The sequence below is a fragment of the Nocardia sp. NPDC052566 genome, from assembly GCF_044547285.1.
Lineage (GTDB): Bacteria > Actinomycetota > Actinomycetes > Mycobacteriales > Mycobacteriaceae > Nocardia.
Genome location: NZ_JBIUAF010000001.1, coordinates 173,015 through 634,387, shown reverse-complemented (window position 1 = coordinate 634,387; position 461,373 = coordinate 173,015). Strand labels below are relative to the sequence as shown.

Below are 461,373 nucleotides of genomic sequence, written 5' to 3'. Positions count from 1 at the left end.
CGATATCCGGTTCTCCGCGAACGAACCCGCGCACCAGACCAAGGCGCCGGGCGGCTTCCGCGTGCGCGCCGACCACGAGCCACCGGAGACATTCGCGGAGTGGGCGGCCAAGTGGGATCGCAAGACCGGCGTCATGCGACGCCATCTCCGGCGACTGGATCTCTACGCGAGCACGCTCAGCCCACAGGAACGACGAGACGTCCGAAGCTACTGACGCCATGATGATTTCACGCACGCACGCCGAGCCCGCAGCCGCGCCGGAGCGCCTCTTCCTCGGCATCATGACCGGACCGCACGATCCGTCGGCCGCCATCGTCCGCGACGGGCGAGTGCTCGCGCTCGCCGACGAGGAACGCTTCATTCGCCACAAGCACGCGTTCGGCATCTACCCGATCAACGCGATCCGGTACTGCCTCGAGGCGGCGAAGGCCGACCTGTCCGATGTCCACCGGATCGCAATGCCCTGGGACGTAACGGGGTACACCGACGGCCGGATCGCCGGCTTCTACCGGCGCATGAACGAGATCTGGCCGGTCGACACCGCGACGCAGCACTGGCAGCGCAAGCAGTTGTCCACGTTCAACAGCGACAGCCTGTACGAACTGCACCGGCGCGAACTCGGCCGCGCGTTCGGCGTCGGCACCATTCCCGAGATCGCCGGAACCGGACACCATTTCACGCACGCGTTCCAGGCTGCGCACGAAAGCCCGTACACCGACGCGGTTGTCCTCGCCCTCGACGGCTCCGGTGACACGCACACCGGAACCGTCTGGCTGAAGACAGGCGCGACGCTCGAGCTGATTCGCGAGATCGAGATCCCGCATTCGCTGGGCTGGTTCTACGCCGCGATCACCGAGTATCTCGGATTCGACTCCTCCGACGGCGAATACAAGGTGATGGGCCTCGCCTCGCACGGCAGGCCGGATCCAGGGCTCGACGCGCTGATCGGTGTGGTGCTGTCAGCGGCGGACAACGGCATCGACTACCGCGTGGCGCCCGAGTACATCCACTACGGGCAGCACACGTACTCGGGGCGGTTCACCGATCGGCTCGCCGAGTTGTTCGGGCGCCCACCGAGATCCCGCATGGCGCCGGTCGAATCATGGCATCAGGATCTGGCGCTCGCCGCACAGACCGCGACGGAGCGGGCGGCGGCCCGGCTCGTGTCGTGGGCCGTGCGGGAAACCGGGGTCACCGAGGTGTGCCTCGGCGGCGGCGTCGCGATGAACGTGAAGATGAACGCGGCGATCGCCATGCTGCCGGAGGTGGACGGCGTATTCGCCCATCCGGGATGCGCGGACAACGGCGCGGCGGCAGGGGCCGCGCTGGTCGCCTGCCATGCCGACTCCGGGACCTTGCCGAAACCATTGGGCTCCATGGCACTCGGCCCCGCCTACTCGACGGCCACGATCGAGAGCACGCTGCGCGCCGTGCGCGCGCAGTTCGAGTTCATCGACGACCCGGCGCCGATGATCGCGCGCGAGCTCGCACGCGGTGCGGTCATCGGCTGGTTCCACGGGCGAATGGAGGCCGGGGCAAGGGCACTCGGGCACCGGAGCATCCTCGCCGATCCGCGGACACCGCAGATGCGCGACCGGGTCAACGCGGTGATCAAGCACCGCGAGTCGTGGCGACCGTTCGCACCCTCGGTCCCGGAAGAGTACGCCGACGAGTACACCGATCACACCGGTGATGCCCGGTTCATGATGATGGCCTTCACCGCGAACGAGCGCCTGCGCACCGACGCACCCGCCGTTGTCCACGTCGACGGGACATCCAGGGTGCACCGCGTCGTCCAGGCCGACAACCCCGGCTTCCACCGCCTGATCACCGAGTTCGGCGAGCTGACCGGTGTACCCGTGCTGCTCAATACGTCGTTCAATGTCGCGGGCGAACCGATAGTCCGCACCCCGCTCGATGCGCTGCGCACCTTTCACGCCTCGGGCATGGACATCCTCGTCATGGAGAATTTCGTGATACGCAAATCCGCGACAGGTCAGCAGTGAACACGCGAGATCCGTTGTCGGGGGACATGTTTCGCGACCAACCCGAGTGCTACCCTTCCGGCATGCCGAAAATACTTGTCACGGGAATGTCGGGGACGGGGAAGTCGACAGTTCTGGAAAAGCTCGGTGAGCGCGGCCACCGGGTTGTGGATACCGATACCGACGAGTGGTGCCGATGGGTCACGGAGGAGGACGGCTCGACCGACTGGATTTGGCGCGAGGAGGCGATCGCGAAATTGCTGGCGGACCATGAACAGGGAATGCTGTTCGTCTCCGGCTGCAAGTCGAATCAGGCCGACTTCTACGATTCGTTCGATCATGTGGTCCTGCTGAGCGCACCCGTTGACGTGATGCTCAGCCGTATTGCGAGCCGCACCAACAATCCCTACGGCAAGAGCGATCAGGAACGACAGATGATTCTCGAGCATCAGCGGTTCATCGAGCCGCTGCTGCGTAAGAGCGCCACTGTCGAAATAGTTACCACGGCACCTGTCGACGACGTCGTGCGCGAACTCGAAAAACTTTCCGCCGGTTGAGTTATGGACGAGCGGCTGGTCGAATTTCGAGGTTCACGCTCGGTGGTGGCACCCGCTACCTGCGCGCAACGGCAGCTGTGGGAGGCGATCCGGCGACAGCTGCCGGATTCCGCCTTCTTCAATCAGATCTACCGCGTCGGCCTCTCGATGACACCGACGCTGACCGATGTCCTCGCTGCCCTTTCGGCAACGGTCGGTGCGCACGAGTCGCTGCGCACCGTATTCGTCTCCGATGCGGCAGGGACGCTGTCCCAGTGCGTATCCCGGTCGGGTTCGTTCACGGTGCATACGGCATCGACCGGGCCGGACCGGGAGCCCGGCGCGGTCTTTCGCGAGTGGGAAGCGCGGATGGAACGGACCGGCTACCGGTTCGACGTGGATCTCCCCTTCCGTGCCCTCGTGGTGCTGGACAACGAGGTTCCGGTGCTGGTGGCCTTTTGCATATCCCATCTCGCGGCGGACCTGATGTCGCTTCGGGTACTGGCCGACGAACTGATCGCCAGGCTCAACGGCCATGCGGTGCAAGCGAGTTCGCGACAACCGATCGAGCACGCGGAATTCGAGCGCTCCGACAGGGGGCAGCGCCTGCTCGCCCGGTCGCTGGCCTACTGGCAACGCCAACTGGCCGACGCGCCCGCGCCGGCGCTTCCCGCACAGCGGTCGGGTCGATGCGCGACTCTCGCGATGGACTCGCGCGCCGCCGCGCTGGCGTTGTCGACGCTGGCCGCGCGGTACGAGATCAGCTCCGGGGCAGTGCTACTCGCCGCAGCGGCCCGGCTGCTCGGACGTCGAGCGGGGGTGTCGCGAGTCGCCTTCAGACTGCTCGTGTCCAACCGGTTCACACCCGATCTGCGTCACGCGGTGGCCAACCTGCAACAGGAGGTTCCCGCCACGATCGATATCGGGTCGCCGTCGTTCGCGGTGGTCGCGCGGGCGGCCGCCAAGTCCTCGATGGCGGCCTACCCGCGCTGTCACTACGACCCCGGCCTGGTCGAGGAGCTGATGCGGCGATCGCACGCCGAGGACGCGTTTCCCGCCTGCTTCAACGATATTCGGCAATCACGCGGCGGCCCGATCGCCGATGCCGACGAGATATGCGCCGCGCTGGACCACACCGTTGTGGCCCCGCACAGCTTTCGAGAAGCCGAACCGTTCTTTCTGATGGTCGACGGCGATGGCGCCGAGTGGATTCGCATCCTGCTGTCCACCGATACCGCCGCGATGCCGCCGCCCGATGCGCGCCGATTCCTGATGGACCTGGAACAGTTGCTCGTTCAGGAATCATGCACCGCGCAGGGTTAGCGCCGAGTCATGCTCGGCGCGCGCCGACGATCCGCAGATCACCCGCGACCCGTCCCTGGCTCGGCGGCTCCGCGCAGTGCGCGTCGTCCGCGAATCGCTGAGCCGCACCGGTGCCACACTGGCGGGCTTCGAGCCGCCGAGCGAACTGCTGCCATGCCTGGGCACACCGGCGGGCGGCCTCGGCAACCGAGGCGGTCGAGTGCGTCGGCACGTTCTCGATGAGCCGCTCCCAGGACTGCGCGCCCATCATCTGACTGTGCAGCAGGCGCAGAATGGTCCTGCCCTCCTCGTTGAACCGGAGCGCGGGATCGCGTGCGAGCACGTCGAACTTGGCCTTCCAGTCCGGGGCCAGCGTCAGCGCGTCACTCAGATCCGGTGGCATATCGGCAGCGCTGTGCCGCTCCGCGGCGGTGTTGTGACGGCATGCCTGACCGCGACGCTGCTCGGGGACCGGATTCTCACCCCGCCGAAGGCGTTCGCGCACATCGCGCGCGGTATTCAGTGAGATTCCCGCTTCCGCAGCCACCTCACGCAGCGGAGCATCCGCCTTCTCGGTGAACAGCGCGCTGGCGCGCATACGCCCTTCGGTCGGGTTGAGCGGTCTGCGGCGACCGTCCCTGCCGATCCGATAGTTCACCGCGGGATGGTCCGCGGTGGTCGCTCGGCGCATGGCCGCGACGGTCTTGTCCGAAAGGCCGGCGAGCGCGGCGATCGCCTGGTCCGACCACTCGGGATGTCCCGCCAGGATTCGCGCGGCCGCCGCGGTGCGGTCGGCCGCGGACAGCGGGAGTCCGTGTGCCGCGTTCAGTCGCACCGCGAGAACGAACGCATCCTCGTCGCTGCCATCGAAGTAGCGGACCTCGATGTGCTCGCGCCCCCTGAGGACAGCCGCCTCCCAGCGATGCATACCGTCGATGACCCGCATGGTCGATCGATGGACGACGATCGGAGGCAGCGGTACCTGCACCTCCGACAGCAACTGAGCGTGGTCGAGATCCACACCGCCGCACCGCGGCGAATCCGATTCCCGCAGTGCGGCGATCGGTACTCGTTGCACGAGATCTTCTGGCTCCAAGCGTTGTTCACCCAGCACTGTCGCACATAGGGCAGGATCTCCGTTCCCCGCGAATGGTGTCATAGCTTTCCCTCCAAAGTTGTGACCTAAAGATTCCGCCCGGAACAGACTCTCGATGGTTCGGCCGCAAAGATCAACTCGGGCAAAACCGACACTGAACGAATCTCGATCGGCGACGCGGACGGGGTACCGTATCGACGCACGCGAGTCCCCTTACCGACCACGTTGCGTCTCAACCGCGATCTGTACGTCGGTGTCCTTCAATGGTTTTCGCCCCTGACCCGTTCGTGTCTCGGGCGCTGAGCGAGAGCGAGTTCCCATGACGGCGGATGTCACCGGCCGGCGGGCGCCGGCCGAATTCGGTGGTGCCGATACGGAGCTCCGGGGGCGTGGCTCCCAGCAGATCCACGAACCGGTGGGCAACGGCCTGACCCGGATCTGGGACCTGCACGAGGTGATCGTCGACACCAACACCCCGTTCCAGCACATGGTGATCGCCCGGACCGACCAGGGCATCAGCCTGTTCTCCGACGACGACCGCCAATCCACCGAGTTCTCCCAGCTGACCTACCACGAGGCGATGATGGTCCCCGCCTTCGTGGCGGCCGAGAAACTCGACAAGGTACTGATCATCGGTTCCGGTGAAGGAGTGGCCAGCCAGATGTCGGTCGCCGCCGGCGCGACCCACGTCGACCACGTCGACATCGACCAGCTCGAAGTCGAACTCTGCGCCGAGCACCTGCCCTACGGCTACACCAGCGACGAGCTCGTGCTCGCCGTCAAGCACGAGGGCCCGATCAAGGTGCACTACGCCGACGGCTGGGACTTCCTGGCCAACGCGGCCGAAGCGGGCACCCGCTACGACGTCATCGTGATCGACCTGCCCGACGAACGAGTCGAGGAAGCACAGCACAACCGCCTCTACGAAGCGGAATTCCTCGCACGCTGTCGCGAGCTGCTCGCACCCGGCGGCGTACTCAGCGCCCAGGCCGGTTGCGCCACCATGTGGCGCAACGAAACCCTCAAACGGTCCTGGGAACGCTTCCACGACCAGTTCGGCACCGTCGTGCTCTACACCAGCGACGAGCACGAGTGGTCGTTCCTGTTCGGCCTCAACGAGAAGATCGACAATCCCCTACCTGCTATGACCGACCGACTGACCACCCTGCCCTTCCACCCTGAAACCGTCGACGACCGCGCACTGATCCGCGGCGCGATCGAACCGCTTGCGCTACGCAGGCGTCCCGAACCACCACTGGACAACCACCATACCGAACTCGTCGCCCGATCAGACTCGCTTGTCTGACCACACCGGGGAGGCAATAGTGCAGCAGCAGAAGCGCTCTCGATTCGGCCCCGCCGCGGCCCTCGCCGCGGCGACACTGGTCACCACGTCCGTTCTCGCGGGATGCGCGACGGGCCGGGACGAGGCCGCCGGTCAGGTGCGCAACATCATCTATCTGCTCGGCGACGGCATGGGCCGAAGTCATATCACCGCGGCACGGGAACGCTTCTACGGCGCGAGCGGACGATTGACCATGGAACGGCTGCCGCACATCGGCGCGGTCTCGACCTACGCGGTGGAACCGAACAGCGCGCAGCCGGTGCTGGTCACCGACTCGGCGTCGGCGGCGACCGCGTGGTCGAGCGGTGTGAAGACCTACAACGCCGCGATCGGTGTCGACGCGTACGGCACATCGGTGCCCACCCTCATGGAGCAGGCCAAGGCCGCCGGATTCGCCACCGGCAACGTGACCACCGCCGAGGTCACCGACGCCACCCCCGCCGCCATGTACAGCCATGCACTGCTGCGCAGCTGCCAGGGTCCGGTGTTCTCCGAATCATCCTGCCTGCCGAAGAAAGCCGACGGCGGCTACGCGGCGGCCCCGGACGACAAAACCGTGACGACGCCGATCGCCAGGCAGATCGCCCGCACCGCCACCGCCGACGTCATCTTCGGCGGCGGCCTGTCCCGGTTCACCCCCGACGATCAGAAGCTGTTGCAGGACAACGGTTATACGGTCCTCGGTAGCATGGGCGACCCGGCCGTGTCCGTGCAGACCGCCGCCGGTCAGCGCACCGCCACCAGGCAGGACCTGGGTACCATCTCCGGCGACAAGGTGGTCGGCTTGTTCAACCGCGGCAACATGACCGTCGAGCACGCCAAGTCCGCGCTGCCCGACACCGCGCCACAGCGTCAAGAGCCCTCCCTCACCGAGATGACCGTCGCGGCCATCGATCTGCTGTCGAAAGCCAAGGGCAGCAAGGGATTCCTGCTACAGGTCGAGGGCGCGCAGATCGACAAGCGCTCGCACACCAACGAAGCCGCACAGGCGCTCGGCGAGCTCAAAGCGTTCGACGATGCCGTTGCCGCGGCCGTGGACTTCGCCCGGCGCGACGGGCACACCCTGGTGATCGTCACCGCCGACCACGAAGGCGGCGGCCTCGGCATCGTCGAGCCCGGGAACTTCACCAACGCCGAATCCGCTTCCCCACCACCGAATGTCGACCGCGGTAACCCCGCGAACAACGGTATCCCGTTGCGCGACAAGGAACAGCTGCTCGACCCCGACCGCTCCCGCGGTCCACTCAACGCGCCGCAGGCGGACCCGCGAACCTTCGCCCCCGCGACGCTGCGCACCCCGGACGATCCGGCGGCCACAGCCGACGGTTCCCCGGACGCCAGCCTATGGCTGGCGTATCTCTACGGCGACCACACCGGCGCCGATGTCCAGATCTACAGCTTCGGCCCGGGTTCCGAGGCGTTCGCCACCACCCAGGACAACACCGAGCTCTACACGAAAATGCATGCGGCACTGTTACGGTCGTCGCGCTGACCTTTATGCCATCCCGGCAGCGACCGCGCTGATCAGAGCGTCGCCAGTGTATGCGCGACCGCCGATCCCCCAGCCCCCATCGGGAGCATTGACGATGTTCACCCAGGTGTCGGCGCGGTTGTGTCCGGGATTGGTGAGTGCGTCGACGATGTCGGTGGCAGCCGTGACGAACGTGGCCCGGCTCTGCGTATCGGGGAGGCCGATATTGGGCAGCTTCAGCTCGACCATGACGATCCGCCTGTTCACTCCCCCCGCGTAGATGGCGTGAGGTGGCAGCAGATGCACTGTCCCGCCGATGATTCCAGTAAAGAACGCATTCCCGGTGCCGCCACTGATATCGAGCAGTGCCGCAGTGAGCCGGGGCAGAATCTCGCGCTCACCGGACTCCGTGAAAGTACCGGTCGGCGCGGTAACAGTGATGGGCATGGGGCCTCCTCGATCAGTCGCTAGTACGTACGTACTACCGGTCATCAGTGTGCAGTAGGATGGGCGTACTAGTCAACGTCTCGGAGGAACCCATGGCGGCAGATACGCGAGCCCGGATGATCGACGCCGCCATCGACGCGCTTCGCACGAAGGGTGTGGCCGGCATGTCGTTCACCGAGGTGCTCGACACCAGCGGAGCGGCGCGTGGCGCGATCTACCATCATTTCCCAGGCGGCAAAGCAGAGCTCGTCGCCGAAGCCGCGACACAAAACGGCCGCGACGTGTGCGGACATCTGGCGCAGCTGTCCGCCGACGATCCATCGACGGTGGTCGAGGTCTTCCTCGCTTCGGTGCGACCCGTGGTCGGCGCCTCGGCCGAGGGTGCGGGCTGCGCGGTCGCCGCTGTCACCGTCGACCCGGACAGCGGAACGCTGCGCGACGTGGCGTCGGGCGTCTTCGACTCGTGGACAACAACTCTCGCGCAGCGGCTGACCTCGGCAGGCATGGACCATGCCGCCGCGGACGACCTGGCGACGACCCTGATCACCCTACTTCAGGGCGCACATGTTCTCTGCCGCGCGCACGGCAGCCTCGCACCGTTCGATCGAGTAGCCCGCACCGCAACTGATTTGATCCGACATCGATACCCCGCAGTCGATGAGCATTCGCGTCGTTGAGCTTCGAAGCGACGTGTGAGTGCTTTGCCCGGCCGTCCTCACGACCGCATCGGGCAGCCCTTGGTGGCCGAGCACCACGCGTTCGCGTCCAGGGTGCGCAGGTCACCCTCGGCCGGAATCCACGCGCCCGACTGCCAGTTGGCTTCCTCGCGATGTATGCGGCTGACCCATTGGCAGCGCGTACGCGTCGCCAGATTGCCCGCCGATTCATCGATTTCGACGGTGCCCAGCGTGGCGACCAGATACCAACTCGCGTCTCGGTCCGTGGCCGGAAGACGGTCGCATACCTGCTCGGCCGCCATCTCCAGGTCGGCCGCGACGACCGCCCCGGCCTGCGCGGGCCCTGCCGCATCACTGTCGACACGGACCGCCGTCACCGTCCACTGCCTGCACACCTCGCTGCCGTCGCGAGGTAAGCAGGCGGCAAAATTCCGTAGCTCGTCGTCGCCGACAACACTTCTCCTCGGCCTCTGCGACATCACACCCACCCGCCTTCAGAAACTCTCGCAACTGATTTGAATGAATTAAATGCTATCAATCCTAACCAAATCTGTTGGCGCGTTGGATGTTTCGGCAAAAATGCAGCTGAGAGGTCGCTCACAACTCCCCGATCGCAACGATGAACGCGCACGGTTGCGATCGCGGCGACCAGGCAGCACCGGGCGCGGGCGCGGCTCGGCGTTCGCACGGCCGCCAGGGATTCCGTTGCGCGCCTGCGTATCTCACCTCCGCACGAAGAACCCTCGGTTTTTGGCAAGTTCGTCATCACATGGTAGACAGGTTGCAGCATCATTTTTGGTGAACAGGTTGATTTTTCGACAGCTCGGCATTTCGGTTGAACGAATTCACTCCGCCGTAGGCAGCCATTCCCGCGTGATTCATTGCCGCGGTTCGCGGAGTGCACTCAGCAGGAGGCGAGATGGAGACGGCAATACCGACCACCCTGTGGCGCAAGATCGGCTGCGCGACCTCGCTGGCCGGGGTGGTGGTCGCCGCCGAACTGCTCGACCGGACCCGGTTTCCCGCGCCGCACATGATCCTGGCGATCGTCGTCGGCGCGGTCCTCGCGCTCACCGCGCGGCCGCCCGCACCGCTGCCGCGCACCGTGTCGATCGGGGCGCAGGCACTGCTCGGCGTGTTGATGGGCAGCTATCTGGAGCTGTCGCTGCTGTCCTCGATCGGGCTCGCCATGATGCCGGTGCTGGTGATCACCGCCGCCACGCTCCTGGTGAGCGTGCTGGTGGCGATCGTCTTCGCGCGGTTCGCCGCAGTCGAATTATCAACGGCCACACTCGGATTACTCGCAGGCGGCTCGGCGGCGGTGGTCGCGTGCGCCGACGAGCTCGACGCCGATCCGCGCCGGGTCGCCTTCATGCAGTACCTGCGGGTCGCGTTCGTCGCGCTCAGCGCGCCCGCGCTCGCCGCGCTGCTCGACAGCGACGACCGGCTCGCGGCCGGTGCGGCGGCGCAGGCCGGTGCGATCACGAATCCCGATCTGCCGCAATGGATGATCGTCGGCCGCGGTGATCAGGTGGCCGGGCTGTCGATCGCCATCGTGCTCTGCCTCATCGGTATCCGGCTCGGCCGATACCTGCGCCTGCCGAGCCCGATGCTGATCGGCCCGATGCTGGCCACCGCCGCACTCACCGCGATCGGCATCAGCCACGGCTACGCGCCGACCAATCTGTTGAAAGCCTTGCTGTTCGCGGTGATCGGTTTCGAAATCGGCACGCGCTTCACCCGGCAGGTGGTCACCGAGATGGCCAAGATGATCCCCGGCCTGACCGCCGCGATCTTCGCACTCTGCGCCGTGGTCGCCGGTCTCGCCTTCGGCCTGGCCGCATGCACCGACCTCGAACTACTCGACCTCTACCTGGCCACAACCCCCGGCGGCATCAACGCCATCCTCGCCACCGCCGAAGGCATGGACGCCAACATGCCCCTGATCACCAGCGTCCAAAGCATCCGCCTCCTCCTGATGGTCCTGACCCTCCCCCTCGTCCTCCACCTCCTCCGCCGCCACCACCCACCCACCACCCCGTGACCATCCAGCAGCCGCACTCGCGCCCAGGACAGAGAGGTATCCGTGCCGAGCAGGGCGGTAACGCTGTTCGCTGATTCCGGCAACTGATAGATGTGACGGATTTGATGAGGGATCAGGGCTCGCCACCCGAATCCGAGGAACGCCTCTCGGGGCGGACCGCGGAGTTCGAGGAGCTGTACCGGGCACATATCGGCTTGGTGCTGTCGTATTTCGCGCGCAGGACGACCGACCCGCAGACGGCCGCGGATCTGACCGCCGACACGTTTGTCGAGGCGATCACCTCGTTCGGGTCGTTCGACGCGCAGCGTGGGACGGGGCGTGGCTGGTTGCTCACGATCGCGCGGCGGGTGTACGCGCGGCATTGTGAGAGCGCTACGCGCAACCGGGATACCTTGGCGCGGTTGGGCGGCCATCGGCAGATCGACGACGACGAGGCCACTGAGCTGCTCGCTCGGATCGATGCCGAGGCTTCGGGACGCGGGCTGATGGCTGCATTGGCGGCGCTGCCCGCACTGGATCGCCACGCGATCGAACTCGTCGATATCGCGGGTCTCACGCCCAAGGAAGCTGCTGTCGCACTAGGGGTTTCGTCCGGCACGTTGCGGGTTCGACTATTCCGGGCGCGCACGAGGCTGCGCAAGCAGACGGGCCACGACGCCATGAACACGAAAGGATCGAAGTGATGAGCAAATTCGAGGATCGCCTACTCGGTGATCTCATCGACGCGCACGGCCCGGAACTGGCTGTCGCCCCCTCGCCTGCCCCTCGGCAGTTCCCGCGCCGTCCAGTGAGCATCGCCGTCGCGGCGGTGGCGCTCGCCGGGGCGAGCATTGTCGCCATCGACCTGCTCGGGGCAAGCCCACAGGCATTCGCCGTGGTCCGCAACGACGACGGATCGGTCACCGTGTCGATCTCGGATATGCGCGCGATCGACGCGACCAATGCCAAGCTGGCCGAAATGGGGATCAGGGCGAAGGTCCTGCCCATGGGAAAAGAGTGCCCGGAACTGGACGAAAGCACCCTATTGTCCGTCGCCAACCAACCCGACTCCCACTACACACTGCCCCAGCTGAATCCGGACGGATCCGTCACCCTGCAACCCACCGCCGCCCCACCGGGCTACCTCATGCTGCTGGGTCTAGCGGGACTACCGGGCGGCACGGGGATCGGCAGATCGTTCACCGCCCCGGTACGCGCCCCAGGCCCCAATTGCCTATACCTGCCAGGCACATTGGAACCGGTTCGCTGAGGCAAGCCGTACTCCGGCTGCCTCAGCGCCAATATGTAATCGGCCGAGCATTCGACTCGAATGCGCCGGTGGCTTGCGTCGCCCGATAACTACCGGTCCGGCGGGGTTACCGTGAAGATCTTCGTCACCGTGATGGGCGTGCCGCGCCCAGGGTCGGGAACTACTTCGACGGTGACGGTGAACTCACCGGGCTGGCGGATGAGGATGCCTTCGCCTCTGCCGGCGACCTCCGAGCAGGAGTCCGCGTGGTAGGTCCGGGTGGTGATGGATGGTCCGGTGACCGTTGCGGTAACCGTGCATTCGTGATTGGAGAATCCGGAGCCGTTGACGTACGAAGTCCAGCCGTAGTACACGGACACGGTGGGATCGCTGCAGTCGAATTGACCGCACTGCAGTTTGTACCGGTCCGGGCCGATTCGCTGGAAGCCGTAAGTCATGGTTTCGATCTCGACGTTCTGGATGACGGTGGCAGCCTTCGCCGTAGTGCGGGTGGTCGTGGTGCTCGACGTGGCCGATGAGGTGGTCTCGCTCGGTCGGCCGACCGTGGTCGTCACGGACGCGGCAAAGGTGGTCGCTGGCAACGCTTTTGCGGAGTTGTCACCCCGGTCCCGATTGACGAACAACAATCCGGCTATGGCCGCGATGACCGAGATCACCAGGCCGAGGATGCCCAGGACGTCTGCCGTACGGCTGACGTGCAGCCATGACAACCTCCGCCGCGGCGGCCCTTTTCGATAGTCCGGGCCGTGGGTCATCGTTTCGCTCCCGGTGGGGCCGTGCACATTACGCGAGGGGATCCCCAGGCGTTCCTCGCATCCGAAAGGGCGCGGGTATCCAGGAGAGTCAAGCGGCCCACGCCGGACAGGACAGCGGTGATCTCTTCCGGCGCGTCGGTCATCGACTTCTCCACGGGCACGTGGATATCGGCGTCGTCACCACGGACGAAGAAGCGGCCGACACCCTCCGATGAGGATGAGTCTGCGTCTTTGCCGACCCACACGGACAACTTCGTGCACGCTCCGCCGACGGTCCAGGTGGCGCGATCGTTCTGGACGTCGAGACCCGACTGGTAGTAGCCGACGATGCTGCCGGTGAAAGTTCGCCTGGAAACGCCGATGCGGATCGAATTGACAGAATTGAAACCGTTCGCCCAGCCGGATGCGGTGTACTCAACCAGGTTGTACCAGGTTTCACGTGGCCCGGTCGGCGGCGGTGCTGTGGTGACCGAGTCCTGCCCAAGCGGCGGAGGCTGAGTCGTCACCGGCACGGTGGTGGGCACGGTCTCATTCGCGGCATCCCACGGCGACCAGCGAATGATGGTGATGCCCACACCGATCACAGCGACCAGCAACCCCGCCAACCCGACGATCAACATACGCCGGTCGTGTTTCGTCGGCGGTGGCGCACTCCCGCCCCCGACGGAAGCGTGTGGGCTGCCGTGGATGATGGTGACGGTTCCGTCGCGGCCGATCGTAATGTTCGGATCTTTGCGCGCGGCCGCTTCGGTGGCTTCGCGAACCTGTTGCCCACCAACCGCTTGCGCGGCGAGTTGTCCCTCCGTGGTCAGCGCCAGCTGAGGTACTCCTCGGCCCACGCGACGACCCCGCCGCACATAATCGTCGTGTTCCAGATCGTCCACAGCATCGGATAATTCATCCCAGGTGATATCCGACACCGAGCATCCCGGATGCTGCATGATCTTTTGCGGCGTCGGAGCCGATTTCGAGCGACCGGCTAGCAGCTCGACATACAGCCACTGCAGCAATGTATTTCGAAGCCGAACTCGCCGTTCATCAAGATCTGCCACAGAACACCTCTGCGATCGGAAGAGCTTCCGCGGCGCCCTCGTGGGCGTCGCAGCATGGATATCACGCAGCCGACCTTCGCGCCACGCAGTTCCCGATTCGTCCCGAATTACACAGTCAAACAAGCAACCGACCAGTTTATGAATCGGACATGATGTCGAGGGCGAGGGAGGAGCTACAGGTTCCAGAAGGGGTCGCCCGAGTCTCGGCGGATGCGGCGTTGTGCGAGGAATAGGGCCACGCCGGGCCACTGCTTCCTCGGTATGTTCAGCGCTGCGACCATCGCCGCCTGATTCAGGGGGGTCATGTTCGTTGTCTGATCGAGTTCCGGACTGGCCAACCCGAGCAGCGGATTCACGAACGACGGTCCCGGATGCAACTGGTCACCACTCAGGCTGAGCTTGTTGTGCATGCACTCGTGGAATACGAGCTTGGCGAGGATTTCCGCATTGTGGCCGAGTCCGCGGACCTCGGACAGCGTTTGTACCGTACCGTTCTCGGTTCTGATCAGCGTCCTTCCCGCGAGCAGCGGCGCTCCCGGGCCATTCGCGAACTTCTCGATCGCCGACAGCTCATCCGGGATGAAATGCACCGCGAGAAATCTATCGTCGACGACGAGTTCGGCGGCCAGCACGATAACCTGCGCGCCGTCGGCGAATCCGGCTGCCCGGGCGATCGGGTCGAAGAAACCTTTCAGCTGATTCACGACATCGGTCAACTTGCTGATCGGCCGGACGGTTCCGAAGACGTCGCTGATGAAAACGCTGTAGGTGGCCATGACTTTCTCCTGCTGTCGAACTCCGCCAACAGGTAGTGCCATTGGCGTACGCGTCTCATTCGATACCGGCGCCGAACGGTTGTCGTGAGTAGTCGCTACGCGGCTTTGCTGGCTGGTCGCAGCGGGTGACGGTCGGATTCAAGTAGTCGCTACTCGTGTGGGTTCGGCCGGGCGGACATACGTTCGGGTTCGTTGATCGGCGATGAGGGCCCGGTCGGCGTTGCTAGGAGGTAGGCGTGGACCCGAAGGAGCTGTTGGCCCGGGTGGCGGGCCTACTGTGGGGGTTGGCCGAGCGGTCGGTGGCCTCGGTGCGCAACGCGGTGGAGGCGCTGCCCGAACTGGCCGGCGAGACCGAACCGGCATTGAAAGGCAAACTGCTCGAGGCGCTCACGGATTTGCCACAGCAGGAGAGCCTGCTGAAACTCGTGCACGATCTACTGGGAAATCCGACCGACGCGGGCGCGCCGGTGCGGGCGCACGGGTGGCGGCGCGATCAAAACGCACCGCACGGAATCGCTTTCGTGCTGGCCAAGAACGGATCGCGCGCCGTGCTCGCGGTATCGCCGGGGCCGGTGATCGATCTGGTCGTCACCCCGAACGCGGCATTGGATCACACGGTGGTCGGCGCGGAATTCGACCTGCACGTCGATGTCCGGACGACTACCGCGTGGACCGCCTCATTCGCCCCCGGCGCCAACTCGGTGGCGCCGACCGGCGAGGCACGCATCACCATCGGCAAGAAGCAACTCTCGGTGGGCGCTGGCGGCTCGGGTGTGTCGACAAAACGCATCGAAGCGACCATGCGTGTGTCGACTACCACCGCGGCGCACGTCGACATCAAGGTCGATGATTTCGAGGCCAGGCTGCTGCCCGCCGCATTGGCGGGCTTCCTCGGCGGCAGTACCGGATCGTCCACGACTCCCACGGATTTGACGATCGCGCTGAGCCGTGATGAGGGTTTACGTTTCGTCGAGGGCGCGGTGCGCGTCGAGAAGAAGGTGAACCTGAAGCTGCCCGGCATCACGCTGCGAAGCTTCGCCGTCGAACTGAGTATGGAAGGCGATCGATTCGCGCTGAAGCCGATGATCTCGCTGCTGGCGAAGCCGCCCGGCCTGCCGCTCACCGCGGCGCTGGACGGGCTCGGCGTCGGCGTCCCGATGCTGCTGCCGGACCGGTTCGGCGCCGGCACCGATGTGCTGCCCACCCTGCCGACCGGTATGGGGATCGGGCTGCTACTCGGCCCGGTCTCCGGCGGCGGGTTCTTCCAGCAGCGTCCCGGCGACGCCTACGCGGGCGGCATCGATGTGAATCTCGGTGTGCTGCAGGTGAAAGCGTTCGGCCTGCTGCAACTGCCCAGCGGCGGCAAGCCGCTGTCCCTACTCGTCCTGCTCGGCGCCGAATTCCCCTATCCGGGAATCCAATTGGGCTTCGGCTTCGCGATCGACGCGGTGGGCGGCCTGGTCGGCATCAACCGCCGCGCCGATACCGACCGGCTGCGCGAACTCGTCAGCGGCGGTAATGCCGACCGAATCCTGTTTCCCGGCAACGCGATCGCGCGGGCCGACGAGATCGTCGGGGCACTGGAGGGGAGCTTCCCGGTGGCGCGCGGCCGCTTCCTCGTCGGCCCGATGCTGCGGATCACCTGGGGCGGGCGCCTCGTCAGCGTCGCCGTCGCGGTGATCATGGAGTTGCCCGATCCGATGCGGGTACTGATCCTCGGCCGGGCGCTGATCGCGCTGCCCGATCCGGCGGCGCCGCTGATCCGCTTGCAGGCCAGCGTGTTCGGGCGGATCGATCCCGGCGTTCCGGTTGTCGAATTTCTGGTCTCGCTCGCCGGATCGTGGATCGTCGGCATGCCGGTGACCGGCGAGATCTACGCGCTGTTCCGCGGCGGCGACAATCCGGCCTTCGTCCTGTCCGCAGGCGGTTTCCACCCCAAGTACACCCGACCACCGGGTGTGCCGCAGCTGCAGCGGCTCGCGATGGATATCGGCGGCGGCGTGCTCGGCCTGCGCGCCGAATCCTATCTGGCGCTGACCTCGAACTCGCTGCAGTTCGGCGCGAAGCTGCACCTGGACGCGACCGTCGCCGAATGCGGGCTGGAGGGCTGGCTCGGGCTGGACGCGCTGTTCGTCTGGGAGCCGACGCTGACGTTCAGCGCGCACGTGTACGCGGGCGTCGCGGTCCTGGCGTTCGGCGAGCGGCTGGCGGGTATCGGCCTCGACTTCACCTTGGAGGGTCCGGCCCCGTGGCACGCCTTCGGCAGGGGCAGTATCGAGGTGCTGTTCTGGGAGGTCTCGCTCGATTTCGATGTCCGGTGGGGTGATCCGGCACTGCCCGTGCGCTCCACCGAGAAGATCCCGGACCTGGTGCGCACCGCCCTTGCCCGGCGCGATGCCTGGGCGCTGGCGCGACCGGCGAGCGAGCGGGCGGGCATCCGGCTCACCGACACGGCGAAACAAGAGCTGGCGCAAGGCGTTGTGGCGCACGCCGATTCGACCGTGCGCGTCACCCAATCCGTGGTGCCGCTGAACAAGACGTTCAACCGCTTCCATCGATTGACGGTCCCGGATCAGACCTGGGAGATCACCGCCGCGCGCTTCGGCACCACCGACGCACCGAAGGGCAAGGAGGTGCCCGAACGGTTCGTGCCCGGTGAGTTCTTCGCGATGAAGGACGAGGAGCAGCTGACCAGACCGGCGTTCGAGGATATGACCGGCGGCTTCGAATTGTCCGATACCGAACCCGATCTCGGCGGCGCGCACCTGATGGACGACAGTTACGAGACCGGATACGAGGTCGAGGACGGCTGGTTCCCGGCTCCCCTGGGCAACATCCGGATCTTCCTGGTGCTGCGCGCGGCCTTCCACGCCGAACTCTTCGCCCGGCCGCTGCACGCCGCCGAACGGGTCGACCGCTGGCGAATGGCCCAGCGCCCCATGACTTTCGCACCGAAGGTGGTGATGAACCGATGACTCGCCGCTGGTTCCTTTCCTCGGTCACGATCGGTGCGGCCGGATCGGCCGACAAGGTGACCAAGGCACGGCCGACCTTCGAACCGAAAGTGGACCTCGTCCAATCGGTGGACGGCCGCCGGGATACCCACACCTGCACCGGGCCCGCCCTGCAAATGCTCGGCCCCGGTGACACTCTCGGCTTCGAACCATCGATGGTGGTGCGGCGCGAACCACCGCCGGGTAGTTCCGACGCGGTGGCGGATTACCTCGCGCTCATCGAATTCGCCGACGCCGCACTGCCGTGGCTGTTCAGCACACCGGCCGCGGTGCGGATGCCGTGGCTCACACTGCTGGTGCTGCGTGCGGGCGAAGGTGAAGTGCGACCCGGCAATCCACTGCCGACCGTCGACGTGCCCGCTGCGGCGCGGCCGAATCTCGCGGAGGCCGCGTCCTGGGTGCATGTCGAGGCCAGGGTGGAGGGTGAGGGTCCCCCGAACGACGCCGTGAAGCTGGATGTCCGCACCGGACTCGACACCGTGGTGGCCCGGGTCATCTGCCCGCGCAAGCTGTCGAAGGGCGACTGGATCGCCTGCGTGGTGCCCACCACCAAGGCGGGTGTCGCGGCCGGGTTGAACAAGGAGATCCCGGCCGACGGCGAGCAGCCCGCGTGGGCGCCGGGACAGCCTGGCGCGCTGACGCTTCCGGTGTACGACTGGTGGGGATTCGCGGTGAGCGACGGCGGCCAGTTCGAGACGCTGGCCCGCAAGATCACGCCGATCGTCGCGGCGAGCGTGCCCGGCTTGGGCTCCCGCCTGGTGAACGTGCGCACCCCGTGGCCGCACGAAGACCCGCCCGCTGGCACGCCGGCCGAGGTCACGGTCGCGGTGCAGGGCGCGCTGCGACTGCCGGATACGGCGACGCCGACCGAGACATGGACACACCAGCCGAGCCAGGACGCTTTCCTCGGGCACATCACCGAGCGCGTGAACGCGCCTGCGGCCCGGCGCGAACAGGTCGGGCAACCGCCGGACCAAGGGCCGACGGCCGTGGCGCCACCGCTGTACGGTGGCAATCACGCAGGCACCCAGCGCATTCCGGCCGCCGGCTGGCAGCAGTCGCTGAACACCCAGGTGCGCTACCGGGTGGCCGCCGCGATCGGTGCGCGCTATGTGCAGCTGGAGCAGGAATTCCTGATGGCGCGCGCCTGGGAGCAGGTCGGCGCGGTGAACGAGGCGAACCGGCTGCTCGCCGCCACCGAGTTGGCCGAACAGGGCGGTGAGAGCGCCCAGGGCAAGCACATCGCCACCATGGATCACGCGGCGCTCACCGGCCTCGCCGATGTGATGAGCGCCAAAGTGCCGGTCCCCGTCGCTGATTCGATGCGTCACGCGCTGGTCGCCTCGGCCGCCCCCGACGGCCTGGAATCCACCGCCTTCGCCCGGCTCACCCGGCGCAACGGTGGCCTGGCCCGCCGCTGCGCCCGCGCGGCGGGCACCGTCGTCTCGAGTATGCCGACCGGCTCGATGCTCGCGACCTCGGTCGGCGGCGTCGAGGTGGTGCCTGCCAAACCCGCGCTGTGGCTGGCCGCGACCGTCGCGGCGGGCAGTGGACCGATGGCCGCGGCCGGTGTCGTCCGCGACCCCGGGACGCTGTTCGCCGCGCAGACCATGGTCGGCCTGCTCGGCGCGCAGCAGCAATCCTTCGCCGTGCGCAACGCTTTCGTGGACGGTACGGCGCTGGCGGACCTGACCGCGGTCGGCGCGAACCTGTCGGCGTCGATGGCGGGCGCGGGCGAGCCGGTGGCGCGCCCGATGATGCTGCGTGGGCTGCGCCGCTCGATCAGCGCCGAAGAGCTCACCGCGCCGAAGGACGTGCAGTTCGCCATGAAGATGGGAATCGACGTCATGGCCGACAGCGTCCGCACCGCCATGGCGCCGATGACGCAGCAGCTGGCGCGCGTCGCCGGAATGATCGGCACCACCGCGGTGCCCGGTCGCGTCGGCGGCGACACCCGCCCGCTCAGGCCGATCATGGCCCATCCGGAATTCGGCTTCCCGATCGCCGCCGAAATCCTCGATCGCTGGCCGGAGTGGGCGATTCCTGGCATCACCACGTTCCCGGACAACAGCGCGACCCTGCTGCAGATCAACTCCCCGTTCGTCGAGTCGCTGCTCGTCGGGTTGAATCAGGAGTTCAACCGCGAGCTGCGCTGGCGCGAATACCCGACCGATGAAGCGGGAACGCCGTTTTCGCGGTTCTGGCCGCCGGGTGGCGCGCAGCCGCAGTACGGCGAGATCGCCCGCTGGGAGCCACAGGTTGCGCTGGGCGCGCATGCCCCGAAGCTGAGCGATCTGCTCGTGCTGCTGGTCCGCGGCGAGGTGTTGCGGCGCTATCCGGGCACCGTGGTGCTCGCGGCCAAGTCGGTGGACCGGCGGGTGGAAAGCGCCCAGGTGGAGTGGCAGCACCCGCGTTTCGTCCTGCCCATCGACGAGCGCACCAGCCTGTTCTGCTTCGACCTGAAACCACAGCAGGCGCGCGACGACAAGTGGATGTTCGTGGTCCGCGAGCCGATGCGCGGCACGCAATTCGGCTTCGACCCGGACACGCGACCGGAGTTCGAAACCTGGTCCGATCTCGGCTGGGATCGAGTCCCGTTGGACGCCAACGGATTTGTCGCGGTCCGCACCGGCGGCATCGTCGGCGCACCGAGCAGGCCGGATCCGGCGAGCTGGCCCGGCGCCGATGCGGGTGATTTCGCCCGCATCATTTTCCAGCGCGCCTTCCAGGTCGCGTTCTCCCCCAATCGAATGCTGCCGCCGCAGTAGCAGGAGCCCGCCATGCCCAAGACACATATCGTCGTCGCCGGGGACACACTGTCCGGCCTGGCGCAGCGTTTCTATGGCAACGGCGCCCTGTTCCCGGTGCTCGCCGCGGCCAACGGCATCGTCGACCCGAATCGCATCACGGTCGGACAGGTGCTCGTCATCCCCGACATCACCCGCACCCACACGGTGGTCGCGGGCGACACGCTGTTCAAGCTCGCGCAGCGCTTCTACGGTGACGGTGACCTGTTCCCGATAGTGGCCGCCGCCAACGGCATCGCCGATCCCAATCGGATCAGCGTCGGCCAGGTGCTCGTCGTGCCCGAACTCATGGCGGGGCGGGGCCGGACCATGGTGCCGTCGATGGGGCGCATCCACATCGTGGTCGCGGGCGACACCCTGTTCGGGCTGGCCCAGCGGTTCTACGGCAACGGCAACCTGTTCCGAATCATCGCCGCCGCCAATGCCATTCCCGATCCGAACGTGATCGCGGTCGGCCAGAAGCTGATCATCCCGCCCATCACTCGCACGTACGTGGTCGTCGCGGGCGACACCCTGTTCGGCCTCGCCCAGCGCTTCTACGGCAAGGGCGAATTGTTCCCGATCATCGCCGCCGCCAACGCCATCGAGAATCCGGATCTCATCTTCGTCGGCCAGGTGTTGATCATTCCGGATATCGGCGCCAGGCCGCCGGCCAACGGCGACAGCCCATTCATGTTGCGCCGCACCATCGATCTGATCCGGCTCGAACACGACAACAAACTCGCGCTCGCCGACGACCGGGAATTCGAGCTCGGCCGGGTTCGCGCCTGGGCCGCGAGCAATCCGGTCAACATACCGCACGGCAACACACCGCAGTCGATTCTCGACTCCGTGGAGAGTGCGCAGGCGGCCCATCGCACCGAGCTCGATCACCTGCGCGCCCGCCTCGCCGAGGCCACCGAAAACCTCGCCGCGGCACTGGATTCCGGCGAACCGCTGTTCGGCACGCACAGCGCCGAGCCGATCGCGCTGCTACCGGTGCGACTGGAGACCAAGTGGGCGGGCGACGGACGCAGCATCAAGGTCCGGGTCTATCCCGACGATATCCACATCGAAAGCTTCGATCCGGCGCTCACCCCCGAGGAATCGGCCGCGGCGCACAAGTACTGGGAACGGCCGGACGAGGACGCCTGGCAGCGACTGCTCGATACCGTCAATCCGGTTCGGGCGGCATGGATCACGCGCGCGGCACGGCCCGGCGCGCCGGATCCCGCGCTGCGCGAACCGGGCAGGCGGCGGATGCCCGAGGTCGCCACGCTGCCGAGCCGGTGGCGTTTCCTCGGCATGGTCGGCGGTCTCGTCGTCGTCGATCAGACCGGCGCCGATATCCCGGACCCGCTGCCGCTCGGATTCCTGGCGGCCGACGAGGCGGCGCCCGATCGCGGACATGCCCTCTGGGCCATAGATTTCGAGGAGGCCGTCCGGGAGGGCATGGGTATCGTGCTCTCGCTGCCCGACAATGTCGACCACCTCGACGAGCTCTTCGTCATCGGGGTCAGCCAGCGCGGCCCCGACGTGGCGGCCGAGCGGCTGCGCGCGAATCTGCACGGGCACGCCTTCTCCGACGGCCTCGCCTTCCTGCCGACGGGCACCCCGACGAACAACACACCGCAGACCCGCAGTTCGTGGTCGTCGCGGCCCAGCGGGTCACCGCCGGGAGCGACGCCGCCGCGCGCGCCCGATATCGCGCCGCACATGCACGTCGTCCGATCCGGCGACACGCTCTTCGGCCTCGCGAAACGGTTCTACGGTGACGGCGAGCTGTTCCCGATCATCGCGACCGCCAACAGGATTCCCGATCCAAATGTGATCGACGTCGGTCAGGTGCTGATCATCCCGGCCAAACCCGGTGAGCCGGAACCCAATCCGCCCGACGCCGACCGATTCGCCCGCGCGCTCGGCCTGCCCGATGCCGGATTCCTCACCGAATGCGACGGCGCGAACCAGATCGGCGACGCGGCCGCCGGGGCGCTGTCGATGCTCGCCTGGTGGGGGCTGGCACAGGAATTGATCAGGGATCAGAACCTGCTCGACGGTCAGGACATGACGCCGGGGCTGCGCGCCTGGCTCACCATCCGTGACCACCTGATCGACTTCGTCCGTGGCCGTGGGCCGTTGCCGACCGTGCGGGCCGGTCGCCAGCCCTACGGTGTGCTTCCGGTGTCCACCCTCGACGAATGGGTGCCCGACGGGCCCGATGACGCGGCCGCCCACCTGCTGCCCTGGCTGCTGCGGTTGCGGCACCACTGGCGCGGTGCGCTGATCTCCGGCTGGATTCCCCGGGTGACCGACGGGGCCCCCGCCGATCGGATCGCGGCCGAAATACTCTCGCGCATACCGGTATCCAACGACATGGTGATCCGCCGCGTGCTCTCGGCCGGTGGCGGTCGGGAGAAATTCGACAAGGTCAGCCTGCGCGCCCCGGGACCGGCGGTCGCGATCGGCGGGATCCTGTCCGGCCTGCGCTGGGCGACCCCGACCGAGGATGTGAGCAACCTGGCGTGGGTCTCCGACACCGCGCCCGCCGACTACGCACTGGTCGCCGAGCGGCTGGTGCCGAACCGGGCGAAGTACCGGGATCTGTTCGCGCACAGCCGCGATCGGTTCCGCGACGCCGTCGCCGTGCTCACCGGCACGATGACCAACGAGCAGTTCACCGCGCGCTGGCCGATCGACATCAACGGCGTCTCCCCCGACCGGCCCCACACCATCTTCGGCGACGTCGGCTTCACCGACGAGGTCACCGGATCGGCGGTCGATTTCCTGCCGTGGCTGGTCGACGTCGGCCAGGAGCTCGCGGGCGGTGAGCAACCCGATACGCTCGACCTCGCGCTCGCGATACCGGCCACGGTGGACCGGCTGCTCAGCCAGCTGATCATGGCGCCGCAGACGCCGAAGAGCGAGCTCGACGACATCCTGAACTTCGGCCGCCGCGGACTGCCCGCCGCGGGCCGGGTGCTCGCCGGGCTCGAAGCGCTCACCACAGTGGCGGCCGACGACTTCCTGCCGCTGTTCTTCGAAACGCTCGACCTCACCGCCCATCGGCTCGACGCCTGGATCACCTCGCTGGCGACCCAGCGGCTCGCGCGCACCAGAGCCGCGGGCATCTCGGGCATTCGGCTCGGTGGCTACGGGTGGGTGGAGAACCTGCGACCGGGCACGGTCCGCGAATCCGAGGGCTACATCCACGCGCCGTCCATGCACCACGCCGCCACCGCGGCCGTGCTGCGGTCGGGATTCCTTGCCCACGAGGGTGATTCGACGCTGGCCGTCGATCTGACCTCGCGCCGGGCGCGCACCGCCCGCTGGCTGCTCGGCGGGGTGCGGCGCGGGCAGAATCTCGGCGCCCTGCTCGGCTACCGCTTCGAACGCGCACTGCACGACGCGAAATTGGATGTGCTGAAGGAATCGTTCCGCAAAGTGTTCCCGACACCGGTCGTCCCGGAACCCGCCGACGGCGCCACGCGGCCCGACCTGTGGGAGCGCAGCTCCGAGGCGATCGCCGCCGCCAACGTGGTCGACGGCATGGCGCTCGCCAGGGGGCACGACGCCGGGGCGGTCTTCGCCTTGCTGCAAGAGCGGGGCTACCCGTTCGGCGACGCGACACTGCCGCCGTTCGCCGACCTGCCCGCCGTGGTGGCCCCGATGCTCGACGATCTGGTCGATGCGCTCGACGCGGTCGGTGATCTGCTGCTGGCCGAAAGCGTGCATCAACTGGTCGGCGGCAACCCGATGCGCGCCGGTCTCGCCGCCGATACGCTCGGCCGCGGCGAGGACGTCCCCGACCGCTTCGATGTGCTGCGCACACCGCACCGCGGGCGCGCGATCACCCATCGGCTCGCGAGCGTGCTGCCCCCGAATCCGCCACGCCCGGCCGGATGGGGCGTCGACGCGTTCTCCCGGCTCGAGCCGCGGGTCGAGGCATGGGTGGCCGATCTACTCGGCCCCGCCGGAGGGTGGCGGCTCACCGGAACGCTGAAGAAAGACCAACGGTCCGAACCGTTCTCGGCCACCGTCGACAGCCTCGGGCTCGGCGCACTCGGCCTGGTCTTCGACGTGGTCGTCGGCGGGCAGCGCCGGATCACCGCGACACTCGCACGCCAGCACGGCATGCCGGAGGCCACCGCCGAATTCGACGGCGATTTCGCCGAATTGCGCGCCGTGGCCGAGCGGATCAACCGATCGCTCAGTGGTGCTTCGGCTTTGCTGCCGCGACATCTGCTCGGCGATCAGGTCCGGGCGCCCGCCCTCGATCTCGACGAGGTCCGCGGACGCGTCGCGGCCTTCCTCACCGAGGTGGACACCCCTGAGCAGCGGGCCGCCCTCGGCATCGACGGCGCCGTGCCGAAACAGCTGCGGAAGTTGGCCGCCGATGCGAGCACACCGGGCTGGCTCGGTGCGGTGACCCGGCTGCTGGACGACTTCCTCGGGACCGCCGTCCCGCTCACCGCCGAGTTCCCCGGGGTGCCACTGCCACCGCCGGCGGCAACCGGTGCGAACGTGGCCGATTGGGTGCGGCGCTTCGCCGCCATCCGCCCCGGCACCCGCACCTGGCACGAGACGCTGCTGATCTCGGGCGTGCGCGCCGGTCGGCCCGCGGCGCTTTCCGCCTCGCAGACCCCGGCCGACGGGCACTGGATCGGCGCGGCCTTCCCGGCGCTGCAACGCCCGCCCACCCGTCAGCATCTGGTGCGCCACACCCCGTTCGCACTGCCCGCGGGCCAACCGCTGGCGGGACTGGTCTTCGACGAATGGGTCGAGGTGCTGCCCGGTTCGGATGCCTTGGCCGACACCAAGACCGGGCCCGACGCGGTGCCCGTCGAGTCCGAACTCACCGGACTTTCCTTCCACTTCGATCGGCCGGATGCCAAAGCGCCGCAGGCGATCCTGCTCGCGGTGCCGCCGAATCCAGAGCGCGGCTGGACCGCCGACGGATTGGCCATGGTGGTCCGCGACACGCTGGAGCTTGCCAAACTGCGCGCGGTCGACCTCGCGGACCTGCCGCTGGTCGACGATGTCGTCCCGGCCGTGCGCGTCGACGGGCAGGGCCAGGAGCACGGCGTGGTGATCGGCAGATTCTGGCGTGAACTGGCAGCAGAGGAGTGAACGATGGCCCGACGCATGACCGATATCCTCGGCAACCCCAGATTCCGGCTGGACGACCGGTTCCGGCTCGAACCGATATCGCGCAGCCGTGAGGTCGCCACCGGACTCAGTGCCCGCGTGCACGATCCGGCCTGGGCGCTGACCCGGCAGTGGCAGTTCGGTGAATTCACCGGGCAGGACGCGGGATCACCGGTGCTGGTGGAACTTTCGGGGCGCAGCACGGTCGTCTCGGCGTGGCGGCCCGCAGGCAGGCAGGGCGAGCTCGAGGTCGACCACACCTGGCTGCCCTATGACCCGCGTTCGGGCCCGCTGGACGAAATGGTCGAGTCGGAGAACGTGGCGGAACCGGACGAGCTGATGCGGCTCGAGGGCGGGGCACACTTCCTGCGCCTGCTCGACGAGCACGGGTTCGGGTCGCGCACCGCGGAAGTTCTTGCCGCGTATGGGTTCCGCGATCCGCCGACCGGCGCCGCCGATCTGGTGACCTTGCTCGCCGCCAAGGTTCCCGATGCGGGCCGGATCGTCGCCGAACCGCGCATCGCGGGCCTGGAAGCCGTGACGACCGACTGGCTGACCTGGTGGAAAGGACTCTTCCCGGCCAAGCTGCCCGACACCTTCGACCCGCACCGTTTCGAGCACCGCGTCGATCTGAGCGTCGGCGACAAGGTATTCCACGCCGAGGAGTATCTCGGCGATGGTCTGGACTGGTTCACCGTCGACGCCGATCCGGCCGCCGTCCCGGCCCCGGCGGCACCAGCGGTGCGCGCTTTTCATCGCGAGGCGATCCCCTCGACGGTGCGATACGGCGGTGTCCCGGCCGACCGGTTCTGGGAAATGGAGGACGCCCAAATAGATTTCGGCTCCACCGATGTCGCGACGCTGGACACCGGGCGCCTGCTGCTGATCGCGTTCGCCGAGGTCTACGGCAACGACTGGTTCCAGCTGCCACTGGAGGTGCCCGCCGGATCACTCACCGTGCTCGACCGGCTCGTCGTCTCCGACTCCTTCGGTGAGAAGCACGAAATCCACAGGGCCGGAACCGAAGACGCGGGATGGAATCTGTTCACCGTATCCGGCACCGAGGACGGCCTGCTTGTCATGCCCTCCGAACGCGGTGCGGTCGGCGAACCACTGGAAACGGTGGCGCTACTGCGCGACGAACTGGCCAACCTGGCCTGGGCGGTCGAGCGAACCTACACCGGCGGCCACGGCGTGCGCGTCGACCGGCGCGAGGACTGGCTGCGCCGAGCGCCAGCAGGCCCACCCCCCACCGAAATCGGCGCCTACGCCGTGCAAACCATCGTCCCCGACTACTGGCTCCCCCTGGTCCCCCACGCGATCGGCCCGGCCGAAATCCGCTTCGCCCTGGTGCCGCTGCTGCAACCCGGTTTCGATTCGGCGCCGCGCGGGCGATTGCTGCACACCGGCGGCTGGGTGCACGAGGAAGAGATCCCCCGCGACGCCGCGGTCGTCTCCCGCCGAAATGTGTTGTCCCGCTGGTTCGACGGCTCCTGGCACTCGTGGGTCCGCCGCGAAAAGAACCCCGGCGGCGGCGAAGGATCCAGCGGCCTGGCCTTCGACATCGTCCGCCCGTCCGAACCATGGCCGTGAACGGCCGGCATCACGAAAGCAGGTAACGACCCATGGGCAACATCACCGCGCCACGCTTCAAGGGCCACCGGCAGTTCGGGCTGTGCCTGGACGGCGCTCGCATGACCGAGGAGGGCTTCGATGCCAATGGCAATCTGGCCGTCGACGAACCCAACGATCCCGACACGGTGGCCGAAATCCAGCGCGCACTCACCGAATTGGACTTCCCGGTACCGATCTCCGGTGTCTACGACGCGGATACCGCGGACATGGTGCGGAAGTTCAAAATCGCGCAGAATCTCGCGATACCACCTGGTTTGGTCGCGCACGACGGCGTTCTCGGACCCGGCACCAGCAAACGCCTCAACGAGCTGTTCACGCCCCCGCCGGGACCGGTAGTGGATCCGGAACTGCGCTACACCGATCGAAAGTCGTTCTACACCAACAGAGCTCTCGCCAAGGCCAACGACGGCAATCACCTGCCGTGGGATCCGGACCAGGGGTATCTGTTCAACCGGCCACGCATCGTCGATCTCTACGGCTATTACCGTGATCTGTATCTGAGCGCGCCCGATCTCTTCCTGTGGGCCGGGCTCGGCCGGATGGCGGGCGGCGCGGTGGTCGGCGGTCTCGATGCGGATCCGGGATTCGCCGATCAGACCGTCATGGTCCGGATCGGCAGGGACATCTTCTTCGACCTCGCTGCTCAGGAAGTCCTTGCCGCACTGGATCGCATGGCCGAGGAGGCGAGCTATGGCCCGCTCGGCTGGACACGGAACTCGGCCCCGCGTGATGCCTCATCGAGCCTGCGCTACCTGAACGGCGCGTCTACTTGCGGTTCAGGCAGAGGTCCTTGTCGGGGTCCGCGGAATCTCGTGAGCTGTATTCGATGTACTTGTAGTCGGCGCCGGAGGGACACTGCTGACCTTCGGGGATCACGCTGACGACGCGGAATACGGCTCGGGACGAAGTGCAGTCGACGACCTCGAGTCGTTCGAAAGATATAGACACCGTGCCGGTCGGTACGGAGCTCGAGGCCGGTCCCATGCAGTCACCTACCGTTGCGTGGGCGGGCGCACCGGGGCGATCGTTGCCTATGGTCAGGTGGCCGATGAGCCACACCACGCCCACCACGACGACCGCAACGAGAAACCGCCCCCATTTCGGCTTGGGCTCCGCGCGCGCGGCCGCCCGTGCCAGGCGGCTCGGATCCTGCACGGGCGGATCGACTTTCGTCCACGTCGGCGGGAAGTCGTCGAACTCGAAGACCTCGGTATCACCGATTTCCAGTGAAAACCGTGGGGCGACAGGATAATCGCGGTTTTCCCGCATGGTCAGGGGGCGACCACCGAACTCGCTGCGCAGGCGGCCGGGCTGGACCGGATCGGGCGCCCACAGCAACCGCGAATCCATCGCGTCCTGAACATCGAATTGTCCCGACATCTCCAACGCGCGATATCGCGCCGCGCGGACGTCCATCGAGACACCTTCCGCCGGAAGCGCTACCGACGCCGGCGCAAGCGCGGTCAATTCCAGTGCCGCCCGCCTGGTGACCTGAATCGGGAAGCTGTGCAGGACAACGGAAACCTTGCCTTCGGCGGCAATCTCCGCAACACCGTGATCGATGACCGCGCTGACGTGGCCGATCCGCGCACCGAGCGTCGTATTCAGTCGCAGCGGCGACGCATTCAATTCCCGCAGACCGCGCTCCGTCATCCGGTGCGCGTCGCCTGCGATCCACTCGCTGCCCACACACCGAACCCAGACCACTTGATGCCGAACGGTATCCGCCAGCTGCCAGGAAACGAGTACCTCCGCCGGTTCGGCGGAATCGGGATAAAGGGATCGCCACAATCTCGCGTACCGAAGCAGCGCCTGTGACTCGACATCCGCGGCTCGGGACAGCGAAACCCAGATCCGCTCCGGCAACGCCTTCAGCATCCGATCGGTCACCAGCGCGCGAATCCCCAACTCCGGCCTGACCTTATCGACCTCGGCCCAGAATTCGCCGGATGAGCCGGAGGAGTAGGGTGAGTCGGCCACGCCGCCCCCTGAAATTCATGACAACACCGAACTGAACTGCATGGTACGCCCTGCGGCACCCCATTTCGGCAATAGTCGAGCCAGCTGTTCTACGCCTGGTCACGCCACCGGCGACCGTCGACGGATTGGAGTACGCGCGGGGGTGCTCATCAGGACATGCGTGAAGGGTCCGGGTAGGTACATGAGGCGGTACGCAAGCTGTCGGAGTGGGGTGTGACGGTGTTGGCCGAGGACCCGCCTCATGAACCAGGGACCGGCGGCGCCCAGATGAGCCGATTCCCGTGGGCGCTGGCATGGCAATCACTACTCGAGCACCCTTGGCGCTCCGGACCGGCGTAGCACCCGAAAGTACCACTGCGCCAGTACAGCCGATCCCTACCGTCCCTGGAGTGATTTGACGTTGTTGCCGAAGGTCCAGCCGCGGGAGCCGTCCCAGTTGATGGACCAGGTCATCAGGCCTTTGAGGGAGTTGGAGGCGCCGGTGCCGTAGTGGTTCCATGCTTGGGCGACCAGCGCCGGGGACATGTAGCCGCCGCCTGCGCCGGGCTGGGCGGGCAGGCCGGGGACCTGCTTGTCGTACGGGACGGTGATCTTCGTGCCCTGGATGGTCAATCCCTTGGCGAGGCAGTCGGTTTGGACGATGAAGCCTTGGACGGTCCCGGCCTGGTAGGAGTCGCCGGAGCAGCCGTACATGCTGCCGTTGTAGTACTGCATGTTGAGCCACCAGAGGCGGCCGTTGTCGGCGTACTTCTTGATGATCGGCAGGTAGGCGCCCCAGATGGAGCCGTAGGCGACGCTGCCGCCGGTGACGTAGGCGGTCTCGGGTGCCATGGTCAGGCCGAAACCGGCCGGCATGCGGGCGAGTACGCCGTCGATGATGCGGATCAGGTTCGCCTGCGAGGTGGACAGCGTGTTGATGTTGCCGGAGTTGGTCAGGCCGGTCTCCAGGTCGATATCGATACCGTCGAAGTTGTATTTCTGCAGGATCGGCACGATGGTCGCGATGAAGCGATCGGCGACTCCGGCCGAGTTGAGGTCGATGCCCGCCGCCGCACCGCCGATGGACATCAGGATGGTGGCGCCCGCCGCCTTGGCCTGGCACATCTCCGCCGGGGTCGCGACCTTCACGGTCGGCTCCATACCGTCCTCCCACCGCGCGGTGCCGTCGGATTCGATGACGGGGAACGCCGCGTTGATGACGTTGTGCCCGTGCGCGGCGATGCGCGCGTCGGTGATCGGAATCCACCCCATGCCCGGGTGGACACCGTTCGCCGCGCCGTCCCAGTTCTCCCAATAGCCTTGCAGCACTTTGCCTGTCGGCCGCGGTTTGGTCGGGCACGTCGCACTGTCCGGCTCCGCCGAAACACCGGGGGCGAACCCGACAACCACCATGCCGACCACCGCGAAGACCGCCAGCGCGTATCTGAATAACAAGCGATATATGGAGTTCATCACCAAGTAGAACCACGCCCAGGATGATCATCTCCACCTGGCGACAACTGGGGAAACCCGCTGATGATCTTCGGCCTGTCTCAGCGAATCGTCAGAACCGTATCGAAGGTTGTTACACCGCTTCGGTTCCTGATCCCGATGACGATCGGTGCGGTGTACTTCGCGCCACGCAGCAGCCTGGTCGCATCCGGCACCCACCACGAGAAGGTAGAAGAAGCACCGACCCCGACTTGCGCCGGATAGGTCCAGCACCGCACGTCCTTCTTCGATCCGTTGTTGCTCTTGCAGTAGGGCGGAATTTCGTGCGGAATTTCGGTGATCCAGAACCCGCTGTCTTTTTCGGTATCTGTCACCAGTCCGATACTCCTGATGGTGACCGTCCGATTTCCCGTGTTCGTGATCAAGACATGAATCCAGTTGTCGGGGCCGATCGCCTGCTCTCGCGTCAACTCCTTCGCACCGGCCGGGCTACCGATCGGCGTCTGCGTGATCTGCCCGTTGGCCGCCTTGGTCTCCAAGGTGAACGTGGCGAGGTACCAGCCGCTGATGTCGTACTTCACGTTATCCGCCACTTGACGCGATACCTCAGTGGCCTCCCGACTGGTCACACACGAAACAGCCGCGGTGCCAAAGGATCCCATGCTTGCGATCATCGCGAGAATTGCGATCGAGATTGTCCACTTGTCTTTCGGTTTCAGCCTCGACCCGGCGCCTTCTTCGAAATTTGTCATCCGACGTCCCGATTGTGATCGTACCGACCGCAGCGGATCGACCGAGCACCTGTAATCCACGCTACGTCCCGGGCAATCGGACTGCCATGGTATGAATTTCTCCAGCCGATACGCCCGGCGAACCTGCCTCACGGTCTGTTTGAGGGAGATATAACCGGGTAGCCGGAACACGGTTCGGGACGTAGGAGTCGTGATGGCGAAGGTAGCCGAGGGTGTGGTGCGGACGTTGATTCCGGCGCGGATCGACCGGTTGCCGTGGTCGAGGTTCCACACCAGGATGGTGGTCGCGCTGGGGGTGGCGTGGATACTCGACGGGCTCGAGATCACGGTGGCCAGTGCGGTCGCCGATACGCTGACCAAGCCGGAGACACTGAACATGTCGTCGGCCGCGGTGGGCCTGGTGGCGACGGTGTATCTGGCCGGTGAGGTGGTCGGCGCGCTGCTCTTCGGGAACCTTTCCGACCGCCTCGGGCGGCGGAAGCTGTTCCTGATCACGTTGGGCATCTACCTGATCGGCAGCGGGCTCACCGCGTTCACGCTCGGCAACAGTGGCGGCTGGGTGTTCTTCCTGTATGTGACGCGTTTTGTCGCCGGAATGGGGATCGGCGGCGAGTACGCGGCGATCAATTCCGCCATCGACGAATTGATTCCGGCCCGATTCCGCGGGCGCGTGGATATCGCGGTGAACGGAACCTATTGGGCCGGTGCGGTTATCGGCACGATCGGTACCTATATCCTGCTCAACCACATGAGCCTGTCGACCGGATGGCGGCTCGGCTTCCTGATCGGTCCTGTGCTCGGTGTGGTGATTCTGCTTGTGCGGCGCAATCTTCCGGAGAGCCCGCGCTGGCAGATCATGCACGGTCGCGCACAGCAGGCCGAGAAATCGATCAGCGAGATCGAGCACGAGGTCGCCGCGAGCGGTGTTACCTTGCCGCCGGTCGACGAGCAGCGGGCCATCGAGATCAAACCCGCCGATCGGATCGGCTACGTGACGCTGACCAGGGTGCTGTTCCGTGAGTATCCGCGGCGCGCGATTCTCGGCGCGAGCCTCATGATCAGCCAGTCGTTCCTGTACAACGCGATTTTCTTCACCTACACGCTGGTGCTCGGCAAGTTCTATGGCGTGCCGTCCTCCGCGACGCCGATCTATCTCATCGCCTTCGCGGTCGGCAATCTGGTCGGGCCGCTGACGATCGGCCACTTCTTCGACACCATCGGCCGGCGCAAGATGATCGCGGGCACCTACATCGTTTCCGGTGTGCTGCTGACGATTTCGGCGATCCTGTTCTACGCCGACGTGCTCAACGCGATCACCCAGACCGTCTGCTGGTGCGTCATCTTCTTCTTCGCCTCGGCGGGCGCGAGCGCCGCCTACCTCACCGTCTCCGAGATCTTCCCGCTGGAGGTGCGCGCCAAGGCGATCGCCGTATTCTTCGCCATCGCACAGTGTTTCGGCGCACTCGGCCCGGTCGTCTACGGCGCGCTGATCGGCGAGGGCACCCACCCGGCGCGACTGTTCATCGGCTACCTCCTCGGCGCGACCGTCATGATCACCGGCGGCCTGATCGCCCGCTTCCTCGCCGTCGACGCCGAAGGCCGCTCCCTGGAAGACATCGCCCTCCCCCTGGCCGCGACTCGAAGGGCCGCGACGAGAACGGAGGGCGCGGGCTCCCCCTTCTCCACCTGAGTCCGGCGAAATCGTCACCGCCACAGGGAAGGGCGTGGCGAGCGCACCGGCGTTCACCGGAACCGCTCGCTACGCCCTTCCGCACCTGAATCAGGTGTGCAGTGCCCGGAAGACCTGGTGCAGTTGTGCCTTGTCCTCGAATCCGATTCCGGGAGTGTCGGTCAGGCGCAGGCGGCTCTTCTCGATGACAGCCGCGTCGGCGAATCCGCCGGTGGGCTGGAACTCGCCGGGGTAGGACTCGTTGCCGCCCAAATGCAGTGCGGCCGCGATGTGCAGCGAGAACTGGTGTCCGCCATGGGGAATGCAGCGGCGGGCCGACCAGCCGTGCTGGCGCAGCATGTCCTGGATGCGCAGGTATTCCACGAGCCCGTAACCGAGCACCGGATCGAATTGCAGGTAGTCGCGGTCCGGGCGCATGCCGCCGTAGCGGATCAGGTTGCGGGCGTCGGGCAGCGAGAAGAGGTTCTCACCGGTCGCCAGCGGTCCCGGGTAGCGCTCGGAAAGCGTTGCGTGCAAAGCGAAGTCGAGCGGGTCACCGGGCTCCTCGTACCAGAACAGCCCGTACGGCGCCATGGCACGGCCGTATTCGAGGGCGGTATCGAGATCGAAGCGGCCGTTGGCGTCGACGGCCAGCCGCGAGCCGTCGCCGTCGAGCACCTCGAGCACGGCCTCGATGCGTTTGACGTCATCGGCCAGGCTCGCCCCGCCGATCTTCATCTTCACCACGTCGTAGCCCTGCTCGAGGAAACCCCTCATCTCGTCCTGGAGCTGGGCCAGCCCTTTGTCGGGTGCGTAGTACCCGCCCGCGGCGTAGACGAAGACGTCGTCGTCGGGTGCGCCGAGACCGTAGTGCTGCGACAACCATTGATAGAGCGGCAGCCCCGCCAGTTTCGCCGCGAGATCGAACAGCGCCATATCGATCACCCCGACCGCGACCGAGCGCTCCCCGTGCCCGCCGGGTTTCTCGTTGCGCACCATCACATCCCAGGCGCGGGCCGGATCGATCGCGGCGCCGTCGTCGGTCAGCAGTTGCTCCTGATCGGCGCCGAGCAGCCGGGGAATGATCCGGCGGCGCAGGATCTCCCCCGCGCTGTAGCGGCCGTTGGAATTGAATCCGTAGCCGACGACCGGCTCCCCGTCCCTGATCACATCGCTCACCACCGCGACGATCGAGCAGTCCATGGCGCTGAAGTCGATGAACGCGTTGCTCATCGAGGAGCTGATCGGCACGACACCCTCGTGGATGTCGACGATTCGGGTCATTGTGTTTCTCCTTGAACGACTTTCGGGCGGGACAGCCCGATGGTGCGAGCGGCGAGTTCGCGATCGAGCCCGCCGGGCTCCCAGCGCGCGATCACCACGGTGGCGACGGCGTTGCCGAGCACATTGGTCAAAGCGCGGATGAGCGAGAGGAATCGGTCCACCGACAGCACCAGCGCGAGCCCGGCGATCGGCACCAGGCTGGTGGCCGCCACCGTGTTCGCCAGCGTGATGAAGGCCGAACCACTGATTCCGGCAGTGCCTTTGGACAGCACGAGGAAGACGAGGAACAGCGTGAGCTGATCACCGAAGGTGAGCGGGATGCCGTACACCTGCCCGATGAACACCACGCAGATCGGGATGACCACGGCGACACCGTCCAGGTTGAACGAAAACCCGGTCGGCACCACAAGACCGACGACGCTGCGGCGGCACCCGACCTGCTCGAGCCGCTCCATCAGCTGCGGCAGTACCGCTTCCGACGAGGACGTGCCGAGCACGACGGCCAGTTCCTTGCGCAGTACCTTGATCAGCCGCCACAGCGAGAATCCGGCCATCGCGCAGACTCCGCCGAGTATCACGACCACGAAAATGGCCAGCGCCAAAGCGGATACGCCGACCAGCTTCATCAGCGCGGTGAGCGTCTCCGGACCGTACTTGCCGACCGTCGCCGCCACCGCGCCGAAGGTCCCGATGGGTGCGAGCAGCATGATCATCCGGATCATCCGGAAGAAGATCTCGCTGAGCTTGGCGCATCCGTCGACGATCGGCCGGGAGATGGTGTCGGGCAAGCGGAGCAGCGCGATCGCGAAGATCACCGCGAAGATCAGCACCTGGATGATGCTGCCGCTGGCGAACGCGTTGACCGCGTTGTCCGGCACCATCTTCAGCAGGAACGCGCCGAACGAATTGTCCTTGGCTCCCCCGCTGACATAGCTGGACAGCTCACCGGAGGCATGCGCGGGCGGCGCCACCCCCAGTCCGGGCGGCAGCAGGTTCACCGCGGCCAGTCCGATGAGCATGCCGATCGTGGTGACCACTTCGAAGTAGATCAGCGCGCGCACCGCGATACGGCCGACCGTCTTCATGCCGCCCGCCGCGACGATTCCGGTGACCATCACCAGGAACACGATCGGCGCGATGAGCATCTGGATCAGCGCGATGAACGCCTTCGCGACCGGCTGCAGCGTCGCCGCCGCCTCCGGCGCGACAATGCCGAATATCGCGGCGGCGATCGCCGCGACGAGCACCTGGAAGCTGGTGTTGGTCACCAGACGACGCCACCGTGGTGCCGGTGGTGGTGTCGTAGCCTCGGCCGCTTCGCCGATTGCCGTGCTGCTCATGTGAGTTCACCCCGGTCATCACATGTCGGAAACGAGCGTGTGGCGCAGCGCGTCGCGGTCGACCGTCAGGCCTAGACCAGGGCGATCCGGCACCGTGATCGTGCCGTTCACCGGTTTCGGCGCGTCCGGGAACAGCAGCTCACCGACCTGCACCATCCCCAGATGCCATTCGAGAATCCAGCCGTTCATCAGCCCGGCCAGGGTGTGCAGATTGAACAGCGGCCAGCCGCCGCCGTGGGCGAGCGGCAGGTTGTAGATCTGCGCGAGGTGCGCCGCCTTACGCGCCTCGGTGAAACCACCGCAGTAGCAGACGTTCGGCTGCAGGATATCCACCGCCTGGTGCTCGACCAGTTCGCGCAGCCGCCATCGATGACCTTCCATCTGCCCGGCCGCCAACGGAATTCGGGTGCGGGTGCGCAGATCGGCCATCGCGCGCGCGTCGTTCTGATGCAGCGGTTCCTCGAACCAGGTGAGGTTCGTGTCCTCCACCGCGCGACACAGGTATCCGGCCTCGGCGGGGGTGAACAGATAGTTGGCATCGATCATCAGGTCGATATCGTCACCGACCTCGGCGCGCACCGCGTGGATACGGGCCGCGTCCTCCCGCCAGCCCTTCTTGTCCACGGCCACCACGAGCTTCAGCGCCGTATTGCCCTGATCGAGTTGCAGCCTGGCCGCTGCCGCCAGGGTCTCGCGGTCGTACTGCGGGAAGCCGAATGTCACGTAGACGGGCACCTCGGTGCGCGCACCGCCGAGCAGGCTGGCGACGGAACGTCCAGCGGCCTTCCCCTTGATATCCCAGAGGGCGATGTCGAGTAGCGACAGCGCGCTCGACACCACACCCGTCATCGTCCGGGGATTCAGTGTGCGCCACACCTTCTGGTGCACCGCCTCCACCTCGCGCGGATCCATGTCGACCACCGCGGGCAGGAAGTGCCGCTCCAGGGCGACCACCACGGACCTGGCCAGGAAGTGCCCGGTGAGCGCGACGCCGGTGAGGCCCTCGTCGGTTTCGACCTCGCAGAAGACGAACTCCTTCTGCTCCTCGCGCCCGTAGCCCCTGACCTGCTCGCTGAGTAGCGGCACATCGATCGATGTGGTGTGCACGCTGGCCCGGATGTCTTTGATCTTCATTCCGTCCTCCTTCGTTTCTCTCGGACGGTGCACAGAGCTTGCGCCGTGAATTGTCAACTGTCAACGATTTGCAATTGACAATTCACCGTGCGAGAATGCCGATTTGTCCATCCGAGCTACCGAGCGGAGACCATGTCCGAACACACGGAGGCGATGTCGGCGCTGCAGCGCCGGGTGGCCGAACGCCAGGCGAGTTCTCTGCTGCAACTGATCTCCGAGGACCTCGAGCAGATGATCATCACCGGCGCGCTCACCGGCGGTGACCGGATCAACGAATCCGCGCTCGCCATGCGCCTCGGCGTGAGCCGGGGACCGATCCGGGAGGCGCTGCGCCATCTCGAGCGCAGCAGGCTCGTCGAATTCCGCACCAACAGAGGCATGTTCGTGCGCGAGATCTCGGTCGAGGAGGCGGCCCAGCTCTACGACATTCGGGCCAGCTTGTTCGGCTTGGCCGGACGACTCGCCGCCGAACGGGTCACGCCCGACGAGGCAGCGGCCCTGCGCGCCAAGGTGGATGAGCTACAGCAGGCCATCGCCGAGGTCGACGACTACTACCCGCGCAACGTCGACCTGCACCGCGCCCTCGTCGCACTGTCCGGCAACCCGCGACTGGTCGACCTCTACGACGACGTCTCCAAGGAACTGCACCTGTTCCGCCGCCACGGCCTCGAAACCGATACCGCCCGGACCACATCCAACCATCAGCATGCCGAGATCCTGGATCACCTGGCGGCAGGCGATACCACCGCGGCGGGGCGGCTGATGGAAGCGCACATCCTCTCGGGCAAGGAGCGCATGCTCGCCGCCGTGCACGAGGGCGGCAAACCGCACCATTAGCTCACCGATCCCAGGCGCGGGTCGGCCAGTTCGGTCAGCCGCGCCAGGTCGCTGCGAAGCAGCTGGTTGTCTTGGCGCAGTAGGTGTCTCAGTGTTCGCGTGACGTCGGAGTCGTAGCGCAGGTCCTCGGGGGAGATCTCCGCGGCCTTCGCGAGGGTGAAGACGGCGCCCATATCGTCGTTGCGGCCGGCCAGGGCGGCGGCAACCATGATGTGATATCTCGCGCCACGTCCGGCGAGGTGCTGCTCAGCGCCGTCCATCCCCCTGGCGGCCGCGATCACCTTGTCGAAATCGTGGCAGGCCAGCGCGATCTCCATGCGGGTCAGCGCGATCTCGGTGGGGCCGAAGTCGATACCGAGCGCCCGGCGCGACCCGCCGAGATGCCGTGCGGTGCGCACCGCCGCGGCAAGCAGCCGATCCGCCTCGACGGTATCCGACAGCGCGGCCACGGATTTCGCGGTGACCAGCTGCAGCGCGCCGCGCAGCACCATCTCCTCGGCGGTATCGCCGTCGCGGATCAGCCGCTCGGCGGCCGTCGCGAAATCCCGCCCGGTATCCGGTTTCTCGAGGTGCAGTAACGCCTCGGCCATATGCCAGGCACCCGCGGCGAGCACCGTCGGCCGATCGTGATGTGCGGTCGCGGCGACCGCCCGATCCGCGACGAGCACGGCGAAATCGTTGGCGCCAACCGCCGTAAGCAGTTGCCTGCATAGGTGATACGCGCGGATCAGCAGTTCCCGCGAATCGCCGCCGGTACGCCAGTGCCTGCCGCGCACCGCGATCAGCAGCGGCGTCAACCGCTGCGCGGTCTGGGTGAACCGCTGCCACGAACCGGACCACAGCTCCTCGCACCGCAGCAGCTCCGCAGGCAGATTCGCCACGGCCGGTTCACCATTCGCCGCCAGCGCGGGATGGTCCATGATCGCGGGACGCAGCACGGTCACCAGATCGATCGCCGCCGGATTACCCGAGCGCCGCTGCTGGACCGGCCGATCGATCAGCTCACGGAAGTCATCGATGTGCAGTACCGCCGCCAGCCGGAGGGTGACCTCCACGCTATCGAGCCGCAGCCGCCCCGATTCGATCAGCCGCAGCCATTCCTCGCTGCGGCCGACGAGGTTCGCGACGATGCGCCGCGACAACCGACGCTGCAAGCGGCGCAACTCGATCCGCTCCCCCACCGGCATCGCCCGCGAGGGAACGCTGTGCGCGGCCCGGTCGCCGTCAGTGTCCGGTACGGAATCCGCCGGCCTGCGCACCGATACCTGCTACCCGCTCGGGAAATCGAGACATACCCTCCACCGTTCCTGGACGCCGCTTGATCGAACGGGTCTCGCCGGGCCCGAACTGTCGCCGTCACCCGATGCGAGCATCGAGCGCTATCCGAAGGCCGACCCTGGGTGGATCATGTATCGGCAATATCTTTAACGTGATTGTGACACAAGCTTATACCGTCCGGAAGCATTGCGTGATCTTGTTCCCCCAGCGTTCATTACGGAGCGAAACCGAAATCCGTGCGGCGCAGTACCGCATCCGCCGAATCGAGCGCGTCATCCTGCGCGAGGATGTCTTCGTAGAGGCGCAGCAGTGATCTTCCCGGTTCCACACCGAGTTCCTCGTTCAGGTGGTGCCTGGTGCGATGGAACAATCGCAGCGCCTCGGATTGCCGTCCTGCGCGATAGAGCGCGAGCATGAGTAACTCACACAATCCCTCACGCGCCGGATTGGCCGCGATCAACCGCTGCAATTCCGCGACGGCCCGCCGGTCGTCGCCGAGCAGTAGCTGCGCGCACACCAGATCCTCCCAGGCGAGCAACCGCCGCTCCTCCAGGAAAGCCGCAGCGGCCCTGCATCTCTCGCCGGAATGGGTGTTGAGCAGCGCGGGTCCGCGCCAGAGCACCACACCCTCCTGCAGGCACTCCAGCGCCTGCCCCGGGTCGACCGGCAGCAGCGCCGAACCACGGGCGGTCAGGTCGAGGAATCGGTTGCCGTCCACCGAATCTCGGGGAATGTCGAGGATGTATCCGTTGTACACCGCGTGCAGGGCAAGCGTCTGACCCGCGCCGTCGGTGCATCGTTCCAGCGTCTTACGTATTCGAGTGGCATTGGCCTGCAAGGCGTTACGCGCATTCTTGAGGATTTCGCGCGGCCACAGTTCCGCCACCAGTTCGTCGTAGTACACGGTCCGGCCCGCGTCCAAGGCCAGCGTCGCGAGCATCGACCGTATCTTGCTCGAACGGAGCTCGGTACGCACACCTTTGGCAACAACCGATACGGAGCCTAGTAGATCGATACGAACAGCACTCCGATGTGCCTTTTCGCTTTTTGGATCAGGAGTCTTGTTGACAACCATTGCCCATCCTGAGTCTGTGCGAGGGCACCCTCTTCTGGCCGAGTGAAATCGAGCTGTGATCCGGAGGTTTCGAAACCGAACTTTGTCAGATTACCATGACCGTCCGGTAAGGACAGTTGAATTCCCTTGCGGCTCCGCGGATTCCGCCCCAAATCGACATCGGGTACGCGATCCAAACATATTTGGGGATACCGACCATTCGGCCTGCTAAAGCAGACCGACCGCGCGGTCTTTCGTGCCGCCACACGGGCGGTCGGTCGTCGTCGCGCTCAAATGGTACGCAAGCACCACTCCCACCGCGAAGTCGGGCCCCGTCACCACAGCGCGCGGTCAGCGATTCGTCAGCAGTTCCGTCAGCGCGGTGGTCCACAGTCGTAAATGTTTCTCGAGCTTCGAAGACTCTCACAGCGATTCGGGAGCAGTTGTGTGTGATGAATGCGGTTCGGCCGGGTCGTTATGACGGCGCGAGATTTCCTGCTCGAGCACATCACCCAGGCCTGGTTGGACGGGAACGGTGAAGGCCTGTGCGCGGATACGCCATTGCTCGAGCTCAACATTATTTCCTCGGCCGAGGTCTTCGACCTGGTCCACTCGATCCAGGCGGAATACGGTATCGCGATCCCGCTACCCGAGATCAAGCCGGATAACTTCCAATCCGTCGATATGATCGCGGATTTGATCGAGCGTTATCGAAAGCAATAAAAGGGGCGTCCGATGACCGTATCCGAAGTTGTTGTCACGACGGCGATGCGCTACACCCAATACCGGCGCGACCAGCTCGATCTCGATGCGGAGCTGGAGGGTGATCTCGGCATCGACTCGGTGGTGCTCATCTCGATCATCGACGACGCCGTCAAGGAACTCGCGTTGCCCACCGGCCTGGCCTCGACCATTTCCGTCGGTAGCCTGCGCGCGCTCATCACGGAGCTCGAGACTCATGCCGGCGTCGGCAACGGAGATCACGCGGCGGCCGCGAGACCCGGGGAGATATCGGAACTGGCTGTCGGAGAGGTGGATACGGTCAAGCCGCCGGGCACCACACCGTGGGACGGCCGATCGATGCGCGATTTTCTCGACAGCAGAGAGCCCGACCTGTACTCCAACGCCACCGAATTCGCCGCGCACCGGCGCGATCGCGAGGCCGAGCACCTGTATTGGTATGGCATGCCGCTCCTTTCGCGGTGTACCAACCGGGCGCTGATCCAGGACGAGCTGACCGGGCGCACCCGCGAATTCCTGATGTTCGCGTCGAACAACTATCTGGGGTTGGCGAATCACCCGGACGTCATCGACGCCATCTGCGACGCGACCCGCTCCTACGGCGCGACCAACACCGGCTGCCGCATCATCGGCGGCACCAACCATCTGCACAAGGAACTCGAGCGCAGGCTCGCGGCCTTCAAAGGACGCGATGCGTGCATCGTCTATCCCGGTGGCTACGCCGCGAACCTCGGCTGCCTCTCCGCGCTGGTCGGCGTCCGCGACGCGGTGATCGTGGACAAGCTCAACCACATGAGCATCCTCGACGGCGCGAAGATGTCCGGTGGACTGCGAAAGATCTACCGGCACAACGATATGGCCGATCTGGAGCGGGTGCTCTCGCGCAGCGCCGACCAGGTGCGCGGCATGCTGATCGCCACCGACGGCGTGTTCAGCATGCACGGCGATATCTGCGACCTGCCCGAGATCGTCCGGCTGGCCCACTCCTACGGTGCGCGGGTACTCGTCGACGACGCGCACGCGACCGGTGTGCTCGGCGCCCGCGGCTCGGGCACCGCCGAACACTTCGATCTCAAGGGCGAGGTCGATCTCGAGCTCGGCACGATGAGCAAGGCGCTGGCAGGCATGGGCGGCTTCGTCGTCGGTGACGAGGAAGTGATCGACTACCTGCGCTTCTACTCGAATTCGTATGTGTTCGCCGCGACCATTCCGGCCGGCGTCGCGGCGGGCCTGATCGCCGCGATCGACGTGATGGAGCGCGAGCCCGAGCGAATCACCGCGCTGTGGTCCAACATTCGCCGACTGCACGCGGACCTGACCGAGGCGGGCTTCGATCTCGAGCACACGCAGAGCGCGATCATCCCCCTGGTCATCGGCGACGAGCGCCGCGCCATGGAGATGGGGCGTGCGGTCAGAGCGCGCGGCCTGTTCTGCCAAACCGTGGTCTTCCCAGGGGTTCCGCTCGGCGCCGCCCGGCTGCGGATCAGTGTGACCGCCGAGCACACGCCGGAGGATCTCGCGCTGGCCGCGCAGATCTTCGTCGACGCCGGACGCGAGACCGGCGTGCTGCCCGCACCGGATCGCGTGCCGGAGGGATCGCACCGATGACCGCGCCGTCGGACGCGCACGTCATCCGGCTGCCCGCCATCACCTCGGTCGAACATGCCTTCCGGCCCGCGCTGCTCGGCCGCACCACCGTCACCTACGGCGAACTGGCCAAGACCGTGGGCAGATTGGCGGCGCGGCTGCAGCGCCTCGGCGCCACGGTGGGCGATCGAGTGGTCATCTGGATGGACAAGGGGCCCGAGTACGCGCTGGCCATTCTCGCAGCGCTCCAGGCCGGTTGCGTGTACGTCCCGCTCGACGGCGCGCACCCGGCGGCCCGGGTGCGGACGATCCTCGACGACACCGAGCCGATCGCGCTGTTCACCGACGAGCGCCATATCCCCCTCGTCACCGCGCTGACGCTGCCGGATTCGGTGCGCGCCGTGGTTGCCGTGGCCGACAGCGCCACCGCGCCGATGGTCACCTGGGGCGATTTCCTCGGTGCGGCCGAGCCGATGCCCGCGCCGCCCGCGCTCACTCCGGCGGATCTCGCCGCGATCCTGTACACCTCCGGCTCCACCGGAACACCGAAGGGCGTGCGGATCTCGCATCGCAACCTCACCGCCTTCATCGATTGGGCGCGTGCGGAATTGGCGGTCGGCCCCGATGATGTGTTCGCCAACCACGCCTCGTTCAACTTCGACCTGAGCACCTTCGACCTGTTCGTCGCGCTGTCGGCAGGCGCGGCGGTCTGGATCATCGAGGACGCGCAGGCGCGCGACGCGGCGGCGCTGGTGGACGGCATCCGCGAATACGGTGTCACCGTCTGGTATTCGGTGCCGTCGATACTGGCGCTGCTGACCGCCTGCGGCGCGCTCACTCCCGAGATCGTGCGCGGCCTGCGGTATGTGCTGTTCGCGGGCGAGGTGTATCCGAAGCCGCGGCTCAAGGAGCTGGCCGGGCTGCTCGCCGCCGGAACGCGGCTGTACAACTTGTACGGCCCGACCGAAACCAATGTCTGCACGTATCACCTTCTCACCCAGGCGGATCAGGACTCCGACGATCCGCTGCCGATCGGCCTGCCGGTGGGCGATGCCATCCTGCACCTCGTCGACCCGGACGGGAACGCGCTGACCGAGCCGGATGCCTTCGGCGAACTCGTGGTCGAGGGCGATTGCGTCACCCCCGGATATTGGCGCAGGGACGGCGATCCGATCGCCGAACACCATCGGCGGCACCGGCATCCGACCGGCGACCTGGTCGGCCGGGTCGACGGCAGGCTCGTCTATCACGGCCGCAAGGACCGGATGGTCAAACTGTCCGGCTACCGCATCGAACTCGGCGAGATCGAATCGGTCGTGGCGCGCCATCCGGCCGTCGCCGAGGCCGCGGTACTGGTCACCGGCGAGGGCGCCGACGCGCGACTCGCCTTGTACTACACCGTCCGTGCCCAGATGGACCCGCCGTCGCTGATCGATCTCAAACAGCACTGCGCGCGGCACCTGCCCCGGTACATGGTGCCGCGCGCGGCCACCGCCGTCCACGCGCTGCCGCGCAATACCAACGGCAAGGTCGATTACCGGCGTCTCGCAGAAAGGACCCGGCCGTGAAGTTCACGACCCTCACCAAAGTCACCACGGACAGCAGTCTTCCGCTGCTGCTGTCGATGGCGCGCAGTTTCGTCACGCCGCTGTACCGCGCCGCCTTCCTCACCGGCGCCGTGAGCAGTGGTGTGCTGCAGCGACTCTCGGGGCGCGGCGCCGACGTGGACACCCTGGCCGGCGCGCTCGGCATCACCGACGACCGGCAGCTGCTGCGGGCCTGGCTCGACCTCGGGGTCCGCATCGGCGAACTCGCCGTCGACACCGGCACCTACCGCCTGAAGAGCCGCACAGCGAAAGCCCTTGCGCTGCCGCGCAACGACACGGTCGCCGCGGCGCTGGAGGAGGTCGTCCGCTTCCATCTTCCGGTGCTGCTCAACGCGCCCGCCATGTTGCGCAGCGGGCAGCGGCTGACGATGGCCGATCAGGACGGCGCGATCATCGCCCGCTCCAGCCGGGTGGTGCAGCCCTTCGTCGAGGAGGCCATCGAGCGGGTGCTCGATCGGGCGGCGCCGCTGCGACTGCTGGAGATCGGCTGCGGCAGCGGCGATTACGTCCGCTACGCCGCGCAACTCAATCCCCGGCTCACCGCGCTGGCCGTCGACTACCAGGCCGAGGTCGCCGCGGCGGCGGCCGCCAACGTGACCCGCTGGGGCCTGTCCGATCGCGTCGAGGTCAGGCAGGCCGACGTGCGCGAGCTCGACCTCGAGCCGCAGTTCGATCTGATCACGATGCACAACAACATCTACTACTTCCCGGTCGAGGAGCGGACCAAACTGCTCGAGCAGGCGCGCTCCCTGCTGGCACCCGGCGGGCGGCTGCTGCTCACCACCGCGTGCCGCGGCGGCAGCCTCAGCGTGGAGGTGCTGAGCCTGTGGTTCGAGTACGCCGATTTCGGCGGCGCGCTGCCCGAGGCCACCGAACTCGCCGATCAGCTGCGCAAGGCCGGATTCGGCGATGTCGCGGTGCGACGGCTGATCCCGGGTGACCAGTTCTGCTCGTTCGTCGGCGGCAACACCGCGGGCACGACCAAGGAGCACAGCGCATGACCGCCTCCGAACAGACCGCGCGCGACCAGATCACGGTGCTCGGCGGCGCGAACCCGGTCGACCCGAAGTTGCTGGGCGGCAAGGGCGCTCGGCTCGACGAGATGATCAGGGCCGGGCTGCCGGTGCCGCCCGCCTTCTGCCTGACCACCGAGCTGTTCGACAGCTTCCTGCGCGGCCTCGATCTCACCGCCGAACCCGCTGGCATCCGGGAGACGATCCTGGCCTGCGAGATCCCCGAGCAGATCGCGAGCGCCATCGCCGAGGCCTATGAGCGGCTCGGCCGACCGCGGGTGGCCGTGCGCTCGTCCGCGAGCAAGGAGGATTCGGCCGCGTATTCGTTCGCGGGACAGCACGACACGGTGCTCGATATCGCGGGCGAGGAGGCGCTGCTCGAGGCGGTCAAGGCGTGCTGGGCCTCGCTGTGGTCCGACCGCGCCGTCGCCTATCGGGACGCGGCCGATGTCGGTTCCATCGCCGTCGTCGTGCAGCAGATGATCGACGCCGACGCCGCCGGTGTGCTGTTCACCCGCGACCCGATCAGCGGCCGCACCGACCGCTTCGTGGTCGACGCCTGCTGGGGACTCGGTGAGGGGCTGGTCTCGGGCCGGGTCACCTCCGACTCCTTCGTGATCGATCCGGCCGCGCTCGAGGTGATCGAGCAGAACGTGCGCTACAAGGTGACCCGGTGCGCGCCGGTCGGTTCGGGCGTCGTCGAACTGGTGAAGGTGGACGAGGCGTTCCGCAGCGTGCCGTGCCTGACCGACAAGCAGCTGCTGAAGCTCACCGAACTGGCGACGCGGGTGCGCGATCACTATGGCGCGGAACAGGATATCGAGTGGGCGCTGCGCGACGGCGTCCTGCACCTGCTGCAGGCCAGGCCCATCACCACCAGTTCGCCGCAGACCGCGCGGCTGAGCCCCTACAACGATCCGCAGCCCGAGGCCGTCGAGCGCGGCACGTTCTGGACCAGGATGGATATCGGCGAGATCTTCACCGGAGTGATGACGCCCCTCGGTCTTTCGTTCGCGCGGTACTACCAGGACAACGTGCACGGCGACTGCGTCGTCGGCACCGGCGTGCGCGACCGTGGCGACATGTCCGTGCACATGGGCTACTTCCAGGGGTACGTCTACCTGAACGTCTCCTACACGGCGCACGTGCTGAGCCAGACCCTGGCGACGCGGGATCAGCGGCCGTTCGACGAGCGCTTCGCCAGCGAGGAAATCGATCTGGCCGACTACCGCAATCCCTACGGCTCCTACCCGCTCGGCCTGTCCTGGCTGCGGTCCTCGCTGTTCTGGCTCCGGACCGCGGCACACGAATTCCGCGACACCAAGCAGCGGGCCCAGCGGATGACCGACTCGCGCCAGTACGAGTTCGACCGTGCGCACCGCATCGACCTGACCAAGCTCGGCCATCGCGAACTGCACGACGAAATGCGCCGCCGCCTGGCGTATTTCCACGATATGAACGTCGGCTACATGCCGTACTTCCTCAACGCCTTCGGGTTCTACGGGATCCTGGAGGCGATGTGCGATGCCTGGCTCGGCGCGGCGGGCGAGGGACTGCAGAACCACTTCAAGACCCAGATGTCGAATCTGCGGACGGTCGAGGCGGCGCGCGAGGTCTGGGAGCTGGCGCAGGCCGCGCGCACACAGCCGAGGGCGCTGGAGATCATCCGGGCGGGCTCGCCCACCGATGTCGCGGCCAGGCTGCAGGCCGACGAAGCGGGACAGGCATTCTGGGCCGCCCATATGGAACCGTTCCTGCGCGAGAACGGAACTCGCGCGCATCAGGAGATGGAGCTGACCCATCCGCGCTGGATCGACGATCCAGCCTACGTGTTCCAGATGATCCGCCGCTACGCCGAGGAAGGGTTCTCGATCGACAACGTCCTCGGCACCACCCGCGATCCCCGCGCGGACGAGGCGATGCGTGCCGTGGAGCGGCTGCCCGGCCTGAAGCGCCGTGCCGTCAAAACCGCGCTCTCCCTGTATGAGACGTGCAGCACGCTGCGGGAGACCGCGCGCCTGGCGATGATCACCTCCATCTGGCTGGTCCGCTCGGTCGTCTACGAGGTGGGCAGGCGGTTGATCGAGGCGGGTGTGCTCCGCACCGCCGACGAGGTCGCCTATCTGGACTTCGCCGATGTGCTGCGCTACCTGGACCAGCAGCGCGATCCGCGCGAAATCTTCTCCCGCACAGCGCTGGAGGAGGCACGGCGCACCTTCCAGAACTACGCCAGGCTCCCCGCGCCGCCGCTGAGCATCATCGGCGAGTGGGACGTCACCGAGTCCGTGCGGCCGCTGCCGGACGGTGCGCGGCTGCCCGGCCTCGGCACCAGTCCCGGCCGCGCGGTCGGACGGGCGCGCATCGTCGAGGATCTGGCCTGGCAAGCCGACGAATTCCAGCCCGGCGAAATCCTGGTGACCCAGTACACCGATTCGTCGTGGACTCCCCTGTTCGCCATCGCGGGCGCCATCGTCACCGATATCGGCTCGATGCTCTCGCACAGTTCGATCGTTTCGCGGGAGTTCCGCGTGCCCGCCGTGGTCAACACCAAGCACGCCACCAGGGTGATCAAGACCGGCGATCTGCTCATGGTGGACGGTGATCGCGGCGTGGTCGAGGTGATCGACGCATGAGCGGGTCAGGCCTGGAGGCGGCAGCTTGCGTAACCACGCAGGGCCCTCGCTCATGCCGAAAGGACACAGCATGAGCGGGTCAGGCCCGGAGGCGGCAGCTTGCCCCATCGCCGTCGTCGGCATCGCGTGCCTGTACCCGCGGGCGCGCGGCGTCGACGAATTCTGGGAGCTGCTCGGCGGACCCGATCCGCCGCGCCACTCGGCCGATCTGGCCGATGTGGACGTCGATCTGGCCCGGTTTCGCATTCCGCCGGTGCAGCGCGGCTCGATGACGCGGATGCAGGTGCTGATGCTGGAGGCGGCGCGGCAGTGCTTGGCCGACGCGGGCCACCCGGAACGACCGCTGGCCACCGAGCGCACCGATGTGGTGACCGGCACCTGCTTCGGCCTCGATCGCCAGTACGCCAACGCACTTCGTGTCGCGGGCGCACGGTACGGGCGCGATCTCGAACGCGCCGCCGCGAACGATCACGACGAGCCGACCCGCGCCGCGGCCACGCGGCTGCGCCGGGAACTGCGCGCGAGCCTGGTCGAGCGGCTGGGCGCCTCGCCGCACGACCGGGTCGGTGAAATGGCGAGCACCATCCCGGCGCGCATCGCCGCGGCCTTCCGGCTGCTCGGGCGCACGATCGCGCTGGAATCCGCGGACGCCACCTCGTTCGTCGCGCTGGAACACGCGGTGAACAACCTGCGCGGCGAGACCGCCGACGCGGTCCTCGTGGTGACCGGGCAGCGCGCCGAGGGTGCCTTCGCCACGGATCTGCTTGCCGCCAAGGGACTTTCGAAGACCTCCGAAGGGGTCACGGCGCTGCTGCTCAAACGGCGCTCGACGGCAGTGCGCGACGGTGACCGCATCTACGCCTCGGTACTCGAAGGCGTACTGCGACACGAGCCGCGCCCCGGGGTGTTCCGATATTCGACCGCGGCCGAGCAGCGATACCTGGTGGCGAAGGAATGTCACGATACGGCCGGTGTCGCGCCGGGCGCGATCAGCTACGTGGAGCACGTCGGCCCGGCGATCCGCACCGTCGCCGAGGCCGAAATCCGTGGTCTCGACCTGCTTTTCGGCGCGGACGCGCCGGAATCGGTGCCGCTCGGCAGTGCCGCCGATCAGCTCGGCCACACCTTCGCCAACGCGGGCCTGGCGAGTATCGCCGCCACCGCGCTCGCGCTCCATCACGGCAAGGTGCCGCCTCGGCGCGGACCCCGGGCCGATCTCGCGGGCACCGCGTTCCGATCCGTCAGCGACACCGAGAATTGGCCCACCGAACCGGAATTCGGCGCCAGGCACGCGGCAGTGTGCGGTTCCGCGCTCAACGGGACATTCGGCTACTTCCTGCTCGGGAGCGGCGGCGCGGACGGACGGGTGCACGCAGCGCAGCGTCGATCCCCCGCCCGCCCGCGTTCGTCGCACGCGGAACCGATCGCGATCGTCGGATTCGGTGGCGCCTTCGCGGGATCCGCGGATGCGGCGAGCCTCTGGCAGACCAGCAAATCCGGCCGGGACGGTTTGGGCCGGTTACCGGAGGGCGTGCTCGATCGCGAATTGTATTTCGCGCCGGGCGAAGTGAGCCTGACCCACAGCTACTGCCAGGTGGGCGGCACGGTGCCGGTACCGCAGCGGCCGCCCGACGGCGTGCGCATCACGCCGTACCGGTACCGGGCCATGGATCCCGCCCAGCGGGTCGCGCTGTCGGTCGCGGCGGAGACCTTCACCCGATACGGGAAACGTGAGGTGTTGCGCGGCAAGCTCGGCCTGGTGGCGGTCGGGAGCACGCTCAGCCTGTCCACCGAGCGCGGGCGCAGCGCCGAACGATCCGTCGCCGAGCTGGAGGCCGCGCTGGCGGCGACCGATACCTGGGCACAGCTGCCGGACGAAAGCCGTACGCGGGTGCTCGCCAGGCTTCGCCAGACCCATCACATCGAGCGCGAGCCGCTCTCACCGGTCGACCTGGACGGCTGCCTTGCCAGCGGCATCGCCGCGCTGATCGCCAACGAGTATCAGCTCTCGGCCGTGCCGATGGCCGTCGAGGCGGCCTGCGCGTCGACGCTGGCCACCCTCGATCTGGCCGTCGGATCGCTGCGGATGGGCCGCATCGACTTCGCCGTCGCCGGCGGGATCGAATTGGCCTGCAACCCACGCGATCTCATCCTGTGCTCGGCGCTCGGACTGCTGTCGCACACCAGGATCACGCCGTTCGACAGCGCGGCGGACGGCTTCAGCCCCGGCGACGGTTGCGCGCTGTTCCTGCTCAAGCGGCTGTCCGACGCGCACCGCGACGGCGACGAGATCCTCGGGCTGATCCGCGGCATCGGAAGTTCGAACGACGCGAAATCGCTCATCGCACCCGATGCCGACGGGCAGGCGCGCGCGATGCGCCGCGCGTTCGGCGGGGTGGACTTCGCACCGGCGGAGGTCGACTACCTCGAGGCGCACGGCACCGGCACCCGCGTCGGCGACCGGGTCGAGATCAGCGCGGCGGCACAGGTTTACGGTGCGGCGCACCGCGCACGCCCGCTCGCGATCGGCTCGGTCAAGGCGGTGGTCGGGCATACCTTCGCGGCCGCGGGCGGCGCCGGAGTGCTCGAGGCGCTTCAGGCGATGCGCGCCAAGACCTTTCCGCCCAACGCCGCACTGCGCACGCTCAATGCTGATCTGCCGCTCGCCGATATCCCCGCGGTGCTGCCGACGGTGGCCGCGCCGTGGCCCGCGACGCCGGGGCGGCCGCGCCGGGCGGGCGTGAGCTCGTTCGGCACCGGTGGGATCAACTATCACCTACTGCTCGAGGAATACCGGCAGGACATATGAATTTCGATCTCCCACCCGATGTCGAGGCCATGTGCGAGGCACTGGCCGGATTCGCCCGCCGCGACCTGAACGGGCCGGATCCGTTCGAGCCCATCGACTTTCGCCGCCGCTGGCAGCTGGCCGGCAAGCAGGGCGTGCTCGGCGCCACGGTGCCCGAGGAGTACGGCGGCAGCGGACTGGACGCCGTCGCCGCGGTCGCGCTGATGGAGGCGCTCGGATCGGGCTGTACCGACACCGGTTTCGCGTTCTCGGCGGCCGCGCACCTGTTCGCCTGCGCCATGCCGATCGTGGAGTTCGGCACGCCGGAACAGCGGCAGCGCTGGCTGCCCCGGCTCAGCTCCGGCGAGCTGATCGCCGCGCACGCGATCACCGAGGCCGAGGCGGGCTCCGACATCTTCAACATGGGCACCCGCGCCGAATTGCGCGGCGACCACTACGTTCTCGACGGCACGAAGGTCTTCACCACCAATGCGCCGGTCGCCGACGTCTTCCTGGTCCAGGCCCGCACCGGCGGCGGCTTCTTCGGGATCACGGCTTTTCTGATCGAGGCAGGCAATCCCGGCCTGCACGCCGGGCCGCCGTACACCAAGGTCGGTTTGCGCGGTTCCCCCACGGCCGAGGTGTATTTCGCCGATTGCCGGGTGCCGCTGGACTGCGTCCTCGGTGGTGCCGGCGCCGGGGCGAGCGTGTTCACCGGGTCCATGAAGTGGGAGCGCGTCTGCCTGTTCGGTGTCTATCTCGGCGCGATGCGGCGAGTGCTGGACAGTACCATCGCCTTCGCGAACGATCGCGTCCAATTCGGTTCCGCCATCGGCGAATTCCAGGCGGTCAGCCACCGGATCGTCGATATGGTCGCCGCCCTCGAATCGGCCCGGCTGCTGTTGATGAAGGCCGCCGCCGAGCTGTCCGGCGGCGGCGATTGCGAGGTGTCCTCGGGTCTGGCGAAAGTGGCCGTCAGCGAGGCCGCGGTCAAGATCGGCCTGGACGCGATCCAGCTGCGCGGCGCGCTCGGCGTCACCGACGGCGAGGCCGAGACGCTGCTGCGCGACGCACTGCCCTCTCGGATCTTCTCCGGCAGCAACGAGATTCAGAAGAACAACGTCGCGCGCGCACTGGGTCTCGGGCGCAAGCGGCCGGTCAAGCACCGCTGAAGGAGTCGAACCATGCAGCTCATCGTCCACCTCATCCGCCTGCACCCGGATACCGATCCCGCGGCCTTCGAGTCCTGGGTCCGCGACGTCGACTACGCCACCTGCCCCGCCCTCCCCAGCGTCCGGGCATTCAGCGTTCAGCGAGCCCCGAACCCCCCGGACGCCCCATGGCACTACTTCGAGATCATCATGGTGACCAGCCGCGAGGATTTCGAACAGGACATGTCGACCCCCGACTTCAAAAGCCTGGTCACCGCTTTCGACACCATGGCCGAAGTGGTCGACGAATTCGCGGGCACCCGAGTAGAACCCGGCTACGTCGCACACAGCTAGCCGATCCAGCCGGATATCGAATCCGATTGCGAACTCAAATACCTTACGGTTCATACGTTTTCGAATCCCGATAGGCGCCGAACTTCTCGATATACCTCCGGTAACCCGAGTTCGAACATACCCGCAGTAGTGATGGAACGTATTCCATTGTGCAGCAAGTCTTTTCCGCTCCGAACGGCCTCGATCAGCCCCTTGTCGAACCTAGCCTGAATGGTGGGCGGGTCGTCCGGCCCGCCGTTCAACGGGGGATCATTCCCCGGCCGAGGAGAGCATCATGGCGGACGCATTGAAGTATGGCGACAGGGTCAATATCCAGAACGGCTACAACGGCTGGACCGGCGGGTACCTCGATACCAACGGCCACAGTTCCTCCGGCGCCGGAGCCATGTACGGGGTCTCGACCACCGAGACCCCGGCCCGCGGACAGGGCACCGGCACTTGGGAGATCCTGCCCACGAACGGGAAGAACACCGGTGACCAGGTCATGAGCGGGGACGTCGTGCTGCTGCGCAACCTCTACGCCAACGACGGCGGATACCTGGACACCAACGGCCACGCCACACCCGCTCAGGGCCCGTCGGCCAAGTACGCCGTATCCACCAACAAAGAGCCGGACCGGGCGACCCAGGGTACCGGCAGCTGGCGCATCTTCGCGCAGACCTCGTCGCCCACCGATCAGGCGGTGCGCGAAAACGATGTCGTCTACCTGTGGAATCTGTACTCGCCCACCGGCAGCTTCCTGGAGACCAACGGTCACAGCACCGCGAGCGGCGCCAAGTACAACGTCTGCACAGACGCCTACTGGAACCGGTCGAGCGATGTCGGCAGCTGGCGGATGACCAAGGCGAAGGCGTAGCAACGACACCGGCGGCCACCGTTTCCGGACGGTGGCCGCTGTTGGCGATGATTCAGCCGCGGGAGCGGGCAACGGCTTTCGTTTCGGCGGGCCGGGCGCGGTGGTGGTCACCGATGTGGGGCAGCCAGCGGTCCAGCCAGGCGGGGAGCCACCAGTTCCAGTCGCCGAACAGTTTCATCAAGGCGGGGACCAGGACGAGGCGGACCAGGGTGGCGTCGAGGGCGATGGCGACCGCCAGGGCGAAGCCGAACTGTTTGAGCTCCAGCACCTGCGCGGTGACGAAGCTGCCGAAGACGGCGACCATGATGGCCGCGGCGGCGGTGATGGGGCGGGCGGTGTGCTCGACGCCGACGGCGATGGAGGCGTCGGTGTCGTTGCCGTCCTCCCATGCCTCCTGGATGCGGCGGATGAGGAAGACCTCGTAGTCCATGGAGAGGCCGAAGAGCAGCACGAATACCGACAGCGGCAGGTAGACCTGGACGAAGCCGGTGCTGGTGAAGCCGAGCAGGCCCGCACCGTGGCCCCACTGGAACACCGCGACGGTGAGCCCGATGGCCGCGCCGGTGGCGAGCAGATTCATCAGGACCGCCTTGATCGGCAGCACCACGCTGCGGAAGATCAGCAGCAGGAACACCAGCGAAAGGCCGAGCACCAGCGCGAGCACCCAGGGCAGCTTGGTCGTCGTCTCGTCGGACAGATCGACGAAGCTCGCCGTCGCCCCGCCGACCAGCACCTGATTGCCCGTCGACGGCGCCAGATCGTCGCGGATATGGCGGACCAGCGCGATGGCCTCGTTCGAGTCGACGGGCACCTTCGGCACCACGTTGAGCAGCATCCGGCCCTGGCTGGTCAGTGCCTCGATCTGGGTGATCCGGGAATCCTGGCGCAGCGTCGACATCAACGTCGTCGCCCGCTGCTGTCCTGCGGCATCCAGTGCGGCGTCGCCGGAACCGGTGACGACGATCTGGATCGGCGACACCGCGCCCGGGGTGAACGAGCGGTCGAGGATATCCTGCGCCTTCGCACTCGGTTCCCCCGCAAGGGATTTCGTGCCGAGGTCGATACCGTATTTCAGGCTGGCGACGGGCAGTGCGGCGATTACCAGCACCACGGCGGCCACCACCGCGTAGATCACGGGACGCCGGAGGATCATGTGCGCCCAGCGGGCCCACGGACCCGAGGCGAGGTGGCTGTCCGAACGCACATCGGCGGGCCGCCACCGAACGGGCAGCTGCCACTTGTTGATCCGTGGCCCGAGCACCGCGAGCATCGCGGGCAGGAAGGTCAGCGCCGCGGCGAGCGTGCACAGCACGGCGACCAGCACGCCGACCGAAATCTCCCGGAACAGCGGCGATTTCACGATGAAGAACGAGCACACCGAAATGCCCACCACGACACCGGAAAAGAAGATGGTGCGCCCGGAGGTCCGGACGGCGGCGCCGACCGCCTCGGCGATGGCCGCCGGATCCCGTTCGGCGATACCGCGTCTGGCGAGCTCCTCACGGAACCGGCTGACGATGAACATGGCGTAATCGATCCCGATGCCGGTACCGATCATGGTGACGATGGTGACCATGAACGCGTCGAAATGCAGCACGAAACTGAGCGCGTACAGCACGCCGAAGGTGAGGGTGAGCCCGACGATGGCGAGCAGTACCGGCAGCACGGCGGCGAGTACGGCCCCGAACGCGAGCACCATGATCAGCAGGGCGATCGGCATACCGATCGTCTCGGCCTGCTCGGCGGCGGACGATTCCACCTTCGTCAGGTCGTTGGTGATCGGCGAATACCCGGTGAGATAGGCGGCGACTCCGGCGCTGTCGGCGGCGTCGATCGCTTTCTGCACATCGGCCGCGCGGGCGGGCAATTGGTCGGCGTTGCCCTGGAGGCCGACCAGGGCCAAGGCGGCGCGCCCGTCGGGTGCGAGCTGATCCTTCGCCATGGGGTCGAACGGGCTGATCACGGCGACCACACCGGGTGTGGTGCGCGCCGCGGCCACCACCCGATCGACGACGGCGCGCTGATCCGGATCGTTCAGCCGCCCTTCGGGACTGTCGAAGACGATAACGTCCTGCTCGTTGCCGAGCCCCCGAAAGTATTGCTGCACAAGGCTCGACGCCCGGGTGGACTCCGCGCCGTCGACGCCGTAGTCGGGCGCCTTGAGTTCCTTCATGAGCAGCGGGAATACCGCGCCGCTCACCAGCAGCACGATCAGCCAGCCGACGATGACCAGGCGGCGGTGCCGTGCCATCGTCGCGCCCCAACTACGGTGTGTCATCGGTGGCTCCTCTCGCGAGTAGCGTGCGCACGGCGACCGCCGTGCCGTTCAGGTTCAGGTCGGGATCGAACAGCGCGTGCAGCAACAGCCCGTCGAGCAGTGCGGCCAGCACGGTCGCGGCATCGGCCGCGGGCACGCGCGCGGTGAGTTCGCCTCGGCGCTGGCCGTTTTCGATCAGATCGGCCAGCGCGGCGCGGTAGGCGCGTATCTCGGCGGCGATCGGTGCGCGCAGTCCGGAATCGCGCACGCCCTGCCGCAGGATCTCCAGCAGCAGCGCCATCGAGGGATCGCTCAGCCCGCCGCAGGAGTACCAGGCGACCGTGCCTTCGACCACCTGGTGGATATCCGTGGCCTGCCTGGCCAATGCCAGCGGCTGCGCGAGCACCTGCCTGGTCGCGGCCGCGGCGGCCTGACCGAGCAGATCGTCCTTGCCGCGGAAGTGATAGCCGACCACGCCGTGCCGGACACCGGCTCTGGCGGCGACCGCGCGCAGCGTGATCCCGCCCCAGCCCACCTCGCCGATGAGGGCGACCGTCGCGTCGATGATCGCGGCCCTGGTGGCCGCGCCTTGGACTGCGCTGCTGGGCCGAATGGACTGACCATTTGCCTTGTCCATGTGGACAAGCATGGCATGACCGGCCATTTCGCGAACCGAAATGCTCACAACACGCGAAAAGACGCGTGCGGATCCCGGCGCGGCGAGCGCGGGAAGCGCGCCGTCGGGTAGCCGAGGCGGGCGACGAAGAAGGGGCGGCCGGTGAACCCGAACGCCGCGCGTAAGCCTGCGCGCAGATCATCATGCTGGACCACGATGCTGACCGGATGCAGCACCAAGCCCGCCCTGGTCGCTTGCAGCCAGTAGTCGCAGAGCCGCTCCCCCGCGGCGATCACATCCTCGTCCTGGTAGCTCGACGACGGCAGGCTCAGCACCACGATCGCCGGCGCGCGCCGGACCATGGCGGCGAGCTGTCCGGCGAGTATCCGCGGGAACCCGATCACCCGCAGCGCGGTCATCGCGTTCGGCGCGAGCACCAGGCGGCGCAGCAGCAGCTGCGCGGGGGAGAGTTGCCCGAACAGGTGGGTGAAGGTGAACCCGTCACCGCGCCGCGCGGCCTCGTCGGCGCTGCGCCGGATGTAGGAGTACGTCTCCCGCCACGCCGCGCGGTGCGCGAAATCTCTACCGCCGTGGCGCTTTACGAAGTCCGCGAACCGGTTGCGCTCGTATTCGGAGGTCAGATATCTGATCAGGATCGGACCGTCGGCCCCGATGCCGTGCCGGAGCAATCCGGCCAGCGTGAACGCGTCCACCGGCCGCTCGTCGAAGGGGCCCCTGTTGGTGTGGCGGCCCGCGGCGACCACACGCAGCTCCGCCAGGTCCTCATCCTGTTCGCCGATCCAGTGGAACCCGGTCAGTCGCAACGGGATCCACTCCGCGGGGATGCCGAGTTCGCGCAGTTGCGCGATCGGTGGCGTCACCGCGCCGCGTGCCGCCCAGCCCTGGGCGGCCATGGCGCGCAGCAGCAGGCGCCAGTACAGGCCGCAGCTGAGCCGCATTTCGGTGTGGTGCGCGGGCAGCGCGGTGAGCTCCCTGCCCCGATTCGCGGCCAGCACAAGGTATTCCGGGCCGTCGTCGACGTCGGCACCGAGGAGCGCGCCCGCCCGGCGCCGGGCAAGATCGCTGGTCAGGCGCGCCACCGCCCATGGTTGACAGTTGTGCGACGACGGGCTGGTCGCCGCGATCTCCAGCGCCGTGCTCAGCGCCGCCGCGAAGGGAACCACCACGCGCTGCGGGGAACCTTTGGCCTTCATATTCGTCTCCAACCGAGCCGTCTACCACACCAAAGCCAGGGAATACCCGGCGATTTCACCCGCCCAGGCGCGATGCGGCCACGGCATCGACGCGGTCTCGCCGTGCGCGGCGGTCTCGCTGCGCAGGCCGGGGCCCGCCCGCCAGGTGAACGATCCGTCCGTGCGCCACGCGGTGAGCACGACCTCGCGCGGATCGACGCGCAGGCCGAACCCGAAGTACTTCAGCACCGCCTCCGTACACGCCCAGCGCAGCGTCATCGGCATCGCCCGCAGGCGCGAGCGGGCCGCGTTCGCCCCGTCGAGCACGGGCAGGCGCAGCGCGTTCACCAAGGGTGGTGCGAGCCTGCGGTTCTGCTCGAGGTCGACCCCGACGGGACCGGTCGTGCAGACGCCGATCGCGAAATCACCGGAATGCGAGATACCGATCTCGCCGCAGGTGTTCACGAAAGGCTTACCAGCGCACGGTCCCTCGCGCACCGTCATGATCGCGATATCTTGCGTCGGCTGGATGATCCCGAGACGCAGCCGCCGATATGCCCGGACCGCGCACTTCGCCGCCAATCTGCCCGCCACCCATTCGAAGCGGCGCTTGGGTATCCATAAAGTCGCGGCATATGCGGCCTCCTCCGCCGACAGATGTCGTGCCGTGGTCGCGGCCATTCGCTCGGCGGGCTGCCTGCGCAACCAGTCGACCGAAACGGTCGCAATTGTCAGACCGCAAATAGTGTGCACAATATGCAACGGACTCGCCGGATCCAGAATGACGGCCTCGTCCAGTGCCGACTCCGGAAACTCGAATCGCGTGATGGTCCAGTCCCGGTCACGACTCCGGAACATGTATCCGAACCTCCTTACCGATCGCCGGACCGTGCCATTTTCGCGAGCGCCGCTGACAGTTCGGCTGACAAAGCGCTGACGAAGCCCTGAAATCGTGAAACGTATTGACGCACCGCTGATTCCGTGGATACATTGGGCGAACTCGTCCATTCCGAGAATTCATTCCGGCCGAATTCGAGCACCGGTCCTCGTGTTCCGGTGTCGTAGGGAATCGTTGATTCGGCCGCGCTGCAGGTCGTCGCAGGGAGCCTGCAGATCTTCGCATAGAGGTGGGCATGAAAACCTTGTCGTTGGATTCTGTTGTCTCAGCGAGTAACTGGGTCGATCTGGTCGCTGCACGAGCTCATAGACACGGCGATCGGGTGGCATACACATTCCTGGACGAGCACGGCCGCGAATCCGGCGGCCTGACCTATCGGGAACTGGATCGGCGCGCCCGTGCCATCGCGCACGTGCTGGCAGGCCGGCTCGAACGCGGCGACCGCGCGCTGCTGCTGTATCCCGCCGGGCTCGACTACATCGCCGCCTTCTTCGGCTGCCTCTACGCGCGGGTGATCGCGGTGCCGCTGTACGCGCCCGGGCGCGGCAAACTCGATCAGATCGACGTGATCGCCCGCGACTGTGCGGCCGCCGCGGTGCTCACCACGCGCGAGATCGCCACCGCGATGGACGCATTCGGCGACGAGCCGTCGTTCGGGCTGCTGCCCCGGGTGGCCACCGACGAGATACCGCCCGCGAAGGACCTCGCGACCTACCCCGCCGAGATCGGCGGCGACACCATCGCGTATCTGCAGTACACCTCAGGATCGACCGCGGTCCCCAAGGGCGTGATGATCGACCACACCATCGCGATCAGGCAGTGCATGGAGATGGCCTGCGCGTGGCAGATCGACACCGAAAGCGTGGTGACCTCGTGGCTGCCGCACTTCCACGACTTCGGCCAGGTCACCGGGGTGCTGCTGCCGGTGTTCTCGGGCACTCGCGCGGTGCTGATGGCGCCGTCCACCTTCGTGAAGAATCCGGTCCGCTGGCTGGACGCGGTCACCAAGTATCGCGGAACGCACAGTGGCGCACCGAACTTCGCCTTCGACCTGTGCGTCGACCGGACCACGCCGGAGCAGCGGGCGGCACTCGACCTCAGCAGCTGGCGGGTGATCAGCAGCGGCGCCGAGGCAGTGCGCAAGGCCACCTCGCAGCGGTTCGAGGACACCTTCCTGCCGTGCGGGTTGTCCGAGACGGCACTGTCGCCCGGCTACGGCCTCGCCGAGGACACGCTGAAGGTCACCTGCTGCGCCCCCGAACAGCGCTACACGGCAGAGCGTTTCGATCTGACAGCGCTGGGTCGGCGCAAGGCGATACCGACCGTGGAACCGGACGGTATCGATCTGGTCGGGCTCGGCAACACCGTGCTGGATACCGAAATGGCCATCGTCGAACCGGAATCCGGGCGGCGCGTCTCCGAGGGCGAGGTCGGCGAGATCTGGGTGAACGGGCCGTGCGTGTCACGCGGCTACTGGGGCAGGCCCGACGAGACCGAGCGCACCTTCGGGGCGCGGATCGCCGACGCGGACGACGACATCCGCTGGCTGCGCACCGGGGATCTCGGATTCCTCTACGCCGGTGAGCTTTTCATCTGCGGCAGGCTCAAGAACCTGATGATCGTCAACGGCATGAACTATTACCTCGAGGATATCGAGGCGACCGTCGTGGACAGCGCGGACCCGTTGCGCGCCGGCGGTGTCATCGCCTTCGCGATCGAGGAGGCGGGCCAGGAGAGCCTGGTGCTCGTCGCGGAGCACGGCGGCGACAACGGGGCGCACCCCGACCGGCTGGCCGCCTCGGTGCACGATGCGGTGGCCAGGCGGCACGGTATCGCGCCCGCCACCGTCGTGCTGATCGCGCCGGGCACCGTGCCGCGGACCACCAGCGGCAAACTGCGCCGCCAGGAATGCAAATCCGATTTCCTCGCCGGTCGCCTGCGGGAAAGCCTCCGCTGGAGCGCGCCGGTGACGGCCGTGGAGCCGGAATCCGTGCGCACGGCGGCGAGTTCGATCGGCGGCACCGCCATGCGGGAGCTGGTCCAGCAGGGCCTGCTCGACCAGGTCCGCGTGTGGCGGATCCAGCACAAGGCGGACGCGCCACCGATCGACGTCGACCGTTCACTGTCCGAACAGGGGCTCGGGTCCGTCGATCAAATGGATCTGCACGAATGGCTGGAGACGTGGGCGGGCAAGCGATTCCCGCCCGAGCTGATCTGGGATGCCGAGAACGTCGGCGAGATGGTGCGTGTCATCGCGCACATCCTCACCGTCGCCGACGCGCGTACGGGCGGAGGCGTGCGATGAGGTTGCGTGCCGCCGTGGCAGGGCTGCCGTCACGCACGGTGAGCAACGCCGACATCATCGACTTGATCGCCGAACACAGCGCGGACGGCTTCGACGGTGATCTCGACGCCACCCTGCGCTCGGTCGACTACTACCTGCGCTACGCGGGTTCGCGGGAGCGGCGCTGGCTCGACGAGGGCGAGCGCCCGATCGACCTGCTGCGCGGCGCCGCGAAAACGGCACTCGCACAGGCGGATATGCGGCCGGAGGAGATCGATCTGCTGATCTACACCGGCATCGGGCGCGGTTTCGTGGAACCGGGCGGCGCCTATCACTCCGCGGCCGCCATCGGGCTGGCCAACCCGCACTGCTTCGACATCCTCGACGCGTGCATGAGTTGGACGCGCGCGGTGCAGGTCACCGAGTCGCTGATGCGCACAGGACAATACCGGGCGGCGATGATCGTCAACGCGGAGTTCAGCCTGCGCATGGGCGGGCAGGCATTCCCGCACCTGTTCCGGCTCCCGAACGCGCAAGCGCTGACCTCGATCTTCCCCGCCTACACCCTCGGCGAGGCCGCGACCGCGACGATCCTCACCGCGGAAGACCATGAGCCCTGGGAATTCCGGTTCTCCTCGCGCCCGGATCTGGCCCCGCTCTGCAACGTGACGCTGCCGGGATACGAGGGATTCTGCGATCCGAACGACAAGCTCGCCGCCAACGGCGTCGGCTACTTCACCTCCTTCGGGTTCGAGATGCACGAAACCGGCACGCCCGACGCGTATGCCATCTTCGACCGTCTCGACATCGACACCGAGAAGGTGGCCGCGCTGTTCACCCACGCGTCGAGCAAACGCTATTGGCAGACGCTGGCCGACAAGGTCGGGCTCGGTGCGGCGATCCATCACGTGTACGACCGCACCGGCAATATCGTTTCGGCCTCGGTACCCGCCGCCATCGCCTCCGCGATCGACCTCGGCGCACTCCAGCGCGGTGACCGCGCGGTGGGCTGGGTCGGCAGCGCAGGCATGTCCTTCGCCGTATTCTCCTTCGTCTTCTGACGACCAAAGCCGAACGGGTGAACCATGTTCAGACATCTCGTCAAGGTTGCCGGGAACGGTGCGCGCGGCGTCGCCGAGTACTCCATCGATGCCATGTGGCGGCGCCGCGGCACCAGCAGGGACCAGCGGCAGGCCGACGCGATACTCGCCTTCCTGCTGCGCATGGGGCCGATCTACATCAAGATCGGCCAGATCGCCGCGACCAGATCGGATCTGCTGCCCGAATCCTGGGTCGACACACTGCGCGTGCTGCAGGACCAGACACCGCACATGACCGAGGCGCAGACCAGGCGCGCGATCGAGCGCGAACTCGGTGGTGCGCTCGAAAACACCTTCAGCGCCTTCGATTTGACGCCGATCGCCAGCGCTTCGGTCGCCCAGGTGCACACCGCGGTATTGCGTGATGGCCGTAAGGTGGCGGTGAAGCTGGTCAAGGATTCGGTGCCGGAGCAGATCGAGGACAGCCTGAGTTCGCTCGGCACCCTCGTGCGGCTGGTGCACGCCGCCGTGCCGCCGGTGCGCTATCTGGACGTGCCGAGGCGATTCGACGAGGTGGCCAGATTGCTGCGGCCGCAAGCGGATATGACGCACGAGGCCGACAAGCAGCGGCGGATCCATGCCAACCTGAAGGCGCACCCGTTCGTGAAAGTGCCCGCGGTACTCACCGGATTCGTCACCAAGCGGATGCTGGTGATGGAGTACATGGACGGGATACCCGGCAAGCGCGTCGACACGGTGCCGTTCCCGCGCGAGCGGCTCGCGCAGCGGCTGCAGGACATCATCTACACGATGCTCTACATGCACGGCATCTGCCACGGCGATCCGCATCCCGGCAACGTGATGTTCACTCCCGACGGCGAATTGGTGCTGCTGGATTACGGCGTCACGGTCGAGCTCAGCGAGGACGAGAAGTGGGGACTGTCCTCGTTCTACTACGCGTGCACCCGCAAGGAGTGGGAGATCGCGGTCGACCGGTTCACCAGCCACTTCGTCACCGCGGGCGCGCCGCTGGCGAAACAGCGCGACACCTACGTCGCGGAGATGGTCGAGGTGCTGAAGTACCACTTCGACGTCTCCACCAACCGGTGGTCCACCGTCGCGTACTTCAACGACGTCAATGCCGTACTGCGCAAATATGATTCGCGCTACACCACCAACTTCACCAAGGTGGAGCTGGTCTTCCTGTCCGGTGAGGGTTTCGCCACCCAGATCGATCCCGGCATCGACATCTGGGCCAACGCACGCAAATTCACCGACCGCTACTCCCCCTACATGAGCGCAGAGGTCGAACGCCGATTCGAAGCGGACTTCCAGGAGCAGATGCCGACCTCGCTGGCGCTGCGCGATCGGGCGCGCTCGTCCCTGGTCGCGCCGACGCATATCGACAGGTACTTCTTCCCCAGCGGCTTCCCGGTGTTCGTCAAGGAAGCCGTCGGCAGCACGCTGCGCGACTTCGACGGCAACGAATACATCGACCTGTCCGCCGGATACGGCCCGCACCTGCTCGGCTACGCCCATCCCGCGATCACCTCGGCGATCGCCGAGGGCCTCGAGCGCGGGCTGGTGAACGGCATCGGCAATGCCGCCGAGATCGAGCTGGCGGAGCTGCTCGTCGATGCCTTCCCCGCGGCCGAGCAAGCGGTGCTGTGCAATTCGGGCACCGAGGCGATCCTGTTCGCCATCCGCATCTGCCGCGGCTACCGGCGGCGCTCGCTGGTAGCGAAGTTCGAGGGGCACTATCACGGATTCTCCGACCAGGGGCTGGTCAGCTCGTGGTTCCGGTTCTCCGGCGAGCGCGGGCGACCGGAACCGGTCGCCGGCTCGCTCGGCAGCGATCCGGCCGCGGTCGCGGGCACCGTCGTGCTGCAGTACGGCGATATCGCCGGGCTGCGACGGTTGCGCGAGCATGCCGACGAACTCGCCTGCGTCATCCTCGAACCCATGCCCACCTCGGTCGTCGCGTTGAACATCGAATTCCTCACCGAATTGCGGCGGGTGTGCACCGAACTCGGCATTCCGCTGGTCTTCGACGAGGTGGTCAGCGGATTCCGGGTGGCGTACGGCGGGGTTCAGGTGCTGGCCGATATCGAGCCCGACCTCACCTGCCTGGGCAAGGTGATCGGCGGCGGGCTGCCCGTCGGCGCGGTGATCGGGCGCGAGCAGTTCATCAGCATGGCCAAGAGCTCGCAGGATCCGTTCTACGACTACGAGAACAAGGTGTTCGCGGGCGGAACCCTCAGCGGCAATTCGCTGACCTGTACAGCGGGCCTCGGCGCGCTGCGCTATCTCGGTGCGCATCAGGAGATCTACGAACAGCTGGAAACCAACACCCAGCGGCTCGCGCAGATGTTGCGGGAGGCGACGGAAGAGCGCGACATCGCCTGCCGGATCTCGGCGCGCAACTCGATCTTCTCGCTGAACTTCAGCCACCGCGAGGCCGGGCTGTATCGAGATCGCATGGCGGGCAGCAACTTCAAGGCCACCATCGCGCTCGCCTACTACATGCGCAGACATCAGGTGTACCTGCCCGAGCTGCACAGCTTCCAGATCAGCGCCGCGCACACCATCGAGGATCTCGACCAGGTGGCGCACGCCTTCGGCAAGAGCCTCGACGAGATGCTCGCGGATCAGCTGTTCGTCACGTAGGTATGGCTTGCACGAACCGGCGCTGGTCTGCCAGGAAGCCGTCCGCGAACAGTCGGCGAGGCGCGAACACGGCGACGAGCAGGGATTGACCTCGCTGTCCTCGATATCCTTGCGCACCAGCGAATGTCGTGCGCCACGGTAGTGCCGCACACTCAGCTGGTCGGGCGCGGGCACCTGCGCGCGGCAGCCGCGCTCGGTATCGGCGATATCGACATTGCGGTCCTGATCGGCGAGAACGAGCAACACCGGGATTCGCACCGTCGCCTGCATGACGCCACCGTACCGTTCAGAATTGAAACTGCCGTTATAGGATCGAACGATATGGCGATCGGCCATCGATTGTGCGGCAGGAGTGGATGTGAACGACAAGGTCGAGGTGCCGACCCGGGTACTGGTGGAGAGCATGGTCCGAGAGGACGGGACGATCGATGCCGCGGAGCTTTACACGGTCGCCAACGCACTCGGTATGACCGATCAGCAAGTGCGATTGCACATTCGGCGACTCGTCGCCGACGGCCAGCTGACGCAACAGGGCCGAGGCAGGCGCGCCATTCTGCGCGCCGACGGCGAATTCCGCAGTTCGATCGCACCGAATGTCGACTTCGTCCGCTACATGTACGACCAGGATCGCGGCGCCGCGCCGTGGGACGGGACCTGGCATCTGGTCGCGTTCGCCATTCCCGAAACCGAGCGGCAGGCACGAGATGCCATGCGCGACGGCATCGTTCACCTCGGCGGTGCGGCGATCCAGGGCGGGTTGTACGTATCACCGAATCCTTGGGAGCCCTACATCGAGGACCTGGCGGCACAGCTCGGTGTCGGGACATACCTGACCCGGCTCACCACCACGAACCTCGGTACCGGCGGCCTGGATTCGCCGCACGAGATCGCCGCACGGTTGTGGCCACTGAACGAGATCGCCGCGCGGCACGAGCGACTGTTCGCCATCGCGAGCGCGCGACTGGACCGCGTCACCGGCCCCGCGACGCTGAGCCGATCCGAAACCATCACCGTGCTGGTCGAACTCGCCGCCGAATTCACCAGGGCCACCGATCCCGACCCGTTGCTGCCTCCCGAGCTGCTACCTCAGCCTTGGCCGGGCACCCGGGCCCGCGCCGTGGTCGCCGACTGCTGGTCACGTCTACTGGACGCCGAACAGTCACCAGCACACCCGCGACTGTTCCGGCTGTACGCCGATGTCATTCGCGAGGTCGCTGAGGTGCGCGCACTGGGGTAGTCGCCTCGCTCGGCGCGAATCCCACTGTGATCGTGTTACATTCGATCGTAGATGAAACGAACGAAGTGCCGATGATCATGAGGAGGCACGCCATGGATGAGTTCGATGTGGTCGTGGTGGGTGCCGGACTGTCCGGCCTGGTTGCCGCACGCCGGTTGTGGCAGCGGGGGATTCGCCGGATCGTGGTGTTCGAGGCGGCGAAGCGGGTCGGTGGGCGGGTGGTGAACCAGCGGGTCGATGCCGACACGATCGTCGAAGGTGGCGGGCAGTGGGCGGGTCCCAGCCAGGACCGGGTGCTGGCGTTGGCGCGCGAACTCGGTGTGCCGACGTTTCCCAGCTACTTCCAGGGGCGTTCGGTGCTGGTGCTCGGCGGCAAGCGGCGGACCTACCGATCCGATGTGCCGTACACCTTTCCGTTGATCGCGCTCGACCAGATGCGGGCACTCGCCCGCTTGGACGCGATGTCTCGCCGCATCGATGTCGAGCGGCCCTGGGCGGCCGAGAACGCCGCCGAGCTCGACAAGCAAACACTCGACGAGTTCTTCCGGCGGCAGCTGCGCACCAACGGCGCACGCCAGATACTCGACGTGATCAGCGGATTGACCTTCGGCGGCGATCCGGCCGATATCTCGCTGCTCGGTGTGCTGACGCATATCCGATCCGCGGACGGGCTCGGCAAGCTGCTCGACATGCGCGGCGGCGCACAGGAACTGCGCTTCGCCGGCGGATCTCAACGGCTCGCCCTTCGGATGGCCGAAGAACTCGGCGCCACAGTCGAACTCGGCCACGTGGTGACCCACATCGAAACGACCGCCGAGAGTGCGCGCGTCCGCACGCGGGACCGGGTCGTCCAAGCCCGCCGCGTGATCGTCGCTTTGAGCCCCGCCGACCGCCGTGCGATCGAATTCCACCCGCCGCTGCCGCCCGCGCTCGCCGAGGCCACCCGCCGCATCACCACCCACACCGGGCTGAAGACGCATGCCGTCTACCGCCGACCGTTCTGGCGCGCCGCGGGTCTCAGCGGTCAAGCCATGGGCCTCGGTCCGGCCCGATGGGTGGTCGACAACTCCCCACCCGACGCCCACCTCGGCATCCTCACCGCCTTCGTCGCGAGCACCGGCCCCGTCGCGCCGACCGAACCCCAGCTCACCGACCACGCTCTCCGCAAGGCGGCGATCATCGATTGTCTCGCACACTATTTCGGCCCCGAGGCCCACCATCCCATCGACTACCTCGAACAAGACTGGCGCACTGAACCATTCACCGCGGGCTGCATCCCCACCGTGCCACCCGGCCTGCTCACCGGCCTGGGCGCCGAAGCAACCGCCCACTACGGCCCGATCATCTGGGCGGGTGCCGAACAATCCCACGTCTGGAACGCCTACATGGACGGAGCCGTGCGCGCAGGTGAGCGCGCGGCCACCCTCGCCTTGAATTTGCTTACCTGACAAGGAGATTCCCATGACCACTGAGGCACGCTCACTGATGATCCTCATCGCGGGCCCCTACCGCTCCGGCACCGGCGACAACCCCGAAAAACCGGCGGCGAACGTACGAGTGATGAACGAGACCGCACTCACCCTCACCGAAATCCCCAGCGCGGCCGCCCGATCTCAGTCGTAGCCGAGGTCGTATTCGTCGACGTCGAGACCGGCCCGAGTCGCGACAAGAAAGTCGAGTACCGAACTCGGCAGGTGCCAGCCCATCGGCCGCGAGTGATGCTGCGTGCCAGCACCTTCCGGATCATGGAAGTAGCGCACGACCTGCATCACGGCGCTGATGTCGTCGGTGGCGCAGAGCGAGATCAACTCGGCACGAATCGGATCCAGCCGGTCGACCAGGTACTGAATCTGCTCGTCGACACTTTCCTCGCTGCGCCGAACGACCTTCCACGCATGGCACCGCGGAATTACGTGTTCGGGTGATCGGCTCCCCAGTACGAGCACCTCGTCCGGCTCCATCAGCAGTCGCGCGGTGATATCTACCGCAGACACGGTGTCGCTCTTCAGCGCGAAATAGCTGTACTGACGGGTCTTCACGAACATGATCCCACCACACCCGCGCGACGATGGTCGCTAGGATTTCGGCCGCTGGACCGCGAGGTAGACGCTGCTCCACAGTTGGGCGGCGTTGGATTCGGTGACGTCGGCGGTGTTTGCGCCGAAGGGGGTGATGCGGAAGGTGCCGTTCTCGTAGTGCCAGCTCCAGAGTTCGGAGTTCTGCATCGTTTTCGCGGCGTCGATCGCGTTCCACAGCTTGTCTTGGGCGGCGATCAAGTTGTCCCGCACTGACTTCGGGAGGTCTGGGCGGTGTAGTTGGCGTTGCAGGCCGCTGGCGAACGCGGCCTGCATCCAGGACCAGACCACGGTGCCGTGGTAGTCGTGGGTGGTGAACTTCGCCTGAAGTTCCGGGCCCGCGAAGACCGGGTTGGCGACCACCATGCCGGCACCGGTCATCAGGCCGAGCGGGAACGGGCGGATCAGCGTGGCCACCTTCCGTTCCAGGATCTCGGGTGCGGGAGTGCCGAACAGCAGGTCGAAGACGTCATCGGAGTGGACGATCGGGATCGGCCCGCCGTCGGCGCCGAGCGAAATCGCCGGGAAGGTGATCGGGTTCCCGGCTTCGGTTGCGGGAATACCGATTTGCGCGGAGTAAGCGTCTACTGCTCGCTGCGCTTGCGGCGCGTCTATGGTCACGCTGAACAGGCGGGCGACTTCCGCGCGCCACACCTTCGCGTGGGCGGCGGCGAATCCGAGTTCGAGACGATCGTCGGCGCTCAGGAAGGGCGTCAGCATTCCGCTGTCCAGCAGTCGCGCGGTCGCCTCCAGCGCGGCGGGCACCAGGATCGCGTTCACGTCGTACGGGTAACGCCCGCCGCCGATCCCGATGTCACTGTCGCGCCACTGCCCGGAATCGCGGCCGGGCTTCAGCGCGATGAGGTTGCCGAACCGCGGATCACCCGCGAAGGCCGCCGCGCTCGATACGACCAGGCGCAGATTCCGGACGAGGGCTTTGCCGGTCTCGTTGTCGCCCAGATAGTCGTGTGCGCGTTCGGATCCCGGCTTGTTGTCCAGCAGGTAGGCGGCGGCGACCGGTGCGAGCAGATAGTTCTCGTCGATCATGGTGTAGTCGAGGATGGGCTGGTCGCCGAGCCCGCCGTCCTGCTTCTTCCTGGCGAGAATCGCGAATTCGGAGAGAGATTCCTCGTGCGCGACGGTCCCGTCGGGAGCCAGCCGGGTCAGGACCGAGCGCAGCCCCGCCTCCGTCGCATCGGGCGCGAGCACCGGCATCAGCATCATCATCGAGATCAGTGTGTCGCGGCCGAAATAGGTGTCGTACTGCCAGGAGCCACCGAGGAACTTCTCGCGATAGCTGAGGTAGGTCAGCGTATTTCGCGCACCGTCGTTGTGCGCCGCTGCGCCGTTCAGCAACTCCGATCCCGCCAGCGGTGTGAGCGGCGTATCACCGGTCAGCGCGGTGACGCGCAGCCGGATCCGGCCGTCGACGGCCGCACGGTAATGCCGGTCGGTGCCCGCCGTACCGCCGATGACGTCCAGGGTCAGGCGGTAGCCGGGCGCGCCATCGAGACGGTCGCGGTCGAAGGTCACCGTATTGCCCGAAAACTTCGGCGGCACCACAACATCCGCCGGGACGGTGCCCAGCTGGTTGTAGTCGCGCAGCACCCGCACGTTGGACAGCACGGCCTGCCGCAGCGTGAGCCTCGGCGTCCTGATCGAGGCGATGAACTCGATCCCGTACCGCGGTCGGCCACGGGAATCACTGTCCTGCTGGACCTTCGGCGCTTGATCGAGCTCCCACTCCGCCGCCGCTTCCAACGGCTCGAACCACGCCCCGGTGCCGCTGTTGCCCGCCGGGAACGCCACCACGATCCGCGGATCCTTTCCCGAACGCAGCACCAGATGCGCCGCGGTCTTGCCGTCCCGGATCAGGTAGTTGAGGTTCGCGCCCTCACGCACCTGGTAGTGGAACGCCGGATCGCCGTCCGCGCCGCATCCGGTGACCAGGAACAGCATCAAAGCGATCGATAGTGCCAGCCGCATAATCGAGCCTCCTGATGAACAGGGCGGGTTCAATGTAACTCGTTTGACATGGAGTGCACTCCAAGTCTTAGCGTCTACTTCGGAAATAGCGACTGCGTACTGAAGGAGGCGATCTTCGCATGATCACCACCAGGAATCTCGGCGAGCTGACCGTCGGCGCCGAAGGGCTCGGCTGCATGGGCATGAGCAGCGCCTATGGTGTGCGCGGCGACGACGACGAATCCATCGCGACCATCCGGCGCGCCATCGACCTCGGCGTGACGATGCTCGACACCTCCAACATCTACGGGCCCGAAACCAACGAGCGGCTCGTCGGCCGCGCCATTGCCGGTCGCCGTGACGACGTGGTGGTGGCCACCAAGTTCGGCATCGTGTGGAGCGAGGACGGCGGCATGGAGGCGCGCGGCGACGCCGCCTACGTCAAGCAGTGCTGCGATGCGTCGCTTGCTCGGCTGGGCGTCGACCACATCGACCTCTACTACCAGCACCGGGTCGACCCGAATGTGCCCATCGAGGAGACCTGGGGCGCGCTGTCCGAACTGGTCGCCGCGGGGAAGGTGCGCTATCTCGGCATCTCCGAGGCGTCGGCGGCAACGATCCGCAACGCGCACGCCGTGCACCCGGTGACGGCGCTGCAGAGCGAATGGTCGCTGTGGACAAGGGAAATCGAGGCCGAGGCGCTGCCCGTCTGCCGTGAACTCGGCATCGGCATCGTGCCCTTCTCCCCGCTCGGCCGCGGCTTCCTGACCGGCGCGATCACCTCGGCCGCCGAACTGCCCGAGGACGACTTCCGCCGCCGCCTGCCGCGATTCGCCGACGGCAACCTGGACCGCAACCTCGCCATTGTCGCCGCACTGCGCGAGCTCGCCGCCGAAAAGGGCATCACCGCGGGGCAATTGGCGCTGGCGTGGGTGCTCAGCCGCGGCGACGACGTGGTCCCGATCCCCGGCACCAAGCGCCGGACCTACCTCGAGGAGAACGTAGCGGCGGCCGATATCGTCCTCACCGCCGAGGATCTCGCCCGCATCGACGCCGCCGCTCCCGCAACGGCATTCGCGGGCGCGCGCTACCCGGAGACCATCGCCCGCGCCGCGGGACGCTGATCACCGAATTCGGCCGATACCCGGCACGAACCGGCCGACGGCGCGTGCATAGCGGCGGTACTCGTCGCCGTGCACGCGCCTCAGGTACGGCTCCTCGACAAGGCGCACCAGCAGCTCGTTGGCGACCACGGCGGCGGCCAACCCCGCGAAGCCGATCACCGTGGGCGTCATGAGCGACAGACCGGCACAGGTCACCAGGACCGAGGCCAGCACAGGATTGCGCACCAAGCGAAACGGACCCGAGGTAACCAGCGCCGTGCGTTCCTCGGGGTCGACATTCGGTCGCCACGACTCCCCCATCATGAGCTGTGCGACCACCGTGGCGACCATCCCCGTCACCGTCAGGCCGACAGCAATGGCGGCGACGGAGATGTTGTCCACCAACGGCTCGAGCCCCATCAGGACGGCGACCGGCGACACCACCCCCAACACCAGCGAGCCCGCGGTAGCCAACCAGCCGATCCGCCACTGCACCGCCCCGCGCGGTCCAGCCAGGCGCCGAAAATCGGTATCACTGTTGTGCCGCACTTGAACCCACACCCGGACACCGACCACAAGCAGCAGAAACACACTGAACAACACCAGCGTGGCGACCGCCATGGATCGGCCCCCTTCCCAGACCGCGCCTACTCCGACGATACGGGATGCCCTGCGCCCCAGCGGATCTTGTTCACACGTTGTGAATGTCGAACTGCGGCACCGACTGCAACGACTCCGCCCATACCGGATAGTCCGTCACGGCTTGCTCGAACGCGGAGGTGATCTTCGCGCCGAGGTCGGGGTCCGCGTCGTCGGTGATGTCCGGGTCCACCGACAGGTGCGCGAGCAGCGGCAGGAATTCCCGATCGCCCTCATGCAGTACCGGGTCATTGAGGTAGCGGCACAAGGCCGCCAAGTCCTCGAATGCGATGCAGTAGGCGTGCGTCAACGCGGGATGCGGGCCACCCAGCGATCGCCCCAGCGTCGAATACGACACCGACTCGAGTGCGGCCATACCCGCCAAGATCCGCAAGCCACTGGCCCTCTGCTCGGCGGTGACCGAGTCCTTGAAGCCGAACCGAACGGTGTGAACGATCATGAGATCTCCCAAACTGAACCAGTGAGTTCAAATAGAACAACCCAAAGGTAAAGTGAGCCAACTGAACCCGCAAGTTCAAAAGTTCGAATCAGTGAGTAGCCTGTGGATATGAGCGACGGAGCGCCGACCCGAGGACGGATCGACAAACGCGAGGCCATCGTGCGTGCCGCGTTCACGGTGTTCGCACGCCGCGGCTACGACCAGGCGTGCGTGCAGGAGATCGCGGATACCGCGCACGTCGCGAAACCCACTGTCTACAACCATCTCACCGACAAAGCCACACTGTTCCGGCACGCGCTCGAAGCCGCGGCCGATACGGTCGGCAACCGATGCGTGGCCGCCGTCGACCTGCTGCGCGCACCCGGCAACGACCTGACCGAAACCTTCAATGCCATGGCGGGCGAACTGCTTTCGGCATGCGCCGATGAGCAGGGCCGGGCTCTACATCGGCTCGCCCACAGCGCGACAAAGGATTTCCCCGAACTCGCCGAGTCCGTCCACCGGCGAACCGCAGCCCGGCTGACCGATGCCCTGGCCGACCGCCTCGCGCAATTGATGCTCTCCCAACGCCTCCGATCGTGCCCACCCGACCTCGCCGCCGAACAGTTCCTGTCCCTGCTCACCGGCCCGATGGAGCATCGCTCGCGCCTGAGCACCTACGAAGTACCCGCCGCCGACATCACCTCCATCGCTCACGCGGGCGTCGACACCTTCCTCCGCGCCTACGCCCCAGCGGGGTGACGCTGAGCAGCCGAGAGCCCGGCCCCCACACCCGAACTCAGTAACGTGCGCCGAAGTGGCATGGCTTGTACGCAGGCGTAATGAGCGCGCTCTTCGTGCTCGGAGCGACTGCATGTGTCCCGTGAGCGCGTACAGCCAAATGACATCTGTGTTAAATCATGTTGCACAGCAACATAGTTCGTGCTTTATTCACTCGAATAGGCACTCGCACAGTGTGTTTCGCGTCTACCGTCTGCGCATGCCGAACACCAACGAAGCAGCCGACCTGGTACTCGCACCCGCCGCCGACATCGCGCGGCGGATTCGCAGCCGGTCGGTGTCGCCGGTCGAGGTCGTCGATGCCTATCTCGACCGGATCGAAGCGAAGAACCCGGCCGTCAACGCCTACGTCCGCGTGCTCGCCGACGAGGCGCGCGCGGCAGCGCGGGTAGCCGAAAACGAAGTGGCAGCGGGGAAAGTGCGCGGGCCGTTGCACGGCGTCCCGATCGCCATCAAAGACCTGTTCGATTTCAAGGCGGGCGTACCGAACACCTTCGGCGTCAAAGAGTTCGCCGGGTACGTGCCCGAGGAAACCGCCGGGCACGTGACGCGGCTGGAGAATCTCGGCGCCATCGTGCTCGGAAAAACCAACACCCCGGAATTCGGCCACAAAGGCACCACCGACAACCGTCTGTTCGGCCCTACCAGTACACCTTTCGCGCCCGGCATGAACGCGGGCGGATCATCCGGCGGTAGCGCGGCCGCGGTCGCCGCCGGACTGTGCGCACTGTCGCAGGGCTCCGATGGCGGTGGCTCCGTACGCATTCCGGCCGCCATGTGCGGCGTCGTCGGCATGAAGCCGAGCTATGGCCTGCTGGCCGGTGTCGTGCGACCCGACGCCTTCTTCACCTTCGACCCCTTCATGGGCAACGGCCCGCTGGCCAGGTCGGTCGAGGACTGCGCGCTGCTGCTCGACGCGATGGCCGGATTCGACGATCGCGATCCGGGCAGCGTGCCGCTGGCGAAGCAGCGCTACAGCGACGCGATCTTCGCACCGGTGTCCGGGCTGCGCGTGGCGTATCTGCCTACGCTCGGCGGCTTTCCGGTCGCGGCCGACGTGCGCGCCGTCGTCGACGCGTCCGCCCAGTTGCTCACCGACGCCGGGGTGAAGGTCGATACACCAGAGTTCGCACTACCCGCACCGCATCAGGAGGTCACCGATCTGTGGCTGCGACTGACCGGTTCGGCGATGGTCGGCATGATCGAGACCTTCGGTGATCTCGGACTGGATCTGCGCGCCGTCGCGTGGGACAACCTGCCGCCACAATTGCGTGCCGTCGCCGACCGCGGCCTCGCCCAGACCTCGACGCAGCAGCGCCGGGATCGCTTCCTGCGCACCGCGATCTTCGACGCGATCGCCGATATCCTCGACCGCTACGACGCGATCATCACCCCGACCCTCGCCATCGCGGGCATCCCCAACGCCGACGACGGCTGGACCGTCGGCCCCGACAACGTCGAAGGCGAACCGGTCGACCCCATCCTCGGCTGGTGCCTGACCCACCCCTTCAATTACACCGGCAACCCCGCGATCTCCGTCCCCGCCGGTCTCACCCCTTCCGGCCTCCCCATCGGCCTGCAGATCGCCGGCCGTCGCTACCGCGACGACACCGTCCTCGCCCTCGCCGCCGCCTACGAGCGAATCCACCCCTGGCACCACTCCTACCCAACCCTCCTCCAGTAGCCCACGTCGGCACACCTGTCAGAGCGAGTCCTTACGATCTCGCCTATGAGTGAGGTGCTCGACTACGCCACCGCTGGCCCTCTGACAGATTTGTGCGGCATCGACGCCGACGTGTTGCGATCGGTCCCCGTCGAGCCTGTCGACATCTGTCGCCTGGCCCGGGGACTGGTCATCCAACCACAGGATGCCCGAGCCCTGGACCTGTCGGCAGAACGGTTGGGCGAGAACCAGATTCGACCGGCCAACCGTCTGATCGAAGCGCTCGTGCGGTTGGAGACGACCCCGCTCGACGTTCCCCGCGGGCCGTCCCGTCGCGTCGTAGGGACCTGTCGGCACTTCGCTGTGATCAGCTGCGCGCTGCTGCGGTATCGAGGTATCACCTCGCGTGTGCGGTGTGGCTTCGCCACTTACTTCCAGCTTGGGCAAGGTCTCGATCACTGGATCACCGAGTATTGGAAAGACAGCGAAAACCGCTGGGTACGAATCGACTCCGAGATCCTGGGGCAGTCGATCCTGGAACACCCCGAGGATCTGCGCGCCGGTGAATTCCTCAATGGCGGCGAAGCGTGGGCGGCCTTCCGGGACGGCCGTCTCGACGCCGCGACGTTCGGCGTCGATGGTACCGAGAATTGGGGACCCGCCGAGATCCGAGGCAACACGATCAAAGACCTTGCGGCACTGAACAAAGTCGAGACCCTGCCCTGGGACGAATGGGGCCGCATGGACGCGTCCTACAAGGGAGAGACAGGTCCCGAATACGACGATCTGCTCGACACGATCGCCAGGATCTGTATCCAAGACGACACTGCCGCACTCGCCGAACTCTACGCCCGCGATGAGCTACGGGTACCTACAGAACTCCTGCGCTGACATATCGCCCCGCTCGCCCACGGTCATAATTGAGGTCCCTCGCCGAGGAGGAGCGCTGCGATGCCTACCACCGTCCTGTTGATGATCGATATGCAGAACGGCTATCTGCTGCAGGATGTCCGTGACGCATTGGGGTGGCCGCCGATCTGGCGGCTGAACGAGGTCGTCGCCGAATGCCGAGCACTGTTGATCGACGCAAGGGCGGCGGGGATTCCGGTGGTCTATTCCCGCCAAATCGTCAGTCCGGCGGGGCAATTGGCCTCTAATCCGCGGGTCGCGCGGCATCAGCGATATCGGTCGGCGCGGGTGCCGAAGATTACCGACGAGGATAGGGCGTGGCGAGCGCGGTTGATGGATGCGGTGGCTCCGGAGCCCGGCGATCTGGTGCTCGAGAAGACGAGGCACAACTTCTTCGCCTACACGGAACTGGGACCGGTCCTGCGTAGCCTCGGCGCGCAACGGCTGATCGTCGCGGGGCTGCAGACCAACGTGTGCGTCGAGGCCACGGTCCGCGCGGCCCTGGAGCACAACTTCGAGGTCGCCGTCCCCGAGGACGCCGTCACCACCGACGGCCCGGCCCTGCAGCACGCCGCACTGAACTCGATGCGTGTCCTCTATGTCGAAGTAGCGCCGTGGCGGGACCTCATCGCCCCCGAATCATCGTGGGACACAGCATTCACCACCCCGAACTACGGCCGCGACACCGCCTACTGGATCGACCCCGTCACCACGTCAGCACCTAGATGATCCAGGTGCCGTGGATGCGGTGGACTTCCGGGCGGTAGGTGAATGCGCCCCGAGGTTCCTGAGCTCGGCATACTGTGAGTTACCTACCAACGGAGGTGCTCGATGGAACGTCACCGGGATCTATCGCAGGATGCACGCCGCAAAGCAGACAGTGAACGGGCTGCCGCCCACCGGGCGGAACGGCATGATCAGGTGTCGGATCTGAATGCCGCTCGGGAGGAATCCGGTGGCGACTACGCCGAGCCGACGCGGGATATGTATCGCGAGGACGGCGACGCGGAGCCGACCTGACATCTGTGCGCTACCACACGTTCAAGCCGTGTTTACGATATCCGGGTGCTTATCGATGCGAAGGGCAGCCCGAGTGAGCGGGCAGGCGGGCCGCCGCGGGCGCGGCGCCTTCGACCGGCGATCGTGTGGGGGTGCCTCGCCGGTGCGGTGATCGTACTGATCGCCGGCCAGCTGGTGGCCGCGCATATCCATGCGCTCGGGCCGCTGACCAGCCTGGCGTGGGATTACGTCGGTAGGCCGAAGTCGGCGACGACGCCGTGGGCGGGATTCCTGCTCGCGCTCGTCGGCATCACCGCCAGGGAGCGGGTGACCGTCGTGGTCGCGGCGGTCGCGGTCGACGCGGCGTTCGTGCTGGTGCGCACGCTCGAAGGCAAGCCGTTCACGGTCGGCAACGGTCCGACGATCGTGCTGACCGTGCTCGCGGTGGTGGTGGCCCTGCGATGGACCGGCGAGCGGCGGCATACGGCACTGCGCGCGATCGGTCTCGGCGCGCTGCTGATCCTCGCGACGAAGGTCAGCGAGGTCTGGCTGGATATCACCGCGTGGTCGCGGCCGATGGTGCTCGATCCCTATGTGCAGGCGGCCGATCGGGCACTCGGCAATCCGTCGTGGGTGGTCGGGCAGGCGCTGGAGGCGGCGGGGCCGGTGCCGTTCAACGTGGTGCGCTGGGTCTACTTCGAGCTGCCCGTCGCGGCCATCGTGGTCGCGGCATGGCAGTTGCGGAATGTGACGAAGGGGGCGTGGCCGCGGCACTACCTGGTGCGCACGTTCCTGACGCTCGGGTTGATCGGCCCGATCTGGTACGTCATCTTCCCGGTGGTCGGCCCGATCCTCGCGTACGGATCTTGGGGCCACGGTTGGGAACTCGCGGACGTGTGGCCGAATGTCGTTCCCGCACTGCCGTCCTCGATCGAGGCGATGCCGTTCGACGGGATCACGCCGCGCAACTGCATGCCGTCTTTGCATACGGCATGGGCGCTTTCGCTGTTCATCCATTCCCGGCGCGGCCCGCGGTGGCTGCGCTGGGGCGGTGCGTTCTGGCTCGTCTGCACCCTGACCGCGACGCTCGGCCTCGGCGCGCACTACGGCATCGACCTGGTCGTCGGCGCGGCACTGTGCCTGACCATCGAATCGGCGCTGCGGGAACCCGAGCGCGGCTGGGACCGCGCGCGGATTCGGGTGGTCGGCCTCGGGATCGCCGTCTTCGCCGGTGTACTGCTGTGCATCCGCTACCTGGCCGCATCGATGGCCGCGTATCCGATCCCATTCGGCATCGCGGTCCTCGGCGCGCTGGCCACACTGGTGTACCTCTTCTACGCCACGTGGTTCGCGCCGACTCGTGGTGAACCGATCGTCGAGGAGCACACGGCGGCAACGGAATCCAGCGAGTCGCCGCGCACGTGAGCGCACGGCTAGGACTTGCGCAATGTGCCAGAGACGGTCGGGCGGTCCGCGGTGTAGGCGAGGGTACCGTCGGGCCGCAGTTGCGCCGTGGACGGTTTGGCGCCATCGCCGCACACCGTTCCCCCGCTGGTGCGCCCGGTGAAGGAGAGTTCGGTTTCGCTGGCGTTGAACAGGCGCTCGATGCGGTCGCAGCGGTTGCCGGTGGCGTTGTCGACGACGGAGGAGAGCGCGACCTCCTCGGCGTTCTTGCCGGAGTTGATGGTCAGCGTGATCTCGTAGGTGACCGGCCCGTCGACGGCGATCCCCCGCCACACCCCCAGGAAGGCCTGCGGCACCGCCCACACGGCGACGACCGGGGTGGTGTCGACGACGCGGGTGGGCGCGGTGGTGCTGCTCGTGCCGTGGCCGGTATGGGACTCCCCCTGGCAGCCCGTAGCGAAGACCATGCCGGTGATCGCGGCGACTGCCCCAATCGTGCTCAGGCGCAGCCGATTCGGCCGCTCCGCTGGAACTCGCCTCATCGTGCCGAGTCTAAACCCGCGGAAAACGCGCTGTGGCGGTATCGAGTTGGTCGACTGTCCGGTGAACCCGCTCACATGTCCGCCGCTCCGCAGGCTTCTGAGCTGGTCAGGACCTATCTATCGCGGCTCGCGTTTACAGTAATCGGATCCAACGACTTCAGTGATCACACGTCTTGTTCATACGGTGGATGAATGCGACTCCTGGCCAAACTCCGTATCGACGGGTTCATGCTCGGCATCCTCGCCACGGTGCTCATCGCGGCGCTGCTGCCCGCCCGCGGCGCGGCGGCGGACGTACTGGACTGGGCGACCACGGTCGCGATCGCACTGCTGTTCTTCCTGTACGGCGCGCGCCTCGAACCGCGCGAGGCGCTGGCGGGCCTGCGGCACTGGCGGCTGCACTCGGTCGTGCTCGCCTCGACCTTCGTGGTGTTCCCGCTACTCGGTCTGGCGCTGCGCATCCTGGTGCCCTCGGTGCTGACCGACGATCTCTACACCGGCATCCTGTTCCTGTGCCTGCTGCCCTCGACGGTGCAGTCCTCGATCGCGTTCACCTCGATGGCGCGGGGCAATGTGGCGGGCGCGGTGGTCAGCGCGTCGCTGTCGAATCTGCTGGGCGTCTTCGTGACTCCGCTGCTGGTCATGCTGTTGATGAACACCACGGGCGGCGTCGAGGTCTCGGCGTCGTCGGTGTTGCAGATCGTCGCGCAGCTGCTGCTGCCGTTCCTGGTCGGCCAGCTGCTGCGCCGCAGGCTGGCGTGGCTGCTGCGGCACACGGCGGTGATCAAGACCGTCGACCGCGGCTCGGTGTACCTGGTCGTCTACGCGGCGTTCAGCGCGGGCATGGTCGAACACATTTGGAGCAACGTATCCCCCGGCCCGCTCATCACGACGGTACTGGTGTGCGTCGGCCTGCTCGCACTGGTGCTGTGCCTGACCACCGTCACGAGCAAGCTGCTCGGCTTCTCCCGTGACGACCGCATCGTGGTGATCTTCTGCGGTTCGAAGAAGAGCCTCGCCAGCGGCCTGCCCATGGCCACGGTGCTGTTCGCGGGCCACCAAATCGGCCTGATCGTGTTGCCGCTCATGCTCTTCCACCAGATTCAGCTGTTCACCTGCGCATGGCTCGCACAGCGCTACGCGCGGCAGGCTCCGGCCGAGCACGCCGAACCGGCGGTCGCGGCCGTCTAGCCGCGGTACCGGGCGGCGAACCGGCGCAGGATCTCCATCGGCACGGTGATCCGCTCCCGATGGCCGAGCGCCATCAGCTCATCCGCCTCGTGCGGCTCGAAATAGCCCTCGTGCCGGTAGGTCTCGATGCGTACGGCCAGTCCGTCGCCATCCAGTTCGGGATGGAACTGGGTGGCGTAGACGTGCTGCCCAACTCGAACCATCTGCACCGGGCAATCGGCCGAGCCTGCCAGCAGCACCGCGCCGGGTGGTACCTCCTGGCAGGCCTCCTTGTGCCCGACGAAGGCACGGAAGGCGGACGGAAGCTCGCGCACCAGCGGATCGTCACGCGCGGCCTCGGTCATCTCGATGGTCTGCGCACCGGCTTTCTCGCCGTACTGCTCGGTGCCCACTTTCGCGCCGAGCACATCGGCCAGGATGCTCAACCCGTAGCAGGCGCCGAGATACGGGAAATCGCGCCGGACGATCTCGGCGATCACCTCCCGCAGCGGCGGCTCGAATCGGCGCTGGTAATCGTATTTCCGCTCCTCCGGACTGCTCACATTGCTCGGCCCGCCACCGACCACCACCGCGGCGAACTCGTCGAGGTCGATATCGGGAAACTCCTGATCCATCCGAATCCGCACCGCATCACCGGCCCCGATCCGCGCGGCCCGCAGCACGGCCCGATATTCGTCGTCCGCGGCCGCGACCTCGGGTCGCAACTGCAACAGCAGCAGTGGCTTCGCCATGCATGAGATTCTCGAAGATTCGCGGCGGCCGGGTGCGCGCGACACGCTGCGATCGTGCACCAACCCTGGCGAACTCGGGGTTCGAACCAGTTGCGCTGTGTTAGCGTCGCCGCACATCGACTGCCGCAACACTGCTTTGGGGCGATCGACCGGCAGTACCCCCAGTTATTCAGGATTCGATGGACAAGCAGCCCTCGCCGCAGCCCGACCAGCGGCAGCAGGATTCGCGACGGCGCAAGCTGAAAGGCGCCGGTGTCTTCGGCTGTGTTCTGCTCGCGTTCGCCGCCGCCGCGATATTCGGATTACGCGGCGGCACAGAACAATCGACCGTCGCGGCGACGCTGACCTCCGCACCGGGCGGACCGGCCTTCATTCCGGTGTCGACCGTGCGCGATATCGCGGCGACACCGGACAGCCGCGAGGTCTACGTCGCGCACGCGGGAATCGTCTCGGTGGTGGAGACGGCAACCAACAAGGTCTCGGACGTCATCTCGGTGCCGGGACAGCCCGGCGCGCTGACGATCACTCCCGATGGCGCCTTCGTCTTCGTGGCGACCACCACCGCGCTGGTGAAGATCGACACCAGGTCGCGGACCGTGGTCAAGCAGATCAACCACGACTACGCCACGGCGCGGACCATCGCCGTCACACCGGACGGCACCCGGGTGTACGCCGCCTACTCCGGGCTGCAGCGTTCGTGGATCGCGGTACTCGATACGAAGACCGAAGCCGTCACGGCGACACTGCAGTTCGATCCGCAGACCGATGAATTCGTGATGGGAGCGGGCGGACGAACCCTCTACCTGTTACGCGGCCGGGAAGGGCGGATTTCGGTGCGGGACACCGTCACCGAGACAATGGCCGCCGAAATCCGCTTGGACGGCAGCCATACCCGGCTCGCGCTGACCCCGGACGGCCGCCGCCTCTACAGCTTCGAACCGAAAGGCAGCCTGACGGTCATCGATACCGCGACCAATTCCATCGTCGCGCGGTTGCGGCACACCGTCGGCGGCCGCGATATCGCCGCGGCGCCGAATGGGCGGTACGTGTACGTCGTCGCCACCGTCGATCCGCGCGGCTGCGTGACGGTGCTCGACACCACCTCCGGCGCGGTGGTCGAAATGATCGCGCTGCCCGGCCCGGCCGACCGGATCGCGGTCACACCGGACGGGCGGCGGCTGTATGTCGGCACCGAATCCGATGCGCGCATGCAGGTCGTCGACCTCAGCCGCTACGCCTGACCGGTACCGCTATGCCTGACCTGCACTGCTACGCCAGCGGCGCGGCGTGCTGCCGTGGGTGCGCCGGAACAGGCGCGTGAAGTAGCCGGGATCGAATATCCCCACCCGGTGGGCGATTTCGCCGATCGGCAGTTCGGTCTCGGTGAGCAACCTGCGCGCCTCGGCCATCCTGCGCTCGATGATCCACTCCTGCACGGTGCGCCCGGTGCGGCGCCGGACGACGGTGGTGAGGTGGCCAGGGGTCATGCCGACCGCGCGCGCCACATCGCGCAGCGAGAGCTGTTCGCCGTAGCGGCGCGCGATCACCTCGAAGACCTCGGCGAGCAGCGGCTCACCGCTGCGCCGCAGATCGCCGACCACGTCGACGGCCAGCCGGGCGAGCTCGATCAGCAGCAGGGTCAGATGCGCGGACACCGCCTGCCGGTAACCCGGTCCGCGGGTGGCGAGTTCGGCCTCCATGGCCTCGATCGTCGCGTCCCAGAACATGGTTCGCGCCGGGGGTACCTCGAGCCGCAGCACGCCCCCCGAATTCCCGTGCAGGAACGGCAGCAACAGCGGATGCTCATGCCACAGCGCGGCCGGGCCGCGCCCACCGGCGCCGAGTAGCGCCGGGTCGAAGAACATGACGACGCCGTTGTCCATGGCGTCCCGGTCGACGGGGTCGATGACCACTCCCGCGGCGACCACATATACCGCACCCGGATCACGGATGTACAGCAGCACCGGGAAGTCGTGGATGTGCGGGCGGTCGACGGTCAGCTGGTCGGCGGCGGGCAGCCGCAGGATCGAGACCGGCGGCGTGCCCGGGTCGGTCCGGTAGTCGAAGATCGGCACGCCACCGCGCTGCCGCACAAGGCGGGTCACGGTCGGCATTGCGTCGGACACAGCACCGAAGATAGTCCTATTTCTACCGACTATCGACCAAGATATCTGCGCAAGTCCCGATCACCATGGAAGGCATGACCAAACATCATCCAGATTCGGCGACCCAGGTGATGGGCAACCGCCACGACTACCTGCCCGCGTTCGGCAACGATCTACTGCTGCCCGGCTACGACCTGCTCACCCGCTCGCTCGGCGTGCCGAGGGCGCACACCAGGCTCATCGACCAGGCCGGCCTCGAGGACGGCCACCGGGTGCTGGAGATCGGCTGCGGCACCGGCAATCTCACGATCCGCGCGAAGCACACCCGCCCCGGCGCGACCGTGATCGGCTCCGATCCGGATCCGAAGGCGCTTGCCGTCGCGGTCCGAAAGGCGCACGGGCTGAGCGAGATCCGGTTCGAGCGCGGCTACGGCCAGGAGCTGCCCTATGCGGACGGCGAATTCGACCGGGTGCTCTCCTCGCTGATGTTCCACCATCTCGACGCCGAAGTGAAAGCCGGTGTGGCGGCGGAGGCGCTGCGCGTCCTTCGTCCCGGCGGCAGGCTGCACCTGCTCGATATCGGTGGCGAGATGACCGCCGCCGACGGGGTGGCCGCGCGCCTGTCCCTGCGCACCGGCCACCTGTCCGGCAACCTCGGCGACGCCATCCCCCGCCTGCTGCGCGAGACCGGGTTCGACTGCACCGTAATCGCTTCCGAGCGGCACCGCCTGCTCGGCCGCCTCACCTACTACCGCGCCATCCGCCCCGCCTGAGGGGGTGTCATCCTGGCCTCCAGGATCGGGCCGATCTCGGCCGCCTTGTCCGCGTTGAGCATTCCGGTGTGCCATTCGTCGACCGGGATCCGGTCGATGCCGGCGGTGATGTGATCGCGCCAGCGTTCGGCGAGGTGGTCCCGGCCCGATTCGCGGGTGGAGGTGAACAGCAGGGCGTCGCCGGTGAATCGGCCCGGCGTGTAGGGCAGCGGTTTCGAGAAGCTCTCGAGGACTCGCGAGACCTGTTCTGGCGTCAGGATTCCGGCGCGATCGAGCCGATCCGCCAACAGCGCGTGGAAGTCCGCGAGGTTGTCGATCTCGGGGATATCGGTCAGGCCGAGCACCTCGTGCCAGCCGCCGATGATCCGGCCGACGGCCTGCGCGATCTGCGCGGGCTCGGGTTCCGGGGTCTGCGCCGCACCGGTTTCCGGGCTGGCATCGACGAGGGCGAGCAGGCCGACCGTGTGACCGAGCTCTTGCAGTCGCACGGCCATCGCATGCGCGATCTGGCCGCCGAGTGACCAGCCGAGCAGGTGATAGGTGGTGCCGGGGAAGCGCTCGACGATCTCCCGGACGTACCGGTCGGCGTAGGCGTCGATCGATTCCAGCCTGGACTCCTCGGCGACGATGTACGGATCTTGCAGGCCGTACACCGGGCGTTCGGGATCGAGGTGACTCACCAGGGCGCCGTACACCCAGGCGAGACCGCCGCCGGGATGGATACAGAACAGGGGCGCCCGACTGCCGGCGGCCCGCAGCGGCGTCAGCACGCCCAGTGAGATGTTCATGGCGTCCTGCTCGCTGTCCAGGCAGGCCGCCAGCGAGGTCGGCGTCGCATCCGCGAACAACTGGTTGTACCGCAGCTGCTTTCCGGTCCGGGAACGCACCAGCGAGACGACTTGCACCGCGGTGAGCGAGTTCCCGCCCAGCGTGAAGAAGTCGTCGTCCGCCCCGACGCGCTCGACGCCGAGCACCTCGGCGAACACCACCGCCACCAGTTCCTCGGTGGCGGTGGCCGGAGCGCGGAACTCCCGTGGCGCCGGCACCGGTTCGGGCAAGGCACGGCGATCGACCTTGCCACCGCTGGTCATCGGCAGCCGGTCGAGCACCGTCACCACCTCCGGCACCATGTAGCCGGGCAGGCGCTCGGCGACCGCACGCCGGACCTGCGCCGGATCGAGTGCGCCGCCTGCCACATAGGCCGCGAGACGCGCGCCACCGTCCGCGGTGTGCACGATCACCACGGCCTGCTCGATGCCGTCCAGATCCGTCAGCGCCGCCTCGATCTCGCCGAGCTCCAGCCGCTGGCCGCGCACCTTGACCTGGAAGTCGGCGCGCCCGACGAAGACAAGCGCCGCATCGGTTTCGGCCGCGCCGGTGGCCCAGCGGACCAGATCTCCGGTCCGATACAACCGATCACCGGGTGCGCCGAAGGGATTCGCCACGAACCTCGATGCCGTCAGTTCCGCGCGACCCCGATATCCGCGTGCCACACCGGGACCCGATACATACAGCTCACCCACCACACCCGCGGGCACCGGACGCAGCAACGGATCGAGTACGACCGCGGCCATCCCGTCGATCACCGCGCCCACCGTCACCGGCGCACCGGCGCGCAGTTCGGCGGTGCCGGTCACCCAGATCGTGGCCTCGGCCGGGCCGTACAGGTTGTGCACCCGGCGCGAGCGCGCGACGTCGGTGCGCGACCACCGCGACACCAGCTGCGCGGCACACCGGTCGCCACCGGTCAGCACCGTCCGCAGCGCATCGAGACCCGCCGGATCCACCGACATCGCCACCGCGGGCGTCAGGAACGCATGGCTGATCCGCTCGCTCCGCAGCAGGTCCCACAGCGGTTGTCCGCCGAACACGTCCGGCGGTGCGACCACCAGCGCCGCACGACCGGACACGGCGAGCAGCAGCTCCAGAATCGCCGCGTCGAAGGTCCGCGCCGCCACGCTCAGCACCCGCGAATCCGCGTCCACCGCGGTGCGGCGCAGTTGGTCGGCCACCACCGCCGCCAGCCCCGCGCTGGTGACCTCGACGCCCTTCGGCTGCCCGGTCGAGCCGGAGGTGTAGACGACATAGGCCGTATTGCCCGGCCGCAGCGGCAGGCACCGATCGGCGTCGGTGACCCCGGCGGCACTGTGCGCGGACAGATCGAGCTGGTCCAGCCGGACCGTCTCCACCCCCGCCGCCTCGACCTCGAGCTCGGTGGTGGCCAGCACACAGCGGGCGCCGGAATCGGTGCACAAGAACCGATTCCGGTCGAGCGGATGAGCCGGATCGAGCGACAGGAACGCCGCGCCGGTTTTGGCGACCGCCCACACGGCCAGCACCCACTCCAGCGACCGCGCGATTCCGATCGCGACGACCGATTCCGGACCGACGCCGCACCCGATCAGGAACCGCGCCAACCGATTCGAGCGCTCATCCAACTCGAGATAGGAGAGCTGCCCGCCCCCCGCGATCACCGCGGCGCCGTCCGGATGCGCGCCGACGGCGGCGGCAAGCAAGACCGGCAGCGTCAACCCACCGGCGAGAGCGCCGGGGTCGGCGGTGGCGTCGTTGTGGCCCCAAATACGCAGGACCCGTTGTCGTTCCGGTTCCGACAGCAGGTCGATATCGCGGACCAGGACCCCGGGATCCCGGGCGATCGCCGCGAGCGCACGATGCAGGCGATGCGCGAACTGCTCGATCGTCGCCGCATCGAAAAGCTCGGTGGCGTAGCTGAAGTTGACCGGCATCGCCCCCGCACCGTCGGGGGTGTCGGTGAGTGTCAGTGTCAGATCGAACCGTTCGATACCGGTGTCGGCGCCCGACGGCGTCACCTCGATACCGGGCAGCGTGAACGCGGCCCGATCGAGGTTGTGGAAGGCGAGCATCACCTGGAACAGCGGATGATGCGCCTGGCTGCGTGGCGGATCCAGCGCCTCGACCACCTGCTCGAACGGCACCTCCGCGTGGGCGAACCCCTCGAGGTCCGCGCCACGGATCCGGGCGAGCAGTTCGGCGGCCGATACCGATTCGTCCACCCGCGTGCGCAAGACGATCGTATTGACGAACATGCCGACCAGATCGTCGAGTTCGGCCGCGCCACGCCCCGCGATCGGGGTGCCGACCGCGATATCGCCACTGCCCGACAGCCGGGACAGCACGATGGCCAGTGCCGCATGGAAGATCATGAACACCGTCACGCCATGGGCGCGCGCGACACCCTGTATTCCGGTCACGACCTCCGGATCCACCGCGAAGAAGTGGGTCGCGCCACGGTGGGAGGCCACGGGCGGGCGCGGCCGATCGGTGGGCAGCTCCAGCAGTTCGGGCAGATCGTGGAGTCGCTCGGTCCAGTACCGAAGCTGTTGCGACAGTACCGATTCCGCGTCGCCCGCCGAACCGAGCAGCTCGCGCTGCCACAGGGTGTAGTCCGCGTACTGCACCGGCAGCGGCAGCCAGTCCGGTTGCCGCCCCGCGTGCCTCGCCGCGTAGGCCGCGGCGAGGTCGCGCGCCAACGGGCCCATCGAGAACCCGTCGGCGCCGATGTGATGGACCACGAGCACCAGAACGAACTCTTCGCCGCCGAGCCGCAGCAGCCTGGCGCGCACGGGAACCCGTTGCGCCACATCGAAACCCGCCGAGACGATTTCGGTGACCGTATCCGCGGCTTCCGCCTGCCCGATCAACAGCGGCGTGAGATCGATGTCCACCGCGGCGGCCAGTTCGGCCACCGGCACGATCTCTTGATACGGCACCCCGTCGACGTCCGGATACCTGGTGCGCAAGACCTCGTGGCGCGCAAGCACATCGAACACCGCCGCGGCCAGCGCCGTCACGTCCAGCGCACCGGCCATCCGCAACACCAGCGGAATGCTGTAGGCGATCGAGTCGGGCGCGAACCGGTTCACGAACCACATCCGTTGCTGCGCGGACGACAACGGCAGCCGATCCGGGCGCGCCCGCACCCCCAGCCGAGTGCCACCGGCCTCCGTCGGTGACGCCTCGGCGACCCGGGGGGCGAGCAGCTCCGCCAATTCCTCGACCATCGTCGCCTCGAACACGTCGCGTACCCTGACGCGCACACCGACACCGTCGGCGAGCCGGGCCACCACGCGCGACGCCGACAGCGAATTCCCGCCGAGCGCGAAGAAATCGTCGTCGAGGCCGACCCGATCGACCTCGAGCACCTCGGCGAACACCTCCGCCACTGCCCGCTGCACCGCCGTCGCCGGTGCTCGATAGCGCGCACGCGGCGATACCGGTTCCGGCAGTCCGGCCCTGTCGACCTTCCCGTTCACCGTCAGCGGCAACGCGTCGAGCACCATCACCACATCCGGCACCATGAACCCAGGCAATCGTTGCCCGACCTGCCACCTGACCTGCACCGGATCCGGCGCACATCCCGCCGCGCCCACCACGTAGGCCACCAACCGCGCGCCGCTCGCGTCGGTGCCCTCGGCGCGATGGATGATCACCACCGCCTGATCGATATCCGCCAGATCCGTCAGCGTGGCCTCGACCTCGCCCGGTTCCATGCGCTGCCCGCGCACCTTGACCTGGAAGTCCGCCCGCCCCGCGTAGGCCAATACCCCTGCACCCGAACCATTTTCGGACGTCACGTCGTTCACCCAGCGGACCATGTCGCCCGTCCGATACAACCGATCGCCGGGCGCACCATACGGATTCGCCACGAACCGCGACGCCGTCAAATCCATCCGACCTCGATATCCGCGCGCCAGCGCCGGACCCGACACATACAACTCACCCAGCACGCCCGCGGGCACCGGGCGCAACCACGAATCCAGCACCAGCCCGGACATCCCCGGGATGACCGAGCCCAATGTGACCGGATCACTCGGCGACAGGTCGGCATGCCTCGTCACCCAGATGGTGGCTTCCGCCGGGCCGTACACGTTCTGCACCCTGCGAGTGCCCGCGGCATCGGTACGCGACCAGCGCGACACCAGCTGCGTCGCGAAGCCATCGCCACCGACCATCAGTATCCGCAGTCGATCGAGCCCCGCCGGATCCACCGACATCGCCACCGCGGGCGTCAAGAACGCATGGGTGATGCGCTCGGCGCGCATCAGCTCCCAGAGCGGCTGTCCGCTGTAGACATCCGACGGGGCGACCACCAGGACCGCACCGCCGCACACGGCGAGCAGCAGCTCCAGCACCGCCACGTCGAAGGTCAGCGCCGCCACGTTCAGCACCCGCGAATCGGCGTCGATCTCGCAGTGGCGCAGTTGATCCGCCATCGCGCCGACCAACCCGGCGTGGGTGACCTCGGTACCTTTCGGGCGCCCTGTCGACCCCGAGGTGTAGACGACGTACGCGGTGTTACCCGGCCGCAGCGTCGCGTGCCGATCCGCATCGGTCAGCGGGGTTTGCGAATACTGCTCGATCCGGGCCGCCTCGGCGGGATCGTCCACGACCAGCCACGACATACCATCCCGCGGCAAGGCCGCCGCATGCCGACACACGGTAATACCCACCGCGACACCGGAATCAGTGCACATGAACCGATTCCGATCCAGCGGATGCCCGGGATCCAGCGACACGAAACCGGCACCGGCCTTGGTGATCGCCCACACCGCGAGCACCCGTTCCAGCGATCTGGGCAGACCGACGGCGACCACCGAATCCGGCCCGACACCTCGTCCGATCAGGTACCGCGCCAATCGATTCGAGCGCGCGTCGAGCTCCCGATACGAGAGGCGCCGGTCCCCGTCGACGACCGCGTCACCCTCCGGGTTGGCGGCGACCGCGGCGGCGATGAAGTCGGGCAGTGTCACCGCACCGGCGCGCGCATCGAGCGTGTCGCCCCGGCCCCAGCGCAGCAGCCGCTGTCGCTGCGGTGCGGACAGCAACTCGATATCGCGCACCAGGACAGCGGGATCGGCGGTCATCGTGCGCAGCACGTGCCGCAGCCGCGCGGCGAACTCGGCCATCGTGGCCGCGTCGAAGACGTCCCGCCGATACTGCAGGCGAATCCGCATGCTGCCCTGCAGGATGACCGTGCAGGACAACGGATAGTGCGTCGCGTCGTCACCGGAGACCGCGCTGATCGCCAGTTCGCCGCGGCCGATGATATGCCGGATGTCGTGGGCGTCGACGGGATACGACTCGAGCACCATGAGGGTGTCGAACAGGCCCTCGCTCCCTGCCGCGGCGTGGATATCGGTCAGCCCGAGGTGATGGTGCTCGAACAACGCGGCTTGCTGATCGTGGATGCGATTCCACAGCTGGGCAACCGATTCGGTCGGCGCCAATCGCACCCGGGCCGGGATGGTGTTGATGAACAACCCGATGGTGCGTCCGGCGTCGGGCAGCTCACCGGGGCGTCCGGATACGGTGGCGCCGAACACCACATCGGATCGACCGCTCAGCTGAGCCACCATCATCGCCCACGCCGATTGCAGGACGGTATTCACGGTGACGCCCGCGGCGGCCGCGGCGGCCACCAGTTCCCTGGTTTCGGAATCGTCGATGGTGAGCGAATGGTCGCGCACCGCAGCGGTTCCCGTGTCGGCACCACCCGCGATCAGCGTGGGTTCGGCGCCGTCCAGTGCGGTACGCCATGCCGCCACGGCGGCATCGCGATCACGAGTTGTCAACCATGCCAGGAAGTCTCGATACGAACCGGCGGGGCCGCCCGGCTCGACGCCCGCGTAATGGGTGAACAGCTCGGTGATCAGCAGCGGCCAGGACCAGCCGTCGAGGATGACGTGATGGTTGGTCAGGATCAGCGCCCACCGGTCGACACCCAAGCCGACGGCCGTGCAGCGCAGTAGCGGCGCCGCGGCCGGATCGAAGCGCCGCACCTTCTCGGCCGCCGCCAGTTCGGCCAGCGCGGCCTCGGAATCGGGGTGATCGGTGAGATCGACGACCTGCCACGGCAACTCGACGGATTCGCAGACCACCGCGACGGTCAGGCCGCTCACGGTGGTGGTGAACGCGGCGCGGATGCTCTCGTGCCGATCCACCAGGGTCGCCGCCGCACGGCGCAGCCGGTCCGGGTCGAGTCCGCCGTCGAGGTGCAGCACGATCTGCGCGGCGTAGACGTCGGCATCGGCTTCGGCCAGTTGCGCATGGAACAGCAATCCGGCCTGCAGCGGCGTCAGCGGCCACACATCGGTCAGCGACGGATACCGGTGTTCCAGTGCCGTGATATCGGATTGGGTCACTCGCACCAACCCGAAATCCGACGGTGAATGTCCACCGGCGCCCGGGGTTCCGGTGTAGTCGGCGATGGCGGCCGATGCCGCCGACCACAGCCCGGCCAGCTCGACCATGTCCTCTCGGCTCAACAACGTGCGCGGGAATCGGAAGGTCGCCTGGAGCCGGTCGTCGATGACGATGGCGCTCACATCGACGGCCACTGTCACCGGGGTCTCCGGATCCGGTGTCACGCTCGATTCGCCCGAACCGCCCAGAATCGCGCCCATGCCCGCACTCGACATCTGCCCGAGGTAGTTGAAGCCGATCCGGCCAGGCATCCGATCCGGCAGCTCGGCAGCGGTGTCCTCGTTGAGATACCGCAGCAAGCCGTAGCCGATTCCCTTGTCCGGCAACGACCGCAGCGTCTCTTTCACCGAACGCACTACCGCAGCGATCTGTTCACCGCCAGCGGTCACCTCGTCGAGATCGATGCCCGCGAGCTCGAACCGCACCGGGAACATCGACGTGAACCACCCCACCGTCCGCGACAGATCCGCACCCGCGAGCACCTGCTCCTCGCGACCGTGCCCTTCCAAGCGGACAAGCACGGTGGACTCATCGATCCCGCGCCGCGCACGCCAGATTCGTACGGCCACCGCCAATGCCGCCAGCAGCCCATCGTTGACCCCGCCGTAGAAAACGGCGGGAACCCTGGACAGCAACGCGCGCGTCACCGATTCCGGCAGTTCCGTCTCCACCTGCTCGAGCGTCGACGCGGTGTCGATCGCCGGATCCAATTCCCTGCCACCCCAGAGCGGATCGGTGCCGGTGATCATGTCCTGCCACAGGGGCAATTCCGCCACGCGCCGCGGCTCACGCGCCGCCTCCGCCAGCCCGTGCGCCCAGCGCCGCATCGAGGTACCCACCGGCGCCAGCTCCGGCTCGGCATCGGCACCGATCCGGTCGAACGCGGACAGCAGATCGGGCACCAGCACGCGCCACGACACGCCGTCGATCACCAGGTGATGCGCGACCACGAGCAACCAGCTCGGCCCATGCCCATCGCCGTCGGCCGGATCGAGCCACACGAACCGCACCATCGCCCCGGCCGCCGGATCCAACCGGTCGAGCGCGGCATTCAGCTGCTCAGTGGCGATGTCCGCCAGCGCGTTTCGATCCGGTACCGCACACCGCCGCACCACCGCGGCGGCGGACACCGCACCCGGCGGATCGACCACCAGTGACCATTCCCCCGCCTCGCTGTGCCGCAGCCGGGAGCGCAGCATGTCATGCCGGTCGAGCACCGCGCCGACCGCGGCGATCACACCGGTCTCGCGCACACCGGCCGGGATGTTCACCACCACGTGCTGATCGAACCGGTCGAATCCCTTGCCCCAGTCCACCATCCACCGCGCCACCGGCAACAGCGGCATCTCCCCCACGCCACCACCGGCGAGCTCGGCGACAGCGCCCTCGACTGTCGACCGGGCGATCGACGCCAGCCGCGCCGGGGTCCGCTGCTCGAACACATCACGCGGACCGAACGCCACACCACGCGCCCGCGCCTTGGCCACCACCTGAATCGAGACGATCGAATCACCGCCGAGTACGAAGAAATCGTCGTCGACACCGATCCGTTCGACGCCGAGCACCTCCGCGAATGCCTGCGCCACCACCTCTTCGGTCGCGCTCGACGGTGCGCGGAACAGCTGCGGCGCGCTCACCGGTTCCGGCAGTGCCCGGCGGTCGACCTTCCCACTGCTGGTCAGCGGCAGCGCGTCGAGCACCATCACCACATCGGGCACCATGTACGCCGGTAACCGGTGACCGACCAGCTCCCGCAATCGCATCGGATCCGTTTCGCTGCCCGGCCCTGCCACCACGTACGCCACCACACGCACGCCGCCGGTGTCGGTGGCGTGCACGAGCGCCACGGCCTGTTCGATGCCGTACAGGTCCGTCAGTGCCGCCTCGACCTCACCCAGCTCCAGCCGCTGCCCGCGCACCTTCACCTGGAAGTCGGCCCGGCCGACGAAGACCAGCACGCCGTCGGCGGTCCACCGGACCATATCTCCGGTCCGATACAGCCGATTCCCCGGCGCGCCATACGGATTCGCGACAAACCGCGCCGCGGTCAGCTCCGTCCGCCCCCGATATCCGCGCGCGACACCGGATCCCGACACGTACAGCTCGCCCACCGCACCGGCGGGCACCGGGCGCAGCCAGGAATCCAGCACCAGCGCGGACACCCCGGGAATCGGGCGGCCGATCCCGACGGTCCGTCCGGGCGTCAATTCCGTTCCGGTCACCCAGATCGTCGCCTCGGCGGGACCGTAGAGATTGTGCACGCGCCGCCGCCCCGCGGCGTCGGTACCGGACCACCGCGTCACCAACTGCTGCGGACACCGATCACCGCCGGTCGATACGACCCGCAGCTCGTCGAGCCCGTCCGCATCGAACGACAGTGCGACAGAAGGCGTCAGGAACGCGTGGGTCACCCGGTGGTCCCGCAGCAATGCCCGCAGCGGCTCGCCACCGTAGACGTCGTCGGGCGCCACCACGTACACCGCGCCACCGGAGACGGCGAGCAGCAGCTCGAGAACCGCCGCGTCGAAGGTCCGGGCAGCCACCCCGAGGACACGCGAATCAGTATCCACCGCACCGCGATTCACGTGATCGGCCACCGCGGCCGCCAACCCGGCATGGGTGACCTCGACGCCCTTCGGCTGGCCCGTCGAGCCGGAGGTGTAGACGACGTAGGCCGTATTGCCCGGCCGCACCCGCCGATGCCGGTCCGCGTCCGTCACCGCGGCATCGCCGAGTGACGTCAGGTCGAGGTGGTCGACGGTCAGCCACGACACGTCGTCCGGCAGCGCCGCCCGCCGCCCGGCCACCGTAAGGCCGACGAGCACACCGGAATCGGCGCACACGAACCGGTTGCGCTCCACCGGATGCGCCGGATCCACCGACAGGAACGCCGCACCCGCCTTCGCGACCGCCCACACCGCGAGCACCCACTCCAGCGAACGCGGCACCCCCACCGCGACCACCGACTCCGGACCGACCCCGAGCCCGATCAGGTACCGCGCCAACCGATTCGAGCGCGCATCCAACTCCCGATACGACACCCGGCGGCCACCGTCCACGACCGCATCACCGCTCGGACTACCGGCTGCCGCGGTGGCCAGCAGCTCGGGCAACGTCATCGCGCCGTCGGCGACCTCGCCCCGGCCCCATTCGCGCAGGAGCAGCTGCCGCTCCGGCTCGGCGACGACGTCGATCTCGCGCACCGGCACCGCCGGATCGGCCGCGATCGCGCACAGCACCCGCCGCAACCGTTCGCCGACTATCGCGATCTCGGCCGCGCCGAACACCTCGGGCTGATATTGGAGCCGAATCCGCAGCGTGTCCCGCAGGATCATGGTGCAGGCCAACGGGTAGTGCGTCGCATCGGTGGCACCGGCCCGGGTGATCTCGAGGTTGCCGTGTCCGGCGGCGTGCTCGAGATCGTGGATGTCGACGGGATAGGACTCGAGCACCATCAACGTATCGAAGAGGCTGTCGGTGCCGGTGAGCGCGTGGATATCAGGCAGGCCGACGTGATGATGGTCGAGCAGTGCGGTCTGTTCGGTGTGCAGGCGCGCCCACAGCTCGGACACGGTCTCGGTGGGGGCCATGCGCACCCGGGTCGGGATGGTGTTGATGAACAGCCCGATCGTGCGGTCCGCGGCGGGCAGGTCGCCCGGACGCCCGGACACGGTCGCGCCGAATACCACATCGGTGCGACCGGTCAACTGCGCCACCATGATCGCCCAGGCCGACTGCAACACGGTGTTGACTGTCACGCCCGCCGTAGCCGCGGCGTCCACCAGCGCGCGGGTGTCGGCGCCGTTCAGGGTGATCGACTGATCGGCCACCGACGGTGACCCGGCCTCAGCGCCACCGGCGAGCAGGGTGGGCTCGACACCGTCGAGCGCGGTGGCCCACGCGGCGAGCGCGGCAGCACGATCACGAGTCGCCAACCATGCCAAGAAGTCTCGGTACCGACCGGGCATCTCGGCCGATGCACCGCCGGCGTAGTGGGTGAACAGATCCGTGATCAGCAGCGGCCATGACCAGCCGTCCAGGATCAGGTGATGGTTGGTCAGGATCAACGCCCACCGGTCGCCACCGAGCTCGGCGAGCGTGAATCGCAGCAGTGGCGCCGCGGCCGGATCGATGCGCTGCGCCTTCTCCGCGGCGGCCAGTTCGACAAGCCGCGCTTCGGGATCGGCGTGACCGCCGAGATCGACCACCCGCCACGGCAATTCGACGCGCTCCGCGAGGACGGCCACACTCGTGCCGCTGTCCAGGGTGGTGTAGGCGGTCCGCAGACCTTGGTGCCGGTCCAGCAGTGTCGCCGCGGCGTGCCGCAGGCGTTGCGGGTCGAGCTCGCCGCTCAGGTGCAGCACCATCTGCACGGTGTAGACATCGGCCGCGGTGTCGGCCAGTCGCGCATGGAACAGCAGCCCGGCCTGCAACGGGGTCAGCGGCCACACGTCGGACAGCGAGGGATACGCGAGTTCGAGCGCGGTGACCTCGGATTGGGTCAACCGGATCAGGTCGAAGTCCGATGGGGAATGCCCACCGGCGCCGGGTGTTCCGGCGTATTCGGCGATCGCGGTCAGCACGGTCGACCACAGTTCGGCCAGCTCGTCGACGTCTGCCCGGCTCAACAGCGTGTGCGGGAACCGGAAGGTCGCTTCGAGCCGTTCGTCGATGACGATGGCGCTCACATCCACCGCCACGGTCACCGGCATCCGCGGGTCCGGCGCCACGCCCAGCTCACCGAGCCCGCCGTGTACGCCGCCCGCTCCGGCGTCGGCGCTGGAAACCCGTCCGAGATAGTTGAATCCGATCCGGCCCGGCATCCGATCCGGCAGCAGTGCCGCGGTCTCCTCGTTGAGATACCGCAGCAAGCCGTAGCCGATTCCCTTGTCCGGCAACGATCGCAACGTCTCCTTCACCGCACGCACCACGGCGCCGACCTCGAGTTCGTCGATATCGATGCCGCTCAGCTCGAAGCGTACGGGGAACATGGAGGTGAACCAGCCGACCGTGCGCGACAGATCCGCACCGGCGACGACCTGTTCCTCGCGGCCGTGGCCTTCCAAGCGGACGAGCACCGACGGCTCGTCGATGCCGCGGCGGCCGCGCCACATCCGCACGGCCACCGCCAATGCCGCGAGCAATCCATCGTTGACACCGCCGTGGAATGCGGTGGGCACCGTGGTCAGCAGCGCCGTGGTCACCGACTCCGGCAGGTCGATCCCGACCTGCTCGAGTACCGCGGCGGTATCGGTCAGTGGATCCAATTCCCGTCCGCCCCAGAGTGGATCCGCGCCGGAAACCATCGACTGCCACAGTTCGAGTTCCGCCACCCGCTCCGGTGCATGCGCCTCGGCGACCAGTCCGTGCGCCCACCGCCGCATCGAGGTGCCCACCGGCGCGAGCACCGGCACCGTGCCGGCACCGGCCTGTTCGAGCGCCGACAGCAGGTCGGGCACGAGCACGCGCCACGACACTCCGTCGACCACCAGGTGGTGTGCGAGCACGATCAACCAGCCCGGCTCGGCGTCGACGGTATCGAGCCAGACGAAACGCACCATCGCGCCACCAGCCGGATCCAGCAGCTCCGACGCGGCGTCCAACGCACCAGTAGCGGTGTGCGCCACCGCGTTTCGGCCCGCCTCGGTATCGACATCGATCCCGGCGTCGAGTACCCGGCGATGCAGTACCGTGGCCGCGTCGACGGCGCCGGGTGCGGCCGCCACCAGCGACCACGCGCCGGAGTCCGTGCGCCGCAGGGTCGAGCGCAGCATGTCGTGGCCATCGAGCAGCGCGGCGACGGCCGCCAGCACGTCCGCCTCGCCCACACCGGCGGGCAGCCGCAACACCACGTGCTGATCGAATCGGTCGAATCCCGTGCCCCAGTCCACCATCCAGCGCGCGACCGGAAGCAGCGGCAGCTCACCGACCCCGCCACCGGCGAGCTCTGCCAGCGCGAGCGCGGCATCGGCCGCTCGTGCGCATTGCGCCAATCGCGCGACGGTGCGCTGCTCGAACACATCTCGCGGGCCGAACGCCACCCCGTGTGCCCGCGCCTTGGCGACCACCTGGATCGAGACGATCGAATCGCCGCCGAGCGCGAAGAAGTCGTCGTCGACGCCGACGCGATCGATGCCGAGCACCTCCGCGAACACCGCGGCAACGATCCGCTCGGCCGCGGTGGACGGCGCGCGGAAGGCGCGCACGACGCGCACCGGTTCGGGCAGCCCGCGGCGATCGACCTTGCCGCTGCTGGTCAACGGGAACGCGTCGAGCACCATCACCACATCCGGCACCATGTAGCCGGGCAGGCGCGCACCGACCGACTGCCTGAGCTGCTCTGGATCCGGCGTGCGTCCCGCCGTGGCCAGCACGTAGGCCACCAGCCGCACGGCGGCGTCCGCCGGGGTGTGCACGATCACCACCGCCTGCTCGACACCGTCCAGGTCGGTCAGCGCGGCCTCGACCTCGCCGAGCTCCAGCCGCTGCCCGCGCACCTTGACCTGGAAATCGGCACGGCCGACGAAGGCGAGCACGCCATCGGCGCTCCAGCGCACCAGATCTCCGGTTCGGTACAACCGATCGCCGTGTGCCCCATACGGATTCGCCACGAACCGGGAGGCCGTCAGGTCCGCGCGACCCCGATATCCCCGTGCCACACCGGCGCCCGAGACATACAGCTCGCCGACCACGCCCGCCGGTACCGGCCGCAGCCAGCCATCGAGGACGAGCACACCCATGCCGTCGATCGCGGTGCCGAGCACGATCGGATCACCCGCGCGCAGCCGGTCACTGATCATCATGATGATCGTGGTCTCGGTCGGCCCGTAGGTGTTGTAGAACCGTCGCCGCGTGCCCGCGGGCGACCAGCGCTCGACCAGCGCAGGCGAATAGCGCTCACCGCCGACCGCGGCGACCCGCAGGTCGTCGAGCCCTTCCGGATCGATCGACTGCGCGACCGACGGCGTCAGGAAGGTGTGGCTGACGCGCTCGGCGCGCATCAGCGCGGTCAGCGGTTGCCCGCCGTACACATCACCGGGCGCGAGCACCAGGACGGCGCCCGCGGGAGCGACGAGCAGCAGTTCGAGCACCGCCGCGTCGAAGGTCCGTGCGGAGACGCCGAGTACCCGTGAATCCGCCGCTACCCCATAGCGACTGCGCTGAGCGGCCGCCACCGCCGCGAGCCCGGCGTGGGTGACCTCGACACCCTTCGGCCGCCCCGTCGACCCCGACGTGTAGACGACGTAGGCGGTGTTGCCCGGCCGCAACATCCCGCGGCGATCGGCGTCGGTCACCGGATCCGGCGAGCACCTGCCGATCCGTTCCGCCGCGGCGGGATCGTCGATCACCAGCCAGTTCACGTCATGCACGGGCACTGCGGTGCCGTGGCGGTCCAGTGTAATACCCACCAGCACACCGGAATCGGCGCATATGAGCCGGTTGCGGTCCTGTGGATGCGCAGGGTCGAGCGAGAGGAACGCGGCGCCGGTCTTGGTGACCGCCCAGGCCGCGAGCACCCATTCGATGCAGCGCGGCACCGCGATCGCGACCACCGATTCCGGACCGGCGCCGTGCTCGATCAGGTACCGCGCCCACCGATTCGAGCACTCATCCAGCTCGCGATACGAGAGCCGTCCCTGTCCCAGTACGACCGCATCGCCATCCGGGTTGGCGGCGGCTGCCGCCGCGAGCAGACCCGGCAAGGTGTCGAGCGCGACGACCCGATCGTTCCCGCCCCACTCACGGAGGAGCTGACGGCGTTCGGGCGCCGACAGCATGTCGATCGCACGCACCGCGACGGTGGGATCGGTCGTGACGGCACACAACACCCGGCGCAGGTGCTCGGCGAAAGCGGTGACGGTGGCCGCATCGAAAAGATCGGTGGCGTAACTCATATCGACAGCGAGCGGACCGTCGCGATCCGGGATGTCGGCCAGTGTCAGCGTGAGATCGAAACGCTCGACACCGGTTTCGGCGCCGGTGGCGCGTACCTCGAGGCCGGGGAACGCGATAGCGGCGCTGTCGAGGTTGTGGAAGGCGAGCAGCACCTGGAACAGCGGATTGTGCGCCTGGCTGCGCGGCGGATCCAGCGTCTCCACCACCTGTTCGAACGGCACTTCCGCATGTGCGAACCCGTCCAGGTCGACACCCCGGATCTCGGCGAGCAATTCGGTGAACGGCACCGATTCGTCCACCCTGGCACGCAGCACGATCGTGTTGACGAACATGCCGACCAGATCGTCGAGCGCCGCAGCGCCACGCCCCGCCACCGGCGTACCGATCGCGATATCGGCGCTACCCGACAGCCGCGACAGCACGATCGCCAGTGCCGCGTGGAAGACCATGAACACCGTGACGCCTTGCGACCGTGCGAGACTCCGCAATCCGGTGACGACCTCCGCGTCGATCGTGAAGCCGGTGGTCGCGCCGCGATGGGACGCCACCGGCGGGCGCGGGCGATCGGTGGGCAGCTCCAGCACCTCGGGCAGTCCGTCCAATTGCCCGGCCCAATACCGGAGCTGGTGCGACAGTGTGGATTCCGGATCGCTCGGCGCGCCGAGCAGTTCCCGCTGCCACAGGGTGTAATCCGCGTACTGCACCGGCAGCGGCCGCCAGTCCGGTTGCCGCCCGGTGCAACGCGCCGCGTAGGCCGTGGCCAGATCCCGCGCCAATGGCCCCATCGAGAAGCCGTCCGCGCTGATGTGGTGGATCACCATCACCACCACGAACTCCGCGCGCCCCAGCGCGAACAACCGCGCCCGCAACGGAATCCGTTCGGCGATATCGAAACTCGTCGCAACGACACCGGCGACCGCGGCCGCCAACTCGGTCTCCCCGACCGGCAGCGGCGCCAGATCGAGATCCATCGCGGCGGCCGCGGCGGCCACCGGCACGATCTGCTGGAACGGCACGCCATCCACATCCGGATACCGGGTGCGCAATACCTCGTGGCGGGCAAGCACATCCAGCACGGCCGCCGACAGCGCGGCCACATCCAGCGCGCCCGACAGCCGGAGCACCAGCGGGATGCTGTACGCGACCGAGTCGGGTGCGAACCGGTTCACGAACCACATCCGTTGCTGCGCATACGACAGCGGCAGCCGATCCGGACGTGCCCGCACCGTCGGCGGAAGGGCCTCGCGCATCGGCATTCCCGCGACCCGCGCGGCCAGTATCGCGGCCAGCGCACCGACCACGGGCGCTTCGAAGACGTCGCGCACGCCGACGCCGACGCCCGTGCCATCGGCGAGCCGGGCCACCAAGCGCGTCGCCGACAGCGAATTCCCGCCGAGCGCGAAGAAATCGTCGTCGAGGCCGACCCGATCCGCCCCGAGTACCTCGGTGAACACCTCGGCCACCGCCTGTTCCAGCGCCGTCGACGGCGCCCGATAGCGCGCACGCGTCAGCACCGGCTCGGGCAATCCGGCCTTGTCGACCTTCCCGTTCACCGTCAGCGGCAACGCGTCGAGCACCATCACCACATCGGGCACCATGAACCCAGGCAGCCGCTGCCCGACCAGCCGCCTGATGCGCGCCGGATCCGGTACGGCGGCGCCCGCCACATAGGCGACCAGCCGCGCCCCCGCGAGCACCACGGCCTGCTCGATACCGGCCAGATCCGTCAGAGCCGCTTCGACCTCACCCAATTCGAGCCGCTGCCCGCGTACCTTCACCTGGAAGTCGGCGCGCCCCGCAAAGGCCAATATCCCTGCCCCCGAGGCGGACTCGTCGTTCACCCAGCGCACCAGATCCCCGGTCCGGTACAGCCGATCGCCCGGCGCACCGAACGGATTCGCCACGAACCGCGCCGCGGACAACCCGGCACGACCCCGATACCCCCGCGCCACACCGTGACCCGACACATACAGCTCACCCACCACACCGGCAGGCACCGGGCGCAACCACGAATCCAGTACCAGCGCGGACATCCCGCCGATCACCGAACCCATGGTGATCGCGTCACCGGCACCCAATTCGGCGCTGCCGGTCACCCAGATGGTGGCCTCCGCCGGGCCGTACAGGTTGTGCACCTTGCGCGTTCGCGCGGCATCGGTACGCGACCACCGCGTCACCAGCGCGGGCGGGCACGCTTCGCCCGCGGTGAGCAGTACCGCCAGATCGTCGAGTCCCGCAGTGTCCATCATGGTCGCGACGGACGGAGTGAGCACGGCGTGGGTGACACGCTCGGCCCGCAACAGCTCGGCAAGTGGTTGTCCGCCATACACATCCGCGGGCGCCATCACCATGGCCGCACCACCGGATACCGCGAGCAGCAACTCGAAGACGGCCGCGTCGAATGTGCGCGCGGCGACGCTCAGCACCCGCGCATCGGGTCCCATACCGAAACGCTGCCGCTGTTCACCGCACACGGCGGCCAGTCCGGTATGGGTGACCGCGACGCCCTTCGGAAGCCCGGTTGATCCCGAGGTGTAGACGACGTACGCGGTGTTACCCGGCCGCAGCATCGCGTGCCGATCCGCATCGGTCAGCAGGTCCGACGCGCATCGCTCGATTCGGACCGCCTCGGCAGGATCGTCCACGACCAGCCACGACATACCATCCCGCGGCAAGGCCGCCACATACCGACACACGGTAATACCCACCGCGACACCGGAATCAGTGCACATGAACCGATTCCGATCCAGCGGATGCCCGGGATCCAGCGACACGAAACCGGCACCGGCCTTCGTGATCGCCCACACCGCGAGCACCCACTCCAGCGAGCGCGGCAGGCCGATCGCGACCACCGACTCCGGCCCGGCGCCGTGTTCGATCAAATAGCGCGCCAGCCGATTCGAGCACTCGTCGAGCTCGCGGTACGAGAGGCGCCGCTCCCCGTCGACGACCGCGTCCGCTCCGGGTTCGGCAGCGACCGCGGCGGCCAGCAGCTCCGGCAGTGTCGCCGCCGCGTCGCGGGGATCGACGGCGTTGCCGCGCCCACGGTCGAGCAGCAGTTGCCGTTCGGGCGCGGGCACCGCCGCGATCTCGCGCACCGGGACGGCGGGACCGGCGGTCATCGCGCACAGCATGTCTCGCAGGCGCTGGGCGAACGCGCCGACCGTCGCCGCGTCGAATACCTCGGGCCGGTACTGCAACCGGATCCGCATGCCGTCGTGCATGGTGACGCTGCAAGTCAGTGGATAGTGCGTCGAGTCGGTCGCGCCGACCTCGGTGATCTCCAGCTCCGCGCGCCCGGTGACATCCCGGATGCTGTGCACGTCAACGGGATACGACTCCAGCACCATGACGGTGTCGAACAGGCTGTCGTGGCCGGTGAGCGCGTGGATATCGGTCAGCCCGACGTGGTGGTGGTCGAGCAATGCGGCTTGCTCGTCGTGGACACGGGCCCACAGGCCGCCGAGCGTCTCGGCGGGATCGAACCGGATCCGCGTCGGGATGGTGTTGATGAACAACCCGATGGTGCGCTGCGCGGCGGGCAATTCCCCGGGACGCCCCGAGACGGTGGCGCCGAAGAGCACATCGTCGCGGCCACTCCACTGGCCGATCAGCATCGCCCATGCCGACTGCAGCACGGTATTGACCGTCACCCCGGCGGTGGCCGCGGCGGCCACCAGATCGCGAGTGATGGCGTCGTCGATGGTGAACGAGTGATCCACCACCGCACCGGAATTCGTGCCGGTGCCGTCGATCAGCGTCGGTTCGGCGCCGGCGAGTGCCGCGCGCCACGCGGTCGCGGCGGCGCCGCGGTCACGAGCGGCCAGCCACGACAGGAAGTCCCGATACGATCCGGCGGCGGCGATCGTCTCGTCACCGGAGTAGTGGGTGAACAGTTCGGTGATCAGCAGCGGCCACGACCAGCCGTCGAGGATCACATGGTGATTGGTCAGCACCAGCGCCCACTGCTCGGGGCCGAGCTCTGCCAGTACGCAGCGCAGCAGCGGCGGGCGCGCCGGATCGAAACGACGCGCCTTCTCGGTCGCGGCGAGTTCGGCGACGCCGACCCGCTGGTCCGGATGGTTCGTGAGATCGACGATCCGGCACGGCATTTCGACGGTTTCACAGACGACGGCCACGCTGGCACCGCTACCGGTGGTGGTGTAGGCGGTCCGCAAACCCTCGTGCCTGGCCAGCAGCGTCAGCGCGGAGCGGCGCAGCCGGTCCGGATCCACCCGGCCCGACAGGCGCAGCACCAGCTGCGCGGTGTACACGTCGACATCGGCGAGCTGGGCGTGGAACAGCAACCCGGCCTGCAACGGCGTCACCGGCCACACATCCGTCAACGACGGATACGTCCGCTCGAGTGCGTCGATATCGGCCTGGGTGAGCGCGACCAGCTCGAAATCCGACGGTGAGTAGCCGCCCGCGCCCGGTGCGGCGGAATGGTCGGCGATCGCGGTCGATACGGTCGACCACAGGTCCGCCAGTTCGGCGATGTCCTCGTGCGGCAGCAGGGTACGCGGGAAGCGGAAGGTCGCCCGCAGCCGATCATCGATCACGATCGCGTGCACGTCCACGGCCAGCGTCACCGGCAGCAGCGGATCCGGCGCCACCGCCAATTCGCCGAGCCCGCCGTGTATTCCACCGGTCGCATCGGCGACCCCGGCCTGCCCGAGGTAGTTGAAGCCGATCCGGCCCGGCATCCGATCCGGCAACAGCGGCGCGGTGTCCTCGTTGAGATACCGCAGCAAGCCGTAGCCGATTCCCTTGTCCGGCAACGACCGCAGCGTCTCCTTCACGGCACGCACCACCGCGCCGACCCCGGCGCCACCGGTCACGACATCATCGACATCGATATCGGCGAGCTCGAACCGGACCGGGAACATCGACGTGAACCACCCCACGGTCCGCGACAGATCCGCACCCGCGACCACCTGCTCCTCACGACCGTGACCCTCCAAACGGACCAGCACCGAGGATTCATCGATCCCACGCCGCGCCCGCCAGATCCGCACGGCCACCGCCAATGCCGCGACCAATCCATCGTTCACGCCGCCGTGGAAGACCGCGGGAACCCGCGACAACAGGGCACGCGTCACCGGTTCCGGCAGCTCGATCCGCACCTCGTCCAGCGTCTCGGCGGTGTCGATCGCCGGATCCAATTCCCTTCCGCCCCACAGCGGATCGGGACCGGTGACCATCCGCTGCCACAGCCCGAGCTCGGCGGTACGCCGCTGCTCGGTGGCCGCGGCCAGCAGCCCGTGCGCCCAGCGCCGCATCGAGGTGCCCACCGGCGCCAGGAGCGGTGTCGCACCGGAACCGGCCTGTTCGAACGCCGACAGCAGATCCGGCACGAGCACGCGCCACGACACCCCGTCGATCGCCAGGTGATGGGCCACCACGATCAGCCACCCCGGCGCGGCGGCATTCGCGGGACCGTCAGGGTCGATCCATACGAACCGAATCATCGTGCCGCCCAGCGGATCCAGCTGACCCAGGGCCATGCCGAGCTCCGTGGCCGCGATGTGCGTCACCGCGTTCCGGCCCGCCTCGGAGTCGAGGTCGATGCCCGCATCGAGCACCCGCCGATGCAGTACCGCCGTGGCGTCGACGGCTCCCGATGGCGCGACCACCAACGACCATCTCCCGGCGTCGTGCCGGAGCCGGGAACGCAGCATGTCGTGGCGGTCGAGCAGCGCGCGCAGGCTCGCGAGCAATCCGGCCTCGTCCAGGCCGACCGGAAGTCGCAGCACCATGTGCTGATCGAACCGGTCGAATCCCTTGCCCCAGTCCACCATCCACCGCGCCACCGGCAACAGCGGCAACTCCCCCACGCCACCACCGGCGAGCTCGGCGACGCCACCCTCGGCGTCCACGGATCGAGCGATCGACGCCAAACGCGCCGCGGTCCGCTGCTCGAACACATCACGCGGACCGAACACCACACCACGCGCCCGCGCCTTGGCCACCACCTGAATCGAGACGATCGAATCACCGCCCACCGCGAAGAAGTCGTCATCGATACCGACCCGTTCGAGGCGCAGCACCTCCGCGAACACCGCCGTCACGATCTCTTCGACCGCCGTCGACGGCGCACGGTAGGACGCGCGGAGGAACACCGGTTCGGGCAGTCCGGCCTGATCCACCTTCCCGTTCGCGGTCAGCGGCACCTCGTCGAGCACCATCACCACATCCGGCACCATGTAACCGGGCAGCCGCTCACCGACCGCACGCCGTACCCACGCCGGATCGAGCACACATCCCGCGCCCGCCACCACGTACGCCACCAACCGTGCCCCTGCGGCATCGGCGCCGTCCGGAAAGTGCACGATCACCACGGCCTGCTCGACACCGTCCAGATCGGTCAGCGCGGACTCGACCTCGCCCAGCTCCAACCGTTGCCCGCGCACTTTGACCTGGAAGTCGGCGCGACCGATGAACTCCAACACGCCTGCCCGCGAACAGGTCTCGGACGTGACCCGCGCCCCGTGCTCAGCCCCGTCCATGCGAATGCGGGGGCGGTCCTGCTGGCGGTCGGCATCGAGCCAGTCCTGCTGCTCGGCAGAGTGCGGTGAACCCGCGACCCCCGACCGGGACATTTCCCACGAGCCGTCCTCGTCGGAGGACGTGGCCCACCGGACCAGATCTCCCGTTCGATACAACCTATCCCCTGGCGCACCAAACGGATTCGCCACAAAACTCGATGCGGTCAACCCCGGCCGACCCCGATATCCACGCGCGACACCGGGGCCCGACACATACAATTCGCCCACCACACCCGCCGGCACCGGACGCAACCACGAATCCAACACCGCCACAGCCACACCCGGGATGGGACTGCCGATACGGGGCGAGCGGCCCGGCTCCAGCTCGGTACCCGTCACCCAGATGGTTGCCTCGGCCGGTCCGTACAGGTTGTGCACCCGGCGCATCCCCAGGGTGTCCGTGCCCGACCACCGCGAAATCACCTGCGGCGAGCAGCGATCGCCGCCGGTCAGCACGAGTCGCAGCGTGTCGAGCCCGGCAGGCTCCACCGACAGTGCCACCGACGGGGTCAAGAACGCGTGGCTGACCCGCTGCGCACGCATCAGTTCCGACAGTGGCTGTCCGCCGTATACATCGGCGGGCGCGATGACCAGCGCGGCACCACCGGATACGGCAAGCAACAACTCCAGAATCGCCGCGTCGAACGTCCGGGCGGCCACGCCGAGCACCCGCGAATCCGCGCCCACCGCACAACGATTCACGTGATCTGCCACGGCCGCCGCCAAGCCGGCATGCGTGACCTCGACACCCTTCGGCTGCCCGGTCGACCCCGAGGTGTAGACGACATACGTGGTACCACCCGGCCCCAGCGAACCCCGTCGCTCCGCATCGGTCACCGGCGCGTGCGAACACCGTCCGATCTCGGCCACCACGGAAGGATCGTCGACGGTCAGCCACGACATCCCTTCCTGTGGCAGCACCGGTGTGTGCGCACCAACCGTAATACCCACCCGCACAGCGGAATCGGCGCAGACGAACCGGTTGCGATCTACCGGATGCGCCGGATCCACCGACAGGAACGCCGCCCCGGCCTTGGCTACCGCCCAGACCGCGAGCACCCACTCCAGCGAACGCGGGACACCGACGGCGACCACCGACTCCGGACCGACGCCGAGCCCGATCAGATACCGCGCCAGCCGATTCGAGCGCTCATCCAACTCCCGATACGACACCCGGCGCGCCCCGTCCACGACCGCGTCACCGTCCGGGTTACCGGTGGCGGCCGCCGCCAGCAGCTCCGGCAATGTCGCCATGCCGACGGCAGTCTCGTTGCGCCCCCATGCGCGGAGCAGCCGCTGCCGTTCCGGCTCCGAGAGGACGTCGATATCCCGCACCAGGACCGCGGGATCATCGGAGATCACGCGCAACACCTGCTGCAGGCGTCCAGCGAGCACCGCGATCGTCGACGCATCGAAAAGATCCGTGGCATAACTCAATTCGACCGGAATCGTCCCCGAAGCATCGGGCGTGTCGGTCAGGGTGAGCGTCAGGTCGAATCGTTCGATGCCGGTGGCGGCGCCCGAGGCGCGCACCTCGAGGCCCGGCAAGGCGAAGCTGGCATCGCCGAGGTTGTGGAACGCCAGCATCACCTGGAACAGCGGATTGTGCGCCTGGCTGCGCGGCGGGTCGAGCACCTCCACGATCTGTTCGAACGGCACGTCCGCGTGCGCGAACGCATCCAGATCGGTACTCCTGATTCTGGTCAGCAGCTCGACGACCGACGTCGATTCGTCGACACGGGTGCGCAGCACGATCGTGTTGACGAACATGCCGACCAGCTCGTCCAGCTCCGCCGCCCCACGGCCCGCGATCGGCGTGCCGACCGCGATGTCGCCGCTGCCGGACAGGCGCGACAGCACGACGGCCAATGCCGCGTGGAACACCATGAACACCGTCACGCCGTGCGCCTGCGCCAGCGCCTGCATCCGGGTGACCACCTGCCGGTCGATATCGAAGCCGAAGGTGGCCCCGCGATGCGACGCGACCGCGGGACGCGGCCGGTCGGCCGGCAACTCCAGCACCTCGGGCAGGTCGTGCAGTTGCGTGGTCCAGTAGCGAAGCTGCTGTGACAGCAGCGATTCCGGGTCGGTGGCCGGGCCGAGCAGTTCCCGCTGCCACAGCGCGTAATCCGCGTATTGCACCGGCAGCGGCGCCCAATCCGGTTGCCGTCCGGCGGACCTCGCGGCGTAGGCGGTGGCCAGATCGCGCGCCAGCGGGGCCATGGAGAACCCGTCGGCGCCGATGTGGTGCATCAGCATCACCAAGACGAATTCCCGGGTATCCACCGACAACAGCCGCAGTCGCAGCGGAATCTGGTGTGCCACATCGAAACCGGAGGAGGTGACGGCGGCGATCGCGTCCGCTGCCGACGCCGCGCCCACTCGCTCGGGCGTCCAGTCGGCATCGAGCACCTCGGCCAACTCGGCGACCGGAACCACGTCTTGGCATGGCACTCCGTCCACGTCCGGATACCGCGTGCGCAACACTTCGTGGCGCGCAAGCACATCCAGCACCGCCGCCGACAGCGCGGCCACGTCCAGGTCGCCGGACAACCGCAGCACCAGCGGAATGTTGTACGCCACCGACTCGGGTGCGAACCTGTTCACGAACCACATCCGCTGCTGCGCGAACGACAAAGGCACGCGCGCCGGGCGCGTCATCGGCGCCAGCCGCGGCCCGTCACCGGTCACCGGCGCCCCCGCGACCCTGGCCACCAGCAGCTCGGCCAACCCCTCGACCGCCGGGCGCTCGAACACATCGCGCACCGCAACCCCGACACCGACCCCGTCGGCCAGCCGCGCCACCAGCCGCGTCGCCGACAGCGAATTGCCGCCCAGCGCGAAGAAGTCGTCGTCGAGGCCGACCCGCTCGAGGCCGAGCACCTCCGCGAATACCCCGGCCACCAGGTTTTCCATCACCGTGGACGGCGCACGATAGCAGGCGCGCGCCAGCACCGGTTCCGGCAATCCGGCCTTGTCGACCTTGCCGTTCACCGTCAACGGCAGCCCGTCGAGCACCATCACCACATCCGGCACCATGTAGCCGGGCAGCCGCTCACCGAGACGCTGCCGCAGCAGTGCGCCCAGAGAGGCTGGCGCACTCCACTTCTCGTGCGGCTCCAGGAGACCGGCCTGCGCGTCGCCGCCGGGCGCGGTGGCTGCATCGACGCCCTCGCGCACCGCGTAGACGATGTAGAGGTCCGTGCCGGTGACATTCGGGGATACCCGCGCCGCGACCTCGAATTCGTGGTCGCGCAACAGCTTTTCGACACGGGCGAGCCGGTCGTCGACATCGTGGACCTCGATGACCATCCGGTCGATCAACCGCCAGTCGAGCGGGTCGATGCCGCGCAGCGCGTCGAGTTCGCTGCCTTCGACATCGATTTTGAGCAGGTCGATGCGCGGGATGGCGTATTCGTCGATGATGTGCGACAGGGTCCGGATGGGCACCTCGACCTGCTCGAACTCCAAGCGGTCATCGATCAGCTGATCGACATAGCTGTCCCCGACATCGCGGGTCTCCGCCTGATATTCGTGGTGGATGAACGATTCCAGGATGTCGCGCTGCTCGTGACTGTCGGTCCCGCGGCCGGACAGCACCGACATCTCCGGGTAGTAGGTGAAGATATCGGTCGTCGCCTCGGCGCCGATCGCGTAGGGCACCAGGGTCGCGCCCAGATCGTGCAGCGCGGAGTTGGCGTCGTACATCCGCCGCAGCTCCGGCATCGCCTCGACCGCATAGATTTTCACGCCGGGCGACTTGCGCTTGGCGTAGAGGGAGAACATGCCGACGTGCGAACCGACGTCGACGATGCATCCGGTTTCGGGGATGGTCAGACCGGCGTGGCAGTACTCCTCGCGTTCGAAGATCTCCTCGTACAGGAACTCGATATTCGACCGGTTCCGGCCGACGATCGGCATGCCGTTCGGCAGCTCGTGCAGTTCCTCCGCCGCGATCACGCCCGTCCGTTGCAGCTCCAGGCATTTCAGCGCGACCGGTGCGAATCGCGGATCCGGAACCAGGTAGGCGACAAGCTGTTCGGCGGGCAGGTCGTCGGGTGCGCTCGGCGCGGCGGTATGGGTGGTGACGACCGCGCGGGCGACGGCGTCGTCGGCGGCGAGCACCGTTTCGATCTCGCCGAGTTCGATGCGGTAGCCGCGGATCTTCACCTGCTCGTCGACCCGGCCGACATACTCCAGCGTGCCCGCCGCCGTCCAGCGGACGATATCGCCGCTGCGATACAGCCGCCCGGTGCCGCTCGCGTCGAACGGGTCGGCGACGAACCGGGACGCGGTCAATCCCGCCCGCGCGTGATAGCCGCGCCCGACCTGATTTCCGGCCACATAGAGCTCACCGGCGACGCCCACCGGCACCGGCCGCAACCACGAATCCAGTACATAGGCACGCAAGTTCGCCAGCGGCGTCCCGATCGGGCTCACGCCGTGCTCGCCGCGCCGATGTTGTTCGCTCAGCACCTGTTCGGTCACGTGCACGGTGGTCTCGGTGATGCCGTACATGTTCACCAGCACCGGACCGTCCGGGTCGGCGACGAGTTGCCAGCGCTGTAAGCGGCTGGGGTCGAGCGCTTCTCCGCCGAATATCACCATCCGCAATCCGGCATGCCGCGTCGCGGCGGCGCGGGATTCGATCAGCGCGTAGAACGCCGACGGTGTCTGGTTGAGAATGGTGACGCCGTGCTCGACGACCAGATCCCACAGCTCCACGGGCGAATACGCGGTCTCCCGCGGCACGACGACGACGCGCCCGCCGTACAGCAGCGCGCCCCAGATCTCCCACACCGAGAAGTCGAACGCCTGCGAGTGACACCACGCCCACACATCGTCCGCGCCGAACGCGCACCAGGACTGTGTGCCCGTGAACAACGACACCGCATTGGCGTGCGTGATGGCGACGCCCTTCGGCTGTCCGGTGGTGCCGGAGGTGTAGATGAGATAGGCGGCATTGCCCGGCCGCGGCCCGGCCGGCTTCTCGAAAACGGCCGCCGTGTCCGGCAATTGGTCGATGTGCAGCCGGGCCACATCGAGTTCGCGGACGAGGTCGGCGGTGCTGTCGTCCACCAGCACCAGCTGCGGCCGCGCGTCGGCGAGGATGTAGGCGGTGCGCTCGGCCGGTGTGGTCGGGTCGAGCGGCAGGTAGGCGGCACCGGTTTTCAGCACCGCGAGCATCGCCGTGACCAGCGGAAGGCCACGGGGAAGTGCCAGCGCGACAATGCTTTCCGGACCCGCCCCCCGTGCGGCGAGCGCCGCGGCCAGCCGTCCGGCACGGGTGTCGAGTTCCCGATAGGTCAGCCGCTCGGCACCGGCGGCGGCGGCGATGCCGTCCGGGGTGCTCGCGGCCTGCCGCTGGAACATGTCGACGAGGGTGAATCCCGGATCGACCGGTACGGCCGTGTCGTCGCGCCGGACGAGCAGCCGTGCCTGCTCGTCCGCGTCGAGCAGCTCGACGGCGCGCACCGGTGTCGCGGGGTCGGCGATGATCGCCCGCAGGAAGTCGTGGAAGAAGGCGAGGAACCGATGATGGTGCCGCGCAAGCTCTTCCGGGGTGTACAGGTTGTGGTTCGCGACGAAATCGACGCGCGTCTCGCCGGAGCCCGCGTAGAAACTCACCGAGAGATCGCCGACCAGCCCGGGGGTCAGCACCTGCCACTGCCCGGTGATCGGGCCGAGCGTGACGGCCGTATCGAACATCATTAGGTCGACATACGGCCCGAACACCTGGGATTGCGGTGTCAGCCTGCCGATATCGCGGAACATGTCTTCCTGCCGGTACCGCTGCCTGCGCTGCACCTCGATCAGCCGGCGCTGGGTCGCCTCGATCAGCGCGCCCACGGTATCGCGAGGCCCCGTGGCGATCCGGAACGGCAGAGTGTTGGCCAGCATGCCGCCGGAGCGGCGCGCGGCCGTGGTGACCCTGGCCGCCACCGGCAGGCTGAGCACGATGTCGCCGGTATCGGTCATCCGGCCGAGGAACAGCCCGAATGCCGCCAGAATCGGGACGGCGGCGGTCGTCGAGGTCGCCTTGACCACGGCGTCGAGCAGCTCGCCGGTGTCGGCGGAGAATGCTCCGCGCACCGAGATCGGGTGCGCGTCGGCCTGCGCGCTCTGCCCGGCGAGGCTGACGGGCGCGGGCAGACCGTCGAGCTGTTCGCGCCAGAATTCCCGGTCGGTCTCGAAACGCGCTGACGCACGGTACTGTTCGTCCGCGGCGACGAGCTCGGCGAGGCCATGATTCTTCGCCGCCGCGGGCTCCCTGCCTGCCACGGCGGCGGTGTACACCTCGCCGACCCTGGCCAGCAGGCTCATCGCGCCGACCGCGTCCAGCGCGATGTGGTGGCCGCGCACGTACCAGAACCAGCGCCGGTCGCCGACCCGGAGCACCGCGGTCGCGATCAGCCGATCCCGTTGCAAGTCAACGGGTTCACCGTATTCCGCGCGCATCCACTCGTGCGCCGCGGCGACCGGGTCGGCCGCGGCACGCAGATCCAGCAGCCGCGTCGGCTCATCCAGCGGACGGTCGACCACCTGCCGCACCGCGCCGTCGACTTCGAGCAGCCGCAACCGCCCGGCCTCGAACTCCCCCGCCACCCGCCAGAACGAGCCCATCAGCAACTCGACATCGAGATCACCGAGCAGATCGATGCACAGCGCGTTCGTCACCGGGGTGGCACCCGCCAATTGCTGGGCGAACCAGATTCCCTGCTGCGCGGCCGACAGCGGAAAGTGAAGCGGGCATGGCTCGGTCACGTGTTCTCCCGGATCTCGAAGCTACTGGATCAAATTCCTAGGCGGACAGCGTCCGTTTCCTGAGCGTGGACAGCGATTCGAGTCCTTCGAGTACGGTGGCGTCCGGAATGCCGAAGTCGATCAGGCAGGCGATCTCGTCGACGCCGATCGCGCGCAGCCGCGCGACCGTGGCGTGCGCCGAGTCCGGCGTGCCGAACAGCCCGTTGTTGCGGTAGTAGCGTTCGAAAGCGAAGTCGAGCACCTTGACTCGCGACTTCTCGTCCAGGCTCTCCAGCGCGGCCGAGCCGCGGCGCCACAGGTCGACCGAATCCTCGAGGTAGCTCCTGAACGGGCCCTCGACGGTCTTGCGCACCAGCGCGTCGTTCTCCCCGACGAAGGTGTGCAGCATGACGGTGACGGCCCCCTGGCCGCTGTGGCCGTGCCGTGCGCGCGCGGCGCGATAGGCGGCCAGCTTGGCCGCCAGTTCGTCCACCTCCTGGAACAGCAGTGCGGTAAGCACATTCGCGCCGACCGCGCCAGCCATCTCGAAGCGTTCGATGCCGCCGCTGCAGGTGAGCCAGGTCGGCAGGGCCTGCTGGACCGGTGTGGGGAAGATCCGCACCGAACGCTCCTCGCCGACGCCGTTGGGCAGCGACACCGGCTCGCCGCGCCACAGCCGCCGCACGGTCTCCATCCCGGACCGGGTGATCTCGACCCGCTCGGCATAGTTGTCGCCCGCGAGCACGAAGTCGTCGACGTTCCAGCCGGTGGCGAACGCGACGTCGACGCGCCCGTCCGACAGATTGTCGACCACCGACCAGTCCTCGGCGACGCGCACCGGATTGTGCAGTGGCAGAACGACACTGCCCGCCCTGATGCGGATCCGCTCGGTGCTCGCGGCCAGCGCGGCGCCGAGCACGGCCGGGTTCGGGTAGAGCCCGCCGAACTTGTGGAAGTGCCGCTCCGGCATCCAGATGGCCTTGAACCCGTGCGCGTCGGCGAAGCGGGCGCTGTCGAGCAGCAGCCGGTAGCGCCGGTCGGTGTTCTGCTGCGCGTCGCTGGAGAAGAACAGCAGGCTGAAATCCATGGTGTCCGAGGCAGGTTCGGCGCTCTGGCCGTCGCCGCCTTGCGCGCTCGCCATCTCCGCGACATCGGCAAGGGTCAGGCCGTCGAAGATGTCCTCGGCGGTGATTTCCGCCTCGTAGCGTTCCTCCAGAATCGTCATCAATTCCGCGGCCTTCACGGAATCCAAACCCAGCGAGGTGAGCGGAGCATTCAAATCGACCGATTCTCGTTCCAGCCGCTCGGCGGCCCATTCCACGAAGAATTCGAGCACGGCACCATCGGACGATTTGCTCATATCACACTCTCCTCGAATGACATCGCGGATGAATAGGTCTTACGCAAATACTGTCGCTGAATTTTTCCGCTCGTCGTCTTCGGCACCTCCCCTTTGCCGACGAAGACAACGCGGTACAGGCTGATGGCGTGCACGCGGCTGACGACATCGCGGATCGAACCCGCCAATTCGTCGGCGCTCTCGCGCTCCAGCGTGTCGTTGAGTTCCTGCACGACCATCACGCGATCTTCGTCGTCGATACTCGCCGCGAATACCGCGCAGCCACCGGGCCGCAGCGCCGGATGGGCGGAGATGATGGTCCGCTCGATATCCTGTGGGAACACATTGCGGCCGTGCACGATCATCAACTCTTTGCTGCGCCCGGAGATGTAGAGCTCGCCGTCGCACCGGAATCCGAGATCGCCGGTCCGCAGATAGTCGACACTGTCCTCGCCGACGATCCGTGCTTCGAAGGCATCCTTGTTCTCGGCGGGCTTGTGCCAGTAACCGGCGGCGATGCTTTCGCCGCGCAACCAGATCTCACCGATGTGGTTCTCCTCGCATCGCCGTCGTGTCTCCCGGTCGACGACGACGATCCGCTCCGGATCGATCATGCCCACGCTGAGCAGCTCTCGCCCACGCGGCTTTTCGGTGGCGATACCGCGCTCCAAGTCCTCGGCCGCGAAGTACCGCGAGCGCGCGCCGGTACCATGCGGCCCCCCGCTGACATACAGGGTGGCCTCGGCGAGACCGTAGGCCGGAAGGAGGCTCTCTGGGCGAAACCCGCTCGCCGCGAACAGCTCCGCGAAGGTGCGCAGCGTCTTCGGATCAATCGGTTCCGCTCCCACGAAGGCGGTCCGCCAACCGCTCAAGTCCAATCCGGCCGCATCGCTGGAAGATACGCGTCTGGCGCAGAGGCCGTAGGCCAGGTTGGGCCCGCCCGCCATCACGTTCTCGCGCCCGGATATCGCACGCAGCCAGGTGAGCGGATCGCGCAGAAATGTCATGGGCGGCAACAGGGTTCCGGTGAACCCGACGAACATCGGCAACAGAATGCCTTGGATCAGCCCCATATCATGGTACGGCGGGAGCCACGAGACTATCGAGCTGTCCGGCGTGAGCATGAACGCGGTACGCATGAGCCCCAGGTTGTGCATCAGATTGCGATGCAGGACGACCACGCCCTTGGGGGTGCCGGTCGACCCGGACGTATATTGCAGGAAAGCAACATCATTCGGCGCCGGAGCCGATTCGGCGGCGTCGCCGGAACCGCAACCGTGCCCGATCTCGCCGCTGTCGATGATCCGGATGCCGGGCCCGAGCAGCTCGCTGCTCACCGGCATCGTCGCCAGTGGCGCGATCACCGCGCTCGCGCCGCTGTCGCGCAGAATCGCGGCGAGGGCGGCCACCTGATGTGCCGACGACGGAAGGTGCGCGGGCACCGCGATGCGACGCGTCGACAGGCAGGCATAGAAGGCGTAGACGAACTCGGGACCGGGCGGGCACAGCAGCACCACACGGTCACCGGGCTCGGTCGCGGCGCGCACCTGCGACGCGAGGTCGGCTACGCGGCGCGAAAGCTGGGCATAATCGAGGTCTTCGTCGGCTTCTTTGTAACTGGAGAACGTATACGCGATCCTATTCGGTGTTTCAATCACGCGACTCGACAGAATATCTACGAGAGTAAGAGGGCCCTGCGCTGATTGCTCGACATCCATAGACACCTCCGCATAGGGAAACGACAGAGCAAAACTAGTGCCCATGCACGAATCTCATTCAGCGACGCGCCGAGCAGACGAGCACACCTCAGGTCATGGCCGAACCGGCGCGGCGGCCTACGCCACGTCCGATCAACCGGTGCGTGACGAGGAAAGAACCGACACCGAACGTTTCCGACGCAATATCCGCATATGCCCGACTCCTCCCGATCCACGGCCACCGCGCCGGCCGACCTCGATGTCGACGGGCACAGCAGCGACTAGACGAAGTAGCGGCTGAAAGAGAAACCTCCTAGCCGGATCTTTCCAGAGATCGGCCCGCGTGCGGCGCTATTCAAGCAAACCGCGCGCCCCGTGGCACTGATTCGCCCTCAGCGCTTGGCCGTTGGCCACTTTGCGCGAAAGGCGTCGCGGAGCCACGGCGCCCTGCGATGGTGCGGGCGATCGCGATCGGCCCAGCGCGGATTGTCTTCGTCGCGGCGGTACGCGGCGAGCTGGCCCGCGATGGCGAAACGGAGGTGGGTGGCCTCGCCGATCACCTCGCCGTCGGTGGCCAGCGCCTCGGGGGTCGGCAGCTGTACGAACAATTCGGGTAGCCGGCGTTCGCCGTAGACCTTGCTGTTGCCGATTGCGGCCAGCGACAAGGCGAATACGGCGCGAGTGCGGGACCAGGGCAGGTCGGCGCGTAGCCAGCGCACGTCGAGCAGCCCGGCGTCGAGGCGGTCGCGGAAGGCGGGCACGGCGCCCTGCGGATGGTAGGGACCGTTGCCGACGAACAGGAACCAGACCCGCCGCCAGCGCCCGTCCAGCCGGATCTCGATCGGTTCGGCGCGGTGCAGCGTGGTCGCCAGCGCGGCGGCGAAGGCGGGCCACTTACCCCAGCGCGGCTGCCACCGCTCGCGCAGCCGCACCAGTTCCGGATAGGTGCCGATGCTGGAGGTATTGATCAAATGCCTGGTGCGCGAACCCGTTCCGTCGTCGTACTCGACGCTGGCGATATCGACCGCGACCGCCTCGCCCGCGCCGGTCGCATCGATCACCTCGCGCAGGTCGTAGACGCCGAGATCGCGGGCGAAGTGGTTGAGCGTGCCGGTGGGGATCACCACCAGCGGCAGCTCGTGGCGCAGCGCGACCGCGGCGACGGCGGCCACCGTGCCGTCGCCGCCCGCGACGCCGAGGGCGAGCACCGGCTCGGCGTGCTCGGCGATGGCCTTCTGGAGTTGTTCGGCGGCATCGAGATCCGGTCGCGTGCGCAGCACGGTGGCGGCGGGCAGCGCCGCGCTGATGTCATAGGTCGGGTCGTAGTTCGGATCGCCGGACACCGGATTCACCACCACCACAAGACCTTTGCCCCGGACCAGCACCGGCGCCTCGCGGACCGGGCGGGCCAGCGCCTCGTCGGATTCGCGCACCGGCCACCAGCGCCGGGTGGCCAGTGCGATACCGGAACCCACCGCGGCACCGACGAGCACATCGGAGCTCCAGTGCACCCCGGTGTGCACGCGGGAGTAGGCGACGGTGGCGGCGATCGGCGCGACAACCAGTGCGGTGCGCGGACTTTCGAGCGCGACGGCGGTGGCGAAGGCGGCCGCGCACGCGGCGTGCCCCGAGGGGAACGAGGAGGACGCCGGGACCGTCGCGAGCCGCCGGTACGCGGGCAGCTGCTCGGCGGCCGGCCGGCGGCGCGCGATCAGCGACTTGAGTCCGGCATTGACGGTGAGACTGGCGCCCGCGACCGAGACGACACCGCGCAGCGCGGCCCGCCGCGGTGTGCCCTTGCGCGCGGCGAGCACCGCCGCGATGACCAGCCACAGTGCGCTGTAATCGGCGCTGCCGGTGAGCCGGAGCAGGCCACGGTCGGCCGCCGAGGCGGGCAGCCCGGCGACCGCGCTTTCGACCGCTCGATCGAAACGGCCAACTCGTCGAGCTCTTCGGCGCACCCAGCTACTCACCCACCCGACCTTACCGACGCCGCCAACTCGGCTGCCGTGCAGTCTGTTTCGGACTCGGTCGGCGAGCACGGATCGCCGCCCGCACCGTTCATCGCCCAGCGGCCGACGGACGAGCGGGAACTCCGTACCGCATGTCAACGAATGTTGCCGAGAGTGTGCTGCTAGTTTCGCGCTGTGACACCAACGGCCGAGGACACGAGCGAGGGCGCGCCTACCACCAGGGATAACACGCTCTGGGCGGTTCCACTGATCGTCGCGATGGGTTTGCTGAGCCTGCTCGCCCTGTCCTATCTCGGCAGCATCCTCGATCCGCAGCGCAACGTGCACGACTTTCCGATCGCGCTGGTCGACGCCGACCGCGGCGAATACGGCAGGATGGTCGCCGACGAGGTGATCGCGTCGCTGCCCGCCGATCAGGTCCGGTGGCGAGTCACCGACCGGGCACAGGCCGAGTCGCTGATGTCGGTCGGCAAGATCTACGGCACCGTCGTGATACCCGAGGATTTCAGCGCGCGGCTGTCGGCGCTGTCCGGCGCCGCCGCGGGCGACGGCCGAGCACCGGTGGTCGAGGTGCGCACCAACCCGCGGGCCGGCTCGACCGCGACGATGCTGACCGTACAGCTGGTGACTCCGGCGCTCGAACGCGTCGACCAGCGGTTGGGCGTCGCCGCGACCGACCGGGCGCGCGCGAACGGCGTGCCGCTGTCCGACGCGGCACTGGTCGCCCTCGGCAGGCCGATCGATATCGCCGTCGTCGAATACCGCGCGCTCCCCGAAGGCACCGCCAACGGCATCTCGGCCTTCTACTACACCCTGCTGGTGGTGTTCGCCGGATTCACCGGCAGCGCGCTGGTCAACGCGGGCGTCGACGCCGCGGTGCAGAACGAGCCCGATATCTCCAGATGGCGTGTGCTGCTGTACAAATGGGAGCTCATCGCGGTGGTGGCACTGGTGATGTCCGGCATCTATCAGCTGATCGCCACCGCGCTCGGCATGCCGGTGAACCACCCCGTCGCGCTGTACTGTTTCGCCGCCTACGCCTCCCTCGCGATCGGCATGACCGCGATGGCGGTGATCACCCTGGTGTCCACGGTGGCCTCGGCGATCGGGCTGCCGGTGCTGAACACCCTGTCCATGCCGATCAATATGCTGGTCTTCCTCGCACTCGGCCTACCATCCTCCGGCGGCATCGTCCCCATCGAAGCGGCGCCGCGGGTCTACGGCCTGCTGAGCGAGTTCGAGCCGATGCACCAGGTATTCCTCGGCGTGCGATCGATCCTCTACTTCGACGCACAGGCCGACGCGGGGCTGAGCCGCGCGGTGGTGATGTGCACGCTCGGCACGGTTTTCGCCATCGTCGTCGGCGTGGTGGGCACCATCGGCTACGAACGCTTCCGCGCACGCGCGAGCTGACCGCACGCGCGGGCCGACTCAGCGCACGCCGGGCTGTGCCTTCAATTCGGCGACCCGCGCGTCGACTTGGGCCCTGGTCAGCTTCGGCAGTGCGCACTCCGGCGGTTCGCTGGTGTCCGGCGCGGCGACGAGCAGGCCGACCGATGTCCCCTTCGGCACGACCACACCCGCCGCCGGAATCTGTTCGGCGACAGGGGGATAGCAGGTATTGACCAGTCCGAAGTCCGGATCGGCCAGCACAACGGCCTTCATCCCCAGCTCTTCGAGCATGGTGACCGCGTAGTTCAGCGGCACCCCGGCGAACGAGGGCACCGCGGACTTCGCGGGCGGCTCGGTGGTCGTCAGGCGCACCGGTTTACGCACGTGATGATCGTGCCGCGACCCGTCGAGCAGGGCACGCACGCGCGCGACGAAGTCGGCCGCGGGGTAGGAGACCACATCGCCCGGCCGCAGATCGCTGATCTCGTACCGCCGCAACGTCTCCAGCGTCTCGACCCGCACCAGCTCGATAATCTCGTGATCGCCCACCGGATTGCCGGGCGGATTGAACAGCAGGACCGCCGCGCGGGCGACGACCTGACCGTCGAGTGCGGCCAGATGTTCCAGGAAGAGGGGTTGCGTGCCATCGGCGACGCTGACCGTGAACAGCACGAGATCCGTTGCGGCGCCGACCGCGCCGGGGCCGACGGCGACCTCGCCGACGCCGCTGTCGCGGAGTTCGTTGGCGATTCGGGCGAGTCGCTGGTCCGCGATGCCTAGCAGGACGATGTCGGAGCGCTCGGTCTTCGTCGGGGTGGTCGCGTTCGAGCTGTTCTTGGTGTCGCCCACCGCGGTCCCGCCGGTGGGCGTCGCCGAGGATGGTTCCGGTGAACGCCCGCCACAGGCGCTGAGTAGCGCGATGAGGCAGACACCGATGACCGCCGCGCTACGCGATCCCAGAGTTCGACACCGTCGTCGTGATTCGCTGTTCATCGGTGCACCCCGCTCGTTCGGACGAAGATGTCTTCGATTCTGAGTCGTGCGGTCCGTCGACACACGGGTGGTGACTACTCGTTTTCCCCGCGCCGCCGATGCGACCGGACGGGTGTCGTCGCGGGGCGGCCGACGCGGGCGACGTGCAGCAGCCGGGCCGGGTCGTCGACGCCGATCGTGTCCGCCAGCGCCGCCCTGGTGGTCGCGGAATCGATGAGCTGGCTCAGCGGGTGGGTGGCGTAACCGTGGATGGACAGCGTGAGCCAGAGGCGAAGCAGCGTGCGGCCCATCGCGATCTCGTCGCATTCGGCCGAGGGAGCGACCAGGACGAGAACATCGTTGTCGAGCGGGATTCTGGAGGCGGCGGCGAGTAGCCGCGGCAATCCCGCGCGATGCAGCAGTGGGTAGCAGGCGAGGGTGAGGCGCAGGCCCAGCGCCGCACCGCGGCCGAGCGCCAACGCTTCGGCGGTCAGGCCGTCCTGCCGGTAGCGCGGGTGGCGCGGGGTCAGGCGCAACCAGTCGCGCAGTTCGCGCACCGCGGGCGGGTTGGCGAACAACGCACGATCGGCGCGCGGCAGCAGCGCGCGCAGATCACGGCCAGGCACTCGGAACAGGCCGGCACCGCTTGCCGTCGCGACCTCCTCGAGCTGGCTCGACACCGTCTCGTCGAGCGGGCCGGGTTGATACGCGCCGCGATGGGAGGTGCGGTGGCGGATGTCCTCGGTGGTGTACGGGGTCAGGTATCGGAGCCGGGCGGGGATCAGTCGCCCGATCCGTCGCTCACCGTGGTCGGGTGCGAACTCGATCGCCAGACCCGCGTCGGCGCAGACGATCAGGCAGCATTCGACGAATGCGCCCATGGCAAGGCGCAGGTCGCGTCCGGTGGGATCGCCCGCGGGCAGCGCGTAGTCCGGATGCCAGCCGATGTCGGCGTGGCCGTCGCGATAGGTCAGCGTCCACGGCTGGGTGTTGTGCGCGCTCGGCGCCCGCCGGAAATCGGGTTCGAGTGCGCGCAGAGCTGCGGCATCGAAGGTCATGTCAGATCTTTTTCGTAGAAGGTGTAGCCGTGCAGCGGTCGCCCGCCCATCGCCCGATAGTGCGCTGCCGAACCGGGATTGGCGCGTTCCACGTAGGTGCTGCGCAGCCGCTCGTAGCCGTTGGCGCGCAGGTTGCGCAGCAGCTCGCGCGAGAGGTAGCGCATATGTCCGCTCCCCTGTTCGCCCGGCACCGTCCCCTTGATGATCAGGACCGCCTCGCGCCGGTAACGGGAGCGGCGGGTCAGTAGGCGGAGCTGGTTCAGCGGGCCGAGGTTGCCGCCGATCGCGGTGAGGAACTCGGAAATGTCGGGGACGCACAGGATGAACGCGATCGGGCGCTCGTCCTTGGTCAGATACAGCAGCAGCGATTCGTCGATCAGATAGGCGAGACCGTCGGTCTGGGCCGCCAGCTGTTCGGCGGAAATCGTTGTGTAGTACCCGAGTTGGTCGAAGGCGGCATTGAGCATCTCGCGCAGTATCGGCAGCTGGGTGCCGAGCCGTCGCTTGTCGCCGCGGTGCAGCCGCAGGCCGTCGAGTCGCGCGTCGTCGACGGCGAAGGCGACGTCGGGGTCCGCGTCCACCGGGCAGATCCAGGTATCGGACTCGAATCGCCGCTGGAATCCATAGGATTCGTAGGCCGCGGGGTAGTGCGGCGGATTCCACGCGCTGTCGATGAACCCGCGCTCGTGGTGGCCGGAGGTGATCACACCGCCGGATTGGTTGGGCAGCAACGACACCGGGCCGAAGGCGCCGGTGCGGCCCGCCGCGCGCCCGGCGGCGCAGATCGCGTCGAACAGCGCATCGCCGGCGCCGGTGCGGAATTCGGTGAGCCCGAACAGTTGCAGGCGGCGGCCGAGCTTGGCGTCGAACGCGTCGTCGGTGTGCAGGGTGGTCCTGGCGAGCACCTGCCCCGCCTCGTCGCGCAGCAGGTAGAGGCCGATGCCGTCGCGGTACCAGCGCCGGATCGTCTGATGCGGCGTCGGCACGTATCTGTCATCGTGCAATTCACCTGGTAGCGCGAGGAACTCGCGCAGCTCGCCCGCACTGCGGACACGGTGCAACGTCATCGGTGCCGCACCACCGACGGACCGTCCCCCACCTCGTTCGACAGCGGGGTGAAGCACGGAATGTGCGCCATCGAACCATCTTCCGCACGCCAGACACCGTTGCTGTAACCCGACGGGTCGGCGTCGTAGAGGCGGATGAAGCCTGCCGTGGCGCGCTTGTCGCCGTCGGTCAGCCAGACCATCAGCTCGCGGTGGGTGCGGGTGCGGGCGAAGCGCAGCAGCGCGTCGCGGTCCTCGAAGAACGCGATGGTGCCCAGGGTGAGCGGGAACTGGTAGTAGACCTTGTGCCAGCGGTAGCCGCGCATGCGCTTCATCTCGCGCACCATCCGTATCCACGCGGAGGTGAGGGCGAAGATCGAGCGCAGGCTGCGGTAGCGGGTGGCGCCGACGAACATCGCCGTCGCCTGTCCCTGCGGCGGCGTCTTGCTGAAATCGGTTGTCCTCATGAGGTCTCCACGAGATAGGTGTTCTTGAGCTTGGTCATCGCGGCGAACGGGCCGTCGCCGGGATCGTGCAGCCGCACCCGCAGATCGGCCGCGGCCGGATCCTCGCGCAGCGATTCGGCGAAGTCGCGCGAGACCCGCGCCAGGTGATCCAGCACGCCCGCGCGGCAGGTGGCGGCCAGCAGCTGCCGTTGCTCGGCGGGCAGATCCGCCGCGCGCAGCTCCAGATTGACCACCGGGCGCGACTCCAGATCGGGCAGTTCCTCCAGCGACAGGCAGAACCGCGAGATCAGGTCGGCATGCGGATTGCCTTGGTAGAGGCCGTATTCGATGTCCTGCGGGTACAGATTGGCGCCCATGTAGGACACGGTGCTGTCGGCACGCCCGAACAGGAACAGCAGCGGTAAGTTCATCCGGTCGCCGCCGCAGGCCCGGCGGCATTCGGCCAGCCGCCGCGGATCGCGGGCGATGATCCGCTTGACCTCCGACAGCGAGCGCACCATGGCTTCGTCGCCGACGTTGTAGCGCAGCTTGGGCTGTACACAGTGCCGGGATGTGATGGTGCACAACAGCTCTCGACGCGCGTTGACCTCGAGATAGGTCTCCAGCGGGTTGTAGTGGAAGATCATCGGCAGCCGCTGCTCGTCGTCGCCGAGCAGCTCGCGCCGCAGCCGCGGATCCTCGGCGAGGCGCCTGCGCAGCCAGACGGTGAAGCCGGTCTCGGCGCCGATGCCGATGGACAGGTCGCTCGCGCCGTAGCAGGACCGCACCAGGACGAAACGTTCCTCGAGGTAGTCACGCAGCGCCTCGGTCATCGATTCGCCGCCGACCATCCCGCGGATCCGGTACTGCTGCCACGGGAAACCGATATCGTCGAGCCGATCGCGCAGATGCTTCATGAACGGCGGGTAAGCGGCGACGATGTAGTCGTAGCCGGGGCCGAAGTGCGTCAGCGTGTCGATGATCTTCTCCAGATCCGGGCCGGTGTTCTTCACCATCGCGATCCGCGCCATCGCCGCGCCGGTGGTGGTGCCGGTGGCCCAGGCGCCCATCGAGTAAGCGTTGATGACGAACAAACGCTCGCCAGGGAAGACCATCTCGACGTAACCCGCCGCGTTGCGGTAGATCGAGGTGAGCTCCCGGGGACCACGAGCCCAGTTGAACGGCTTGCCGGTCGACCCCGACGACTCGTCGACGATGACGCCGGTGCGGTACAGCTCGCCGTTGTGGCAGCGGCTCTCCTCGTCGTAGACGCCCGCGTAGTTGGTCTTGTCGGTCTCCGGAAAGTCGGTGAGGCGCTGCGGTTTCCGCGCTCCGGCACGCTGAGTGAAGTGCCGATACGCGGGCACGTCGAGCGCGGCGAGCCTGCACGCCGTCAGCGCGTGCCTGGCGGCGAGGCGGGCGAAGGCGGGGCGGAAGGTCCGCACCATCCGCCGCCACACCGCTGGATGCGCCGACGCCGCGCCGTAGACGGCGGTCAACAGCGCCGAATATGCCCGGAGCCGGCTCAGCCGCGCACGCGCCCACAGCGGCAGTCGACCGGTGACCACTTTCGTCGGCACCACAGGGTCCTCCCCCTCTTGATCGGAGTTTCGCTTGCCCTCCAGCCTTGTCGGCGGCGGGCCGCGCGAGACCCGTGCGCATACTCGAACCGTCTAGGTACGAGTACTCGAGGACACGGCGTGTGTGCCGGGATCCGCGCGCCCGCGGCCGCGGGCGCTAGCATGGGGCGCGATGGTAACGGTCAGTTTGCCAACCTCGAGGTGGTAATCCATGACGAAAGCTGTCCCACAACCGGTAGCCCTCGGCGACGAGGCCGCACGGACACTCGCGAACGCGACCAAAACCGTTCCGCAGATGGAGTCCATCACCCCGCGGTGGCTGGTCCATCTACTCAACTGGGTGCCGGTCGAGGCGGGTATCTACCGGCGTAACCGGGTCACCCACGAGCACACCGTCGATATCCAGTGCGACAACTTCGACGAGTCGCCGCTGCCGGAGACCTTCATCGACTACGACAAGAAGCCGAGGGAGTACCGACTCAAGGCGGTGCACACCATTCTCGATGTGCACACCCGGGTCTCCGACCTCTACTCGAGCCCGCACGACCAGATAGCTCAGCAGTTGCGGCTCACCATCGAGGCGATCAAGGAGCACCAGGAGGGCGAGCTGATCAACAGCCCCGACTACGGGCTGATCGCCAATGCCACCGGCAAGCAGAAGATCTCGACCATCGCGGGCCCGCCGACACCCGACGATCTGGACAACCTGATCGCGCGCGTGTGGAAGGAACCCGGTTTCTTCCTGACCCATCCCGAAGGGATCGCGGCATTCGGCAGGGAGTGCACCCGGCGCGGTGTGCCGCCGCCGACCGTGAGCATGTTCGGCTCCCAGTTCCTGACCTGGCGCGGCATCCCGATCGTCCCGTCGGACAAGGTTCCGGTGGTCAAGGGCAAGACCAAGTTCGTGCTCATCCGCACGGGTGAGGCGCGCCAGGGTGTCGTCGGCCTGTACCAGCCCGGCCTGGCCGGTGAGCAGGGACCCGGCCTTTCGGTGAAGTTCATGGGTATCGATCGCAGTGCGATCGCGTCGTATCTCGTGTCGCTGTACTGCTCGCTGGCGATACTGACCGACGACGCGGTGGCGGTGCTCGACGGAGTCGAGGTGGACAAGTTCCATGACTACGCACCGACCTACCGGAGCTGAGCTTCCCACCCCGGACGCGGCGAACGACGGTGCGGCACAGCCGGTGTGGTTGCCGGACGAAGCACTGCTGAACCGCCTTGCCGGAGAGTTCTTCTCGGCGCTGCCGTCCGGGGCGCCCGGTGTGGCGACGCTCGGCACAGCGGAGCCCGACTTGGGTTCGATGATGTCGAGTTCGCCTGTGCCGCCGCAAGGTTCGATGCCGCACACGGGGTCGGTCGCGTCGACGATGGGATCGACGCCGTCGGCTGGACCATCGATTCCGTCTGCGGGTTCGCCTATGTCAGCACCACCGAGGCCGCCTGCTGGATCGGCGACGGAATCGACTCTGCCGCTGACGGGTTCGCCCATACCGCCGACCGGATCGTCGCTGCCGTCCACGGGTCGGTCGATGCCGTCCACCGGATCCGCATCGTCACCTCCACGGTCGGCGGCACAATCCGGCGGAATCGCGCCAACGCGGGGAACGGCACCGCCCGGCGGGCAGACGCCCGAGCCCTCGGTGCCCGATTGGGGGCCCGAGGTGCCGATGTCGGGTGCGAGCTCGGCTGCGCCCGATACCGGCGTGCACATCGACCCGTTTCTGCCGATGTTGCCATCGCTGGATGGATTGTTGTCGCCGCCGCGCTTCGCCGATACCTCGTCCGCGCCGTCTACGGCACCGGCGTTCTACTTCCTGGAACGTCCGGATCCGGCTGTGGCGCAGCCGAGCTCGCCGTTCTACTTTCTCGACGACGCCCCGATAGCGCCGGATCCGCACCCCCCGTTCGACGTCTATGCCGTGCGCAACGACTTCCCCATCCTGCGCGAGCGGGTGAACGGGTATCCGCTGGTGTGGTTCGACAATGCCGCGACCACGCAGAAGCCGCGCGCGGTGATCGAGCGGCTCTCGTACTTCTACGAGCACGAGAACTCGAATATCCACCGCGCGGCACACGAATTGGCCGCGCGCTCGACCGACGCCTATGAGCGGGCGCGCGACGCCGTCGCCCGCTTTCTCGGCGCGTCCTCGGCGGAGGAGATCATCTTCGTCCGCGGCGCCACCGAGGGGCTCAACCTGATCGCGCAGACGTGGGGGCGCAAGAACATTCGCGCGGGCGACGAGATCCTCATCTCGCAGCTCGAGCACCACGCCAATATCGTGCCGTGGCAGCTGCTCGCCGCGGAGACCGGCGCCGAACTGCGGGTGATCCCGGTCGACGACCGCGGCCAGCTGCTGATGGACGAGTACACCCGGCTGCTGTCCGACCGGACGAAACTCGTTTCCGTCGCGCATGTCTCGAATGCGCTCGGCACCATCACCCCGGTGCACGAGATCGTCGCGCAGGCGCACCGGGCCGGTGCGGTGACCGTGGTCGACGGCGCGCAATCGGTGCCGCACACCACGATCGACGTCCGGAGCATCGGCGCGGACTTCTTCGTATTCTCCGGCCACAAACTGTTCGGGCCGACCGGAATCGGCGCGGTATACGGCAAATCCGAGGTGCTACAGGATGTTCCGCCCTGGCAGGGCGGCGGCAATATGATCAGCGACGTCACCATGGAGCGTTCGCTGTTCCAGCCGCCACCCGGCCGGTTCGAGGCGGGCACCGGCAGCATCGCCGACGCGGTCGGCCTCGGCAGCGCCATCGAGTACGTCGAGGCCATCGGCATGGCGAATATCGCGCGCTACGAACACGACCTGCTCGCCTATGCCACACCGCGTCTCGCGGCGATACCCGGCGTCCGCCTGATCGGTACCGCCGCGGACAAGGCGAGCGTGCTCTCCTTCGTCATGGCGGGCCACCAACCCGTCGAGGTCGGAAAGGCGCTGAACGAGAAGGGCATCGCGGTCCGCGCCGGACATCACTGTGCCCAGCCCATCCTGCGCCGCTTCGGCCTGGAGGCGACCATCCGCCCGTCGTTCGCCTTCTACAACACCTGCGAGGAGATCGACCGCATGCTCGCCGCCCTCGAGCAACTGTCCCGCGCCCGAATGTGAGCCGCGGAGCAGTAGATTGAGGGCATGAGCATGTGGACGGCCGTGGTTTCGTTCGCGGTGGTGGCCGGGTTGCTCACGATCGTTCCCGGTGTGGACACCGCGATCGTGTTGCGCGCGGCCGTCACCCGTGGCACGCGGGTCGCGTGGGCCAGCGCACTCGGGGTCAGCACCGGACTCGTGGTGTGGGGTGTGGCCGCGGCATGCGGGCTTTCGGTGCTGCTGACCACCTCGCACGTGGCCTACACCGTCTTGCGGATCGCGGGCGCGCTGTACCTGATCTGGCTGGGCGCCACCTCGCTCATCGCGCTGTGGCGCGGCGGTGGCGCCGCGTCGCTCGACGACGACCGCGCGCCGGGCGACGGGCTGCTGCGCGCGTGGCTGCGTGGTGCGCTGAGCAACCTGCTGAACCCGAAAGTCGGCGTGTTCTACATCGCCATGCTGCCCCAGTTCATTCCGGCGACGGCGCCACACCTGCCGATGGGATTGGGCCTGGCCGCATTGCACCTCGCCGAGGGCCAATTGTGGTTCGCCGCACTGATCTTCGGCGTCCGATACGCCAAATCCTGGTTCGCCCGGCCCGCCGTCAAGCGCGCGATGGAGGCCGTCACCGGGTCGGTGCTCGTGGCGTTCGGCCTGAAGCTCGCGCTGTCGGACGCCGCGTAACCGGCAGGCGTCACGCCGCAGGAACTCGAGCACCGTCTCGGTCTGCCCCAGGATCGCGTGGCCGACATCCAGCGGCACGCGGCGCACACGGTCGGCGGTTTCCGCGGAGTCGAACATGACGTCGCGGTCGCCGACGATCCCTCGCGCACGTAGTTGCGGAGGGTGCGCACACGCAATCCGAGCTGCTCGGCGACCTGCTCGACGGCCATACACCGGAGTGTCCGGCTTGCCCGCGAGAGAAGGTTGCTAGCTATACGCTGATCTTGTGGCATCCGTGCAGGCACCGATGCTGGCGGTCGCGGGGCGGCCGCCGGACGAGGCGGGCTGGGCGATCGAGATGAAATGGGACGGCGTCCGGGCCATCGTGGTCTGCGATGGGGACGAATGCCGGTTCTACAGCCGAAATCGGCGCGATGTCACCGGCTCTTACCCGGAGCTGGCGGCCGCGCTCGCCGCGGCGACCGGTGGGCGGACGCTGATTCTCGACGGCGAGGTCATCGCGCAGGACGGCTCCGGTGCACCGTCGTTCGGTTTGCTGCAGCGTCGCATGCACGTCGTGAGCCCGAGCAGGGAGCTGATCGCCGCGGTGCCGGTGCAGCTGTATCTGTTCGACGTGCTGGCGATCGACGGCACGCCGACGCTGGCGCTGCCCTATCTCGAACGGCGGCAACGGCTTGCCGATCTCGCCATGGACGCGACCTTGATCACCACCCCACCGCACTGGACGGACGTGCCCGCCGGCCAACTGCTCGCGGTCGCGCACGAGCATCACCTGGAGGGCATCGTCTCGAAGCAGCTCACCTCGACCTACCAGCCGGGCCGCCGATCTCCCGCCTGGATCAAGACGCCGTTCCGCCGCACCACCGAGGTCATCGTGGCGGGCTGGCTGCCGGGCAACGGAACATTCGCCGCCACCTTCGGCTCGCTGGTCCTCGCCGCCAACGACGCCACCGGCCGCCTCACCTACCTGGGTAACGTCGGCACCGGCTTCACCCTCGCCGACCGCCGCCGCCTGCGCACCCGGCTCGACGAATTGGCTTCCCCCGCTTCCCCGTTCGACCCGCCGCCGCGCCTCGCCCGCCCCGCCCACTGGGTCACCCCGACTCTGGTCGCCGACGTCGAGTACCGCGAGTTCACCGGCGACGGCCTGCGCCACCCCAGCTGGCGCGGCCTGCGCACCGACAAGACCCCCGCCGACGTCGAAGTGCCGAAATAGCATCGGATGCAACACTGTTGGATCTGGATTGGGTGATCGAGGTGCTCGAGCACTACCTCGGCGAGGTGCGTCCGGCGTTGGGGCCGGGAAAATATCGCGGTCGGGGTGGGCAGAATTCCGTTGGGGCTGGACAGTGCCTGGCGCCGCGGTACCGGTGGTCGGTGATAGCCGACGATCAGGGAGTGCCGCTCATCGGTGCGGCCCGGTCTGCGCTGCCACCCACCGCCGTCTCCGGTCGGTCGTCTCACCGCCCCGGCGGCGTGCCGTCCGGCGGGGTGACCCGGATCCGCATCATCACCTCAAATTAACACCGGGAATACGAATCACGCTGCCGCCGTGGTCGTTTCGGCCCAACCGAATCGCTCACCCGGTGGCGAGATCGGCGACCGTGCCGACGATGGAGGCTTCGCTTCCCGGCACGATCGCGTCAGAGTTCGCAGGGACTCGGATTTCGCATGCTTTTCGCTTCGATTCGGTAACTGCGGCGATCCGTCTTCGTTCAGATGATCTTGATGGCTGATACTCGCGGACGTCAGGCGAGCCATCCGATCTGGATTACCTGAAGGATGCGATGTGACCTCTCTGGACCTCGTGGTGCGCAACATCTCGCTCGTGGTCGGCGCGATCGCGCTCGCCTATACCGGGCCGCTCATCGTGCTGGGGGTGTTGTACAGCCGTCGGTGCGATGCGTCGTTGCGCGGTCAGCTCGGGCTGCGGGACGGGGAGCCGGTCGCGTTGCCCGAGGGCTGGACCGTGTTCGTCCTGGTGCCGTGTTTGAACGAGGCGAGGGTCATCGCGAACACGGTGCGGTGGCTGTGTGAGTTCCAACCCGGGGTACGGGTGTGCGTCATCGATGACGGCAGCGACGATGGCACGGCCGCGCTGGCCGAAGCCGCGGGCGGGGACCGGATCGCCGTTGTGCGCAGGGCGTTTCCGGATGCTCGGCAGGGGAAGGGGGCGGCTCTCAACACGGGTCTGCGGTTTGTGCGTGGCCGCGTGCGGGATGAGGCTCTGGAACCTGCGCGGGTGCTGGTGTGTGTGCTCGATGCCGACGGCCGGATGACGCCCGGCGCCGCTGCTCGGATGACCGTAGTGTTCGAGAGACCCGAGATCGGCGGTGCGCAACTGGCGGTGCGGATTCGTGACCGTGCCGGAGTGGCGCTGCGCTTCCAAGATTACGAGTTCTGGGGACTCGGTGCGATGACCCAGTTCGGGCGGATTCTGACGGGGTCGGTGAGTATGGGTGGCAACGGCCAGTTCACCCGATTGTCCGCGCTGGACAGTGTCGGGGAACAGCCGTGGTCGGACTCGCTGACCGAAGACCTGGATCTGGGCATCAGCCTGGCTGTGCACGGCTGGACGGTCACCTCCACCACAGGCGCCTATGTGTCCCAGCAGGGTTTGGCCGACCCGCGCCGTCTGCTGCGGCAGCGCACCAGATGGTTCCACGGCCACATGAGCGCCATCACGCGCCTGCCCGAGCTGTGGACCAGGCCCGGCATCAGGTTCGCCACTCGGGCCGAACTCACCGGATATCTGTTCATCCCTTACCTGTTCACAGTGCCGTGGTCGATCCTGCAGCAGTACTGGTTGCTCAGCTCCGCCTATCGGCTGGGGCCGAGGCTGTCGATCCTCGCGAGCGGGCCGGTGTGGCTGGCTGCGGTGCAGGTTCTGAGCTGGTATGTGCTGTTCTGCTCGGTGTATCTGGCCTGTGCGCTGGTGTATTGGCGGCGCACCGATGATCTGCCGCTGTGGGAGCCATTGATTTACGCTCCGGCCCAATTGCTGTGGAATTACGTCAGTTTCGTCGCCGCCTGGCGAGCCGTAGCCCGGATACTCATCGGGCGACGAAGTTGGACCAAGACCGAACGGGCCGTGGAAGCCCCGGTGACGATGCCCTCGAAGGCGCTGTGAACGCGGCCCCGGTGCGTGCGGTCCTGGTCCTCGGCACCCGGCCCGAAGCCATCAAACTGGCCCCGGTGGTCCGCGCCATGGCCGACTCTCCGGTGTTCGAGCCACTCGTCGTGACCACGGGGCAGCACCGCGAAATGCTGCACCAGATGCTGGATCTGCTGCAGATACCGGTCCGCACCGCATTGGACGTCATGCGTGATCGCCAGCAGCTGTCCGCCCTCACTGCGCGGCTGGTGGACAGCCTGGGCGAGGTGATCCGCGAGCATTGCCCCCACCTCGTGGTCGTTCACGGCGACACCACGACCGCACTGGCCGGCGCTTTGGCCGCCTTCTACGAGCAGGTGCCCGTCGCTCATGTGGAGGCCGGTCTGCGGACCGGGGTGCCGCACAACCCGTTTCCCGAGGAGCTCAACCGCCGCCTCATCGCCCGGATCGCCCGGTGGCATTTCGCTCCTACGCCCCGCGCAGCCGGGCATCTGATCGCCGAGGGGGTATCGGAATCCGCAGTGTTCATCACCGGCAACACCGTGGTCGACAACCTGTTGTGGGTCCTCGCTCAGCGCACCGGGCGCAGTCATTTCACCACCGGACCGCGGCGGGTGTTGTTGACCTTGCATCGCCGCGAGAACCAGGGCGACACCATGCGCGGCATGGGCGATGCCGTACGCCGGCTTGCCGATCGAAGTGACGTCGAAATCGTGCTGCCGCTACACAAAAGCCCCGCCGTGCGGGAGGCGCTCCTACCAGAACTATCCGGCCACAACAACATTCGTGTGGTCGAGCCCCTGAACTACCTCGACTTCTCGGCCACTCTCGCCGCCTGCGATCTGATACTCACCGATTCCGGCGGTATCCAGGAGGAAGCCCCGACCCTCGGTAAACCCACCCTCGTCCTGCGCACAACAACCGAACGCCCCGAAGCGATCGAAGCGGGAGCGGCCATACTGGTCGGCACCGACCCCGACGCTATCGTGGCCGCGGCGAACACCCTGCTCGATGATCAGACCGTATATCAGCGAATGGCCAACGCCGGCAATCCTTTCGGAGATGGCCATGCCGCAGACCGCATCCTCACCCACTTGACCGACGACTTCGGACAGGTGACAGCGACTGCACCGCGGACCAGGGCATCTGCCGCACCGGCAGCGGCCGGTACCGGACGATCTGACGTTCGGAGCTGATGCTCAGGCCGCCCGGTGCTCGGTGCTCGGTGCTCGGTGCTCGGTGCTCGGTGCTCGGTGCCGCCCGGGTACGCGTGGCTGCGGGACTTTCCCACCCGCCTTGGTGATCGTGGATCGATTTCCGGCCCTGTCGACTTTTCAGGAGCGTTCTCTCATGTGGGTGTTGGGGCTGGCGGCGGTTCTCGCCGCGATCATCGGGTCGGGGGCCGCGGCCGCCGCCCTCGACCTGCGGCGCGGGTTGGACGTGCTGACCGCCTGGGCGGTGGTCTGCGCAGCCCAGACGGCAGCGGTCACGCTGCTGGTCGGCGGCCTTTTGGCGGCCCTGCGCCCGGTACCGGTCGCGGCCGGCTCGCTGGTTCTTGCGGTCGGCGAGCTGGTGTGGGCGGCCGGCCCCCGCAGGGCGGCCTGCGTGCGTTCGCTCCGGGCAGTGGCGGGGGCGCTGCGGCCCGCCCTGCGGCTGTGGCGGCATCCGGCCGTGGTGGTACTGGCCGTCCTGGTCGCCGCCCAGTACGCGTGGCGGGCCGCCTGCGCGCACCTGATGGCCAAGGTGGACTACGACTCTCTCGCCTACCACTGGCTCGGCCCCGACGTGTGGGTGCAGGCCGGACGGATCATGGGCAGTCCGCAGAACATCTTCGCCGACACCTACCCGGACGACCAGGGGCTACTGTCCTGCTGGAGCGGGCTGTTCCTGGGCACCATGCGCTACACCTGGCTCTCCCACGTGCCGTTCTTCGTCATGGGGGCGCTGGCCGTGGCCGCGATCGCACGCCACTTCGGGGCCGGGCGCCACTGGGCCACGGTGGCGGCCCTGCTGTGGCTGGCCACCCCGGTCACCTACCTCCAGGCGGCCACCGGCATGGTGGACACGGCCTGTGCGGCGACCGCGCTGGCCGCCTTCCAGTTCGCGCTCTCGATGCCGCGGGTGGCCGGGCGGGAAGGGACCGGGTTCGCCCAACTGCCCCCGCACGTGGCGGCCTGCGGTCTGGCGACGGGTTTGGCGGTCGGCGTCAAGAGCTCCAACCTGATCACCGCGCTGTTCGCCGCCCTGCTGGTGCTGGTCGGCTACTTCCAGATCGTCCGCGCCCACCGCGACCGGCTCGGCACGGCAGAACTGTCCTCCTGCAAGTCCAGCGCGTTGAAGCGGATCGCGCTCTGCTACCTGCTGCCTGTGCTCGCCCTGGGCGGCTACTGGTACGTGCACACCGCCGTGGTCTACGGCAGCCCGTTCTACCCGGTGAGCATGTTCGGCCTGCCTGGGCGCGGCACGATGGACGCCGTGCTCGGCAACGACCGCTTTATGCCCCTGGTGCTGCGCGGCGTGCCCGGCGGAACGTTCGGCGAGGCGCTGCGGTCCTGGTGGACCGACCTCTCCCGGCAGACCTACCGCGACTACGGCTATTCGCCCCCGACCGGCGGTTTCGGCTTCCTCTTCCTCACCCTGCTGGTGCCCGCGGCGACGGCCGGCTTCCTGATCGTGACCGCCGGGCGCTACCAGGACCGGGGACGCTGGGTCCAGGCGATCGTCCTGGTGGTGTTCGCGCTGCTCTGGATCATCGAGAGCCCGGCCTCCTGGCGCCTGCGCATGCACATCGTGCTGCCTGGACTGGCGGCGGCCTTCGCCGCGGTCGCCCTGACCCGACTCGCCCGCCGCCTGCCCGCGCCGATGCTGCTGGCCACCCCTGCCCTCACCGCCGCCGTAGCTGTGGTGATGTGGTGGACCACAGACCCGACCTACTACCAGGTGCAGCAGGGCACCCAGGTGAATACCGTGAGCTTCGCGCAGGCCGTGCAGCTGATGCGCACCGGCCAGGGCCGCAGCGGCGAACTGGTGCCCAACCACGACTTCACCGCCCTGGAGCGCCTGCCGCGCGGCTCGACAGTGGCCTGGGCCTGGAGCGGCGGAGCGATGGACTACGCGCACAACCTGATCGGCGAACAGCTCCAGCGGCGCCTACTGGTCCTCCAATGGCCCCAGGACGCCACCGCCTTGCGCGCCCAACTCGCGGCCGGCCAGGCGCGGTACGTCATCCTCGGCGGCGCGAGCGCGGAGCCGCGACTGCTCGACTCAGTCCGCGCCGACAGCCAGCATTTCCGACTGATCGCCCCCGTGGCGGACGGCCGGGTACTCTACGAGGTCAACAACTGAAACCAAATGACCCCTTGAAGCCGGACGGCTCGCGATCTGCCACCGAAGTCGCGACTGGTGCCAAGGCCAACGGGCGCTCAGGGCGGAGCGGACGCGCACGATCATCAGAACCCCAGGCTCGTCGGTCACAACTTCACCCAGCTGTGCCGGCTATCTCGCACGCAGGTATCCGATCATGCCGCTTACGGGTCGTTTCAGAGCGGCCAGCACTGATCAGCTGAAGATCAACGCCCCAAGATCACCTCGGCCGCCGCCTCGTCCGAGCCTTTCTCGTAGCCGATTGTGTCGCCCCGCATCTCCGAGGCCGTTGCTAGCCATCTGGCGAGAGCTGTTGTAGGGCAAGCGGTTCTGTACTGCCTCTCCGCCACTCGAGATGCCGGACTCCGGCCACTGGCGACAGTTACGCGGGCAGTCGGGGAATCGCTGCGCGCAGAACCGCTTCCGCCGTCGAGCAGTAGGCGTCGTATTGGTTCTTCTGACCGGAGACGACGACCTCGACGACTTCCTTGCCGCCCGGCACATCGCGGTAGGGGTAGTACAGGGTGCATGTCGTGCCGACGGACTTCGGGTTGTCGGCGTATGCGCGCGCACCGTTGTCGAGCTCGACGAAACGGAATTTCGGTATCGCCTTGGCCTCTGGCCTGCGCACCTTCACATCGACGGTCGACGACCCCTGCCATTCGCACCCGTGGGCGTTGACCGCCGCGGGCGCTTCCGGGAGCGGACCGATGAGGCCGTTCAGCTCGTCGTGCGTGACGAGCAGGCACGGGTCCGTTCCGGCCAGCGAGGCGGCGTCGGCGCGGCGCGGCAGCGCGGCGCGGGCCACGACCAGGCGGGTGAGTACCTGCTCGGCGAGGCCGCACTGCCCGCTGTTACCGACCGTCACCAGCAGGCCCCAGGATGGTTGCGCCGCAGCGAAATCGATGCCGCGGTCGCAGGACTCGGCGGTGGTGTCGCCGAGTACTGGCAGTGTCTCGATCGTGGCACCGGTGAGCTTCAGCGGCGAGATCAGCGCACCCGGCTCGATGGTCAGCCGCTGCTCCCCCGTGCGAACGGCACAGCGCCAGCGCTCGTCGGTGGTCCACTCGGCGTCGGCCGAAACCGTATCGGCGAGCGCCTGTTTCGCCCACGCGCACGCATCCGTCTGCCGCAGTTCGGCCAGTGTCGGGCGGTCGATCGCCGACGTCGCGGCGTCGCCGCTCAGGCGAACCCACGCGAACCCGGCGGCGATCAGCACCAGCACGAGCAGGGCCGCGAGACCGCCGCGCCGCGCGAGCGCCGAACCGGAACGGCGGGCAGGCGACGCACCGGCGGCGGATCGGCCCGCGCCCGGAATCCGCACGGTCGCTTCGGGATCGGCGACGAGCGCGGCGAGTTCGCGGTTCTGCTCGGTGATCGCGAGATGAATCGGCGGCGGCCACGGCTCCGACCATGCGGATACCGGGCCCACCATGTCGAGCAGCTGCGCCGGCGTCGGGCGCGCGTGCGGATCCTTGTGCAGGCAGGCCGCGATCAGCCCGCGCAGCTCGGGTGGCACCGCGCTCAGATCCGGCTCGGTATGCACGATGTTGAACAGCGTGTACGCGACCGAGTCCGCGGCGAAGGGATTCGTTCCGGTGGCCGCCATCACCAGCAGCGAGCCGAGCGCGTACACATCGCTGGCCGGCGTAATCGCTTCACCCTGAGCCTGTTCCGGGGACATGTACGCCGGCGAGCCGAGTATCGAACCGGTTTGGGTCAATCCGTTCGGATTGTCGGTCAGCTTCGCGATGCCGAAATCGATCACCCGCGGTCCGTCGGCGGCCAGCATGACGTTGGCGGGCTTGAGATCTCGGTGGACCAGGCCGGTCCGGTGGATGTCGGCGAGCGCCGAGGCGAGGCCGACGGTGAGCATGCGTACCGCGGGCACGGGCAGTGGGCCGAACCGCGCGACGGCGCTGTCCAAGGGGATGCCGACCACGAAGATCGACGCCAGCCACGGCGCCGCGGTATCGAGATCGAAGTCGATCACCGGTGCGGTGAAGGCGCCCGAACCGCGGGTGCTGGCGGAAACCTCGCGGCGGAACCGAACCCGGTACTCCGTCTCGTCGAGCAGATGGGGATGCACCTGTTTGATGGCGACGAAACGACCGTCCGGACCGAGACCGAGCAGAACGCGCCCCATCCCGCCGGCGCCGAGCACGCCGAGCAGGCGATACCGCCCGATGGCCGCCGGATCGCCGGGTGCGAGTGGCTGGATCGTCATGACCGGGGCAGCCGGGGAATCACGTCCGCGATGATCCGTTTGGCGGCCGCGCAGGTGTCCGACGCGGCGTGCGGGCCGCTGACCGAGATCGAGACCACCTCGGCGAGATCACCGGTGGTGGGGCGCACCATATATTCCGCCCGGCAGGTGTCGCCCCTGTCGGTCTGGTATCCGCCGACATACACGGTGCGATCACCCAACTGCACGCGTTCGGCTTTGCCCTTGTCCGGACGCGTGCCCTCGCCCAGATTCACGTCGATGGCGGCGGTGTCGCCCTTGATGCCGCACCAGTGGGCGCCCACGCCGCGCGCCGCGGGATCTCCGGCGATATCGAGCCCGAGCTGGAAGTCCAGCACCGCGCAGGGATCGACGCGCAGCACCGATTCGCGCGGCGCCCGCACCAGCGGGACATACACGGTGAGCCGCTGCAGCACCGCCTTCAGCGCCCGCTCGGCGAGCGGGCAGCCCTCGATGCCTTCACTCCCCTGTGCCTTCATGTTGACGACCATCTCCGCGCGACCCTGGGTCACCACCGCCCGATCGCAGATATAGCCGTATTTCGTCGAGCCCGGGCCCGCGAGAATCGGTGTCCAGCCGACGAATTCGCCATTCGGGGACATGAGCCAGGTCGTGCTCTTGACCGACAGCTCACCGACGGACAGCGTGTAGGTCACCTTCTTGCCGGAGCGGTCGGTGACCGTGGTGGCGCAACTGACCGCACCACCCGACTTCGGCGGGGACACCCGGGCGCCGAGTTTGCCCGCGACCTCGGTGTCGAGCAGCGCGCACGTGTCGACCAGGCGAAGCTCCGTGGCGGTCAGCGCGAGCGACGGGTCGCGCACGGGTTCCGGCGTCCCGTCCAGCTGCGCCCACCGCGCCGCCGCCGCGCCAGCTCCGCCGACGACGAGTACCGCGGCCAGGGCGGCCGCCGCGAACCTGATCAGCCGACGGCGGCGAAAGCGTATGCCCTCCAGTGATTCTCGAAGTCGCTCCTGCTTGGCCGCCGACTCGACCCACCATTCGGCGTCGGCCTGATGCGCCGCGATGCGGTCCAGTACCGCGCCGGACCAGCCCGAGGCGGCGCCGATCGCGTCGGCCGCCTCGCGCAGTTGCGCCGCCGTGGGCCGCTCGGCGGGATCTTTGGCCAGGCACGCGTCGACCAGATCGCGCAGTGGCGCGGGCACCCGACTGGTATCCGGCGTCGAATGCATGATGCCGTAGAGGATTTGGGGAGTCGACGCGCCGCTCCACGGACCGGCCCCGGTGGCGGCCATGACCAGGATGGCCCCGACCGCGAACACATCCGAGGCGGGCGTGAGCTCCTGCCCCTGCGCCTGTTCGGGCGACATGTAGGCGGGCGAGCCGATCATCGAGTTGGTGGCGGTCAACTGCCCCTCGCCATTCGATGCCCGTGCGATGCCGAAGTCGATGACGCGCGGCCCCTGCGGGGTCAGCAGCACATTGGCCGGCTTCAGATCGCGGTGCACGAGCCCCGCACGGTGGATCTCCACCAGCGCCGATGCCAGGCCGATCGCCAGCAGCCGCAGTCCGCCCAACGGCATCGGGCCGGTGTCGTCGACCACCGACTTCAGATCCGGTCCCGGAATGTATTCGGTGGCCAGCCAAGGGTTCTCGGACTCGATATCGCTGTCCACCACCGCGGCGGTATACGCGCCGGTGACCTGCCGACTCGCCGCCACCTCACGCTGGAAGCGGGCCAGGAACTCCGGGTCACCGGCGAACTGGCGGTGGATCTGTTTGACCGCGACCAGGCGCCCGGACGGTGTGCGGCCCAACAGGACTCGTCCCATGCCGCCGCGGCCGATCACGGCGATCAGGCGATTGCGCCCGAGCAGGCGCGGATCGTCCGAAGTCAGATTCTTCATCGCCGCTCATCCCCCATCACCGCGTACTGAGCCGCCGCCAACCGGCGCACGTCGATCTCCTCGTTGCTGAACACCTCGGCGACCAGTTCGTCACGCACGACGAAACACCGGAATCGGCTGGCCTTCAGCGTCTGCGCGCTCGGCTGCGCCGCCTGCGAGCAGGTTACCGACGGCAGTCCCGAAACTCCCCTGATCGGCCGGTATTCGGCACCGGCACGCGGCCCGGCGAGGTAGGCGGCGTATGCCGACGCCGCGGCGGCATCACGCAGTCGATAGATGTTCTTGTTGTGCGCGATGCCGACGGACCGAAGCCCCTGCGCCTTACCGGCGTCGAAATCCGCCGCGGGACTCCGCATTCCCGCCGCGAACGCGTGCGCGCCGTACACCGCGAACTCACGACCGCTCGGCGTGTAGTCGCCGGTCTTCACCAAGCGCGGCAGCAGCCGGTCCGGATCCATTGTCAGAGTGGGCAGTTCGCTCGGCGGCGTCGGGCGGTACGCCTCGAGCTGCGCCAGCTGCCGCTGGTAGGTGCGGGCCACCACATCGGTCAGCTTGGCGAGGTCCGCCTCGGGTAGCTCCGCGAGCACCCTGATCACCAACGATTTCCAGGTGAGCCAACTGCCCAGTGTCGCAACGCCGGGACGCCAGTGGCTGATCGACGCCGGGTAAGCCTCCACGGCCACGGGCACGTTATCCGGATTCACCGTGAAATCGGCGTTCTCCATATCCCGTGCCGCCGCGGCGGCGGCGGTCTGCTCGTCGGGGAAGGCGATCAGCGCTACGGAGAGGAACTTCTGCGGTTGGGCGGCAACGCTGTAGGGCTTGTTCGCGGCGAGTGCGCTGAATCCGGCGACCACCTGGTAGCGCTCGAGCACCGCCTGCTGCGGCCCCGACAGCAGGTCGTTCACCTTGCCCGACTCATCGATCAGTACACCGCCACCCCGACCGACCGACAGCTCGGCGTCGAGCTCACCACCGAGCACCACATGCTCGCCGAGCCGCAGCGATTCCACCAGCCTGCCCCGGGACCTGCTCGGCCGATCGTCGTAGTGACCGTCGGCGCGCTCCGGCGAATAGGAACCGTAATCGCCTACAGCACCAGCACTTTCACCGCATCCGGCCAGCGCGCCGAGCAACACGAGACCGACGGCGCCCACGACCGCCGCACGCAACGAAACCCGCATGTCCCTCCCCCCGACCCACCCCCGCAATTTCGGTGAGCCGCCGAAAAATCGCCTACCAGAACCGGAGTCGACCCGGCCGCGAACAACCTAGCATCGCGGTGGCGCGCTCGTTCGATCAGCGCTTCACGAGGCCGTTCACCTCGTCGGCGAACAGCAGGGCGGGATCGAATCCCATTCCGGTGAAATGGCCGGCGAGTTCGAGCGAGAGGACGCCGTGCACCCGGGTCCAGAAGGACACGGCGCGGTGCAGCGCCGCGGCGGGTACCGAGTGGCCTTCGGCCCAGTCGCGATGGCTCTCGAGATGGGTGTCGAACGGTGTCGCCGACTTGCTCGGCGGTAGCGCGGCACAGGCTTCGATGAGCACCGTCATGATCTCGGAGGAGATCGCGGTGGTATCCGCGGGGGCGTGGTAGCCGGGGACGGGCGTGCCGTAGATCAGGAAGTAGCGCTGCGGGTCGGCCAGTGCCCAGTCCCGAATGGTGTGCGCCAGGCCCGCCACGTCGGCGCCCGCGTCGAATGCCGCGCGGACGGCGTCGGCGAGGCTGCGGTAGGCGTCGCGGATGAGTTCGGTGATCAGGTCGTCGCGGCTGGCGAAATACCAGTACAGGGCGGGACCGCTCATGCCGACGCGCTTGGCGATCGCGTTGAGCGACAGCGCGGGAACGCCCGCGGTGGCGATCTGCTCCCACGCGTGCTGCTTGATCTCCGCGCGGACCTGGGCTCGATAGCGCTCGCGCGAACCCGTCCCACCGGCTGCCATCGTCTACCGCCTCCTCGCGTCGTCGATCGATTAGAGCCTATCACTATCTCGACGACCACTCAGATTCTCGATTGACACTCAGCTCATTCGTTTATAGCCTCTAAGTAAATCGAGAGCCGCTAGATCAGACCTTGAACGAGGAGAGCGACATGTCCACCCAGAACCTCCGCCGCACCGCACGATTCGTACTTCCGCTCGCCGCCGCGGTCGCTTTGAGCACCGTCACCGCGTGCGGCAGCGACTCGGGCAGCGGCGAGACCGGCCAGGCAGCCACGACCGCGGCGCAGGCGAGTCCCGCGGCACTGACCTGCGACGGAGCCGGTATCGACGGCGCGGCCCGAATCCATTACCGGACCGAGAAATTCATCAAGGCGCCGCTGCGCACCATCTGGGGACTGCAAACCGACGTGGAGCGCTGGCCGTCCTGGCAGCAGGCCGTCACCAGCATGAAGCGCCTGGATCAGGGACCGCTGCGCGCGAGCTCGCCGTTCCAGTGGACGACGCCCGTGCCCGCCACCGCAACGACACCGGCCACCACGCTCACCATCACCTCCACCGTCCAACAGGTGCGACCCGATTCGTGCCTGCGCTGGAGCGGGCCCGCGATCGGCGACGGCCTGCGCATCGAGAACGGCGTCCACGTCTGGACTTTCACCGAGGCCGACGGCGGCGTGCTGGTGCGCACGGAGGAGAACTGGAGCGGCGCGCAGGTCGAGGCCGACGTGGCCACCTCCACCGCATTCCTCGGCATGGGCCTCGAAGCGTGGTTGAACGACCTCGACGCCGCTGCCACCGGCGCCGCGAAGTGAGTGCGCCGGTGGCTGTTACGCGCAGCTAGGGCACGTAGAGATACCACTCCGTGAACGGGCCCTGGATGGGCCAGGTGTCGGCCATGACCTTGGCCGGGCCCATGCCGATCCACAGGTCGACGGTAACGGTGTCACCCGGTGTGGCGTTGGTGTGCACGTAGACGTCCTGGGATCGGGCGCCCGCCGAACCCACCCAGCCCAGCATCACGTGATTGCCGCACGGGCCGCGCTGATAGCCGAGCGGCGTCACATGGGCCAGCACATGGCCGGGCAGACGGGGCGCGGCTTCCAATGCCACGCCGATGGTTCCGGCACAGAAATTCGCATTGCCGAAGGTGTAGAGCGTCGTGCCGAACGGCGACCACTGCGGTAGTGGATCCGCCTGCGCCGGTGTCGCACCGCACACCAGCGCCCCCATCCCCACCGAGACCATGACCCCCGCCACCATCCGTCGCACCGTCATCAGCCGAAATCCTTCCCGCATAACGACATTCACGCACCGCACGACCGGTCTGCCGGATACGGCACGAAAGGGAACTCGACGACATCGCACCGATGCGAAGCGGGAGCCGTTCCAGCACTCAGGGTATCGAACGGGCCCTACCGCCGGAGGGTGTTCTGGTCGAGTGATCATCGGGAACAACGGACCCGCGGACCGGAAAGGCGCCGTATTCTCGATCTTGATCGCGAGAGGTGCAACGGCCGCAAGGGATTTGGGGGTCCGATGTCGTTCGTGCGGGCGGGCAGCGGTGAGCCGGTGCTGTTGTTGCACGGGTTCACGCTGTCGCATCATGTGTGGCGCGGGGTGTTCAAGGCACTGGCGGCCGAATACGACGTGGTGGCCTTGACGATGCCGGGGCATTGGGGCGGGAGCAGGCTGCGGTGGCGCGCGGCGGGGGTGTCCGGGATGGCCGACGGGGTCGAGCGGGAGCTCGACGCGCTCGAGTGGGGCAGCTGCCATATCGTCGGCAATGCGCTGGGCGGGCAGGTCGGGTTCGCGCTCGAACGCCGCGGCCGTGCGCGTTCGCTCGTGGCCATCAACGGTGGTGTCGGTGCGAAACGGTTCGACCGCAGCGGGTTTCGGCTCGCCATGGAGTTCGTGCGGCGATATCCGGTCGGGCTCGCGACGCGGATACTCGGCGACCGCGCGGCCGGGCACCCGCGATTCCAGCGGCGGGTGCTCGCCACAAGCAGCCGGGATCCCGGCGCCGTGCATCCGGCCGACGCGATGAACATGATGCGTGCGATCTCGTTGTGCCCCACCTATATACCGTCGAGCGTGGCCTTTCTCATCGACGGTCTCGTCATCGACATCGATCAGGTGCGGGCGCCGACCTCGCTGCTGCTCTCGGAGTTCGACCCGTACCCGAGCCACGCGCCGACCGTGCGCGAGATCCTGGATCGGTTGCCGGACACCGTGCGCGTGGTGCCACTGCCCGGCGTCGGACATGTCCCGATGCTGGAGGCCCCCGATCTGGTCAGCTGCGAGATCCGGGCGCACCTCGCAGGGGTCATCGCGCTACGCGGTGAACCAGGCGGTCAGCAGGTCGTCGACGGACTTGGCGACCGGTAGCTGCGGCGCCGGTTCGATTCCCGGTTCGTCGGCGAGCGGATGCGCGAGCTCGGGGACGGTGGTGAGTTCGGCGGTGGCGTCGCGTGTTCGCAAGGCCGACATCAGATCCTGGGCATCGGCCCGCATCCCGGGCTCGTCGAGCTCGCCGCTGAGAATGAGTAGTGGTGCGCGCCCGGCGATTTCGGCGGCCCTGGCGACGAAATCCAGACGGTCGGCGAGTGCCTCGGTCTCGCCGTCCCACGGGTAAGGGCCGGTGAACTCCTCGATGAGGGCGATCACGGTGCGCGCACGGATCGCCGGGTTCACCAATGCCGCTCTGCGCACCGGGATTTCAGCGCGCGCCAGCGTCATCAGGGTGACCGCGCCGCCCATCGAACCGCCGAACAGGTCGACGGGCCCGTCGCCGATCGGAAGCTGGTCGCGCAACGCGGCCAGCGCGGGCGGGAACTCGTCGGCCGCCGTGTCGACCATCATGGCGACGTACGACCGGAGCGCATCCTGTTCGGCGCGGGCGAAAACGGCGGCCATCGTGCCGTCGACCATCCGCGCCCCGCACATCGGCATGCCGAGATACACCCGCCAGGCCGGTATCCCGTGCATCGGCAGCGCGGCCGCGAAGGCGGCGTTCGAGCGCGGTGCGTCGAGCATGTGCCACCCCACCAGCAGCCGCGCGCCGTTCGGATCGGCGGGCGGCAGCGCCGTGAACGGCACGCCCGCCGCGGTTCCAGTGATCGGGTCCATACCCGGATGCTAGAGCGACGGCGGGCTCGGCGTGGCGCCTTCGGCCAGCCGGTCGGCCGCGTCGAGCTGATCGCGCAGGCCGAGCAGCTCCCAGCGCTGCAGCGCCAGCGGCACATTGCCCTCGCGCCAGAGCCGATCATGGAACTGCCGCAGATCGAACCGGTCGCCGAGCGTGTGGTGTGCGGCGGCGAGGAAATCCTGGACCTGCAGCTTGCCGATCTGGTAGCTCAGCGCCTGACCCGGGAATCCGGCGAAGAACACCGCCTCCTCCCCCGCGGTTTCCCGGTCCATCGGCACGGCCACCGCCAGTCGGTCGGCGGCCTGCTCCAGGGTGAGCTCGCCCATCGCCAGCGCCAGATCCACTTCGACGCGCAAGGCGCGCAACCGCATCGCGTTGGCGATGAAGATCGCGCTGGCCGGCGCCTCGTCGAACAGTCCGGCGAGCAGCGTCAATTCCTCGTAGTAGAAGGCGATCCCCTCGTTCGGCGCCGAATCGTAGAACCGGCGGCGCGCGGGGTTGTCGTGCTGCCAGCCGATCGCGAGCTGCTGCGCGTGCACGCCCTCGTGCACGACCTGAGTGCGCGGATCGAAGGCGGCGGCCCGCTCGAAGTAGGGCAGATCACGGTGCGGCGCACGGACATAGCGGTAGGCGTCGTCGTCCCTGCGGGACGGACCAGTCAGGTCGTCGCAGACGCCGAGCCAGCTGAGCGGGTCGAGATAGGGCGGCATGGCCGCGTACCGGTAGCGCCGCAGGGTATCCGGCTGACTCAGCAGGCCGCACTGCTCGGCGAACTCCCGCACGGCCGCCTCCGCGGCGGCCTGTTCGGCCACGAACTCCTCGATACCCGCGGGCAGTGGCGGTTCGGGTGCGTCACGATACCGCGTGCGCAACGTGACCTCGGTGGCGATGGCACGGCGCCACTCCTGTCCGCCCATCTCCCGCAATTGCGTTGCGGTGTAGGGCAGCAGCGCGACCCGATGCAGGAAGTAGTCCAGCGCCCGCGGCCCGACGGGGTCTATCTCGCCCCAGGACGGCAGTCGCTCGGTGAGCCACTCCTGGTATGCGGTAACGGCTTCCGAGGCGATCCTGGTGGCCTCGGGTAGTTCGGCGGCGCAGGGCTCCGGCAGGAACGGGCGCAGGGCGGTCATCGCGATGTCGAGTGAACCGTCCGCCTCGGACAGCACCCGCAGCGCGCCGCGCGCGAACGCGGCACCGGCGTGATCGCCGAGGTTCTCCCTGGCCTGTGCGAGCACGACCGGAACGTGGCGCAGCAGCGCGATGACCGTCGCGGCCCGCGCGGCGTCGAACGGCGGTGGGGCGAGCAGGATCACGTAGAGCGGGCCGAGGCTCTGGTCGAGGTAGAACGCGGGATTGCGCTGCCAGGCCCGGATCAGCTCCAGCTCCCAGTGCACCCTGGCAAGTGCGCAACCGAGCAGCCTGCCGTCGACCTGAACGTCCACCGTGGCACCCGACAGGTCGAGTGCGCTGTGCGCCGCGGTGAATTCGGCGAGCACCTTGGCGCGCGCGGCGATCGCGGCGGGCGACCAATCCGGCAGCCAGCCCCGCGGGCGTTCACACCGGGGCAGATCATCGGTGGAGTCCGGCGCGGTGGCGGTGCGCCAAGTCCAGAACTCCTCCGCCAATGTCTCCAGACTCATGGTCGCACAGTACATTTCGGCGACCGCGTCGCGCAGTCGAACCGATCGGCGCGGTCGGATGCGACTCAGCGCCCCAGACCGAGATCGGCGAGCTTGGTCAGCGGGTCCTTGATCGCCCAGCGCTCCTCGGGCGTCAGCTCGACCTCGCCCTGCTGATCGGCGCCTCCCGCCAGCTGAGGCATGATCCATCGGGTGATTTCGGTACATCGGCCTATTGCGGTCTTCGACGCGGGACTCGGCAGCTACTGCGCGGTGGAGCTGTTGCACCGCATGCTGCCCGACCGCGACATCGTGTATCTGGCGGACCGCGCGAGCTTCCCGTACGGGGCGAAGAGCAAAGCCGAGCTGCTGGCCGCCGTGGACGGCGCGGTGTCACTGCTGGCCGGCTACGAGCCGAGCGCGATCCTGTTGGCATCCAACGCGCCGTCGGTGACCATCCTCGACGAGGTGCGCAGCCCGGTGCCGCTGTTCGGGGTGCGCCCGCCGGTGCGCGAGGCGCTCGCGGTGGCGGGCGAGGTGGCGGTGCTCGGGGTGCAATCGCTCGTGCGGAGCGCGGAATTGGCGGCGTTCGTGCGGGCCGAGGCCGGGGCGGCGGCCGACCGGGTGCACGCGGTGAACGCCTCCGCGCTCGTGGAACTCGTGGAGAACGGCGACTTCCTGTTCCGGCGCGAACACACCACCGCTGCGGTGGCCGAATTCCTCGACGACCTGCTCGGTACCTATCCGAAGGTGGCAGCACTGACCCTGTCGAGCACCCACCTGCCATGGCTGCGCGACTATTTCGCGACCGCGCGCCCCGAACTCCAGCTGTTCGACCCGATCGAGGGCGTGGTGGAACAGCTTCGCCCACTGTCGGTTCCCGGCACGGGCACGGTGCTCGGCCTGGTCACCGAGACCGACCGCTACCCCGCCGCCGAATTCCGCGCCATGCTCACCCGCCTCGGCATCACCCTGGACCTGCACACGGTCTGACCCGGAACGAGTGCGCACCACGCATCGGGCGCGAACGTGGTGCGCACCGAGGTCCGGCGTTTCGCCGAGCGCAGTCGAATGGCCCTGCGACACACCGCAATTGCGGGCCATTCGACTGCGCTCGACGGATCCGGCTCATCTCAGCAGCTTGCTGGGCGTGCGGCGCTAGCGGGCGTTGGCTCGGGAGAGGTTCCAGCTCTGCCAGGTGTCGTGGCCTACCTTGTCGCGGAATTCGATCAGGACGGTGGTGCGCAGCGGTTCGGGCAGGCGCTCGAGTGCGGGCAGGACATCGGGGGACAGGGTGGTCAGATAGTCGGTGTCCAGGCGCTTTCCGTGTTCGGCGCGGTCGATGTTCTTGTCCGCGATCAGCGCTTCGGGGTTGAGCACGGCGAGCGCGAGCAGGGTCGCGATGGCGGTGCCGATGGTGGCGCGGGCCAGCCAGGCGCGGCGCAGGCGCAGGCTGGCCGCGATCACCAGCAGGTAGACCAGGCCGAGCCAGAGTTCGCAGGTCTCGACGAGCAGACGGAGCACGGTGAAGCCGTACGCCTGCTGATAGGTCCACATGCGGCCGAGGGCGGAGGCGACGATGATCAGGCCGAGCGCGCTCACCGCGCACAGCAGCACGCGCAGCCACAGCCGATCGACCGCGGAATCCTGTGCGGCCCAGCGCAGAACGATGACGATCACGGCCAGTGTGAGCACGGTGACCGCGGCCAGCTGCCAGAAACCGCTGCGCGCGTACTCGGCGTAGGTGAGGCCCGCGGTCCGCTGCACGTACCCGTCGCCACCGAACAGGGCGACGAACTGCGCACCGACGAATACCGCGAACAACACCGTCAGCGCGCCCACCGGCAGCGCCCACTCCGCCCGGCGCAGCGAACGACCCGGAACCCGTTGCATCGCAGCGGAAGCCGCGGGGGGCGGGCCCGCGAGCACGTACATCGCGCCGAAGCTGCCCAGCGCGAACACCGTGAACAAGAAGATCCACTGGAACACCGACCCGCCGTCGACCCGCGGTGTCAACCCGTCGAGCAGCGACGCGAACGTGGCGTCGGCGCTGCTGAGCAGCGGCACGAAAATCGCCAGCAGCACGACGGTGGCGACCACCGACGTCCCCAGCCGCCAGTTCCGCGTGCTGGCGCCATCGCGTATACGATCCAACCGCGCGTACACCCACGGAATCGCCGCGACCGCCGCCAACGGCACCGCGACCACATCGAAGAGCGTCCCGGAAGACGACCGTTTGCCGACTACCGCAAGCGATCCCGCGGCACAGGCGCCGAGTACGCACAGGACGAACAACCATCCCGCCGCACGGAACGTGCCGACGGCGAGCAGCCCGAGCGCCGCCGCGGTCCACCACATCCGCCCCCAGTCGAGCGCCGAGCTCTCGGGGGCCCATTGCGCCGCCGTATCGCGCTGTCCATCGGCCTCTTTCACCTCCGTGGCAGCGGCGACCACGCGATCCGCCGTCGACGCGCTTCCCACGGATGCGGGCCCGATCTGTTCCGCCGCATCCGGAACCGGCTCGGGCCCTGCGTGTCCCGGCGCGTCGGAGACGAGTGCGGTCGTCGGCGCGGTCCCCTCCGCCGCGTCGACTGCGCCGTCCTTCCCGTCACCGCGCGAGCCGAAGCCTTCGCCACCCACCGAAACCGAGCTCTCCTCGGCAGTGCCCGCCGAACGCCGTGCGCGCCGATCGACCGTGTACACCGCACCGGCCGCCACCGCGCCCGCCAGCACCCACCCGATTCCGGGCCGATCCAACGGAACCAGTACCGCCGCACCGACTCCCGCGACGGCCGCCGCGGTCACCAGCCCTGGCGGCGACGACACCCGCCGCCACCTCGGTGGCGGCATGACGACATGGGGCACTCCCCCCGGCGCGAACACCATCCCCGGCGGCGCGACATATCTCGGCCGACCCCGCTCATCCTTCCCCAGCGGCGACGGCGAAACCCCTTCCCACGCCGCACCCCACAGCTCCGAATCGGCCATCTCCGCCGTGCTCCCCTCGGCATCGGCAGCCGCGCCAATGGTTTTCGCGTCGGCAGGGCCATCGGCCGATGGCCCTGACTTCGCACCCGCCACATCTCCTTCGGCACCATCCGGCCCCATGCGGTCGGTGAGCCCGCGCGCCCCGGGCGTGGATTCCGCCGGTACATCCGCCGAAGCCGCAGCGTCGGTGCCTATTTCGGTCGCGGCAGCCGTCGCAGGCACCGCGGTGCTCGCATTCGCGTCCGGCGCGCCGAGCAGAGCGGAGTCGGCTGCGACTCTTGCGGCCCCTTCGGCGATCGAATCGCCTGCTGCGACAGTGTTCGACGACACGTCCGACGCTGCGGCCGTTCTCGCGGTGGGCGAGACAGCCGCATCGGGCCGGGGCGCGGCTCTGTCCGATGACGACTCGGCAGCCGGAGCTTCCTGCGCGACAACGGGATTCGATTTCGAGGTGTCCGTGTCGTTCGCTCCTGACTCAGCCGTCGACTCGGGAGAGCCCGAGGGCGTCGGGTTCTCGGGTTGGTCTGACATGTGTCCCCTCCGATGGTGTGCGGGATCGCGCCGGGTCGCGGTGGCGGCCCGGGTGGTGAGAAGTGTTGGGTGAGTTGGTGGGTCGGTCAGTGATCCGGGAGGACCAGGTGGATACGGGAGCCGGGGTCGGCGACGGCGATGGTGCCGCCGTGCAGGTCGACGACCCACCGGGAGATGGCGAGCCCGAGGCCGGTGCCGCCGCCGTCGGTGCGGCCGCCGCGGGTGAAACGGTCGAAGACACGGGCGCGTTCGCCGGGCGGAATGCCCGGCCCCTCGTCCTGGACGTCGATCGCCAGCGCGCCGTCGACGGCGCGGGCGGTGATGCTGACCTGGCCGCCCGCCGGGCCGTGCCGCGCCGCGTTGTCCAGCAGATTCAGCAGCACCTGGTGCAGGCGGCCACGATCGGCGTAGACGGTCGCGGTCTCGGGACGCACCTCGGTGCGGAACCGCACGCCGCGCCCGAGCGCCGCCGCCATCACCTCGGCCTCGGCGACGACCTCCGCCAACAGCGGTGCGACGGGCAGCGTTTCGCGATCGAGCGGCAGCGCGCCCGCTTCGATGCTCGACAGGTCGAGCAGTTCGGAGACGAGCAGGCTGAGCCGTTCGGTCTGGGCCAGCGCGGTGCGCAGCGTCTTCGGATCGGGTTCGGACACACCGTCGACGAGATTCTCCAGCACCGCGTTCAACGCGGTGATCGGGGTGCGCAGCTCATGGGAGACGTTCGCGATCAGATCGCGGCGCTGCTGATCGGCGGCGGCCAGGTCGGCGGCCATCTGATTGAACGCCTCCGCGAGCTGCCCGACCTCGTCGCGGGAGCTGGCCCGCACCCTGCGGGTGTAGTCGCCGTGCGCCATTCGCTTTGCGGCGGCGGTCATCTCGCGCAGCGGCCTGGTGATGCCGTGCGCCAGGAACTGGGAGGCGACCAGCGCGATCATTATGGCGGCGAGTGTTGTCTTCGGCGGCAGCCAGCCGATCTTCCAGCGGAAGAACCCGAAGGCGAGCCCGCCGGAGCAGATCATCAGAATGGCGAGTTTGAGTTTGATGGATCGCACCGGATCCAAAGGGCGCGGCAAGGTTTCGGCGACCCAGTCGCTGACCGCGCGCAGCTTCACCGGCATCGTCACCTGGCCTCCAGCGCGTACCCGACGCCGTGCACGGTGCGGATCAGGTCGGCGCCGAGCTTGCGGCGCAATGCCTTGATATGGCTGTCGACGGCGCGGGTGCCCGCGGCGTCGGACCAATCCCAGACCTCTTCGAGCAGCCGTTCGCGGGCCAGCACTACACGCGGGCGCCTGGCCAGGCGGGCGAGCAGTTCGAATTCGAGCGGCGTCAACTGCGCCTCGACCTCGCCGCGCCAGACGCGGCGCTCATCGACGTCGATGCGTAGGTCACCGACGATGATGGTGGCGCCGCCGCGGTCGGCGGCCCGCTCGACCCGCCGTAGCAGTGCGTGCACGCGCGCGGTCAGCACGCGTAGCGAGAACGGTTTGGTGAGGTAGTCGTCGGCGCCGACGCCGAGCCCGATGAGCTGATCGGTTTCGTCGGTGCGCGCGGTGAGCATCAGCACCGGCACCGGGCGCTCGGCCTGGATGCGCCTGCACACCTCGAGCCCGTCGAAGCCGGGCAGCATCACATCGAGCACGACCAGGTCGGGTTGCAGTGTCGCGGCCGCGGCGACCGCACCGGGCCCGTCGTGCGCCAGGTCGACGGTGAACCCTTCGGCACGCAGCCGGGCCGCGACCGATTCCGCGATGGTGACCTCGTCGTCCACCACGAGAATCCGCCGCGCTGTCGGCCCGGCCGCTCCGCTCTGTTCCATGACTGGGAACCCTAGCGACCCGCTGTGGAGAGAAGGGTGACCAAATGTGGAGATTTCGTGTGCTGCCTCAGCCCGGTTGCTCCGGCGTACGCTCGCGCACCGCGCGCCGTTCGGCGTCGACGACAAGGTAGTACGCCGAACCCGCCACCATCGTGGCGAGCAGGACAAGCAATCCGAGGTCGCCCTTCCAGGTCCCCTCCGCGTCGCCCGCGATCACCGCGATCGCACCGATATCCAGCGCGCACACCGCCACCGCGAGCGCCCCATCCCGAAGACGCCCTGTCATCACGACGAGCGCGGCGAACGGAACCCAGCCGAGCATCCCGCAGCTGAGCACCGCGCCCCCGACGACGAGCAACCGGATCACGAGCACGGTGGCGCGTTTCTCGAACAGCCGCAGCGGTTCTCGCGCCGCGCGCTCCGGTCGCTCCATCACGTCCACTCTCCGTGGCGGGACTCACACATCCCGCCACGAATCGCACAATAGTCCGATCTCAGGCCGTTGGGCGCGGCTCGTGCTCGATCCCCTCGTGCTCCGCACCGCGCGCGAAGCGCAGCAGCCGCAACGCATTGGCGACGACGAGCAGCGTGGAGCCCTCGTGGATGAACACGGCGGGCCCGATCGGCAGGCCGATCAGCGTGGCCGGCACCAGCGCGGCGACGATGAGCAGCGAGAAGGCCAGGTTCTGCCGGATGATGCGCGCGGTGCGCCTGCTCAGCGCGACCGCGAACGGCAGCCTGCCGATATCGTCGACCATCAGCGCGACGTCGGCGGTTTCCAGCGCGACCGCGGAACCGCCCGCGCCCATCGCGATGCCGACCGACGCGTTGACCATCGCGGGCGCGTCGTTGACGCCATCGCCCACCATCGCGGTGCCACCGCGGCCGCCGAGCTTGCCGATCATGGTGACCTTGTCCTCGGGCAGCAGTCCGCCGTGCGCGGCGTCGAGTCCCATCTCGCTCGCGACGGCGTCCGCGACCCGCTGGTTGTCACCGGAGATCAGCACGATCTCCGAAATACCCAGTGCGCGTAACCGTTCGACGACCGGCGCCGCCTCGGCGCGCGGGGTGTCGAGCACGCCGACGACGCCGAGGTAGCTGCCGGAGCGGCGCACGATCATGGTGGTGCGGCCCCGCTCGTGCAGTTCGTCGGCGGCCCGGATGATCTCGGTGGGCAGGCCGCCCGGATCGAGCTCGAAGAACATCGTCCGGTTGCCCACCTCGACGATATGACCGTCGACGATGGCCGTAATACCGCGCCCCGTCACCGAATTCACCGAGGTCGCGGCCCGCTCGACCGCGACGAGCGGCGCCAGATCGCGGGTGATGGCGGTGGCGAGCGGGTGATCGCTGTAGGACTCGACCGCGTACAGCGTCTCGATCAGCTCCGCGCGCACCCCGGCGTCGACCGGGACGATATCGGTGACGCGCGGCTGCCCCCAGGTGAGCGTGCCGGTCTTGTCGAAGGCCATCGACCGCACCCGGCCCAGCGTCTCCAGCGGGCCGCCGCCCTTGGCGAGCACACCGGCCTGTGCGGCGCGTGCGATACCGGCGAGCACGGCGCTCGGGGTGGCGATGGCGAGCGCGCACGGGCTCGCGGCGACCAGCACCACCATCGACCGGTAGAAGCTGTCGGCGAAGGGTTCGTTCAGCGCGAGCACACCGAAGGCGAGCACGGCAGCCACACCGATGAGCACCGCGGGCACGTAGAAGATCTGGAAACGATCGATGAACCGCTGGGTCGGCGACTTCTGCGTATCGGCCTCGCGCACCATCGTGATGACCCGCGACAGCATGCTGTCCTGCGCACGACTGGTCACCATGACATCCATCGCGCCGGAGCCGTTCATGGTGCCTGCGAAGATCCGATGCTGCTCCGGGATCGGCGCGCAGCGCGCGACCGCGGCCGCCGGATCGGCGCTCGGGCTCTTCTCGACCGGGATGCTCTCACCGGTCACCGAGGACTCGTCCACGCTGCTGACGCCGTCGACCACGATGCCGTCGGCGGCGAGCCGCGAATTCGGCAGCACCACGATCACGTCGCCGATCGCGAGCTCGTCCACGTCGACCTCGTCGACAGTGGCCGGAGGCCGCTCCGCGCCGGGCCGGAGCGGAGCGCCAGCGGAGCCGGAGGCAGCCGCCCGATCGCCACGGCGCACCAGCGCGGTCCGCGGCGCCAGCTCGGCCAGCGCCTCGATCGACCGCTTCGCCCGGCCCATCGCGTACTCCTCCAGCGCGTGACCGAGGCTGAACAGGAACAGCAGCACCGAGCCCTCGGCCCACTTGCCGACCGCGGCGGCGCCGACCGCGGCGACCAGCATCAGGAAGTCGACCTCGAAGCGCCCGCGGCGCACGGTGGCGATCGCGGTGCGGATGGTGAAGAAGCCGCCGAAGAAGTAGGTGGCGGCGAACAGCGTCATCGTCAGCCATTGCGGGGCGTCGAACAGGTATTTCGCCGTCATGCCGCCCGCGTAGGTCACGCCGGAGGCGATCGCGAAGATCAGCTCGGCGCGCTCGCCGAACAGACCGTGGCCGTGGTCTTCCGCTCGTCCCTCGTTGTTTCCCATGAGGCGATTATATGCATAGATCGCTATATGTGCATAGCTTGTTGCCTAACGCCGGACACAACCCGACATACCGGCGATCACGATGTGGCGTCCGCGACGGTCCGCGCGTCGCCGTCCTGCGACACTGAAAACCGACTCACCGCTCGCGTATTCGAATGTTCGTGGCCTGCCCCCTGTTCGAAGGAAACGACATGGTCGCCTTGGGAATTCGCGTTGCCCTCACCGTCGCGGCCGTGGCCTTCGGCACCGGTGCGCTCTGCGGTCCCGCCTCCGGATATCGGCCCGCCGTACTCGGCGGCGGCTCGGGCATCGTGCTCGGCACAGCCGCGTGCACCCTCACCACCGTCGGCTACGACCGCGAGAATCGGCTGGTCGGCCTCACCGCCGGGCACTGCGCCGAGGTCGGGGCGCCGGTGCGGGCCGAGCACGCGCCGCAGGCCGGCGTCGTAGGCACCGTCGCCGCGGTCGACCACGCCAACGACTACGCGGTCATCGTGTTCGATCGCGGCCGGGTCGATCCGGTGCGGCAGGTCGCGGCGACGCTGATCACCGGCATCGGCGCGCCGCCGCGGCAGGGCGACATCGTCTGCAAGAACGGGCGCACCTCCGGCGTCAACTGCGGCATCGTCTGGGATACCCACGAGTGGTGGTTCCAGAATCAGGTGTGCTCGCAGCCGGGCGATTCGGGCGGGCCGGTGACCATCGGCGATCGGCTCGTCGGCATGAACGTCGGGCACCTCGGACTGGATGCGCTCGGCGTGACGGTATTCGACCTGGTGTGCCAGCATCCCGCCGCGCCGGTGCACGATCCGGCGGTGGCGACCCAGATCGGGATGGTGCTCGCCGACATCGATCGCACCGGCGGGCCGGGCAGCGGATTCCGGCCGCTCTGAAGCCCTCGAATTCCGGCGCGCCCGTAGGATATTCGTGCGCGGATATCGACTGTCTCAGGAGCCGACGATGGAATCGACCACCGGATCGCCCTACACCCGCTTCGTCGCGCTCGGCGACAGCCAGACCGAGGGCATCGGCGACCCCGACGACAACGGCGGGCATCGCGGCTGGGCCGACCGGTTCGCCGACCTGCTCGGTGTCGCGAATCCCGGTCTGCGCTATGCCAATCTGGCGGTCCGCGGCCGCCGCGCCGCACAGATCCGGGCCCAGCAGCTGGCACCGGCCGTCGCGCTGCGGCCCGATCTGGTCACGGTGATGGCGGGGATGAACGACATCATCCGGCCGCGTTTCGATCCGGCGGAACTGCTCGCCGATCTGGCGGCGATGTTCGCCGAACTGACCGCCACCGGCGCCCGCGTGGTGACGTTCACCTATCCCGATATCGGCACCGTCGCCCCGTTCGTCCGCCTGCTTTCGCCCCGCGTACGCGCGCTCAACGCACAACTGCGCGAGCTCGCCGCCCGCCACGGCGCGACGCTGATCGACTTCGAACCCGTCGCCGCGACCACCCACCCGCGCGTCTGGGCCGAAGATCGGCTGCACCTGAGCCCGCTCGGCCATGACCTCGTCGCCCGCGCGATGGCCGGCACCCTCGAAGTCCCTGGCGCCGACCAGACCTGGCGCGACCCACTCCCCCCGGTCCACCGCACGCTCACCGAAGTCGTCGCCACCGAATTGCGCTGGACCACCGCCCACATGTTCCCCTGGGCCGTCCGCCGCCTCCGCGGCATCTCCTCGAGCACCGGCATCACCGCCAAACGCCCCGATCTCCGACCGGTCTTCACCTGATCGGACAACACCTGTGCGCATGCCGCAGCCCGCACACGGCATCGCGTGCGCTCCGATGCGCGGGAAGTCAGCGGTCACATACAGTCGACCGGCCGGTTCGGCGATCAGGGCTGCTTGTGGGTTTGGATCCAGGTGGTGAAGTATCCGACGCGGGTGTATGCGGCGGGGGTGCTGGCGTTGAGTCCGCAAGGTAGCCCGGACGAAGTAATGCCGATCAAGGTCGGCCGTGTGGCTCCCGGCGCGGTGTAGAGCAGCGGGCCGCCGCTGTCGCCCTGACAGGGGCTCGAGGCGCTGGCGCCGGAGAGGCAGACGATGTCGCCGATCAATACCCGCACGGGGCTCGTCACCAGGCAGTGGTGCCTCGCGGCCACCACCGCGTCACCGACTTGCAGCGTGGGACTGGGAAGGCTGGTGATCTGCGTGGCACCCCACCCTGCGATCACGCCCACGGTACCGGGAACCGGATCGTGGTTTTGCGGTGGCAGATCGGCAGGCTGAACGTTCGCGTCGAAGGGGATGGGGTGTGCCGGCCTCAGCACCGCGATGTCGTAGGCACCGACCACCAGGTTGAACTGTTCGTGCACAGTCGCGACGGCAGCGACCGGCGTGCCCGCTCCGCTGATCGTCGAACCGTAGCGGATCCCGAGCGTCGACTCATCGGCACCCATAAGGCAGTGCGCGGCAGTGACGATCGTCGACGCGTCGACGATCGTGCCACTACACGCCCCCTCCAACGTCCCGGTGATCTGCACGACGGAGGGCACCTCGCCCGATGCGGCGGGATGCCCGTCCGCGATGGCATCGGCCGGAACGCACGGCGCGATGAACACCGCCGCGGCCGCCGAGGCGGCAGCGATGAACACCGAACGGCCGCGAACTCTCAGGAACCGGCGGTTGATGGAACGGATATTCATAGCGTTGCTCCTCCACCCCCGGGAACCGATAGAGATAAACCGATATCGGGAGCCGCTGGTCGCACGTTTCCCTCGAATCCTCCCCGGGACAGAATCTCCATGGCCGGTCACGCGACCTGGTCGGTTGATCGATCTGGCGCGGGGTGGGGCTACGACCAGCAGTAGTATGGGTCGGTGCGAAATCCGATGACGTCGACGGCGCGGCTGCGCGGTGCGTTCGTCGGGTCCGCGTCGGGGGCGGTGAGTGTCGCTGCGCACGCGCTCGGTGGTGGGGTTGTCTCGCCGACGCAATCGTCGGTCGCGCTGTTGCTTGTGGCCTGTGGGCTGGTCGGGTTCGCGGTCGCGTCGATTCGGCCGCGGCACGGGCTGGTCGAGATGATGGCGATGCTTGCTGTCGGTCAGGCCTTCGGGCACACCGCGCTCGCACTGGGCCATCACCATCACGGCGGTATTACCGCGATCATGCTCGGCGCACACCTGGTCGCGATTCCGGCCGGCGCGGTGCTGATCCGCGGCGCCGAGGTCGCGATCGGTCGCGCGGTGTCCAGTGTCCGGCAGGTCGTTCGCGCGCTGAATTTCGTTCCCGCCGTAGCTTTTTCCCCGGCCTCGGCCATCCTCACATGGCACGGCTCGATACGCCGGTTGCTGGTCGGCTCGGGAATCGGGACGCGCGGTCCACCGATCCCGCGCTAGTCCCCACCCTGCTCCGGGCCGGTCGCCGCACCATCGGCCGCCCGACCTGAACACCCGCCCGGCAGGGACTCATCCCGCCGCACTCTGCCTCAGCAGCAGGGACCGGGTCGTCGAATACACGGACGGCACACGGTGATCCCTATCGGGTCACTCGAGGTGCGAGTCGGTGTCGCGGGGAAACGATCGGGCATCATCTCTCGACGCGTGCCGGCGCACCGCCGCTGCGACGCTTCGGCTTCGCAGCGGAATTGCTTGTGGCGCACCACCTTTCGGGTGCGCGCCGACACCCCGCACGGTGCCGCCGAACGACGGAACGACAGCGAGCCGCAACGATCGGCCCCGACGACCGTGAATTCGCCCGCACGACTCGACCCGCGAACCCTCTTGCACCGCAAGCACACTGCGCGGCGGCCAGAACCAGCACACGATCGGAGCATCATGTCCATCACCTCCCCCACGGCCCGCGTGCTGCGCGGCGCCGCCGCCGCGCTCGCGGTGCCGCTATTGCTCGTTGCCTGTTCGTCCAAGAACGATGCCGAGCCCGCCAAGTCCGCGGATGCGGTCGAGATCAAGAATCAGTGGGCCAAGGCGGCCGACAGCGGGATGTCGGCGGCGTTCGGCGAGCTCGTCAACTCCAGCGACCGCACCATCACCGTGCTGTCGGCCACCAGCCCGGCGGCCAAGTCGGTCGAGATGCACGAGATCGTCGCGGACGCCGCAGGCAACAAGACCATGCGGCCCAAGCCGGGCGGATTCGTCATTCCGGCGCACGGCAGCACCACACTGCGGCCGGGCGCCGACCACATCATGTTCATCGGGTTGAACGCGCCGCTGCGCACCGGCTCGGAAACCCCGGTCACGCTGACCTTCGGCGACGGGTCGACCAAGACCTTCACCGCCCAGGTGCGCGACTTCTCGGGCAACCAGGAGAAATACGCCCCCGAGGGTGACGCGCAGACGCCCGCCCACGGTGGCTGATCCGCGCGACGGCCGGATCAACCGGCGGCGCCTGCTCGGCGGTGGCGCCGCCGCGGCGGGTGCGGCCGGCATCGGCTGGGGTGCGGCCACGCTCGCCGGCAGGCAGTCCGACGAGCGGGCGCCGGCCGCGGCCGCGCTCGAACCGTTCTACGGCGAACACCAGGCCGGGATCGCCACCGAACCGCAGTCGCACGCCGCGTTCGTCGCGTTCGATCTGCGCGCGGGCACCCATCGCGACGATATCGTCGGCATCCTGAAGATCTGGACCGACGACGCCGCACGCCTCACCCAGGGCACGGCCGCCCTCGCCGATACCGAACCCGAACTGGCGCAACGCCCTTCGCGACTGACCGTCACCGTCGGGCTCGGCCCGCGGATCTTCACCGTCGCGGGACTGGAGCAGCGCAGGCCGAGCTGGCTGCGTCCGCTGCCGCCGTTCGAGATCGATCGGCTCGAACCGGCATGGAACGACGGCGACCTGCTGCTGCAGATCTGCGCCGACGAGGTGACGGCGGTATCGCACGCGGTGCGCGCACTGAGCAAGAGCGTCGGCTCGCTGGTCTCGGTGCGCTGGGTGCAGCGCGGATTCCGCAATGCCGCACCGGGACAGCGGCCGCGCAACCTGATGGGCCAGGTCGACGGCACCGTGAACATCGCGCCGGGCACCACCGATTTCACCAGGCTGGTGTGGGATGACGGCGCCGCACAGCCGTGGCTGGCCGGCGGCACCTCGCTGGTGCTGCGCCGGATCGCGATGAAACTCGACACCTGGGACGAAATCGACCGGGAGGGAAGGGAATTGACGGTCGGGCGGACCATCGCGACCGGTGCGCCACTGACCGGTACCCGCGAGCTCGACGAGGCGGATTTCGCCGCCGTCGACAAGTACGGGATTCCGGTCATTCCGCCGGGTTCGCATATCGCCCGCGCCCATCACACCCACGACGGTGAGCGATTCCTGCGCCGCGGCTACAACTACGACGACTCCCCGGCGCCGGGGCAGACCTCGAATTCGGGGCTGCTGTTCACGGCGTTCCAGCGGGATGTCGACGCACAGTACCTGCCGGTGCAGCAGCGCCTGGCGCAGTTCGACGCGCTGAATGTCTGGACGACACCGGTCGGTTCGGCGGTGTTCGTCATTCCGCCCGGTGTCCGCGCCCCTGGTGGCTATCTCGGCCAGTCGCTGTTCGAGTCGTGACGACCGGCGGCCGCCGTATCCCGAGGGACACGGCGGCCGCCGGTTCGACGATCAGAGCGCGGCGGCCCGCGCTGGATTGTCGAGCAGTTCCTTGGCGTCCTTGCGCACGCCGAACGACAGGATGATCTCCATGATGCCGAGCACGACCAGCCACACCCCGACGACGAGCGCCAGCGTGGCCACCGACTCCAACGGCCACACGATCAGCACCACACCGGCGATCGCGTTGATCAGGCCGAAGAAGATGTTCCAGCCGCGCCCCGGCATGGACGGCTCCGAAATCGCCATCATCATGATCGCGATGCCGCGGAACAGCCAGCCGATGCCGATCCAAAGGCCAAGCAGCAGAATCGAAGTCAGGTCGTCACGGAAGCAGAAGACGCCGATCGCGATCGACAGCACGCCGCTGATGAACGCGAGCACCCTGACCCCCGCGCTGCTCGGCACGCCGAAGGCCGCCATCAGCTGGAGGAATCCGGACACCACCAGGTAGATACCGAACAGAATGCCCGCCGCGAGCAGCGTCGGCCCAGGCCACACGAGGATGATCACCCCGAGAATAACCGCGAGTATGCCGGTGACCAGGACCGTTTGCCACGCACTGCGGGCAAGAGAATGTAAAGGACCCTCGAGCACGCTGTTTGTCGTCATGTCCAGATGCTATTACCTCTACTCGAGGTTGACTGGACATTTGCTTCGGAGGGTTCCGGTTACTACGGCTGCGACGCGGTGATGTTGACCATCCACCCGATGCCGAACTTGTCCACCAGCATGCCGAACTCGTCGCCCCACATCTGCTTCTCCAACGGCACGGTCACCGTGCCGCCGGTGGCCAGCCCCTCCCAGTAGACGCGCAGTTCCTTCGCGTCGTCGCCACTGAGGCTGACGCTGATGCTGCTGCCGGGCCGATACTCCATACCGGGCGGAGTGTCGGCCGCCATCAGCGTGAAACCCGCTGCGGTTTCCAGCATTCCGTGCATCACCAGGTCCGCGCCCGGCGCGTCCTTGTCGCCGAATTCGCCGAAGGTGCTGAGGACGAGCGTGCCGCCGAGCACCTCGCGATAGAACTCCAGCGCCGCTCGCGCGGTGTCCTGGAAGGAGATGTAGGGATTGAGCCTGGAGACCATGGGGAACGCTCCTTGCTGTCGTCGCAGTTGCCGTCGTCGGTACGAAACTGCCGCCAGGAGGAGGTTAGCGCCGCTGCCGACGCCACGCGATGAATAACCTGCGACACACCCGGTTTTAGCGGCGGGCCGGTCGGGTAGTCATCACTGAGTGGCTCTCGTCGTGCGCACCAGCGGTGAATCGAGTGGGCCGAGTTCAGGCGAGTCCCAGTTGGCTAGGAGAAAAGGGTGTCGGTTGTACTCGTGCTGCAGGCACGTGGCCTCGGTGATCTACTGACCGCGGTTCCAGCACTGCGCGCCCTGCGCCGGGCACGCCCGCACGACCACATCGTCTTGGCGGCGCCGCACCGGCTGAAGCCGATCGTCGATCTGATCGCCTCGGTCGACGCGATGGTGCCGACCGCCGACGCGAGCACGCTGCGCTGGGACGGCGCGCGACCGGCACTCGCGGTCAATCTGCACGGCCCGGCCACCGACGGCATCATCGCGCTGACCAAAACCGAGCCCGAGCGCATCCTGACCTACCGCAACGGGATCTTCCCCGATCTCGCCGGTCCGGAGTGGCCCGCCGACATGCACAACGTGGACCGCTGGTGTCATCTGCTGGAATCCGACGGCATCACCGCCGACCGGCGCAATCTCGGCCTGGTGCCGCCGGTCGCGACCACCAGCCACCGCGATTGCGTCGTCGTGCACATCGGCGCGAGCGCGGCCGCGCGCCGCTGGCCGCCGGATCGCTTCGCCGCGGTGGTCAGGCACCTGCTCGTCCTCGGGCGTGAGGTCGTGCTCACCGGGGACGAATACGAACGCGAGATCGCGCTGACCATCGCCGCGCGCGCTGGCCTGCCGGTGAGCCGGGTGCTCGCCGGTGAGCAGAACCTGATCGAGCTGGCCGCGACCATCGCCGAGGGCGCGCTGGTGATCTGCGGCGATACCGGGGTCGCACATCTGGCCACCGCCTTCGGTACCCGCACGGTGCAGTTGTTCGGGCCGACGCCACCGCGCTGGGGCGGCCCGCCGCCGCATCTGCTGAACCGGCATGCCGTGCTGTGGGCCGGGCAGGTCGGCGATCCGGATGCCGACGCGCCGGATCCCGGCCTGCTGCGGATCGGGGTCACCGAGGTGATCGGCACGGTCGACAAGCAGCTGAGCAAGCGGAACTGGCCGGGCACCGGCACCGCCGACCGGCGCAGGCCGGTCTACCGCCGCGTCGGCTGAGTGGCGAATCAGCCTGCGCCTTCGGCGGATTCGAGTGCGGCCGCATAGGCCGCGAGCGCGCTCGGCCAGAACTGTTCGAGGTAGTCGCGTGCGTCGCCGAGGCCGCGCGGGTCGAGGAAGTAGAGCCTGCGGTTGCCGTCCGGGCGCATCATCACCAGCCTGGCCGCGCGCAGGACGCGCAGATGCTGGGAGACGGCGGAACTGCTGACGCCGACCGCGGCCGCCAGGTCACCGACCGCGCGCGGCGCCTGCGGCAATGCCTCGAAGATGGCCCGCCTGGTCGGGTCGGCGAGCGCTTCCAGGGCGCGAACTCCGTTAGTCACCACTGAAATAGTGTGATCAACTGGCATCCGGCCGGTCAACTCGACCCACTAGATCAATCGTCCAGATGAGCTCGGCGGACACGCCGGACGTTATCACTTTGTAATAGCCCAACTGGGCTTTTGTACCAGCGTGACGATTGCCACACGATAGCGGAACCCGCATGCGGGTCCCGTACGTTCAACCCATGCTCGTGACCGTTTCGTTACCTTCCCGTCTTCGCCGGGTGGTCGCCGTGTCCGCGGTCGTCAGCGCCTCGCTCGGCGTGCTGGCCGCGGCCGACATCCAGGCAGGCGTCTCCCCCGAACAGCAGGCCATGGTCAGCAACGCCGCCTCGGCCGCGCAGATCCAGTTCACCGCGTTCACCCCGCCCGAGGCACAGAAGGCCCAGATCGTGCCCGAGGCGGTGCTGTGGGAGCAGCACATGATGGCCGTGGAGGCCGCGCGCCCGCGTACCGTTCTGCCCATCGTCGGCACGCTGACCTCCACCTTCGGCATGCGCTGGGGCGCGCTGCACGCCGGACTCGACCTCGCCGACCCGATCGGCACCCCGATCGGCGCGGTCACCGACGGCGTGGTCATCGAGGCGGGCCCCGCCGACGGCTTCGGCCTGTGGGTGCGCGTTCAGCAGGACGACGGCACCATCGGCGTCTACGGTCACGTGAACGACATCCTGGCCACCGTCGGCCAGCAGGTCAGGGCGGGCGACATCATCGCGACCGTCGGCAACCGCGGCTACTCGACCGGGCCGCACCTGCACTACGAGGTGCATCTGCCCGGCGGCGAGCCGATCGACCCGCAGCCGTGGCTGGCCGCGCGCGGCATCCAGGTACTGGGCAACCCGAGCTGATCGGGCGGATACTCGGGAGCTGATGAGGGGCTCTCGAGTTTTCGCACGTGCCACCGGACCCGCGAACCCATGGTTCGCGGGTCCGGTCTTTTCTCACCCCTCTAGCACTGCGGTACTAGAGGCGAAATAGCGCTGCGGCGGGACGTGGCGCTCGGCGCTCGATTCCTACCTTCGGTCCATGGCCACAACGACTTTCGCCGCCACCGCGCCAACGCGCCACCGCATCCCGACGATCGAAGTGCCACGCGGGGCCCGGCTACACCGGCCGCTGCTGTGGATGGTGTACCTCATGGCCACGCTGGTGCTGGTCTGCACCGTCGGCATGGTTGTCGACGATCGGCTGCTGCTCGGTGAATCGGTGTGGCTCAAGCCGTTCAAGTTCGGTCTCGCGTTCGTGCTCTACGGATTCACCTTGGCCTGGCTGCTCTCGTTGCCGCACAAGGGAAGCCGGGCCACCTGGTGGATGGGGACCATTTTCGCGGTCACCGGCATCGCCGACGTCGGGTTCATCGTGGTGCAGGCAGCGCGCGGAACCTACAGCCATTTCAACAATTCCGAGACAGACATGTTCAACGTGATCGGCCAGAAGATCTTCATGTCCGGTGTGCCCGGCCTGTTCTTGGCGAATCTCGTTATCGTGCTGATTCTTTCGTGGCAGCGGGTAGTGGATCGCCCGACCGCCAGGGCGATTCACGCCGGCCTCGCGCTCGCCGTCGTCGGCATGGCGCTGGGCTATCTGATGGGCTTCACCGGCAAGCAGCTGGTGCGCGATGCCGACGGCAATGTGGTGGAGCTGGTCGCGGGCCACACCGTGGCCGGCGAGGCCGATGTATCCCTCGCGCCGCGAGATGCCATGGGCGGCATGCCGATCACGCACTGGAGCACCGTCGGTGGCGATCTGCGCATCCCGCACTTCCTCGGCCTGCACGGGATCCAGGTGCTGCTGTTCGCCGCCTTCGCACTGGCCTTCGCCGCGCGGCGATACCGGTGGCTGCGGTCCGAGCGCACCCGCGCGGCGCTGGTCGGCATCCTGGCGGTCGGCTATGCCGGACTGCTGGCGATCTCGTTCTGGCAGGCCATGCGGGCGCAGTCCCTGGTTCACCCGGACCGTGACACACTGCTCGCGGTCGGCGGGCTCACCGCGGGCGTGGCGGTGCTGCTCGGCGCGGTTTGCCTGACCGTCCGCGCGAAGGGGCGGGTGGCCGAAACCGACCAGCGTGCAACGCTTCCCGTTACCGCTGGCACCGAGCACTGAGGTGGCGTGCGGAGCGCACAGACCCGGATTTGCGGCCGGGACTGTGCGCTCTCTACGGGCATCCGGCGCGCAAGTTCTCGCAGCGGTAGCGGGTGCCGTCGGCACGGGTGATATCGAGGCGGGAAAGATAGTGATAGGAGTACATATTCGGGTCTCGGGACGGATCGACGGCGCCGGTGGCGGGGTCGTCGCGCCACGGCGGGGCGATCAATCGGGTGTCGGCGGACGGGTCGTGGTTCAGATATTTGTCGAACCAGGCGGTGGTGTACCAGGTGACCATGTCGAGTCCGCGCAGCGAGGTCGGCAGTATGCCCGCGCTGTCGGCGAAGTCGAAGTGGTTGCCGCCCCGGATAATCACCGCGCCGGTATCCACGCCCGCCTCGGAGTAGGTCCGCGAGGCCTGAGACTTGTTCTGCGGCACCGGTTGTTGCAGGTACGGCACCGGCGCGACCACGTAGTCGCCCGTCAGATGCAGCGCGGGGGTTTTCAGCCCGGGCGGCGGTTCGTTCGGCGTGCCGAAGCACAGGTGCGGGAACCCGTAGATCGCCGGGAGCTGTACTCCCGCAATATTGTTGACCGGCGCGGTGGCGAACGCCACCAGCTCGTCGAGCGGTGCGCTCGGCAGGCACAGGCTGTCCAGCGCGACGATCGCGCTCACCCGCGGATCCGCCTGACCGTTCCAGCTCGACGCCATCGCACCGTAGGAATGCCCCGCGAGCCCGATCCGGCTCGGATCGAGCAACTCCCACAACGGATTGTGCGCACTGTTGATTCCCGCGGCCGCTCGGCGTAGCTGCTTGCCCGCATGGCTGGTGCCGGTGGTGCGGCTCGCCCGTGGTTCGTAGGGCTGATCCGGTGTGGCGAGGAAGAAGTCGAGCGCGTCGATCTGACCGTCGTAGAACGGTAATCCGTTGCCGCCCAGCCCGAGACCGTCACCGACCGGCCGATTCGTTCCGTTGAGCAGCGCGCCGGTCACGCTCTGCGGGCCGACCAGGCCGAGGATCGGAATACCGGCGAAAGCGTCCTCCAGCTGATCCGGCGCCACGCCGAACTGGTCGGACATGCCCTCGCCCTGCGGGTCGTAGGTGATCACCACGTATCCGGCGCGGGCCAGCGCCTGCGCCAGCGACCAGTGGATCTGCTCGTAGGCGACGATCGAACCGTTCGAGAGCACCACCCCCGGCCTGTGCGCCGGCCCATCCCGCAGCGCCCATACGTGCCCCGACAGCGTCGCTCCTGACCGCGACGTGAACAGCACCGGCTCGACCAGCCCGCCCTGCTCCTGCCAGCGCGCGATGCTGTGGTCGGGATTGATCGGGCAGGTCAGCACCAGCGTGCACGAGTTCGGATTCGGCTGCCGCTCGGGATCCGCGCGCAATGCCGCGAGCCGCCCCGCCTGATAGTCGAAGGTCGCCGCCACGAGCTTCGCCGGGTAGTCGGTTCCGAGCTTGCCGACCGTGTTCCCCGTGGTCTCCGCCCAGATGAGCAGATTGCGCGCCTCCGCACCCGGATCGACCCACTGCCCGGGATCGGCGACCGCGGGCGCGGCGAAAACCAGCAGCAGTGCCAGCCCCGCCGCGATCACCAATCGCGTTACCGCCCAACGCCGTACACCGGCGCCCTCCGCTGTTGCCACCTTCGCGGTGACCTCCGCGGCACAATCGAGCGCCGATCCACGGTCGAGCATCCGAACCTCCTTGTTCGGATACTGACGGTATTTAGAATCTCTTGGTATGTCAATGGACCATTCGGCTACCCCTCGGCCAGATACCGCTCCACCGAATCCACCTTCGACGTCATCGCATCGGTAACCCCCGGCCGAACATCGGCCTTCAACACGAAGCTGGCGCGCGGCGCCACCGCGAGCACCGCATCGGTGGCCCGCTTCACCACCGCCATCACCTCATCCCACTCCCCCTCGATCGTGGTGAACATGGCGCTCGTCTCGTTGCGCAGCCCACTGGCCCGAATCACCCGCACCGCCTCCGCAACAGGGCGCCCGACATCCTCCCCAACCCCCAGCGGAGTTACCGAAAACGCAACAATCATCCTGAAATCCTCTCCTCGGTCTCGATGAAACGGCAGGCCCGATCATCCGGAAGTGCCGCGGCCACCACTCGTAGTAGTAAAAGCCGTTCTCGTCGAACACATTCCACGCACGCGACAACCGCGTTGCACGCCAGAGCGTGGCCACCCCGTGAGCGGAAGCGGCGGCGCCTCAGCCGAGCGCGCATCAGACCATTGAGCGCCGGGCTCGACGAGCGCAGTCGAATGGCCCCCTCGCCCAGCGTGTCGCAGGGCCATTTGACTGCGCTCGGCGAAAGTCCCGGCACGAGCGCGGCGGTCGGTGGTAGTTGATCCAGAGTCGGCAGGGGGCTTCGACGCCAGAGCAGTCTGCGCGGGGTCAGCCGTGGTTCTGGTGCGGATTCTGGTAAGTCATCGCAGCCCAGCCACTTGACTAAATTTTTAGTCAGACGCTAGCCTTCTGATTGCCAGCGATTCATGTGGCGCGGCTGTCGGGGTTCGGCGCGCTGCTGGGACTCGTTGCGTACTCGCTCAGAAAAAGGAGAAGGACATGCGGCGGCGCAGTTTTGTGCAGGCCTCGATGGCTGCGGTCAGTGGCTTACTGCTGGCTGGTTGCAGTGATAGGGAGTTGCCGCTTGTCGGTAGTCGGTCGAGTAGTTCACACGAGGATGGGAGAAAGTGGATGATGCCCGAGGAGGGGCAGGCGCATGTGCGGACCTGGATGGCTTTCGGGGCCAGTGAACGGATCTGGGGCGCGAAGCTGGTGCCGGAGGTGCGGCGGAATCTGGCGACCATCGCCACGACGATCGCGCGGTTCGAGCCGGTGTCGATGCTGGTGCGGCCCGGTGAGATGGAGTTGGCGCGTGGGCTGATGGGTGGCGCGAATGTCGAGTTGGTTCCGGCGGAGATCGACGATCTGTGGATGCGGGATACCGGGCCGGTGTTCGTGAAGGGCAATGGCGGACGCGCGGGTGTCGACTTCAATTTCAACGGGTGGGGTGACAAGCAGGAGCATCGTCGCGACGCGAAGGTCGCCAAGCTCGTCACCGAGCGGGCCGGGGTCGAGCGGCTGCGGACCGATCTGGTGCTCGAGGGCGGCGGCATCGAGGTCGACGGTGAGGGGACCGCGATCATCACCGAGAGCTGCGTGCTCAACAACAATCGCAATCCTGGGTGGAAGAAGCACGACGTCGAAGAGGAATTGGCCTATCTGCTCGGCATCGAGAAGGTGATCTGGCTGCCCGGCATCGCAGGGGAGGACATCACCGACGGGCATACCGATTTCTACGCTCGGTTCGCCCGTCCCGGTGTGGTGGTCGCCGGGCTGGACAACGACCCGGACTCGTTCGACTACGACGTCACCCGCCGTCATCTCGACATCCTGCGCCGAGCCACCGACGTGCACGGCCGCCCACTTCAGGTGGAGGTGCTCGAAGGACCGTCGCAGGTGCGCGAAACCTTCGCCGACGACGATTTCGCCGCGGGCTACATCAACTTCTACGTCTGCAACGGCGCGGTCATCGCGCCCGAATTCGGTGACCCCGACACCGATCCGGCCACCCGCGACACCCTGCGACGGCTGTTCCCCGACCGGCAGATCGTGCAGATCAATATCGACGGCATCGCCGCGGGCGGCGGTGGCATCCACTGCACCACGCAGCAGGAACCCGCCGCCTAGCCGACCACGTACACCCACCCCCTACTGTGAGGACCCGTGTCAGAGCGTCAAATCCAGATCCTCGAGGCCGCCGTCCGTGTCATCGCCCAGGACGGCGTCCGCGGCCTGCGCATCGAAAAACTCGCCGCCGAGGCGGGCGTGTCCACCGCGCTCATCTACTACCACTTCAAAGACCGCCCCGGCGTGGTGCGCGCCGCGCTCGAGCACATCAACCACCGTGCGCAGAGCTACACCGGCGCCGCCATGGCCGACGAGGCGGCACGGGCACGGCTCGAAGGCCTGCTCCTGCTCGAGCTCCAGGACACCGGCCAGGTCCGCGAAACCAGCATCGCCTGGGGCGAACTGCGCGCCAGCGCGATCTTCGACACCGACCTGCGCGAACCGCTGCGCACCACCACCGACGCGTGGAACACCGACATCGAATCGCTGATTCGCCGAGCACAGGACGAGGGCGCCGTCGACACCGCCATCGACACCGCCGCCGCGGCCGAACGCCTCACCGCCCTCGTCGAAGGCCTGAGCGAACGCTGGCACACACACTCCATCACACTCGATCGCGCCCGCGAACTCCTCACCGACGCAATACATCTCGAACTCGACCGCGAAGTCCGCGGAACACGGCCTCCTGCCTGAGCCCAGCGCACTTCAAGGCAGCGCGCATCGATCCGATGGGGTGACAGGCCCGGCGCAGTCAGATGGCCCCTTCGCCCGGCGTGTCGCACGGCCATTCGACTGCGCTGGGCGACAGTGCTGTCCGACAACGGCACTCGGGGTTCTAGTACGGAACATCGCGCCTCTCTTCCAGGGCCCGTCGGTCCGCCGACAGCTCGCTTCCGGCGGGCACGCATCAGTCCAAAGAGGTGACAGGTTCGGCGAGCGCAGTCGAATGGCCCCTTTGCCCGGCGTGTCGCACGGCCATTCGACTGCGCTCGGCGACAGTCTGCGACTGCGGCGTGTTCTGGACGGTGCACGCCGATGACGCGCGGGTATGGATGTTCCGGATCTGGGCGAGGGTTCGGCTGCGCGATGTCGCCGCCGGAGGGGCGTCCGGAGTTCTAGTATTAAAGGTGTTCTCGGTCAATAGATTCCGGGCGAGCACGTGGCGGAAACCGAGGCGCGTCGAGGGGATGCCGTGCGGGTGTCGGCCTAGGCGGACGATTCGACTCGCAGGGGGCGAGATGAGCCCGACGACGTCCATTCCTACCGCGCCGGGGGCGCTGCCGCTGCTGGGACATGCGGTGCCGCTGCTGCGGGATCCGTTGGGGTTCTTCGAATCTTTGTCCGCTCTGGGTGATCTGGTGAAGGTCAGGCTCGGGACGGCCGAGTTGGTTGTGGTGTGTGCGCCGGGGCTTGTGCACGATGTGCTGCGCGATGACCGGACCTATGCCAAGGGTGGGCCGTTCTGGGAGCGGGTGCGTGAGGTTATCGGGGATGGGGTGGCGAGCGTGCCGCATGATCTGCATCGGCGGCAGCGGCGGTTGATGCAGCCCGCATTTCATTCGTCGAGGATGCGTGGGTACGCGGAGGTCGTGACGGCCGAGGCGGCGGGGATCGTCGACGGGTGGCACGACGGGCAGGTGCTCGATGTGGGCGCGGAGATGCCGAAGCTGACGGCGGGGGTGGTGCGCGGCGCGCTGTTCGCCGAGGCGGTGACCACGGAAACGGTGCATCGCGGCATCGCGGCACTGCTCACGGTACTGGCGGGTGTGCAGCGGAGATTGCTGTTGCCGCAGTGGGTGAACCAGCTGCCGACCCCGGGCAATCGGCGATGGGAGCGGGCGCGTTCGGAGTTCCGCAGGGCCGTTTCCGATATCGTCGCCGAGCGCCGGGCGAGCGGGGTGGATCACGGAGACCTGTTGTCGGCACTGCTGGCGGCCAAGGACACCGAGGGCGACGGCCGCGGGTTGTCGGATACCGAGATCATCAACAATGTCGCCACCTTCTTCGCCGCCGGAATGGCAACGACGGCGGACACACTGTCGTGGGCGTTGCACCTGCTCACGCGGCATCCCGATATCGAGGCACGCCTGCACGCCGAGGTCGATACCGTCCTCGCCGGACGCCTACCCGGATTCGACGACCTGCCCGAGCTGGCGGTGACCCGGGCGATCATCACCGAAACGCTGCGCATCCGGCCACCGGTGTGGTTCTCCACCCGGGTGGTCACCGCAGGCACACAGCTCGGCGAGCAGCCGCTGCACCCCGGCGACACCCTGATCTACAGCCCGTACGGCATTCACCACCGCCCCGACGTGTGGGACCGGCACGACAGTTTCGATCCCGACCGCTGGCTGCCTGGGCACCCGACGCCCGCGCGCACCGCCTTCGTCGGCTTCGGCGCCGGACCGCGCAAATGCATCGGCGACACCTTCGGCATGAACGAGGCCACGCTGGCGCTGGCGATCATCACCGCCCGCTGGCGGCTCGTCCCCGACCAGCCTGCCAAGGTCCGGTTCGGCGCCAACCTGCATCCGCACGGCCTGCGGCTGCGGGCGACCTCGCGCACGCCGCAGCGCTCGGCGCCCAGCGAGGTCGGCTGAGCCGGTCAGCGCAGCCGCTCGGCCTCGCGGGTGAGTTCCAGCAGCGTCTTGCTCAGCATGGTGAGCTCGTCGGTGTCCGCGCCCTCGCCGATGGCGGTGGCCACATCCTCGGCGGCGCAGCGTGCCGCGAACCAGCGGTCGGCCAGGTCGGCGGCCTCCTGGGCGCTCAGCACGACGGAATCGGCCGGAATGCCGGTGCCCTTCAAGCTGTTTCGGTTCTCGTAGGCGCGCTGGCGGCAGGATTGCCTGCAGTAGCGGCGGCGACGGCCTGCCTCGGAATCAATGATCTCCCGCCCACACCACAAGCAAGACAAGCGTCGCAGCATGACGCAGAACACTAATGGTTGACGCCGGGTTCCGCTGGCGAGGGGCCGGAAAAAGCGCCGTCAGCCGGGCGCGGCGCAGGTAATCCCGGCCAGCCACTACAATGGAACGGTTCGCCGTCGGCCGTGTCGGGAACTATCACGGCAGGCGAAAGCGTTGTTCGTGGTACGGCCGCAGCGCAGACAGCGACGGCTTCGCACCCGTCGATGCCGCCAATGCAAACAGGAGAGGACCGCACACCATGGCAGATCGCGTACTCCGAGGCAGTCGGCTCGGAGCGGTGAGCTACGAGACCGATCGCGACCACGACCTGGCCCCGCGCCGGATTGCCCGGTACCGGACCGACAACGGTGAAGAGTTCGACGTCCCGTTCGCCGACGATGCCGAGATCCCGCCGACCTGGTTGTGCCGCAACGGCCTGGAGGGCGTCCTCATGGAGGGCACCACCCAGGAGACCAAGAAGGTCAAGCCACCGCGCACCCACTGGGACATGCTGCTGGAACGTCGCAGCAAGGAAGAGCTCGAGGAACTGCTGAAGGAGCGCCTCGAACTGCTGAAGACCCGCCGCCGCGCCTAGGCGGCAGCTGAACGGACGAAGGCCGCTTCCATTCGATGGAAGCGGCCTTCGTTTTTCCCCTCGCTCAGTGGCTGGCGACCTTGCGGTAGCGCAGCAGGGCAAGCGGTACGGCGATCACCAGGATGACCACGGAGCAGCCGATGGCGTATTCGACGCAGTGGTCGGCGGCCCAGCCGGTGGCGGGGGCGAAAGTGGGCGGGGAGTCGTTGTCGAACAGCTTGCGGCCCGCCGCGGAGACGGCGGTGATCGGATTCCATTCGGCGACGGTGCGCAGCGGCCCCGGCAGCGTCTCGGCGGAAATGAAGGCCGAGGAGATGAAGCTGAGCGGGAAAAGCCAGATCAGACCGGCACTTTGGGCCACCTCGACGGTCGGCGACATCAGCCCGGTGATCGCGCCGACCCAGGACATGGCGAAGGCGAACAGCAGGATGATGCCGAATGCCAGTGCGGCATCGGCGATTCCGCCGTTGATCCGCCAGCCCACCACATAGCCGCAGCCGACCATCACGGCCAGGCTGAGCACGTTCACCACCAGATCCGACAGCGTACGCCCCATCAGCACGGCCAGCCGAGACATCGGCAGCGTGCGCATCCGGTCGATGATGCCCTTCTGCAGATCGCCCGCCAATCCGACGGTGGTGAAGGCGGCGTTGAAAGCGACTGTCTGCGTGAAGATTCCGGCGAGCAGGAATTCCCGGTACTGACCGCCGCCGAGTGAGGCGCCGAAGATGTAGGCGAACAGGAAGACGAACATCAGCGGCTGAATGGTCGCGGTCACCAGCAGCGTCGGCACCCGCAGGATGGTGAGCAGGTTGCGGTAGGCGACGATGGCGCTGTCGCGCACGATCCGCAGCGGCGGATTGCGTTGCACGCCAACGGGCGCGGCCTGGACGGTCGTCACGACATGATCTCCTCTTCTACCTCATCGTTTTCCTGCGCGCTCGCCTCGCTCGCCGGTGTGCCGGTGAGCGAGAGGAAGACGTCGTCGAGGCTCGGCCGGTGCACGCTCGCGTCGAGCACGCAGACGCCCGCGTCGTCGAGCCTGCGCAGCGCCTCGACCATGGTGCGGGTGCCGTCGCTGACCACCACCGACACCTCGTCGCCGTCGTGGCTCGGCTCGCCGATCCCGACCTGCGCGAGCACCGACAGCGCGGGTTTCACGTCCTGCCCGGCCGCCAGGATGACGGTCAGCCGGTCGCCGCCGATAGAGGTCTTGAGTTCGTCGGCGGATCCGCGCGCGATGACGCGGCCGCGATCGATCACCGTGATGCGGTCCGCGAGCAGATCCGCCTCCTCCAGGTACTGCGTGGTGAGCAGCACGGTGGTGCCGTCGTCGACGAGATCGCCGATGACGCGCCACATGTCGAGCCTGCCGCGCGGGTCGAGGCCGGTGGTCGGCTCGTCGAGCACCACCACCGCGGGCCTGGCCACCAGCGCGCCCGCCAGGTCGAGCCGCCGCGCCATACCGCCGGAGTAGGTGCCCGCCCTCCGGTGCGCGGCGTGCTCGAGACCGAGTGCACCGAGCAGTTCCGCGGCGCGCGCGGTGGCCTGCCGCTGCGACATGCCGTACAGGCGGGCCACCATGCGCAGGTTCTCGTAACCGGACAGGTTCGCGTCGACCGCCGCGTACTGCCCGGACAACCCGATCCGTTTGCGCGCGGCCGCCGGATCGCGCAGCACGTCGATGCCCGCCACCCGGACCGACCCGGCGCACGGGCGTAGGAGGGTGGTGACGATGCGGACCGTCGTGGTCTTGCCCGCACCGTTCGGCCCGAGCAGGCCCATCACCGTACCCGCCGGTATCTGCAGATCTATCTCATCCAAAACCCGTACCCGGCCATAGGTTTTCACCAGGCCGAGTACCTCCACCGCCAAACTCACGACCGTACCCCGCTCTCATTCGGCGGTGCCGCGCCGCGCGCGCCGCCGCCTCTGGTTGGTTCGCCGTGCTCATTCACCGACGCGTCCCCTGCACCGGCGCCGCGTCTTTGCGACCCTGTGCCGGTTCGGCGAGCTGGTGCCCCTTCCGATGCTCGATGACCGCCGGGTCGAGCAGCGGCTCGACCCGCACGCCGGGTGACACCGCCGCCCGCCTGCCTTCGCCCTGTTCCAGATATGCCCGCAGCACCGGGCCGATCACCGCGAGCGATTCCGGTGTCGTCATCGCCGAGTGGCCACACCGCAGCGGGTGGTCGCGCACGGCACCGGTGACGAACGGCTGCCATGCCTCGGCGCGCCGCTCCGGATCGGCCTTGTTGATCTCGTCGTCGGCGGCCGTGAAGAACACCAGGTCGCCGTCGAATTCGCGCGGCCGGAAGCTGTGTGCGAGCACCGTGCCGTTGGTGTATCCGGCGTACAGCCGCTCCAGATGCTCGACGGTGAGCGCGGCGAACGGGCCGGGTCGCGAACGCAGCAGCTCCGCCGCGTCGTGCAGGCTCATCGCCGGATCGATCGGCGCACCGTCGAGCAGATCGGTGCCGAATTCGCCGATGATGTCGGCGACACCGGGAATGGCGTGCTCCAGCAGCGCATCCGAGAGCCGGTAGCTGTCCATCAGCGCGAGCAGCGCGACCTGATCGCCCGACTCCTGCAGCCGCACCGCCACCTCGTGCGCGATCAGCCCGCCGAGCGACCAGCCGAGCAGGTGGTAGGGCCCCTGTGGCTGGATCGACTTGATCTGTGCCACATAGCCTTCGGCGGCGGCGCTGATCGAGGCGTAGCCCTGCTCCCCCGCGACGTGCGGCGCCTGCAGCCCGTACACCGGCCGATCCGGTTCCAGGTGCGCGAGCAGCCCGGAGTAGCACCAGGCGAGCCCGATCGCGGGATGGACGCAGAACAGCGGCGCCCGTGCCGATCCCGTGCCCGCCCGGATCGGCAGCACCGGCGCCAGTGCCGCCGCCACCACCGATTCCGCGCCGTGCCCATCGATCCTGGCCGCGATGGCGCCGGGTGTCGCCTCGCCGAACATCAGCGCCACCGGCAGGTCGATCCCGTTCTCGCGCAGCTGCGCAACGACTTTCGTGGCGAGCAGCGAGTTGCCGCCGAGTTCGAAGAAGCCGTCGTCGGCGCCCACCGATTCCATGCCGAGCACCGAGGCGAACGCGGCGCACAGCGCGATCTCGGTCGGCGTGACCGGTGCGCGGTAGCCCTCGGCCGCGGTGAACACCGGCTCGGGCAGCGCCGCGCGATCCAGCTTCCCGACCGGGCTCAGCGGTACGTGATCGATCAGCATGATCGATTGCGGCACCATGTAATTCGGCACCCGCTCGGCCAGATGGTCGATCAGCTCGGACACCGTCGGCGCGGTACCGCGCCGCGGCTTCACGTACGACACCAGTGCGGTGACGCCCGCGGGCGTGTGGTGACCGATGGTGGTCGCGAATTCCACGTCGGCATGGCGGGCCAGCGCGGTATCGATCTCGCCGAGTTCGATGCGGAAGCCGCGGACCTTGACCTGATGGTCGGTGCGGCCGACGTATTCGAGCTCGCGCGAGGACGCGGGCTCGTCCTTGCCGCCGGTCCACCAGCGCACCAGATCGCCGGTGCGGTACATCCGCTCGCCCGGTTTGCCGAACGGGTTGGCGACGAACCGCTGCGCGGTCAGGCCGGGCCGGTTGAGATAGCCACGGGCCAAAGCGGATCCGGAAAGGTGCAGTTCGCCGGTGACGCCGCACGGCGCGGGATGCAGGCGCGGATCGAGCACGGTAGCGCTGACGCCGCGGATCGGGCCGCCGATGGTGATCGGCCCGCCCGGCGTCATGGGCGGCGAGATCACCGTGACGATGGTGGTCTCGGTCGGTCCGTAGACGTTGTAGAGGTTGCGGTCCGGCGCCCAGCGGGTCACCACATCCGGCGGCAGTGCCTCGCCGCCGACCAGGACGTGCCGCAGTTCGGTGACCCCGGCCGGGTCGACCGTGCCGAGCGCGGAGGTGGTGATGAAGGCATGCGTGATGCCCTCCTCGATGAACACCCTGGCCAGGTCCTCGCCGCCGACCACACCGGGCGGGCTGATCACCAGGGTGGCCGCGCCGCCGAGCGCGAGCAGCAGGTCGAGCATCGCCGCGTCGAAGCTCGGCGTCGCGAAATGCAGGACGCGGCAACTGTGGTCGACCTCGAAGCGCTCCGCGGTCTCGGCGGCGAAGTTGGACAGGCCGCCGTGCGTGACTACCACGCCCTTGGGTGTGCCGGTGGAGCCGGAGGTGTAGATCACGTACGCCGGATTGTCGGTGCGCAGCATGCTGGTCCGCTCCGCCGCCGCGATCGGCGCGTCCGAGGCGGACAGCACCCGCGCGCGGAAGTCGGTGTCGTCCAGCACGATCCAGTCCGCGCCGTCGGGCAGCCGATCCCGGTACTCCTCCAGCGTGATGCCGAGTGCCGCACCGGAATCCGAGAGCATGTGGTTGATCCGCTGCGCCGGATAGAACGGGTCGACGGGCACGAACGCCGCGCCGGCCTTGGCCACCGCGAGCACCGTGGCTACCGATTCCACCGAGCGCGGAATACCCAGCGCCACCAGCGTTTCCGGCCCGACGCCGAGCCCGATCAGCACCCGCGCCATCCGGTTGGTCCACCGGTCGAGCGCATCGTAGGTGACCTGCGTATCGTCCGAGCGCAGCGCGATCGCGCGGCGGTCGACCTTGACGGCCGCCTCGAACACCTCGGGGAAGGTAACCGGCCGATCCGCCTCCGCGCCGCGGACCGGGGCGAGCCCGGACCATTCCGCGGGATCGAGCAGTTCCAGATCGCCGACGGGCGTGGTCGGATTCGCGGCGACGGCGGCGAGCAGCCTGGCGAGCCGCTTGCCGAGCCTGCGCGCGGTGCGTTCGTCGAACAGGTCGCGCGCGTAGTTCACCGACACCGCGATACCGTCGGGATCCTTACTCGCCGTGCGGTTCTCGGTCAGCGTGAATTGCAGATCGAACTTGGCGACGCCGGTGTCGACATCGGCCGCCTCGACCCGCAGCCCCGGCAGTTCCAGCACCCGCATCGGCTGGTTCTGCACCGAGAGCATCACCTGGAACATCGGGTGATGCGCCTGCGAGCGCGCGGGATTCAGCACCTCGACCAGCCGCTCGAACGGCAGATCGGCGTGCTTGAACGCGTCGAGATCGGTATCGCGCACCGCGTGCAGCAGGTCGGTGAAGCGCGCGCCGGGATCGATCCTGGTGCGCAGCACCAGCGTATTGACGAACATGCCGATCATCCGGTCGAGCGCCGGATGGCCGCGCCCGGCGATCGGGCTGCCGACGGTGATGTCGCCGGTGCCGGTCAGCCGGTGCAGCAGCACCGCGAGCGCGGCGTGCAGCACCATGAACATGCTGACGTTGTTGCTGCTCGCGACGGTCTGCAGTTCCCGGTGCGTGAACGCGTCGACGGCACAGTCGACGGTGCCGCCGCGATAGGTCGGCGCCGGTGGGCGCGGCCGGTCGGCGGGCACGGACAGCAGCTCGGGCAGTCCGTCCAGTGCCGTGCGCCAGTAATCGAGCTGGGTGCGCAGCACCGAGCCGGGATCGTCCTCGATGCCGAGCGTTTCCCGCTGCCACAGTGTGTAATCCGCGTACTGGATCTCGGGTTCGGCCCAGCCGGGCGCGGTTCCGGCGGCCAGCGCGCGGTACGCGGTGGTCACATCGGCGGCGAGCGGCGCGAGCGACCAGCCGTCCATCGCGATGTGGTGCACGACGAGCACGAGCACGTGGTCGGTGGCGCCGAGTTCGAGCAGCGCGGCACGCACCGGGACGGTGGTGCCGAGATCGAATCCCGCCGCCGCGAAATGCCGCACGGTGTCCACGATTTCGGCCTCGGTCACCGCGAGGGTGGTGAGCGGGATGGCCGCTTCGGCCGGTGCCAGGATGTGCTGGCACGGTTCGCCGTCGCGCTCGGGGAAGATCGTGCGCAGCGTCTCGTGCCGCTCCTGCACCGCGTGCAGCGCGGCACGCAGCGCGACCACGTCCAGCGGCCCGCTCATGCGCAGCGCCACCGGGATGTTGTACGCGGCGGAGGTGTCCGCGGCGTGGAACCGGTTGAGGAACCACAGCCGCTGCTGCGCGGCCGAGAGCGGAATCCGTTCCGGGCGTGACCGTTTCGTCGGTTCGGGACGGGCGTCGGCTCCGGCCGGGCCGGAATCGAGCAGCGCGGCGAGTCCGGCGACCGTCGGCGCCGCGAATACGGCGCGCACCTCGAGCCTGATGGTCGTCGCCGCGGCCAGCCTGGCCACGAGTTGCGTTGCCAGCAGCGAGTTTCCGCCGATCTCGAAGAAGCTGTCGGACGCGCTCACTCCGTCGACGCCGACCAGGTCGCCGATCACCTCGGCGACGAGCCGTTCGGTCTCGGTCTCCGGCGCACGCGCCGCCGCGGCGGCGACGAGCCGCGGTTCGGGCAGCGCGGCGATATCCAGCTTGCCGACCGGGGTCAGCGGGATCCGGTCGAGCACCGTGATGCTCGCCGGAATCATGTGCGCGGGCAGCAGTTCCGCGGCGTGTGCGCGCACCGCCTCGATGTCCACCTCCCGCGTACCCGCGGCCTGGATGAACGACACGATCCGGTCCGCGTCCGCGATCCGCCGCACCTCGGTGTGCGCGAACCGCACGCCCGGATGTGCGCTGAGCGCGGCACTGATCTCGCCGAGCTCGATGCGGAATCCGCGCACCTTCACCTGATGATCGCTGCGCCCCAGGTAGACGAGTTCGCCCGCGGCCGTCCAGCGCACCACGTCACCGGTCCGGTAGACGCGCGCGCCCGCGGGCCCGTGCGGATCGGCGACGAATCGCGCCGCCGAGAGCCCTGGCCGCCGGAAGTAGCCGCGCGCCAGCCCGTGTCCGCCGAGGTACAGCTCGCCGGGCACGCCGACCGGCACCGGCCGCAGCCGCTCGTCGAGTACCAGCGCCCGCCCGCCGCGGACCAGCGCGCCGATGGTGACCGGCCGATCGGCCACCAGATTCGCGATGGTGATGACGACGGTGGTCTCGGTGGGCCCGTAGCCGTTGTACATCTGCCGTCCCGGCGCCCAGCGGGCCACCAGATCGGTACCGCAGGCCTCACCGCCGACCATCAGCGCGCGCAGCTGCGGCAACGGCCAGCGCTCGTTGTCGATGGTGGCCAGCGCGGCCGGTGTCATGAAGGTGTGGGTGACGCGCTCGCGTTCCATCAGCGCGGCGAGTTCGTCCCCGCCGTAGACATCCGGCGGGCAGATCACCATGGCCGCACCGGAACCCACCGCGAGCAACAGGTCGAGGACGGCGGCATCGAAGCTCGGCGAGGAGAAGTGCATGGTGCGCGAGTCGCGGTCGACCCGCATGCGCTCGCGCAGCTCGTCACCGAAGTTCGACAAGCCCGCGTGCGTGACGGCCACGCCCTTGGGTTTTCCGGTGGAGCCGGAGGTGTAGATCAGGTAGGCCAGATCGCTGACCTGCACGGTACGCAGCCGCACCTGGTCGTCGACGATGGCGTCGGAGCGGTCGTCCAGCTCCGCGACGAACTCCGCGTCGTCGAGCAGCAGCCACTGGGTAGTGGGCCCGTCGCCCGCGTAGAGCCGCTCCGCGTGCGCCGCGATCGAAACGCCGACGCGGCAACCGGAATCGGTGAGCATGTGCTTGATCCGGTCGACCGGATAGTTCGGGTCGACCGGGACGAACGCCGCCCCGGACTTCGCGACGGCCAGCACGGTGAGCACCGATTCGACCGAGCGGGTGAGCCCGAGCGCGACCCGGTCCCCCGCGCCGACACCGCGGCTGATCAGCGCACGCGCCAGGCGATTCGAGCGCCTGTCGAGCTCGGCGTAGGTCAGCGCGGTGCGGCCGGCGTGGATCGCGGTGCGCTGCCCGTGCATGTGCGCGGTGGCGGTGAAGTAGGCGGCCAGCGTGCACGGCGGCGCGGTCGGGCCGCCGACGGCGGGGGCGAGCAGGCGGCGTTCCTGTTCGGTGCGCGCGTCGATATCGCGGACGAGCACCCGGGGATCGGCGGTGACCGCGGCGAGCACCCGCAGCAGCCGGTCGGCCAGCGTCTGAATCGTCTGCTCGTCGAAAAGTTCGGCGGCGTAGACGAATTCGAAGGCGCGACCGGGTTCGCCCGGCCCCGCGTCGCAGCCGATATGCGCGACCCGCAGTTCCAGGTCGAACTTGGCCAGCGCGATATCGAGCTCCTCGGCGCGCAGTGCGAGCCCGGGCAGTTCCAGCGTGGGCACCGGCCCGTCCTGCACCGTGAGGGCCACCTGGAACAGCGGATGCCTGCCCGCCCTGGCCGGGGTGCGCGCGTCGCGGGCGAGCTCCTCCACCACGCGTTCGAACGGAATGTCGGCGTGCGCCATGGCCGTCAGCTCGGTATCGCGGTCGGCGCGCAGCAGCGCGGCGAAGGTCGCGTCCGGGTCGACGTCGGCGCGCAGCACCAGCGTGTTGACGAACATGCCGACGAGCTCGTCGAGCTTGGTGTCGGTGCGGCCCGCGACCGGCGTACCGATCGCGATATCGCGGCCGCCGGTGACACAGCGCAGCAGCACGCCGAGCGCCGAGCGCAGCACCATGAACAGGCTGACGCCCTGTTCGCGCGCGAGTTCGGCGAGCGCGCGCTGCACCGGATCGGGCACCGTGAACCGCACGGTGCCCGCCGTGAGCGCCGGTTCGGCCGGGCGGGGCCGGTCGTAGGGCAGCGGCAATTCCTCGGGCAGATCCGCCAGTGCGGTGCGCCAGTAGTCGACCTGCTCGCGGGCGAGGCTGCCCGGATCGTCCTCGTCGCCGAGGCAGGCGCGCTGCCACAGCCCGAAGTCGGCGTACTGCACCGGCAGTGGCGGCAACGCGGGAGCGGCGCCCTCGTGCCTCGCCACGTAGGCGGCGGCCAGATCCCTGGTCAGCGGGCCGAGCGACCAGCCGTCCGCGGCGATGTGATGGATCGCGATGCCGAGCTGATGGTGCCGGGATCCGGTGCGCAGCAACGTCATCCGCAACGGGGTGGCGCGGGTGAGATCGAATCCGCCGCGCGCCATGGCACGCAGCGCCGCCCGCGCGCCCGCGTCGTCGGTGGCCACCGGCTCGAGCTCGGGCATGGCCGACTCGATCGGCCGCACCACCTGATGCGCGACAGTGTTCGATCCCGCCCCACTCCCACCCGCGTGGTCCTCCGGGAACACGGTCCGCAGCACCTCGTGCCGCTCGACCAGATCGATGAGCGCCGCGCGCAGTGCCGCGACATTCAGCTCGCCGTCGATCCTGATCACGAAGGCGATGTTGTAGGCACTGGATTCGGGGGAAAAACGATTCAGGAACCACAGGCGCTGCTGTGGCAGCGACAATGGAATACGTCCCGGACGCGGGGTGTGCACAGCCAGCGCCAGCCGCTGCGTCCGGGGCGCCGACGTGATCCGCTCGGCGACACCGGCGACGGTCGGCGCCTCGAAGATGGTGCGCACCGGCAGCTCGACCGCGAATTCGGCGTGCAGCGCGGCGGCCAGCCTGGTGGCGAGCAGCGAGTTGCCGCCCACCTCGAAGAAGCTGTCCTCGGCGCCGTCGACCGGATGGCCGAGGATGGCGCCGAATACCGCGGCGACCTGCCGCTCCAGTTCGGAGCTCGGTGCGCGCGACGGCCCGGCGGCGGCGAATACCGGTGCGGGCAAGGCCTTCCGGTCCAGCTTGCCGGACGGGCTGACCGGCATCGCGTCGAGCAGCGTGATCGATGCGGGCACCATGTAGCCGGGCAGCCGCTGCCGCGCGGTCTCCAGCACGTCGGCCGGATCGATCGTGGCGTCGGCCGTCAGGTACGCCGCGAGCCGTGGCTGGCCGTATTCGTCGGTGTGCACGACGGTGAGCGCGAAATCGACGCCGGGGTGCCCGCGCAGCACGTGCTCGATCTCGCGCAGTTCGATGCGGAATCCGCGGATCTTGATCTGATCGTCGGCGCGGCCGAGGAAGCGCAACTGCCCCAGCGGATCGGCGACCACCAGATCGCCGGTGCGGTACATGCGTTCACCGCGCCTGCCGTGCGGGTTGGCCGGAAAGCGGTGCGCGGTGAGGCCGAACCGCCCGTGGTAGCCGCGGCCGACGCCTGGTCCCGACAAATACAGCTCGCCCGGTGTCCCCGGCGGCACCGGATGCAGCCTGCCGTCCAGGATGAACAGCCTTGTCCCGCGAATCGGCATGCCGAGCGGCACCGGGCGGCCGGGCAGCATCGGCGCGGACGCGGTGGCCGCGACGGTGGCCTCGGACGGGCCGTACATGTTGTGGATCCGGTGTGCGGCGGACCAGGTTTCGACCAGTTCCTCGGCACACGCCTCGCCGCCGACGATCACCGCCTCGAGCCGATCGAGACCTTCGGCGGGCACGGTGGCCAGCGCGGCGGGCGTGACGAACGCGTGCGTCACCCGCTCCTCGCGCAGCAGCGCGGCCAGTTCGGCGCCGCCGTACAGGCCGGCAGGCGCGACCACGATGGTCGCGCCCGCGGCGAAGCCGAGCAGCATCTCCAGCACCGAGGCGTCGAAGCTCGGCGATGAGAAGTGCAGTGTCCGAGCCGAATCCGTGACGCCGAACAGGTGCATCTGCTCGTGCGCCAGCGAGGCGAGCCCGGCGTGGGTGATGATCACGGCCTTCGGCGTTCCGGTGGAGCCGGAGGTGTAGATCAGGTAGGCCGGGTTGGTGGTGCGCAGCGGATGGTGCCGGTCGGCGTCGGTCAGCGGACCGGTGCTGTGGTCCGCGCATTCGGCGGCCAGCTCGCCGGAACCGAGCACCAGCCAGTCGACGTAGGTCTTGCGGTGTTTGCCCCTGGTGCCCGCGGGCCAGGACGGCATGGTCGCCAGGCATTGCGCGATGGTCAACCCGAGCATGGCGCCGGAATCGGCGAGCATGTGCCCGATCCGGTCGGCCGGGTAGCTCGGATCGATCGGCACATACGCCGCACCGGTTTTCGCGACCGCCCAGATCGCGGTGATCGAATCGAGGCCGCGCGGCAGCGCGATCGCCACCACCACCTCGGGGCCCGCACCGTGCTCGATCAGCGCCCGCGCCAATCGATTCGACGTCTCGTCGAGCACCCGGTAGCTGGTGTCGACGCCGAGGTAGCGCACCGCGACGGCATCCGGCACCCGTTCGGCGGTATCGGACAGCATGCGCCCCAGCGTGATCGCCGGTTCGGCGGGCGAGCCCGCGATCGGCACCAGGTTCGCGGTCTCCTTGCGATCGAGGATCTCCACGTCGCCGACCGGCACATCGGGCGCGGCCACCACGGCACCGAGCACCGCGACGAACCGGCGTGCGAACGCCTCGATCGTGCGCCGGTCGAAAACGTCGGTGGCGTAACCGAATTCGGCGTCGAGCGGGCCGTCGGCGGTGAGCGCGTCGTGCACCTCGAGCTGCAGATCGAATTTGGCGATATCGCCCGCGATGGGCAGTACGGCGGTGCGCACGCCGGGCAGGTCGAGCCGCAGCTCCGGGGTGTGGTCGTAGGACAGCATCACCTGGAACAGCGGATGCCGCGCGGCCGAGCGCTCCGGGTTGACCACCTCGACGAGGCGTTCGAACGGCACGTCGGCGTTGGCGAAGGCGTTGAGGTCGGTTTCGCGCGTCACGTCGAGCATGTGGTCGAAGCCCGCGGCCAGGTCGACCTCGGTGCGCAGCACGAGCGTGTTGACGAACATCCCGACGAGTTCGTCGAGCGCCGGATCCGAGCGACCCGCGATGGGGGTGCCGACGGCGATATCGGTGGTGCCGGACAGCCTGGCGAGCAGGGTGGCCAGCGCGGCGTGCAGCACCATGAACATGCTGACGCCCCGGCTCGCCGCCAGATCGCTTGCCGCGCGCCGGATCTGGGGCGCGATGGTGAATTCGACCCGGCCGCCGCCGGTGCCGCGGCGCAGCGGGCGCGGGCGGTCGAGCGGCAGATCGAGCTGATCGGGCAGCCCGGTCAGCGCGGTGCGCCAGTAGGCGAGCTGCCTGCTCAGCGCGCTCGCCGGATCGGTCTCCTCGCCGAGCAGTTCGCGCTGCCACAGCGCGAAATCGGCGTACTGGACCGGCAACGGCGTCCACATCGGCGCGGCACCCGCCGCCCTGGCCGCGACGGCGACCATCAGGTCGCGGGCCAGCGGCGCGATCGACCAGCCGTCACCGCAGATGTGGTGCAGCACAACGAGAAACACGTGCCGGTCCGGACCGGTGTGATACAACGCGACCCGGATCGGCGCCTGGCTGCGCAGATCGAAACCGTAGCCCGCGTATTCGGTGGCCAGCGCGACCACATCGGCGCCGACGGCCTCGATCGAGTCGAGGGTGAGCGGGATCTCGGCGGCCGGGTGGATCCGCTGGTAGGCGCCGCTCGGGCTCTCCGGGAAGGTGGTGCGCAGGCTTTCGTGCCGTTCGATCACGTCGAGCAGGCCCGCGCGCAGCGCCGCCGCGTCGAGCGGGCCGTCCAGCTCCACCGCGAGCGGCATGTTGTAAGCGGCGGCGTGCTCGGCGAACCGGTTGAGGATCCACAGCCGCTGCTGTGCCAGCGACAGCGGAATCCGCTCGGGCCGCCCGGCCGGAACCAGCTTGGGCGAGGAGATATCCGGGTTGTGCGTGGCGAAGCGCGCGGTGAGCGCGGCGACGGTGGTGGCCTCGAACAGGTCGCGGATGGTCAGCGCGGCCCCGAGCGCGGCATTGATCCTGGCGACCGCGCGCGCCGCGGTCAGCGAATTGCCGCCGAGATCGAAAAAGCTGTCGTCGACGCCGATCTCGCCGGCGTCGAGTACCTCGGCGAAGATGCCGGCCAGCACCCGCTCCACCTCGGTGCGCGGCGCGGCGCCCACGTGACCTGCCCGCCCACCGATGACGGGAGCGGGCAGCGCTTTCCGGTCGATCTTGCCGTTGGCGCTGAGCGGTAGTTCGTCGAGTCGCATCAGCACCGAGGGCACCATGTACGCGGGCAGTGTGCCGCGCAGCGCGGTCAGCAAGGTCGCGGTGTGCAGGTCCGTGCCCGGTGTGGCGACCACATAGCCGACGAGTTCGTCACCGTTGCGGCCGGTGTGCGCGACGCAGACCGCGCGCGCGACCCGTTCGTCGGCGAGCAGTGCGGCCTCGATCTCGCCGAGCTCGATGCGCAGGCCGCGGATCTTCACCTGGAAGTCGGTGCGGCCCAGGTATTCCAGCACGCCGCCGTCCGGCTGCCAGCGGGCCAGATCGCCGGTGCGGTACATGCGGGTGCCCGGGGTGAACGGGTTGGCGACGAAGCGGTCGGCGGTCAGCACGGACTGGCCGAGGTATCCGCGCGCCAATTGCACACCGGCCAGGTACAACTCGCCCACCGCACCCGGCGGGACCGGCTGCAGCCTGGCGTCGAGCACATAGGTCTGGGTGTTCCACACCGGCGCGCCGATCGGCACACTCGCGGGGTCGGGCGGGCACGGCCAGTAGGTGACGTCCACCGCTGCCTCGGTGGGCCCGTAGAGGTTGTGCAGCCGTGGCCCGGCCGAACCGCCCAGCACCGCATGGAAATCCCGGACGGTCGCGCCGGGCAGCGCCTCACCGCTGCAGAACACCCGGCGCAGGCAGCCGCAGCCGCGCACGTCGGTGTCGGTGACGAAGACCGAGAGCATCGACGGCACGAAATGCGCCGTGGTGACCCGCTTCTCGGCGATGAGGTGGGCCAGGTAGGCGGGATCGCGGTGCCCGTCGGGCGCGGCGATCAGCAGCTTCGCGCCGATCTGCAAGGGCCAGAAGAACTCCCACACCGAGACGTCGAAGGTGGCCGGCGTCTTCTGCAGCACCACATCGGTGCCGTCGAGCGGGTACTCGTGCTGCATCCAGCGCAGCCGGTTGACGATCGCGGCGTGGGTCACCGTGACGCCCTTGGGTTTTCCGGTGGATCCCGAGGTGAAGATGACGTAGGCGGGGTGATCGGCGCGCAGCGCGGCGGGCCGGTCCTTGTCGGTGAGCGCGCGCGAACCGAACCCGGCGAGATCGAGGGTATCGAGCGCGAGCTGCGCGGTGCCCTCGGGCAGGGTCAGCGCGTCGCGGGCGGCGGTGAGCACACAGACCGGTGCGGCCTGGCGCAGGATCTGGTCGATGCGCTCGACCGGATGTTCGGGATCGAGCGGCAGATAGGCCGCGCCCGCCTTGACGATCGCGTACATCCCGACGACGAGCTCCAGGCTGCGCCGCAGGCACAGCGCGACCACGGTCTCCGGGCCCGCGCCGCGCGCGATGAGCAGCCGGGCCAGGCGGTTGGCCTGCTCGTCGAGTTCGCGGTACGTCAGTGTGACGTCTTCGAATTCGAGCGCGACGGCGTCGGGGCAGATCGCGGCGCGGTCGGCGAACAGTCCGGCGAGGGTGCCCTTCTGCGGCGCCGCCTCGGTCGCGTTCCACTCGTGCAGTACCCGGTACCGTTCGGCGTCGGTGATGGCCGACAGTGTCCGCGCCAGGCTCTCCGGCGCCGCGGCGAGGAACCTGCCGAGGAAGTCCAGGAACCGCTCGTGGTGCACCGCGACCTCGGCGTCGGCGTACACCCGCGGGTTGGCCTCGAAGTCGACGTGGATGCGGTTGCCGACACCGTTGTAGAGGTTCATCGACAGGTCCTCGACCGGACCGGTGGCGAGCACGTGCAGCGAGCCGACGAGGCTGCCGAAGTTCAGCTCGCTGTGGAACAGCATGATGTTGACCATCGGGCCGAAGAAGCCGCGCGCGTCGGTGGAGTAGCCGCAGTCGCGTCGGATGTCGTCGTGGCGGTAGCGCTGATGCCGCAGCGCGCCGGTGATCTGCAGCTCGGCCGCCTTCACCAGTTCGCGGACGGTGGTCTCGGCGCCGAAGCGCAACCGGATCGGCACCACGTTCGATACGACGCCCGCCGAGCGGCGCAGCGTCACGGTGGTGCGCGCCGAGACCGGAAGGCTGAGCACCACATCGGGATTGCCGGTCACCGAGCGCACGTAGCTGGCCAGCGCGGCGACGAACAGCGTCGAGTTGGCGGTGCCGTAGGTGCTCATCGCGGCCTCCATCGCCGCGACGACCGGATCGTCGAGTACCGCACCCGCGTGCCTGCGCCCGGCGTCGGAGTTGGCCGCGGCGCCCGCCGCCAATGTCACCGGACCACCGACGCCGGACAGCTGCTCGAGCCAGTAGTCACGGTCGGAGACGAACCGGCTGGAGTCGCGGTACTCGGATTCGCCCGCGTAGATCGCGGCGAGCGGCGTCGCCCGCGAGGAGGCGGGCTCGGTGCGGTTCTCCACGGCGGTATAGATCTCCGCGGTGCGGGTCAGCGCGTTCATCGCCCCGTAGCCATCGATCACGATGTGGTGCGCGCGTGCGTACCAGATGTAGTCCGAATCCCCGATCCGCAGCACCACATTAGTGGTCAGCGGATCGCGCTCGAGATCGATCGGCGAACTGGCGTGCTCGTTCATCCAGCGCAGCGCGGCCGCGCGCGGGTCAGCCTCGGCGCGCAGGTCGATCCGGCCCCAGCCGGGCCGCCGCGCGGTATCGACGAGTTGATGCGGCACACCGTCGATCTCGACCAGCCGTACATGCCCGACCTGGGTCTCCGCGCCGAATCGCTCGATGGCGTAGAGCAGGCGGCCCACATCCAGATCACCGTGGATCTCGACATACTGCGCGATGGTCAGCGGGACGTCGGGCCGGATCCGCTGTGCGTACCACAGCCCGGTCTGCGCTGGTGAGAGTGCGAACGGTTGTGCCGAGAATTCGCCGGAAGAGCATTGGTCTACGCGATCCGTGGCCAATGAACTCATCAATCACTCCGTTCTGCCGATGTTGACGCAACTCCCCGAGCACCGCCACCGCGGGCGCGCACGCGCCAGCCGTAGGACGTGATCCACGCCCTATGATTCGGAGCATCACAACGACCGGATTGCCGACGTTTTGGTTTTGTTTCACATCGAACGGCGTTGGCGGAGATTGTTTTTCAATAGCTACATCTCCGCAAACACGCCGAATCGGCCGGAGCCGTAACGGAAATCGCCTGTACGAACACACTTCGAACAGCGCAGAGCGCCCGCTTCGGCTACAAGCTGGCGAACAGACTTGTCAGGTAACGAATTGGATACGGTAGTCACACCGGCCCCGGAACCTACCGGATGTTCGGTTAGTCCCGCGGGTGTCAGCCGATCGGTTGGGCTGGCTCGACATCCCGGTCGGTCGCCTCGCCACGGCGTCCCTGTCGCCGGCGAATAGCCGCAACCACCCCCGCGGCCGCGGCAAGGATAACCGAGGCCAGCTCCGGCGCCTGTCCCATGCGGGTGGCGAGTGTCGTCGTGTCGCGCAACGGCAATCGGGCCACCAGTGCGGCGGGCACGAACTGCGCCGTCTCCTGCCGCACCACGCCGTCGGCGGTGATGATGGCGCTGACACCGGAGGTGGCCGCGACCACCATCGATCTGCCGTGTTCGACGGCCCGCACCCGTGACATCGCCAGTTGCTGGTAAGTCATTTCGGAATCGCCGAAAGTCGCGTTGTTCGTCGGCACGGTGAGCAGTTGCGCGCCCGCGCGCATCGAATCGCGGAAGGCGCGATCGAAGGCGACCTCGTAGCAGGTCGCGACACCGATCTGGACACCGTCGGCACGGACCGCGCCGCTGCCGTTACCCGGCACGAAGTATCCGGCGCGATCGGCGTATTCGGAGAACAGGCGGAAGAAGCCGCGCATCGGCAGGTACTCGCCGAACGGCTGGATGATCTTCTTGTCGTGCCGCTCCCCCGGGCCCGCCGCGCCGTTCCACACGATCACCGAGTTCGTCGTGGTGCGATCGGAGTTCACCAGCACGGCGCCGACCAGGATCGGCGCGCCGATCTGCTCGGAGGCCCTGGTGATCAACGCGGACGCGTCGGAGTTGCGCAGCGGATCGATATCGGATGAATTCTCCGGCCAGATCACCACGTCCGGCTTCGGGGCCTGCCCCGCCGCTACCGCCCTGGCCAGTTCCTCGGTGCGCCGGACGTGGTTGTCCAGCACGGCGCGCCGCTGCTCGTTGAAATCCAAGCCGAGCCGCGGCACGCTGCCCTGGATGGCGGCGACCGTGATCATCCGGTAGCCGTCCTCCGGGCCGGGCAGCGCGGACCGGAGGATCACTCCGGCGAGCGGAAATGTAACCAGAGTTATTGCCGCCGCGACAAATCCGCTGCGCACGAGCCTGCGCGAGGCCCGGTCCGACCGGTCGGTGTCCGCCGCGACACCGGCATCACCCGAATTCGGCTCCGCCGCACCGCCGCTCGGGACAGCGGCACTGTCACCAGCCGAAACGGCGATACGACCAGCGGCAATGGCCAACGCCGCCAAGGCGGTTCCGGTCAGCGCCACCGCGAATGACACCAGTGGCGCGCCGCCCACCGCGGCCAGCGAGAGAAACCAGCCGTCGGCCTGCCCGAAAGCCAAACGACCCCACGGGAATCCGCCGAACGGAAAACTGGAGCGCGCCCACTCGGTGGCCACCCAGGCCAGCGCCACCCACAGCGGCCAGCCGCGCAAGGCGCTCAGCAGCCGCGCCAGGAGACCGAACAGGCCGACATACACCGCGCAAACAGTCGACAGCGCCAGCCACGGCACGGGCCCCACGTAGATACCCGTCCACGGCAGCAGCGGCACGAAGAAACCGAGGCCCGCCAGCAAGCCGTATCCGAAACCGCCACGCAGCCGCCCGGTTCCGCGCACGACGAGGGTGAGAACGGCGATACCGAGCGGCGCGAGAAACCACCACGGCCGCGGCGGGAAGCTGCCGAACATCAGCAGACCGGCCAGCACCGCCGCCATCGACCGGCTCAGCACCGGGAAGCGCTCGAACAACACCGTCGCCGGCTGCCACCATGCGGCGACCCGATCACGCATGGACGGCTACTCCCTTACTACTGAACAGGACCGGCGCCTGCGCGATCCGGCGGCGGCGCATCGCCCGGCCGTCATCGGACCGCTCGATGCGCAGAGCCTGCCACAGCGATGAACACGATTCCAGCGGCCACACCGGTGCGCAGGCGGCGAATCCCGCTCCGCCCGAAGCGGGCTCGATACCCGCGAGGATGGATCGGGAGTGACGCTCATGCCGCATAGATCGTGACTCCCCGGTGCACGGTGCGCAGGCAGCGCGGCAGCGCCGAATCCTGATCCAGGCGAGGCAGACCGGGGACGCGCGAGCGCGGGTCGGTGGACCAGCGCTGGACGGTGTCGGCGGCCGCGGCGACGACGAGCTCGTCGGCGTCCCAGATCGTGTACGAGGCGGGCGCGCCGGGCACCAGGGTGCCCGCGATGCCGTCGCGCACCCCGCCGGCGCGCCAGGCGCCACGGGTGGCGGCCGCGAAAGCCGCACGGGGCGAGAGGCCGTGGCCCGGCGTGCGGTGCTGCACGGCCGCACGCACCGCGTGCCATGGATCGAGTGCGGTGACGGGCGCGTCGGAGCCGACGGCCAGGGAAATGCCCGCGGCGGCCATGGCGGCGAAGGGGTTCAGCGTCTGCGCGCGGTCGACGCCGAGGCGGGCCGCGTACATGCCGTCCTTGCCGCCCCATTCCGCGTCGAAACCCGGTTGCACACTGGCGATCACGCCCCAGGAGGCGAGTTTCGCGATGTGGTCGGCGTCGATCATCTCGGCGTGTTCGATGCGGTGCCCGCGCGCGGCGACGGCGGGACCGCCGAGTTCGGTGGCCACCCGCTCGAATCCGGCGACCACCGCGTCCATCGCGGCGTCGCCGATCGCGTGGAAGCCCGCCTGGATACCGGCCTCGGTGCAGGCGCGCACGTGCGCGGTGATCGCGTCGACGTCGAGATATCCGATGCCGGAACCGGATTGGCCGGCGTAGGGCTCGCGCAGCCAAGCGGTGTGCGAACCGAGCGAACCGTCGACGAACAGATCGCCGGCGAGTCCGTACACGCCGAGGTCGGTGACCAGCGCCCGCGCCTCGTCGGCGGTGCGCACCGCCTCGCCCCAGTACGCGGTGACCTCGACGCCGTGCTCGAATTCGAGCAGTTCGCGCATATCGGTGCGGCCCGCGATCTGCGGCCCGCCGCATTCGTGCACGGCGACAATGCCACGCGCGGCCGCGGCGTCCAGCGTCGCCTGCCTGGCCCGATCGCGTTGTGCCCGAGTCAATCCGGCGAGCGCGGCGGCGCGCACCAGGTGGTGCGCCTCGGCACGCAGCGGCTCACCACGGGTGAAGCCGACGGCCGAGGTCACCTCGGGCACGGCGTCGAGCAGTGCCGTGGAGGCGACCGCGGAGTGCGCGTCCACTCGCGACAGGTACACCTGCCTGCCGGGACCGGCCGCCGCGTCGATCTCGTCGAGCGTCGGCGGACGCCCCTCCGGCCAGGTGGTCTCGTCCCAGCCGTCGCCGAGGATCGCCCCGTCGTGCCGGGCGGCGAACTCGCGCAGCAATTCCAGGCAGTGCGCCAGCGATCCGGCCACCGACAGGTCGAGTCCGGTGAGCTTCAGTCCGACGGCCGTGATGTGCACGTGCGGATCGACGAACGCGGGCGCGACGAACGCACCGTCGAGGTCGATGATCTCCGCGTCCGGATGCAGCGCGCGTCCGGGTTGCTCGGCGCCGAGCCACACGACGGTTCCGTCGGTCACCGCCATCGCTGTCGCGTCGGGTGAACTGGAACTGTAGAGACGACCGCCGATCAGCAACTGGGTACCCACGGGTGATCAGTCTGCCAGCGCCGCGTCGGCACGCGGCGGGTGGGCGACTCTTCTCACCCTGAGCTGTCGGCGCTGTCACACGGCAGCGCCAGCAGAGCGACGACATCGTTGTACGCGAGCGAATCACAGCTCCGGCGATGGTCGGCATCCGGCGCGACCCCGGTGTCCATAGCAATCAGTCGCAATCGCAACGCCGCTGCCGCGAATCGGGAGATCGACTGCCCCGACTCTTCGGCCGCTCGCCTAACGGTTGCGGCCAGTTCCTCGTCCACGGTGATGGTGAGTTGTGTGGTGGCCACCCAGGAACGATAGTCCCGCCGACCTCGCGAATCGATACCCGGGCGGTCGCCTATCCGACTTGTCCGTTTTTTCGGCCGAATCGATGCTCGGCCGCGGTGTCAGGCGGGGTCGATGATGCGGTGCGCCTTGCCCTGGCCGTCGTCGTAGTACTCGCGGACCACACTGCCGTCGATCACGTCGTCGCCATCGATGATGACGCCGCGATACGGCACGGTCGCGGTGACCAGCGGGCCGAACCGGCGTGCCGCCACCGCGGTGACGACCGGGCGGACCAGGAACCGGGTCGGCGGCAGCAGGAGCAGCAGGCCGAGCACCGAGGTGACCAGGCCTGGCACGAACATGAGGAAGCCGCCCGCCGCGACGAGTGCCCCGTCGGCGACGGCGGTACCGGGTGGGATCTCGCCGCGGCCCGCGCGGCGGAACTGTTCGAAGACGCGGCGGCCCTGCGAGCCGATCAGCAGCATGCCCGCGGCGGAGCCCGCGATCAGCAGCAGGATGGCGGGGACGACGCCGAGCCAGCTGCCGACGGCGAACAGCGCGGCGAGCTCGACGACCACGTAGAGCACGAACAGTAGGGCGGGCATGGCGATCCTTTCGGACGATCTACCCCTACCAACGCCCCGGAGTCCGATTTTTCTCCCGATCCCGGCTGACAATCGGCTGAGATCTCAACCGCCCGGCCGCACCAGCCCGGTCTCGTAGGCGAGCACCACCGCTTGGACCCGGTCGCGCAGGCCGAGTTTGGTGAGTACCCGGCCGACGTGGGTCTTGACCGTGGCCTCGGACAGGAACAGCTGTTCGGCGATCTCGGCATTGGACCGGCCCGCGGCGATCTGCTCGAGCACCTCGCGCTCGCGGGCGGTGAGCACATCGAGCACCGCGGGATCGCGCATATGCGTCGGATCCTCGGCGATGAGCCGGTCGAGCAGCCGCTTGGTCACCTTCGGCGATACCACCGCGTCGCCCGCGGCCACGCTGCGGATCGCGGAGACCAGATCCTCCGGCGGCGTGTCCTTCAGCAGGAATCCGCTCGCACCGGCGCGCAGCGCGCCGAGCGCGTGCTCGTCGAGATCGAAGGTCGTCATCACCAGCACCCGGCAGCCGTGGCCCGCCTCGACGATCTGGCCCGCCGCCGTGACGCCGTCGACCACCGGCATCCGCACATCCATCAGCACCACGTCCGGGCGCAGTTCGGCGGATTTGCGCACCGCCTCGGCGCCGTTGGCCGCCTCGCCGATCACCTCGAGGTCGGCGTGTGCGCCGAGCACCATCTTGAGCCCCATGCGCATGAGCTCCTGGTCATCGACGACGAGAACGGTGATCGGCACCCGATCAATCTAGCCTCCGGCGACCGCCGGACGGTGCGCCACATCGCGCCAACCCGGAATCCGATTGCGTCGCAACGGCTATTCGCGATGTTCGGGCGCGAGCGGAATGGTCGCGGACACCCGCCACGCGCCGTCGCCGGTGCGCCCGGCCTCGAGGGTGCCGCCGAGTACCGCCATCCGCTCGCGCATGCCGACCAGGCCGAGGCCGCTGCCGGTGATCCGGTTCGCCTGGCCGGCGTGCACCGGCTCGCCGCCGCTGTCGGTGATCTCGATCAGCACGTCGGTCTCGGTGCGGCGCACGCGAACCCACGCCATCGGATGCGCGCCCGCGTGCCGCAGCGTATTGGTCAGCGACTCCTGCACGATGCGGTGCACGCCGAGGCTGATCTCCGGGCTGATGTCGTCGAGTTCGCCGGTGAGCTCGAGTTCGACGGCGAGACCGGTGCCGCGCATCATCTCGACCACCCTGGCCAGGCCCGCGGTGCCGTGCTGCGGCAACTGTTCCGGCGCGTGCTCGGTGCGCAGCAGCGCGACGGTGCGGCGCAGCTCGCGCAGTGCGTCGCGGCCGGTGGCGGCGATGGTGGTGAGCGCCTGCTCGGCCGCGTCCGGGTTCTGCCGCAGTGCGTATTTCGCGCCGTCGGCCTGCACGATCATCACGCTCACCGCGTGCGCGACGACGTCGTGCAGTTCGCGCGCGATGCGGGTGCGCTCGGCGGCGACCGCGTCGTGCGCGCGGCGCTCCCTGTCGTAGTCGGCGACCGCGAGCCGCGCGGTCACCTCGGCGTCGTAAGCGTGTCGCGCACCGTTGAATTCGGCCAGCGTCCAGCACAGCGCGTAGAGCAGCACGAGGATGCCGAAGGTTTCCCAGACCGGCTGGTGCAGCAGCACGATCGAGATCACGGTGTCGAGCACGAGGCCGAGGACGAACAGCATGCCGTCGCGCCGCCCGACGTAGGCGACCAGCGTGTAGAGCATGATGCCGAGCGCGAGCAGCCCGGCGTGGGTCGTCTTGTCGTTCAGCGCCCAGCCGAGCACCGTGGTGCCGTAGGAGAAGAGCAGGGTGAGCGCGGCCATGATGCGCGGCGACACCCGGCGGAACGCGACGGGGATCGGCAGCGACAGCGCGACGAGCAGGTAGACGACCTTGTTCGTGCTGTTCGCGATGCCGGTCATATCGAGCATCATCAACGCGAACGCCATGATCGAGTCGGCAACGACGGGCTTGCCACGAAGCCACAGACTGAACCTGCGCACGGAGGTCAGCCTAGGTCCGATACCGCGGATGGCGGTGCGCGGCACTCATCCCACGTCTGATTGTCTTGTCGGCGTGGATTTTGCAGACTGGGCGGCCTTGTTGGTCGCCGCGACGGCCGCGGGCTGGGTGGATGCGGTGGTCGGTGGCGGCGGGTTGATCATCCTTCCGACGCTGTTCCTGGTCGCGCCGGGGATTACCCCGCAGACCGCGCTCGGCACCAACAAACTCGCCGCGGTCGCGGGCACCGGCGCCGCGGTGGCCACCTTCGCCAGGAAGGTGCCGATCCGCTGGAAGGTGCTGCTGCCCGCGGCCGCGATCGCGGCGGTGACCGCCGCGACCGGCGCGGCCGCGGTCTCGCTGATCAACCGCGACCTGTTCATCCCGATCGTGATGGTGGTGCTGGTCGGCGTCGCGATCTTCGTGACGGCGCGCCCATCGATCGGCATCACCATGGCCACCCACGCGCCGACCCGGCGCAAGACCATCCTGGTCGTCGCGCTGGCCGCCGGGCTCATCGGCCTGTACGACGGCCTGCTCGGACCTGGTACCGGCACCTTCCTGATCATCACCTTCGCCACGCTGCTCGGCACCGAGTTCGTGCGCGCCGCCGCGATGGCGAAGGTGATCAACTGCGGATCCAACGTCGGCGCGCTGATCTTCTTCGCCGCGACCGGCCACATCCTGTGGGCGCTCGGCCTTTCCATGGCGGTGGCCAATATCGCGGGATCGATCGTCGGCTCGCGCATGGCGCTGAGCAAGGGCGCGGGCTTCGTGCGGATGGTGCTGCTGGTGGTGGTCGTCGTGATGGTGATCCGCCTGGGCTGGCAGCAGTTCTCTGTCTGATTTGCAGCGCCTGCGGCGCTCGTAAGACTCGCACCGTGCGGGTTACGTGTTGCCCAAAAGCACTGCCCGCCGAATCAGGGTGTGGCGTGCTTGGATTCCGCGTGGGTGCACGAGGCGGCCAGCCAGGGTTGCAGTACCCGCGAGGTGGTCTCGTGGATGCGCCGGTGCAGCCGCTCGCCGTCCTCGGCGCCCGCGTGCGGGCTCTGGAACAGCACGGTGAGCGCGCCGGATACCGCGCCGACGACCGCGCCGACCAGTGCGGCGGCGCCGACCTCGTCGAGCTCGGCGGGGAACGCGATGTGCAGCTGGCGCGCGATCTCGCGCTGGGCGAGCAGCTGCGCGTGCGCGGCGCGCCCGCTCACCGCGGGCACGGTGCGCGACACCTGCGCGCGGATACCGGCGATTCTGGCGCCGAGATCGTCGACGAGGTGTTCGCCCGGATTGTCGCCCGCCGCGCGCAACGCGCGCAGCAGCACCTCGACGGGTCGCTCGCCGGGACGGCGGCTGCCGATGGCGGCGACCGCGGCGCGCACCCGCTCGTCCTCCTCGGGGAAGAGCAGCTCTTCCTTGCTGGCGAAGTAGTTGAAGAAGGTCCTGGTGCCGACCTCGGCCACGGCGGCGATGTCGGCCACCGTGGTCTCCTCATAGCCTCTGGTCTCGAAGAGCTCGACGGCTGCCTCGAGCAGGGCTCGGCGGGTACGTTCCCGTTTACGATCGCGGAGGGCGGATGGCGGCACGCGGGCACAGTACGGCATTTCGCAACGTAGATGTGGTAGGCCGGGTTTCGCGCGCGCCGTAGATCAACTAGGCGTACCTCCGCATTCGCTCCGGCCATGCGCAGGTCTGCGGACGGGCTGCGCCCGACAGCGCCCACTGGGCGTAGCCTGAGTGGCGCGCGCCACACCGCATCGCTCTAGCATGGTGTGCGAGTACGCATTTCGTGCATCTTTGCATCGCATGCAAGTTCGCACGGCGTGTAATCGCGATACCGGCACCGCCACCGGACACCGAGCGACTAGCGTTGTCCGGGTGACCACCGCGACTTCCAGGGATGTGGACGCCGAATTCCTTGCCCTCCCACTGAGCTTGCTGGCCGACGCCGCGCTCTCCACCGCCAGGGTGGCCGGGGCCGAGCACGCCGACCTGCGGGTGCACCGACTGGTGACCCAATCCATCCGGCTGCGTGACGGCCGCGTCGAATCGGTCACCGATTCGACCGACCTCGGCTTCGCCGTCCGGGTGATCGTCGACGGCACCTGGGGTTTCGCCTCCCATGCCGCGCTCACCCCCGACACCGCCGCCGAGGTGGCCCGCCGCGCCGTGCACGTCGCCAGGACGCTGCGCGCGCTCAACCGTGAGCACGTCGCGCTCGCCGACGAGCCGCGCTACGCCGACGCGCACTGGGTCTCCGGCTACCGGATCGACCCGTTCGCGGTGCCGACCACCGAGAAGGTCGCACTGCTGCAGGACTATTCGGGACGGCTGGCCGCCGCCGACGGCGTCGACCACGTCACCGCGTCGGTGCTGCAGGTGAAGGAGCAGACCTTCTACGCCGACACCGCGGGCTCCAGGATCACCCAGCAGCGGGTGCGCCTGCATCCGGTGTTCGAGGCCACCGCCGTCGACGCCGCCGCGGGCGGCTTCGAGACGATGCGCACCCTCGCCGCGCCCGCGGGCCGCGGCTGGGAGTACGTCACCGGAGCGGACGGAATCTGGGACTGGGACGGCGAACTCGCGCAGATCCCGGCCTGGCTCGCCGAGAAGATGAAGGCGCCCACGGTGACCGCGGGCCCCACCGATCTGGTGATCGATCCGACCAACCTGTGGCTGACCATTCACGAATCCATCGGCCACGCCACCGAATACGACCGCGCCATCGGCTACGAATCCGCCTACGCGGGAACCTCGTTCGCGACGCCGGACAAACTCGGCACGCTGAAGTACGGCACGCCGATCATGCACGTCACCGGTGACCGCACCCAGGAGTACGGCCTGGCCACCATCGGTTACGACGACGAGGGCGTTGCCGGGCAACGCTGGGATCTGGTGCGCGACGGCATTCTCGTCGGCTACCAGCTCGATCGCGTCTTCGCACCGCGCCTCGGCCTCGACCGCTCCAACGGCTGCTCCTACGCCGATTCGGCGCACCACGTACCGATCCAGCGCATGGCGAACGTCTCGCTGCAGCCGGATCCCGAGCGGGACACCAGCACCGAGGAGCTGATCTCGCGGGTGGACAACGGCATATACATCGTCGGCGACAAGTCGTGGTCGATCGACATGCAGCGCTACAACTTCCAGTTCACCGGGCAGCGGTTCTTCCGCATCCGCGACGGCAAGCTCGACGGCCAGCTGCGCGATGTCGCCTATCAGGCCACCACCACCGACTTCTGGGGTGCGATGGAGGCCGTCGGCGGGCCGTCCACCTGGCGGCTCGGCGGCGCGTTCAACTGCGGCAAGGCACAACCCGGGCAGGTTGCCGCGGTCAGCCACGGCTGCCCGTCGGTTCTGGTGCGCGGCATCAACATTCTGAACACCCGGACGGAGGCGGGGCAGTGAGTTTTATTTCCGCGGGCGATCTGGTCGAGCGGGCGCTCGGGCTGGCGCGCGCCGACGAGACCATCGTGATCGTCACCGACCTGCACGAGGCGTCGCTGCGGTGGGCCGGGAATTCCATGACCACCAACGGATCCTCGGTCTCGCGCGACTGGGCGGTGGTGTCGATCCTGCGCGAGGGCCCGCATTCCGCGCGGGTCGGCAGCGTGCGCGCCACCAGCGTCGACGCGGAGTCGATCGAGGCCGTTGTCCGCGCGAGCGAAGAGGCGGCCCGCTCCGCCGAACCCGCGAAAGACGCCATGCCGCTGCTCGATCCGACGGGTCCGGCCGCCGCGGACTGGGCCGAAGCGCCGGGCAGCACCGATATCGAGGTGTTCTCGGATCTCGCCCGCGATCTGTCCAAGGGCTTCGACGCGGCCGATCGGCTCTACGGCTTCGCCCACCACCGCATCCACACCACCTGGCTCGGCACCTCCACCGGCATCCGGCGCCGCTTCGTGCAGCCGACCGGCACGCTGGAGATCAACGGAAAGCGCGGCGAGGGCAGCGATCTGGCCAGTGCCTGGGTCGGTGTCGGCACGCACGACTTCACCGATGTCGACACACCGGCCATGCTCGCCGAGCTCTCGCGCAGGCTGGACTGGTCGAAGCGGCGGGTCGAGCTGCCCGCGGGCCGCTACGAAACCCTGCTGCCCCCTTCGGCGGTCGCGGATCTGATGATCTACCTGATGTGGACGATGGAGGGCCGCGGCGCACAGGAGGGCCACACCGCCTTCGCCAAGCCGGGCGGCACCAGGGTCGGTGAGCGGCTCACCGATATTCCGCTCACGCTGTACTCCGATCCGGCGGCACGCGGCCTGGAGTTCACCCCGTTCGTCGCGACCGGCAGCTCCTCGGATTCGATCTCGGTCTTCGACAACGGCCTGCCCATCGAGCGGGTCGACTGGCTGCGCGACGGTGTCATCGAATCGCTGGTCTACCCGCGTGCCGCCGCGGCCGAATTCCATACGCCCGTCACGGTTCCCGGCGACAACCTGCTGCTGTCCGGCGGCTCCGGCGCGACGCTGGACGAGATGATCGCGAATACCGAACGCGGGCTGCTGCTGACCACGCTCTGGTACATCCGCGAGGTCGATCCGGCCACGCTGCTGCTCACCGGACTCACCAGGGACGGCGTGTATCTGGTCGAGGACGGCGCGATCACCGGCGCGGTCAACAACTTCCGCTTCAACGAGAGCCCGATCGATCTGCTGCGCCGGGTCAGCGAGGCGGGCGCCACCGAGACCACGCTGCCCCGCGAATGGGGCGACTGGTTCACCCGGACGGCCATGCCGCCGTTGCGAATTCCGGACTTCCACATGTCCTCGGTCAGCCAGGCGACCTGAGCGATTCCGGACAGGAGAACGCCCCCGGCACGAAAGTGCCGGGGGCGTTCCGGTTTTCGGCTACTACCCGGCGGGCGCCGGGGCCGGTGCGGGCGCCGGCGGCGCCTCCTCGACCGGCATGGTGTAACCGACGATCGCACCGAGCAGCGCGCCGAAGACCGCCCCCGGGATGATGCCGATCAGCAGCGGCAGGCCGAGCAGCGCGCCGATCAGCGCACCGATGCCCGCCGACTGCCCCGCGCGCTGCAGGCGCAGGTTGTCGCTGTAGTAGCTGATGACCTTCGCGGGCGCGTCGGTCGCGGCGGCGCCGTTGGTCAGCTCCACCTTGTGGCCGTCCTCGCCGATGGCGGGCGTCAGCGTGACCGTCTTGTCGGCGATCTGGTACGCCAACGGGAAGGTCGCGACCACCGCGCCCTTGTCATCGGAGAGGGTGACCGCGTCGGCGGTCAACCCAAACTTGCCGTTCGCCGTCGTCGCGGCGAGGCTGCGAGTGTCGGAGGCCAGCTCCGCGGAGTAGTTCACCCCGTTCTCGCTCCCCTGTTGCACCAGCATCGGCTTGAACGCCTCGTCGGCCGGTGCGGGCGACCCCTGGGCCGTCCCCGCCGCGATGGCCGTGGCGCCGATCGCCAGCAGCGCGGTCGCCGCGTACTTCTTCATCTTCACTTTTGTACTCCCCTAGTCTCCGGCATCGAGCGGCCGGAACAGGGAACGATAACCCATTTCACCCCGATCAGTTATGTTGGACGCCTTGATATTTCATACACATTCAGGCAAATCCGACATAACAAATGGTCAACGGACCAAGATCGTCGCCGCGGTTCAGGACGCGGGGGTGATCTCGATGCCGATGGTCCCGGACTTGCCGCGGCGCAGCACGCTGCCGAGCACCGTGATCGGACCGAGCACGAAGTACTTGCGCATCAGCAGTTTGCGCACCCGATCGGTTTCGGCGCCGTCGAGAATGCGGCCGGTGCCCTCGACCGCCTCGCCGCGCGGCACGCCGCGCACGGTGCACGGCTGCACCGTCACCGCGGTGTTGCGACGCAGCCGCTTCACCTTCCAGCTGTCGGTGACGGTCCAGACGTAGAGCTTGTCCCTGTCGGCCACCGCCCACAGCGGCGTGCCGACGGGCGTGCCGTCCTTGCGAAACGTGGTCAGCAGCACGTATTCGGCCTTACCGACGGCTCCCAGCGCATTCGTCATGGTGGCAGCGTATCGGGCACACCGCGATTGATCAGTGCAGCGTGCCCGCGGGCACCGCCAGATCCACCTCGGTGTCCAGGCAGGTGCGCAGCACCGCGGTCAGCGCGTCGGCCAGCTGCGGGACGGTCAGCGTCGGCGGCACGTGCACGAAACCGCCACGCAGGCCGGGCCGTTCGGTCGCGATCCGGTGCAGCAGGCCGTAGAAGACATGGTTGCAGACGAAGGTGCCCGCGGAGAACGACACCCGCGCGGGCAGACCGATCGCCTGGACCGCGGCGACCGCGGCCTTGACCGGCAGTCCGGCCAGGTAGGCGGCGGGGCCGCCGGCGACCACCGGACGGTCCACCGGCTGCGCGCCCGCGTTGTCCGGAATCCGGGCGTCGTCGAGGTTGATCGCCACCTTCTCGAGGGTGATGTCGGTCCAGGCCGCCGCGTAACCGACGTTGATCACCAGCTCGGGCCGGTGCTCGGCGATCGCCTCGTCGAGTTCGGTCAGCGCCGCACCGAAGACGCAAGGCAGTTGGGCGGCAACGAGTTCGGCGTCCGCCAGCGGCTGACGCGTGGCCAGCAGCGATGCGACATCCCAGGACGGATTGCGCTCGTCGCCGCCGAACGGCTCGAATCCGGTGATCAGCACGGTGCGCATCAGAACCCCCAGAAGTACATGATAGCGATATTGCATGCGAGCAGCGGAATCGCGGTCGGCAGTTGGGCTTTGATCGGGCCGTAGCGGTCCTTCATCTCCAGCAGCACCGCGGGCACGATATTGAAGTTGGCCGCCATCGGCGTGCACAGTGTCCCGCAGAAGCCGCAGAGCATCCCGACGGCGAAGATCAGCGCCGGATTGCCGTGGTACTGCGCGACGAGCACCGGCCAGCCGATGGCCGCCGTCATCACCGGGAACGCGGCGAACGCGTTACCCATCACGATGGTGAACAGCGCCATGCCGAGGCCGTAGAGCAGCACCGCGGCGAACAGCGAACCGTCCGGCAGTATCGTCCCGAACACCTTGCCGACCTGCTTGCCGACGCCTGCCTTGTCGAAGAGCAGGCCGAGCACGGCGATCAGCTGTGGCAGCAGCAGCGCCCAGCCGATCGACTGCGCCAGCCGCGAACCTTCGCCGAGCGCGACACCGAGCCCGCTGCGCCCGGCCGGGCGCAGCAGCGCCATCGCGGCGACCAGCGCGACGAGCACACCGGCGCCGAGCCCGGTGAGCGTCGGAGTTCCGCTGGCCAGCAACAGCTTTCCGTTCACCTTGATCGAGGCGACCATGGTCGCGAAGACCAGCGCGACCAGCGGGATCAGCAGCGCGGGCACGAACAGCTTGTTGCCGAGCTTCGCGGCGGCGGCTTCGCGCTCCTCGACCGAGGTGGTGTTCTCCGTGGCCTTGCCGAGCGCGCCGGTGCCGCCGAGCAGCCCGACCACGATCACCGCGAGCCCGAGCGGCCACGGCGGCGCCGTCTTGTTCACGACGAAGGTGGAGTAGCAGAAACACATGCCGAGCAGCGCCCAGAACGCGAACGCGCCTGCCCTGCGCGGATTTTCGTGTTGCCGCAGCGCGAACACCGAGATGGTGAAGAAGAAGAGGCCGAGCATCAAGTACAGCCATTCGGCGTTGATCATCGGACCGCCACCGCCTCCGTGCGCCGGGACAGCCAGCTGTCGAGCCACAGCAGGCGCGAGGCGTGAATCGCGTACGCGCAGATGGCCGTCGGAATCGCCCAGCGCGCGATCTCCAGCGCGTCGAGCTGCAAACCGTATGTGGTGCCGACGAATCCGGTGATCAGCAGCACGCTGCCGATCGCGATGAAGATGTCCTCGCCGAAGAACAGGCCGACGGTATCGGCGCTGGCGGAATAGGCCTTCACCCGTTCGATCTGGCGATCGGTCAGCTCGCCGTACTTGCGTTCGGCCGCCGCGAGCGCCATCGGCCCGATCAGCGGTCGCAAGGTCTGTGCGGGACCGAAGATTCCGGTCAGGCCGAGCGCCGCGGTGCCCTGCCTGGCCAGCAGGTAGCCCGCGAGGATCCGGCCCGTGGTGGCCGCTCGAAGTTTGCCGATGAGCTTGCCGGCCTGCTGCTGGAGGCCGAAACGGTCGAGCAGGCCGATCACCGGCAGCGTCACGATGTAGACCGTGACACCGCGGCTGCCCGCGAAGCCGTTGCCGATGCCGTCGAGGATGGCGCCCGGCGTCAGGCCGCCGAGCAGCGCCGTGACGATCCCCGAAACCAGAACGACGAGCATGGGATTGAATCGAAGCGCGAATCCTATGACGACGAGCGCGACACCTATGAAGACGAGCACACATTCTCCGCTGGCAGTGGGACTGATCGAACGGCTGACAGTAAGTTGCGCCGGTCACACCCCGCAAGCGATCGGGAGTTGAGTTAATAGTGTTCAGCTAGTCCGGCATCCGGTATTCGCCCGCCTCGAGCCGCTCGATCATGCCGCCGGTCCACCCGGCCGGATTGTCGAAAACGCTGCCCCACAGTTCCAGCAGATCGGTCGCGTGCGGCGGGGCGTAGCGGCCGGGAAAGTCGCCGGTCATGCCGATTAGCTGGTCGCGCACTTCGGCGCTGCGGCGGCGTTGCTCGCGCAGCTTCTCGAGCACGTGCGCGCGCGGCAGCGCGTCCATGAACGCGATGGCGGCGCCGAGTTCCTCCATGTCGACGCTCACCAGCGCCGCGTCCATCAGCCTGCGGAACTCCGTCTCGCCCGCCGCGGTGAGTTCGAACAGCGTGCGGCCCGGCCCCTGATCACTGCCCTGGGAGCCGAGCGTGCTCAGCTTGCCCTCCTGGGCCAGCTGCCTGAGCGCGTGATAGATCGAACCGGGCTTCACATTCGTCCAGTTCCCGGCGCGCCAGGACAGCAGTTCGCGGCGCACGGCATAGCCGTGGGTGGGCTGACGCAGCCGCAGCACCTTGCTCAGGCGGCGGTCAGCACCCGCGGGGCGCCGTCGGTGATCGCGATCGTGTGTTCGCTGTGCGCGGTGCGCGATCCATCGGCCGACCGGATGGTCCAGCCGTCCGGGTCGGTGACGATGCGGGCGGTGGTGCGGGCGAACCACGGTTCGATGGCGATGGTCAGGCCGGGTCGCAGTGTGAAGCCGCGCCCCGCGCTGCCCGCATTGGGGACGTGCGGGTCCTCGTGCATGGTGCGGCCGAGTCCGTGCCCGCCGAATTCGGTGTTGACCGGATAGCCGTATGCCTTGGCGACCGCCGCGATGGCGGCGGAGATATCGCCGATCCGGTTGCCGGGCAGCGCGACCGCGATGGCGGCGGCCAGCGCCTCTTCGGTCGCCCTGACCAGCCGGACGTCCTCGGCGTCGGGTGTACCGACGATGACGGTGGTCGCCGCATCCGCGACCCAGCCGTCGATGCCGACGGCGAGGTCCATGGTGAGCACGTCACCGTCACACAGCGCGTAGTCGAACGGAAGTCCGTGCAGCACAGCGTCGTTCACCGAAAGGCAGACGGTGTTGCGGAACGGACCGCGCCCGAACGACGGCGCGTAGTCCCAGTAGCACGACTGCGCGCCGCGCTGGCGAATGCGTTCGCGCACATGAGCTTCCAGCTCCAGCAGGTTCACCCCGATGCGCGCGAGGGTGCGCAGCTCGGCGAGCACCTCCCCGACGAACTGCCCGGTCACCGCCATCCGGTCGATTTCGTCCGCGGTCTTCAACTCCACCATCACGCCTCCAGATCGGTATTTTAATACCACGATAACCGCGGAGGTATTTTAATACCAAATCTCGGGTACCCTGGAGCGCATGGTTCGTCTCCCCTTGACCCCCGCCCAGATCGAGGCCGGGCGCCGCCTCGGCTCCGCGCTGCGCGCCGCGCGCGCCGACCGCGACCTCACCGAGGTCGCGCGCGCCGCGGGCATCTCGCCGGAGACGCTGCGCAAGATCGAAACCGGCCGCCTGCCCTCCCCCGCGTTCGGCACCGTGGTGGCGCTGAGCCAGGTGCTCGGGCTGACGCTCGACGAGCTCGCCGACATCTGGCGCTCGGCCGGACTCGCCGCTTCCGCCTAAGCGGCCCGCCACATGAAGCGGTTGTCGACACCGTTGATGTCCGCGCGGTCGACCACTTCGAACCCGAAGCTCTGATACAGCCGGACATTCCGCTCGACATCGGTCTCCAGGTAGGCGGGTATCCGCTGCTCGTCGGCGGTGCCGAGGAACATGGTCAGCATGGTCTTGGCGATGCCCCTGCCCTGATGATCCGGATGCACGCCGATCGGGCCGAGATGCCAATGTGGTTGCGCCGGGTCGTGTTTCGCCATCACCCTGATGGCCGTCGCGGCCCGCGGCAGCGCGGTGCCGAGCAGGCCGAGCATCCGCGGCGCGGTCCGCAGCTTCTCCGCGGCGCTCAGCTGGCAGCGCGGCCATTGCGCGGCATTGAACACCGCGACGACCGCGCCCGCGCGCTCGGCGACGAAAACCTGGGTGAACTTGCGGCCGAGCTTGCCGACGCGCACACCGGAGCGCATGATCCGCTCCGCCTTCACCCGATCGCCGCCCGCGAGGGCGAGGGTGTTCGGGTTGTCGGCGAAGGCAAGCCCGAGTACCTCGCACGCGGCGGCCATATCGGCGGCGACCATCGGCCGGATTCGAATGTCGTCCATGACATCGATGCTCCGCAAGGCTCCGCGATCACGCCCGTCGCCGGTCCGTTCTGGCCGAAATCCTCCACTCGGTGTCCGATTTCCTGCCGATCACGCCTTCTGGGTGATGGCGATGCCGACCGATGCGCCGGCCCCCTTCAACAGCTTGTGCCCGCGCACGGCGACCAGGCCGATGATGCCGTACTTCTTCGCGACCACCCGGCGCACGTGCTCGGTGGCGTCCGGATCGAGCAGGCGCGCGCTGCCCGCGAGCACCTCGTCGCCCTTCGGCTTGCCGCGGCCGTCACAGGCCTGCAGCGTGACATCGGGATTGCGGCGAATCCGCTTGGCCTTCCATGTCTTCGGGGTGGTCCAGATGACGATGCGGTCGCCGTCGGGCGCCACCCACACGGGAGTGCCGACCGGGGTGCCGTCCTTCTTGTAGGTGGTCAGCAGCGCGAAGGAGCTCTTGCTCAAATCGTTCCAAGTCATGCTGAAAACGGTAGGCACCGTCGGCCGGGCGGACATCCGCCCACGGACACATCCGCGGCGTACGTCCCACGGCGTACGCGGCGGCGTGACCGCGCACGCCGCCGCCTTCTCGACGCTAGCGGTACCTGCGGAAGAAGGTCCGCACATCCTCCAGCAGCAGGCGCGGCGTCTCCAGCGCGGCGAAGTGGCCGCCCTCGGCGAATTCGCTGTAGTGCTCGATCTGCTTACCCGGATCGGTCACCCGGCGCATCAGCGGATGGGTGTTGAACACCGCCCAGCCCTGCGGCACCCCCGAGGGCGCCACCCAGTCCAGCCCGGAATGCGCTACCTCCCAAAGGAATTGCGCCGCCGACGCACCACTGCGGGTGAACCAGTAGATGCTGATGGTGGTCAGCAGCAGATCGCGATCCACCGCCTCGCCCGCCGCACGGGACGGATCGGTCCACACGGTGTATTTCTCGGCGACCCAAGACAATTGAGCGATCGGCGAATCGGTCAGCGCGGCCGCGATGGCATTGGGCTGCGTGGTCTGCAACACCAGATACCCCTTCTGCCCATCCCAATTCGCCCGCTGCTCAGCGATAACGGCCAACTCCTCCTCGCTCAGATCGTCCGGCATCGGCAACTGCTCCCCCACCAGCCCGAGCGAACCGCGATCACTGTTCACATGGGTGGCGATCACCCGCTCCGGATACACCGCCGCCAGCCTCCCGGCCACACCCGCCCCGACATCACCGCCCTGCGCGACGAACTTCTCGTAGCCGAGCCTGCTCATCAGCTCCGCGAACGCATCGGTGGTGCGCGCCAACTCCCAACCGGGCGCCGAAAGCGGTACCGAGAACCCGAACCCGGGTAGCGACGGAATCACCACGTGGAACGCATCACCCGGATCACCACCGTGCGCCCGCGGATCACTCAACGGCCCGATCAACTCGAGAAACTCCACCACCGAACTCGGATACCCGTGAGTCAGCAACAGCGGCACCGCATCCGGCTCCGGCGATCGCACATGGAAGAAGTGAATGGTCTGCCCATCAATCTCGGTCACGAACTGATCGAAGGAATTCAGCCTGCGTTCCTGTGCCCGCCAATCGAACCCGTCCCGCCAGTACTCGGCGAGCTCGGCCAGATAGTCCGGCGCGATGCCGCGCGCCCAATCAGATCCGGTGCCCGGCACGGTATCCGGTCGCCGGGTCGCGGTGAGCCTGGACCGGAGATCATCGAGCTCGGCCTGCGGGATGTCGATACGGAAGGGACGAATCGCTGTGTTGGTCATGAGAACTACGTTCCCAACCATTGCGGAAGACTTACTTCCGCAATACACAGCTTCTTTCAGATTCGATTCCTGCGCTCGGCCGACGGGCGCCGCACCGAGGCGACCCACCGCCGATGTTCAGCCGCCTCTTGCGGTTCGGCGCAGAACTCGGTCGGCCCGAACCGAGTCCGGCGTCCGAAACCCCTTTCCCCACTGACCAACTGGGGTTTCACCGAGCCGACACGTCGGCTTAATGTCCGACCATCGGGAATTCATCCGTCCCTCTGGAGGAGCCGACATGCCCCGAATCTTCCGCCGTGTCAGAACCGGCCCTATTATCGCCGCAGCCGCCACCGTACCTCTCGTGCTCTCGCTGGCGCTGACGGGTTCGGCGTACGCCGAACCCGGCGCACCGCCCGAGCGACAACTGGCCGACTCGATCCAAGCGCCGAACATCAACCAGCACCTGGAGAAATTCCAGGCCATCGCCAACGCCAACGGCCGCACCCGCGCCGCGGGCACATCCGGCTACGACGCCTCCCGCGACTACGTGGCCGGAGAACTACGCCGCGCGGGCTACCAGGTGACCCTGCAGCCGTTCACCTTCCAGTCCTTCCGGGAACGGACGACGGCGGTCATGGAACAGGTCTCATCGGGCCGCACTACGTACAAACCGACCCCGCCGGGCCACAGCGAACTCAGCGACTTCGCCACCCTGACCTATTCGGGCTCGGGCGAGGCGCGGGCAACGGTCCAGGGCGTCGACCTGACCCTGCCGCCCGGTCCGCAGCCGAACACCTCGACCTCCGGTTGTGAGGCCGCGGACTTCGCCGGTTTCACCCGCGGCAATATCGCCCTGATTCAGCGCGGCAGTTGCACCTTCGCCGACAAGGCCCGAAACGCCCAGGCCGCAGGGGCTTCGGGCGTGATCATCTTCAACGAGGGGCAGTCCGGCCGTACCGACACCTTTACCGAGGCTCTCGACGAGACCGGCGTCACCGTCCCGGTGGTCGGCGCGAGCTTCGCCGTCGGCAGTGGCCTCGCCGCCTCGGCGGACACGGTCATCCGGCTGAAGACCGACACCGAGGCCATCCCCGCCACGACCCACAACGTGCTGGCGGAGAGCAAGCAAGGCAACGCCGACAAGGTCGTGATGGCGGGGGCGCACCTCGACTCCGTGCGCGCCGGGGCGGGCATCAACGACAACGGTTCCGGCAGCGCGGGACTGCTCGAGGTCGCACTGCAGATGGCCACCTTCCAGCCGAAGAACAAGATCAGGTTCGCCTGGTGGGGTGCCGAGGAACTCGGCCTGCTCGGCTCCAAGTACTACGTGTCGAACCTGCCCCAGACCGACCGCGACAAGATCGGGCTCTATCTCAACTTCGACATGATCGGTTCGACGAACTTCGCGTACAAGATCTACAACGGCAGCAGCGGACCGGCCGGTTCCGCCGCGATCGAGCAGAACTTCAACCGCTACTTCGACTCCCGAAACCTCCCGCACGTCCGCACGGCCCTCGACGGCCGCTCGGACTATGGCCCGTTCATGAGGGCCGATATCCCGGTCGGCGGCCTGTTCACCGGTGCGGAGGGCACCAAGACACGCCAGGAACAGCAGATGTTCGGCGGCCAGGCCGGCCGCCCCTACGACCCCTGCTACCACCGCTCCTGCGATACCACCGCCAACATCAACGACAAGGCGATGACCGTGAACACCGGCGCGATCGCCGACGCGGTGCAAACCTACGCCGCCAGCGATGACCTGCCCGGCCGCGACGTGGCGGCGCAGTCCGCCCCGAGCACCGAGGAACAGCCCGCGCAGCAGTAACGACGGCTACGACCTGGTTGGGGGCGGGCACATGCCCGCCCCCAACCATCTCTGAAACACAGGCTGGCCCGGCCGCGAGCGGCCGCCGAGGATGTTTCGACTCGACGGTCGGTTTTCGATGAGGTGTTCGCCCGGGTGGCGACGCTACAAGAACTACGCCCGCCAACTACGCCCCATCGAGAGTAGTTGCACCACAATGAAATACAACTCTCGCGCTGAGCGTCAGCAGCGATGGCGACACGAGCTTCGGACACGCTACCGCGACTACGACTTCGGTGCGAGAATCGTGGTCGGGTCGGGCCGAGCCTAAGGATGATGCGCTATGTCAGCAGCCAGGAAATCCGTTCGGTCTCTCGTCATCACCGCTGTGGGGGCTTTCGCAATGACTGCCCCTGCCCTCGCGGCGGCTGAGCCTTTCGTGATCCAGCCCACGACGCCGATCTCACCCGCCTGCATCCACCCGCTGCCGACGGCGAGCGCCGACGCCACGGCCGAGAGCATCACATATCAGCTCTTCCCGGACGGGGGGTATCCCCCAGGGCCGTCGGGTGCAGGCGTGGTGTGGATCAACCCCGGAGCCTCGCTCGCGTTGGGCTTTCCGTACATCGGTGGCGCCGAGCTCGAAAGGCACAGTCCCAGCGTTCCGATTGCCGACCAACGCACCGGCCCCGGCCTCGTTCTGAGTTTCATGAGCGGAACCTTTTTGAACGACCACGGTGAGCGCTGTCCCATGATTCCAGGCATGACCTTCTCGGTCGTTCCGGCTGCTCCCCCTGGACCACCGCCTCCACTGGAATAGCCCACCATTCGACGGCAGTGATCGTCATCGGCTGGTCGGTGGGCGGCGCAATCGGACTCTTCTTCATCGGACAGGCCTCGAGCGGCGCCAGTCAAGACTCCCAATCCCCTGGCGCCGCAATCCTGTTCACCTCAACACTCATCGCATTGGCAGTGGTGAACCGCGATACGCCGGTCACCGTGACGACCGGCGTGGTGGAACCTCAGGGACGTCCGATGAGGGGGACGAAGCGGCCGACTGTGTGGAGGTATCGGCGGTAAGTGTGGCCGTGGGTGCGGGTGAGGTAGGGCTCTTCGACGATGCGGACCTGCAGTTCGATCGCGGTGATGAGCAGGGTGAGGGCGATGAGGGACAGGGGGTTGGGGACCATGAGGACGATTCCGGTCGCGAAGATGCTCATGGCGGTGAAGATGGGGTTGCGGACGAGGGCGAAAACGCCGTCGCGCACCAGTGATGTCGTTTCGCTGGCGTCGACCCCGATCCGCCAGGAATCGCCCATGTCTCGCTGCGCGTAGACGGTCGCCGCGATGCCCGCGACGGCGAGCAACACGCCGAGCACCCCGATCCAGCTCGCGTCGATCGGACTGATCGGAGCCAGGATTCCGGCGAGTTGCAGTGCGGGAGCGCCGATTCCGGTGATGATCGCGGCGACGAACGCGATCCCCGCGAACCATTCCGCGGAGCCGGGGCGTCCGGAGATGCCGCGGAATCCGGTGGATCCGGTGCGGCGATGCTGCTGCCAGCTGCGCCAGCCGAAACCGGCGGCGGCGAAGACGGCGTAGAGGATGAGCGCGGCCAAGGCCATGAGCGTGGTCCCTTTGCTGGTGCGGAAGTGCTTGTGACGCACCACCAAACATATAAACATATTGCTATGTATGCAATGGGTTGGCGGCGCGCGCACTCGGAGCCACGTTGTATGCCGAGACTCCACAAGACGACCTGGCAGACAGATTCGCCTGCGGTGTGAGTCGGCCGATGCGGATCGTGCAGGCGCTAGACGATCTCGAAATCTCCTGCGGCGGTCGATGCTTCGATGGTGTCGTCGCCGATGCGGAGTATGGCGGGTTCATCGGCGGTGTAGCGCGGCCAGTTCGGGAGGCCGGGGTGGTGGGGATCGCCGGTGCGGGTGAAGGCGATCCAGGCGGGATGGAGGGCGGCGGTGACGCGGTGGACTACGCCGGGGGCGAGGTTGTGGACGAAAGGTGCTGCGGCCCAGCGGTTCAGGTTGGCGAAGGTGAAGGGGAGATCGAGGCAGTGGGGTGCGCCGAGGGTGCCGCCGCGCAGGGGTGTGGTCACCTCGAATTGGTAGGCGTGGACGGGGCGCGATGTTGCCCGTGCCCGGACGAATTGGAGGCAGGAGTCGCGGAAGAACTCGTCGGTGACGATGCGGGAGACGAGGTCGACGATGCGCGCGCCGGGATCGGCCGTCGCGTACTTGTCGTAGACGGCGCCCGCTCGATCGCCGTGGGTGCGGTCCAGCCAGGCGCGGACGTCCGCCGTGGTGGCCGTGTCGTAGCGCGGGTCCATGCCGAAGGCGAAGGTGGCCTCGTTCTCGGTCCAGCCGATCAGCAGGTCGATATCGGTATCGATCAGCGCCTGCATCGGATGTGCCGGCATGGTCGCCGCGTCGAGCATCGGATAGAAGGCAAGGCCCCACTGCCCGAAGGACGCGGACCGGGCGAGCACCCCTGCCGTGCCCGCGACGAGGCGCTCCCACGGTTCGTCGCGCAGCGCCTCGATGTCGTCATGGCCGAGTTCGCGGGCCAGTGCCACGGTCCGCTCCAGCGCGGTCTCCGGTGTCTGCATGTCGACGCCGAAGGCCGGGCTTTGCAGAACGCCGCGCTGGAACAGGCCGCGTGCCTCCGGATGCTGTGCGAGCGCGGCGATGGCCAGGCCGCCACCGGAATGGCCGACGAGGGTGATCGCGGCCGGGTCGCCGCCGAATGCGGCGACGTTGTCGACGATCCAGCGCAGTGCGGCCACCTGATCGCTGAGCCAGACATTGGCGTCGCCGAGTCCGGCGAGGAAGCCGAACGCGCCGACCCGGTAGTTGATCGAGATCGCGACGACGTCTCCGTCGCTGGCGAAGGTGTCCCCGGCGTAGGTCGCCAAATTACCTGAGCCGGTGACGAATCCGCCGCCGTGGATGAAGACGAGCACCGGCCTGCGCAGGTCGTCGACGGCCGGTGTCCACAGGTTCAGCGTCAGGCAGTCCTCGGCGAACGGCGGATCGCCGTGCGTGCCGAGCATCGGCTGGCTGCCGGGCCGCCACGGTTGCGGCACCGACGGGCCGTATGCGGTCGCGTCGCGGACGCCCGCCCAGCCGGGATGCGGCCGGGCCGAGCGCCACCGGAGCGGGCCGACCGGCGGCTCGGCGTACGGTACGCCGAGGAAGGCGAGCACATCCTCCTCGGCGCGGCCGCGCACCACGCCCGCGGTGGTCTTGGCGGTCGGTTGCTCGATCATGGTCTTCTCCAAGGGATTCGGCGCGTCACACGACGCAGGATCTGGTGTTGCCTGCTCGGAATCACTGCGGTGGCCTCGATCTCCACCTTCGCGCGCTTTTCCACCAGCCTGGCCACTTCGACGGCGGTCATCGCCGCGTGATAGCAGCCGACCAGCTCACGGAACGCGTCGCCGATCTCACGCTGTGACCCCAGGTATTCCTCGACATCGGTGACGTACCAGGTCATCCGGACGATATCGGCCGGTGCGGCGCCCGCCTGTTCGAGCACGGCGAGCATGTTCGACAGCGCAAGACGCGCTTGGCCCGCCATATCGTCGCTGGGAAACCGCCCTTCGGTGTCCCAGCCGACCATGCCCGCGACGAACACCAGCTCGCCGCGCGCCGCGACCCCGTTGGTGTAGCCGCGCGGCGGCGGCCAGCCCGGCGGTTGCAGCAGCCTCATCGCATGACCTCCGGTTCGGTGGTGCGCAGCCGGAACCGTTGGAGTTTGCCGGTTTCGGTGCGCGGCAAGGATTCTCGGAACGCGACCTGGCGCGGGTATTTGTACGGTGCGACGCTCTGCTTGACGAATTCCTGTAGCCGCGTCGCCATCTCCGCATCGGCCGGGTGACCGTCGTGCAGTACCACGAATGCCTTGACCACCTGCGCTCGCTCCTCGTCCGGTACGCCGATCACCGCGCATTCGGCCACGGCCGGGTGGGCGAGCAGCGCCTCCTCCACCTCGGGCGCGGCGATGTTGTAGCCGGCCGAGATGATCATGTCGTCGGTGCGCGCCTGATAGTGGAAGTAGCCGTCCGCGTCGATCAGGTACGAATCACCGGTGAGATTCCACCCGTCGCGGACATAGTCGGTCTGCCGGTCGTCGGCGAGATAGCGGCACCCGGTGGGGCCCTGCACGGCGAGCCTGCCCACCGTGCCCCGCGGTACCGGCCGACCCGCCTCGTCGACCACGCGCGCGCGATAGCCGGGTACCGGCATTCCGGTGGCCCCCGGGCGCGTGTGGTCCTCGTCGGCGGAGATGAAGATGTGCAGCATCTCGGTCGCGCCGATGCCGTCGATGATCTCGATACCGGTCGCCGCGCGCCACTGCGCCCTGGTCGCCGCGGGCAGCGCCTCACCGGCCGAAACGCATTTGCGCAGTGCGGTACTCCCCGCGGCGACGCCGCGCCCGAGCAGCGCCCGATACGACGTCGGCGCGGTGACGAGGACGGTCGCGCCGAATTCCTGGATGGCGCCGGACAATTGCGCGGGCCCGGCCTGTTCGAGCAGCACCGCCGACGCGCCGACGGCCATCGGGAACAGCAGCAGCCCACCGAGTCCGAAGGTGAACGCCAGTGGCGGACTGCCGATGAACACGTCCGCGGCGCGTGGCCGCAGTACGTGGCGGGGAAAGCAGGTGCAGATGGCCATGACGTCGCGGTGGAAGTGCATGGTCGCCTTGGGCACACCGGTGGTGCCCGAGGTGAACGCGATCAGGCAGACGTCGTCGGCTGCGGTCGCAATGGCGTCGAAGTGCTTGGGCTCCAACTCCATTGCCGCCTCCAACCCCGCGCCGTCGGTGCTGTGCGAGTCGAAGTAGCGGATCTGGCGCAATCCCGCGTTCGTCACCGCGGTATCGCGCAACTCCGCGGCCAGCGCCGCATCGCACAGCGCGTGCGTGATTCGCGCCTTCGCCACGATCTGCGTCAATTCCTTGGCCCGCAGCAGCGGCATCGTCGTGACCGCGATACCGCCCGCCTTGACCACCGCGAACCAGCAGGCCGCCAGCATCGGATTGTTGGGGGCGCGCAACAGCACTCGGTTACCCGGGACGAGACCCATCTGGTCCACCAGCACGCCCGCGATGCGATTCGCCTTCTCCCACAGGTCGGCGTAGGTCCACACCAGCCCGCCAGGGGCCCGGATGCAGACCCGATCACCACTCCCCTGCGCCACCTGCCGGTCCAAGAGTTCGGCCGCGCAGTTGAGCCGGTCTGGGAACCGCAGCTCGGGGAGATCGAAGACGAGTTCCGGCCACTGATCCACCGGCGGCAGGTGGTCGCGGGCGAAGGTGTCGATATGCGCACTGCTCATGGTGTTCTCGCGAAATCAGTCGGAATCGGGTGGGCGGGAAGCGGTTTCGGTACGGAGGAGGTCGCGGGCGATGATCATCTGCTGCACCTCGGTGGCCCCCTCGTAGATGCGCAGCGCGCGGATATCGCGGTACAGCCGCTCGACGGGATGCCCGCTGACCACACCGAGCCCACCCCACAGCTGCACGGCGGCGTCGATCACCTGCTGCGCGCCCTCCGTCGCGGCCATCTTCGCCATGGCGGCCGTGCGCATGACCGATCGCCCCTGATCGCGCTCCCACGCGGCGCGATAGGTGAGCAGCGCGGCGGTATCGATCGTGGTCGCCATCTGCGCCAGCTTGGCCTGGGTGAGCTGGAGATCGGCGAGCCGCCCGCCGTACATGGTGCGCGAGGTGGCCCGCGCCAGCGCCTCGTCGAGGGCACGGCGGGCGAAACCGAGTGCCGCGGCGGCGACGGAGATGCGGAAGACGTTCAGTGTGTTCATCGCGAGCCGGAATCCCGCGCCCGGCGCACCGAGCAACTGCCCCCGCGGTATTCGGCATCCGTCGAAGCGCAGCCGGGCCAGCGGATGCGGCGAGATGACGTCGATCCGCTCGGCGACCGTACAGCCCGGGGTGTCGGCGTCCACGATGAAGGCGGAGATGCCCCTGGCACGGGGCGCCTCGCCCGTGCGCGCGAAAACCACGGTGAAGTCGGCGATTCCGCCGTTGGAGATCCACGTCTTCTCGCCGTCGAGCACGAACTCGTCACGGTCGGCACGCGCCCGACAGCCCAGCGCGACGGCATCCGATCCGGCCTCGGCCTCCGACAGCGCGAAGGCGGGGATCGCCGTACCCGCGGCGACCCGGGGCAGGTAGCGCCGCTTCTGTTCATCGGTGCCCGCGAGGCCGATCGCGCCGGAGCCCAAGCCCTGCATCGCGAAGGCGAAATCGGCGAGCGCGTCGTGGCGGGCCAGTGTCTCCCTGGCCAAACACAGTGCGCGGGTGTCGATCACCTCGTCCGCACCGCCGAATACCCTGCCCGCGACCGCATGTCGCAGCCAGCCCGCCGCACCGAGGTCGCGCACCAGCGCACGACAGGTGTCGTCGACCGGCGCGCGGTGGTCCACAACGACATTCGCGCACGCCCAGGCCGACAGCTCGGCGGCGAATTCGCGATGCTCCTTCTCGAAGAACGGCCAGTCGAGGTATTCCGCGCGCATGCTCAGTTCCCCTCGAAAACGGGGCGGCTCTTGGCGGCGAACGCGCGATACGCGCGCGCGAAATCCTCGGTGAGCATGCACAGCGCCTGCGCCTGCGCTTCCGCCTCGATGGCCTGCTCGATACTCATCGACCACTCCTGGTGCAGCATGGTTTTGGTGATGCTGTGCGCGAAGGTCGGGCCGTCGGCGAGTTCGCGGGCGAGCGCCGCGGCCGCCTCCGCCAGCCCGTCGGGGTCGACGAGCTGATTGAAGAACCCCCATGCCAGCCCTTGTTCACCGCTCATCGAGCGGCCCAGATAGAGCAGTTCGGATGCCCGGCCCTGACCGATGATGCGCGGCAGCATGGCGCAGGCGCCCATATCGCAGCCGGCGAGGCCGACCCGCGCGAACAGGAACGCGGTCTTGCTCCGTGCGGTGCCGACCCGCAGATCGGCGGCCATCGCCAAAATCGCTCCGGCCCCGGCGCATACGCCGTCGACCGCCGCGACGATCGGCTGCGGGCAGGCCCGCATCGCCTTCACCAGGTCGCCGGTCATCCTGGTGAACATCAGCAGTTCCGGTGCGGGCAGCCCGATCAGCGGGCCGATGATGTCGTGCACATCACCGCCGGAGCAGAAATCCGTTCCGGCGCCGCGCAATACGATCACCGAGACGTCCTCGGCGTAGGCCAGGCGACCGAACAGATCGCGCAGTTCGGCGTAGGCGCCGAAAGTCAGCGGATTCTTGCGCTCCGGGCGATCGAGCACGATGGTGCCGACGCGCTCGCGCACCTGCCAGCGGAAGTGTTGTGCGGCATAGTCGCCCAGGGTGCTGCGATTGCCCGCGCGCAGCGCCGGATCCAATCCGTTGGTCATTCGATGCCTCCCGGCCCGTCGAGGTGGTGCGCCACGTGGATGCGCAGCTGTCCGAGCAGCTCGTAGAGCGCCTGCTCGGCGTCGCGGCCGAAGCCGTCGAAGATCTCGATCAGCCACTTCTCGTGTTCGGTGGCCATCTCGCGGAAGCGGTTTCGGCCCGCGCCGGTGATGCGCACCAGGGTCGCGCGCCCGTCGTCGGGATCGGGGACGCGATCCACCAGGCCCTCGGCGACCAGCTGGTCGGTCAGGCCGGTGACATTGCCGCCGGTGACCATCAGATAGCGCGACAGCGAGCTCATCCGCAGACCGCCGGGAAAGCGATCGAGCTGGGCCAGATAGTCGAAGCGCGGCAGCGTGGTGCCGAAATGCGCGCGCAGCCTGGTGCGTATCTCCTGCTCGATCTGATTGCTGCAGGCCAGCAGCCGCAACCACAGCCGCACATCCAGATGGTCGTGCGCGGCGGCGCGTGCCTCGGCACCGATACGTTCGTCGCCGAGGACGTGCGCGGTCGTATCCGCTTGCTCGGTCACCTCAGGTCACTTCTCCTCCGCTGATCGAAATGGACTGTCCGGTCACCGAACTCGCATGCGGTGCGCACAGCCAGGCGACCGCGTCGGCCACCTCGTCCGGTGCGATCAGCCGCCCCTGCGGGTTGTACCGGAGGAAGTGGGCCACCGCGGCATCGCGGTCACGCCCGGTCCGGTCCATCACCGTGGCGACGCTGTCCCAGAGCAGATCGGTGTCGGCGAAGCCGGGGCACACCGCGTTCACCGTGATCGCGGTGCCCGCGACCTCCAGCGCCAGTGCGCGGGTCAGTCCGATGACGCCGTGTTTCGCCGCGGTGTAGGCGGCGACGTACGGGTAGCCGCGCTGCCCCGCGGTACTGGCGATATTGACGATCCGGCCGCTGCCACGGCCGAGCATGTCGGCGAGCGCCGCGCGCGTGCAGAGGAAGGTGCCGGTGAGGTTCACCGCGAGCATGTCCTGCCACATACTGTCGTCGGTGCGCAGCAGCGGCGCGCTCGCGGCCCGGCCCGCGTTGTTGACCAGGATGTCCACCGCACCGTGCGCGTCGCGTGCGGCCGCGAACGCCGCGGTGATCGCCGCCGGATCGGTGACATCGCAGGCGGTGACGAAAGCCTTTGCGCTATCCGGCAATTCGGCCGCGGATTCGCCCAGCGTGCGCAGTGAGCGCCCGAGCAGGGTGAGCCGGGCGCCGCTCTGCGCGAGGCGCTTGGCGATGGCGGCGCCGATGCCACGCCCGCCGCCGGTGACGACGGCGTGCTGTCCGGCCAGCGGTGCGGTCATCTCAGCTCCGCTCCGGTGACTGCGCGGCGGCCCGCTGGCGCTCGATATTCGCCTCGAACTGCCGCTTCGCCGCCCCGTACTGCTTGGGCCAGCCGATATCGGTGTGGCCGATGCGCGCCGCCTCGGTCAGCGTCCAGGCCGGATTCGCCAGATGCGGTCGGCCGACCGCGCAGAGATCCGCGCGGCCCGCGGCGATGATGCTGTTGACGTGATCGGCCTCGGAGATACCGCCGACCGCGATGGTCGCGATCCCGGCCTCCTGCCGGATCCGATCGGCGAAGGGCGTCTGCCACATGCGGCCGAAGATCGGCTTCTCCTCCTTGCTCACCTGACCGGACGAGCAGTCGATCAGATCGGCCCCCGCCGTACGGAACGCCGCGGCGATCTCGACCGCGTCCTGCGGCGTGATACCGCCGTCCACCCAGTCGTGCGCCGAGACGCGCACCGACATCGGCAGCTCCTGCGGCCAGACCGCCCGCACCGCACGGAATACGGCGAGTGGATAGCGCAGCCGGTTCGCCAGCGAGCCGCCGTATTCGTCGGTGCGCCGGTTGGTCAGCGGCGAGATGAACTCGGACAGCAGATACCCGTGCGCACAGTGCAATTCGAGCCAGTCGAAACCGGCCTCGGCCGCGCGCCGGGCCGCGGCGACGAATTGCTGTCGTATCTCGTCCATTTCGGGCCGGGTGAGCTCGGCGGACCACTGGCTCTCGCCGGGCAGGTACTGCTGCGGCGATGCCGAGACCAGCGGCCAGTTCGGCTCGTCGTCGGCGGGCGTGAGCGGCTGATCGATACCGTCCCACATCCGCCGGGTCGACCCTTTCGCGCCGGAGTGGCCGAGCTGGATGCCGATCTTGGCCGTCGAATTCGCGTGCACCCATTCGACGATCCGCTGCCATGCCCGCCGCTGTTCGTCGGTATACAGACCTGGACAGCCGGGGGTGATCCGCCCCGTCGGGCTCACGCAGGTCATCTCCGCGAGTACCAAGCCCGCACCGCCGAGCGCCCGCGCGCCGAGGTGCACCAGGTGGAAATCGCCCGGTACACCGTGCACCGCCGAGTACTGTGCCATCGGCGAGACGACGACACGGTTCGCCAGGGTGACCGAGCGCACCGTGAACGGGGTGAACATCGGCGGGATCGGCGGCTCGTCGGCCCGGCGCGGTACACCGGCGGTGGCGTCGAACCAGCGTTCATAGTCGTCGAGCCAGTTCTTGTCGCGCAACCGCAGGTTCTCGTGGCCGATGCGCTGGCTCCTGGTCAGCAGCGAATACATCAGCTGCTCGGGTTCGAGCCGGTCGCAATACCTTTCGCCGCAGACCTCGAACCAGTCCATGGCGTTCCATGCCGCGTTCTGCAACCGCAGCACATCGATCGACCGCACGTCCTGGTACCGCTTCAGCACACCGGGCAGATCCGCGGCCGCGTCGCGGTGTTCGGCGAACTGGCGCACCAGTTCGATCGCATCCTCGAGCGCCAGCTTGGTGCCGGAGCCGATCGCGAAGTGCGCGGTGTGCACCGCGTCGCCCATCAGCACCACGTGGCTGTCGCCGTTGTGCAGCCACCACTGCGCGCATTTGACCCGCTGGAAGTTCAACCAGGGCGAACCGCGCAGGTGACGCGAATTCGCCAGCAGCCGAGCGCCGTCCAGGTCGGCCGCGAACAACCGCTCGCAGAACGCGACCGACTCGTCCTGATCCGCCTCGTCCAATCCGTGTGCGCGCCACACGTTCTCCGGACATTCGACGATGAACGTGGCGGTGTGCTCGTCGAACTTGTAGATGTGCGCCTGGAACCAGCCGTGCTCGGTCCTGACGAAGTCGAAGGTGAAGGCGTCGTAGCGCTTGGTGGTGCCGAGCCAGATGTAGCGATTGGGCCGCGGCACGATATCGGGCCGGAACACCTCGGCGTACCCGGTGCGGATCTTGGAGCCGATGCCGTCGCTGGCGACGATCAGGTCGGCATCGGGAAATTCGGTGTCGGACTCCACTTCCCGCTCGAACTCCAGCCGCACGCCGAGCTCCTCGCAGCGGGCCTGCAGGATGTTGAGCAGCTTCTTTCGGCCGATGCCGACGAATCCGTGCCCGCCCGAACGCAGGGTGCGGCCCTTGAACAGCAGCTCGATATCGTCCCAGTGGTTGAAGGCCTGCTGGATCTCGTCCGCGGTGCGCGCATCCCACTGACGCATGTTCTCCATGGTGGCGTCGGAGAACACCACACCCCAGCCGAACGTGTCATAGGGACGATTGCGTTCCACCACGGTGATCTCGTGCGCCGCATCGAGTTTCTTCATCAGCAGGGCGAAGTACAGACCCGCGGGACCACCGCCGACGCAGACGATCTTCATGACGCTCTCCTCGAATGCCGAACGCCCTATTTACTTTAGGTCTGAAGCTTTAGTTGTCAAGCAATCTCGGAATGCGGAAGATCTTCCGCCGCAATCGGTGCGAGGATCGGGGCATGTTGGAAACCTCGGCCCGGCTGCTCCGCCTGCTGTCCCTGCTGCAGCTGCACCGGGATTGGACCGGGCCCGCGCTGGCCGAGCGGCTCGGGGTGAGTACGCGGACCATCCGCACCGATGTGGAGCGGCTGCGCGCGCTCGGCTATCCGGTGCACGCCACGCCGGGGGTGGCGGGCGGCTATCGGCTCGGCGCCGGAACATCGCTGCCACCACTGCTTTTGGACGATGACGAGGCGGTGGCCGTCGTCGTCGGTTTGGTGACGGCGGCCAACGGCGCGGTCACCGGGATCGAGGAAACCGCGGTGCGGGCGTTGGCCAAACTGGAGCAGGTGCTCCCGTCTCGGCTGCGGCACCGGGTGCAGGCGCTGACAGCGGCGACCGTCCATGTGCCGGCGGGCGGGCGCACGACCGTCGACGCGGCGGTGCTCACCGCCATCGCGGGCGCCATCCGGGCCGGTGAGCGGTTGCGGTTCGACTACGAAACGCATACCGGCGCATCGTCACGCCGCGACGCCGAGCCACATCGGCTGGCACATTGGCGGGGCTACTGGTATTTGATCGCCTGGGATGTCGGGCGTCAGGATTGGCGAACCTTCCGCGCGGACCGGATGATGCCGCGCACGCCGAACGGTCCGCGCTTCACGCCACGCCCGATTCCGGAAGGTGACGTGGCACAGTACATTCAGCGCGGGGTCGGCGCGGCGACCTGGCGATATTCGGCACGGGTCCGGGTGCACGCATCCGCCGCGGAGGTGCGCGCCATTTTGCCCGTCGCGGTCACCGTGGACCCCGACGGGCCGGAGCGCTGCGTGGTGCAGGTCGGTTCCGATACCCCGCACATGCTGACGCACTATCTCGGGCTGCTCGACAAGGATTTCGATGTACTGGACGCCCCGGAACTCGCCGCACACTTACTCACCACCGCGGAGCGATTCCGAAAAGCGGCAGGTTCGCAATAATTCGGCGTGTTATTCCCAACTCATGCGATCACGGTCCGCCGATCGAACAACGGACCGCGACCGTTATTGTCTCCTTTGATCTTTCGCTCCGCTGTTGCCGATTACTGGTTCGCGCCGATGATGGCGCCGACAACGGCGCCGACGATGCAGCCGATGATGGCGCCGACGAAGAAGAACCAGATGCCGATGATGATGCCGACCGCGCAACCGATCGCCAGGCCGGCGATCGTGCTGCCCGCGTCACCGATCGTCTGCAGCGCCGCCACTTCCGGCGTCGCGACCGCGCCGGGCGCGGGCGCGCTGACCGGTGTGAGGGTCAGCCTGGTTCCGGTACTGTCCAGCGCGGGCGTCACGTCCAGTACCTGACCTGCTTCGGTCTGGATCGCCGTCGGGATGGACCCGACGACAGCACCGTCCGCCGCGGTGACGGTCACCGATTTGGCTTCCGGTACCAGCGTGAACGTGCCGGAGGCCAAGGTGATCTCGGCACTCGAATGATCGGCCGCCAGGGCCGTCGTATAGGCCACCGGGCCGTCGACACCGTTGATGGTCGGGCCCGCGAGCTCGGCCTGGCCGTACGCGGTGGCGGCGGCCACGCCTGTGGCCGCGACCGTCATAATCGTGGTCGCTACCAATTGTCGGATCTTCATTTCACATTCCAATCATCCAGCCGATTCCAATTGACGTTTCCCCGGAGAAACGGACTGTGCAACATCAACAATCATGCTCCCTTGACACAACCCGTGTCGAGACCGCGCGGGGCATCGAATTGTCTTGCAAGATCATCTAATTCGAACTCCCCGAAATTGATGGTTCGAAATTCGGATCAGAAAAGGAACCGCGCGGCCTGCCCAGGCTCGGGCAGGCCGCGCGGTCGCGGCGGATGCGGCTCAGTTCACTCCAGTTCGCCCTCGGTCTCCAGGTAGATCTGGCGCAGCCGGTCCAGCGTCTCGCGCTCCGGATGCTCCCACAGATCACGCTCCGCGGCCTCGAGCAGGCGCTCGGCGATGCCGTGCAGCGCCCACGGATTCGACTGCTCCATGAATTTCCGGTTCACGTCGTCGAAAACGTAACTCTCCGCGAGCTTTTCATACATCCAGTCGGCTACGACATTGGTGGTTGCGTCATAGCCGAACAGATAGTCGACGGTGGCGGCCATCTCGAACGCGCCCTTGTAACCGTGCCTGCGCATCGCCTCGAGCCAGCGCGGATTCACCACGCGCGCACGGAATACCCGCGCGGTCTCCTCGGAGAGGGTGCGGGTGCGCACCGCGTCCGGGCGGGTGCTGTCGCCGATATAGGCCTCCGGGTTCTTGCCGGTGAGCGCGCGCACCGTGGCGATCATGCCGCCGTGGAACTGGAAGTAGTCGTCGGAGTCGGCGATATCGTGTTCGCGGGTGTCGGTGTTCTTGGCGGCCACGGTGATTCGCCGGTACGCGGTGCGCATGTCGTCGGCGGCCGGCGCGCCGTCCAGGTCGCGGCCGTAGGCGTAGCCGCCCCAGGTGGTGTACACCTGCGCGAGATCGTCGTCGGTGCGCCAGCTCTTGGAGTCGATGAGCTGCAGCAGGCCCGCACCGTAGGTGCCCGGCTTGGAACCGAAGATGCGGGTGGTGGCGCGGCGCTGGTCGCCGTGTTCGGCGAGATCGGCCTCGGCATGTGCGCGTACGTAATTCGACTCGGCGGGCTCGTCGAGCTCGGCGACAAGCCGGACCGCGTCGTCGAGCAGAGCGAGCACGTGCGGGAAAGCGTCGCGGAAGAAGCCGCTGATCCGGACCGTGACGTCGACGCGAGGGCGGGCCAGCTCCTCGAGCGAGATCACCTCGAGCGTGGTGACGCGGCGGCTGGCCTCGTCCCACACCGGCCGGACACCCAGCAGCGCAAGGACTTCGGCGATATCGTCGCCGGAGGTGCGCATGGCCGAGGTGCCCCACACCGAAAGTCCCACCGAGCGCGGGTATTCGCCGTGATCGGCGCGGTAGCGCTCCAGCAGCGAATCCGCCATGGCCTGACCGGTTTCCCAGGCCAGGCGCGACGGAACGGCCTTCGGGTCGACCGAATAGAAGTTGCGGCCGGTCGGCAGCACGTTGATCAGGCCGCGCAGCGGCGAACCGCTGGGGCCCGCGGGGATGAAGCCGCCGTTGAGCGCGTGCAGCACGCGGTCGATCTCGATGCCGGTCTGGCGCAGGCGCGGTACGACCTCGGTCGCGGCGAAGCGGAGCACCGCGCGCACCCGAGTCGCGGTGGCACCGTCGGCGGGGACGAGCCGCTCGACGATCGCATCGACCGCGTCCACCGACCAGTCCGCCGCCTGCAGCGCGGCGACGAGCTCACGGGCGCGCGCCTCGACGGCGTCGACGCGTTCGCGAACCTCGCTGCCGGATTCGTCGAGGCCGAGCGCTTCCCGCAGGCCGGGCACGTTCACCTCGCCGCCCCACAGCTGGCGGGCGCGCAGCATCGCCAGCACCAGATCGACCTCGGACTCCCCCGCGGGCGCCTGGCCGAGCACGTGCAGGCCGTCGCGGATCTGCACGTCCTTGATCTCGCACAGCCAGCCGTCGACGTGCAGCAGCATATCGTCGAAGGATTCCTCGTCCGGGCGTTCGGCCAGGCCCAGGTCGTGGTCCATCTTGGCGGCGCGCATGAGCGTCCAGATCTGCTGGCGGATGGCGGGCAGCTTCGCCGGGTCGAGGGTGGAGATGTTGGCGTGCTCGTCGAGCAGCTGCTCCAAACGCGAGATATCGCCGTAGCTTTCGGCGCGGGCCATCGGCGGAATCAGATGATCGACCAGGGTGGCGTGCGCGCGGCGCTTGGCCTGGGTGCCCTCGCCGGGATCGTTCACCAGGAACGGGTAGATCAGCGGCAGCTCGCCGAGCGCGGCATCGGTGCCGCAGGAGGCGGACATGCCGAGTGTCTTGCCCGGCAGCCACTCCAGGTTGCCGTGCTTGCCGAGGTGCACCATCGCGTCGGCGCCGAAGCCCTCGCGCGCGGCAAGCCAGCGATAGGCGGCCAGATAGTGATGGCTCGGCGGTAGATCGGGATCGTGATAGATGGCGACCGGGTTCTCCCCGAAACCGCGCGGCGGCTGCACCATCAGCACCACATTGCCGAAACGCAGGGCGGCGATGACGATTTCGCCCTTCGGATCGGCGGAACGGTCGACATACATCTCGCCGGGCGGCGGGCCCCACGCCTCGACGATCGCCTCGCGCAGATCCTCCGGCAGGGTCGCGAACCAGCTCGCGTAGGCGTCGGCGCCGATCCGGATCGGGTTGCCCGCCAGCTGTTCCGCGGTCAGCCAGTCCGGATCCTGGCCGCCCGCGGCGATCAGCGCGTGGATGAGCGCGTCGCCGTCCTGCTCGTCGAGGCCGGGAATTTCGCCGGGCGCGCCGAGATCGTAACCGGCCGACCGCATCTCGGTGAGCAGCCGGATGGCGCTGGCCGGGGTGTCGAGGCCGACGGCGTTGCCGATGCGGGCGTGCTTGGTCGGATAGGCCGAGAGCATGAGCGCGATGCGCTTGTCCGCGTTCGGGATATGGCGCAACCTGGCGTAGTGGGTCGCGATACCCGCTACGCGCGCGGCACGTTCGGCGTCGGGCACATAGGTGGACAGGCCGTCGGCGTCGAACTCCTTGAACGAGAACGGAACCGTGATGATGCGGCCGTCGAACTCCGGCACCGCGACCTGGGTAGCGACATCCAGCGGGGAAAGGCCGTCGTCGTTGGCGGCCCACTGCTCACGGCCGCTGGTCAGGCAGAGACCCTGCAGGATGGGTACATCCAGGTCGGCGAGTGCGCCCACGTCCCACGACTCGTCCTCGCCGCCCGCCGACGCGGTGGCCGGCTTGGTACCGCCCGCGGCGAGCACCGTCACCACCAAAGCGTCGGCCCGGCGCAGGGTTTCGAGCAGTTCCGGCTCGGCGGTGCGCAGCGAGGCGCAATAGAGCGGCAGCGGGCGGGCGCCAGCGTTCTCGATCGCGGTGCACAGCGCGTCGATGTAGCCGGTGTTCCCGGCCAGATGCTGTGCGCGGTAATAGATGACCGCCACCGTCGGCGCGGCGGCATCGACGGCGGCCGCGGCGCGTTCCAGTTCACCCCAGCTCGGCAGCTGCACCGGCGGCTCGAACCCGTGGCCGGTGAGCAGCACCGTATCGGAGAGGAAGTTGTGCAGCTGGCGCAGATTCTCCGGGCCGCCCGCGGCCAGATAGTTGTGCGCGTCGGCGGCGACACCGCCCGGCACCGTCGAGCATTCCATCAGCTCCGCGTCCGGCGCGAGCTCACCGCCGAGCGCGACAAGCGGAACTCCGCTGGCACGCACCGCGTCCAGGCCTTCCTCCCAGGCGCGCTTGCCGCCGAGGATGCGCACGATCACCAGATCCGCGCCATCGAGCAGGCCGGGCAGGTCCTCGACGAGCAGCCGGGCCGGGTTGCCCCACCGGTACTCCGCGCCGCTGGCGCGCGCACTGAGCAGATCGGTATCGGACGTGGACAGCAGCAGAATCACAGGTGACGGCCTTCCTCGGGTGACGCGCCCATCGGGTGTGTGCTCGTCTGCCGGGATGGCAGCGAGCGCAGCCGGCGGGGTGGGCAAGCCCAGAGGGTCTGGCTGTTCACAGTGGCGCGACCGCACCGGAGTTTCACCGGTTTCCTCGTCACCCGCCGAGCAACCGAATGCTACAGCGCGCCCGCGCCCGTACTCTGCGCGCGGCCTAGGTCAGGTCGGCGTTGCCCTCGATCACCTTCAGCAGGTAGTGGAACTTGTTGATCCGCCAGCCCGCCGGGGTGCGCTCGACACCGAGGGAGTAGCTGCCGACGAAGGTGCGGGTCCTGCCGTTGACCGCGTCGTTCTTGACGTGCACGGCGATGGAATCGGCGTGCACGTCCGCCGCATCACCCCGCAGATCGATCAGGTGATTGCCGGACTGGTGGTGAATCGCGTCGATGCGGTCGAGCCCCGTCCGCCAGTCGCCGACGATATCCACCGTCGGCCGCACACCCACCGGACCGCCGAAACCCCCGTCGAAGTCCACCTTCTCGGTGAAGACCTCCGGCAGCAGATCATCCCACCGCTTCTGATCGCAGTACACGAACATCCGGGTGATCACATCGATAATGGCGAGCCGGTCAGCAACAGTAGAGATTTCGGTCATGCGCCGAACCTTAGTGAGTAACGCCGCACCGTGCAGAACTCGTCATCCACCGGCCGCCACCGCGGTGACCGTCACCGGCGTCGCCCAGCATGACCGTCGCAACCATCACGACACCCCGACGGCTCCGCCGATCGCGAGCGGCTTGCCGATGCTGAACAACGGCGGGATCAGCCGTGCGCTCTGCTCGACGAAGCCCGATGCCAGGCTCGGCTGCATTCGTCCGAGGAATGTCGTGCTGCACGGGATTCGCTGCCGTCGGCAAGCGACAGCCGGTCGGCAACCCGCTCGGCCCACTTTCCGGCGAAGCTCGGTGTCCGGCTCGGCCGACATCGACCGAGTAGCGTCGGGCTGCGTCGCCACCGGCAAGCGTGACAGTCGGTCGGCAACCTTTCTCGGCCCGTGTCTCTGAACGACGCGGCGGATCGACAAGGACGCTGTCGTGACGACCGTCCATCGTGGCCGTGGCGATCATCGCGACACCCACGCATCTGTGCTGACAACAGCTGTCGCCCGGCGGGGCATCGCCGCGGAGAGAGCACTGGGGCGGGGTCGTAGGCTGGGTGGGTCATGCGTACTACTTCAGATTCCTGTCCCGGTGTGCTGCGGCTGCATGAAGCGGCCGACGGGCCGTTGGCGCGTGTCCGGGTGCCCGGTGGGCGGCTCGAGCCCGCGCAACTGCGGGCGCTGGCCGAGGCCGCGCGCGATCTCGGCGACGGGAATATCGAGCTGACCTCGCGCGGCAACCTGCAACTGCGGCAGGTGCGCGACGCGGGCGAGTTGACCACCCGGCTCGAAGCCGCGGGGCTGTTGCCGAGTCATACCCATGAGCGGGTGCGCAATATCGTCGCCTCGCCGCTGTCCGGGCGGATCGGCGGCACGGCCGACGTGCACGGTCTGGTACCGGTACTCGACGCCGGACTGCTCGGCGCGCCGCGGCTGGCCGAACTGCCCGGCCGGGTGCTGTTCACCCTCGATGACGGGCGCGGCGATATCAGCGGCCTCGACGGCGATCTCGGCGTACATGCCACGGACGCGGACGAATTCGCGATCGTGCTGGCCGGGCGCGACTCCGGGATCCGGGTGTCGGCCGCCGACGCGGTCGATGTGCTGCTGGCCGCCGCGCACGTGTTCGTCGAACTGAATTCCGGCCAGTGGCGGCTGCACGAGGTCGGCGGCGGCATCGAGCGGGTCGTCGACCGGCTCGGCCTGACGCCCGGCGCGGAGCGGCTCGAACTCGGTGCGCCCCACGACATTCCGATCGGCTGGCTGGCCCAGGACAACGGCCTGGTCAGCCTCGGCGCCGGTGTGCGACTAGGTTCGCTGCCTTCCCGCACCGCCGAATTCATCGCCGCCGTCGAGCATCCGATCGTCATCACGCCGTGGCGCGGCCTCGTCATCGCCGATCTCGAGGAGTGGCCCGCCGAACAGGTCGTGCGGGTACTCGCGCCGATGGGGCTGATCTTCGACGCCAACTCCCCGTGGCTGCGGGTCAGCGCCTGTGCGGGGCAGCCGGGATGCGCCAAATCGCTCACCGATGTGCGCGCGGATGTGGCGGCCGCCGTCGAATCCGGCCGCGTCCTACCGGATTCCGAGCTTCGGGCGGCCGACGGCACATTCGCCGCGGACGAGGTCGCGGTCCCCGGGCGGCAGCACTGGTCCGGATGCGCGCGCCGCTGCGGGCGGCCCAAGGGCGCGGTGACCGATGTGGTCGCCACCGATGCGGGTTACCGCGTCGACTGATCGAACGCAGGCAGCTGCCCGCCTTCGGCACCGGCTTGCTGCTCGCCGGGCCAGGCATCAGCGCCAGGCGCACCGAACTGCCCTTCTGACAACAGAACCCGCGCCGATGGCCGGCGCGGGTCCCGAGGTTCAGCTCAGTGCACTTCGAGGGTGCAGCACTTGATGCCGCCGCCCGCCTTGAGGAATTCGGAGAGGTCCACCGGGATCGGGTTGTAGCCAACGGCTTTCACCGCCGCGGCCAGATCCGTCGCGCGGGGGCTGAGGAAGACGTTGTAGCCGTCGCTGACCCCGTTGAGCCCGAGGACAACAGCATCAGCCTCGGTGGCGACGATCGCGTCCGGGAACAGTTCGGCGAGCACCGCACGGCTCGGTTCGGCGAAAGCCGGTGGGTAGTAGGCGATGTGGCCGTCGCCGAGCACCATCAGCACGGTATCGAGGTGATAGAAGCGCGGATCGACGAGATCCAGCGTGACCACCGGAATGCCGAAGTACTCCTCCACTTCCCGGTGCGCGGCAGGCGAACTGCGGAATCCGGTGGCCGCGAGGAAGCGCTCGCCGACCAGCACGAAATCGCCCTCGCCCTCGTTGACCTCCTGCGCGGCAGCGAGTTTCGCGAAGCCGCGGGCATCGAACCAGCGGTGGTAGGCGGGGCCCTCGTCGGCACGCTCGGCATGGGTGAAGCGCGCGGAGATGGCGCGGTCTCCGACGATCACGCCGCTGTTGGCGGCGAACACCATATCGGGCAGGCCCGGTTCGCCGGGCACCACGTCGACGTGATGGCCATGGCTCTCGAAGGCCGTGCGCAGCGTCTCCCACTGGTCGATGGCGCGGTCGCGATCCACCGGCGCTTCCGGATCCATCCATGGGTTGATCGAGTAGAAGACGTCGAAGTAGTCGGGGCGGCACATGACGAAGCGTCGCGGCGACGGTCGGCGCGTGGCGACGGGCTCGGTGCTGATGGCTACAGAGGTCAACGGGGCTCCCGCGGGTAGGCGAAGATCATTCGGCTAACACGACGGTAATTCGCCTACTATTGCGCCAGAAACATCAATTCATTGCGCAAATACTCGCTCAAACAGCGGATCATTGCGCGACCGGGGAGGTGCTGTGGCGTGGACGACATCGACAGGCGAATTCTGGCCCACCTGCTGCGGGAAGCGCGCGCGTCGTTCCAGGAAATAGGCGGCACCGTCGGGCTGTCCGCGCCCGCCGTCAAGCGCCGGGTCGACAAGATGGTGGCCAGCGGGCAGATCACCGGGTTCACCGCGCTGGTCAACCCGGCCGCGCTCGGCTGGAAAACCGAGGCGTACGTCGAGGTCTACTACCGCGACAACATCTCACCGGCCGAGCTCAAGCGCAGCCTGGAACCGATACCCCAGGTCGTCGGCGTCTGGACCATCGCGGGCGAGGCCGACGCCCTCGTCCACGTCATGGCCACCGACATGGCCGAAATCGAGTCCACCGTAGAACGCATCCGCGAGAACACCCGGGTCGGCCGCACCCGCAGCTCCATCGTCATGTCGCGCATCCTCGAGCGCCCCCGCACCTGACCCCTTGCCGGTGCGCTCTCTCGGTGACAGCCACCGGTGCGATCCCGTCGGCACCGCACCTCTTAGGGTGGACGCCATGTCCGACGTGCGTGCCAGCTACCTCACCGACGGCGCCGAGATCTATCGGCGCTCGTTCGCGATGATCCGCGCCGAAGCCGACCTGAGCGGATTCCCGCCGGACGTGGCGCAGGTGGCGGTGCGGATGATCCACGGCTGCGGCCAGGTGGATCTGGCTGCGGACATTGCCTTTTCGCCGGGCGTGGTCGCCGCCGCCCGCACCGCGCTGCGCGCGGGCGCGCCGATCCTGTGCGACGCGAACATGGTCGCCTCCGGCGTGACGCGCAAGCGGCTACCCGCGGGCAATGAGGTGCTGTGCGCCCTCGCCGATCCGCGCGTGCCGGAACTGGCTGCCACCATGGGCAATACGCGCTCCGCCGCCGCGCTGGAACTGTGGCGCGATCGCCTCGACGGCGCGGTGGTCGCCATCGGCAACGCCCCGACCGCCCTGTTCCACCTGCTCGACATGCTCGACGCGGGCGCCCCACGCCCGGCCGCCATCCTGGGCATCCCGGTCGGCTTCATCGGCGCGGCCGAATCCAAGGACGCGCTCATCGACTTCGGCGGCATCGAATACCTCACCGTGCGCGGCAGGCGGGGCGGCAGCGCCATCACCGCCTCCGCCCTCAATGCGATTGCGAGCGAACAGGAATGAGCGACAGCACGCAATCGGGCAAGTTGTGGGGCGTCGGACTCGGTCCGGGTGATCCGGAGTTGGTGACGGTGAAGGCCGCGCGGGTGATCGCGGCGGCGGATGTGATCGCGTTCCACAGTGCGCGGCACGGGCGCAGCATCTCCCGGGCGATCGCGCTGCCGTATATGCGCGCAGGACAGCTCGAGGAGCATCTCGTCTATCCGGTGACCACCGAGACCACCGACCATCCCGGCGGCTATCAGGGCGCCATCGACGAGTTCTACGAGCAGGCGGCCGAACGGCTCGCCGTCCATCTGGCCGCGGGCCGCTCGGTGGCGCTGCTCGCGGCGGGCGATCCCCTGTTCTACAGCTCCTACATGCATATGCACCGGCGGCTGGCCGATCGCTTCGAGGCCGAGATCATTCCCGGCATCACCTCGGTGAGCGCGGCCTCGGCGGCGCTCGGCACCCCGCTCGTCGAGGGCGAGCAGGTGCTCACGGTCCTGCCGGGCACCATGCCGGTCGACGAGCTCACCCGCCGCCTGCGCGACACCGACGCCGCCGCCATCATGAAGCTCGGCCGCACCTATCCCGGTGTGCGCCGCGCCCTCTCGGACTCCGGCCGGCTCGACGACGCCTATTACGTCGAACGCGCGAGCTCCACCCGCGAGCGCGTCCTGCGCGCCGCCGACGTAGCCGACGCCGACGTCCCCTACTTCTCCATCACGCTGGTCCCCGGCCCCACCCCCACCACCGAACTCCCGCGCGCGGCAACAGGCAGCCCGGCAGTCGACACACAGGCCGAACCGACCAACGACACCTCGGTGGGCCGCCGAACTGCCGATCACCACCTGTCGACCGAAATCCACTCGGCCGCTGCTGGATTCGCGACCGCCGACGACGCTCGGATACCCGAGAGCCCTTTCGCCGCGCGACCCGTGCCACCGCTGGCGGCCGACGAGCACTCCCGTACCAGCATCGCGCCTCGCCGCAGCGAGGCCGTGGCCGTAGGCCTCTCGGCCGAGAGCGCAGCGGCGGCTGCTGAGGAATTCACCAGTCCCGGCCACACTCCGCCGGACCGACGCGATGCGGCTTCCCCGCGGCTACAAGCACCGAGGGCCGACGGTGGGCACCCCCACACACAGGGTGAGGTCGTCGTCGTCGGTCTCGGGCCAGGGGCTGAGGCATGGACCACTCCCGAGGTGCGGCAGGCACTCGAGCACGCCACCGATCTCGTCGGGTACACGACGTATATCGACCGGGTGCCGGTGCGCCCGGGGCAGCGCAGGCATGCCAGTGACAATCGGGTGGAATCCGAACGTGCCGCCATGGCACTGGATTTGGCGAAGCAAGGCGCTCGGGTCGCGGTGGTGTCCTCCGGCGATCCCGGCGTGTTCGCGATGGCGGCGGCGGTGCTGGAGGAATCGGCCGATCCGCAGTGGTACGGGGTCGAGGTGCGGGTGCTGCCCGGCCTCACCGCCGCCAACGCGGTGGCGAGCCGGGTCGGCGCGCCGCTCGGCCACGACTACGCGATGATCTCGCTCTCCGATCGGCTTAAGCCGTGGGAGGTTGTCGCGCAACGGCTTTCGGCCGTCGCCGCGGCCGATATGGCGATCGCCATCTACAACCCGGCCTCCTCCCAGCGCACCTGGCAGGTCGGCGCCATGCGCGATCTACTGCTCGAGCACCGCAAACCCGACACTCCGGTGGTACTCGGCCGCGATGTGGGCGGGCCTGCCGAGTCGGTGCGAGTGATCCAGCTCGCCGATCTCGACCCGGCCGAGGTCGACATGCGGACGCTGCTGATCATCGGCGCCTCCACCACCGCGACCGTCGAAACACCCGGCGGAGTACGGGTCTTCACCTCCCGCCGCTACCGTGGCGCGGGCGACGCGGCCCGATCCGGCGCGTAGGATCTGCTGACGCACGCAACGATCGGAGGGGATCTTGGCCGCGACACTGTCGGAGTTGACTTTGCGAGCGAGCGCCCTCGAAGCCAGGGCGACCGCGAGTGAGCAGGCACTCGACGAACAGGGCGACGTCCTCACCGAACTCGCGGCCCTGACCAGGAAGGCGCTCGACGGCATCGACCGGATCGACGAGCGCACCGGCACGATCGGCGACGACCTCGTCGTGCTGCGCCAGACCGTCGGCGATCTACGCCAGGACGTCGGCGAATTGAACCGCCGGGTGGCCGTGATCGAACAGGGGATGGCGCGGGTGCTCGAGCGGTTGGACACATTGATCGGCGACAAGTAGGTCACCGTCCGCGGCGCCAAGCGGCCGGTCGTATAACATTCCACTATGGAACGTTGACGCGATGGGAGCATTTCGGTTGACGAATACCGCGACCCGGCGCAAGCCGCTGAACTCCACGGCCGCCTCGCTGCTCGGATTTCTGCACGAGGGCGCGAAGTCGGGCTGGGATCTGGTGTCCGAGGCCCAGGAGCGCATCGGCGACTTCTGGACCATCACCCAGAGCCAGGTGTATCGGGAACTCGGCGCCATGGACACGGCGGGCCTGGTCGAGAAGGGCGAAACCGGCGCGCGCGAGCGCACGCCGTACCGGATCACCGATGCGGGCCGGGAAGCCTTCCGCGAGTGGATCTCTCGCGATCCCGGCAGCGAGACGATCCGGGTGCCGCTGCTGCTGACGCTGTCCTTCGGCGAGCATCTGGATCCAGGCCATCTCGACGAGATCATCGCCGCCAACCGGGATGTGCACCAGCACAGGCTCGATCGGTATCTCGCCGAGGACCGCACGCCGATGACACCGCACCAGCGGGCCACCCTGGAGTTCGGCATCGGCTACGAACGCGCGGTGCTCGACTGGTTCGATCGGGTCCCCGGACTCCTCGGTCGCTGATTCGCCGCACATCGCGCTGGTGACCGGCGCCGTGCCCGGATCGGTACGTGGCGAAGAACACCGAATCGCGCCGGGCTCTGATATGCATGTGACATGAGCGTGCGTAGCGAGCGAATCATCAGACGGCGCCTCTCGCGCATGCCGGGGTGCTCGGCGCCGCTACGTCCCCGCCGCATCGCATGAAGCGCGGCGAGATCTGGCACTACTCCCCCGCGCTCCCCGACGGCACGCCGTCGCCACGGCACAGCGCGGCGGTACTCGTCTCCGATCCGGCGGTGATCTCCTCGCAGTATCGATGGCTGCACGTGGTGCCACTGGCCGATGTCGATCCGGGCCATGTGCTCGCCCTGTACACCACGCACGGCTGGGCGGACGCACTGGAAATGCATCGCGTCTACCGGGAGTGGCTCACCGAACAGGCGGGTGAGCTGTCCGCCGACGAGGCCGAGGCGCTCGACGCTCGCCTGCGCGCGACCTTGAATCTCTAGCCGGCCTGCCGGCGCAACCACTGCCACGCATCGGCCACCTCGGCCACGACCGCCGCGCCCGCCGGAAGCGCGGGGCGATCGATCATCACGACCGGAATGCCCACGGCGCGTGCGGCTTCGAGTTTGGCCTCGGTCAGCTCGCCGCCGCTGTCCTTGGTGACGAGCACATCGATCCGCTGCCGCGTCAGCAATCGACCCTCGTCCTGGGCGGTGAAAGGTCCACGGGCCAAGAGCAATTCGTGGTTCGGCGGCAGCGGTCCCGTCGGCGGGTCGATCGAACGGATCAGGAACCACGGCTGTGTCAACGCGGCGAACGCGCCGACACCTTGGCGACCGATGGTCAGGAAGACCCGCTCGCCGAGCTCGGCCGCGGCGGCACCGGCGAGATCGGGCACCCGAATCCAGTTGTCCCCCTGCCGCTCCGACCAGCCGGGCCTGCGCACATGCAACAGCGGCAGCCCGAGACTCGCCGCGGCCGTGGCGGCGTGCGCGCTCATGGTGCCCGCGAACGGATGGGTGGCATCGATCACGACCTCGATGCCGTTGGCCGCCAGCCAATCCCGCAGGCCATCGGCACCGCCGAAACCGCCGAGGCGCACCGCGCCCGCGGGCAGCACGGGGTCGCGAACACGACCGGCGAGCGAGGAGACGATATCGAATCCTCGCTCGCCGGAAGCGATCTCGGCGAGTTCCCGGGCTTCCCGGGTCCCGCCCAATATCAGGGTTTTCAGGGCTGCCCGCTGAAGTAGGCGATGCCCGCGTTGATCAGGTTCGGACCACCCGCGATGAGCAGGCCGATCAGCGCGCCGAGCGGCAGGCCGATGCCGAAGAAGAAGAACCCGATGATGCCGCCGATCACCGCGCCGAGCGAGGCGCGCTGCAGTTCGCTGAAGAACCACTCCTGCGACGAGATGGCGGTCGCCGTGGCCGTCACGGCATCGGCGGTCGGCTGCACTTCGGGGGTAAGCGTCAGCTTCTGCTGGGACGCGTCGATGGTGGCGGCGATCGGGATGAGCTGGTCACCGACCTTCGCCTGCAACGGAATCGAGGTGACGACGGCACCCTCGGCGTTCTTGACCGTGACGTACTTCTGGTCGGTGTCGAGGCTGAACGCGCCGCCGGTGACGGCGGTGACGATCGACTTGTCGATCAACTGCGCGGCGTAGGTCACACCGTGATCCGCACCGAGCACGATCGGCGCGGGCTGGTTCTGTACCGCGGGTGCAGGCTCCGCGTAGGTCGTGCCCGCGGCGATACCCGTCGCGGCGACGGCCAGGATGGCGGTGGCGGCAAACTTCTTGTAGCGCATCAAACTCCCTATCAGGATTCGAATCTCCGATAACGATCGGATCTCGGAGACCGACCATACCCGGCACATCGACGCGGAATAACCCCGAATCGCACCGGGACGTACCGGCCGCTACGCTCTTTTGCACACCGACCACTGGGTGACCGGCAGCTGAGGTCGCCAGGTGGTGAAGGAGCCGAGCGCCTCGGACCGGTAGATCTGGAACTTCCGCAGTTCACCGCCGTGCGCGGCGGCCCAGCGCACCAGCAGCGCTTCGGATTCGGCGGTCACCGCGTTCGCCACCAGCCTGCCGCCCTGTCGCAGATGTGACCAGCATGTCTCGAGCAGGCCAGCCTGGGTGAGCCCGCCACCGACGAAAATGGCGTCAGGAGGTGCCGAGACCGGGTCGATGGCGCCGTCCAGTTCGGATCGCACCTCACCGCGCACAACGATGTGCGGGACACCCAGTGCGGCGGCGTTGTCGGCGATCTGCCGCCGCCTGCGTTCGAGCCGCTCGAAAGTGAGCGCCCGGCAGGCGGGATCGGTGCGGCACCATTCGATCGCGATACTGCCCGAGCCACCGCCGACATCCCACAGCAGCTCACCGGACGCGGGAGCGAGCGCGGCGAGGGTGAGCGCGCGCACCTCGGATTTGGTGAGTTGACCGTCCCCGCCGAACAATTCGTCGGGCAAGCCTGGCGTGCGGGTTGCTCTCAGGCGCTTCGGATCCGCGACGCAGTCGATCGCGACGAGATTCAACGGATCCCCCGCGGGCACCGCCCAGTCGGCGGCGATTCCGGTCACGAGGCGTTCGGCCGGGCCACCCAGCTGCTCCAGCACGGTCAGCTCGGAGGGTCCGAACCCATTGTGCCGCAAGAGTTCCGCCAACCGCGCCGGTGACCGCTCATCCGCGCTGAGCACGAGCACCCGCCGCCCGTCCGTGAGTTCGGGCAGCACCGTCTCCATCCGCCGCCCCACCGCGCTCACCACGGGTGTCTCGGCCAACCCCCACCCCAGCCGCGCACACGCCAGCGACACCGACGACGGCTGCGGAAACACCTGCAGCGCAGCCGGTCCGAGCAACCGCGCCAACGTGACCCCGATCCCGTAGAACATCGGATCCCCGCTGGCAAGCACGCAAATCCGCACCCCCGCATACGTTTCGAACAACCCGGGCAGCGCGGGCACCAGCGGCGACGGCCACGCCACCCGCCGTCCCCGCACCTCCTCGGCCACCAACCCCAACTGCCGCACCGATCCGAACACCACCTCCGCCCCCGAAACCGCCTCCCGTGCAGCCTTACTCAGCCCATCCCACCCATCGGCCCCGATCCCCACCACCCCGATCCGCGGCCCCACCCACCGCAGCCCCGGGCCGGGTCGAGACTCGGTCACCGGGGCATCCGGCGCCAAATGGGCTGTGGGAGGGCCCGCATGACGACGGAGAGAGGACGCAGGACCCGGGGGAACCAGACCAGCCTGGTGTGCTTGCGCAGGCCCTTGACGACGGCGTCGGCGACTTGGTCGGGGGTGCTGGAGAAGGGGGCCGGGTCCATGCCCTCGGTCATCCGGCCGATGACGAAGCCGCAGCGGACGAGGAGCAGGTGAACGCCGGTGCCGTGCAACGCATCCGCGAGTCCGCCGGCGAAACCGTCCAGGCCCGCCTTGGTCGAGCCGTAGACGTAGTTGGCGCGGCGGACTCGCACGCCCGCGATCGAGCTGAACACGACGATCTGCCCGTCGCCCTGGATGCGCAGCAGGTTGGCCAGTGTGGTCAGCACGCTGATCTGCGCCACGTAATCGATGTGCGCCACAGCGATCGCATGCGCCGGATCGCGTTCCGCCAGCGCCTGATCGCCGAGCACACCGAACGCGACCACCGCCACCCCGATCCGCCCGTGCTCGGCGACGATCTTCTCGAGCAGCGCGGGATGGCTCGCCGTGTCGTCGGCATCGAACTCGACGGTGTGCACCGCGATCGCGCCCGCCGCCGTGAGCTGTGCGCTTTCTTCGGTCAGCGAACCGCTGCGCCGCGCGGCAAGGATCACCACCCGCCCGGCCGCCAGCCGCCGCGCCACCTCGAGCCCGATCTCGCTGCGCCCACCGAGCACCAGCACCGGCCCATCCGCGATCCCTCGCATTCCCATGGGCCAAGTCTGTCATCTCGGCGCTCGCGAGCTCATCAGGGCCGCAGCCTTCCCTCGAGTCACTGTGGGGATGCGTCATTCGTCAGCGCTCGAGGCTACGGTCGTGGGATGCCGACCAGCACTGTGCAGCTTTCCCAGACCGCGCTCGAGTTCGTCACCGAACGGCACCTAGCGACGCTGACCACTCTGCGTGCCGATGGCACACCGCATGTGGTCGCCGTCGGGTTCACCTGGGATCCGGAAGCCGGAATCGCGCGGATCATCACCAACGACGGATCGGTGAAGGTGCGCAACGTACGCCGCTCCGGCTATGCCGCGGTCAGCCAGGTCGACGGCATCCGCTGGCTGACTCTGGAGGGTCCGGCCACCGTCCTCGACGACCCGGCCAGCGTCGCCGACGCGGTGGACCGCTATGCGGGCCGCTATCGCGTCCCCCGCGAGAACCCGACCCGCGTCGTCATCGCCATCGAGGTCCGCCGCGTCCTCGCCAGCGGCACCCTCGGCTGACTCAACTCGACACACCGACCCCGACACGCCGTCGCGGCGCTGGTCGAGTGATCATCAGGAACTGCCGTAACCAAACACCGAGAGAGCGGTTACCTCAGTTCCTGATGATCTTGTAGTCCAGTCGCTACAGCACCGTCAGGCCATGCGGACGGTTGTTCATGGACTCGCAACCGTCCTCGGTGACCACCACGATGTCCTCGATGCGGGCGCCCCAGTCACCGCGGAAGTAGATGCCCGGCTCGATGCTGAACGCCATGCCCGCCTTCAGGACCAGGTCGTTGCCCTCGACGATGTAGGGGTCCTCGTGCACCGAGAGGCCGATACCGTGGCCGGTGCGGTGCACGAACGCATCGCCCAATCCGGCCTCGGCCAACAATTGTCGCCCGGCGGCGTCGACCGATTCGGCGGTGACGCCAGGGCGGACGGCGGCCACCGACGCGGCCTGGGCGCGTTCCAGCACCGCGATCTGCTCCGCGATCGCGGGCTTCGGTGTGCCGATCGCGTAGGTGCGGGTCGAGTCGGAGTAGTAGCCGGGGTCGACCGGTCCGCCGATATCGATGACCACCACATCGCCGGATTCGATGACCCGCTCGGACATTCCGTGATGCGGGTCGGCGCCGTGCGGGCCACTGCCGACGATGACGAACGCGGCCTCGAGATGTCCCTCTTCGACGATGGCGGCCGCGATATCCGCGCCGACCTCCGCCTCGGTGCGCCCGGCACGCAGGAACTCGCCCATCCGCGCGTGCACGCGGTCGATCGCCGCACCGGCCCGGCGCAGCGCGTCGACCTCGGCGGCATCCTTGGTCATCCGCAGTTCGCGCAGCACCGGCGTGGCCGAAACCGGAAGTCCGGTGGCCGATTCCGCGAGCGGCAGCAGATGCAGCGCGGGCATCACCTCGGTGACGGCGACCCGCGAACCGACATGCAGCGTGGACTTCACCAGCTGATACGGATCGACGCCGTCGACCCAGTCGAGCACGGTCAGCCCGAGCTCACCGGCGGCCGAGGCCTCCAGGCCGGCCAGCTCCATCTTCGGAATGACCACCGACGGTGTCGCACCGTCGGCGGGAATGACAAGGCAGGTCAACCGCTCGAAGGATTGCGCGGCCGAGCCGATCAGATACCGCAGATCCGGGCCCGGGGTGATCAGCAGCGCATCGAGGTGCGCCGCACGCATCAACTCCACCGCCCGCTCCAGCCGATCCCCGTAAACATCCGCCGCGAACCTTGATCCCGTGTGCGAACTCATGCCCCCGACGTTACCGCCCACCACCCCACCCCCATCCCCGATCCCAAGATCAGCCGTCCCCACCCCCAGACACCGCGAGCCGGGAGTGGTTGAGGTGGGTTGTCGTAGCGGGCGGGTAGCCTCGCCGGGGTGAGTACCGCTGCTGCCGGACCGTTGCTGCTCCTGGATGGAGCGAGCCTGTGGTTCCGTGCCTTTCACGCGATTCCCGACAAGATCACCGCGCCGGACGGGCGCTCGGTGAACGCAGTGCGCGGGTTCACCGATATGGTCGCGTCGCTGATCACCAAGCACGCGCCGAGCAGGCTGGTGGTGTGCCTGGATCTGGATTGGCGCCCGGCCTACCGGGTGGCGCTGGTGCCCTCGTACAAGGCGCACCGGCTCGATACCGCGGCCGATGCCGCACCCGGCGCCGAGGTGGTGCCCGACGCGCTCACCCCGCAGGTCGAGATGATCCTCGAGGTGCTGGAAGCCGCCGGGATCGCGACCGGCGGCGCGGAGGGCCTCGAGGCCGACGATGTACTCGGCACCCTCGCCACCAGGGAGCGCACCGACCCGGTGATCGTCGTCAGCGGTGACCGCGACCTGCTACAACTCGTGCGCGACGACCCGCAGCCCCCGGTGCGCGTGCTGTACGCGGGCCGCGGCCTGGCCAAGGCGGAACTGTTCGGCCCGGCCGAGGTAGCCGCGAAATACGGTGTGCCCGTAGTCAATGCGGGCCCGGCCTACGCCGACCTCGCCACGCTGCGCGGCGACGCCTCCGACGGCCTCCCCGGCGTCGCGGGCATCGGCGAGAAATCCGCGTCCGTCCTGATCTCCCGCTTCGGCTCCCTCGAAGCCCTCGTCGCCGCCCTCGACGACCCCACCGCCGACCTCTCCCAGAACATCCGCGCCAAACTCCGCGCCGCCGACGACTACTTGCAGGCCGCGGCCCCGGTAGTCCGCGTAGTCCGCGACGCCGACGTAGAACTCTCCCGCCCCGATCCCCTCCCCGCCACCCCCGCCGACCCGGCCCGCCTCCGCGAACTGGCCACCGCCTACAACGCCGAAAGCCCGATCACCCGCCTCATCACCGCCCTGACCACCGTCGCCAACGCCTGACCCGTTCGCGGGGCATGTGCGAAAGGTCGGGCACTATGGCGATCGGCTGAATCCGGAGCGCCTTCGACTACCCGGCGGCCATCCCCTCAGCGAAGATCAGCCGAATCTTGACACCGCTCTGCCGGACTTCGCGCGCCGCAAGGTACTCGGGTGAGTCGTACCAGGTCCTCGCCTGGTCCAGGTCCGAGAACTCGAGCACGACGACCCGCCCCTGCCACTCCCCCTCTCGCACCTCAGGCACCGCCGCGACGAGATAGCGGCCACCGTACCGGCGGATCGACGGCTCGGCCAGCTTCCAGTACGCCAGGCCGACCTCCTCGTCCTGCACCTCGGCCTCGACGATGACGTATCCGGGCATGTGCGACTCCTGTTGCGGTCCAGCGTATTTCGACGACCGCACGGCAACAGACCGCTCGGTTGAACCGGATGGCACGGCCCATGATGTGTGGACATGCGAAGGCACCGGGCGTCCGCGGGTGGCGCGGACGGCCCGGTTGCCGGAGGCAGGGTTAGTTGGGGCGGCCTACTTCGTAGGTGCCGTCGTCCTTGGTGATCTTGACGGTGACCTTCTTCTGTTCGCCGCTGACCTTGAGGCTGCAGTCGAAGGTGCGATCGATGGTCACTTCCTGGCCGGAGGGGCAGGAGACCTCGCTGACGTCCTGGATGCCGTAGGAATCCGACAGCACCTTCTTCACGCCGTCCTGGACGGCGCTGTTGTCCAGCTTGTCCTTGGCGGTCAGCAGCACCACCAGCGCGACGACCGCGCCGATGATCACCAGGCCACCGATGACGAGGCCGATGATCAGGCCTTTGCCCTTACCGCCCGAGGACGGTACCGGCTGCTGCTGCCCCCACTGCGGCTGCTGGCCCCACTGCTGCTGCGGCTGCTGCCAATCCTGTTGCGGCTGCTGCCCCCACTGCGGCTGCGACTGCTGACCCCAGGCAGGCTGGCTCGGCTGACTCGGCTGCTGCCCCCACTGCTGCGGCGGTTGCTGCTGACCCCACTGCTGCTGGGTCGGCTGTGGCTGCTGCTGATCTCCCCAGTGCTGGGTGGGTTGCGCCGAGGACGGCGTCTGTTGTGGCTGTCCACCCCAGTGCTGGGTCGGCCCGGCCTGACCCGGCGGCTGCTGGCCGGGCGCCTGCTGGCCGCCCCACTGCTGGGTGGGGTCATTGCGTCCTTCCCCGGGATCGCTCGGTCCAAACGGGCCGCTCATGATGCTCGCCTCCACTCGCATTCGTTACACATACGGTAGCCCCCCGCGTGCGACTAGTCGTTCGACACGACTCCTCCACGACGGTCGGTACGCGAAAGAAATCAAATCACAAGTGAATACGCTACGCGGCGTCCACCGCAACGACACCCCGCCGAATGGCCCTGACCGCCTTGGCCGCGGTGGCCGCGACCTCGGTGTCGTCGGCGGTCCCGTGGATCTGATCGAGCAGGTCGATCACCTGCCTGCACCAGCGAACGAAGTCGCCCGCGGACAGCGGCGAGCCCTGGTCACCGCTGGCGAGCAGCGAATCCGCCAGCCCGTCCCCGCGCGCCCACTTGTAGATGCCGGTGACGAAGCCGAGGTCGGGTTCGCGGGTCGGCGGCAGCTTGTGCCGCGCCTCGTCGCCGCGCAGTTCGCTCCACACCTCGACGGTAGCGCCGACGGCGCGCCGGATCGGCGGGGTCGGCCCGCTGGCGCCGAGATAGCCGCTCTCCTGCCGGGATTCGTAGACCAGTACGGAGACGACGCCCGCCAGTTCGGCGGGCCCGAGCCCACGCCACAGTCCCTGGCGCAGGCATTCGGCGATCACCAGGTCGCTTTCGGCGTAGATCCTGGCCAGCCTGCGTCCCTCGGCGGTCACCTCGCCCTCGTGCACGAAGCCGCGCTCGTCGAGCAGTGCGAGGATCCGGTCGAAGGTGCGGGCCAGCGAATTCGTGGTGGCGGCAACCTTCTGGCGCATGGCCTCGGTCTCGCGGAGCAGCCGGTTGTAGCGTTCGCCGACGCGCGCCATCTGCTCGCGATCGGGCCGGGTGTGGGCCGGATGCGAGCGCAGGCTGCGCCGCAGCGTCTGGAGTTCGCGGTCCTCCGCGGCCGTGGAGTGTTTGCCGCGTCGTTGCCGACCCGGCGCCATGATCCCGGTGCTGCGCAGGGCGGAGGCCAGGTCGCGCCGGATCCGCGCGGTGCGGTGATCGACGCGGCGCGGCAGCCGCATATGCCCGAGCGCCTGCGCGGGCACCGGGAAATCGGCGACCGACACCCGGCCCGCCCATTTGTCCTCGGTCAGCACCAGCGGGCGCGGATCGCCCGGTGTCGCATCGGGTTCCAGGATCACCGCGAGCCCCATCCTGCGCCCGGACGGAATCGCCACCACATCGCCGCGGCGCAGCGCGACAAGCGCCTCGACCGCGGCGCCGCGCCGATCGGAGCGGCTCTGCTGTTCCAGCTGACGTTCCCGCTGCTTGATCCGCTCGCGCAGCGAAATGTATTCGAGGAAGCCACCTTCCTCGCCGCCGAGCTGTCCACGTAGTTTGCGCAGCTGCAGCTCGTTGCGTTCGATGCCGCGCACCAGGCCGACCACCGAGCGATCCGCCTGGAACTGCGCGAAGGAGCGCTCGAGCAGCTCGCGGGATTCGTCGGCGCCCATCCGGTCGATCAGGTTGATCGACATGTTGTAGCCGGGCCGGAACGAGCTGCGCAGCGGATAGGTACGCGTCGAGGCCAGGCCCGCGACGGCGCTGGTGTCGACCTCCGGCTGCCACAGCACCACCGCGTGGCCCTCGACGTCGATGCCACGCCGTCCGGCGCGCCCGGTGAGCTGGGTGTACTCACCGGGGGTGAGTTCGGCGTGCGTCTCGCCGTTGTACTTGACCAGCCGCTCCAGCACCACCGTCCGCGCGGGCATGTTGATGCCCAAAGCCAGTGTCTCCGTGGCGAATACCGCCCGCACCAGCCCGCGCACGAACAGCTCTTCGACCGTGTGCCGGAAGGCGGGCAGCATACCCGCGTGATGGGCGGCGAGGCCGCGGTGCAGCGCCTCGCGCCACTCCCAGTAGCCGAGCACCTCGAGATCGCCCTTGGGCAGATCGCCCGTGTGCTTCTCGATGATCGCGTCGATCTGCTCGACCTCATCCTCCCGGCTGAGGTCCAGTCGCGACCGCAGGCACTGGGCCAGCGCGCCGTCGCAGCCCGCCCGGCTGAAGATGAAGGTGATGGCGGGCAGCAGCCCCTCGTCGTCGAGTTTGGCGAGCACCTCGGGCCGCGGCAGCGGACGGAAGTTGCGGCCACCGCCGCGGCCGTTGCGCGGCGCGCCCCAGCCGTTCATCCGGTCGGCGGCCTCGCGCTGCCGGATGAAGCGCACCAGATCCTCGTCGACCAGCACCTTCTGATCGCTGGACTTGCTGTCGAACAGGTCGAACATCCGCCGCCCGACCATCACGTGCTGCCACAGCGGCACCGGGCGGGTCTCGTCGACCACCACCGCGGTATCGCCGCGCACGGTCTCCATCCACGCGCCGAACTCCTCGGCGTTGCTGACCGTCGCGGACAGGCTGACCAGCCGGACATCCGGCGGCAGATGCAGGATCACTTCCTCCCACACCGCGCCACGGAACCGGTCGGCCAGGTAGTGCACCTCGTCCATCACCACATAGGACAGCCCGCGCAGCGCGTCCGAGGACGCGTACAGCATGTTGCGCAGCACCTCGGTGGTCATCACGACCACGGGCGCGTCCGGGTTGATCGACTGGTCGCCGGTGAGTAGCCCGACACTGTCGCGCCCGTACCGCTCGGTGAGATCGGCGAACTTCTGGTTCGACAGCGCCTTGATCGGCGTGGTGTAGAAGCATTTGCCGCCCGCGGCCAGCGCGAGGTGCACCGCGAACTCGCCGACAACGGTCTTACCCGCGCCGGTCGGCGCGCAGACCAGCACGCTGTGCCCCTCTTCCAGCGCCGCACAGGCGTTGCGCTGGAAGGGATCGAGGCTGAACTTCAGCTCGGCCGAAAAGTTTGCCAGCTCGCCCGTCTCCGACCGGTGATACGTCACCGTCAGAGGGTATCGGAGTAGTCCGACACCGGTCGCGCCGTTTTCTTTGCATCCGATCCAGCCTCCGCGGGATCGGTAATCGACTCGGCGGGCCGGATCGGCTCCGGCGCGGCGATCGAGGACGCCTCGTCATCCGACAGCGCACCCCACCCCTGCGCCTCCTTGCGCGCCTTGCGCGCGTCGTTGAGCCGGGAGAACTGGATGGCCACCTCGAACAGCACGGTCAGCGCGAGCGCCAGCGCCAGCATGGAGAACGGGTCCTGCGGTGTCACGATGGCCGCGAAAACGAAGAGGCCGAAGGTGATTCCGCGCCGCCATGCCTTGAGCCGCGTGTAGGTGAGCACCCCGATCAGGTTCAAACCGATGATCAGCAGCGGAGTTTCGAAACTCACGCCGAAGATGGTCAGCAGGTTGATGATGAAGGTGAAGTACTGCGAACCGCTGAGCGCGGTGATCTGCACGTTGTCGCCGATGGTGAGCAGGAAGCTCAACGCGTGCGCGACAACCACGTAGGCGAGTACCGCACCGGTGGCGAAAAGCACTGTGCCCGAGGACACGAAGCCGACCGCGTACTTGCGTTCCTTCGCGTACAACCCCGGCGTGATGAACGCCCACAGCTGATACAGCCACACCGGCGCGGCCAGCACGACACCGGCGGTCATGCCGACCTTCAACCGCAGCGTGAACTGTTCGAACGGCGCGGTGGCCAGCAAGCGGCAGGCACCGTCGGCGCTCAGCGAGGCGCGCGCGGACGCGGGCAGCGCACAGTAGGGCCCGCGCAGGATCTCACCGAGGCTGTCCAGGCCGAAGAACGAGTACTCGTACCAGAGGAAGCCGACCACCGTGGTGGCGACGACAGCTCCGATCGAGACGAGCAGCCGATAACGCAGCTCATGCAGGTGCTCGACCAGCGACATGGTGCCGTCGGGGTTGGTCCTGCGCTTGCTGCGCCGGGGATCGAACGGAATACGCATAGTTAGTGTGCTTGCCCCTGTGTCGTCACAGCGCGAAACCGGAGTGAGCCGCACTCACCCCGGGTGGAGCACTCGGCTCAGAGCGACTTCGGCGCGGCCTGGGGCTGCGCGGTCGGGGCCGCCGCCTGGTCCGTGCTCACCTGCTGTGCGGGCGGCAGCTGTGCCGCCGGTTGCTGCGGGGCTGCTGCACCGGACTGCTCGGCGCCTTCGTTCTGCATCTGACTGACCTCGGTCTTGAAGATGCGCAACGACCGGCCAAGGCTGCGGGCGGCATCAGGCATCCGCTTCGCGCCGAAGAACATCACGAAAACCACTGCGATGATCAGCCAGTGCCAGATGCTCAGACTGCCCATGATTTACCTCCAAAGACTGTGATGTTTCGATGCTACCGGACCATGACATGCGTGAACGCCTCCGTATGGCCGCGTTTGCCGTGCGTTCAACCCCGGCCTTGCGCACTCGCCGCGCGCAATTGCTCGAGCAGTTCCCGGCCGCTCCAGCGGCGCTGGTCGCCGTGCTCGGCGGCCACGATCAGCTCGATGAGCCGCTGATTCACCGGCGTCGGCAGCCCGACCATCGCGCCGAGGCTCACGATTTCGCCGCACAACCAGGAAATTTCCGTCTTGCGCCCGAGCGCGAGATCGTCGGCCATCGAGGAGCGGGCCTCCGGGTCGATGGCGAGTATCCGCCCGGCCAGCCTGCGGAAGATCGCGTCGGGCACGGTGAGCACCCTAGTCATCAGCTCGGGCGGCAGCGGGGTCAGCCGTGCCGGACTTATTCGCGCCTTGTTCATCGCGGCGAGCGCCTCGAGCTGGGTCAGCGCGAGGCAGCGGCGGTAGTCGCGGTCGGCCAGTTCCGCGCGCAGCGGTTTGCCGGACAGCGCGTTGATGGGGTTGTTCAGATTCAGCAGCAGCTTCGCCCACTGCACCGGCAGCAGATCCGGATAGCGGCGCACCGCCAGATCGGTGCGGCGGAACAGCCCGGCGAAATCGTCGAGCGCCGGATCGTCCTGGACGGCGAGGCCGCCCTCGGTGCCACGATGAAACCGGCCGTCGCCGTGCTGCACGATGTTGAACATCACCATGCCCGCCAGCACCACGCAGGTCGGCAGGATCTCGCGGATCACCACGTCGTTGCCGATGCCGTTCTGCAGGCTCAGCACCACCGTGCCCGGCCGGATCCGGCCCGCGAGCTCGCGCACCGCATCGGCCGTCGCCGCCGACTTCACCGTCACCAGCACCAGATCCGCCGTTGCGACGTCGTCCGGCGTGGTCGCCACCCGGAATCCGGTCGCGGGCACCACATCCGCGCCGCCGTCGAGATCGGTGAGCCGCAGCCCGGTCGCGCTGATCTCGTCGAGCAGCCGCGGCCTGCCGACGAACGTGACGTCCGCCCCCGCGGCCGCCAGCTTCCCGCCGACGAAGATGCCGATACTGCCCGCACCGAGCACCACTACGCGTTCGGTCAAGCGGTCTCCACCTCGAATCCGGCTGCCTCGTAGGCCGCGAGCGCGGCATTGGACCGCTCACGCACCGCGGCGACCAATTTGGGCGGGCCGAGCACGGTCACACCCGAGCCGAAGCCGAGCAGCAGCCTCGCCATCCAGTCCAGTGTGGCGAACCGCATGGTCGCCTCCAGATGGCCGCCGGGATGCACGGCCACCCGGTGCATCGGGTACTGGTCGAGCACCCAGCCGTAGTCGGCGCGAATCTTCAACCGCGCCAACGGAACCGCCGGATCGTCCTGGAACAGGTCGAGCGCGGCGGACTCCTCGGTCGCATGGCTCGGCGGTTTGGCGGGCTCGTCGAGTTCGGTGGCGGCCTCGATCCGGTCGAACCGGAAGAGCCGCACCCCCTCGGCCTGCCTGCACCAGGCCTGCAGGTAACTGTTGTTGTCCACCAAAACGATTCGGATCGGGTCGACGACGCGCTCGGACACCACATCGCGACTTGCCGAGTAATAGACCAGACGCAGCGCGCGATGCCTGGCCAGCGCCGAGCGCACGGTGGCGACGGCGGGCGCCTCGATCGGCGGCACCCGATCGGGTTCGGCGTCGAATTCGCCGCCGACGATGGCCGATTCGATCTTGGCGATGGCCGCGTGCGCCGCGGTCGGATCGACCATGCCCGGCATGTCGACGATCGAGCGCAGCGCGACGAGCAGCGCCGTCGCCTCGGTGGAGGTCAGCCGTAGCGGCCGTTCGATCCCGGCGGAGAAGGTGACCTCGATGCTCTCCTCGGAGAACGACAGATCGATCAGATCACCGGGACCGTAGCCGGGCAGGCCGCACATCCATAGCTGATTCAGGTCGCTCATCAGCTGTTTGGTGCTGACGCCGAGATCGTCGGCGGCCTCCGCGGCGCTGATGCCGGGGTTGGCGATGAAGTACGGGATCATGTTCAGCAGCCGCGACAACCGAACCGACAGCCGAGATGACGTCGTCACGCGCGCACCTCCGTGTGATCGAAGACCGAACGCAGCCGCGCGATCACGTCGGCGCGCAGGTCGTCCGGTGCGAGTACGACGGCGTCGGGACCGAGGCCGGTGATCAGCCTGGCCACCCAATCACGCGAGCGCACCGGGAATTCCACGACCGAACCCGAGCGGCCGCCGATCTTCCGCTCCGCCACCACCTGGCCGAGCCTGCGGATCTCGCGGCCGCGTCCGTCGGCCACCCACACCGTCGCCGAACCGGTCACCGGCGAGGAGTGCGTGACCGTGTCGACGATCGACCGCAGATCGACGCCCTCGGGTTTGTGCACCGCGTTCGGCGGACCGTACGCGGTGACATCGTCGCCGATCCTGGACAGCCGGAAGCTGCGGACCGCGTCCCGATCCCGGTCGTGACCGACCAGGTACCAGCGCCCGTGATGGGTCACCACACCCCACGGCTCGACATCGCGCATCAGATACGGCGCGTTGACCGCACCCCTGTGCTCGAAACGCACCGCCTGACCGGCATCGATCGCCGCGAGCAGCTTGCCGAGCACCGGCTCGGAACCGCGGGTGCGCGCGGGCACTCCCGGCACCGACGCCACCGCGGCATCGGTCTCCACATGGATGCCCGCCGCGCGCAGCTTCAGCAGCGCGCCCTCCGCCGCCGCCGCCAGCTCCGGTGATTCCCACATCTGCACCGCGACGGCGACCGCGGCCGCCTCCTCGCTGGTCAGATCGATTTCGGGAAGCTCGTAGGCGTCCCGGTTGATTCGGTAGCCCTCCATCGACGAATATCGGCCCACCGGGCCGATTTCCAATGGAATGCCCAGGTCGCGCAGTTCGTTCTTGTCTCGCTCGAACATTCGGCTGAACGCCTCGTCGCTCGCGGACTCCTCGTATCCCGCGACGCTGTCCCGAATCCGCTCAGCGGTCAGGAACTGCCGGGTCGACAGCAGCGCGATGACCAGATTCATCAGCCGCTCGACCTTGGATATCGCCACCCGATAGAGGGTAATCGGCGCGCCGGGGTGCGTGCGCGGCGGCGCGCTATTAGGCGGGTAACCGCCAAGAATCGGGCCCCGGCTGCGTGCCGGGGCCCGAGGGTCCTACATCGAGGCGATCAGCCGGTCGACGCGCTCGTCGACCGAGCGGAACGGGTCTTTGCAGAGCACCGTGCGCTGGGCCTGATCGTTGAGCTTGAGGTGCACCCAGTCGACGGTGAAGTCACGACCGGCCTCCTGCGCCGCGGTGATGAAATCGCCGCGCAGCTTGGCCCGCGTGGTCTGCGGCGGGGTGTCCACCGCGGCGTCGACGGCCTCGTCCTCGGTGATCCGCTTGGCCAGACCCTTGCGCTGCAGCAGGTCGAAGACGCCGCGGCCGCGCTTGATGTCGTGGTAGGCCAGATCGAGCTGAGCGATCTTGGGATCGGACAGCTCCATGGAGTAGCGGTCCTGGTAGCGCTGGAACAGCTTGCGCTTGATCACCCAGTCGATTTCGGTGTCCACCTTGGCGAAATCCTGCGCCTCCACCGCGTCCAGGGTGCGGCCCCACAGGTCGACCACCTGATCGATCTGCGGATCACGATCCCGGTTGCGCAGATGCTCGACGGCGCGGGCGTAGTACTCGCGCTGGATGTCGAGCGCGCTGGCCTGCCGCCCGCCGGCCAGGCGCACTGGACGACGACCGGTCAGGTCATGCGACACCTCGCGAATGGCGCGAATCGGGTTGTCCAGCGCGAAGTCTCGGAAGGAGACGCCGGCCTCGATCATCTCCAGTACCAGGGCGGCGGTGCCGACCTTGAGCATGGTGGTGGTCTCGGACATGTTGGAGTCGCCGACGATCACATGCAGGCGGCGGTACTTCTCCGCGTCCGCGTGCGGCTCGTCGCGGGTGTTGATGATCGGCCGCGACCGCGTCGTCGCCGAGGACACACCCTCCCAGATGTGCTCGGCGCGCTGCGACAGGCAGAACGTGGCCGCCTTCGGCGTCTGCAGCACCTTGCCTGCACCGCAGATCAGCTGGCGGGTTACCAGGAACGGCAACAGCACATCCGAAATGCGGGAGAACTCGCCGGCGCGGACCACGCAGAAGTTCTCGTGGCAGCCGTAGGAGTTGCCCGCGGAGTCGGTGTTGTTCTTGAACAGATAGATGTCGCCGCCGATACCCTCCTCGGCGAGCCGCTGTTCGGCGTCGATCAGCAACTCCTCCAGCACCCGCTCGCCCGCCCTGTCGTGGGTGACGAGCTGATGCAGGCTGTCGCACTCTGCCGTGGCGTACTCCGGATGCGACCCGACATCGAGATAGAGCCGAGCGCCGTTGCGGAGGAACACGTTCGAGCTACGGCCCCAGGACACTACCCGGCGGAACAAGTACCGGGCTACCTCGTCGGGGGACAGCCGACGGTGACCGTGGAAGGTGCATGTCACACCGAATTCGGTCTCGATCCCCATGATTCGTCGCTGCACACTATCGACATTACAGCCATGTCATGTACTCGCGTGGGGCTGCGGAGAACCGGGATGCATACGTCTTCGCAACGATTGCGTACGCGGCCGCACCCGGCACAGAATTCGGGCCCGGAAACCAACCGGTTCCCGGGCCCGAGATCGTCCAGTACAGACCTGGCTACCCCGCGTCCGGAGTATCCTCCGCCGCGGATTCCGCCTTCGCGGCCGCCTTGGCCTTCTTGGGGTTGAGCAACTGCTCCAACTGAGCGTTGGTCACGCGGCGGAACGCCCGCCGTGGCCGCGCCTGCTCGAGCGTGGCGACCTCGAGCGAGTTCACCCCGAGCACCCGCTTGTCCTTCTCGGCGCCCTCGGGCACACCCGCCTGCAGCGCCTTCACCGCGACGCCGATGGCGCCCGCCAGATCCAATCCGGACTTGTAGGTCGATTTGAGCGCGGTGAGGATGGGCTCGGTGGTACCGCCCATCACCACGTATTCGCGCTCGTCCACGATCGACCCGTCGAAGGTGATCCGGTACAGCACCGACTGCGGCCCCTGCTCCGGATACCCGACCTCGGCGACGCAGATCTCCACCTCGTACGGCTTGAGCTGATCGGTGAAAATGGTGCCGAGCAGGGTCGCGTAGCCGTTGGCCAGCGCCCGTCCGGTCACGTCGCGGCGGTCGAACTGGTAGCCGCGCAGATCGGCACGCAGAATCCCGTCGCGGCGCAGATTCTCGAACTCGTTGTACTTGCCGACGGCGGCGAAACCGACCCGGTCGTACAGCTCACTCACCTTGTGCAGCGTCGCGGACGGATTCTCCGCGACGAACACCACACCCTTGTCGTACGCCAGCACCACGACACTGCGTCCCCTGGCGATGCCCTTGCGCGCGAGTTCGGTCTTGTCGCGCATGATCTGCTCGGCCGACGCGTAATACGGCAGTGTCATGCTGTGCCCTTCTTCGCATGCCCGAGGGGCTCTCCGTGGTTACGCAGGCTGCCTCCTCCGAGCCCTGACTCGGTCATGCGGGGGCACTCCCTTCCTCGGCCGCCTCACGATCGGCAACAATCGCGCGGGTGATCTCTCCCAGACGTGCCTCGGTCACCTCGACCGCGCCGTCCTCGCCGATGACGATCGCGGTCGGGAAGATGCCGCGCACCAGATCGGGTCCACCGGTGGCGGTATCGTCGTCGGCCGCGTCGAACAGCGATTCGACGGCGATGCGCAACGCGCGCTCCTCGCCGATTCCCTTGGCGTACAACTTCTTCAGCGACGACTTCGCGAACACCGAGCCGGAACCGACGGCCGCGTAACCGAATCGCTCCTCGCTGCGGCCACCGACCACGTCGAAGGATACGATGCGGCCCGCCCTATCCGGATCGGTGGCATTGGTGTCGTAGCCGACCAGCATCGGCACCACCGCGAGGCCCTGCATCGCGACCGGCAGGTTGTCACGCACCATTTTCGACAGCTTGTTGGCCTTGCCGTCGAAGGTCAGCGGAACACCCTCGATCTTCTCGTAGTGCTCGAGCTCCACCGCGAAGATCCGCACCATCTCCACGGCCATGCCCGCGGTACCCGCGATACCGGCCGCCGAATAGGTGTCGGTGATGTAGACCTTCTCGATATCCCTGCTGGCCAACAGGTTTCCCTGGGTAGCCCGCCGGTCACCGGCGATCAGCACGCCACCGCGATAGCTGATCGCCACAATGGTCGTCCCATGCGGCGCGATGTCCTTCGCGGCGCCACCGGCGGTGCCGGTGGCCCCATCGATCACACCGAAGCTGTTGCCGGGCAACAGCTCCGGTGCGTGCATGCGCAGATGTTCGGTGAAGGACGAAAGAGCGTGCCCCGGATGGAGACGCAGCGGGTCACCTACTGTCACTGGCCGCCCTTCTGCACGTACGCGCGGACGAAGTCCTCGGCGTTCTCCTCGAGCACATCATCGATCTCGTCGAGCAGGTCGTCGGTTTCCTCCGCCAGCTTTTCGCGGCGCTCCTGACCGGCGGCGTCGACGCCGTCCGGGCCCTCGTCCTCGTCGCCGCCCCCGGCGCGCTTGGTCTGCTCTTGTGCCATGGCAGCCGACCTCCTCTGTCCTCATCATGACCGGAACTCGAGTATGAGCACGGTCCCGATCATGAGCAATGTTCGTGCTCGTACAACAACACTACCCAGCCACAACGACACCTTGTCGGATTCCATGCCGATATGCGGCCGAATCGTGCACTCCGGCATGTGCCGGGATGCTGCTAGGTGGTCAGCTGCTCCACCAGTTCGGCGGCGGTGCCGACGCCGTCGAGCAGCTTGCCGACGTGCGCCTTGGTGCCGCGGCGCGGCTCCAGGGTCGGGATGCGGACCAGCGAGTCGCCGCCGAGGTCGAAGATCACCGAGTCCCAGCTTGCCGCGGCGATATCGGCGCCGAAGCGGCGCAGGCATTCGCCGCGGAAGTAGGCGCGGGTGTCGGTGGGCGGGTTGGTCATCGCGTCGAGCACCTGCTGCTCGGTGATCAGCCGCTTCATCGAGCCGCGCGCGACGAGGCGGTTGTAGAGCCCCTTGTCCAGCCGCACATCGGAGTACTGCAGGTCCATCAGGTGCAGCTTGGGCGCGGCCCAGTTCAGGCCCTCGCGCTGGCGCATCCCCTCGAGCAAGCGCAGTTTGGCAGGCCAGTCGAGCAGGTCGGCGCATTCCATCGGGTCGCGCTCGAGCAGGTCGAGCACCATGGCCCAGTTCTCCAGGATGTCGGCGACGCGCGGGTCGTCGTTGCCCTCGCGGTCCATGAACTTCACCACCCGCTCGTGGTAAAGCCGTTGCAGCGCAAGCCCGGTCAGCTCGCGGCCGTCGGTGAGCGCGACGGTGGCGCGCAGCGTGGGATCGTGGCTGATCGCGTGCACCGCGGTGACCGGGCGGGCCAGCTGCAGATCGGACAGGTCCTCCCCCGCTTCGATCAGGTCGAGCACCAGCGCGGTGGTGCCGACCTTGAGATAGGTCGACATCTCGGCCAGGTTCGCGTCGCCGATGATGACGTGCAGCCTGCGGTATTTGTCCGCGTCGGCGTGCGGTTCGTCGCGGGTGTTGATGATGCCGCGCTTGAGCGTGGTCTCCAGGCCGACCTCGACCTCGACGTAGTCGGCGCGCTGAGACAGCTGGAAGCCCGCGTGGTCGCCGGACTGCCCGATGCCGACGCGACCGGAGCCGGTGATCACCTGGCGCGAGACGAAGAACGGGGTGAGGCCGACGATGATCTGGTTGAACGGGGTGTCGCGGCTCATCAGGTAGTTCTCGTGGGTGCCGTAGGAAGCGCCCTTGCCGTCGACGTTGTTCTTGTACAGCTGCAGCCGCGGCGCGCCGGGGACGCTCGACGCGTGCCGCGCCGCCGCCTCCATCACCCGCTCGCCCGCTTTGTCCCAGATGACCGCATCGAGCGGATCGGTGACCTCGGGCGCGGAGTATTCGGGGTGGGCGTGATCGACGTAGAGGCGGGCGCCGTTGGTCAGGATCATATTGGCCGCGCCGACCTCGTCGGCGTCGATCACCGGCGCCGGTCCGTTCATCCGGCTCAGGTCGAAGCCGCGGGCGTCCCGTAGCGGCGATTCCACCTCGTAATCCCAGCGAGTCCGCTTGGCGCGCGGCACTCCCTCGGCGGCCGCGTACGCGAGAACCGCTTGCGTCGAGGTGAGGATCGGGTTGGCCGACGGCTCGGTGGGCGTGGAAATACCGTATTCGACCTCGATACCGATGATGCGCTGCATGCCTCCGAGCCTAAGCGACGGGCCAGCACGAGCCTGCCGCGACCGGCCGGGATCGACCCGAGGGAGGAGCGAATCTCATGCCGTCGGTGGTACTTCCGGAGGATACGGGCACGTCGGCCCGGACGCGATAGTCGATCCATGACGGATTCGATCGCCACCGACACACCCGATGCCGCGGGCAGGCACCGCGCACCGGACGCGCCGTCACGACTGATCGCGCTGGATGTGCTGCGCGGCATCGCGATTCTCGGCACCCTCGCCACCAATGTCTGGATCATCACCAACCCGGCGGGGCTCATCGGCTATATCGGCGAGCTGCAGGACGCCTCGGGCGGCTGGTGGTGGACCGAGCGGGTGCTGCAACAGCTGGCCCAGGGCAAGTTCCTCGGGCTGCTCACCATCATGTTCGGTATCGGCCTGGCCATCCAGCAGGGTTCGGCGGCGCGCGGCGGACGGCCGTGGCCCGGCAAGTATCCGTTGCGGGCCGGGCTGCTGTTCCTCGACGGTGTGCTCAACTTCGTCTTCGTCGCCGAATTCGACGTGCTGATGGGTTACGCGGTGACCGGCCTGGTCGTCGCGTTCGTGCTGGCGACAAGCGAACGGGCACAGCGACGTTGGATGATCACCGCGGCGGCGGTGCACGTCGTGATGCTGACCCTGATCGGTATCGGCATGGCCATGGACTCGCGGGAGTCGACGCCGCGCACACCGCTGGACCCGAATCCCTATGCGGACGGCTCGTTCTGGGATCTGGTGCTGTTCCGGCTGGAAAACGCGGGCGGCTTCCGGCTCGAGGCGGTCTTCGTCTTCGCCATGTCGGTGGCGCTGTTCCTCGCGGGCGCCCGGCTGTTCCGCGCCGGGGTGTTCCGGCCGGAGGGTGCGCGAATCCGCAAGCGGCTCATGCTGATCGGGTTCGGCATCGCCGCACCGATCGATCTGCTCGCCGGTGTGCTCGCGGGCGGCGACACCATTCTGTTCACCCGCTACGGCACCGCGCCCTTCGTCGCCTTCGGCTTGCTCGCGCTGGTAGCCGAGTACTCTCTGCGCCGTCCCCGTACCGGTTTCGCCGGACGCAGGCTCACCGAGGTCGGGCGCACCGCACTCAGCTGCTACATCCTGCAGAACCTCGTCGCGTCGATCCTGTGCTACGGCTGGGGTTTCGGGCTCGCGGCCCGGGTATCCACCGGCGCCAGAGTGCCTTTCACCGTCGGCATCTACCTGCTGACCGCGCTGATCGTCATCGCGGGCGCGCACCTGTGGCTGCGCCGCTTCGATCGCGGACCGGTCGAGCTGGTGTGGAACGCGAGCTACCGGGCGCTGGCGGGCGAGCGCTGACAGATCGACTCAGCTACCGCGTGTCCGCCGCGGGCCGTTCGCCCCGGGTGAGCGGCCCGCGGCGGACATTCGCCACGTAGGTCATCGGATGAACCCGAGTAGGCCGCTACTCGTGCCCTTTTCGGCCACCGGCTCGACCATTGACGACGCGTCACCGATCCCGCGTCGACGCATCAACTGAATGGAGGTGCGCGATGCCGGATCCGGCACGGGCGATGAGTAAGGAAGACGCGCTCGCGGAGCTCGAGCGGCTGGCGACCCGGGGGCGGATCAAACTGGACGGCCACGCGTGCGTGAACACGGTCGGCTTGCTCGGCTTCGACCCGGTCACCGGCGAGGATCGGCCGGGCAATGTGGCGGGGGTGGTGCTGCGCGACGGGAACCAGAACAACGTGGCCATCGCGCCCGCGCGACTCGATCCGCGAAATGCGTTGGCGCTGGTACGTTTCTGCCGATTCCTCACCGAGAACTTCAATGTGACCGAACTGTTCCACCTCGGCCTCGACGGCGGCGGCCACACCGCGGACGGTGTCGCGCGCACCGACTGCCACGGGCAGGGCCGCGCCCTCGATTTCGCCGGTGTCACCATGCCGGTCGGCGATGTCAACCGCAGGATCACCGTACTGAACCACTGGGGCACCGTCGCCACCTCCTCGACACCCGAGGGCGAATGGCCCGCCTTCCTCGCGGCCGAAATGCACTACCGCCTGGACGATCCGGACGCGAGCCCGCTGGGCGACCCGGACGGCGACATGTTCGTCGCCGACTTCTTCCGCAGCGTCTACGATTTCGTCGCCGGTGAATGGCAGGACCGCTCGGACGGCGCCGATCCCGCCGACACACCGACCGCGATCGGCGAGCGCAGCCTCATCCTGCACCCGGACCACCCCGCGACCTCGCCCGCCGCGCCGGGCCGCATCGTGCAGCGCAACCACATCCACATGCAGATCGGCAAGTCCGGCACGGAATGACCGCTACCGTCGTACCCGTGACATACGCGGACCGGTATCCCCTGTTGCACAAGCCCGCCCACTGGTCGTGGGGCTCGCACGACGTGCGGTTCGGCACCGAACTGCCGCCCGACGAGCTGGTCACCAATGTGCACGCCATCTGCTTCGCCGGCGACGACATCGTGCTGTGCCGCGACCACCGCGATTTCTGGCTGCTGCCCGGCGGCACCCGCGAACGCGGCGAACCCGTCGACGCCTGCCTGCGCCGTGAGCTGCTCGAGGAGGCGGGCGCGACGCCGACGGGCCCGATCCGCTGGATCGGCGCGCACTACGCCACCAGCAGAGATCCCCTGCCGTACAAGGAATGGCAACCGCATCCGCACAAGGCGTGGCTCTGGTGCGCCGTCGACGTCGTCCTCGACGCGCAACCGACCAATCCGGCCGACGGCGAGCAGATACTCGAGGTCCGCGCCTGCCCGCTGCCCGAGGCGCTCGAGCTCGCCGCCACCGACGGTGTGCACATCCCCGAGCTCATCGCCCTCGCGGTGGAACTACACCGCGGCTGAATCCGTCGGCGTGGCCGAGCGCGAGAGCAGGTCGCCGACGATGGTGTCGCGCTCGAGCGGGACGCCGAGGCTGCGCGCGTTGCCCTCGAACAGGGCGAGCACCGATTCGGCGAGAATGCCCTCGATCTGCTCGGAGCTCAGTGCCGGTGTCGGTTCGGCGCGCCAGCTGTTCACCACGCTGTCCACGAAACCGATGATGCCGAAGGCCATCGGCCTGGCGCGGGCCGGATCGATGCCGAAGCGCGCCAGCGATATCGCGAACAGGTCGGCGAGGCGGGCGCCGATCCTGTCCCTGGCACCGGCCAGCGCACTGGACGAATCCCCTTGCGGCGCAGCGCTGCTCAGGAACCGATGCAGATACGGATGCCGGTCGACCCATCGCACATAGGTACCGACCGCACCGCGCACCGCGTCGCGCACGGTGCCGTCGGGCTGCAGCGTCGGCATCAGCTCGGCGAGTAGCGATTCCAGGATGCGGCGGCGGATCTGCTCGTCCAGGTCGGGGCGGCCGTCGAAGTGACGGTACACGACCGGGCGCGGCAGGTGCAGGTGGTCGGCGATCTGCTGCACCGAGACCTCGACGCCGTTCCCCTCGATGACGGCGATGGCCGCGTCGATGACGTCCGCGCGACGTCGCGCCTTGTGGTCGGTCCAGCGGGTGGCACGGCCGTCCGTGACGGGGGTCTTTCCGCTGGTCGTGGTCACAGAATCACGATACCCGCTCACCTATTGACCGATACAGCCTGTCTCACTAACCTGTGTGTAACAGCTTGTAGCATTAACTCGACAGTTGGAGAGCTGCCATGGGCAACGACGCCGCCGCACTCATCCCGCAGGAATCCTTCGCGCAGCGCCTGCTGACCGGCTCGGTCAAGAAGTCCTACGACCCCGTGGTCGATATGGACTGGGACGCACCGCTGGATCCCGACAAACTGTTCCTGCCACCCGAGGTGATCTCGCTCTACGGCACCGACCTCTGGGCGTCGATGACGCACGAGCAGCGCAGGGAACTGTCCCGCCAGGAACTGGCCAACGTGCTCTCCGTCGGCATCTGGTTCGAGAACCTGCTCAACCGCCTCCTGCTGCGCGAGCTGCTCGCCGACGATCCGACCACCAGGCATTCGCACTACACGCTCATCGAGATGGGCGACGAATGCCGGCACATGATGATGTTCGGCAAGCTGATCGACCGCATCGAGGCGCGGCCATACTGGCCGCGCCGCACCGGCCGCCTGGCGATCGGCGTGCTGCCGCTGTTCCTGCGCGGCTCGATGACCTGGGTCGGCGCACTGGTCGGCGAGGAGATCTTCGACGCGATCCAGCGCCGCACGCTCGACGATCCGCAATTGCAGCCGCTGGTCGCGCGGGCCATGCGCATCCACGTCACCGAGGAGGCGCGCCATATCGGGTTCGCGCGCGACGCGCTCGCCCGGCGGGTGCCGACCATGTCGCGGGCCGAGCTCGCCTATACCCGGCTCTGCGTCGCCGTGGCCGCACCGCTGTTCGTCTACCTGATGACCAACCGGCACATGTACACCCGGGCCGGGCTCGACGGCCGCGCCGCCCGCCGCGTCGCGACCGACAACCCGGATGCCAAGCGCGCCTTGGGCGCCGGCGCCGCGAACCTCGGCGCGTTCCTCGAGAAACAGGGGCTGATCGGGACCGCGGGCAAGTGGATCTGGCGGCGCAGGGGGCTGTGGAATGAGTGAGCGCATCGTCGAGACCGCGCGCCGCGCGCACGACATCGCCGAGCATCGGCCGGACGGCATCGCGCCCGAAATCCTCATCGTCGGTGCGGGTTTCGGCGGTATCGGGATGGCGATCGAGCTGCGCAAGGCGGGTATCGAGGACTTCGTCGTGCTGGAGAAGGCCGAGGAGATCGGCGGCACCTGGCGGGAGAACACCTATCCCGGATGCGGCTGCGATGTCATGTCGCTGATGTATTCGTACTCGTTCGAGCCGAATCACCGCTGGACCCGGGTGTTCGCACGGCAGCAGGAGATCCTGGACTATCTGCGCCGCACCGTCGACAAGTACGGCATCCGCGGGCATCTCCGGCTGCGATCGGAGGTGAGCGCGCTCGACTTCGACGATGCCGCGGACCGCTGGGAGGTGCGCACGGCCGACGGCAGGCTGTTCCGGCCGCGCGTGGTCGTGATGGCGCCGGGACCGCTGCACGAGCCGTCGATTCCGGTGTTTCCCGGCCAGGAATCGTTCCGCGGCACCAGTTTTCATTCGGCCAAGTGGGATCACGATTTCGACGTCACCGGTAAACGGATCGCCGTGATCGGGACCGGCGCGAGCGCGGTGCAATTCGTGCCGCAGATCGCGAAACAGGCGGCGCACGTCTCGGTGTTCCAGCGCACGCCACACTGGGTGGTGCCGAAACCCGACCGGCCGCTGTCCACCACTCAGCAGCGGGTGTTCCGATATGTTCCCGGCGCACAACGTCTCTCGCGCTGGGCGACCTATTGGGGATACGAGGCGCTGATCCCCGCGTTCATGCATCCGGAACTCATGCGCCGCGTCGAATCCGTCGCGCGCGGACATCTGCGCCGCCAGGTCGCCGATCCGGAGCTGCGCCGCAAGCTGACCCCCGGCTATCGGCTGGGCTGTAAGCGAATCCTGGTGTCCAACAACTACTATCCCGCGCTACAGCGGGAGAACGTGGCACTGGTGACCGAACCGATCGCCCGGATCACCGAGACCGGGATACAGACCGAAGACGGTGCGGCGCACGAATTCGACGCGATCGTCTACGGCACCGGTTTCCAGATCGCCGAACGGTTCGCCCATCAGCACCTGGTCGGCGCCGACGGGCTCACCATCCAGCAGGCGTGGCGGGACGGGACGACCGGATTCCTCGGCGTCGCGGTGCACGGATTCCCGAACTTCTTCACCATCGTCGGCCCGAATTCCGGTGGCGGCCATCAGTCCATCATCTTCATGATCGAGGCGCAGACCCGCTACATCCGCCAGTGCGTGGAACGGATGCGGCGCACGTCGAGCACCAGGATGGAGGTCCGCGCCGCGACCCAGCACGAATTCAATCGCAGGGTGCAGGCGAAACTGGCTGGGACCGTGTGGAATTCGGGCGGCTGTCACAGCTGGTACCTCGACGAACACGGCAACAACCGCGCCGCTTGGCCCGGCTCCAGCCTCTCCTACTGGCGCACCATGCGCCGCCTCGACCCCACCCACTACGACCTCACCGTCCCCGCCGACCGCGAACCGGCGCACGAGTATTCCGGCCCCGCCATGCTCGACGCCCCCGGCGCCCTGGTCCCGGTAACAGTCACCCTGAGCGGCCACCCCGACCCCACCGACGGCCGATACCACTGGTACGGCCGCATTTCCGCCACCAACGGCACCGACCTCCCCGACCCGGGCCGCGCCGAGGTCTACCTGACCCTCCCCGGCTACCACCCCACCCCCGCCCGCCTCCAAGAACGCGACCCCTGGGGCAACCTCCGCACAGTAGGCACCGGCACACCCCCATACCCCCTCGAACCAGCCGACCTCCACTAACCCACACAGCCAAGCCCACCCAGCAAGCTCCCGAAGCAGTCGAGTTTCGCCGAGCGCAGTCAAATGGCCCCCAATGACGGCGTGTCGCAGGGCCATTCGACTGCACTCGGCAAATACGCCAGCCCTGACAGCGCCGCCGGAGCCGGACGGAGTAGCTCGACGGGAAGCAGCAGGCCAGCTCACCCACAATGCTCGCACCCACGCCGCGCACCAATTGCACCGCCGCACGCCGTTGCGACGCCGCGCGCCGAATTCCGCCGAAATCAATGCGCGGCGGGACGAACGATGCGCGGGGTGGTGGTGCTTCGCAGGACGAGTCGGCCAATTCGGTTGGGCCGCAGATACTTCGACTGCCGCCGAGACTGGGCGACGCGATTCCGAAGGGGAGGCGGCTCCTGGGCGCGTCTACGTCGGTTGCACTTCTGTGCCCGCGCACTGATTGTGTCGCCACGCGCTGATTTCGGCCGTAATCCGTGCGCGGCGGGACGATCAGTGCGTGAGACCGGCCTTGCCTCGCAAGCTAGAACGTCCAGTTCTGGCGCGCCGCCCATACTTCAGGTGTGGTTGGGGCGGGGCGGAGCAGTTCGGCGGGCAGGGGTGGCGGGGCCTGTTCGTAGATGGCGGCGACCGCGGTGGCCGCTGCGCGGCCGATTACCGGGGTCATGAGGCGGCCGTATTCGGCGGGTTCTATTGGGGCCCAGCGGACCTCGCGGCTGACGGCCGCACCGATCGCGGCGGCGAGTTCGTTGCCGGTGGCCGGGCGGGGGCCTGTCACCAGGGTGACCGGATCGAATCCGCCTGCCAGCGCCTCGGCCAGCACGTCGCCGATGTCATACAGCGATACCCATGCGGTCGGCACTTCGGCGGGCAGCGGGTAGACCACCTCGCCGGCGCGCACGATGCGTTCGATCGACCAGGGCTGCAAGAGGTTTTCCAGGTAGAGACCGGCCGGGCCGACGGTTGCACCGCCCGGGACGACACCGCGTAGCTCGCGCATGAGGCGCACGCGTGCGTCGACGAACGGCTGGCCGATCGGCTCCGGCGGTACCGCCATGGCTGGGTTGAACACCGCACGTTCGATACCTGCCTTGCTCAGCGCGGCGAGCACCGACTCGGCATGGGTGAGCGCGATCGGTTCGAAGACCAGGGGCAGCTGGACGACCACCGCATCCACACCAGCGTAGGCGTCGACCAGCGCATCGATGTCATCGAGGGCGGCGTTCGCGGAGTTGAGGGCGCGGACCTGCCAGCCCGCGGCGGCCAGTCGCTCGGCGATGATCGAACCCTGCGCACCCGTCGCGCCGTGCACTGCGATTGTTTTTGTTGTCATGATCCGAGCATCAGCCGGTTACTTCATTTTGGGAAGTACGCACTTTTCTTGTATATACTTCCCGAATGGGAAGCACGCAGGTAGACACGGTGGTGACGCCGGAGCAGTGTCCCGTGACACGTGCGCTCACCTTCGTCGGCAGCCGCTGGACGCCACTGGTGATCTTCCATCTGAACGCGGGCGCCCGCCGCTACAGCGAACTACAGCGTGCACTCCCCGGCATCAGCCCCAAGACACTCGCCGACCGCCTTCAGGCGCTCGAACACCGCGGCCTGCTGACGCGCACCGTCTATCCGGACAAACCACCCCGCGTCGAATACACCCTCACCGACATCGGCCGCCAACTCGGCCAGATCCTCGACTCGGTCTCAGACTGGGCCGAGCAGCCCGGCGTCGATATTTAGCAGATGCCGTCATCTGGTCATGGTCCCGTTCCCGAGATCAAGAACTCTGCCGAGCGCAGTCGAATGGCGGTGTGACACGCCGTAACCGGCCACCATTCGACTGCGTTCGATGCCGGAGGTTCATGATCAACGTGCAATGAGGTTGGCAACGTGCGAGTGGCACCTACTCAGTACACGCTCACCGTTGAATCCCGTTGTGTCGCAGCGTGACACGCCGAGATGGCCGTCGAGCGCAGTCGAATGGCGGTGCGACACGCCGTGAAGAGGGCCCATTTGACTGCGCTCGGCAGATCAGTCGGCGGCGGGGTGGCGGAATCCGGCCAGTAGGCGGGCGATTTCGGCGCCCGCGAGATCCGGGCGCAGGGGTGCGTGGCCGACCAGTAGGCGGTACCAGAACGGGCCGAAGATGAGGTCGGTCGCGTACTCCACGTCGAGATCGGCGTCGAGTTCACCGCGTTCGACGCCGCGAGACAGGATGGCGGACACCACCGCTCGTCGCGTCTGCACCCAATCCCGCAGTGCGCCTGCGAAGTCCGGATACAGCTGCGCGTCGGCCATCATCCCGCGTAGCGCCTCCATGCGCTGCGGAAACTCCACCACCCGATTCAATTCGCTCGCGAAGATCGTCAGATCCTCAGCGACAGAACCGGTATCGGGCTCGGGCATCCGCCGGGCGACGGCCTCGCTCTGCGCTTCCATCACCAACAGCGCCTTGGATTTCCACCACCGGTAGATGGTGCTCTTGGCGACCCCGGACCGCGCGGCGACGCCCTCCATCGTGATCTTGCCGTACCCCTGCTCCTCGAGCAGTGCCATGGTCGCGTTCAGCACCTCGTCGCGTGCCGCGCTACTGCGCACCCGCCCGCCGGTACGTGGGGCGCTGTTCGCTGGATCACCGCCGTCAACCATGGCGGCCAGTGTATCGGGGTGCTATGGTCAATTCAAACGCTACGTAGCGTTTCGATTTACGGTTCGATGAGGAGAGCTACACCGATGAGTACCGTCGTCGTATCCCACGGATACGGGGCACACAGCGACAGCGTCTGGTTCCCGTACCTGACGGAGCAATTGACCGCCCTCGGCCACCGTGTGGTGGTCCCCGACCTGCCGGGCACCGACGCACCGCAGCTCGACGCCTGGCGAAAGGCGTTGGCCGCGAGCGTGATCGAGGCAGGCACGCCGAGCGACATCATCCTGGTCGGGCACAGCATCGGCGGCGTCAACGTGCTGCGCCTGCTAGAGGAACACGAGGGCGAGCCCTTCGCGGGCGCCGTCCTGGTGTCCACCGCCGCACACGAGGTCGGCTACACCGAACTGGCCTCGTTCTTCGACGGTCCTTTCGACTGGGTCCGAATCCGCAGCGCCGCCGACGAATTCCGCGTGCTCGCCGCCGCCGACGATCCGGTCAACGTGCCGGATCCGGTCGAACACGTCGGCCTGCTGGTCCGCGCGCTCGGCGCCACCGCGACGCTGACCGCCACCGGCGGCCACCTCGGCGCCACCCCGGACGACCATATCGAGCTGCCCGAGGCCGTCCGCCTCGTCACCGAGATCGCGGCGGTGCGCGCATGAGTGTCGAAGCGAAACCCGTTGCGCGTCCGGCAAAGTGGAAGCTCTGGCTGCTGACCGTCGTCGGCCTCTACCCGCTGCTCACCGTCCTGGTGACGGTGACCAACCCGCTGCTGGAAAATCTGATCGCCCCGCTGCGCCTGCTGATCATCATCCCGATCGCCGTCGCCGCCATGACCTGGGTCATCATGCCGTTCCTGTTCAAACGCTGCGGCGCCTGGCTGGCACGCTGACAGACTGCGCAGGCTCACCCGGCGGGTGAGCCTGCGCACCAGATCTCAGTGCCGAACTGGGGGAACTCCCGGATGTGCCACTGCCGTTGTCGCACATAGCGTCTGCGCATGGCGAACAAGGTACTGTCGCCCACCGCGTGGACACGCCGGTTGCAGGTGACCACATCGGTCTACTCGGTGGTGACGACGATCGGCACTGCGCTCGTACTCGGCTACATAACACCCGAACTACTGCTCGCGCGTACCGATATTGCGCCGAGTGATATCGATGGATTCCTGGTCGGGTTCCGGATCACGGGAATCGCCTTCCTCCTACTCAACGCCGTCGGAATCGCCGCCCTGTGGGACAAGGCATGGGTGTTCTGGACCATCCTGGCGACCGATCTGTTCCAGGGCATCGGCTTCTTCTTCGTCGACTGGCCGGGAACCGGCCTGCGTGGCCTCGGCATACTGGGCACCTACCTCACCGATGTCGGCGGCGGCATCCTCGGCTTGGTGCTGCTGGGTTTCGCGCTCCGCTATCGCACGGCGTGGGCCTATCAACGACACTGACACCCTCACCCGCGGCGGCCCAGCAGGAAGGCCAGCGCGGCGGCGGCCGCACCGATGGCGCCGATCGTGGCGCCGAGTCCGGTCAGCGCGTTGAGTGCCGTCGTGGACGCGGCGGTGGCGGCGTCGGCGAGAAGCGGTCCGGCGCTGAGGAATTCGTGTGGGATCTCCGCGATCACCTGGGTGCCCGCGCCAGCGGCGACAGCGTCGGCGAATGGCCCGCCGAGCGCGTCGGGGAGGTGCGCGGCGGCCAACGCATCGGTGGCTTCGGTGCGCGCCACGTGACCGAACATCGCACCCAGGCCCGCGACACCGATCGCCATGCCGAGCTGACGCAGGGTGCCGAAGGTGGCACTGGCCATGCCGGCGTCGCCGTCCGGCGCGAACGTCAGCGCGGTCGCCTGGCTCACCGCGGTGATGGCACCGAGCCCGATACCCGCGATCACCATGCCCGGCACGAAGTAGGTCCACGAGTGGTCGGCGGAGTAGTCGCTCATCAGCCACATCCCCAGTGCGACAAGGCCCATCGTCACCGGCAGCGCGACCGCCGCCGGAATCCGCTTGCTCAGCACCGCCGCGATCGGCGCGGTCGCCAAGGCGGCCACGCTGATCGGCAACAGCCGCAACCCCATCTGCAACGGCGTGTAGCCCTGGGTGTTCACCAGGTACAGGGCCAGATAATTGGACGCCGCCATCATCGTCGCCATATGTACGACGGAAACGATTGCCGTGCCCGCGAATCCGGGCTTACGCAGCATCGACACATCGAACATCGGCTGCGCGGCGCGGAACTGCCACGCCAGGAACGCCGCGAGCAGCAGCACGGAACCGCCTGCGAGGCCGAGCAATTCGGCCGAGGTCCACCCGAGTGCGTTGCCACGGGTCAGGCTGAACACGCCACCGACGAGCCCGCCGGTCAGCAGCATCGAACCCAGCCAATCGGTCCTGCGTTGTCCGCGCGCCGTTTCCGGCATCCGAGTCAGTGCCAGCGCGACGATCACGATCCCGAGCGGCACGTTCACCGTGAAAATCGACCGCCATCCGAAGCTGGTCACCAGCGCGCCACCGAGCACCGGCCCGGCCACCGACGCACCGGCCATCACCGCGCCGTAGATACCGATCGCCTTCAGCCGTGCCGCCCGATCCGGATAGGCCGCGGCGAGCAGCGGCAGCGCGGTGGCGAACAGCATCGCCGCGCCGGCACCCTGCACGGCACGCAGCACGTCGAGCTGAACCACGTTGCGCGACAACGCGAGCACCAGCGACGATCCGGTGAACACCACCATCCCGCCGACGAAGATCCGCTTACGCCCGTACCGATCCCCCAGCGTCGCGAAGGTCAGCAGCAGCCCCGCCAGTGGCAGCACGTACGCATCGACCACCCACTGCAAGCCGTCGATGGACGCGTCGAAGTCGTTGCGGATATCCGCCAGCGCGGCCGACACGATCGTCGCGTCGAGCATCAGCATGAAGATCGCCGCGCACACCATGAAAAGCACCCACCCGGGCGCCCGCCTTCGCTCGGCAACCGTGTGCCGAGCACCCTCCAGCACCACACTCGTGGCCATCGCGGCCCTCTTTCGTCCGGGGCAGGGCGCGTTTGTAATCTACTGCGCCACAACCTATTTGATAACAACGGTCGCCTATCGGAGGCAGCCGTGAATCACGCTATCGACGCCGCCCGGTGTCGGAAAGAAGCTATCTGGACGATAGATATCGCAAACCAGCCAATGCGGGCACAGGACCGCGCCCCTTCTCGGCCGACGAGAAGGGGCGCGGCTCCGTGGCCTACACGTCGAAGTAGAGCTCGAATTCGTAAGGGTGCGGCCGGATATCGATCTCGGCGATCTCACCGTCGCGCTTGAGGCGAATCCAGGTCTCGATGAGGTCGTCGGTGAAAACGCCGCCCTCGGTGAGGTAGTCGTTATCCGCTTCCAGCCGATCGATCACACTGGCCAGGCTCGGCGGGGTCTGGGCCACACTCGCGGACTCCTCGGGAGTGAGCTCGTAGAGGTCCTTGTCGATCGGCGTGGCCGGTTCGATCTTGTTCTTGATGCCGTCCATCCCCGCCATCATCATCGCGGCGAAGGCCAGATACGGATTGCCGGAGGAATCGGGGCAGCGGAATTCCAGCCGCTTGGCGTGCGGACTGGCGCCGGTCACCGGAATGCGCACGGCCGCTGAGCGATTGCGCTGGCTGTAAACCAGATTCACCGGCGCCTCGTAGCCGGGGACGAGGCGCTTGTAGGAGTTCACGGTCGGATTGGTGAAGGCGAGCAGCGACGAGGCGTGCCGCAGCAGTCCGCCGATGTAGTGCCTGGCCAGATCGGACAGCCCCGCGTACCCCGCCTCGTCGTAGAACAGCGGCGCGCCGTCCTTCCACAGCGACTGGTGCACATGCATCCCGGATCCGTTGTCGCCGAACAGCGGTTTGGGCATGAACGTGACGGTCTTGCCGGACTGCCACGCGGTGTTCTTGACGATGTACTTGTACAGCTGCAGATCGTCGGCGGCGGCCAGCAGGGTGTTGTACTTGTAGTTGATCTCGGCCTGCCCCGCCGTTCCGACCTCGTGATGTCCCTTTTCCAGCGCGAAGCCCGCGCGTTGCAGGTTGGTGCACATGCGATCGCGCACGTCCACGTCGTGGTCGTAGGGCGCGACCGGGAAGTAGCCGCCCTTGGGGCGCACCTTGTAGCCGCGGTTCAGCGTGCCGTCCGGGTTGTACTTTGCGCCGGTGTTCCAGTCCGCCGACGCCGAATCCACCTCGTAGAAGGCGCCGTTCATTCGCGTGTCGTAGCGCACCGCGTCGAAGATGTAGAACTCGGCCTCGGGCCCGAAGTAGGCGGTGTCGGCGACGCCGGTACTGCGCAGGTATTCCTCGGCTTTGCGGGCGACATTGCGCGGGTCGCGGCTATAGGCCTCGTGCGTATGCGGATCGTGCACGAAGCAGTTCAAATTCAGCGTGCGCGCCTCGCGGAACGGGTCGAGCTGCGCGGTCCGCAGATCGGGCAGCAGCAACATGTCCGACTCGTGGATGGACTGGAAACCGCGCACCGACGATCCGTCGAATGCGATCCCGTTCTCGACCAGATCGGCGCCGAATCCGCTCGCCGGGATCGAAAAGTGCTGCTGCACACCCGGAACGTCGCAGAAGCGAATGTCGATGTATTCGACTTCGGCGTCACGGATGTACTCGAGTATTCCTTCGGTGGTCGGTGTCGGCACGACTTTCTCCTCGCTGTCGCGGCTGGGTCATTCCGCGGATCGGCGAGGCGAACGTCGTTCTGCTCGCCGATCTCACCATACGACGCCCGCCACGGCGGTGGACCCGAATCCGGCCGACCGCGCGCGGCGCCCGCGCGTGTCACAGGGCATCGGCACAAATAACCGCCGTGCCGTTCGGCATTCTGCCGATACCGCGCCCGGCGGCGGTGCGGTGAGCTGAACGACACGGCGAGTTGATCAGCGCCGGTCAGGTATTCGAGAGGCCCGATATGAATTCGTCCCCGCTGCGTCTCGCCGCGGTGAGCATCCTGTGCTGCGCGGCCGCCGGAGTGGCCGCACCCGCGCACGCCGATCCGGGCCGGACCTGGTTCGTCAGCGCGGCCGCGGCGGTGGGCGGAAGCGGTACCGAGGAGGCACCGTTCAACACCCTGGCGGCCGTTCAGTCCGCCTCCGGCGAGGGCGACACGATCGTGGTGCTCGCCGCACCCGGTGTGCTCGACGGCGGAATCGCGCTGAAGCAGGGCCAGCGGCTTGTCGGCCGTGCCGCGCCGGGATCCGTTGCGGCGGTGACCAATACGACCGGAGCGAACGACGGTGACGCGATCCGCCTCGCGCCGGACACCCAGGTCAGCGACCTCACCGTTGCCGGTGCGCAGCGCGGCGGCATCTACGGCCGCAATGTCGGCACGGTGACGCTCACCGGCAATACCGTCACCGGCAGCAATCGGGCCTGCCATACCGGATTCGTCGTCCAGCCGTTCCCGCCGATGCTCGGCGTCCCGTTCGGCATGTCGCTGCCCGCCGCCCCGAACCTGATCGCGCTCACCAATGGCTGGGCCGGGATCATGATCGACGCCGACGTGGGCGCGAGCGCGGTGACGCTGGAGCGGAATACGGTGCGCGACACCGCCTGTGGCGACGGCATCGACCTGCGCACCGCAGGCACGGGTCAGCTGACGGCCACCGTCACCGACAACCTGGCCGAGAACATCAACGAGGGCCTCAGCAAATTCTCGGTGCTCGCCATGGGCATGCAGAGCACCGGAACCTCCTCGCTCACCGCGACACTGCGTGGCAATACCCAGCGCGGTATCGCCCTGCCCGCGAACGACCCGAAGAACGCGATCGCCGACAGCGAGGGCCTGTTCGTCAATGCCGCCGAACGCGCACGCATGCGAATCAGCATCGACCGCAACACCTATCAGCACGGCGGCGGCCACTTCTCCGCCAATGGAATCGAATACGTCACCAGCAACGGCACACCGGACACCGAGGTGACGCTCACCAACAGCGAATTCCGCGACGTGCCCGGCGATATCGTGCAGAACCTCAACCTCAGCAACGAGGGCGCACGGCATGTGATGACCATCGACGGCCTGGTCGCCGCAGGCTCCACCTTCCCCGGCGCGGCGCTGAATCCGCTGGTGCCGGGCAATCTCGGATCCTGTTTGTTCTCGGCCAGTTTCGGCCGCGACAACTACACCTCGCTGGTATTGCGCAACGCGCACCTGAGCCGGTGCAGCGCCGACGGCATCGGCGTGTACGCCTACTCCCCCAGCGGACCGGCACCGGCGAAGCATGCGATGAACTTCACCATCGCCGACACCACCGTCGCCGACACCACGGTCGCCGATCTGCATGTGCGCACCGTCGGTGATCTGGCCGCGCTCACCGGCACGGTGGCGCGGTCGAGCTTCGCGGGCGCGATCACACTGGGCCAGGCCGACGGCGTGCTCGGCGCGGGTTCGGCACTCGACTTCGGCGACGGCAATTGCTTCGCCCCCGGCACCGCGGCGGCTCTGGCCGCGCCCGCGCTACCGGTCCGGCAGCGGAACGGGTGGCCGGCCTGTGGCTGAAACTGTCGCCCCTGCGGCCGGAAGTGTCCTCCCGCCAAGGGGTTCGGACAGCGCACGCTGAACCCGACAAACATCCAGCGACCGACAGGAGGGCAGGTGATCCAGCCGAACGACACACCATGCGCCGAGCCACCCCTCGCCCCGCCGGGCTACGTCATCCTCGGCGCGGCGCGCGACACCGGCTCGCCGACGGCGCGCGAACGCCGGCGCAAGGCCGCCACCCGCGCCAGGTTCCGCCGCCTGGTCACCGGCGACACGCCCGACTTCAGGATCCTCCGGTGAGCCCGCCGTCTCGCACGGCGGCAGTTTGGTCGAATGCACAACACAATGTCGAACAATCTTGGCGTTTGCCGCTAGCGCGGCACACCGTTCATGCGTTGTGCTGATATTCGACGATGAGGTCACGCCTGCCGTTCGGGCGACGGCGTGGTCTCGCCCCTTCGCTATCAGAGGTCAGGTCTTGGTTTCATCGACAGTCCCCGCGGGCAGCGCCCGCCCGGACACGCTGTGCGCGGCATTCCAGGCGAACGTCGCGAACTATCCGGACGCGATCGCGCTGCGCACGCTCGGCGGCGCGCAATCGATCACGTGGCGTGAATACGGCGATCGGGTGCGCGCGCTCGCCGCGGGCCTGGCCGCCCTCGGCATCGGACGCGACGACACGGTGGCGTTGATGATGACCAACCGGCCGGAATTCCACCTGTGCGACACCGGCATCCTGCACACCGGCGCCACGCCGTTCTCGGTGTACAACACCAATCCGGTCGATCTGCTCGCCTACCAGTTCGGCAACGCGGGCAACAAGGCGGTGATCTGCGAACGCCAGTTCGTCCCAACGGTTCTCGCGGCGGTGGCACAGGCGGCGGCGCAGGGGGCCGTCGTCGAGCACGTCATCTGCGTGGAGGACGACGCACCGGAGGGCAGCATCGCGCTGTCCGCGGTGGCGGCGACGCCCGCGCCCGGCGGCTTCGATTTCGAGGCGACCTGGCGCGGGGTGAAGCCGGACGATCTGCTGACCATCGTCTACACCTCGGGCACGACGGGCCCGCCGAAGGGTGTCGAGCTCACCCACACCAACTTCCTCGACAGCTCCCGCATCATCGGCGAACTCGGCGGCGGCACCGCCGAGGATCGGATGGTCTCCTATCTGCCGGACGCGCACGCCGCCAATCGCTGGTTCGCGCACTACCTTTCGCTGCTGTCCGGCGCGCAGATCACCACCGTCGACAACTTCAAGCTGGTGGCCAAGGCACTGCCCGAGGTGCGTCCGACGGTCTTCCTCGGCGTGCCCCGCGTGTGGGTGAAAGTCAAAGGCGCGCTGGAGGATCGATTCGCCGCGGAGAGCCCGATCAAGCGCCGCATGATCGCGTGGGCCACCGCCGCGGGCCGCAAACGGGCCCGCACCCTGTCCGACGGCGACATTCCGAGCGCGCTCGACGATCTACAGTTCCAGCTCGCCGACCGAATCGTGTTGCGCCCCATCCGAGTTCGACTAGGCCTCGACCAGGTCCGCGCCGCGATCACCGGTTCGGTGGCCATCCCGCGCGAGGTGCACGAATTCTTCCTCGGCCTCGGCCTGCCCCTGTGCGAGGGGTACGGCATGACCGAATGCACCCAGGGTGCCACGCTGAACCGCCCGGGCCACATCAAGATCGGCACCGTCGGCACCGCGCTGCCCGGCGTCGAGGTCGAACTGGCCGACGACGGCGAGGTGCTCGTCCGCGGCAAGAACGTGATGCGCGGCTACCGCAACGCACCGGAGAAGACCGCCGAGGCCATCGACGGCGAGGGCTGGCTGCACACCGGCGATATCGGCGCGATGGACGACGAGGGCTACCTGTCGATCATCGACCGCAAGAAGGAACTCATCATCAACGCGGCGGGTAAGAACATGTCGCCCGCCAATATCGAGAACACGATCACCGAGAGCTGCTCGCTGGTCGGCGCGGTGATCGCCATCGGCGACGAGCGCCCGTACAACACGGCGCTGATCGTGCTCGATCCCGAACTGGCCGCGGCCTTCGCCGAGCGCAACGACATCGCCGAGACCGGCGTCGCGGCACTGGCGAAGGATCCGCAGGTGCTCGCCGCGATCGAGGAGGGCGTCGCGGCGGCCAACCGCAAACTCTCACGGGTGGAGCAGATCAAGAAATACGTGGTGCTCACCGACGTGTGGGAGAACGGCAGCGACTGCCTGACCGCGACCGGGAAACTCCGGCGCAAACCTATTGCCACTCGCTATAACGATACGATCGAGGCCTTGTACTCGAGCTGATCCGGTACGGAGATTCTCATGACGCCATCGCGGACCCGGGTGTTCGACGATCTACACCGGCGCGCCGCCTCGATGGTCGACGGTTTCTACTCCGCGCTACCGCCCTATCAGCGGCTGCCGCAATCGCTGGTGGAGTCCGACTTCGCCAGGGGCACCAAGCTCAACGTCGACCTCTTCTTCGACTATCTGCGCCGCGGCACGGACCCGAGCGAGGAGGACACCAGGGAGCTGGTCGAGCTGGCCATCGACCGGCTGCGCGACGGCACCCCGCTGCCCGAGGTGCTCGACCGCTACCGGCTCGGCGGCGCCTACATCTGGGAGCGGCTGCGCGATTCGGCGCCGCCCGGCGAGCGTGAGCTGCTGCTCGACGCGTCGCTGGCGCTGTTGAAATACATCACGCTCGTCACCTCGCGGATCGCCACCGCGGCCACCCAGCGCGCCCACGATCCGCGCTGGGAACTGCTGGAACGCAGGCGCGGCATCGCCGACGCGCTGCTCACCGGGCGTGATCCGGTGGAGTGGGCCAACGATCCGGTGATCCCGGTGGCCGACGCGTTCCTGGTCGCGGTGTTCCGGCTGTGCGGCACCCGCGGCGGGCCCGCGTCGGCGCTGCGGCATCGGATCGAGGCGATTCCCGGGGTGTTCCTGCGGCTGGACGCGGGCGGCTGGACCGCGCTGATCCCGCTGCAACCCGGTGACGACGGCACCGCGACGCTGTCCGGGCTCACCGCGCGCCTGCCCGTGCAGGCCGCGGGCGTTCCGCCGCAGTACTGGGTCGGCGTCGGCGTCGCGCGGGCGCGCGACGCCATCCCGGAGGTGTTCGCCGAGGGCCGGGTGCTGAGCGAGCTGGGCCGGTGCCTGTCCAGGCGAGAAGTGTTGTGCCGCAGGCAGGATCTGCAATTCGAATACACCGTCGCGGTCAGCGATGCGGCAAGGCCGGGCCTGGCCGCGGTGCTGGCGCCGCTGGACGCGCAGCCGATGCTCGCCGAGACGCTCGAGGTGTTCGTCGACAGCGGCTTCAACCAGCTGGCCACCGCGCGTCAGCTCAACGTGCACCGCAATACGGTCACCTACCGGCTCTCGCGCGTGCACGAGCTCACCGGACTGGATCCGCACCGGCCCGCCGACGCGATGACGCTGTCGGCGGCGCGGCTGGCGCGGCGGCTGGAATCGGCGACCTTCGCACCCTGATTTGGTCGAGTTCACAAAGGACCCGGGACCGCTCTTGCGAATTGCCGGTGTCGTGGACCCCTACCTATGCGTTGTGCTGAGAGTCGACGATGAGGTCGGGCGCCGCCGCCGCGGTGGAACCTGCCTCGACCACACCGAGCAGAGGGATCGACTAGTTGAGTAAGTCGAGTCGGGTGCGCGTCCGTCGCCGCACCGTCACGGTGGCCGCGGCCACGATCACCGCCATCGGATTGACCATCCAGTGCGCGCCGACCACCTTCGCCGTGCCCGCGGCCGGACCGGTACCCGACGCGCCCGCCGACTTCGGCCTGCCCGCGGGCTACCAGCCGACACCGGCACCCTATGACGTCGGATATCAACTGGGACAGGTGGTTCCGCTCAGCGACGGCACGCAGTTGCAGACCGAGGTGCGCTTCCCCACCGATCCGGCCACCGGTCAGCGCGCCGCGGGCGAGTTCCCGGTGATCGTCAACTTCACCACCTACGGCGCGATCAGCAGCGCCCTCGCCGCCGCGATCACCGGCGTGGTCGACGAACTGCACATCCAACTGCCCGACCAGCTGAAGGATGCGCGCCGGATCATCAACCAGGCCACCAGCGCACAGGATCTGCTGGTCCGGCACGGCTACATCGAGGTGGTCGCCGATGTGCGCGGCACCGGCGGGTCGACCGGCGCCTGGAATCCCGCCTCCAAACAGGACGGCATCGACGGCGCGCAGCTGGTCGATTGGGCGGCGAAACTGCCCGGCTCCAACGGCAAGGTCGGCATGTACGGGTACTCGTTCCCCGCGCTGTCGGCGCTGCGCACCGCCGAATCCGTCGGGCCGGGTTCGCCGTTGAAGGCGATCGTGCCGATGGCCATGCCCAACAACATCTTCAACGAGGTGCTCGGCCACGACGGGCTGATGAGCCCGGTCCTGCTCACGGCGATCTCGGTGATGGTCCCGTATTTGAGCCTGATCGGCCCGTTCCTGTCCGCGGTGGTCTCGCCGCAGCTGTTCCTGAAGTCGCTGATCGATCACCTGCAGGCGGCGGTGTCCTCGGACAGCACCATCAAGCTGCTGCTGGAGGCGTACGGCGGCGGGCCGCTCGCCTATGACGGAAAGTGGTGGCAGGAGCGGCGTTTCGAGACCGAGCTGAGCAATGTCGTCGAGAACGGCATCGCCATGTACCAGGTCGGCGGGTTGTGGGATCTGTACCAGGAGGGGCCGTTCCGCAACTACTCGCAGCTGCAGAACCTGGCGGCAGGGCGGGATCAGTTCGCGCCCATGGCCCCTGGTCAGCGCGCCGACGGACGCTTCCAATTGCTCATGGGCCCTTGGTATCACGTCGGCCTCGGCGTCGGTCCCGGCTCGCGGCTGGACACCGGCATGATCACCCTCGCATGGTTCGATCGCTGGCTCAAGGACATCGACAACGGCATCGATAAGACCGACACTCCGCTGCACGTGATCGATCCGGGCAACCTGGCCGCCTCCACCGCGCGCTACCCGTTCGAACAGGCCGCGATCCAGCAGCGCTGGTTCGACGGCGACCGGCTCGTCGGTAAGCCGCCCACCGTGGCCGATGCCTCCGATCGCCTCGACTACACCGGTATCGACAACCCGTGCAACCGCCAGACCCTCGGCCAATACACCGCCGGCCTGCTGGATTTCGTGTTCCGGCTGTTCAACGCCTACAACCCGTGCACGGAGTGGGTGCAGGAGCCGACGGCGGGCCGCAAGTACACCATGGACCCGGTTACCGAGGCGACGGTGCTGGCCGGGCCGAGCAGCGTCACGCTGTACGCGTCGTCGACGAGCACCGACGCGGCGTTCCAGGTGTGGCTCGACGATGTGGCGCCGGACGGGTCGGTCGTGAATATCACCGGCGGCTCGCAGCTGGCCAGTATGCGCACGCTCGACGAATCGAAGACCTGGCGTGACGGCGATGTCGTCTACGCGCCTGAGCATATTGTGCAAAAGGGCGAAAACGAGCAATTGCTAACCCCCGGACAGACTTTCCGGGTGGAAATAAAGATGCGCCCGACGTTTTATCGCTTGATGCCGGGACACGCACTGCGACTGCGCATCACCAGCGGCACCTTCCCGACCACGATACCGGTGCCGACCGATTTGCCCCGTTTGCTCGGATCGTCCCAACAGATCCACCGCGACGCGGTCTCGCCGTCCAGGGTGGCGCTTCCCCTCGCGCCGGCCTCGGCATTCGGCGGCTGACCGTCGAGGTGGCGCACCAGGCAGGTTGTGGGACCTTGCCGGGTGCGCCACCTCACTTCTGGGGTCTTGCGCTGTAACCACGATGAAAACCTGGGATGAATTCCAGGTGATTAAAACCCCTGCTAGCAGCTATTTTTCAGCTAACTGAAGCAGGTTCTCCTCACATATTCGCAGGCAGTGGCGCTGCGGCGGACCCCGATGTCCGCCGCGGCGCCTTTTCCGTGTTAGCGGGGGAAATGCCGGTGATCGAGCTCACCGTCACAAAAAGCTCGAGAATCTCTTACTCTTTCCTCATTCCGGTCGACGACGACGTCCCGGGGTGACCCCGACAACTCACCCCGCTCGCATCGGGATGAGCAATTCTTTTCACAATCTCGGATCGGGAATTCCCTGCCGTGTACGGGAATCCCGATGGGCAGCTGAAGGTGCGTCATGGAATTCATCGAACTCGCCGACTATCCCCTGCCGAGCGGCCAAGTGATCGAATGGCTGCCGACTGCGGAGACGCATTGGGCGGACTGGCCGCGCGATACCCGCGCGGTCTCCTACAACCACGAGCGACATCTGCGAGATGCGCTGGAACACAACCGAATACGAGACCAGCGCCACTACTGGCTCGGGCATACGTTCCGGATCGACGGCGCGCTCGACCCGCAGGCGTGGCGCACCGCGCTCGACGGCTGGATCGACCGGCACGAGGGCCTGCGCAGCCACGTCACCATCGAGGGCGGGCGACCGGCCAGGTACACGGTGACGCCCGGCGGCATCCGGGTGCGCCCGGTGGATTCGGGCACACCCGCCTCGACGATGGCGACCTACCGGCTCGTCCAAGGCCTGCTCGACGAGGGCACCTCGCCGCTGCGCTGGCCGTCCTACGTCTTCGTGACCATCGCCTCCCGCCATGGCTTCACGGTGGTGTTCGCCGCCGACCACTCCATCATGGACGGCTACTCGACCATCGCCGTCGGCTGCGAGCTGCGCCAGCTCTACGCCGCGGCCTTGGCGGGCGAGCAACGGCCGCAACCGGATTCGGGTAGCTACGTGGATTTCTGCCAGGAGGAGCGGGTACGCGCCGACGCGACGACCCCCGCCGACCGTGCGCTCGACCCGTGGCGGGAGTTCTTCGCCGACGACGACATCGATGACGTCGCACCGCGCGGTCCGCTCAGCCGGGTGGCCGCCCAGCCGATCGACCTGAGCGGTTCGGGCACGCCCGCACCGCGCGTCCCACAGCGCAACCTCGCCATCGAGGTGCTCGACGCCGAAGCGGCCGACGCGGCCGCCGACGCGGCGCGCGAGCAGCGCCAGGGCCTGTTCGCCGTGCTGCTCGCCGCCTTCGCCGCGACCACCACCGAACTCGGCGCGGGCCGCGATTTCCGCACGGTGGTCCCGCTGCACACCCGCAGCGAGGCCAAGTGGGCCGACAGCCTCGGCTGGTTCGTCGGGCTCGCCCCGTTCCGTATCGACTGCGCGACCGCGCGCGGTATGGCCGACCTGATCGCGCCCGCCGGTGGCGAACTGCGCCGGGTGCGCGATGCGGCGACGGTGCCGTTCGGCCGGGTCTGCGAACTGCTCGAGGTGCGGCCGCGCATCTCGTTCATGGTGTCCTACATGGACGTTCGCGCCGCGGCCACGTCCGGGACCTGGGTGGAATCCGATACCCGCTGGCTGCGCAGCCGCAACGTCTCGGCCGACGAGTTCTTCTTCTGGTTCATCCGCACACCCACCGGCGTCACCCTCAACATGCGCTATCCCGGCACCACCCGGGCCACCCGCGACATCCACCGGCACGTGCTGCGCATGCGCGAACTGCTCGCCGAATACGTCCGCTTCGGGGACGCCGCCATCCGACCGATCGAAGGAGCGCCGCTGTCATGGAGATGACCCTCACCGAGGACTGGCTGCCGAAACCCGGTGCGCTGGTGGAGTTCACCGCGACCGATGCCACCCTGGACGCGGCCGCCGCCGCGACGCCGTCCGAGATACCGCCGACCTTCATCCAGGAATCCCATATCCGCCGCTGGGCCGAGCGCAGGCACGGCGACAACCCGCTGGCCTCGGAACTGTCGCTGTGCTTCACGGTGGCCGAACCGCTGGACCGCACGGCGCTGCGCCAGGCGTTCACCACCTTCCTGCGCAGGCACGACACGCTGCGCAGCTGGTTCGATCTGGACGAATCCGGCGGCGGATTCGCACTCACCCGGTATCTGGTCGGCGCCGACGACGTCGAGCTGACCACCACCGAGACGGGCGTTTTCGCCTCCGGCGAGGAACTGCGCGACACCCTCGTCGAAAAGTACCGCGCGGCAGCGGATCCCACGCGGTGGCCGGCCTTCGTCTGCGGTGCGATCGACCACGGGGCGGACGGGTTCACCCTGCTCTACAACACCGATCACGCCTTCAGCGACGGACTTTCGCTGGTGACCGCGATCTTCGAACTGCACGGCCTCTACACCGCCTACGCGGCGGATCAGGAGCCGCCGCTGCTGCCGGTGGGCAGCTACGTCGAATTCGCCCGCACCGAACGGGCGGCCGTCGCGGCGGGCTCGCCGGAGCTGGACCGCATGGCGGAACTGCTCGCCGCGAACGCCGACCGGGTGCGGCCGCTGCCCATCGATCTCGGCCTCGCGCCCGGCACGGTGGCCGAGAGCAGGGGTACCAAACTCGACCTGCTCGACGCCGCGGAATGTGAGGCGTTCGCCGAGGCATCCCGGGCCGCAGGCGGCGGATTCTCCGCAGGGCTGTTCGCGGCCATCGCGCTGGCCGAACACGAATTGACCGGGCGCACACACTATCTCGGCCTCAACGTGGTCGGAACGCGCAACGAGCCGCAGTATCAGCTCGCGCAAGGCTGGTTCATCAACCTGCTGCCGATCGCGTTCGACTTCGAAGCGGGACAACCGTTCACCGATCTGGTATCGCGGGCGAGCGGCGCGCTGGACGCGGTCAAACCGCTCGGCAACGTACCGATTCACGCCGCGCTGCAGCGCGCAGCCGGGATCACCGGATCGCCGCTGCCCGTCACCACCGACTGGCCGTGGGTGTCCTATATGGACGTGCGCGCGATATCCGGTGCGGCACTGGAACTCGCGCTACCCAACGTGTCCGGCATCAACGGGCTCGGGTCGCGCAGCAAGATCGGGCAGACCTCCCCCGTCTGGTTCAGCAGGGAGCTCGACCGGCTGCACGTCACCGTCATGTACCCGGACACCGAGGCCGCGCACACCTCGGCGACCGACTACCTGGAGCGGGTGCGCACCACCCTGCGCACCGTCGCGCGCACCGGCCGATTCACCGCCGCCGCAACCGAAGCCAAGGGGCCGTGATGCGTTTGCTGTTTCTCGACCAGCTGGTCGCCGAGCCGGGCACCCTGCTGGAATGGACCGCCGTCGCCGAACCCGGTCCGACCCCCGATCCGACTCCGCCCACCTCCAATCAGGCCATCCACCTCGCCGGTGACGGCCCGACCACCTGGCTCGCCGCGCATTTCGATGTGTCGGGGCCGATCGACACCGCCGCGCTGGAAGCGGCGTTCGCGGCGTGGATTCCGCGCCACGACGCACTGCACTGCTGCTTCGGCGCACCGGAGGCGGGTAAGCCCCCCTCGGTACATCTGGTGTCCGACACCGACATTCGGCTCGTGCCACAGCCCGCGGTGCGCGCCGGATCGGTGGCGGCGCTGCGCACACTGCTCGGTGCGCGCCTGGACGCCGCGTGCAGTCCGTACCGGTTCCCGCCGTACTTCCTCGGCGCGGTGAGCAGGGCCGAAACATCAACGGTCATCATCGGATTCGACCATGCCATCTGCGATGCGTGGTCGATCACCATCGCCGTCACCGAATTGGACGAGCTGTACCGGGCGGCCCGCGACGGCGGGTACACGGCGCAGATCTGCGAAACCCTGCCCGAGGCAGGCAGTTTCCTGTCCTATTCGACCAGGGAGGCAGCGGTGCCTTCGGCGACGACGGGACCGATGATCCGCGCCTGGCAGGACTTCCTGCGCGAGGCGGGCAACGATCTGCCGCACTTCCCGCTCGACCTCGGCATCCCGGCGGGCAGCAGGGCGCCATTCGGCAGTGATGTGCGGCCGCTGCTCGGGGCGACCGCCACCGACGCATTGCACCGGCGCTCGCGCGGCACCGGACATTCACTGTTCGCCGCGCTGCTCGCGCCGGTCGCGCTCGTCGCGTCCGAACTGGGCGGCGTCGCGGCGACGAATCTGGTGTTCCCGGTGCATACCCGCCGAGAACCGCGCCACCACAACACCTTCGGCTGGCTGGTGGCCAACGGTCCGGCCAGGGTGGCCGCGGGGAAGGATTTCGACAGCACCGCGCTTGCGGCCGACGAGGCGATCCGATCGGGTCAGCGCCTGGCGCACGTCCCCGCCAACCGCGTACTCGGCGCGCCGGGCACGGAACTGCGGCGGACCAGGCACGATCTGTTCAGCGTCTCCTACACCGACTACCGGCACCTGCCCGGTGGCTCGCGGTGCGAGACCACCCGCTCCCGGCCGCGCAACCCGGCCCAGTTCAGCCGCAGCGCACCGCTCGACGATGTGCAACTGTGGTTCACCCGCACCGACGACGGCCTGTCGCTGCGGACCAGGTTCCCCGACACACCGACCGCGCGGCCGGTCGTCGCGGAATTCCTCGACCACGTCGGCAAGACGCTGACCGCCGCCGCGGCGCAGCGCGAAGAATAGTGTGCCGCAACCGATTCGGCAGCCGGGTCAGGCGTGGCCCGGCTGCCGGTCGCGGACGAACCACGCGCTGGTCTCGCGCTTGCACAGCAGCACCACCGTGGCGATCGTCAACGCGAGACTGAGCAGGCCCATGAGCGGATCGATCATGGCCAGGCTCAGGCAGGCCAGCGTCTCGATCACCGCGAGCACGATCGCCAGCACCTGAATCGCCCGCCCCGCCATCCCGAAAACGAGGGCGACGGCGGCGAGCAGCCAGGCGAAGAAATACGCGAAGGCATAGGCGCCCGCCTCCTCGTAATTCCGGAAGAACAGCGGTCCCGCGGTGAGAACGGCGCCGAGCCCGGCAAGCAGCCAGATCACGGTGCGCGCCGAGTGGACCGAATGCGGCATTGCGCGCCGCCGTGGATCGGGGAATTCGTAGGCATTCACGGGCACTCTTCCCTTCGTGGACGAGTTCACGCACGCACAACCTTGCGAACTATATCCGGGCCGAGGGTGATTTCCGGCGCAAACCGGAGGCGCCGCCGCGTGGTGCCGGTAGGCTCGTGGCATGTTCTCGCGGGTACAGCTGATGGCGTATGCGGTACTCGCCTGCGTGCTGCCCGCGCTGACGCTGTTCGCCGCGCCCGCCGACAAGCCCGCCTCGCTGGCCGTCGTCGGCATGATCGCGGCCTCGCTGGTGATGGCGCTGGTCTCGCTGCAATCGACCCGTCTTTCGCCGGTGCTCGTCGCCAGTTCCGGCCCGCCGTCCTCCGCACAGCGGCGGCGGCGCGGCTCCTTCCTGCGCCAGAGCAATCCTGACACCGCGGGCCGCCCGCGACCTCGAGCACCGGGTGGCGCCGTCCGCTGACGGCCGCCCCGGTATCGACCGTGGGGTCGTCGGCTGTCCGGCCGGCCCATTCCCTCGCGCGTATGCCGCGCGTTCCCACAGTCAGGTTTTGCCATGCTCGATTTCGTCTACTATCCGGTGTCCGCCATTCTGTGGTTGTGGCACACCGCCTTCGGCTTCGTCCTCGGCCCGGCGAGCGGCCTGTCCTGGGTGCTTTCCGTCGTCTTCCTGGTGCTCACCGTACGCGCGGCATTGTTCGCGCCATTCCTGAAACAGGCGCGCACGCAGGCGACGATGAAAATGCTGCAGCCACAGGTGAAAGCGATTCAGCAGAAGTACAAGTCCGACACCGTGAAACGCAACACCGAATTGCAGAAGCTGTACAAGGACAACAACGTCAAGGTGTTCGGCACCATCCTGCCGATGCTCGCCCAGTTGCTCGTTTTCCTCGGGCTGTTCCACGTGCTGCGCTCGTTCGACCGCACCGGCACGCACATCCCGTTCCTGCCGTCCGGGCCGACGATGTCGCCCGAACAGAACGCCGCCACACCGAATTACCTCTTCAGCGCCGAAGACGTGCGCTCCTTCCTGGACGCCGAGATCTTCGGTGTACCACTGTCGGCGACCATGACCACGGCGGGCGAACTGCTCACCACGGTCGCGCTCATCACCGTTCCGTTGATGCTGATCGCCGCCGTGGCAACGCATTTCACCGCACGCACCTCGATGAACCGCCAGGAGCCGACCGCACAGCTCGCCCTGATGCGCCCGCTGTCCCTCTGGGTCTTCCCTGCCTTCGCCCTGATCGGTGGCGTCGTCCTGCCGGTGGCGATCCTGCTCTACTTCGTCACCAACAACGCATGCACGTTCGCGCAGCAACACCTCGTCTATCGCCGCATGGACGCCGAAACCGCCGCAGCCGCACAGCGTGTCGCCGAAGCCAGAGCCCACACCGCCCCCAAACCGGGCGCCAAACCCATCCGCCGCCCGAAACAAGCGCAGCGCAAATGATCGAGCGCAGTCGAATGGCCGTGCGACACGCCGGTGCGGACGACCATATGACTGCGCTCGACGGCCGCGTTGCGCGGCGGATTGCTCGCACGGGGCGTTAATTCGGTCGCGTGAATCGGGGCGGTGCTCGTATCGTGGTCAGCGGTCGGGCAAGGGGCGCATCGGAGATCTCCGGATCGCGTTCCCCGTGTCGGCTCGGCCACTGCCTTCAGGTGGCTCAGACTTGCCCAGTCTGTAGAGGTTCGATTCCTTACACGATGTCACCTGCCCCGGCCGTACGCGGGGGCGCGGCTCTGCGGGCTCTCCGGCTCCGTCCGGGGGACGCCCCCGCCGCGCTGTCGCGGCCGGGGCAGGTGGTATCCGAAAAGCCAAGGCACACACAGACATACGTCGCGGGGAAAGGAGTGAGATATGTACACGACGGTTATGGCTTGGCAGCGCACGCTGCTGTTTCGAGATGGCACACTGGAGCGGGTCCTCGAACCCGGCCGCCACCGGTACGACGACAAGCGCTGCACCCTGATCGAGATCGATATGCGGCCACGACTGCTGCAGGTCAGCGGACAGGAACTGCTCACCCGCGACGGTCTCTCGCTGCGCGTGAGCTACACGGCGCACTGGCAGGTCACCGATCCGACGGCCTACACCACCGGCGCGCAGTACCCGGACAACGTGCTCTACAACGCGGTCCAGGACGCCGCGCGCGTCGCCGTCACCGAGCACACCCTCGACGAGTTGCTCGCCGACCGGGCACTGCTGGTCGCCGACGTCACCGTGATCGCGGCGGTCGTCACGGACCTGGGTATCCGCGTCGACCGGGTACTCACCCGCGACGTGATGCTGCCGGGTGAGTTGCGCAAGGCCGCACTGGAAACGGTGCTCGCCAAGGAGCGCGGGCGCGCCGAACTGGAGAAGGCACGCGCGGAAGCCGCCGCCCTCCGCTCGCTCGCCAACACGGCCAAGCTCCTCGAAGAGCACCCGGCCCTGCTGCGCCTGCGCACCCTGCAGGTCGCATCCGCCCCGGGCACCCAGGTGGTGCTCGACCCGCGCGACGCCCGCTAGTCGCCAACCCCCTACTGCGCGGACACTTTTCGCGATCCCGCGCCGATTTCGGCCGACCTTGGCCGGAAAGTGTCCGCGCAGCGGAGCACCGCCGCAGCGCCGAGTACAGCGCCGCCCACAGCCGACTCGCACCGATCGCGGCCCAACCAGCGTCCGCGCAACAGGGCACAGCAGCCGCGCACCTTCCGGCCCTCGCCGATCTCGCCCACCCGCGGCGCTACGCTCGGGCGGTGTCAGTGCAACCGAGTTCGGAAATAATTGCCGTCTACGACCGTGCGGGGCGCGAGATCGGCGCGGCCGATCGGGCGACCGTGTACCGCGACGGGATCTGGCATGCCAGCGCCGGTGTGCTGGTGCGGTCCGGCGACGGGGAACGGATCTATGTGCACCGCCGCACCGACACCAAGATGGTGTTCGCCGGAATGCACGACTGCCTGGCCGGCGGTGTGGTCGATCCCGGCGAATCCCCCGCCGATACCGCGGTACGCGAACTGGCCGAAGAGCTGGGCATCGTCCTCACCGAGGACGATGCCCAACCGCTCCCCCTGGCCAGCGCGTCCTGGGACGGCGAATGGCTCGGAAAGCCCATGCGCTGCCACCTTTTCGCCTACGAGCTGCGCTACGACGGCCCGATCACGCACCAGCGGGAGGAGATCGCCGACGGCTGGTGGTGGACCGACGCGGAGCTGCGCGCCCACCTCGACGACCCGGCCTGGCCCTTCGTCCCCGACACCAGGGTCCTCGTCGGCGACATGCTCGCAGAACGGGCGCAGCCGGACGAAGTCCGCCCATAGACCGCGCATGGCCGGAGCGAATGCGGAGGTACGCCTAACCGGAGGAGGCGGCCGAACCCGCCCACGCCTGGAAGGCGCCGGGATTGCGGGTTTGCAGCAGCACTCGCCCCGGTCCGACGAAGTCGAAGACGAAGCCCTCACCGGACTTCAGCGACTGGATCGACCGCCCCGACACCGCCCTGCGAATGGTGAAGTTCATCGCGAGGTCGTAGGCGACCACATGTCCGGTGTCGATGGTGATCGGCTCACCGGGCTGCAGATCGATGACGTCGATCGCGCCGAACACCCCGAGCACGATCTCACCGTCGCCGTGCGCGCGCAGGCCGAAGCCGCCCTCGCCGCCGAACAGGTTCGCGAACCCGCCCCACTTGCCTTCCACCTGCACCCCATGGGAATTCGCGATCCAGCCGCCGCGGCTGATGAAGAACGGGCGGTCCGGGGTGATCTGCAGGTTGAGCATGTCGCCGGGCAGCGCGGGCGCCACGTCGACCCAGCCGCCCTGCGGCGGTGCGGTGAACGTCGAGACGAAGAACGATTCGCCCGCGAGCACCGACCGCTTCAGGCCCGCCAGGATGCCGCCTTCGGCCTTGGCCTGCAACGAAACTCCCGCCGAATGCGCGACCATGGCGCCGCTCTCGACCCGCATCGGCTCGCCGCCGGCGAGGAAGCACCGCGCGATCGTCGAGGAGGGGTTGTGGCGCAGTTGTACCTTCATATCCGCCGACCCTACCGCCTGGCGGGATCGGCGCACGTCTGCACAGCGATCGGCAGATCGCGGCCGATCTCGGCGCTACAGCGACCGCAAGGCCTCGTCGCTGCGTGCCACGACCGCCCTGCCGTCGCCGAGCAGCACGATCGGCCGCTCGATCAACTTCGGATCGCCCACCAGCGCCGCGATCCAGCGGTCGCGATCGGCGGCAGTGCGACCCCAGCCGCTCATGCCGAGGTCCTTGGCGATCTGCTCGCCGGTGCGGGTGATCTCCCACGGTTCGGCGCCGAGCCGTTGCAGCACGGCCGCCAGCTCCTCGGCGGTCGGCGGCTGGTCGAGGTAGCGGCGCTCGGTGTAGTCGACGCCCGCCTCGTCCAGGAACGCGACGGCATTGCGGCTCTTGGTGCACCGCGGGTTGTGCCAGATCTCCGTCTTCGCCATGGCAGCAGCCTACAAATGCATCCAGGTCGGCCACACCTGCGACCACGGATGGCGCAGGCCGGTGCACTTCCAGATGACGACGTCCTGGGTGTTGCCCGGATAGCCGAGCCTGCTGTCCACCTTGCCGACCGGCTCGACGGTGTCGAAATCCCAGCGCAGGAACGACTCGTTGACCGCGACGGCGATGACCGCGCTCGCCGTATCCGGTGGCGTACCGAAGTAGCCGTAGCCGCGGCTCGGGCTGTAGATCGGCGGCAGTTCGTCGCGCGCGAACTGCTCTAAAGCGCTTGCCTGCCAATAGGTGTCGGTGAGCACGATGGCGTTCACCTGTTCGGCGGGCCGCAGCTCGCCGTAGGCGCGTACGACCGCGTCGGTGAGTTCGGGCCAGCCGAATTCGCCATAGACGCCGATATCGATGGTGGCATCGGCCTGACTACGCGGCGGCTCGATATCGTCGGCGGACCGCCACGGCGTGGCCCACAGCACGAATCCCGTTGCGATCACCGTCAATACAGCTCCGCCCGCAATGAGCCCACGGCGGCCCGCGGCGCTCAGCCGCCCCGCCGACTCGACCGTGGCGACCGCACCGGCCGCCATCACCGCGCCGAACATGCCCGCGGTGTAATAGATTCGGCCGCCGAGTAACAGGAAGGTCAGTACCAGCAGAATCAGGCTCGCGCCGAGAAACCGGTACGGGCGCAGGGATTCGTTGCGCAACAGCGCCACGACGCCGTACGTCACCAGCACGGCGCCGAGATAGCCCGCGGTCAGCAGCGTCAGCGGGATGAACATCAGCCAGCCGCCGAGCACCCCCTGCTCCCCGCTGATCACCCGGCCCATCGCCAGCTCCGGCCACTGGTGATGGCCCTGCCAGATCAAGCTCGGCAGCGCGGTGGCGACCACGATCAGCGCGCCGAGCCACAGCAGCGGCCTGCGCACCAGCTCGCGCGGCCCGAAGATCAACGCGGTCACCGCGATCGCGATCCAGAAGAACGGGATCAGCCATTTCACCTGCATATCGATCGCGGTGACCAGCGCGGCGCACAGCAGCAGCGGATCCCAGCGGGTCCGCACCCAGCGGATCACCAGGAACGAAACGACCACCCACAGCGCGGTATCGACGGCATTGGTGGTCAGCAGCTTGCCCTGCAACAGCAGGAACGGCGAGGTCGCGTACGCGACGGCGGCCAGCACCTGGGCCGTGCGGCCGCCGCCGAACTCGCGCGCGATCAGCGCGGTGAGCACGATCGCCAGCACGGTGAGCAGCACCGCGGGCAGGCGCAGCATCAGGAACGAGCCGGGCGCGACGGTGTCCATAGTGCGCGCGAGCATCGGCAGCGCGGGCCCCTGATCGGCGTAGCCCCACGCCGGGTGGCGGCCCGCGGCGAGGAAGTACAGCTCGTCGCCGAAGTAGTTGTATCTGCTCGCCGAGAACAGCAGGACGGCCGCGGCCGCGACGGTGACCACCCCGATACCCCTGGTCGCCAGCGGCGGGCGCGCCTCGGGTTCGGCTGTGTTGTCGGTGCGCTCGTTCACGCCAGCTCCTGAGGTGCGGATCCGAGTCGGGACGCGTCGAATGTAGCGGGAAATCGCCGCACCGCCCGGTCACCGCGCTGGCGCGTCCACCTCGGCTTTCGGCCCCATCGATCCGGTTCCCGGTTCGATACTGGAGACATGACCGACGCGACCTCCGGAAATCCTTACGGCACACCGACGACCAGCGGCCCGCAACCGACCATGTCCCGCCAGCGCACGGTCGACAAGGCCGTGCGCACCCTGCTGCGCACCCCCGGCCTGTCGAAACTCATCGGAAGCAGACTGCTGACCTTGCGGCTCGTCGGGCGTAAGACCGGCAAACACTACGAGATCCCGGTCGCCTACACCCGACACGGCGACCACCTGCTCATCGGCACGCGCCAGTGGCCGTGGGTGAAGAACGTGAAACCGGGAACGCCCATCGACGTATCGATGGGCGGCAAACCCCAACCCTACGATCCCATCGTGCACACCGGCGAAGCCGAGGTGATGCGCCTGTTCGAGATCGTCGCCAAGGACAACCGCAAGAACGCCGAATTCAACGGCATCGGCTACAACGCCGACGGCACCCCGAACAAGGCCGACCTCTACCAGACCTGGAAACAGGGCGGCGTCGTCATCGAGCTGACTCCGCGCTGAGCCTCCCCGCCGGATTGACCGTTGCGGTTGGCGCCATGCTGTAGTACAAATGTCTTACACATTTGTACTAGCGAAAGAGCGTGCCATGCAGGTCATTACCGTCACCCGTACGACAACCGCCGCCCCCGAGGCCGTCTGGGAGTTGTTCGCCGACGTCGCAGGGCGGGTGCGCTGGGACGAGGCGCTGGAAGCGATGGAGGGGCCGTTCGAGTTGGGGGGACGCGGGTGGGTGAAGCTGAAGACGCAGCCGCGGCGGAACTGGGAGATCATCGAATGCGTTCGCCCGCAGCGCTATACGGATCGCTTCTTTCTCCCCATGGGCGGGCGGATGGATTGGGTGCACAGCATCGAGACCACCGACACCGGGTGCGCGGTCACCTTCGATATCAGCGTCGGCGGGCCGACCGGGATCATCCTGCGTCCGATCATGCGCGCGATCCTGTCCAAGGAGTTGCCGCCGACCGTCGACAAGCTGGTCGCGCTGGCCGAAGGCTAGCCCGGCCACGGCGCGCTGTGCGACGATGAGCCGATGTCGGCAAGGCTCAATACCGTAGAGGTCCAGGCATTGCGCTGGATCGACCAGTTCGGCACCGAACGGCGACTACCGGATGAGTTCGAGCTCCCATTCCTGACGCTGCTCGCCGAGGGCTTTGCACTCCCCTCCGGCATCGATCAGGCGACGATCACCGCCGACGGGAAGAAGTACCTCACTTCGGTGTGACCACATCGCATCGCTCGATCTCGTTCTCCGGCACCCGATCGATGCGGTACCGGGCGTAACCCAGTGACCGCTGGATGTTGCGACCGAAGCGGTCGACGGTCAGCGGGGCGCGCGTGGAGGCCAGCAGGTCCTGAGTTTCCGGGCAGGTCATGGCGATTCGCGCGCGCGACACCCACCCCTCATCGATGAACCAGGGCATCCAGGGATTCTTGTCCACCATGCCCGCGTCGACCACCGCCCAGTCGGCGTCGAGGTTCTTGTCGTGGCCGATACGGGCATTCGGGAACCGGAAGGTATGCGCGGCAAGCGGATACGCCAATCCCATCGGATCGATGACACGGACGTCGAGCGGCATATTCATGCCGGCCATGCCGAGGTTCAGGTAGTACACGGTATGCCCGGCGCCGCCCGCCGGAACCGGTGTCGGCGGCGGAACGACATGCCAGAACCGGTAGGACGGCGAATTGATCAGCAGGCCACCGTTCGGACTCTTGGCGATATCGCCGATCATCGCGCGGATCCGCGGGTAGTCCAGGTAATCCTCGGCGAGTACCGGGTGCTCGTGGCCGGTGGTCATGGCGTAGTAGAGCCGCTCGTCCGCGATACCCGAGGAGCTGATCCTGTTATCGGAGTCGATGGCGGTGACGCCGGCCGCGAACAGCGCCCAGCCCGCGGTTGCCGCGAGCACGATCGCCATGGCACGGCGGGAGTACGGCAGCGGCAGCACCATCACCGGTAGCAACAGGCAGAACAGCTGCGGCAGCAGCATGCGGCCGTGCATGAAATCGCCGCCGACCCGGATCTCGTAGACAGTCAGCAGCACACCGCTGCCGAGCACGAGGGCGACCACCGCGGCCGGGGTGCGCAGCCACCGGCGAAGGCGCAGTACCGGTTTCGTCTCGGGATCGGACCAGGAACTCGGCGCGTCGATGCGCCGAGATCGCACCACCACGACCGCCGCCACACCCAGCAGCACCAGCGGCACCCACAACCAGTACGGGCCGACCAGATTCCACAGGTAGCCGAATCCCTGCCGCCATTTCGCCCCGCCCGCATCCTTGGCGACGGCCGTATTCGGGTACGGCAGACCGTAATAGCCCATTCGCCAGATCTGGTAGGCGACAGGTACCAAGCCCGCTACGACCACAATCAGCGCGCGAAACATCCACGGCCGCACCGGCAGCGGCGCGCACCAGATCATCAGTAGCGCGAGCGCACCGACCAGCGTCATCTCCGGCCGGATCAGCGGCGCGAGCCCGGCGAAGAAGGATAGGCCGAAAAGACCTGCCAAGCTCGTCTTTTCGGCCAGGCTCCAGCGAATCAGCCACCACCACAGCACCGCTAGCCAGCAGATGACCAGGCCGGACTCCAGCCCTGAGGTGGCGTAGTCACGGACCGGTGGCACCGCGATGTAGACGAGAGCGCCTGCCGGAAGCAGCAATTGGGCCCGGCCGCCACCCCACAGCGTCGCCGAGCCGAGCATGGCGAAGACGATGGCCGTCACCGACAGCGTCAGCGCGAGGCCGAGTACCACATATTCCAGCCGCGCCTGCGTCAGCCAGCCGAAGAACCAGATGAGATAGGTCCAGGCCGTACTGGTGTTGACCTCGACGCGCTCACCGGCATTGAAGACCGGCCCGTTGCCCGCCAACAGGTTTCGCACCGTACGCAGCACCGTCAAGCCGTCGTCGGCGATCCAGCGCCGCTGCCAGCCGCCGATCGCGAAAAGTGCCGCGGTGAGCGCGATCCCACCGACGAGGACGGCGCGAGACGGTCGGCGGGTTTTCCGCGCGACCGCAAGCTCTTCGCTCACCGTCCGCGCGGGCGAGATGATCAGCGTCACCTACGCGCACCGAACGTCACGACACCGGCCACCGCGCAAAGCCGGAGGACACGAAACCGCGTGTCCGCCTGTACGAATAAAACATGGGATCTCCCCCTGATCGGCACGATCGAACCATAGCGCGCGATCGCGACCGGGAACTACCCAGCAAATCTTGGGGCTCACCGAATACGTTGTCGCGAAACACATCCCAGTGACTTCCGCCACTGATACCGGACGCCAACTCCGTACCCGCACACGGCACCGGCGGCGTACACCGAACTCACCGAACGGGAACAGGAGGTGTTCGCCGCCGTCGTCGAGGGGAACTCCGCCGTCGAGATCGCCCAACTCCGCTTCGCCGGCGAATCCACCGTGACAACCCACGTCGGCGCGATCCCGCGCGAACTCGGCCTACGCGACCGAGTGCAGATCGTCGTCTTCGCCTACGAACACCGACTCGTTCGAACGCTTCACGCAGGTCGTGCCTGCCGCACGGCCGCGGCGGCGATGTCGTCGCCCTCCGCGGTCAATCCCGCGACGACACCGTCGATATCGGCCGCCTGCCGATTCTGGCTGAGCTTGAATTTGGCCTCGATGCGCGTGATCACCACCTCGATGCCGACGATGGCGCGCAGCTGCCCCGCGACGAATTTCGGCGGCGCGTCCTCGACAGACCACGGCTGTGCCCGCCCGGCCTCGTGTAGGTTCGTCAGGTCGTGCAGCAGCCGCTCCACCCATTCCGGATCGTCGTGCACGACAAGCCGCCCGTACACGTGTGCGGTGACGTAGTTCCAGGTCGGCACCACCCGCCCATGCTCGGCCTTGCTGGCATACCAGGACGGCGAGATGTAGGCATCCGGCCCGCGCACGATCACCATCGCCTCGCCGAGCACGGGCCGCCGCCACTGATCGTTGTTGCGCGCCAGGTGACCGCGCAGCGTCCCCGCGTCGTGGTCGTGCACGAACGGCAACATGGTCGCGATCAGCCCATCCGGTGTCGCGGTGACCAAATCGGCGGCGCCATGCCGCGCGAGCAGCTCACGAACGCTCGGCTCATCGGGGACGAAAGACGCAGGGACATACATTCGCCCAGTATCACCGCCCCGAATCTCACTCGGCCAGAGCCGCTTCACCGGCACTGGACGTCCCCGATCACGCCATGGCCGACTTCGCCGATGGCACCATCGTTTTCATGACTGTTGTGTTCGTGGACGGCTGGTATGGGCCGGAATCGGGTGACTGGCAATCCATCTGGTGTGAACATCTGCCCGACGCGACGCGGGTGGAGCAGGACGACTGGGATATCCCGGTGTGCGCGGACTGAGTCGCTCGACTGGACGAGACCATCGCCCGGTGCCCACGGCCACCGGTGCTGATCGCACACAGCCTGGGCTGCCCGACAGTCGTGCACTGGGTTGCCGCCGGCGGCAACAGGCCGGTGCGCGGCGCCTTGTTCGTGACACCGGCCGACGTGGAGCGCAACCCCGAGCCCGACGTCCGCGGCTTCGACCCCATTCCCCGTGTGCGACTGCCATTTCCGACGATACTGGCGGCAAGCACCACCGATCGATGGATGACACCGCAGCGAGCATCGTCCTTCGCACACTCATGGGGAGCGCGCCTCGTCGACATCGGCCCCGTCGGACATCTGACCGGAGCGCATGGCCCATGGCCGGAAGGACAGCCGCTGCTCGCGGAACTACTCGCCGATGCCGCGCACTACGACGACCTCGGACATCACGGCCGTTGACCCCGCCGGGCACCCACACGTCCTCGAAATCGAGGGCGCCCGCGTCGCGTGTCGGTCCACTGTTGGGCGGCCGCGAAATACTGTGGCGGGTGCGGCCAACGACCAACTCGTCGGCCCCAGCTTTCCCGGTGACGATCCGGCGGACTTCGAACACTGATACCGTCCGTGGCGCAATGGAATACGGAGGGGAAATGGGTTCATCTGTGCCGAAGACCTATGTGATCGACGTCAGTGCCGAGGCGGGTGGCGCGGGTGATCTCGACACCATCGGCGGATGGCCTGTTCTCGATGCGGATCAGGCGTGGCCGGTATGCGACTGCGGCGAGCGCATGGCGTTGTATTTCCAGGTCCGCGTGCCAACCGATGTCCCGCACTTCGGCGGGAACCAACTGCTCGTCTTCCAATGCCCGGCCGACAGCGATGCCTGCTTCTCCGCCGACACCCAACTGCCGCCGAATTACTGGGATGAACCGCCCGCGAACGACCGCGCGTTCTGGCGGATCCTGTTGCAGCGCAACGGTACCGCGGCCGAGCTGCCGGATCCCTACCTGCGGGCGCACCGGTTGATCCTGCATGAATACGAGGATGTCGAACACGACAACGACCGGCTGCCACTCCAGGATTTCAAGGTCGGCGGCGCCCCCTTTTGGGTACAGGACGCCGAACACTACCGCTGCGCATGCGGCACAGATCTGGCGTTCCTCTGCCAGGTGCCGGAGAACTTCGACTTCCACTCGTATCTGAGAGATCCCGACGAATCGCTCGACTGCCCGTCCTTCGACGACGGACTGCTACTCGGCAACGTCGTCTACATCCTGGCCTGCCCCGCACACTGCCACCCAGCCGCCGCCTACCCGGTCTGCCAGAACTGATCCCCCGCACCCACTGGGAATCCCAGTAGACAACGCCGACCCTGAATCAATCGACGTCGTCGAATGTTTCGAGCTCGGTCCTGAACGAGGTTTCGACGGTGGGTTCGACCAAGACAACGAAGTCGGGCAGTGCGGATGCGGTGGCATGCCCTTGGACGTCCATCGCGCCCGGCTCCGCTTCCCAATCGAGCAGATGGATCGTCACCGCGTACGATCCCGCGGGCATGTCGATCGCCGTCGGCACCATGTCGGCGACGGTCGGCTCGGAATCATGATCGCGAGTTTGCCATCAGGGGCCGACAAGAAACGCGGCCGAAGCAAAGTGAAACGAGTATGCTCCTGTCCCTTTTCAAGGTATAGCGCACCAGGGGGCTTGCGGCAAGACCCCGGTGATGCCGCAGAATCTTCGGCCTGAGGGTTGGGACTGCGGAAATGAGGGTTGTGGCTGTGCGTGTGGGAACTGATGTGGTCATTGTTGGCGCGGGGCCGGCGGGGCTGATGCTGGCGGCCGAGTTGGGGTTGGCCGGGGTGCGGCCGGTGGTGGTGGAGCGGCAGCCGCGGCTGCGGGAGACGCCGAAGGCGCATGGGATCGGCGGGCGGATTCTGCCGGTGCTGCGGTATCGGGGGTTGCTGGAGCGATTCGAGGCGGCGGCCAGTGGGCCGTATCCGCCGCCGCGGTTCCCGTTCGGCGGCGTACATGTGGATCTGACGCAGCTGGCGGATCCGCCGATGCGGGCGCTGCCGATCGCGCAGCGGGAGATCGAGCGGGTGCTCGCGGAGCGCGCCGGTGAACTCGGCGCCGAGATCCGCCGCGGGCACGAGGTGGTCGGGATCAGCCAGGACGCCGACAGGGTGACCGTGGATGTGCAGGGGCCGGATGGGCCGTACCAACTGACCGCGCACTACCTGGTCGGTTGCGACGGCGGACGCAGCCGGGTGCGCGAGCTGGCCGGAATTCCGTTCTCCGGCACCACACTTCCCGAGGTGAACCGTCTCGTCCAGGTGACCGTGCCCGATTCGGTGACCGTGCTCGACAACGGCGATCTCGAGGTTCCCGGGCTCGGCAGGCTCCGCGCCGGATTCACTCGAACGGAACGCGGTGTGTTCGCGTTCGCGGCGACCCCCGAGATGTTGTCGTTCCAGACCACCGAGGACGAATCCGTCGAATACGACGACGACAAGCCGATGACCATGGACGAGGTCGGGGCCAGCGTGCGCCGGGTGCTCGGCGGGGATCTCCCCCTCGGTGAGCCGAAGCGGCTGTCGCGCTACACCTTTCAGGATCGGCAGGCCGACCGGTATCGCGACGGCCGGATCATGCTCGCGGGCGATGCGGCCCACCTGTTCCCGGCCACCGGCACGGCGATCAATGTCGGCATGAACGACTCGGTCAACCTCGCCTGGAAGCTGGCCGCCGCCGTCCAGGGCTGGGCGCCGGACGGCCTGCTCGACACCTATCACGACGAGCGCCACTACGCCGGCGCGCGGGCACGGCTGCAGACCCGCGCTCAGGTGGCGCTGCGGCGCGGACACGACGCGGCCGCCGAGGCGCTGCAGGCGGTCTTCCAGGAACTGCTCACCGATGAGTCGGCCTCGCGCCGGATGGGCGCTCTGGTCGGTGCCACCGACATCCGCTATCCGATGCCGGGCGCCGACCAGCACGCATTGCCCGGCACCTTCGCGCCCGACCTCACCCTGCACACCGACCAAGGCGTCACCAGCGTCGCCGAACTCATGCACACCGCACGGCCGGTCTTCCTCGACCTCGCCGACCGACCGGACCTGCGCGAGATCGCGGAGAACTGGCGGCACCGCATCGACATCGTCACCGCCAAAACCGACGACCGCCCGGCCGACGCCCTGCTGATCCGCCCGGACGCCCACATCGCCTGGGCCACCGACGAATCCACCGCCACGGACTCGCTGCGCCGAGCACTCACCACCTGGTTCGGCGCACCATGACAACGCCCCCACCAGTCGACCATCTCCCCTGACCTCCGGCCCGAACACCCGTCGAGCGCAGTCGAATGGTGGTCCCACCCGGCGTGTCGAACCACCATTCGACCGCGCTCGGCACCGGTGTTCTCCCGGATCAGCGCGGCGACGTCGTCGGCCTGCGAGTTGATGTGCGCCGGGGCTCAGGCGACGCGGCGCACAGCGACTGCGCATCGCGCTGCCACTACAACCCGGTCACATGCGCGACAGGCTCGGCGAGCGCAGTCGAATGGCCCCTCTATACGGCGTGTCGTTGGGCCATTCGACTGCGCTCGGCGTTGTCGCTGAGCCAGGCGTGACAGGCAAGTAATTACTTGCCTATCATGAGGGGCGTGGGTACGGATCCGGGTGAGGTGTTCAAGGCGCTTGCGGACCCTACGCGCCGGGTGATCCTGGACGAGCTGGCCGAGCGCGATGGCCAGACGCTGTTCGAGCTGTGCGGGCGGCTGACCATGCGGCACGGGATGTCCTCCACCCGGCAGGCCATCTCCCAGCATCTGGAGGTGCTGGCCACCGCGGGCCTGGTGACCACGACCAGGGAGGGCCGGTACAAGTTCCACTCGCTGAACCGAGAACCGTTGCGAAATCTGACCGATCGCTGGCTGAAGGAGTAGGACATGCGGATCAACGTGACCAGTGTGCTCGTCGACGACCAGGCGAAGGCGCTGCGCTTCTATACCGACATCCTCGGCTTCGTGAAGAAGACCGACGTCCCGGTGGGCGAATACAGCTGGCTCACCGTCGTCTCACCCCAGGCCCCCGACGGCGTCGAACTACTGCTCGAACCCGACGGCCACCCCGCGGCCCGCCCGTTCAAGAACGCACTGGTGGAGGACGGCATCCCCTACACCTCCTTCGCCGTCGACGACATCGACGCCGAATACGACCGCCTGCGCGACCTCGGCGTCCACTTCACCCAGCCGCCCCTGGACCACGGCACCGTCATCACCGCCGTCCTCGACGACACCTGCGGCAACCTCATCCAGATCGCGGAACACAAACCTGCGTGATAAATCCATGCTGTGGATCTTGATCTGATCAGTGCCCGCACAGCGGAATTCGCGAAACGGTTCGACGCGGAGGCGCCGGTTGTCGAGGCGGGGAGGGTGCCGAAATGGCTTTTACCAGGCGGCGTCCTAGTGCTCCTGCGGCGGCGGCGACCGGTTGTCGTGGTCAATGCCGCGTTCGAGGAGCTGTCGGCGGATGAGAAGGAATGCACACTGGTGAGTGCCGTGGTGTGCCTCGACCTCATCAAGAAACGGCGGGTCTCGCTCACCACCGCCGTGTTGGTCGGTGTAGGGATAGGTCTCGGGTTCGTCGTAGGGGGAGGTCTCGGGGTCGCCTACGGCTTGCACTACATATCGGGGTGGCAATTGGGTCTGTGCGCCCTCGCCGCGGCCGTGATCTATTTCCTGGTGCAGGCCATCGTGCGGGGTCGGCGCATCGTCTATCGGCTCGATCACCGAGTAACAGAGGTAATGGGGCGACCGTTCACTGATCTGATGCTCGACCTCGACCGCCGCCAGCGATCCGAATTCAGTGGCCCCGTGAGCGTCTGTCTGAAGCTGGCCATACCCAGCGAGATCCGGCGGACGCAACGCCTGGACGCCATCTCCTGAACGCAAGAAACCGCCCTCCGGGAGGGCGGTTTCTTGTCTGTTCAGTTGTGGCTGAATACTTTTCAGCCCTTGACCAGCTCAGGGGCGGCGGCGTCGGACTCGTCGACCTCCTGATGGTCCGCCGCACGGCCCGGCAGCAGCACTGCCATCACGATCACGACGATGGCCAGCACCGCCGAGACGAGGAAGGCCAGGCGCATGCCGTCGAGGTGCGCGGTGATCGCGTCGGTGCCCTTGGCGACCAGGTCGCTGCTGCGGGCCGACATCACCGTGACCACGAGTGCCGTACCGAAGGCCGCGGCGACCTGCTGCAGGGTGCCGAGCATGGAGCTGCCGTGCGAGTACAGCTGCATCGGGAGTGCGCCGAGGCCGAGGGTGAACACCGGGGTGAAGGTCGCGGCCAGCGACACCATCAGCAGGACGTGCAGTCCGACCAGCTGCCAGTACGGCATGGTCAGCGAGATCTGGGTGAACCCGGCCAGCGCGACGGCGATCGCGATCGAACCGGGAATCACCAGCACCCGTCCGCCGAAGCGGTCGAACAGGCGCCCGACGGTCGGGCCGAGCAGACCCATCGCCAGACCACCCGGCATCACCAGCAGGCCGGTCGCCAGCGGGCTCAGGCCGCGCAGATTCTGCAGGTACAGCGGCAGCAGGATCATCGATCCGAGCATCGCCATGAACGCGACCGACATCAGCACCAGCGCCTTGGTGTAGGTGCCCGCCAACAGGACTCGCAAATCGAGCAGCGGAGTGCCGCTGCGCTGCAGGCTCAGCTGACGGAACACGAACGCGGCGATGAGCGCGGCGCCGACGGCCACGATCAGTGCGGGCCCGGCCAGTTCGTCGGCCGTGAATCGGCTGAGCCCGAACACCAGACCACCGAAGCCGAGCGCGGCAAGCACCACGCTGAGCGGGTCGATCGCACCGGCTTGCGGTTCACCGACGTTCTCCAGCTGACGCAGGCCGAGCCAGGTGATCACGCCGGCGATCGGCAGCACGAGCCAGAAGAGCCAACGCCACGAGCCCACCTGGAGCACCAGACCGGAAATCACCGGCCCCATCGCGGGCGCCACCGAGATGGCGAGGGTGACGTTGCCCATCACCCGGCCGCGGTCGTGCTCGTGCACGACGGTCATCAGGGTGGTCATCAGCAGCGGCATCATCACCGCGGTGCCACCGGCCTGGACGATACGCCCGAGCAGCAGCACCGCGAACGACGGCGCGACGGACGACAGCACCGTACCGGCGATGAAGACACCCATCGCGACCGTATACGCCCGCCTGGTCGAAACTCGTTGCAGGAACCAGCCGGTGGTCGGGATGACGGCCGCCATGGTGAGCATGAACGCGGTGGAAACCCACTGCGCGGCACGCTCGGTGATATGGAGGTCCTCCATCAGGCGCGGAATCGCGTTGATCATGATGGTCTCGTTCAGGATCACCACGAACGTCGCGAGCACCAGCACCCGGATGACGGTCGGTGTCCGCCCTCCCGAGGCGGGAGCGGATAGTTCGGCGGACATCGGGTTACCTCCGGGGCGTTCGTCGTCGACTGGAAACAAGTGGCCCCACAAGATCGAGTCCGGCGCCACAGTTGTAGTGACGGAACCAACTGCGCGAACTCATCGGGCGCGAATAAGTATTCCGGTAGGCACCGACACAAATCACGCGATTTTCCCGTGGATCCGGGCGCACATCGCCACGAATCCGCTGGTGAACAGCCTTTCCAAAAGATCTTGATCTCGCATCGTGAGCCTCGTCACGTCGGAACAACCGCCCCGGCGGGGCGATTATTCCGACCGATGACGTCTACTCACACAGCCCCGACGTAGGCGTCGGCCACCTCGAGCACCTCGTCGATGATCTCCAGGCCGAGGCGCAGCTCGTCGGCGGACGTCGGCAACGGCGGAGCGATCTGGAAGCGGTTGGCGATATTGAACGGCCAGAGCCCGCGTTCCTTGGCCGCGGCGGTCACCTTCGCCATCGGCTCGGCGGCCGCACCCGAGGCGGCGAACGGGACGAGCGGTTCCCTGGTGTGCGGATCACGGACCAGCTCAAGCGCCCAGAAGAAGCCGATACCGCGCACCTCGCCGACGCTCGGATGCCGGGAAGCCAACTCCCGCAGCCCCTTTCCGAGCACATCGGCGCCCACCGACCGGACGTGATCGAGGATGCCCTCGCGCTCGAAGACCCCGATCGATGCCACGCCGACCGCACAGGCGAGCGGGTGACCCGCATAGGTGAGCCCGCCCGGATACACCGTGTTGTCGTACCGCTGCGCGATCCGCTCGGCCATCAGCACCCCGCCGAGCGGGACGTATCCGGAGTTCACCCCCTTGGCGAAGGTGATGATGTCGGGTTCGACGCCGAACGCCTGCACCGCGAACCATTCGCCGACGCGGCCGAAGCCCGCCATCACCTCGTCGGCGATGTAGACGATGCCGAATTCGTCGCACAGCGCCCGCACACCGGCCAGGTAGCCGGGCGGCGGCACCAGAATGCCGTTGGTGCCGACCACCGTTTCCATGATCAGCCCCGCGATGTGCTGCGGACCCTCCAGCTCGATCACCTGCCGCAGATGCGACAGCGCCGCGGCCGTCTCCTCCTCCGGAGTCGTTGTGCCCCACGGCGATCGGTAGGGGTAGGGCCCGAAGAAGCGCACCACGTCGACGTTCGTCGGCTCGGCGCCCCAGCGCCGCGGCTCACCGGTCAGCCCGATCGCGACACCGGTACCGCCGTGATATGACCGGTACGCCGACAGCATCTTGGTGCGGCCGGTATAGCTGCGGGCAAGGCGCACAGCGTGTTCCACCGCCTCGGCGCCGCCGGTGGTGAACAGGATCCGGTTCAGCTCCCCCGGCGCGCGCTCGACGATCAGCCTGGCCAGCTCACTGCGCGCCTCGTTACCGACGGTCGGCGAAATGGTGGTCAGCTTCTGCGCCTGCTCGACGATGGCGGCGATCAGGTCCGGATGTTGGTGCCCGATATTGACGTTCACCAGCTGCGAGGAGAAATCCAGATAACGCTTGCCCGTATCGTCCCAGAACCACGAGCCCTCGGCGCCGACGATCGGCACCGGGTTCAGCGTTGCCTGTGCGCTCCACGGATAGAAGACGTGATCTACCTCGGTCACTTACTTACCGCCCTCCGTCAGTGTCACCTGACGCGGCGCGAAAGCCGTTCCGGTGACGTCTATTCCACCTGTTTTCAGCAACTCCTGCGCCTTGGTCACGTACTCGTTGGTGAAGGCGCTCGCGTCCGGATCCTTCTTCAGTACCGTGACGCCCTCCTGGTTCTTGGTCTCCCTGGCGATCTTCACGGTGCGGTCCCACGCGGACTTGTCGACCGTGCCTATCCCGTTGGGCGAGGGCCAGATCAGCTTGTTCACCTCGTTGATCTGCCACTGCTGATGGGTGGCACCGAGCGTGCTGCCCGCGGCGACGGTGATATCGCGGCACTTGTCGACATTGTCGCGGCAGAAGGCCCAGCCCTTCAGCGAGGCGGCGAGGAACTTCACCGTCTGCTCCTGGTACTTCGTATCCTTCAGCTTCTCGGTATTGGCCCAGATCGCGTCCTGCAGCATCGCGACACCCTCATCGTTCCAATCGATGGTGGTGAAATCGTCGGCGGTGTAGAGCTTTCCGGTGGCCGGATTCTTGGTCTCCAGCACCTGCGCGTACTCGTTGTACGACATGGCCTGTGCCGCGGTGATGTCCTTGGCGAGGAAGGCGTTCATATCGAACTGCTGCTGGACCAGCTTCACATCCTTGGCCGGGTCGATGCCCGCCTTGGTCATGCCCGCGAACAGCTCGAATTCGTTACCGTAACCCCAGTTTCCGACGGTCTTACCGCGCAGCGCCGACGCGCCGGTGATGTTCTCCGACTTGAACGACACCTGCTTGGTGCCCGAGCGCTGGAAGACCTGCGCCACCTCGGTGATGCCCGCACCGGCCTCCCGCGACGCCAGCGCCTTCGGAACCCAGGCGATCGCATAGTCGGCCTGCCCCTGCGCGAGCACGGTCTGCGGCACGATATCGGTTCCGCCGTCGAGGATTTCGACGGACAGCCCCTGCTCCTTGTAGAAGCCCTGATCGACCGCGGCGAGATAGCCTGCGAACTGGCCCTGTTTGAACCACTGCAACTGCAGGCGGACCTTGCTCAGCCCGTCCGCGGTGGTGCCACCCGCGCTATCGGTCGTGCTGCAGCCGGTGAGCGCGGCGGCGGCCAGTGCCGCCAGCGCCAGACAGGCGTACCTCCACATTCGCTCCGGCCGTGCGCGGGTCTGCGGACGGGCTTCGCCCGACAGCGCCAGACAGGCGCGCAATCGCTGGGTGGTACGTGTCATTTCGTTCTCCATGCGGTGTTGAAAAGTCCCTTCGCGGTGAAAGGGCTCGGCGGGCGTGGACGTCGGGTCAGGTGCTCGATGACGAGCACCACGGACAGGAACAGCAGGCCGACGAGCATCGCGCCGACGACGTACGCCCATGCCCTCGGATAGGCGGTATTCGCCGCGGCGGAGGTGATGCGGCTACCGAGCCCGTTCTGCAGGCCGCCGAAGTATTCGGCGATGATCGCCGCGATCACCGCGCCCGGCGCCGCGATCCGCAGGCCGGTGAACAGATGCGGCAGCGCGGCGGGCAGCCGCACGGTGCGGGTGACCTGCCAGCCACCCGCGGCATAGGAGGTCATCAGGTCCGCGTGCACCTGCGGTACCTGGCGCAGCCCGCGCGCCGTGCTGACGAACATCGGGAAGAACACCACGATGGTGACGACCATCCGGCGCGGAGTGTCGGTGGTGGTCGAGTACATCGAATTCAGCAGCGGCGCAAGGGCGACGATCGGCACCGCCGCCGCGGCGGCCGCCAGCGGGGTGAGCAGCCCGTCGACCACGTGGAAGCGCACCGCGAACATCGCGGCGACGATCCCGCACACCGAACCGAGGATCAGGCCGATCAGCGCGTTGGTTCCGGTCGCGGTGGCGGCGTCGAGAATACGGCCGAAGTTGTCGGTGAATTCCCCCGCGATCGCCGTCGGCGAGGGGAGCAGGAACGACGGGACTCCCGCGGCGACAGTCAGCAACTGCCACAGCGCAAGCCCTGCCACCCCGAAGATCAGCGGTGGCAGTACCGATTTCACCTGCGCGTTCATCGGACGACCTCCCCGCGACGCGCCTGCCCCCGCGTGGTGCAGGCACCCTCGGCGACCAGGGGCGCGTGAACGACCGGCGGCCGCTGCTCATTCATCGGAGATCCCGTCCGGCGACGGCACGATCGCCCTGTCCACCGTGCAGCGCCTCGCGTACTGCCGCGACGGCATCGAAAAATGCCGTGCTGGAACGAACCTCGTCGCCGTCGTCGGCGCGGCCCCAGCCGCCCGTCGGCACGATCTCGGTGATCCGGCCCGGCCTGGGCGACATCACGACCACCCGATCGGACAGGAACACCGCCTCCGGGATCGAGTGCGTCACGAAAACCACTGCGGCACCGGTCTCTCCGGTGATCCGCAGCAACTCACCCTGCATCCGCTCACGCGTCATCTCGTCGAGCGCGCCGAACGGCTCGTCCATCAACAGCAGGGATGGTTTGCGCGCCAGCGCCCTCGCGATCGCGACACGCTGCTGCATACCGCCGGACAGTTCCGCCGGATATCGCTTGGCGAACTCGGTGAGCCCGGCCATCTCCAGCAATTCCGCACTGCGCGTGCGCCGCTCACGTTTGGCCACCTTGTGCAGCTCGAGCGGCAGCTCCACATTCGCCTGGACCGTGCGCCAATCCAGCAGGCCCGCCTGCTGGAAGGCAATGCCGTAGTCCTGGTCGATCCGAGCCTGCCGCGCCGTCTTGCTGTGCACGGCGACGGTCCCACTGGAGGGCTGCTCGAGATCGGCGATGATGCGAAGCAGCGTGGACTTGCCACAGCCCGAAGGACCGATGAGCGAAACGAATTCGCCCGCCGCCACCGTCAGCGATACATCCGACAGCGCGGTCACCGCACCGGCGGCGAAGATCTTGCCGACATGGGAAAGCTGAACCGCCGCCAACCGCTCGGCCGCACCACCTGTCTCGCCGGCCACCTCCGCCGTACCAGCGGCGGGCGGCGCCTCCGAGCCGGATCTCGACCCACCGGCCCCCGCCGCTGCGGCATCGGCACTGTCCACCCCCACCGAACCAGCGGTCGGCGGCACCTCCGAATCGGATGTCGGCCCACCGCCCTCCGCCGCTGTGGCATCGGCACTGCTCGCCTTCGCCGAACCGGATGTCGGCCCGCCCACCTCGGCGGCCGCAGCGTCGGCACTGCCCGGTCCTTCGCTGCCTTCGACGACCGCCGTGCCTACGACGCCCGCGCCGTCCGCGCCCGCCTCTTCCGATGCGGCACTGATCTTTCCGTCGGCGTCGGCCGGTGGTGTGTGCGCGGTCAACGGGTACCTCCTGATGAGCTGCCGACCCCCGCGGGGCGGCTGTAGCGCCGGAGCGCGAATTCGACAACAGCGATCACCGCGGTGACCGCCACGCCCAGCAGTGCTGCGGCCAGCACCGCCGCGTACAAGCGGGCGGAATCACCCGTCGCCTGCTGGGCGAAGACGATGATCTGACGCCCGATGCCGCCCGCGGTGCCGGTGGAGATCTCGGCGACCACCGCACCGATCACCGAGGCGGCGGCGGCGAGCCGCAGCGCGGGCAGCAGATGCGGCACGGCGGCGGGAAACCGCAAGTGCACCAGTGTTTCCCACCAGCTCGCCGAATAGCTGTGCAGCAGTTCGACCGAGGCCTTCGCCGGCGCCTGCAACCCGCGCAGCATACCGACCGCGACGGGGAAGAACGCCAGATAGGAGGCGATCACCGCGATACTCATCCACGGCCGCCACGGCTCGCCCGCGATGACGATCTTGCCGCCCCACCCGGCGACGAGCGGCGCCAGCGCGATCAGCGGAACCGTCTGCGAGACAACGATGTACGGCAGCAGCCCACGCTCGACGAAGCTGAACCGCTGCATCAGCACGGCGAGCAGCACCCCGACGACGGTGCCGATCGCCAGGGCGAGCAGGGCAAGCCCCAGGGTGAATCCGGCAGTACGCACGAGCGTTGCTCCCACCGTGCCGCTGCCGTCCCGCTGTCCGAGCACCGTGAACACCGACCACACATGTGGCAGCGCGGCATCACTGGTACGCGGCAGTATCCGCTGCTCCCCGATGCTCACCCCGCGCTCGGGCACAAAGAATTTCACCAGTTCCCAGAGCGCGACCACCAGCGCGAGAGCACCGGCCGCATAGGCAGCGCGCACGGCCCGCACCCGTATCGTACTCATCGAAACTCCTTCTGTACCCGGGCGTCCGTGCCGACCACCCAGACTGTCGACGAGACCAGCGCGACGCCTCTCAACCGCACGCCGGACCCGCCTCGCCACCGACGCGGAACACCGCGCCGTCGATCCCCTCGCCGGATGCGGTGACCACACCGCATCGCACCCGACTCATTGCGCCCGCTCCGTCGCCGTGACCGGATGCGCGATCCGGGGCAGCACCGATTCGCCGTATGCCTCCAATGTCGCCGTCTTGGCGTCGTGCTGGAGGTAGACGGCGAACTGGTCGACGCCTGCCTTCTCCATCTCCCGCAGCCGGGCGACATGCTCGTCGGGCGTACCGAGCAGGCAGAACCGGTCGACGATGGCGTCGGGCACGAACTCGGCGTGCGTGTTTCCCGCCCGGCCGTGCTGGTTGTAGTCGTACCCCTGCCTGCCCGCGATGTATTCGGTGAGCGCCGCCGGAATCTCGCTGCCGCTACCGTATTTCGCGACGATATCGGCGACGTGGTTGCCGACCATGCCGCCGAACCAGCGGCACTGCTCGCGGGCGTGCGCCAGCGCCGCCGCCGACCCATCGGTGACGTAGGCTGGCGCGGCCACGCAGATCTTCACCGATTCCGGTGCGCGCCCCGCCTTTTCGGCGGCGGCACGCACCCGGGCGATGGTCCACGCCATGATGTCCGGGTCGGCCAGCTGCAGGATGAATCCGTCGGCCACCTCCCCGGTGAGATCGAGCGCGCGCGGACCGTACCCGGCCACCCACACCTCTAGTCGGGAATCGCCCGCCCACGGGAACCGGACGACGGTGTCGCCGATCCGCGCACTGCGGCCGTTGCCCAATTCCCGGATGACCTCGATGGATTCACGCAGCGTCGCCAAGGTGGTCGGCTTGCCACCGAGAGTCCTGACCGCGGAGTCACCGCGGCCGATCCCGCAGATCGTCCGGTTGCCGAACATCTCGTTGAGCGTCGCGAACGTCGACGCGGTCACCGTCCAGTCCCGCGTCGCCGGGTTGGTCACCATCGGCCCGACGACGATCTTGCGTGTCGCGGCCAGGATCTGGCTGTAGATGACGTACGGCTCCTGCCACAGCAGGTGCGAGTCGAACGTCCACACGTGCGAAAAGCCGTGCGTCTCGGCCACTCTGGCCAGTTCGACGACCCGCGAGGCGGGCGGCGTGCATTGCAGCACCACACCGATATCCATTCGGCACACTCCGATCTGTTTCTCCGGTACCGCGATCAGATGAGGTTCTGCGACAGTTCGCGTCTGATGAACCGGCCGTGGCCCTTGCTGCCCAGGTACGCGCCGTTGTCCACGATCACCCGGCCGCGCGAGAGCACCGTGTCGACGTGGCCGTCGATCTCGAAGCCCTCCCAGGCGGAGTGGTCCATGTTCATGTGGTGGGTCTTGCCGTAGCCGATGCTGGTGTGGCCGTTCGGGTCGTAGATGACGATGTCGGCATCCGCGCCCGGGCTGATCACGCCCTTGCGCGGGTACATGCCGAACATGCGCGCCGGCGCGGTACAGCACACCTCGACCCAGCGCTCCAGCGACATCAGCCCGTTCTTCACGCCCTGGAACATCAGGTCCATCCGGTGCTCGACGCCGCCGATCCCGTTGGGAATCTTGCTGAAATCGTCTTTGCCGAGTTCCTTCTGATCCTTCATGCAGAACGGGCAGTGGTCGGTGCTGACCGTGGTGACGTCGCCGGTGCGGATATAGCGCCACAGCTCGTCCTGGTGCCCCTCGGCTCGCGACCGCAGCGGTGTCGAGCACACCCACTTGGCGCCCTCGAAACCCCCTGTCCCATCCAAGAACCCAGCGCCCAATTGTTCTTCGAGCGAGAGGTACAGGTACTGCGGGCAGGTCTCGCCGAAGACGTTCTGCCCCCTGCCCCGCGCGGTGGCGATCTGCTCGAGTGCCTGCTTGGCCGACACGTGCACGACATACAGTGGCGCACCGGTCAATTGGGCCAGCATGATCGCGCGGTGGGTGGCCTCCTCCTCCATCTGCCACGGCCTGCTCGTGCCGTGGAAGTAGGGGGCCGTGTTACCGCGGGCCAGTGCCTGGGCGACGAGTACGTCGATGGCGATGCCGTTCTCGGCGTGCATCATCATCAGCGCGCCGAGATCCCCCGCCGTCTGCATGGCGCGCAGGATCTGGCCGTCGTCGGAGTAGAAGACGCCCGGATAGGCCATGAACAACTTGAAGCTGGTGACGCCCTCGGCCACCAATTCACTCATCCCCTTGAGGGATTCGTCGTTGACCTCGCCGATGATCTGGTGGAACCCGTAGTCGACGGCGCACTGCCCGTCGGCTTTGCGATGCCAGGCGCCGAGGGTGTCCTGCACCCGCTCGCCCGGTTTCTGCACGGCGAAGTCGACGATGGTCGTCGTGCCGCCCCACGCCGCCGCGCGGGTGCCGGTCTCGAAGGTGTCCGATGCCTCGGTGCCGCCGAAGGGCAGCTGCATATGCGTATGTCCGTCCACCCCACCGGGAATCACGTACTTGCCGGTGGCGTCGATGACGGTATCCGCGGCGCCGGCGAGATCGGGGCCGAGCGTCGCCGTACCCGGTTGCAGGAGCGCGACAATGGTCTCGCCGTCGATCAGGACATCGAGCTGCTGGGAGCCGGTGGCCGAGACCACCGTGCCGCCATGGATGAAAGTGGTCATGGTGTCACCAGCGGTCCGTAGGCGTCCGGGCGGCGATCGCGGTAGAAGGCCCACCGGTCGCGCACCGTCTTGATCAGGTCCATATCGAGATCGCGCACCACCAGTTCGGGATTGGTGTCGGAGGCGACCTCACCGACGAACTTGCCCTCGGGGTCGACGAAGTAGCTGGTGCCGTAGAAATCGTCGTCGCCGTAGTCGGATTCGATGCCGACCCGGTTGATCGCGCCGATGTAGTACTCGTTGGCGACGGCCGAGGCGGGCTGCTCCAGCTTCCACAGATAGCCGGACAGGCCGCGCGAGGTGGCCGAGGGGTTGAACACGATCTCCGCACCCGCCAGGCCGAGCGCGCGCCAGCCCTCGGGGAAGTGCCGGTCGTAGCAGATGTAGACGCCGACCTTGCCGACCGCCGTGTCGAATACCGGCCAGCCTAGATTGCCTGGTCGGAAATAGAATTTCTCCCAGAAGCCATTGACGTGCGGTATGTGGTGCTTGCGATATTTGCCCAGGTAGCTGCCGTCCGCGTCGATCACCGCAGCCGTGTTGTAGAGCAGACCCGGCTGTTCCTGCTCGTACACCGGCAGCACCATCACCATGCCCAATTCCTTTGCCAGGGCCGCGAATCGCTCCGTCGTCGGGCCGGGGACGGACTCGGCGTACTCGTAGAACTTCGCGTCCTGCAGCTGGCAGAAGTACGGACCGTAGAACAACTCCTGGAAGCAGATCACCCGAGCGCCCTGCGCGGCGGCCTGCCGCGCGTAGTCCTCGTGTGCCTTGATCATCGACTCTTTGTCGCCCGTCCAGTTCGTCTGGACCAGGGCGGCTCGCACGATTGCCATGTTTGTGATCCTCCACCGTGAACCAATTCAGTTGTGTTACAAGATTACGGAAACAGTTTCGCGCCCGTTACGTTTTGAGCCCGCCGATATTCCGGCACACCCGTACCAGCAGAATGAACGTGTGACCATCGACCCCGCGACCACCGAGCACGCGCCATCGGACGGCGCGGGCACCGGCATGCCCGCGTCGCTGGCCGCACCGTTCCTCGCCGACCTCGACGACCGGACCCCCGCCGGCATCGCGGCCGCGGTGAGCCGCCGAATCCGTTCCGGCGCACTGCAACCCGGTGTTCGACTGCCGACGGTGCGCGAGGTCGCACGACAGTTGAAGGTCTCCCCCGCCACCGTCAACCAGGCCTGGCGCGCGCTCGCCGCCGCGGGCGCGATCATCGCGCGCGGCCGCGCGGGCACCTTCGTCGGCGAACCGCCCGCGACCCGTGCCGCGGCGCCCGCCGGGCGCTATCAGCGGCTGCATCCGCCCTCGGACAGCGCCTTCCGCATCGATCTGTCCCGCGGCACCCCCGACCCGAATCTGCTGCCCGACCTCGGCGCGGCACTGCGTGCCATCTCCGGTCACAGCGATCTGGCCGCCGACTATCTCGGCGAGGCGGTGCTGCCCGAACTCGCCGCACGGGTGCGCGCGGACTGGCCGTTCCGGCCCGAATCCGTCGCCGTACTCGACGGCGCACTCGACGCCATCGACCGGGTGCTGAGCGCGCACGTCCGGCTCGGTGACGCGGTCGCCGTCGAGGATCCCTGTTTCCCGCCGTTCCTCGATCTGCTCGCCAGACTCGGCGCGCGACCGGTGCCCGTCCGGATGGACGAATCCGGCCTGCTCCCCGACGATCTCGCCCGCGCCGTCACCGAATACGGTGTCACCGCGCTGATACTGCAACCGCGCGCGCAGAATCCGACCGGTATCTCGGTCACCGCGGGCCGCGTCCGCGACCTCGCCCAGATCCTGTCGGGCACCAGCGTTCTCGTCATCGAGGACGATCACTCCGCCGGAATCGCCGCCGCCCCACTGCGTTCGCTCGGCGCGCGGCTGCCCGCGCGCACCGTGCACATCCGCTCGTATTCGAAATCCCATGGCGCGGACCTGCGGGTCGCGGTGGCGGGCGGCCCGGCCGAGCTGCTCGATCCGGTGATCGAACGCCGGATGCTCGGCCCCGGCTGGACCAGCCGCCTGCTGCAGCGCCTGCTGCTCACCATGCTCGACGACGACACCGCGATCGACACGGTCACCACCGCCCGCACCGAATATCGCAGGCGCTCAGCCGAACTGCGCCGCGCGCTGGCCCGCCGCGGCGTCCCCCTGGGCCGCGGCGACGGCATCAACCTCTGGCTCCCGGTCACCGACGAGAACGCCGCGATGATCTCCCTCGCCGCCGCGGGCATCAAAGCCGCCCCCGGCGGCCCCTTCGAACTGCGCGATCACCCGAGCAACGATCACCTACGCATCACCATCTCCCCCGTTACCGACCACGATCTCGACTGGCTCGCCACCGAACTCGCCGCGGCGACCACGGCGGCCCCCACCTACCGCCGCATCCGCCGCGCCTGACGGCTCAGATCCTGCCGACCTCCTTCAGCACGCGCCGCGCCTGGGCGAACAGCATGCCGACATTCACGGACTTGCGGCAGACGACGACAACGACGACGTCGTCACGGCTGTCGGTCCTGATGAACAGGTGCGTCAAATTCTCGCTGTTGACCAGGATTTCCTGGAAGTAGTGCCGCTCGCTGCGAATGCCGCGGCGCTCCTTCCAGATGTCCTCGATCATCACCACATTGCGTCCCTGGAAGATGTCCAGCGTCGCGGCGGCGAGCAGATCGAGCACCTCCGGCGGATGATTGTCGACCGTCTCGACCGAGAGCAGCATCCCGGTGGACATATCGATGGCGCCGGAGGCCACACACTCCGGCACATCCGACCGCAGCGCTTTGACCAGAACAGAGACCCGGTCGGTCATGCTCGACGAGCCAGTGCCGGTGTTCCGCGGTGTAGTCATCGCATCCTTTCCTATTGCCGCCCAGGTGGCGGCGTGATGAGTGGTGGGGCCCGCAGCACGACCTGCGGTGGCCGGGGTGGAATCATGTCGTTGATGCCGCTGGCGCCCCGGCGGCGGCGCGGCAGCGCGTCGCGACCGTCCTCGGTGGGCTGAGCCAGGTGCGGCGGCGGGACGACGAGCACGTCCTCCGCCAGCAACCTGGCCACCTCGACGGTCACCGCGTACAGGCCGCGGTTGAGCCGGAACGCGATATCCCGGCAGCAGTGCGATCCGTCGATCTGCCGCAGAATCGCCTGGCGCTCACCGACCGTCGACCCGAGCAGGGTCCGGCCGCGGTCGGTGAGCATCAGCCGGTTGCGATGCGGGGACACCCGCGCGAGGGTCACCACGCGCAGCCTGCGCTCGGTCTCCGCGAGCAACCAGTCCGGTTCGACGCCGCGCGCCGTGCCGATCGGCGGTCCGCCGGGCTCGTCCGGATCCAGGACCTCCGACCAGCGGCAGTCGGCGATCCAGCCCGCGACGATCGCGAAGGCGCCGTCCATCGCGGCCATCATTTCCAGTACCCGGAATTCGGCGTCGCCGGTGGATCCGCGGCCGGGCCGGGCGAGCAGTTCCGATATCCCCGGCGCACCCGGCGAGTGCACGGCCGCGATCCGGCCGCCGACCATATGGAAGTCGCCGCCCGGATCGCCCGACACCCGAAGTATCCCCGTGCGAACACATTTCGCCGCACCCGCCAATTCACGGACAACTTCCAGCGCCGCTTTCCGGCCCAGTTCGGGCAGCCGATCGGGGTCGGCGAAGGGTGCGAGCGTCATATTGATACTCCGCGTGTGGATTTCGGGAACCTCGAACGAAATACGAACGGAACACCCGGTATTCGAGAGACCGAAACTCAGCCGCCGAATAGTAATACGACCAGATCCAGCGCGAGCCAGGCGCCGAGCGCGACAGTGATCGGTAACCAGGCCCGGATCCGCCTGCGGCCATAGGGTGTCCACGCCCTCAGCGCCCGCTGGAACTCGACCGGGCTCACATACTCGCGAGTAATCAAAGCTGTTCCCTTGCAACGAGTCTGGTGAATCTTGTGATCTCGCACGAGTGGCGCCTACCTAAGGAAAGTCGCCCTCGTGCGCGGTTCCGATCCTGACATCAGACCACTTTTAGAGCAACCAATTCCTAGAAATTAGCGCACATCGGGCAACGCCGGGAACACGTCCGCGCTGGCTACGCGGCACAACTCGCCGACACACCCTTCAGCGCGACGCGCGGTATTGCGTCAAGCCCAATTCACACACCACCGCACACCTTTCGCCTTCCCGCACACCGAATCGCCTGCGATTCGGTGTGCGGGAAGCCAATTGGTGTGTGTTTCAGGCGGCGGCGGGGCGGGTGTCCGGGTCGGCATCGGGGCGGCGGCCATAGCGCGAACCCATGCGGAGTTCGGCGCGGCGGGCGCGATGCTCGGCGCACAGGTGCACGTGTCCGGTCCGGATGAAGGCCGGGTCCAGTCGCTGCACGAACGTCAGGTTTTCCCGGCGCCAGCAATCGCCGCAGACCAACTTGTTCATGATGACACCTCGTTTCCGCACACTAGGCGTGTGGCGAGAGTGTTCCCCATTCCGGCTCCGCTAACCCGCCGTGTATCCATACCATCGCCCCAACGCCGCCCTACTGTTACCAGTCGCCCACTGAGCGGATCGCCCTCGATCCGACTAGGCTGCTTCACCGAGTGCCTAGTTTTCCGCGACGGGATCGCGTTCTCTGCAACCAGAACCATGCACTCGATGGCTATTTCACTAGGAGCGGCAGTGGGCACCCGGGACAGTTACGACGAGATCGCCGACGAGTACGCGAACCGGTTCTGGGACGAACTCGACGGCAAGCCGCTCGATCGCGCACTCCTGAATGTGTTCGCCGGCGCGGTGGGCGCCGACCGCCCGGCCGCCGACATCGGTTGCGGCCCCGGCCATATCGCGCGCTACCTCCGTGACCGCGGCGTGCCGATGGTCGGCGTCGACCTATCGCCCCGGATGATCGATACCGCGGCCACCGCACACCCCGATATCGAGTTCCATGTCGGCGATATGACCGAACTGCCCTTCCCCGACCAGTTCTGGGGCGGCATCGTCGCGTTCTACTCGATCATCCACGTCGCCGCCGCCGACCTGCCTGCCGCCTTCGGCGAGTTCTACCGCACCCTGCACCCGGGCGCACCGCTGCTGCTGTCGTTCCACATGGGCGACGAGATAAGGCATTTCGACGATCTGTGGGGTCATCCGGTCGATCTGGACTTCCGCTTCTACGAGCGCCCGATGATCGAATCCCTGTTGCAGAAGGCGGGTTTCACGATCTCCGCGACGGTCGAGCGCCAGGCCTACCCCGCCGAGGTGCCCACCACCCGCGCCTATCTGCTGGCCCATCGCCCGGCCTGAGGACCTCAGCGGTTCGCGTTGTGCCAGACGTAGACGTCGTCATCCACCACGACGACCGACTGCCGGCCGGTGTCCGTCCCGCATTCGTACTCACGCCCCTCGGGCAGCGGATCCGGCCACCATTCGGCCGCCAGCTTCGGCGGGGCGGGCAGTGCGGCGGGAAGACAGGCGGCACTCGGCAACCCGACTCCGCCGAGGCCGAAACGCAGAATCTGCTCGTTGGTATCGAGGTTGTGCTTCTCGCGGATGTTCACCGCGGTGCCGGGAATCCACTCGGGAATCCAGCTGCGCGACCCGCTGTTGGCGCGCTGCACCGCCGACATGTCGACGTAGGAACCCTCCCGCAGATCCGAGTACGCGCGCATCTGCTGGCACCCGGCGACCCATCCGCTCACCGCGATCAAGCCGGCACACCAGACCCACCTCATGACGTCGAGCATAACCACAGCAAACCTCGCGCAGCCGCCGACGCACCCGAACGAGTGGCCACCTCCGCGGAGGTGGCCACCGTGCGCACGACGCCAGCGCCGGACATAAAGCAACCGAATAGCTACCTTTGAGAAGGCCGAGCAGCCGTCAGGTGTGAGCACGCGTGAAGCGGATCCTGCCCACTCCGGCGACGATCAGTTCAGCCGCAACATCCCCTTCCAGGACTGCGACCACGGCGTCCGCGGCTGATCGCAGCGCCAGATGGTGACATCGCGCGCCAGTTCCGGGATACCGAGCCGAGCGTCGACCCGCCCGATCGGCGTCACCGTGCCGAACAGCGCCCGCACGTCCGCCTCCTTACCGCCGATCCAGAGCACGGTGGTCGCCGAGTCCGGCGGCGTACCGAAGTAGCCGAAACCGCGATTCGGGCTGTAGACGGCGGGCAGCCCGTACTTCTCCCGCTCGACATCCAAAGCGCTTGCCTGCCAATATGAGTCGGCGATGATGACGGCGCGGGAACGCTCGGGTTCCGGCAGCGCGCGGTAGGCCGCCGCGGCGCCGTCGCGCAGTTCCGGCCAGCCGAACTTGCCGTACAGGCCGATCGACAACCCGGCCTGGGTGTCGCTCTCGACCGGCTCGATCGTCGATTCCGGCTGCCACGGCAGCGTGAAGATCACCACCGCCGCCGACACCACCGACAGCACGATCGCGACGATCGCGCGCCAGCGCGCCGCGTCACGCGTCCACCACACCGCACCCGCCGCGATGACGGCCGCGTAGCAGCCCACCGCGTAATACGGCCTGCCATTGGTGATCACGAAGAGCACGACCAGAAACAGCAGCACGAGTCCGATGAACCGCCACGGCCGCAGGGCCGGTGCGCGCAACAGCGCGAACACGCCGACGGTGAGCAGCATCGCACCGAGCACGCCCGCCGCGATCAGCGCGATCGGCACGAACGTGTAGCGCCCGCCGATGCTGTCCTGCTCGTGCGAGACCGCGGCACCCATGCCGAGCTGCGGCCAGCCGCGCGCGGCCTGCCATATCAGCGTCGGCACGGTCACGGCGACGGAAATCGCCGCGCCGGCCCACAATGCGGGCCGCCGCAGCATTTCTCGCGGTCCGGCGAGCAGCACCGCCACCGCGACGGAGATCCAGAAGAACGGGATCAGCCACTTCACCTGCATATCGATCGCGGTCGCCACACCGGCCCACAGCAGCAGGCCGTCGCGCCGAGTGCGCACCCAGCGAATGAGCAGCCAGGTGATCAGCACCCACAGCGCGGTGTCGATGGTGTTGGTGGCCAGCACCGTTCCCTGCACCAGCAGGAACGTCGAGGTCGCGTATGCCGTCGCGGTGAGCACCTGCGCCGCGCGGGACCCGCCCATCTCCCTGGCGATCAAAGCGCTGATCACCACCGCGGCCAGCGTCACCAGCACGGCCGGAATGCGCAGCGCCACCAGAGATCCCGGCGCCAGCACATCCATCACCCGCGCGATCGCGGGCACCAGCACGCCCTGATCGGCATATCCGAGGGCGAGCCTGCGCCCGGCGGCGACGAAATACATCTCGTCGCCGAAGAATCCGTATCGCCCGATCGAGGCGAACAGCGCGATGGCGGCGAGCGCCGTCACCGCCGCGACCTCTCGATAGGCGAAAGGTGGCGGCTCACCGATATCCGCCTGGCGCGCCTTGACTTCCACTGTCGTTGTCACCGTTCGTCCCCTCTGTCCCTGTCCGGTCCGAACCCGCCGCGGCGCCGCGGCACGCGAACCGTCCACACTGTTGTCACTTCCCCACCGGTCCCCATCAGACGCGAAGACCTCCCCGGCACTTCCACTTGTACGCCTACCCGTCCTTACGTGTCGCCAGGTCCAATGTCCTGCGCAATTGCGCCGAATACGTGCTCATATCGAAGCCGGGTTCACGGATCGCCCGCCCGGCCGCGCCGTCGACGGCATCGCGAATCAGCTTGGCCATCACCACCGCGTCGAAGTCGCCGAACTCCCCGGCGCGCTGCCCTTCGCGCATGATGTCGATGAGCGGCTGGATGATCTCGCGCTCACCGTCGGCACCGGCGAACCGCAGCCGCCCCTCGCCGTCGCGCAGGTTGAACACCACATCCGTCAGCGCCGCGACGAACTTCCGGTTGGCGTCGATGAAGTCGAGGTTGCTTTCGACATAGGCCATCAGCTGATTGCGCGCCCCCTCGACCGCGGCGACCTTCGGCGCGATGTGTTCGGCACCGGACACATACAGCTGAATGACCAATTGCGTCATCAAATCGTCCTTGCCCTCGAAGTGGTAGGAGATGACACCCTTCGAGATGCCCGCATGTTTCGCGATGCGAGCCAAAGACGCGTTCCCGTAACCCAATTCGGAGATCACCTCGACGGCGGACGCGATGATCTGCCGCCGCCGCGCCTCCTCGATGAAGGAACGCTGGCCACTTGGACCATTTTCTGACCGCATGGCCAAATTTTAGCATGAGCGGTCAGACGACGTCCAAAAGGCGCCAACCGGCCCCGCTTCCGGCGGGGAGATGGAATGATCCGCACCGCATCGACTGATGCACAACCCGAATGAAGGAGACTCCGAACAGTGAGCAACGAACAGCCGGGGCAGCAACTCGACGACGCGACCCGCGAACACAGCCGGCGACTTCGCCGCCGGGTTCTAGTCGGTACGAGCATCATTGCCGCCATCGCCGCCGTCGTCGCGCTCACTTCGGGCAGCGCGGGCGCGGCGCCGATGATCTGGCGGACCACCGGTTCGGTGCCAGGCTGCAACACCCCCATGGCGGGCCAGCCGAACGGCAAGCAGTGGCCGGTCGAGCCCGCGATGTCGATCGACACCACCGCGACCTACACCGCGACACTCGAAACCAGCTGCGGCAGGATGACTCTCGCGCTGGACGCGGCCAAGGCGCCGCGCACGGTGAACTCGTTCGCCTTCCTGGCCAACGAAAGCTACTTCGACCACACCAAATGCCACCGGCTGACCACCGAGGGCATCTACGTGCTGCAGTGCGGTGACCCGACCGGCACCGGCCGCGGCGGCCCCGGCTACCAGTTCTCCGACGAGAACCTGGCGGGCGCGACCTACCCGGCGGGCACCGTCGCGATGGCCAACTCGGGCCCGAACACCAACGGCAGCCAGTTCTTCCTGGTGTACCAGGACTCCCGATTGCCGGCGAACTACACGCCTTTCGGCAAGATCTCCTCGGGCACCGAGGTGCTGAGCAATATCGCGGGCGGCGGCGTGACCGACGGCTCCGGCGACGGCGCGCCGGTCGCGGACGTTGTCCTCGATCTGGTCTCCGCTTCGCGCGGCTGATCCAGAAAGCCGGAAGGGCCGCGCTCCCGATGGAACGCGGCCCTTCCGTGGAACCGAGCATCCGTTCGCCCGACCGAAAAGGCCGCGCTCCCAAAGGAACGCGGCCCCTCCGTGGGTCCCGGCCACCCCTTACAGGTACTGACCGGTGTTCGACTCGGTGTCGATCGCACGGCTGGCACTGGCGTTCTTGCCGGTGAATCCAACGCAGCCGGAGGTAGACGATCCGTTCGCCCGACCGAAAGGCCGCACTCCCAAGGAACGCGGCCCCTCCGTGGGTCCCAGCCACCCCTTACAGGTACTGACCGGTGTTCGACTCGGTGTCGATCGCACGGCTGGCACTGGCGTTCTTGCCCGTGACCAAGGTGCGGATGTAGACGATCCGTTCGCCCTTCTTACCCGAGATGCGAGCCCAGTCATCGGGATTCGTGGTGTTGGGCAGGTCCTCGTTCTCGGAGAACTCGTCCACGATCGAATCGTAGAGATGCTGGATGCGCAGACCCGGGTTGCCGGTGTCGAGCACCGCCTTGATCGCGTACTTCTTGGAGCGGTCGACGATGTTCTGGATCATCGCGCCGGAGTTGAAGTCCTTGAAGTACAGGACTTCCTTGTCACCGTTGGCGTAGGTGACCTCCAGGAAGCGGTTGTCCTCGCTCTCGGCGTACATCCGGTCGACGACCCGTTCGATCATCGCGCGGATGCACAGCGCCCGATCGCCGCCGAATTCGGCCAGATCGTCCGCGTGCAGCGGCAGCGTCTCCGTGAGGTACTTGGAGAAGATGTCCTGTGCCGATTCCGCGTCCGGCCGCTCGATCTTGATCTTCACGTCGAGCCGTCCCGGCCGCAGGATCGCGGGGTCGATCATGTCCTCGCGGTTCGACGCACCGATCACGATGACGTTCTCGAGTCCCTCGACACCGTCGATCTCCGACAGCAGCTGCGGCACGACCGTGGTCTCCACGTCGGAGGACACACCCGAACCGCGGGTACGGAAGATCGAGTCCATCTCGTCGAAGAACACGATCACCGGTGTACCCTCGGACGCCTTCTCCCGCGCCCGCTGGAAGATGATCCTGATGTGGCGCTCGGTCTCGCCGACGAACTTGTTCAGCAGCTCGGGGCCCTTGATGTTGAGGAAGAACGACTTGGCTTCCTTGGCATCCTCACCGCGCGCCTCGGCGATCTTCTTGGCCAGCGAGTTCGCCACCGCCTTGGCGATGAGCGTCTTACCGCAGCCGGGCGGACCGTAGAGCAGCACGCCCTTGGGCGGGCGCAGCGCGTACTCGCGGAACAGATCCTTGTGCAGGAAGGGCAGTTCCACCGCGTCGCGGATCTGCTCGATCTGGCGCGACAGGCCGCCGATGTCCTCGTAGCCGACGTCGGGCACTTCCTCGAGCACGAGGTCCTCGACCTCAGCCTTGGGAATTCGCTCGAAGGCGAAGCCCGCCTTGGTGTCGACGAGCAGCGAATCACCCGGCCGCAGTTTGCGAATCGGCTGATCCGGATCCTCCAGATCGTCCATCTCGGCCAGCTTGGCGAGCGGACCCGCGAGCCAGACCACCCGCTCCTCGTCGGCATGCCCGACGACGAGCGCGCGGCGGCTGTCGTCGAGGATCTCGCGCAACGTACCGATCTCACCGACCGCGTCGAAACGCCCGGCCTCGACCACCGTGAGTGCCTCGTTCAACCGCACGGTCTGGCCGTACTCGAGCGTGGTCGTGTCGATATTCGGTGAACACGTCAACCGCATCTTGCGCCCCGAAGTGAACACGTCGACCGTCTGATCGTCGAACACGCCGATCAGAATCCCGTACCCGCTGGGCGGCTGACCCAGCCGATCGACTTCCTCACGCAACGCGACAAGCTGCTGGCGCGCCTCCTTGAGTGTGTCCATCAGCTTGGTGTTGCGAATGGTCAGCGAATCGATGCGGGCTTCCAATTCCCGTGCGCGATCCGGCGAATCGGCGAGTTGCCTTCGGAGTGCAGCCGCCTCGGCGCGTACCGCCTCGAGCTCTCTCCAGGCCGCCGAATCCGAATTCTCGATGGGGCTCATGTGCTGCTCCTCCCAGTCCCGGTCTATCAACGCTACCGGGCGCGAACCGTTCTCGCTTTCCGACATGGTTTCGTCGTGATCACATCTGGGCTGCGATCGACGGCCGAGCCGCCATGTTAGCCTGCCCTAACCCCGACACGGTGAGCTTGCTCGCCGATCAAGCCGAAAGGTTGCTGAAGATGTTCCTTCCCGCCAGAACTTTCCGTATTTCCGTGGCTACCGCCGCGGCGGCCCTTGCCGTTACGGTCGGCCTGGCCGCCTGCGGATCCGACGACAAGTCCGACACCGCCAAGGCGACCAGCACCAGCGCCGCGGCGAGCACCAGCGCCGCACACGGAGAGCACGGCAAGACCGCGGCACCGACGGCGGAGGAGCTGCAGGCCACCTTGACGCTGCTGGCCGATCCGGCCAAGCCGACCGCGGACAAGACCGCGGCAATCGTCAACGGCGAGAAGCGCTCCGCCAACATCGACAAGATGAACCAGGGCCTGGCCGGCTACAACCTGACCTTCGCGGTCAGCGACATCAAGGTCGAAGGCCCCAAGGCCACGGCGCAGGTCGTCATCAACTCCCCGCACGGCGCCGCCCCCGCCATGCCGCTGACCTGGGAAAATATCGACGGCAAGTGGAAGCTCTCCGATGCGAGCGCCTGCACCATGCTCGGCTTCGCCCAGGCGCCCTGCACGCCGTGACACCGTGCGCGCACCCCGTCCCCGTCCCAGTGACGGGGTGCGTGATCACCGGCTCAGCCCTTCCGAACGGCCTCAGCCCTTGGACGGGCGGCGCTGCGGCTTCGGGGTGACCGTGCCCTCGGCGAGGCGGCGCGCGCTCACCAGGAACGCCGTGTGGCCCTGCATCCGATGTTCGGGGCGCACCGCGAGGCCGACCACGTGCCAGCCGCGCACCATCGATTCCCACGAGCGCGGTTCGGTCCAGCACTCCTGCTCGCGCAGCGCCTCGACCACCTTGGACAACTGGGTCACCGTCGCCACATAGACGAGCAGCACACCGCCGGGCACCAGCGCCTTGGACACCGCGGGCAGCGCGTCCCACGGCGCGAGCATGTCGAGGACGACGCGATCGACCGGTTCGCCGGTGTAGTCGGCGACATCGGCGACGGTCAGCGACCAGTTAGCCGGGCGTTCGCCGAAGAACGTTTCCACGTTGCGCACCGCGTGCTCGGCGTGGTCGTCGCGGATCTCGTACGAAATCACCTCACCCTCGGGCCCGACCGCGCGCAACAGCGAGCATGTCAGCGCGCCGGAGCCAGCACCCGCCTCGAGCACCCGCGCGCCAGGGAACACGTCACCCTCGTGCACGATCTGCGCGGCATCCTTCGGGTAGATGACCGCCGCGCCACGCGGCATCGACAGCACATAGTCGACCAGCAGCGGGCGCAGCGCCAGATACGGGGTGCCGTTGGTGGAGTGCACCACCGAACCCTCGTCGGTGCCGATCAGGCTGTCGTGCTTGATCCCGCCGCGGTGGGTGTGGAACTCCTTGCCCTCTTCCAGGACCACCGTGTACAGGCGGCCCTTGGCATCGGTCAGCTGTACCCGGTCCCCGATGGCGAATGGCCCGGTCCGTCTGGCCGTCATGAATCTCCGTTCTCTCTGTGCTGTCGCCGCCGATCGCAGCGGCGTGTCGGTACCGCCGGATAGCCTGCCAGGTATGCCAGTGCCCGTATCCACGCCCCCTGCCGATCCGGCGGCGAGCCGCTCGCGGCCCGCGCTGTCGCCTTCGCGGGCAATGGATTTCAAACAGTGCCCGCTGAAGTACCGGTACCGGGCGATCGATCGGATACCGGAGCAGCCGTCGCGGCACGCGCTGCGCGGCACCGTGGTGCACGCGGTACTGGAGGATCTGTACGGCCTGCCGACCGCCGAACGGCGGCCCGAGCGGGCCGAGGCACTGGTCGAGCCCGCGTGGACGCGGGTGCTCGCGGGTCATCCCGAGGCGGGCGAGGTGGTCGCCGCCGCGGAGGTCGGTGGCTTCCTCGGCGAGGTGCGCGCGCTGGTCGAGAGCTACTACCGGCTCGAGGATCCGACCCGATTCGATCCGGAGTCCTGCGAATCGCGGGTCGAAGTCGAGCTGGCCGACGGCGTGGTGCTGCGCGGCTTCGTCGACCGGATCGATATCGCGCCGACCGGTCAGCTGCGCGTGGTGGACTACAAGACCGGCCGCGCGCCGGGCACCGAGCAGGAGACCAGGGCGCTGTTCCAGCTCAAGTTCTACGCACTGGTGATCCTGCGCACCCGCGGTGTGGTGCCCGCGCAGCTGCGGCTGATCTATCTGGCCGACGAGCAGATACTCACCTACGCCCCCGACGAAGAGGAGCTGCTGCGCTTCGAGCGCACGCTCTCCGCGCTGTGGCAGGCGATCCTGGAGGCGGGTCGCACCGGCGATTTCCGGCCCAACCGCAGCTGGCTGTGCGGGTTCTGCGACTACCAGGCGCTGTGCCCCGAATTCGGCGGCACGCCACCCGAATATCCCGGCTGGCCGGACGGCGGGACCAATGAATCGGCGGACGAGACGCTGGCCGACGCCGTGGCGGACTAGCCGATACCGAACAGTTCGGCCATCGATCCCATGATCTCTTCGTGCGATCCGATGATGGCGATCACGGCGATCAGGACGAGCACCCCGACCACATCCCCCACCGCGACCAGCAGATTACGAATTTTCGGCCATGCGCCGGCAGGCTCGAGTACTACAGGTTCCACAACAACTTTCCTCCCAGGCGCACAATACTCGCGGAAAGTAGCGCCTTCGCAGGTTTCCTCGATGTTCGGGCGCTGTCAGTCTGGCGAACGGTTCATTAGGTTTTCGTGAACGTCCGCCGCGCCGCAACACAATCGGCCCGCCGTACGCGCTGCCCCACAGCACGCACGGCGGGCCCGCGGAAACTAGACCGTGAAGTCGTGGAACAACAGGACCGAAAGGCCAAGGCCGACGGCCAGGTTGACGACCACGGCCGAGCCGAACACCACCACCGGGCGCCAGCCCGCCTCGCGCAGGCCGCGCAGCGAGAACTCGAGGCCGATCGAGACGAATGCGAAGATCAGGAACCAGGTGCGCAGATCGTTGACGATCGCGATATGCGCCGCGCCCGTCTTCTTGTCCACCGACTGCAGGTAGAGGGTGCCGATCACCGAGGCGGCGACGAACCCGATGACGAACTTCGGGAACCGCTCCCAGAACTGACGCGCTGATGGCCGGCTCGCGCCAGGAATCCGCTCGACCTTCAGCGTGAAGTACGCGGTGAGCGCGATCGCGACGATGCCGATCAGCGCGTTCTGCGTGGTCTTCACGATGGTGGCGATCTGCAGCGCCTTCTCCCCCGCGATGGCGCCCGACGCCGCGACCGCGGCGGTGGTGTCGATATTGCCGCCGATCCAGGCGCCCGCCACCGCATCGGACAGGCCGAAGACATCGGAGAGCCACGGCAGGACGAAGATCGACGGCAGCGCGAAGATGATCACCAGCGAGGCCGCGTAGGCGATCTGCTCGCGCTTGGCCTGCACCGCGCCCGCCGCCGCGATGGCCGCGCTCACACCGCAGATGGATACCGCCGACGACAGCAGGGCGCGCAACTTGTCGTCCAGGCCCAGCCGCCCGCCGAGCCACCAGGTGAACCCGAAGACCGAGGTGATCAGCAGCAGTGCCTGCACGATCGACGGGCCCGCCGCGGTCACCAGGATCTTCAGATTGATCGAAGCGCCGAGCAGCACCACACCGGTCTTGATGAAGAACTCGGTGCGGAAGCCCGCCGAAAGCCGTTCCCGCAGATTCAGTTTGGTGAGCAGAACGTTGCCGATGAGACCGATCGCGATGGCGTACACCGGGAATTCGATGGACTTGGCGACGCGCTCGAGCGGCGTATCGGCGGCCCAGCGCGGGACATGGGTGTCGAAGTAGCGGGTCAGCGCGCCGAGGGCGATCACGATGGCGACGCCTGCGACGATCTCACCGGCCGAGGGGCGCGGAATCGCCTGGAGCGCGGCGGTTTCCGAACTGACTGGCGGATCCACCGTGGGAGACCCGCTCTCCGCCACGGCTTCCTGGCCCGACTCGGCGTCGGTGCCCGCCCCTACTTTCCGGCCCGCCCCGATTTCGACTTCCGACATCACGGCACCAGCCAATCGGGAATGGCGCCGACCAGGACCAGCCCGATCAACGCCAGCCCGACGACGGCGGCGAGCCAGTCCTCGCTCCATACGAATGTGCTGCCCGAACGTTCCCCGGGCGGTGTCTGTGACATGGTCGAACTCCCTGCATTCCTCATCGAGAGGCGCAAGGTAGCAATGCCCGCACCGAGTCCACACCGGTTGCACTCACCCTGAATTAATGGCGCGCCACCGATCTCCGTCGAGCGCAGTCGAATGGCGGTGCGACACGCCGTACCCAGCCACCATTCGACTGCGCTCGATGGCTGGCTGCGAATGGGGCTTGACCGCCTCGGTGGCTACTGCGTGAAAGGGCTCGGCGGCGAGGGGTTTACCTAAGCAGTGCTGGGCGCGTCGAGTGCGGTTCCCGGCTTGGCAGTCGAGTCAGGTGCATGTTCTGAGCTTCCAGCCGGGTCATCTGGCTGTGGTGCCGTTCTCGAGATGAAGAGATCGGCGAGCGCGGTCGAACGGCCCCCGATTACGGCGTGTCGCAGGGCCATTCGACTGCGCTCGGCGGGCTGGATCTGGTGGCGCCGCACCTTATCCGGATGAGGTGGCGACGGGGGTGGTTGGGGTTGGGGCGAACGGGCGGGTGCGGCGGATCAGGATTGCGATGACCAGGGTTAGTAGGGGAAGGACCGCAAGTGCTTTCGGGAGACCTACCGCGTCGGCTAGGTGGCCGATCAGGGGTGGGCCCGCGAGGAAGCCTATCCAGCCGAGCGCGGAGACCGCGGCGATCACCGAACCGGCGTTGCCCGCTTCATGATTCGTGGCGCCCGCGGCACTGAAGGCGGTCGGCACGACGAGGGCGAGGCCGAAACCGAGTGCGGCGAGACCGCACAGCGCGATGATCGTCTGCCCGGTCGCCAGCGCGGCGACCATACCCACCACCGCGAGCAGGGCGAGCACGGGAAGCAGTGTCGCGGTGCGGAATCGGGATTGCAGGAACGGCCCGGACAGTCGGGTGGTGAGCATGGCCAGCGCGAACGCGACATAGCCGAGCCCGGCAACGCCCGCCCCGGTGCCGAGGTCGTTGCGCAGGTAGTTCGCCGACCAGTCCGCGGCCGCACCCTCGCAGAACATCGCAGCGAAGGCCACGACGCCGAGGACAAGGACGGTCGAGGAGAACGTCCATTTGCGCTGTGCGGGTTCCTCTTTGACGTGCTCAGCTGCAATGCCCTCGGCATCGAGGCCCTCGGCTTCGGTGCGCTTCGCCTGATCGGGAAGCAATCGGCCTGTCAGCCCGGCGAGGGCCGCGACCGCGACGAGACCGAGCGCGCCCTGCTGCAACGGCAATCCGATGCCGACGCTCACCGCACCCGCCCCGAGCAGCGCACCGACGAAACCGCCGACGCTCCACATCCCGTGCAGCCGCGCCATGATCGGACTGCCGAGCGCCCGCTCAACGGTGACGGCCTGCGTATTCATCACCACATCGAGAGCGCCGTGGAACACACCCCACAGCGCGAGCGTCGCGAACAGCGCGGCCGCCGAACCCGAAAACCCAACGGCGACACCGCTGATCGCATAGCCGACGGCGGTGATCGGAATCAGCCGATGGCTGCCGATCACCGGCAACAGCTTGCCGACCGCCGCCATCGCGACCAGCGACCCGATCGGCGCACCCAGCAGCGCGGTGCCCAACGCAGCGTCATCAAGACCGAGCGACTCCTTCAACTGCGGTATGTGAGCCGTCCACGAGGCGAACAACAGCGCGTGCGCCAGAAATGTCACGGCGACGGCCACATGCGCACGACGCGCGGCATCAGCGATCGCCACGTGCGCGCGCCAAGCCGCACTGCCAGACGATGTATCGCGCGCATCCAACATATCGCCCGCAGACAGCACAGCCCGCTCGGTAGCGGCGGCACCCGCAGGCATTGCGGCACCCGCAGCCGCTGCCTCGCCCCCGCTCACCTCATTCATAGACGGCACAGCCCGCTCAGCCGCTACGCCGGACTCAACCTGGGCGTCGCGCACGGCCATCGCATCACGCTCTGCCGCCGCTCCATCCGCAGCCACCGCACCGTCCACAGCCACCGCACCGTCCACAGCCACCGCACCGTCCACAGCCACCGCACCGTGCACAGCCGCCGCACCGGGCTCGGCGGCCGCATCGAGCACCGCTACCAGATCACTCGCTGTCACCATGTCGCTTCCAGCCGAGCCGGTCCATCTGAAGGCCGCTTCGTGTTCAGGGGACGAATCTCTTTCAGACACAGTGCACCTCGACACCGGACGCGCGCAGTGCGGCGACCTCGTCGGCCGGTGCGTCCGTGTCGGTCACCACGATGTCGATATCGGTGACCGGGCAGACCACCGCCATGGCGGTTTTGCTGAATTTGCTGCCGTCGACCATGGCGATCACGCGGGCCGAGGAGGCGATGGCGCGGCGTTTGACGGCGGCGTCCTGGAGGTCGTGCGCGGTGACGCCGTGGCGGTTGGCGATGCCGCAGCAGGTGAGCAGCACGGTGTCGAAACGCAGTGCGGCCAGGCACTGTTCGGTGAGGGGGCCGACGACCGACAGTTCACCGCGGCGCACATTGCCGCCGGGGAGCAGCAGGGAGACGCCGGTTGCCGCGCTCAGTACGCCGATCGAGCCGACGGACAGCGGCATCACGGTGACGCGGCGTCCAGTCAATTGCCTGGCCGCGGCCAATCCCGTTGTGCCGCTGTCGAGTACCACCGCTTCGGCGTCGGCGATCAGCCGGACGGCCGCGGCCGCGATCCTGGTCTTCTGTTCGGCGGCCTCCATTTCCCGCATGGCGAACGGCATCTCGTCGCCGCGCAGGGTGGCGCTCACCGCGCCGCCGCGCACCCGGCGCAGCACTCCGGTCTGCTCCAGTTCGGCGAGGTCACGCCGGATGGTGACCTCCGAGGTATCGAGTTTGCGTGCCAGGTCGACCACGCTCACCGATTCCGACGACTGCAACTCCCGAACGATTTCGGCATGCCTGGCTTCCGCTGTCATGGATCAATCGTACATCGATTGCGATCATTCGAAAGTCTGTAGTGATCATTTGATCAGTGAATGGGCCCCTATCTGGCAAAATGGGTGACGTCGATGATCAGCAGACCCGCACCGTTCCGATCGGCGGCATAGACGTGACGGCCGTCGGGAGCGACCGCAACCCGGCCTGCGCCCGGCACGAAGGTCAGCGCACCCACCTCGGCGCCCGTCGCGATGTCCACCGCGACGAGCACCCCCATCCCATCGTCGGGTGGCAGGCTCTGCCCGGCGATGAAGACATACCTTCCGGCGGGTTCGGCGACGGCGTCGATGCCGATGCCACTGAGCCGCACCTCACCGAACGCCTGCGCGGTGGTATCGAAGACCGAGACGGTCGGCGCGAAGCGGAGCAGATAGACGAACCGTCCGTCCGGGCTCACCGCCATCCGCTCCGGGGTTCCGGCGTAAGGGAATTCGGCGCGCACAGTATCGGTGGCGGTATCCAGGATGGTGAGCCGATCGGTATGCCCGACGTAGACCGATCGCCCGTCCGGCGCCATCTGCAATGCGCTCACCCGGCCATGTGCACTGGTGCGCAACGGAATCGTGGCGGAGGCCGCGCCTGCCCCCGGATCGATGACGGAGACGGTGGAGCGGCTGCCGTCGGCGAGATAGAGGCGGCTGCCGTCCGGCGTGACGGCGATATCGTCGTACACCGTGCTCGCGTCGAGCACGATCTGCCCGCTCACCTCCCCTGCCCTGGTATCGATCGTGGCGACCGCATTGCTGGTCACCACGAAAACCCTTGTCCCGTCGGCGGTGACGGCCAATCCGGTCGGCTGCCCGGGCACCGGCAGCACGTCGGCGACGGTGTTCGTCGTCGCGTCGAGGACCGTCACGGTGTTCTGCAAGCGGTTCGCCAGGTAGACCCGTCGTCCGTCGGGCGTCACCGCGATATCGCTCACGCCCGGCATGGCGATCCTGACCGGCCCCTCCGCGAGCGCCGCGCTCGGCGTGGGCTTCGTTGTGTCACGGTCGAATACGAGGACGGCACCGAACGCGATGAGCGCCGCGGCCACCAGGCCACCGGCGATCAGCACATATCGGGCCGAAGCCGGAAGCCCCGGCGGCACAGCCGGATCCGTGAGCCGCGCGACGAGCTGCTCCGCATCCGGCCGTCGATCCGGGTCCTTGGCCAGACATTCGAGCGCCAGCTCGCGCAACCCGTCCGGCACGCCGCGCAGGTCCGGCTCGTCCTCGACGGTCCGCTGCAGCACGCGCAGTGGCGATCCGGGCCCGAACGGACCGGCACCGGTGGCCGCGAAGACGAGCACGGCACCGAACGCGAAGATATCCGCCGCGGCGCCGGTGTCACCACCGGTGAGCACCTCCGGCGCCGAATACCCTGCGGTATCGGCGATCTGGTCACTACCGGGCGTCAGTGCGACGGTCGGCGCGAGCCCCACCGCCCCCGGTGTCAGTCGACCATGCACCCGCCCGCCGCGATGCCACCGCGCGAGCGCCCGCGCCAGATCGCGTGCGAGCGCCCGCTGCGCATCCTCGGCCAGCGGTCCCCGTGTGGCGACGACAGTCCGCAGTGACCGGGCCGATGCCATGGTCTTCCCTCACGTGATCCGAATCACCAACAGTACGTGACGGATTCCCGTGTCAACCGGCGTTTTCGCCCGACGCCGCTGCCCGCGATCAGAAGGCGCGGCAGGAACGGATGTCGAAGGCCAGGATGGCCTTGGCGCCCAGTTCGGCGAGCTGATCCATGACCTCGTTGCCCTGCTTGCGCGGCACCATGGCACGGATGGCGACCCAGTTCGAATCGGCGAGCGGCGACACCGTCGGCGATTCGAGGCCGGGGGTGATCCTGATGGCCTCGTCCAGGAGCTCCTTCGGGCAGTCGTAGTCGAGCATCACGTACTGCTGACCGAAGACGACACCCTGGATCCGGGCGATCAGCTGGTTGCGGGCCCGGTCACGCCGATCGGAGCCGTTGCGCTCGATCAGCACACCCTCCGAATCGCACAGCGAATCACCGAAGGCGACCAGGTTGTGCTGACGCAGCGTGCGCCCCGAGCCGACCACATCGGCGATCGCGTCGGCGACGCCGAGCTGGATGGAGATCTCCACCGCGCCGTCGAGGCGGATCACCTCGGCCTGGATACCGCGCTTCTGCAGGTCGGTGAGCACCAGGTTCGGGTAGGAGGTGGCGATGCGCTTGTCGTCGAGATCCTCGACGGTCCACTCGCGCCCGGCGGGGGCGGCGTAGCGGAAGGTGGAGCGGCCGAAGCCGAGCGCGAGCCGTTCCTGCACGGGCGCACCGGAATCCAGCGCGAGGTCGCGGCCGGTGATGCCGAGGTCGAGCTCACCGGAGCCGACGTAGATGGCGATGTCCTTGGGCCGCAGGAAGAAGAACTCGACCTGGTTCGCCGGGTCGAACACGGTCAGGTCGCGCGAATCGGTGCGCCTGCGGTAGCCGGCCTCGGCCAGGATCGAGGTCGCGGATTCGGACAGGGCGCCTTTGTTGGGGACTGCGACGCGCAGCATGGGGAGGATGTCCTTTCGAGGAGTGAAATGCGGCGGGAGCGGCAATCACAGATGTCGGTAGACGTCCTCGAGCTTCAGTCCCCGACCCACCATCAGCACCTGGACCCAGTACAGCAGCTGCGAGATCTCCTCGGCGAGCGAGTCATCGCTCTCGTGTTCGGCGGCCAGCCACACCTCACCCGCCTCCTCGAGCACCTTCTTACCCTGGGTATGCACGCCCGCGTCCAGCGCGGCAACGGTCCCGGACCCCTCGGGGCGGGTAACCGAACGTTCCTGCAGCTCGGCGAACAGGGTTTCGAAAGTCTTCACGGGGGAACATTGTTTCAGACCCGCATGCGGGGTCGTTGCTCCGGGCTCACCCAGGCTCACCGCCGGACAACAGGGCGCGCAGGTCCGCGACCGCTCCACGCAGGTGATCCGCGAAGGCGTACATCTGATCGGCGACCGGTTCCGGGGTGGCCAGATACAGGTTCCACCGGTCCGGCAGCAGCACGTAGGCGACACCGATACAGCGCGAGCTGGTCGAACCGAAGCCGAAGTAGCGGATGTTGACCGACGGCGCCGAACTGGTGCTCAGGTAGTCGTCACGCATGATCGTCCACCCCGGACTGTCGTACAGCGGGATCGGCTCGGTCACCCCCAGCTCGGCACCGCGCCGTCGCTGGATCCACTGCAGCTCCCAGAGGTGCTGTTCGGGTGCGTCGCCCGCCTGGCACTGCTTGGCCCGTTCGACGTGCGCGGTCGCGGCGGTGCGGGCAGCCGCCCTGCGGTCTGCGGCGTCCACCGCCGGATCCCGCATGGCATCGACGAAGGCCACCATCTCCGGGGTGACCACACGCATGGCCTCGGTGCGGCCGTTGCGATACTGGCGGGTGGCGATGGACTCGTAGGTGGCTCCGGTCAGACCCTTGCTGCGCCGGTGCGCGAGTTGGTAGCTCAATTGCGCGAAGGCATCCGGGGAGATACCGAGCTGTTTCGCCGTCCCCGTCCCGAAATCGCCGAAGCTCACCGTCGCGGTGGCATTCGCCGCGGCGTACGCGGCGAAGTCGGCGCCTGCGGCCGCGATATCGGCGCGCAGTGCGGTATCAAGGACGAACTCGATCGGCTCGACCGCGGGCAGGCCCTGGCTCCGCGCGCCCGACCGGGCGGCGTGCTCACCGACCGGCGTCTCCAACAGGGTGTCGACGAACGAGAGGATGGTGGTGCCGTCCAGACCGCAGTGCTCGACATTGATGCCCGCCTGCCCGTCGCCGAAGACGATGAACGAGAGCGACTTGTCGAACCATCGGTTCGCGCTGTCACCGTGCAGCAGCTGATCGCAGGCGTGCAGTTCGTCACGCGGGGTGAAATCCTCCAGGCAGACCGTGAACAATGCCGTTTCGACGACGTCCAGCGCGGCCACGTTCGCAGGTTCGGCACGCAACATCTGCCTGCTGCGCGCCCACTCCGCACGCGCCTTCGTGGTGAGATGTCCGACGGATGTATCCGGCGCGGCCTGCCGCACACCGGCTTTCAGCACCGCACTCAATCCGTCGGCGAGATCGCCCGGCGGGTACGGCGCATTGTCGGCGCCGAGGACATCCATCCGGAACATGGCGCCGCGATGGAACACCAGGATGTGCTTCGCCTGCGCGGGGCCGGGCCATTCGTCGGTGTACGGCACCCGCACGGTGTCCTGCCGCTCACCGGGTATCCGCGTCTCGGAGAACAGATACCTGTTCTGCCACATCGAAAGCCGTTGCCCGCGTTGCACAACCGGTGGAATCGCGGCGGCATCGAGTGCGAGTTTGTAATCCAGTGCCGCGGTGATGATTCCGGCGGCCCGCTCCACCTGACCGGCGGTGGTCGACGCGGCCAGCGGTGTGTCGTCGCGGAAGAGGAAGAAGAAGTTGGCGTTCAACGCGATTCGGTCCCGGCGGCCGAGATAGCGCGACGGCCAGAACAGATCGAGCCAGCTGCCGACGCCCGGCGTCGCATCGTATTCCGCCAGCGCCGCGTGCAGCGCCCGCCCTGGACCACCGGGGCGAAGCAGGTCGGCGACGGCGGCATCCGTGGCGGCCAGCTCGTCCGCGGTGAGCAGCGGCGCACACCACTGCCGGAAGCGAGCGCAGCTGTCTTCCAAGGTCGGCAACGGCACCCGGGGCAGGCGGTCGTCGGCGTCGAAGGTACGTTCGGTCACTGCTCGGCCTCGTGATCGTCGATGGGGCGGGAGAGGTAGAGGTTTGCGTACAGCCAGCCATCGGTTTCACAGCCGGTGGCGTCGATTCCGTTGGCGGCCAAGGTATTCAGCACCTGAGTTCGTTCCGCGTCCGAGGCGAACCTGCGCTGTTCGAACAGGCCGGGCGCACGCACGGTGCGATAGCCGAGCTCGGCCAATTGCGCGGCGATGTCGTCGAAGCCGAACATGCGCAGCACGAAGTGCGCCATCCACGGCCTGCGATCGGGATTCGCCGCGACGAGCCTGCCCAGGGTCTTCTCGGTGACATAGCCGATGCAGCCGGTCGAGATGACGAGGTCGACCGAGGCCAGGGTGCGCCGCTGCGCCTCGGTGGGTTCGGCCGCCTCGAGATCGGCGTGCACGATGTCGTGCAGCAACCCGGCGGCGTGTGCATAGGAGACGGCGTCGTGAGAGACGTCCATGCCGACTAGTCGAACGCCGGGTAGCCCCTCGCAGTCGGCGAGGCGGGCCTGATCGCGGGCGACAAGTGTGTGACGGTCGGCGTCGGCCGAATCACCGTAGTGGTCGGCCAATTCGCTCATCGTGGTGTCGAAACGCAGCAGCGCGGCGTTGACGCCGTAGGAGCAGCCGATATCGAGCACGGTCGGATGTTCGACGCCCGCCGCGCGCAGCTCCTTGATCTGCTGCTGGAAGAACGGTTTCGCCAGCTCGGGAATGCGATAGTTCAGCTCGCGCATGCGGGCGTAGTACTCGCGCGGATCGGGCCGGTGGTAGATGTCGTCGAAGGAGGCTTTCCCGGTCGTATGCAACGGCACTGGCACTGCTGTCTTCCTCTCCTTCGCGCGCTGCTCAGTCGAGCAGGCGGTCGCCACGGACCACATCGGCCGCGGCCAGGTGTTCGGGCAGTACGCGCCCGAACAACTGGCGGGTGCGCGCAACGGCGCCGATCACACCGGCCCGGTCGGTGTAGGCGAAGATCGCCGAATGCCGTTGCCGCGCACCGGCTACCGGCGACACCCGGTGTAGGGAGAACCGCCCCTGGAACAGCTGCAGATCACCTGGGCGCAGATCCAGCCGGCGGATCGGCGGCGCGCCCGCACCGGTGAGCACCGCGCGCACATCGTCGAGGCGTTCGTCCTGCGGCGCGCGAATATTGGGGCAGTACTCGAAGATTCCGCCCTCGTCGGCCCGCTGGGTGAGCATGCTCACGGTGAACTCGTTGGTGTCGAAATGCCAGGGATGCGACATGCCGGGCGCGACGACATTGAGGCAGAGCCCCGCCAGCGGATCGGCGAACTCGTACAGCTCGGCCAGGTCGAAACAGTCGGCGATGAAGCGCTGGAAACCGGCATCGGTGTAGATCCGCTGAATCAGCGCGTCCGCCGGGATCCGGTCGCGGGCGACGAACGCATTGCCCCGCTCCAGCACGATGCGGGCCGGATGGTCCTGTGCCAGTTCGGAATCCAGCGGGATGTTGTAGGCGTTCACCCGCTCCACCGTGTAGTACGCGTGCGGTGCCATCCCCTCCCCCTCGGCACGCAGCGACTCCAGCAGTTCCGGTCGCACGAAGCCGCGCAGCACCGTGCACCCGCGCGCGGCGAGGTCTCGACGCGCCGCATCGACCACCGCTGCGCGGGCAGGTCTCTCGACATCCGCGAGCGGATACCGTGTGGTGTCGACAATCTCGGATAGCGAGCCCACCGCTGCCATGCGCGTCATTCTGGTGCAGGGCCGCCACACTCGAGCGAGTTTTCGGCGAGATTGCTGGTGATGACGGTCACAGATAAATTCTGTGGTCAATCTCGTTGCGACACAGCGACTCCGACGTCAAGCGCGGCCATCGATCGGTTTGCCGAGTCGATGCGCGGGCAAAACCCGCCGTGCGCGCACCGCATCCCGTCCAGTATGGTCCCGAGCCGTACTGTTCTGCTGGGGAGGGAATCCATGGGTCGGCTATTCATTCTGTTCATTGTTTTGGCGGGGATCTTCTCGGCATACGCCTTCAAGAACGGCGGGGTCCTGGTGGGGATCATTTTCGCCGGGTTGGCGGTGGCGCCGATCGTCGCGGTCATCGTGTCGGTGCGAAACAAGCGCAGGGGCAACGTCCCGAGCGGGCCGGTGAGTGGGCGCACGCGGGCAATGCGGTGGGGCGCCGCGGGAGTGGTGCTGCTCGCGGTCGGGTATGCCGTGTTCTGGACGTTCCTGGTGCCGAAGGAGAGCGACAAGGCGCTGAAGTCGACCCGGGATCTGGAGCCGGGATGCGCGGGGCTGATGGCGCGCAAGTACTTTCCGCAGACGGCCACCTACGGTGGTCCCGGACCGCATCCGATCGCCATCTTCGTCAAGGACGATTCGGACTTCACCGATCCGGCCTCGCTCGGCAGCGACCACCCTGACCACTGGCAGGGCGCCAAGCTCGATCCGGCGCGGGTGCAGCTGATCGCCTGCCTCGACAAACCGGATACCGGCGACCATCTCACCGACTGCGAGTTCAACGGCGGAAAGCTGCCGCTGTATCGCGGCACCTACGACGTCACCCTGTACGAGGCCAAGACCGGCGACAAGGTGGCCGAGGAGCGGATCACGGGTGTGAGCACGCCGAAGTGCCCGTTCTCGGCGCTCACCAAGGGCAAGAACCCGAAGCTGCACACCGAACCCGACTTCGCCGAATATCGTTCCGTGCTCGGCAAATACGTCGACGCGAAGTAGGTCGGCTCAGCCGCGCACGCGCAGGGCGTCCCGCAGATCCTCGACGGTCAGGCCGATGAGCGAGTCGCGGAACATCCGGCCCGGCGCGTCGGGAACGGCTATCTCGCACGGGATCACGATCACCGCACAGCCCGCGGCCTGCGCCGCCGCCGCACCGGTCGGCGAATCCTCGACGGCCACACAGTTTCTCGGATCGAGGCCGAGCAGGTCGGCGGCGCGCAGGTACACATCGGGTGCGGGTTTGCCGTGCGCGACCTCGTCGCCGCAGACGGTGCGGTCGAACCAGTCGCGGCCGAGGGTGTCCAGGCCGAACTCGGCGAGCGCGCGGGCGGTGTTGGTGACCAGTGCCATCGGTAAGCCCGCGGCGCGGACCATGCCGAGCGCGTCCTGGGCGCCGGGCCGCCACGGAATCGGCCCGGCCATCAGCTCGGTGACGCGGCGATCCATGAACTCGGCGGAGAACTCCAGCGCCTCCGGAGTCTGCTCGATATCGAGGCCGTCGAAGATGATGCGCATAGCGTTCGGGCCGGACGCACCGATCAGCGCGTGCCTGATCTCGTCGGTCATGGTGCGGCCGTGCGCGGCGGCCAGCTCACGGACCGCGATATCCCACAGCTTCTCCGAATCGAGCAGCGTGCCGTCCATATCCCAGAGAACACCGAGAACCTCGGCCGAGCGCGCGGTCACGTGCGGTACTACTCCTCATATCTCATAGACCGGAAGCGGCGATCAGCAGTCGCCCGTTGTCCGGCGCGACCTGGAACCACCGATTCTCCGAAGAGGTCGAGCCGTTCTTCAGCGTATAGGTCAGCGAGGCGACGGCCCGATTCTCACCCTGCGGTGTGATGGCGCCGACGCTCACCGAGCGCACCGTCGCCCAGAACTGGGCGTAGGCGTTGTAGCCGCCGGTCTGCGCCTGATAGGCGGGCGAGAGCTGGGACCACGCGCCCTGCACGTTGCCGGGCAGCATCCCGTAGTAGCCGCCGATGAACTGGGCGATGCGGTCGGCGGTCGGCGGGCCGAACGGGGTGGTGGTGATGGTGGTCGGCGCAGGGCGGCTGCTGCTCGGCGAGGCGGAACTGCTCGGTGCGGCGCTGGTGGACGGTGCCGCCGCGCTCGGCTGACCCGTCTGCGGCGGATTCGGCGCCGCCGGTTCCTGCCGGTCCTGGCCCGAGGCGTCGGTGGGCGGGGTCGGGGTCGGGGTCTCCTGATTGGGTGCGGCGGCCGCGGAGGTCAGCGGCGCGGCGGTGGGGCCGTCGTTCCCGCTGCGGTTGACCGTGCTGGCGATGATCCACGCGATGAGGAGCACGGCGACAACAGCGGCGGCCGCGAACCCGACGACCCGGCCGCGCGACTGCCCGTTGCCGGGAAGACCGGGCAGGGTCCCTGGACGCGAAGGCGGTGGCGGGAGGGCGGATCCGGCGGACACATCGGCAAGCCCCGCGGTCGGCACCACCTCGGTGGCGTCGGAGCCGACCTCGGGCACGACGGCAGTCGGCTTGGCCAGCAGGGCGGTCGCCTCGTCGGAGCCGGGGGCGGGCATCACCCTGGTGGACACCGGCACGGCGGGCAGCTGCGGAGTACGGCCCGCCGCAACGGCTTCCAGCGCTTCCTGCGCCTCGTGCATGGTCGGGCGCGCCTCGATGGTCGGCGCGAGCAGGCGCATCAGCACCGGGCCGAGCGCGCCGGCGTGCGTCGGCTGCCCCACATCGGCGCGGGCCACCGCGTGCAGCACGGCGAGCGGATTGTCACCCTCACCGAACGGCGGGCCGCCCTCGACCGCCGCGTAAAGCGTTGAGCCGAGCGCGAATACGTCGGAGGCGGGTTCCGGATTCTCCCCGCGCGCCACCTCGGGCGCGAGATAGGCGGGCGTGCCCGCGAGGAAACCGGTCGCGGTGACCGTGACATCGCCGACCGCGTGCGAGATGCCGAAGTCGGTGATCTTCACGGTGCCGTCGTCGCCGACGAGCAGGTTCGCCGGCTTCACATCGCGATGCATGATGCCCGCGTCGTGCGCGGCGGCCAGCGCGCCCGCGGCCTGGGCGCCGATGCGCGCCACCTCGGTCGGGGGCAGCGTGCGCTTACCGGACAGCCGCGCGGCCAGGCTCGGCGCGTCCATATATTCCATGACCAGCCACGGCTGACCGTCTTCCTCGGCGACGTCGAAGACGGTGATGGCGTTCGGGTGATGCAACCTGGCCGCGATCCGGCCCTCGCGCATGGCGCGCAACCTGGCCTCGATCGCCGCCGATCGGGATAAACCGGGCCCGAGGATCAGCTGCTTGACCGCCACCGTGCGCCGTAGTCGCACATCGGTGGCCCGCCACACGACACCCATCGCGCCGGTGCCGATCGGATCCGTGAGCCGATATCGTCCCGCGATCAACCGATCCGACGTCATGGTGTCGTACCCCTCCTGCTTGTCGCCGAGTCAGAACCGCACTCCGCGCATAAGCCCGGAAATCCTCGAAAATCCTACGCGCTGAAGTACTTTGCACCCGTAAGCAGTGAGCCGAACGCATCCGCCGACTGCCCCGGATGCAGTTGCAATGCTTCTGACAATGGCATATCCACCGGACCCACATCTACCTCCGCCACCGTCTTGCCGCGATTGCCCAGGTAGCCGCCGCGCACCCGCGCGTCGTGTCGCGACCGCATTTCCCCAAATCAGGGCGTACGCCCTGGTAACCGAGGCCATGACGAAGTCGGAAAACCGCGACCCGAGCGTGAACACCATCACAATGTCCCACCCGGTCGGATATCAGATCGGATAGACCCCGCGCGGGGTCACCCGGCGATCGACGACACCGATCCGCCCGTGGCCGCGGACGCGGGTGTGCGTGCCGAGCGCGGTGGGGTCGACCGAGGCGCGGGCGGCGATCGCGGGCGGGTACAGGGCGTGGCCGTCGAGCGCCTCGTCCACCTCGGCGGGGTGGGGTGGGCCGAACTCGTCGACGTCGTCCGGGGCGTCACCGTAGAAGCAGTGGCGAATCAGGACACCGCGCTCGGCCATCGCCCAGCCGCCGGCGCCGTAATCGTGGAAGTACCACTGGGCGGCACCGAATCGGCGGCTCAGTTCGGCCAGGAAGGTACCGAGGCTGTCCGGCATGTCATCGTCGGGAATCCGATAGCCGAATATCAGCGTCCAGCCATCCAATTCCGGTGTGAGATAGGCGCATCCGTCGGTGCCGCAGACCGCCCAGCCGAGGCGCATGGTCACCGGCATGGAATCGACGAGGCCGAGGGCGTCGAGCAGCGCGTCCTGATCCGCGGTGGAGACGGCGATCCAGTCGCCGAAGAAATCCCCGTTGGGCTCCGCGTACGGCTCGGGCATCTCCCGCGCGATCTTGCCGAGGATCAGGCGGCGCAGCAGGTTCTGATCGGCGGATTCCAGTGCGTACCAACCCCCGGCATGCAGCAGGGCGATCATGGCACGGCGGCGATGGCGTCCCGGCGCGCGCCGCATCTCGCGCAACGGTGCGACGGCCTCGGCCCCCATCGTCTGTACCACCCCCGCGGCCCGCATCCGCACCTGCGCGTCCGGATCATCGAGCAGGGAAACCACCTGCGCCAGATGGGGAATCGCCTCGCTCGCGCGCTTCAGCAACACCTGAAGCGTCTCGTACCGCACCTCGCCATCGCGATGCCGCAGCAGCGGAACATATTTCGCCACATCCGACACCTTCAGCTCACCGAATGCCGCGACAAGCCCGTCGGCCTCTCGTCCCATACTCACCGCCGCCCACGGGTCGGCTGCCGCCCGCCGCTCCCGATCCGCCGCCTTGGCGCCCGCGATCGCCTCTGCCAACGGCTCGACCGCCGCATCCCCGAACGCCTGCAACAACCAGATGACCTGCTCCGCCATCCGAACCGCCGACCGACTGACCGGATACCGCAAACTCAGCCCCCGCAGCACAACAACCAGCCGAGGTACCGAACTGGGCCCCGCACCAAGTAGCTCCCTCTGGGCCGTGAACACCTCATTCGGATGATCATGATCAAGCCGCATCACCAACGCGGTAAGTGTCTTGTCGTCGAGCATCTTTCAACACCCCAGCTAACCTCGGCGCACACCAACCGCCGCCGACCCTAACCCATCCCCCCACAGAAACCCCGCCACCGACGCCCAGCCAGGCATGCGGGTCGTCGGGCACGCGGCCGCCGCCGCCCGGCACTCGACCGTGTCGACGAACTCGAACCGGACGTCGTACCTATGACATCCGGATGCCCGAAACGGACGGCGTCGAGGCGCCCCCTGCTGTCCTCCCACCCAAACCAGCACCACCAATCAACACTCGTCGACCACAGTCGAATGGCCGCCCGACACGCCGTGCGCAACGGCCATTTGACTGCGCTCGGTGATCCGGCCCCGCCGGGCGTAGTCAGATGGCGGTGCGACACGCCGTAGCCGACCACCATCTGACTACGCTCGGCATCCGCGCTCACCGGGCATGGCCGGATTACGTTGTGACACAACGCGCCCAGCCGTATTCCAACACGTGCGCCATTCGACCCGGACGGCACACGCAGCACCGGCAGGCATTTCATTGCGCAGTACCCGCAGCCCAGCGAGCGCAGTCGAATGGCCGCACGACACGCCGCAACCGGGGCCATTTGACTGCGCTCGACCTCCGAAAGCTCGCCGAGCGCAGTCAAATGGCGGTGCGACACGCCGGAACGGGCCACCATCTGACTGCGCTCGACGCCGAGCCCAGCCCCAGCCCAGCCCGAGGGTGCTCGGATGGGGGGTGCGGCGCACCATGAATGGCCGCGACTATCGCGCGCATCCACCCTGTCGGGCCCCACCGATGCAGCAAATACCTTTCGCCCCTGGACATCCTCCGGGGAGTAGGAGATACCAGGAGAGGGTAAGTGGGCTGGAAGCCGAGATGATGCACCTGACGGCGGGAGGTAAAGCAACCCCGTCCAGGGCGCAACACGATAATTCAGTCCTTAAACCCCGTCCAGAACCGCGCCCCGCCCACACCGCCACAGTCCCACACTCACCACTCACCACTCACCACTCACTAGGCGCCACGCGCCATTCGCCACGCGCCACGCACGACGCACGACGCACGACGCACGACGCACGACGCACGACGCACGACGCACGACGCACGACGCACGACGCACGACGCACCGATCAGCTGAAGGCGTCGAGCATTGCCGTGAATTCCGGACATTTGTATTCGGCGCTGATCTTCATCAACGCCAACATCTTCCACGGCTCCACCTTGTTACCTCGGACCGCTTCCTGGACCTCCCGGATCCAAGCGGCGTTCTTGGGCAGCTTGGGATCGGTCGGCACGATATCGCCACGGGATTGCGCACCCCGCAGCGTCTCGCATTGCGATTCCGCTGCCCCAACAGCAGTCGCCCGCGCCTTGGCCTGCCCCTGGGGAGCGCCATCGGTCTTCACGCCCAGGGCCGTCGCGTAATACTTGTCGCCCAGTTGGTCGTCGGGGCTGCGAATATCGGACGAACATGCCGATGCCGCCAGCACGGCACCGACAAGCAGCGTCGCGGCACGAATCTTCACACCGATCCCCCTCCACGGCACCCGTAACGCCGCCGTACCGACACCCTAATGGACACAAGGGGTTTGCCACGGCCGGAGCTGCCGAACCATCAGGCCTTCGCCTCCGCATCGACGCCGTCGCCTCGACCGGTCGACCAGTGAGAGGCGGTTCGGCGTCGACGCCGAACCGTCAGGCGTTGAAGTACTTAGCCTCGGGGTGCAGCAGTACGAAGGCGTCGGTGGATTGTTCCGGGTGGAGTTGGAGTTCTTCGGACAGGACGACGCCGATGCGGTCGGCCTCGAGGAGGTCGACGAGTTTGGCGCGGTCTTCCAGGTCGGGGCAGGCGCCGTAGCCGAAGGAGTAGCGGGCGCCGCGGTAGCCGAGTTTGAAGTAGTCCAGCACGTCGGCCGGGTCGGAGTCGGCGACCGAATGGCCTTCCAGGACAAGCTCTTCACGGACCCGGCGATGCCAATACTCGGCGAGTGCTTCGGTGAGCTGCACACCGATACCGTGGACTTCGAGATAGTCACGATAGTTGTCGGCGGCGAACAACTCGTTGGCGAAATCGGCGATCGGCTGACCCATCGTGACCAACTGGAACGGCAACACATCCACCTGACCCGTCACCCGCGCATGCTCACGAGAGCGAATGAAGTCCGCGATGCACAAGAACCGGTCACGCTGCTGACGCGGGAAAGTGAACCGATACCGCTCAGGCGCATCCGGATTCGGGTCGGTCAACACGATCACGTCATCACCATCGGACACCGCCGGGAAATACCCGTACACCAACGCCGCATGCTGGAGCACACCCTCGGTCGACAGCCGATCCAGCCAATACCGCAACCGCGGACGCCCTTCGGTTTCGACCAGTTCCTCATACGACGGGCCCTCGCCACCGCGCTGGCCACGCAAACCCCACTGCCCCAGGAACAAGGCGCGCTCATCGAGCAGACCCGAATACTCCTGCAGCGACACACCTTTCACCACCCGGGTGCCCCAGAACGGCGGCACCGCGACCGGCAAGTCCGCCGCGACGTCAGACCGCGCGGGCACCTCGATCGGCACCTCGACCGCCTTGCGCTGCTCAGCGATCCGCTTCGAGCGTTCATGGCGCGCTTTACGCTCGGCCGCCTTCTGCCGTTCGGCGATCGCTTCCGGGCTGTCGGGATCGCCACCACCACCGCGTTTGCGGGTCATGATGTCATCCATCAACCGCAAACCCTCGAAAGCGTCACGGGCATAATGCACATCGCCCTCGTAAACCTCGGTCAAGTCGTTCTCGACATAACCGCGGGTCAATGCCGCGCCACCGAGCAAGACCGGGAACTGCTCGGCCACACCCTTGGCGTTGAGCTCTTGCAGGTTTTCCTTCATGACCACGGTCGACTTCACCAACAGCCCGGACATACCGATCACATCGGCCTTCTTGTCCACCGCCGCATCCAAAATCGTCGCGATCGGCTGTTTGATACCGAGGTTGACCACCTCATAGCCGTTGTTGGACAAAATGATGTCGACCAGGTTCTTACCGATATCGTGCACATCACCCTTGACCGTGGCCAGCACGATCCGGCCTTTGCCCGAGTCGTCGGTGGCCTCCATATGCGGTTCCAGATAAGCCACAGCGGTCTTCATCACCTCCGCCGACTGCAACACGAACGGCAACTGCATCTGCCCGGACCCGAACAACTCACCCACGGTCTTCATCCCCGACAGCAAGGTTTCGTTGATGATCTGCAACGGCGGCACCTCGGCCATCGCCGCATCCAGATCGGCATCCATCCCGGCCTTCTCACCATCGACGATCCGCCGGGCCAACCGCTCGAACAACGGCAACGCGGCTAGTTCCTCCGCGCGGGAGGCTTTGGACGAGGACGCCGACACGCCCTCGAACAACGCCATCAACTTCTGTAGCGGGTCGTAATCGTCTGTGCGGCGGTCGTACACGAGATCGAGCGCGGTCTCGCGCTGCTCGTCCGGGATCCTCGCCATCGGCAGAATCTTCGAGGCGTGCACGATCGCCGAATCCAGTCCAGCCTGCACACATTCGTGCATGAACACCGAGTTCAACACCTGCCGCGCCGCCGGATTCAACCCGAACGAGATATTCGACAGACCGAGGGTGGTCTGCACCTGCGGATGCTTCTGCTTGAGCAACCGGATCGCCTCGATGGTCTCGATACCATCCTTGCGCGACTCTTCCTGACCGGTACCCAGCGTGAAGGTCAGGGTGTCGATGATGATGTCGCTCTCCAACAACCCCCAATTACCGGTGATATCGGCAATCAAACGCTCAGCGATCTCCACCTTCTTCACCGCGGTCCGCGCCTGACCCTCCTCATCGATGGTCAACGCCACCACCGCCGCACCATGCTCGGCGACCAGTCGCATCGTCTGCTGGAACCGCGACTCCGGACCATCACCGTCCTCATAGTTCACCGAGTTGACCGCACACCGACCACCGAGATGCTCCAAACCCGCTTGCAGCACCGGGGTTTCGGTGGAATCGAGCATGATCGGCAACGTCGACGAAGTGGCAAGGCGCGACGCGAGCGCTTCCATATCCTTGGTGCCGTCACGCCCGACATAGTCGACACACAAATCGAGCATGTGCGCACCATCACGAGTCTGATCCTTGGCGATATCCAGGCACCGCTGCCAATCCTCGGCCAACATCGCCTCACGAAACGCCTTGGACCCGTTCGCATTCGTCCGCTCACCGATCATCATGATCGACGCGTCCTGCTCGAACGGCACCGCGGTATACATACTCGACACCGAAGGCTCATGCACCGGCGCGCGCCGCGCCCCGATCGCAGGCAACGTCGGCTCCACCTCACGCACCGCCGCAGTCACCTGACGAATGTGCTCCGGGGTAGTGCCACAGCACCCACCCACCAACGCCAACCCGAACTCGGACACGAACCCGCGCAGCGCGATCGCCAACTCCTCCGGCGTCAACGGGTACTCCGCACCGTTCGCACCGAGCACCGGCAGACCCGCATTGGGCATCACCGACACCGGAATCTGCGCATGCCGCGACAAATGCCGCAGATGCTCACTCATCTCATCCGGCCCGGTCGCACAGTTCAACCCGATCATGTCGATACCGAGCGGCTCCAGCGCCGTCAACGCCGCACCGATCTCACTACCGACCAGCATCGTCCCGGTGGTCTCCACCGTCACGTGAGTGATAATCGGAATCCGGCGCCCGAGCCGCACCATGGCCCGCTGGCTTCCGGTGATCGCGGCCTTCACCTGCAACAAATCCTGGCAGGTCTCGATCAGAATCGCGTCGGCGCCCGCTTCGAGCATGCCGAGCGCGGATTCGGTGTACGCGTCACGCAACACCGTGTACGGCGCGTGCCCCAGCGTCGGCAGCTTCGTACCCGGCCCCATCGAGCCGAGCACATACCGCGGCGTCCCATCGGCACTCGGCCCCATCTCATCGGCGACCTCACGAGCCAGCCGCGTGCCGCGCTCCGACAGATCCCGAATCCGATCAGCGATGTCGTAGTCGGCCAGGTTGGGCAGATTGCAGCCGAACGTATTGGTCTCGACCGCGTCCGCACCCGCCTCGAAGTACGCGCGATGAATATGGCGCAGCACGTCAGGCCTGGTCTCGTTGAGGATCTCGTTGCACCCCTCCAACCCGCGGAAATCATCCAGCGTCAGATCGGCGGCTTGCAGCATCGTGCCCATCGCGCCATCGCCGATAACGACACGCCGACGAAGGGTGTCGAGCAGCGTGGTGTCGAACTCGGCGGGGGTGGACGCAGACATGCCGTCAAGCGTAGTTGGCTGCTCTGACATTCCCTTCGCCCGCGTCGTACTCACGTGTGCGGCGCCACACCGGCGGGGCGAAGCCTGGATATGACAGCACGGCGCGGCGCGAGTCATCGTAGGCTGACCGGGTGAACCCCAGTGAAACTCCCGATTCGGAACTGCCGACGTTGCGGGACCCCGTGCTGGTCGCCGCCTTCGAGGGCTGGAACGACGCCGGCGACGCCGCGAGCGGCGCGGTGGAACATCTGGAATTGATCTGGGATGCCGAGCCGCTAGCCGAACTCGATTCCGAGGACTACTACGACTACCAGGTCAATCGGCCCACGGTGCGCCAGGTGGACGGCGTGACCAGGGAGATCCAGTGGCCGTCGACCATGCTCTCGGTCTGTTCGCCGCCCGGTAGCGATCGCGATGTGGTGCTGCTGCGCGGTATCGAGCCGAATATGCGCTGGCGCAGCTTCTGCGCCGACCTGCTGGAGTTCATCGAGCAGCTCGGCGTGCAGACGGTGGTCATCCTCGGCGCGCTGCTCGCCGATACACCGCACACCCGCCCGGTCCCGGTGACCGGCTCCGCCTACAGCAAGGAGGCGGCCGAGCGGTTCAATCTGGAGCAGACCCGCTACGAGGGGCCGACCGGCATCACCGGCGTGCTGCAGGATCAGTGCGTGAAGGCGGGCGTGCCCGCCGTGTCGTTCTGGGCGGCCGTACCGCATTACGTCTCGCAGCCGCCCAACCCGAAGGCGACCATCGCGCTGCTGCACCGGGTCGAGGACGTGCTCGATATCGAGGTGCCGCTCGGCGAGCTGCCCAAGCAGTCCGAGGACTGGGAGACCGCGGTCAACGAGATGACTGTCGGCGACGACGAAATCAGTGAGTACGTAAGGTCTTTGGAGGAGCGCGGGGACGCGGCCCTCGATCTGAACGAAGCGATGGCCAAGATCGATGGCGACGCGATCGCCGCCGAATTCGAAAAGTATTTGCGCAGGCGCGGTCCCGGTAGCTTCGGCCTCTAACACAGTTCACCGGAAGTTCGCCACGGGGCCACCTGTAGGGCCGGAAAGGCTTGCCGCCTAGACTTCTTAGGGTGACCATCCCCCCGATCGTCGCGTACCTGCGTGGTTACGACGACCGGATCGCCGTCCTCTGCTCGCGTTCTCCCTCGGCGTCAGTCACAGCAGCGGAAATGGTGACGGAAGATTTGCAGCGGGTCACCTACGCGCGGCTGGCTGCGCTCGTCGAGGAGTACGCGAACAGTCTCGGACCGACCCGGCGTCTCGTCGCGTTGACAGCGCGCAACGACCTCGATTCGCTCGTCGCCTATCTCGGCGCGCTGGCCGCCGGCTGTGTGGTGCTGCTCGCCGGCGATCTGTCGGCCGAGCTGATGCGCACCTACGATCCCGATATCGTCATCGACGGCGGCTCGCCGGTCATCCGGCGGGCCAGGCCGAAACACCGGCTGCACCCGGATCTGGCGCTGCTGCTGAGCACTTCGGGTTCCACCGGTTCACCGAAGGTGGTCCGGTTGTCCTATCGCAACCTGATCGCCAATGCCTCGGCCATCGCCCAGTACCTGGCGATCGGACCGGACGACCGCGCGGCGACAACACTGCCGATGTTCTACTGCTACGGACTTTCGGTGGTGCACAGCCATCTCCTGCGCGGCGCCAGCCTGCTGCTCACCGAGCGCTCGGTGCTCGACGAGCGGTTCTGGGACGAATTCCGTGGCCACGGCGCGACTTCGTTCGCCGCGGTGCCCTACACCATCGATCTGCTGGACCGGATCGGCTTCGACCGGATGGACCTGCCGGCGCTGCGCTACATCACCCAGGCGGGCGGGCGCCTCGATCCAGATCGGGTGCGCGCCTACGCGACTCGTGGCGCGGCGGCGGGCTGGGATTTCATCGTCATGTACGGCCAGACCGAGGCGACCGCGCGGATGGCCTATCTGCCGCCCGCGGCGGCCGCGACGCATCCGGAGTGCATCGGAATCCCGATTCCGGGTGGCGATTTCACCCTCGAGCCGGTCGACGACGCCGAAAACGCCTGCGAGCTGGTCTATCACGGCCCGAACGTGATGATGGGCTACGCGGAGTCGCGGCGCGAGCTGGCGCTCGGGCGCACCGTCGATTCGCTGCGCACGGGCGATCTGGCGCTGCGCACTCCGGACGGGCTGTACCAGGTGGTCGGCAGGCGCAGCCGGTTCGCCAAACTCTTCGGTCTGCGCATCGACCTGCAGCGGATCGAGAACGGCCTGGCCGCAGCGGGATTCACCACCTGCTGCACCGACGGCGGCGATCAGCTGGTGATCGCGGTGGCCCACGGTGGCCCCGAGTCCGATCCCACCGTGCTCGCGGCCGAGCTGAGCGGGCTGCCCGCCGCCGCCATCGCCATCTGCCCGGTCGACGAATTGCCGCGGCTGGCCAACGGCAAACCGGATTACCCCGCGGTGCGCCGCCTTTCCGCACCCGAGGCGCACTGCCGCGACATCCGTGCCCTGTACGCCGTCGCACTCGGCCTGCATCCCGAATCGGTACGCCCCGACCGCACTTTCGTCGACCTCGGCGGCAATTCCCTGACCTACGTGACGACTTCGACCCGGCTGCAACGCGCGCTCGGCTGCCTCCCTGCCGACTGGCCGACCATGACCATCGCCGAGCTCGAGGCAATTCCGCAGGGCCGCCGCCAGTTCGGCCGATCACTGGATACCGGTACGCTGCTGCGCGCCGTCTCGATCGTGCTGATCGTCAGCTCCCATATCGGGCTGTTCGTGATGTGGGGCGCGGCCCATGTGCTGCTCGGGGTGGCGGGCTACAACTTCGCCAGGTTCGCGGTGACCGGGTCGGCGCGCTCGGAACGGCTGCGGCACGCGCTGCGCACGGTGGCGCTGATCGCCGTACCGACCGCGCTGTGGGTCGCGCTCACGCTACCGTTCTCCGACTACTACACCTGGCAGAATGTGCTGCTGCTCAACAAGATTCTCGGTCCGAGCGACAGCCCGACCGCGGGGCACCTGTGGTTCCTCGAGGTGCTGGTCTACTTCATGATCGCGGGTGCGCTGCTCGTCCGCGTCCCGATGGTCGACCGGCTGCAGCGCCGCGATCCGTTCTGGTTCGCCATGGGCCTGGTCGCACTCACCTTGGTCTTCCGCTACCAGTCCTTCGGGCTGTACGCGGCGCGCGACGTGCCGTTCTCCCCGCTGGCCGCTTGGTTTTTCGCGCTCGGCTGGGCCGCCGCGAAGGCCACCTCGCTGTGGCAGCGGCTACTGGTCAGTGTGGTACTGGTGGCGACGACGCCGGGCTATTTCGGTGTGCCGGACCGGGAACGGCTGGTGATGGCCGGACTGCTGCTGCTGATCTGGCTGCCCGCGGTGCGGTTGCCCGCGCTGATCGCCGGCGCCGCAGCGGTACTCGCCGACAGCTCGCTGTTCGTCTATCTCCTGCACTGGCAGGTGTATCCGCCGTTCGGCCAGCACCACGTCGCGGCGCTGATCGCCTCGCTTGCGGCCGGTATGGCCGCGACGCGGATCGTTGCCGTGGTTCGACGGTCGATAGTGATGCGGAGCCCCGCGGCGCAGGCGGGGTCAGCGCTCGACGGTCCAGACCTGGGCCGCCGCGTCCTGGGCCAGTTTCGCGATCAGCACGTCGCGCGGAATCGTCTGGCCGGCAAAGTGATCGAGTGACGGCACCACGACGTGGTGCGCGTCGGCGCGCTTGAGCTCCTGCGTCAGCTCGGCGAACGCCGTGCCGTCACCCGCTGTCGATTCATGGAAGGTGGCGGCGAAGCACAGTCCTTCGGCCCTGGCGAAGGTGCTCATCGCGTGCTCGAGCTCCTCACCGTGCCCGTCGGCCAGATCGTCCCGCACGTATCCATAGATCAACGCTTCCACCCGAACCTCCGTTGGATAGGGATCGCTGTTCTCTAGTTTGGATCACCCGTCGCCGGGGTACTACGGACTCGAAAAACTGTGTTCTCGTATCTGCAAGAGCAAATGTTCTTGCATCTGAGCGTTGGCAAACTCTCCGCGCCCATTACCAGCATGGAAGACGCCAGACTGCGAATGCAGCTGTCAACCCGATGACACCTATATGCCCTATCCGGGCCACCAGACGTTAACTGGTGCGATACTACAAGCGTGGCCGCTGGAGACGATCGACCCGTCTGGGCTGTCCGTATGCGCTCCGAACGCGACGCACGGGGGTGGTCACAAGCCGACGCCGTCCGGGTGATGCGCGCGAAGTCTTCGCACAACCTGCCGACCGACAGTACACTCCTGCGCAACTGGCGCCGTTGGGAATCGGGCGAGTCGCGCCCGGATGATTTCTACGCCCCCATCATCGCCGCCGCCTTCGACACCGTGACCGCGGCCTTCTTTCCGAAGGCCAGGCCGAATCGCGACGACGAGCTGCTGTCGGCGACCGGCATGGACACGCTGGAGTTCATCGGCAGGCTGCGCATGTCGGACGTGTCGGCCGCGACGCTGGACGCCATTCGGATCACCGCCGAAAGACTGTGCTGCGAATACCCTTACGCCGATCCGCACGATCTGCACACCGAGGGCACCGCGTGGCTGCGCCGGATCACCTCACTACTGGACGGCAGACTGACCCTCGCCCAGCATCGGGAGATCTTGGTCCTGGCGGGCTGGGTCGCGCTGCTGGTGGGTTGCGTCGACTACGACCTCGGCAGGCGGACCACCGCCGAGGCCACTCGCCGCGCCGCCTACTCGCTCGGCCAGGAGGCGGAGAATCCCGAGATCACCGGCTGGAGCGCGGAAATGGCCGCCTGGTTCGCGCTCACGCAGGGCAACTACCGCGGCGCCATCGAGGCGGCCGAACCCGCACTACAGGCGAGTCAGAATCTCGGTGTCGGCGTCCAGCTGTCCGCGCAGAAGGCCAAGGCGCTGGCCCGGCTCGGCGAGCGCAAGGCGGTCGAGGACGCGCTGGACAACGGCCGAGCAATCTTGGAGCGACTCGATCATCCGACGAATCTGGACAATCATTTCGTGGTCGATCCACAGAAGTTCGACTTCTACGCGATGGACTGCTGCCGCGTGGCGGGTGAGGACCGCAAGGCCGAAACCTATGCGCGCGAGGTGATCAGGAACTCCACCAGGGCCGACGGCACGGTGCGCAATCCGATGCGGGTGTCCGAGGCGCATCTGACCCTCGCGGTGGTCGCCGTGCGCGGCCGCGATCTCGAGTTGGCCGTCAATGAGGGTATGCAGGCGTTCGCCGGAAAACGGCGTTCGCTGCCGTCGCTGATGTGGATCGCGGGCGAGGCGGCGCGCGAGATCATCGAGCGCTTCCCCGGCGATCCGCGCACCAGGGTCTACCTGGACCAGCTGAGATCGCTGTCCGCGGAGTGAGCGAACATACCAATAGCGGACACACCCACGCCCAACACCCCTTCTACGTGTCGGCCGCGACTCGCCCGCTACTACCCTGTTCCCGGTGACCGATTCCACCGACGATCGGCTGCGGCTGTTTTCCTTCGCCTCTGCCGAGAAACGCGCCGAGTACCTGTGGGTGCTGCGCGCCTTCGACAGCGCGCGGGCCGCCTATGTGGTCTTGCTGCACGCCGACGATGTGGCGCGGTGGATCGAGCGCAACGGTCATCCGGCGAACTCGGACGAACCGGACGCTCCGGAACTGACCGGCGCGGAGATCGGCCCGCTGCTCGAGCAGCTGCATCAGTGGGGCGTGCTCGAGCGCAGCTACGACGGCACCCGCGCGGCGACGCTGGCCGAGTACCGGAACCGGCATTTCGTCTATCAGTTCTCCCAGGCCGGGTTCCAGGCCTACCGCGCGATCGCGGCGGTGCTCGACGCCAGGCTGGACGAGGCGTCGCTGTCGCGGCTGGTTCTGCCTGAGCTGCTGTCGGATCTGCAGGCGCTGGCGAAGGCCAATCGCGAGGGCGATCCGGAGCGGGTCTACCGCACGCTGCGCCGCCTCGATGCCGCACTGACGGATATGGCCGCGCGCGCCGCGCACTTCTATCTGTCGCTCGGTGATCTGGTGCGCACCACCGAGATCACCCCGGAATCGTTTCTGGCACACAAGGATGCACTGCTCGCGCATATGCGCGAGTTCAGCATGGATCTGGCGCGCTTCGCGCCGCGACTGGCAGGCGCCATCGGCGAGATCGAAGAGACCGGCGTCGACGAGCTGATCGAACGCGCGGCGCGCTGCGACGAGCGGGTGCTGCTGAGTTTCGCGGAGCGGCAAGCGGATTGGCGGGCCCGCTGGGTCGGGTTGCGCACCTGGTTCGTCGCAGGCGAAGGCGAATCCACCGAGGCGGATCGGCTGCGCGAGGCGACGATGAGCGCGATCGCCGCGGTGCTCTCGCTGCTGCGCCGGGTCACGGATTCGCGCAAGGGCGGTGTCAGCAGGGAATCGGCGCTGCGGCACCTGGCGGGTTGGTTCGTCGCCGCGCCGACCGCCGACAGCGCGCACGCGCTGTACGACGCGGTGTTCGGGCTCGGCAGGCCGCGGCATCTGGCGATGGAACATCCTGACGCCGAACTCATTCCGCCGGTGCGATCCTGGTGGGAGGCGCCGCCGTTGGAGATCTCGCGCACACTCGCCGAGACGGGGCGTCCGCCCTCGGCGGGTGCGCCGTCGCGAATTCAACGCAACGACGCGAGCATTCGCCGGTTGCGTGAGGCGCAGCTGGACGCGCAGCGGGCCCGCGCGCAGGCCGCGAAATCGCTGGCCGCCGCCGATGTGCACGAGCGGGTGCTCGACGAACGGGAGACCGAGGTGCTGCTGCGGCTGCTCGACGCCGCCTCCACCGCGTGGGTGCCGGTGAGCGGAAGAGTCGCGGGCACAACGGGTTCCGACAGCGGGGTCACCCTCACGGTGTCCGAACATCCCGGTTCGACGGTGGTGCGCACCGCGCGCGGGCTGCTGCATCTCAACAATCGGCGGCTGGAGGTCAAGCAGTCGGCCAGGGGGAAGCGCCCGTGAGCCACGCCCGCAAGATCAATTCGCTCGCGCTCGACAGCTATCAGCGCGCCGCCAGGATCGTGCTGGCCAACCATCTGGTCACCAGGACGTATCCGGACCGGATCGCGCTGCCGCTGATCCGCCGCTGGGCCACCGAACTGCGCGAGGATCTGGCCGACCTGTTCGGCTACCGGCTCGAGGTCACCGAGACCACCGCGCGGGTGTTCCCGCTGATCGACCGCCTCGATCCGGGCAAACCCGCACGCACCGCCACCGAGCGCGTCTTCGATCGGCGGCGCTACGCCTACCTCGCGCTCGCGCTCGCCGCACTCGGCCGCGCGGGCGATCAGATCACCCTGTCCGAGCTGGCCGATCAGGTCGCCACCTACACCGGCCGGGTGGAGGGGCTCGAGCTCGCCACCGACCGCGCGGCCGACCGGGACGCGTTCGTCGACGCCGTCGGCTGGCTCGCCACCCGCGGCGCGATCACCCTCGCGGACGGCGATGCGGGCGGCTGGGCCGCCGACCCCGAGGCGGGCGAGGCGCTCTACGACATCGATCGGCCGGTGGTGTTCGCGCTGTTCCGGCCGCCGCGCGCGCTACAGCATCTGCACAGCGTGCACGGGCTGCTTGCCGAAACACCGGTGGCGCCCGCCGATCTGGCGCGCAAGGTGCGCAGGGCACTGCTGGAGCGGCCCGTGGTGTATCTGGAAGATCTTGCGCCGCAGGAACGTCCGCTGCTCGGGCAGGAACGGCTGATCGCGGAGGTCGAGCTGCTGACCGGGTTGCGCGCCGAACGGCGCGCCGAGGGTGTCGCACTGATCGATACCTCGGGGCGGCTGTCCGACGTCCGCTTCCCCGGCACCGGCACCCTGGCGCAGGTGGCACTGCTGTTGGTCGGCGAGATCGCGGATCTGGTACTGGATATCGACAATCCGGTCGAAACCCGCACCGCGCCCGCGGAATCCGGCGACCCGCTGGCCGCTCAACTCGACGACGCCATACCGTGGACCACCGTCTTCGCACCGCTCGCCGAGCTGCCGGGCGCGGAGGATGAAGGCGAAGAAGAGGATTCGGATGAAGCGGAACCCGAGGTCGATCCGACCTACCCGTTCCTCGCCGACAGCTGGATCCGGGAGACGGTGCAGGCGTTGGCCGATCGCTACGGCGCCACCTTCGCCGCGCAGTGGCAGGCCGATGTCCCCGGGCTCACCGCCGAGGTCGTCACACTGCTACGGCGGCTGCGGCTGGTCCTGCCGGTCGGCTCGGGTAAGGAAGCGGGGCTGCTGATTCTGCCCGCGCTGGCTCGCTATCGCGGTGCGGTGGTGACGGTCCGCACGAAGCAGGCAGCGGAGCTGTTCGTCACCGCCGCGGAAACCATGGGTACGGAAGGGGATCAAGCATGACGCTCATCCACGGTGGGGTGCGATTCATCCCGACCCGTGCCGGCATCGTCAACCTGTGGGACTACCGCGACCAGGAATTCTGCTTCGCCGACGGCAGGCTGGTGCTGCGCGGGCCCAACGGCTCCGGCAAGACCAAGGCGCTGGAGGTGCTGTTCCCGTTCGTGCTCGACGGCCGGATCGAGCCGCGCAGGCTCAACCCGTTCGCGGGCGAAGAACGCACCATGAAGTCGAACCTGCTGTACCGCAAGCAGGAATCGGCCTACTCGTATGTGTGGATGGAGTTCGCGCGCGGCGACTGGGACGATCCGGAGACGGTGACGGTCGGCATCGGCATGCGCGCCACCCGCTCCACCGACAAGGTGACGCGCTGGTACTTCGTCGCCGACGGCCGGGTCGGCGTCGACTTCTCGCTCATCGGCCCGGACGACCGGCCGTTCACCCGCAAACAGCTGGCCGAGCAGATCGGCACCGACGCGATCGTCGACCGCCCAGTCGAATATCGCAACGCCATCGACGCGCGCATGTTCGGCCTCGGCACCCAGCGCTATGACCAGCTGATCAACCTCATCCTCACGCTGCGCCGCCCGCAGCTGGCGAAAAACCTGGACCCGCGCGGACTTTCGCAGGCGCTCACCGATGGCCTGCGCCCGCTCGACGAGCAACTGATCCTGGACGCGGCCCGTTCCTTCAGCGATATGGAGGAGGTCGGCCGCACGCTGGAGGGGCTGGTGCACGCCGACAGCGCCACCAGGACCTTCGTCGACGTCTACCGGAAATACCTTGCGGTACAGGCCAAAACGGATGTCGATCAGGTGCGTACCCGGCTCGACGCGGTGACCAACACGAGCACCGCGCTCTTCGCCGCGACCGCGCTGCGCGAGCGCCGCGAGGGCGAGCGCGGGGCCGCCGAGACCCGCGCCGAGGAGGCCGACAAGGCCTACGAGCAGGCGCTCAACGATCGCGAAACCCTGCAGCGCTCCAGCGCTTACGAGGGCAAGCAGCAGCTCGACGACCTCGCCGACGCCGTGCGCAGGCTGGAGACCTCCGCCGCGGTGCATCGCGACAAGGCGCTCAAGGCGGGCCAGACCCTGGATCAGCGTGCGCAGGAAGCCGAACGGGCGCGCACCGCGGTGCAGACCGCGGCCGCCGCGCTGGCCCGCGGTGAGGACGAATTGCGTGCCGCCGCCGAGGAAGCGGGCATCGTCTGGACGACGCCGTCGGAGCAGTCGCGCACCGAACAGCTCACCGCCGCCGTGCGCGGGCACGCCGAGGAACGCGACGCCGATGTGCGCGCGGTACGAAAAGCACTGGGGCATATGGACGCCGCGGCCGCCGAGCGCACACGCGCCGAGCGGCTCGCGGAACGGGCGCGCGAGCTGCGCGAGGCGGCCGCGGCCGAGGTCGCGCACGCCGAGGCGGCGGTCGCGCTGGCGCGCACCGAATCCGCCGCGACACTGCGCGCCTGGTGGGAAGCGCACCGCGAGGTCTACTCCCCCATTCGCGACGGACTGTTCGAGGCGCTCGACGCCACACTGGCCGAGGCGGGCACCGACGAGGCGACCATGCCCGCCGAGGTGCTCGCCGAACGCGCCGAACCGCTGATCGATGAGATACGCACCCGGCGCCAGGACGCGCGGGCCCGCGCCGCGGCGGCGGCCGAGCAGATCACCGAACTGAGCGCCGAACGCGAGCGGGTCGCCGCGCAAAGCGACGACGCCCCACCGGTTTTCGCCGCGCGCACCGGCGACCGCACCGGACGCGCCGGTGCACCGCTGTGGCGGCTGGTCCGCTTCGCCGACGATGTCACCCCGGCGGTCGCCGCGGGTATCGAGGCCGCGCTGCACGCCGCCGACCTCCTCGACGCATGGGTGTGCGACAAGCCGCCCGCGAAGTTCGACTCGGATCAGTTCCTGGTGCCGTTGCCCGCGAAGGAGCGCCCCAAGGGCCGCACTCTCGCCGATGTTCTCGTGGTGGAGGAGGATTCCGCAGAGCTGACGGTGCCGCGGCAGACCGTCGCCGACGTGCTCGCCTCGATCGCGGTGCACGACAAGGACACCGATCTCGGCAGTGCTGTCTCGCGCGACCTGCGAGCAGTCGCCGACGGCGGCCTCTCGGTCAGCACCACCGGTGGTTTCCGGCAGGGCGTGCAGCTCGGCCGCCACCACAAGGCCGACGCCGAATTCATCGGCGCCACCGCCCGCGCCCGCCGCCGCGAACTGCGGCTCACCGAACTGGCCGCCGCGGTGACCGCCGCCGAGGAGGCGCAACGGCAGGCACAGGCGGACGCGGCCGTGGAAGATGCCGCGCTGACACGAATCTCCGCCGCCGCCAAGGCATTGCCGCGCACCACCGCCGTCACCTCGGCGCTGCGCGCGGTGTCGGAGAACGCGGGCATGCTGCGCTCACGCGCCGAGGCCGCCGGGCAGGCCGAGCGCGATCTCGACCAGGCGGTGGCCGACGCGAGCGCGGTGGACAAGAAGCTGCGCGCCGCGGCGACCAAGCACCGCACCCCGCGCGAGGCACGCGAGATCGATGCGCTGGCCGCGGCCATCCGGCACTTCGAGAACACCGGCACCGGGCTGCTTCGCCTGCGCGCCGACCACGAGCGGGAACGCGAACGCGAAAGGGAAGGCGCGGACCGCCACGACGAGGCGCGTGATCTGGCCGAGGCCTTCGCCGAGGAGGCGGAGGCCGCACAGTCCGGCTACCAGGAGCAGCTGCGCAAGCTGGAGACGCTGCGCGAGGCGCTCGGTGCCGGCGCCGCCGATATCGATCGGGAGCTGGAACAGGCACGCGAGCGGATCGAGGCCGCCAAGGCCGAGCAGAAGGCGGCGCGCAAGGCCGCCAACGAGGCCATCGAGGCGATCGGCGACGCCGAGGCCGCCTATCGGACCGCGCACGAGGCGCTGAGCACCGCGCTCACCGAGGTGCTCGCCGACGTGAAAACCCTTGCCCCGTACGCGCAATCGGACCTGCTCACGCTGCTCGGGGCGCACCCGGACAGCCGCTGGCCGAGCAGCGAGGCCGCCTGGTCGACGCCCGAACAACTGCTGTACCGGATCACCTCGGCCGGGCCAGAGACCGAACCTCAGGTGCTGCCGGAAGAGGTCGGCGAGCTGTTCGACAACCTCACCGCCGCAACGGTTTCGGTGAAGGCCAGCGAGGCGACCCGCAAGTCGACCCGCAGCGCCGTCACCGCGGCGCTCCAGGAATTCGACGCCACCCTGGCCGCGTCCGGGCGCGACTACCGGTTGCAGTGGGATGCCGCCGACGGGCTCACCGTGGTGCAGGTGCAGGACGACAACGGCGTCGCCGCGCTCGCCGATTTCGCCACGCGCATCGGCGCCGCGCGCCACGATCAGGAGCTGCTGCTCACCGACGCCGAACGGCGCATCCTGGAGGACGCGCTGCTCACCGGCCTGGCCCAGCAGATCTACGAACGCACGAGCGACGCACGCGATCTCATCGCCAGGATGGGCGCGGAGATGAAGCAGCGGCGGATGTCCTCCGGCAACACCATCGGCGTGCACTGGGTGCTCGCCGATACGCTGTCGGAGGCCGCGCGCGCCATGTGCAAACTGCTCGATCGCGACGCGTCCTCGCTCGGCGCGGAGGATCTCGCGGCCATCCGCGCGCATTTCGCCGCCGAGATCCGCGCCGCCCGCGCCGCCCACCCGGAGCGCTCCTACCCCGAAATCCTGGCCGCCACACTCGATTACCGGACCTGGCGGGTGTTCTCGTTCACCCTCATCTCGGCCGACGGCAGCGAGGACAAGCTCACCGTGGCCAGGCACAGCGCGCTCTCGGGCGGCGAGCAGTCGGTCTCGCTGCACCTGCCGCTGTTCGCGGCGGCGCACGTCATGCTCGATTCCGCCGACCCGCAGGCGCCGCGGCTGCTCGCGCTGGACGAGGCGTTCGCCGGTGTCGACGACAACGGCCGCAGCGAATTGCTCGGCCTCAGTGTGCAATTCGATCTCGATCTGTTCATGACCGGTTACGACCTGTGGATCACCTACACCCACGTGCCCGGCTGCGCCCACTACGATCTGGCGCACGCGGCGGCCGAGAACACCGTCAGCGCGACGCTGCTGGTGTGGGACAGCGGCGAACTGCTCGCCGAACACGACGGCACCGACCTCACCACCGCACTCGGCTCCCCCAACCGCCGGCGCGTCGCCCACACCATCGAGGGTGGGCTGACGCTGGAACCGGTCGGCTAATCAGAAAGTTGGCATCGGCTTCACCGTGAATACCGCAGCAACACACGCCACCCGCCGGGTCGCGACGGCGACACTGGTCGGCACCACCCTCGAGTGGTACGACTTCATGCTCTATGGCACGGCGGCGGCACTGATCTTCAACAAGCAGTTCTTCCCGTCGTTCAGCCCGACGGCGGGCACGCTCGCCTCGTTCGCCACCTTCGCCGTCGGCTTCGGCGCGCGCCCGCTCGGCGGGCTGCTGTTCGGCCACTTCGGCGACCGGATCGGGCGCAAGGCGACGCTGATCGTCTCGCTGATCATGATGGGCGTGAGTTCGACGCTGATCGGGCTGCTGCCCAACTATCACAGCATCGGATTCTGGGCTCCCGCACTACTTGTCGCGCTGCGGCTGATTCAGGGCATCGGGCTCGGCGGCGAGGGCACCGGCGCGGTGGTGCTCGCGATGGAGCACGCGCCGACCGGGCGGCTCAACCGCTACGCGAGCTATCCGCAGATGGGCACGCCCGCCGGGGTGATCCTGGCCAACGGCGCGTTCCTCGGCACCAGCGCGCTGCTGCCCGATGCCGCGTTCCTGGACTGGGGCTGGCGAATTCCGTTCCTGCTCAGCGCATTGCTGGTCGTCTTCGGGCTTGCCGTGCGGCTGCGCGTCACCGAATCACCGGTGTTCACCGCCGCCGCCGACCGCGGTGAGGTGGTCGTGTTCCCGCTGCGGGATTCGCTGCGGGTCGGTTTCAGCAGGCTGACGCTCATCCTGCTGGCCGCGGTGGCGACCTCGGCCGTCGTCTACATCTTCATGGCGTTCACGCTGACCTACGGCACCAAGACCTTCGGTTTCAGCAGGAACTTCCTGCTGCTCGGCGTCATCGTCGCGTCGCTGATCTGGTGTGCGACCATGCCGGTCTGGGGCGCGCTGGCCGATCGATACGGCACCCATCGCGTCTTCCTGCTCGGCACCGCCGCGCTGCTCGTCTGGTGCGCCGCGTACTTCCCGCTGATCAATACCGGCAACAGGGCCGTCGCCTGGATCGCGCTGCTCGGCATGGGCATCGCGCTGCCGATCAGCCACAGCGTCGGCGGCATCATCGTCGCCGAACTGTTCCCCGCGTCGGTCCGCTACTCCGGCGCCTCGCTCATCGTGCAGGCGTCGGTGGCGCTCGGCGGCGGGTGCGCGCCGCTCATCGCCACCGCGCTGTGGACGGCGGGCTCGAGCTCGGCGCCGGTCAGCTGGTACATCATCGCCGTCTGCGCGGTCAGCCTGATCAGCACCTACGTCCTGTTCTGGCTGCTGCCACGGCGACGGGGCGCGGCACCGGTATTGGCAACGGCCTGACGCCGCGTCCACAAGCAGCCGAGGTAGTCGAGATCCGTCGAGCGCAGTCGAATGGCCCCCGATTACGGCGTGTCGGAGGGCCGTTCGACTGCGCTCGGCGAATGGAGCACTGGCTGGCCACGGCCGAATTCCGCGCGCGCGGGGGCGAGGGGCGTGGTTCACTTCGGCGGTGAGAAAGATCTTGATCCTGGTTGCCGCGGTGGTGGCGCTGGTGGTCGGCGGCGGGGTGGCGCATGCCGACGTGTACGACAATTACAACGAGCTGAAGCGGGCGAAGGTGCTCGGCGTCGACTATCGGATCACCGAGGTGCGACCGGTCCTGGCCAGCACACGGGCAGCGCATATCGCCATCCACGGCGGACTGATCGAGGCGGGCACCACCCAGCTGGCGCTGGAGGCCGCGCACCGGATGAACTGTGTCGCCTATTCGTTCGAGGGCATCCAGAAGAAGGACAACCACGCTCAGCTGCACATCACCGCCACGCACTTCGATGAGCCGCGCGCGGAGGCGATGGTCGCCGCCAGTAACGTCACGGTGTCCTGGCACGGCGTGAGCGGCGAGGAGCGGATCACCCACGTCGGCGGCGCCGACACCGACCTCGCCGACCGGGTTCGTACGGCGCTGAAGAATGCCGGATTCACCGTCGCCCGGTCGACCCCCGACCGAATCGACGGCGACGACCCGCGCAATATCGCCAACCGCAACGCCCGCGGCAAGGGGCTGCAACTCGAGATCTCGACCGCCCAGCGCAACGCCTTCTTCAAGGGCGCCGAACTCGACCTCGCCACCATCGAAAACCCGGCCAACCGAACCCCGGCCTTCTTCACCTATATCGACGCGGTGAACTCGGCACTCCCCATCGCGGTTGGCTACGAGGACGCACCCCGATAGCTACCCCACGCCGCCGCGCACCGATCCACCCGCCGCGCATCGAATTTCCTACGCGGCGCAACAATCGGTGCGCGCGAACGCCAGCAGAGGCTGCGCTCGTCGACAGCGCTCGCGGGCCGCGCAACAACCCGAGCGACGCGTAATGGGCCATGCCGCGCACCAACTTGCACGCCGCGCATCGGTTTCCGTGCGCGGCGCGGCAATCGGTGTGCGGAAAGGTCAGCGAGGGCCGTGTTGGAGGCCGAGTAGTGCGTTGACGATTTGGCCGGTGCTGTCGAGGGTGGCAGCGAAGATGTCTTGGGGTACCGCTCTTCCGTTGCAGAACAGGACGTTGCAGTTGCTTGGCGCGTAGGGGCCGACGCCGAACAAGATCTGGGCGACGTGCTCCGGGTCGACCCAGAAGGCGAGATCGTCGACGCTGCCGATGATCGGGCCGAAGGCGTCGCCGTAGCGGTATGGGTCGTCGTAGGGTTCGGCGGGCATGTCGTTCACGGCGGCGACCACGCGGCGCAGGAATTCCTTGTTGTCCGGATTCGATTCGGCGGCAAGGGAAGTCTGCACATTGCCGGGATCGATGCCGCCGGGCACGCCGAGCCGCACGATCACCAGGTCGCGGCTCGGGACCACCACGGTGAACTGGCCGAGCGCGCCGACGAACGCGTACAGATCGCGCGGCGCGCCGGGAAACATCGGATGCTGGAACACCTTGGCGGTGGGCACCGTCGCGGTCTTGTAGGAGTCACCGGCGTTCAGCCAGAACAGGAATCCGTAGCCGCCGTTGGCCGCCGTGGGCTGGCGGGCCTGCCGGATGTAGTCGGGATCGATCAACTGGGTATCTCCCCAGCGGCCTTCGTTGAGCATGAGCAGGCCGAACCGGGCCATATCGTCCGCGCGCATCGCCAGCCCGCCGTTGACCGCGGTATTGCCGCTGCGGTCTCGCAGCCAGAGCCACTGATCGCGGGCAATGCCCAACGGCTGCATCACCTCTCGCTGCACGAAGTCCTGGAAGTCGAGGCCGGTGCTGATCTCGATGATCTTCGGCAGCAGCGCGAGCACCGCCTGGCTGTACTGGAAGGTGGTGCCGGGCTCGAAGGCGATCGGCGTGTTCAGCGACTGCAGCACCTCATCGGTGGCGATGCCCGCGATATCCGCGGCCCAGGTGAAGCGCAGCCCCGTCGTCTGATTCAGCACCTGCCGCACGGTGAGCGCCGCGTGCGCCGGATCGGCCCGCGGGAAGAACTTGCCCAGTGGATCGTCCAAACCGAAGCGGCCCAGGGTGATCGCGCGCCCCACCGCGACCGAGGCCACCCCCTTCGTGGCACTGGCCAGCGGCAGCGGCAGATTCCCGGTGCCGGTGCGGTCACCGACCAGGCAGCCGTGCCGGAATACCTGAATCGCGTAGGCGCCCTTGGCCGCACCGAAGTCGATCGCGTCGGCCAACGCCGCCGGATCGAATCCGGAGGCCGCGGGATCCGCGCGGCCCGGCAGCTGACCGGCCGCCGGCGCCGCGCACGAATCAGCGGGCGCCGCAGTGGCATTCGGTACGACCAGCGACAGCGTGACGAGTGCCGCCGCGGCCGCGGCAGCCCAAATCCGGCTCTGTGTCATCGGTTTTCTTCCTTCGTCACCGGGTCAGGTCAGTGCGTCGGCGAGCGCGTTGCGCTCCACGCTGAAGTAGGTCTTGTCCGCGGGCAGCCGCCACTGCGGGCCGACGAAGAACTGCTCGGCCGTCTCGTCGCCGAACGCCTGGTAGCGCAGCCATGCGAGCGCGGTACCCGAGGACAGGTAGCCGTCGGCGCTGTCGACCGGCGAGAAATGGCTCACCCCACGGGCATTCGCGATCCAGGCCGGCGCGTTGAAGGTGAGGTTGTACTGCCACCAGCGCACCCAGGCGAAGTCGGGCACCACGAAATCGTTATAGCCGGTCAGGAACATGGTGGGCACCGTGATCAACGCGCCGACCGCGAGCGGGCCTGGTTCGACGGCGAGTACGCCCCTGACCTTCATGGCCGGATCGATCAGCGAGGCGACGGGCGGGAAGACCGTGCCCGCCTGCAACGCGGCCTGCCCGCCCGCGGAATGACCGCCGAAGAAGGTGCGGCTCAGGTCGATCTTCTTGTACAGCGGGGAATTCGGATCGCGATCGGCCACCACCGCCGCCGCGAGACCGAGCGCGGGTACGTAGGCGAGGGAATTGAAGAAGTCGTGCGCGATCTGCACCACGAACCCGTTGCTCGCCCACTGCCTGGCCAGCCCGTCGTACATGCCGGGATCGGCGAGGATGCCGGGCATGAACACGATCAGCGGCGCGGCGGGCAGTTCGGCGATGTTCTCCGGGAAGTAGGTCTGCACGCCGATCGGCGAATCCAGCCCGTTCGGGAACGAGTAGGTGCACGTCAGATCGTCGCGGTTGCCGAAGACGTGGACCACGATGTGCGCGAGCATGCCGTAGACGGCCTCCTGGCACGGGTGGATCCGCGCGGACGTCGCGACCCTATACGGCCCTGGCTTGCCGAATACGCTCTGCGCGGTAGTCCCCGGCGCGATCTCGGCCGGTTGCGGTGGCGGCGCGGGCTCCTCGGCCAGCGTGACCGGCGCGGCGCCGATGGCTACCGCCGCGAGTACCGACAGCGCGATCAGCACTACCGCCACACCCCTGCGCGGGTGCGCGAATTTCCTCATCGTCGAGGCCCCTTCATCCGCTGAAGCAAGTTTGAAACCCAGCAGTCTCGGATTCAGGACGATACACAGATGTGTGCGGCGACACAACTGTCCCAGAAAGGAGATCGGGCTCGCATCGATCGATGACGATCGATGCGAGCCCGTGCGCGAAGTAGCTTGCGACTACCGGTGACTGGCGTCCGGTTTGGTCGCCGGGCACACCCCGCCCGGCACCGTGGCGCGCTCGAAATGCCACCACTCGTTGTCGTACATCCTGCACAGACCCCACCGGTTGCCGTTGGCCTCCAGCCATTCCGCACCGGCCCGCGGCCCGACGTCGACGGCCTGCCCAGACACATGGGTCGACTCGTCCGGCGGCAGCACCCACCGGCGCGCGGCATCGGGACCGCCGTAGGTGCGCACCCCGTCCTCCCACAGCCACTGCTGCTGCTCGGGCGTGCGATATCCGGAGGTGATCGACAGCGGCACCCCCTGGGCGTGCGCCTCGTTCTCCGCGAGCGTGTACGCGACCGCCAGGCCCGGCTCCAACCCCTCGGTACCACTGGCCGATCCGGTCGCACCGCGCGGATCGATCGGCGCGGCGGGCGCGGCAGCGGCCTGCCCGGCCGCCACCGTGGTGGCGAACAGCACGGGCAGCACCACCATCGGTAGCCCCGTCCGAACCCGACTTCGCCATCCACCGTTAGTCAGCAACATGCTGGCGATGTTAACGGGCGGCGGCACGATCCCACGCCAGGCCGCCGATACACTCCCCGCCCACACCGCCCCGAACCTCGAGTGTGACCCACGCGATGTCCACAGGAAACTCCATTGTCCACAATCCATTCCAGTGCTGTGGATCACTCCGTCACCAACCCCGACATAACTAATATTCCGGAAACCCCCTGCACCTCCACGAGTTTCGTGCTAATTCAGCAACCGGCGCCGATGGGCCGCGCCGTCGAGCGCAGTCAAATGGCCGCCCCGTACGGCGTGTCGCACGGCCATTTGACTGCGCTCGACGGGGGGCGGGGCCCGCTCCGGCGCACCAATTGCGACGCCGCGCGCGGATTTTCGGCGAAATTCCGGCGGGGCGGGGCATTATTGCGCTGCGGAGTGGGGACCGGCGATGAACTGCCGCGGCCTGGCGAAATGCCGTGCCGGGTACGACAATTCGGGCATTCGGGCCGAAAAGGCTGGGGTTGATTGCCGCAGCTTTGCGGTGCGAGGTAGTTATTCACAGGGAAACGCACTATTCACATTTTATTGTGAACAGCAGCTGTTTTGCTGCCTGTGATCAACAGACGGGCCACGCGTCTTCCAGAGCGTGCCGCCCGTAGGAGTCGCAGGCGGGTTCCATCCGCGCCCGTGTCGACAGCCGAATCGCTTCTGTCGCTTCGCGATTGCGTCCGATGCGCTCGCCGATCTCGGAGCCGTGCTCGCGGGCGTAGGCCACCGCGATCTTGATCTTGCACGAGTGCAGATCCGACTGCGCGCTCAGCGCGGCGATGCGGCGCTCCACCGGACCCTCCAGTTCCTGCAGGCGCGCGACGATCTCCCACACCTCGGGCCCGGCGGCCAGTGCGGCGCGCCGATCGCCCACCGGCCCGCGGAACACGATCCCTGGATGTTCGAGCTGGTCGACGCCCTCACGAATGAGCCGATTCAGTAAGGCCGTCGAACTCATGCCCTCGCGGGCGGCGCGCTCGGCCAGCCGGCGGCTGGCTGTGTCCGAGAGACGAAACGACGTACTCATTGCCCTCCTCGACTCCAGTGGCACTGACTCAGCAAACCTCCTTCGCTAACCAAGAGTGCCGCAGAAACGGCGATGTCACCCCGGCGAACGGGGTGACATCGCCGTGTCCTGAGGTGTGCGGGGATTGCGGTCAAACGCCCAGTTCAAGGGCTCTTTCAGACGCGCTCGGCCGACCTTGTGCGCACCCGCAGCGCGATGGGCTTCTGCGTTTCGGCGAAGAAGTCGTTGCCCTTGTCGTCGACGACGATGAACGCCGGAAAATCTTCGACCTCGATCTTCCACACGGCTTCCATGCCGAGTTCCTGATATTCGAGCACCTCGACCGACTTGATGCAGTCCAAAGCGAGACGCGCCGCCGGTCCGCCGATGGAGCCCAGGTAGAAGCCACCGTGCTCCTTGCACGCCTTGGTCACCTGCGCCGAGCGGTTGCCCTTGGCCAGCATGACGAACGAGCCGCCCGCCGCCTGGAACTGATCGACGTAGGAATCCATCCGGCCCGCGGTGGTCGGCCCGAACGAGCCGGAGGCGTAGCCCTCGGGTGTCTTGGCCGGGCCCGCGTAGTAGACGGCCATGTCACGCAGGTACTGCGGCATCGGCTCGCCCGCGTCGAGGCGCTCCTTGATCTTGGCGTGCGCGATATCGCGGGCGACGACCAGCGGCCCGGTCAGCGAAAGCCGGGTCTTCACCGGGTATTTCGACAGTTCGGCCCTGATCTCGGACATCGGCCGATTCAGATCGATCTTCACGACGTCGCCGCCGAGGATGGAATCGGTCTGTTCGGGCAGGTAGTGCGCGGGTTCGCGCTCGAGCTGCTCGAGGAACACACCCTCCGGAGTGATCTTGGCCAGCGCCTGCCGGTCGGCGGAGCAGGACACCGCGATGGCGACCGGGCAGCTCGCGCCGTGCCGGGGCAGGCGCACCACGCGCACATCGTGGCAGAAGTACTTGCCGCCGAATTGCGCACCGATACCGAAGGACTGGGTGAGCTTGAAGACTTCCTCTTCCAGTTCCAGATCGCGGAAGGCGTGCGCGGCAAGCGAACCCTCGGTCGGCAGGGTGTCCAGATAATGCGCGGACGCGTATTTCGCCGTCTTCAGCGCGAATTCGGCACTGGTGCCGCCGATCACGACCGCGAGGTGGTACGGCGGGCAGGCCGCGGTGCCGAGCGAGCGAATCTTCTCGTCGAGGAATTCCAGCATCCGCGTCGGATTCAGGACGGCCTTGGTCTCCTGGTAAAGGAAGGACTTGTTGGCCGAACCGCCACCCTTGGCCATGAACAGGAACTTGTACGACGGATGCGCGGGATCGCCTGGCGTCGAATACAACTCGATCTGCGCGGGCAGATTCGTTCCGGTGTTCTTCTCTTCCCACATGGTGATCGGCGCGAGCTGGGAATAGCGCAGATTCAGCTTGGTGTAGGCATCGAAGACGCCGCGGCTGATCCACTCCGCGTCGTCCGCGCCGGTGAGCACGCCCTCGGACTTCTTGCCCATGACGATCGCCGTTCCGGTGTCCTGGCACATCGGCAGGATGCCGCCCGCGGAGATATTGACGTTCTTGAGCAGGTCGAGGGCGACGAAGCGGTCGTTGCCGCTGGCCTCGGGATCATCGATGATCTTGCGCAGCTGGGACAGGTGCGCGGGCCGCAGGTAGTGGCTGATGTCGTGCATCGCCTCGGCGGTGAGCAGCCGCAGCGCCTCGGGGTCGACCTGCAGGAAGGTACGGCCGTTCACCTCGAAGGTGCTGACGCCCTCGGTGGTGATCAAACGGTAGGGCGTGTCATCGGCGCCGATTGGCAGCAGATCGGAATAGCGGAAGTCCGGCGCGGTCACGTGGCGCACACTCCTTGGGCGAGTCTGGGGCTGAGGCACTGTCGAGGCCTGGGCGGAGGCTGGTCGAAAGCACAGCGAGCCTATCCATCAACCCATACGCGACCGCTGCTTAGGCAAGCCTTCCTCTGGGACCCGTCACAAAAGGTTGCACGTTCAACCCCGGTGGTGCTACCTCTTACCTGACACGTCAGAGTTTGGAGCTATCGTGATCGAGCGACCCATGGACCCGCCTTGGCTCGATGACGTCGAGATGCGCGCCTGGGTCGGATTCGTCCGAACGCGCGACCTTATCGCCGCCGCCGTCGGACGTGATTCGGCCCGCGATTCGAATCTCACCTATGTCGAATACTCGGTGCTCGCCTATCTGGCGAACTCCCCCGATCACCGGCTGACCTTCGCCGATCTGGCCGCCAAATTGGAATGGTCGCAGAGCAGGCTCTCGCATCAGATCACCCGGATGGAAAAGCGCGGTCTCGTTGTGCGTGAACCGATTCCGGATGACGCGCGGCGCACCGCCGCCAGGCTCACCCAGCGCGGCGCCGAGGTGCTCTCGACCGCGGCGCCCGCGCACGTGGACAGCGTGCGCAGGCACATGATCGACGTGCTCGATCGCCAGCAGCTCGCCGCGCTCGCCGATATCTACGACACGCTGCTCGCCCATCACCGCCGTTCCGCGGCACAGAACTGACGCCGCAGCACTAGCGCACGAGCACACCGAGCGCGCGCTCGAATCCGGGCGGCACGATGATGTCGCCCCGATCCAGTTCGGCCACACTGGTTTTGCGCAGGCCGAGCAGCGCGGAATCGATGCCGCCGCGCAGGATGTCGAGCACGTTCTCCACTCCCGCTTGGCCGTTGGCGGCCAGGCCCCACAGGTAGGCGCGCCCGATCATCACCGCGCGAGCGCCGAGCGCCACCGCTTTGACCACATCGCTGCCGCGCCGGATGCCGCCGTCGAGCACCACCTCGAGCTGCGCACCCACCGCGTCGGCGAGCACCGGCAGCGCGCGGATCGCGGCCGGGGTTCCGTCGAGGTTGTTACCGCCGTGGTTGGACACCGAGATCGCCGCGACGCCCGCGTCGACCGCCCGCTGCGCGTCGTCGACCCGCATGACGCCCTTGAGCATGACCGGGCCGTCCCACTGTTCGCAGATCCAGCGCACATCGGCCCAATCCGGCGCAGGCGTGCCCATCCATTCCCCGTAGGCGCCGAAGAAGCCGGGCGCCGCACCGCCGCCGACCGCCATATTCGGCGCGGTGAGATCGGGGATGTGGCCGGATTTGGCGTAGGTGGCCAGCCAGCGCGGGCGGGCCAGGGTCTGCGGCGCGAACTTCAGCATGGTGCGCAGGTCCAGCTTTTCCGGGATGACCGGGCTGCCCCAGTCCCTGCCGTGCGAGAACGACCAGTCCAGGGTGAGGATGAGGCCTACGGCCCCAGCGGCTTTCGCGCGCGCCATCCGCTGGGTGATCTCGTCCTTGCCGCCGCACCAGTACAACTGGAAGAAGGTGGCGGGGTTGGCCGCGATCACCTCTTCGATCGGCTTGCTCGCGAAGGAGCTCAGCCCCATCGCGATGCCGCGCGCGGCGGCGGCGCGGGCCACCGCGACCTCACCGTCGGGATGCACCGCCTGCACACCGGTCGGCGAGATCAGCACCGGCATCGAAAGCTGTTGGCCGAGTACGGTGGTCGACTGATCGCGAGCGCCGATCGGGCCGGCCACGTGCGGTGCGAAACCGAGTTCGGTGAAGGCCTGCTGATTGTCCTCGATGGTCTGGCCACGCTCGGAGCCGGCGATCAGCGCGCCGTACACCGATTTCGGCAGCCGCTTCTTCGCGCGCCGCTGCGCCTCGGCGACGGTTTCGAACCAGGGGTTCATGGGAGTCCTTTCGGGGAAGCCACCGGCCACCAGCGCCGGGTTTCGTCGAGCAAGTCGGTGATCAGATGCGCGAGCAGGCGCGCGCCCTCCTCGGCGGTCGCGCCCGCCGGATCGCCAAGTACCCCATTGGGACTCACCGCGCGCACGCCGCCCGCGCGCAGCAGCGGCAGTATCTCCGGCAGCGGACGGGTATCGCCTTTCTCGGCGCGCTCGGCGCGCACCCGGGGCGGGGCGAGGGCGAGCTGGAGTGCGGTCTCTGCGCGACCGGCATGCGGATCACCTTGGTAGCGCGGCAGATACAGCCGGACGTCACGGGACTCGCCGCGCAGCAACGCCACCGCGCCGCGCAGTGGCGCCAGGTTCCCGCCGTGGCCGCTGACCAGCAGGATGCGGTCGAAAGTGTCGGTGGCGGAACGGCAGAGCTCGACGATCAGCAGCTCGAGCGCGGCCTGCCCGATCGACAGCGTGCCGGGAAATCCGGCGTGCTCGCCGCTGGAGCCGTAGGGAATGGCCGGTGCGACAAGCACATCGGCGCGCAAGGTGGCCAACCGGTCGCACAGCGCGAGCGCGATATCGGTGTCGGTGGACAGCGGCAGATGCGGGCCGTGCTGTTCGGTCGCACCGAGCGGCACGGCCAGAATCGCTCCCGCGGCCGCCCGTTCGCCCACCTCGGGCCACGTGAGATCCGCCACTGCGGAGCTGTCCGACAACACGTCGCGAGATTATCGTCAGTCACTGACATAATCAATAGCCGTGAGCACCGGAACGCGCGGGCGCCCCCGCGGCACCACCAAACGCGAACTCGAACTGATCGCCATGCGCCTGTTCACCGAACAGGGCTTCGACGAGACAACGGTAGAGCAGATCGCCACCGCCGCCGGGATCAGCGGACGCACCTTCTTCCGCTACTTCCCCACCAAGGCCGAGGTGCTCTGGTACCAGTTCGACGACGAGGTCAGCGCACTGCGCGCGGCATTCGCCACCGTGCCCGGCGATGTGCCGATGATGACCGCGGTGCGCCGAATCGTGGTGAACGCCAACCGGTATCGCGCCGAGGACGTACCCGAGCTGCGCACCAGGATGCAGCTGGTCGCCTCGATTCCCGCGCTCGCGGCAACGGCGGGCGCGCACTACGACGCGTGGGAGCGGGCGGTGAGCGCCTTCGCCGCCGGACGGCTGGGCGTGGCCGAGGATTCGCTGATCCCGCTGGCGGTCGGGCGCACCACCCTGGCCGCCGCCCGCGCCGCCTTCGACGCCTGGCTCGCCCGCGCGGACGCCGACCTCACCGTCTATTTGGACGAGGCGCTGTCCGCACTGTCCACCGGATTCGGCACCGGCGCGCCGATGTCCGGCAAGTAACCGGCAGGTTTGCACCGCAAGCGCGGTGGGGTATGACTAGGCTCGATAACGGCGAGCAGCCTGAACGCACGACCATCCCGACATACCCGTCGAAAGGGGCAGGAGTTTCCATGTCCGAGGTGTCCATGAGCCTTTCGGCGGATTCGCTGAACGCGGGACCGGTCGACAACCTGCTGCCGCAGCTTGTCGAACATCTGCGGCAGAACCGCACCGCACTGCGTGAAGTGTGGGCCCGGCGCATCACCGACGCCCAGCTGCTGACCGCCATGACCCCGGAGGAGATCTTCTCCGAGGCGACATCGGTCTACGACAACTACGTCGAGGTGCTCGAGACCGGTAGCGTCGAAGCGCTGCAGGCCTACGCGCGCGATCTGTCCGAGCGCATCATTCCAAGAGGAGTCGAAACCGACGAAATCCTCGGCATCGTGCTGCTGCTGCGCGACGTGCTCGCGCGCTCGCTGTTCGAGAAATATCAGACCGACTTCCAGCTACTCAACGCGGTACTCGACGCGTACGAGCCCGCCGCGAACCGCATCGCCAACACGGTGGGCGTCTCCTTCGTCCAGGAGCGCGAGCGCGTCATCCGCCAGCAGCAGGAGGCGATCCGCGAGCTGTCGACGCCTGTTCTCCAGGTGCGCGAGCAGCTGCTGATTCTGCCCATCATCGGCGTGCTGGACAGCCAGCGCGCGCGTCAGCTCACCGAACAGCTGCTGCGCGCCATCCGCGCCAATCGCGCGAAGGTGGTCGTCATCGACATCACCGGTGTGCCGCAGATCGACTCCACGGTGGCCAACCACCTGGTGCAGACCGTCGACGCGTCCGGACTGATGGGTGCGAACGTCATCATCACCGGCCTGTCCTCGGAGATCGCGCTCACCCTGGTGACCATCGGCCTCGACCTGTCGAAGATGAACGCGGTCGGCGACCTCCAGGGCGGTATCGAAGAAGCGGAACGCCTACTGGGCTACGAGGTTTCGCGCGTGAACGAACGGGTCACCGAACGCGACGGGCGCTGACCAGGCGGGCACATGCCGGTACCTATTCTCAAGCAGGGCACCTACCTCATCGCGTCGGTCCAGTCCGCACTGACCGACGCCGATACCGAGCGCCTGCAGGACGACCTGATGAAACAGGTCAGCAGATATCGCGCGCACGGGATCATCGTCGATGTCACCGCCATCGATGTGATGGACTCGTTCGCCGCGAGATCGCTGCGCACCATCGCGCATATGACGCGGCTGCGCGGCGCCGAAACCGTGATCGTCGGGCTGCAGCCGGAAGTCGCGTTCGCCATGGTGCAACTCGGGCTGACGTTCGAAGACATGCACACCGCCCTCGATCTGGAAGAGGGCCTGGCCTGGTTGAACCGCAAGACAGCCCGCCACCAGCGAGACGGTCGTGACAGTGGCCGCTGAGAACGTGGTGATCGCGGTACGGGTGTCGGAGGACATCGTGACCGCACGTCAGGCCGGACGCGAACTGGCAGCCAAACTCGGCTTCTCGCTGACCGACCGCACCATGATCTCCACCGCGATCTCCGAAATCGCCCGCAACATCACCAGTTACGCGAGCAGCGGCGAAATCCGCCTGCTCGTCGAAGACCGTGAGGGCCGCCAGGCACTGGTGGTCCAGGCCGAGGACCAGGGACCGGGTATCCGAGATATCCCGCGCGCCTTGGAAGACGGCTATTCCACCGGACGCGGGCTCGGCCTCGGCCTGCCCGGCGCCCGGCGACTGATGGACCGGCTGACCATCGACTCGGCGCCCGGACGAGGCACGTTGGTGGAGATGTGGAAGTGGGTACCCAACGGTGCATGAGGACGGGTTCATCGGCCGAATCGAGTGGGCGGTGGCCGGTCGCGCACTACCGGGCCAGCGCGTCTCCGGCGATCGTTGCGTCGTACTCGACGCGGGCGGGGGCGCCGTACTCTTCGCGGTGCTCGACGGCCTCGGGCACGGTGCGCCCGCCGCCGACGCCGCCGACCGGGCCGCGCAGGTGCTCGCCGAGAACCGCGCCGAACCATTGGACGTGCTGATGGTGTTATGTCATCGCGCGATGGCCGACACCCGTGGTGCGGCAGTGTCTTTGGCGTTGTTCGGACAGGGTGACGCGGTGCGCTGGCTCGGCGTCGGCAACGTCGAGTCCCGGGTACTGACCGTCGGGCCGGTCGGGCTCACCGTCCGCGCGACCGTGCTGCTGACCGGCGGCATCGTCGGCTATCGACTACCACAGAACCTGCAACCTCAGACGGTGGCGGTGCGCCCGGGTGATCTGCTGTTGATGTCCACCGACGGCATCGTCGCCCAATCCGCCGACGGCATCGACCTTTCCAAGTCGACCGCGGAGATCACCGCCGACATCCTCGCGCGCCACGCCAAGGACACCGACGACGCCCTCGTGCTCGCGGCCAGGCATCGTGGCGGAACGGTGGCACCGACGACATGAGCGAGCGAAGCGAGCGAACAATCAACACAGCTACGCATGTACTCAGGGCGGAGCCGAGCGCCAGCGAGGCGCAGCCATGAGTACGGTACTGGCGGCTTTTCTCGACGACTACGCGAATACCCTTCGGCGGCATCTGGATTCACCGAATCAGTCCAGCCTCTCCGAGGGCCACGAGCTCGGCCGCCGCGCCCTGGTGGAGGGCATCAGCCTGCTCGATCTCACCGAAAACCACTACCGGGTCGCCGCGGTGGCGATCCGGCCCGACGCCGATCCGCGGATCGCCGAGGCGGCACTGGAATTCCTGCTGCAGACCTTGGCCGCGCTCGATATCGCCACCCGCGGCTATTTCGACAGCGCCCGCCGTTACGAGCAACAGCGCACGCGCGCAGACCATTTCGCCGGCCGCGACGCGTTCCGCACCGCGCTGGTGGAATCGCTGCAGGACGGATTCTTCGTCGCCGACGCGCGCGGCACCATCGTGGAGACCAACTCCGCGTTCGGCGCACTCACCGGTTACGGCGCCGCCGACGTGCCGTATCCGCTACCGCATCCGTGGTCCATTCCGGAGGGACCGCGCTACCCCGATCTCGGCACGGAGGCACAGCGTTTCGTGCTTCCGGTCCGTCATCGCGACGGCCGCACCGTCTGGCTCGCGGTGAGTACGAGCGCGCTGGTCGAGCCGGAGAAGAACGAGCGGATCTTCGTCGGCACCATCCGCGATGTCACCGCCGAACACGATGCGCAGGCCCGCGATCAGGCCGCGTCGCGGCTGGCCACCGCCGTCGGGGCGGCCACGAGCGTGGTCGAGGTGCTCGCGGTCGGGCTCGACGAGTTGCGCCGCACCGTCGGCGCGCAGACCGCGGTGGTATCGGTGTGGCCGAGCAGACATCTCGGCCCCGAGGTGTATGTGTCCGGCGCGGAAGGCAATTCGGAGGCCGACGGCAATCTGGACGCGCGGGCGCGTGCGCTGCTCGAGCGCGCGCGACGCAGACCGGGCCGCACCCTGTTCGCCATTCCGGAGGGCACCGATTTCTCCGAGGGCATCGTCGCCCCGCTCGGCGAAACCGGTGACGCGGCACTGTGGTTGCGCTTCGCCGCGCCGCGCGCCATCAGCGCCGCCGATTGGACGCTGTTCTCTTTGCTCATCGGACATCTCAGCCTCGCGGTGCAGCGGGCCCGCAACTTCGATCAGGCCCGCGCCACCTCGCTGACGCTGCAGCGCGCCATGCTCGGGCCGATCGAACTGCCGCCGCGCTTCTCGGTGCACTACGAACCGGCGCTGCCGCCACTGGAGATCGGCGGCGACTGGTACGACGTGGTGCCGCTGCGCGACGGCACCATCGGCGTCGTCGTCGGCGACTGTGTCGGGCGTGGCCTGTCCGCCGCCGTGGTGATGGGCCAATTACGCACGGCCGCACGGGCTTTACTACTGCGCGGCGCGGGCCCGGCACAGCTGCTCGCCGAACTCGACACCGTCGCGGCCCGCATTCCCGGCGCGATGTGCACCACGGTCTGCGCCGCGGTGCTCGATCCGGTGCGCGGGCTGGTCCGCTACAGCAGCGCCGGACATATGCCGCCGATCCTCGCCGATGTCGATACCACCGGGCGACTGCTCGAGGGCGGGCGCTCGGTGCCGCTGGCCACCTTCGATCCGCCGCGGCGACCCGAGGCCACCACCGCGCTGGCGCCGGGCGCCACCCTGGTGCTGTTCACCGACGGGCTCGTCGAACAGCGCGGCGTCGATATCGATGAGAGCTTCGCCAAGATCTCCGAGGTACTCGCCGACACCTCGGGCAAACTGCCGCGCGAGGTGGCCGACGCGGTGCTCTCCCGGCTGCGCCCGGCCGCGGGCTACGACGACGACGTCGCCATGGTGGTGTATCGGCAGCCGCCCGCGCCGCTGCGCATCGAGGTACCCGCCGAGGCGGGTCAGCTCGCCGGACTGCGCAAGCTATTGAAGGCCTGGCTCGCCGCCGCCGCGGTACCGCACGATCTGGCCTCGGATCTGGTGGCCGCCGCGAACGAGGCGTGCAGCAACAGCATCGAGCACGCCTATCGCAACGGCGCGCGCCCGGTGGGCAGCGGACGCGCGAGCACGGCCACCGCGCCGAGCGCGACGGAGGTCGGCCGGGTCGAGCTCACCGCGCAATGCGATACGCAGACCGTGATCATCGAGGTCACCGATACCGGACGATGGAAGCCGAGATCGGTGGATCCGGGACATCGCGGCCGCGGCATCGATATGATGCGAGCGCTCACCGAGGATTTGGTGATCGAGCATTCCGACGTCGGGACAACGGTCCGCATGTGGGTCACGTTGCCCGCGATCACCTTTCCCACCGCCAACCCGATCCGCGGCACCAACCGATAGGTATTCAGTGATGACGATTCGGAGTTTCTCACCCGGCGATGCAGCGGAATTCGGCACTTCATGGCAGATTGGGATGCTGTGACCAACACTTCCGGAGACGCGTATCCCCTGGCGGACACGATGACCACCTCCATCGCGGCGCGGGACGGCGCCACGGTGCTGACGGTGACCGGCGAGGTCGATCTGGCGACGGCCCCCGCGCTGGAGACCGCGATCGAGGCCATCCTCGGCGGTAAGCCCGCTGCACTGATCATCGACCTGACCGCGGTCAGCTTCCTCGCCTCGGCGGGGATGGCGGTGCTCGTGGCCGCGCACAAGCGAGCGGGCGCGGCGACATCGATCGCGGTGGTCGCCGACGGACCGGCGACCAGCCGCCAGCTCAAGATGACCAGCCTGGATCAGGTGTTCTCGCTGTATAGCACGCTGGACGAGGCATTGGCCGCGTTCAACTAGATACGGCCGCGCTGGAATCGAATCGAAGGGCCCCGTCGTCCCGGCCGATGCCGGAGCGACGGGGCCCCTTCGGTTTCCGCGTCAGCACCCTCAGAGCAATCCGCGCAACCGCTCGATGAGCTGCACGCGATCGGCCGCGGTCGCGGCCATCGGGACGACGTTCAGCGCGGTGACGCCCGCCTCGCGGTAGGCGGCGATCCGCTCCTTCACGAAACCTTCGGGCCCGACCAGCGAGACGTCGCGCGCCAGCGCGTCCGGCACCACCTGCGCGGCCTCGTCCTTCTTGCCCGCCAGGTACAGCTCCTGGATCCGGTCGGCCTCGGCGCCGTAGCCGTACTTGGTCGCGAGGGCGTGGTAGAAGTTCTTGCCCTTGGCGCCCATGCCGCCGATGTAGAGCGCCAGATGCGCCTTCACGAAGCCGAGCAGCGGCTCGACGTTGTCGCCGATCGCCAGGAACGGGCCCGCGTACACGTCCAGTTCGCCCAGCGCCGGATCGCGCTTGGCCTTACCGGCGTCGAGCGCTTCGCCCCAGATCGCCTTGGCGTGCTCGGGCAGGAAGAAGATCGGCTGCCAGCCCTCGGCGATCTCCGCGGCCAGCTCGACGTTCTTCGGGCCGAGCGCGGCGAGCAGCACCGGAATGCGTTCGCGCACCGGATGATTGATCAGCTTCAGCGGCTTGCCGAGGCCGGTGCCCTGCCCGGCGGGCAGTGGGATCTGGTAGTACTTGCCCTGGTATTCGAGCCGCTCGCGCCGCCACACCTTGCGGCAGATCTCCACCAGTTCCCTGGTGCGCCCGATCGGCGCGTCGTAGGGCACGCCGTGGAAGCCCTCGATCACCTGCGGGCCCGATGCGCCGAGGCCGAGGATGAAGCGGCCCTCGGAGACGAAATCCAGGCCGGCTGCGGTCATCGCGGTGAGGCTCGGGGTGCGGGTGTAGAGCTGCAGGATGCCGGAGGCCAGCTGCAGGCGGTCGGTCTTGGCCGCGAGGTAGCCCAGCGCGCTGACCGCGTCGAACGAGTACGCCTCGGGCACGAACGCGACGTCCAAACCGGCCCGCTCGAGATCGGCGACCTCCGCCGCCGCCTCCTTGAATCCGCCCGAGTAGTTGATGCTCAATCCGATCCGCATAGCAGTCAACATAGCGGTGTCTATCGACCGGTGGTGCGCAGCCCTCGGGTATCTAACCGTGCAGCCTTTCGAGCACACTCTGATACTCCAGCGTCGCGTGCACCGCGAACACGATGCCGGACAGCGCCATCAGCGCGCCGGTCGTCGCCGCCACCCGCCGGATCCGGGTCCACCGCCCGCGAAAGCGCCGCTCGACCAGTGGCAGCGCGACGAGCACCGTCACGGCGAGAATGATCGCCTGAAGGTGGGACCACACCACGGTGTCCCCGTTCCAGAACAACGCGAGGTAGTGATCGATGACCTTGGGGCGCTCGCCACTCGACCACTGCACCACCCGCAGCGACGCGAGCAAAGCCAGCTGGGTGCCGATCCACCAGAACACCGTCGCCACCACCAGAGCCGCTACGCCGACTACGCCGAGCAGAATCGGCCGTCGCTTCCGGCCCGCGAGCATCGTCATGGCGGGCAGGCCGATCACCAGTGCGACCGCGGGTCCTACGGACAGCGGACCGACCAAGAGCAGGACGAAGGTCGACGCCCGGAAGATGACCACCACGAGTACGCCGCGTAGCTCAGGGAAGAACTGGGTCGCGATCAGCCCGACCAGGCAACCACCGATCAACGCGATGACAATCAGCGCGGCAATTCCCGCGGCGATCGACCGAACGATATCCCCCACCCGCACTGGTCGACCGTCCAATTCCGCATCACGGACCTGATCGAACTCGTGCACTGAATCTCTCACGGCGACACTGTATTCGACGGAGTCGACAGCGCCGGGCGCCGACGCGTAACGGTCGGCAAATAGGTGTAGCGGGCGATGCGCCATCCGCGATATTTCGGGTAGACCGCAAGCGCGGCAGGCGATCGTCGGCCGTCGTGATGATCTATGCGGCCGGGAGAACGGAGCGTCCGATGAGGTCGGAGAACACCCCCGAGAAAATTCCTGATGGCGCCGGGGACGGCGGCGGCGAGACCCAGGGGACGACCGAGCCGCCGCCGACCCGCGACTGGATCAAGTTCGATTCGGCGATGAGTGATGCCATGCCGCAGGACCTTTCGGACGAATAGTGCCCGATGAGTGATCAGGGCAAGGAGTACGCGGCGTTCATCGCCGCGGAGCTGAAGGTCGAGCACGAACGCCGTGGCACGGTCAACAGCCGCTCGGCCGCCGCGCTCACCGCCGTCACCGGGTTGGTTACCGTGATCGTCGCGGTGTTCACCCTCGTGTTCGGGCGGGAGTTCACCCTCGCGGGCAGCGCGAAGGTCATGCTGGTGATCGCCTTGTTCGCGATGCTCTGCACCGCGGGACTTTCCCTGTTCGCGGGGCTGGCCAAGACGTACGACACCGCGAGTACCGACACGATGCGCGCCATGGTCGACTCCCATTGGACCGACTCGGAGGTTTCCGCGCGCAATATCACCGCCTACTGCAATATCCGGACGCTGGAGACGCTGCGGGCGGGCACGAATTTCAAGTACCGAATCCTGTTGATCGCCGGGCTTTTTCAGATGGCGGCCGTGTTCGCGCTCATCCTCTGCGTCGCATTCGGCCTCGGTGTCGCCGCGCCGGAGGACATTCCGTCCGGCGTCACGACGGGTGCGTTGCGGGTGGTGACCGTGCTGCTGCTGATTCTCTGAGCCCGATCGGCCGGGCGCAGGCAGGGACCCGGTAGCGTGAGGCCCGGTAGTTTCCGCACTCGCCGAAGAACGAAAGGCCCCCATCACCGTGTCGCAGCCGACCTCATTCGGCGAGGCCACCCTCGCGCAGTACCTGTCCGACCTGGCCGCGAAGATCCCGGCGCCGGGCGGCGGCGCGGTCGCCGCGCTGCACGCCGCGCAGGGCGCCGCGCTGGTCGCGATGGTCGCGCGCTACACCACCCGGGCCAAGGACGCCGAGCACCGGCCCGTCGTCGACCGGATCATCGAGGCCGCCGACGCCGCACGGGCGCGCGCGCTGGCGCTGGCCGACGCCGACGCGGCCGCGTTCACCGCGGTCGGCGCCGCGTACAAATTGCCGAAGGACACCGACGAGCAGCAGGCCGCGCGCACCGAGGCGATCACCGCCGCGCTGATCACCGCCGCCCAGGTGCCCGCCGCCGTGGTCGACGAGGCCGACGAGGTGCTCTCGCTCGCCGCCGAGCTGCTGCCGATCGGAAACCCCAACGTGGTCACCGATATCGGCGCGGCCGCCGATGCCGCCCGCGCGGCCGCGGCGAGCTCGCAGCTCAATATCGAGATCAACGTGGCGTCGCTGCCGGAGGCCGAGGGCGACAAATTCGCTACCGTGCTGCTGCGCATCGAGGAGATCACGGCACGCGCCGACGGCCTGCACGCGGATGTCGTGCACGTCGTGCGCGGCTGAGACCTCATCGATCGGCGGCCGCACCAACCCACGGGCTCACCAATCGGCGGTCAGCACGATTTTCCCGCGTACCCGGCCGGATTCGCTGAGCCGATGCGCCTTCACGATCTCGGTGATCGGTAGCACCTGGTCGATATCGACCCGCACCAGGCCGTGATCCACCAGTGCCGCAACCTCTTTCAGGTCGGCGCCGGACGGGGTGACATAGAAGCGTTCGTAGCGCGGATCGGCCTCGGCGTCGTTGCCCTGGAAGTCGATCAGGCGGCCGGTGGGTCGCAGCACGCGCGCCGAGCGTGACCCGTAGTCGCCGCCGACGAGATCGAGGACGACGTCGATGTCGGTCGCGACCTCGGTGAAATCGGTTGTGCGGTAATCGATCAGCTCGTGCGCGCCGAGCCCGCGCAGGAATTCGTGGTTGCCGGCGCGCGCGGTGCCGACGACGTGCGCGCCGCGATGCACCGCGAACTGCACCGCGAGGTGCCCGACCCCACCGGCGGCGGCGTGCACGAGCACCCGCTGCCCGGCCCACACGTCGCGCAGCGACTGCCATGCGGTCAGCGCCGCCGCCGGCATGGCCGCCGCGACGGTGTGATCCAGGTTCGCCGGTTTGGGCGCGAGCGCCTCGACGGGCGCGAGGACGTACTGCGCGTTCGCGCCGAACGCCATGCCGAAGACCGCATCACCCGGCGCGAAACGGACCACCTCCGCGCCGACGTCCTCGACAACGCCGGAGACGTCGAGCCCGAGGATGAACGGCGGGTCGCCGAGCTTGCGGATCTCGCCGGAGCGCAGCTTCCAATCCGCGGCGTTGACGCTGGTCGCGGCCACCCGCACCAGCACATCCCCCGGACCGGGCACGGGCCGATCCCGGTCCACGATCTCCAAAACCTCAGGGCCACCGAATGTTTTTTGCGTGATTGCGAGCATGCGTTCGATTCTGCGACGCCTTAGTATCCATTCGTAAGTAGGCACTTTTGTGAAACCGAGGTTCCCGATGGATACCGTCTGCGGCTGGTCCGCCTCCCCCGACCTGGTTCAGAGCTACCTGAAGAACTGCCCGGCCAGGGAGTTGCTGTCCGTGCTCGCCGACAAGTGGGTGCTGCTGGTGCTCGGCACGCTGCGCTCGAACGAGGGCCCGGTCCGGTTCAACGACCTGCGCCGCCGCCTGGACGGCATCACCCAGAAGATGCTCACGCGCACCCTGCGCAACCTGGAGCGCGACGGGCTGGTCCAGCGCCGGGTGTATCCGACGGTGCCGCCCCGGGTGGAGTACTCGCTCACCGATCTGGGCGCCAGCCTCGGCGAGCTGAGCCATGCGATGGGCGTCTGGGCGGTCGAGCACGAAGACCGGATTCGCACCGCCCGTGCGGAATTCGACGCCGCCGCGGCGGCGGATCCGGAACCGGTGCGCTGAGCCGAGGCCGGACCGTAACCTTTTCGCTGATCTTGATAATCCGGAGCGGCGTAGACTGGTCCTTTGCGAACCCACACCGGCTTCGAAGGGGTGGCAGCTATGAGGAGCGCTTTCCGGCACTTGTTCCTCGTCATAGCGGTCGTAGCGCTAGCCGCATTCGGCTCGGGCGCGGCGATGGCAGCGATGATCGCAAGTCCACCAGGTCCCGCCGTCGCCGGGATCACGCCGTCGAACGGCGAACTCGTCGGCATCGCGGCGCCGGTGACCGTCCGGTTCGGCGCCGACGTCACCGATCGGAGCCGTGCCGAACGCTCGCTCGTCGTCGGGACGCGGTTGAACGGCACGTTCTCCTGGAACGGCGACCGGGAACTGCGCTGGACGCCGAGCGAACTCCTGCCCGCCGACACACTCATCGGTGTGCAATTCGGCCGTGCACGCACCGAATTCCGGACCAATGCGGGTGTCAGCGGCGAGGGCGATCTGTCGGCGCACACCTTCACCCTCAGCATCGGCGGCCAGGTGGCCAGGGTGATGCCCGCGTCCTACGGCAAACCGGGCTGGGAGACGCCGACAGGTACCTTCCCGGTGCTGGAGAAGGCGCGCTCGGTGGTGTTCGATTCGCGCACCATCGGCATACCGCTGAGCTCACCCGAGGGTTACGTCATCAACGGTGAATACGCCGAAAGGCTCACCTGGAGTGGCGTTTACATCCATTCGGCGCCGTGGTCGGTCGATTCGCAGGGCAATTCGAACGTCAGCCACGGCTGCATCAACCTCGCGCCGGACGACGCCGCATGGGTGTTCGACACGATCAACGTCGGCGATCCGGTGTACCTGCACTGGTGATCCTTCGGCTGCCCGAGTGTGTAACTCACGCGGCGATGCTCAGCGCGTCGTCGCGGGAAACCAATGCGGCATAACGACCTTCACGCGCCATCAGCTCGGTATGCGTGCCGCGCTCGGCGATTCGCCCACGGTCGAGGACCAGGATCTGGTCCGCATCGCGGATGGTGGACAGGCGGTGCGCGATGGTGATCGTGGTGCGGCCCGCCGACAACGCGTCGATGGCGGCCTGTACCTCCTGTTCGGTGCGGGTGTCCAGCGCGCTGGTCGCCTCGTCGAGCACCAGGATCGGCGGATTTCGCAGCACGGCACGGGCGACCGCGAGCCGCTGTTTCTCGCCGCCGGAGAACCGGTAGCCGCGCTCGCCGACCAGGGTGTCGTAGCCGTCGGGCAGGCTCGCGATGTGCTCATGGATCTGCGCGGCGCGGGCGGCGGCGTGCAATTCCTCGTCCGTGGCATCGGGTTTCGCGAAGCGCAGGTTGTCGGCGACCGAGGCGTGCAACAGGTACGTCTCCTGGGAAACCACACCGACCGCACGGGCCAGATCGGCGAAGGACAGGTCACGCACGTCGATTCCGTCGATGGCGACCCTGCCCGCGGTGACGTCGTACAGCCGCGCCATCAGGTAGCCGAGAGTGGTTTTGCCCGAGCCGGTTTCGCCGACCACGGCGAGGCTGGTGCCCGCGGGCACGGTGATGTCGATGTCGTCGAGCACCTCCCTGCTGTCCGCGCCGTAGGAGAAGCCGACATGCTCGAAACGCACCTCGCCCTCGGCGCGGGCCATGGGCACCGGCCGCTTCGGCTCCTCGATATCCGGTGTCAGGTCGAGGTATTCGAAGATCCGGCCGAACAGCGCGAGCGAACTCTGCACCTCGACACCGGTGTACAGCAGCGAGACCATCGGCCGCAGCAGCGTGGTCTGCAGGGTGGTGAAGGCGACGAGCGTGCCGATGGACACCATGGGGCGACCGGCGGCCACGGTGAGCCCGGCCGCCCAGTAGATGACGGCGGGCATGGCCGACATGACGATCTGGATGGTCGACTGCCGCCACCGGCCCGCCATGCTCGAGCGGATCTCCAGATCCACCAGGCCGCGCGACTCCTTCGTGAAATCATCGACCAGCGCGGGCGAGCGACCCATGGTGCGGCCCAACAGGATTCCGCTCACCGACAGCGATTCCTCCACGATCGCCGACATGCCTGCCAGCTGCTGCTGGCGCTGTCCGGTGATCCTGCGGCGCTCGTCGCCGACCCGCCTGCTGATCCAGACGAAGAACGGCAGCATGACCAGCGAGACGGCGGTCAGCCGCCAGTCGAGCGCGATCATCGCGATGACGGCGGCGACGACCGTGGTGAAGTTGGAGACCAGCGAGGTGGCGGTGGAGGTCACCGTGGACTGCATGCCACCGATATCGTTGGCGATCCGCGACTGCACCTCGCCGGTGCGCGTCGCGGTGAAGAACGCCAGCGGCATCCGCTGCAATTGCGCGTACACCGCCGAGCGCAGATCGTGCATGACCTCCTGGCCGACGGCCGTGGACATGTAGGTCTGCAGTACACCGAAGACGCTGGTCAGCGCGGCGACCGCGACCATGCCCGCGGCGAGCAGCGTCAGCAGGCCGGTCCGGCCGTGCGGCAGCGCGTCGTCGAGGATCGCGCGCAACATGAACGGCGAGGCCAGCGCGACCACCGAGGACAGGCCGACGAGCGCGGCGACGACGGCGAGCCTGGCGCGATAGGGGCGGAAGAGCCGGACGATCCGGCCGAGTTGAGCTGGGGGCTGCATAGGCGCCTCCTTCCGGGAGATACCCGCTATAACTGAGTATGGCTCACAATTGTTCCTTGAAACAATGAGTTATCCTCAGAGTCATGGAGCGCAGCCCCGATCCCGATCTGCCCGAGCTGTTCCTGCGCACCGCGAAGCGGATCCGGCGCAACCAGATCGAGCGGCTCGGCCCGCTCGGCCTCACCCCGGGGCAGGCCCGCGCCCTCCGCGTCATCGCCCGCACCGGGGAACCCCTGAGGATGTCCACGCTCGCCGAGCACCTCGGCATCGTCCCCCGGTCGGCGACCACGGTGGTCGACGCGCTGGCGGCCGCGGGTCTGGTGACCCGCGCGCCCGACCCGGCCAGCCGAAGGGCCACCCTCGTGACGCCGACCGAAGCAGGCCTGGCAACCCTCGCCAAGATGTCCGACGCGCGCCGCCACGCCGCCGAGGAACTGTTCGCCACGCTGTCCACCGAGGAGCGCGACACCTTGCGCGGGCTACTGGCCGCGCTGAATACCACCGCGCCAACCGCCTAGCGCGGCAGCGGAATTCAGCGCACGGTGTCGACCGCGCCGTGCCGGCTCAGCGCGCCGGGATGGTGACCGGCAGACCCGAACCCGGCCAGCACTGGAAACCGACCGGCAGCGGCTTTCCGGAGTTGATCAGATCGAGGCAGCGGGCGACCAGGACGTTCGGATCGCGCGTCACCGAGTCGGCCAGAATGCGATTCGCCTCGGCCTGTGCGGCAGCGGTCTTCTGCGACTCCTCCGCGATCCGGGTATTGGCGATCTGGGCCTGGTAGGCGTTGATCTTCTCCTGGGTCTGGGCATCGAAGTGGACGATGGAGATGATCACGTTGAGCACCTCGATCTGGCCGCTGATCTTGTCCTGCAGTTTCTTGGTCGCGGTGGCGGACAGATCGCCGAGCTTCGGGCCGTCGGCGGCGTCGCGCGACAGCGGGTTGTAGGTGGCGAACACCTCGTTGAGGGTCGCGTTGAGTTCACGGGTGACCAGCGAATCGCGAATGTTGGCGTCGTTCTGGTAATCCCGGAACAGCGTGTCGCCCGCCGAAGGCACGATGCGCCACCGGATGGTGTTGTCCGCGCAGGCGGTGGAGTTGTTGGCCAGGCGCACCGGCGAGCCGCCCGCGCATTTGCCGTCCGCGAAACCGCCGACCTGGCTGTCGGTGCGAATGGTGCCGTTGAGCTCGGGCACCTTCTGCCACGGCCACTTCACGTGCAACCCGTTGGACAGGGTGCCGACCGGCTTGCCGAACGACAGGACGATGCCGACGTTGCGGGTCGACACGATGGTCACCGAGGCCAGTACCAACAGCAGTAGCGCGAGCAGGCCGGTGCCGAGCGAGGTGAACGCGATCGTCGATTTGTCATCGCTGTAACGCATCTTGTGCAACGCGTACAACGCGGCGATCGAGATGAGCGCGAAGAGGATGGAAAACAGCAGCAGCCAGGGCACTTTGGGCCTTCCTTCGGATCGGCGGATGCACGTGAGGTCAGGATGCAGTGCGCAGCTGAAGTTTTCGTGACATTCGCCGAACCGACCGGTGCGCCTTACGCCCTGGCGCGCTGTGTCGTCACGCGCGTGCGCGCTGTGCCGCGTCGACCACGTGGCGCATCAGCAGCGCGGTGGTCACCGGGCCGACGCCGCCGGGGACCGGGCTGAGCCCGGATGCCTTGCCGCGCACCGACTCCGCGTCGACATCGCCGACGATGCCGCCGTCGGCGGCCTCGTTGGTGCCGACATCGATGACGGTCGCGCCCTCGGCCACATGCTTACCGGTGACCAGTCCGATCCGGCCCGCCGCGGCGACGACGATCTCGGCCGACGAGGTGATGGCGGCCAGGTCGGCGGTGCGCGAATGGCACACCGTCACCGTCGCGTCCTCGGCCAGCAGCAGCTGGGCCAGCGGCTTGCCGACGATATTGGAGCGGCCGACAACCGCGACATGCCGACCCGACAGCGGGATTCCGTGATGCTTCAGCAGTTCGACCACCGCCTCGGAGGTGGCGGGCACGAAGCCATCGAGACCCGCGGCGAGCAGCCCGAGCGACAGCGGGCTCACCCCGTCCACATCCTTGGTCGCCACGATCGCGGAGCTGACGTCGTCGAGCGTGATGCCCGCGGGCAGCGGGGTCTGCAGCATGATCGCGTCGGTGGCGGCGTCCGCGCCGCGGGCGGTCAGCTCGGCGCGGATGGCCTCCACGCCGGCGTCGGCGCCGAGATCGACGGTGTCGCAAGCGATACCGAGCCGCTCGGCGGCCTTGCGCAGTGAGTTCACGTACCAGGCGCTCGCCGGATCGTCGTTGGCGACGACCAGGGCCAGGCGCGGGGCGGCACCGGTCTCGGTGAGCGCGGCGGCGCGCTGCTTGGTATCGGCATTGATGGCGGCGGCGAGTTCCTTGCCGGTCAGCGAAACGGTATCCACGTTGACACACCCTATCTGGGCCGCCGCTGCGTGCCCGCCAGCGCATCCCCACCGGTTCGCCCGGTTTGCCCTGATCGTGAAATCGGCCCGCAGAATCCGCCCGGCAATTGCGGGCCCGCGACGGTCACCGGCCGTATCGTGTTCAGTGCTGTACCTGATCTGCGGTGCTCACGGCCCCCTTCACGGTGACGCTTCACTGCCTGCCCCGGGTCCGTCGTGCACACCGCGTGCTCCACGGCTAACTGCCAGCTGACCTACCGAAAACCCCGTTTCATGCGTGGAAAGGTGTCATCTGTAGTGAACATCTCGCGGCATTGGAAAAGTCTGGTCGCCACCTCCTTCGCGGCCATCACCCTCACCGGACTAGCCATCGCGCCCGCCGAGGCGGCGCCGAACACCGACGCTCTCTACAACTCCGCCCAGCGCAACTTCACCGACGGCAACGACAACGCGGGCCGCAACGATCTGCGCGCACTGATCGGCGCCGATCCGAGCGACGCCGAGGCACTGTCGCTGCAGGCCATCTGGTCGCACTACGCCAACGATCTGCCCGCGCTCGCCGATGCGATGGCCCGGCTCAACGCCGTCGACCCGCGGATGGCCGCCGGGACGAACAATGTGCTCAACGCGGTCGGCGCGGCGGCGGGCACACTGCCGAACCCGATTCCCGCCCTCATCGGCCCGCAGACCGGCATCGTCGTGCTCGGCTACGGCCTGCTGCCCGACGGCGCGCTGCGCCCCGAGCTGGTGAACCGGCTGGAGGCGGCCTGGCTGCAGGCGGTCGCCGCGCCGCTGTCACCGGTGATCGTCACCGGCGGCAATCCGCAGAACGGCATCACCGAGGCCGAGGCCATGCGCGCCTGGCTGGTCGGGCGCGGCCTGCCGGTGAACCGGGTCAGCGTGGAGAGCCGGGCCGGGTCGACCGTGCAGAACGCGCTGTACAGCACCAGGCTGCTGCAAGAACTCGGCGCGAACAGCGCGGTCGTCGTCACCTCGCCGAACCATATCCGCCGCGCCGTCGCCGACTTCATGGTCGCGGGCACCAGGGTCGTCGGCGCGACCACCTCGCTGGACCAGCTCGTCTCCCAACTCCCGCCGCCGCCCCGCCAGAACCAGCGCGGCATCTACCTGGACGCCACCCGCACCTTCCAACTCTCCACCTCCCGCTAGCCCGCGATCAGAGGTAGTCGAGATCCGCCGAGCGCCGTCGAATGGCCGCCGATTATGGCGTGTCACACAGCCATTCGACTGCGCTCAGCGACCACGCACAGCATTGCAACGCCGCGCCCGCATTTCGCTGCTGGTTGGCGCGCGGCAGCACAGTGCCGACGCGGCAGTGCGATGCGGGCACGGCAGTACGGGTGCAGACACGGCGGTGCGATGCGGACACGGCAGCACAACGCGCACGCAGCGGCGGGGATGCGGACGCAGCAACACAATGCGCGCGCTCCGGCGCAGTGCGGGCGCAGCCATGCCGCGTGCGTGACACCCAGGTCCCCGGTTCGGTGCAGTGCGGGCTCGGCGATGCGGTGCGGGCGCGGCAGTGCGGGGGGTCATATTGGTTGGTGTTGTGGGGGCGTGAGCTGGCAGGATGCGGCGGGTGATGGCAGCGGAGAGTGTTGAGGTGGTCGCGCGGTTGCGGGCGGCGGGGTGTGTGTTCGCCGAGGACGAGGCGCGGTTGCTCGTCGAGGCCGCGGCCGAGACCGGGGCGGATCTGGACGAGTTGGTCGCACAGCGGGTCTCTGGAACGCCGCTCGAATATCTCGTCGGGTGGGCCGAATTCCACGGGCTGCGGGTCGCGGTGGCGCCCGGGGTGTTCGTGCCACGGCAGCGCACCGCGTTCCTCGTCGACGAGGCGATCGCGCTGGCGCGCGGCATCGCGCGGCCGGTGGTGGTCGACATGTGCTGCGGCTCTGGCGCATTGGGGCTCGCGGTGGCGACCACGCTACTGGCCGAAGGAGTTCCGCTGGAGCTGGCCGCCGCCGATATCGAACCGGCCGCGGTCGACTGCGCCCGCCGCAACCTCGCGCCGCTCGGCGCACCGGTCTACCAGGGCGATCTTTTCGAGGCGCTGCCCCCCGAATTGCGTGGCCGCATCGACATTCTGCTCGCGAACGTCCCGTATGTGCCCACCGAGATGATCGCGCATATGCCGCCGGAGGCCCGCGACCACGAACCGCACGTCACCCTCGACGGCGGCGTCGATGGCCTGGACGTGTTCCGCAGGGTCGTCACCGCCGCATCGGCCTGGCTCGCGCCCGGCGGCCACCTACTGGTGGAATCCAGCGAAGCACAAGCTCCCTTCGCCGCCGCAGCACTCACCGACCACGGATTCACCCCCCGCATAGCCGAATCCGACGAGCATTACGCCACCATCGTCATCGGATCCCGCTGACACCACCAGCACCACCCCAGCTGAGCTGCCCCAATAGCACATCCGTCGCATCCGCCGAGCGCAGTCAAAAGGCCCCTGTTCACGGTGTGTCGCACAGCCATTCGACTGCGCTCGACGGAATTCTCGATCTCGAGAACAGCACCACGGCCAGATGACCGGGCTGGAAGCCCGGAACATGCACCTGGCTCGAGTTCCAAGCCGGGGACGGCACCCAACGTGCCCAGCACTGCCCGGGTAAACCCCTTGCCGCCGAACATCATTCAGGTCAGTAACCCCCGAGGCGGTCAAGCCCCGTACACAGCCAGCCGTCGAGCGCAGTCGAATGGCCCCCTGTTCACGGCGTGTCAAAGGGCCATTCGACTGCGCTCGGCGGATCTAGTTCTTGCGGCCGGTGAAGGCGTCCATGGAGTGGTAGACGCCGACGGAGTTGAGGAACAGGTCGCGGAGTTTGATGGGGAGCAGGCCGGAGATGGCCTTGTTGAGGCGGGAGGTCCAGGGCAGGATCACCAGGGGCGTGCCGTTCTTCATTTCGCGCCATGAGGTGTCGACCACGTCGTCCTGTTCCAGGATCGGCGTGAACAGGAATCCCTTGGCGCCGTCGAACATTCCGGTGTTGATATAGGTCGGGCACACCGTGGTCATGGTGACGTGGTCGTGCCCGGCCTGTTCCAGTTCGATGCGCACCGAATCGGACCAGCCGAGCGCGGCCCACTTCGATGCCGCGTAGACGCTCATGCGCGGATTGGACACCAGGCCCGCCGACGAGGCGATGGTCAGTACCCGCGCCTCGCCGGTCCCGGCGACCATCGCGGGCAGGAATTCCAGCGTGATGTACATGGGCGCAAGGGAATTGATCGCCATCGTCTTGTCGATATCGGCGCGGTCCTTCGTTTCCCAGAAGTAGGCGTTGCCGCGCACGATGCCCGCGTTGTTGACCAGGATGTCGATATCGCCGACCTCGGCGCGCACGGCCGCGCCCGCCTCGGCGATGGCGGCGGGCGCGGACACGTCGACCACGTAGTGGTGGACAGTGCCGCCGAGCGCGGTGAGTTGGGCGGCGGTGTCCTTCAGCGCGGGCTCGTCGACATCCCAGAGCACCACCGCGGCCGCGCCCTCGCGCACCGCGCGCTCGGCGAACAGCTTGCCGAGGCCCCTGGCGGCACCGGTGACCAGAACCTTCTTACCCGCAACCGTTTTCATGCGTACCGATCCTTCGAGTTGTCGTTTCCGGCTGATCACTTCTGACGAATCACTTCTGACGCAGCGTCTTCATAACGCCGAAGTAGAGCGTCATGGTCTTGGCCCACAGTTCCTCGGACATCCACGGCAGCGGCGCGATCGGCAGTACCCGCTGCACCGCGATGGTCTGGGTGTCGATGTATTTCAGCAGGCCCTCGGGTCCGTGCCTGCGCCCGGTGCCGGAGATGCCGAGGCCGCCCGACGGTGCGTCCGCGCTGCCCCACGCCGCGATGAAACCCTCGTTGACGTTCACCGATCCGGCGTTGATGCGCGCGGCGACGGCGCGGCCACGCGCGGTGTCCTTCGACCACACGCTGGCGTTGAGGCCGTAGGGTGTGTCGTTGGCCTGCTCGACGGCCTCGTCGTCGCTGCCGATCCGGTACACCGAAACCACCGGGCCGAAGGTCTCCTCGCGGTACACCGTCATGCCGGGCCGCACACCGGCGAGCACGGTCGGTTCGTAGAAGTAGGGGCCGAGGTCGGGCCGGGCGCGGCCGCCCGCAAGCACTTTCGCGCCCTTGGCGACGGCGTCGTCCACGTGCGCGCTGACCGTGTCGATCTGGCGCTGGAAGGTCAGCGAGCCCATATCGCTGGCGTAGTCGAGCCCGCCGCCGAGCGTCATCGCCTCGACGTGCGCGACGAATTCGCCGACGAACGCGTCATAGACGGTGTCGTGCACATAGATTCGCTCGATCGATTCGCACAGCTGACCGGCCGAGGCGAAGCAGGCGCGCACCGCGATCTTCGCGGCCCGCGCCACGTCGGCGTCGTCGAGGACCAGCAGCGGATTCTTGCCGCCGAGTTCGAGCGAGTAGCCGATGAGCCGCTCCCCCGCCTGTTTGGCGATGGTGCGGCCGGTGGCGCTGGAACCGGTGTAGTCGACGTAGTCGGCGCGGGCGATCACCTCGCCGCCGATCACCGAGCCGCGCCCGAGCACCGCCTGCCACAGCCCGCGCGGCAGGCCGGCGCGCTCGGCGGCGTCGATGGCCCACAGCGCGGTGAGCGCGGTCTGATTGTCCGGGCGCGCCACCACGGCATTGCCCGCCATCAGCGCAGGCAGCGCATCGGAGGCGGCGAGCGCGAGCGGATAGTTCCACGGCGAGATCACCGCGACCACGCCCTTGGCGCGGTGGCGCACATCGACCTGGGTGAGCAGCGGCAGCACGCCGCGCGGTGTGCGGGTGGCGAGCAGCTTCTCGGCGACCGAGGCGTAGTACCTCGCGTTCACCGCCACATCGCCGACCTCGTCGAACGCGTGCACTCGGGACTTGCCGGTCTCCAGCTGGACGATGTCGAGGACAGCGTCCTGTTCGCCGAGCACGATGTCGTGGAACCGGCGCAGGATCGCGGCGCGCTCGCGGACCGGGCGCCTGACCCAATCCTGTTGCGCGCGGCGCGCGTTCGCGAAGGCGGTGTCGATATCGGCGGTCGAGGACTGGGGCAGGTCGGCGATCTTGCGGCCGGTGGCGGGGGCGAACACCTCGACCGACGGCGCGCCGCCGGCCACCGCATGGGTGAGCAGCGAGCGCACCAGCTCGGCGGGCAGTACCTCGGGTTCGGTCAGCTGCTTGGCGGTGGTCATGGCCGGACCTCTCCTCGGTCTCGATGCCCAGTCATTTACTGAACACTGGTGTTAGATTAATCATCGTGCCCGACCACGTGTCAAGGCGGCTGCCTCCGGCTTCGCTCCGGCCCGGCGCGAGCCGGACTCCGTCCGCCGCAGCTGCCTCCGGCTTCGCTCCGGCCCGGCGCGAGCCGAACTCCGTCCGCCGCAGCTGCCTCTGGCTTCGCTCCGGCCCGGCGCGGGCGATCGACGGACTGCGTCCGGCTGCGCACTAGGGTCTCCCGTGTGCGACACAGATATGTCCGAGTTCAGGTTGTGAGGCGTCACGATGCCCGCTGAACCGGCGACCGCACGGCGCGGCCGCCCGCCGCAGACCCGGGAGCAGGCCGAAGAGGTGCGCGCCCGGATCGTGTTCGCCACCGCGGAGGTGTTCACCCGGCACGGCTCGCGCGGACTCAGCGTCGCGCAGATCATCGAGCAGGCCGGGCTGGCCAGGCCGACCTTCTACCGCTACTTCGCCAATGCCGCCGAACCGCTGCACGCGGTGCTCACCGCCTCGAACGAGGGGCTGGTCGGCGGCATTCGCGCGGCACTGACGGGTACCGACCAACCCGTCGAGCTCGGCATCCGGCTCATCGACGCCTACCTGGATTGGGCGCGGGGCCACGGCGCGATGCTGCGCCCGCTGTTCGCCGAACTGCACGATCCGGCCTCGCCGGTCTCGGCCTACCGGGAGCGCGCGCTCGACGATATTCGCGCGCTGGTCCGCGAAACCTTCACCGCGCTCGGCCGTCCCGTACCCGCACCGCTGGATATCGATGCGGCACTGCATGTCTGCGAGTACCTCGTCTACCGGATCTCGGCGGGCGCGGCGCCCGGCACCGAACCGGACGCGGAAACCGTTGCCGCCGCACGGATCACGATGATCCGGGTACTGCTCACCACCCTCGGCACCAGGGCCGACCTCACCTACGCGCTGGAACTGCCCGGCCTGTTTCCCGCCTGAGGGGTGCTACCCGCCGGGCCATCCAGGGATGGGTGCGCTCGAGTGCGCCGAGGCGGCCGAGCAGTCCGTCGACGACGCCGCAGGCCATGGCGAGCAGCTTGCGGGCTTTGTGCCGCTCGAACAGCGCGATTGATACCAGATTCCGCCACACCTGCATGTTCAGCCCGAGCAGGTCACCGCGTTCGCGCGCGTGCCTGGTGGTGAAGTAGACGCAGTTCCTGGTCTGGTAGTAGCGCCTGGCCGGCGGGTAGTCGAAGACGCCGACCTGTTTGCCGAGCACCGTGCGGAATTCGAGATCGCCGATCCGATGCCGCATCAGCACAGCGGTATTCACCACGATGCCGACATCGTTGCGCGCCGCGCGGTGGCAGAAGTCCCAGTCGAGGTAATCGATGAAGTACCCCTCGTGGAAGCGCCCGACGGCCGCCCAGGCCGCCTTCGTGATCATGGTGCCCGAGGACACCAGGAAGTCCGAGACCACCACGTCGTCGTTCGAGCGGGCCGCGATCTCCTCGACGGTGACGATGTTGTTGCCGAGAACGAAGACTCCCGAGCTCATCTCGTGGATCACCGGCCCCGCCAGGAAGGGCCGTGCGTCGGGCGGCCTGGTCGCCAGCATGTCGGTGAAGTAGCCCGGATCCAGGACCGAATCCTGGTCGAGGATGAAGAAGACCTCGGCGCCGCGGCCCGCGAGCAGGTCGATGCCGCGGTTGAATCCGCCGCCGAGGCCACCGCTGTTGGCGTTGCCGATCAGGTGGATTCCGGCCGCCGCCACCCGCGCGTGCCAGGCCGCGGATTCCGGCGTGTTGTCGACGATGCAGACGTGCGGGCACCGTTCGGTGAGCGATATCGCGTGTGCGACATCGGATTCCGATGGATACCAGGTGACGATCACGGCGCCGAACTCGGTCATCGAACCAGCTCCGCGCGGCCCGCCGGAGCCAGTGCGGCGATCTCCCGCCGCACCGAGGCCAGCAGCGGGTTCTCGTCCGCGCCGCCACCGAGATGTCCGATGGTGATGCGGCCACCGAACGTGTAGAACATCAGCAGCGCCGCGGGCGAATCCGCCGCGGACAGCCGGGGATGCGCGAGCTGGAATCCGGTCTCGAAGTCGAGGACGTCCAGCGCGGCGGGAGTGTTGATCACGCCGAGGTTGGTCAGCGAAAGATGGCCCGCCAGACCGTGTTCACGCTCGGCGCCGTAGACGTCGGGAAAGTGCAGGACCGACTGGTGGATGATGCCTGCGGCGAGCTCGTCGCGGAAGCGGCCGGAAATCCGATGCGCCAGTTCCAGCACATCGGTGCGGCCATCGATCTCGGCGGCGAAGCAGGCGGTGGTCGCCATGGTGGTTCCGGCGGCCACGGGCACCGGCGGATCGAGCCGGTCGCGCAGATCCACCGCGTACAGCGCGCCCACCGGTACCGGGCCACCGGCGAATTCCGGCGTCCGGACCGCCCACGCGCGCATCAGCACCGCGGTCACGACGCTGTTGATCGTCAGTCCGTAGCGGCGGCTCAACGCGCTGATCGACGCGGTGAGGTCGTCGTCCAGCCGCAGGCGCGCCGGTCGCACCAGTACGCCACCGAGCGGTGGGCCGCTTGGGATCTCGGGCGTGGCATCGAAGGGCCGCAATACCGCCGCCAGCCCCGATATCGGACCGCGCTCGATGCCGTGCGTGGCGACATGCCATTCCAGCGACTGCGGATAGTCGCGTCCGTCACCGGTTTTCGCGGCCGCTGCCGGATCCGTATAGAAATCCCACAGCCTGCCGTACAGCTCCATGAGGTGCCGCGCGTCCGCCACGGCGTGGTGCACGAACAGCGTCACCCGCGAACGCCCTTCGGCCAGTACGACATCCAGGTATGCGAGCTGCGCGGCCGGATCGGTCGGTCCGGCCGGATCAGCCACGGTGTCCACGTCGCCGGTGCGCACCCAGGCGCCGACGCGCGGTCCCGCCGCGCGTTTCACCAGTAGCCCACGCCCGCGGGCATCCTCGACGATCCGGCAGGTCAGCACCGGATACACCCGCTGCAGCGTGGTGAACGCCGCCGAGAGCACCGCCGGGGCGAGTTCGCCCGCGACCACCATGGTCCACCAGCCGAACAGGCCGCTGCCGACGAAGCGCTCCTCCGACGGCGCCAGCCGCCGCACCAGATCATCAGCACCCCAGGACATTTCCCTACCTCCCACTACCACGTCACCGGCATCCACTCGACACCGAACGCCGACGTCGCGCCCTTGTAGCGCAATTCGGCCGCGGGCACCGCCAACGCCAGCCCCGGCAGACGGGCCAGCACCGAGCGCAGCACCAGTTCGACCTCCAGGCGTGCCAACCCCTGGCCGAGACACTGATGCGCGCCGAATCCGAAGGCCAGATGCCGTTTGTCGCCTTGGGCGAGGTCGAGATCATCGGCGGTGGCGAACACCCCGGGATCCCGGTTGGCGATGCTGCACGCCACCACGATTCCGTCACCGGCCCGGATCCGCGCCCCGGCGATATCGATATCGGCCGTCGCCACCCGGAAAACCGAGTCGACGATGGTGAAGAAGCGCAGCAGCTCGTCCACGGGACCGGCCAGTTCGCCCTGCGCCCGCATGAAGCGTTCGCGCAGTTCGGGTTTCAGCAACAGCGCGAGCACGCTCAGCGCGATCTGATTGGCCGTGGTCTCGTGCCCGGCGATCAGCAGCAGAAAGGCGTGCGAGATCAGCGTTTCGCGCCGGTAGTCGCCCCGCTCGCGCGCGGCGCCGATGTAGCGGCCGATGATGTCGTCGGTGGGCGCGGCTTCCTGCTTCGCGACCAGTTCGGTGAGGTAGCCGTGGACCTCGGTGAACGCCGCGATCCGCTCGTCCGGTGCGATCGTGGTGTCGATCAGTGCGGGCGTACGGGATTCGAAATAGGTGTGGTCGGCGTACGGGACGCCGAGCAGCTCGCAGATCACCCGGGACGGCACCCGCAGTGCCAGCCCGGCCACCAGATCCGCCGGTTGCGGACCGGCCATCAGCTCGGTGATCGCCTCGTCGACGATCGACTGCACCCTGGGCGCGAACTCGCGGATCCGGCGCTGCTCGAACTCCTTCTTGAGCTCGTTGCGGGAACGGGTGTGCTGGGGCGGGTCCATCGACACCAGGAACGGATCGTCGCCGGAGATCAGCGCGGGCGACGAATCCTGGTCGAACGACGGGAAATTCGGATGTGCGCGGTCGGCCGTGATGCGTGCGTCCGTGAGCAGCTTGCGGCCCTCGCTGTGCCGCGTCACGACCCAGACCTGCTTGCCGTTCGGCACTGTCGCCCGGTGGATCGGCCCGGCGGCGGCCATCTTTCGATACGCGTCCGGCAGCGCGAAGGGATCGTCGCGGACCACCGGCAGCCGCCACTCCTCGGGCCCTCCGTGGTTACACAGGCTGCCTCCTCCGGGCCCTGACTCGGTCATGCGACCCCCTCGATCTCGACGAGCAGATCCCTGCGGCAGATGTCGACGTTCAAATAGACGATCTCGGCGTCCGGCGCGAACACCGCGCCGCACTTGCGCCGCACCATCGCGAGGTGTTCCCGGTGGCGGACATACACTTTCGCGCGCCGGATCGCCGAGAGCCGGTAGCCGTGCCCGATATCGTGCGCGCGCAGATTCTCCGCACCGACGAGCGCGCGGATGTTGTCCAGCGCGATCTCGCATTGGCGTTCGACATCGCCCGGCGCGACCGTGGCGTGCCCGAGGATGCTCGCGGTGCCCGAGATGAACAGCGACTCCGTGCCGGCGCCGCCGTGCGCGAGGTGGGTGGCTCGCGCGAAGGTCGGTGGCCTCGGGCCGTATTCGCGCGGGTAGTGGTAGGCGGGCACCTGCCGGGGGTTCTCGATATGGATGACCGGATCCGAGCGGCTGCTCAGGAAATAGCAGACGATCCCGGCGCCGCGTGACCCGACACCGGTGGCGGCCGGTATCCGCTTGTCATGGGCGGCAAACGCTTCCGAGCGGCCGCGGCAGAAGTCGCGATAGATCTCCAGCCCCTCGCCGTTGTCGTCGTTGATTCCGGCGATGTAGTTCCACATGCGGAAAAGGTTCGGATAGCCCTGTTCGTCGGCCAGTTCGAATGCCGCGGCATACATCGCGCGGGTCCGCTCGCGATAACCACCGGATCGTTCGATGCGCCCGGCACAGAACATTCGCTGGCCGTCATGCGAATACACCAGCTCGCCGACCCGGCCGGAGATTACCGTGCCACCGGTCGACCACAATTCCCGGAAGCGGTTCGCGTCCGCACCGACCCGGATCGGGACATGCGGAATACCTTCCCGCAGTTCCGGCCGGCCCTCGTTCTCACCGAATTCGACCACGGCGAGCAGATTTCCCTCGTGCACCGGCGAATGCGCGCTCGCATAGTCGCAAGCCAACGCCGATCGGACTTCTAACACAGAACACCCTCCTCGTTCAGCGGGCGCTACCGGATATCGCCGCCAATTTCTCGCGCAGCGCGGTGCGATCGACCTTGCCCATTCCGGTCGTCGGAATCCCGTCGACGACGAAGACGGCATCGGGCGCCTTGTGCGCGGCGATACCGTGCTCCGCGAAATACTTTCGGACGTCGACGAGGTCGACGGTGGTATCGGCCGCGCAGACCAGCGCCGCGCCGACGCATTCGCCGAGCTCCGGATGCGGCAGCGATACCGCCGCCGCGTTGGTGACACCGGTCAGCCCGAGCAGCAGCGTCTCCACCTCGACCACCGAGATCTTCTCGCCGCCGCGATTGACGAGATCCTTGATACGGCCCGCTATTTCGATGCGGCCGTCCGAGCGCTTGCGCGCGAGATCACCGGTGCGGTACCAGCCGTCGCCGGTGAAGGCGGGGCCACCGACCCGCGCCGGACCGAGGAGGTAGCCGCGCACCGTCGATGGTCCCCTGGTCAGCACCTCGCCGATCGCGCCGTCACCGGCGATGCGCACCTCGTCGCCCGCACCGACCGGCGTGCCCTGCGTATGGTGCTTGATCTCGGCGGGATCGTCGAGCGCGGTCATGCAGACCAGGCCCTCGGACATCCCGTATACCTGCTGCACCGTGACATCGAGCTCGGCCTCGACCCGCGCCGCGAGATCGGGCGGCGTCACCGCGCCGCCGATCTGCAGCACGCGCAGGGTCGAGAGGGACCGTCGCACCGCAGATGTCGACGATTCGGCGTACTCCAGCCAGCGCCGCGCGACGGCGGGCACGATGGCCGACATGGTGACGGCGTGGCGGCCGATTGCCTCGAAAGCCGGATCGGGGCTTGGTGATCGACCGAGCACCACGGTGCCGCCCGCATCGAGAACGCCGAGGATGCCCGGTGAGGCCAGTGAGAAGTTGTGCGAAACAGGCAGCACCGCAAGGAATATCGTCGAATCGTCGACGCCGCTCGCGGCCGCGCATGCGGTGAAGGCAAACGCGTAGTCCCGATGGGTGTGCGGGACCAGCTTGGGCCTGCCGGTGGTGCCGCCCGAGAGCAGGACCACCGCGTCGTCGTCGATCGCGGGCGCCCGCCGATCGAGCGCCCGCCGTATCGGCTCGATATCGGCGGCCGAGTAGTCGCAGGCGCGCCACAGATCGATACTCGACGCACGCAACGAGGCACCCGCGACGAAGACCGGGCACGCACGCCCGGCCCGCTGCGCGATGCCGACGGCGTCGGCCTGATGGTCGTGGCCCTTATAACTGTCCACCGTGAAAATCGCGGAGATGTCGACGATTTCGGCTATCCGGGCGAGATCGTGCGCCCGGTGCGCCGTCAGCGTCAGAATGGGCGCGACGCCGATTCGCTGGCAGGCCAGCAGCGCCACCACCAGCTCCCAGCCATTGGGCAGCTGAAACAGCACCCGCGCACCGGGACCGAGCCCCCGCGTCGCCATCACATATCCCAAAGCGTCTGCTCGATACGCCAATTCGTGATAGCTCAGGACGCGGGCACCATCGCGGACAGCGACCTTTCGCCCGTATTCCTCGGCCCACTCCCATAACAGATTGCCGAGCGGGCGCCCCTTCGCGCGCACCATCCGGTCACATCATGACGGATTTGAGAATGAATATGCATACGAGCCGCACCAACGTACTCGTCATGGTTATCAAGACATCCACCATTGGATACATCACCAGCTTCCGCACGACACACAGGCACGCTTTGTTCATTCGCCCGGCGATCCGAGTAGCGGGAGCCTAGCAACGCCTCGCGGAATACGTCCGATAGTTCACCGGGTACTGATGACCGATTGACCGAAAAATGATCGCAGTGATCGCGATATGACCGCGAACTCCTCAGTTCCTCAGTCGCGCACTGGAACTCGCGCGGGAGCGGCGGCGCGGTCGAAGCGCATCGCACGGTCGGCGATCGGGGCGTAGCGCAGGGTGAACAGGTCGCGGAAGTAGTTCATGCGCAACCGCCACGGAGCGCGGTCGCCCTGAATCGGGAACAGCGCCACGGCCCTTCGGATATAGCCGGGGTTGAAGGTGAGGAACAGCGGCTCCTCGCCGACCGATTCGTCGCGCACCGGCGTGCAGCGCGCGTAACCGTGCCGGTCCATATGACGCAGCAACCGGACGACGTACTCGCTGACCAGATCCGCCTTCAAGGTCCACGAGGCGTTCGTGTAGCCGATGACGTAGGCGAAGTTCGGCACGCCGGACAGCATCATCGCCTTGTAGGCCATGTGTTCGTTCGGCCGCACCGGCCGCCCGTCCACGGCGAGCTCGACGCCGCCGAATGCCAGCAGGTTCAATCCCGTTGCGGTGATGACGATATCGGCGTCGAGGGCGGCGCCGGAGGCCAGCGTCAGCCCGGTCTCGGTGATCGTGTCGACGCGGTCGGTGACCACATCGAGCCGACCCTTGCGGATGGCGCGGAAGAAATCGCCGTTCGGGGCGAGGCACACGCGCTGATCCCACGGTTTGTAGGCGGGCGTGAAGTGGGTGTCGATGTCGTAGCCCTCGGGCAGCCAGCGCCGCTGCCAGCCGCGGATGCGGGCGCGCATGGCGGCCGGATAGCGTTGGCTCAGTTGATATACGGCGGTGGCAAGCACCATGTTCTTGGCGCGCGCGACGCGGTAGGCGGCGCCGCGCGGCAGAAATCGGCGCACCCGCATGGCGAACTTGTCGCGCTCCGGCATGGAGACGATATAGCTCGGCGACCGCTGCAGCATGGTGACGTGCGCGCCGCGCGCGGTCAGTGCCGGTCCGAGGGTGACCGCGGTGGCGCCGCTGCCGATGATCACCACCCGCTTCTCCGCGACGTCGAGGTCCGCGGGCCAGAACTGCGGATGAACGACCGGACCGGCGAACCGGTGGATACCGGGAAACTCCGGCGTGTATCCCTCGTCGTAGCGGTAGTAACCGCCACAGCTCCACAGGAAATCGGTGGTGAGGGTGACGATTTCCCCGGTGCCGGTGCGCTCGGCGCGCACCGTCCACCGATTCTCGGCCGAGGACCAGTCCGCGCGCAGCACCCGGTGCCGGTAGCGGATATGCCGGTCGAGCCCGGACTCCGCGGCGGTATCGCGCAGATAGTCGAGGATGTCGCCGCCGTCGGCGATCGCCTTGTCCCCCAGCCAGGGCCGGAAGCGGAAGCCGAGGGTGTACATATCGGAGTCGGACCGAATGCCCGGATAGCGGAACAGGTCCCAGGTGCCGCCGAGGGCGTCGCGGCTCTCCAGTATCGCGAAGGAGCGCCGCGGGAATGCTCGCCGCAGGTGGTACGCCGCACCGATACCGGACAATCCGGCCCCGACGATGAGCACTTCGACGTGCTCGTCCGCGCTGGTCATGGCTTCAGGGTAGTAGCCGGGACGCCCGGATCCCGGGATATCGGCCTGCCCCGGTTCGACCTCCCGATGTTCACCGAGTTGGCTACGGCGCCAAGGTAATTCACCACTGCCCCGCTGGGCGGCAAAACTGCTGAAGACCGACCGGTACGCAACGGTGCGGTTCACAGTGAGGTCACTCACATCGACGCCGGGGATGCCACATCAATCGCCGCCTCAGCCGCCACGGGGCAACAGTAGCCGTGAATTCGCCAGCCATTGCACCGGTTTCCGGACCTCCCTCGAATTCCCGCCACGGCAAGCCGTGAAATCCGCGGGCAACCGGGCAACGAGCCCGAAACCGTGCGGTTTCATCCCATGCATAGCCGGTCGATCACCGGTTTGTGCAACCTAACGGAACAGACACCTCCGAACCCCTACTGTCCCAGAGGGATTCACGTCAGATTGCACATGGCGATTTGTAGTTACTCGCTGGTAGTGTTCCGCAGCACCGACGATCAGAGACGATCCGGAAACCGTATTAGTCACGAATTCCAGGAGCGCGTGTGTCGCATTCTCGGTTCGAATCCCTTGGCGCCTATCTGCCTTCGAAAATTGTCACCACCCAGGAGTTGATCGACCAGCTGAAGGTTCCACCTTCGTTCGATCTCGAAAAAATCACGGGCGTTAAAGAACGCCGTGTGCACGATACGAACCCGGACAGCTACGAGGACTCCTTCGCGATCGCCATCAAGGCGGCGCAGGACTGTCTGTCCAGGTCACGGTATGACGCGTCGGAGCTCGACGTGATCATCTCCGCATCCATCACGCGCAGCAAGGACGCGACGCGGATGTACATGGAGCCGTCTTTCGCCGGTGCCATCGGCCGCCACCTCGGCGCGAAGAAGGCGATTACCTTCGACGTTTCCAATGCCTGCGCCGGAATGCTCACCGGCACCTACATCCTCGACCGGATGATTCGCTCCGGCGCGGCCAGGAATGGCCTGGTGGTGAGCGGCGAAGCGATTACCCCGATCTCCGATACCGCCGCGAACGAGATTTCCGCGAAATACGATCCGCAGTTCGCGTCGCTGTCGGTGGGCGATTCGGGCGCCGCGGTGGTGCTGGATCAGGCGACCGACGAGAACGACGTCATCCACTACATCGAGATGATGACCGCCGCAGAGTACGCGCAGCTGTGCCTCGGCATGCCGAGCGACAAATCGCAGGGCATCGCGCTCTACACCGACAACCGCAAGATGCACAACGAGGACCGGTTCCTGCTCGGCACCAACACCCAGCGCACCTTCCTCGAGGCGCGGGGCAGTTCGTTCGCCGAGGAGAACTTCGACTACATCATCCACCATCAGTTCGGCGCCGCTGCCATCCCGTGGATGAACGCCATCGCCGAGCGCGAATTCGGTACCCCGATGCCACCGGATCTGCGGGTCATCGAGAAGTACGGAAACACCTCCACCACTTCGCATTTCATCGTGCTGCACGATCAGCTGAGCGAGCAGAACATTCCGGCGGGCGCCAAACTGCTGATGATTCCCGCGGCCTCCGGCATCGTGACCGGCTTCCTGTCCACCACCATCTCGTCTCTGAAGGTCTGAGGTCAGCCATGGGCGTTCGCATCAAATCCACCGGAATCAGCAGGACCAACGACACCCACAGCGTGGTCGAGCACAGTGGTCGCGCGGCGAAGCAGAGCCTGGAGCGCGCCGGTGTGCGCGCCGACCAGGTCGGCGTGGTGATCAACGCGGGCATCTTCCGCGACTACAACACCGTCGAGCCCGCGGTGTCGGCGCTCATCCAGCGGGCGGCGGGCATCGGCCTGGAGTACGCCAAGGACGACCCGAGAACCTTCTCCTTCGACCTGATGAACGGCGCGACCAGCGTGCTCAACGCGGTCGGCGTCGCCACCGCCATCCTGGAGACCGGCAGCGCCGAGCACGTGCTCATCGTCTCCGGCGACACCCACCCCTCGCTGCTGCGCTACGCGGCGGATGACGAATTCCCCTATGCCACCTCGGGTGCTGCGCTGTTGCTGGAGCACACCGACGAGCCCGTCGGGTTCGGCAGGCTGCACACCGTGGCGGGCGAGGGCGCCCCTGCCGTCGAGGCCTACGTCGACACCGCGACCATGGGCACCGCGGGCCGCGGCCTGATGACCATCGATCGGGCGCCGGACTTCGAGGACCGCCTGCTCGAGGTGGCCGTCGAGGCCGCACGGGCGGCACTCGCCGAGGCGGACCTCACCGATCTGTCCGGTATCGCGCTGATCGCCTCGACACCGAGTTCGGCGTTCCCCAAGCGACTAGCCGATGCCCTTGGCATCGACCAGGATTCGGTGCGCACACCGGATCTGGCCTACGGCGACCCGCACACCGCGTCGCTGCCGCAGGCCTACGACCGGGCGATCGGCGCGAACTCGTTCGGCGAGCACACCCAGGTGCTGTTCGTGGCGGCGGGCTCGGGTCCGTCGGCCGCTGCGGTGCTGTACCGGCTGCCCGCGCTCACGGGGGCGCCTGCGTGACCACCGCGAGCTATTGGCAGGCCCTCGACCGGTTCCGCGCGTTCGCGCGCACGGAACCGGATCGGGAGGCGGTGATCTTCCCGGAGGGCACCAATCCCGATGGGCTGCCCGCCTATCGGCACATCACCTACCGCGAACTCGACGAGTGGTCCGACACGATCGCCGAGCGGCTGGCGGCGCGCGGTGTCGGGCACGGCACCCGCACCATCGTGCTCGTGCTGCCGAGCCCGGAGCTGTACGCGGTGCTGTACGGGCTGCTGAAGATCGGCGCGGTCCCCGTGGTGATCGACCCGGGGATGGGCCTGCGCAAGATGGTGCACTGCCTGCGCGCCGTCGAAGCGGAGGCGTTCATCGGCATACCCCCGGCGCACGCGGTGCGCGTGCTGTTCCGGCGCAGCTTCCGCAAGGTGCGCACCACCGTCACGGTCGGCCGGAAGTGGTTCTGGCGCGGGGAAACCCTTGCGGCATGGGGCAGGACGCCGAGCGGACTCGCGCCGGAACGCCGCGCGGCGGCCGACGGTGATGTGCTGGTGATCGGATTCACCACGGGCAGTACGGGCCCGGCCAAGGCGGTCGAACTCACCCACGGGAACCTCGCGGCGATGATCGATCAGGTGGACGCGGCGCGCGGGCACACCGCGCCGGTCGCCTCGCTGATCACCCTGCCGCTGGTCGGCATTCTCGATCTGCTGCTCGGATCGCGGTGCGTGCTACCGCCGTTGATTCCGAGCAAGGTCGGCTCGACCGACCCGGCGCATGTGGTGGACGCGATCGACCGGTTCGGCGTGCGCACCATGTTCGCCTCCCCCGCCGTGCTGATCCCGCTGCTCCAGCATCTGCGGCAGCGGCCGAACGAGCTGAAGTCGTTGAGCAGCATCTATTCCGGCGGCGCTCCGGTGCCGGACTGGTGCATCGCCGGGCTGCGCGAGGCGCTCACCGAGGATGTGCTGATCTACGCGGGCTACGGCTCCACCGAGGCGCTGCCCATGTCGCTCATCGAATCCAGGGAGCTGTTCGGCGGTTTGACCGAGCGCGCGCATCGCGGCGAGGGCACCTGCATCGGGCGTCCCGCCGAAGATGTACTCGCGCAACTCGTTCCCATCACCGATGATCCGCTGCCCACCTGGGCCCATGTCGAGGCGCTCGCGGGCGAGCTCGAAACCTCGCGTGGTATCGGCGAACTCGTGGTCGCCGGGCCCAACGTCAGTACGCACTACTACTGGCCGGAGGAGGCGAACCGGCAGGGCAAGATCATCGACGGTGACCGGATCTGGCACCGGACCGGTGATCTCGCGCAGCTCGACGGCGAGGGCCGGATCTGGTTCTGCGGGCGCAAGAGTCAGCGGGTGGTGACCGCGGGCGGTCCGATGTTCACCGTTCAGGTCGAGCAGATCTTCAATACCGTTGCCGGCGTTGCCCGCACGGCGCTGGTCGGTGTCGGCGCGCGCGGCGCGCAGCGGCCGGTGCTGTGCGTCGAGCTCGAGGAGGGTGCGGACGGCGAGACCGTCGAGGCCACGCTGCGCGCGCACGGCACCGAGTTCGAGCTCACCCGCCGGGTCGCCGACTTCCTGGTGCACCCCGGGTTCCCGGTCGATATCCGGCACAACGCCAAGATCGGGCGCGAGCAGCTCGCGGTGTGGGCGGCCAAGCAGCTCGGATCGGACGGCTGACGATGAAAACGACGGTACTGCGGGCGATTCCGGTGCTCGGGTGGCTGTATCTGGCGGGCGGACTCGTCGCGGCGGCCACCGATCAGGCGCCGGACAACCGATTCCTGCGCGCCGTGTGGTGGATCGATGCGTTCCTCAGCGTCGTGGTGCACGCGGCCCAGATCCCGGCGGCCCTGCGTGCCGCCGCGGGTTCGGGCCGCACACCGCTCGAAACGGCGCTGCTCACCCAGGTATTCGGCATGACATGGTGGCGTACCCAGCCCGCAACGGAGGAGCTGCGATGAGTAAGGTCCTGGTCACCGGCGCGTCCGGATTCCTCGGTGGCGCGATCGTGCGCAGGCTGGTGCGCGACGGTCAGCACGATGTGTCGATCCTGGTGCGGCGCACCAGCAATCTCGCCGACCTCGGGCCCGAGGTGGACCGGGTCGAGCTGGTGTACGGCGATCTCGGCGATCCGGCCTCGCTGGTGCGGGCCACCGAGGGCGTCGACATCGTCGTGCACAGTGCGGCACGGGTCGACGAGCGCGGCACCCGCGAACAGTTCTGGAACGAGAACGTGCGGGCCACCGAGCGGCTGCTCGATGCCGCACGGCGCGGCGGCGCAACGCGTTTCGTGTTCATCTCCAGCCCGAGCGCGCTGATGGACTACCACGGCGGCGATCTGCTCGGCGTCGACGAGTCCGTGCCGTATCCGCGGCGCTATCTGAACCTGTACTCGGAGACCAAGGCCGCGGCCGAGCGCGCGGTACTCGCCGCGAACACCGCGGAATTCACCACCTGCGCACTGCGGCCGCGGGCCATCTGGGGCGCGGGCGACCGGTCGGGACCGATCGTGCGGCTGCTCAGCCGGACCGCGGCGGGCACACTGCCCGACCTCTCGTTCGGCCGCACCGTCTACGCCTCACTGTGCCACGTCGACAATATCGTCGACGCGTGCGTCAAGGCAGCGGCCTCGGCTGCGGTGGGCGGCAAGGCGTATTTCGTCGCCGACGCCGAGCGGACCAATGTCTGGGAGTTCCTCGGGGTGGTGGCGCGGCGGCTGGGGTACCAGCCGCCGACGCGCAAGCCGAACCCGAAGGTGATCAACGGGCTGGTGAACGTCATCGAGGCGATCTGGCGGATCCCCTACGTGGCGACCCGCTGGTCGCCACCGCTGTCGCGCTACGCCGTCGCGCTGATGACCCGCAGCGCGACCTACGACACCGGCGCCGCCACCCGCGATTTCGGCTACCGGCCGGTGGTGGATCGCGACGCCGGGCTGGCCACCTTCCTGGCCTGGCTCGAAACACAGGGCGGGGTCGTCGAACTCACGCGCGGCCTGCGCTGAATTCCCGCCCACCCAGTCGTCAACGGAGGAAATATGAATGGAGCATCGCGCAGCGATTCCGTGGGGGGTGGCGGTCGGGCGACGGGTGGGCAGAACGACACCGTCTTCCGGCGGCGCATCTCGCCCACCGAGCGCCTGTACTTCCCGAACCGTGAGTTGACGCCGCCGTTCCTGATGCATATCGCCGTGCACGGTGACGGCGCGCTCGATCCGGCGGTGCTGCGAAGCGCCGTGGAAGCGGCGTCGGCGGCGAATCCCGGCTCGCGGCTGATCCGCGAGGGCGACGACTGGGTGGACAGCGGGGTCGCCGCGGCTGTGCGGGTGGTCGAGGGGTCGACGCTCGACTACGCCACCCTCGAAGACGACGCCGTGCTGAACAGCCCGATCGGCCCGACGGCCGAGCGGACCTGTGAGGTGCTGCTGCTCACCGGTGAACGAACCACGATCGTCTTTCGTGTCTTCCATGGGGTCATGGACGGGATGGGTGTGCGGATGTGGGTGGACGACGTATTCCGCGCGCTGCGCGGCGCGACGCCGCTCGGCGCACCGGATCCGGTCGCCGACACCGAACTCCTCGCGCGCGTCGGCGCGCCGGGTAAGCCGACGCTGGTGCTGCCGACCTATCCGTCCGCGGTGGGTAGCGGACGCCAGGATCCGGACGCGTCGCGCTGGCTGCTGCGGCATCGGACCATTCCGGCCACCGGTAAGGGCATCCTCGCGCGGGTCTGCGCGGTGCTCGCCGCCGAGACCGGGGCGAAGTCGCGTTTCATGATCCCGGTTGATCTACGCAGGCACGATCCGGAGCTGCGTTCGACGGCCAACCTGGCGCTGCCGCTGTTCCTCGACGTCACCCCCGGCGACAGCTGGCAGGCGGTCAACGCTCAGCTGCGGGCCGGGCTCCAGGAGAAGCGCGAGCTGAACGAGCTGGACAACGGGCGTCTCTCGCTGTTTCCGATGCCGGTCATCCGGACGGTGCTGCGGCTGAGCAACTGGCTCGGCGCAAGGCTGAACCGCAATATGGTGACGGCCACGGTGACGCATATGGGCAGGTTCGATCCGGCCGAGCTGGCCGTACCCGGTTGGACGCCGGCGGTGGTGCGGGTGATCCCGCAGCACAGCGGTGCCATGCCGCTGCTGTTCGGCCTGGCCGAATGCGCGGGCAAGATCGAGCTCACGGTGTCGTGCCGCAACGGCGCCGGTATCGCCCCGCGGCTGGAGGCGCTGCTCGACGAGATCGCCACCACGCTGACCACCGAACTCGCACAGAACGATTCGTCCGCGCGATGACCGCCCTGGCACGCTTCGTGATCGCGCGGCCGCGCACGGTACTCGCGGTGGTGGCCGGGATCATGCTGCTGGCCGGGCTGCTCGGCGCGGGCGCCGCCGACAAGGTCAGCGCGGCCGGATTCAACGATCCGGACAGCGAATCCGCGCTGGTCGACCGGCTGGTGCGCGCGCACTTCGGCCCGCAGAACCCGGACGTGGTCGCGCTGTACACCGCGCCGGACGGGCAGACGCTCGACGATATCGGCCCGCGCGTCCAGCAGGCCTTGGCCGGTATCGATCCGAAGTTGCTGCAGCGCCCGATCGAAACCCCGTGGCGCAGTGACCCGGTGCGCCAGAAGTTCCTCCGCTCCGCCGACAACCGGCAGGCGATCGCGGCGATCTTCCTCGCCGGTGACGACAGCCAGCGGATCGCGGCGTATGCGGATATCGAAGCGGCGCTGCGTGTTCCAGGCGTGCGCACCCAGCTGTCCGGATACAGCGCGCTGGCCACCGAGATCAACGGGCAATCGCAGCACGACCTGGTGCTCGCCGAATCCCTTTCGCTGCCACTGACATTGCTGGTCCTGGTGCTGGTGTTCGGCGGTGCGGTCGCGGCCTCGCTTCCGGTGGCGGTCGGCGTGCTCTCGGTGCTCGGCGCGATGGGCGCCATTCGGCTGCTCACCGAATTCACCGAGGTGAGTACGTTCGCGGTCAATATCGCCTCGCTGCTCGGGCTCGGCATGGCCATCGACTACGGGCTGTTCCTGGTCACCCGATTCCGCGAAGAACTCGCCGACGGACACGAGGTCGGCGCGGCCATCGAGCGCACCTGCGCCACCGCGGGCCGCACCGTCGCGTTCTCGGCGCTGCTGCTGATCTGCGCGTTCGCGGGCACTTTCGTCTTCCCCCAGGCGGTGTTGCGCTCGCTCGGCTTCGGCGCGATCGCCGCGGTCGCGCTGGCCGCCGGGCTCTCGCTGACCGTGCTGCCCGCGATGCTCACGCTGTTCGGCGCGCGAATCGGCAAGTCGCGCAGCACGGATCGCACCGAGCGGTTCTGGGGACGGGTGGTGGACGCGGTGCTGCGGCGGCCCGGCATCGTCGCCCTCGCGGTCGGCGCGATGCTGCTGGCGCTGGCCCTGCCGCTCACCGGGGTCCGGCTGGGTGACATCGATCAGCGTGCGCTGCCCGCGGGCAATGAAATGCGTACCACCGTCGAGGAACTCACCGCGCGGTTCCCCGTGGCGAGCAGCGGTGTCACCGCGGTGCTGCGCGGTGTGGACGGGCCGCCGCAGTCGGCGCAGGTGGACGCGGCCACTCGGGCGCTCGGCGCGGTGCACGGGGTGAAACAGGTGCTGCAGGTCGGGCGGGCCGACGATTTCGTGGTCTTCCACGCCTTTCTCGACGCCAGCGATCGCAGTGAACGGGCGGGTGCCACGGTGCGCGATATCCGCGCGCTCGCACCGCCGGACGGTACGCGGCTGCGGGTCGGCGGCGACACCGCCGCGACCATCGACAGCGTGCGCTCGATCACCAGGGCCATGCCGTGGATGATCCTGGTGATGGTGACCGCGACGGTGCTGTTGCTGCTCGCCGCATTCCGCTCGATCGTGCTGCCGCTCAAGGCCGTCGCGATGGCCTTCCTCAGCCTGGCCGCGGCGTTCGGCGTGCTCACCTGGATCTTCGACGACGGACATCTCGCGGGTGCACTAGGCGTCAGCTCCGGTCCGCTGGCCGCGGGCATGGTGGTGCTGATCATCGCGGTGGTCTTCGGCCTGTCGACCGACTACGAGGTTTTCCTGCTCTCGCGGATGGTGGAGGCGCACGGCGCGGGGGCAGGCACCGAGGAGGCGGTGCGGGCGGGCACGCTGAAGACGGCGCGGGTGATCACCGCGGCGGCCACCCTGCTCATCATCGTCACCGGGGCGTTCACGCTGTCGCCGCTGACGCCGATGCGGTTCCTCGGACTCGGCATGATCATCGCGCTGCTCATCGACGCCACCCTCGTCCGGATGCTGCTCGTTCCCGCGCTGGTCAAGCTGATGGGCGCGGCCAACTGGTGGATGCCGGGCGCGCGGCAGGCGCCACCGCCCGCGCCCGCCGAGCGCACCGCCGAACCGGTGCCGCTCTAGCGCTTTCCTAGATGCTGTGCAGTTCGGCTTCGAGTTTGTCCTCGGGGAAGACGAAGCGCCGGAACGCCCAGAAACGGAAGACCATCGCGAGGAGCACGCCGAGGATCTGCCCGGTGATGAAGTTCGCCACCGCCTGCGTCACCGGGCCGACGTGCGGCACCCGGATGTCGAACACGTACAGCGAAACCGCCTGCGGCAAAAGGGTGACGCCCATACCGAGCGCGCTGATCGCGAAGAACAGCGCCGCCTCGTGATGGCGCTGCCGCCCGCCCCTGGTGCGGAAGGACCACTCGCGGTTGAGGATGTAGGAGGCGATGGTGGCGATCAGCACGCCGAGCAACCGCGCGGTCAGCGGTTTGTCGCCGAGCACGGTCAACTTCAGCGCGTACACGACGCCGGTATCGATGAACCACGTGATACCGCCCACCACCGCGAACTTCAACAGCTCGCGATGCTGGATCACGGTGGAGCGATACGGTTCCGGGATTCGATCGAGCGCAGGCTGGATGAAGGCCACGCCTTGAACTATAGGGGTTTGTGCCAAGTGAGGAAGTAGCGCCAGTAGACCAGGCGGCGCACACAAGCGCCCGGCAGCAGAGCTGATGCCCGTTCGCGGACTTCGCGGGTGGACAGGGGCGGATCGAGGTTGACCGGCATCGCGTCGTGGCTCGGCTCGTGCGCGAACCAGGCGCCCGGCGTGACGGCGCGCAGTGCGAGGAAGGTGGCCGCGAGCAGGCGCTGGCCTATGGCGGCCACCAGTTCGACCGGGAGTTCCCGTGGCAGATCCGGTCGCGGCAGCGCGATGACCGCGAGCACGCCGCCGGGGCGCAATGCCTTGGCCAGGATCGGCAGTACCTCGTCGAGTGGCATGTGGTGCAGGGTGCTGATGGACACGATGGCGTCATAGGTGTCCGCGGGCAGCGGCTCCTCCAGCACATCACCGAGAATGCAGGTGACATTGGGCGGCACCGACTTTCGCGCCTCGTCGATCATCACGGGCGACCTGTCGAGTGCGTCGACCCGATCGATGTTCTTCGCCAACTCGGTGGCGAAACCGCCCGCGCCGCAGCCCACATCCAGTGCACGGCGACTCGACGGCGGCACCTGCCGCAGCAGAAGCCGGTGATAGTAGGCGTTATGACTCCATAGCCACTTCTTCACCCGCCGTAGTATGCCATCGGGAGCGTGCCGAACCAGCCGCGCACCTTCACGCACTATTGAGACCGCAGCGCCGCGAGGAGAGCGGCGGCCTGCTCGCGGACCGGGCCTCTGACGACGTAACGGGTGAAGCCCCAGCGCTTTTCGTGGTCACGCACTTCGGCTACCAGATCTTCGACGGTGCCGATCAGAACATAAGGGGCAGCGAGGAGATCTTCGACGCTGGCGTCGGTGATGTCCGCCCGCAGCCTGTCTGCCGCCGCTTCGGCGTCGTCGGTGATCTCGACGTGCTGGACGAGCACCTCCATGGCCGGGTCGCGATCGGCGGCTGCCGAGCGGACGAGTTCGACCTGGGCGTCGATTTGGTCGCGCCGCCAACGGGTTTCGTGGGATCGGCCATCGGCGAGTGTGCGTCCGAGACCGGAGAAGCCGACGGTATCGGCGGTGGCCGCGGCGTACCGGAGCACCCGGGTTCCGCTGCCGCCCACCAGCAGCGGTATCGGATCCTGCACGGGGCGCGGCCGGGGCAGCACCGCGTCGCGCACCTGAACATGGGTGCCGTCGAACGTCACCGTCTCACCGGCCAGCAGTCGCCGCGTGACCTCGGTGAGCTCGATCATCCGCGCCACCCGGTCGGCGGCCGACGGGTAGGCCCGTCCCTGCGTCAGCCACTCGGCCGGATTGTGTCCGGCTCCGATCCCGAAAAGCGCACGCCCGCTGGACAACACGTCCAGTGTCGCCACCTCCGAGGCGAGCAGCAGCGGCTCCCACATCCCGGCGTTCACCACATTGGTGCCGAGCCGGATCCGTTCGGTCACGGCCGCCGCGGCGGCGAGCGCGACGAACGGCGCCGCGAACGACGCCGGATGATCCGGCACCATCAGCACATCGAACCCGTCCCGCTCACACTGCCGCGCGAACTCCGTCCACTCCCCCACGCCGACCGCATCGGCGGTAATCGAAAACGTCACCGGCACAACAACACCCTCTTCCCTCGGCTGAGCCCATCGGTGGCCCCAACGTAACCTCGGCAACCGTCGGCAGGCGCGCGATTCTGCCCAGAGCAGATATCCGGTGCGCGCCGAGGAGATATCGAGCCCGTCGAGCGCAGTCGAATGGCCCCCGATCACGGCGTGTCGCAGGGCCATTCGACTGCGCTCGGCGAACTTAGTCGCCGGCGTGCTGTTCGCGAGCTTCGGCGGTTTCGCGGGGGTTGTCGACGGCGAGGACCTCGCCGTCGGGGATGTCGGTGTGGTGTTGCGTGGTGTAGAAGCGGACCTCGTGACCGTCGGGGTCGTGCAGGAGGGGCAGGATCCAGCCGATGGTGGCGAAGTGCACGCCCGCGTGTTGTTCGCCGAGTGCGGTCAGGTGTTCGGCGAGTGCCAGGATGGCCGCTTTGTCCGGGACGCCGATCGCGAAGTAGTCGAATCCGGCTGCGGCGGCTGCTCTTTCGGGATCGCGGCGGAGGGCGAAGTCGGGGCCGCCGTCGGGGTGGTGCATGCCGACACCGGCCAATACACCGTTCTCGGTGAATTCGACCTGTACCCGGTAGCCGAGGCGGGTGCGATACCACTCGATGGATCGGGCCAGGTCGGCGACGGGGAGTTTGAGATGGTGGACACCGGCGAGGGTGGGAATCATGAGCGGTCCTTACAGACTGGCTGCATTTATGCAGTGACACCGCAGCCAAGCCTATGCGGCGGGCGCGGCGGCCAGGAGGGAACGACCAGGTTGCGGCGCAGCATAATTGGCTCGCTTCGGCGGTGCCCCCGGGTTATCCTCGATCCCATGCCACACCGCTAGGTTTCTTCCCGCCGCCTCTACCTGGTCACCCGGGCCGATCTGCCGCCGGGGACACAGGTCGCGCAGGCGGCACACGCCGCGTTCGACTTCGCGGTCGCGCATCCCGGCGTGGTCATCGACTGGCACTCCACCTCGAATGTTCTGGTGGTGCTCGCCGCGCCCGACGAACTGTCGCTCGGCTGGCTGTGTGCCGACGCCGCGGCGGCAGGCCACCGGCTGATCAGGGTCAACGAACCCGATCTCGGCAATGCCCTGACGGCGGCCGCGTTCGAACCGGCCGCCCATCGGCTGGTCGCCCATCTCCCCCTCGCCTTCATCGAACGAGGGGAGGTGAAAACATGACTACTTCCCTCCATGCCGAGCTGAGCGCCTTGCGCGCCCAGTTCGTCGAGCTCACCGCCGAGCGGGACGCGCTGCGCGACCAACTCGCCGGAGACCTGCCCAAAGCCACCCGCTGGCTGCAACGCAAGGTCTGGCGCCAGGCCGCCGCGCTCGATGTGCTCAACCGCCGCGTCGTCACGCAACGGTTCGTACTCCGGACGCTCGACGAACTCGGCCGCTCCCTGACAGCCGAGGAGTACCGCACCGCCAGGGCCGCGATCGCGAACCCCGAACTGCGGGACCGGATCGACGACCCGGACGCGGCCTGATCGGTCATCATGGGGTGACCGGCCACGCCGATCACCCCCCAGTCCCAGAAGCTCGACGGCCGAGCAGCCGCCTCTAAAACGGCCAGTAGCGGGTTCGACTCCCGCCTGGGGCACGTACTTCGGCGGGTTCCTCGGCATACGGCTACGAAGCCACCGCCCGACTCGGCGAACTCCATCTGGGACCCATTACCTTCAGCACCGTGACCGCCGCTCGCCGACCGGCAGCTCCGGAACTGGATGCGAGGGCGTCATCCAGGTCGATCAGCCTGTGCGCGCTCTTTCTCGGTGCCGGGTGGCCAGCAGCAGTGTTGCCGACAATTTGCGATGGCCTGGACACACCGGCCGTCCGAGATATATATTGAGTGCTCATTCAAGAAATGAGACGGAATGGCCGAACGAGGACGACCGCGTGGTTTCGATCGTGAGGCCGCCCTGCGCGGCGCGATGGAAATGTTCTGGACCCATGGCTACGAGGGCACCTCGATTGCCGATCTCGCCGCACTGATGGGCATTCGGGTGGCAAGCCTGTATGCCGCCTTCGGCAGCAAGCAGGAGCTGTTCCGCGAATCGGTGCAACTGTATTCCCGGACCGTAATGGGTTCGGCGGCAGAGAGTTTCGCTGTCGAACCGGGCGCTCGCAACGCTATCGAGCGCTGGCTGCGCATGAGCGCGGAGGCGTTCACCGCCCCACGGACTCCGAGCGGATGCCTGGTAACGCTGTCGGCGCTGACCACGTCGCCGAAGAATGATCCGGTACGAACCTTTCTCACCGACGTGCGTAGGCAGACGCGGGCCGCGATCGCGGTCCGATTGGAGCGGGCTCGCCGCGAGGGCGAGCTGCCGGGAACGGTCGACACGGCAGGCCTGGCCGCCTACTTCACCACCGTCGCCGTCGGCATGGCGATCCAGGCACGCGACGGCGTCGACCGAACCACCCTCGACCTGGCCATCGACTACGCCATGGCCGTATGGGACCGCTTGGTGGCGCCGATCCCACACTGAACCACGAGTTCGACCCACCTCACCCGGAAGGAAGTACACATGACCACTCTTCTCCCGGCCTATCACATCGGAATCGTCGTCGCGGATCTCGAGCGCTCCATGCTCGAGATGAGCGAAACCCTTGGCGTGGAATGGCATACGCCCTTCGATGCCCCCACACAGATCCTCGCCGACGGTGCGGTCACCACAACTGTTTCACCGCGACTGGCCTACTCCAAACAAGGCCCGGCCTACCTGGAACTGCTGGAACGAGTCCCGGACACCATCTGGGACACACCCGGTCTGCATCACATCGGCTTGTGGGCCGATGACGTGCCCACCGAATCGGATCGCCTTGCCACAAGCGGGTTGCCGATCGTACAGAGGGATCTGGACATGGCCACCGGCGCGACGATCTGCTATCACCGCACCTCGGACAACCTCCTCCTCGAAATCACCGACATCGGCCGGGCAGGCCCCAGCGTCGCCAACTACCTCAGTGGCGCGTACGACAAACTCCTCCGCGGTAACTGAACCATCAAGCCACTGGTGGACCTGGGGGTGGACCCGACCACCCACCTGGGCCGTTGCCGGGTCCCGACACGAGATCAGAGCGCCAGAGGTAGGAGGAGGTCGGGGGATTCGAGGTCTAGGAGGGCGCGTTTGGCGGGGAGGCCGCCCGCGTAGCCGGTGAGGGCGCCGTCGGCGGCGACCACGCGATGGCAGGCCACCAGGATCAGGAAGGGGTTGCGGGACAGGGCGCCACCGATCTTGCGTACGTCGGCGAGCGGGCGGTCGAGGTGGCGGGCGAGGGTGCCGTAGGTGGTGGTTTCGCCGTAGGGCGTGGTGGTTTCGAGTGCTTCGAGCACCTGGCGGTCGAAGGCGCTCATCGCGCGCCGGTCGAGTGGCACGGTGAACTCGCGGCGGGTGCCATCCAGGTATTCGTCGAGTTGGGTGATGGCGCAGGCGATGTGGGTGTCGGCGAGCGTGGTTCCGGTCACCGGTGCCGGGGCGTCGGTCGTGAAATCGACTCGGGTGATCCCGATTTCGCTCGCCTCGAGCAGCAGGTTGCCGACTGCCGATGCGTGCACGGCGCGTGCGAGGGATGGGCTCATGATGTCGCTCCTGTCGAACGGTTGGTCATCAGGTAGACGCACGGGCCGCCCGAAACGTGAGATCAGCTGGAACGGCCCGCTTTCCACACCGCGTATTCGCCGGGCATGCAGACCGCACAGGGCCGGTAGCCCGCGCTGATCGCGGTCGCTTCGTCGAGAAAGAAGATCCGGTGCGCGACGTACCCGCCGCGCGCGATGGTGCGCAGCGCGGACGGACAGTCCAGTCGCCCATAGATTTTCGTGCGACGATGCCCGCCGAGACGTCCCGGCGCCTCGCTCGAATATCGGTGGCCGTCCGCCCCGATCAACGTGTACATCGCCGCTCTCCCTCGAGATCAGCCCGGTTCAACCGCCGAGCGCAGTCGAATGGCCGTGCGACACGCCGTAATCGACGGCCATATGACTGCGCTCGCGGATCTGACTCCAGTTTCTCGCACCTGGTGCGACGTGCACGAGGCGGTGAATTACTCGGCGTCGTGCAGGACCAGGCCGAGGGTGTGGCGGGTGCCGGTGCGGATGCGGCTGACGCCGTGGCGGACGGGGGCGCGGGACCAGCCGCGCGCCGACGGGGTCGGCCGGTCGCGGGTGGTGAAGATCAGGGCGTGGCCCTGTTCGAGGACGGTGACCGTCGGTTTGGATTGGGCGCGCGGGCGTTGTTCGACGAGGAGGAATTCGCCGCCGGTGTGATCGATGCCGGGGCGGTCGAGGCCGATCACGACCTGGAGCGGGAAGACCAAGTCGCCGTAGAGGTCTCGGTGCAGGGCGTTCCAATCGCCTTCGGTGTAGCGCAGCAGGATCGGGGTCGGCCTAGATTGGCCTGCGGCGTGGCAGATTTCGAGCCAGTCGCCGAAATCGTCCGGCCACGGCGCCGGATCGCCGAGGCGTTGCGCCCACGACCGCGCGATCGGCAGCAGCTTGCGGTAGAAGGCCGCGCGTAGCTCGGCGATCGGGTCGGGCACCGGGTAGGCGAAATAACGATAGGTGCCCTGCCCGAACCGATGTCGCGCCATGTCGATGGTGGCACGGAACCGCGCCCGGTCCGCCCACATCGCGGCGATCTCGGCGCATTCGCCTGCCGTCAGGATCGGGCCGGTCTGTGCGCAGCCGTGGGCATCGATCTCGTCGACCAACGCATCCCACGCCTGCGCGTCCACTCGATCAGCCGGTGCGGCAGACATTTCCGCACCGATCCGCCGCCGACCGCTGTCCTCGGTCCGGCCGATGGCGCACTGGGTATCCAGCCGTAACTGCCGCATTTCGGCCGCGATGTGCGCGGCCAGGCGCTCCTGATTCACAGTGCCTCCAAGGTGAGTGGGTTCGCACCACAACGGCCGCCGTGGACCCGGGCGATGCCGTCTCGGTTGCCCGGCCGTGATCGCCGCGTCCGGATTGCGACGTATCCGGTCTCACGTTCCCAACTCATGCCGCCTCCAGGGTGAGTAGTGCTGTCTTTGCGGCGATCCCACCCACGTATTGCCCGATCGAGCCGTCGCCGCGGACCACCCGGTGGCACGGGATCACCACCGGCAGTGGGTTCTTGGCGCACGCGGAGCCGACGGCGCGCACGGCGCGCGGGTTGCCGACGGCGGCGGCCACGGTGCCGTAGCTGGCGCGCTGGCCGTAGCCGATAGCGGAGAGGTGCTCGATGACCTCGCGGCGGAAGCCCGAGGTCAGGCGCAGGTCAAGGGGCAGGTCGAATTGTGTTCTGGTACCGGCGAAGTACTCGTCGAGCTCGCGGGCGGCGAGGTCGAGGCGGGCGGGCGCGGCGAGCACGCGGGGGCTGATGCGTTGTGCCAGTGTGGAAAGCACGGCGTCGTGATCCTCGTTGGGGTAGGCGACGCGCACCAGCCCGGCCGGGGTCGCGGCCAAGAGCAGTGCGCCGACCGGGGTGTCGAGTGTGCGGTAGGCGACGTCGAGCAGGCCGGCGGACTGGGCGTCGGCGGCCAGCTTGCGGTGCAGGCGATCCAGCACGGCATCGTCGGCGATCAGCCCGTCGAACAGGCCGTTCGGGTCGCGAATGGTGGCCATCATGATCGGTCCTTCGGGTAGAGCTTGCGTAAGGTCTTCAGCCCGTCCGCGGCGGCGCGGCGGGCGGCATCGGTGGAATTGCCCAGCAGCTGGGCGATTTCGGCGTGTGGCAGGCCGGCCAGATAGTGGTAGGCGACCGCCTGGCGCTGCTTGGTCGGCAGCGCCGCCAGCGCGGCCCACAGATCGGGGTCGTAACCGGCCGGGTCGGAGTTCGGCGCCGCGCGTTCGGGCACGGTCTCGGCGGGGACGGGCGCCCTGGTCAGCGCGCGGCCCACGTCGATCGCGCGCCGGTGCGCGATGGTGACCAGCCAGGCCTCGACATTCGTCGCCGGATCCAGGTCGGGATAGGCACGCAACGCGGAAAGGAACGTCTCCGACCAGGCGTCGGCGGCGTCGGTCGGCCCGAGCACCGCCCGGCAGACGCGCAGCACCATCGGGCCGTACTCGGCGACCACTTGCTCGAACGGCGGCAAACTCACACTTGGTAGACGTCCGAGGCGTGGGAAACGTGAGATTCCCAGGTCATGGCGGTGGTTGGGGTGCGAGGGACAGGCCGCTGGCGCGCAGTACGCGGCGGTCGATGGCGGCGCGGATGGACGGTTCGGTGCCGAGGATGCGGACGTGGCGGCGGGCGCGGGTGATGGCCGTGTACAGCAGTTCCCTGGTCAGCAGCGTCGACTCGGGTTCGGGCAGGACGACGGAGACCGTGTCGTACTGGCTGCCCTGGCTGCGGTGGATCGTCATCGCGAAAACGGTGACCACCGAGGGGAATTGGGTGGGATGCACCAGATAGGGCTCGCTGCCGCGCTGTAGCGCGGCGCGCAGCGAGCCGTCGGGCATGCGCACGATGACGCCGGTGTCGCCGTTGTAGATGCGTGCCTCGTGGTCGTTGGCGGTGACCAGCAGTGGCTGGCCCGGATACCAGACCGCGAACGCGGAGTCGGGGCCCGCACCGCCCGCGGCCGCCCATTCCGCCGCCATCCGATCCCAGCGTTCGACGCCGAAGGGCCCCTGGCGGTGCGCGCACAGCAGCCGGTGCGATTCGAGGGCGGTCAGTGCGACGGCGGCATCGCCCGCGAGCGCGGCGGCGGTGGTGTCCCTGGCGGCCTGGACGACGTCCGCGCGTACCGATCGCGTGTCTTCCGTTGCGCTGAAGGACAATTCGTCACCGCCCGCACGCAGCAGCGCCAGCGCGGTATCGGCGTCGCCCGCGCGGACGGCGACCGCGAGTTCGGCGATCTTCCCGCCGAATCGGCGCCCGCGGGTCAATCGGACGATGCCGCCGCGCAGGCGGTGTCGCTCCAGGTTCGTCAGTGCCTCGGCATGGCCCGGTGCGACGGCTTCGGGTCCGAGTATCTGTTCCAGCACCGGGTTCGGCGTTCCCGCAACAGGTCCCGCGACAAGGTCGGCGAGTACCGCGCCCGCGTCGACGGAGGCCAGCTGATCCGGGTCGCCGACCAGTACCAGGCGGGTGTCCTGGCGCAGTGCGGCGAGCAGGCTGCTCATCATGGTCAGCGACACCATGGAGGTCTCGTCGACGACGATCACGTCATAGGGCAGCCGGTTGAATTCGTGATACCGGAAGCGAGTACCGCGGCCGCGCTGCCAGCCGAGCAGCCGGTGCAGCGTGGCGGCGGTGAGTTCGGGGAGACCGAGTTCACCCGCCTGTTCGCGCACCGCTTCCTGCAATCGCGCTGCGGCCTTGCCCGTCGGCGCGGCCAGCGCGATACGCAGTGGCGACGCTTTGGGATTCGCCTTGCGATGGGCCTCGAGCAGCGCGATGATCCGCGCGATGGTGTGTGTCTTGCCGGTACCGGGGCCGCCCGCGACCACGGTGGTCCAGTGGGTGGCCGCGAGCGCCGCCGCGAGGCGTTGCCGATCCGGTGCCGAACCCATCGGCGAGTCGAACAGCCGGTCCAGTTCGTGGCGTACGACGGCGGGGTCGACCACCGGATGGTGGGTGGCGCGCTCGGTGAGCACCCGGCGAATCGTCTGCTCCTGCTGGTAGTACCGGTCCAGGTAGAGCAAAGGCCCTGCGTCACTGCGCCGTTCGGCGTCGACCAGGCGCAATGGCTGCAACGGTCCCGCCGGTCCGCCGCATACCAGCGGGCTCACCCGCAGTGCCGCGATCACCGCGTCGATATCGGGCCACGGCAGCGTCGCGGGGTCGATACCCGTTCCGGTATCCCAGGTTTCGTCGGCGTCGACGCCGATCTCCCGCATACGGAACAACTCCAGGCAGACCGAGCCGGACCGGATCGCGCGCACCGCGAGCGCCGCCGCGAACAGCACCGCCTCGGAGGTTTCCCGGCCGAGACGCCCCAACCTCAGTGCCACATGCACATCGGCGGCCGACAACACTCCCGCCTCGTTGAACGTGCGCAGCAGCCCGGTCCCCCGCTGCGCCACCTGAATCGAGGTCATGCCGCCGCCCCTCGCAGACAGCCGCATGCCCGTCGATCGGCGCGCGCCGCGCGCGGACGGCGAACGGACAGCCGCGGTATCGGGCCGGTGACATCCCATTCGAAGTCGAGTTTCATCCGATCGCCTCCCCTGCGAGGAGGGATGACAAGGCGACGACGAGCGCGGCCGGTGGGTTCCAGTCGAAGGAACCTACCCCGGTGGGGGTTTCGGGGCCGATCATGCCGCGGACGAACAGGTACTGGCAGCCGCCGAGGTGGCGGCCCGGATCGTAGGTGGGCAGGCGCCAGCGCAGATAGCGGTGCAGCGCTACGGAATACAACAGGGCCTGGAGCGGATAGTGGGAGCGCAGCATCTCCTCGGCCATCCGGGGACGCGTGTAGTGGTCGACGGTGAGGTCGCCGGTGCCGAGGCGATTGGTCTTGTAGTCGACGATGACGAAACGCTGGTCGCCGGTCGACGGGTCCGTGATTCGGAGGACGGCGTCGATACTGCCGGTGAGGTAGCCGCGCAGCGCGGTATCGTCCAGCGCGGCAAGCAGATCCGCGTAACCGCGCAGATCGTCGTCGGCGGGCAGATGCAGCCGAAGCAGCTCGGCGATCTGCCGCAGGGTCGAGGCGTGCGCGCCCGCCACGTCGCCACCGGCCAGCGGCAGCTCGAATTCCAGCTCGTCCAACTGATCTCGGCGCGCCATATCGGCGAGGCAGCCGAAATCCAGCGGGGTGCGCAGCACCGCGAGCAGCGCGGTGGCGAGCACGGCGGGATCGGCCTCCGGCATGAGCTCCTCGGTCGCCTCGCGGCAGCGGATCCGGACTTCCGCGTCGAGATCCGCCGCGTCCAGGTCGATCCGCTCGAATACACCGTGCACCACCGTGCCGAACTCTGCACCGTAGGGCAGGGTGTTCATCAGCGACGGCGCGGCCTGCACCGGCACGAGGTCGATATCGGTGAGTGCGGCGGTCTCCGGCTCGTCCGCCCGGCCACGATCCTCGGGTTCGCTGTCGGCGACGAAGGAGTCGTGGGCACTCGCGGTCAGCGCCGAGTACGAGGTGCGCCGCCACTCGTGGTCCATGATCCTGGTGAACCGCGCGGCGGCGAGTTCGCCGGTGACGGGCTCGGCGCGCACCCGTTCGATCGAGACGTCGTCCGTACCGGCCACCGCGCGCACCGAGATGGCCGCGGGCGCGCTCGCGCCCCAGGCCGAAAGCAGCTCGGCGGCAACGGCGTCCGCAGGGACCGAGGCCCGTGGCGGCACCGCGTCACCGCCGTCGGGCCTGCCGAGGATCATCCGGTGCAGCGGCGAGGCGGCCGTGGTGATCGCGGGCGCCCACCACGCGACGATCTGGCATTTGGCGCGGGTCAGGGCAACATAGAGCAGGCGAAGCTCCTCACCCGCCTCCTCGGATTCGCTGCGCAGCTTGCGTTCCGCGTAGCCCGGCGCGTCCTGACCGCCGACGTCGAGGACGCGGGCGCCGTCGTCGCCGTGGAAAAGCAGGGTCTGCGGATACGGGTTCTTCGCGCTGTCCCAGGCGAAAGGCAGGTACACGATGGGGAATTCGAGTCCCTTGCTGGCGTGCACGGTCGCGATCTGCACCGCGGCGGCATCGCGGTCGAGCCTGCGGCTGCGATCGGCGACCGAACCGGAGGCGGGATCGCGCACCCGGTCGGCGAGCCAGCGGGTCAGCGCTGTGAGACCGAGCGATTCGGCGAGCGCCACCTGATCCAGCAGCTGCGCGATATGCCGCAGGTCGGTCAGCTGCCGCTCGCCGTTCTCGATGGAGAGCAGGCGTTCGGCGAGATTCGCCTCGGCGGACAGCTTTTCGAAGACGGCGGCGAATCCGGCCCTGGCGAACAGCCGGGCCGCGTCACGCAACTGCGCGCTGATCCGGCCGACCAGATCCGCACCGCCGCTGTCGATGTCGACGGCCGTGACGCCGAGCAGCGGCGTGCACGCCGCCAAACGCACCCGATCGGAACGATGCGGCTGTTCGAGCGCGCGCAGCAGCCACAGCCAGTCGGTGGCGCTGCTCGTCCCGAAGACGCTGGTGCCGCCCGCGAGCACCGAGGCGACGCCGACCCGGTCCAATGCCGCACGCACCACATCGATCTGGGATCGCGTGCGCACCAGTACCGCGATATCGCCGGGCCCGATCAACCGTTGCGCATTACCGGGGGCACCAGTCCGCTCCGCCGGACGTGCGGTCTCGGTCGCGCGTGCACTCTCGGCCACACCCGCCGTCAGCCCGTCGTGGACCAATCCGGGGTCCGTGCCCGGCATCGCCTCGGGTTCGAGGACAGCACCGTCCGATGCGGCACCGGTTTCCAGCAATACCCCTGATTCCAGCAGGCGAACGATATCGGCCGCCAGATCGTCGGCGGCCTTGGCGCGTACCCGGCCGACCGCCGGAAAGCCCGACTTGTTCAGCGGCCCCGCGCCGGTGCGCGGCAGGCAACGCAGGCGCAACGGAGTGATGAGATCGTCGGGACCGGACAGGCGCGTCCACGGGCGAGTGGCGGCCACCGGGTAGACGGTGATGTCCTTGTGCCCCAGCGCCGCACCACCGTGCAGGTGATCCAGCGCGGCGAGCAGCCCCGCGTCGCTGCGCCAGTTGGTGGTCAGCTCGCTGCGGGTGTCGGCGTGTGCGACCGCGTCGAGATAGCTGAGCACCTCCGCGCCGCGGAAGGCGTAGATGGCCTGTTTGGGGTCGCCGACCAGCACGAGGGTGGTGTGACCGTGAAACGCGCGGCGCAGAATGTCCCACTGCAATGGATCGGTGTCCTGGAACTCGTCGACCAGGGCGACCCGATACCGATCGCGGATGCGCCGACAGGCGAGCGCACCGTGCCGCGGATCCGCGAGCACATCGTGCAGCAGCACGAGGAGATCGTCGAAATCGCGCAGCCCCGCAAGCCTCTTGCGACGCTCGGTTTCCGCGCGAACCGCCGCGGCGAAGGAAACCCGTTGCCCCGCAAGACCGTCGCCCTCCGGGACCAGCCGCGCGTGCCGGTCGCGCACCGCCGCCAACCCGAGGGTATGCGCCTCCTTCAGCGAAAACGGCGGCTCCGCACGGGCATACCGATTCAAGTACAGATCGTCGGCGACCGTGCCGACGAGATCATCCACCGTCTCCACCATCCGGGACCCCGGATCGTGCTCCCCCGCCAACCCCAGCTCATCCAGCATCCGCTGGCAGAAACTGTGTGTGGTGGCGATGGTCCCCGCATCGAAATCCGACAGCGCCGTGAGCAACCGCCCACGCCGCAGCGCGACCTCATCCGAATCCGCCTCGGCGAGATGGCGAATCAACTCATCGGCATGCGCGCGGGCACCCACCGGATCGGCCAGCGCCCCCGCGACCGCGACGAACCGATCCCGGGTCCGCTCCCGCAACTCTTGCGTCGCGGCCCGACTGAATGTCACCAGCAGCAGCTGGGAGACATCGATCCCGGCCTCGGCCACATATCGCACCGCCAACCCGACGATCGCATGCGTTTTCCCCGTACCGGCGCTCGCCTCCAGCACCGTGGTTCCGACCGGCAACGGCCCGATCGGATCGAACCGGTCGGCGTCGCTCACGACCGTGACGGCCTCCGTAATCGTCATGCCCGCCACCGCCTTTCGCGACTCGGTCCACATACTCGTCTCGGCCACCATGCGCATCGAGCCAGCTCTCGGGGCAGTCGCCGATCCCTTCCGGTACCGCCATCGGACGGCGAGGCGACAGGACCCACAACCATCCTCGCTTTCGCATCCGGTCCCGACGGCATCGACACGCCAACGGGCAGAGAGCAACCACAGCCCACCACTGGCTGAGCGCTACGGGCGGCGACGCAGTGGACCACCGCCGACCGGCGTGCACTTCGCGGCATGGTGCGGCTCATGGCTGCCCCTGTGATTCGGCGGCGAGCAGCGGGGCCCACAGGCGGCGGGCCAGGGAGCCGAAGCGGGTGGTTTCGCCGGGTTCGCCCGCGGGGGCCGGGGTTTCCATCAGGTGTTCGAGGCGGGGGGCCGGACCCCAGATGTAGCGGAGGTGGCGGTCGGTGTGGTCGCCGAATTGGCCTGGGCCGTTCTGGCCGCCGTTGAAGTCGCGTTCGGCGGCGGCGACGGCCTCGTCGGTGGTGGCGCCGCGGAAGCGGCGTTCGGCGTAGGTCGCGGTGGCCGTCGGTGTGATGGGGAGGGGTTCGGTGAGGCCCGCGTCGCGGAATTTCACCAGTTCGCGCAGGATGCCGAGCGCCGCGGGGGCGTCGGGGGCGGTGAGCTCCGAACGCCATGCGGGGCGGCCGAATTGGCCGCGGCCGGTGGTGACGGCGCGCCACGACCTGTCCTCGGTGACGGCCAGTGCCAGCAGCGAAACCCAGGCGCCGATGCGGTGTTTCGGCGCGAGGCGGGAAAAGGTGGTGCGGACAAGGGTTTCGCCGTGCACCTCGGGGACCGTGCCGGTGAGCCTGCGGCCGTCGCCGAGATCGACCGCGATATCGACCGCGCGCGCCGGGCTCGCGTAATCCTGCTGCGAGGCACGCACCAGCTTGTCCACGGTCTGCTCGACCTCGTCGAGTACCGCGCCGCCGAGCCCGAATGGCGGCAGGGTGCCGCGCCGCCATTCCGCGGCGCGCAGCGCCGCCGGATCGGCGCCGGTGAGGCGGGCGGCCAGCATGCGCTCGCCCAGATCCCATTTCGCGAGCCCGTCGAGTTCGATGGGCAGGCGGTCGGCGATGTCCTCCTCGTGTTCGGGCACGCGGATGCCGAGGCGCTGCCACAGGAAGGCGCGGATCGGGTGTTCGGCGAACGAGATCAGTTCGGCCAGGCCGACATCGGTGAACTCGGGCGCGGGCAGCGGTTCGGTGAGGAAGCCGGGCCGCGGCCGTGCGGGCCGATCGGCGGCCAGCGCACCGGCCAGCGCGACGGTGTCGAAGCTGGCGGGCCGATCCGCCTGGAAATTGCGACGATCGAAGGCCTGCAACGGATGCCGGGTCAGCACGGCGTCCATACCCGCGGCGCCGACGTGCGCGCGCAGCACATCGAGCAGCTCGGCCACCGGGATGGCAGGCGGTCGGTACGCGCCGGTCACCGGGTCGGCGCCGGTGTGGAACAGCAGCAGTTGTTCGCGCGCCGCGAGGATCGCGTCGAGCAGCAGCAGCCGGTCCTCGCCGCGCGCATCCCGTTCGCCGAGTAGCGGATCGCGGGCGAGCACGTCGTCGCCGTCGACGCCGCCCGCGCGCGGGAACACATCGTCGTCCAGTCCGAGCAGCACCACCACCCGGTGCGGCACCGAACGCATCGGCACCATCGTGCACACCGTGAGCTCGCCGGTGCGGAAGTTCGCGCGGGTCGGCCTGGCCGCGAGCCTGCTCGCCAGCAGCACGCCGACATCGGGCAGCCGCAACAGCACCTCGCCCGCGTGCTCGGTGGCGGCGGCGAGTTCGCGCCGCGCCTCGGTGCGCACCCACGCCTGGCTGTCCGGCACGTCGGTGAGCAGATCCAGTGCGCGCCCGAGCTTTTCGGCCCATTCGCGGGCGGGCCGCGGACCGCGCAGATCACGCAGGCAGACCGCGAGCCGATCGATGAATTCGGCGAAGCGCCCGGCCAGGTCGACGTCGTTGCTGTCGACATCGTCCAGCGGCAGCGCGAGATCGAGCCAGTCGTCGGCGGTTTCGTCGGCGGTGACGCCGAGCAGGATCCGGTCGACCGCGCTGTTGAGGGTGTTCTGCGCGAAATCGGACAGCCCGAACGCCTGGCGCTGGCGCTGCCCGATCCCCCAGCGCGCGCCGGATTCGGCCGCCCATTCGCGCAGCCGCTCGATATCGTCGTCGTCGAAACCGCAACGGCGCCGCACGGTTTCGGCCGCGGCCAGATCGAGCACCTGGGTCACCGTCACCCGGCCGTCGGCCAGCTCGAGCAGTACCGCGATCACCGCGAGCAGTGGATTGGTCACCCCGCGGCCGCGATCGGCAAGCCGGACCCGCAGCTGATGGCCGGGATGCGACGAATCCCCCACCGCCTCAACCGTTCCCGGCGACCGCTGCCCGAACGCCGCACGCACCAGCGGCGCGTACGCCTCCACCTCCGGACACATGATCAGCACGTCCCGCGGCTCCAGCGTCGGATCCGCCGCGAACAGCCCGAGCAGACTCTCCCGCAACACCTCCACCTGCCGCGTCGCCCCATGACACGCATGCACCTGCACACTGCCGTCCCCGGGCGTCACCTCGGCGGGCGGCCACCGATCATCGTGAATCCCGGCCTGCAACACACTGAGCAATGTCGCCGAACCACTATGTGTCACAACACCACCCGGCGCACGCTCCCATGGCGCGACCCCTACCTCGTCGCCACGGCCACCGCCGTGCGGCACAGCATCTTCCGCAACGCCCGCAGGGCCGAGGTGATGGATGTCCACGCTCGCGCCGGAAACAGCGGCCAACCGCTGCTGCAATTCGCGCACGTCACGCGCCAGCCCGGACAGCAGCGGATGGCGTACCGCGGTCGCGCTGGTGTCGCGGGCGCGGGTGGCGGCGGGTGGGCGTCCGGCGAGTTCGGTCCACATGACCGGACTCGGGTGCGCGAGCCACAGGTGCACGTCGCGCGCTTCGGCCAGTGCCGAGAGCACCGCCAACTGGTCGGTGGGCAAGCGGGTTACGCCGAACAGCGAGATCCGCGGCGGCAGCGCGACCGATCCGGGCTCGGCGCGCAGCCGCGCGCACGCCGCGTCGAGCCGCTCGGCCGGGCTCGGCACGCCGACCTCGGCGCGCAGCCTGCGCCACAGCTCCGGCTGCCAGCGCAGGTCCTCCGGCACCGGCGCGCCCATGCCGTCGGTATCCGCACCCGCCGCCCACGCGGTCAGCAGCGCGGGCCGCTGCGCGGCGTAGCTGTCGAACAGCCCGGCCAGGTGGGCGGCCGTCGCATAGCGCCTGCCGACCCGAAAGTCTGTGCCCGCAGCATCATTCGCGCCGAGGTGCCTGGCGAGCACGGCCAGCCACGGCGCGCCGAGCGCGGCGTCGATCACCCGAAGCAGCGTCCACACCACCCGCTCCTGCGCCCACGGATCGTCCTCGGGCCGCATGCCGCTGGCCGCCGCGAGCACCTCGGCGACCAGCGCACTCGGTGACGGAAATGCGATATTCGCCGCAATGCCATCGGCCGCGTCCACCGAAGAGACGCCGAGCACACCCGACAGCCGCTGGGTCAGCCAGCGCTCCACCCCCTTGGCGGGCACCGCGACCACCTCCGCGGCGAACGGATCGTCCGGCGGGGTCGCCAACAGCACGGCCAGCGCCTCGGCCAAGGCGTCGGCGCGCTCGGCACGGTGGATGTGCAGCGGCATCTACGCCTCTCGATAGTCCGGACTAGGGGTGCGGGCCACGAGGCCTCGTGCACGTTTATACGCCCAGCGATCCACGCGCAACTTCGGCACCCCGCTGCGGCCGCAGTGAATTGAGCCACATACGAACGATGTACTCCGCCGTGTCAGCGCGATCGGCCCGGCCGGATGTGCGACAGTGCTGAACCGGGGAGGAACGGGAAAAGGCAGCACCGAAAGGCTGGTTCGCGTTCATGAGTGCGAAAGTGATCCCCTTGGTTCCGAGAGGCGGATTCACGGTCCGCCGGGTCGGTGACCGCTGGGAGTTGGTCAACTCGCGCGGTTACGGCCATACCGTCGTCCTGCACGCGTGGCCGCGCGATCGGCACACCGAGGCGTTCGAGCACTGCTATCGGCTCAACGGCCGCACCGTCGAGGAACTGCGCGCGGCCTTCCGCTGAGCGAATCGGTCCCCGAAACATGCTGCGGCACAATGCGCCAACGGCACCGTTAGCACACCGAACGGCCGAGCTCAAGACGTGCGTCCAGGACGCCGATGTGCGATCGTGGTCCATCGTGCTGTACCCGTTGGCCGCCACCAGGACCGTCTCCCGTGTGGCCGCATCCGCCTGTGTTCTCGCCGCCGCTGCGATCGTCGTTTCCAGCGCGCCGGCCCTGGTGTCGACCGCGAGCGCGCTGCCGCCCGCGTTGACGCAGGGCTGCCTGCCCGGCTTCGACTGCGATATGAGCGCACGGATCGCGAAGGTCGAGTCGTATCTGAATGCGCGCCCCGGCGTCACCGGTTTCGTGGTGCGCGATCGGGTCACCGGCGGCTTCTACGCGAACGACAATGCGGAAGCACAGGTGTGGACCGCCTCGACGATCAAGCTGGCGATCGCCGAGGATCTGCTCAACCGCGCCCGCGTCGGCGCCATCGCGCTCGGACCGGATGACCGCGGGCTGCTCGAGTCGATGCTCGCCACCTCCAACGACGCCGCCGCCGACCGACTATGGAACAAGTACGCGGGCTTCGACCGGATGGCGTTCAACAATGCCTTCCGCGCCAACGGCATGGTCAGCCTGGTACCGCAGCCGACCAACACCGCGCTCTTCCCCGATTGGTCGTTCCAGAAGTGCACGCCGATGGATCTGGATCGGCTGATGGACAACATCCTCACCCGGATGCACCCCGACGACCGCAACTATCTGGTGGACCGGATGCGCTCGGTGGACAGCAACCAGCACTGGGGCGTGTGGGGCGCGGGCCCGAGCATGCGGCCGGGCCTGAAGAACGGCTGGTCCGCCGAACAGGGTGGCTGGGTGGTCAATTCGGTCGGCTTCGCGGGCCCTGGCGAGCGGTACACGCTGGCCATCATGACCGCGCTCGGCGATCAGGGCGGCTACACCGACGGCGCCGAGACCGACACCAAGGTCGCCGAGATCCTCTTCGCGGGACGCTGACACGCCCCCGCCTCATCACCCCCGCACGTGCGAGTCATACGAGCACCGTTCGCGGCGCCGCAGGCGCCGCCATTAGATACGACGCAATTGCATGGGCGCGTCGTCGCGCGGGAACGGAATCGTGGTGAATCCCCACGGCATTCGGTAGCCGTCGGGGAAGCTCCACTCGTAGTCGCGGACCAGCGCGGCGATCACCGTCTTCACCTCGAAGGTGCCGAAGTGCATGCCGATGCACTTGTGCGCGCCCGCGCCGAACGGCAGCCAGGCCAGCCGGTGCGATTTGTCCTCGCGGCGCGGCTCGGCGAACCGTTGCGGGTCGAATACCTCTGGGCGCGTCCACAATTCGGGTAACAGATGGTTGACCTGATAGGCGAGATCACACTGCGTGCCCGCCGGAATGTAGTGACCGAGTATCTCGGTGTCACGCACCGCGCGCCGGACGAGGCCCGGCACCGGCGGCATCAGCCGCAGGCTCTCCTTGATCACCAGATCCAGATCGGGCATCCGGTCCAGATCCGCGATCGTCGGTGCGCCGTCAAAGATTTCGGCGTCGACCGCCCGCACCTCGGCGCGCACCCGCCGCTGCCATTCCGGATGCACGCCGAGGTAGTAGGCGACCGCGGTGGCGGTGGTCGTCGTCGTATCGTGGGCGGCCATGATCAGGAAGATCATGTGGTTCACCACATCCGCGTCGCCGAACCAGCCGCCGTCCTCGCTGCGCGCGTGACACAGGCCGGAGAAGAAGTCGGCGGATTCGGTCTGCCGTTTCTCCGGCACCATCGCGGTGAAGTAGTCCTCCAGCATTTTCCGGCCGCGCAGCCCGGCCCGCCAGTTGCCGCCCGGCACCGAATGCCGCACGATCGAGAGCCCGGCATGGGTACAGGCCAGGAAGGCGTCGAGCAGTTCGCGCCTGCGCTCGCCGACCGCGACGCCCATGAAGGTCTCGGCCGCGATCTCCAGCGTGAGCTCCTTGACCGTGGGGTACAGCCGCACGGTGCGCGTCCGGTCGCGGTCGGACGGCACCCAGCGCCCGACCGCGGCACGGACCACCGGCGTCAGCGCGGCGAGATGCGCCTCGAGGCGCTCCCTGGTGAATGCCTGCTGCATGATCCGTCGATGGAATTTGTGCTCGTCGAATTCCAGCAGCAACAACCCGCGCCGGAAAAAGGGGCCGATGAAATAGTCCCAGCCCTGGCCGAAATCGCGGCGCCGCCGCCCGACCACCTCGTCGATCGCCTCCGGCCCGCACACCAGCACCCGGTCGACGCCGAGCGAGGTGTTCACCGAGACCGGCCCGAAGCGGCGGTACCTGTCCATCAGCTCGGCCGGGCCCCAGCGCATGTAGTGCAGCGCGCGACCGAGATAGGGCAGGCCCGCGTCGCCGTGCACCGCGGTCGTCTCGCTGTCGCGCGGCGGTGTCGCCAGCACGGTCGGGCGCTGCGGTACCAGGCGCAACGCCCGGTCGATCAAATGATCGTTCGGAATATCGATGAGCGACGCATTCTCGGATTCGGCGCGCACACTGGGCTTTCGGATCACGACACGGTCCCCGGCGACCAAGGCAAACCTCCCTGAACGGCAATTATTTATCGTATTCTCTTTTTCACATTCATCAGGTCGGTTCGCCTCAGCTTCCTCGGCGCGGATCGGCGGTTTACGAGGCTCGCCGCGACGGTCGACAGCGCGCCGACTACCGTTGGCATGTCAGGAACGTACGAAGGGGTGCATCCCCGGTGGTCGAGGAGCAGGTCAGATGAGTACTCAGTCGGTCGAGAACCATCGACACCGGGTGGTGATCATCGGCTCCGGATTCGGCGGTCTGTTCGGAGCGCGCCACCTCGCGCACGCCGACGTCGACGTGACCCTGATCTCGAAGACCTCCACCCACCTGTTCCAGCCACTGCTCTATCAGGTGGCCACCGGCATCCTCTCGGTCGGCGAGATCGCGCCGGCCACCCGGCTCGTGCTGCGCAAGCAGAAGAACGCGCAGGTGCTGCTCGGCGAGGTCATCGATATCGATCTCGAGCGCAAGACCGTCACCCACGAACTGCTGAACCTGAAGACCGTCACCCCGTTCGACAGCCTGATCGTGGCGACCGGCGCGCAGCAGTCCTACTTCGGCAACGACCAGTTCGCCACCTACGCCCCCGGCATGAAGACCATCGACGACGCGCTCGAACTGCGCGGCCGCATCCTCGGCGCGTTCGAGGGCGCCGAACTCGCGACCAGCCAGGAGATGCGCGACCGACTACTCACCTTCGTGGTGATCGGCGCGGGCCCGACCGGTGTCGAATTGGCCGGGCAGATCGCCGAACTCGCCGACCGCACGCTCGAGGGCACCTTCACCAACATCGATCCGCGCGACGCACGGGTGATCCTCATCGAGGGCGCGGGCGCGGTGCTCGGCCCGATGGGACCCAAGCTCGGCGGCAAGGCCAAGCGGCGGCTGGAGAAGATGGGCGTGGAGATCCAGCTCAACGCCTTGGTCACCAATGTCGACGCGCACGGTGTCACGGTGAAGGATTCCGACGGCACCGTCCGCCGCATCGAATCGTCGTGCAAGGTGTGGTCGGCCGGTGTGCAGGCCAGCCCGCTGGGCAAGATGCTCGCCGAGCGCTCCGACGGCACTCAGGTGGACCGGGCCGGGCGGGTCATCGTCGAACCGGATCTCACCATCAAGGGTCATCCGAACGTCTTCGTCGTCGGCGACCTGATGTCGGTGCCGGATGTGCCCGGCCAGGCGCAGGGCGCGATCCAGGGCGCGACCTACGCCGCCAAGGCGATCAAGGCGGGGCTGAAAGGCCATCAGCCGCAAGAGCGTAAGCCGTTCAAGTACTTCAACAAGGGCTCGATGGCGACGGTGTCGCGGTTCAGCGCGGTCTGCCAGATCGGCAAGCTGGAGTTCGGCGGCTTCATCGCGTGGCTGGCCTGGCTCGGCCTGCACCTGTACTACCTGGTCGGCTACCGCAGCCGGATCATCACCGTCATCCAATGGTTCGTCACCTTCCTCGGCCGCAGCCGCGGGCAGATGGCCGCGACCGAGCAGTGGGTGTTCGCCCGGCTCGCGCTGGAGATGGTGAACGAGGACCAGCAGGAGGCCGACGAACTCGCGGGCGCGCTCGGCGCGCCGCCCGCGTCCGATGGGCGCGCCCCCGGCAAATCGGCCTCCGACCTGCGGGCGGGCTGACCGCACCCATCCGTTCGCCCCTTCTGTCCGAATGGTCAAAGGTAGTTCTTTGACATTCGGACAGAAGGGTCATTCATGGTCATACGCCAGGATCGTCCGCCCTCGCGCGGTAGGCGCGTCGTCTCGCTGATGGTGATCGGAGCGCTACCGCTGGCCGTCGCGCTGGCGAGCACCGGGACCGCGGCGGCGGACTGGACGGCATCGAGCGGCCCGACGCCGGCCGCGGTACAGATCGCCGAGCTCGGCGCAGGTAACGAGGCGCTCGCCTCGGACAGCGTTGCGCCCGAATCGGTTCCGGCGCAGGTCACGGCGCCGGTGTATGTCAGCCGCAACTCGCCGGAGGGCGTGCGGGCGATGCCGGGCGGCAAGCTCGCCCCGGTCGATCCCGCACGGCTGCATATGCCCGATCCCGCGTCGCTGTCGGCACCGGTGGCGCCGATCGCGCCGCCCACGGGCAGGTTGCGGGCGGGCGATACCCAGATCGATATCCCGCAGTGGCTCACGCCTGAGCAGGCCGCACAGGTCAACGAGGCCGCGGCGGCGGCCGAGGCCGGGCTGGCGCAGCAGCTGGATTCGGCCGGTTTCGAACCGACCCGCTCCGATCGGATCGCCGCGCAGACGGTCGGCACCGCCGCCGTCGGTGGTGTCGTCGGCGCGGCGGCGGTCAGCCCGCTCGCCGTGGCGGCCGGGGCGATGGGCGGATTCATCGGCGCCATGGCCGGTAGTCCGTTCGCGCCCGCGGGCTGGGTGTTCGGGCCGATGGCGGGTGCGACCGCCGCGGTGACCCTGGTGGTCGCTCCCGCCGTCGCGGCCGGATCGGCGATCGGTGCCGCGGTCGGCGCGATGAACGGATACCTGGCGCCCGCCGTCGAGGTACCCGAGCCCTGAGACGAGGGGTCGCACAGGCCGGATCGGTTCGCGTGAGCGAGCCGATCCGGCCTCGCTGTTTCCGACGTCAGCGAATGCCAACTGGTCAAGATCGAAATCCGATGGCCTGCAATGATGTTGCGCGATACGGACGAAACTCACACCACCAGCAAACCGTCGGCTATACGAAAGTCGTTGTGCAGCCCGGAAATCGACCAATCCGTTTGCTCACCGGATCCGAATGTCGGTAAGTCGAACGTGAGTCACTCGGATGAAAGGTTGTGTATGGGCACAGGCAAGCACAGAGCTCCCAATCCGCAGCGGCAGAAGGTGGGCTCGATGGTCGCCGCGAGCGCGGTGCCGCTGGTATTGGCACTGGTCGGCACCGGCACCGCGCAGGCCGCCCCCGCACAGTCACCGACCGTGACGCAGCCCGAACAGAAGGCACAGTGGCCTGCGGCCGATGCGCCGAACGCGCTGCCCTATGAGGGCCTCATCATTCCGGAGAACACCCGCAGTTCGCTGCAGTGGTCGCGGCCCGCGCCGGATCGCAGCTACCTCGCTCCGGTCGGTGTGCTGCACCCGCCCGCTGCGGTGCCCGCGGTACCGCCGATCGCACCGCCGCCCGGCAAGTTCCGCTTCGGCGACGTCCAGGTGGACGCGCCGAACTGGATCAACGAGGAACAAGCGATCCAGATCAACGACAACGCTGCGCTGATCGAGTCGAATCTGGCGACCTTCCTCGATTCGATCGGCATGGAGCGCAGCCGCTCGGACCGGATCGCGGGCCAGGCCGTCGGCACCGCCGCGATGGGCGCCGTCGCCGGTGCGGCCTCGGCGGCACCGTTCGCGCTCACCTCGGCGGCCGTCGGCGGCGTGCTCGGCCTGGTGGCGGGCGTTCCGTTCGTCCCGGTCGGCTTCGTCGCCGGCCCCGTGCTCGGTGCCGCAGTGGGCGCCGCCGTGATCACCGTCCCCGCGGCTGCGGTGGGGGCGGTGGCCGGTGCTGCCGTCGGCGCGGTCAACGCCTTCAACGCACCCCCTCGGGTTGTCGGCAACTGAGCGCAGGCCCTCCGGCGGAAAGGGGTGGGACTCGACGGCGCTGTCGGGTTCCACCCACCCTCCGTCCTCGACCGAGCAACAAGGCCGTGATAAACAGGTAGCAATACTCTGGCTATCGCAAGGGGAGGCCATGAACGCGGAAATGCTCGGTGCCGTCGCCCTCGCGGTCCTACCTGCTCTACTCATCTACGGGCTGTTCTTCCTCCGGTGGCGGCGGATCAAGCGCTACGGCAAGTACGGCGGCGAGTTCAATCACCCCTTCAGCTCGGCGGGCTACGGCGGCGTGCCGCCGGGCACCGAGTTCCAGCACGATTTCGGCGGGCCGGGAACCTCGCAACAGCGATAACCCGGCAACGGCCGTAGCCGCTTCAGCCCGCGAGCAGTCCGGAGGTTCTGGTGAACAGGACCCCACCCGCGGCGAGCGGTAGTCGGGCCGCGGCCAATCCCTCGGTGACCGCGGGACCGTCATCCGGATAGACGAGTTCGCTCACCAGTGCGCGCGGCGCGGTCAGCGCGTCGTCGGTCGGCCCGTCGGCGCCGAGTTCCAGGCGGTGCCGCAGTAGCGGCGTTTCGCCGAGATCGGCGATCAGCTCGCCCTGCCAGCTACCGCCGTCCTCGTCCACGCGACCGATCTGCACGCGCTCGCGCAACCGGAGAACGGCATCGGGCGCGAGGCGAACGGTGGTGACGGTGTGGTGCCTGGCACCGCCCGCGACAATCGTCGGCTCCGGATCGAAGTCGAGCTCACCGCCCGCGCCGACCTCGAAACGCCAGTGCCCCGACGACCACGGCGTCCGCGCGCTCGGCAGCGCGATCGTCGCCGCGACCGAGCGAACGACCAGGCGCGCACCCGGACCTACCGTGATCGCGATATCGAGCACGTCACCACCCAAAGGCGTTGCGGCCGTACCGATCAGGTGCACCGTATGCGGGCCGGTGCGGCGGGCCGACAACCCGCCGCTCGCCTCGATCCGCGGCAGCCGTCCCGCCTCGGCGGTGATCCTCAGTTCGGTGCGCAACAGAACTCAGTGCGCGACGGCCGATTCGGCGCCACGATCCTGCTCGGCGATCAGCCGCAGCTGCTCGCGCACCCAGGCGAGCACCGGCGTCGCGGCCGGATCCTCGGTGAGCGAAACCAGCGCGGTCGGACGGCCCTCGCGCACCTTCGCCGCGTCGCGCTCCATCACACCGAGATCCGCGCCGACCAGCGGCGCGAGGTCGGTCTTGTTGACCACGAGCAGATCCGAGAAGGTGACACCGGGACCGCCCTTGCGCGGCACCTTGTCGCCACCGGCCACATCGACGACGAAGATCTGCACGTCGATCAGGCCGGAGGAGAAGGTCGCGGTGAGGTTGTCGCCGCCGGATTCGACCAGGATCAGATCCAGTGGCGGGTTGGCCGCGATCAGATCGTCGATCGCGTCGAGATTGGCGGTGATGTCGTCGCGGATGGCGGTGTGCGGGCAACCGCCGGTCTGCACCGCGGTGATCCGCTCGTCCGGAAGTACCGCGTGGCGGCGCAGGAAGTCCGCGTCCTCGGTGGTGTAGATGTCGTTGGTGAGCACCGCGAGGGACAGCTCGTCGCGCAGCTGCCTGCACAGCGCGGCCACCAGCGCGGTCTTGCCGGAGCCGACCGGCCCGCCGATGCCGATGCGCAGCGCCTCGCCCGGCGTGCGTTCCCGCTTGGGGCGATCGTGGCTGTGATCGTGCGGTTCACCGTCGATCAGATGCGGGGGCATGGTGGCACTCTCCTTCTCGTAGACAGTATTTCGGATCAGCTGGCGAACAGCGGCATCTCGCGGTCGAGATGGCGCTGCGCGAGCACGTCCTGCAGGGGGTCCGACAATGCGGCGAGACCGGTGACCGCCGTGGCGGCGACACGGTCGCACAGCTCGGTCAGCCGGAAGGTGCTGGCGGCGACCGCGGCGGGGTCGAGAGCCAGCAAACGCTGAGCAGCCGTGGCCGCGCCGGTCAGCGTGGTGTAGACGACGACACCGGCGGTCTCCAGTGGCGTCACCCCGCTGGCCGCGCCGACCATGCCGAACACCGTCGACAGGTGCGGTCGCGGGCCGAGCGCGGCCCAATCCTGCTGCGGCCACAGCTGTTTCGCCAGCCGCAGCAAGCCGCGCCCCTGCGCCCGCGATGCCGCACGGGCCGCGGGCGCCGGTGTCCTGGCATCGGCCTCCGCCTCGGCGCGCGCCGGGGTGAGCTCGCCGGAACATACGGCGGCGGCCAGCGAGGCCGCGACCAATCCGGAGGTGCGGACGCGGCGGCGCAGGTACAGCTCCACCGTCGCCGCGTCGCGGATCAGGCCGGAGGACACCGCCTCCTCGACACCGCCGGAGTGCACGTGGCCGCCGATCGGCAGCCGGGAATCCGCCAACGCGAGCAAGGTCGCCAGACTCGTCGCACCGGATTCACGCACCCACCGATCCTATTCCCCGGCATGTTGCGGATATGTTGCGCCGGTCGGCGGCTACGGGCGGCTGCGCTCCGGTCGGCGGCGGGCGCTCCGGTCAGCGGCCGTACATGCGGGCCAGCCAGCGTTGGGCCTGGTTGCGCGTCAGGTCCGTCCACGCCTGCAACGGTGCGGACCACCACGGTGCGATCTCGCGCGGCTTGGCGGTGACCGCGTGACAGACCAGGTCGGAGGCCTCGTCGACGGTGAGGCCGGGAATGCGGCTGAAGTCGGTGGGCGCGCTCATCCTGGTGTGCACCAGCGGCATGTAGATGGAGGTGGTGGTGAGGCCGTCGCCCGCGATCTCGGTGCCGACGCTGCGCAGCCAGACGTCGAAGGCGGCCTTCGAGGCGCCGTAGGCGGCCCAGCGCGGCGCGGGCGGCACCAGCACGGCCCAGGAGGAGATGTTGACGATGTGACCGGTGCCGCGTTCGCGCATATGCGGCAGCACCGTCAGCAGCAGCCGCACCGGCCCCAGGTAGTTGACGTCGATGGTGCGGGTGAAATCGTGGAAGCGGTCATAGGATTCGTCGATCGGCCGGCGAATCGACTTGCCCGCGTTGCTGATCACCATGTCGAGCTGTCCGTACTCGGTCAGGATCGTCCGGCCCAGCTGCTCGACCGCCGTCATATCGGCCATATCGGTGGGATGGATATGCGCCGTGCCACCCGCGGCCGCGATATCCGCGGCCACCTGTTCGAGGTCGTCGACGGAGCGCGCCACCAGCAGCACGGTCGCGCCCGCGGCAGCGAGTTTGCGCGCGCTGGCCTTGCCGATGCCGTGCGATGCGCCGGTGACCAGTACGACGCGGCCGCCGACCGCGTCGCGCAACGATTTCTCGCGCGGCCGGGAGGTCGGGTACAGCAGCCTGGTCGCCACCCGCTCGGCGATCGGCCGTCCGTTGCTTTCGGGCCGCGTCTCGTTCACACGATCAAATGTATTGCCTGGCCCGCGCTTTTACCCGGCTACCGGCTCGATCGGGTGCGCCGTATGGTCACCGCTTCGGGGAGAAGACGCGGGCGATGATCGCCATGATCACCAGCAGTGCCGCGCCCGCGGTCGTCGCGATATGCATTCCGGTGAGGAAGGATTCGCGCGCGGAATCGATCAGCGCGGCATCGGCGCCCGCGTGCTGAATGGTCTCGCCGAGGGTCGCCGCGTAGTCGCCGCCGGAGCGGAAGATCAGCGCCGCAAGGGATCCCAGCAGGGCGAGGCCGAGCGCGTTGCCCAATTCGAAGCTCGTTTCGGAGATGCCGACCGCCGAACCGGCCCGCTCCGGCGGCACCGAGGACACCGCCACATCCGACACCAGCGTGAACGCCAGGCCGTAGCCGATACCGGCGATGGTGGATCCGACCAGGTACCAACCGATTCCGCCGTCGACGCCGATGCCGAGCAGCAGCAGATTGCCCACCGCCGAGGCGAGCAGCGCGAAGACGAAGGTGGCGCGCACGCCGAACCGGTGGCCGACCCTGGCGCCGCTCATCGAGCACACGAACACCGCGACGGCCATGGGGATGCCGAGCAGCGCGGCGTCGAGCGGTTCGCGCCCGGTGACCGACTGCAGGTAGATGCTGGTGAGGTAGCTCATCGCGGCCAGCGACATCATGCCGACCAGGCTGGCGCCGATGGCGACGGAGAACTGCGCGCGCCCGAACAGCCGCAGGTCGAGCAGCGGTTCGGCCAAATGTGTCTGGCGCCGGACGAATACGACGAGGATCACCACGCCGAGCACCCCGAGCCCGACCGGCCACAGATCGAATCCTTCCGCGGCGGTGTGCTTGATCGCGTACACCACGGGCAGGATGCCGCCGATCGACAGCGCGACGCTCAGCAGATCGAGCGGACCGCGCACGCTCGACTTGTGCTCGGGGAGCAGGAACGGGCCGAAGGCGAGCAGAATCAACAGCACCGGGATGTTGATGAGAAAGACCGAACCCCACCAGAAGTGGTGCATCAGCACACCGCCGATGATCGGGCCGACCGCGGAGCCGCCCGCGAAGAACGCGGTCCACACACCGATGGCGGCGGCGCGTTCGCGTGCGTCGCGGAACAGGCTGGAGATGAGCGCGAGGCTGGACGGCAGCAGGGTCGCACCGCCGATGCCCATCAGCGCCCTGGCCGCGATGAGCACGCCGGCGCTCGGCGCGAAGGCCGCGAGGATCGAGGCGATGCCGAACACCGTGGCGCCGACGAGCAGGATGTTGCGCCGCCCGATCCGGTCACCGAGGTTGCCCATGGTGATCAGCAGGCCCGCGATCAGGAAGCCGTAGATGTCGAGGATCCACAGCTGCTCCGACGCCGACGGGTCGAGATCGACGGTGAGTGTCGGCATGGCAAGGAAGAGCACCGAGATGTCCATGGACACCAGCAGCACCGGCAGGAGCAGCACCGCCAGGCCCAGCCAGGCACGGCGCGAGCCGGTCGGGGCCGCTTCCATCGTCGACGGCCGCACCGCCTCCACGTCAGTCATCTCGTATCCTCTCCGCGTGTCGCGTACACCGTACGCACGAGTCCGGGTACAGTGTACGCACACCGGACCGGAAGTGAAAGTGAAAGATGGGATGACTGAGCCCAAGCTGAACCGCGCCGTCATCGTCGACACCGCCATCGCGCTGGCCGATACCGAAGGCCTCGACGCGCTGTCCATGCGACGCATCGCCGATCGTCTCGGGGCGGGCGCGATGTCGCTGTACCGGCACGTCGCGAACAAGGACGAGCTGCTCGCCGCCATGACCGACGAGGTGGCGCGCCGCCATCCGTACCCGTCGCCGGAAGGCCGAGGCTGGACCTGGCGCGACCGGGTCCGCATCGCCGCCGAGATCGATTGGGCGCTCTACCAACAACATCCGTGGGTGCTGCTCACCTTCGCCATGCCCCGGTACAGCTTCGGTCCGCATGGGCTGGCCAGTCTGGCGTGGCTGGTCGAGGGGCTCCGCGAACTCAATGTATCCACTCGCGAGGCCGCCACGATGGCGTTTACCGTATGGAACTACATCTCCGGCGCGACGCTGCCGCACATCAGCTCGGCGCTGGTGGCGCGCAAGGGGATGAATCCGGAAGGCGACAACGGATTGCGCGCGCTACTGCAAGGAACATCACAGCTTCCGGTGCCACCGGCGCTCGCCGATCTGGAGGGCGCCGGAGTGAGCGATCTCACCTCCGAGGACCTGCTGTTCCTCGGTTTGGCGGCGCTGTGCGACGGGTTCGCGGCACGGGCGGGATTGACCTCAACGTAGGTTCCGGTTGCAGGGTGTGGTGATGCACGCAGTACGACTCCACACCTTCGGTCCCGCCGAGAATCTCCGCTACGAAACCGTCGCCGATCCGGTCCCCGGGACTGGACAGGTCCGCATCGCGGTCGAGGCCGCGGGCGTCCACCTCATCGACACCGCGTTCCGCCGTGGCACACCAGGCCCGTACCCGCTGCCCGAACTGCCCACCGTGCCGGGCCGCGAGGTCGCCGGGACCGTGGACCGGGTCGGCGCCGACGTCGAACCCGCATGGCTCGGCAAGCGGGTGGTCGCACACCTCGGCATGGTGCCGGGCGGCTACGCCGAGCTGGCGGTGACGGAAGTCGCCCGGCTGCACGAGATTCCGGCACACCTGGATTCGGCCGAGGCGGTCGCGATGATCGGTACCGGCCGAACCGCGCTCGGCGTGCTGATGTTCACCGAACTCGGCCCGGACAGCGTGGTCATGGTGACCGCCGCCGCGGGCGGAATCGGCACGCTGCTCGTGCAATTCGCGAAGAACGCGGGCGCGACCGTGATCGGGCTGGCCGGTGGACCCGCCAAAGTCGCACTGGTGCAACGCAATGGCGCCGACCTGGCCGTCGACTACCTGCGCCCCGGCTGGGCAAACGAGGTGGGCGCCCGGCTCGGCGACCGGCGGGCCACGGTGCTGTTCGACTCGGTGGGCGGCGAGATCGCCCGCGCCGCCATCGATCTGGTCGGCAAGGGCGGGCAGCGCCTGATCTTCGGGATGTCCGGACAGGGCACGGAGCCGACGCTGCCGGAGGAGGAGCTCGCGGCGCGCGGCATCACCTCCGAGCTCGTGGTCGGGCCCGAGCTGCTGCAGCGGGCGGGCGGCGACTTCCGCGCACTGGAGGTCCGCGCGCTGGCGGACGCCGCCGCCGGACGGCTGCGGCCCGCCGTGCAACGGTTCCCACTCGCCGATGCCGCAGGCGCGCACCGGGCGCTCGAAACCCGCGGCACCACCGGCAAAGTCGTGCTCGTGCCGTAGCTGTCGGCAGTCGCGTCCGCGCCCTCTGCGGCCGCCGATCGCCGCGCAGCGGTTCCGGCCCGACGATGCCGCGGGCGCACCAGCACTCGAACCCCACGGGATCCCGATGCCGTAAATCAGTTGGAAGGGTGCGCCCGCGGCTTCTACTGTCGACGCCCATGGGAGGAAATACGGGGCTGCTGAATGTCATCGATGTCGAGGCGACGTGCTGGGATGGCCCGACACCGCCGGGCATGGTGAACGAGATCATCGAAATCGGCCTCACCGTAGTCGATCTGGACGCGGGTGAACGAGTGGGCAAGCACCGCATCCTCGTTCGCCCCGCCCGCTCCACGGTGAGCCCGTTCTGCACCGAACTGACCGGCCTCACCCAGGCCGAGGTCGACACCGGAGTCACCTACGCCGAGGCCTGCCACCTACTGGCCACCGAATACCAAGCGGGTGTACGCCGTTGGGCCAGCTGGGGCGACTACGACCGCAAACAGTTCACCACCCAGTGCGCGGCCACCGGCGTCCCCTACCCCTTCAACCGCGGGCACACCAACGCCAAACAGATCTTCGCCGAGGCCTACGACCTCCGCCGCCGCCAAGGGATGGCGGGCGCCCTCCACATCGCGGGCCTCCCACTCGAGGGCCGACACCACCGCGGCGAGGACGACGCATGGAACATCGCGGCCCTGATCCTCGACCCGAAGGTCCGCGCCACCTGGCGCACCACCCATTCGGGTTAGCCCCCTCGCAGCCACAGGCACTCGATCGGCCAGCAGCGGTCGGCAAGGCAGCTCGGCGCCGTTCGCGCCAGTGCCGAACGGCCGCACACACTTCGACTTCCCGCACACCGCTTCGTATGCGATTCGGTGTGCGCGAAATCAAAGGTGTGCGGCTGGGGGCTAGTCGGCGCCGTTGACTATGGCGTAGGCGAAGCCGTCCCAGCCCTTGGCGCCGACGGTTTGCAGGGCAGTGGCGTCGAGAGTTGGTTCGGCGGCGAGCAATTCGATGACGTCGCGGCTGGCTTGGATCACCGGGTCGTCGGAGGACGCGTCGGCTACCGCGCCGTTGCGGACGACGTTGTCGACGATGATGATCGAGCCGGGGCGGGTCAGGCGCAGCGCCCACTGGACGTAATTCGAGTTGTTGACCTTGTCGGCGTCGATGAACACCAGGTCGAAGGGTTCGGGGTGTTCGGCGGCGAGGACAGGCAGGCTGTCGAGCGCCGCGCCGACCCGGATGTCCACCCGCGCACCGATTCCCGCGCGATCGAGGTTCTCTCGCGCGACATCGGCGTGCTGCTGCTGGAACTCGAGGGTGATCACCTGCCCCTTCTCCCCGACCGCCCGCGCCAGCCAAATCGTGCTGTATCCGCCGAGCGTGCCGATCTCCAGCACCCGGCGCACACCCGCCGACCGAGCAAGCAGATTCAAGAACTTCCCCTGCGGCGGCGACACATCGATCGCGGGCAGCCCCGCCGCCGCGTTGGCCGCCAGCGCCGCCTCCGTATCCGCATCTTGGACGAGACTCTCCACGAGGTACCGATCGACCTCGGCCCACTCACTTGTCGTCATATCCGCAGTCTGCCACCGAACCCGGCCCGCCGCCGAGCCAGGCACCGGCGTCGAATCCCCTCGAGCGCAGTCAGATGGCGGCCGTTCTCGGCGTGCCGCACCACCATTCGACTGCGCTCGGCGGTGCGAGTCCGCCGGAGTGCATTGTCAGGCCCGCGCGGGGGGCATACGATCCGGAAGTAAGTATTACCTCAGTAACAACGTGGGGGCGTTGGATATGCGGATTCTTATCTCGGGCGCGAGCATTGCCGGGCCTGTTCTCGCTTACTGGCTGACACGGTACGGGTTCAGTGTGACCGTGGTGGAGAAGGCAGCCGAGCTGCGCAAGACCGGTGGGCATGCGGTCGATCTGTTCAAACCGTCGATGCGGATCTCCGAGCAGATGGGGGTGCTGCCGCGGATTCAGGAATCGGCCACCGGGACCGAGCGGCTGACCGTGCACACCGGACGTCGCACCACCACCATCGAACTGGCGAAGATCTTCACCGCGGTCTCCGATCATCATGTCGAGGTGATGCGCGACGACCTGAGCGAAATCTATTACGACGCAGGGCGCGACGAGGTGGAGTATCTGTTCGGCGACTCCATCGCCTCGATCTCCCCGGACGGGCGGGTCGAATTCACGCACGGCGCGGCGCGGGATTTCGATCTGGTGGTCGGCGCGGACGGGCTGCGCTCGAATGTCCGGCGGCTGGTGTTCGGCGAAGTCGACGAACACTTCCTCGGCGGGTATTTCGCGGTCATCTCGGTGCCGAAAGGCTGTGCCGTCGACGGTGATTCGATCGCCTACATGGCGGCCGGGCGAGCCGCCTCGGTCTATACCGCACCTCATCTCGACGATGCGCGCCTGGTGTTCCTGTTCCGCGCCGAACAGCCCCTCGACTATCACCACCGCGATACCGCGCGGCAGCGAGACATGGTCCGCCACGCATTCGCCGGACTGGCGCCGGAGGTGGATCGCTGGCTCGCGGAGCTGGACCGCACAGCGGTGTTCTACTTCGACACCATCACACAGCTTCAGTTGGACACCTGGTCGCGCGGGCGCGTCACACTGGTCGGCGATGCGGGTTACTGTCCGGGACCCGCGGTCGGGGGCAGTACCAGCCTCGCGGTGGTCGGCGCCTACACGCTTGCGGGTGAATTGGCCACCGCCGGTGGCGATCACACGATCGCCTTCCCCGCCTACGAACGCGCCATGGCCGATGCGGTACGCGACAGCAGGGCCTTCGCGGTGCGCGCGGCCAAGACGATCGTGCCGAGCTCCACGCTCGGCGTCCTCGCGCTGACACAGGGCGCTCGACTGCTGAATATCCTTCCGGACGGGGTGGCCCGCTCGGTGGCCAAGCGCAACTCCCGCGGTCTGCGCGTACACGATTCGATGACGGTCGCCGACTACAGCGCGGTGACACCGCTACCCGGCTGACCAGCGCGAAACCACCCCGGTCCGTACGGAATCCGGGTAGCGGCGCGACGCTACCGGTTCGACTGCCGCCGCCGGGAAAGCGCCGCAACACAACTCGGCTCGACAGAAACCGCCCCGCCCCTGACGGAGACGGGGCGGTCGACCGTTACTGGTTCGGCGGCTGCCAGGGCCTGCCGTGCGGGTCGCCCGGATCGTAGGGCGGCTGCTGCGGCGGAATCGACTGCTGGGGCTGGTGCGAAATCGACTGCTGCTCCGGCTCCGGCGTCGGTCGCGACGACGGCGGCGCGGTGTAGCCCTCGACCGGCGCGCGTGCGCTCGCCTCGGCGGCGCGCACGGCGCGTTCGATCGCCGGATCCGGCGCGGTGTCGAACCAGTCGGCGACGTCGGAGTCGTCCTCCACCTTCACCTCGGCGCCGTCGGAAGCCGGTGGCTCATAACGGAAGACGCCGTCCTCACCCTGGGTGCCGAAGCTCTTCGCGAACCCTTCGAGCGCCTTGCCGAAATCGCTCGGCACCAGCCACACCTTGTTCGCATCGCCCTTCGCGACCAGCGGCAGCGTCTGCATGTATTGGTAGGCAAGCAGTTCCGGGGTCGGCTTACCGGATTTGATTGCGGAGAAGACCTTTTCGATGGCTTTGGCCTGCCCTTGCGCCTGCAGGTAGGCGGCGGCGCGTTCGCCCTGCGCGCGCAGAATGCGGCTCTGCCGTTCACCTTCCGCGTTCAGGATGGACGACTGCTTGGCGCCCTCCGCGGACAGGATCGACGCCTGCTTGGCGCCCTCTGCCGTCTTGATCTGTGCCTCGCGCTGGCCCTCGGCGGTGAGGATCATGGCACGCTTCTCGCGGTCGGCCTTCATCTGCTTCTCCATCGACTCCTGGATCGACGGCGGCGGATCGATGCTCTTCAGTTCGACGCGGGCCACGCGAAGGCCCCAGCGGCCGGTCGCCTCGTCGAGTACCCCGCGCAGCTGGCCGTTGATCTGATCGCGGGAGGTCAGGGTCTGCTCGAGTGTCATGCCGCCGACCACGTTGCGCAGCGTGGTGACCGTCAGCTGCTCCACCGCGGCGATGTAGTTGCTGATCTCGTATACCGCCGCCTGTGGGCTGGTGACCTGGAAGTACACCACCGTATCGATATGCAGCGTCAGGTTGTCCTCGGTGATCACCGGCTGCGGGGGGAACGACACCACCCGCTCGCGTAGGTCGACCTTGGCACGGATCCGGTCCGCGAACGGCACCAGGAAGGTGAGCTGGCCGGAGACGGTGCGCGAATACCTGCCGAGCCGTTCGATGACCGCGGCCTCGGCCTGCGGCACCAGCGCGATCGATTTGAACACCACCACCACGACCAGGAGGACGAGGACGGCGGCGACGATAAGTACAGCCATTACGGCCCCTTCCAGACGACGGCGGTCGCGCCGTCGATCCTCATGACATAGACGGTCGTACCGGGCTCGTAGACCTCATCGGTATCCATCGGACGCGCGGTCCACACCTCACCGCCCAGCTTCACCTGGCCGGAATGCTCGGCGACCTGCTCCAGCACCAGCGCCGTCTTCCCCGGGAGCGCGTCCACATTCGTCGGGATCGGCGGCGGCGTCCCGAAGCGGCGCCGCAGGATCGGACGAACGCCGAGGATCAGCACCACCGCCATCACGCCGAAGATGACGGCGTCGACCACCAGCGAAGTACCCGCCGCCGCACTGACACCCGCGGTGCCGAGCGCGGCAACCCCCAGCATCAGCAGCGTCAGGTCCCCGGTGAGCATTTCCGCCGCCGCGAGCAGTATGCCCGCGACCAGCCAAAAAATTGCGGCCACCCAACCCACTGTAGTGCGCCCGACATGATCTCGGGTCGGACAGACGGATGTACAGATCTCGGGTGAATTACGAATTCACCACACCGCGGACGGTGCGACGCGCGCGCCCGGCGGATGTGAAACGTTCAGTGGCAGTGCTAGCTTCGTGCGGGTGGTTGACAGATATGGCGACATCTTCTCCGGACATCCCCGAGCGGCGAAGCGGACGGTCCCCGTCGTCACCGCGGATCGCGATCTGGTCGTCGAGGACGCGGCCACCGGATTCTGCGGCGCGGTCGTCGGATTCGATCGCAGCTACGACGGTGAGTTCGTGAAGCTGGAGGACGCGCGCGGCGCGGTGCGCCTGTTCGCCATGCGGGAAGCCGCGTTTCTGATCGACGGCGAACCGGTGACGCTGGTAAAACCCGCCGCGCAAGCGCAGGCGAAACCGGTGCGCTCGGCCTCCGGATCGACCAGGGTGGCGGGTCTGCGGGCCAAGGTCGCGAAGACCAGCCGCATCTGGGTGGAGGGCGTGCACGACGCCGCGCTCGTCGAGCGGGTCTGGGGGCACGACCTGCGGGTCGAGGGCGTTGTCGTCGAACATCTCGAGGGCCTGGACAATCTGGCCGAGCGGTTGACGGAGTTCGCGCCGGGGCCCGGCCGCCGCGTCGGCGTCCTCGTCGACCATCTCGTCACCGGTTCGAAGGAAACCCAGCTCACCACCGGCCTCGGCGCGCACGTACTGGTCACCGGTCACCCCTATATCGACGTATGGCAGGCGGTCCGCCCCTCGGCGGTCGGCATCGAGGCGTGGCCGGACATCCCGCGCGGCGAGGACTGGAAGACGGGTATCTGCCGCCGCCTCGGCTGGGGTACGCCCCGCGACGGCTGGCGCCGCGTGTACGAGGCCGTCGACTCGTTCCGCGACCTCGAGGCCCCGCTCATCGGCGCCGTCGAACGGCTCATCGATTTCGTGACCGAGCCGCAGTAACCACGCCACTACTCCGGCGCGCGGATCTGCGCCCGCGGTGAAACCGCCGTCGATTTCGTTCGGACATTCTTCTGACCCCGCCCGGCGGATTTTCATACGGTGATGGGATGGATGCTGTGGAGATCAGGCCGTTGCTGGCAGCCGACCTGCCGAAGGCCGAACGGGCCTCTGATACGACCTTCCTCGATGGCGATCGGCGCGATCGGCGGGTGAGTGATCCTGAGCCGCAACCACGTTCGGCTGAGGTCGCGCAGCAGTGGATCGAGCGGATGCGCTACTTCCTCGACGTCGATCCGGCGGGCTGCTTGGTGGCCGCGGACGGCGAGGAGATCCTCGGCTTCGCGATCTCGCAGAATCGGGAACGACTGTGGTACCTCGCGACCTACGGTGTCCTGCCGCAGTGCCAAGGTCGGGGTCTCGGCAAACGATTGATGGATGCCGTGCTGGCCCATGCCGACGGCCGCCCCGGCCTGTTCTCCGCCACGGTGCATCCCGGGGCGACCCGTCGATACCGGCTCGCGGGCTTCTCGCTGTATCCACAGATGCGCATGGTCGGCGTCGTCGATCGGACGACCCTGCCCGCGGTGACCGGACTCGGTGACGGAAAGGCCGACGATTTCGACTGGATGGACCGATTGGATCGGCGACTGCGCGGGGCCGGTCATGGATCCGATCACCACTACCTGCTCGCCAACAATAGATTGGTCGTATCCCGGGCCGACGGCCGGCGCGGCTATGTCTATATCGACGGCCGGGGCCGTGCGGCGCTGCTGGCCGCCGACGATCCGGAAACGGCGGGGAAGCTGTTGTGGGAGGCGCTGGCGGCAGCCGAGGGTCGTACCCTGGTCAACTGCATCACCACCGCGAACGAATGGGCGATCGACATCGGATTGGCGGCTCGTCTCGACATCGGGCAGGAAGGATATCTCGCGCTGCGCGGTATGCCGGATCCGGCGCCCTATCTGGCCAGCGGGCATTTTCTCTGAGGTTTCCGTACGTGGGTGCGGTGGGCTCGACGCCATGCCGCACAGGTTGCCGTGCCGCCCCGCCTTCCGCGCCGTGGCCGCGGGTAGCCGGCTCCGGCCGCTCGGCGATCGCCGAGCAGGACTCCGGCACCAGCGGGCGCGGGAACGAGATCCTCACCGCGACAGTCGATGTCGAGGCCGTCGGCGCGCTCCGCCACGAAGTCCTCACCGCACGCACCGCCCTAGCGGACGATGTGGCCGCGCGGCGGGCGTGGCACATCAGCGGCCTGCGTCGCCGGCGAAACACTCGAGGCGGCCGAGCGAACCGAGCGCGAGCTCCTCGCCCTGTTCCCCGGCTGATCACTGCCGCCGCGAGCCGGGCGCAGGCCGCCGGAACCGCCGCACCCAGGTCCGGCCGGAATCCGCGCGGCGGCGGGCTAGCCCGCGAGTTGCGATCACCCTTTATGCTCGAAATTATGTGCTCTCCCAGTGCCACGCTGACGGTGTGGGCCGGCTCCTGGCTGGCCGGATGTAGCGCGCCCGATGATGTGCTCGAGGCATTGCACGCGTGGGCGCCCAAGCACACCATCGCCGCGGGTGATCCGGTCACCGGCGGCCGCACCGACCTGCCATGGTCCTCCCGCGGCAATCTGCCGGGTACCGGAGTCATGGCGCTGCTCAAGGTGATTCGCGAAACCATGGCCGCTCCGGGCGCACAGCTGCGCCTCGTGCTCCCGGTGCCGGGCGATGTGCGCGGGCTGCCGATCGGCACCGCGTTCGCCGCCGACGCGATCGAGGCCGAGGAGGGCATGCTCATCGGCGTGCCGGGCACCGACGGCACCGGGCTGATCCCGCAGTGGGTCGACGACGACACGCTGCAGTGGACCGTCTACAGCACGCCGATCCCGCTCGATCCCGGCCACGACATGGCGCTCGGCGAGGCCGAGTACACCATGCGCGAGGCGGTCCGCGATGCCGCCGACGCGCTGATGCAGCTGCACACCACCGCACTGGGCGGATCCGATTCCGACCCGCGCGAGCTGATCGAGGCCGAACTCGCCGACTACTCCCGGCACGACTACCCGGAGTCGATCCCGTTGCGCGCCAGGCGGATTCTCGACACCGCCGACCACGTCGCCGCGATTCTCACCGTGGCCCAGCGGGAACCGGCCTCGGCCCCCACCTCCGCCAGCGCCATCGGCGCCCAGGAAACCCTGCTGCGCCCCCTCTGGGACGCCATCCGCGCCGCCCGCCTGGTCGCCATCCACGCCTCCGCCCGCCCCACCACCTGACCCCCGCTGCCAGATAAGGCGGGGCTCCAGGGGATGACGGATCCGCCGACGGGGTGAATCTGGTTGAATGGGTGCGTCTTTCGGCGGGCAGGTCTGGAGCGGTGTGATATGAAACTCGGTCGTTGCGGCGCGGCGATTCTCGCGGGGGCGCTGCTGTGTATCGGAGTACCCGCCGCGATACCCGCGTCCGCGGTTGTCGGCGGTCAGGCGGCCGAGGCGGCGAGCTACCCCTGGCTCGCGGCGATCGGCACGCCGTTGTTCCTCACGCGGCCGTCGGGGCAATTCTGCGCGGGCGTGCTCATCGCACCGGATCAGGTCGTCACGGCCGCCCACTGCGTCGAGCTCGCCAGGATCGCCCCCGCCGCGCTCAGCGTCACCTTCGGCCGCAGCGACCTGCGGTCCACCGACGGAACGTCCGTGCGGGTCAAGAACATTCGCGTCCACCCCGACTTCCGCGAGTCCACCTTCGAGGGCGAACCCGTCTACCACAACGACCTCGCCGTCCTCACCCTCGACCGCGCACAATCCGGTCCGGTACTGGAAATCGGCCCACCCCAAGGTGATTCGGCGACCATCCTCGGCTGGGGCGCGACCGGCACCGACGACTCCGGCAACACTCGCCTCAACGCCGCCACCGTCCCCCTGGCGTCCAACGAAACCTGCGCCACCGCCTACGGTCCGTCCTTCGACCCGAACACCATGCTCTGTGCCGGATCGACCGTCGCGGACACCGCCGAATACGACAGCGGCGGCCCCCTTCTGGTCAACGGCCGCGTGGTCGCCCTGACCTCGTGGGGCAAAGGCGCCGCACAGCCGGGTTACCCCGGCGTCTATACCCGCCTGACCATCCTGAACTTCTGAACCGACCAGCGGCCGTGCTGCACAGAGCGGCTGCCGGTGGGGCTGAGCGGACATTCTTCGCCCATTCGCGGCAAGATCTGTCACCTCACTGCGTTTTGTGTCCGCCTAGGCCCGCACACCGCGGCAACCACGACGCGTAACCACCACAATCGCCACCATGGTTCATCCGAGGTCGGCGATGCAGCGGTGCCCGCGGCTAGTGCGGTGACCACGAGCCTTGGCAGGGTCGGGTGATCGACTGGTGGTTTTGCGGCAGTGTCGCCGCCGCAGTGCAACCTTGGTACGTCAGCCGCGATCGGGATGCCGAGCAGTTCACACCCTTTATCACTGCTCCACACCCAGTACAGAGGGTGTGCTGTTGGCAGAACGGGTGTGCGGCAATGCAACCCTGGCCATCGCTGGTGTGGTGTTCACGAACCCTGACCGGTCGGGTGCCGTGCCATTCGCTGTCGACCCCGACAGTTCGAACCGCGGCCGCACGGCGAACGTCACTGGACGCCGCACTAGATCAGCGGTTCAGGTGGCCGGTACCGGGCGGCGGGGCGGAGCGCAGCAGTCGATGGCGCAGGGAGCGCCGTTGCGGGTGCAGCCATAGCCGGGCACGTCACCGAGGCGGCGGACATCGGCGGCCGCGAGGTGTTCGCGGATCAGTTCGACGACGAGTTGGGCGAAGCGGGGGTCGGTGCCAGGGGTGGCAGCGCGGGCGAAAGCCATGCCCAGTTCGGCAGCCTTGTCTTTGGCTTCGTTGTCGAGATCCCAGATGACCTCGAGATGATCGGAGACGAAGCCGACCGGGCAGACGACAACGGCTTCGACACCCTTGCCGGACAGGTCTTCGAGGTGGTCGACGATATCGGGATCGAGCCACGGGACCTGGGGCGGGCCGGAGCGGGACTGCCACACCAGGTCGTAGTCGGTGAAACCGGTTGCGGCGGCGCACAATCGGGCGGCCTCGGCGACCTGGCGGCTGTAGAGGCGGCCGCCGTCGGCGGGCGGGCCCGCGGTGGTGTCGGCGGAGACCGGAATGGAGTGCGCGGTGAACACCAGGCGGGCGCCGTCGCGGCGATCGGCCGGAAGTTCCTGTACCGCAGCGCGAATCGCGTCGGCGAACGCGTCGATCAGCAGCGGGTGGTCGAAATACTGCCGCAGCTTCACCAGTTCCGGCGCGCCCGCACCGAAGGCCGCACGGGCCCTGGTGATGTCCTCCTGGTACTGCAGGCAGCCGGAGTAGCCGCCCCATGCCGAGGTCGGGAACACCAGTGCCGACCCCACCCCGTCGGCGGCCATCCGCGCGACGGTGTCCTCCGCCATCGGCGCCCAGTTCCGGTTGCCGAAGTACACCGGCAGATCGATACCCGCCGAGGCCAGTTCGGCCTCGACGGCGGCGATGATGTCGCGATTGAGCGCGTTGATCGGAGAGACGCCGCCGAAGTGCATGTAGTGCTCGGCGACCTCGAGCAGCCGCTCGCGCGGCACTCCCCTGCCCCGAGTGACGTTCTCCAGAAACGGCATCACGTCCTCGGGGCGTTCCGGGCCACCGAAGGAAAGCAGCAACAGCGCCTCGGCGGCCTGAATCACAGTCTCTCCCTACCTAGTACGTCAGTTGAACGACATGTTCTCCGGGAACCAGGTGTTGTGGCTGGCCCCGCCGTCCACGTAGATGATCGACCCGGTGGTGCCCGGCAGCCAATCCGACAGCAGCGCGCAGATCGACTTCGCCACCACCGTCGGGTCGTCGACGTCCCAGCCGATCGGCGACGCGCCGTCCCAGTAGCTGTTGAGCATGTTCAGCTGCTTGGCGTCATCGGTCGCGGTGCCCGCGATGGCCTTGGCGGCGAGCGTCTTGATCGGCCCGGCGGCGATCAGGTTGGAGCGAATCCGCTTGGCCGCGCCCACTTCCCGCGCCACGTACCGGTTGACCGACTCGAGCGCGGCCTTGGCCACACCCATCCAGTTGTAGAACGGCATCGCGGTGCGCGGATCGAAATCCATGCCGACGATCGAGCCGCCCTCGTTCATCACCGGCAGCACCGCGCGCGACAGCGAGGCGTAGCTCCATGCCGAGATCTCGAACGCCTTCGCCGCATCGGGGCCGGGGCCCTCGAGGAACGGGCGCGCCTCGGGGCCCATCAGCGTGCGCGGCGCGAACGCGATCGAGTGCAGCACGCCGTCGACGCCCTCGGGCGCCAGCTCGCCGAGCTTGTCCGCCAGCGCGGCCAGATCCGCTTCGCTGGTGACGTCGAGCGGAATGGCCGGAGGCACCTCCTGCGGCAGCCGCTTGGCGATCCGGTCGATCAGCCGCAGCCGCTCCGGAATACCGGTGATGATCACCTTCGCGCCCTGTTCCTGCGCGACGGCGGCCGCGTGGAACGCGATCGACGAGTCGGTGATGATGCCGGTGACCAGGATGGTCTTACCTTCGAGCAGTCCGCCCATGAGTTCTCGGTTCTCCTGAAGTCGATTGTCGGGTTGTCCGGGATGACCGAATCTACTAGTGCCCCATGCCCATGCCACCGTCGACCGGAATCACGGCGCCGGACACGTAGGCGGAATCCTCGGAGGCCAGGAAGCTCACCACGGCGGCGATATCCTCCGGCTGGCCGAGGCGCTGCAGCGGAATGAACTTCTTAGCCATATCGCGCAGGTCATCGGGCAGGCCCGCGGTCATATCGGTTTCGATGAAGCCCGGTGCGACGACATTGGCGGTGATCGAACGCGAGCCGAGCTCACGGGTGATCGAACGCGCGAGACCGATCACACCGGCCTTGGAGGAGGCGTAGTTGATCTGGCCCGCCTGCCCACTGAGCCCGACCACCGAGCCCAGGAAGATCATCCGGCCCCAGCGCCCCCGCAGCATCGCCCGATTGGCCCGCTTGGCACAGCGGAATGCACCGGTCAGGTTGGCGTCGATGACCTTCGTGAACTGCTCCTCGGTCATCCGCATCAGCAGCGTGTCGTCGGTGATGCCCGCATTGGCGACGAGCACCTCGACCGGCCCCTGCTTCTCCTCGACCTCGGTGAACGCCCGATCCACCGATTCCGTATCCGTCACATCGCATTTCACACCGAACAGGCCCTCGGGCACGCCCGAGCCGCGGTGGGTGACGGCCACCTTGTGTCCATCGGCGAGCAGACGCTGGGCGACCGCGAGCCCGATGCCGCGGTTGCCGCCGGTCACCAGTACCGACCGGGATGTGATGTTCGACATGAGCACCAACCTATCTGTTCGAGTTCGTGGGCCGCGCCCGGGCTCACCAGCACCGGGCGCGGCAGAATGTGCAGTTTCTACGGCAGGCGCTGCCGGAACACCAAACTGGCGCCGACACCCGCGGTGATGAACAACAGACCGGCGAGCATCCACGGACGACTCGCGTCACCCCTGGTCAGCTCGTAACCGATCTGCTCCTGCAGTGTGTCGTACACCGCCGTGAGCTGTTCGAGGCTGGACGCAGTGTAGAAGTCGCCGCCGGACAATTTCGCGATCTCGCGCAGCGAGTCGTTGTCCACCGGCACTTTCACCCGCTGCGGCGGGCCCTTGCCGTCCTGATCCTGGATCTCTACCGAACCCCATTCGGTGCCGAACGAAATCGTGGACACCGGAACGCCTTTGCTCTTGGCGAGCCGGGCGGCGGTGAACCCGTGCCTCGGGTTGTCCACATCCTTGTCGTCGGGCACGGTCTGCTTACCGTCCGACATCAGCACGATGCGGGCGGGCGGCGGTGTCTGCGCGCCGCCGAGCACCGAGGCGAGCGTCTCGATCGAATTCAGCGCGGTGAGAATGCCTTCACCGGTGGCGGTGCGCTCGGCCAGCTTGATGTTGTCGATGGCCGACTTGACCTGTTCGCGATTCACGGTGGGCGGCACCATGACCGACGCGGTGCCCGCGAAGGTGACGAAGCCGAGGTTGAGCCCCGACGGCAGGCCGTCGACGAATTCCTTACCCGCCTTCTGCGCCACCTGCAGCCGGTTCGGCGGCACGTCGGTGGCCTGCATGGACAGCGAAACGTCCATCACCAGCACGACGGTCGCGCGATTGCGCGCCACCTTCTTCACCGCCGTCGGACCGGCGGCCGCGAAAGTCAGTGCGCACAAACCGATCACGAGCAGCATGATCGGAATGTGGCGGGTCAGGTTCAGCCGGGTCGGCGCGACCTTCTCCAGCAGTTCCATATTGCTGAACCGCAGCATGCGCCGGTGCCTGCCCAGCTGAACCAGGACATAGCCGAGCACGATCAAGCCGATGACGACGATGAACGCCAGCCAGATCGGTGCGGTGAAATGCGAAAGACTCACTGGCGAGGCACCCGCCCGCTCGGGGCGCCGAGGCTGTGGCGCCGGGTGGATACGAACCGGACGACATCGGCGATCCAGTCCCGATCGGTCTGCAGGGTGAGCACCGGCGCGCCGCAGTTGCGCAGCGCCAGTTCGACCTGCTCGCGATGCCGCTGGGCGGCGACCGCGAAATCGGTGCGCAGCGACGGCGTCAGGCTGAACTCGCGGGTGCGCCCGGTCTCCGGATCGTGCAGCACCACATCGCCCGCGTCCGGCAGCGACAGGTCGCGCGGATCGAGGATTTCGACGCCGAGCAGGTCGTGGCGCGCAGAGATGGCGCGCAGCGACCGCTGCCAGTCGAGCTCACCGAGGAAGTCGCTGATGATCACCGCGAGCCCGCGCTTGCGCTGCGGGCGGCGCAGCGATTCGATCGCGCCGCGCAGGTCGCCGCGCACACCGTCACGGGCGTGCGGGGTGGTGGCGATCTCGCGCAGCAGCGTCTGCGCGTGAATTCGCCCGCTGCGCGCGGGAATGCGCACCAGCCGCTCGCCCGTCGCGACGACGGCGCCGATCCGGTTGCCGCCGCCGCTGGTGAGGTGTGTGATCGCCGCGGCGGCCGCGATCGCGAGATCGCGCTTCTGGCACAGCGCGGTGCCGAAATCGAGGCTGGCCGACAGGTCGACCACGATCCAGGTTTCCAGTTCCCGGTCGGCGATCATCTGCCGCACGTGCGGATGGGTGGTGCGGGCGGTGACCGACCAATCCATCTGCCGCACATCGTCACCGGGCTGATAGGTGCGCGCCTCGCCCGGTTCGGAGCCGGGTCCGGGGATGAGGCCGAGGTGGTCGCCGTGCAGCACGCCGTCGAGCCTGCGGCGCACGGTGAGTTCGAGCGTTTTCAACGCCGCCGACAACTTCGGGTCGGTCAGCTCACCCGCTCGGAACGACGGTGGCGCGTGCGAGGACATGGAAACCGGTTCCGGCGCCCGCGTCACTTCGGCTGAGCGGTGCCGGCGGGCTGTGAGAGCTGCCCGTTCGGCGGCTGGGGCACCGGCTGCTGGGGCGGCTGCGGGATCTGCGGCTGCTGGGGCGCACCATGCGGGCCCATCACCGGCGGCGCGGGCGGTGCCGGTGTCGCCGCACCCGGCGTGACCGCCTGCGGGGCGACCTGCGGCAGGCCGACGGTCTGCAGCACCCGCTTGATCACCTCTTCGGGGCTGATCTCGTCGGCGAGTGCGTCATAGGAGAGCACGAGGCGGTGGCGCAGCACGTCCGGGATCACCTCGACCACGTCCTGCGGCACCACGTAGTCGCGGCCGCGGATCAGCGCGACGGCGCGTGCCGCGGCGATGATGCCGAGGCTGGCGCGCGGCGAGGCGCCGTAGGAGATCCAGCTGGCCACATCCTGCATGCCGAATTCGGCGGGCGTGCGGGTCGCGGCGATCACCCGGACCACATAGTCGACCAGCGCGTGGTGCACGAAGACGTTCGCGGCGAGCTTCTGCAGCCTGATCAGTTCGGCGGGCTCGAGTATCTGCTTGGCCTCCGGCGGGGTGACGCCCATCCGGTAGATGATCTCGCGCTCTTCCTCGACCGACGGGTAGTCGACGATGACCTTGAAGAGGAAGCGGTCGCGCTGCGCCTCGGGCAGCGGGTAGACGCCTTCGCTCTCGATCGGGTTCTGCGTCGCCATGACCAGGAACGGATCCGGCATCGGGTAGGTCTTGCCGCCGATGGAGACGTGGCGCTCGGCCATCACCTCGAGCAGCGCGGACTGCACCTTGGCCGGCGCGCGGTTGATCTCGTCGGCGAGGACGAAGTTCGCGACCACCGGGCCGAGTTCGGTGTCGAACTGTTCGCGGCCCTGACGGTAGATGCGGGTACCGATGAGGTCGGTCGGCACCAGGTCGGGGGTGAACTGGACGCGCGAGAACGAGCCGCCGACCACCTTCGCGAAGGTCTCCACCGCAAGGGTTTTGGCGATACCGGGCACACCCTCGAGCAGGACGTGACCGCGTGCGAGCACACCGACGAGCAGCCGTTCCACCAGGCGATCCTGGCCGACGATTACCCGCTTGACCTCGTAGATCGCCTTCTCCAGGGTCTGGACGTCTCGCTCCAGGGTGCTGGGCGCGGGCGCAGGCGTATCCTTCGCCAAACTTGCCCCGCTCACAGCGGCGCCTCGCTCGCGCTCGGCGCCGCTGTGCGCGATGCGCGCTGTGGCCTCGGTTCGCTCGCTGCGCTCGCTCACCCCATCCGTCGAAGTCACCAACATCCCCGCTTTCGCCTTGGTCCTGTGCGTGCTGCCACAACTATTCCAGGTAATGGCCCGAGATGCCGCACCCGGATCCGACAGTACCTAGGAAACAACTGTGAATTCGCCCGGCTCGACGGCGAAATCACGCCGCACCGCACCCTCCGGCGCGTCTCAGGAATCGGATCGGGTCAGTGCGCGCAACGCCGAATGTGAAGGCGTACCCGGTTCCGCGCTGTAGACGACGAGGGCGCGGACGCCCGGATCGGCGGGCACATTCAGGAACTCGTAGTCCAGGTGCAGATCGCCTGCCAGCGGGTGGCTGAGGTGGTAGCGGCCGAAAGCGATATCGGTGACATCGTGGCTGTCCCACATGTGCCGGAACTGTTCACTCGCGGCGTTCATCGTCGCGATCAATTGCCGCAGTTCACCGTCCTCGGGGCGGGCGCTCGCCCGCAAGCGCAGGTAGGTGACGATCTGCCTGGCCAGGCGCGGCCAGACCGGCGCGGTGAGGCGGCGCACCGCCGCGTCGCGGAAAACCAGATGGGCCCACGTCCGCTCGGACTCCGGCATGGCGGCGAAGTCGACCTGGAACACCGCGGACGCCGCGCGATTCCAGCCGAGGATGTTGGTGTGGTGTCCGACCAGGTACGCGGGCGCCGGGTCGAGCGCGGCCAGCATCTGCCGCAGACCCGATCGCAGCGCCGAACCATGCCCGGACACCGCGGCGACCGGTGGATGGGCGAGATTGCGCAGGTGTGCGTGCTCGTCCGCGTCCAGCCGCAATGCGGTTGCCACAGCGTCGATCACGGCATCGGAGACGTTGTCCAGCCGTCCGCGCTCGAGGCGCACGTAGTAGTCGACGCTGATTCCGGCCAGCTGAGCCAGTTCTTCCCTGCGCAGGCCCGGCACGCGCCGCCGTGTGCCGTACGCGGTCAGTCCCACCTGCTCGGGGCGCAGCCGGGCCCGGCGCGTTCGCAGGAACGCTCCTATTTGCGACGTCTCCTCCACAGCCGACGATCCTATGGGGGTTCCACCGGACCCAGGATCTGCCGGACCCGGGGTCGAACAGGGTTCTGGTCCACGGATTCTCGGTGCCCGAGGCTGAGTGGACGCGGCCGAGCCTGCCGCGAACATCCCCGGAGAGGAACCCCGTGAACCGCGCTTTGATCGTGATCGATGTCCAGAACGAGTACGTGAGCGGCAACCTGCCGATCGCGTATCCGCCGCTGGATGTGAGCCTGGCCAATATCGGTGCGGCGATGGACGCCGCCACCCGAGCGGGCATACCGATCGCGATGGTCAAACACGCCGCGCCGCCCGAGTCGCCGCTGTTCGCCAGGGGCAGCACGGGTTTCGCGCTGCACCCGGCGGTGTCCGAGCGCCCGTTCGACGTGTTGATCGAAAAGGCACTGCCGTCCAGCTTCACCGGAACCGCACTGGCCGAATGGCTCGCCGAGCACGCCGTCGACACCGTGGTGATCGCCGGCTACATGACGCAGAACTGCGACGAGTCGACCGCGCGGGAGGCGGCCCACCGCGGCTTCGCGGTGGAGTTCCTCGCCGATGCCACCGGCACGCTCGGGCTGGCGAACCAGGCGGGCGCCATCGGGGCCAGGGAACTGCACGAGGCCGTGCTCGTGACGCTGCAATCCCGATTCGCCGCGGTGTGTACGACGAACGACTGGATCGCGGCGGTGACCGGCGGCCCGGAGCCCGCGCGGTCCACCATTTTCGCCAGCACCGGCGCGGCGCGGCCGTGACGAGCGGATTGCTGCACATTCCGGCCGCGCTCGACCTGTCCGCGGTGGCGGTCGGCGCGGTCGGCGGCGCCGCGACGGCCACCGGTCGCGCGGTGGCCGACCGGATCGACGTCCTCGGGGTGGCGATCGTCGGCATCGCCACCGGCCTCGGCGGCAGCGTGCTGCGCGATGTGCTGCTCGGGGAGCCGCCCGCCGCACTGTTCGGCGGGCGCTACCTGCTGGCGGCCCTCGCGGCATCCGTGGCCGGAATGGCGTTCGCACACTGGATCATTCGCGCGTCCCTCGGCATCGCACTGCTCGACGCGGTATCGATCGGGCTCTACCTGGCCCTCGGCATCACCAAGGCGCAGTACGCCGGACTACCCATCCCGGGCGCGGTGCTGGTCGGCATCGTCGCGTGCACCGGCGGCGGACTGCTCCGCGACCTCCTCCTGGGCGATCCCGTCGCCGTAGTGCGCGTCGGATCGTGGTACATCACCGCGGCACTGTCCGCCGCCGCCGTGTTCCTGATCTGCGAACGGTTCACCGGACTCGGCACCGCCACCGCCGTAACGGTTTTCACCGCGTCCACGCTCCGCGTCCTGGCACTGCTGCGCGCCTGGACCAGCCCACTGGCCAGACCGTTCACGCTGCCCTCGGCTAGGTGACGATGCGGACGGCGAAGGGCATGATGCCGCCCTCGCGGACCGGTGATACGCGGACGACCTCGCCGGATTGGGGGGCCTCGACCATCTTTCCGTCGCCGAGGTACAGCGCGACGTGCTGGCTGCCGTTGGCGCCCCAGAACAGCATGTCGCCGCGTTCGCGCTGCGCCACCGGTACCCGGGTGCCCGCGTTGTACTGGTAGCCGCTGTAGTGCGGCAGCGAGACGCCGATGCCGGCGAAGGCGTAGATCATCAGCCCGGAGCAGTCGAAGCCGACCTTGTTGAAATCGCCGAAGCTGTCGGCGACGCCGCCGTCGCGGATGCCGAGCGTCGGGCCGTTCTCGTCGCCACCGCCCCAGGCGTAGATGACGCCGAGTTGCGACATCGCCCGGTCCACCACGGTTTCGATGCCCTCGCCGCCGCCGATGGACGGCATGGTGAGCCGGGGCCGGTACGGCCGCGGCTGCGGCTGGCTCTCCTCCAATTGGGTGTGCGGCCGCCTGCCCTCGCCGAGTTCGGCGGCGCGGTCCTTGGCCGCTTGATCGGCGGAGGCACGTGCGGCGGCCGCCGCGGCGGCCGCGCGGATGGCGGCTTCCTCGGTCTTGCGTCGCTCGTCCCACGCCACGTACGCGTCGCGCTGGCTCTGCAGGCCGATCACGTTGGCGCGCGCCACATCGAGCCTGCCCTGCGCGTCCTGGCGCTGGCGCTGCAGGTTGTCGCGCTGCACGGTCTGGCGGTCGAGTTCGGATTTGGCGGCGGCGACGGCGTGTTCGGCGTCGGCCTTCTTCTGTTCGGCCGCCGCCGCGGCCGCATCGGCATCCGATTTCGCTTGACGGGCAACGGAGTTCTTGTTGCCCTCCTCGACCTGGGCGCGGCGCAGCCCGTCCAGCGCCTGCTTCTGCTGGGTGACCACGATATTGACCAGCTGCGCGCGATCGAGCATGCGCTCGGGGGTCGCGGCGGCGAGGTAGGTGAGCACGGTGCCCGCCGCGGGGCGCGCGTAGGCCTCGGCGGCGAACACCTCGAAGTTCTCCCGCGCGGTGCCGAGTCGCGTTCCGGCGTCGGTGAGTTCGCGCTTGGTGTCGGTGACCACGACGGCGGCCTTGTCGGCGGCGTCGCGCGCGTCCTGGAGGTCGACGAGTGCCTTGTTGACCTCTTCGCGCTTGCGGGCAACCGCGTCGTCGAGCTGCTGCAGCTGCTGGTCGACCGCGGCGACCTGGTTGATCAGGCCGCCGACCTCGGTCACTCGCGCGTCGACTTGCGCTCCGGCATCGGCGATTTGGCCGTCACTGGGATTGGGCGGCGGTGGCGGCACCGCGACGGACGGCGCCGCGGACACCAGCACGACCGCCGTGGCTAGCAACCCAAGAGCGACCCACAGCGGGCGCCGAGAACCGGCCTCGCCGTTGTTGCGCATCGCACCTCCCGAAGACCCGAACTGCCCCGACCGTGACTTCACCGCACGGGCACCAGCCGAACCAGCAGGCTCAATGGTCGACGGATGGCCCTGACAACACAACTTCCCCATCAGTAATCACTGGAACCGTACGACACTTCTTTCACCAATGAAACTCCAGCAACAGAATCACAGGGGCGTAATTTCCCCATTGCCCACAATTAGCCGGACGAGGCACAGGAAAGGCGGCCGGAGAACATACCGACCGCCTTGAAAAGTTGCTGAAGGGCTACCGGCTATCCGGTGACGCCCCGATCGCCGGTCCCCTCCGAAACCCCTACCGGCACGGACTCTTCCGCAGCGCGCCGCGACTTCACCCAATACAGTCCACCGATGGCCGCGACCAGGCCGACCAGCAACACCACGGTGATCGCGGTCCACGAGGTGCCCTCGGGCTGCTCCAGCCGATCGACGAAGATCCGCGCCGCCTGCACGCTGTGCCCGCCGCCCTGGTACTTCGCCTTGTCCTCGGCCCACTCCAGCCGCGACCTGGTGATGGAATCGCTGTAGGTGCCGATCCAGTCGTCGCTGAACACCACCACCGTGCCGTGCTGGGTCTTGCCGACCTCGGTGGCCAGGTCACGTAAGCTCGAGTCGTGGCCTGGATTACCGGGAACGACCACGATGCTCAGCGGGATCCCATGGGCTCTCGCGTCGGCGGCGATCTCCGCCAAAGCCGGTTCATCCTTACCGGTCAACGTGGCGACATGGTCCTGGGCCAGGTCGGCGTCGATGGTCGCGATGTCGACATTCGGCGGCAGTTCGGCGGCCATGGGTGTGAAAACCGAAGTCTGCGTGACGGTCATCTTCCATCCGGTCTGTCGAGCCGCATCGGCATCCGAGGCGACGAGCATCCAACTCTGCGGGGGCGAGCGACGCGCGGTCTACTCTCCCCGGTCAGCTCGAAAGCACAGTACGCGACGGAGTGTCGCAGTACCGCCCCACGGCGCGTCTACCGGCCCCCGCGCGTTTCACAGGACAAGCGTACTGTTAGAGTGACGGCGCGAGGAACCAGCGCGTAGCAGCGCTGGAGCCCTCCAAAGATGTAGTGCTGCTGGCACAGCCCCGCCAGTGGCACACCCTCACAGATGAGTGGAGCTGACGTGACGACAAGTATCGATACTTTCGGCGCCAAGGGCACCCTCGAGGTCGGAAGCAACTCCTACGAGATCTTCCGTCTCTCGGCCGTGCCAGGCACCGAGAAACTCCCCTACGCACTGAAGGTCCTCGCGGAGAACCTGCTTCGCACCGAGGACGGCGCGAACATCACCGCCGACCACATCCGCGCCATCGCCTCCTGGGATCCCTCCGCCGAGCCGGACACCGAGATCCAGTTCACCCCGGCCCGCGTGATCATGCAGGACTTCACCGGCGTGCCCTGCATCGTCGACCTGGCCACCATGCGTGAGGCCGTCACCGCCCTCGGCGGCGACCCGAGCAAGGTCAACCCGCTGTCCCCCGCCGACATGGTCATCGACCACTCGGTCATCCTCGACGTGTTCGGCCGCGCCGACGCACTCGAGCGCAACGTCGACCTCGAGTACGAGCGCAACGGCGAGCGCTACCAGTTCCTGCGCTGGGGCCAGGGTGCTTTCGACGACTTCAAGGTCGTCCCGCCGGGCGTCGGCATCGTGCACCAGGTGAACATCGAATACCTGGCCCCCACCGTCATGGTCCGCAACGGCCAGGCCTACCCCGACACCTGTGTCGGCACCGACTCGCACACCACCATGGTCAACGGCCTGGGCGTGCTGGGCTGGGGCGTCGGCGGCATCGAGGCCGAGGCCGCCATGCTCGGCCAGCCGGTCTCCATGCTGATCCCGCGCGTCGTCGGCTTCAAGCTGACCGGTGAGATCCAGCCCGGCGTCACCGCCACCGACGTGGTGCTCACCGTCACCGACATGCTGCGCAAGCACGGTGTGGTCGGCAAGTTCGTCGAGTTCTACGGCAAGGGCGTCGCCGAGGTGCCGCTGGCCAACCGCGCCACCCTGGGCAATATGTCCCCCGAATTCGGTTCCACCGCGGCGATCTTCCCGATCGACGCGGAGACCATCAACTACCTGCGCCTCACCGGCCGCACCGACGAGCAGCTCGCGCTCGTCGAGGCGTACGCCAAGGAGCAGGGCCTGTGGCACGACGCCGACCACGAGCCCGCGTACTCGGAGTACCTGGAGCTGGACCTGGGCACCGTGGTGCCGTCCATCGCGGGCCCGAAGCGCCCGCAGGACCGAATCCTGCTGTCGGACAGCAAGACCGCGTTCCGCAAGGACATCCACAACTACACGAACGATGCGGAGACCGGCCCCGCCGCCGCCACCCCGCACTCGCACCTGGACGAGGCCATCGAGGAGTCCTTCCCGGCTTCCGATGTCGCCGCGCTGTCCTTCGCCGACGACGACGCGATCCTGCCGTCGGCCGCGAACGGCAATGTCGGCCGCCCGTCCAAGCCGATCAAGGTCTCCGATCCCGAGCGCGGCGACTTCGTGCTCGATCACGGCGCGGTCGTGGTCGCGGGCATCACCTCCTGCACCAACACCTCCAACCCGTCGGTCATGATCGGCGCGGCGCTGCTGGCCCGCAACGCGGTCGAGAAGGGCCTGTCCTCCAAGCCGTGGGTGAAGACCAACATGGCCCCCGGCTCGCAGGTCGTCGCCGACTACTACGAGAAGGCCGGTCTCTGGCCGTACCTGGAGAAGCTGGGCTTCTTCGTCGGCGGCTTCGGCTGCACCACCTGCATCGGCAACACCGGTCCGCTGCCGGAGGAGATCTCCAAGGCGATCAACGACAACGACCTCTCGGTCACCGCGGTGCTCTCGGGCAACCGCAACTTCGAGGGCCGCATCTCCCCCGACGTGAAGATGAACTACCTGGCCTCGCCGCCGCTGGTCATCGCCTACGCGCTCGCGGGAACGATGGACTTCGACTTCGAGACCGACGCGCTGGGCAAGGACTCCGCGGGCAACGATGTCTTCCTGAAGGACATCTGGCCGTCGCCGCAGGAGATCGACGACACCATCAAGACCGCGATCAGCCGGGACATGTTCACCAAGTCCTACGCGACCGTGTTCGACGGTGACCAGCGCTGGCAGGGCCTGAACACCCCCGAGGGCGACACCTTCGCGTGGGACGAGAGCTCCACCTACGTCCGCAAGGCACCGTACTTCGACGGCATGTCGATGGACCCCGCCCCGGTCGAGGACATCACGGGCGCGCGCGTGCTCGCGCTGCTCGGCGATTCGGTCACCACCGACCACATCTCCCCGGCCGGTCCGATCAAGCCGGGCACCCCGGCCGCGCAGTACCTGGACTCGCACGGCGTGCAGCGCAAGGACTACAACTCCCTGGGCTCGCGTCGCGGTAACCACGAGGTCATGATCCGCGGCACCTTCGCCAACATCCGGCTGCGCAACCAGCTGCTCGACGACGTCTCGGGCGGTTACACCCGCGACTTCACCCAGCCGGGTGGACCGCAGGCCTTCATCTACGACGCCTCGCAGAACTACCAGGCCGCGGGCATCCCGCTGGTCGTGCTCGGCGGCAAGGAGTACGGCTCGGGTTCCTCGCGCGACTGGGCGGCCAAGGGCACCCGCCTGCTCGGCGTGAAGGCGGTCATCACCGAGTCCTTCGAGCGCATCCACCGCTCGAACCTGATCGGTATGGGCGTTGTCCCGCTGCAGTTCCCGGCCGGCGAGTCGGCCGCGTCGCTGAAGCTGGACGGCACGGAGACCTTCGACATCGAGGGCATCACCAAGCTGAACGAGGGTGTCACGCCGAAGACCATGAAGGTCACCGCGACCAAGGAGAACGGCGAGAAGGTCGTCTTCGACGCGGTCGTCCGCATCGATACCCCCGGTGAGGCGGATTACTACCGCAACGGCGGCATCCTGCAGTTCGTGCTGCGCAACATGATCAAGGCGTAAACTCGCCGCTCGATCGTCCGACCGTGCGCTCCGTCGCCCCGGCGAAAGCCGGGGCCCAGCAGTGGATTCCGGCATTCGCCGGAATGACGGAGCGCACGGTTCGTTGGCGGCAGTACCTCTAGCCACGGAAACGGAGGCCTAGTGCCCAAGGTCAGTGATGACCACCTCGCGGCGCGGCGCACCCAGATTCTCGACGGCGCGCGCAGCTGCTTCGCCGAATTCGGGTACGACGGTGCGACGGTGCGGCGTCTGGAGGAGGCGACCGGGCTCTCGCGCGGCGCGATCTTCCATCACTTCCGCGACAAGGACGCCCTGTTCCTCGCCCTCGCGCAGGAGGACGCGGTACGGATGGCCGACGTGGCGGCCAACCAGGGTCTGGTTCAGGTCATGCGCGATATGCTCGCCCATCCGGAGCAATTCAATTGGCTCGGAACGCGTTTGGAGATCGCGCGCAGGCTGCGCACCGACGCGGAGTTCCGGGAGAACTGGGAGCAGCGTTCCGAGGAGCTGACCGCGGCGACGCTGGCACGGCTGGAACGCCGCAAGGCGGAGGGTCGGCTGCGCGACGACGTGCCCACCGATGTGCTGCTCGGCTATCTGGATCTGGTGCTCGATGGGCTCATCGCCCGCATCGCCTCCGGGCACACGAACGAAAACCTTTCCGCGGTACTGGATCTCGTCGAGGCCTCGGTGCGGCGCAAGGAATGACCGTTTTGTAGGCTGAGGGTGGCCGTGGAGTAGATCAGCAGGTAGATCACCTACCGGCAACGTAGGATGTCGCGGGTTCGATTCCCGCCTCCACGGCCGCTCTGCCGGTCAACCGCAGCAGCCACCCACTCCACCGCCGAACGGTATGTCCGCCTGCTGTTGTGCCGCGGTTTCGACATCGCTGAGGATTCTGGCGCGGTCCTGCGGGGACAGGTATCGGCCGCGGGTGATCACCGCGTGGATCCGTCGCGTATTGCCGATCGCATCAAGGGGATTCGCGTCGAGCACCACCAGGTCCGCCTGTTTGCCGACCTCCACGGTGCCGGACACGTGCTCGAGGCCGACGCAGCGCGCGGCGTCACGGGTCGCGGCCTGGAGCGCGCGCAGCGGCGAAAGTCCGGCCCGCACCAGCAGTTCCAGCTCCTCGTGCAGCGAATAGCCCGGGAAGACAAAGGGATTGCCCGCATCGGTGCCCGCGACGATGCCGACGCCCGCCGCCTCCATCGCGGCGATCAGCCGCAGCCGCGCGTCGAAGTTCTGCCGCCGCGTTTCCTGCTGCTCCGCGGACAGCGGATCGACGGACAGCTGCCAGAACTGTGACATCCATTTCGGCATATAGCGCAGCATCTCCCGGCTCGCCGGATCGTCGGGGCCGACGACGAAGCCGGTGACCAGCCGTCGCAATACCGACAGGGTCGGCGACTGCCAGCTGCCGCGCCGGATCATCTGGTCGAACAGCGCCGCGGCGCGTGCCGGATCGTAGGTCGCCGCCGCCTCCGCCTCGAGCCGGTCTCGGCGCGCGGGGAATCCGGCCGGATCCGCCGGATCCATCGACATCGTGGCGATCTCCGCGTAGAGCTCGGGCGCACGGGCCGAGGTCGACAGCTGCATGCCGTACAGGTGCTCGACGGTGTGCTGTCCGAGACCGACGGCCTCGCCGACCGGAATCCGATGCGGCACATGCCCGGCGAACGGCAATCCGAGCTTGCTCGCCTCATCGGCGATGGCGGCGAAGGTCTCCCTGGTCAGCATCGAGTAGACCTTGACGAAATCCGCGCCGTCGGACCGCGATCTGCGGACCTCAGCGCGCGCCTCGGCCTCGGTCGACACCACTGCGGAACCGGGCCATTTGGCGGGCGGGCCGTCGATGATGCTGCCCGCGATCACCATGCGCGGGCCGATCAGCTCACCGCGGTCGGCCTTCCGGCGCACCTCATGGGTCTGCGCGAAGCCCCACATCTCGCGAATACCGGTGACGCCGTACGCGATGTACAGCGGCGGGAAGATCTGCTCGGCGGGCGCCTGATGGGTGTGCATGTCCCACAGCCCGGGAATGATGAACTTCCCCGCCAGCTCGATCCGCCGAATCGGCGGTGGCACCGGGAGATCCGGAAACCGCCCGACCGCCAGAATGCGGTCGCCCGCGAGCACGACGGTCGCGCCGGATAGTGGCGGTGCGCCCGTGCCGTCGATCACGGTCGCGCCGGAAAGCACTGTCACCGGCGCGGGTTCGCCCGGCTCGGCGGCCGCCGTCCCACCGCCCGCCAGCGGGACACCGGTGAACGCGGTCAACGCTCCCCCTGCCGCCAGCGCGAGCACCTGCCTGCGGTCGATCTCGCGCACTCGATTCGCCTCCCGAAAGCCGTTCCGCTGCCACCCATTCAGCCCGAGAACAGCACCGCTGGCAAGCAGCAGCCCCATCCCGCGTGACGCCGGCGGGTTGACGACGTTCACCGCGCACGCGATCTCCAACCAGGTGCCATCGATGTCGTGACACTTCCCGCGCCCGCGCCCGCCCGGCACAGATCCCGCCCGCGAAGTAACTCACCAGGGCTTCTGAGGAGAACCGAGATCCGCCGAGCGCAGTCATATGGCCCTCGATTACGGCGTGTCGCAGGGCCATTCGACTGCGCTCGGCGAACATGCCGGTGCCGTGAGGCGGCTCCCCGGCGGCCGGGGAGTTCAGTAGGTGGCGTTCAGGTAGTTGGCGGCGTGGGTGGTCCACAGGACGTTGGTGCCGGGCATGTTGTGGCCCGAGTAGAGCACGTGCTGGCCATCCGGCCAGGGGGTGAGATAGCCGATGACACCGCGCACCGCGGCGGTGTAGCGGTCCAGATTGGCGATCGGATCGTGCTGCAGGAATCGCAGCAGTTCGTCGAAGATCAGCGGTGTGAGATTGCCGATGCGCGCGCCCTCCACGAAGGAGAACGGCGAGATCCCCGCATCGATGAAGCGCAGCGGGGAATCGGCGGGCGAGGAGGTGATGATGTCGTCGGGATTGGCGTACTCGCGCACGTCGACGGCGACCGGCCAGCGCTTGCGCTCGCCGTGCAGGCCGTATGTCGTTGCCGGGCACAGATTCCCCACCGATTGACCGGCCTTGCGCAACGGGTTGGCGATATTGACCGCGAACGCGATCTCCAGCCGGGAACCGTCGGCGTTGCGGTACTTCCCGGTGCGCACTCCCTCGAGTATCCGGCTCGCGCATATTCCGCCGAGCGAATAGCTCAGCAGCCCACACACATTCGGTGAATCCTGGATGGCCCGCACCCCGGCGGCCACCCCGAGCCGCACCGAGGTGTCCAGCGACGGACCCCAGAGCTCCGGTGTCGGGCCGATCGAGGCGGGCCAATCCGGTTCGAACGCGGTGAAGCGGTCCGGATCGAGCAGTTTGGTGACATCGCGCAGCATGCCCGCCGGTGTGCCGTTCGAGTTCCGCGTTTCCCCTGTGCCGCGCAATGTAATGATGTCGATCATCGTGTTCGCCCCCTGCACGCCCGAAACCTTCGGTGCGTACCTCACGGTATGTCCCGGCGCTACCGATAGCCCGAGTACCGAACTACGCGAACACACGACCGGGCGGTTCGCAGTGCGCGGGTAGTCCAGGCGCGGAACCGCCGCACCCCGAGGTGAGCTGCGGCGGTTCCCATCCGTTCTTCGATGTACGGACCTCCCAGTGGTCCGCGCACCGAGGCCGTTCAGCGCTGGTTCGGCTTGTGGCCGTGGTTGGCCTTCTTCTTGCGGCCCGCGCGCTTCTTGCTCGACCGTTTGGACACTGTGGTTCGGCTCCGTTCTGTTCGGAATGTCATGCGGTGCGCGCGACCTGGTGGGTCCAGGCCGCGAGTCGGGCGCGAGCGCGCGAGTTGCGCACCAGCGCAGCCGGTTTCGCCTGTTCGATGCCCTCGTAGTAACCGCCGTCGACCACCGGCGTGCCCTGCGCGCCCAGCATGAGGAGCAGGTCCGCGGCCGCGTCGAGCGGCGCTGCCGTGTGACTGCGCAGCCGCGGCATATCGATCTCGAAATCGGCGGGGTGCACGCTCACCGCGGTGAGCCCGGCCGGGCCGGTTTCGGCGAGCGAGCGGGTGAACATCGTCAGCGCGAGCTTGGACTGGGCGTATACCGCCGCGGGCGTGTAGATCCCGCGGTTGCGGTCCAGATCGGTGTAGTCGACAGTGCCGCCGATGTGCATCTTGGAGGTCACGTTGACCACCCGGCCCTTGGCCGTGGCGAGCGCGGAAGCCAGCGCCATGGTCAGCCGCTGCGGCGCCAGATAGTTGACCTGGAAGGTCAATTCGTGACCGTCCTCGGTCTTCTGGCGACGCTGCGGGCCCGCGATCGCGGCGGCGTTGATCAGTGCGTCGAGCGAAGGCACCGTCGCGGCCAGCATGCTCGCCAGCTCGTCGACCTCGGACAGCCTGCGGAAATCGGCGTGCACCATGCGCAGCCTGCGAGCTTCGGCACCGTCCGCGACCAATCGTTCCAGTGCGTCGTCGGCGAGCTCCTTGTCCTGCGCGTGCAGGATCACGGTGGCCCCATCGGCCGCCAGGCGCTGCGCCGTCGCGAACCCGAGGCGCTCATCGACGCCGGTTACCAGCACGATTCGGCCGTCGGACGAGAATTCGGACATAGCTCTCCCATCGAATGAGGTGTGCGTCCCCGGCCAGGAGGGTCACGAAAGACGCACGTACAGAGGGTTGTCGGCGCGCGTGCCACAGCACCGGTCACGAACGCGCCGAAGAACGCCCTACCCGGATCGGGTCAGGCGTGCGTGAAATGAGGCAGAACGACTACGCCGGACTCGGCGGTTCGTCCTCGCCGCCGAAGCCGAAAAGCTCCAGGGCAGACGGCAATCCCCGCTCAGCGCAGCGCGCGGCGAGGGCCGGGCGCGCAGCGCGCCGGCGAGGGATTGCGGTCATGCGATCAATAGAACCGATCTTGTACGCCCCGGACAAGACATCCGCGACCGGTTTGACGAATCCTTAGCGCTCGATCAGCGCTCGGCCTCGAGGCTGCCGAGCAGCACGCGCGCGATGCGGTCGAGTTCGCCGCGGTCCTTCGCGGAAAGCACCGAGAGCATCCGGGGTTCGTTCTCGGTGTGCACGGTGACGACCTTGTCGATCAGCGCGCGGCCCGCGTCGGTGAGCGCGACCCGGATGGCGCGCCGGTCCCCGGCGTCGGCGCCGCGGCGCACACCCGGCGGACTCCAGCCGATCGAGCCGCCCCGTCATCCCGGCACGCGACAGCATCAGCGGGTCGGCGAGCACGGACGGACTGAGCTCCCCGTCGCGATCCGCCAGGCCGAGGCGGCCGAGACGCTGCGCACCGAGACCGTCACGATGCGGCTGCTGACCGACGCGAACGAGGCGGGCGGCGCGCTGAGCACGCTGAATGTGGCGCAGATTGCATACCGGATCGGGAACAACCCTCGCGCGCGCGAGGTTGGCACCGTCCATGACCCTTTCTGTTCCCGTGGTGGTCCGCGGCTACGAGCTCGATACGCTCGGCCATCTGAATCAGGCCGTGTATCTGCAGTACGCCGAGCACGCGCGCTGGGAACTGCTGCGGGCGGCGGGCATCGGCCAGGACAAGCTGATCGCCAGCGGCTTCGCACCGGTCGTCCTGGAGAACAACATCAAGTACCTGCGCGAGCTGCGCGGCGGCGACGAGGTCGCCATCACCTGCGAATTCGACTTCGGCAGCGGTAAGACGTTCCGGATGCGCCAGGAGATCCGCAAGCTGGACGGCACGGTTGCGGCGGAGGTGACGGTCACCGCGGGCGTCATGGATCTCACCGCGCGCAAGCTCATCGCCGATCCCGGCAATTACTTCCGCACACTGGCGGACAGCGCCGATCTCCTGGGCTTGTAGCCCAACCGGTTGGTACCACACATCGGCCCGTGCCGATGCAATACCGCCAATCTCGGGCAATGCGGACCGATCGTCCCGTTTGGAAGTAGCTCGTCGATTGCGGTCGTAAGGTTGCCGGGTCACCGAAAATCTTTCGGCGCTAGCGCATCCCAAGCCCAGATCGTGTTTGCCGGGGGCGGTGAAATCTTCCGATCCGAGCCATCCACCACCCGGTCCGCGCTATGATCCAGAGCACGCTCGGGGGTCCTGGCAAATCGCGAGCAGATCGGAGGCAGACCATGACCGACGCATTCCACCTCTCCGGTGTCGCGCCGACCAGTGACCGTGTTCCCCCGCTTCAGGGTCTCTTGATCGCGGAGTCGGATCGCGAGATCACCGTCCGAGTCGCCGAGGGAACGTGGACATTCCGTCGGTCCGACGTCCTTCGGATGATCGACTGGAACGGCGCCGACGGCCGCGATATAGACGGCCGACCGGTCATGGTCGACATTCGCGCGGGCGCCACCGCGGATTTCACCCGCCGCCTGCGCATCGATCTGGTCGATCGGCCGCTGACCATCGCCGACAAACCGTCCGAAGCGCTGGGCGACGAACTCCTGCAACAACTTACGGCCACCTGGGCGGACCGCCTGCAGCTGCTCGACCTGCCCGGCGGCAGCGCGGCCACCCTGACCTACTGCCAGACAAAATCGTTCGCGGGCAGCGACGACGGCATCAACTGCGACAGTCTCGACTGAGCGGGCTAGCGCATGGTGGCACGCCGGACAGGTTCGGTCCTGATCGTGTCCGAATCGGATGACCTGCACGCCACCGCGATGGCGGCGACGCTGCGAGATCATCACGGGCTCAGCCCGATTCATCTCGACCTGCGCGATTTCCCGCGCGAATCCGGCAGTTTCCGGCTGGATCGGCTCGGCACCACCCGCTCGCTGTCGCATCTGATCGGGCTCGACGACGTGCGCTCGGTCTGGTGGCGGCGCCCGCATCCCAGCACCGTGCCCGCGGGCGTCCGTGCCACCGACGACGCCTATCGCCAGGCCGAATGCGATGCGTTCATCCAGGGCCTGCTGTGGTCGATTCCGGCGTGCTGGGTCAACGATCCCGGCGCCGACCGCACCGCCGGACGCAAGATCGTGCAGCTGGAAACGGCGCAGCGGGCCGGGTTCGCGGTACCGGAGACGCTGATCACCAACGATCCGGACGAGGCACGCAGTTTCGTCGAATCCCGGCGCGGCCCGGTCGTTTACAAACGCACCGGCACCAGCCGCGCCGAATTCTCCGAGACCAGGATCGTCGGCCAGGCCGACCTGGATCGGCTCGCGGGCATCAGGTCCGCGCCGACCACCTTCCAGGACTACATCGACGCCGAATGCGATCTGCGCGTGGTGTGGGTCGACGGCGTCGAATGGACGGTGCGCATCGACTCCCAGGCCGGTGTCGGCCGCGTCGACTCACGGCTGGACACCTCGGTCGACTTCGTTCGGGAGCAGCTGCCCGCCTCGGTGAGCAAGTCGCTCGCGACGCTGATGGGCGCGCTCGGCCTGTCCTTCGGCGTGCTCGATATCCGGCTCGGGATGGACGGCGAGTACTACTTCCTCGAGGTCAACCCGCAGGGACAGTTCGCGTACCTGGAGATCAAGACCGGGCTGCCGATCTTCCACAGCCTCGCCAACCTGCTCGTCTTCGGCGACGGATCTGTCCAGGGGTACTGACAACACGCCGCGAGACACCGCCGGCGCCGGGCACAACGACATTCGGCGACGGGTACGTCCGTGCGCGTGGTCGGCGCACCGTACTGATCGATGTCAGCGCACGGCCGAGCACCGACCTGGCTGACCCTCCGCGTGGTGGCGGCGGAAATCGACTGCCGCCACCGGGATTTCGAGTCCCCCCGCGGAACTCCTATTGCGTCTTGCGGCGATTCGCCCCGCCCCGGCTGCGGAGTTGCACATGCGACTCCACCAGCACGTTATGGATGAAACCGTACGAGCGGCCGGTCGCCCGTGCTAGCGAACGAATGCTCGCCCCCGCCTCATACTGCTTCTTGAGTTGGGTCTGCAAACGGTCACGGGATTTCCCCGTGACGCGGGTGCCTTTACCCAAGCTGGCCTTGTTTTGTGTGGGCCTGTCGCTCATGGCTTCCTCCGAGTCGCCGAGCAGCGTCTTTCCAGGCTAAGCGCGAACCAGGCCGTGATCAACGATTCGGTGTGATGAAACTCACGCGAGCTGAATCAGTTCCAGATATTCGGCCGACCAATGGTCCTCGGTGCCGTCCGGCAGCAGGATGACACGCTCGGGCGACAGCGCCTCCGCCGCGCCGGGATCGTGGGTCACCAGAACGACCGCGCCCGCATAGGTGCGCAGCGCGTCGAGCACCTGTTCGCGCGAGACCGGGTCGAGGTTGTTGGTCGGCTCGTCGAGCAGCAGCACATTGGCGGCCGAGGACACCAGACCGGCCAGTGCCAGACGGGTCTTCTCACCACCGGACAGCGTGCCGGCGGGCTGCTCGAGCTGCGGGCCGGAGAACATGAACGCGCCGAGCAGGCCGCGCAGATCCTGCTCCCCCGCATCCGGTGCGGCATGGCGGATGTTCTCCCACACCGTCGCGTTGTCGTCGAGGGTGTCGTGCTCCTGCGC

The 461,373-nt window shown here is 68.1% G+C and carries 379 protein-coding genes, 1 tRNA gene and 2 pseudogenes (2 of these 382 only partly in view); 174 read left to right on the top strand and 208 right to left on the bottom strand.

Going from position 1 to position 461,373, the window contains the following annotated elements; translation table 11 throughout:
• The 4 genes in view from ACIG5A_RS02645 to ACIG5A_RS02630 are tightly spaced (at most 42 nt apart) and all read left to right on the top strand, a layout consistent with a single transcriptional unit that may run on beyond the window.
• On the top strand, nt 1–214 hold the final stretch of the coding sequence (locus ACIG5A_RS02645; RefSeq protein WP_397236927.1) for a phytanoyl-CoA dioxygenase family protein. The gene continues 704 nt to the left of window position 1, outside the view; the window shows 214 of its 918 coding nt (coding positions 705–918); its start codon lies off the left edge, out of view; its stop codon occupies nt 212–214.
• 4 nt (nt 215–218) lie between these two features.
• Complete coding sequence (locus tag ACIG5A_RS02640; RefSeq protein ID WP_397236925.1) at nt 219–2,006, top strand: carbamoyltransferase; 1,788 nt, start codon at nt 219–221, stop codon at nt 2,004–2,006.
• The gene (locus ACIG5A_RS02635; RefSeq protein WP_397236923.1) at nt 2,003–2,542 is read left to right on the top strand and encodes an AAA family ATPase; all 540 of its coding nucleotides are present in this window, start codon (nt 2,003–2,005) and stop codon (nt 2,540–2,542) included. Before ACIG5A_RS02640 ends, ACIG5A_RS02635 begins: the two co-directional genes overlap by 4 nt.
• Nucleotides 2,543–2,584: 42 nt before the next feature.
• Nucleotides 2,585–3,844, top strand: a complete 1,260-nt coding sequence (locus ACIG5A_RS02630; RefSeq protein WP_397236921.1) for a condensation domain-containing protein — start codon at nt 2,585–2,587, stop codon at nt 3,842–3,844.
• A 7-nt stretch (nt 3,845–3,851) separates the two neighbouring features.
• Here the strand turns inward: ACIG5A_RS02630 and ACIG5A_RS02625 are convergent, their stop codons facing one another.
• The gene (locus ACIG5A_RS02625; RefSeq protein WP_397236919.1) at nt 3,852–4,901 is read right to left on the bottom strand and encodes a ParB/RepB/Spo0J family partition protein; all 1,050 of its coding nucleotides are present in this window, start codon (nt 4,899–4,901) and stop codon (nt 3,852–3,854) included.
• Between the two features lie 337 nt (nt 4,902–5,238).
• On the opposite strand from ACIG5A_RS02625, the gene ACIG5A_RS02620 reads away from it, so the two are divergent.
• On the top strand, nt 5,239–6,225 hold the full coding sequence (locus tag ACIG5A_RS02620; RefSeq protein WP_397236917.1) for a spermidine synthase: 987 nt from the start codon (nt 5,239–5,241) through the stop codon (nt 6,223–6,225).
• Between the two features lie 19 nt (nt 6,226–6,244).
• A complete protein-coding gene (locus ACIG5A_RS02615) occupies nt 6,245–7,756 on the top strand; it encodes an alkaline phosphatase (protein ID WP_397236915.1) in 1,512 nt (503 codons plus the stop codon).
• A 3-nt stretch (nt 7,757–7,759) separates the two neighbouring features.
• Here the strand turns inward: ACIG5A_RS02615 and ACIG5A_RS02610 are convergent, their stop codons facing one another.
• Nucleotides 7,760–8,182: a 4-oxalocrotonate tautomerase family protein gene (locus ACIG5A_RS02610; RefSeq protein ID WP_397236913.1), complete on the bottom strand. Its 423-nt coding sequence runs from the start codon at nt 8,180–8,182 to the stop codon at nt 7,760–7,762.
• A gap of 92 nt (nt 8,183–8,274) precedes the next feature.
• Here ACIG5A_RS02610 and ACIG5A_RS02605 point away from each other — a divergent pair, with 92 nt between their 5' ends.
• The gene (locus ACIG5A_RS02605; protein WP_397236911.1) at nt 8,275–8,859 is read left to right on the top strand and encodes a TetR/AcrR family transcriptional regulator; all 585 of its coding nucleotides are present in this window, start codon (nt 8,275–8,277) and stop codon (nt 8,857–8,859) included.
• A gap of 38 nt (nt 8,860–8,897) precedes the next feature.
• Here ACIG5A_RS02605 and ACIG5A_RS02600 read toward each other — a convergent pair whose 3' ends face one another.
• Nucleotides 8,898–9,341: a hypothetical protein gene (locus ACIG5A_RS02600; RefSeq protein ID WP_397236909.1), complete on the bottom strand. Its 444-nt coding sequence runs from the start codon at nt 9,339–9,341 to the stop codon at nt 8,898–8,900.
• Nucleotides 9,342–9,778: 437 nt separating this feature from the next.
• On the opposite strand from ACIG5A_RS02600, the gene ACIG5A_RS02595 reads away from it, so the two are divergent.
• From ACIG5A_RS02595 to ACIG5A_RS02585, 3 genes are all read left to right on the top strand, one after another.
• Entirely contained in the window at nt 9,779–10,903 is a 1,125-nt protein-coding gene (locus ACIG5A_RS02595; RefSeq protein ID WP_397236907.1) for an AbrB family transcriptional regulator, read from the top strand.
• 92 nt (nt 10,904–10,995) lie between these two features.
• Nucleotides 10,996–11,586, top strand: coding sequence for an RNA polymerase sigma factor (locus tag ACIG5A_RS02590; protein WP_397236905.1), 591 nt, complete (start codon nt 10,996–10,998; stop codon nt 11,584–11,586).
• Entirely contained in the window at nt 11,586–12,152 is a 567-nt protein-coding gene (locus ACIG5A_RS02585; protein WP_397236903.1) for a hypothetical protein, read from the top strand. Before ACIG5A_RS02590 ends, ACIG5A_RS02585 begins: the two co-directional genes overlap by 1 nt.
• An 89-nt stretch (nt 12,153–12,241) precedes the next feature.
• Here ACIG5A_RS02585 and ACIG5A_RS02580 read toward each other — a convergent pair whose 3' ends face one another.
• The 3 genes from ACIG5A_RS02580 to ACIG5A_RS02570 form a co-directional block, all read right to left on the bottom strand.
• Complete coding sequence (locus tag ACIG5A_RS02580) at nt 12,242–12,907, bottom strand: hypothetical protein (RefSeq protein WP_397236901.1); 666 nt, start codon at nt 12,905–12,907, stop codon at nt 12,242–12,244.
• Nucleotides 12,904–13,959, bottom strand: coding sequence for a hypothetical protein (locus ACIG5A_RS02575; RefSeq protein ID WP_397236899.1), 1,056 nt, complete (start codon nt 13,957–13,959; stop codon nt 12,904–12,906). Before ACIG5A_RS02575 ends, ACIG5A_RS02580 begins: the two co-directional genes overlap by 4 nt.
• A 173-nt stretch (nt 13,960–14,132) precedes the next feature.
• Nucleotides 14,133–14,735 (bottom strand): hypothetical protein, encoded by a 603-nt coding sequence (locus tag ACIG5A_RS02570; RefSeq protein WP_397236897.1) that lies wholly within the window; start codon nt 14,733–14,735, stop codon nt 14,133–14,135.
• 236 nt (nt 14,736–14,971) lie between these two features.
• Between ACIG5A_RS02570 and ACIG5A_RS02565 the strand changes: the two genes are divergently transcribed.
• From ACIG5A_RS02565 to ACIG5A_RS02545, 5 genes are read left to right on the top strand one after another with little or no spacing between them, the layout of a single operon-like run.
• Nucleotides 14,972–17,710, top strand: a complete 2,739-nt coding sequence (locus ACIG5A_RS02565) for a DUF6603 domain-containing protein (RefSeq protein WP_397236895.1) — start codon at nt 14,972–14,974, stop codon at nt 17,708–17,710.
• Nucleotides 17,707–20,517 carry a hypothetical protein gene (locus ACIG5A_RS02560; protein WP_397236893.1) on the top strand — a complete coding sequence of 937 codons (2,811 nt, stop codon included), beginning with the start codon at nt 17,707–17,709 and terminating at the stop codon, nt 20,515–20,517. The genes ACIG5A_RS02565 and ACIG5A_RS02560 overlap by 4 nt, the downstream gene beginning before the upstream one ends.
• A gap of 12 nt (nt 20,518–20,529) precedes the next feature.
• Entirely contained in the window at nt 20,530–25,662 is a 5,133-nt protein-coding gene (locus ACIG5A_RS02555; protein WP_397236891.1) for a LysM peptidoglycan-binding domain-containing protein, read from the top strand.
• 3 nt (nt 25,663–25,665) lie between these two features.
• The gene (locus ACIG5A_RS02550; RefSeq protein WP_397236889.1) at nt 25,666–27,273 is read left to right on the top strand and encodes a hypothetical protein; all 1,608 of its coding nucleotides are present in this window, start codon (nt 25,666–25,668) and stop codon (nt 27,271–27,273) included.
• Between the two features lie 32 nt (nt 27,274–27,305).
• Nucleotides 27,306–28,196 carry a peptidoglycan-binding protein gene (locus ACIG5A_RS02545; protein WP_397236887.1) on the top strand — a complete coding sequence of 297 codons (891 nt, stop codon included), beginning with the start codon at nt 27,306–27,308 and terminating at the stop codon, nt 28,194–28,196.
• Here ACIG5A_RS02545 and ACIG5A_RS02540 read toward each other — a convergent pair.
• The 3 genes from ACIG5A_RS02540 to ACIG5A_RS02530 all read right to left on the bottom strand — a co-directional run bounded on the left by ACIG5A_RS02540 (nt 28,081) and on the right by ACIG5A_RS02530 (nt 31,478).
• A complete protein-coding gene (locus ACIG5A_RS02540; RefSeq protein ID WP_397236885.1) occupies nt 28,081–29,295 on the bottom strand; it encodes a hypothetical protein in 1,215 nt (404 codons plus the stop codon). The two genes, ACIG5A_RS02545 and ACIG5A_RS02540, sit on opposite strands and share 116 nt — an antisense overlap.
• Nucleotides 29,296–29,670: 375 nt before the next feature.
• Entirely contained in the window at nt 29,671–30,729 is a 1,059-nt protein-coding gene (locus tag ACIG5A_RS02535) for a chitinase (RefSeq protein WP_397236883.1), read from the bottom strand.
• 98 nt (nt 30,730–30,827) lie between these two features.
• Nucleotides 30,828–31,478 (bottom strand): hypothetical protein, encoded by a 651-nt coding sequence (locus ACIG5A_RS02530; RefSeq protein WP_397236881.1) that lies wholly within the window; start codon nt 31,476–31,478, stop codon nt 30,828–30,830.
• Nucleotides 31,479–31,671: 193 nt separating this feature from the next.
• Here ACIG5A_RS02530 and ACIG5A_RS02525 point away from each other — a divergent pair, with 193 nt between their 5' ends.
• Entirely contained in the window at nt 31,672–33,168 is a 1,497-nt protein-coding gene (locus tag ACIG5A_RS02525; RefSeq protein ID WP_397236879.1) for an MFS transporter, read from the top strand.
• A gap of 90 nt (nt 33,169–33,258) precedes the next feature.
• Here the strand turns inward: ACIG5A_RS02525 and ACIG5A_RS02520 are convergent, their stop codons facing one another.
• From ACIG5A_RS02520 to ACIG5A_RS02510, 3 genes are read right to left on the bottom strand one after another with little or no spacing between them, the layout of a single operon-like run.
• Complete coding sequence (locus ACIG5A_RS02520; protein ID WP_397236877.1) at nt 33,259–34,431, bottom strand: mandelate racemase/muconate lactonizing enzyme family protein; 1,173 nt, start codon at nt 34,429–34,431, stop codon at nt 33,259–33,261.
• Nucleotides 34,428–35,771 (bottom strand): cation:dicarboxylate symporter family transporter, encoded by a 1,344-nt coding sequence (locus ACIG5A_RS02515; RefSeq protein WP_397236875.1) that lies wholly within the window; start codon nt 35,769–35,771, stop codon nt 34,428–34,430. The genes ACIG5A_RS02520 and ACIG5A_RS02515 overlap by 4 nt, the downstream gene beginning before the upstream one ends.
• Before the next feature lie 18 nt (nt 35,772–35,789).
• Complete coding sequence (locus ACIG5A_RS02510) at nt 35,790–36,905, bottom strand: mandelate racemase/muconate lactonizing enzyme family protein (protein ID WP_397236873.1); 1,116 nt, start codon at nt 36,903–36,905, stop codon at nt 35,790–35,792.
• Between the two features lie 132 nt (nt 36,906–37,037).
• On the opposite strand from ACIG5A_RS02510, the gene ACIG5A_RS02505 reads away from it, so the two are divergent.
• A complete protein-coding gene (locus ACIG5A_RS02505) occupies nt 37,038–37,742 on the top strand; it encodes an FCD domain-containing protein (RefSeq protein WP_397236871.1) in 705 nt (234 codons plus the stop codon).
• Here the strand turns inward: ACIG5A_RS02505 and ACIG5A_RS02500 are convergent.
• Entirely contained in the window at nt 37,739–38,929 is a 1,191-nt protein-coding gene (locus tag ACIG5A_RS02500) for a helix-turn-helix domain-containing protein (protein WP_397236869.1), read from the bottom strand. The two genes, ACIG5A_RS02505 and ACIG5A_RS02500, sit on opposite strands and share 4 nt — an antisense overlap.
• Nucleotides 38,930–39,234: 305 nt before the next feature.
• Complete coding sequence (locus ACIG5A_RS02495; protein ID WP_397236867.1) at nt 39,235–39,960, bottom strand: BTAD domain-containing putative transcriptional regulator; 726 nt, start codon at nt 39,958–39,960, stop codon at nt 39,235–39,237.
• A 570-nt stretch (nt 39,961–40,530) separates the two neighbouring features.
• On the opposite strand from ACIG5A_RS02495, the gene ACIG5A_RS02490 reads away from it, so the two are divergent.
• The 9 genes from ACIG5A_RS02490 (at nt 40,531) to ACIG5A_RS02450 (ending at nt 52,804) form a co-directional block, all read left to right on the top strand.
• Nucleotides 40,531–40,797 carry a hypothetical protein gene (locus tag ACIG5A_RS02490; RefSeq protein WP_397236865.1) on the top strand — a complete coding sequence of 89 codons (267 nt, stop codon included), beginning with the start codon at nt 40,531–40,533 and terminating at the stop codon, nt 40,795–40,797.
• Between the two features lie 12 nt (nt 40,798–40,809).
• The gene (locus ACIG5A_RS02485) at nt 40,810–42,423 is read left to right on the top strand and encodes an aminotransferase class I/II-fold pyridoxal phosphate-dependent enzyme (RefSeq protein WP_397236863.1); all 1,614 of its coding nucleotides are present in this window, start codon (nt 40,810–40,812) and stop codon (nt 42,421–42,423) included.
• Nucleotides 42,420–43,970 (top strand): amino acid adenylation domain-containing protein, encoded by a 1,551-nt coding sequence (locus ACIG5A_RS02480; protein ID WP_397236861.1) that lies wholly within the window; start codon nt 42,420–42,422, stop codon nt 43,968–43,970. The genes ACIG5A_RS02485 and ACIG5A_RS02480 overlap by 4 nt, the downstream gene beginning before the upstream one ends.
• Nucleotides 43,967–45,010, top strand: a complete 1,044-nt coding sequence (locus ACIG5A_RS02475) for an SAM-dependent methyltransferase (protein WP_397236859.1) — start codon at nt 43,967–43,969, stop codon at nt 45,008–45,010. Before ACIG5A_RS02480 ends, ACIG5A_RS02475 begins: the two co-directional genes overlap by 4 nt.
• Nucleotides 45,007–47,655, top strand: coding sequence for a PEP/pyruvate-binding domain-containing protein (locus ACIG5A_RS02470; RefSeq protein WP_397236857.1), 2,649 nt, complete (start codon nt 45,007–45,009; stop codon nt 47,653–47,655). The genes ACIG5A_RS02475 and ACIG5A_RS02470 overlap by 4 nt, the downstream gene beginning before the upstream one ends.
• A 70-nt stretch (nt 47,656–47,725) precedes the next feature.
• Nucleotides 47,726–50,464 carry a polyketide synthase gene (locus ACIG5A_RS02465; RefSeq protein WP_397236855.1) on the top strand — a complete coding sequence of 913 codons (2,739 nt, stop codon included), beginning with the start codon at nt 47,726–47,728 and terminating at the stop codon, nt 50,462–50,464.
• On the top strand, nt 50,461–51,615 hold the full coding sequence (redW, locus tag ACIG5A_RS02460; RefSeq protein WP_397236853.1) for an L-prolyl-[peptidyl-carrier protein] dehydrogenase: 1,155 nt from the start codon (nt 50,461–50,463) through the stop codon (nt 51,613–51,615). The genes ACIG5A_RS02465 and redW overlap by 4 nt, the downstream gene beginning before the upstream one ends.
• Nucleotides 51,616–51,627: 12 nt before the next feature.
• A complete protein-coding gene (locus ACIG5A_RS02455; protein ID WP_397236851.1) occupies nt 51,628–51,948 on the top strand; it encodes a hypothetical protein in 321 nt (106 codons plus the stop codon).
• Nucleotides 51,949–52,222: 274 nt separating this feature from the next.
• On the top strand, nt 52,223–52,804 hold the full coding sequence (locus ACIG5A_RS02450; protein ID WP_397236849.1) for a hypothetical protein: 582 nt from the start codon (nt 52,223–52,225) through the stop codon (nt 52,802–52,804).
• 52 nt (nt 52,805–52,856) lie between these two features.
• On the opposite strand, the gene ACIG5A_RS02445 is transcribed toward ACIG5A_RS02450, so the two are convergent.
• Genes ACIG5A_RS02445 through ACIG5A_RS02430 form a run of 4 tightly spaced genes read right to left on the bottom strand, consistent with a single transcriptional unit; the run spans nt 52,857 to nt 57,728 of the window.
• Nucleotides 52,857–55,082: an MMPL family transporter gene (locus ACIG5A_RS02445; RefSeq protein WP_397236847.1), complete on the bottom strand. Its 2,226-nt coding sequence runs from the start codon at nt 55,080–55,082 to the stop codon at nt 52,857–52,859.
• On the bottom strand, nt 55,069–55,698 hold the full coding sequence (locus ACIG5A_RS02440; protein WP_397236845.1) for a TetR/AcrR family transcriptional regulator: 630 nt from the start codon (nt 55,696–55,698) through the stop codon (nt 55,069–55,071). The genes ACIG5A_RS02445 and ACIG5A_RS02440 overlap by 14 nt, the downstream gene beginning before the upstream one ends.
• 44 nt (nt 55,699–55,742) lie before the next feature.
• A complete protein-coding gene (locus ACIG5A_RS02435) occupies nt 55,743–56,891 on the bottom strand; it encodes a hypothetical protein (RefSeq protein WP_397236843.1) in 1,149 nt (382 codons plus the stop codon).
• Nucleotides 56,892–56,912: 21 nt separating this feature from the next.
• A complete protein-coding gene (locus tag ACIG5A_RS02430) occupies nt 56,913–57,728 on the bottom strand; it encodes a 4'-phosphopantetheinyl transferase family protein (RefSeq protein WP_397236841.1) in 816 nt (271 codons plus the stop codon).
• A gap of 275 nt (nt 57,729–58,003) precedes the next feature.
• Here ACIG5A_RS02430 and ACIG5A_RS02425 point away from each other — a divergent pair, with 275 nt between their 5' ends.
• From ACIG5A_RS02425 to ACIG5A_RS02400, 6 genes are all read left to right on the top strand, one after another.
• A complete protein-coding gene (locus ACIG5A_RS02425) occupies nt 58,004–60,073 on the top strand; it encodes an AMP-binding protein (RefSeq protein ID WP_397236839.1) in 2,070 nt (689 codons plus the stop codon).
• Entirely contained in the window at nt 60,070–61,113 is a 1,044-nt protein-coding gene (locus tag ACIG5A_RS02420) for a 3-oxoacyl-[acyl-carrier-protein] synthase III C-terminal domain-containing protein (RefSeq protein ID WP_397236837.1), read from the top strand. The genes ACIG5A_RS02425 and ACIG5A_RS02420 overlap by 4 nt, the downstream gene beginning before the upstream one ends.
• A 24-nt stretch (nt 61,114–61,137) precedes the next feature.
• Entirely contained in the window at nt 61,138–63,759 is a 2,622-nt protein-coding gene (locus tag ACIG5A_RS02415) for an aminotransferase class III-fold pyridoxal phosphate-dependent enzyme (RefSeq protein ID WP_397236835.1), read from the top strand.
• A 352-nt stretch (nt 63,760–64,111) separates the two neighbouring features.
• A complete protein-coding gene (locus tag ACIG5A_RS02410) occupies nt 64,112–64,996 on the top strand; it encodes a PaaX family transcriptional regulator C-terminal domain-containing protein (protein ID WP_397236833.1) in 885 nt (294 codons plus the stop codon).
• A gap of 92 nt (nt 64,997–65,088) precedes the next feature.
• Complete coding sequence (locus ACIG5A_RS02405) at nt 65,089–66,444, top strand: flavin monoamine oxidase family protein (protein ID WP_397236831.1); 1,356 nt, start codon at nt 65,089–65,091, stop codon at nt 66,442–66,444.
• 13 nt (nt 66,445–66,457) lie between these two features.
• Entirely contained in the window at nt 66,458–66,619 is a 162-nt protein-coding gene (locus tag ACIG5A_RS02400; protein ID WP_397236829.1) for a hypothetical protein, read from the top strand.
• Here ACIG5A_RS02400 and ACIG5A_RS02395 read toward each other — a convergent pair.
• Nucleotides 66,610–67,041: a DUF4279 domain-containing protein gene (locus tag ACIG5A_RS02395; protein ID WP_397236827.1), complete on the bottom strand. Its 432-nt coding sequence runs from the start codon at nt 67,039–67,041 to the stop codon at nt 66,610–66,612. The genes ACIG5A_RS02400 and ACIG5A_RS02395 overlap by 10 nt on opposite strands.
• A gap of 30 nt (nt 67,042–67,071) precedes the next feature.
• Nucleotides 67,072–69,057 carry a hypothetical protein gene (locus tag ACIG5A_RS02390; RefSeq protein WP_397236825.1) on the bottom strand — a complete coding sequence of 662 codons (1,986 nt, stop codon included), beginning with the start codon at nt 69,055–69,057 and terminating at the stop codon, nt 67,072–67,074.
• Between the two features lie 119 nt (nt 69,058–69,176).
• On the opposite strand from ACIG5A_RS02390, the gene ACIG5A_RS02385 reads away from it, so the two are divergent.
• The gene (locus ACIG5A_RS02385; protein ID WP_397236823.1) at nt 69,177–70,160 is read left to right on the top strand and encodes an aldo/keto reductase; all 984 of its coding nucleotides are present in this window, start codon (nt 69,177–69,179) and stop codon (nt 70,158–70,160) included.
• On the opposite strand, the gene ACIG5A_RS02380 is transcribed toward ACIG5A_RS02385, so the two are convergent.
• Both ACIG5A_RS02380 and ACIG5A_RS02375 read right to left on the bottom strand, forming a co-directional pair.
• On the bottom strand, nt 70,161–70,760 hold the full coding sequence (locus ACIG5A_RS02380; protein WP_397236821.1) for a methyltransferase family protein: 600 nt from the start codon (nt 70,758–70,760) through the stop codon (nt 70,161–70,163).
• A 70-nt stretch (nt 70,761–70,830) separates the two neighbouring features.
• Nucleotides 70,831–71,238, bottom strand: coding sequence for a Dabb family protein (locus ACIG5A_RS02375; RefSeq protein WP_397236819.1), 408 nt, complete (start codon nt 71,236–71,238; stop codon nt 70,831–70,833).
• Nucleotides 71,239–71,346: 108 nt separating this feature from the next.
• On the opposite strand from ACIG5A_RS02375, the gene ACIG5A_RS02370 reads away from it, so the two are divergent.
• The 5 genes from ACIG5A_RS02370 (at nt 71,347) to ACIG5A_RS02350 (ending at nt 77,014) form a co-directional block, all read left to right on the top strand.
• Nucleotides 71,347–71,979, top strand: a complete 633-nt coding sequence (locus tag ACIG5A_RS02370; RefSeq protein WP_397236817.1) for a TetR/AcrR family transcriptional regulator — start codon at nt 71,347–71,349, stop codon at nt 71,977–71,979.
• 238 nt (nt 71,980–72,217) lie between these two features.
• Complete coding sequence (locus ACIG5A_RS02365) at nt 72,218–73,702, top strand: amidase (protein ID WP_397236815.1); 1,485 nt, start codon at nt 72,218–72,220, stop codon at nt 73,700–73,702.
• A 45-nt stretch (nt 73,703–73,747) separates the two neighbouring features.
• Entirely contained in the window at nt 73,748–74,572 is an 825-nt protein-coding gene (locus ACIG5A_RS02360; protein WP_397236813.1) for a transglutaminase domain-containing protein, read from the top strand.
• A 60-nt stretch (nt 74,573–74,632) separates the two neighbouring features.
• Entirely contained in the window at nt 74,633–75,319 is a 687-nt protein-coding gene (locus ACIG5A_RS02355; protein ID WP_397236811.1) for a cysteine hydrolase family protein, read from the top strand.
• A 342-nt stretch (nt 75,320–75,661) separates the two neighbouring features.
• Nucleotides 75,662–77,014, top strand: coding sequence for a DUF5933 domain-containing protein (locus ACIG5A_RS02350; protein WP_397238784.1), 1,353 nt, complete (start codon nt 75,662–75,664; stop codon nt 77,012–77,014).
• Between the two features lie 8 nt (nt 77,015–77,022).
• Here the strand turns inward: ACIG5A_RS02350 and ACIG5A_RS02345 are convergent, their stop codons facing one another.
• Nucleotides 77,023–77,535, bottom strand: a complete 513-nt coding sequence (locus ACIG5A_RS02345) for a hypothetical protein (RefSeq protein ID WP_397236809.1) — start codon at nt 77,533–77,535, stop codon at nt 77,023–77,025.
• Nucleotides 77,536–77,727: 192 nt separating this feature from the next.
• Between ACIG5A_RS02345 and ACIG5A_RS02340 the strand changes: the two genes are divergently transcribed.
• A complete protein-coding gene (locus ACIG5A_RS02340) occupies nt 77,728–78,726 on the top strand; it encodes a bile acid:sodium symporter family protein (protein ID WP_397236807.1) in 999 nt (332 codons plus the stop codon).
• Here ACIG5A_RS02340 and ACIG5A_RS02335 read toward each other — a convergent pair.
• Nucleotides 78,723–79,457: a glutamine amidotransferase gene (locus tag ACIG5A_RS02335; RefSeq protein ID WP_397236805.1), complete on the bottom strand. Its 735-nt coding sequence runs from the start codon at nt 79,455–79,457 to the stop codon at nt 78,723–78,725. The two genes, ACIG5A_RS02340 and ACIG5A_RS02335, sit on opposite strands and share 4 nt — an antisense overlap.
• Nucleotides 79,458–79,636: 179 nt before the next feature.
• Between ACIG5A_RS02335 and ACIG5A_RS02330 the strand changes: the two genes are divergently transcribed.
• Nucleotides 79,637–80,698, top strand: coding sequence for a YncE family protein (locus tag ACIG5A_RS02330; RefSeq protein ID WP_397236803.1), 1,062 nt, complete (start codon nt 79,637–79,639; stop codon nt 80,696–80,698).
• Nucleotides 80,699–80,707: 9 nt separating this feature from the next.
• Here the strand turns inward: ACIG5A_RS02330 and ACIG5A_RS02325 are convergent, their stop codons facing one another.
• Nucleotides 80,708–81,571, bottom strand: a complete 864-nt coding sequence (locus ACIG5A_RS02325; protein WP_397238782.1) for a helix-turn-helix transcriptional regulator — start codon at nt 81,569–81,571, stop codon at nt 80,708–80,710.
• Nucleotides 81,572–81,657: 86 nt separating this feature from the next.
• On the opposite strand from ACIG5A_RS02325, the gene ACIG5A_RS02320 reads away from it, so the two are divergent.
• Nucleotides 81,658–82,335 carry a class I SAM-dependent methyltransferase gene (locus ACIG5A_RS02320; protein WP_397236801.1) on the top strand — a complete coding sequence of 226 codons (678 nt, stop codon included), beginning with the start codon at nt 81,658–81,660 and terminating at the stop codon, nt 82,333–82,335.
• Here the strand turns inward: ACIG5A_RS02320 and ACIG5A_RS02315 are convergent.
• The 4 genes from ACIG5A_RS02315 to ACIG5A_RS02300 all read right to left on the bottom strand — a co-directional run bounded on the left by ACIG5A_RS02315 (nt 82,311) and on the right by ACIG5A_RS02300 (nt 115,777).
• Nucleotides 82,311–110,789, bottom strand: coding sequence for a non-ribosomal peptide synthase/polyketide synthase (locus tag ACIG5A_RS02315; RefSeq protein ID WP_397236799.1), 28,479 nt, complete (start codon nt 110,787–110,789; stop codon nt 82,311–82,313). The two genes, ACIG5A_RS02320 and ACIG5A_RS02315, sit on opposite strands and share 25 nt — an antisense overlap.
• Nucleotides 110,790–110,826: 37 nt before the next feature.
• The gene (locus ACIG5A_RS02310) at nt 110,827–112,128 is read right to left on the bottom strand and encodes a MupA/Atu3671 family FMN-dependent luciferase-like monooxygenase (RefSeq protein WP_397236797.1); all 1,302 of its coding nucleotides are present in this window, start codon (nt 112,126–112,128) and stop codon (nt 110,827–110,829) included.
• A complete protein-coding gene (locus ACIG5A_RS02305) occupies nt 112,125–113,765 on the bottom strand; it encodes a fatty acyl-AMP ligase (protein ID WP_397236795.1) in 1,641 nt (546 codons plus the stop codon). Before ACIG5A_RS02305 ends, ACIG5A_RS02310 begins: the two co-directional genes overlap by 4 nt.
• Nucleotides 113,766–114,196: 431 nt before the next feature.
• On the bottom strand, nt 114,197–115,777 hold the full coding sequence (locus ACIG5A_RS02300) for a bifunctional phosphatase PAP2/diacylglycerol kinase family protein (RefSeq protein WP_397236793.1): 1,581 nt from the start codon (nt 115,775–115,777) through the stop codon (nt 114,197–114,199).
• A 174-nt stretch (nt 115,778–115,951) separates the two neighbouring features.
• Between ACIG5A_RS02300 and ACIG5A_RS02295 the strand changes: the two genes are divergently transcribed.
• Complete coding sequence (locus ACIG5A_RS02295) at nt 115,952–117,190, top strand: YhgE/Pip domain-containing protein (RefSeq protein ID WP_397236791.1); 1,239 nt, start codon at nt 115,952–115,954, stop codon at nt 117,188–117,190.
• Between the two features lie 18 nt (nt 117,191–117,208).
• Here the strand turns inward: ACIG5A_RS02295 and ACIG5A_RS02290 are convergent, their stop codons facing one another.
• The 5 genes from ACIG5A_RS02290 to ACIG5A_RS02270 form a co-directional block, all read right to left on the bottom strand.
• A complete protein-coding gene (locus ACIG5A_RS02290; RefSeq protein WP_397236789.1) occupies nt 117,209–118,018 on the bottom strand; it encodes a hypothetical protein in 810 nt (269 codons plus the stop codon).
• Nucleotides 118,019–118,236: 218 nt separating this feature from the next.
• Entirely contained in the window at nt 118,237–119,199 is a 963-nt protein-coding gene (locus ACIG5A_RS02285) for a hypothetical protein (RefSeq protein ID WP_397236787.1), read from the bottom strand.
• A complete protein-coding gene (locus ACIG5A_RS02280) occupies nt 119,196–120,266 on the bottom strand; it encodes a hypothetical protein (protein ID WP_397236785.1) in 1,071 nt (356 codons plus the stop codon). Before ACIG5A_RS02280 ends, ACIG5A_RS02285 begins: the two co-directional genes overlap by 4 nt.
• Nucleotides 120,263–120,712, bottom strand: coding sequence for a hypothetical protein (locus ACIG5A_RS02275; protein WP_397236783.1), 450 nt, complete (start codon nt 120,710–120,712; stop codon nt 120,263–120,265). The genes ACIG5A_RS02280 and ACIG5A_RS02275 overlap by 4 nt, the downstream gene beginning before the upstream one ends.
• The gene (locus ACIG5A_RS02270) at nt 120,709–122,271 is read right to left on the bottom strand and encodes a phenylacetate--CoA ligase family protein (protein WP_397236781.1); all 1,563 of its coding nucleotides are present in this window, start codon (nt 122,269–122,271) and stop codon (nt 120,709–120,711) included. The genes ACIG5A_RS02275 and ACIG5A_RS02270 overlap by 4 nt, the downstream gene beginning before the upstream one ends.
• A gap of 211 nt (nt 122,272–122,482) precedes the next feature.
• Between ACIG5A_RS02270 and ACIG5A_RS02265 the strand changes: the two genes are divergently transcribed.
• From ACIG5A_RS02265 to ACIG5A_RS02235, 7 genes are all read left to right on the top strand, one after another.
• Nucleotides 122,483–123,415: a family 2A encapsulin nanocompartment shell protein gene (locus ACIG5A_RS02265; RefSeq protein ID WP_397236779.1), complete on the top strand. Its 933-nt coding sequence runs from the start codon at nt 122,483–122,485 to the stop codon at nt 123,413–123,415.
• Nucleotides 123,387–125,393, top strand: coding sequence for a family 2A encapsulin nanocompartment cargo protein cysteine desulfurase (locus tag ACIG5A_RS02260; RefSeq protein ID WP_397236777.1), 2,007 nt, complete (start codon nt 123,387–123,389; stop codon nt 125,391–125,393). Before ACIG5A_RS02265 ends, ACIG5A_RS02260 begins: the two co-directional genes overlap by 29 nt.
• 24 nt (nt 125,394–125,417) lie before the next feature.
• Complete coding sequence (locus tag ACIG5A_RS02255) at nt 125,418–126,056, top strand: LysE family translocator (RefSeq protein ID WP_397236775.1); 639 nt, start codon at nt 125,418–125,420, stop codon at nt 126,054–126,056.
• Nucleotides 126,057–126,342: 286 nt separating this feature from the next.
• Nucleotides 126,343–127,272, top strand: a complete 930-nt coding sequence (gene ligD / locus ACIG5A_RS02250; RefSeq protein ID WP_397238780.1) for a non-homologous end-joining DNA ligase — start codon at nt 126,343–126,345, stop codon at nt 127,270–127,272.
• Between the two features lie 573 nt (nt 127,273–127,845).
• A complete protein-coding gene (locus ACIG5A_RS02245; protein WP_397236773.1) occupies nt 127,846–129,186 on the top strand; it encodes a glycosyltransferase in 1,341 nt (446 codons plus the stop codon).
• Nucleotides 129,183–130,367: a non-hydrolyzing UDP-N-acetylglucosamine 2-epimerase gene (gene wecB / locus ACIG5A_RS02240; RefSeq protein WP_397236771.1), complete on the top strand. Its 1,185-nt coding sequence runs from the start codon at nt 129,183–129,185 to the stop codon at nt 130,365–130,367. Before ACIG5A_RS02245 ends, wecB begins: the two co-directional genes overlap by 4 nt.
• Before the next feature lie 154 nt (nt 130,368–130,521).
• Nucleotides 130,522–132,516, top strand: a complete 1,995-nt coding sequence (locus ACIG5A_RS02235) for a hypothetical protein (RefSeq protein ID WP_397236769.1) — start codon at nt 130,522–130,524, stop codon at nt 132,514–132,516.
• Nucleotides 132,517–132,916: 400 nt separating this feature from the next.
• Here ACIG5A_RS02235 and ACIG5A_RS02230 read toward each other — a convergent pair whose 3' ends face one another.
• The 4 genes from ACIG5A_RS02230 to ACIG5A_RS02215 form a co-directional block, all read right to left on the bottom strand.
• Nucleotides 132,917–134,761 carry a serine/threonine-protein kinase gene (locus ACIG5A_RS02230; RefSeq protein ID WP_397236767.1) on the bottom strand — a complete coding sequence of 615 codons (1,845 nt, stop codon included), beginning with the start codon at nt 134,759–134,761 and terminating at the stop codon, nt 132,917–132,919.
• Nucleotides 134,758–136,647 (bottom strand): serine/threonine-protein kinase, encoded by a 1,890-nt coding sequence (locus ACIG5A_RS02225; RefSeq protein ID WP_397236765.1) that lies wholly within the window; start codon nt 136,645–136,647, stop codon nt 134,758–134,760. The genes ACIG5A_RS02230 and ACIG5A_RS02225 overlap by 4 nt, the downstream gene beginning before the upstream one ends.
• The gene (locus ACIG5A_RS02220; protein WP_397236763.1) at nt 136,644–137,831 is read right to left on the bottom strand and encodes a hypothetical protein; all 1,188 of its coding nucleotides are present in this window, start codon (nt 137,829–137,831) and stop codon (nt 136,644–136,646) included. The genes ACIG5A_RS02225 and ACIG5A_RS02220 overlap by 4 nt, the downstream gene beginning before the upstream one ends.
• 115 nt (nt 137,832–137,946) lie before the next feature.
• Nucleotides 137,947–138,591 carry a TetR/AcrR family transcriptional regulator gene (locus tag ACIG5A_RS02215; RefSeq protein ID WP_397236761.1) on the bottom strand — a complete coding sequence of 215 codons (645 nt, stop codon included), beginning with the start codon at nt 138,589–138,591 and terminating at the stop codon, nt 137,947–137,949.
• A 149-nt stretch (nt 138,592–138,740) separates the two neighbouring features.
• Here ACIG5A_RS02215 and ACIG5A_RS02210 point away from each other — a divergent pair, with 149 nt between their 5' ends.
• On the top strand, nt 138,741–139,400 hold the full coding sequence (locus ACIG5A_RS02210; RefSeq protein WP_397236759.1) for an SRPBCC family protein: 660 nt from the start codon (nt 138,741–138,743) through the stop codon (nt 139,398–139,400).
• 25 nt (nt 139,401–139,425) lie between these two features.
• Here ACIG5A_RS02210 and ACIG5A_RS02205 read toward each other — a convergent pair whose 3' ends face one another.
• Complete coding sequence (locus ACIG5A_RS02205) at nt 139,426–139,863, bottom strand: hypothetical protein (protein WP_397236757.1); 438 nt, start codon at nt 139,861–139,863, stop codon at nt 139,426–139,428.
• Nucleotides 139,864–140,124: 261 nt separating this feature from the next.
• Between ACIG5A_RS02205 and ACIG5A_RS02200 the strand changes: the two genes are divergently transcribed.
• Nucleotides 140,125–140,973, top strand: a complete 849-nt coding sequence (locus ACIG5A_RS02200; RefSeq protein ID WP_397236755.1) for an alpha/beta fold hydrolase — start codon at nt 140,125–140,127, stop codon at nt 140,971–140,973.
• Here ACIG5A_RS02200 and ACIG5A_RS02195 read toward each other — a convergent pair.
• Nucleotides 140,920–141,714 (bottom strand): alpha/beta hydrolase family protein, encoded by a 795-nt coding sequence (locus tag ACIG5A_RS02195; protein ID WP_397236753.1) that lies wholly within the window; start codon nt 141,712–141,714, stop codon nt 140,920–140,922. The genes ACIG5A_RS02200 and ACIG5A_RS02195 overlap by 54 nt on opposite strands.
• A gap of 9 nt (nt 141,715–141,723) precedes the next feature.
• Complete coding sequence (locus tag ACIG5A_RS02190; protein WP_397236751.1) at nt 141,724–143,373, bottom strand: DUF885 family protein; 1,650 nt, start codon at nt 143,371–143,373, stop codon at nt 141,724–141,726.
• 192 nt (nt 143,374–143,565) lie between these two features.
• Here ACIG5A_RS02190 and ACIG5A_RS02185 point away from each other — a divergent pair, with 192 nt between their 5' ends.
• Entirely contained in the window at nt 143,566–144,345 is a 780-nt protein-coding gene (locus ACIG5A_RS02185) for a glutamate racemase (RefSeq protein ID WP_397236749.1), read from the top strand.
• Between the two features lie 165 nt (nt 144,346–144,510).
• On the opposite strand, the gene ACIG5A_RS02180 is transcribed toward ACIG5A_RS02185, so the two are convergent.
• The 5 genes from ACIG5A_RS02180 to ACIG5A_RS02160 all read right to left on the bottom strand — a co-directional run bounded on the left by ACIG5A_RS02180 (nt 144,511) and on the right by ACIG5A_RS02160 (nt 151,257).
• Nucleotides 144,511–146,670 (bottom strand): DUF4153 domain-containing protein, encoded by a 2,160-nt coding sequence (locus tag ACIG5A_RS02180; RefSeq protein ID WP_397236747.1) that lies wholly within the window; start codon nt 146,668–146,670, stop codon nt 144,511–144,513.
• Nucleotides 146,671–146,957: 287 nt separating this feature from the next.
• Complete coding sequence (locus tag ACIG5A_RS02175) at nt 146,958–147,989, bottom strand: ATP-binding protein (RefSeq protein ID WP_397238778.1); 1,032 nt, start codon at nt 147,987–147,989, stop codon at nt 146,958–146,960.
• A gap of 2 nt (nt 147,990–147,991) precedes the next feature.
• Nucleotides 147,992–148,690 (bottom strand): response regulator, encoded by a 699-nt coding sequence (locus tag ACIG5A_RS02170; RefSeq protein WP_397236745.1) that lies wholly within the window; start codon nt 148,688–148,690, stop codon nt 147,992–147,994.
• 67 nt (nt 148,691–148,757) lie between these two features.
• The gene (locus ACIG5A_RS02165) at nt 148,758–149,123 is read right to left on the bottom strand and encodes a hypothetical protein (protein WP_397236743.1); all 366 of its coding nucleotides are present in this window, start codon (nt 149,121–149,123) and stop codon (nt 148,758–148,760) included.
• Between the two features lie 61 nt (nt 149,124–149,184).
• The gene (locus tag ACIG5A_RS02160; protein ID WP_397236741.1) at nt 149,185–151,257 is read right to left on the bottom strand and encodes a heavy metal translocating P-type ATPase; all 2,073 of its coding nucleotides are present in this window, start codon (nt 151,255–151,257) and stop codon (nt 149,185–149,187) included.
• Between the two features lie 191 nt (nt 151,258–151,448).
• Between ACIG5A_RS02160 and ACIG5A_RS02155 the strand changes: the two genes are divergently transcribed.
• Together ACIG5A_RS02155 and ACIG5A_RS02150 are read left to right on the top strand one after the other, a co-directional pair.
• Nucleotides 151,449–152,150, top strand: coding sequence for a S1 family peptidase (locus tag ACIG5A_RS02155; protein WP_397236739.1), 702 nt, complete (start codon nt 151,449–151,451; stop codon nt 152,148–152,150).
• A gap of 67 nt (nt 152,151–152,217) precedes the next feature.
• Nucleotides 152,218–153,000: an SGNH/GDSL hydrolase family protein gene (locus ACIG5A_RS02150; RefSeq protein ID WP_397236737.1), complete on the top strand. Its 783-nt coding sequence runs from the start codon at nt 152,218–152,220 to the stop codon at nt 152,998–153,000.
• A 104-nt stretch (nt 153,001–153,104) separates the two neighbouring features.
• On the opposite strand, the gene ACIG5A_RS02145 is transcribed toward ACIG5A_RS02150, so the two are convergent.
• Nucleotides 153,105–153,914 carry a S1 family serine peptidase gene (locus ACIG5A_RS02145; RefSeq protein ID WP_397236735.1) on the bottom strand — a complete coding sequence of 270 codons (810 nt, stop codon included), beginning with the start codon at nt 153,912–153,914 and terminating at the stop codon, nt 153,105–153,107.
• Between the two features lie 174 nt (nt 153,915–154,088).
• Here ACIG5A_RS02145 and ACIG5A_RS02140 point away from each other — a divergent pair, with 174 nt between their 5' ends.
• The 3 genes from ACIG5A_RS02140 to ACIG5A_RS02130 all read left to right on the top strand — a co-directional run bounded on the left by ACIG5A_RS02140 (nt 154,089) and on the right by ACIG5A_RS02130 (nt 156,783).
• Entirely contained in the window at nt 154,089–154,607 is a 519-nt protein-coding gene (locus ACIG5A_RS02140; RefSeq protein ID WP_397236733.1) for a hypothetical protein, read from the top strand.
• Between the two features lie 438 nt (nt 154,608–155,045).
• On the top strand, nt 155,046–155,585 hold the full coding sequence (locus ACIG5A_RS02135) for a copper chaperone PCu(A)C (protein ID WP_397236731.1): 540 nt from the start codon (nt 155,046–155,048) through the stop codon (nt 155,583–155,585).
• On the top strand, nt 155,554–156,783 hold the full coding sequence (locus ACIG5A_RS02130; RefSeq protein ID WP_397236729.1) for a Dyp-type peroxidase: 1,230 nt from the start codon (nt 155,554–155,556) through the stop codon (nt 156,781–156,783). The genes ACIG5A_RS02135 and ACIG5A_RS02130 overlap by 32 nt, the downstream gene beginning before the upstream one ends.
• Nucleotides 156,784–156,834: 51 nt before the next feature.
• On the opposite strand, the gene ACIG5A_RS02125 is transcribed toward ACIG5A_RS02130, so the two are convergent.
• Together ACIG5A_RS02125 and ACIG5A_RS02120 are read right to left on the bottom strand one after the other, a co-directional pair.
• Entirely contained in the window at nt 156,835–157,434 is a 600-nt protein-coding gene (locus tag ACIG5A_RS02125; protein ID WP_397236727.1) for an HdeD family acid-resistance protein, read from the bottom strand.
• 62 nt (nt 157,435–157,496) lie between these two features.
• On the bottom strand, nt 157,497–157,910 hold the full coding sequence (locus tag ACIG5A_RS02120) for a VOC family protein (RefSeq protein WP_397236725.1): 414 nt from the start codon (nt 157,908–157,910) through the stop codon (nt 157,497–157,499).
• A 225-nt stretch (nt 157,911–158,135) separates the two neighbouring features.
• On the opposite strand from ACIG5A_RS02120, the gene ACIG5A_RS02115 reads away from it, so the two are divergent.
• Nucleotides 158,136–159,125, top strand: a complete 990-nt coding sequence (locus ACIG5A_RS02115; RefSeq protein WP_397236723.1) for a glycosyltransferase family 9 protein — start codon at nt 158,136–158,138, stop codon at nt 159,123–159,125.
• An 8-nt stretch (nt 159,126–159,133) separates the two neighbouring features.
• On the opposite strand, the gene ACIG5A_RS02110 is transcribed toward ACIG5A_RS02115, so the two are convergent.
• Nucleotides 159,134–159,475 carry an ArsR/SmtB family transcription factor gene (locus ACIG5A_RS02110; protein ID WP_397236721.1) on the bottom strand — a complete coding sequence of 114 codons (342 nt, stop codon included), beginning with the start codon at nt 159,473–159,475 and terminating at the stop codon, nt 159,134–159,136.
• 158 nt (nt 159,476–159,633) lie between these two features.
• Here ACIG5A_RS02110 and ACIG5A_RS02105 point away from each other — a divergent pair, with 158 nt between their 5' ends.
• Entirely contained in the window at nt 159,634–160,296 is a 663-nt protein-coding gene (locus tag ACIG5A_RS02105; RefSeq protein WP_397236719.1) for a M23 family metallopeptidase, read from the top strand.
• A 178-nt stretch (nt 160,297–160,474) separates the two neighbouring features.
• The gene (locus ACIG5A_RS02100; protein WP_397236717.1) at nt 160,475–161,551 is read left to right on the top strand and encodes a hypothetical protein; all 1,077 of its coding nucleotides are present in this window, start codon (nt 160,475–160,477) and stop codon (nt 161,549–161,551) included.
• Between the two features lie 52 nt (nt 161,552–161,603).
• On the opposite strand, the gene ACIG5A_RS02095 is transcribed toward ACIG5A_RS02100, so the two are convergent.
• Both ACIG5A_RS02095 and ACIG5A_RS02090 read right to left on the bottom strand, forming a co-directional pair.
• Nucleotides 161,604–163,238 carry a hypothetical protein gene (locus tag ACIG5A_RS02095; protein ID WP_397236715.1) on the bottom strand — a complete coding sequence of 545 codons (1,635 nt, stop codon included), beginning with the start codon at nt 163,236–163,238 and terminating at the stop codon, nt 161,604–161,606.
• Between the two features lie 65 nt (nt 163,239–163,303).
• Entirely contained in the window at nt 163,304–163,600 is a 297-nt protein-coding gene (locus ACIG5A_RS02090; RefSeq protein ID WP_397236713.1) for an MTH1187 family thiamine-binding protein, read from the bottom strand.
• Between the two features lie 526 nt (nt 163,601–164,126).
• Here ACIG5A_RS02090 and ACIG5A_RS02085 point away from each other — a divergent pair.
• The 3 genes from ACIG5A_RS02085 to ACIG5A_RS02075 all read left to right on the top strand — a co-directional run bounded on the left by ACIG5A_RS02085 (nt 164,127) and on the right by ACIG5A_RS02075 (nt 167,794).
• Nucleotides 164,127–165,254 carry an agmatine/peptidylarginine deiminase gene (locus tag ACIG5A_RS02085; protein WP_397236711.1) on the top strand — a complete coding sequence of 376 codons (1,128 nt, stop codon included), beginning with the start codon at nt 164,127–164,129 and terminating at the stop codon, nt 165,252–165,254.
• Between the two features lie 36 nt (nt 165,255–165,290).
• Nucleotides 165,291–165,887 (top strand): TetR/AcrR family transcriptional regulator, encoded by a 597-nt coding sequence (locus tag ACIG5A_RS02080; protein WP_397236709.1) that lies wholly within the window; start codon nt 165,291–165,293, stop codon nt 165,885–165,887.
• 545 nt (nt 165,888–166,432) lie between these two features.
• The gene (locus ACIG5A_RS02075) at nt 166,433–167,794 is read left to right on the top strand and encodes a cytochrome P450 (RefSeq protein WP_397236707.1); all 1,362 of its coding nucleotides are present in this window, start codon (nt 166,433–166,435) and stop codon (nt 167,792–167,794) included.
• A 5-nt stretch (nt 167,795–167,799) separates the two neighbouring features.
• On the opposite strand, the gene ACIG5A_RS02070 is transcribed toward ACIG5A_RS02075, so the two are convergent.
• On the bottom strand, nt 167,800–168,120 hold the full coding sequence (locus ACIG5A_RS02070; RefSeq protein WP_397236705.1) for a hypothetical protein: 321 nt from the start codon (nt 168,118–168,120) through the stop codon (nt 167,800–167,802).
• 239 nt (nt 168,121–168,359) lie between these two features.
• Between ACIG5A_RS02070 and ACIG5A_RS02065 the strand changes: the two genes are divergently transcribed.
• Nucleotides 168,360–168,695, top strand: a complete 336-nt coding sequence (locus ACIG5A_RS02065; protein WP_397236703.1) for an RNA polymerase-binding protein RbpA — start codon at nt 168,360–168,362, stop codon at nt 168,693–168,695.
• A 64-nt stretch (nt 168,696–168,759) separates the two neighbouring features.
• Here ACIG5A_RS02065 and ACIG5A_RS02060 read toward each other — a convergent pair whose 3' ends face one another.
• The 10 genes from ACIG5A_RS02060 to ACIG5A_RS02015 all read right to left on the bottom strand — a co-directional run bounded on the left by ACIG5A_RS02060 (nt 168,760) and on the right by ACIG5A_RS02015 (nt 191,163).
• On the bottom strand, nt 168,760–169,596 hold the full coding sequence (locus tag ACIG5A_RS02060) for an ABC transporter permease (RefSeq protein ID WP_397236701.1): 837 nt from the start codon (nt 169,594–169,596) through the stop codon (nt 168,760–168,762).
• On the bottom strand, nt 169,593–170,576 hold the full coding sequence (locus ACIG5A_RS02055) for an ATP-binding cassette domain-containing protein (RefSeq protein WP_397236699.1): 984 nt from the start codon (nt 170,574–170,576) through the stop codon (nt 169,593–169,595). The genes ACIG5A_RS02060 and ACIG5A_RS02055 overlap by 4 nt, the downstream gene beginning before the upstream one ends.
• A gap of 73 nt (nt 170,577–170,649) precedes the next feature.
• Nucleotides 170,650–184,389 (bottom strand): amino acid adenylation domain-containing protein, encoded by a 13,740-nt coding sequence (locus tag ACIG5A_RS02050; RefSeq protein WP_397236697.1) that lies wholly within the window; start codon nt 184,387–184,389, stop codon nt 170,650–170,652.
• A gap of 368 nt (nt 184,390–184,757) precedes the next feature.
• Nucleotides 184,758–186,479: an apolipoprotein N-acyltransferase gene (lnt, locus tag ACIG5A_RS02045; RefSeq protein ID WP_397236695.1), complete on the bottom strand. Its 1,722-nt coding sequence runs from the start codon at nt 186,477–186,479 to the stop codon at nt 184,758–184,760.
• Nucleotides 186,472–186,696, bottom strand: a complete 225-nt coding sequence (locus ACIG5A_RS02040) for a hypothetical protein (RefSeq protein ID WP_397236693.1) — start codon at nt 186,694–186,696, stop codon at nt 186,472–186,474. The genes lnt and ACIG5A_RS02040 overlap by 8 nt, the downstream gene beginning before the upstream one ends.
• Complete coding sequence (locus ACIG5A_RS02035; protein WP_397236691.1) at nt 186,686–188,281, bottom strand: amidohydrolase; 1,596 nt, start codon at nt 188,279–188,281, stop codon at nt 186,686–186,688. Before ACIG5A_RS02035 ends, ACIG5A_RS02040 begins: the two co-directional genes overlap by 11 nt.
• A gap of 53 nt (nt 188,282–188,334) precedes the next feature.
• Entirely contained in the window at nt 188,335–188,580 is a 246-nt protein-coding gene (locus tag ACIG5A_RS02030; protein WP_397236689.1) for a ribbon-helix-helix protein, CopG family, read from the bottom strand.
• A gap of 99 nt (nt 188,581–188,679) precedes the next feature.
• Entirely contained in the window at nt 188,680–189,165 is a 486-nt protein-coding gene (locus tag ACIG5A_RS02025; RefSeq protein ID WP_397236687.1) for an FxsA family protein, read from the bottom strand.
• A gap of 84 nt (nt 189,166–189,249) precedes the next feature.
• The gene (locus ACIG5A_RS02020) at nt 189,250–189,909 is read right to left on the bottom strand and encodes a response regulator (protein ID WP_397236685.1); all 660 of its coding nucleotides are present in this window, start codon (nt 189,907–189,909) and stop codon (nt 189,250–189,252) included.
• A gap of 78 nt (nt 189,910–189,987) precedes the next feature.
• Nucleotides 189,988–191,163 carry a sensor histidine kinase gene (locus tag ACIG5A_RS02015; RefSeq protein WP_397236683.1) on the bottom strand — a complete coding sequence of 392 codons (1,176 nt, stop codon included), beginning with the start codon at nt 191,161–191,163 and terminating at the stop codon, nt 189,988–189,990.
• Nucleotides 191,164–191,236: 73 nt separating this feature from the next.
• On the opposite strand from ACIG5A_RS02015, the gene ACIG5A_RS02010 reads away from it, so the two are divergent.
• Nucleotides 191,237–192,007 (top strand): TSUP family transporter, encoded by a 771-nt coding sequence (locus ACIG5A_RS02010; protein WP_397236681.1) that lies wholly within the window; start codon nt 191,237–191,239, stop codon nt 192,005–192,007.
• A gap of 74 nt (nt 192,008–192,081) precedes the next feature.
• Here ACIG5A_RS02010 and ACIG5A_RS02005 read toward each other — a convergent pair whose 3' ends face one another.
• Nucleotides 192,082–192,744 carry a TetR/AcrR family transcriptional regulator gene (locus ACIG5A_RS02005; protein ID WP_397236679.1) on the bottom strand — a complete coding sequence of 221 codons (663 nt, stop codon included), beginning with the start codon at nt 192,742–192,744 and terminating at the stop codon, nt 192,082–192,084.
• Nucleotides 192,745–193,036: 292 nt separating this feature from the next.
• Here ACIG5A_RS02005 and ACIG5A_RS02000 point away from each other — a divergent pair, with 292 nt between their 5' ends.
• Both ACIG5A_RS02000 and ACIG5A_RS01995 read left to right on the top strand, forming a co-directional pair.
• Nucleotides 193,037–194,566 carry a TldD/PmbA family protein gene (locus ACIG5A_RS02000; RefSeq protein WP_397236677.1) on the top strand — a complete coding sequence of 510 codons (1,530 nt, stop codon included), beginning with the start codon at nt 193,037–193,039 and terminating at the stop codon, nt 194,564–194,566.
• A complete protein-coding gene (locus ACIG5A_RS01995; RefSeq protein WP_397236675.1) occupies nt 194,563–195,948 on the top strand; it encodes a metallopeptidase TldD-related protein in 1,386 nt (461 codons plus the stop codon). Before ACIG5A_RS02000 ends, ACIG5A_RS01995 begins: the two co-directional genes overlap by 4 nt.
• A gap of 63 nt (nt 195,949–196,011) precedes the next feature.
• On the opposite strand, the gene ACIG5A_RS01990 is transcribed toward ACIG5A_RS01995, so the two are convergent.
• From ACIG5A_RS01990 to map, 7 genes are all read right to left on the bottom strand, one after another.
• Complete coding sequence (locus ACIG5A_RS01990) at nt 196,012–196,605, bottom strand: hypothetical protein (protein WP_397236673.1); 594 nt, start codon at nt 196,603–196,605, stop codon at nt 196,012–196,014.
• Between the two features lie 162 nt (nt 196,606–196,767).
• On the bottom strand, nt 196,768–197,151 hold the full coding sequence (locus ACIG5A_RS01985; RefSeq protein ID WP_397236671.1) for a PPOX class F420-dependent oxidoreductase: 384 nt from the start codon (nt 197,149–197,151) through the stop codon (nt 196,768–196,770).
• A gap of 31 nt (nt 197,152–197,182) precedes the next feature.
• Nucleotides 197,183–197,797: a pyroglutamyl-peptidase I gene (gene pcp, locus ACIG5A_RS01980; protein WP_397236669.1), complete on the bottom strand. Its 615-nt coding sequence runs from the start codon at nt 197,795–197,797 to the stop codon at nt 197,183–197,185.
• Nucleotides 197,797–198,774, bottom strand: a complete 978-nt coding sequence (locus ACIG5A_RS01975) for a DUF979 domain-containing protein (protein WP_397236667.1) — start codon at nt 198,772–198,774, stop codon at nt 197,797–197,799. Before ACIG5A_RS01975 ends, pcp begins: the two co-directional genes overlap by 1 nt.
• Nucleotides 198,771–199,454 carry a DUF969 domain-containing protein gene (locus ACIG5A_RS01970; protein WP_397236665.1) on the bottom strand — a complete coding sequence of 228 codons (684 nt, stop codon included), beginning with the start codon at nt 199,452–199,454 and terminating at the stop codon, nt 198,771–198,773. The genes ACIG5A_RS01975 and ACIG5A_RS01970 overlap by 4 nt, the downstream gene beginning before the upstream one ends.
• Nucleotides 199,455–199,551: 97 nt before the next feature.
• Nucleotides 199,552–200,070: a PadR family transcriptional regulator gene (locus tag ACIG5A_RS01965; RefSeq protein WP_397236663.1), complete on the bottom strand. Its 519-nt coding sequence runs from the start codon at nt 200,068–200,070 to the stop codon at nt 199,552–199,554.
• Nucleotides 200,071–200,075: 5 nt separating this feature from the next.
• Nucleotides 200,076–200,840, bottom strand: a complete 765-nt coding sequence (gene map, locus ACIG5A_RS01960; protein WP_397236661.1) for a type I methionyl aminopeptidase — start codon at nt 200,838–200,840, stop codon at nt 200,076–200,078.
• Between the two features lie 79 nt (nt 200,841–200,919).
• Between map and ACIG5A_RS01955 the strand changes: the two genes are divergently transcribed.
• Nucleotides 200,920–201,183 (top strand): helix-turn-helix transcriptional regulator, encoded by a 264-nt coding sequence (locus tag ACIG5A_RS01955; protein ID WP_397236659.1) that lies wholly within the window; start codon nt 200,920–200,922, stop codon nt 201,181–201,183.
• Here ACIG5A_RS01955 and ACIG5A_RS01950 read toward each other — a convergent pair.
• The 3 genes from ACIG5A_RS01950 to ACIG5A_RS01940 form a co-directional block, all read right to left on the bottom strand.
• A complete protein-coding gene (locus ACIG5A_RS01950) occupies nt 201,180–201,776 on the bottom strand; it encodes a GNAT family N-acetyltransferase (protein WP_397236657.1) in 597 nt (198 codons plus the stop codon). The genes ACIG5A_RS01955 and ACIG5A_RS01950 overlap by 4 nt on opposite strands.
• Before the next feature lie 90 nt (nt 201,777–201,866).
• Nucleotides 201,867–202,247, bottom strand: a complete 381-nt coding sequence (locus ACIG5A_RS01945) for a PPOX class F420-dependent oxidoreductase (protein WP_397236655.1) — start codon at nt 202,245–202,247, stop codon at nt 201,867–201,869.
• 115 nt (nt 202,248–202,362) lie between these two features.
• Complete coding sequence (locus ACIG5A_RS01940; RefSeq protein ID WP_397236653.1) at nt 202,363–203,523, bottom strand: epoxide hydrolase family protein; 1,161 nt, start codon at nt 203,521–203,523, stop codon at nt 202,363–202,365.
• A gap of 343 nt (nt 203,524–203,866) precedes the next feature.
• On the opposite strand from ACIG5A_RS01940, the gene ACIG5A_RS01935 reads away from it, so the two are divergent.
• Entirely contained in the window at nt 203,867–205,330 is a 1,464-nt protein-coding gene (locus tag ACIG5A_RS01935; RefSeq protein ID WP_397236651.1) for a M28 family metallopeptidase, read from the top strand.
• Nucleotides 205,331–206,331: 1,001 nt separating this feature from the next.
• Here the strand turns inward: ACIG5A_RS01935 and ACIG5A_RS01930 are convergent.
• The 9 genes from ACIG5A_RS01930 to ACIG5A_RS01890 all read right to left on the bottom strand — a co-directional run bounded on the left by ACIG5A_RS01930 (nt 206,332) and on the right by ACIG5A_RS01890 (nt 216,378).
• Nucleotides 206,332–206,934: a methyltransferase family protein gene (locus ACIG5A_RS01930; protein ID WP_397238776.1), complete on the bottom strand. Its 603-nt coding sequence runs from the start codon at nt 206,932–206,934 to the stop codon at nt 206,332–206,334.
• Nucleotides 206,935–207,122: 188 nt separating this feature from the next.
• On the bottom strand, nt 207,123–208,595 hold the full coding sequence (locus tag ACIG5A_RS01925; RefSeq protein WP_397236649.1) for a carboxylesterase/lipase family protein: 1,473 nt from the start codon (nt 208,593–208,595) through the stop codon (nt 207,123–207,125).
• Nucleotides 208,592–209,038, bottom strand: coding sequence for a RidA family protein (locus ACIG5A_RS01920; RefSeq protein WP_397236647.1), 447 nt, complete (start codon nt 209,036–209,038; stop codon nt 208,592–208,594). Before ACIG5A_RS01920 ends, ACIG5A_RS01925 begins: the two co-directional genes overlap by 4 nt.
• Complete coding sequence (locus ACIG5A_RS01915; protein WP_397236645.1) at nt 209,035–210,669, bottom strand: AMP-binding protein; 1,635 nt, start codon at nt 210,667–210,669, stop codon at nt 209,035–209,037. The genes ACIG5A_RS01920 and ACIG5A_RS01915 overlap by 4 nt, the downstream gene beginning before the upstream one ends.
• 15 nt (nt 210,670–210,684) lie before the next feature.
• A complete protein-coding gene (locus tag ACIG5A_RS01910; RefSeq protein ID WP_397236643.1) occupies nt 210,685–211,869 on the bottom strand; it encodes an acyl-CoA dehydrogenase family protein in 1,185 nt (394 codons plus the stop codon).
• Between the two features lie 2 nt (nt 211,870–211,871).
• The gene (locus tag ACIG5A_RS01905; RefSeq protein ID WP_397236641.1) at nt 211,872–212,723 is read right to left on the bottom strand and encodes an enoyl-CoA hydratase family protein; all 852 of its coding nucleotides are present in this window, start codon (nt 212,721–212,723) and stop codon (nt 211,872–211,874) included.
• Nucleotides 212,720–213,253, bottom strand: coding sequence for a MarR family winged helix-turn-helix transcriptional regulator (locus tag ACIG5A_RS01900; protein WP_397236639.1), 534 nt, complete (start codon nt 213,251–213,253; stop codon nt 212,720–212,722). The genes ACIG5A_RS01905 and ACIG5A_RS01900 overlap by 4 nt, the downstream gene beginning before the upstream one ends.
• 1 nt (nt 213,254) lies before the next feature.
• Complete coding sequence (locus ACIG5A_RS01895; RefSeq protein ID WP_397236637.1) at nt 213,255–214,031, bottom strand: SDR family NAD(P)-dependent oxidoreductase; 777 nt, start codon at nt 214,029–214,031, stop codon at nt 213,255–213,257.
• A 1-nt stretch (nt 214,032) separates the two neighbouring features.
• Nucleotides 214,033–216,378 carry a bifunctional salicylyl-CoA 5-hydroxylase/oxidoreductase gene (locus tag ACIG5A_RS01890; protein WP_397236635.1) on the bottom strand — a complete coding sequence of 782 codons (2,346 nt, stop codon included), beginning with the start codon at nt 216,376–216,378 and terminating at the stop codon, nt 214,033–214,035.
• 113 nt (nt 216,379–216,491) lie between these two features.
• On the opposite strand from ACIG5A_RS01890, the gene ACIG5A_RS01885 reads away from it, so the two are divergent.
• A complete protein-coding gene (locus ACIG5A_RS01885; protein ID WP_397236633.1) occupies nt 216,492–217,451 on the top strand; it encodes a helix-turn-helix transcriptional regulator in 960 nt (319 codons plus the stop codon).
• A gap of 101 nt (nt 217,452–217,552) precedes the next feature.
• Here the strand turns inward: ACIG5A_RS01885 and ACIG5A_RS01880 are convergent, their stop codons facing one another.
• From ACIG5A_RS01880 to ACIG5A_RS01870, 3 genes are all read right to left on the bottom strand, one after another.
• Entirely contained in the window at nt 217,553–218,101 is a 549-nt protein-coding gene (locus tag ACIG5A_RS01880) for a hypothetical protein (RefSeq protein ID WP_397236632.1), read from the bottom strand.
• A 245-nt stretch (nt 218,102–218,346) separates the two neighbouring features.
• Nucleotides 218,347–221,952, bottom strand: a complete 3,606-nt coding sequence (gene cobN / locus ACIG5A_RS01875; protein ID WP_397236630.1) for a cobaltochelatase subunit CobN — start codon at nt 221,950–221,952, stop codon at nt 218,347–218,349.
• 205 nt (nt 221,953–222,157) lie between these two features.
• Complete coding sequence (locus ACIG5A_RS01870; RefSeq protein WP_397236628.1) at nt 222,158–222,598, bottom strand: nuclear transport factor 2 family protein; 441 nt, start codon at nt 222,596–222,598, stop codon at nt 222,158–222,160.
• Between the two features lie 567 nt (nt 222,599–223,165).
• On the opposite strand from ACIG5A_RS01870, the gene cobG reads away from it, so the two are divergent.
• A complete protein-coding gene (cobG, locus tag ACIG5A_RS01865; protein WP_397236626.1) occupies nt 223,166–224,338 on the top strand; it encodes a precorrin-3B synthase in 1,173 nt (390 codons plus the stop codon).
• 134 nt (nt 224,339–224,472) lie between these two features.
• On the opposite strand, the gene ddaH is transcribed toward cobG, so the two are convergent.
• Entirely contained in the window at nt 224,473–225,312 is an 840-nt protein-coding gene (ddaH, locus tag ACIG5A_RS01860) for a dimethylargininase (protein ID WP_397236624.1), read from the bottom strand.
• 138 nt (nt 225,313–225,450) lie between these two features.
• Here ddaH and ACIG5A_RS01855 point away from each other — a divergent pair, with 138 nt between their 5' ends.
• The 6 genes from ACIG5A_RS01855 (at nt 225,451) to ACIG5A_RS01830 (ending at nt 229,933) form a co-directional block, all read left to right on the top strand.
• Nucleotides 225,451–225,888 carry an Lrp/AsnC family transcriptional regulator gene (locus ACIG5A_RS01855; protein ID WP_397236622.1) on the top strand — a complete coding sequence of 146 codons (438 nt, stop codon included), beginning with the start codon at nt 225,451–225,453 and terminating at the stop codon, nt 225,886–225,888.
• Nucleotides 225,889–225,964: 76 nt separating this feature from the next.
• Nucleotides 225,965–226,600, top strand: coding sequence for a precorrin-8X methylmutase (locus ACIG5A_RS01850; protein ID WP_397236620.1), 636 nt, complete (start codon nt 225,965–225,967; stop codon nt 226,598–226,600).
• Nucleotides 226,597–228,492, top strand: coding sequence for a precorrin-3B C(17)-methyltransferase (gene cobJ / locus ACIG5A_RS01845; RefSeq protein WP_397236618.1), 1,896 nt, complete (start codon nt 226,597–226,599; stop codon nt 228,490–228,492). The genes ACIG5A_RS01850 and cobJ overlap by 4 nt, the downstream gene beginning before the upstream one ends.
• 55 nt (nt 228,493–228,547) lie before the next feature.
• Complete coding sequence (locus ACIG5A_RS01840; protein WP_397236616.1) at nt 228,548–228,838, top strand: hypothetical protein; 291 nt, start codon at nt 228,548–228,550, stop codon at nt 228,836–228,838.
• A gap of 61 nt (nt 228,839–228,899) precedes the next feature.
• Nucleotides 228,900–229,445 carry a PadR family transcriptional regulator gene (locus ACIG5A_RS01835; RefSeq protein WP_397236614.1) on the top strand — a complete coding sequence of 182 codons (546 nt, stop codon included), beginning with the start codon at nt 228,900–228,902 and terminating at the stop codon, nt 229,443–229,445.
• Between the two features lie 179 nt (nt 229,446–229,624).
• Nucleotides 229,625–229,933: a hypothetical protein gene (locus ACIG5A_RS01830; RefSeq protein ID WP_397236612.1), complete on the top strand. Its 309-nt coding sequence runs from the start codon at nt 229,625–229,627 to the stop codon at nt 229,931–229,933.
• Here the strand turns inward: ACIG5A_RS01830 and ACIG5A_RS01825 are convergent.
• The 4 genes from ACIG5A_RS01825 to ACIG5A_RS01810 form a co-directional block, all read right to left on the bottom strand.
• Nucleotides 229,930–230,649 carry a cobalt-precorrin-6A reductase gene (locus tag ACIG5A_RS01825; protein ID WP_397236610.1) on the bottom strand — a complete coding sequence of 240 codons (720 nt, stop codon included), beginning with the start codon at nt 230,647–230,649 and terminating at the stop codon, nt 229,930–229,932. The genes ACIG5A_RS01830 and ACIG5A_RS01825 overlap by 4 nt on opposite strands.
• An 11-nt stretch (nt 230,650–230,660) precedes the next feature.
• Nucleotides 230,661–231,242: a hypothetical protein gene (locus ACIG5A_RS01820; RefSeq protein ID WP_397236608.1), complete on the bottom strand. Its 582-nt coding sequence runs from the start codon at nt 231,240–231,242 to the stop codon at nt 230,661–230,663.
• A 111-nt stretch (nt 231,243–231,353) separates the two neighbouring features.
• Nucleotides 231,354–232,616 carry a precorrin-6y C5,15-methyltransferase (decarboxylating) subunit CbiE gene (cbiE, locus tag ACIG5A_RS01815; RefSeq protein ID WP_397236606.1) on the bottom strand — a complete coding sequence of 421 codons (1,263 nt, stop codon included), beginning with the start codon at nt 232,614–232,616 and terminating at the stop codon, nt 231,354–231,356.
• A complete protein-coding gene (locus ACIG5A_RS01810; protein ID WP_397236604.1) occupies nt 232,613–233,368 on the bottom strand; it encodes an SDR family NAD(P)-dependent oxidoreductase in 756 nt (251 codons plus the stop codon). The genes cbiE and ACIG5A_RS01810 overlap by 4 nt, the downstream gene beginning before the upstream one ends.
• A 108-nt stretch (nt 233,369–233,476) precedes the next feature.
• Here ACIG5A_RS01810 and ACIG5A_RS01805 point away from each other — a divergent pair, with 108 nt between their 5' ends.
• The gene (locus ACIG5A_RS01805; RefSeq protein ID WP_397236602.1) at nt 233,477–233,875 is read left to right on the top strand and encodes a PPOX class F420-dependent oxidoreductase; all 399 of its coding nucleotides are present in this window, start codon (nt 233,477–233,479) and stop codon (nt 233,873–233,875) included.
• 124 nt (nt 233,876–233,999) lie between these two features.
• On the opposite strand, the gene ACIG5A_RS01800 is transcribed toward ACIG5A_RS01805, so the two are convergent.
• Entirely contained in the window at nt 234,000–235,127 is a 1,128-nt protein-coding gene (locus ACIG5A_RS01800; RefSeq protein WP_397236600.1) for a M24 family metallopeptidase, read from the bottom strand.
• Between the two features lie 129 nt (nt 235,128–235,256).
• On the opposite strand from ACIG5A_RS01800, the gene ACIG5A_RS01795 reads away from it, so the two are divergent.
• The gene (locus ACIG5A_RS01795; protein WP_397236598.1) at nt 235,257–236,225 is read left to right on the top strand and encodes a 5'-3' exonuclease H3TH domain-containing protein; all 969 of its coding nucleotides are present in this window, start codon (nt 235,257–235,259) and stop codon (nt 236,223–236,225) included.
• Between the two features lie 67 nt (nt 236,226–236,292).
• Here ACIG5A_RS01795 and ACIG5A_RS01790 read toward each other — a convergent pair whose 3' ends face one another.
• The 13 genes from ACIG5A_RS01790 to dop form a co-directional block, all read right to left on the bottom strand.
• Nucleotides 236,293–236,583, bottom strand: a complete 291-nt coding sequence (locus ACIG5A_RS01790; RefSeq protein WP_397236596.1) for a DUF1330 domain-containing protein — start codon at nt 236,581–236,583, stop codon at nt 236,293–236,295.
• A gap of 151 nt (nt 236,584–236,734) precedes the next feature.
• Nucleotides 236,735–237,439, bottom strand: coding sequence for a DUF4333 domain-containing protein (locus ACIG5A_RS01785; protein WP_397236594.1), 705 nt, complete (start codon nt 237,437–237,439; stop codon nt 236,735–236,737).
• 121 nt (nt 237,440–237,560) lie between these two features.
• The gene (locus tag ACIG5A_RS01780) at nt 237,561–240,260 is read right to left on the bottom strand and encodes a DEAD/DEAH box helicase (protein WP_397236592.1); all 2,700 of its coding nucleotides are present in this window, start codon (nt 240,258–240,260) and stop codon (nt 237,561–237,563) included.
• Nucleotides 240,261–240,262: 2 nt separating this feature from the next.
• Nucleotides 240,263–241,234 carry a twin-arginine translocase subunit TatC gene (gene tatC, locus ACIG5A_RS01775; protein ID WP_397236590.1) on the bottom strand — a complete coding sequence of 324 codons (972 nt, stop codon included), beginning with the start codon at nt 241,232–241,234 and terminating at the stop codon, nt 240,263–240,265.
• 77 nt (nt 241,235–241,311) lie between these two features.
• Nucleotides 241,312–241,587: a Sec-independent protein translocase subunit TatA gene (gene tatA, locus ACIG5A_RS01770; RefSeq protein ID WP_397236588.1), complete on the bottom strand. Its 276-nt coding sequence runs from the start codon at nt 241,585–241,587 to the stop codon at nt 241,312–241,314.
• Nucleotides 241,588–241,673: 86 nt separating this feature from the next.
• Nucleotides 241,674–242,702, bottom strand: a complete 1,029-nt coding sequence (locus ACIG5A_RS01765; protein ID WP_397236586.1) for a 2-dehydropantoate 2-reductase — start codon at nt 242,700–242,702, stop codon at nt 241,674–241,676.
• The gene (locus ACIG5A_RS01760; RefSeq protein ID WP_397238774.1) at nt 242,699–243,631 is read right to left on the bottom strand and encodes a helix-turn-helix transcriptional regulator; all 933 of its coding nucleotides are present in this window, start codon (nt 243,629–243,631) and stop codon (nt 242,699–242,701) included. Before ACIG5A_RS01760 ends, ACIG5A_RS01765 begins: the two co-directional genes overlap by 4 nt.
• A 44-nt stretch (nt 243,632–243,675) precedes the next feature.
• Nucleotides 243,676–244,671, bottom strand: a complete 996-nt coding sequence (locus ACIG5A_RS01755; protein WP_397236584.1) for a helix-turn-helix transcriptional regulator — start codon at nt 244,669–244,671, stop codon at nt 243,676–243,678.
• Nucleotides 244,672–244,776: 105 nt separating this feature from the next.
• On the bottom strand, nt 244,777–246,135 hold the full coding sequence (gene pafA / locus ACIG5A_RS01750; protein ID WP_397236582.1) for a Pup--protein ligase: 1,359 nt from the start codon (nt 246,133–246,135) through the stop codon (nt 244,777–244,779).
• Nucleotides 246,136–246,295: 160 nt separating this feature from the next.
• A complete protein-coding gene (prcA, locus tag ACIG5A_RS01745; protein ID WP_397236579.1) occupies nt 246,296–247,066 on the bottom strand; it encodes a proteasome subunit alpha in 771 nt (256 codons plus the stop codon).
• Nucleotides 247,067–247,139: 73 nt separating this feature from the next.
• On the bottom strand, nt 247,140–248,003 hold the full coding sequence (gene prcB / locus ACIG5A_RS01740) for a proteasome subunit beta (protein WP_397236577.1): 864 nt from the start codon (nt 248,001–248,003) through the stop codon (nt 247,140–247,142).
• The gene (locus tag ACIG5A_RS01735) at nt 248,000–248,194 is read right to left on the bottom strand and encodes a ubiquitin-like protein Pup (RefSeq protein ID WP_014986166.1); all 195 of its coding nucleotides are present in this window, start codon (nt 248,192–248,194) and stop codon (nt 248,000–248,002) included. Before ACIG5A_RS01735 ends, prcB begins: the two co-directional genes overlap by 4 nt.
• A gap of 173 nt (nt 248,195–248,367) precedes the next feature.
• The gene (dop, locus tag ACIG5A_RS01730; protein ID WP_397236575.1) at nt 248,368–249,867 is read right to left on the bottom strand and encodes a depupylase/deamidase Dop; all 1,500 of its coding nucleotides are present in this window, start codon (nt 249,865–249,867) and stop codon (nt 248,368–248,370) included.
• A 138-nt stretch (nt 249,868–250,005) separates the two neighbouring features.
• Here dop and ACIG5A_RS01725 point away from each other — a divergent pair, with 138 nt between their 5' ends.
• The 3 genes from ACIG5A_RS01725 to ACIG5A_RS01715 all read left to right on the top strand — a co-directional run bounded on the left by ACIG5A_RS01725 (nt 250,006) and on the right by ACIG5A_RS01715 (nt 252,718).
• Nucleotides 250,006–251,202, top strand: a complete 1,197-nt coding sequence (locus ACIG5A_RS01725; protein ID WP_397236573.1) for a DUF418 domain-containing protein — start codon at nt 250,006–250,008, stop codon at nt 251,200–251,202.
• A 194-nt stretch (nt 251,203–251,396) separates the two neighbouring features.
• Nucleotides 251,397–252,173, top strand: coding sequence for a hypothetical protein (locus ACIG5A_RS01720; protein ID WP_397236571.1), 777 nt, complete (start codon nt 251,397–251,399; stop codon nt 252,171–252,173).
• A 17-nt stretch (nt 252,174–252,190) separates the two neighbouring features.
• On the top strand, nt 252,191–252,718 hold the full coding sequence (locus ACIG5A_RS01715; RefSeq protein ID WP_397236569.1) for an NUDIX domain-containing protein: 528 nt from the start codon (nt 252,191–252,193) through the stop codon (nt 252,716–252,718).
• On the opposite strand, the gene ACIG5A_RS01710 is transcribed toward ACIG5A_RS01715, so the two are convergent.
• Nucleotides 252,704–253,423, bottom strand: coding sequence for a TetR/AcrR family transcriptional regulator (locus ACIG5A_RS01710; protein ID WP_397236567.1), 720 nt, complete (start codon nt 253,421–253,423; stop codon nt 252,704–252,706). The genes ACIG5A_RS01715 and ACIG5A_RS01710 overlap by 15 nt on opposite strands.
• 98 nt (nt 253,424–253,521) lie before the next feature.
• Between ACIG5A_RS01710 and ACIG5A_RS01705 the strand changes: the two genes are divergently transcribed.
• Nucleotides 253,522–254,427, top strand: coding sequence for a diiron oxygenase (locus ACIG5A_RS01705; protein WP_397236565.1), 906 nt, complete (start codon nt 253,522–253,524; stop codon nt 254,425–254,427).
• On the top strand, nt 254,420–256,246 hold the full coding sequence (locus ACIG5A_RS01700) for a DUF4873 domain-containing protein (protein ID WP_397236563.1): 1,827 nt from the start codon (nt 254,420–254,422) through the stop codon (nt 256,244–256,246). Before ACIG5A_RS01705 ends, ACIG5A_RS01700 begins: the two co-directional genes overlap by 8 nt.
• Before the next feature lie 520 nt (nt 256,247–256,766).
• Here the strand turns inward: ACIG5A_RS01700 and ACIG5A_RS01695 are convergent.
• Nucleotides 256,767–257,576 carry a hypothetical protein gene (locus tag ACIG5A_RS01695; protein WP_397236561.1) on the bottom strand — a complete coding sequence of 270 codons (810 nt, stop codon included), beginning with the start codon at nt 257,574–257,576 and terminating at the stop codon, nt 256,767–256,769.
• 65 nt (nt 257,577–257,641) lie between these two features.
• Between ACIG5A_RS01695 and ACIG5A_RS01690 the strand changes: the two genes are divergently transcribed.
• Nucleotides 257,642–257,980 carry a winged helix-turn-helix transcriptional regulator gene (locus tag ACIG5A_RS01690; protein WP_397236559.1) on the top strand — a complete coding sequence of 113 codons (339 nt, stop codon included), beginning with the start codon at nt 257,642–257,644 and terminating at the stop codon, nt 257,978–257,980.
• A 291-nt stretch (nt 257,981–258,271) separates the two neighbouring features.
• Here ACIG5A_RS01690 and ACIG5A_RS01685 read toward each other — a convergent pair whose 3' ends face one another.
• Nucleotides 258,272–258,889, bottom strand: coding sequence for a TetR/AcrR family transcriptional regulator (locus ACIG5A_RS01685; RefSeq protein WP_397236557.1), 618 nt, complete (start codon nt 258,887–258,889; stop codon nt 258,272–258,274).
• Between the two features lie 84 nt (nt 258,890–258,973).
• Between ACIG5A_RS01685 and ACIG5A_RS01680 the strand changes: the two genes are divergently transcribed.
• The 3 genes from ACIG5A_RS01680 (at nt 258,974) to ACIG5A_RS01670 (ending at nt 260,334) form a co-directional block, all read left to right on the top strand.
• Nucleotides 258,974–259,552 (top strand): RBBP9/YdeN family alpha/beta hydrolase, encoded by a 579-nt coding sequence (locus ACIG5A_RS01680; RefSeq protein WP_397236555.1) that lies wholly within the window; start codon nt 258,974–258,976, stop codon nt 259,550–259,552.
• Nucleotides 259,549–259,782 carry a hypothetical protein gene (locus ACIG5A_RS01675; protein WP_397236553.1) on the top strand — a complete coding sequence of 78 codons (234 nt, stop codon included), beginning with the start codon at nt 259,549–259,551 and terminating at the stop codon, nt 259,780–259,782. The genes ACIG5A_RS01680 and ACIG5A_RS01675 overlap by 4 nt, the downstream gene beginning before the upstream one ends.
• Before the next feature lie 108 nt (nt 259,783–259,890).
• Nucleotides 259,891–260,334, top strand: a complete 444-nt coding sequence (locus ACIG5A_RS01670; protein WP_397236551.1) for a hypothetical protein — start codon at nt 259,891–259,893, stop codon at nt 260,332–260,334.
• A 5-nt stretch (nt 260,335–260,339) separates the two neighbouring features.
• Here ACIG5A_RS01670 and ACIG5A_RS01665 read toward each other — a convergent pair whose 3' ends face one another.
• Together ACIG5A_RS01665 and glnA are read right to left on the bottom strand one after the other, a co-directional pair.
• Entirely contained in the window at nt 260,340–261,899 is a 1,560-nt protein-coding gene (locus ACIG5A_RS01665) for an MFS transporter (RefSeq protein WP_397236549.1), read from the bottom strand.
• 220 nt (nt 261,900–262,119) lie between these two features.
• Entirely contained in the window at nt 262,120–263,556 is a 1,437-nt protein-coding gene (glnA, locus tag ACIG5A_RS01660) for a type I glutamate--ammonia ligase (protein WP_397236547.1), read from the bottom strand.
• A 269-nt stretch (nt 263,557–263,825) separates the two neighbouring features.
• On the opposite strand from glnA, the gene ACIG5A_RS01655 reads away from it, so the two are divergent.
• From ACIG5A_RS01655 to ACIG5A_RS01620, 8 genes are all read left to right on the top strand, one after another.
• On the top strand, nt 263,826–265,412 hold the full coding sequence (locus ACIG5A_RS01655; protein ID WP_397236545.1) for a hypothetical protein: 1,587 nt from the start codon (nt 263,826–263,828) through the stop codon (nt 265,410–265,412).
• Between the two features lie 96 nt (nt 265,413–265,508).
• Nucleotides 265,509–265,694, top strand: a complete 186-nt coding sequence (locus ACIG5A_RS01650) for a hypothetical protein (RefSeq protein WP_397236543.1) — start codon at nt 265,509–265,511, stop codon at nt 265,692–265,694.
• Between the two features lie 178 nt (nt 265,695–265,872).
• Entirely contained in the window at nt 265,873–267,687 is a 1,815-nt protein-coding gene (locus ACIG5A_RS01645; protein WP_397236541.1) for an AMP-dependent synthetase/ligase, read from the top strand.
• Between the two features lie 18 nt (nt 267,688–267,705).
• Nucleotides 267,706–268,878 carry a PucR family transcriptional regulator gene (locus ACIG5A_RS01640; protein WP_397236539.1) on the top strand — a complete coding sequence of 391 codons (1,173 nt, stop codon included), beginning with the start codon at nt 267,706–267,708 and terminating at the stop codon, nt 268,876–268,878.
• Between the two features lie 155 nt (nt 268,879–269,033).
• The gene (locus ACIG5A_RS01635; RefSeq protein WP_397236537.1) at nt 269,034–271,094 is read left to right on the top strand and encodes a CocE/NonD family hydrolase; all 2,061 of its coding nucleotides are present in this window, start codon (nt 269,034–269,036) and stop codon (nt 271,092–271,094) included.
• A gap of 432 nt (nt 271,095–271,526) precedes the next feature.
• A complete protein-coding gene (locus ACIG5A_RS01630) occupies nt 271,527–272,978 on the top strand; it encodes a condensation domain-containing protein (protein ID WP_397236534.1) in 1,452 nt (483 codons plus the stop codon).
• The gene (locus tag ACIG5A_RS01625) at nt 272,969–274,420 is read left to right on the top strand and encodes a condensation domain-containing protein (RefSeq protein WP_397236532.1); all 1,452 of its coding nucleotides are present in this window, start codon (nt 272,969–272,971) and stop codon (nt 274,418–274,420) included. Before ACIG5A_RS01630 ends, ACIG5A_RS01625 begins: the two co-directional genes overlap by 10 nt.
• On the top strand, nt 274,420–275,796 hold the full coding sequence (locus ACIG5A_RS01620; protein ID WP_397236530.1) for a condensation domain-containing protein: 1,377 nt from the start codon (nt 274,420–274,422) through the stop codon (nt 275,794–275,796). Before ACIG5A_RS01625 ends, ACIG5A_RS01620 begins: the two co-directional genes overlap by 1 nt.
• 27 nt (nt 275,797–275,823) lie before the next feature.
• Here the strand turns inward: ACIG5A_RS01620 and ACIG5A_RS01615 are convergent, their stop codons facing one another.
• A complete protein-coding gene (locus ACIG5A_RS01615) occupies nt 275,824–276,225 on the bottom strand; it encodes a hypothetical protein (protein WP_397236528.1) in 402 nt (133 codons plus the stop codon).
• A gap of 121 nt (nt 276,226–276,346) precedes the next feature.
• Between ACIG5A_RS01615 and ACIG5A_RS01610 the strand changes: the two genes are divergently transcribed.
• From ACIG5A_RS01610 to ACIG5A_RS01595, 4 genes are all read left to right on the top strand, one after another.
• A complete protein-coding gene (locus tag ACIG5A_RS01610) occupies nt 276,347–276,646 on the top strand; it encodes a DUF6412 domain-containing protein (RefSeq protein ID WP_397236526.1) in 300 nt (99 codons plus the stop codon).
• A 93-nt stretch (nt 276,647–276,739) separates the two neighbouring features.
• Nucleotides 276,740–277,636: a membrane protein insertase YidC gene (gene yidC, locus ACIG5A_RS01605; protein ID WP_397236524.1), complete on the top strand. Its 897-nt coding sequence runs from the start codon at nt 276,740–276,742 to the stop codon at nt 277,634–277,636.
• A 411-nt stretch (nt 277,637–278,047) separates the two neighbouring features.
• Nucleotides 278,048–278,698 (top strand): slipin family protein, encoded by a 651-nt coding sequence (locus ACIG5A_RS01600; protein WP_397236522.1) that lies wholly within the window; start codon nt 278,048–278,050, stop codon nt 278,696–278,698.
• Nucleotides 278,699–278,928: 230 nt separating this feature from the next.
• The gene (locus ACIG5A_RS01595) at nt 278,929–279,492 is read left to right on the top strand and encodes an NUDIX domain-containing protein (protein WP_397236520.1); all 564 of its coding nucleotides are present in this window, start codon (nt 278,929–278,931) and stop codon (nt 279,490–279,492) included.
• Nucleotides 279,493–279,526: 34 nt separating this feature from the next.
• Here the strand turns inward: ACIG5A_RS01595 and ACIG5A_RS01590 are convergent, their stop codons facing one another.
• The 3 genes from ACIG5A_RS01590 to ACIG5A_RS01580 all read right to left on the bottom strand — a co-directional run bounded on the left by ACIG5A_RS01590 (nt 279,527) and on the right by ACIG5A_RS01580 (nt 282,178).
• Nucleotides 279,527–280,207: a TIGR00266 family protein gene (locus ACIG5A_RS01590; protein WP_397236518.1), complete on the bottom strand. Its 681-nt coding sequence runs from the start codon at nt 280,205–280,207 to the stop codon at nt 279,527–279,529.
• A 75-nt stretch (nt 280,208–280,282) separates the two neighbouring features.
• Nucleotides 280,283–280,642, bottom strand: a complete 360-nt coding sequence (locus ACIG5A_RS01585) for an arsenate reductase family protein (RefSeq protein ID WP_397236516.1) — start codon at nt 280,640–280,642, stop codon at nt 280,283–280,285.
• Nucleotides 280,643–280,651: 9 nt separating this feature from the next.
• Nucleotides 280,652–282,178, bottom strand: coding sequence for an ArnT family glycosyltransferase (locus tag ACIG5A_RS01580; RefSeq protein WP_397236514.1), 1,527 nt, complete (start codon nt 282,176–282,178; stop codon nt 280,652–280,654).
• A 138-nt stretch (nt 282,179–282,316) separates the two neighbouring features.
• On the opposite strand from ACIG5A_RS01580, the gene ACIG5A_RS01575 reads away from it, so the two are divergent.
• From ACIG5A_RS01575 to ACIG5A_RS01565, 3 genes are all read left to right on the top strand, one after another.
• Nucleotides 282,317–282,817, top strand: a complete 501-nt coding sequence (locus tag ACIG5A_RS01575; protein WP_397236512.1) for a nitroreductase/quinone reductase family protein — start codon at nt 282,317–282,319, stop codon at nt 282,815–282,817.
• Between the two features lie 85 nt (nt 282,818–282,902).
• Nucleotides 282,903–283,313 (top strand): SRPBCC family protein, encoded by a 411-nt coding sequence (locus ACIG5A_RS01570; protein WP_397236510.1) that lies wholly within the window; start codon nt 282,903–282,905, stop codon nt 283,311–283,313.
• Nucleotides 283,314–283,346: 33 nt separating this feature from the next.
• Nucleotides 283,347–283,538 carry a hypothetical protein gene (locus ACIG5A_RS01565; protein WP_397236508.1) on the top strand — a complete coding sequence of 64 codons (192 nt, stop codon included), beginning with the start codon at nt 283,347–283,349 and terminating at the stop codon, nt 283,536–283,538.
• Here ACIG5A_RS01565 and zomB read toward each other — a convergent pair.
• Nucleotides 283,525–285,351: a flagellar motor control protein ZomB gene (zomB, locus tag ACIG5A_RS01560; protein WP_397238772.1), complete on the bottom strand. Its 1,827-nt coding sequence runs from the start codon at nt 285,349–285,351 to the stop codon at nt 283,525–283,527. The two genes, ACIG5A_RS01565 and zomB, sit on opposite strands and share 14 nt — an antisense overlap.
• A 300-nt stretch (nt 285,352–285,651) precedes the next feature.
• Between zomB and ACIG5A_RS01555 the strand changes: the two are divergent.
• Nucleotides 285,652–285,795, top strand: a pseudogene (locus ACIG5A_RS01555) (LuxR C-terminal-related transcriptional regulator); the annotation flags it as partial.
• 38 nt (nt 285,796–285,833) lie between these two features.
• On the opposite strand, the gene ACIG5A_RS01550 reads toward ACIG5A_RS01555, so the two are convergent.
• Entirely contained in the window at nt 285,834–286,448 is a 615-nt protein-coding gene (locus ACIG5A_RS01550) for an FMN-binding negative transcriptional regulator (protein WP_397236506.1), read from the bottom strand.
• Between the two features lie 74 nt (nt 286,449–286,522).
• Here ACIG5A_RS01550 and ACIG5A_RS01545 point away from each other — a divergent pair.
• Nucleotides 286,523–287,113, top strand: a pseudogene (locus tag ACIG5A_RS01545) (RBBP9/YdeN family alpha/beta hydrolase).
• Nucleotides 287,114–287,304: 191 nt separating this feature from the next.
• A complete protein-coding gene (locus ACIG5A_RS01540; RefSeq protein WP_397236504.1) occupies nt 287,305–287,985 on the top strand; it encodes a hypothetical protein in 681 nt (226 codons plus the stop codon).
• Between the two features lie 46 nt (nt 287,986–288,031).
• On the opposite strand, the gene ACIG5A_RS01535 is transcribed toward ACIG5A_RS01540, so the two are convergent.
• Nucleotides 288,032–288,232, bottom strand: a complete 201-nt coding sequence (locus ACIG5A_RS01535; protein WP_397236502.1) for a hypothetical protein — start codon at nt 288,230–288,232, stop codon at nt 288,032–288,034.
• Nucleotides 288,233–288,450: 218 nt separating this feature from the next.
• Between ACIG5A_RS01535 and ACIG5A_RS01530 the strand changes: the two genes are divergently transcribed.
• The 4 genes from ACIG5A_RS01530 (at nt 288,451) to ACIG5A_RS01515 (ending at nt 291,599) form a co-directional block, all read left to right on the top strand.
• The gene (locus ACIG5A_RS01530; protein ID WP_397236500.1) at nt 288,451–289,947 is read left to right on the top strand and encodes an FAD-dependent monooxygenase; all 1,497 of its coding nucleotides are present in this window, start codon (nt 288,451–288,453) and stop codon (nt 289,945–289,947) included.
• Nucleotides 289,948–290,303: 356 nt separating this feature from the next.
• The gene (locus ACIG5A_RS01525; RefSeq protein ID WP_397236498.1) at nt 290,304–290,594 is read left to right on the top strand and encodes an ArsR/SmtB family transcription factor; all 291 of its coding nucleotides are present in this window, start codon (nt 290,304–290,306) and stop codon (nt 290,592–290,594) included.
• A gap of 3 nt (nt 290,595–290,597) precedes the next feature.
• Entirely contained in the window at nt 290,598–290,990 is a 393-nt protein-coding gene (locus ACIG5A_RS01520; RefSeq protein ID WP_397236496.1) for a VOC family protein, read from the top strand.
• A gap of 159 nt (nt 290,991–291,149) precedes the next feature.
• The gene (locus tag ACIG5A_RS01515; RefSeq protein WP_397236494.1) at nt 291,150–291,599 is read left to right on the top strand and encodes a hypothetical protein; all 450 of its coding nucleotides are present in this window, start codon (nt 291,150–291,152) and stop codon (nt 291,597–291,599) included.
• A 62-nt stretch (nt 291,600–291,661) separates the two neighbouring features.
• On the opposite strand, the gene ACIG5A_RS01510 is transcribed toward ACIG5A_RS01515, so the two are convergent.
• The 9 genes from ACIG5A_RS01510 to ACIG5A_RS01470 form a co-directional block, all read right to left on the bottom strand.
• A complete protein-coding gene (locus tag ACIG5A_RS01510) occupies nt 291,662–293,125 on the bottom strand; it encodes an MDR family MFS transporter (protein ID WP_397236492.1) in 1,464 nt (487 codons plus the stop codon).
• Nucleotides 293,126–293,415: 290 nt separating this feature from the next.
• A complete protein-coding gene (locus tag ACIG5A_RS01505) occupies nt 293,416–294,735 on the bottom strand; it encodes an aspartate aminotransferase family protein (protein WP_397236490.1) in 1,320 nt (439 codons plus the stop codon).
• Entirely contained in the window at nt 294,736–295,947 is a 1,212-nt protein-coding gene (locus ACIG5A_RS01500; protein ID WP_397236488.1) for an ABC transporter substrate-binding protein, read from the bottom strand.
• The gene (locus ACIG5A_RS01495) at nt 295,944–296,750 is read right to left on the bottom strand and encodes an ABC transporter permease (RefSeq protein ID WP_397236486.1); all 807 of its coding nucleotides are present in this window, start codon (nt 296,748–296,750) and stop codon (nt 295,944–295,946) included. The genes ACIG5A_RS01500 and ACIG5A_RS01495 overlap by 4 nt, the downstream gene beginning before the upstream one ends.
• A 91-nt stretch (nt 296,751–296,841) precedes the next feature.
• Nucleotides 296,842–298,017 (bottom strand): ATP-binding cassette domain-containing protein, encoded by a 1,176-nt coding sequence (locus ACIG5A_RS01490; RefSeq protein WP_397236484.1) that lies wholly within the window; start codon nt 298,015–298,017, stop codon nt 296,842–296,844.
• Nucleotides 298,014–298,904, bottom strand: a complete 891-nt coding sequence (locus ACIG5A_RS01485; protein WP_397236482.1) for an ABC transporter permease — start codon at nt 298,902–298,904, stop codon at nt 298,014–298,016. The genes ACIG5A_RS01490 and ACIG5A_RS01485 overlap by 4 nt, the downstream gene beginning before the upstream one ends.
• A gap of 165 nt (nt 298,905–299,069) precedes the next feature.
• Nucleotides 299,070–300,107 carry a TIGR03842 family LLM class F420-dependent oxidoreductase gene (locus ACIG5A_RS01480; RefSeq protein ID WP_397236480.1) on the bottom strand — a complete coding sequence of 346 codons (1,038 nt, stop codon included), beginning with the start codon at nt 300,105–300,107 and terminating at the stop codon, nt 299,070–299,072.
• Between the two features lie 35 nt (nt 300,108–300,142).
• On the bottom strand, nt 300,143–301,579 hold the full coding sequence (gene hydA / locus ACIG5A_RS01475; protein WP_397236478.1) for a dihydropyrimidinase: 1,437 nt from the start codon (nt 301,577–301,579) through the stop codon (nt 300,143–300,145).
• The gene (locus ACIG5A_RS01470) at nt 301,576–302,415 is read right to left on the bottom strand and encodes a nitrilase-related carbon-nitrogen hydrolase (protein ID WP_397236476.1); all 840 of its coding nucleotides are present in this window, start codon (nt 302,413–302,415) and stop codon (nt 301,576–301,578) included. The genes hydA and ACIG5A_RS01470 overlap by 4 nt, the downstream gene beginning before the upstream one ends.
• Nucleotides 302,416–302,536: 121 nt before the next feature.
• On the opposite strand from ACIG5A_RS01470, the gene ACIG5A_RS01465 reads away from it, so the two are divergent.
• Entirely contained in the window at nt 302,537–303,979 is a 1,443-nt protein-coding gene (locus ACIG5A_RS01465; RefSeq protein ID WP_397236474.1) for an aminotransferase class I/II-fold pyridoxal phosphate-dependent enzyme, read from the top strand.
• A 4-nt stretch (nt 303,980–303,983) separates the two neighbouring features.
• Here ACIG5A_RS01465 and ACIG5A_RS01460 read toward each other — a convergent pair whose 3' ends face one another.
• From ACIG5A_RS01460 to ACIG5A_RS01450, 3 genes are all read right to left on the bottom strand, one after another.
• On the bottom strand, nt 303,984–304,427 hold the full coding sequence (locus ACIG5A_RS01460; protein ID WP_397236472.1) for a hypothetical protein: 444 nt from the start codon (nt 304,425–304,427) through the stop codon (nt 303,984–303,986).
• An 11-nt stretch (nt 304,428–304,438) separates the two neighbouring features.
• On the bottom strand, nt 304,439–305,245 hold the full coding sequence (locus ACIG5A_RS01455) for a hypothetical protein (protein WP_397236470.1): 807 nt from the start codon (nt 305,243–305,245) through the stop codon (nt 304,439–304,441).
• Between the two features lie 555 nt (nt 305,246–305,800).
• Nucleotides 305,801–305,998: a hypothetical protein gene (locus tag ACIG5A_RS01450; protein ID WP_397236468.1), complete on the bottom strand. Its 198-nt coding sequence runs from the start codon at nt 305,996–305,998 to the stop codon at nt 305,801–305,803.
• Nucleotides 305,999–306,238: 240 nt separating this feature from the next.
• Between ACIG5A_RS01450 and ACIG5A_RS01445 the strand changes: the two genes are divergently transcribed.
• Nucleotides 306,239–306,862, top strand: coding sequence for a class I SAM-dependent DNA methyltransferase (locus ACIG5A_RS01445; protein ID WP_397236466.1), 624 nt, complete (start codon nt 306,239–306,241; stop codon nt 306,860–306,862).
• Between the two features lie 5 nt (nt 306,863–306,867).
• Here the strand turns inward: ACIG5A_RS01445 and ACIG5A_RS01440 are convergent, their stop codons facing one another.
• The 3 genes from ACIG5A_RS01440 to ACIG5A_RS01430 all read right to left on the bottom strand — a co-directional run bounded on the left by ACIG5A_RS01440 (nt 306,868) and on the right by ACIG5A_RS01430 (nt 309,763).
• On the bottom strand, nt 306,868–307,290 hold the full coding sequence (locus tag ACIG5A_RS01440) for a hypothetical protein (protein WP_397236464.1): 423 nt from the start codon (nt 307,288–307,290) through the stop codon (nt 306,868–306,870).
• 195 nt (nt 307,291–307,485) lie between these two features.
• Nucleotides 307,486–309,006, bottom strand: a complete 1,521-nt coding sequence (locus tag ACIG5A_RS01435; RefSeq protein WP_397236462.1) for a glycosyltransferase family 39 protein — start codon at nt 309,004–309,006, stop codon at nt 307,486–307,488.
• A gap of 133 nt (nt 309,007–309,139) precedes the next feature.
• A complete protein-coding gene (locus tag ACIG5A_RS01430; protein WP_397236460.1) occupies nt 309,140–309,763 on the bottom strand; it encodes a TetR/AcrR family transcriptional regulator in 624 nt (207 codons plus the stop codon).
• A gap of 129 nt (nt 309,764–309,892) precedes the next feature.
• On the opposite strand from ACIG5A_RS01430, the gene ACIG5A_RS01425 reads away from it, so the two are divergent.
• Nucleotides 309,893–310,627, top strand: coding sequence for a peptidylprolyl isomerase (locus ACIG5A_RS01425; RefSeq protein WP_397236458.1), 735 nt, complete (start codon nt 309,893–309,895; stop codon nt 310,625–310,627).
• 289 nt (nt 310,628–310,916) lie between these two features.
• Here the strand turns inward: ACIG5A_RS01425 and arc are convergent, their stop codons facing one another.
• Nucleotides 310,917–312,677, bottom strand: a complete 1,761-nt coding sequence (arc, locus tag ACIG5A_RS01420; protein WP_397236455.1) for a proteasome ATPase — start codon at nt 312,675–312,677, stop codon at nt 310,917–310,919.
• A 212-nt stretch (nt 312,678–312,889) separates the two neighbouring features.
• Between arc and ACIG5A_RS01415 the strand changes: the two genes are divergently transcribed.
• Nucleotides 312,890–313,369 carry a hypothetical protein gene (locus ACIG5A_RS01415; protein WP_397236453.1) on the top strand — a complete coding sequence of 160 codons (480 nt, stop codon included), beginning with the start codon at nt 312,890–312,892 and terminating at the stop codon, nt 313,367–313,369.
• Nucleotides 313,370–313,441: 72 nt separating this feature from the next.
• Here the strand turns inward: ACIG5A_RS01415 and ACIG5A_RS01410 are convergent, their stop codons facing one another.
• Complete coding sequence (locus ACIG5A_RS01410) at nt 313,442–314,275, bottom strand: tRNA (adenine-N1)-methyltransferase (RefSeq protein WP_397236451.1); 834 nt, start codon at nt 314,273–314,275, stop codon at nt 313,442–313,444.
• A 73-nt stretch (nt 314,276–314,348) separates the two neighbouring features.
• Here ACIG5A_RS01410 and ACIG5A_RS01405 point away from each other — a divergent pair, with 73 nt between their 5' ends.
• Nucleotides 314,349–315,236, top strand: a complete 888-nt coding sequence (locus ACIG5A_RS01405; RefSeq protein WP_397236449.1) for a RecB family exonuclease — start codon at nt 314,349–314,351, stop codon at nt 315,234–315,236.
• Here ACIG5A_RS01405 and ACIG5A_RS01400 read toward each other — a convergent pair.
• The 11 genes from ACIG5A_RS01400 to ACIG5A_RS01350 all read right to left on the bottom strand — a co-directional run bounded on the left by ACIG5A_RS01400 (nt 315,233) and on the right by ACIG5A_RS01350 (nt 326,238).
• Complete coding sequence (locus ACIG5A_RS01400) at nt 315,233–315,400, bottom strand: hypothetical protein (protein WP_397236447.1); 168 nt, start codon at nt 315,398–315,400, stop codon at nt 315,233–315,235. The two genes, ACIG5A_RS01405 and ACIG5A_RS01400, sit on opposite strands and share 4 nt — an antisense overlap.
• Before the next feature lie 183 nt (nt 315,401–315,583).
• A complete protein-coding gene (locus ACIG5A_RS01395; RefSeq protein WP_397236445.1) occupies nt 315,584–316,804 on the bottom strand; it encodes a YeiH family protein in 1,221 nt (406 codons plus the stop codon).
• Entirely contained in the window at nt 316,804–316,938 is a 135-nt protein-coding gene (locus ACIG5A_RS01390; protein ID WP_397236442.1) for a hypothetical protein, read from the bottom strand. The genes ACIG5A_RS01395 and ACIG5A_RS01390 overlap by 1 nt, the downstream gene beginning before the upstream one ends.
• Before the next feature lie 445 nt (nt 316,939–317,383).
• The gene (locus ACIG5A_RS01385; RefSeq protein ID WP_397236440.1) at nt 317,384–318,622 is read right to left on the bottom strand and encodes an MFS transporter; all 1,239 of its coding nucleotides are present in this window, start codon (nt 318,620–318,622) and stop codon (nt 317,384–317,386) included.
• A gap of 433 nt (nt 318,623–319,055) precedes the next feature.
• Nucleotides 319,056–319,814: a DeoR/GlpR family DNA-binding transcription regulator gene (locus tag ACIG5A_RS01380; RefSeq protein WP_397236438.1), complete on the bottom strand. Its 759-nt coding sequence runs from the start codon at nt 319,812–319,814 to the stop codon at nt 319,056–319,058.
• Nucleotides 319,815–319,882: 68 nt separating this feature from the next.
• A complete protein-coding gene (locus ACIG5A_RS01375; protein ID WP_397236436.1) occupies nt 319,883–321,409 on the bottom strand; it encodes a beta-propeller fold lactonase family protein in 1,527 nt (508 codons plus the stop codon).
• Nucleotides 321,410–321,497: 88 nt separating this feature from the next.
• Complete coding sequence (hisG, locus tag ACIG5A_RS01370; protein ID WP_397236434.1) at nt 321,498–322,349, bottom strand: ATP phosphoribosyltransferase; 852 nt, start codon at nt 322,347–322,349, stop codon at nt 321,498–321,500.
• Between the two features lie 45 nt (nt 322,350–322,394).
• Entirely contained in the window at nt 322,395–322,658 is a 264-nt protein-coding gene (locus ACIG5A_RS01365) for a phosphoribosyl-ATP diphosphatase (protein ID WP_397236432.1), read from the bottom strand.
• Between the two features lie 46 nt (nt 322,659–322,704).
• Nucleotides 322,705–324,528 (bottom strand): choline/carnitine O-acyltransferase, encoded by a 1,824-nt coding sequence (locus ACIG5A_RS01360; protein ID WP_397236430.1) that lies wholly within the window; start codon nt 324,526–324,528, stop codon nt 322,705–322,707.
• A complete protein-coding gene (locus ACIG5A_RS01355; protein ID WP_397236428.1) occupies nt 324,525–325,349 on the bottom strand; it encodes a class I SAM-dependent methyltransferase in 825 nt (274 codons plus the stop codon). Before ACIG5A_RS01355 ends, ACIG5A_RS01360 begins: the two co-directional genes overlap by 4 nt.
• A gap of 28 nt (nt 325,350–325,377) precedes the next feature.
• A complete protein-coding gene (locus ACIG5A_RS01350; RefSeq protein ID WP_397236426.1) occupies nt 325,378–326,238 on the bottom strand; it encodes an arpA protein in 861 nt (286 codons plus the stop codon).
• 234 nt (nt 326,239–326,472) lie between these two features.
• Between ACIG5A_RS01350 and ACIG5A_RS01345 the strand changes: the two genes are divergently transcribed.
• Nucleotides 326,473–327,237: a hypothetical protein gene (locus ACIG5A_RS01345; RefSeq protein WP_397236424.1), complete on the top strand. Its 765-nt coding sequence runs from the start codon at nt 326,473–326,475 to the stop codon at nt 327,235–327,237.
• A 6-nt stretch (nt 327,238–327,243) separates the two neighbouring features.
• Here ACIG5A_RS01345 and ACIG5A_RS01340 read toward each other — a convergent pair whose 3' ends face one another.
• From ACIG5A_RS01340 to metH, 5 genes are all read right to left on the bottom strand, one after another.
• Complete coding sequence (locus ACIG5A_RS01340; RefSeq protein WP_397236422.1) at nt 327,244–327,924, bottom strand: HAD family hydrolase; 681 nt, start codon at nt 327,922–327,924, stop codon at nt 327,244–327,246.
• Nucleotides 327,925–327,946: 22 nt separating this feature from the next.
• Nucleotides 327,947–329,638, bottom strand: coding sequence for a protein kinase (locus ACIG5A_RS01335; protein ID WP_397236420.1), 1,692 nt, complete (start codon nt 329,636–329,638; stop codon nt 327,947–327,949).
• 360 nt (nt 329,639–329,998) lie between these two features.
• Nucleotides 329,999–331,102 (bottom strand): hypothetical protein, encoded by a 1,104-nt coding sequence (locus tag ACIG5A_RS01330; protein ID WP_397236418.1) that lies wholly within the window; start codon nt 331,100–331,102, stop codon nt 329,999–330,001.
• A 1,278-nt stretch (nt 331,103–332,380) separates the two neighbouring features.
• Nucleotides 332,381–332,776 (bottom strand): hypothetical protein, encoded by a 396-nt coding sequence (locus ACIG5A_RS01325; RefSeq protein WP_397236416.1) that lies wholly within the window; start codon nt 332,774–332,776, stop codon nt 332,381–332,383.
• Between the two features lie 169 nt (nt 332,777–332,945).
• Nucleotides 332,946–336,542, bottom strand: coding sequence for a methionine synthase (metH, locus tag ACIG5A_RS01320; RefSeq protein WP_397236414.1), 3,597 nt, complete (start codon nt 336,540–336,542; stop codon nt 332,946–332,948).
• 131 nt (nt 336,543–336,673) lie between these two features.
• On the opposite strand from metH, the gene ACIG5A_RS01315 reads away from it, so the two are divergent.
• Nucleotides 336,674–337,558, top strand: a complete 885-nt coding sequence (locus tag ACIG5A_RS01315) for a PAC2 family protein (RefSeq protein ID WP_397236412.1) — start codon at nt 336,674–336,676, stop codon at nt 337,556–337,558.
• Nucleotides 337,559–337,629: 71 nt separating this feature from the next.
• Complete coding sequence (locus ACIG5A_RS01310; protein WP_397236410.1) at nt 337,630–340,224, top strand: AMP-binding protein; 2,595 nt, start codon at nt 337,630–337,632, stop codon at nt 340,222–340,224.
• On the opposite strand, the gene ACIG5A_RS01305 is transcribed toward ACIG5A_RS01310, so the two are convergent.
• On the bottom strand, nt 340,126–340,431 hold the full coding sequence (locus ACIG5A_RS01305; RefSeq protein ID WP_397236408.1) for a hypothetical protein: 306 nt from the start codon (nt 340,429–340,431) through the stop codon (nt 340,126–340,128). The genes ACIG5A_RS01310 and ACIG5A_RS01305 overlap by 99 nt on opposite strands.
• Nucleotides 340,432–340,716: 285 nt before the next feature.
• Between ACIG5A_RS01305 and ACIG5A_RS01300 the strand changes: the two genes are divergently transcribed.
• From ACIG5A_RS01300 to ACIG5A_RS01275, 6 genes are all read left to right on the top strand, one after another.
• Complete coding sequence (locus ACIG5A_RS01300) at nt 340,717–341,910, top strand: XRE family transcriptional regulator (RefSeq protein WP_397236406.1); 1,194 nt, start codon at nt 340,717–340,719, stop codon at nt 341,908–341,910.
• A 109-nt stretch (nt 341,911–342,019) separates the two neighbouring features.
• Entirely contained in the window at nt 342,020–343,510 is a 1,491-nt protein-coding gene (locus tag ACIG5A_RS01295) for a TIGR02677 family protein (protein WP_397238770.1), read from the top strand.
• Nucleotides 343,507–344,895: a TIGR02678 family protein gene (locus ACIG5A_RS01290; RefSeq protein WP_397236404.1), complete on the top strand. Its 1,389-nt coding sequence runs from the start codon at nt 343,507–343,509 to the stop codon at nt 344,893–344,895. Before ACIG5A_RS01295 ends, ACIG5A_RS01290 begins: the two co-directional genes overlap by 4 nt.
• Nucleotides 344,892–349,115 (top strand): TIGR02680 family protein, encoded by a 4,224-nt coding sequence (locus tag ACIG5A_RS01285; RefSeq protein WP_397236402.1) that lies wholly within the window; start codon nt 344,892–344,894, stop codon nt 349,113–349,115. The genes ACIG5A_RS01290 and ACIG5A_RS01285 overlap by 4 nt, the downstream gene beginning before the upstream one ends.
• Before the next feature lie 25 nt (nt 349,116–349,140).
• Nucleotides 349,141–350,445 carry an MFS transporter gene (locus ACIG5A_RS01280; RefSeq protein WP_397236400.1) on the top strand — a complete coding sequence of 435 codons (1,305 nt, stop codon included), beginning with the start codon at nt 349,141–349,143 and terminating at the stop codon, nt 350,443–350,445.
• A gap of 169 nt (nt 350,446–350,614) precedes the next feature.
• The gene (locus tag ACIG5A_RS01275; protein ID WP_397236397.1) at nt 350,615–351,337 is read left to right on the top strand and encodes a poly-gamma-glutamate hydrolase family protein; all 723 of its coding nucleotides are present in this window, start codon (nt 350,615–350,617) and stop codon (nt 351,335–351,337) included.
• Nucleotides 351,338–351,556: 219 nt separating this feature from the next.
• Here the strand turns inward: ACIG5A_RS01275 and ACIG5A_RS01270 are convergent, their stop codons facing one another.
• The 5 genes from ACIG5A_RS01270 to ACIG5A_RS01250 form a co-directional block, all read right to left on the bottom strand.
• On the bottom strand, nt 351,557–352,945 hold the full coding sequence (locus tag ACIG5A_RS01270) for a serine hydrolase domain-containing protein (RefSeq protein ID WP_397236395.1): 1,389 nt from the start codon (nt 352,943–352,945) through the stop codon (nt 351,557–351,559).
• Nucleotides 352,946–352,969: 24 nt separating this feature from the next.
• Nucleotides 352,970–354,019 carry a hypothetical protein gene (locus tag ACIG5A_RS01265; RefSeq protein WP_397236393.1) on the bottom strand — a complete coding sequence of 350 codons (1,050 nt, stop codon included), beginning with the start codon at nt 354,017–354,019 and terminating at the stop codon, nt 352,970–352,972.
• A gap of 162 nt (nt 354,020–354,181) precedes the next feature.
• Entirely contained in the window at nt 354,182–354,664 is a 483-nt protein-coding gene (locus ACIG5A_RS01260; protein ID WP_397236391.1) for a M15 family metallopeptidase, read from the bottom strand.
• A gap of 631 nt (nt 354,665–355,295) precedes the next feature.
• Nucleotides 355,296–355,754, bottom strand: a complete 459-nt coding sequence (locus ACIG5A_RS01255; protein WP_397236389.1) for a hypothetical protein — start codon at nt 355,752–355,754, stop codon at nt 355,296–355,298.
• Between the two features lie 155 nt (nt 355,755–355,909).
• Nucleotides 355,910–357,586 (bottom strand): fumarate hydratase, encoded by a 1,677-nt coding sequence (locus ACIG5A_RS01250; RefSeq protein ID WP_397236387.1) that lies wholly within the window; start codon nt 357,584–357,586, stop codon nt 355,910–355,912.
• A gap of 205 nt (nt 357,587–357,791) precedes the next feature.
• Between ACIG5A_RS01250 and ACIG5A_RS01245 the strand changes: the two genes are divergently transcribed.
• Entirely contained in the window at nt 357,792–358,274 is a 483-nt protein-coding gene (locus tag ACIG5A_RS01245) for a MarR family winged helix-turn-helix transcriptional regulator (protein WP_397236385.1), read from the top strand.
• Nucleotides 358,275–358,284: 10 nt separating this feature from the next.
• On the opposite strand, the gene mftD is transcribed toward ACIG5A_RS01245, so the two are convergent.
• Both mftD and mftE read right to left on the bottom strand, forming a co-directional pair.
• Complete coding sequence (mftD, locus tag ACIG5A_RS01240) at nt 358,285–359,463, bottom strand: pre-mycofactocin synthase MftD (protein ID WP_397236383.1); 1,179 nt, start codon at nt 359,461–359,463, stop codon at nt 358,285–358,287.
• Nucleotides 359,460–360,173, bottom strand: a complete 714-nt coding sequence (mftE, locus tag ACIG5A_RS01235) for a mycofactocin biosynthesis peptidyl-dipeptidase MftE (RefSeq protein WP_397238768.1) — start codon at nt 360,171–360,173, stop codon at nt 359,460–359,462. Before mftE ends, mftD begins: the two co-directional genes overlap by 4 nt.
• A gap of 43 nt (nt 360,174–360,216) precedes the next feature.
• Between mftE and mftR the strand changes: the two genes are divergently transcribed.
• The 7 genes from mftR (at nt 360,217) to ACIG5A_RS01200 (ending at nt 366,092) form a co-directional block, all read left to right on the top strand.
• Nucleotides 360,217–360,822, top strand: a complete 606-nt coding sequence (mftR, locus tag ACIG5A_RS01230; protein WP_397236381.1) for a mycofactocin system transcriptional regulator — start codon at nt 360,217–360,219, stop codon at nt 360,820–360,822.
• Nucleotides 360,823–360,932: 110 nt separating this feature from the next.
• Nucleotides 360,933–361,838, top strand: a complete 906-nt coding sequence (locus tag ACIG5A_RS01225; protein ID WP_397236379.1) for an STAS domain-containing protein — start codon at nt 360,933–360,935, stop codon at nt 361,836–361,838.
• Nucleotides 361,839–361,850: 12 nt separating this feature from the next.
• A complete protein-coding gene (locus tag ACIG5A_RS01220) occupies nt 361,851–362,237 on the top strand; it encodes an STAS domain-containing protein (protein ID WP_397236377.1) in 387 nt (128 codons plus the stop codon).
• On the top strand, nt 362,227–362,640 hold the full coding sequence (locus ACIG5A_RS01215) for an ATP-binding protein (protein ID WP_397238766.1): 414 nt from the start codon (nt 362,227–362,229) through the stop codon (nt 362,638–362,640). Before ACIG5A_RS01220 ends, ACIG5A_RS01215 begins: the two co-directional genes overlap by 11 nt.
• The gene (locus tag ACIG5A_RS01210; protein WP_397236375.1) at nt 362,633–363,268 is read left to right on the top strand and encodes a SpoIIE family protein phosphatase; all 636 of its coding nucleotides are present in this window, start codon (nt 362,633–362,635) and stop codon (nt 363,266–363,268) included. Before ACIG5A_RS01215 ends, ACIG5A_RS01210 begins: the two co-directional genes overlap by 8 nt.
• A gap of 76 nt (nt 363,269–363,344) precedes the next feature.
• On the top strand, nt 363,345–365,639 hold the full coding sequence (locus ACIG5A_RS01205; protein WP_397236373.1) for a SpoIIE family protein phosphatase: 2,295 nt from the start codon (nt 363,345–363,347) through the stop codon (nt 365,637–365,639).
• 120 nt (nt 365,640–365,759) lie between these two features.
• The gene (locus ACIG5A_RS01200; RefSeq protein WP_397238764.1) at nt 365,760–366,092 is read left to right on the top strand and encodes an STAS domain-containing protein; all 333 of its coding nucleotides are present in this window, start codon (nt 365,760–365,762) and stop codon (nt 366,090–366,092) included.
• Nucleotides 366,093–366,182: 90 nt separating this feature from the next.
• On the opposite strand, the gene ACIG5A_RS01195 is transcribed toward ACIG5A_RS01200, so the two are convergent.
• Nucleotides 366,183–367,220, bottom strand: a complete 1,038-nt coding sequence (locus tag ACIG5A_RS01195; protein ID WP_397236371.1) for an LLM class F420-dependent oxidoreductase — start codon at nt 367,218–367,220, stop codon at nt 366,183–366,185.
• Between the two features lie 52 nt (nt 367,221–367,272).
• A complete protein-coding gene (locus ACIG5A_RS01190; protein WP_397236369.1) occupies nt 367,273–367,965 on the bottom strand; it encodes a hypothetical protein in 693 nt (230 codons plus the stop codon).
• Between the two features lie 134 nt (nt 367,966–368,099).
• Between ACIG5A_RS01190 and ACIG5A_RS01185 the strand changes: the two genes are divergently transcribed.
• From ACIG5A_RS01185 to ACIG5A_RS01175, 3 genes are all read left to right on the top strand, one after another.
• Nucleotides 368,100–368,291, top strand: coding sequence for a hypothetical protein (locus ACIG5A_RS01185; protein WP_397236367.1), 192 nt, complete (start codon nt 368,100–368,102; stop codon nt 368,289–368,291).
• A gap of 6 nt (nt 368,292–368,297) precedes the next feature.
• Nucleotides 368,298–368,861 (top strand): hypothetical protein, encoded by a 564-nt coding sequence (locus ACIG5A_RS01180; RefSeq protein ID WP_397236365.1) that lies wholly within the window; start codon nt 368,298–368,300, stop codon nt 368,859–368,861.
• Between the two features lie 82 nt (nt 368,862–368,943).
• Complete coding sequence (locus ACIG5A_RS01175) at nt 368,944–369,585, top strand: cyclodeaminase/cyclohydrolase family protein (RefSeq protein WP_397238762.1); 642 nt, start codon at nt 368,944–368,946, stop codon at nt 369,583–369,585.
• Between the two features lie 36 nt (nt 369,586–369,621).
• On the opposite strand, the gene ACIG5A_RS01170 is transcribed toward ACIG5A_RS01175, so the two are convergent.
• Complete coding sequence (locus ACIG5A_RS01170) at nt 369,622–370,512, bottom strand: NADP-dependent oxidoreductase (RefSeq protein ID WP_397236363.1); 891 nt, start codon at nt 370,510–370,512, stop codon at nt 369,622–369,624.
• 67 nt (nt 370,513–370,579) lie between these two features.
• On the opposite strand from ACIG5A_RS01170, the gene ACIG5A_RS01165 reads away from it, so the two are divergent.
• Both ACIG5A_RS01165 and ACIG5A_RS01160 read left to right on the top strand, forming a co-directional pair.
• Complete coding sequence (locus ACIG5A_RS01165; RefSeq protein ID WP_397236361.1) at nt 370,580–370,999, top strand: winged helix-turn-helix transcriptional regulator; 420 nt, start codon at nt 370,580–370,582, stop codon at nt 370,997–370,999.
• 99 nt (nt 371,000–371,098) lie between these two features.
• Nucleotides 371,099–371,845: a L,D-transpeptidase family protein gene (locus ACIG5A_RS01160; RefSeq protein WP_397236359.1), complete on the top strand. Its 747-nt coding sequence runs from the start codon at nt 371,099–371,101 to the stop codon at nt 371,843–371,845.
• A gap of 25 nt (nt 371,846–371,870) precedes the next feature.
• On the opposite strand, the gene ACIG5A_RS01155 is transcribed toward ACIG5A_RS01160, so the two are convergent.
• Entirely contained in the window at nt 371,871–373,628 is a 1,758-nt protein-coding gene (locus ACIG5A_RS01155; protein ID WP_397236357.1) for an ABC transporter ATP-binding protein, read from the bottom strand.
• Nucleotides 373,629–373,711: 83 nt separating this feature from the next.
• Here ACIG5A_RS01155 and ACIG5A_RS01150 point away from each other — a divergent pair, with 83 nt between their 5' ends.
• Nucleotides 373,712–374,146, top strand: a complete 435-nt coding sequence (locus ACIG5A_RS01150; protein ID WP_397236355.1) for a MarR family winged helix-turn-helix transcriptional regulator — start codon at nt 373,712–373,714, stop codon at nt 374,144–374,146.
• Between the two features lie 46 nt (nt 374,147–374,192).
• Here ACIG5A_RS01150 and ACIG5A_RS01145 read toward each other — a convergent pair whose 3' ends face one another.
• Nucleotides 374,193–375,086: an SPFH domain-containing protein gene (locus tag ACIG5A_RS01145; RefSeq protein WP_397236353.1), complete on the bottom strand. Its 894-nt coding sequence runs from the start codon at nt 375,084–375,086 to the stop codon at nt 374,193–374,195.
• 118 nt (nt 375,087–375,204) lie between these two features.
• Nucleotides 375,205–376,056 carry a bifunctional 5,10-methylenetetrahydrofolate dehydrogenase/5,10-methenyltetrahydrofolate cyclohydrolase gene (locus tag ACIG5A_RS01140; protein WP_397236351.1) on the bottom strand — a complete coding sequence of 284 codons (852 nt, stop codon included), beginning with the start codon at nt 376,054–376,056 and terminating at the stop codon, nt 375,205–375,207.
• Between the two features lie 297 nt (nt 376,057–376,353).
• Between ACIG5A_RS01140 and ACIG5A_RS01135 the strand changes: the two genes are divergently transcribed.
• Complete coding sequence (locus ACIG5A_RS01135; protein ID WP_397236349.1) at nt 376,354–377,226, top strand: YdcF family protein; 873 nt, start codon at nt 376,354–376,356, stop codon at nt 377,224–377,226.
• A gap of 433 nt (nt 377,227–377,659) precedes the next feature.
• Nucleotides 377,660–378,451 (top strand): putative protein N(5)-glutamine methyltransferase, encoded by a 792-nt coding sequence (locus tag ACIG5A_RS01130; protein ID WP_397236347.1) that lies wholly within the window; start codon nt 377,660–377,662, stop codon nt 378,449–378,451.
• Nucleotides 378,452–378,826: 375 nt separating this feature from the next.
• On the opposite strand, the gene ACIG5A_RS01125 is transcribed toward ACIG5A_RS01130, so the two are convergent.
• Nucleotides 378,827–379,651, bottom strand: a complete 825-nt coding sequence (locus ACIG5A_RS01125; RefSeq protein ID WP_397236345.1) for an SDR family NAD(P)-dependent oxidoreductase — start codon at nt 379,649–379,651, stop codon at nt 378,827–378,829.
• Nucleotides 379,652–379,700: 49 nt separating this feature from the next.
• The gene (locus ACIG5A_RS01120) at nt 379,701–381,272 is read right to left on the bottom strand and encodes a succinic semialdehyde dehydrogenase (RefSeq protein ID WP_397236343.1); all 1,572 of its coding nucleotides are present in this window, start codon (nt 381,270–381,272) and stop codon (nt 379,701–379,703) included.
• Nucleotides 381,273–381,582: 310 nt separating this feature from the next.
• Here ACIG5A_RS01120 and ACIG5A_RS01115 point away from each other — a divergent pair, with 310 nt between their 5' ends.
• The gene (locus ACIG5A_RS01115) at nt 381,583–382,260 is read left to right on the top strand and encodes a TetR/AcrR family transcriptional regulator (RefSeq protein ID WP_397236341.1); all 678 of its coding nucleotides are present in this window, start codon (nt 381,583–381,585) and stop codon (nt 382,258–382,260) included.
• Here ACIG5A_RS01115 and ACIG5A_RS01110 read toward each other — a convergent pair.
• The 6 genes from ACIG5A_RS01110 to ACIG5A_RS01085 all read right to left on the bottom strand — a co-directional run bounded on the left by ACIG5A_RS01110 (nt 382,220) and on the right by ACIG5A_RS01085 (nt 390,041).
• Nucleotides 382,220–383,173 (bottom strand): hypothetical protein, encoded by a 954-nt coding sequence (locus tag ACIG5A_RS01110; protein ID WP_397236339.1) that lies wholly within the window; start codon nt 383,171–383,173, stop codon nt 382,220–382,222. The genes ACIG5A_RS01115 and ACIG5A_RS01110 overlap by 41 nt on opposite strands.
• Complete coding sequence (locus ACIG5A_RS01105) at nt 383,170–384,435, bottom strand: acyltransferase (protein ID WP_397236337.1); 1,266 nt, start codon at nt 384,433–384,435, stop codon at nt 383,170–383,172. Before ACIG5A_RS01105 ends, ACIG5A_RS01110 begins: the two co-directional genes overlap by 4 nt.
• Nucleotides 384,436–384,449: 14 nt before the next feature.
• The gene (locus ACIG5A_RS01100) at nt 384,450–385,691 is read right to left on the bottom strand and encodes a cytochrome P450 (RefSeq protein WP_397236335.1); all 1,242 of its coding nucleotides are present in this window, start codon (nt 385,689–385,691) and stop codon (nt 384,450–384,452) included.
• A complete protein-coding gene (locus ACIG5A_RS01095) occupies nt 385,688–386,671 on the bottom strand; it encodes an FkbO/Hyg5 family chorismatase (protein WP_397236333.1) in 984 nt (327 codons plus the stop codon). Before ACIG5A_RS01095 ends, ACIG5A_RS01100 begins: the two co-directional genes overlap by 4 nt.
• A gap of 16 nt (nt 386,672–386,687) precedes the next feature.
• Nucleotides 386,688–388,280 (bottom strand): AMP-binding protein, encoded by a 1,593-nt coding sequence (locus ACIG5A_RS01090; RefSeq protein WP_397236331.1) that lies wholly within the window; start codon nt 388,278–388,280, stop codon nt 386,688–386,690.
• Nucleotides 388,281–388,547: 267 nt separating this feature from the next.
• Nucleotides 388,548–390,041 (bottom strand): flavin-containing monooxygenase, encoded by a 1,494-nt coding sequence (locus ACIG5A_RS01085; RefSeq protein WP_397236329.1) that lies wholly within the window; start codon nt 390,039–390,041, stop codon nt 388,548–388,550.
• 542 nt (nt 390,042–390,583) lie between these two features.
• Between ACIG5A_RS01085 and ACIG5A_RS01080 the strand changes: the two genes are divergently transcribed.
• From ACIG5A_RS01080 to ACIG5A_RS01050, 7 genes are read left to right on the top strand one after another with little or no spacing between them, the layout of a single operon-like run.
• On the top strand, nt 390,584–391,633 hold the full coding sequence (locus tag ACIG5A_RS01080; protein WP_397236327.1) for a 3-oxoacyl-ACP synthase III family protein: 1,050 nt from the start codon (nt 390,584–390,586) through the stop codon (nt 391,631–391,633).
• A gap of 8 nt (nt 391,634–391,641) precedes the next feature.
• On the top strand, nt 391,642–392,556 hold the full coding sequence (locus ACIG5A_RS01075) for a hypothetical protein (protein ID WP_397236325.1): 915 nt from the start codon (nt 391,642–391,644) through the stop codon (nt 392,554–392,556).
• A complete protein-coding gene (locus tag ACIG5A_RS01070; RefSeq protein ID WP_397236323.1) occupies nt 392,553–394,226 on the top strand; it encodes a fatty acid CoA ligase family protein in 1,674 nt (557 codons plus the stop codon). The genes ACIG5A_RS01075 and ACIG5A_RS01070 overlap by 4 nt, the downstream gene beginning before the upstream one ends.
• Nucleotides 394,227–394,228: 2 nt before the next feature.
• Nucleotides 394,229–394,510 carry a hypothetical protein gene (locus ACIG5A_RS01065; RefSeq protein ID WP_397236321.1) on the top strand — a complete coding sequence of 94 codons (282 nt, stop codon included), beginning with the start codon at nt 394,229–394,231 and terminating at the stop codon, nt 394,508–394,510.
• Nucleotides 394,507–395,553, top strand: a complete 1,047-nt coding sequence (locus ACIG5A_RS01060) for an NAD-dependent epimerase/dehydratase family protein (protein ID WP_397236319.1) — start codon at nt 394,507–394,509, stop codon at nt 395,551–395,553. Before ACIG5A_RS01065 ends, ACIG5A_RS01060 begins: the two co-directional genes overlap by 4 nt.
• A 33-nt stretch (nt 395,554–395,586) precedes the next feature.
• A complete protein-coding gene (locus tag ACIG5A_RS01055) occupies nt 395,587–396,840 on the top strand; it encodes a peptide synthetase (protein ID WP_397236317.1) in 1,254 nt (417 codons plus the stop codon).
• Entirely contained in the window at nt 396,837–398,948 is a 2,112-nt protein-coding gene (locus tag ACIG5A_RS01050) for an MMPL family transporter (RefSeq protein ID WP_397236315.1), read from the top strand. The genes ACIG5A_RS01055 and ACIG5A_RS01050 overlap by 4 nt, the downstream gene beginning before the upstream one ends.
• Before the next feature lie 7 nt (nt 398,949–398,955).
• Here the strand turns inward: ACIG5A_RS01050 and ACIG5A_RS01045 are convergent, their stop codons facing one another.
• The 4 genes from ACIG5A_RS01045 to ACIG5A_RS01030 all read right to left on the bottom strand — a co-directional run bounded on the left by ACIG5A_RS01045 (nt 398,956) and on the right by ACIG5A_RS01030 (nt 401,747).
• Nucleotides 398,956–399,465 carry a GtrA family protein gene (locus tag ACIG5A_RS01045; protein WP_397236313.1) on the bottom strand — a complete coding sequence of 170 codons (510 nt, stop codon included), beginning with the start codon at nt 399,463–399,465 and terminating at the stop codon, nt 398,956–398,958.
• Between the two features lie 8 nt (nt 399,466–399,473).
• Nucleotides 399,474–400,109, bottom strand: coding sequence for a class I SAM-dependent methyltransferase (locus ACIG5A_RS01040; protein ID WP_397236311.1), 636 nt, complete (start codon nt 400,107–400,109; stop codon nt 399,474–399,476).
• Nucleotides 400,110–400,162: 53 nt separating this feature from the next.
• Nucleotides 400,163–401,077, bottom strand: coding sequence for a TIGR03621 family F420-dependent LLM class oxidoreductase (locus ACIG5A_RS01035; protein WP_397236309.1), 915 nt, complete (start codon nt 401,075–401,077; stop codon nt 400,163–400,165).
• Nucleotides 401,078–401,273: 196 nt separating this feature from the next.
• Complete coding sequence (locus tag ACIG5A_RS01030) at nt 401,274–401,747, bottom strand: VOC family protein (RefSeq protein ID WP_397236307.1); 474 nt, start codon at nt 401,745–401,747, stop codon at nt 401,274–401,276.
• Nucleotides 401,748–401,930: 183 nt separating this feature from the next.
• Between ACIG5A_RS01030 and ACIG5A_RS01025 the strand changes: the two genes are divergently transcribed.
• The 4 genes from ACIG5A_RS01025 to ACIG5A_RS01010 all read left to right on the top strand — a co-directional run bounded on the left by ACIG5A_RS01025 (nt 401,931) and on the right by ACIG5A_RS01010 (nt 404,074).
• Entirely contained in the window at nt 401,931–402,251 is a 321-nt protein-coding gene (locus ACIG5A_RS01025) for a hypothetical protein (protein ID WP_397238760.1), read from the top strand.
• Nucleotides 402,248–402,559 (top strand): hypothetical protein, encoded by a 312-nt coding sequence (locus tag ACIG5A_RS01020; RefSeq protein WP_397236305.1) that lies wholly within the window; start codon nt 402,248–402,250, stop codon nt 402,557–402,559. The genes ACIG5A_RS01025 and ACIG5A_RS01020 overlap by 4 nt, the downstream gene beginning before the upstream one ends.
• A 387-nt stretch (nt 402,560–402,946) precedes the next feature.
• Nucleotides 402,947–403,561 (top strand): TetR/AcrR family transcriptional regulator, encoded by a 615-nt coding sequence (locus tag ACIG5A_RS01015; RefSeq protein ID WP_397236303.1) that lies wholly within the window; start codon nt 402,947–402,949, stop codon nt 403,559–403,561.
• Between the two features lie 39 nt (nt 403,562–403,600).
• Nucleotides 403,601–404,074, top strand: a complete 474-nt coding sequence (locus ACIG5A_RS01010) for a VOC family protein (RefSeq protein WP_397236301.1) — start codon at nt 403,601–403,603, stop codon at nt 404,072–404,074.
• Nucleotides 404,075–404,148: 74 nt separating this feature from the next.
• On the opposite strand, the gene ACIG5A_RS01005 is transcribed toward ACIG5A_RS01010, so the two are convergent.
• The 8 genes from ACIG5A_RS01005 to recC all read right to left on the bottom strand — a co-directional run bounded on the left by ACIG5A_RS01005 (nt 404,149) and on the right by recC (nt 416,426).
• Nucleotides 404,149–404,655, bottom strand: coding sequence for a methylated-DNA--[protein]-cysteine S-methyltransferase (locus ACIG5A_RS01005; RefSeq protein WP_397236299.1), 507 nt, complete (start codon nt 404,653–404,655; stop codon nt 404,149–404,151).
• 62 nt (nt 404,656–404,717) lie between these two features.
• Nucleotides 404,718–404,972 carry an Ada metal-binding domain-containing protein gene (locus tag ACIG5A_RS01000; protein WP_397236297.1) on the bottom strand — a complete coding sequence of 85 codons (255 nt, stop codon included), beginning with the start codon at nt 404,970–404,972 and terminating at the stop codon, nt 404,718–404,720.
• Nucleotides 404,973–405,119: 147 nt separating this feature from the next.
• Entirely contained in the window at nt 405,120–405,833 is a 714-nt protein-coding gene (locus ACIG5A_RS00995) for a 2OG-Fe(II) oxygenase (protein WP_397238758.1), read from the bottom strand.
• 241 nt (nt 405,834–406,074) lie between these two features.
• Nucleotides 406,075–406,683 carry a methylated-DNA--[protein]-cysteine S-methyltransferase gene (locus ACIG5A_RS00990; protein WP_397238756.1) on the bottom strand — a complete coding sequence of 203 codons (609 nt, stop codon included), beginning with the start codon at nt 406,681–406,683 and terminating at the stop codon, nt 406,075–406,077.
• The gene (locus tag ACIG5A_RS00985) at nt 406,683–407,156 is read right to left on the bottom strand and encodes an RNA polymerase sigma factor (RefSeq protein WP_397238754.1); all 474 of its coding nucleotides are present in this window, start codon (nt 407,154–407,156) and stop codon (nt 406,683–406,685) included. The genes ACIG5A_RS00990 and ACIG5A_RS00985 overlap by 1 nt, the downstream gene beginning before the upstream one ends.
• 49 nt (nt 407,157–407,205) lie before the next feature.
• Nucleotides 407,206–409,107, bottom strand: coding sequence for an exodeoxyribonuclease V subunit alpha (gene recD, locus ACIG5A_RS00980; RefSeq protein WP_397236295.1), 1,902 nt, complete (start codon nt 409,105–409,107; stop codon nt 407,206–407,208).
• A gap of 112 nt (nt 409,108–409,219) precedes the next feature.
• Nucleotides 409,220–412,708: a UvrD-helicase domain-containing protein gene (locus ACIG5A_RS00975; RefSeq protein WP_397236293.1), complete on the bottom strand. Its 3,489-nt coding sequence runs from the start codon at nt 412,706–412,708 to the stop codon at nt 409,220–409,222.
• A 274-nt stretch (nt 412,709–412,982) separates the two neighbouring features.
• Complete coding sequence (gene recC / locus ACIG5A_RS00970) at nt 412,983–416,426, bottom strand: exodeoxyribonuclease V subunit gamma (protein ID WP_397236291.1); 3,444 nt, start codon at nt 416,424–416,426, stop codon at nt 412,983–412,985.
• Nucleotides 416,427–416,656: 230 nt separating this feature from the next.
• Here recC and ACIG5A_RS00965 point away from each other — a divergent pair, with 230 nt between their 5' ends.
• Entirely contained in the window at nt 416,657–416,863 is a 207-nt protein-coding gene (locus ACIG5A_RS00965) for a hypothetical protein (RefSeq protein WP_397236289.1), read from the top strand.
• A 97-nt stretch (nt 416,864–416,960) separates the two neighbouring features.
• Nucleotides 416,961–417,863, top strand: a complete 903-nt coding sequence (locus tag ACIG5A_RS00960; protein WP_397236287.1) for a tat pathway signal sequence — start codon at nt 416,961–416,963, stop codon at nt 417,861–417,863.
• A 72-nt stretch (nt 417,864–417,935) separates the two neighbouring features.
• On the opposite strand, the gene ACIG5A_RS00955 is transcribed toward ACIG5A_RS00960, so the two are convergent.
• Nucleotides 417,936–419,402, bottom strand: coding sequence for a cytochrome P450 (locus ACIG5A_RS00955; RefSeq protein WP_397236285.1), 1,467 nt, complete (start codon nt 419,400–419,402; stop codon nt 417,936–417,938).
• A gap of 214 nt (nt 419,403–419,616) precedes the next feature.
• Here ACIG5A_RS00955 and ACIG5A_RS00950 point away from each other — a divergent pair, with 214 nt between their 5' ends.
• From ACIG5A_RS00950 to ACIG5A_RS00935, 4 genes are all read left to right on the top strand, one after another.
• Complete coding sequence (locus ACIG5A_RS00950; RefSeq protein ID WP_397236283.1) at nt 419,617–421,050, top strand: NAD(P)/FAD-dependent oxidoreductase; 1,434 nt, start codon at nt 419,617–419,619, stop codon at nt 421,048–421,050.
• Nucleotides 421,051–421,125: 75 nt separating this feature from the next.
• The gene (locus tag ACIG5A_RS00945) at nt 421,126–421,938 is read left to right on the top strand and encodes a hypothetical protein (RefSeq protein WP_397236281.1); all 813 of its coding nucleotides are present in this window, start codon (nt 421,126–421,128) and stop codon (nt 421,936–421,938) included.
• Between the two features lie 264 nt (nt 421,939–422,202).
• A complete protein-coding gene (locus tag ACIG5A_RS00940) occupies nt 422,203–422,976 on the top strand; it encodes a hypothetical protein (protein WP_397236279.1) in 774 nt (257 codons plus the stop codon).
• A 130-nt stretch (nt 422,977–423,106) separates the two neighbouring features.
• Nucleotides 423,107–423,322: a hypothetical protein gene (locus tag ACIG5A_RS00935; protein WP_397236277.1), complete on the top strand. Its 216-nt coding sequence runs from the start codon at nt 423,107–423,109 to the stop codon at nt 423,320–423,322.
• 22 nt (nt 423,323–423,344) lie between these two features.
• On the opposite strand, the gene ACIG5A_RS00930 is transcribed toward ACIG5A_RS00935, so the two are convergent.
• The 5 genes from ACIG5A_RS00930 to ACIG5A_RS00910 all read right to left on the bottom strand — a co-directional run bounded on the left by ACIG5A_RS00930 (nt 423,345) and on the right by ACIG5A_RS00910 (nt 427,908).
• Entirely contained in the window at nt 423,345–423,995 is a 651-nt protein-coding gene (locus ACIG5A_RS00930; RefSeq protein WP_397236275.1) for an urease accessory protein UreD, read from the bottom strand.
• Nucleotides 423,996–424,001: 6 nt separating this feature from the next.
• On the bottom strand, nt 424,002–424,715 hold the full coding sequence (gene ureG / locus ACIG5A_RS00925) for an urease accessory protein UreG (RefSeq protein WP_397236273.1): 714 nt from the start codon (nt 424,713–424,715) through the stop codon (nt 424,002–424,004).
• 35 nt (nt 424,716–424,750) lie between these two features.
• Nucleotides 424,751–425,401: an urease accessory protein UreF gene (locus ACIG5A_RS00920; RefSeq protein ID WP_397236271.1), complete on the bottom strand. Its 651-nt coding sequence runs from the start codon at nt 425,399–425,401 to the stop codon at nt 424,751–424,753.
• A gap of 91 nt (nt 425,402–425,492) precedes the next feature.
• Nucleotides 425,493–426,362 (bottom strand): SDR family NAD(P)-dependent oxidoreductase, encoded by an 870-nt coding sequence (locus ACIG5A_RS00915; protein WP_397236269.1) that lies wholly within the window; start codon nt 426,360–426,362, stop codon nt 425,493–425,495.
• 67 nt (nt 426,363–426,429) lie between these two features.
• Nucleotides 426,430–427,908, bottom strand: coding sequence for an MFS transporter (locus tag ACIG5A_RS00910; RefSeq protein ID WP_397236267.1), 1,479 nt, complete (start codon nt 427,906–427,908; stop codon nt 426,430–426,432).
• 91 nt (nt 427,909–427,999) lie between these two features.
• On the opposite strand from ACIG5A_RS00910, the gene ACIG5A_RS00905 reads away from it, so the two are divergent.
• The 3 genes from ACIG5A_RS00905 to ACIG5A_RS00895 all read left to right on the top strand — a co-directional run bounded on the left by ACIG5A_RS00905 (nt 428,000) and on the right by ACIG5A_RS00895 (nt 430,411).
• Entirely contained in the window at nt 428,000–428,674 is a 675-nt protein-coding gene (locus tag ACIG5A_RS00905) for a TetR/AcrR family transcriptional regulator (RefSeq protein ID WP_397236265.1), read from the top strand.
• Between the two features lie 22 nt (nt 428,675–428,696).
• A complete protein-coding gene (locus ACIG5A_RS00900; protein ID WP_397236263.1) occupies nt 428,697–429,680 on the top strand; it encodes a zinc-binding dehydrogenase in 984 nt (327 codons plus the stop codon).
• A 158-nt stretch (nt 429,681–429,838) separates the two neighbouring features.
• A complete protein-coding gene (locus ACIG5A_RS00895) occupies nt 429,839–430,411 on the top strand; it encodes an exonuclease domain-containing protein (RefSeq protein WP_397236261.1) in 573 nt (190 codons plus the stop codon).
• A gap of 159 nt (nt 430,412–430,570) precedes the next feature.
• Here the strand turns inward: ACIG5A_RS00895 and ACIG5A_RS00890 are convergent, their stop codons facing one another.
• On the bottom strand, nt 430,571–431,242 hold the full coding sequence (locus tag ACIG5A_RS00890) for an O-methyltransferase (protein ID WP_397236259.1): 672 nt from the start codon (nt 431,240–431,242) through the stop codon (nt 430,571–430,573).
• A 217-nt stretch (nt 431,243–431,459) separates the two neighbouring features.
• On the opposite strand from ACIG5A_RS00890, the gene ACIG5A_RS00885 reads away from it, so the two are divergent.
• Entirely contained in the window at nt 431,460–432,665 is a 1,206-nt protein-coding gene (locus ACIG5A_RS00885; RefSeq protein WP_397236257.1) for an FAD-dependent monooxygenase, read from the top strand.
• Between the two features lie 145 nt (nt 432,666–432,810).
• Here ACIG5A_RS00885 and ACIG5A_RS00880 read toward each other — a convergent pair whose 3' ends face one another.
• A complete protein-coding gene (locus ACIG5A_RS00880; RefSeq protein WP_397236255.1) occupies nt 432,811–434,052 on the bottom strand; it encodes an SPFH domain-containing protein in 1,242 nt (413 codons plus the stop codon).
• A complete protein-coding gene (locus tag ACIG5A_RS00875; protein ID WP_397236253.1) occupies nt 434,052–434,483 on the bottom strand; it encodes an NfeD family protein in 432 nt (143 codons plus the stop codon). The genes ACIG5A_RS00880 and ACIG5A_RS00875 overlap by 1 nt, the downstream gene beginning before the upstream one ends.
• Before the next feature lie 151 nt (nt 434,484–434,634).
• Between ACIG5A_RS00875 and ACIG5A_RS00870 the strand changes: the two genes are divergently transcribed.
• The 4 genes from ACIG5A_RS00870 to ACIG5A_RS00855 all read left to right on the top strand — a co-directional run bounded on the left by ACIG5A_RS00870 (nt 434,635) and on the right by ACIG5A_RS00855 (nt 438,571).
• Nucleotides 434,635–435,453, top strand: coding sequence for a DUF3097 domain-containing protein (locus ACIG5A_RS00870; RefSeq protein ID WP_397236251.1), 819 nt, complete (start codon nt 434,635–434,637; stop codon nt 435,451–435,453).
• 107 nt (nt 435,454–435,560) lie between these two features.
• Nucleotides 435,561–436,439, top strand: coding sequence for a GNAT family N-acetyltransferase (locus tag ACIG5A_RS00865; protein WP_397236249.1), 879 nt, complete (start codon nt 435,561–435,563; stop codon nt 436,437–436,439).
• A gap of 455 nt (nt 436,440–436,894) precedes the next feature.
• Nucleotides 436,895–437,710 (top strand): hypothetical protein, encoded by an 816-nt coding sequence (locus ACIG5A_RS00860; RefSeq protein WP_397236247.1) that lies wholly within the window; start codon nt 436,895–436,897, stop codon nt 437,708–437,710.
• A gap of 108 nt (nt 437,711–437,818) precedes the next feature.
• Entirely contained in the window at nt 437,819–438,571 is a 753-nt protein-coding gene (locus ACIG5A_RS00855) for a S1 family peptidase (RefSeq protein WP_397236245.1), read from the top strand.
• Between the two features lie 516 nt (nt 438,572–439,087).
• Here ACIG5A_RS00855 and ACIG5A_RS00850 read toward each other — a convergent pair.
• From ACIG5A_RS00850 to ACIG5A_RS00820, 7 genes are all read right to left on the bottom strand, one after another.
• On the bottom strand, nt 439,088–440,149 hold the full coding sequence (locus ACIG5A_RS00850) for a ferrochelatase (RefSeq protein ID WP_397236243.1): 1,062 nt from the start codon (nt 440,147–440,149) through the stop codon (nt 439,088–439,090).
• Between the two features lie 21 nt (nt 440,150–440,170).
• Nucleotides 440,171–441,007 (bottom strand): NADH-dependent enoyl-ACP reductase InhA, encoded by an 837-nt coding sequence (inhA, locus tag ACIG5A_RS00845; RefSeq protein ID WP_397236241.1) that lies wholly within the window; start codon nt 441,005–441,007, stop codon nt 440,171–440,173.
• Nucleotides 441,008–441,062: 55 nt separating this feature from the next.
• Nucleotides 441,063–441,779: a 3-oxoacyl-ACP reductase FabG1 gene (fabG1, locus tag ACIG5A_RS00840; protein WP_397236239.1), complete on the bottom strand. Its 717-nt coding sequence runs from the start codon at nt 441,777–441,779 to the stop codon at nt 441,063–441,065.
• 77 nt (nt 441,780–441,856) lie between these two features.
• A complete protein-coding gene (locus tag ACIG5A_RS00835; protein WP_397236236.1) occupies nt 441,857–442,864 on the bottom strand; it encodes a VWA domain-containing protein in 1,008 nt (335 codons plus the stop codon).
• The gene (locus tag ACIG5A_RS00830; protein ID WP_397236234.1) at nt 442,861–443,811 is read right to left on the bottom strand and encodes a DUF58 domain-containing protein; all 951 of its coding nucleotides are present in this window, start codon (nt 443,809–443,811) and stop codon (nt 442,861–442,863) included. Before ACIG5A_RS00830 ends, ACIG5A_RS00835 begins: the two co-directional genes overlap by 4 nt.
• Nucleotides 443,812–443,834: 23 nt before the next feature.
• Entirely contained in the window at nt 443,835–445,115 is a 1,281-nt protein-coding gene (locus ACIG5A_RS00825) for an AAA family ATPase (RefSeq protein WP_397238752.1), read from the bottom strand.
• A gap of 156 nt (nt 445,116–445,271) precedes the next feature.
• Nucleotides 445,272–446,108 (bottom strand): helix-turn-helix domain-containing protein, encoded by an 837-nt coding sequence (locus tag ACIG5A_RS00820; protein ID WP_397236232.1) that lies wholly within the window; start codon nt 446,106–446,108, stop codon nt 445,272–445,274.
• Between the two features lie 143 nt (nt 446,109–446,251).
• Here ACIG5A_RS00820 and ACIG5A_RS00815 point away from each other — a divergent pair, with 143 nt between their 5' ends.
• Nucleotides 446,252–446,860, top strand: a complete 609-nt coding sequence (locus ACIG5A_RS00815; protein ID WP_397236230.1) for a cysteine hydrolase family protein — start codon at nt 446,252–446,254, stop codon at nt 446,858–446,860.
• The gene (locus tag ACIG5A_RS00810) at nt 446,857–447,507 is read left to right on the top strand and encodes a trimeric intracellular cation channel family protein (protein WP_397236228.1); all 651 of its coding nucleotides are present in this window, start codon (nt 446,857–446,859) and stop codon (nt 447,505–447,507) included. Before ACIG5A_RS00815 ends, ACIG5A_RS00810 begins: the two co-directional genes overlap by 4 nt.
• Here the strand turns inward: ACIG5A_RS00810 and ACIG5A_RS00805 are convergent.
• Complete coding sequence (locus ACIG5A_RS00805) at nt 447,500–448,921, bottom strand: NlpC/P60 family protein (RefSeq protein WP_397236226.1); 1,422 nt, start codon at nt 448,919–448,921, stop codon at nt 447,500–447,502. The genes ACIG5A_RS00810 and ACIG5A_RS00805 overlap by 8 nt on opposite strands.
• A 275-nt stretch (nt 448,922–449,196) precedes the next feature.
• Nucleotides 449,197–449,766, bottom strand: coding sequence for a DUF6676 family protein (locus ACIG5A_RS00800; RefSeq protein ID WP_397236224.1), 570 nt, complete (start codon nt 449,764–449,766; stop codon nt 449,197–449,199).
• Between the two features lie 297 nt (nt 449,767–450,063).
• Here ACIG5A_RS00800 and acnA point away from each other — a divergent pair, with 297 nt between their 5' ends.
• The 3 genes from acnA (at nt 450,064) to ACIG5A_RS00785 (ending at nt 453,684) form a co-directional block, all read left to right on the top strand.
• The gene (gene acnA, locus ACIG5A_RS00795) at nt 450,064–452,880 is read left to right on the top strand and encodes an aconitate hydratase AcnA (protein ID WP_397236222.1); all 2,817 of its coding nucleotides are present in this window, start codon (nt 450,064–450,066) and stop codon (nt 452,878–452,880) included.
• Nucleotides 452,881–453,021: 141 nt separating this feature from the next.
• Nucleotides 453,022–453,588 (top strand): TetR/AcrR family transcriptional regulator, encoded by a 567-nt coding sequence (locus ACIG5A_RS00790; protein ID WP_397236220.1) that lies wholly within the window; start codon nt 453,022–453,024, stop codon nt 453,586–453,588.
• Between the two features lie 23 nt (nt 453,589–453,611).
• A tRNA-Cys gene (locus tag ACIG5A_RS00785) sits at nt 453,612–453,684 on the top strand.
• A gap of 12 nt (nt 453,685–453,696) precedes the next feature.
• Here the strand turns inward: ACIG5A_RS00785 and ACIG5A_RS00780 are convergent.
• The 4 genes from ACIG5A_RS00780 to ACIG5A_RS00765 form a co-directional block, all read right to left on the bottom strand.
• A complete protein-coding gene (locus ACIG5A_RS00780) occupies nt 453,697–455,211 on the bottom strand; it encodes an amidohydrolase family protein (protein WP_397236218.1) in 1,515 nt (504 codons plus the stop codon).
• A gap of 339 nt (nt 455,212–455,550) precedes the next feature.
• Nucleotides 455,551–456,345: a hypothetical protein gene (locus tag ACIG5A_RS00775; protein ID WP_397236216.1), complete on the bottom strand. Its 795-nt coding sequence runs from the start codon at nt 456,343–456,345 to the stop codon at nt 455,551–455,553.
• 328 nt (nt 456,346–456,673) lie between these two features.
• On the bottom strand, nt 456,674–457,495 hold the full coding sequence (locus tag ACIG5A_RS00770; protein ID WP_397236214.1) for an SDR family NAD(P)-dependent oxidoreductase: 822 nt from the start codon (nt 457,493–457,495) through the stop codon (nt 456,674–456,676).
• A 363-nt stretch (nt 457,496–457,858) separates the two neighbouring features.
• The gene (locus tag ACIG5A_RS00765; protein WP_397236212.1) at nt 457,859–458,059 is read right to left on the bottom strand and encodes a hypothetical protein; all 201 of its coding nucleotides are present in this window, start codon (nt 458,057–458,059) and stop codon (nt 457,859–457,861) included.
• 260 nt (nt 458,060–458,319) lie between these two features.
• Between ACIG5A_RS00765 and ACIG5A_RS00760 the strand changes: the two genes are divergently transcribed.
• From ACIG5A_RS00760 to ACIG5A_RS00750, 3 genes are all read left to right on the top strand, one after another.
• Complete coding sequence (locus tag ACIG5A_RS00760) at nt 458,320–458,736, top strand: acyl-CoA thioesterase (RefSeq protein ID WP_397236210.1); 417 nt, start codon at nt 458,320–458,322, stop codon at nt 458,734–458,736.
• Between the two features lie 278 nt (nt 458,737–459,014).
• Nucleotides 459,015–459,473 carry a hypothetical protein gene (locus tag ACIG5A_RS00755; RefSeq protein ID WP_397236208.1) on the top strand — a complete coding sequence of 153 codons (459 nt, stop codon included), beginning with the start codon at nt 459,015–459,017 and terminating at the stop codon, nt 459,471–459,473.
• Nucleotides 459,474–459,518: 45 nt separating this feature from the next.
• Nucleotides 459,519–460,448: a hypothetical protein gene (locus tag ACIG5A_RS00750; protein ID WP_397236206.1), complete on the top strand. Its 930-nt coding sequence runs from the start codon at nt 459,519–459,521 to the stop codon at nt 460,446–460,448.
• A 190-nt stretch (nt 460,449–460,638) separates the two neighbouring features.
• On the opposite strand, the gene ACIG5A_RS00745 is transcribed toward ACIG5A_RS00750, so the two are convergent.
• Together ACIG5A_RS00745 and ACIG5A_RS00740 are read right to left on the bottom strand one after the other, a co-directional pair.
• Entirely contained in the window at nt 460,639–460,872 is a 234-nt protein-coding gene (locus tag ACIG5A_RS00745) for a helix-turn-helix domain-containing protein (protein WP_397236204.1), read from the bottom strand.
• An 81-nt stretch (nt 460,873–460,953) separates the two neighbouring features.
• Nucleotides 460,954–461,373, bottom strand: partial view of an ABC-F family ATP-binding cassette domain-containing protein gene (locus tag ACIG5A_RS00740; RefSeq protein WP_397236202.1) — the end only. The gene runs 1,212 nt beyond the window's last position; 420 of the gene's 1,632 nt are visible here — the last part of the coding sequence; its start codon lies beyond the right edge, outside the window — the gene reads right to left on this strand; the stop codon is at nt 460,954–460,956.

Bases quoted from the DNA above. Each gene is read 5' to 3' on its own strand.
- ACIG5A_RS00880 (WP_397236255.1), bottom strand. From the start codon at position 434,052: ATGGCTGTACTTATCGTCGCCGCCGTCCTCGTCCTCCTGGTCGTGGTG.
- ACIG5A_RS02255 (WP_397236775.1), top strand. From the start codon at position 125,418: ATGAGCATGTGGACGGCCGTGGTTTCGTTCGCGGTGGTGGCCGGGTTG.
- ACIG5A_RS02430 (WP_397236841.1), bottom strand. From the start codon at position 57,728: ATGTTCCGGAGTCGTGACCGGGACTGGACCATCACGCGATTCGAGTTT.
- ACIG5A_RS02620 (WP_397236917.1), top strand. From the start codon at position 5,239: ATGACGGCGGATGTCACCGGCCGGCGGGCGCCGGCCGAATTCGGTGGT.
- ACIG5A_RS01170 (WP_397236363.1), bottom strand. From the start codon at position 370,512: ATGCTCGCAATCACGCAAAAAACATTCGGTGGCCCTGAGGTTTTGGAG.
- ACIG5A_RS01820 (WP_397236608.1), bottom strand. From the start codon at position 231,242: ATGCGCTACAAGAAGTTTGCCGCCACCGCCATCCTGGCCGTCGCCGCG.
- ACIG5A_RS01550 (WP_397236506.1), bottom strand. From the start codon at position 286,448: ATGTATGTCCCTGCGTCTTTCGTCCCCGATGAGCCGAGCGTTCGTGAG.
- ACIG5A_RS00950 (WP_397236283.1), top strand. From the start codon at position 419,617: ATGAGTACTCAGTCGGTCGAGAACCATCGACACCGGGTGGTGATCATC.
- ACIG5A_RS00965 (WP_397236289.1), top strand. From the start codon at position 416,657: ATGAGTGCGAAAGTGATCCCCTTGGTTCCGAGAGGCGGATTCACGGTC.
- ACIG5A_RS02380 (WP_397236821.1), bottom strand. From the start codon at position 70,760: ATGGCGGTCGCCACGCTGGTGTTGTTCAGTGTGTTTCTGCTGCTTGTG.
- ACIG5A_RS01265 (WP_397236393.1), bottom strand. From the start codon at position 354,019: ATGAGGAAATTCGCGCACCCGCGCAGGGGTGTGGCGGTAGTGCTGATC.
- ACIG5A_RS02505 (WP_397236871.1), top strand. From the start codon at position 37,038: ATGTCCGAACACACGGAGGCGATGTCGGCGCTGCAGCGCCGGGTGGCC.
- ACIG5A_RS01625 (WP_397236532.1), top strand. From the start codon at position 272,969: ATGGAGATGACCCTCACCGAGGACTGGCTGCCGAAACCCGGTGCGCTG.
- ACIG5A_RS01260 (WP_397236391.1), bottom strand. From the start codon at position 354,664: ATGGTGGTGCTGCCCGTGCTGTTCGCCACCACGGTGGCGGCCGGGCAG.
- ACIG5A_RS01760 (WP_397238774.1), bottom strand. From the start codon at position 243,631: ATGATCCCGTACTTCATCGCCAACCCCGGCATCAGCGCCGCGGAGGCC.
- ACIG5A_RS02550 (WP_397236889.1), top strand. From the start codon at position 25,666: ATGGCCCGACGCATGACCGATATCCTCGGCAACCCCAGATTCCGGCTG.
- ACIG5A_RS02520 (WP_397236877.1), bottom strand. From the start codon at position 34,431: ATGACCCGAATCGTCGACATCCACGAGGGTGTCGTGCCGATCAGCTCC.
- ACIG5A_RS01570 (WP_397236510.1), top strand. From the start codon at position 282,903: ATGCAGGTCATTACCGTCACCCGTACGACAACCGCCGCCCCCGAGGCC.
- ACIG5A_RS01200 (WP_397238764.1), top strand. From the start codon at position 365,760: ATGACCACCTCCATCGCGGCGCGGGACGGCGCCACGGTGCTGACGGTG.
- ACIG5A_RS02110 (WP_397236721.1), bottom strand. From the start codon at position 159,475: ATGCCAGTTGATCACACTATTTCAGTGGTGACTAACGGAGTTCGCGCC.
- ACIG5A_RS02465 (WP_397236855.1), top strand. From the start codon at position 47,726: ATGAGCGGGTCAGGCCCGGAGGCGGCAGCTTGCCCCATCGCCGTCGTC.
- ACIG5A_RS02220 (WP_397236763.1), bottom strand. From the start codon at position 137,831: ATGCGGGTTTCGTTGCGTGCGGCGGTCGTGGGCGCCGTCGGTCTCGTG.
- inhA (WP_397236241.1), bottom strand. From the start codon at position 441,007: ATGGGCGGACTGCTCGAAGGTAAGACCATCCTGGTCACCGGCATCATC.
- hisG (WP_397236434.1), bottom strand. From the start codon at position 322,349: ATGCTGCGCGTCGCAGTCCCCAACAAAGGCGCCCTGTCCGAATCCGCG.
- ACIG5A_RS00770 (WP_397236214.1), bottom strand. From the start codon at position 457,495: ATGTCCGAATTCTCGTCCGACGGCCGAATCGTGCTGGTAACCGGCGTC.
- ACIG5A_RS02370 (WP_397236817.1), top strand. From the start codon at position 71,347: ATGAGCGACGGAGCGCCGACCCGAGGACGGATCGACAAACGCGAGGCC.
- ACIG5A_RS02150 (WP_397236737.1), top strand. From the start codon at position 152,218: ATGGAATCGACCACCGGATCGCCCTACACCCGCTTCGTCGCGCTCGGC.
- ACIG5A_RS01285 (WP_397236402.1), top strand. From the start codon at position 344,892: ATGACGCTCATCCACGGTGGGGTGCGATTCATCCCGACCCGTGCCGGC.
- ACIG5A_RS02265 (WP_397236779.1), top strand. From the start codon at position 122,483: ATGACGAAAGCTGTCCCACAACCGGTAGCCCTCGGCGACGAGGCCGCA.
- ACIG5A_RS02190 (WP_397236751.1), bottom strand. From the start codon at position 143,373: ATGAGTCTGGAGACATTGGCGGAGGAGTTCTGGACTTGGCGCACCGCC.
- ACIG5A_RS01665 (WP_397236549.1), bottom strand. From the start codon at position 261,899: ATGGCCACGAGTGTGGTGCTGGAGGGTGCTCGGCACACGGTTGCCGAG.
- recC (WP_397236291.1), bottom strand. From the start codon at position 416,426: ATGCCGCTGCACATCCACCGTGCCGAGCGCGCCGACGCCTTGGCCGAG.
- ACIG5A_RS02050 (WP_397236697.1), bottom strand. From the start codon at position 184,389: ATGAGTTCATTGGCCACGGATCGCGTAGACCAATGCTCTTCCGGCGAA.
- ACIG5A_RS02230 (WP_397236767.1), bottom strand. From the start codon at position 134,761: ATGACGATCCAGCCACTCGCACCCGGCGATCCGGCGGCCATCGGGCGG.
- ACIG5A_RS01725 (WP_397236573.1), top strand. From the start codon at position 250,006: ATGACGGATTCGATCGCCACCGACACACCCGATGCCGCGGGCAGGCAC.
- ACIG5A_RS00760 (WP_397236210.1), top strand. From the start codon at position 458,320: ATGACCCTTTCTGTTCCCGTGGTGGTCCGCGGCTACGAGCTCGATACG.
- ACIG5A_RS01705 (WP_397236565.1), top strand. From the start codon at position 253,522: ATGGGCAACGACGCCGCCGCACTCATCCCGCAGGAATCCTTCGCGCAG.
- ACIG5A_RS01375 (WP_397236436.1), bottom strand. From the start codon at position 321,409: ATGGCATCGGCCCGGTCACTGCGGACTGTCGTCGCCACACGGGGACCG.
- ACIG5A_RS02135 (WP_397236731.1), top strand. From the start codon at position 155,046: ATGTCCATCACCTCCCCCACGGCCCGCGTGCTGCGCGGCGCCGCCGCC.
- ACIG5A_RS02445 (WP_397236847.1), bottom strand. From the start codon at position 55,082: ATGACACACCGTAGTTGGGGCGCGACGATGGCACGGCACCGCCGCCTG.
- ACIG5A_RS01575 (WP_397236512.1), top strand. From the start codon at position 282,317: ATGACCGACGCGACCTCCGGAAATCCTTACGGCACACCGACGACCAGC.
- ACIG5A_RS02165 (WP_397236743.1), bottom strand. From the start codon at position 149,123: ATGGAGCGACCGGAGCGCGCGGCGCGAGAACCGCTGCGGCTGTTCGAG.
- fabG1 (WP_397236239.1), bottom strand. From the start codon at position 441,779: ATGTCGAACATCACATCCCGGTCGGTACTGGTGACCGGCGGCAACCGC.
- ACIG5A_RS02235 (WP_397236769.1), top strand. From the start codon at position 130,522: ATGTGGGTGTTGGGGCTGGCGGCGGTTCTCGCCGCGATCATCGGGTCG.
- ACIG5A_RS01690 (WP_397236559.1), top strand. From the start codon at position 257,642: ATGGGAAGCACGCAGGTAGACACGGTGGTGACGCCGGAGCAGTGTCCC.
- ACIG5A_RS01720 (WP_397236571.1), top strand. From the start codon at position 251,397: ATGCCGGATCCGGCACGGGCGATGAGTAAGGAAGACGCGCTCGCGGAG.
- ACIG5A_RS01130 (WP_397236347.1), top strand. From the start codon at position 377,660: ATGGCAGCGGAGAGTGTTGAGGTGGTCGCGCGGTTGCGGGCGGCGGGG.
- ACIG5A_RS01600 (WP_397236522.1), top strand. From the start codon at position 278,048: ATGTACACGACGGTTATGGCTTGGCAGCGCACGCTGCTGTTTCGAGAT.
- ACIG5A_RS02155 (WP_397236739.1), top strand. From the start codon at position 151,449: ATGGTCGCCTTGGGAATTCGCGTTGCCCTCACCGTCGCGGCCGTGGCC.
- ACIG5A_RS01880 (WP_397236632.1), bottom strand. From the start codon at position 218,101: ATGAAGATCCGACAATTGGTAGCGACCACGATTATGACGGTCGCGGCC.
- ACIG5A_RS01540 (WP_397236504.1), top strand. From the start codon at position 287,305: ATGGGTTCATCTGTGCCGAAGACCTATGTGATCGACGTCAGTGCCGAG.
- ACIG5A_RS00865 (WP_397236249.1), top strand. From the start codon at position 435,561: ATGGATGCTGTGGAGATCAGGCCGTTGCTGGCAGCCGACCTGCCGAAG.
- ACIG5A_RS01010 (WP_397236301.1), top strand. From the start codon at position 403,601: ATGACCACTCTTCTCCCGGCCTATCACATCGGAATCGTCGTCGCGGAT.
- ACIG5A_RS02340 (WP_397236807.1), top strand. From the start codon at position 77,728: ATGCGACTCCTGGCCAAACTCCGTATCGACGGGTTCATGCTCGGCATC.
- ACIG5A_RS01020 (WP_397236305.1), top strand. From the start codon at position 402,248: ATGACTACTTCCCTCCATGCCGAGCTGAGCGCCTTGCGCGCCCAGTTC.
- ACIG5A_RS00885 (WP_397236257.1), top strand. From the start codon at position 431,460: ATGCGGATTCTTATCTCGGGCGCGAGCATTGCCGGGCCTGTTCTCGCT.
- ACIG5A_RS01735 (WP_014986166.1), bottom strand. From the start codon at position 248,194: ATGGCACAAGAGCAGACCAAGCGCGCCGGGGGCGGCGACGAGGACGAG.
- ACIG5A_RS01910 (WP_397236643.1), bottom strand. From the start codon at position 211,869: ATGCGCGCGGAATACCTCGACTGGCCGTTCTTCGAGAAGGAGCATCGC.
- ACIG5A_RS00995 (WP_397238758.1), bottom strand. From the start codon at position 405,833: ATGTCTGCCGCACCGGCTGATCGAGTGGACGCGCAGGCGTGGGATGCG.
- ACIG5A_RS01700 (WP_397236563.1), top strand. From the start codon at position 254,420: ATGAGTGAGCGCATCGTCGAGACCGCGCGCCGCGCGCACGACATCGCC.
- ACIG5A_RS01975 (WP_397236667.1), bottom strand. From the start codon at position 198,774: ATGATCAACGCCGAATGGCTGTACTTGATGCTCGGCCTCTTCTTCTTC.
- ACIG5A_RS02375 (WP_397236819.1), bottom strand. From the start codon at position 71,238: ATGATCGTTCACACCGTTCGGTTCGGCTTCAAGGACTCGGTCACCGCC.
- ACIG5A_RS01985 (WP_397236671.1), bottom strand. From the start codon at position 197,151: ATGACGAATGCGCTGGGAGCCGTCGGTAAGGCCGAATACGTGCTGCTG.
- ACIG5A_RS01945 (WP_397236655.1), bottom strand. From the start codon at position 202,247: ATGACTTGGAACGATTTGAGCAAGAGCTCCTTCGCGCTGCTGACCACC.
- hydA (WP_397236478.1), bottom strand. From the start codon at position 301,579: ATGACCACTTTCATCCATGGCGGCACGGTGGTCTCGGCCACCGGCTCC.
- ACIG5A_RS01565 (WP_397236508.1), top strand. From the start codon at position 283,347: ATGTCGGCAAGGCTCAATACCGTAGAGGTCCAGGCATTGCGCTGGATC.
- ACIG5A_RS02395 (WP_397236827.1), bottom strand. From the start codon at position 67,041: ATGTTCGTGAAGACCCGTCAGTACAGCTATTTCGCGCTGAAGAGCGAC.
- ACIG5A_RS02085 (WP_397236711.1), top strand. From the start codon at position 164,127: ATGCGGCGGCGCAGTTTTGTGCAGGCCTCGATGGCTGCGGTCAGTGGC.
- ACIG5A_RS00775 (WP_397236216.1), bottom strand. From the start codon at position 456,345: ATGATCGACATCATTACATTGCGCGGCACAGGGGAAACGCGGAACTCG.
- ACIG5A_RS02525 (WP_397236879.1), top strand. From the start codon at position 31,672: ATGGCGAAGGTAGCCGAGGGTGTGGTGCGGACGTTGATTCCGGCGCGG.
- ACIG5A_RS01835 (WP_397236614.1), top strand. From the start codon at position 228,900: ATGGGAGCATTTCGGTTGACGAATACCGCGACCCGGCGCAAGCCGCTG.
- ACIG5A_RS01610 (WP_397236526.1), top strand. From the start codon at position 276,347: ATGTTCTCGCGGGTACAGCTGATGGCGTATGCGGTACTCGCCTGCGTG.
- ACIG5A_RS02025 (WP_397236687.1), bottom strand. From the start codon at position 189,165: ATGCCCGCCCTACTGTTCGTGCTCTACGTGGTCGTCGAGCTCGCCGCG.
- ACIG5A_RS02160 (WP_397236741.1), bottom strand. From the start codon at position 151,257: ATGGGAAACAACGAGGGACGAGCGGAAGACCACGGCCACGGTCTGTTC.
- ACIG5A_RS01930 (WP_397238776.1), bottom strand. From the start codon at position 206,934: ATGGCCTTGGCCGCGCTCATCCTCTACGCCGTCTTCGCCGCCGCCGGT.
- ACIG5A_RS02480 (WP_397236861.1), top strand. From the start codon at position 42,420: ATGACCGCGCCGTCGGACGCGCACGTCATCCGGCTGCCCGCCATCACC.
- ACIG5A_RS02450 (WP_397236849.1), top strand. From the start codon at position 52,223: ATGGCGGACGCATTGAAGTATGGCGACAGGGTCAATATCCAGAACGGC.
- ACIG5A_RS02225 (WP_397236765.1), bottom strand. From the start codon at position 136,647: ATGAAGAATCTGACTTCGGACGATCCGCGCCTGCTCGGGCGCAATCGC.
- ACIG5A_RS02455 (WP_397236851.1), top strand. From the start codon at position 51,628: ATGCAGCTCATCGTCCACCTCATCCGCCTGCACCCGGATACCGATCCC.
- ACIG5A_RS01955 (WP_397236659.1), top strand. From the start codon at position 200,920: ATGGTTCGTCTCCCCTTGACCCCCGCCCAGATCGAGGCCGGGCGCCGC.
- ACIG5A_RS01990 (WP_397236673.1), bottom strand. From the start codon at position 196,605: ATGAAGAAGTACGCGGCGACCGCGCTGCTGGCGATCGGCGCCACGGCC.
- ACIG5A_RS02530 (WP_397236881.1), bottom strand. From the start codon at position 31,478: ATGACAAATTTCGAAGAAGGCGCCGGGTCGAGGCTGAAACCGAAAGAC.
- ACIG5A_RS00855 (WP_397236245.1), top strand. From the start codon at position 437,819: ATGAAACTCGGTCGTTGCGGCGCGGCGATTCTCGCGGGGGCGCTGCTG.
- tatA (WP_397236588.1), bottom strand. From the start codon at position 241,587: ATGGGCAGTCTGAGCATCTGGCACTGGCTGATCATCGCAGTGGTTTTC.
- ACIG5A_RS02075 (WP_397236707.1), top strand. From the start codon at position 166,433: ATGAGCCCGACGACGTCCATTCCTACCGCGCCGGGGGCGCTGCCGCTG.
- ligD (WP_397238780.1), top strand. From the start codon at position 126,343: ATGCTGGCGGTCGCGGGGCGGCCGCCGGACGAGGCGGGCTGGGCGATC.
- ACIG5A_RS01105 (WP_397236337.1), bottom strand. From the start codon at position 384,435: ATGTCCTGGGGTGCTGATGATCTGGTGCGGCGGCTGGCGCCGTCGGAG.
- ACIG5A_RS01470 (WP_397236476.1), bottom strand. From the start codon at position 302,415: ATGGCAATCGTGCGAGCCGCCCTGGTCCAGACGAACTGGACGGGCGAC.
- ACIG5A_RS02195 (WP_397236753.1), bottom strand. From the start codon at position 141,714: ATGGACCCGATCACTGGAACCGCGGCGGGCGTGCCGTTCACGGCGCTG.
- ACIG5A_RS00830 (WP_397236234.1), bottom strand. From the start codon at position 443,811: ATGTCCTCGCACGCGCCACCGTCGTTCCGAGCGGGTGAGCTGACCGAC.
- ACIG5A_RS00935 (WP_397236277.1), top strand. From the start codon at position 423,107: ATGAACGCGGAAATGCTCGGTGCCGTCGCCCTCGCGGTCCTACCTGCT.
- ACIG5A_RS01520 (WP_397236496.1), top strand. From the start codon at position 290,598: ATGCGGATCAACGTGACCAGTGTGCTCGTCGACGACCAGGCGAAGGCG.
- ACIG5A_RS02210 (WP_397236759.1), top strand. From the start codon at position 138,741: ATGTCCACCCAGAACCTCCGCCGCACCGCACGATTCGTACTTCCGCTC.
- ACIG5A_RS01005 (WP_397236299.1), bottom strand. From the start codon at position 404,655: ATGAGCCCATCCCTCGCACGCGCCGTGCACGCATCGGCAGTCGGCAAC.
- ACIG5A_RS01055 (WP_397236317.1), top strand. From the start codon at position 395,587: ATGAATGGAGCATCGCGCAGCGATTCCGTGGGGGGTGGCGGTCGGGCG.
- ACIG5A_RS02145 (WP_397236735.1), bottom strand. From the start codon at position 153,914: ATGAATATCCGTTCCATCAACCGCCGGTTCCTGAGAGTTCGCGGCCGT.
- ACIG5A_RS01630 (WP_397236534.1), top strand. From the start codon at position 271,527: ATGGAATTCATCGAACTCGCCGACTATCCCCTGCCGAGCGGCCAAGTG.
- ACIG5A_RS01030 (WP_397236307.1), bottom strand. From the start codon at position 401,747: ATGATTCCCACCCTCGCCGGTGTCCACCATCTCAAACTCCCCGTCGCC.
- ACIG5A_RS00860 (WP_397236247.1), top strand. From the start codon at position 436,895: ATGTGCTCTCCCAGTGCCACGCTGACGGTGTGGGCCGGCTCCTGGCTG.
- ACIG5A_RS00745 (WP_397236204.1), bottom strand. From the start codon at position 460,872: ATGAGCGACAGGCCCACACAAAACAAGGCCAGCTTGGGTAAAGGCACC.
- ACIG5A_RS01330 (WP_397236418.1), bottom strand. From the start codon at position 331,102: ATGGCGGAGCAGGTCATCTGGTTGTTGCAGGCGTTCGGGGATGCGGCG.
- ACIG5A_RS02425 (WP_397236839.1), top strand. From the start codon at position 58,004: ATGAAAACCTTGTCGTTGGATTCTGTTGTCTCAGCGAGTAACTGGGTC.
- ACIG5A_RS01800 (WP_397236600.1), bottom strand. From the start codon at position 235,127: ATGAGTTCGCACACGGGATCAAGGTTCGCGGCGGATGTTTACGGGGAT.
- recD (WP_397236295.1), bottom strand. From the start codon at position 409,107: ATGACCTCGATTCAGGTGGCGCAGCGGGGGACCGGGCTGCTGCGCACG.
- ACIG5A_RS01220 (WP_397236377.1), top strand. From the start codon at position 361,851: ATGCCGGTACCTATTCTCAAGCAGGGCACCTACCTCATCGCGTCGGTC.
- ACIG5A_RS02125 (WP_397236727.1), bottom strand. From the start codon at position 157,434: ATGACGACAAACAGCGTGCTCGAGGGTCCTTTACATTCTCTTGCCCGC.
- ACIG5A_RS02095 (WP_397236715.1), bottom strand. From the start codon at position 163,238: ATGCTCGACCGTGGATCGGCGCTCGATTGTGCCGCGGAGGTCACCGCG.
- ACIG5A_RS01695 (WP_397236561.1), bottom strand. From the start codon at position 257,576: ATGACAACAAAAACAATCGCAGTGCACGGCGCGACGGGTGCGCAGGGT.
- ACIG5A_RS02405 (WP_397236831.1), top strand. From the start codon at position 65,089: ATGGATGAGTTCGATGTGGTCGTGGTGGGTGCCGGACTGTCCGGCCTG.
- ACIG5A_RS01150 (WP_397236355.1), top strand. From the start codon at position 373,712: ATGGAGCGCAGCCCCGATCCCGATCTGCCCGAGCTGTTCCTGCGCACC.
- ACIG5A_RS01890 (WP_397236635.1), bottom strand. From the start codon at position 216,378: ATGAAGATCGTCTGCGTCGGCGGTGGTCCCGCGGGTCTGTACTTCGCC.
- ACIG5A_RS02435 (WP_397236843.1), bottom strand. From the start codon at position 56,891: ATGAAGGCCAAAGGTTCCCCGCAGCGCGTGGTGGTTCCCTTCGCGGCG.
- ACIG5A_RS01585 (WP_397236516.1), bottom strand. From the start codon at position 280,642: ATGGCGAAGACGGAGATCTGGCACAACCCGCGGTGCACCAAGAGCCGC.
- ACIG5A_RS01500 (WP_397236488.1), bottom strand. From the start codon at position 295,947: ATGACACGTACCACCCAGCGATTGCGCGCCTGTCTGGCGCTGTCGGGC.
- ACIG5A_RS00990 (WP_397238756.1), bottom strand. From the start codon at position 406,683: ATGGCCACCATTCGCGACCCGAACGGCCTGTTCGACGGGCTGATCGCC.
- ACIG5A_RS02485 (WP_397236863.1), top strand. From the start codon at position 40,810: ATGACCGTATCCGAAGTTGTTGTCACGACGGCGATGCGCTACACCCAA.
- ACIG5A_RS02175 (WP_397238778.1), bottom strand. From the start codon at position 147,989: ATGCCGGTGAAGCTGCGCGCGGTCAGCGACTGGGTCGCCGAAACCTTG.
- ACIG5A_RS00940 (WP_397236279.1), top strand. From the start codon at position 422,203: ATGGGCACAGGCAAGCACAGAGCTCCCAATCCGCAGCGGCAGAAGGTG.
- ACIG5A_RS01160 (WP_397236359.1), top strand. From the start codon at position 371,099: ATGAGGAGCGCTTTCCGGCACTTGTTCCTCGTCATAGCGGTCGTAGCG.
- ACIG5A_RS01655 (WP_397236545.1), top strand. From the start codon at position 263,826: ATGAATTCGTCCCCGCTGCGTCTCGCCGCGGTGAGCATCCTGTGCTGC.
- ACIG5A_RS02385 (WP_397236823.1), top strand. From the start codon at position 69,177: ATGATCACCACCAGGAATCTCGGCGAGCTGACCGTCGGCGCCGAAGGG.
- ACIG5A_RS02280 (WP_397236785.1), bottom strand. From the start codon at position 120,266: ATGACGTTGCACCGTGTCCGCAGTGCGGGCGAGCTGCGCGAGTTCCTC.
- ACIG5A_RS02170 (WP_397236745.1), bottom strand. From the start codon at position 148,690: ATGGAACAGAGCGGAGCGGCCGGGCCGACAGCGCGGCGGATTCTCGTG.
- ACIG5A_RS01870 (WP_397236628.1), bottom strand. From the start codon at position 222,598: ATGACCGAAATCTCTACTGTTGCTGACCGGCTCGCCATTATCGATGTG.
- ACIG5A_RS01270 (WP_397236395.1), bottom strand. From the start codon at position 352,945: ATGACACAGAGCCGGATTTGGGCTGCCGCGGCCGCGGCGGCACTCGTC.
- ACIG5A_RS01205 (WP_397236373.1), top strand. From the start codon at position 363,345: ATGAGTACGGTACTGGCGGCTTTTCTCGACGACTACGCGAATACCCTT.
- ACIG5A_RS01380 (WP_397236438.1), bottom strand. From the start codon at position 319,814: ATGACAGCGGAAGCCAGGCATGCCGAAATCGTTCGGGAGTTGCAGTCG.
- ACIG5A_RS01915 (WP_397236645.1), bottom strand. From the start codon at position 210,669: ATGAGCAGTGCGCATATCGACACCTTCGCCCGCGACCACCTGCCGCCG.
- ACIG5A_RS01620 (WP_397236530.1), top strand. From the start codon at position 274,420: ATGCGTTTGCTGTTTCTCGACCAGCTGGTCGCCGAGCCGGGCACCCTG.
- ACIG5A_RS00805 (WP_397236226.1), bottom strand. From the start codon at position 448,921: ATGCGCAACAACGGCGAGGCCGGTTCTCGGCGCCCGCTGTGGGTCGCT.
- ACIG5A_RS01685 (WP_397236557.1), bottom strand. From the start codon at position 258,889: ATGGTTGACGGCGGTGATCCAGCGAACAGCGCCCCACGTACCGGCGGG.
- ACIG5A_RS01885 (WP_397236633.1), top strand. From the start codon at position 216,492: ATGTTGGAAACCTCGGCCCGGCTGCTCCGCCTGCTGTCCCTGCTGCAG.
- yidC (WP_397236524.1), top strand. From the start codon at position 276,740: ATGCTCGATTTCGTCTACTATCCGGTGTCCGCCATTCTGTGGTTGTGG.
- ACIG5A_RS01485 (WP_397236482.1), bottom strand. From the start codon at position 298,904: ATGAGTACGATACGGGTGCGGGCCGTGCGCGCTGCCTATGCGGCCGGT.
- ACIG5A_RS02495 (WP_397236867.1), bottom strand. From the start codon at position 39,960: ATGCTCGCGACGCTGGCCTTGGACGCGGGCCGGACCGTGTACTACGAC.
- ACIG5A_RS01115 (WP_397236341.1), top strand. From the start codon at position 381,583: ATGCCCGCTGAACCGGCGACCGCACGGCGCGGCCGCCCGCCGCAGACC.
- ACIG5A_RS01510 (WP_397236492.1), bottom strand. From the start codon at position 293,125: ATGTCCGCCGAACTATCCGCTCCCGCCTCGGGAGGGCGGACACCGACC.
- ACIG5A_RS02560 (WP_397236893.1), top strand. From the start codon at position 17,707: ATGACTCGCCGCTGGTTCCTTTCCTCGGTCACGATCGGTGCGGCCGGA.
- ACIG5A_RS01640 (WP_397236539.1), top strand. From the start codon at position 267,706: ATGACGCCATCGCGGACCCGGGTGTTCGACGATCTACACCGGCGCGCC.
- ACIG5A_RS02470 (WP_397236857.1), top strand. From the start codon at position 45,007: ATGACCGCCTCCGAACAGACCGCGCGCGACCAGATCACGGTGCTCGGC.
- ACIG5A_RS01525 (WP_397236498.1), top strand. From the start codon at position 290,304: ATGAGGGGCGTGGGTACGGATCCGGGTGAGGTGTTCAAGGCGCTTGCG.
- ACIG5A_RS02215 (WP_397236761.1), bottom strand. From the start codon at position 138,591: ATGGCAGCCGGTGGGACGGGTTCGCGCGAGCGCTATCGAGCCCAGGTC.
- ACIG5A_RS00800 (WP_397236224.1), bottom strand. From the start codon at position 449,766: ATGACCGTCACGCAGACTTCGGTTTTCACACCCATGGCCGCCGAACTG.
- ACIG5A_RS02360 (WP_397236813.1), top strand. From the start codon at position 73,748: ATGAGTGAGGTGCTCGACTACGCCACCGCTGGCCCTCTGACAGATTTG.
- ACIG5A_RS01300 (WP_397236406.1), top strand. From the start codon at position 340,717: ATGCGCTCCGAACGCGACGCACGGGGGTGGTCACAAGCCGACGCCGTC.
- ACIG5A_RS01440 (WP_397236464.1), bottom strand. From the start codon at position 307,290: ATGAGGTGGGTCTGGTGTGCCGGCTTGATCGCGGTGAGCGGATGGGTC.
- ACIG5A_RS01225 (WP_397236379.1), top strand. From the start codon at position 360,933: ATGTCCGAGGTGTCCATGAGCCTTTCGGCGGATTCGCTGAACGCGGGA.
- ACIG5A_RS01905 (WP_397236641.1), bottom strand. From the start codon at position 212,723: ATGACCAACGGATTGGATCCGGCGCTGCGCGCGGGCAATCGCAGCACC.
- ACIG5A_RS01155 (WP_397236357.1), bottom strand. From the start codon at position 373,628: ATGCAGCCCCCAGCTCAACTCGGCCGGATCGTCCGGCTCTTCCGCCCC.
- ACIG5A_RS02415 (WP_397236835.1), top strand. From the start codon at position 61,138: ATGTTCAGACATCTCGTCAAGGTTGCCGGGAACGGTGCGCGCGGCGTC.
- ACIG5A_RS01940 (WP_397236653.1), bottom strand. From the start codon at position 203,523: ATGACCAACACAGCGATTCGTCCCTTCCGTATCGACATCCCGCAGGCC.
- ACIG5A_RS00755 (WP_397236208.1), top strand. From the start codon at position 459,015: ATGACCGACGCATTCCACCTCTCCGGTGTCGCGCCGACCAGTGACCGT.
- ACIG5A_RS02120 (WP_397236725.1), bottom strand. From the start codon at position 157,910: ATGGTCTCCAGGCTCAATCCCTACATCTCCTTCCAGGACACCGCGCGA.
- ACIG5A_RS01075 (WP_397236325.1), top strand. From the start codon at position 391,642: ATGGGCGTTCGCATCAAATCCACCGGAATCAGCAGGACCAACGACACC.
- ACIG5A_RS01850 (WP_397236620.1), top strand. From the start codon at position 225,965: ATGTCCGACGTGCGTGCCAGCTACCTCACCGACGGCGCCGAGATCTAT.
- ACIG5A_RS01670 (WP_397236551.1), top strand. From the start codon at position 259,891: ATGGCGAACAAGGTACTGTCGCCCACCGCGTGGACACGCCGGTTGCAG.
- ACIG5A_RS02275 (WP_397236783.1), bottom strand. From the start codon at position 120,712: ATGAGGACAACCGATTTCAGCAAGACGCCGCCGCAGGGACAGGCGACG.
- ACIG5A_RS02100 (WP_397236717.1), top strand. From the start codon at position 160,475: ATGGCCACAACGACTTTCGCCGCCACCGCGCCAACGCGCCACCGCATC.
- ACIG5A_RS00975 (WP_397236293.1), bottom strand. From the start codon at position 412,708: ATGACGATTACGGAGGCCGTCACGGTCGTGAGCGACGCCGACCGGTTC.
- ACIG5A_RS02640 (WP_397236925.1), top strand. From the start codon at position 219: ATGATGATTTCACGCACGCACGCCGAGCCCGCAGCCGCGCCGGAGCGC.
- lnt (WP_397236695.1), bottom strand. From the start codon at position 186,479: ATGCGTGATCGGGTCGCCGCATGGTGGCAGCCGGCGACGGTGTTGTTC.
- ACIG5A_RS01895 (WP_397236637.1), bottom strand. From the start codon at position 214,031: ATGACCGCACCGCTGGCCGGACAGCACGCCGTCGTCACCGGCGGCGGG.
- ACIG5A_RS01395 (WP_397236445.1), bottom strand. From the start codon at position 316,804: ATGTCGGAAGTCGAAATCGGGGCGGGCCGGAAAGTAGGGGCGGGCACC.
- ACIG5A_RS02325 (WP_397238782.1), bottom strand. From the start codon at position 81,571: ATGCCGACCGTGACCCGCCTTGTGCGGCAGCGCGGTGGCGTGCCGATC.
- ACIG5A_RS02555 (WP_397236891.1), top strand. From the start codon at position 20,530: ATGCCCAAGACACATATCGTCGTCGCCGGGGACACACTGTCCGGCCTG.
- mftD (WP_397236383.1), bottom strand. From the start codon at position 359,463: ATGAACCCCTGGTTCGAAACCGTCGCCGAGGCGCAGCGGCGCGCGAAG.
- ACIG5A_RS02595 (WP_397236907.1), top strand. From the start codon at position 9,779: ATGGAGACGGCAATACCGACCACCCTGTGGCGCAAGATCGGCTGCGCG.
- ACIG5A_RS02420 (WP_397236837.1), top strand. From the start codon at position 60,070: ATGAGGTTGCGTGCCGCCGTGGCAGGGCTGCCGTCACGCACGGTGAGC.
- ACIG5A_RS02070 (WP_397236705.1), bottom strand. From the start codon at position 168,120: ATGCTGCGACGCTTGTCTTGCTTGTGGTGTGGGCGGGAGATCATTGAT.
- ACIG5A_RS00905 (WP_397236265.1), top strand. From the start codon at position 428,000: ATGACTGAGCCCAAGCTGAACCGCGCCGTCATCGTCGACACCGCCATC.
- ACIG5A_RS01255 (WP_397236389.1), bottom strand. From the start codon at position 355,754: ATGAGTACGTCGTTTCGTCTCTCGGACACAGCCAGCCGCCGGCTGGCC.
- ACIG5A_RS02335 (WP_397236805.1), bottom strand. From the start codon at position 79,457: ATGGCGAAGCCACTGCTGCTGTTGCAGTTGCGACCCGAGGTCGCGGCC.
- ACIG5A_RS02330 (WP_397236803.1), top strand. From the start codon at position 79,637: ATGGACAAGCAGCCCTCGCCGCAGCCCGACCAGCGGCAGCAGGATTCG.
- ACIG5A_RS02200 (WP_397236755.1), top strand. From the start codon at position 140,125: ATGTCGTTCGTGCGGGCGGGCAGCGGTGAGCCGGTGCTGTTGTTGCAC.
- ACIG5A_RS01125 (WP_397236345.1), bottom strand. From the start codon at position 379,651: ATGAAAACGGTTGCGGGTAAGAAGGTTCTGGTCACCGGTGCCGCCAGG.
- ACIG5A_RS01810 (WP_397236604.1), bottom strand. From the start codon at position 233,368: ATGGGAATGCGAGGGATCGCGGATGGGCCGGTGCTGGTGCTCGGTGGG.
- ACIG5A_RS02090 (WP_397236713.1), bottom strand. From the start codon at position 163,600: ATGATTGTTGCGTTTTCGGTAACTCCGCTGGGGGTTGGGGAGGATGTC.
- ACIG5A_RS00945 (WP_397236281.1), top strand. From the start codon at position 421,126: ATGGTCATACGCCAGGATCGTCCGCCCTCGCGCGGTAGGCGCGTCGTC.
- ACIG5A_RS02205 (WP_397236757.1), bottom strand. From the start codon at position 139,863: ATGACGGTGCGACGGATGGTGGCGGGGGTCATGGTCTCGGTGGGGATG.
- ACIG5A_RS00900 (WP_397236263.1), top strand. From the start codon at position 428,697: ATGCACGCAGTACGACTCCACACCTTCGGTCCCGCCGAGAATCTCCGC.
- ACIG5A_RS01195 (WP_397236371.1), bottom strand. From the start codon at position 367,220: ATGCGGATCGGATTGAGCATCAACTACTCGGGCGGATTCAAGGAGGCG.
- metH (WP_397236414.1), bottom strand. From the start codon at position 336,542: ATGTCTGCGTCCACCCCCGCCGAGTTCGACACCACGCTGCTCGACACC.
- ACIG5A_RS01460 (WP_397236472.1), bottom strand. From the start codon at position 304,427: ATGACTACACCGCGGAACACCGGCACTGGCTCGTCGAGCATGACCGAC.
- ACIG5A_RS01120 (WP_397236343.1), bottom strand. From the start codon at position 381,272: ATGACCACCGCCAAGCAGCTGACCGAACCCGAGGTACTGCCCGCCGAG.
- ACIG5A_RS01110 (WP_397236339.1), bottom strand. From the start codon at position 383,173: ATGACCGAGTTCGGCGCCGTGATCGTCACCTGGTATCCATCGGAATCC.
- ACIG5A_RS02320 (WP_397236801.1), top strand. From the start codon at position 81,658: ATGACCAAACATCATCCAGATTCGGCGACCCAGGTGATGGGCAACCGC.
- ACIG5A_RS02105 (WP_397236719.1), top strand. From the start codon at position 159,634: ATGCTCGTGACCGTTTCGTTACCTTCCCGTCTTCGCCGGGTGGTCGCC.
- ACIG5A_RS01065 (WP_397236321.1), top strand. From the start codon at position 394,229: ATGAAAACGACGGTACTGCGGGCGATTCCGGTGCTCGGGTGGCTGTAT.
- ACIG5A_RS02610 (WP_397236913.1), bottom strand. From the start codon at position 8,182: ATGCCCATCACTGTTACCGCGCCGACCGGTACTTTCACGGAGTCCGGT.
- ACIG5A_RS01805 (WP_397236602.1), top strand. From the start codon at position 233,477: ATGCCGACCAGCACTGTGCAGCTTTCCCAGACCGCGCTCGAGTTCGTC.
- ACIG5A_RS02390 (WP_397236825.1), bottom strand. From the start codon at position 69,057: ATGCGGCTGGCACTATCGATCGCTTTGATGCTGTTCCTGGTCACCGGA.
- ACIG5A_RS01000 (WP_397236297.1), bottom strand. From the start codon at position 404,972: ATGTACACGTTGATCGGGGCGGACGGCCACCGATATTCGAGCGAGGCG.
- dop (WP_397236575.1), bottom strand. From the start codon at position 249,867: ATGCAGCGCATCATCGGTATCGAGGTCGAATACGGTATTTCCACGCCC.
- ACIG5A_RS01535 (WP_397236502.1), bottom strand. From the start codon at position 288,232: ATGGTGCCGACGGCGATCGACATGCCCGCGGGATCGTACGCGGTGACG.
- ACIG5A_RS01085 (WP_397236329.1), bottom strand. From the start codon at position 390,041: ATGACCAGCGCGGACGAGCACGTCGAAGTGCTCATCGTCGGGGCCGGA.
- tatC (WP_397236590.1), bottom strand. From the start codon at position 241,234: ATGCGTATTCCGTTCGATCCCCGGCGCAGCAAGCGCAGGACCAACCCC.
- ACIG5A_RS02260 (WP_397236777.1), top strand. From the start codon at position 123,387: ATGACTACGCACCGACCTACCGGAGCTGAGCTTCCCACCCCGGACGCG.
- ACIG5A_RS01450 (WP_397236468.1), bottom strand. From the start codon at position 305,998: ATGAACAAGTTGGTCTGCGGCGATTGCTGGCGCCGGGAAAACCTGACG.
- ACIG5A_RS01335 (WP_397236420.1), bottom strand. From the start codon at position 329,638: ATGACGTCGGATCGGTTGATCGCGGGACGATATCGGCTCACGGATCCG.
- ACIG5A_RS01345 (WP_397236424.1), top strand. From the start codon at position 326,473: ATGGGTCGGCTATTCATTCTGTTCATTGTTTTGGCGGGGATCTTCTCG.
- ACIG5A_RS01590 (WP_397236518.1), bottom strand. From the start codon at position 280,207: ATGAAGGTACAACTGCGCCACAACCCCTCCTCGACGATCGCGCGGTGC.
- prcA (WP_397236579.1), bottom strand. From the start codon at position 247,066: ATGACACTGCCGTATTACGCGTCGGCCGAGCAGATCATGCGCGACAAG.
- ACIG5A_RS02040 (WP_397236693.1), bottom strand. From the start codon at position 186,696: ATGCGGCATGAGCGTCACTCCCGATCCATCCTCGCGGGTATCGAGCCC.
- ACIG5A_RS02065 (WP_397236703.1), top strand. From the start codon at position 168,360: ATGGCAGATCGCGTACTCCGAGGCAGTCGGCTCGGAGCGGTGAGCTAC.
- ACIG5A_RS02515 (WP_397236875.1), bottom strand. From the start codon at position 35,771: ATGAGCAGCACGGCAATCGGCGAAGCGGCCGAGGCTACGACACCACCA.
- ACIG5A_RS01350 (WP_397236426.1), bottom strand. From the start codon at position 326,238: ATGGCAGCGGTGGGCTCGCTATCCGAGATTGTCGACACCACACGGTAT.
- ACIG5A_RS01830 (WP_397236612.1), top strand. From the start codon at position 229,625: ATGAAGCGCGGCGAGATCTGGCACTACTCCCCCGCGCTCCCCGACGGC.
- ACIG5A_RS01390 (WP_397236442.1), bottom strand. From the start codon at position 316,938: ATGTCACAGACACCGCCCGGGGAACGTTCGGGCAGCACATTCGTATGG.
- ACIG5A_RS02585 (WP_397236903.1), top strand. From the start codon at position 11,586: ATGAGCAAATTCGAGGATCGCCTACTCGGTGATCTCATCGACGCGCAC.
- ACIG5A_RS01060 (WP_397236319.1), top strand. From the start codon at position 394,507: ATGAGTAAGGTCCTGGTCACCGGCGCGTCCGGATTCCTCGGTGGCGCG.
- ACIG5A_RS01950 (WP_397236657.1), bottom strand. From the start codon at position 201,776: ATGGACGACATTCGAATCCGGCCGATGGTCGCCGCCGATATGGCCGCC.
- ACIG5A_RS01405 (WP_397236449.1), top strand. From the start codon at position 314,349: ATGCCAGTGCCCGTATCCACGCCCCCTGCCGATCCGGCGGCGAGCCGC.
- ACIG5A_RS02605 (WP_397236911.1), top strand. From the start codon at position 8,275: ATGGCGGCAGATACGCGAGCCCGGATGATCGACGCCGCCATCGACGCG.
- ACIG5A_RS00890 (WP_397236259.1), bottom strand. From the start codon at position 431,242: ATGACGACAAGTGAGTGGGCCGAGGTCGATCGGTACCTCGTGGAGAGT.
- ACIG5A_RS02580 (WP_397236901.1), bottom strand. From the start codon at position 12,907: ATGACCCACGGCCCGGACTATCGAAAAGGGCCGCCGCGGCGGAGGTTG.
- ACIG5A_RS02510 (WP_397236873.1), bottom strand. From the start codon at position 36,905: ATGAAGATCAAAGACATCCGGGCCAGCGTGCACACCACATCGATCGAT.
- ACIG5A_RS02490 (WP_397236865.1), top strand. From the start codon at position 40,531: ATGCGGTTCGGCCGGGTCGTTATGACGGCGCGAGATTTCCTGCTCGAG.
- ACIG5A_RS01455 (WP_397236470.1), bottom strand. From the start codon at position 305,245: ATGACGCTCGCACCCTTCGCCGACCCCGATCGGCTGCCCGAACTGGGC.
- ACIG5A_RS01015 (WP_397236303.1), top strand. From the start codon at position 402,947: ATGGCCGAACGAGGACGACCGCGTGGTTTCGATCGTGAGGCCGCCCTG.
- ACIG5A_RS02355 (WP_397236811.1), top strand. From the start codon at position 74,633: ATGCCTACCACCGTCCTGTTGATGATCGATATGCAGAACGGCTATCTG.
- ACIG5A_RS01925 (WP_397236649.1), bottom strand. From the start codon at position 208,595: ATGATCGAGCAACCGACCGCCAAGACCACCGCGGGCGTGGTGCGCGGC.
- ACIG5A_RS02285 (WP_397236787.1), bottom strand. From the start codon at position 119,199: ATGACCTTCGATGCCGCAGCTCTGCGCGCACTCGAACCCGATTTCCGG.
- cobJ (WP_397236618.1), top strand. From the start codon at position 226,597: ATGAGCGACAGCACGCAATCGGGCAAGTTGTGGGGCGTCGGACTCGGT.
- ACIG5A_RS02400 (WP_397236829.1), top strand. From the start codon at position 66,458: ATGACCACTGAGGCACGCTCACTGATGATCCTCATCGCGGGCCCCTAC.
- ACIG5A_RS02440 (WP_397236845.1), bottom strand. From the start codon at position 55,698: ATGGACAAGGCAAATGGTCAGTCCATTCGGCCCAGCAGCGCAGTCCAA.
- ACIG5A_RS01680 (WP_397236555.1), top strand. From the start codon at position 258,974: ATGAGTACCGTCGTCGTATCCCACGGATACGGGGCACACAGCGACAGC.
- ACIG5A_RS01430 (WP_397236460.1), bottom strand. From the start codon at position 309,763: ATGCGGTCAGAAAATGGTCCAAGTGGCCAGCGTTCCTTCATCGAGGAG.
- ACIG5A_RS01675 (WP_397236553.1), top strand. From the start codon at position 259,549: ATGAGTGTCGAAGCGAAACCCGTTGCGCGTCCGGCAAAGTGGAAGCTC.
- ACIG5A_RS02365 (WP_397236815.1), top strand. From the start codon at position 72,218: ATGCCGAACACCAACGAAGCAGCCGACCTGGTACTCGCACCCGCCGCC.
- ACIG5A_RS00910 (WP_397236267.1), bottom strand. From the start codon at position 427,908: ATGACTGACGTGGAGGCGGTGCGGCCGTCGACGATGGAAGCGGCCCCG.
- ACIG5A_RS01495 (WP_397236486.1), bottom strand. From the start codon at position 296,750: ATGAACGCGCAGGTGAAATCGGTACTGCCACCGCTGATCTTCGGGGTG.
- cobG (WP_397236626.1), top strand. From the start codon at position 223,166: ATGCGTACTACTTCAGATTCCTGTCCCGGTGTGCTGCGGCTGCATGAA.
- ACIG5A_RS01790 (WP_397236596.1), bottom strand. From the start codon at position 236,583: ATGCCCGGATACGTCATCGTCGAGGCCGAGGTGCAGGACGAGGAGGTC.
- ACIG5A_RS01180 (WP_397236365.1), top strand. From the start codon at position 368,298: ATGAGTGATCAGGGCAAGGAGTACGCGGCGTTCATCGCCGCGGAGCTG.
- ACIG5A_RS02345 (WP_397236809.1), bottom strand. From the start codon at position 77,535: ATGAGGCGAGTTCCAGCGGAGCGGCCGAATCGGCTGCGCCTGAGCACG.
- redW (WP_397236853.1), top strand. From the start codon at position 50,461: ATGAATTTCGATCTCCCACCCGATGTCGAGGCCATGTGCGAGGCACTG.
- ACIG5A_RS01785 (WP_397236594.1), bottom strand. From the start codon at position 237,439: ATGAGCGGCCCGTTTGGACCGAGCGATCCCGGGGAAGGACGCAATGAC.
- ACIG5A_RS02310 (WP_397236797.1), bottom strand. From the start codon at position 112,128: ATGAGCAAATCGTCCGATGGTGCCGTGCTCGAATTCTTCGTGGAATGG.
- arc (WP_397236455.1), bottom strand. From the start codon at position 312,677: ATGAGCCCCATCGAGAATTCGGATTCGGCGGCCTGGAGAGAGCTCGAG.
- ACIG5A_RS01480 (WP_397236480.1), bottom strand. From the start codon at position 300,107: ATGGATATCGGTGTGGTGCTGCAATGCACGCCGCCCGCCTCGCGGGTC.
- ACIG5A_RS01920 (WP_397236647.1), bottom strand. From the start codon at position 209,038: ATGAGGCTGCTGCAACCGCCGGGCTGGCCGCCGCCGCGCGGCTACACC.
- ACIG5A_RS02500 (WP_397236869.1), bottom strand. From the start codon at position 38,929: ATGCCGGTGGGGGAGCGGATCGAGTTGCGCCGCTTGCAGCGTCGGTTG.
- ACIG5A_RS01050 (WP_397236315.1), top strand. From the start codon at position 396,837: ATGACCGCCCTGGCACGCTTCGTGATCGCGCGGCCGCGCACGGTACTC.
- ureG (WP_397236273.1), bottom strand. From the start codon at position 424,715: ATGCCCCCGCATCTGATCGACGGTGAACCGCACGATCACAGCCACGAT.
- ACIG5A_RS01410 (WP_397236451.1), bottom strand. From the start codon at position 314,275: ATGACGGCCAGACGGACCGGGCCATTCGCCATCGGGGACCGGGTACAG.
- ACIG5A_RS01090 (WP_397236331.1), bottom strand. From the start codon at position 388,280: ATGGTGCGCGCGAAGGGGCGCCCGCTCGGCAATCTGTTATGGGAGTGG.
- ACIG5A_RS01165 (WP_397236361.1), top strand. From the start codon at position 370,580: ATGGATACCGTCTGCGGCTGGTCCGCCTCCCCCGACCTGGTTCAGAGC.
- ACIG5A_RS00895 (WP_397236261.1), top strand. From the start codon at position 429,839: ATGGGAGGAAATACGGGGCTGCTGAATGTCATCGATGTCGAGGCGACG.
- pcp (WP_397236669.1), bottom strand. From the start codon at position 197,797: ATGCGCACCGTGCTGATCACCGGATTCGAGCCGTTCGGCGGCGACGAG.
- ACIG5A_RS02545 (WP_397236887.1), top strand. From the start codon at position 27,306: ATGGGCAACATCACCGCGCCACGCTTCAAGGGCCACCGGCAGTTCGGG.
- map (WP_397236661.1), bottom strand. From the start codon at position 200,840: ATGGTGGAGTTGAAGACCGCGGACGAAATCGACCGGATGGCGGTGACC.
- ACIG5A_RS01100 (WP_397236335.1), bottom strand. From the start codon at position 385,691: ATGACCGAGTCAGGGCCCGGAGGAGGCAGCCTGTGTAACCACGGAGGG.
- ACIG5A_RS02570 (WP_397236897.1), bottom strand. From the start codon at position 14,735: ATGGCCACCTACAGCGTTTTCATCAGCGACGTCTTCGGAACCGTCCGG.